We start from the raw sequence: 456084 nt of genomic DNA, 5'->3' as shown, positions 1-456084 counted from the left end.
CGATAAGGGCGACGCGCATGTCAGATCTTGACGTTCTGGCGCACGTTCCAGCCGTACTTGACCGGGCCGCCGTCTTTGGTGCCGTCAGCTTTCTGCGGCTGGTAATCGACCGTGACCTTGGCGAAGTTCAGGGTGACGTTTTCGGTCAGGCGATCATCGCTGCCCGAACCACCGGTGCTCAGCGAGCTGATCAGCACCTCTTCGAGGTTGATGACCAGGTACTCGACCTGGCTTTCGCCACCGGCCTTGCGCACGGTCAGCTTGACCTTGTCGATGTGCTTGCCGCTGGAGCAATGCATCATCAGGTTGGGGCTGGATTTGTCGACGTACTTGGTCAGCGACAGGTCCTGGATGTTGACCTTGCCGGCGCCACCGCCACCGCCCATGTGCATGTTGCCGGACTGGGACATGCCCCAGTTCCAGTTCAGCACATCGATCTCGTCCTTGTGGGCCTTGTCCATGGACTCGCCCTTGATGTCGCCGATCTTGATGAAAATATCAACTGCCATGTTGTCTCCAGAGTGTGGCATCTACCACATTGTTTTCAGTGCACGCCCCGCATTGCGGGGCGCTTCAGCGAGCCAGGGCTCAGGCGCCCTTGGCCGATGGCAACTTCGATACCAGGCGCAGCGACACGGTCAGCCCTTCAAGCTGGTAGTGCGGACGCAGGTAGAAACGCGAGTTGTAGTAGCCCGGGTTGCCTTCGACTTCTTCGACCACCACTTCAGCCGCTGCCAGCGGGTGCTGGGCCTTGGTGGTCTCGGTGGAGTGGGCCGGATCGCCATCGACGTAGTTGAGGATCCAGTCCTGCAACCAGCGCTGCATCTCGTCCTTCTCTTTGAACGAGCCGATCTTGTCGCGCACGATGCACTTCAGGTAATGGGCGAAGCGGCAGGTGGCGAACAGGTACGGCAGGCGCGCCGCCAGGTTGGCGTTGGCGGTGGCGTCCGGGTCGTCGTATTCGGCAGGCTTTTGCAGCGACTGGGCGCCAATGAACGCGGCGAAGTCGGTGTTCTTCTTGTGCAGCAGGGGCATGAAGCCGTTCTTCGCCAGTTCCGCTTCACGGCGATCGGAGATGGCGATTTCGGTCGGGCACTTCATGTCCACGCCACCGTCATCGGTGGGGAAGGTGTGCGCCGGCAGGTTCTGCACTTCGCCACCGGACTCGACGCCGCGAATCCGCGAGCACCAGCCGTAGTACTTGAACGAACGGTTGATGTTCACCGCCATGGCGTAGGCGGCGTTGGCCCAGGTGTACTTGGCGCTGTCGGCGCCGTCGGTGTCTTCTTCGAAGGCGAAGGCTTCCACCGGGTCGGTCTTGGCGCCATACGGCAGGCGGGCGAGGAAGCGCGGCATGGTCAGGCCGATGTAGCGTGAGTCTTCCGATTCACGCAGCGAGCGCCAGCCGGCGTACTCGGGGGTGGTGAAGATCTTGGTCAGGTCGCGCGGGTTCGACAGTTCCTGCCACGAGCCCATGCCCATCACGGTCGGCGAGGCCGCAGCGATGAATGGCGAGTGCATGGCGGCACACACTTTGGACAGCTCGCCGAGCAGCTCGACGTCCGGTGGCGACTGGTCGAAGTAGTAATCGCCGACCAGGCAGCCGTAAGGTTCGCCGCCGAACTGGCCGTATTCCTCTTCGTACATCTTCTTGAACAGCGGGCTCTGGTCCCAGGCCGTGCCCTTGAATTTCTTCAGGGTCTTGTGCAGATCGGGCTTGGAGATGTTGAGCACGCGGATTTTCAGCTGCTCGTCGCTCTCGGTGTTGTTGACCAGGTAGTGCAGGCCACGCCAGGCGCTTTCCAGCTTCTGGAACTCGGGGTGGTGGATGACCTGGTTGACCTGGGCGGTGAGCTTGGCGTCGATGGCGGCAATGATCGATTCGATCGACTTGATCGCATCATTGGACACCAGGTCGGTTTGCGCCAGGGCCTGTTCGGCCAGGGTGCGCACCGCAGTTTCGACCGCTTCGCGGGCGCGCTCGGTCTTGGGTTTGAATTCTTGCAGCAACAGCGAGGCGAACTCGCTGGCTTGCTCGGTGGCAGCTGGCTGGGCCTGGGTATCACGCATCGGATCGGTCATGAGGCTTTGTCCTGATTAAGCGTTCGGCTCGGCATCCTGGGGCTTTGGCGCACTGGCCAAGGCCTGGAGCAGGGCCGGATCCTTGATGGCTTTCATGATGATTTCTTCGGCGCCGGTCTTGCCGTCCATGTAGGTCAGCAGGTTGGCCAGTTGGGTCCGCGCTTCGAGCAGCTGGTTCAGCGAGTCGACCTTGCGCGCTACGGCGGCAGGGCTGAAGTCGTCCATGCTCTCGAAGGTGATGTCCAGGCTCAGGTTGCCTTCCCCGGTGAGTTCGTTGGGGACGTGGAAGGCTACCCGTGGCTGCATGGCCTTGAGGCGCGAGTCGAAGTTGTCGACGTCGATTTCCAGGAACTTGCGTTCGGCCACCGGCGCCAGCGGCTCGGCGGGCTTACCTGCGAGGTCAGCCATGACGCCCATGACGAAAGGCAGCTGGACCTTCTTTTCGGCGCCGTAGAGCTCGACGTCATACTCGATCTGCACCCGCGGCGCGCGATTGCGCGCAATGAATTTCTGAGAACTGGGGTTCGCCACGTTGTTCCTCCTGGTCGCAGGTGCGACGGTATTGGCGTCATCGATCGTTGCCGGTAACGGTGTTGCGTAATTGCGTTGGGCCTGGCCCGCAGGCCTCAGTCGGTCTCCGGCCCGCGCAGGGTTTCGAACTGCGACAGGCCATCGGGGATCAGGTCGCGGACGATCGCGGCGAAATCGGCATTCACCAGATTTTTCGCGCGATTCAACAGCACCGGCAACGGGCTCGAGGGCTCGTGACGGGCGTAATACTTGAGAATTCGGTCAAGGCTGCGCAGCACCTCGTCGCGGCTGGCGATATCCGCTGAGGCACGGGCAACAGGGGCTGCGGGAACGGCGCTGTCGAGAGGCGGCGGATTGTCGGCAACCGTGCTGATTTCGGCTGCGGTGTCGTTGGCGGCTTGCTCGCCTGCCGGCGCCTGTTCGGCGAGGATCTGTGCAGCCTGGCGCAACGGTTGCTTGAGGGCGCCGAGATCAATACCGCTGGCCGAGCCGACCTGCTCGTTGACGTACTGCTCGATTGCCTCGGCGGCTTCGCGGGCTTGCTGCAGGGCCTCGCGGGTGGCCTGCAGTTGGTCGGCATCGCTGTCGCGCAGGGCGCCGCCGAGCTCGTCGGCGTTGAGCGTCTCGCTGGCAAAGTGCTGCAGGCCACTGGCGTGCAGGGCCGCGCGCAGGCTGACCGGGCCGAATGCACGGGAGCGGGTCAGCAGGCTTTCACGCAGCAGGGCGATGTTGGTCTCGCAGACCAGACCTGCGAGGGCGTTGATGCGTACCGTCGGGTCGTTGTCGTCATCGGCGTCGAGTTGCGGGTGCACCTGTGGCCAGTACTGGCGCAGCAGCTCGTTGATCAGTTGCAGGGTGCTGGCCAGGCCGGCAATACCGTGCAGGGCCAGGGCACTCTGCAAGAGGAAATGCGTGACCCGAAGGTCCTTGCTGCGTTGCAGCAGGGCCATGCAGGACTGTTCGATCTGCCGCCACTGGGGAGGCTCGGCAGGCTGGATGGCATCACCCATGACACGCTCGGGCTTGCCTTGGGCATCACGCTCCAATTGCAGGAAGTCCGGGTCGTATTCAAGGTCGTCGCCGCAGGGGAAGTTCTCCGAAACGGCAGCGAGCAAATGCGCTGAGTTCACCAGATATCGATCTCCGTATCGTCCCGTGGTGGGGGTAGCTAATGTGCGCAAGTTAATTTTGTGACAGAGCGCACATATTTTGCTGAGTTATCCTTAGTTGATATCAAAGTGATATCACACTCGTTCAGCAAGTTGCGCATTTTTGGTTTATTTCCAATTGGCTGTCAAGGTAAGCTATCGGCCCACCGTGACCTGAGTGCTGGGCCAAACAGGGTTTTTGACTTGTTGGTCAGGGCGGCGGTGGATGTCATTTGAAACTGACATGGTTCGGCTAGAAACTGCCGAAAATCGGATATTCAGTAGAGTTTTTCAGGGATTGGAAGCGAATCGCTTTTCTGTGTCAGGCCTGCAGCGGGCCAGCAGACGGTTCGGGATGTGGCTAAGGAGGCGTGATGTCGCTGAGTCTGACTATTACCAGTTATCACAAGATTACCCCTGGCCAATGTCCTGAAAAGTTCATCGAATCAGGCGCCATCAGCATCGGACGTGGCTCTGATAATGATTGGGTATTGCCCGATCCGGAGCGTCTGGTCTCTTCGCAACATTGTGTCATTCAATATAAAGATGGCCGCTACTACCTGACTGATAACAGCACAAACGGTGTCGAGTTAATTCACGCCGGTATTCGCTTGCGCCGCGGTAATAGCGAGCCCTTGATGGATGGCGAAATCATCCGTATTGGCGAGTACGAGATCCAGGCGCGGATTGATTCGAGCTTCAAGGTAGGGGATGGCAATCCGATCGGCGGCGATGCCAGCAATAGTTTCGAAGCGTTGATGGCTAACCAGGCTAGCCCTGCGCCTGTCCTTTCTCACGCAGGCACACCGGCGCTCGTGCACGGTGCGTCAAGCAGCGACACCCTGCCGGACCTGTTTGATTTTCTCGCGCCGGCAAGCATTGCGCCGGTAACCCAGCCTGACCATGTACCTGCCCAGCAGCATGACTTTCGTCCGCCCGCGCCGATCGTCCCTGTGGCGGTGCCGGCCCCGGCGAGCCCTGGGGTGATTCCCGCAGATTGGGACCTGTTTGCCGAGCCTTCAGCACCTGCACCTGCACCTGCTCCCGCTCCCGCTCCCGCTCCCGCACCGACGCCTGTCGCGACCGCAGCGCCTGCGCCGGTGGCCGTCGTCGAGGCCCCGGCCCAGCCTGCCGAATCAGCAGCGCTGGTCCAGGCTTTCCTGCGCGGGGCAGGCCTTGAGCAACTGCGTATCGACAGCGCGCAGGTCGAGGCGCAGATGGAGGCCCTTGGCCGCAGTTACCGCTTGATGGTCGAGGGCTTGATCGACGTATTGCGTGCGCGCAGCAGCCTCAAGGGCGAATTCCGCATGCAGCAGACCATGATCCGCCCGGCGGAGAACAACCCGCTCAAGTTTGCTCCGAATGCCGATGAAGCGTTGCTGTTACTGCTGCGTCACGGCAATCACGCCTTCATGGCGCCGGACCAGGCAGTACGTGACAGCTTCGATGACCTGCGTGCTCACCAGTTGGCAGTGATGGCGGGTGTCGAGGCCGCCATCAAGCACCTGCTCGCGCGTTTCGAACCGGCCCAGCTGGAGTCGCGGTTAGGTGAGCCAGCCGGCTTGTCGAAGCTGTTCGCAGGCTCCCGCCAGGCCCAGTACTGGCAGCAGTTCACCGAGCTGTACAGCAAGATTTCCCGGGAAGCCGAAGACGACTTCCAGGACCTGTTCGGGCGCGAATTCAGCCGCGCCTATGAGGAGCACAGCGCGCGTCTGCAGCGCTCCTGAAACAAACGGAAAGTGCCACGTCATTGAGGACGCAGGATGATTCGAACAATGCTGATGGCAGCGGTAACCGCACTGCTGCTCAGTGGTTGTAGCAAGGATGAAGTTGCAGTACCGGCCCAGCCCGAGGTGGCAGGGCCGACCAGCGTCACCTTGTACTTCAGTGCCGCCGCCGGGCTCAACCCGGGCGCCAACGGCCAGGCCGCGCCCGTGCGCGTGCGAATCTACGAGCTGAAGAACAGCGCCAACTTCAATCGCGCCGATTACTTCGCGCTGGCCGATCGGGCCCCCGCGACCCTGGGCGCCGACCTGGTCGATCAGGATGAAGTACTGGTGCAGCCCGGTGAGCAGTTGCGCATCGAGCGTCCACTGAGCCCGACGACCCGCCAGATTGGCCTGGTGGTCGGCTACCGCGAAGTTGACCAGGCGCAGTGGCGCAGCCTGCTACCGGTGCCGCCGCTGGACTACCAGGTCAGCCTCGATGTTCGTGCTGTACGCAGCGCTGCTCATTCCTCCCCAACCAGTACCGCCCAATAGGCGATCGGAGAAGCCATGTCCTGGAACAATCGTGTGGTCTGGTCGGAAGGCATGTTCCTCGGAACCCAGCATTTTCAACAGCATGACCGCTATCTCGAAAACCTGATCGATGCCCGCAGCCGGCCGCTGTCGGCAGGCGCCTGGGGCTTCTCCGAGCTGCTGATCGACCAGGGCCTGCTGGCTCAGGGCAAGCTGGCCATCATCTCGGCCCGCGGCCTGCTCCCGGACGGTACGCCGTTCAATATCCCCCAGGACGACCTGGCGCCAAGCCCGCTGAACATCGACGACAACCTGCGCGATGGCCTGGTGTACCTGGCATTGCCGCTCAAGCGCGCTGGCGCCCGCGACACGGTCGACGAAGGTGAGGCCCCGGGCGGTGCGCGTTATGTCAGCCGGGTGGCGGAGGTGCGCGATGACAACGCACCGTTCGAGAACCGCGCGCCGGTGGCCCTCGGTTCCCGGGCCTTGCGCCTGATCACCGCCGAAGAAGGCCTGAGCGACTATGCCGCGCTGGGCCTGGTGCGCATCAAGGAAAAACGCGCCGACCGTGCTTTGGTCCTGGATGACAGCTACATCGCGCCGGTGCTGGATGTGTCGGCGAGCAAGAGCCTGTCGGCGTTTCGCAGCGAACTGCTGGGCCTGCTGCACCAACGTGGCGAGGCCCTGGCCGGGCGGGTGGTGGCCTCGGGCGCGGGTGGTGCTTCGGAGATCGCGGATTTCATGCTTCTGCAACTGGTCAACCGCGCCCAACCGCTGGTTGAGCACCTCAGCCAGTTGAGCCCGCTGCACCCGGAGCGCCTGTACAGCGAGCTGGTCAGCCTGGCCGGTGAGTTCGCCACGTTTTGTGCAAGCAACCGCCGCCCGGGTGAGTTCCCGGTGTATCAGCATGATGACCTGGCAGCGAGTTTCGCCCCGGTCATGCAGGCGCTGCGCGAAGCCCTGTCGATGCTGATCGACAGCAAGGCCACGCCAATCCCGATCGTCGAGAAGGCCTACGGTATCCACGTGGCCATGCTTGCCGACCGCAGCCTGCTCGACAACGCCAGCTTCATCCTCGTGGTGCGTGCCGATGTGCCGAGCGAAACCCTGCGCGGGCGTTTCGCCCAGCAGAGCAAGATCGGTGCGGTCGAACATATCCGCGACCTGGTCAACCTGCAGCTCCCGGGCATCGGCCTGCTGCCGTTGCCGGTGGCGCCACGACAGATCCCGTTCCATGCCGGTTCCACCTACTACGAACTCGATCGCGGTAGCGAGCATTGGCAGCAACTGCAGAACGCCGGCGGCTTTGCCTTCTATGTTGCTGGCGAGTTCCCGGGCTTGAACCTGGCTTTCTGGGCCATCCGAGGATAAGCCGCGATGCAGCCTAACGACCCATCGGCACCACCGGCCAACGACCGCACCCAGTTCATGCCGCGCCCCGGTGGCCGTGGCCCGCAAGCCGGTACGCCGGAGCCGGCCGTGCCGCCGTCGATGCCGGCGCAGCCGTTGCCCGGTGGCCAGGCGCTTGGCCTGAACCCGCTGGAAAGCGCCGCCGGGCCATTGCTGGCGTTGCTGACCCGCTTGCGCAGCACCATTGCCCATCCGGCCCCGGCCAGCCTGCGTGCGCAGTTGCTGGCCTACCTGCGCCAGTTCGAAGAGCGCGCCGAAGCCGCCGGTGTGGCGCGTAACGAAGTGCTGCTGGCCCGTTACGCCCTGTGTACCGCCCTCGATGAAGCCGTACTGAGCACGCCCTGGGGCAGTGGCAGTGACTGGGGCAAGCAGAGTTTGCTGATCACTGTGCACAACGAAGCCTGGGGCGGCGAGAAGGTTTTCCAGTTGCTTGAGCACTGCCTGCAGAGCCCGCGCGAACGCCTGTATCTGCTGGAGTTGCTGTACCTGTGCATGTGCCTGGGCTTCGAAGGCCGCTATCGGGTCATGAACGGCGGTCGTGCCCAGCTTGACGCCTTGCGTGAGCGTACTGCGGCCGCCATTCGCAGCGCCCGTGGCGAGTTCGAGCGCGAGCTGTCGCCGCACTGGCGCGGGGTCAGCGTCACGCGTGATCGACTGTCGCAGTTCATGCCGCCCTGGGTTGGCCTGGCCATTGCCCTGGCGTTGTTGCTGGCGCTGCTGTTCGCCCTGCGCTTCATGCTCGCGGCCGACGCCGAACCGGTGTTCAAGAACATTCATGCCCTGGGCGAGATCCCGGTGCAGGCCATCGACCGCCCGGTGACCCAGCCCAAGCCAGTGGAACGCCCGCGCCTGGCGGGTTTCCTGGCCAGCGATATCAAGGCCGGGCGGGTCAGTGTCGAAGACGCCGTCGACCGCTCGGTGGTGACCATCCGCGGCGACGAGTTGTTCGCTTCGGCCAGTACCAGTATCAACGACAGCTTGCAGCCACTGATGCTGCGCATCGCCGACGCCATTGGCCAGGTCAAGGGCCAGGTGCGGATCACCGGCCACAGTGACAACCGGCCAATTGCAACCTTGCGCTTCCCGTCCAACTGGGCGCTGTCCCAGGCCCGTGCCGAGCAGGTTCAGCAGATTCTGGCAGCCAAGACCGGCCAGCCCGCACGCTTTAGCGCGCAGGGCCTGAGCGACACTGAACCACTGGCACCGAACAGCACGGCCGAAGGCCGGGCAAAGAACCGCCGGGTTGAAATCACTGTATTGGCGGAGGGGGTCGAGTGAAGGCGTTTTTCGGTTTTGTCGTTCGCTGGGTGATCCCGCTGCTGGGCTTGATCGCCCTGAGCCTGATCATCTGGTTCATCGGCCCGCTGTGGGACGTGCTGGTCCCGGCGGGGCGCCGCTGGGCCCTGATCGCGCTGCTGTTTGCGGCGTGGATCGGTTATCGCCTGTGGCGCTTCATCCAGGCCCGCCGCCAGGCGGCAGAAGTCATGCGCAGCCTGGCCGCAGAAACCGCCCCGGACCCTGCCAGCGTTGCCACCGCTGAAGAACTGGCCACCCTGCGCCAGCGCATGGACGAGGCCCTGGCACTGCTGAAAAAGGCCCGTCTTGGCGGTGATGAGCGGCGCAATCTGTATGAGCTGCCGTGGTACGTGATCATCGGCCCGCCGGGCTCGGGCAAGACCACCGCACTGGTCAACTCCGGCCTGCATTTTCCGCTCGCGGCGCAGCTTGGCGCCGGGGCGATTCGCGGCGTTGGCGGCACCCGCAACTGCGACTGGTGGTTTACCGACCAGGCTGTGCTGCTGGATACCGCTGGGCGCTACACCACCCAGGACAGCCATGCCCAGGTCGACAAGGCGGCCTGGCTGGGTTTCCTTGACCTGCTGAAGAAGCAGCGCGCGCGCCGGCCGATCGACGGCGCCTTCATCGCCATCAGTCTGTCCGACCTGCTGCTGGGCAGCGACGCGGAACGTGCCGCCCATGCGGCGGCCATTCGCTCGCGTATCCAGGAGCTGTACAGCCAGCTGGGCGTGCGCTTTCCGATCTACCTGATGCTGACCAAGCTCGACCTGGTGCCGGGCTTCATGGAGTTCTTCGACACGCTGAGCAAGGAAGAGCGCGCCCAGGTGTGGGGCATGACCTTTGCCCTGGACGACGACCAGTCGGCCGAAGGGCCGCTGGCGCAGTTCCAGAGCGAGTTTGCCGGCCTTGAGCAGCGCCTCAACGCACGCTTGGTCGAACGCCTGCAGCAGGAGCGGGATCCGGCGCGGCGCGATCTGGTCTACGGCTTTGTCCAGCAGTTCGCCGCCTTGCGTTCGAATCTGCAGAGCTTCCTCGACGGCGTGTTCAAGCCCAATGCCTATGAAGAGCGCGCACTGTTGCGTGGCGTGTACTTCACCAGCGGCACCCAGGAAGGCAGCCCGATCGACCGCCTGATCGGCGCCATGGCCCAAAGCATGGGCCTGGACCGTCAGCACCTGGCGCGCCAGAGCGGCAGCGGGCGCAGCTATTTCATCGAAAAACTGTTCAACGCCGTGGCCTTTGCCGAGCGCGGCCTGGTCGGGGTCAACCCGAAGGTCGAGCGCCGGCGCAAATGGCTGGCCCGTGGCGCACTTGCTGCCAGCATTGCCCTGGTAGTGCTGGTCGGCACCTTGTGGGCGGTGAGCTATCGCGCCAACCAGGCCTACATTGCCCAGGTCGAACACAAGCTCGCGCCCCTGGGGCAAACTTTGCAAACCCTGAGCCCGGCCCAGCGTGATGTGTTGGCAGTGCTGCCGCTGCTCAATGCCGTGCGTCACCTGGCCGAAGATCCGCCCAGCTGGGCCGAGGGCCTGGGGCTGTACCAGGGCGACATGCTTGAGGCCGAATCGGCCAGCGTCTACCGCAAGTTGCTGATTGCCGTGTTCGCCCCGCGCCTGGTCACCCGCATCGAAGAGCAACTGCACAGTGGCGGCGGTTCGGACTTCCTCTACGAAGGCCTCAAGGCTTACCTGATGCTGGCCGATGGCGAGCATTACGACCCGGACTTCATCAAGGCCTGGGTCACCCTCGACTGGGAGCAAAGCCTGCCCCGTGACTTGGCCCCAGAGCAGCGTGCTGCGCTGGGTGAGCACCTGCAGGCGCTGTTTGCAAAACGGCCGCCGAATGCACGCCTGGATGCCAACCTGATCGAAGACTTGCGTCGCCAACTGCAGCAACTGCCGGTGGCCCAGCGCGTCTATGACCGGGTCAAGCGCCAGAAGCTGCCAGACGGCGTCAGCGATTTTCGCCTGAGCGAAGCCGCTGGCCGCGATGCTGCGCTGGTGTTCAGCCGCAAGAGCGGCAAGCCGTTGGGCGAGCCATTGAGCGGGCTGTTCACCGTCGAGGGGTATCGCAAGGCGTTCCTCGCTACCAGTCTGCAGCACAGCAACACCCTGGCCGAAGAGCGCTGGGTGCTGGGCCGCGAACAAGCCGATGAAGGCGATGTCAGCAGCCTGGCCGCCGACGTGCGCCGCCTGTACTTCGCCGACTACATCCGCCACTGGGACGCGCTGCTGGCCGATATCGACTTCGTGCCGATCACCAGCGTGGCCCAGGCTGCCGATGTATTGCGGGTGATTTCCGGGCCGACTTCGCCGCTGAAAAAACTGCTTGGCGCAGTCGCCAAGGAAACCAACCTGCAACAGCAGGACCCGCTTGCCGCCGCCCAGGCCAAGGCTGGCGAAGCCGGTGTCGATCAGCTCAAGCAACGCCTGGGCAACCTGCTGGGCCAGGATGCACCGGCAGATAGCCGCCAGGCGCAGCAAACTGAAGACCCGGTCACCGCGCACTTTGCCGAACTGGCCAGCCTGGTCAGCAAGGGCGAGGGCGAGCCGGCAGCCATCGACGGCCTGCTCACCGACATGAACGCCTTGTACGTGCAGGTCAGCGCCATGGTCGGTGCCAGCGGCGATGCCTTGCTCGGCGAAGCCAAGAACCAGGCCACTGCCGCCGCCAACCGCGTCAGCCTCACCGCCCAACGCCAGCCGCCGATGGTTCAGGGCCTGGTCAAATCGGTGGTGACTTCGACCACCAACACCATGATGGGCGGCGTGCGCAACCAACTCAACGCCGCTTGGGTCAGCGAGGTGGTCAACGTTTACCGCCAGTCCCTGAGCGGTCGTTACCCGTTGGCGCCGGGCAGCTCGAGGGACGCCACCCTGGATGACTTCGGCCAGTTTTTCGGCGTCGGCGGGGTGATGGACAGCTATTTCCGCAAATACCTGCAGCCGTACGTCGATACCTCGACCAACCCCTGGCGCTGGCAGCCGGGCGCGGCGCAGAAGCTTGGCATCGGCCCTGGCGTGCTGCACACCTTCCAGCGCTCGGCCGCGATTCGGGATGCGTTCTTCCGCTCTGGCGGCCTGCAGCCGACCGTGCGCTTCGAGCTCAAGCCGGTGGCCATGGACGCCTCGATCACCCAGTTCCTGCTTGATCTCGACGGCCAGCAGATCAGCTACGACCATGGCCCAAGCCGCCCGGTAGCGATGCAGTGGCCGAACCCCAACAGCATCGGCGTGGTGCGCCTGTCGATCATGCCGCCGTCTGCCACGGGCCGTTCAGGGTTGACCCTGGAAGGGCCGTGGGCCTGGTTCCGCCTGCTCGACCAGTCGGACCTGGTGGCTGGCAACGGCCCGGATCGTTTCAGCCTGCGCCTGCGCGTCGATGGTGCCAGCGTGTCTTACGAGTTGCGTGCCAATAGCGCCTTCAACCCGTTCAAGAGCCGCGTGCTCAGCGGCTTCAGCCTGCCGGAGCGGCTGTGATGGATGGCGTTGGTTTCTACGGCAAGCTGGCCAGCCGCGGCGACTTTGTCAGCCGTGGCTTGCCGCACAGCTTTATCCAGCCCTGGGACCAGTGGCTGGCGGCGGGGCTGATGGCCAGCCAGCAGCAATTGGCCGAGCACTGGTTGCCGGCCTACCTGGTCAGCCCGCTGTGGCGCTTCGCCCTGGCGCCGGGGGTGTGCGGGCCGCAGGCTGTAGTGGGCGTGCTGATGCCCAGCATCGACCGGGTAGGGCGCTATTTCCCGCTTACCCTGGCCCAGGTTCTGCTGTCGGATGAGTCGCTGGCGGCCGTGGTCAGTGGCCCGGATGACTGGTTCGAGCGTTGTGAGGCGCAGCTGTTGGCAACCCTGGAGCCGCAAGCCACTTTCGAGGCGTTCGATGCGGCGGTGCAGGGCTGTGCCGTACCTCGCCTCAGTGTGGTTTCGAGCCCTGCGGTTGCTGGTTTGCAGCGCTTTGGCGCAGTGACCCCTGAGGCCCGCCAGGCAGCGTTGGCCGAAAGTGCCTGTGCCGGCATGAGCCTGTGGTGGGGGCGGGGATCGGAGCGTATCGAGGCGGGATTGTTACGCTGTGCCGGCTTGCCGCGCAGCGAGGATTTCGCCAGTTTTCTTTTGGGCAATGAGGCGGCGCGCTAGATGACGGCATTGCATTACACCGCAGCCAGCTACAGCCATGTCGGCATGGTGCGCAGCATCAACGAAGACGCCTGCCTGGACCTTGGCAGTGAAGGCCTGTGGGCGGTTGCCGATGGCATGGGCGGGCATGCAGCGGGCGATTACGTCAGTTGCCTGATCGTCGATACCTTGCGCCGGTTACCGTCCACGCCGTCCCTGGACGATTACGCGCAGGTGCTGCGCGGGAGGCTGTCGGCGGTCAATGCGGCGGTGCGCGAAGAAAGTGTCCGGCGTGGTGTGGCGATGATGGGCAGCACCCTGGTATTGCTGGCGGTGCGTGGTGATCAGGGCGTCTGCCTGTGGGCCGGCGACAGCCGCCTGTACCGCCTGCGCGATGGGCGCCTGGAAGGTATCTCCCGCGACCACAGTTATGTACAGGAACTGCAGGACAGCGGCCTGCTCAGCGAGGCTGAAGCACGGGTGCATCCGCGGGCCAATATCGTGACCCGGGCAATCGGCGTCGAGCCTGAGCTGGAGCTCGAAAGCGTGCCCCTGCACATCCTCCCCGGCGATACCTACCTGCTGTGCAGCGACGGCGTCAACAAGACCGTCGAAGACCATGAAATTCGCGAAGTGCTGGGCCACAGCGACCCCTATCAGGTGGTACGCAGCCTGGTGCACCTGGGCCTGACCCGGGGCGCCCCCGACAACATTACCGCCGTCGTCATCAAGGCCGGTTGAAGACCAAGCACATGGACAAAGTGATCCCCGGATACGACATCGACGGCGAGATTGGCGAAGGCGCCATGGCCACCGTCTACCTGGCCACCCAGCGCTCGCTGGAGCGCAAGGTGGCATTGAAGGTCATGGCCGCGGCGCTGGCCGCCGACCCGACCTTCTGCGAGCGCTTCCTGCGTGAAGGCCGAACCCTGGCGCGGTTGTCGCACCCGCACACGGTGACCATCCACGACATCGGCAATGTCGGCGAGCTGTACTACATGGCCATGGAGTACCTGCCCAACGGAACCCTCAAGGAACGCATTGCCGCCGGGGTAACGCCGGAGCAGGGCCTGTCGTACATCCGCCAGATCGCCTCGGCACTGGGTTACGCCCACGCCCAGGGCCTGGTGCACCGTGACGTCAAACCGGCCAACATTCTGTTTCGCGCCGATGGCACCGCAGTGCTGTCGGACTTCGGCATCGCCAAGTCGCTGGATGACCGGACCCAGTTCACCCAGGCCGGTTTTGCCGTCGGCACCCCGAGCTACATGAGCCCGGAGCAGGCGCGCGGCCAGGAAATCGACGGCCGTGCCGACCTCTACGCCCTGGGCGTGGTGTTCTACGAGATGCTGGTTGGCAAGCTGCCGTACAGCGGCAACGATGCGCTGTCGACGGCGCTGGCGCATTTGACCGAACCGTTGCCGGAGCTGCCGATCGAGCACGGCCGGTATCAGGAGATCCTCCGTGGCTTGCTGGCCAAGGACCCGGCCGAGCGCTACGCCGATGCCGAGACGCTGCTGGCGGCGCTCGATCGCCTGCCAGCGCAAGAAGCTGACAGCACCTTGATCCAGCCGCTGCCAATTACCAGCCTGGTGACGCCTGTAGCGGTGCAGACTCCACAGCTGCCTCCCGCGCCAACACCGGAACCGATCGCCAAGGCATCGCCACCGCCGGCACCGCGCAAGCGTCCGGCGTTGGCCCTACTCGCCATAGCCGTCGCGGCCGCCCTGGGCCTGGGCGGGGTGGGCTATTGGAGCATGAGTGGCGATGAACAGGTCGTTGAGGCGCCGTCGGTGCAACCCCCCGCGCCGGCGCCGCAGATGCCCGTAGCCGCTAGCAACGACGGTGATCGGCCGCTGCTGATGGCCGGCAAGAAAACCCTGTTCCAGCGTGTGCTGAGCAAGCCTGGCGCCCAGGTCGTCAGCCAGCCGGGCGCCACGCCCAGCGATACCCTGCCGGCCTTTACCGTGCTCTATGTCTACCAGCGCCAGGACGTCAACGGCAGCCCCTGGCTGCAGGTCGGCACCGCCAGTGATGGCCGCCGCGACGGCTGGTTGCCAGCCTCTCAGGTCAGTGACTGGAAGCAGAGCCTGGTACTCAAGTTCACTGAACGCTCGGGGCGCGCGCCAGTGATGTTCCTGCGCCAGGCCGACGAGCTTGAGCGCTTGCTCGGCGATACCTCGGCCGCTCGCAGCGAGCTGCTCAAGGCGCAGAACAACCCGGACGAAGTACCGCAGGTGATGGCCCTGGAACCCAGCGCCAGTGCCGTGCCTCAAGACCAGTTCTACCTGATGCCGATCTTCGAGGCGCGTGAGAGCTTTGACGAAAACGGCCAGCCGCTGCAACTGCTCAATGTCGCCTCCATCGACCCAGGCAGCAGCGCGCGCAGCAGTGAACCCAAGGCCGCCGGCATGGCCACCTCCAGCGATGCCTTCCGTACCGCCGTGGTGCTGGTGGTGGATACGTCGGTGTCGATGCAGCCCTATATCGATCAGGTGCGCCAGGTGGTGCACGAGCTGCATGGACAGATCTCGCGCCGTGGCGAGCTGGATAACGTCAGCTTCGGCCTGGTCGGCTTTCGCAACAACACCACGCGCACACCGGCCCTGGAATACCTGACCAAGACCCTGGTGACCCTGGACCAGGGCCGCGACCCCGAGCGTTTTCTGAAGCTGGCCGAACAGGTCAAGGCCACCAACGTCTCCAGCCACTCGTTCAACGAAGACGCCTTTGCCGGGATCATGCAGGCGGTCGACGGCATGGACTGGTCCGGCTATGGCGGTCGCCTGATCCTGTTGGTCAGCGATGCCGGCTCCTTGCGCAAGAACGACCGCTACAGCAGCACCCAGATGAACGAAGCGGAAGTGCGCCAGGCGGCCCTGAGCAAGCAGATCAAAATCTACGCCTTGCACCTGCGCACCGACGCCGGCAAGAAGAACCACGCCTACGCCGAGCAGCAGTACCGGGTGTTGACTGCCGATGCCAACCCGCAGATCGGCGATCTGTATGTGTCGGTGCCCGGTGGTGATGTGAACAAGTTCGGCGAGCGGGTGCGCGAGATCGGCTCGAGCTTCGCCGACCTGGTTCATCAGGTGCGCAGCAACCAGGCGCAGCCGGTGCCGCTGTTGGCCGCCTCGCCGAGCGTTGCAGATAAATCAGCCGCCATCGGCTATGCCATGCATATGGATTTTCTCGGCCGCAAGAGCGCCAGCCAGGCCCCGCAACTGGTCAGCGCCTGGACCTCGGACCGCGACCTGACCAACCCGGCGCTGCCAACCCTGCAGGTTTGCGTGATGCTTACCAAGCTGCAACTCAACGACCTGCAACAGTCGCTGAAACTGATCGTTGATGCCGCGCGCAAGACCCGCACTTCGCCCAAGGATTTCTTCCAGGAAATCGCCAGCGCCAGTGCTTACATGAGTCGCGACCCGGCCGCCCTGCGCAAGGGCGCCAACCTTGCCGAAGGCGGGGTGCTGGGCGAATACCTGGAGGGCCTGCCATACCGCAGCAAATCCCTGAGCATGACCCAGGACCTGTGGTTGTCGCTCAGCGTTGCCGAACAGGAGGATTTCATCGACGAGCTGGATTCGAAGATCCGCCTGTACGAAACCTTCCACAACGACATGGCCAACTGGGTGCGCTTCGGCAATGCCGAGCCCGGTGATGCCTTGTACCGTGTTCCGTTGTCGACGCTGCCGTGATGATCAGCCTGCACGCGCTGCGCAAAACCCGCGGCCTCGGCAGCCAGCGCTACAGCCTGGAGATCGAGCGTCTGGAGCTGCGCGCCGGTCAGCAGCTGGCGCTGGTCGGCCCCAGCGGTTGCGGCAAGAGCACCTTGCTCGACCTGCTGGCGTTGGTGCTGCAGCCGGATCAGGCCGAGCGCTTCGTGTTCAGCACCGACTCGCACACCTACGATGTCCAGCAGCTGTGGCGTGAACAGCGTCAGGACCGGCTGGCGCACCTGCGCCGCCGGCACCTGGGTTATGTGTTGCAAGCGGGCGGCCTGCTGGGCTTTCTCGACGTGCGCAGCAACATCGCTCTGCCTCGTCAGGTGCTTGGCCTGGGCGATGACGGCAGCGTGCAGCGCCTGGCCGAGCAACTGGAGATTGACGACCAGCTCGACAAGAAGCCGACAGCCTTATCGGTCGGCCAACGCCAGCGGGTCAGCTGCGCCCGTGCCCTGGCGCACAACCCCGACCTGCTGCTGGCCGATGAGCCGACGGCGGCCCTTGATCCAATCAATGCCGAACGGGTGATGCAGCTGTTGCTGCGTCAGGCGCAAGCGCGGCAGGTGGCCTGCCTGATCGCCACCCATGATGAGGCGCTGGCCCGCGATGCCGGCTTGCAGGTGTTGCACATGAGCTGCCGCCGCGATGCCGACGGTGGCGTGACCGCCACGCTGGAGGGTCAGTCGTAATGCGCCCGATGCTGATCGCCGCCCTGGCTTGGCGGGATTACCGCAACGACGCGCGGCTGTCTGCCTGTAGCGTGTTGGCGCTGGTGGCGGTGATTGCGCCGTTGCTGGTGCTGTTCGGCCTGAAGTTCGGCCTGGTCAGCAGCCTGACCGAGCGTCTGCAGCGCGACCCGGCGGTGCGGGAAATCATCCCGTTGGGCGGTGGCCGTTTCAGCGCGGGTTTCGTTGCCGAGTTGGCCGAGCGTCCGGATGTGGCCTTTGCCTTGCCGCGTACCCGGCAAATTGCCGCGACTGCTGATCTGGTGCTGTCTGCCCGCAAGGTGGTGGTGAACGTCGAGATGATCCCGACGGCGCTCCGCGACCCGCTTCTGCAGGGGCTGCAAATCCCCCACGGCATCGACCAGATCGTCCTCAGCCGCACGGCGGCGGAGAAGCTTGGCGCTCAGGCAGGCGACTCGCTTGAGGCGTCGTTCAGCCGCCAGCTGGCCGGGCAGATTCAGGCTCAACGCACTACCTTGAAGGTCTTGGCCGTATTGCCGATGGAAGCCTTCGAGCGTGACGCCTTGTTCGCCCCGCTGGCGCTGCTGGAAGCTGCCGAAGACTACCGCGATGGCCGCGCCGTACCCGCCTTTGCCTGGGAAGGGGAGACCAAGGCCGGCGAGGCGCAACGGGTCTACCCGGCCTTTCGCCTGTATGCGCGCAACCTCACCGATGTCGAGCCGTTGCGCCGCTTCTTTGCCGACCGCCAATTGCTGGTTTCAACCCAGGCCCCGGCCATTGCCCAGGTGCAGTCGTTGAGCCGCAACCTGACCCTGGTGTTCTGGATCATTGCCGCGCTGGCTGTGGCTGGCGCGTTCGCGGCTATCTGCGCCGGCGCCCTGGCAGCGGTCGAGCGCAAGCGCCGCGAGCTGTCGGTGTTGCGCCTGCTCGGTTTCAGTACTTGCGCCTTGCTGGCCTTCGTCGTGCTGCAGGCGCTGTACAGCGGTGTGCTTGCCGCCGTCATTGGCGCTGCGCTGTACGCCTTGGCCGAGAGCGGCCTCAACCAGTTGTTCATGCAGATGCCCGGTGAGTACGCCAGCCATCTGCTCCCGTCGCATTACCTCGTCGCCCTGCTCGCTGTGTTGCTGGCCAGCGCGGCCGCTGCCGCCCTGGGCGGCTGGCGTGTGGCGCGAATAGACGCTTGTGAAGGAATTCGAGATGTTTGACCGCCGCTTCCCCGCCCTGGCGCTGATCGTCGCCGCCCTGAGCCTGGTGTCCTGTGCCCAGGCCGAAGACGAGCCCAAACCTGCCAGCAACAAGCTGGACAACCCCAAGCCGCTGGCTGACGACATCAGCCTGCCGTTGCCGTGCGACGGCGAGATGGTCTTCCGTCATGTCTATGTGCTGGCCCAGGGCAGCCTCGATGACCGGGAAGTGAACCTCGGCTACCCCTTCAGCGAAGGCGAGGCGGGCTACAAACAGTCGTTCATTTCCGGTTATCGCCGCGACTTCATCAACGGTCAGTTCAGCCTGCAGGACCTCTCCGCCGACTGGAAAAAACGCATCGGCCCGAGCTTGCCGAAAACCGACGCCGGCAGCCCGCTGAAACCGATGATGTACTTCATCGGCAAGTACGAAGTCACCGCCCGCCAGTACGCGCAGGTGATGGCCCAGGCCCAGTCGCTGGCCAGCGGCGAGCCGGCGCCGGCCTGTGAGGCGCCGACCGGCATGGCTGCGCGGTTGCCCAAGGTCAAGCTGTCGCGTTTTGAAGCCGAGCGTTTTGCCGCGGTCTACAGCGCCTGGTTGATGAAAAACCACCGCGACCTGCTGCCGGTCAGCGGCCGTGGCAAGAAGGCTGAAGATGGCGGTATCGGCTTTGTGCGCCTGCCGACCGAAGTGGAATGGGAGTTCGCTGCCCGTGGTGGCTCTGCCGTCAGTCGCCAGGAGCTGGAAGGCCGGCTGTTCCCGCGACGCCTTGAAGGCAGCGAAAGCGATGGCCCATTGGCCGACTGGGCGGTGTTCAACCAGGTGGCTGGCGGCACCGGCCAGGCTGCGCGCCTGACCCCGATCGGCACCAAGTTGCCCAACCCGTTGGGGCTGTTCGACGTTGTCGGCAACGCCGCGGAAATGGTCCAGGAGTCGTTCCAGCTGGTGCATGCCGGGCGCCGCCAGGGTGCTTATGGCGGCTTCGTGGTCAAGGGCGGCAACTACTTGGAAGGCGAGGGCACGCTGTTCACCGGCATGCGCCGCGAGTACCCGCTGTTCGGCGCCGATGGCACTGAGCAAAGCAATGAAACTACAGGTTTCCGTGTCGCCATCGGCGCCCTGTCGGCCCCGCGTTCGCGTTATGAGGAACTGTTCGAACAGTGGCAGAAAGAGGGCCGCCTGGCCTCGCTGACCGATGCCATCGACGACGCCCAGGACCCGACCAAGCGTCTGGACAGCATCATCGCCGCCAGCGCCGACCCGCGCCTGCAAGCGGAGCTTGGCCTGGTCAACGAAGAGCTCAAGCGCAACGTCTCGCTGATCGCCCAGCAGCGCGAAGAAGCCGCCGGCAACCTGATCCAGTCGGCGGCCCTGGTGGCCGAAACCATCAACAACTACAACATCCGCCTGACCAACCTGCAAAAGACCCAGCAGCAGGCCAAGGCTTCCGGTGACGACACCAGCGCCAAGCTGTTCGCCGCCGCGATCAACAACGGCCGCAGCGCCCTCGACGGCGCCGTGGCGATCTACATCGACAACCTTGCCACTGGCACGCGCTACACCGATGCGGTGATCCAGGCGCAGTTCCAGCGGGTCAAGGAAGAACTCAATCGCAAGCCGGTACTGGGCAAGAGCCTGCTCAGCCGCGCGACCCTGTTCGTCCGCCATGTCGGCGACTACCGCCAGCAACGGCGTGCGGACCCGGCGACGATTTTGAAAGAACTGCTCGCATCAGCCGCTCCGCAACCTTGAGCGGCTGTCGGGCGAGCATCGTAGTGGCCGGGGCGACATGAGGTTGTTCCGGGCGTGTCTAAACAGAGAGAGAACCTGACCATGCTTTCAACTCGCAAGCCCTTCTTCACTGCTTCCAACGGCCGGGCCGCGCTGCTGCTGGCGGCCGGTTTCAGCACCGTCCTGCTGACTGGCTGCGCCAGCTCGCCGGCGTCCAAGGTCGGTGCGACGACCAAGGTCGAGTACTACCCGAGCTGCTACGAGCCGGTCCAGCACCTGCGCGCCACCGATTCGGACATGACCAAGTCGGTCGCCACCGGTGCCCTGATCGGTGCCGTCGGCGGCGCCCTGACCGGCGCCCTGACCGGCAACTCCGACACCCGTGGCCGTAATGCCGCCATCGGTGCTGCCGGTGGTGCCCTGGTCGGCGGTGCCGCCGGTTACTACACCGAGCGCCAGAAGCAGATCAGCGATGACAACCAGCGCATTGGCTCCTACGCCACCGACATCAACAAGAGCGCGGTCGACATGGACCGCAGCACCGCTTACGCCAAAGCCTCCCAGGCTTGCTACCAGCGTGAGTTCAGCAACCTGATGGACGGCCGCAAAGCCAACAAGATCAGCGACAGCGAAGGCCGCAAGCGCCTGGCGGAAATCATCGCCGGCCTGCAGGAGTCGAACAACCTGATCACCGCGGTCAACGGCCGTCTGGGTGAGAACCTCAACAACTACACCCAGGCCTACGAGCAAGACCTCAAGCAGGTCGGCGTACAGCGTAACGACGTCGTGGTGGTTGCCGAAGCCGAAGCGCCAGTGCTGGCCACCGGCAACGCCAAGAAAACCACCACCGCCAAAACCAAGACCAAAGCCCCGGCCCAGGCGAAGAAAGAGCTGCCAGAGGTGCCGAAGGAAGCCGTTGCTACCGAAAAGACCCTGCAGGACGCCAACGCCAAGAAGGCTGAAAGCCAGAAGGTTGCCAGCGCCGGCCAGAGCCAGGTCAACAGCATGTGCAAAAACCCTGACATGGGTGACTGGGCGCCAGTGCCTTGCCCTAACGTGTAAGGCCTGAGCAGCAGCGTCGCCCGGCCCGGCAGTAACAGGCCGGGCGGCCTGCTGTGCCGTTTCAAGGAAGACCGTAGATGAGTGAGTTGCTCAGCCGACTGGATAGCAATCCGTCGCAGTTTTTCGCCAGGCAGCGCATCGAAAGCCGCATCAATCTGCCGAAACTCTTCGCTGCCATTGATGCCGACCCGGGCATCGTCGGTGCGGGGGGTGGTGTATATCGATGCGGATTACAACGTGGTTACCCTGCGTGAGTTTCAGCCGATTTGCAGTGTGTTGCCCAAGCGGGTGATTTTGCGTGAGGCCCCGAAGTACCAGGCTCCTGCGCAATTCATGCACCAGTTGCAGAACAATCCACGTGAGTCACGGGTGGTCAAGGAGGCGGTCAACACCACCTTGTCTTGTACCGGAGCAGTTCTTGGCTGGATTGTTTTGTTCAGTGGTTCGATAGCCGTGCCATTTACCGGCGGCACGAGTCTGGCATTGAGTTACGTGGGCGGTGCGGCGGCACTCGCCAGCTCCGGTCAATGCATTGTTGGGATCGCCAGAACCTATAACGAGATCAACAACCCATCCGACAACGACGAAATGGACCAGAACGTCTGGTTTCAAGCAGTCATGCCGGTTCTGGATGCTGTCTCATTGCTTGGCGTAGGTGCTTCCGGTCTGAACACGGTGAAGTACCTGCAAGTGCGCAAGGCCGCCACTGGCAGCAGTTGGTATGAGCTGACCAAGACCTTGAGTCGGCAACAACGCAAGTCACTGACCAAAGAATTGTTGTTGATCAAACACCCGTCACTTACGGCCAAACAGTTGAAACTCAAACAAAGCGCGGGCGAGCTGGTCAAGCGCTACACCCCTACCGAGTTCAAGCACGCGACACAGACCCTGATCAAGGATTCGCTCGGTGCCGCCACGGGCCTTGCGGGTAGCAATACCGTGCAGACAATCGCGGTGGGCTTGTATGAGGAGCTGGCGGAATGAATCAAAATTCCAAACTGAAAGATTTTCTAGCCCGCTTTTTCCCGACGTTCCTTTGCACTTACTTCCTCTCCTGTCTTGCCGTAGGGTGCACGCTTTCGCTGGTCTGGAGCACTTATCTGCTTAGCGCTGATATTCGCTCATTTCTGATGACTACAGCGATTGTCACTGTCATCGTTACTGGCGGGCACATCGCCGTTGTCAGAGGGCGTCCCTGGGGTTTGTGGGTGGTGGTTGGCGTATTTCTGGCTTGCCTGTTCATCGTCTTGCCCACGTATGGCTACCGGCCTCATCCGTTCTCCTACACGACGGGTATTTTGTTCCCGCTGCTTGGACTCCTTGTTCTCAATAGCAAGCGCTACCGCGAAATGCGTATCTGCCTGTTCGAGATCCGCGAAGAGCGCACCCGGGATCGTAAAGCACGTGCGGCCAAAGCCCGCCGTTGAGCGCGCGGCCAAACAACGTCAACGAGCAAAGGCTTGAGCCTCCCGCAACCGACAAAACCATTGACCCTGGTTAATATTTGCTCAATTGCCACCCCCTAGACTGAGGCCTCTGTGCCCTCAAAGGGGGAAATCGCATGACCATTATCGTCACCGGCGCCGCCGGTTTTATCGGTAGCAACCTGGTCCAGGCCCTCAATCAGCGCGGCGAAACCGACATCATCGCGGTCGATGACTTGAGCGATGGCGACAAGTTTCGCAACCTGGCTGACTGCGAAATCGCCGACTACCTGGACAAGGACGATTTTCTTCAGCGTTTCGGTCGTGGCCAGTTCGGCAAGGTACGCGCCGTGCTGCACCAGGGCGCTTGCTCCAGCACCGTCGAAGGCGACGGGCGCTTCATGATGGACAACAACTACCGCTACAGCCGCGACCTGCTCGACGCCGCCCAGGCCCTGCAGGTGCCGCTGCTGTATGCCTCGTCGGCAGCGGTGTATGGCGCCGGGCGCGACTTTCGCGAGCAGCGTGAATGCGAACGGCCCTTGAACGTTTACGGCTACTCGAAGTTCCTCTTCGACCAGCGCGTGCGTCGGCAACTGGCCCAAGCACGCAGCCAGATCGTCGGCCTGCGTTACTTCAACGTCTATGGCCCCCACGAACAGCACAAAGGCGCCATGGCCTCGGTAGCCTTGCACTGTTTCAACCAGTATCAGGCCGATGGCAAGGTCAGCCTGTTCGGCAGCTATGGCGACTACCCCAGCGGCGCTCACCTGCGCGATTTCGTGGCGGTCGAGGATGTGGTCCGGGTCAATCTGTTCTTCCTCGACCGGCCGCAGTTGAGTGGCCTGTTCAACGTCGGCAGCGGCCGCGCCCAGCCATTCAATGACGTGGCCCTGGCAGTGATCAACCGCCTGCGCGAGCAGCAGGACCAGCCGCCGCTATCGCTGGAGATGGCCCTGCTGGAAGGAATACTTGAGTACAGCGAGTTCCCCGAGCACCTGCGCGGCAAGTACCAGTGCTACACCTGCGCCGACCTTGAGCGCTTGCGCAGCGTTGGCTATCAGCAGCCGACGCTGACGGTGGAGCAGGGTGTGGCGGGTTATTGCGAGTGGTTGCAGCGCCCGGGTTTGGGCGCCCAACCTGCACTCGGCTGAAATGGCCAAGGGGTTGGCATAGTCGACGATACGGAGGGACGCTTATGGGCTGCGCTGCCGTTCTTGTCGGTCGTTGATCATTCCTCTGGAAGATCCGGACCATGCTTGGCGCGAGAACTCAGATACCAAAGCAACGTCAGCACGCTCGGCCAGAACAAGGTGTTCAGCACATCGTGCAGGCTCGCCTGCCAGCGCCAGTAGCCAAGGCTCTGCACGTCATTCCGCCAGTCGACAATCTCGCCCAGGCAGGCCAGGGCCAGCACGCATGACCAGGCCAGATAGGGCCTTAGCTGCTTGCTGATAGCTGCAAGGACGACGAACACCGCCATGCCGAAGTAGATATGCAGCGCGTCCTTCGAAAGCCCGGTGGCGGAGACGACAGCCAGCTTGATGGCTTGAGCGGTGGAGGTTTCCATGCCGGTGATCGCTCTGTCGGTCATTGCCGACTGCTGGGCAACGTGTTCGGAGCGTCCCTAGGGGATCACTTCATCCGTTGCAGAGGTTTGATGAGTAGAGCAAGGCGCAGTGCACGTCTGATGTCTGCATTAATATCTTCAATATCTTCCAGGCCAACAGAGATTCGAACCAAGCCGTACGGTACCCCTATTTTTTCCAGATCGGTACTGCCTTCTCTGGTAAAACTGCCGTAGTGATAGCATAAGGACTCAATATTGCCAAAGGTTGTACCTGTTCGTATCAGTTGCAGATGACGAACAAAGGTTGTACCCGCTTCTCGCGAAGGAAAAACAATGGCGATAAGACCTGTATGCAATGACGAAAATATACCGTTGGCCTGCGCACTTTTAGTCGACCATACTGAGCGCCATTCTAATTGTGGGAACTCTTCGCGTATCATTGCAATGACAGCATGTGCATTATCGGTATGTTTTTTTAATCTCAGTGGGAGCGTTCTCAGCCCACGTATAGTGAGCCATGCCGAAAACGGATCTAATATGGTGCCTGTGCTTTCTCTATGGTATTTCAATACCTTGAATAGGTCCGGGGCATTGGTGCTGATCATTCCGCCCATCACATCGCCGTGACCATTGATGTGCTTGGTGATGGAGTATAAAGTGATTGCAGCCCCCAGGGACAGCGGTTTTTGGCAGGCAGGCGTAAGAAAAGTATTGTCGACAACAAGAAGGATATTATTTTTTACGCAAAGCTGTACCAGGTCAGGAATATTGATGTCTAAAAAGGCCGGATTGGTGGGTGCTTCGATAAAGATCATTTTCGTGTTTGGCTGGATGGCCGCCTCAAATGCCACTGCTCCGTATTCGTCGATAACCGACATTTCTATACCACGATTGTTCGCCTCGTAATCAAGCTGCTCAATGGCCTCATAAAATATACTGTGGGGTACGATGATATGATCGCCTGCGTTCAGTAGCGCCCGAAAGACAAGCAGGCAGGCTGTCATTCCGCTATTGACCGCCAAACTGTATGTGCAGTGTTCAATGGCACGAAATTTCGCTTCTAGTATTGAAACGGTAGGGTTTGCATAGCGTTGGTATGCAAAGTTTTCCATCTCTGCATTGCCTAGCATTTCTCTACCTTCTTCAATTGAATTCAGTAGTGTTGCAGAGTTGCAAACGAGTGCTGGAACTGGAAACTGATCCAGCCCAGTCTCATGTTGCCCTAAATGAATGGCCTTGGTGGCGGCGCCTAAAGGAGAGGAAAGAAGATAATCGCGGCATTGTAATTCACGTCGGCTTTTTTTTGTTGGACTCATGAAAGGCCTGGTTCCGAATTAATTAGAGGCAAGTAAGTTGCGTGCTGTTGTGTCGTGGCATGTTGCACTACTGCCACAGTCAGCTACCATTTAAACTTCACAGGGATGCGTGGCGAACTTTAGTGCCCTTTGCCAATGGCCATGGTCATGATGGTTTTTTATTTACTCGTATTTGTAGCAAGGGACGACTTTCCCACCGAGCGAAACGATAGAGAACCTTTCCATTTTTGGCATGACGGCACAGGCCAGGCTAACCTGGTTGGCGCTGGAATGTAGTTCTTTAATCCAAATGGGATGGTTCGCTTTAAAGCACTCGCTTTGTAAATGGGACAAGTGTTGGTTCAGTGGCATTTTTTTCGGGTCGTGAGGCATGGGGCAAGGGACTATTTTGGCGCACTGGAGGGCATTAAACGCCATGCGCAAACAACGTAGTAGCCTTGGATGTTGTGCTAAATTGTTTTTTGCATTTGTCCACTCTTGGCTGACGTGTTCGACTCCTTCGGCGACTTTATATTGCTGCACTAATTCCTTGATGGCGCGTGCTGCGGCATGACTTGGATACAGTGAACAGCCGCCGCCAACGACATGGATATCAGCGATCGTCTTGTCCGGGCAGTAGGCAATGAAAACGGGATAGGGTATTTGGCTAGTGGCATCAAATACCTCAATAGAAGCACCAATGGCAATTTCTGCGTCACGCACGGTTTGTAATAGTTGCTCTGGCATTGAGGCGTGAGTAATTTTTCTTATAGGTTCTTTTGAATCATAAAAGAAATGCTGTGCGATAAAACGCCCAATGCCGTGGCGCTCTATCACCTCACTCGCAGCATGTATCGCCGCTTCCGTCAAACCAACGCCCGCTGCCACACCCGTACCACAGGAATATCGGCGTGCCGAGCCATAGTCGGTATCATCGCCAGGAATAGATTCATTTGCATATTGATGGTTGATAAGAAATGACGGATAGAGTAATTCCATGCCACCGGATGCTTCATGCGCCTCAAAAGTAAGTACAGCTATCTGTGATGCGCCGGAGTGGCGAAGCATCTGCATTGGAAGTATGTTCTGCAAGGCCGGTTGAGAAATAACCGAACCAAAACAGTGCAGTGCGCTATGTTTCCGTAGCCGAAGCGGCCCCATATAGTGTTCATAGGCCTCATATTTCGCGCCGACACGCGCCTCTGCTTCATACCCTTTGCCGCAACCAACACATTCTATGCCGCTACTGTCATGTGGGAGGTGAAGCGTGGCGACAGTGCTGGACAACGGGCTACCGTAACGACGTAGGGTTAAATCTATTCCTTCGCTCGAAAAATGCTGGTCGATTGCGCTTTCTGCATCTTGCAATGACAACGTACGCTCTGGGGCAATTATTTTCATAGGCAAGAAGTTCCCATGTAAACGAAAAAATGAGGCGAAATATTCGCCTCATTTTATTTGCTTCACTCAGCCAGTACGGCAGATTCTTCTGGTGTGAAGTCTTCTTCTAAGTTGACGATTTCACTTTCGTCGTCAGTGGGTTGGTCAGCTTTAAACTCGTTAATATACATGCAGCACCACATGCCCATAAAAATACCCTTTTCACATTGAATTTAAGTGTGCACTTATTTAGCAGGTGCAATGAGAGATTAGTTCTTGTGGCTTTGGCTGCACATAGGAAAAATCCTGATTCTACGAGTGATTCTATCTATTTAGGGGGTGCTACTTTATTTCAGGGATGCTCAGAAAATAGCCACCGGCTTTGGACAGCGGGGTCGACGCCGTATATGGCTTGGTTCATCGCTTGGTGGGCACGGCGGCGAATGCGGCGGACGTGACCCAGGTCGAACAGCTGCGCCACCGATAGAGCGCGCAGCGGTCGTAATTCAGGCGCCGCCTGATGGGCTGATTTCAATGGCCTCATCGCGAGGCAAGCCCGCTCCTACCAGGGTGGCGGAGACTGCGCAAAACAAAAAAGGCCCACCTTGCGGTGAGCCTCTTTTTTACTGCGTATGGTGCGGCACCAGGAGTCGAAAAAATACCTATCAAATTGATTTATAAAGATTTTTATTATTCTTGTGCGGTTTCATATCTCTAAAAATATCCTTTGGCACCCGTTCGACCCTTTCTAAATTCAGACAACATTGAACGATGAACACACACAGAACCCAGCAGCGCCAAGGCTGGCCGCCGCCATGGGGAGGTCTGTAGAAACCTTGTACTTTCCTCTGCGTAGCTCTCATAGCGGGAAGTTTTTTGGTTGAAACGCAAAAGCGATGCGGCGGCAATTTACGCTGGGAGCGTAGACAGTCCCTACAAGGCCGCAATACTATAGTGCCATTACGCTCACGAGTTTTGCTAAGATTTGGCTAATTGGGAGTTCTGAAGGCGAAGAAATGGATCTCGTACCTATCACGCTGGGTCCAAATTTTACTACGCTGATGCCTGATTTGATCTCCCCGAATTGGCAGAGATCTCGCCAAGCTGAAAGAAATGCGATGTCTGGCTCGGAGCGCCTTTGCTAGGGAAAATGCCACGAAATTTTGTAACAAAATATAATTCTTACTGAATTGCGGTGTTATATGGATATAAAAAGCATCAAGTCTCTTATTGCGTCCTCTCCCCCGGCATCAGCCCTTATTTCTGGGGTTAAAACAAACACTGTTGGGCAAAACGTGTCGTTTCAGCTACTTCACGGATGGGACATCGCGCTAGCCCATAAGTGTGATACTGAATGGACCGCAAAAAATATCGAAATACTTCGCTGCGTGCAAAGCTCAGTGGCAAGTGAAGAAGAATTACTAAAAAAAATATCTGACCTGCATATGGAGGACGCTCACTGGCGATGGAGTGCTAAAGCTATTCATCATATTGCAGAAGATTATGACTGGTTTTTTTATAAGGCTGAGGATGCCATCCAGGCTGCTTGTCTTATATATCATCCGAAAGATAGTATTATAGATGGTCAAGGGATTTTTTACATAGAGTATATCGCAGTGGCACCATGGAATAGACCTAATCCATTGAGTGTCGCACGATTTAAAGGCATAGGCTCTGATTTAATTAGGTATGCATCAAAGTACGCGACTGACACCTTAGGTCTGCGCCCTGGTTTTTCATTGCATTCGTTACCCAAAGCTGCTGCGTACTACAATAAGATTGGCATGACTTGCTTCCCCGAGAGAAATAAAGAGAGCCTTGATTATTACGAGATGGCTAGGGAAGCCGCTCAAGTATTCGGAGCTGCAGCCAATGGATGATAAGAATGAGTTCGAAGATTTTTTCGTCTCTACTTCTGATTGCACTCCCGAAAGACTTCTGAGTGCGTTGAAGTCTTACTCTGAAATTTCTAAAAAGCTAGGATCTGACGACCCCCTTGTTTTTAAAGACCTACTGTCGGGAGCAGCTGGCAGTGCGCTATTTAGGCGCAGCGGTACTGCTAAGGAAACCGAAACCTTCCTCTGGCTTTCTCAAGTACAACGCTACGCTGAAATAGTAGTTTCAACTGGAAAGGTTAAAGGATTTAAAGGGTTGCCCAAGGAAGTATTAAAAGATTTATCCGGGCTGTCCTTAAATCCTGAGAATTTGAAGCAAGTATCCAGCTATCTCTGGCAGCATGGAGTTGTGCTGGTTTTCTTGCCTCAAAGTTCCGGCATGAAGACTGATGGAGTATTCTTCAAACTCCAGTGTGGAACTCCTGTTGTTGGTATGACGTTGCGATATGATAGATATGACTATTTTTGGTTTACATTGATGCATGAGCTGTCTCATGTTTCAATTCATTATGATCGTCTTAATGAACCTCACTTCGACTGTCTTGATGATCTTGGTGAAGACATTGTTGAGCTAGAGGCAAATCAGCTAGCCAAAGAGTCCTTTATTAGTCGCAGCGATTGGCGATCTGCTTCAGTACGGAGACATCGTAATGAAGATGAGTTGCTTAAAGATGCGCAGAAATTTTCGATGCATCCTGCAGTTCTTGCCGGTTTTGTAAGGCATGATTTAGGAAACTATACTCTTTTCAACAGCGTTATCCATGAGATAAGCGTCAAAAGGATGATCAGCTCAGATGCCTAAGTACATTCCATTCCTGAAAGCCAAAGCTAATGAATTTGGCGCGATCAAGTCTCTTAGCAAGGAAAGAAAAAAACTTGTCGCTCCTTTCTTCGATCTACCTTTGAAGAAAGATATGGATGCTAAAGTATTAAAGAAGACTATAGAGACTGCTGCTCGGAAATTTTGTCTGAATATGAAGGGCGTTCCCGAATATTTCGTAGATGACTACGATATTCCAGATTCTATCCTAATCGGCGGCCGTCCCAGCTACGAATATCTCGCAGCATGCATGCTTGCTCAAGACCTAAATTTCAATCCAGTGGTTGGGGTAGATCGTACCGCTGATCGAAATTCTTGTGTGTTTACACCTGCGATTACTAGAGCTGTGAATAACAGGCGAATCGCTTTGCGTGTTTCCAGCGATGATCTGGTCAGTTATAGCCTTATTAGAACAGATATTTTGGATCTCATAGCCATGGGGAAGGGTATATATGATCGATGGGTGCTCGTTATAGACAACAGGGTTTGCAAGGGAGTTGACGCGATTGCTCGTGGCGCGCAGATAAAAGCGTTTTGTGCAGCAGCAGTTGCGGATCATGCATACGAAGCTATTGTTATTACAGGTTCTACACTTTCGCCAGTAGCAGGCGACATACTTCCAACTAATAGCGAAAAGCATCTGGATCGCAACGAAATTGCTATCTACAGCAGCGCTATCTCTGGACTCACCGGTCATAATGTGATTTTTGGGGACTATACTATTGTGAGTCCTGACTACTCGGACTCTGATATTGATCCGCGCAATATGCTAAACGTTACCGCACCTAAGGTTGTCTACTCTTATGAGGATAAGCACTATATAGTACGTGGCGGGGGGATTAAGACACATGCACGAGGGTTTAAGCAATACAACGATATAGCCGCAACTATAGTCGCAAAGAGCTTCTTCCGGCACGGAAATTCGGAAGGCGATTTGTATCTGGTTGAAAAAGCTGCAGGGCTTGGATCGACGGTCATGCCCGGTAGTGTCTTAAAGCCTACAATTAACTCCCACATCTCATTTATGCTTGATCTTTTGTAAGTGTCCTAAGCACAAGGGCTTTGCCTATCGTCAGGCTAAGCTCTTGGGCGCCGAAGGCCTGGGAGATGAGAAAAGATAGAGAGTCTCTGTTTATTTTGTTCTGAATTTTATCCTCTATGCTGCTTGCGATTTCAAATAATTCATTTCGCCAGAGAGTCAAAAGCGCTATCTGCTTGTCAAATGCAACGCTTTTCTGAGCTTGGCGAACTGGTCTGAAAATAATTTTACCCGTAGAGTTTTCTTTCGCTTCAAGCACTCCCCAATGGATAGGTGCAATTTTAATTGCTTTTGCTATGTGCTTAGACGTGGTTACTAAAGTGACCTTTCTGAAAGCGAGGTCATAATATATACCTTGCTGAGCAATTCTTTCGACTTTATCACCATCCCCCTTAATTTCGTAACAATGGGCCTCTTTATGAACTGCAACAACATCCGCAATAGCATTGCCGTTGTGAACTCGTAGTTCTTCAATGAGAGCTTTAGGCTGAGGGTGAGCATTTCTTAACCTAGCCAGCAGCGCAAGACGAATTAATGAGTCATTTAACATCTTAGTTATATGCTCGCAACATAGTTAAATAAATTGTATTGAAATAAAATTAGTATAGTTTTCATCTTGCATATGGCATTTGTCTAAGCTGTACTGATATTGATTTTAACTAAATGCACGCTATCTGATTTGCCGATGCCTCATCACTGATGCTTAATAAGTCAGGCCGAGCGGGCTTCATTATATCATCGACATCAAGAAACCGCCCCAGCGCAGGCAGTGCAAATCGACATTTCTAGCCTTGAGCAAGGGACATGCAAGCATTGCAGCAGTTCCTCGGCCACTGGCCACTCGGGGCGCGAAAGCTTGGCAACCGGCAGCCATTATCACATAACAATTTACCGGCGAATGAGGCCGACCCTTCACCCTGGGCCGCCTCGGCTTGGCCGACTGCTGTCAGTCGTGATCTTCAGATCAAAGTCTCGCTTACAGATTGAAAACCCAAGTCGTTCCTAGACGTTGAGTGAGCAGTCGTACTGTCAGCACGTAATAATACCGCGTTGCGTCGCTGCGTTTGCGTAGGCGATGCTCCAGGAACCAAACGACATGCTTTCGCTGCCAAGCCCAAGGTGTTTTCAACTGCCACCGCTCTGCAATCTCAGCCTGGATGATTTTCGCCTGCCGTACATGGCGTCGCCGGGTTGCGTGTGAGCCGGTCAGCACTCCAGCCAAGAACAGCTCCATGTCGAATGGCTTACTCATACTCGCCCCCCAATGTAAGCCGCGACCACGTCGATCCGACCGTGCCCCAGCTCATAGCTGAGTTGCCTCCGGGCCTCACGATCAAGGTTCCTATCTACCTGGCAACAATGGCCGCCGTTGATGGGCGCGTGGTGTTGAGTAATTTGCTCATAGCGCTCACATGCATAGGCCGCTCGTAGCTCATGGAAGCCTTTGAGGTTGTGTGCATGCAGGATGTCGCGCGCAGGGCGGATGATTTCTTGTAGGAGACTCAGGTAGCTTTCGTATGGCGCAATCATGTTGTGGCTACCGGCAGGCGACACCTGCCTTGCAACCCCAAGTGCACCTCGAACTTGATCATCGACCGAAATCCAGCGGGGTGCCGAGGCTCCCGCGCGGCCGCCTTTGGTGCCGTCCTGAATGTTGATTCTGCCTAGGTCTTCAGCCTCACGGCTCAGCCGTGGCAGATCAGCTAAGATGGCCTCACGTAAGCGCATGCCTGTGGCTCGCGCCAATAGAACAATCGCGGCGGCTCGTTGCTGATGATCGCGGTAAAGCGCGTCGACGATCTGCTTAACCTGTTCGCGGTCTTGGCCCTGTGGCACTGAATATCGGACCCCGACACGCTGCATGCCCAACGCCTTGCTCGGACTTGGCAATTTCACGCACTGATCACCGCGAAGCGCAGCCATGGTCCTGTTAACGCTGGATAGCCGGTTTTGTGCCGTGCTGACGGCGAGGTCACCGCGCCCAACCACATCGCGCAGATACGCTGCATAGTCCGCCAATACCTTCCGATCAATCTGCCGCGCATCGTTGATACCCGGTCCCTGTTCGGAGCGGCACCACTTCACGAATGCCTGCCACCGATCACAGTGCGCCTTGACCGTGCCGTAGTGGCCGCCGCCGAACATGTCCTTAAGCGCCTGCGGCCCTGCGTAGCTCAATTGTCTGCCGTAACCGAAATTGCGGCCATCGCGTCTACCCACCAATGCCATGCCAGTCACCTCATCTTCCGATCTCCGATCCTCGCCCCACGTCATCCCGCCAAGAATGTTGAGTGTTATCAGGGATCAAGGCCCCTGCGACCTGTGGGGATGTCCTCTAACGCGGGACTGGCGGCTCCTTACGACCGGGAGCAAGGGCATCTCATGATCTGGCCTCCTGAGCACCGTTACCGGTGGGCGGGTGGAGGCTGCATTGGCTGACGAGACCAGTGCCGCGAGATCCTGAGCCGGGTGAGCGCAGCAATGCGATGACCGGGGCATGCCTGACTGTCAGTCAGGTGCAGTCCATTCCTTGGTCTGCGGCACCATCATCTACATCGCTGTTGCAGGTGACATCGGCGTTTGTCACGCCGATTGTCACGAGTGAAGTTGCCGCAAAGCCAAATGCGATGAGGGCTGCAGCAGTGTTAGACGCGCCCGTCTCTTTCCAGGAGAAAGAGACGGGCGCAGGTTGGCGCACGCGAAATGGTCAAGCGGATAGGTTGCTGCTGAGCAGATGGGTAGGGTGGTTGCCGCAGGGGCAACGATATTGAGTTGGCATCCATCACATGGGTAGTGACCGTACGAGCTGCCGGACGCGAATCGTACTTGCGGGTGAACCACCGCGGGAGCGGCGTGACCTTTAAGGTTCGGGTCACCTGGGGTGCTGTCATCGACAGCTCTTGCGACTCCCGGTCTACGCTTGTGGACAATATTCGTCAAGCAGCGCGATATCAGGGATTTAGCGCCTGTGGATAAAACTATCCCCCGGTGGACATCAGTGGTTTTCCACAGACGTAAGCTGTGCCAGCAGTTTTTTTCTTTGGTATGGTCCTTTCAAACGGGGCGGCTTTGCAGCCCCGTTTGAAAGGACCCGCGCGGAGGAGCTTCATGCGGTGCTGTGGGTAACTTCACCGCAAGTTGAGGTGGTGGCGCGGCGGGTTACTCGGTCATCTTGGCACTGCGAAGGCGCGTGACGTTCTCGCCCGTTTGCTTGGCAAACTCATGCGGCGTCACATGGTCCTCGCGGTTCGCCTCCAGAAACCGGCTCCACCAGGTCATGATCATCCGGCGCTCTTCGAGGAACTCGGCCTTGTGGGTATAAGCGGCGCGCACGTTGTTGCGTTCTTTGTGGCTCATCTGCCGTTCGATGGCCGTCTCTGACCAAAGTCCGGATTCGACCAGCGCACTGCACGCCATGGCTCGGAACCCGTGGCCGCAGATATCCACTTTGGTGTCATAGCCCATCGTCCTTAGCGCGGCATTCACCGTGTTCTCAGACATCGGTTTCCACGGTTTGGCATCTCCCGCGAACACCAGCTCGAACTTGCCGGTGATCGCGTGGATCTGCTCAAGCAAGCCCACTGCTTGCGGCGATAAGGGTACAACGTGAATGTCTCCGGCCATTTTCGTACCCCTTGTGGAAAACGGTACGCCGTCGAGCGCCGGGCGAGTGTCGGGGATCTCCCAGATGCCGCGATTGAGGTCGAACTCGTTCCAGCGGGCGAAGCGCAGCTCACTGGAGCGTACGAACACGTGCAGCGACAGCATCACGGTAAGGCGTGTGAGTGGACGACCTTTGTAGTCGTCGATGCGTGCTTGCAGCTCTGGCAGCCGCGATAAGGGTAGTGCGGGTCGATGTGTAACCCGTGGTGCTCTGATCGAGCCGTCGAGGTCGTGAGCCGGGTTCGCGGTGATCAGCCGCAGCCGTTTGGCTTCGCGCATGATGCTTTGCAGGTAGTTCTTGATCCTGAGCGCCACGTCGATGGTGCCGCGCTTCGTCACCGCTTCCAGTGGCTGCATGAGGTCGTGGGTGTCCAACTCAACGATTGCCCTGGCACCGAGCAAAGGGAATACATGAGTCTTCAACCGGCTGAGTACAGTCTTGGCGTGGCCCGGCGCCCACTTGGGCACCATCCCGGCATACCAATCGAGCGCAACGCTTTCGAAGGTACGGCCATTGATTACGGCTTGCACCTTGGCCTGCTGCTTGGATTGGATGGGGTCAATGCCGTTGGCGAGCTGCTGTTTAAGCTCGAAGCGCTTGTGGCGAGCGTCAGCCAGCCCGACCACCGGGTAATTGCCGAGTGAGGTCAGGCCCTCGCGACCATCGGGCTTCACGTACCTGAGCCGCCAGCCTTTGCGACCGTTGGGCTTCACGAGCAGGTAAAGGCCATCGCCGTCAAAAAGCTTGTACTCACGTTCGCGAGCCTTTGCAGTGCGGCAGGCGTTGTCGGTAAGGGGAGCCGTTGTGCGAGCCATAAGGGTACTTTCCAATGTCGAATTGGTAGGTATCCTTAAAAGTACCCTTATTAGCGCTGGCTACCCTCGGAATCCGACGGAACGCCAAAACGAAAAAACCCGCCAGAAGGCGGGTTTTTCGGGGGTTCCAGAGATTTTGAAAGCTTTCTATGGAACCTTGAATGGTGCCGGCACCAGGAATCGAACCCGGGACCTACTGATTACAAGTCAGTTGCTCTACCATCTGAGCTATACCGGCACAGGGGCGTCATTATAGCGATCAGTTTGCGTCTGTAAACCACTTCTGCAACATTCCTCGCGATGCCCGGTTTCAGCGGCTATCGCGAGGTGTTTTGTTACCAGCCGCGGTGCATTGTCGTGGCGCTGGGTTCGGCTTTGGTGGGGTCGAATATCAGCGGTTTGTAGCGGCAATCGTGCTTTTTACAGTGCTCTCGGCAGCCGTGCTTTTTCTTGCAGGTGTAGGCCGGGCCCGAGTAGCCCTTGTCGCCATAGATCTGCATCTGCGGGATTTCCCAGCCAGACATCGGGGTGTAGTCGCCGGTCGTGCAGCCGCTCAAGTAAAACGCGAAGGCAAGCAGGAGGAAGGATCTGATAATAGCCACAGGCAATTCCGTTTGGTCGAAGTGTCAGTGTTTGTGTGTGTGGAGGTAGCGCTGGATGGCGTGGTGGTCGCGGCTGAAGTCCGGCCCGGGGAAGCTCTGGTTGCCGTACATCTGCATGGGCGGCACTTGCCAGCCGGACTCGGGTGGCGGGATTTGCCAGTCGGACATGAAGGTGCAGCCGCTCAGGTAAAACGCGGACGCAAGCAGGGCGATGGATCTGATGATATCCACAGTCAATTCCGTTTAGTCGAGGCGTCAGCCTTTGTTGAGGATGCGCTGGATGGTGCCGCCGCAGGCCTGGTAGCAGCTGTCGTAATCGTTACCGCACGAGTAGCTCGAACCGCTGTTGAACGGGTAGCTGGGGTAGTAGCAGCTTTTGCGCGCTTCCTTTTTGCTCTTGCCGACCTGGCAATGCTGGTAGCTTCTGAGGTTGGCCTGGTACAGGGCCTGGTCGCTGTTTTCCTGCAGGCGCGCCATCTGTTTGCAGTGGTTGCGCTCCATCGAGCAGGAGTTGATGCAGTTCATGCCCGCCATGCTTGGCGGTGGGGAGTATCTATAGGTGTAGCTGGGGCCGCAGCCGCCGAGCAGGCCGACGGCCAGTAGCAGCGCGGCGCGCCACTTGAGTGAATTGCTCACGAGTTGCCAGTTCCTTGTTCATTCCTCGCTGAACTCCAGCAGGTCACCTGGCTGGCAGTTCAACGCGCGACAGAGCTTCTCGAGGGTTTCCATCTTGAAACCCTTGATCTTGCCGTTTTTCAGCAACGACAGGTTCGCCTCCGTAATACCGATAATCTCGGCCAGATCCTTGGAGCGGATCTTGTTCTTGGCCATGACTACATCGAGTCGAATAATTATCGGCATAGGGGCAAGCTAGACATAACAGTTGTGTTCATCGCTGATGGTTTTGGCGTCACGCATGAGGAGTGAGAAGGCGCACAGGAAGATGCCTTTCATGATCTCGTAAACCGCCTGGGATGATACACCGATCGATACACTGAAGCTTCTTTCGCCTTTGGGCAGGTCGATGGAGAACGCCAGGCCCTGCAAGGTGCCGATCATCGGCCAGACCATCGGCAAGCCGATGCACAGCAAGCCCACCCACCAGAGCATCTTGATGTTCTGCGTCGTCCAGGTTTCGCCCCGGGACAAACGCAGGAAGAACAAGCCTGTCAGGTACAAGGCAAAGGCCGAGAGGCTGGCGGGGATCAGTTCCAGGCCGATCACCAGGCCCAGGGCCAGGTGCGAAGGCTGGTAGTCCGGGGCCAGCAGCAGTGGCATGTTTTCACCGAAGCTTTGCAGGTAGGCGCCTTGCACCTGGGCTTTTTCGAACACCCACAATAGTACGTTGCCGCCGAACTCGACGATCCCTGTACCCCAGGCGAGTACCGCGGCGAATGCACCGATCACTCGCAGACGCGATCTCGCGTAAGCCACTGTCTTACTGTTCATGGTTTCCCTCCGTGCTAGTTGAGCGGGGTGCATTATTTGTGAAAAATTATCGTATTACAATAATTAATTGTTATTTTGATAAGGGTGCGGCGTTTTGACACGAGGGGAGTAGAGGAGTGTCAGGGGGCTGCGGGGCGGCTGCATCGCTGGCAAGGCCAGCTCCCACATGGGCCAATGTGCCACTACTGTGGGAGCCGGCCTTGCCGGCGATGGGGTGCGCAGCAGCCCCAGAATGGCCGGGTAATATAATTTACGAACCTTTCGGCAACCTTTAAGGGCTTTCACCTAAATACGGACTGAAAGACGCGAAAATTAATTAGCCATTTTCTATCGATTTGACTTTAACGATGCCTTGAGCTAATTTGTTGTTCATTATGTTGAACACTAAAGCGTTTCCGCTCTTCACCTCCCGCCTGGTTTCCCGTGAACGTCACTGGACCGGCGACCTCTAGCGCCTCCCCCGACAAACAGTCTTTTGCTTCTTTTTGTCTGCAGCCGTCAGCGCGATTTCGCTCGGCTTGTGTCGCCCGTGGGAGGGCATCATGCGTTCCTGGATCTATCTGTTTATCGCCATCACCGCTGAGGTGATCGGCACCGCGTCGATGAAATTCGCCGCCAGTCATTTCCCCATTCTTGGCCACGGGTTGATGTACCTGATGATCGGCCTGTCGTACTTCTTCCTGGCGCTGGCGGTTAAGCGCGTGCCAGTGGGCGTGGCCTACGCCTTGTGGGAAGGCATCGGCATCGTGCTGATTACCCTGATCAGCGTCACTTGGCTGGGCGAGAGCCTGGGCCTGCTAAAGGCCGCCGGCCTGGGTGTGATGATCGCCGGTATCCTGCTGATCAAGTCGGGTACCCGCGCCGCACCTGCCCCGCGCCACATGGAGGCGCTGCCATGCTGAGCATGAACTGGATTCCCTTCGCTTGGCTGGGCCTGGCGATCGTGCTGGAAGTGATCGCCAACCTGCTGCTCAAGTATTCCGACGGCTTTAAAAAGCGCGGCCTGGGCATCGCCTCGATTCTCTGCGTGCTGGCCGCCTTTACCGCGCTGGCGCAAGCTGTGCGAGATATCGAACTGTCGCTGGCCTATGCCATCTGGGGTGGCTTCGGCATCCTTGCCACTGTGGCCATGGGCTGGGCGTTGTTTGGTCAACGCCTGATGGGGCGTGGTTGGCTGGGGCTGGCGCTGTTGCTGGTGGGCATGAGCCTGTTGAAACTGGCTTGATTCAACGTGTTTAGCGCTATTCGCGCAAAGGCTTATGCACAAGGCGCATGCCAAGTCGATGGTCGTTGCATCGGAGCAATGCTCGCCGTTGGTCTTTGCGCAAATGGCTGTTTTTGCTGGCGATTAATCAGTGAGCAAAAAATGACCAGGCTGTAAAAACGCTTGGATCCATGAATTTGCAGGGGTCCTACGCAAAGTTGCGCACAGAGTTATCCACAGGCTGCGCGCCTTTATCGGCGTTCGGCCAACAGCAGCAGATTGCGCGGGGTGAGAGGTTGTTCACAAAACACCCCGAGCTGTACCTCGTAGGACTGTTCCTGCAGGAACAGTGCGCGATCGAGCACCAGCCAAAGTTCCAGCGGGCGGCGGAACACATTGCGTAGTAACTCCAGGTTGCGCACCTGGGCCAGGCGCTGCCAGCCCGCAGCTTCCAGCGCGAGCCAATCGGGCTCGGCCTCTACCGGCAAGCTCTTGAGTGCTGCCAGGTCGAGGCAGTAGTCGGCATACGGCTTGTGCAGCCAGCTGACCGCCAGCGAAGGCGTCGGCAGGTACTCATCCACCCCACGCAGCTGACGTTGCCACAGATCGAAACCCAGGCGCCTGGCCATGGATTGATCGCGCTGGCGGCGAACGCGCGTTCCCGCAGTAACCGTTTCACTGAGCGGCAGGCCGAGGTCATCGATCGACAACTGCAAGCCAGACGCCTTGGCGGCGGTGGATAACGGTTGGTAGTGCGGCGCCTGGATGCGGTTGTAGCAGCAGGGCGCGATGGCCAGCTGGCGGCAGCCCCGAAGGCTGGCCAGCTGCATCAGGCGTACATGCAAATCACCGCAGGCATGCAGGGCCACTGCGGTGTGCTCGGCATTCAACTGCAATGGCGCATCATCGGCCAGTACATCCTGCAGGCGGTGCTCGGCGGGCAAGTGGTGATGCTGGCTGAGAGCGATTCCGGCGTCGACCAGCGCCGGGTCGTATTCCAGGCAGGTCAGTTGCTGGCTGTGCGGCTGCAGCAAGCGCCGGCCCAGATGGCCTTTGCCGGCGCACCAGTCCAGCCAGTGGCGTGGGCTGTGGATAAAGCCCAGGTGGCTGGCGAAAGCTTCGATCTGCTGCCATTTGCGCCCCGGTACATCGACGTTCAGGCGCTGGCTCGCCGAGGGCAGGGCCACGGTGGATAACTCGCCGATGGCAGACAGCTGTGCCGCCATACGCGCCAGTTGTGGCAAGGGCGCCGGTGCGTCCAGTTGCTCGGGATGATTGTGCGCCGCCTCCGCTTCGCTTAACGAGCGCTGGCGCAACCAGCCGGCAAGGGCTGGATACGAGGTTTCCCAAGGCAGCTCAAGCTGGGTGAAAGGCCGTGGCCGCCACAGTGCCTGGTGCTCGCGCAGAAAGCTGTCCAGCGCCTGGAAGCGGCTGAGCAGTTGGTCGCCGGAAAGAGGAAGGGCAGTGGTCATGAGCAGATACGAAAACGGGGCTGTGATCAGCCCCGTTATACAGGTTTATCGACCCTGGCAGGCGTCGACGCGCAGCCAGCGTTCCAGCTGTTTGAAGGCTTGAACCAGCAGGAAGGAAATCAGCAGGTAGAACAGGCCCGCAGCGAAAAAGATCTCCACTGGCAGGTAGGTCCGGGCGATGATGGTCCGCGCCATGCCGGTCAGCTCCAGCAGGGTGACGGTGCTCGCCAGGGCGCTGGCCTTGAGCATCAGGATCACTTCGTTGCTGTAGGCCGGCAGGCCGATGCGCGCTGCGCGTGGCAGCATGATGTAGATCATCGCCTTGGCCCGGGACATGCCCAGGGCCCGCGCCGCTTCAATCTCGCCGCGAGGGATGGCCTGCAACGCGCCACGCAGGATTTCTGCGATGTAAGCGGCAGTATGCAGGGTCATGGTCAGCACCGTGCACCAGAACGGGTCCCGCAGGTAGGGCCACAAGGCACTGTTTCGCACGGCATCGAACTGGGCAAGCCCGTAGTACACCAGGAACAACTGAACCAGCAGCGGTGTGCCACGGAAAAAGAAAATGTAACCGTACGGCAGGGCGCGCACGTACCAGTGTCGCGAGGAGCGGGCGATACCCAGTGGAATGGCGATGATCAGCCCGGCAATGACCGCGATGCTCACCAGTTCCAGGGTCAGCGTGGCGCCTTGGGCCAGGCGTGGCAGCCACTTGATGATGACTTCCCAGTTCATTGATTGGCCCTCGCGAAGCCGCGACCGGCGCGTTTTTCCATGAAGTGCATGCCGGTCATGGCCAGGACCGTCAGGCCCAGGTAGATGATGGCGGCGACCATGTAGAAGGTGAACGGCTGCTTGCTCACGGTCACGGCGATTTGCGAGTGACGCATGATTTCTTCCAGGCCGATCACCGAGACCAGTGCGGTGTCTTTCATCAGGATCATGAACAGGTTGCCCAGGCCGGGCAGCGCGATCCGCCACATTTGCGGCAGGATCAGTTTGGAGAAGATTCGCCCTTTGGACAGGCCGAGCGCCAGGCCAGCTTCACGGTGACCCTTGGGAATGGCCAGGATTGCACCACGGAACACCTCCGTGGCATAGGCGCCGAAGCACAGGCCCAGGGCAATCACGCCTGCGGCAAAAGCATTGAGCTCCAGGCCGGGAATATTCAGGAGTTCGCCAAGCCGGTTCATCAGGCTGACGGTACCAAAGTAAATCAACAACACCCAGAGCAGTTCGGGCACGCCGCGAACTATCGTCGAGTAGAAGCCACCCAGCCATTGCAGGGGTTTGTACGGCGAGGTCTTGGCCAGGGCGCCAAGCAGCCCCAGGACCAGCCCCAGGCATAGGGCCGACAACGCGAGTTTGACGGTCATCAGCGTCCCGACAAACAGGGCCGGACCGAATCCGTAGAGATCAATATTCATGGGCAGGTTTGTTCAAGGGACCGGCATCGCCTCCAGGGCAATGCCGGTCGGGGCGAATCAATAGATGCTGAACGGGAAGTATTTTTTGTTGATCTTCTCGTAGGTGCCGTCGGCAACGATTTCTTTCAGTGCAGCGTTCAGCTTGTTGCGCAGTTCATTGTCACCTTTGCGCACAGCGATGCCGACCTTGTCGCTTTCGTTCACCGGCTCGCCTTTGAACTCGTAGTTTTGACCCGCTGCGGACTTGAGCCAGTCGTAGTTGGCGTACTTGTCGGCGAGGATGGCATCGACGCGGCCTGAAGTCAGGTCCAGGTAGGCGTTTTCCTGACCATCATAGAGGTTGACCTTGAACTCGCCGTCCATGCCGCCGTTGTCGTCCAGCCAGGTTGCGGCCTGGGTAGCACGCTGGGTGCCAATGGTCTTGCCTTTGAGTGAGGCGCGGTCGGTCTTGAAGTCGACGTTTTTCGGGGCGATGAACTGCTGCTTGTTCGAGTAGTACGGGTCGGTGAAGTCTACGGCCTGCTTGCGCTCGTCGGTGATCGACAGCGACGAGACGATGAAGTCGGACTTCTTCGCGTTCAGGGCGGGAATGATGCCGTCCCAGTCGGAGACCACGACTTCACACTCGACCTTCATCTTGGCGCACAGGGCGTCGCCGATGTCTTTGTCGAAGCCGACCACCTGGCCGCTGGCATCCTTGTTGTTGAACGGCGGGTAGGCCGCCTCAATGCCCATCTTCAGTTTCTCGGCAGCCATGGCATTGGCCGAGAACACCAGCGTGGCGGCAGCGGCCAGGAGGAATTTCTTATAGGTCTGCATGCGTGTTGCTCCGTTAGCGGTTGCTGGACATGAATTGTTTACAACGCGCCGAGGTCGGGTTTTCGAAAACCTGCTGCGGCGTTCCTTGCTCTTCGACCAGCCCCTGGTGCAGGAAGACGACTTCGCTGGACACCTGGCGGGCAAAGCCCATTTCGTGGGTAACCAGTAGCATGGTACGGCCTTCTTCGGCGAGGGCACGGATAACGTTGAGCACTTCCTGAACCATTTCCGGGTCCAGGGCCGAGGTCGGCTCATCGAACAGGATGACCTTGGGCTTCATTGCCAGGGTGCGGGCGATGGCCGCACGCTGTTGCTGACCTCCGGACAGTTCGGCCGGGTAGCTGTGACGCTTGTTGTGGATGCCGACCTTGTCCAGCAGCGCTTCGGCATGCTCGATGGCCTCGGCCTTGCTTTGGCCCAGCACCCGGCGCGGCGCCTCGATGATGTTGTCGAGGATGCTCATGTGCGGCCACAGGTTGAAGTTCTGGAAGACGAAGCCGATCTCGCTGCGCAGGCGATTGATCTGCTTGTTGTCGGCGGCCACCAGTTCGCCGTTTTTTGCCGCCTTGAGCTTGAGCTCTTCACCGGCCACCAGGATTTGGCCCTGGTGCGGGTTTTCCAGCAGGTTGATGCAGCGCAGCAGAGTGGACTTGCCGGAGCCGGAGGATCCCAGGATCGAGATCACATCGCCATCACGTGCGGTCAGCGAAATTCCCTTGAGGATTTCCTGGTCGCCGTAGCGTTTGTGCAGGTTGCGGATTTCCAGCGCGGGCGTGGCCTCAGCCATGTGCGGTCCTCATGTGTTCTGGTGCGCTCCTGCTGTTAGCGGCCTTCCTGGCGAGGCGCCAAGCTAGCATAGCGGTCCGAAGACAGCCAATAACGTCGGGAGAGGCAATCGGTTGCTGGGAGGGCGGGTGTCGCATCGCTGCAGTGGACTGTCGCGCAGATGTCCGCCTACCCTCGTTTCCAGGGCCGGAGCCTTGATGAAAAAAGGCGCGATGGTGCCAGTTTTGGCCGTTTCTGGGAAGTCGTTTCTGACCTTGTGCACAGGTTCGGGCCTTTATCTACGGTTCTGGTTGTACCTGAGGGTTGCGCCTTTTTGCTCATAGGAAGTGCATGAGGTGTTACCGGTGACGGTTTGTGGTGCACCTGAGGCATTTGTAAGTGGGTATTTCAGTAATTGGCCCATTCCGTCGATTTATCAGGGGCTTTCGGTCAAGTCTTGGCCGAAAGGCCTGTAAGCCTTGTTAAACGGGGATGTGAGAATTTTCGAACGAACGGTCATCGGAATGGCGCGCTTATTGCCTTATCGATCGGCAACAGGAAGTAGCACTCTTTTTGAAGGGCGCGACTCGGGTAGCAGGATCAAAACGCCATTTCTTGCAAAGGTAGTTTTATGAGCGGTACGCACAATTCCAACGACCTCGCTCAGGGGCTCAAACAACGGCATGTGACCATGCTGTCGATTGCCGGTGTCATCGGTGCCGGCCTGTTCGTTGGCTCCGGCCACGCCATTGCCGAGGCCGGCCCTGCGGTTTTGCTCGCCTATGCCGCCGCCGGGACCCTGGTGGTGCTGGTCATGCGCATGCTGGCGGAAATGGCCGTCGCCTCGCCAGACACCGGTTCGTTTTCGACTTACGCCGACAAGGCCATCGGCCACTGGGCCGGTTTTACCATCGGCTGGCTGTACTGGTGGTTCTGGGTGTTGGTGATTCCGCTGGAGGCCAACGCCGCCGCGACCATCCTGCATGCCTGGTTCCCCGATATCGGCATCTGGGTGTTCACCCTGGTCATCACCTTGCTGCTGACCGCGACCAACCTGTTCAGTGTGAAGAACTACGGTGAATTCGAGTTCTGGTTCGCCCTGCTCAAGGTGGTGGCGATCATCGGTTTCATCATTCTTGGCGTGGCCGCGATCTTCGGTCTGCTGCCCAATAGCCAGGTCAGCGGCGTCAGCCATCTGTTCGACACCCAGGGCTTCATGCCCAACGGCATGGGCGCGGTGCTGGCTGCGATGCTGACTACCATGTTCTCGTTCATGGGTACCGAGATCGTCACCATCGCCGCCGCCGAGTCGAAAGACCCGGGCAAGCAGATCACCAAGGCCACCAACTCGGTGATCTGGCGGATCTTCCTGTTCTACCTCGTGTCGATCTTCGTGGTCGTGGCCCTGGTGCCGTGGACCAATAGCGAACTGGCCGACGTCGGTTCGTACCAGACCGTGCTCAACCTGATGGGCATCCCCAATGCCAAGCTGATCGTCGACATCGTCGTGTTGATCGCGGTGACCAGCTGCCTGAACTCGGCGCTGTATACCTCCTCGCGCATGCTCTTCTCCCTGAGCAAGCGTGGTGATGCCCCGGCCATGGCCCAGCGCACCACTTCCAGCGGTACCCCGTATGTGGCGGTGGTGCTGTCGACTGCGGCGGCGTTCCTCACGGTGATCGCCAACTACCTGGCGCCTGCCCAGGTGTTCGAGTTCCTGCTGGCAAGCTCCGGCGCCATTGCCTTGCTGGTGTACCTGGTGATTGCCGTGTCGCAACTGCGCATGCGCCGTCAGCGTATGCAGCGCGGTGAGAAGATTGCCTTCAAAATGTGGCTGTTCCCGGGGCTGACCTGGGCGACCATCGCCTTTATCGTCGGCATTCTGACCGTGATGCTGATCCGTCCGGATCATCGCATTGAAATCGTTGCCACCGGTTTGCTGTCCATCGCCGTGGTAGCCGCAGGGCTGCTGGTGGCGCGCAAGCGCAAGGCCGAGGCGGCCGGGCGGGCGGTGCTGAACAATTGATGTGCTGCGGGTGAAATGACAAAGGCCGCGATCTGTGAGGATTGCGGTCTTTTTGTTTCAGCAGGAAGTGGTGCGGTGTCCATGCTGGCCTCATCGCTGGCAAGCCAGCTCCCACAGGGACTGTGGTGGGAGCCGGTCTTGCCGGCGATGGGCTGCACGCCATTGAGGGGATCAGGAGCCACGCAAGCTGTCAGCCAAACTTCTTCTGCTGCTTGGACACTGCTTCGGAAGCTGCAATGTAGGCGTCCTGGAACTCATCGCTCTCGAGCCAGGCCATGGTCGTGGCTTCGTCGGCGCCGTCCAGCCATTTGCGGTAGGCGCTGAAGACCATGACGATGTAGTCGGTGGCGTGTTCTTCCTTGTGACCCTTGAGCACCAGGGCCAGCAGCGGGTCGACCAGGAATACCGAGATCAGCGCAACCAGGCCGTTGTCCTGGGCTTGCTTCATCTTGTCGAACAGGGCGCTGTAGCTGCCCGATTCCATGGCCTTGTTGAACACCTGCTCGACGCTGGCGCTGGAGCTTTCGCCCGAGCTCTTGACCGCCTGGCCGCTACGCACCATGCGGTTCTCGCGGGCCTTGTTGGCGGCGCGTTTGGCGCGTTTCTGTTGTTTGCTGCTGGAGGCCATCGGTGAACCCTTGTGCTGAACCGGAAAAATTCTGCGTATTGAATCGCAGTTGGCCGGGAAACCCAAGTACAGCCGACGGCCTGGGCCGAGATCAGGCCGGCTGGGCCAGCTCGCCGCGGTCTTCCTCTTCCAGCACGCGCGCGGCGCGGTCTACCAGCAGTGGGTCAGGCTGGTGGGCGACGCTCAGGTCCTTGCCGGGGTAATCCAGCGAGTGCAGGAAGTGGCGGATACAGTTGATCCGCGCGCGCTTCTTGTCGTCGGACTTGATCACCGTCCACGGTGCGTCGGCGGTGTCGGTGTGGAAGAACATCGCTTCCTTGGCGGCGGTGTATTCGTCCCACTTGTCCAGCGACTTGATGTCGATCGGTGACAGCTTCCAGTGCTTGAGCGGGTCGTCACGGCGCGAGATGAAGCGGCGCAGCTGCTCTTCGCGGTTCACCGAAAACCAGTACTTGAACAGCAGGATGCCACTGTTGCACAGCATGCGTTCGAGCTCCGGTGCCTGGCGCATGAACTCCAGGTATTGCAGCGGTGAGCAGAAGTCCATGACCCGCTCGACCCCGGCACGGTTGTACCAGGAGCGGTCGAAGAAGACCATTTCACCCGCCGTGGGCAGGTGCTGGACGTAGCGCTGGAAGTACCACTGGCCTTTCTCCTGCTCGGAAGGCTTCTCCAGGGCGACGATTCGCGCGCCACGCGGGTTCAGGTGCTCCATGAAGCGCTTGATAGTGCCGCCCTTGCCGGCAGCGTCACGGCCTTCGAACAGCACGACGATGCGCTGGCCGGTTTCCTTGACCCAGCTTTGCACCTTGAGCAGCTCGATCTGCAGCTCATGCTTGGCCTTTTCGTACTCGGCGCGGCGCATGCGGTTGCGGTATGGGTAGCTGGCCGGCAATTTGGCCAAGGCGCTGTCTTCGTTGGAGCCGCGCGGTGCCGAGGCAACCTTCAGGGCTGCCGGTTGCTGGCTGATGGCGCTGATCTGCGCTTCGCCAGCGGCGCTTGCGGCAGGCTTGCGCGGGGTACGCGGACGGCGTGGACGAGTGCTGGCAGCTTTGTGCGCCGGGCTTGGGCTGGTGCCTGCAGGTGTTTCGGCGGCGGGCGAGGGCAGGGGCAGGGCAGTGGATTCTTCGCTCATGGGGAGGCCTGTTGGTTCCTTCTAATATCCTCAGAGCATTTTATCGGGGCAGGCCAGGGGCATATTGACGGTGGTCAACAGCCCTTGGCATAGCGCCATCAGTACCAGTATTTCGGGTAGCTGTTGGCCTGGCGCGCATTGTTCAGGCACCAGGCCACGGCGACGATCACCAGCGAGCCAGCGAGCACCGGGGTCACCACGAAGCTCAGCGGTGCATGGCTGGCGATCACCACCAGCGGGTTGGCCCCAGCAGGTGCATGCAGGGTGCGGGTCTGCTGCATGGCGGCCAGCGCCAGGCCGACGGCCAGGGCTGCGCTCCACCAGCTGTCACCCAGGGTATGCAGTACTGCCAGGCCCACCAGGGTGGCAATCACATGCCCGCCGATGATGTTGCGCGGCTGTGCCAGCGGCGAGTCGGGCATGCCGAAGGCCAGCACGCAGCTGGCGCCAAACGGTGCCATCAGCCACAAGGCGCCGGACACCTGGCTGAGCCAGCCGGTGGCGCCGATCGCCAGGGCCGCGCCAATCAGTGACAACAGGCTGAAGTGCAGGGAAGGGGCGGCAGGCGCCTTGGATTTGAGCGGCATGGGTACAGTCTCCGGGTGGGCGATTTGTGCCGAGGATACCGATCGGTTTACCTGCAAGTCAACCGATCGGTATACACTGTTGGCAACTGTCCAGATCGAAGGTGTGGCATGAGTACGTCCGAGAAAATCGCCGAGTCGGCCCTGCAGTTGTTCTACCGTCAGGGTTACCACGGCACCGGGGTTGAGCAGCTGAGCCAGGAAGCCGGGGTGACCAAGAAAACCCTGTACCGGCATTTCCCCAGCAAGGAGCTGTTGATCGAAGCGGCGCTGCAGCGGCGCGACCTGGATTTCATGGCGCGCCTGGAAAGCGCTCTGACGGCCGTAGAGGCAAAAGCGCGGCCGCTGGCCTATATCGACTTCATTGAAGCCTGGGCGCGCTCTGAAGGCTTCCACGGCTGTGCCTTCATTAATGCCTCGGCCGAGTATGCCGAGCCGGGCGAACCGCCCCATGAGCTGGCCAGACTGCACAAGCACAAGGTCATGGCGGCGCTGGAGCGGGCCTGTCAGCAGGCGGGGTGCCAACAGGGAGCTGCGCAGCAGCTGTTTGTGCTGGGCGAGGGGTTGATTGTTGCGTCCCAGGTCAGCGGACCGCAGGCGTCATTGTTCGAGGCGGCGCGAGGGGTGGTAGCTGCGCTGGCCTAGCGCAGTATCCCGCAGATGGCGTTGCCTTCGTAGTAATGCAACACGTTGCCCATGAACATGAACGGGCCGCAGGCGTACATAGGCGAGCTGATGTTCTGCACGGTGCGCTGCAGGAGCACTTGCTGGCCATTCACATCTGCGCCATAGCCCTCCTCGCTGTAGACATCGCACACTGGCAGTTGCAGAGGGATCGGCAGAATCACGGCCCAGAGGGTGACGCCGCACCACTGGTGAGGCTCAGTGCTCTTTTGCGTTGTGCTGATTACCGGGGTGATGTTCTTCAGGCGCAGGATGCGATGGGCCGCAGTGGGGTAGGTGTCTTTGTGCGGCAACACGACGGTGGCGCCGACACAGCCGGTCAGGCTCAGCAGCATGGTGACGACAACGGCGATCGATTTCATCCCTGGCTCCGATGACCTCGCGGCATGTCCGTGCGCGAGAAGGCCTGCGTCGGTCGAGAAATCGCAGGCATGAAAAAAGCCCCAAGGAATCACTTCGCTTGGGGCTTTTCGGTATTAGTGGTGCCCAGAGACGGAATCGAACCGCCGACACGGGGATTTTCAATCCCCTGCTCTACCGACTGAGCTATCTGGGCAACGGGGCGCATTAAAAGGGTTTTTCGGATTTACGTCAACGACTTTTTGAAAATTTTTTAAATTAATTCCGTCGCTTACGATTTTCCGGGGTTATTCGCTAGGTGGAACGTAGCCTTCGGCCTTCTCGTAATCCTGGCCGGAGAAGAACTTGTCCATCTCGCCCTGGAGGAATTTGCGGTCCTCGGCGTTCATCATGTTCAGGCGCTTCTCGTTGATCAGCATGGTCTGCTCTTTTTGCCAGTCGGCCCAGGCCTTCTGCGAAATGTGATCAAAGATGTCCTGGCCCTTGGCGCCCGGGTAGGGTGGACGCTCAAGGCCTGGCAGTTCTTCGTTGTACTTGCGGCACATTACGGTGCGGGTCATCGCGACTCTCCTGTAAGCAATACGTCGGCCGCGCGTTTAAGCAGTTTTTTCACCGGGGCGGCAAGGCCCAGGCGCGGCGGGGTGGCGAGGTTATACCAGAGCCAGTCGGCCTCGGCCACGTGGTCGGTGGCGGCGTCGACGCGCACCAGCCAGGGCTCGATGGCCAGCTGGAAATGGCTGAAGGTGTGGGTCAGGCCGTCCAGCGCCTGGCTGCCGGCCAGGCTCAGGCCGTGCTGGTCGGCCAGATCTTCGATTTGTTCAATGTTGTCCAGCTCCGGCAGGCTCCACAGCCCGCCCCAGAGGCCGCTGGACGGGCGCCGGTAAAGCAGGATGGCGCCTTCGTGGTTGGCCAGCAGCGGCATCAGCGTGCGCTTTTGCGGCAGCTCCTTACGCGGCTTGGGCACGGGGTAGCGGATTTCCTGGCCGAGCATGTGCGCCTCGCAGCCAACCTTGAGCGGGCAGAGCAAGCAACTGGGCTTGCTGCGGGTGCACAGGGTGGCGCCTAGGTCCATCATTGCCTGGGTGTAGTGATTTACCCGGCTGTGCGGGGTATAGCGCTCGGCGTTGGCCCACAATGCCTTGGCCACCTTCGGCTCGCCCGGGTAACCCTCTTGCGCGGTGTAACGGGCCAGCACGCGCTTGACGTTGCCGTCGAGGATCGGCGCACGCAGGCCCATGCTGATGCTGGCAATGGCGCCGGCCGTGGACAGGCCAATGCCCGGCAGGTCGGTGAGCTTCTCGACATCGCGGGGAAATTCGCCGCCATACTGCTCGACGACGATTTTCGCGGTTTTTTGCAGGTTGCGCGCCCGGGTGTAGTAGCCCAGGCCGGTCCACAGGTGCAGCACTTCGTCCTCGGGGGCCTCGGCCAGGGCCTGGACCGTGGGCAGGGCCTCCATGAAGCGGCCGAAGTAGTTGAGCACGGTGCTCACCTGGGTCTGCTGCAACATGATTTCCGAGACCCATACCCGATACGGGGTGATGCCCTGTTGCCAGGGCAGGTCGTGGCGGCCGTTACGGTCGTACCAATCCAGCACGGCGCTGGAAAACTGCTCTGGGCTCATCGCTTGAACAACCCCTTGAGCGCGTCTTTGAGCTCCGGGCTGACCTTGTCACCGAGCTTCTCGTCGATCTTCTCGCTGAGCTTTTCGCTGACTTTGTCGCCGGCAAGCTTGGCCGCGACTTTGCCCAGGCCGTCTTTATCCAGGCGGCAGGCCTTGGCGCCCAGTTCCAGTGGGCCGCGGCAGCGCAGCGGCAGTTCCAGGCCGACATAGCGCTCGCCAACCTGGCAGGCCGGGTCGGGCATGTCGCGCTTGTCGCCTTCGACAATCACGCCAATGCGGTAGTCCATGCCCAGCACGCGCAGGTCGAGGTCGCCCTGGCCGTTGACGGTCAGGCCGGGAATCCGTGCCTTGAGGTCAGGGTTGCTGGCTACGCCGTTACGCATTACCAGGCTGCCCTTGAGCTCCTGGAACGGGGTGTCCTTGCCGCGTGGTTCGCCGCTCAAGGTCTTGCGGTTGAGGGTGGCAATGGCCTGGCACAGCTGCTGCTCGAGGTTGGCGTTGACCAGGACGCCGTCGTTGATGACGAAGCTGGCATTGCCGTTGAGGGTGTCGACCAGGGCTTTCTGGCTGTTGCCTGTGGCGGTCAGGTCGCTGTTCAGGGTCAGCAGGCCCTTGACCGGTGGGGTGGCGGTTTCGCTCTTGATGAAGTGCTCGACCGGGACCCGGTTGATGCGGGTGTTGAGGCCGATCTGCGGCACTGCCGGGCGCACGTCGAGGGTGCCTTTGCTTTCGAAGTCGCCGTTGTACAGGCCGCCACGCAGGGTTTCCAGCGTGATCAGGCCACCCTGGCCCTGGGCCTTGAGGTTGGCGTTTTCGATCGGCAGTTTGTCCAGGGTCAGTTGGCCGAAGGTCAGCTCGGCTTGCAGGTCGAGCTGGCGCAGGCGATCGACCGGCAGCAGCTTGTCGTTGCTCCAGGCCACCTGGGTGGGCGCATCTGGCAGCGGCGTGGTGCCGGCACCGGCCAGGGCGCTGGCTTCTTTGCTCTGCACTTCAGCCTGGCGCGCGGCCTTGGCGCCTTTGGCCGCATCGCTCTTGGCCAGCAGGTAACGGTCGGCGTCGAACTTGTCGACCTTGAGCTGCACGCGCAGGGCCTGCTTGGCGACGTCCTCGACGGCCAGGCGGCCGGTAAAGGTGCTGTCGTCGAGCTTGATTGCCAGGTCTTCCAGGGCCAGGCTGTTCGGCGTGCCTTGCAAGCGGGTGACCAGCTCGACCTTGCCCAGGGTGCTGGCGTCGGCCGAAGCCGGCAGCGGGTGGCCGATGCTGTCGAGGAAGTTGCGCAGGTCGAACTGGGCAATCGACAGGCCGCCGCTCAGTTGCGGGGTTTTATCGAGGTCGCGCAGGTTCAGTTCGCCAAGGGCACGCAACTGGTTGGCAGAGAGCTTGAGGCCGTTCCATTCGGCGACGTTGGCCGCCAGATCAACCAGCAACTGGCCTTGGGCTGCGAAGGTCATGGTTTTGCCTTGCAGCGGCTCGCCCGAGGCTTCGCCGCTGAGCTTCATGTCTTCGAACTGGTAGCGCTTGAGCCGGCGGTCGAAGCGCAGCTCGCCGTTCAGCTCGGTGCGCGCCTTGACGACTGGCTGGCCGGCGCTGAGGAACGCGGTCATCTTCAGCGGGATGTTCACCCCTTCATGCACGGCGCCAGTGCTCAGCTGGATGCTTTCGGCAGCGAAACTCTGGCCGCTGCGGGCGTCGTTGTACTGCACGCGGGCGTTGTTGACGGTCAGGCTGTCGATATCGAGCTTGACCAGGCGCTCGCTGGCGCTGTCGGTGCTGGCTTGCGCGGATGCCTCGGCAGGGGCGCTGCTGCCATCGGCCGGTGCCGGGGTAGCGGCGGGCAATGGCTTGCCGATGTCTTCCCAGTTGCCGTGGCCGTGTTCATCGCGGCTGAGCGTCAGGTTCAGGCCTTCGACGCGCACGTCGCTCATCTGCACTTCACGACGCAGCAAGGGCAGCACGCGTACCGACAGACCGAGCATCTGCAGGTCGGCAAACGGCACTTTCGGGTTGTTCAGGGTGGCGATGCTGGCCTCATGCAGCTCCAGCCCCAGCCAGGGGAACAGGCTCCAGCCGATATCGCCATTGAGCGTCAGCTCGACGTGGGCCTTGTCGCGTGCCAGCTGGCGAATCTCGTCTTTGTAGTCGTTGGGATCGAAGAGGTGGGTCAGGGCGAAGCCCAGAGCCACAATGATCAGCAACAACCCGAGAAGCACCAGCCCCAGGATTTTGCCGAACGCTTTCATGGGCGAGTCCTTGTAGTCCGATTTCTAAATTCAGCCGCAGAGTATAGCGCTGCGGTTATCACCACTGGGTGATATGGGGCGAAGGTTTAGTCCTGCAAAGGTGTCGGATTCGACAACACGGGGTAGGACAGTTCCTTGCCGGGGGGATCAGTTGTTGAACTCACGACAGTATCAGTTTGCGCTCAGCGCCCAGCGCAAATGCTACTCTCTCGCCGCTCTTGGGCCCTGCTGCGGCTTTTTGTCGCGTAAAAGGGCCGTTCGCCAACAAAAAACGACCAGTTGCCTCAGGGCCAAGGTCGAGGGCCGTGAGCGCTTCATACCTACGAGGGGAGTACAACAATGAGCAGCAGCATCACGGCCGGAGCCATCGCCAGCGCGCCCGGTTTCCTGTCCAAGGAGCGGATCATTGCCCGCCCGGGTTTCAACCGCTGGCTGGTCCCGCCAGCGGCGCTGGCCATTCATCTGTGCATTGGCATGGCCTACGGGTTTTCGGTGTTCTGGTTGCCGCTGTCGCAGGCCATCGGTATCAATGCGCCGGTCGTGTGCTCGGAGCAGACCCACTTTCTACTGCGTATGTTCACCACCGAGTGTGACTGGCCGATCTCGATGCTCAGCTGGATCTACACGCTGTTCTTTGTCTTCCTCGGCTGTTCGGCGGCCATCTGGGGTGGCTGGCTGGAGCACGCCGGGCCGCGCAAGGCCGGCGTTGTATCGACCCTGTGCTGGTGCGGCGGCCTGCTGATTTCTGCCTTCGGCGTCTATACCCACCAACTGTGGCTGATGTGGCTGGGCTCCGGGGTGATCGGCGGTATTGGCCTGGGGCTTGGCTACATTTCGCCGGTCTCGACCCTGATCAAGTGGTTCCCGGACAAACGCGGCATGGCCACCGGCATGGCGATCATGGGCTTTGGCGGTGGTGCCATGGTCGGTGCGCCGCTGGCGGCAGCGCTGATGAATCACTTCGCCACCCCTGAAGACGTCGGCGTCTGGCAGAGCTTCGTGGTGATGGCGGGGATCTACTTCGTGTTCATGCTCGGCGGCGCCCTGGCCTATCGCGTGCCGCCCACCGGCTGGAAGCCTGAAGGCTGGAGCGCTCCGCTGAAAAAGGCCAACAACGCGATGATCACCCATCGCCATGTACATGTCAGCGTGGCGTGGAAAACCCCGCAGTTTGTGCTGATCTGGCTGGTTTTGTGCCTGAACGTGTCGGCGGGTATCGGTATTCTCGGCATGGCCTCGCCGCTGTTGCAGGAAGTCTTTGCCGGCAAGCTGCTGGGCAGTGACCTCAGCTTCAGCCAGCTCACCGCCGCGCAACTGGGCCAGATCGCCGCGATTGCCGCCGGCTTTACCGGCTTGCTCAGCCTGTTCAACATCGGCGGGCGCTTCTTCTGGGCGTCGTTCTCCGACTACATCGGGCGCAAGAACACCTATTTCGCCTTCTTCGCCCTGGGCGTGGCGTTGTATGCGCTGGTGCCGAACATGGGCCACCTGGGCAACATCGCCCTGTTCGTGGCGGCGTTCTGCATCATCTTGTCGATGTATGGCGGTGGCTTTGCCACGGTGCCGGCGTACCTGGCCGACCTGTTCGGCACGCAGATGGTCGGCGCCATTCACGGCCGCCTGCTGACCGCCTGGGCCGCAGCCGGGGTGCTGGGCCCGGTGCTGATCACCTACCTGCGCGAATATCAGCTGGAGCTGGGCGTGCCGCGGGCGGCGGCCTATGACATTACCCTGTACATCCTTGCCGGGTTGCTGGTGCTGGGCTTTATCTGCAATGGGCTGGTACGGCCGGTGGCCGACAAGTACTTCATGACCGATACCGAGCTCGCCGCCGAACGGGCCTTGAGCCATGACCAGGGCAGCGTCAGCGAGCGCGTGCTGGAGTGGCAGGCGGATCCGGCCAGCAAGCCGCTGGTGCTGGCGGCCTGGTTGGTGGTCGGGGTGCCGCTGGCCTGGGGGATCTGGGTGACGCTGCAGAAGACGGCGGTGTTGTTCAACTAGGTCTGCTGCGCAGACCATCGCCGGCAAGACCGGCTCCCACAGGGTTCACCGATCATTGTGGGAGCTGGCTTTGCCAGCGATGGGCCGCACAGCGGCCCGACTAAATTCCCTGCCGCGCGTCATCTGCGTTTCAAGCCGGGCGCTTCTGGGCCTATAATGATCACCTTTTTCGCCCAATGATTTTGCGGAGCTGGTGATGGTCGAACGTAAGGCTTCCGTCGAGCGCAATACTCTGGAGACCCAGATCAAGGCCTCGATCAACCTGGATGGCAGCGGCAAGGCCCGATTCGATATCGGTGTGCCTTTCCTTGAACATATGCTCGACCAGATCGCCCGGCATGGGCTGATCGACCTCGATATCGAATGCAAGGGCGACCTGCATATCGACGATCACCATACCGTCGAAGACGTCGGTATCACCCTGGGCCAGGCTTTCAGCCAGGCCATCGGCGACAAGAAGGGCATCCGCCGCTACGGCCATGCCTACGTGCCGCTGGACGAAGCGCTGTCGCGGGTGGTCATCGACTTCTCCGGGCGCCCGGGCCTGCAGATGCACGTACCGTATACCCGCGCGTCGGTCGGTGGCTTCGATGTCGACCTGTTCCAGGAGTTCTTCCAGGGCTTCGTCAACCACGCCAACGTCACCCTGCACATCGACAACCTGCGTGGGCACAACACCCACCACCAGATCGAGACCGTGTTCAAGGCCTTCGGCCGCGCGCTGCGCATGGCCATCGAACTGGATGAGCGCATGGCCGGGCAGATGCCATCGACCAAGGGTTGCCTGTAATGCAGACGGTTGCCGTTATCGACTATGGCATGGGTAACCTGCACTCGGTGGCCAAGGCCCTGGAGCACGTGGGGGCCGGCAAGGTCCTGATCACCAGCGACGCCGACGTGATTCGCGAAGCCGACCGCGTGGTGTTCCCGGGTGTTGGCGCGATCCGCGACTGCATGGCTGAAATCCGCCGTCTGGGCTTCGACAGCCTGGTGCGTGAAGTCAGCCAGGACCGTCCGTTTCTTGGCATCTGCGTTGGCATGCAAGCCTTGCTCGATCACAGCGAAGAGAACGACGGCGTCGACTGCATCGGCCTGTTCCCGGGCAATGTGCGCTTCTTCGGCAAAGACCTGCACGAAGACGGCGAGCACCTGAAGGTGCCACACATGGGCTGGAACGAAGTCGTCCAGAGCATCGACCACCCGCTGTGGCACAACATCCCCGACCGTGCGCGCTTCTACTTCGTGCACAGCTACTACATCACCGCCGGCAAGCCGGGCCAGGTGGTTGGTAGCGGTCACTACGGCGTCGACTTTGCCGCAGCGCTGGCCGAAGGCTCGCGCTTTGCCGTGCAGTTCCACCCGGAGAAGAGCCATACCCATGGCTTGCAGCTGCTGCAGAACTTCGCTGCCTGGGACGGGCGCTGGTAATGGGCAAGTCCAGGGCCAAGCCGCCGATCCTCACGCTGGCACCGGAACAGGAACGCGAAGCGCTCGATACCCTCAAGCGCTTTCTCGAAGACCGTTTCGAGCTGCAGCTGGGGTCGTTCGAGGTGGCCGAGGTCCTGGAGCTGTTCACCAAAGAGATTGCCCCGCACTACTACAACAGGGCGATTTTCGATGTGCAGAACCACCTCAAGGAACGGTTCGAGAGCATTGAAAGCGACCTGTGGGCGCTCGAGAAGAACTGACTTTTCGAGCATCACTGTTTACCGAATAGACAGGTTTTGCAGATGCTGATTATCCCCGCTATCGATCTCAAGGACGGTGCTTGCGTACGCCTGCGCCAGGGCCGCATGGAAGACTCCACGGTATTCTCCGATGACCCGGTGAGCATGGCCGCCAAATGGGTTGAAGGGGGCTGCCGCCGCCTGCATCTGGTTGACCTCAATGGCGCCTTCGAAGGCCAGCCGGTCAACGGCGAAGTAGTTACCGCGATTGCCAAGCGCTACCCGACCCTGCCGATCCAGATCGGTGGCGGCATCCGTTCGCTGGAAACCATCGAGCACTACGTCAAGGCCGGCGTCAGCTACGTGATCATCGGTACCAAGGCGGTCAAGGAGCCAGAGTTCGTTGCCGAAGCCTGCCGCGCCTTCCCGGGCAAAGTGATCGTGGGCCTGGATGCCAAAGACGGCTTCGTCGCCACCGACGGCTGGGCTGAAGTCAGCTCGGTGCAGGTCATTGACCTGGCCAAGCGTTTCGAAGCCGACGGCGTCTCGGCCATCGTCTACACCGACATCGCCAAAGACGGCATGATGCAGGGCTGCAACGTGCCGTTCACCGCAGCCCTGGCCGCGGCCACCAAGATCCCGGTAATCGCCTCCGGCGGTATCCACAACCTCGGTGACATCAAGGCCCTGCTTGACGCCAAGGCGCCGGGCATCATCGGTGCGATCACCGGCCGCGCCATTTACGAAGGCACCCTGGATGTCGCCGAGGCACAAGCCTTCTGTGACGCCTATTCGGCTAGCTCCAAGTCGTAAGCTGCAAGCTGCAAGTTAAAAGCGCGACCGAGTCGCTCTTTCTTGCAGCTTGAAGCTTGAAGCTTGCAACTCGAGGACTACCTATGGCTTTAGCCAAACGCATAATTCCCTGCCTCGACGTCGACAACGGCCGGGTGGTCAAGGGCGTCAAGTTCGAGAACATCCGCGATGCCGGTGATCCGGTGGAAATCGCCCGGCGTTACGATGAACAGGGCGCTGACGAGATTACCTTTCTCGACATCACCGCCAGCGTCGATGGCCGCGACACTACCCTGCATACCGTCGAGCGCATGGCCAGCCAGGTGTTCATCCCGCTGACCGTGGGCGGTGGCGTGCGCACCGTGCAGGACATCCGCAACCTGCTCAACGCCGGTGCCGACAAGGTCTCGATCAACACCGCCGCGGTGTTCAACCCGGAGTTCGTTGGCGAAGCCGCCGCGCACTTCGGTTCGCAGTGCATCGTGGTCGCCATCGACGCCAAGAAAGTCTCCGGCCCGGGCGAGACCCCGCGCTGGGAAATCTTCACCCATGGCGGACGCAAGCCGACCGGCCTGGACGCGGTGGAGTGGGCGAAGAAGATGGAAGGCCTGGGTGCCGGCGAAATCCTCCTGACCAGCATGGACCAGGACGGCATGAAGAACGGCTTCGACCTGGGGGTAACCCGGGCGATCAGCGATGCCCTGGGTATTCCGGTGATTGCATCCGGTGGTGTGGGCAACCTGCAGCACCTGGCCGACGGGATTATCGAGGGGCATGCCAGCGCGGTGCTGGCGGCGAGCATCTTCCACTTCGGTGAGTACACGGTGCCAGAGGCCAAGGCGTTCATGGCCAAGCAGGGGATCGTCGTTCGCTGAGGCTTTGTGGGAGCCGGCGTTGCCGGCGATGCTATCAGCGCGGTCTCCTCTGCACCGCGTTGTCTGCATCGCTGGCAACGCCAGCTCCCACAAGTGCCCTGCGATAGCTTTCAGCCCAGGTTCTTGCCCAGCAGCGCGTGGTACAGCTCGCTGTCGCCAAGAATACCCACCACTTTGTTCCCTTCCTGAAGCACCAGCTTGTTGCCGGTCTGGTAACGGATCTGCAGGGCTTCGCGCATGCCGATGCTGGCGCTGACCAGGGTCGGCTTGCGGCCAAGGCCCTCGACTGCTTCACCCGGTGCCCAGTTCTGCAGGTCCATGCCGTTGGCCCCCTGGCGCGCACCCTTGATGGTGTTGCCTTCGGCCAGGTCCAGCCAGGAGTCGCCACCCGGGTCCAGGCATACCGAGCCATTGATGCGCTTGCACTTGTCCAGGGTGCGCATCAGGCTGCGGCCGCACAGCACGTTGAGCGGGTTGGTGTGGGCGACGAAGGTGCGCACATAGTCGTCGGCCGGGTTGAGGACGATTTCCTCCGGCTTGCTGTACTGGATGATCTTGCCGTCTTTCATGATCGCAATGCGGCTGCCGAGCTTGAGCGCCTCGTCCAGATCGTGGCTGACGAAGACGATGGTCTTGTTCAGCTTGTGCTGCAGTTCCAGCAACTCGTCCTGCAGGCCCTGGCGGATCAGTGGGTCGAGGGCCGAGAAGGGCTCGTCCATCAGCAGGATGTCGGCATCCATGGCCAACGCCCGGGCCAGGCCGACCCGCTGCTGCATGCCACCGGAGAGCTCATCAGGCTTCTTGTTGCGCCATTGGGTCAGGCCCACCAGCTCGAGTTTTTCGTCGACCAGCTTGCGCCGTTCCTTCTCCGGGCGGCCCTGCATTTCCAGGCCGAAGCTGATGTTCTCGCGCACCGTCAGCCAGGGCATCAGGGCGAACTTCTGGAACACCATGGCGATGCGCTTGGTGCGCATCATCTTCAGTTCCGCCGGGGTGCAGTGGGCAATGTCGATATGCGAGCCTTCGTGCTCGACGAACAGCTTGCCGCGGCTGACGGTATTGAGGCCGTTGATGCAGCGCAGCAGGCTCGACTTGCCCGAACCGGACAGGCCCATCAATACGCAGATCTCGCCCTTGTTGATGTCCAGGTTGGCTTTCTCGACCCCGACCACCAGGCCGGTCTGCTTCAGGATCTGTTCGCGTGAAAGGCCCTGGTCGAGCAGGCTCAGGGCCTCGCGCGGTCGGCTGGAGAAGATAACGTCTACGTCTTCGAAGCGAATAATGCTCATGCTTCACTCCTTACCGGTACGTCGGGTTGTTTGCAGATACGGTCGAGCATGATCGCCAGCAACACGATCGCCAGACCCGCTTCGAAGCCCAGAGCGATATCGGCAGTGTTCAATGCGTTGACCACAGGTTTGCCCAGGCCATCGGCACCCACCAGCGCGGCAATCACCACCATCGACAGCGACAGCATGATGCATTGGGTGACGCCGGCGGCAATGCTCGGCATGGCGTGAGGCAGTTCGATGCGCGACAGCAGCTGGCGGCGCGAGCAGCCAAAGGCCTTGCCGGCATCGAGCAGTTCCTGGGGCACGTCACAGATACCCAGGTAGGTCAGGCGGATCGGTGCGGCGATGGCGAACACCACCGTCGAGATCAGCCCGGGGACCACGCCAAGCCCGAACAGGGTCAGGGTCGGGATCAGGTAAACGAAGGTAGGTACCGTCTGCATCAGGTCGAGGACCGGGCGCATGGCGGTGTAGAACATCGGCTTGTGTGCGGCGAGGATACCCAGTGGCACGCCGATGGCCACGCAGACCAGGGTGGCGAATAGCACCTGGGCCAGGGTCTCCATGGTTTCCTGCCAGTAGCCAAGGTTGAGGATCAGCAGGAATGACAGTACGCAGAATGCGGTCAGCGCCCATTTGCGCTGGATCAAGTGCGCGATCACTGCAATCAGGCCGATCAGGACGAAGGGATTGAACCAGGTCAGCGCCCCGGTCACACCATGAATCATGTATTCCAGTGCTGCCGCGAAGGCATCGAAGTAGTTGGCGCCGTGTTGCGTCAACCATTCAACGAAGCCTGCGATGTACTGGCCCAGAGGGAGTTTTTCATCGATCAGCATGATAGCGAGCGTCCACCTGCAAAAGTTTGAAGACAGCCTGCGGCGGGGCCAGCCCGCCGCAGGCAGTGCTTACTGCGTGAGTTTGGCTTTGGCTGCCTCCAGGCCAGGCTTGCCGTCAACAGTGGTAACCCCGGCCAGCCAGGTGTCGAGCACCTGCGGGTTCTTCTTCAGCCAGGCCTTGGCTGCAGCGTCGGGTTTCATCTTGTCGTCCAGGACGTTGCCCATCAGGGTGCTTTCCATGTCGAGGGTAAAGGACAGGTTCTTCAGCAACTGGCCGACGTTGCTGCATTCCTGCACATAGCCCTTGCGGGTGTTGGTGAGGACGGTGGCCTTGCCGTATTCGGGGCCGAAGAAGTCATCGCCGCCGTCCAGGTACTTCATCTTGAAGCGGGTGTTCATCGGGTGCGGTTCCCAGCCCAGGAACACCACGGCGGTGTCGCGGCGCTGGGCGCGTTCCACTTGCGAGAGCATGCCGGCCTCGCTGGATTCGACCACCTTGAAGCCGGCGTCCTTGAGGCCGAAGGCGTTCTTGTCGATCATGCTCTGGATGGTGCGGTTGCCGTCGTTGCCCGGCTCGATGCCGTAGATCTTGCCGTCCAGCTCCTTCTTGAACTTGGCAATGTCGGCGAAGCTTTTCAGGCCCTTGTCATACAGCGCCTGGGGCACGGCGAGGGTGTACTTGGCGTTCTCAAGGTTGGCCCGTACGGTTTCCACGGTGCCGGCATCGCGGTACTGCTTGATGTCGTTTTCCATGGTCGGCATCCAGTTGCCGAGGAACACGTCCATGTTCTTGCCATCGGCCAGCGACTTGTAGGTCACCGGTACCGAAATCATCGTGGTCTTGGTCTTGTAGCCCAGCGACTGGAGCACGACGCTGGTGACCGCGGTGGTCACAGTGATGTCGGTCCAGCCGACATCGGAGAAGTTGACGGTGTGACACTGCTCGGGCTCGGCGGCCTGGGCCAGCACCGGCAGACTCAGCACTGCGGCCAGCAATAGCGAGGGTGAACCTTTCATTCGATGGACTCCTGGGTTTTTTTTCGGATGTCCCACGGGACCGCCGTGCTTTATGGTTTGCATTCGGTCGGGCCTGACTATCGGGCGATAGCGGGACGGCTGCCGTGCAATCGAGTCGATACCGATCATCTAACAGCCAAAATCAAACGCCTACAGGGTGCGTCGTATCCAGTACAGACAGGGTCGCATCCAGTGCCGATGAGGTCGTTTACAGATTTATCTCGCCCTGTAAACGCAGTTTCGCTACCTCTGCACCGCAAAAAAACGGCGCACAAGCGCGGCTGACAGCTGGCGGCGTTGCTGGGCAAGAGCGCGTCGGTTGCAGACGTCAGAGGTCCTGGCAAAAGCCTGATGATGCGCGGAATCGGCGGATTGCCGCCTATTTAGCGTAGCAGTTGCGGCGCCCTTGGCTTGGGCTGTGGGGCTGCACATTCAGGAGGTAGGTGGCATGGCCATCAGTGTGTTCGACCTGTTCAAGATCGGCGTTGGCCCATCCAGTTCCCATACCGTCGGGCCCATGCGCGCCGCGGCGTTGTTCGTCCAGGGCCTAAGCCTGCGCGGTGAGTTGGAGCAGGTGCGGCGCATCGAAGTGCGCCTCTACGGTTCGCTGTCGGCCACCGGTATCGGCCATGGCAGCGACAACGCGGTGATCATGGGCCTGATGGGCGAATGGCCAGACGCCATTGACCCAGCGCAGATCGCCCCGCGCATCGCCGCACTGCGCGAAACAGACACCTTGCTGCTCGACGGCCGGCTCGAAGTCGGTTTCGTCTGGGCCCGCGACATGCGGCTGCTCGACGAGAACCTGCCGTACCATCCCAACGCCATGACCCTGATCGCCGAAGGTGCTGCGGGCGAGCTGCACCGTGATACCTATTACTCGGTGGGGGGCGGCTTCGTGGTCGATGCAGCCCAGGCTGCAAGCGGCGTCCTTGATGCCGACAACACCGTATTGCCGTACGATTTCGACAGCGCTGTGGAGCTGCTTGAACTGTGCAAGAAAAACGACCTGCGCGTGTCGCAATTGATGATGGAAAACGAGAAAGTATGGCGCAGCGAAGCTGAGATTCGCGCCGGGCTTTTGAAGCTGTGGCACGCCATGCAGGACTGCGTCGAAAACGGTCTCAAATACGAAGGTATCCTGCCCGGCGGGCTGAATGTGAAGCGTCGGGCCGCCAAGCTGCACCGCAGCCTGCAGGAGCTGAACAAGCCCAACGTGATCGGCTCGACCCTGAGCGCCATGGAGTGGGTCAACCTGTATGCCCTGGCGGTCAACGAAGAGAACGCTGCGGGCGGGCGCATGGTGACGGCGCCGACCAATGGCGCGGCAGGGATCATTCCGGCGGTGCTGCACTACTACATGCGCTTCAGCGACGAAGTCAGTGAAGCCAATGTCGTCGACTTCTTCCTCGGTGCAGCAGCAGTGGGCATCCTGTGCAAGAAGAACGCTTCGATCTCCGGTGCCGAAGTCGGTTGCCAGGGTGAAGTCGGTTCGGCCTGCGCCATGGCCGCTGCCGGCCTTGCGGAAGTGCTTGGCGCCACCCCGGCGCAACTGGAAAACGCTGCCGAGATTGGCCTGGAGCATAACCTGGGGCTGACCTGCGACCCGGTTGGCGGGCTGGTGCAGGTGCCGTGCATCGAGCGCAATGCAATTGCTGCGGTCAAGGCGATCAATGCGGCGCAGATGGCGTTGCGCGGCGACGGCGAGCACTTTATCTCCCTGGACCGGGTGATCCGCACCATGCGCGATACCGGCGCCGACATGCACGACAAGTACAAGGAAACCTCGCGCGGCGGCCTGGCGGTCAGCGCTATCGAATGTTGAAGCGTTGCGGCGGCCTGCGCCGTTTTCGTTCACGTTTGGCCTGCGCGCTGCCTTTTGGCGCGCTGGCCGATCCCTCCCCGGGTCATCGGCTGTTACCCCGGCGCCTGGCGCCTTGGGTGACAGTTGCCCATGTCGTTTCTGGGCATCCTTCACACAAGTGCTACCGAATTGCTCACACGTCCTACAGACCAGCACTAGGACGCTCGTTTGCGTTTATTACCACGCCTGGGAACAAGGGCTGAATAGACGCTGCGCGACGTCGTTTTTGGGTTTTATTGAATGGCCATTCAATTTCAGGCATGGCATTTGCGTTGTGATTGGCAAAGCCCCTGCATCCGAATTGGGGCCGTGACAAAAAAAGCCCGTGCCTGCCTGAGGCGCAACCTGCATTGTGTGAGGAGATACCGCGATGACGTCGTACAACTCCGGGACCCCAACCCAGAACCGCACACCTCAATCCATCGGCTTTTTGCTGTTGGACAATTTCACGCTGATTTCCCTGGCTTCCGCTGTTGAGCCACTGCGTATGGCCAACCAGCTGTCCGGCCGCGAGCTGTACCGCTGGAGCACCCTGAGCGTGGATGGCGGTCAGGTCTGGGCCAGCGACGGCTTGCAGATCACCCCCGATGCGGCCATGCACCAGGCGCCGGCCATGGACACCGTGATTGTCTGCGGCGGCATTGGCATCCAGCGCACCGTGACCCGTGAGCACGTCACCTGGCTGCAGAGCCAGGCGCGTCAGTCCCGCCGCCTTGGTGCGGTGTGCACCGGCAGCTGGGCGCTGGCCTGTGCCGGCCTGCTCGATGGCTTCGATTGCAGCGTGCACTGGGAATGCCTGGCGGCGATGCAGGAGGCCTTTCCGCGGGTGAGCATGAGCACTCGCCTGTTTACCCTCGACCGTAACCGTTTCACTAGCTCTGGCGGCACCGCGCCGCTGGACATGATGCTGCACCTGATCAGCCGTGATCATGGTCGCGAGCTGTCGGCGGCGATCTCCGAGATGTTCGTCTACGAGCGCATCCGCAACGAGCAGGATCACCAGCGCGTGCCGCTCAAGCACATGCTCGGCACCAACCAGCCGAAGCTGCAGGAAATCGTCGCGCTGATGGAAGCCAACCTGGAAGAGCCGATCGACCTGGATGAACTGGCCGTTTATGTGTCGGTGTCACGTCGCCAGCTTGAGCGGCTGTTCCAGAAGTACCTGCACTGCTCGCCGTCGCGCTACTACCTGAAACTGCGCCTGATCCGCGCCCGGCAATTGCTCAAGCAAACGCCGATGTCGATCATCGAAGTGGCGTCGGTGTGCGGCTTTGTCTCGACGCCGCATTTCTCCAAGTGCTACCGCGAGTACTTCGGCATTCCGCCGCGTGACGAGCGCGTGGGCTCCAACACCGCCCAGCAGGTGGCGATGATGCCGATCCCGCAGGCGCTGGTGCTGTCGCCGCTGGCGGGGCCTATGTCGGCGTTGAGCCAGGCGCGCAATGAGTCGACGTTTGCCAGTGTGAGGCTCTGATTCCGAGGTGAATCAATCGCGGGTCAAGCCCGCTCCCACAGGAGTTAGGTGATCTCTGTGGGAGCGGGCTTGACCCGCGATGCTGTTAACGATTCTGAAATTCGGCCAACGCCGGCAACAACTGCTTTTCGATCGCCTGGCGCACGGCCGGCAGAATGGTCGCATTGCCGGTGTACATCTGCTCGACCATACCCTTCAAGGCTTTGGCCCGCGGCTCACTCAAACCGCGCACCGCATACTCGCAGGCCTGTTCGGCGCTGGCCCCGCTCGGCATCTCGAAACCCAGGGCGCGCAGTTGGCCCAGCAGGTCGTCTTGATCAATCAAATCCGCATGCATCATGGTTGTTGTCCTTGTTTGCAGGTGTGATCGTCAGTCGATTCTGTGGGCAGCACCGCAGGGCGGCAAGGACAGAATGCCGCAATGGCCGCTTTACCTAAGCCCAGGTCGTTTTCGGGCAAATCGACGGGGAAGGGAGGCTGCACACTGAGGTCATGCACAGCAAAGGAAGGTTTGGTCACCCTCCGCTTGAAGCATGTTCATACTCGCTCTTGGCCCCGGTTGCTTCACGGCTTGCCGGGGTTATTTTTTGCCTGGATTCATCGCTGGCAAGCCAGCTCCCACAGGGATCACCGCCGCTTCTGTGGGAGCTGGCTTGTCAGCGATAGGGCGGTTACTTTGGCAACCCGATCACCCGGCCAACAAACTCGGCCGCCGGCAGGTCCGCCTGCTCATTCACGATCCCTTGCAAGCGCTCCACCACCCCGGGCGCGAATGGCGCCGACCTTGGCCCTGCCAGGTCCACATGCAGGAGCATCTGCTCGCTGGCCGCCAACGCCTGGTCAAACCCTTCGCGATGCAGGCTGTGATACAGCTGCAGGCGCTTGCGGTCAAAACCGATGACCTGGGTTTGTACCCACACCTGGGTGCCGAGCTTCACCTCGTGCAGGTAGTTCAGGTGGCACTCCAGGGTGAACAGCGAATTGCCGCTGGCGCTGCGGTTGTCGCTGTCAAGGCCGATGCAGTCCATGAAGGCATCGGTGGCATAGCTGAAGATCAGCAGGTAGAAGGCATCGCGCAGGTGCCCGTTGTAGTCGACCCAGTCCGCCAGGACCGGGGTTTGGTAGGTGATCAATGCGGGCATCGCTGCACTCCGGTCAGTCGCTGAAGGCCATGCCGTGCTTGGCCTTGGTGGTTTTTACCGCATCCAGCACGGCCAGCAGGCAATCATCACGATAGCGCTCCAACGAGCTGATGCTGCGTTCGCCCAGTTGTTCGCCGGTGCCCTCGACCACGGCGTCGATCAAGCCGTCGGTCAGCTCCGGGGCTGGCAGGTAGGTCCAGGGCAGTTGCAGCGCCGGGCCGAACTGGGCCATGAAGTGGCGCATGCCAGCATCGCCACCGGCCAGGGTATAGGTGAGGAAGGTGCCCATGAACGACCAGCGCAAACCCGCACCGAAACGAATGGCATCGTCGATTTCACCGGTGGTTGCCACGCCGTCGTTGACCAGGTGCAGCGCCTCGCGCCAGAGCGCTTCGAGCAGGCGGTCGGCGATAAAACCGGGTACTTCCTTGCGCACATGCAGCGGGCGCATGCCCAGCTGGGTGTAGACGATTTTTGCCGCTTCGATGGCCTCGGGCGCGGTCTTGTTGCTGCCGACGATCTCCACCAGCGGCAGCAGGTATACCGGGTTGAACGGGTGGCCGACCACGCAGCGCTCGGGGTGGGTCGAGGACTCGTGGAACTCGCTGGGCAACAGCCCCGACGTGCTGGAGCCGATCAATGCATCGGGCTTGGCCGCGGCGCTGATTCTGCGGTGCAGATCAAGCTTGAGGTCCAGGCGCTCGGGGGCGCTTTCCTGGATGAAATCGGCATCGCGCACGCATTCCTCGATGGTCGCCACAACGCGCAGACGGTCCGGTGATGCGCCGGGCGCCAGGCCTTGTTTTTCCAGGGCGGGCCAGGCATTGGCGATGCGTTTGCGCAAGGCTGCTTCGGCGCCAGGTGCCGGGTCCCAGGCCACTACGTCAAGGCCGTGGGCCAGGGCGCGGGCTACCCAGCCGCTGCCGATCACGCCGCTGCCCAAAGCTGCAAAGGTTTTGATTTCGGTGATAAAGCTCATCGGTTTCTCCAGCAATCAGCGACGGGTCAGGTTCATTTTGGCGCGGCCTTCGGCAGGGGTGAGCACCCGTGCGCCCAGGCGGCTGAGAATCTCGCTGGCGCGTTCTACCAGTTGGCCGTTGCTGGCCAGCACGCCCTTGTCCAGGTACAGGTTGTCCTCCAGGCCGACCCGTACATTGCCGCCGAGCAGCACCGCTTGCGCGGCCATTGGCATCTGCATGCGGCCGATGCCGAAGCCGGCCCAGGTCACGCCGGCTGGCAGGTTGTCGACCATGGCTTTCATGGTGGTGGTATCGGCCGGGGCCCCCCAGGGAATGCCCAGGCACAGCTGGAACAAGGGGTCGTCGAGCAAGCCTTCCTTGATCATCTGCTTGGCAAACCACAGGTGGCCGGTGTCGAAGATTTCCAGTTCGGCTTTGACCCCAAGTTCAGTAATGCGTCGGGCGCCAGCGCGCAATTGCGCCGGGGTCGAGACATAGATGCTGTTGCCGTCGCCAAAATTGAGGGTGCCGCAGTCCAGGGTGCAGATTTCCGGTAGCAACGCCTCGACATGGGCCAGGCGCTCCAGTGGGCCGATCAGGTCGGTGCCGGCGCCGAATTCCAGCGGGGTTTCACCCGGGCCGATCTCCAGGTCGCCACCCATGCCGGCGGTAAGGTTGACGATGATGTCGACGTCCGACTCGCGAATGCGCTCCATGACTTCGCGGTACAGCGCGACATCACGGCTGAAGCGACCGGTTTGTGGATCCCGGACGTGACAGTGGACGACTGTTGCACCGGCTTTGGCGGCCTCTACCGCGGCTTCGGCGATCTGCTTGGGGGTCACCGGGACCAGGTGGCTCTTGCTGGCGGTGTCGCCGGCGCCGGTCAGGGCACAGGTGATGATGACGTCGTGGTTCATGAGCGGTTTCCTTCGGGCGAGTTGGGGCCGTCGCGGGGCAAGCCCGCTCCCACAGATGACCAGTTCCTCTGTGGGAGCGGGCTTGACCCGCGATTGGGTTTGTCAGTTGACGGTCAGTTGCAGGTTTTCGGCGGCCGGCCTGCCGTCGAACGTGGTCACCCCTTCAAGCCAGCGCTTCTGGTCCTGGGGATGGTCCTTGAGCCACTGGCGGGCGGATTCCAGTGCGTCTTTGTGGTCAAGCAGCGGTTGCATCATGCGGCTCTCGTCCTCGGCGCTGAAGGTCAGGTTGGTCAGCAGCTGGTTGACGTTCGGGCAACGCTGGGCATAGTCCGGCGCGGTGACGGTCCACACCGTGGCCCGGCCTTCGTCCGGGCCCAGGGCGCCTTCGCTGCCGCTGAGGTAGGCCATGTCGATGTTGATGTTCATCGGGTGCGGCGCCCAGCCAAAGAACACCACCGCCTCCTTGCGTCGCACGGCGCGATCGACGGCGGCGAGCATGCCGGCTTCGCTGGACTCGACCAGCTGGAACTTGCCCAGGCCGAACTGGTTCTTGCTGATCATCGCCTTGATCTGGGTGTTGGCGCCCGAGCCCGGCTCGATGCCGTAGATCTTGCCGCCCAGCTCCTTTTCGAACCTGGCGATATCGGCAAAGGTGTTCAGGCCCTTGTCGGCCAGGTACTTGGGCACGGCAAGGGTCGCGCGGGCATCGTCGAGGCTGGGCTGGTCGAGGACCTTGACCTGCTTGGCGTCGATGAACGGGGTGATGGTCTGGGTCATGATCGGGTTCCAGTAGCCGAGGAACATGTCCAGGCGCTGGTCGCGGATACCGGCGAAAATGATCTGTTGCGAGGCGCTGGTCTGCTTGGTCTTGTAGCCCAGGCCATCAAGCAGGACCTGGGTCATGGCGCTGGTGGCCATCACATCGGTCCAGTTGACCACGCCAAGGCGCACGTTCTTGCAGGCGGCCGGCTCTGCGGCCATCACGTTGGTGCTGAGGATTGCGGTACCGACGAGCATCAGCAGGCTACGGCTGATCATTCTGTTCATGGTGGCTCCTCCAACGGCAGTTCTAATTGTTATAGGGGGCGGCCTCTGCGTGCCGTGTGATCAAACTACGCGGGTGCTGTGGGTAAAAATCGCACTCTGGCGACCGGCACTTGCACAGTGGCGACCAGCGCGCTATTAACCCAGCATCCGTGGCCGTCGAGTTGTCGCTATGCCCCAGGACTTCCATTTCTTGCTGTTGCCCGGCTTCTCCGCCATCGGCTTTATTTCCGCGATAGAGCCGCTGCGGGTGGCCAACCGCTTTCGCGGCGAGCTATATCGCTGGCAGGTGCTGAGTATGGATGGCGGCGCGGTGCAGGCCAGCAACGGCATGTCGGTGAATGCCGACGCCGCCCTGGAGCCGCTGGGCAAGGGTGCGACGTTGTTGCTGGTAGCGGGTTTCGAGCCGTTGCGCAGCTACGGCCCGGCCCTGCAACACTGGTTGCGCAAGCTTGATCACGAGGGCGTGGTATTGGGCGGTATCGACACCGGCACCGTGGTGCTGGCCGAGGCCGGGCTGCTCGACGGTCACCGGGTGACCCTGCACTGGGAAGCGCTGGAGGCCTTCAAGGAACGTTACCCGCAGTTGCAGGCAACCCAGGAACTGTTCGAAGTAGATCGCCGCCGTATCACCTCGGCAGGTGGCACCGCGTCGATCGACCTGATGCTCGACCTGATTGCCCAGGCCCACGGCCCGGAGCTGGCGATCCAGGTGTCGGAGCAGTTCGTGCTTGGCCGTATCCGCCCGCGCCAGGATCACCAGCGCATGCAGATCGCCTCACGTTATGGCATCAGCAACAAGAAACTGGTGCAGGTGATCGGCGAGATGGAGCGCAACACCGAACAACCGCTCAACACCCTGGTGTTGGCCGAATCGGTGCAGGTCACCCGGCGCCAGCTGGAGCGCCTGTTTCGCCTGTACCTGCACGACACGCCCAGCGGTTTTTACTTGCGCCTGCGCCTGGACAAGGCCCGGCAACTGCTGCGCCAGACCGATCTGAGCGTACTGGAGGTGAGCATCGCTTGCGGGTTCGAATCAGCGTCGTATTTCACCCGCTGCTACCGGGGGCGATTCGCGCGTTGCCCGCGGGAAGACCGCAAGGCCGGGGCCGTCAGCCTCAGCGGCGCTTGAGCAACAGCGCGCAGGCGCTCTTGTAGGCTTCGTGCTGGTACTTGTTCAACGAAGCAGGCAGTTCGATGTTGTGTTTCTTGGCCTGAGCGCTGACGGTCTGCGGTGAAACCAGTTCCACCTCGCAATTGTCCAGCAACTGCAATATGCCTTCGATCTTGAAGGTGGTCGGGCCACCCGCGAAGTCGCCTTTCTTGCTGCGTTTCTTGATCGCCAGGTGGCTGATGCCATGTTCAGCGATAAATTGCCGGGCCTGCTGGGCAAAGACTTTGACGTTGTCCGCCAGTTCGTCATCTTCCAGGCCGATTTTTTTCGTGGCCAGGGCAAGATGCACAGGGCTGGTACCGTCCAGCGTGGCAACGGCGAGCAGCGCTTCGCTGCCTTTGATTTCAATTCCGCAGATTTTCATGCTGTTCTCAATCGGAGTTTTGCAGCCCCAGGGACTGCAAGTATTCGGAGCGATCATCGCTACGTTGGGCAAGGCAGGTGTTCAATGCCGCGTCGAAGTCCTTGCCGGGTTTTTGCTCAAAGGTCTCGACCTTGCAGTCGGCGTCGCGCAGCTGCTTCCACAGCGCTTGGGCGTCGTTCAGGCGTTTGCTCACGTCGCTGATCTTCGCGCTTTGACCGGCGTATTGTTCCTTGATTCGATCCAGCAGGTCAGTAAACGCGGCATCGAGTTCGCGTTCGGCGGTGGTGCGGCTGTATTGAGCGCATTCATAGCTTTGCTGGTCGGTTTCGACGTTGTCGCACGGGGTACTTTCGTCGTCCTCGGCATGGGCGCCGAATGCCAGCAATACCAGGGCCAGCCCTACCATCGTTCTCATCTGCGACATCCTCCGAAAGCTTGCGCGAACATGGGCGCCGATTCTCGCTCAGCGCCGCAGCAAAGAACAGGGTAGCCGTTGCACCTGTGAAAAAGCGTGCAGGCTGCGTGAACACTTATTCACAGACGTTTCATAAAGGTGCACATAAACTTGGCGTTTAGCCACTATCCTCACTCTTACCCTGTGGAAACGCCATGGAATGCTCCGGACTGATCAAGGTACTGCTGGTCGAGGATGACTTGAAGCTGGCCAGCCTGGTTGCGCATTTTTTAGCCGAGCACGGCTTCGAGGTGCACTGTGTGCACCGGGGTGACGAGGCACTGGAGGCCTTTTTGGGCTTCAAACCGGCGCTGGTGGTACTCGATCTGATGCTGCCCGGCCTGAGCGGCCTGCAAGTATGCCGGGCAATTCGCAGCCAGGCGGCCACGCCGATCGTGATCCTCACTGCTCGCGAGGATGATCTGGACCATATTCTCGGCCTTGAGTCCGGTGCCGACGACTACGTGATCAAACCGATCAAGCCGCCGGTGTTGCTGGCCCGGCTGCGGGCCTTGCAGCGGCGTAAGGGCAGTGACCCGAGCGAGCGCGACAGCCTCGAGTTCGGGCGCCTGAGTATTGACCGGGCCAGCCGCGAAGCACGCTTGGGCCAGCAGGTCATCGAACTGAGCACCATGGAGTTCGAGCTGTTGTGGTTGCTGGCCAGTTCCGCCGGGCAAATCCTTTCCCGCGACGATATCCTCAGCCATATCCGTGGCATCGCCTTCGACGGCCTCAACCGCAGTGTCGATGTCTACGTCAGCAAGCTGCGCAACAAGCTGCACGACAACCCGCGTGAACCGCTGTGCATCAAGACAGTGTGGGGCAAGGGGTATCTGTTCAACCCCTTTGCCTGGGAGCTGTAGATGCTGCGCCTGTTTCTTGGCCTGTTCATCACCCTGGTACTGGGCTTTGCCCTGGCGATCACCGCGGTCGACCATGTGTTCACCTGGCTGCTCAACGCCCCCACCGAGGTCTACCACCGCGAAGCGGTACGTGGGCCAGCGTACAGCCTGGTGGAGCAACTGCGCCCGCTTACCGCTGAGCAGCGCCAGCGGCGTCTGGACGAATTGCAGCCCAATTACGGCCTGGGCCTGAAACTGGTCGACGCCGGGCAGTTGCAGCTGGATGAGCGCGAGCGTCAGTTGCTGGCAAACCGGCAACTGGTGGTTCGCAAGGAGTTCACCCAGTTCATCAGCCCCATCGACGGTAGCAGCCAATTGCTGAGCATCGACTTGCCGCCTGAGCCCGAGCTGACCCGTACCTATACCGTCGGCGCCTACGCGATGCTCGGCGGCTTGATCGGTATTGCCCTGTTTCTCTGGGTATGGCCGCACTGGCGTGACCTTGAGCGCTTGCGCCTGGCGGCCCAGCGTTTTGGTGACAACGACCTGCGTTCACGTATCTACTTGTCGCGGCGCTCGAACATTCGGGAACTGGCCGAGCACTTCAACCAGATGGCCGGGCGCATCGAAGGCCTGATCGCCAACCAGCGTGAGCTGACCAACGCAGTTTCCCATGAGCTGCGCACTCCCATTGCACGCCTGACCTTCGAACTCGAACAACTGCGCCGGCTGGCCCGCCAGGAAGGCTGCGGTGCGTTGATCGACGAAATGCACGCCGACCTGGGCGACCTGGAGGAGATGGTCTCGGAGTTGTTGACCTATGCCAGCCTTGAGCGTGGCGCCACCGAGATCAAGCGCGAAACCATCCAGGCCAACCATTGGATCGACAGTGTCCTGGGCAGTGTCGCTCTGGAGGCCGAGGCGGCCGGTGTGCAGCTGTCGCTTGAGGCGTGTACGGTACAGAGCATTCGTATCGAGCCGCGGTTCATGGCGCGGGCAGTGATCAATCTGTTGCGCAATGCCATTCGCTATGCCGCCGGTGAAGTCCGGGTCAGCCTGCAGCGAGAAGGTGAGCTGTATCGCCTCGTGGTAGAGGACGACGGCCCAGGCGTACCGCTTGCCGCCCGAGAGAAGATCTTCGAGCCGTTCTCGCGCCTGGACGCCAGCCGTGACCGGCGCACCGGTGGCTTTGGCCTTGGCCTGGCGCTGGTGCGTCGGGTCTCGCAATGGCACGGCGGCTATGCCCAGGTGGGCGATAGCCGCGAAGGTGGCGCCTGCTTCGTGTTGAGCTGGCCGCACGTCGATGGCTGAAACCTAGAGCTGCAGGCCGGCGTCCTGGTCTGGGCTGCGCGCAAAGCGATAGCCGAGCACCCGCAAGCCGTCGCTATGCCGAGTCAGGGTGTTGCCCGCGCCCAATGCGCTGCCGGCCAGCAGGGCATGGGCGTCATCCAGTGGCTGGACCACGAATTCACCCAGGGTTTCGCCTTTGCGCCGGCCCTGGGCCAGCAGCAGGCCTTGATCGATGCGCAAGGTCAGGCCGTCGAGCAACGGTTCGCGCTCGTTGGGGCTGATCAGGCGATAGCGTCCGACACTGGCTTGCCAGTCGGCGGGTATCGGTCCGGGGTCAATGCGCTCGCCCAGTGGCAGGGTCTGGCCGTGGCGCCTGACTGCCAGCACTTCTTTGCCCGCGACGCTGATCACATCCAGCTGAAGTTGTTCGAGCAGGCCCAGATCCAGCGACCACAAGCCCAACAGTTTTTTCTGTGCCCGCAGCCAGCCTTGACTGTCGCGCAGCAGTTCGACGCGCTTGCCGCCCAGTTCGGCAAACAGTTGATGGCGCTGGTCCTTGAAGCGAATCACGCCCAACGGGCTGGCGTACAACCCGGCCAGGCGCTGGCGGTCGCGAGGGCTGGGCGCCGCGGCAGCGGCCAGCGGCGGCAGGCTCGGCGCACAGTCGCGCGGGCAGACGAGCTGGTTGCCTTGGGCCTGGAGCATCAGGCGCAGGGCCTGAGTGGCCACTTCGCTGACCAGTGCTTCGGCGGTGTCGGCATTGGCCATCACCACCACCGCCAGCTGTGGCTCGGGTAGCACGCTCAGTTGCGCGGCAAAATCGCCAGTCGAGCCACTGTGTTGCCATTGTTGCAGCTGCGGCCCGATGCGCGGGTCGCCGCAAGGGCCCAGGTACCAGGCAAGGCCTATAGGGCAGTCGAAGTCCAGGGCATTGGCACGGTTCTGTTGGCGGAACATCTCGGCAACCGACTGCTGGCTCAGCAGCTGCCTGCCATCGAAACGTCCCTGGGCGAACAGCATTTGCACGAACTGGCCAACATCCCGTGGCGTGGTCCACAAGCCGCCGGCGGGCAGGTCGCGGATCTCCTCGTCGCTGCTGGGCTGACCTTGCAGGTAGCCTCGGGCGCGATAGGGTTGCAGCTCGCTATTGCCGACGAAACTCGAATGTTCCATGGCCAACGGTTGCAACAGGTGCTGCTGCAGGCGGGTTTCGAATGGTTGCCCGCTGCTGCGCTCGATGGCTGCACCGAGCAGGGCAAAACCCAGGTTGGAATAGGCCATCTGCGTGCCCGGCGGATTGTTCAGCCACAACCCCGAGGCCTTCTGCGGCAGGTACTTCAATGGATCATCAGTGCGCAGGCGAGGCAGGAATTCGCTCGGCAGGCCGGCCTGGTGGCTGAGCAGGCGGCGCAAGGTGATGGCGTCGTTGGCGCTGCGGGCATCGGCGTGAAAGCGCGAGCGCACGCGAAACTCCGGCAGGGTGCGTGACAACGGTGCGTCCAGGCTCAGGCGCTGCTGCTCGACCAGTTGCAGGGTGGCGCTGGCAGTGAACAGCTTGGACAGAGAACCGGCGCGAAACGCCGTGGTTGGTGTTACACGCATGTGTAGCGCCTCGTCAGCCAGACCGAAACCTTCGGCCCAGACCAGCTCCTGGCCGTCGATCAGCGCCAGCGACAGGCCGGGCACGTGGTTCTTGCGCATCTGCTCGGGGATGCTCTGGCGCAAGTGTTCGATGACCGCCCGATAGTCGCCCTTGCCGATCGGCGGCAGGCTCGTCGGCGCCCGTTCGCCGCAACCGGTATTGACGAGCAGCAGGCCGAACAATGAAGCAAGGCGAAGCGAGCGAAGCATGAGGCACCTGGGCGGGAATGGCGGTCAGTGCATGCTAGGGCAGGGGCCTGCGGCAATCTTTGAGCGGATTGTCGGGAAACTGTTAAAGACTGTGCCACGGCGACCTGCAACGCCCCTTTGTCGCTCTTTGACGCTTTCGGCAATTCCCCTGTCGTTTTTGCATCTGGGCGACATTGCCCCTAGGCATATGCTGGCCCCAAAGCGCCGGCAGACGATTCGGCGCAGGTTTACCAATAAAGGGGACAGCCTGATGAGCCCAGCCGAATTACACGCAGACAGCATCGTTATCGACGGGCTGATCATTGCCAAATGGAACCGCGAGCTGTTCGAGGACATGCGCAAGGGTGGCTTGACTGCGGCCAACTGCACGGTGTCGGTCTGGGAAGGCTTCCAGGCCACGGTCAACAACATCGCCGCCAGCCAGAAGCTGATCCGCGAGAACAGCGACCTGGTGATGCCGGTGCGTACCACCGCCGACATCCGCAAGGCCAAGGAAGTGGGCAAGACCGGCATCCTCTTCGGCTTCCAGAACGCCCATGCTTTCGAAGACCAGATCGGCTATGTCGAGGTGTTCAAGCAGCTGGGCGTAGGCATCGTGCAGATGTGCTACAACACCCAGAACCTGGTCGGCACCGGCTGCTACGAGCGTGATGGCGGGTTGTCGGGCTTTGGCCGCGAGATCGTCGCCGAGATGAACCGCGTCGGGGTCATGTGCGACCTGTCCCATGTCGGTTCCAAAACGTCCGAAGAAGTCATCCTCGAATCGAAAAAACCGGTGTGCTACTCCCACTGCCTGCCTTCCGGGCTCAAGGAGCACCCGCGCAACAAGTCCGATGAAGAGCTCAAGTTCATTGCCGACCACGGCGGTTTCGTCGGCGTGACCATGTTCGCGCCGTTCCTGGCCAAGGGCATCGATTCGACCATCGACGACTATGCCGAAGCTATCGAATACACCATGAACATCGTCGGTGAAGACTCCATCGGTATCGGTACCGACTTCACCCAGGGCCACGGCCAGGACTTCTTCGAGTACCTGACCCACGACAAGGGCTACGCCCGGCGCCTGACCAACTTCGGCAAGATCATCAACCCGCTGGGCATCCGCACCGTGGGCGAGTTCCCCAACCTTACCGAGACCCTGCTCAATCGCGGCCATTCCGAGCGCGTGGTGCGCAAGATCATGGGCGAGAACTGGGTCAACGTGCTCAAGGATGTCTGGGGCGAATAAGCCGCCAGTAACCGTCTTCCGCCCCCTGCCACAGGCGCAGGGGCAGCCAACCAAAATTTCTGGAGTTCAGTTTCCATGGCCAAGATCGCCCCGCAATTGCCTATCGAAGTCGACAGCGAGACCGGTGTCTGGACCAGCGATGCCCTGCCGATGCTGTACGTGCCGCGGCATTTCTTCGTCAACAACCACATGGGTATCGAGGAAGTGCTGGGCGCCGACGCCTATGCCGAGATCCTCTACAAGGCCGGTTACAAGTCCGCCTGGCACTGGTGCGAGAAAGAGGCTGAATGCCACGGCCTCGAAGGCGTGGCGGTGTTCGAACACTACATGAAGCGCCTGTCCCAGCGCGGCTGGGGCCTGTTCAAGATCCAGGACATTGACCTGGACAAGGGCACTGCCAGCGTCAAGCTCGAGCACTCAGCGTTCGTCTATGTCTACGGCAAGGTCGGGCGCAAGGTCGATTACATGTTCACCGGTTGGTTCGCCGGGGCCATGGACCAGATCCTGGCGGCCCGCGGCAGCAACATTCGTACGGTCGCCGAGCAGGTCTACGGCGGTTCGGAAGAAGGCCACGACGATGGCCTGTTCATCGTCAAGCCGTTGTAAGTCGAGGATCCCGCCATGGCTTTCGAAGCAATGTTCCAGCCGATCCAGATCGGCAAACTGACCATCCGCAACCGGGTACTGAGCACCGCGCACGCCGAGGTCTACGCCACCGACGGCGGCATGACCACCGAGCGCTACGTGAAGTACTACGAAGAGAAAGCCAAGGGCGGCATCGGCCTGGCCATTTGCGGTGGCTCCTCGGTGGTGGCGATCGACAGCCCGCAGGAATGGTGGGCCTCGGTGAACCTCTCGACCGACCGCATCATCCCGCACTTTCAGAACCTGGCTGATGCCATGCACAAGCATGGCGCCAAGATCATGATCCAGATTACCCACATGGGCCGCCGCTCGCGCTGGGATGGCTTCAACTGGCCAACCCTGATGTCGCCATCGGGGGTGCGCGAGCCGGTGCACCGTGCCACCTGCAAGACCATCGAGCCGGAAGAGATCTGGCGGGTGATCGGCAACTACGCGCAAGCCGCGCGCCGGGCCAAAGAAGGCGGCCTGGATGGCGTCGAGCTGTCGGCGGTGCACCAGCACATGATCGACCAGTTCTGGAGCCCGCGGGTCAATAAGCGTACCGACGAATGGGGCGGCACGTTTGAAGGCCGGATGAAATTCGGCCTGGAAGTGCTCAAGGCCGTGCGTGCTGAAGTCGGCCCGGATTTTTGCGTGGGCATGCGCATCTGCGGTGACGAATTCCATCCCGATGGCCTCAGCCACGAGGACATGAAGGAAATCGCCAAGTACTACGATGCCACCGGCATGCTGGATTTCTTCGGCGTGATCGGTTCGGGCTGCGACACCCACAACACCCTGGCCAACGTTATCCCCAACATGAGCTTCCCGCCCGAGCCGTTCCTGCACCTGGCGGCCGGCATCAAGGAAGTGGTCAAGGTACCGGTGCTGCACGCGCAGAACATCAAGGACCCCAACCAGGCCACGCGCATCCTCGAAGGCGGCTATGTCGACATGGTCGGCATGACCCGCGCGCACATCGCCGACCCGCACCTGATTGCCAAGATCAAGATGGGCCAGATCGACCAGATCAAGCAGTGCGTCGGTGCCAACTACTGCATCGACCGCCAGTACCAGGGCCTGGATGTGCTGTGCATCCAGAACGCGGCAACCTCCCGTGAATACATGGGCGTGCCGCACATCATCGAGAAAAGCACCGGGCCCAAGCGCAAGGTGGTGGTGGTTGGCGCCGGGCCTGCGGGGATGGAAGCCGCTCGTGTGGCGGCCGAACGCGGCCATGACGTCACCCTGTTCGAGAAGAAAGACGCCATCGGCGGGCAGATCAGCATCGCTGCCAAGGCGCCGCAACGCGACCAGATCGCCGGTATCACCCGTTGGTATCAACTGGAGCTGGCGCGCCTGAAGGTCGACCTGCGCCTGGGCACTGCGGCCGATATCGACACCATCCAGGACTTGCGTGCGGACATTATCGTGCTGGCGGTGGGCGGCCATCCCTACATCGAGCAGAACGAGCACTGGGGCGCAGCCGAAGGGCTGGTGGTCAGCAGCTGGGACGTGCTCGACGGCAAGGTGGCGCCGGGCAAGAACGTGCTGGTGTACGACACCATCTGCGAATTCACCGGCATGTCGGTAGCCGACTACATCGCCGACAAAGGCAGCCAGGTGGAGATCGTCACCGACGACATCAAGCCGGGCGTGGCCATTGGTGGCACGTCGTTCCCGACCTACTACCGCAGCATGTACCCCAAGGAAGTGATCATGACCGGCGACCTGATGCTGGAAAAGGTCTACCGCGAGGGCGACAAGCTGGTGGCGGTGCTGGAGAACGAATACACCGGTGCCAAAGAGGAGCGGGTGGTCGACCAGGTGGTGATCGAGAACGGCGTGCGTCCGGACGAGGCGCTGTACTACGGGCTCAAGGAAGGTTCGCGGAACAAGGGCCAGATCGATATCGAAGCCCTGTTCGCGATCAAGCCGCAGCCGATCCTCAGCCAACCGGGCGAAGGCTACCTGCTGTACCGCATCGGTGACTGCGTGGCGCAGCGCAATACACACGCGGCCATTTACGACGCACTTCGGCTTTGTAAGGATTTCTAAGGCAGCTGCAAGCGGCAAGCTTCAAGCGGTAAGCAAGAGCAACGCGGTGTTGCCCTTGCTTGCGGCTTGAGGCTTGAGGCTTGCACCTGAAAGGTGCCTCTGATGTTGAACACCCTTATCCCCATCCTCCTGTTCGCCGCCCTGGGCCTTGCCGTCCTCGGCGCGCTGCGGCGCGTGCGGATGTGGCGCCAGGGTCGGCCGTCGAAGGTCGATCTGCTGGGCGGCCTGCTGGCCATGCCACGGCGCTATATGGTCGACCTGCACCACGTGGTCGCCCGCGACAAGTACATGGCCAACACTCACGTGGCCACGGCTGGCGGCTTCGTCCTGGCAGCGGTGCTGGCGATCCTGGTGCATGGCTTTGGCCTGCATAACAAGATCCTTGGGTTTGCCTTGCTGTTCGCCACCGTGCTGATGTTCGGCGGTGCGCTGTTTGTCTACAAACGCCGCCTCAACCCGCCAGCACGGTTGTCGAAAGGCCCGTGGATGCGCCTGCCGAAAAGCCTGCTGGTGTTTGCCGCGAGCTTCTTCATCGCCACCTTGCCGGTGGCCGGGATTCTCCCGCAGGGCTTCGGCGGCTGGCTGTTGGTGGCGTTGCTGGGGATTGGCGTGCTGTGGGGCGTGTCCGAGCTGTTCTTCGGCATGACCTGGGGCGGGCCGATGAAGCACGCCTTCGCCGGTGCCCTGCACCTGGCCTGGCACCGGCGCGCCGAGCGCTTTGGCGGTGGCCGTTCGACCGGGCTCAAACCCATCGACCTTGAGGACCCGCAGGCGTTACTGGGGGTAGAAAAGCCCAAGGATTTCACCTGGAACCAACTGCTCGGCTTTGACGCCTGCGTACAGTGCGGCAAGTGCGAGGCCGTGTGCCCGGCGTTTGCCGCAGGCCAGCCGCTGAACCCGAAAAAACTCATCCAGGACATGGTCGTTGGCCTGGCCGGCGGCACCGATGCCAAGTTTGCCGGCAGCCCGTACCCTGGCAAGCCGATCGGCGAGCATGGCGGCAACCCGCATCAGCCGATCGTCAACGGCCTGGTCGATGCCGAGACCCTGTGGTCGTGCACCACCTGCCGCGCCTGCGTCGAGGAATGCCCGATGATGATCGAGCACGTCGATGCCATCGTCGACATGCGTCGCCACCTGACCCTGGAAAAAGGCGCGACGCCGAACAAGGGCGCCGAGGTGCTGGACAACCTGATCGCCACCGACAACCCTGGCGGCTTCGCCCCGGGTGGGCGGATGAACTGGGCGGCGGACCTCAACCTCAACCTGCTCGGTGACATCAAGACCGCCGAAGTACTGTTCTGGGTCGGCGATGGTGCCTTTGACATGCGTAACCAGCGCACCCTGCGGGCTTTTGTCAAAGTGCTGAAAGCTGCGCAAGTAGACTTTGCCGTGCTCGGCCTGGAAGAGCGCGACAGCGGTGACGTGGCCCGGCGCCTGGGCGACGAAGCGACCTTCCAGCAACTGGCCAAGCGCAATATCCAGACCATGGCCAAGTACAGCTTCAAGCGCATCGTCACCTGCGACCCGCACAGCTTCCATGTGCTCAAGAACGAGTACGGTGCCTTCGGCGGCAACTACCTGGTGCAGCACCACAGCACCTATATCGCCGAACTGATTGCCGCTGGCGCGCTCAACCTCGGCCAGCACAAGGGCGGCAGCGTGACCTATCACGACCCGTGCTACCTGGGCCGCTACAACGGCGAGTACCAAGCGCCGCGCGAAGTGCTGCGCGCCCTCGGCATCGAGGTCAAGGAGATGCAGCGTTCGGGCTTCCGCTCGCGCTGTTGCGGCGGTGGCGGCGGTGCGCCGATTACCGATATTCCTGGCAAACAGCGTATCCCCGACATGCGCATGGACGACATCCGCGAGACCGCCGCCGAATTGGTTGCCGTGGGTTGTCCACAGTGCACGGCGATGCTCGAAGGCGTGGTCGAACCGCGTCCGTTGATCAAGGACCTGGCCGAACTGGTCGCCGACGCCATCCTCGAAGAACCGGCCTCGGCGAGCAAACCCGCCCCGGCAAAGCGTGAACCTGCGGAGGTGCACTGATGAGCGACATTATTCGCCGTGATCCGCGCGCCGAGTGGATCGCCCGTAACCGCCTGCACCCGCTGCACGCAGCCATGCAGCAGGGCCAACAGCACAGCTGGATGGGGCCCAACGGCATCATCCGCAAGAACCCCCATGGGATCGGCTTCATCGGCCCCAACGGTATCAAGCGCATCGACCGCAGCGGCGCCCAGCAGGGCGGTAGCAGCAAGCGCACGGCAGCAGTGGCGGTGCAATTGCCGCTGCACCAGGTGGCGCAGCCGGCGTTCTACATTGCCGTGGTCCCGGACATGGTCGGCGGGCGCCTGGGTAGCCACGACCGCGACCTGCTGGGCCTGGCCCACAGCCTGGCCGGCAGCGACGGCGCAGTGCTGGCGGTGGTGTTTGGCGAACACAAGGAAAGTAACTTTTCCACAGCCGGCGTTGATCGCCTGCTGGTGATCGAAGGCGAGGCGTTCGCAGGTTACGTACCGGAGCAACTGGTGCAGGGTCTGCGTGCTGTGGATAACCAGTACAGCCCGCGCCATTGGCTGCTGCCAGACAGCCGCACCGGTGGCGGCGAGCTGGGCCGGCGCCTTGCCGCGGCCATTGGCGAACGTCCGGCGACAAGAGTCTGGCAAGTCAAAGATGGGCAATGCAGCGGCCGTGCCGGCGCTGGCCAGCAGGACCTGATCCGCGGCCTGCCACGGTTGATCCTGGCGGCTGCCGAATGCGCGGAACCGGTCAGTGAAACTCGCCACGAAGCCTTGCCCGTGCAGTTATCCACAAGCGCGGCGCGCAGCTTGTCGCGTATCGAAGACCTCGGCCCGGTGGCCGTCGACCCGGCTGCCATTGCCATGGCCGAGGCCGAGTTCATTGTCTCTGGCGGCAATGGTGTCAAGGACTGGGACCTGTTCCACCGCGCCACCGTTGCGCTGGGCGCTACCGAAGGCGCTTCGCGGGTGGCCGTGGACGACGGCTTCATGCCGCGCAATCGCCAGGTCGGTGCTACCGGTACCTGGGTGACTGCACGTGTTTACGTGGCGGTGGGTATCTCCGGGGCGATCCAGCACCTGCAGGGCATCGGTGCCTGCGACAAGGTGGTGGCGATCAACATGGACCCGGGCTGCGACATGATCAAGCGTGCCGACCTGTCGGTGATTGGCGACAGCGCGGCGATTCTGCAAGCGCTGATCGAGGCTGTGGAAAACTACCGCAACGACGCCAAGCGCGATGCGGCCTAAGGGCAGGGGACAACTATGCACACCAAGGTCATCAGTCTGGTTTCAATCGGTGCCCACCCAAGCTCCGGCCGCAGCCGCCGCGCCGAGCAGGATGCCCGGGCAGTGGAACTGGGCCTGCAGTTGGCTGGGGATAACTTGCAGGTGCTGCATGCCGGAGACCCGCAGGAGCCGGCTTTGCGCGCCTACCTGGGCATGGGCCTGGAACACATCGACGTGCTCGAACAGCCGCAAGGCGCCGATGCCCTGGGCGTACTCGGTGACTACCTGCGCGACGCCGGTGCCCAGCTGGTGCTGACCGGCAGCCAGGCGGAAACCGGTGAAGGTTCGGGGATGCTGCCGTTCCTGCTGGCCGAGCGCCTGGGCTGGCCGTTGGTGGTGGGCCTTGCCGAAGTGGAGTCTATCCACAACGGCGTGGCCCAGGTCCTGCAGGCCCTGCCACGGGGCCAGCGGCGCCGCTTGAAGGTGCGCCTGCCGTTGCTCGCCACTGTGGATAACGCCGCGCCCAAGCCGCGCCAGAGCGCGTTTGGCCCCGCCCGGCGTGGTGTATTGGCGGCGCGCCAAGTAGCGATTGTCGCAGACGAGTTATTCACAAGTGCCGAACTGCAACCGGCCAAGCCGCGGCCTAAACGCCTCAAGGTGATCAAGGCCAAGAGCGGCGCCGACCGTATGAAAGCCGCCACCGCCAAGGCCAGCGGCGGCGGTGGGCAAGTGCTCAAGGACGTCAGCCCTCAGGACGGCGCGCAAGCCATCCTCAAGCTGCTGGTGGAAGAGGGCGTGTTGCGCTGACAGTTGCTCACAAAGTCTGTTGGCCGATCTGTGGATAAAGTGTTTGTGTATGGCTGGAGGGCACGCATTGCGTGCCCTTCGGCGTTATGGTCAAAAAATGATCAGGCTAAGTTGTGGATTTTTCGAGGTTTTCTTCCCAGGGCGGCAATGAGTTTGCCCACAATCGCTGTTGGCGGGTCTGTGGATAATATGTTCGCCCATGGCTGAGAGGCCCGTGGCGCAAGGGCTGCGTAGGGTTGATCAGAAACTAGCCAATTGTCTTGTTTATGCCTGCTCAGGCCCGGTATTTCGGTCGCTCAAGGCGTTATCCACAACGGTTTTTTAGCGCTTCGACTTTTGCACACAAAGTCTGTTGGCGTCTCTGTGGATAAGGTGTTCGCCTTCCGCTGTGAGCCTTGTATTTAAAGGCGTGTAGAGATTTGATCAAATATTGATCAATAAAATTTCGCGGGAAAAACAACGACTTGCCCACATTAGCTGTGGGTTGTCCTGTGGATAAAGTGTTTGCTGTGTGGACGGGCCCAGCGGGGCCGGGGGATTGCGGTAGGTGGTCAAAATTTGTACAGACTGGTACGGCCCCATCGCTGGCAAGGCCAGCTCCCACAGGGTTTGCAGGTATACACACCACCTGTGGGAGCCGGCTTTGCCGGCGATAGGCCGCAAAGCGGCCCCGCTTTACTGCGCAGCCACACCCTTCAGATAAGGCGCCGGCGCCGCCCCCAGGTTGCTCAGCATCCGCTCGCTGTACCAATCGACAAAGTTCACCACACCAAACTCGTAGGTCTTCGAATAAGGCCCCGGCTGGTACGCCGTCGAGTTGATCCCGCGCTGGTTCTCTTCCGCCAGGCGCCGGTCCTGGTCGTTGGTGGCATCCCACACCTGACGCATGCGCGCCGGGTCGTAATCCACACCTTCAACCGCATCCTTGTGCACCAGCCACTTGGTCGTGACCATGGTCTCCTGGGCGCTGATCGGCCACACGGTGAAGACGATCATGTGATCGCCCATGCAGTGGTTCCACGAGTGCGGCAGGTGCAGGATGCGCATCGAGCCGAGGTCCGGGTTCTTGATCCGGCCCATGAGCTTCTGGCAGCCCTGCTTGCCGTCCAGGGTCATCGATACCGTGCCCTTGAGCAGTGGCATGCGCACGATGCGGTTGCGCAGGCCAAAGCTGGCGTGGGCGTAGGGGATCTTCTCGGCATCCCAGGCGGCGGCGGAGGCCGCGACGTGGTCCTTGAACGCCTGGTCTGCGCGCGGGTCGGTGACGTCGTCCCATTCCAGCAGGGTTTTCAGCAGTTCAGGGTGCGAGCCGCTGCAGTGGTAGCACTCGCGGTTGTTTTCCAGCACCAGCTTCCAGTTGGCCTTTTCCATCAAGGTGGTTTGCACCGCCACCTTGGTGTTCTCCATGTCGTAGGGTTCCATGTAGTGGTTCAGGGTGGCGAGGAAGTCATCGATCGCTGGCGGGTTTTCAGCCAGGCTGATGAAGATGTAGCCACCGGCGGTCTTGACGTTCACAGGCTTGAGCCCGTACTGCTTCATGTCGAAGTCGGCGCCCATCTCGGTGCCGGCGAACAGCAGGCGGCCGTCCAGCTCGTAGGTCCACTGGTGGTAGTGGCAGACCAGCTTGGCGACCTTGCCCTTGTCGCTGGTGCACAGGCGCGAACCGCGATGGCGGCAGACGTTGTGGAAGGCATGCACCTGGCCTTCGGCGCCGCGCACCACCAGGATCGGGTTCTTGCCGATCTGCAGGGTGATGAAGTTGCCCTTGGTCGGGATTTCGCAAGTCATCCCGGCGATCAGCCATTCCTTCTGGAAGATCTCTTCCATGTCGATCTGGAACAGGCGCTCGTCGCAGTAGAACGGCTGTGGCAGCGAGAAGGTCCGCTCGCGGCTCTGCAGCATCTCGGCGGTGGCCTTGCGTGCAGGTTCCAGTGGATCGCCCAGACTCAAAGTTGCGGTGACGTCCATCGTGTAGGTCCTCATGGCCAGTGCTTGTGGCCGGTGAAAGTGGCTAATCGTTGTTATGGCGACGCAAGGCTCAAATACAGCAGGATCATTTGCGATGGAGTGTGCGTTCGAAGTGCGCATGAACCATATCCATGGGCGACATGATCAGATCCGTTTCCGACGCGCCAGCCCCTGTAGCCGGGGGCTGGTCGCGATAAGCACGCCAATGTCGCGGATAGGTAAGTGTCGCCTGCGCGGCTTGCGCAGAATCGCAGCCATCAGGCCGCAGTCGGCCGTGGAGACGAGCATGTCCAACAGCTTCCTCAATCCGGTCAGCACCCAGACCTGGGCCAACGGCCGCCATATCGTGCGTTGCGTCAAGGTGATCCAGGAAACCTGGGATGTGCGCACCTTCTGTTTCATGGCCGACCAGCCGATCATGTTCTTCTTCAAGCCCGGGCAGTTCGTTACCCTGGAGCTGGAGATCGACGGCGAGCCGATCATGCGTTCCTACACCATCTCCAGTTCACCGTCGGTGCCTTACAGCTTCTCGGTGACCATCAAGCGTGTACCCGGTGGCAAGGTTTCCAACTGGCTGCACGACACCCTGCACGAAGGCCAGGAGCTGGCGGTGCACGGACCGGTGGGGCTGTTCAACGCCATCGACTTCCCCAGCCCCAAGGTGCTGTACCTGAGCGGCGGCGTCGGCATCACCCCGGTGATGTCCATGGCCCGCTGGTTCTACGACACCAACGGCAATGTCGACATGGTTTTCGTCCACAGCGCGCGCTCGCCGAAAGACATCATCTATCACCGCGAGCTGGAGCACATGGCCTCGCGGATCGACAACTTCAGCCTGCACATCATTTGCGAGAAGCACGGCCTGGGCGAGCCCTGGGCGGGCTACCGCGGCTACCTGAACCAGAAACTCATGGAGTTGATCGCCCCGGACTATATGGAACGGGAGATCTTCTGCTGTGGCCCGACGCCGTACATGAACGCGGTCAAGCGCTTGCTGGAAGGCAGCGGCTACGACATGAGCCGCTACCATGAGGAGTCGTTCGGCGCGACCCCGGCCGAGGTCAAGGCCGATGCCGTCGAGCACGCCGAACAGGCCGCTGAAGCCGCCGAGCTGAACGCCGGCGACCTGCACCAGGTGGAGTTCACCGCCACCGGCAAGAGCATCCGCGTGGCCCCGGGCGAGACCGTGCACGCGGCGGCGGCCAAGCTCGGCCTGATGATCCCCAAGGCCTGCGGCATGGGCATCTGCGGCACCTGCAAGGTGCTCAAGCTGGGCGGGGAAGTGGAGATGGAGCACAACGGCGGCATCACCGATGAAGACGTCGCCGAAGGCTATATCCTTTCGTGCTGCAGCGTACCGAAAGGGGATGTGCGGATCGAGTACTGAGTAGCGACTTGACCCGCGATGCGTTTGCGTTACACGCTGAAACGTGCCACCAGCCCGCTCAGGTCCACCGCCAGGCGCGACAGTTCGGCGCTCGCTGCGCTGGTCTGGTGGGCGCCGGTGGCCGACTGCACCGACAGGTCGTTGATGTTGACCAGGTTGCGGTCCACTTCGCGGGCGACCTGGGCCTGCTCTTCGGCCGCGCTGGCGATCACCAGGTTGCGCTCGTTGATCTCGGCCACCGCACCGGTGATGGTTTCCAGCGCCAGGCCGGCGCCGCGGGCGATGTTCAGGGTCGACTCGGCACGCTCGGTGCTGTTGCGCATGGAGTTGACCGCTTGCTCGGTGCCGCCCTGGATGCTGCCGATCATCCGTTCGATTTCGCTGGTCGACTGCTGGGTGCGGTGAGCCAGGGCGCGTACTTCATCAGCGACCACGGCAAAGCCGCGACCGGCCTCACCGGCACGGGCCGCTTCGATGGCGGCGTTCAGGGCCAGCAGGTTGGTCTGGTCGGCCAGGCCGCGAATCACGTCGAGCACTTTGCCGATATCGCGCGATTCTTCCGCCAGGTTGCCGATCAGTTCGGCAGTGCCTTGCACGTCGGTGCTCATGCGCTCGATGGCGCTGACGGTTTCCATCACCAGGTCACGGCCGTCGCCGGCCGAGCGGGTGGCTTCCTTGGAGGCTTCCGAGGTGCTCACGGCATTGCGTGCCACTTCTTCCACGGCGCTGGTCATCTCGGTGACGGCGGTGGCGGCCTGTTCGATTTCGTTGTTCTGCTGCTGCAGGCCACGGGCGCTTTCGTCGGTGACGCTATTCAGCTCTTCAGCCGCCGACGCCAGTTGGGTCGCGGAGCCGGAGATCTGCTGCAGGGTATCGCGCAGCTTGTTCTGCATCTTGGCCATGGCTTTGAGCAGGCGCGCCGCTTCGTCCTGGCCTTCGGCCTGGATGCTGCGGGTCAGGTCGCCTTCGGCGATACGCTCGGCAGCCTGCAGGGCCTCGTCGATCGGCTTGACGATACTGCGGGTCAGCAGCAGCGCGCAGACCAGGGTCAAGGCGGTGGCGGCCAGCAGCAGCCCGATCACCAGAGCGACCGCACTGGAATACTGGTCGGCAGCGGTGCGGTTGATCTCGCGGGTCTGCTCGGTATTGATGCTGATCAGTTGATCCATGACGCTGTTGATCTGCTCGGAGCTGTCGAGCATGTCGCGGTTGATCAGATTGCGCAGGCTGTCCAGGTCATTGTTCTGCGATGCCAGGCGCATGCGGTTTTCCAGTTGGCGGTACTGGCTCAGCAACTGCACGTACTGGTTGTAGGCGGCGCGTTCCTGGCTGCCGGAGATCAGCGGCTCGTACACCCGGCGCGCGTCATCGATCTGCTGGTTGCGCTGGTCGACCAGCTTGAGGGTGGCCTGCAGGGTGTCGGCTTCGCGGTTGAGCAGCAGGCGGTACGACAGGGTGCGCAGGCGCAGGGTCAGCTGGGTCAACTGGTCGAGGTTGGTGATGCTCGGCACCGTCGAGTTCTCAATGGTTTCGCCGGCCTGGCGAATCTTGCTCATCTGGTTCAGGGCGAACAGACCCAGGGCCAGCATCAGTGCACCGATCAGAGCAAAGCCCAGAAGCGCGCGCGGGGCGATATTCATATTGCGTAGGGACATGGTGGTATCCAGGAAGGGAAAAGGGCACGCGAACCGTGCGCCAGAATCAGGACTGCCATGCCTATCGGTCGGCCGGGTAAAGACTTGAGCCGACGACGACAAAATTGTGAGCCAGCTATCTTTTTTCCTGACCGGTGGTAGGCAAAACGGGGAACCTGACCGACATCGGTGGGTCAATCTGCACCAGGCCGACGTGTCTAAACCCGATATCCCTGGCGAGCACGCGGACTTTTCTTTATCGTGTGCGCCCCCTGAAACACCCCGAGAAGGCAATCATGTTGGAAACTTCCCTTAGTCAACTGGAGCAACTGGTCAGCGACCTGGTGCAGAAGAATCAGGAACTGACCGAGCGCAACGCGCAGATCAGCGCCGAACTGGCCCAGGCCAAAGACGAAAACGACAGCCTGCAACTGAGCCTGCTGGAGCAGGAAGAAAAGCAGGGCGCTACTGCCGCACGCATCCAGGCCCTGGTTGAGCGTGCCAGCGTTGGTACCGTGAACGCATGAGAACCTCAGCGCAGCCGATCAATGTCGTGTCGATCCTCGGCAGCGATTATTCGATCAAGGCCCCCGAAGGCCAGGAGCAGGCGCTGGCGCAAGCAGTGCAAATGCTCAATGCTTCATTGGCCGATACCAAGCGTAAATACCCGACCCTGATCGGTGACAAGCTGCTGGTACTGGCAGCCCTCAACCTGTGCTCGCAGCAGATCGAACTGCAACAGCAGCACCAGCAGGCCCTCGACCGTTACCAAGAGCAAGTCAACGCCACGGTCGATGTGATTGCCCGGACCATCAGTAACAGCTGATCGCGTCAAACCCCTCGCTAGACCTTTTTGCCAGCTCACCACCTTCGGGAGGGTGGGCCGGCATTGCTGTGGATTGTATTTCCTGTTGTATACAATTGGCCTGTCTCTTGCACTACAGGGCTTATTTACCCAGGGGAAATACATGCAGTTCTGGCGGCGCAGTATCCAGTGGCAATTGATCGCAAGCATGGGCGCAGCGCTGTTGCTGAGCATTCTGATCGTGGTCGGCATCTACAGCGTGGCGGTCAATCGGCTGACCGAGCGTTACCTGGTCGACACCGCCTTGCCGGCGAGCATTGAGGCGATTCGTAACGACATCGAACGCATGCTTGGCCGACCGTTGACGGCGGCGGCCGACATTGCCAACAACACGTTGCTGCGCGATTGGCTGGCGGCGGGGGAAGACAGCGCCCAGGCGCCGCAATTTATCGAGTACCTCGAAGCCCTGCGCAAACAGAACCATGCCTTTACCGCGTTGTTTGCCGCTACGGCGAGCAACCACTATTACAACGAGAAAGGCCTGGACCGCACCCTCAGCCGCAGCAACCCGGCGGATAAGTGGTTTTTCGGCTTTATCGACAGTGGCAACCCGCGCCTGCTGAACATCGACACCGACGGCAGCACCGGCGAACTGGCGCTGTTCATCGACTATCGGGTGGAGAAAGCCGGCCAACTGGTGGGTATCGCCGGGCTTGGCCTGCGTATGACCGAACTCTCCGAATTGATCCACAACTTCAGCTTCGGCGAACGTGGGCGGGTGATGCTGGTGCGCGGCGACGGTTTGATCCAGGTGCATCCGCAGTCGGCGTTCAGCGGTAAGAAGCAGCTTGCCGAGCAGATCGGTGGCGAGGCTGCCAAGGTGGTCCTGAGCCGTGAACAGGGCCTGCACAGTAGCCGCTTCGAGCGCGATGGCGAGGGCTATCTGGCCCTCAGCCTACCGCTGCGTGACCTCAACTGGACCCTGGTCGCCGAGGTGGCAGAAGCACAGATCTATGCCCAGGTGCGTGAGACCGTCTGGCTGACTAGCCTGATTGGTGCAGCGGTCGCGCTGGTATCGCTGTTGCTGGTGGTGCTGCTGGCACGCGGCATCGTCCGTCCCATCCGCCGCGTGACCGGCGCCTTGATGGCCATCGGCAATGGCGGCGGCGACCTGACCCAGCGCCTGGACGAAAACCGCGCTGACGAACTGGGCGACCTGGCCCGTGGTTTCAACCGTTTTCTCGACAGCCAGCGTGACCTGATCGGCGAAGTGTTGAACACCAGCGAACGCTTGCGCGCGTCGGTGGCGCAAGTGACGCAAGTGGTGGACAACACCGCCGAACGCTCCGGCCGCCAGCAGGAAATGACCGAAATGGTCGCCACTGCCGTGCATGAGATGGGCCTGACCGTTCAAGACATAGCGCAGAATGCCGGCAACGCCGCCGTGGCGTCGGAAACCGCGCGCAGCGAAGCGCTGCAGGCCCGCGAAGTGGTGCGCCGCTCAATTGCCCATATCGAGGGCATGTCCGACGAGATTGGCCAGGCGGCCAGTGCGGTGAGTGAACTGGCGACGGAAGTCGCCTCGATTGACGAAGTCTTGGCGGTGATCCGCAGCATCTCCGAACAGACCAACCTGCTGGCGCTCAACGCGGCCATCGAGGCGGCGCGGGCGGGCGAGATGGGCCGCGGCTTTGCCGTGGTCGCTGACGAAGTACGGACCCTGGCGCGGCGTACTCAGGTGTCCACCGATCAAGTGCAGCAGATGATCCTGCGCCTCAAGCACGGCGCGGGCAGTGCGGTCGCGTCGATGCAGGCCGGCCAGGCAGCGACCGGAACGGGGGTGGAGTCGAGCCAGCAGACCGGCGCTTCGCTGGGCACCATCACCGATCAGGTCGAGCACATCAGTGACATGAACCATCAGGTGGCGACGGCGACCGAAGAGCAGTCGGCGGTCACCGAGGAGATCAACCGCACCGTGCAGGGGATATCCGACCTGGCGCGGGAGACGGCGGTGGATGTGCAGGGCTGTCGGCAGGAGTGTCAGGCACTACGCGGCTTGGCCGATGATCTGGCGCGGCAGATGGGTGGGTTCAGGCTTTAAATCGGGGGTGAGTTCATCGCTGGCAAGCCAGCTCCCACAAGTAAGGTGCATGCCGTACCTGTGGGAGCCGGCTTGCCGGCGATGGCGTCGTCAGGCGCCCATTACCGCACGAATATCCGCCGCCAGCTCACGTACCCGCGCTTCTTCGGTGTCCCACGAGCACATGAACCGCGCGCCACCGCTACCGATAAAGGTGTAGAAACGCCAGCCCTTGTTGCGCAAGGCTTCCAGCGCCGGTTCCGACATCTGCAGGAACACGCCGTTGGCCTCCACCGGGAACATCAGCTCAACCCCTGGCACATCGCGCACCAGCTCGCAGAGCAATTGCGCGCAGCGGTTGGCATGCACGCCATGGCGCAGCCAGGCGCCGTCTTCCAGCAGGCCGACCCAGGGCGCCGAGAGGAAGCGCATCTTCGATGCCAGTTGCCCAGCCTGCTTGCAGCGGTAGTCGAAGTCTTCGGCCAGCTGGCGGTTGAAGAACAGGATCGCCTCGCCCACCGCCATGCCGTTCTTGGTGCCGCCAAAGCACAGCACATCGACCCCGGATTTCCAGGTCAGCTCAGCCGGCGTGCAGCCAAGGAATGCGCAGGCGTTGCTGAAGCGCGCGCCGTCCATGTGCAGGTTCAGGCCCAGTTCCTTGCAGGTGGCGCTGATCGCCTTGAGTTCGTGCGGGCGATAGACGCTACCGACCTCGGTGGCCTGGGTGATGGTCACCACGCGCGGTTTGGGGTAGTGGATGTCCTGGCGCTTGAGCGCCACTTCGCGGATCGAGTCGGGGGTCAGCTTGCCAGCTTCGCTGCGTGCGGTAAGCAGCTTGGAGCCGTTGGAGAAGAACTCCGGCGCACCGCATTCGTCGGTCTCGACGTGGGCGGTCTCCGAGCAGATCACGCTGTGATAGCTCTGGCACAGCGACGACAGCGCCAGCGAGTTGGCCGCGGTGCCGTTGAAGGCGAAGAACACTTCGCAGTCGGTTTCGAACAGTTTGCGGAAATACTCCGAGGCGCGTGCCGTCCATTGGTCGTCGCCGTAGGCGCGCTCATGGCCCTGGTTGGCTTTTTCCATGGCGGCCCAGGCTTCCGGGCAGATACCTGAGTAGTTGTCGCTGGCGAATTGCTGGCTTTGATCTGTCATGACACTTTCCTGTGAACGACGCAGGTGAGCACTCTAAACCAAGTTCCGGGTGGCCGCCTATCGCTGGCAAGCCAGCTCCCACAGTGACCGTGTGGGAGCTGGCTTGCCAGCGATGCAGGCGACATCGGCCCCCATGTCGTAAACGCACCTTTGCGTGGCGTCCGTAGGCATCTGGGCTGTCTGCGTCGGTCATACCATCGCTGAAAAGGGCAATTGCCCGACAAGAACCGATGCCGCTGCCGGGAGAAACTGCGATGTTCAGCAAGCAAGACCAGATCCAGGGTTACGACGATGCACTGCTGGCGGCGATCAATGCCGAAGAGCAACGCCAGGAAGATCACATCGAGTTGATCGCCTCGGAAAACTACACCAGCAAGCGTGTCATGCAGGCCCAGGGCAGCGGCCTGACCAATAAATACGCCGAAGGCTACCCGGGCAAGCGCTATTACGGCGGTTGCGAGCATGTGGATAAAGTCGAGCAACTGGCCATCGACCGCGCCAAGCAGTTGTTCGGCGCCGATTACGCCAACGTCCAGCCGCATTCCGGCTCCTCGGCCAACAGCGCCGTGTACCTGGCCCTGCTGCAGGCTGGCGACACCATTCTGGGCATGAGCCTGGCCCACGGCGGCCATCTGACCCACGGTGCCAAGGTGTCGTCCTCGGGCAAGCTGTACAACGCCGTGCAGTACGGCATCGACACCAGCACCGGGCTGATCGACTACGACGAAGTCGAGCGCCTGGCGGTGGAGCACAAGCCGAAGATGATCGTCGCCGGGTTCTCGGCCTACTCGAAAACCCTCGATTTCCCACGCTTTCGTCAGATTGCCGACAAAGTCGGTGCCTACCTGTTCGTCGACATGGCTCACGTTGCCGGTCTGGTGGCCGCTGGCCTGTACCCCAACCCGCTGCCGTACGCTGACGTGGTCACCACCACCACCCACAAGACCCTGCGCGGCCCGCGCGGCGGCCTGATCCTGGCGCGCAGCAACGAAGAGATCGAGAAAAAACTCAACGCCGCGGTATTCCCCGGCGCCCAGGGCGGCCCGCTGATGCACGTGATCGCTGCCAAGGCGGTGTGCTTCAAGGAAGCGCTGGAGCCTGGCTTCAAGACCTATCAGCAGCAAGTGATCGACAACGCCCAGGCCATGGCCGAGGTGTTCGTCAAGCGTGGCTATGACGTGGTCTCCGGCGGTACCGACAACCACCTGTTCCTGGTCAGCCTGATTCGCCAGGGCCTGACCGGTAAAGATGCCGACGCCGCCCTGGGCCGCGCCCACATCACCGTCAACAAGAACGCCGTGCCCAACGACCCACAGTCGCCGTTCGTCACCTCCGGCCTGCGGATCGGCACCCCGGCGGTCACCAGCCGCGGCTTCAAGGTCAGCCAGTGCGTGGAACTGGCCGGTTGGATCTGCGACATCCTCGATAACCTCGGTGATGCCGATGTCGAGGCCGATGTTGCGAAGAACGTGTCGGCACTCTGTGCAGATTTTCCGGTTTACCGCTGAGTGGTCCAGGAGTAAAGACTATGCAACGTTACTCAGGCTTCGGCCTCTTCAAGCACTCGCTCAGCCACCACGAAAACTGGCAGCGCATGTGGCGCACGCCCACCCCGAAAAAAGTCTACGACGTGGTCATCGTCGGTGGTGGCGGGCACGGCCTGGCCACCGCCTACTACCTGGCCAAGGAACATGGCATCACCAACGTGGCAGTGGTCGAGAAGGGCTGGCTGGGTGGCGGCAACACCGCGCGCAACACCACCATCGTCCGCTCCAACTACCTGTGGGACGAGTCGGCGCACCTGTATGAGCATGCGATGAAGCTCTGGGAAGGGCTGTCGCAGGACATCAACTACAACGTGATGTTCTCCCAGCGCGGTGTCTACAACCTGTGCCACACCTTGCAAGACATGCGTGATTCCGAGCGCCGGGTCAGTGCCAACCGTCTCAACGGTGTCGATGGCGAGCTGCTCAACGCCCGGCAGGTGGCCGAAGAGATCCCTTACCTGGACTGCTCGAAGAACACCCGCTACCCGATCATCGGTGCCACCGTGCAACGGCGTGGCGGCGTTGCCCGTCACGACGCCGTGGCCTGGGGCTTTGCCCGCGCCGCCGACGCCCTGGGCGTGGACCTGATCCAGCAAACCGAAGTGATCGGCTTTCGCAAGGAAAACGGCGTGGTCATCGGGGTCGAGACCAACAAGGGCTTTATCGGCGCCAAGCGTGTTGGCGTGGTCACGGCCGGTAACTCCGGACACATGGCCAAGCTCGCCGGCTTCCGCTTGCCGATCGAGTCGCATCCGCTGCAGGCACTGGTATCCGAGCCGCTCAAGCCAATCATCGACAGCGTGATCATGTCCAACGCCGTGCATGGTTACATCAGCCAGTCGGACAAGGGCGACCTGGTCATCGGCGCCGGTATCGACGGCTGGGTCGGCTATGGCCAGCGCGGTTCGTACCCGGTGATCGAGCACACCCTGCAGGCCATCGTCGAAATGTTCCCGATCCTCTCGCGGGTACGCATGAACCGCCAGTGGGGCGGCATCGTCGACACCACGCCGGACGCCTGCCCGATCATCTCCAAGACCCCGGTGAAGAACATGTTCTTCAACTGCGGCTGGGGCACCGGCGGCTTCAAGGCCACCCCGGGCTCGGGCAACGTGTTTGCCGCAAGCCTGGCCAAGGGCGAAATGCACCCGCTGGCCAAACCCTTTTCCATTGACCGTTTCCACAACGGTGCACTGATCGACGAACACGGCGCCGCCGCTGTCGCCCACTAACAGGAGAAATCCCCATGTTGCATATCTTCTGTCCCCACTGCGGCGAGCTGCGCTCCGAAGAGGAGTTCCATGCCGCAGGCCAGGCGCACATTCCCCGGCCGCTGGACCCCAACGCCTGCTCCGACGAGGAGTGGGGCGACTACATGTTCTTCCGCGACAACCCCCGCGGCCTGCACCACGAGCTGTGGATTCACGCCGCCGGTTGCCGCCAGTACTTCAATGCCACGCGTGACACGCTGACCTACGAAATTCTGGAAACCTATCCGATCGGCGCCACGCCGCAGGTCACCGGCAAAAGCACCAGCCCGCAGTTGGCAGTCAGTGGTCAGGGAGAAAAGGTATGAGCCAGGTCTATCGCCTGTCCAATGGTGGTCGCATCGACCGCAGCAAGGTTTTGAACTTCACCTTCAACGGCCAGACCTACCAGGGTTTTGCCGGTGACACCCTGGCCGCGGCACTGCTGGCCAACGGCGTCGACATCGTCGGGCGCAGCTTCAAGTACTCGCGCCCCCGCGGGATCATCGCCGCAGGCTCCGAAGAGCCCAACGCCATCCTGCAGATCGGCGCCACCGAAGCCACCCAGGTGCCCAACGTGCGCGCCACCCAGCAGGCGCTGTACGCCGGCCTGGTCGCCACCAGCACCAACGGCTGGCCGAATGTGAACAACGACGTCATGGGCATTCTCGGCAAGGTCGGCGGCAAGCTGATGCCGCCGGGCTTCTACTACAAGACGTTCATGTACCCGCAGTCGTTCTGGATGACCTACGAGAAGTACATCCGCAAAGCCGCAGGCCTTGGCCGGGCGCCGCTGGAAAACGACCCGGACAGCTACGACTACATGAACCACCACTGCGACGTACTGGTGGTGGGCGCAGGCCCTGCCGGCCTGGCCGCAGCATTGGCCGCTGGCCGCAGCGGCGCGCGGGTGATCCTCGCCGATGAACAGGAAGAGTTCGGCGGCAGCCTGCTCGACAGCCGTGAAACCCTCGATGGCAAACCGGCCACCGACTGGGTCGCGGCAGTCGTGGCCGAGCTCAAGGAATTGCCGGAAGTCACCCTGTTGCCACGGGCGACGGTCAACGGCTACCACGACCACAACTTCCTCACCATTCACGAGCGTCTGACTGACCACCTCGGTGATCACGCGCCGATCGGCCAGGTGCGTCAGCGCATGCACCGGGTACGCGCCAAGCGTGTGGTGCTGGCGACCGGCGCCCATGAGCGGCCGCTGGTGTATGGCAACAACGATGTGCCGGGCAACATGCTTGCCGGTGCGGTATCGACCTACGTGCGCCGTTACGGCGTGGCGCCGGGGCGCAAGCTGGTGCTGTCGACCAACAACGACCATGCCTATCGCGTGGCCCTGGACTGGCACGACGCCGGCCTGAAAGTGGTCGCCGTCGCCGATGCCCGCCACAACCCACGTGGTTCACTGGTAGAGGAGGCGCGGGCCAAAGGCATCCGCATCCTGACCTCCAGCGCGGTGATCGAGTCCCGTGGCAGCAAGCACGTCACCGCTGCCCGTGTGGCGGCCATCGACGTCAAAACCCATAAAGTCACCAGCCCCGGCGAGTGGCTGGACTGCGACCTGGTGGCGACCTCCGGCGGCTACAGCCCGGTGGTGCACCTGGCTTCGCACCTGGGCGGCAAGCCGATCTGGCGTGAAGACATCCTCGGTTTCGTGCCGGGTGAAGCGCCGCAGAAACGTGTGTGCGTGGGCGGCATCAACGGTGTGTTCGCCCTCGCCGACACCCTCGCCGATGGTTTTGAAGGCGGCGTGCGCGCCGCCACCGAAGCCGGCTTCAAGGCCGCGCTGGGGGTGATCCCGAAAGTCCTGGCGCGTCAGGAAGAGCCCACGGTGGCGCTGTTCCAAGTGCCCCACGACAAGAACACCGCACGGGCGCCGAAGCAGTTCGTCGACCAGCAGAACGACGTCACCGCCGCGGCCATCGAACTGGCCACCCGCGAAGGCTTCGAGTCGGTCGAGCACGTCAAGCGCTACACCGCCCTGGGCTTTGGTACCGACCAGGGCAAGCTCGGCAACATCAACGGCCTGGCGATTGCCGCCCGCTCCATGGGCATCACCATCCCGGAAATGGGCACCACCATGTTCCGCCCCAACTACACGCCGATCACCTTCGGTGCGGTGGCGGGCCGGCACTGTGGCCACCTGTTCGAGCCCGTGCGCTTTACCGCCCTGCATGCCTGGCATGTGAAGAACGGCGCCGAGTTCGAAGACGTTGGCCAGTGGAAGCGCCCGTGGTACTTCCCGCGCAACGGCGAAGACATTCATGCCGCCGTGGCCCGTGAATGCAAGGCGGTGCGTGACAGCGTCGGCCTGCTCGATGCCTCGACCCTGGGCAAGATCGACATCCAGGGTCCGGACGCGCGTGAATTCCTCAACCGCATCTACACCAACGCCTGGACCAAGCTCGACGTCGGCAAGGCCCGCTACGGCCTGATGTGCAAGGAAGACGGCATGGTCTTTGACGACGGCGTCACCGCCTGCGTCGGCGATAACCACTTCATCATGACCACTACCACCGGTGGCGCGGCGCGGGTGTTGCAGTGGCTGGAGATCTACCAGCAGACCGAATGGCCAGACTTGAAGGTGTACTTCACCTCGGTCACCGACCACTGGGCGACCCTGACCCTGTCGGGCCCCAACAGCCGCAAGCTGCTCAGCGAAGTGACCGATATCGACCTGGACAAGGACGCCTTCCCGTTCATGACCTGGAAGGAAGGCCTGGTCGGCGGTGTGCCGGCGCGGGTGTTCCGCATTTCGTTCACTGGCGAGCTGTCGTACGAAGTCAACGTCCAGGCCAACTACGCCATGGGCGTGCTGGAGAAGATCGTCGCTGCCGGCAAGCAATACAACTTGACTCCGTACGGCACCGAAACCATGCACGTACTGCGGGCCGAGAAGGGCTTCATCATCGTCGGCCAGGACACTGACGGCTCGATGACCCCGGACGACCTCAACATGGGCTGGTGTGTCGGCCGTACCAAACCGTTCTCGTGGATCGGCTGGCGCGGGATGAACCGCGAAGATTGCGTGCGCGAGAACCGCAAGCAACTGGTCGGGCTCAAGCCGGTCGACCCGAACACATGGCTGCCCGAAGGCGCGCAACTGGTGTTTGACCCGAAACAACCGATCCCGATGGACATGGTCGGTCACGTTACTTCCAGCTACGCCAGCAACTCCCTGGGGTATTCGTTCGCCATGGGCGTGGTCAAGGGCGGGCTCAAGCGCATCGGCGAGCGGGTCTACTCGCCCCAGGCCGATGGCAGCGTGATCGAGGCGGAGATCTGTTCTTCGGTGTTCTTCGATCCGAAGGGCGAGCGGCAGAACATCTAACGCAAGGTTGATGCAGTACCTGTGGGAGCGGGCTTGCCCGCGATGCAAGGCGAAGCCTTGCGGGGCTCCCATCGCTGGCAAGCCAGCTCCCACAGGGATCGCGTTACCAGGTCCACAGAATTCAAGGCAGGTGTGTAATGAGCACGATCAACGTCTACCAGCAACGCCCCGGCAACGACGCCAAGGCTGAAACACCACTGCACCATGCCGACCTGCCCAGCCTGGTCGGCAAGGGCCGCAAGAACGCCGGGGTGACCCTGCGCGAGAAAAAACTCCTCGGCCACCTGACCATTCGTGGCGATGGCAAGGATCCGGCCTTCGCCGGCGGCGTGTTCAAGGCCCTGGGCCTGGAGCTGCCGGTGGCCCTGACCGTGGTCGCCAACGGCGAGACATCGCTGCAATGGCTGGGCCCGGATGAGTGGCTGCTGATCGTTCCCGGCGGCGAGGAATTTGCCGTCGAGCAAAAACTGCGCGATGCCCTCGATGGCCTGCACATTCAAATCGTCAACGTCAGCGGCGGGCAAACCCTGCTGGAACTGAGCGGCCCCAACGTGCGCGACGTGCTGATGAAATCCACCAGCTATGATGTCCATCCAAATAACTTCCCGGTGGGCAAGGCAGTCGGCACGGTGTTCGCCAAGTCGCAACTGGTGATCCGCCGTACCGGTGAAGAAACCTGGGAGCTGCTGATCCGCCGCAGTTTCTCCGATTACTGGTGGCTGTGGCTGCAGGACGCCTCTGCCGAGTATGGCCTGAGCATTCAGGCCTAAGGAGCAATGCCATGAGTCGTGCACCGGACACCTGGATTCTCACCGCCGACTGCCCGAGCTTGCTCGGAACGGTGGACGTGGTGACGCGCTACCTGTACGAGCAGCACTGCTACGTCACCGAGCATCATTCGTTCGATGACCGACTGTCCGGGCGCTTCTTCATTCGCGTGGAGTTCCGCCAGCCGGATGACTTCGACGAGGCCAGCTTTCGCGCAGGGCTTGCCGAGCGGGGCGATGCGTTCGGCATGCTGTTCGAGCTGACCGCACCCAAGCACCGGCCGAAAGTGGTGATCATGGTGTCCAAGGCCGATCACTGCCTCAACGACCTGCTCTATCGCCAGCGTATCGGCCAGTTGAGCATGGACGTGGTGGCGGTGATTTCCAACCACCCGGACCTCGAGCCCCTGGCCCACTGGCACCGTATTCCCTATTACCACTTTGCCCTCGAGCCTCATGACAAACCGGCGCAGGAGCGCAAGGTGCTGCAGGTGATCGAGGCGTCCGGCGCGGAGCTGGTGATCCTTGCCCGCTACATGCAGGTGCTGTCGCCAGAGCTGTGCCGCAAGCTCGACGGCTGGGCGATCAACATCCATCACTCGCTGCTGCCCGGCTTCAAGGGCGCCAAGCCGTATCACCAGGCCTACAACAAGGGCGTGAAACTGGTGGGCGCCACCGCGCACTACATCAACAACGACCTCGACGAAGGCCCGATCATCGCCCAGGGCGTCGAGGCGGTGGATCACAGCCATTATCCCGAAGACCTGATTGCCAAGGGCCGCGATATCGAGTGCCTGACCTTGGCGCGGGCGGTGGGGTATCACATTGAGCGGCGGGTTTTCCTCAACGCCAACAGAACGGTAGTGCTCTGACGGCCGCCATCGCTGGCAAGCCAGCTCCCACAGGTACTGCATACACCGGACCTGTGGGAGCTGGCTTGCCAGCGATGAGGCCCTCGAGTCGGAACAAAGATTCCAGTAACACAGCGCCGCCCCCGGGCAGCGCACTTTGCACCGCTACATAACAACAAACTTTAGCGAGGTAAAAGCATGTCTGGTAATCGTGGTGTGGTGTATCTCGGCGCTGGCAAGGTCGAGGTGCAGAAGATTGACTACCCGAAAATGCAGGACCCGCGCGGTCGCAAGATCGAGCACGGGGTGATTCTGCGGGTGGTCTCCACCAACATCTGTGGCTCCGACCAGCACATGGTCCGTGGCCGTACCACCGCCCAGGTCGGTCTGGTCCTGGGCCATGAAATTACCGGCGAGGTGATCGAGAAGGGCAGGGACGTCGAGCACCTGCAAATCGGTGACCTGGTGTCGGTGCCCTTCAACGTTGCCTGCGGCCGCTGCCGCTCGTGCAAAGAGCAACACACCGGCGTCTGCCTCACCGTCAACCCGGCCCGCGCCGGTGGCGCCTACGGCTATGTCGACATGGGTGACTGGACCGGTGGCCAGGCCGAGTACGTGCTGGTGCCGTACGCCGACTTCAACCTGCTGAAACTGCCGAACCGCGACAAGGCCATGGAGAAAATCCGCGATCTGACCTGCCTGTCGGACATCCTCCCCACCGGCTACCACGGTGCGGTGACTGCCGGCGTTGGCCCGGGCAGCTCGGTGTACATTGCCGGTGCCGGCCCGGTGGGCCTGGCTGCCGCTGCTTCGGCGCGCCTGTTGGGCGCTGCGGTGGTGATCGTCGGTGACGTCAATCCGGTACGCCTGGCGCATGCCAAGGCCCAGGGTTTCGAAATTGCCGACCTGTCCCAGGACACCCCGCTGCACGAGCAGATCGCCAACCTGCTGGGCGAGCCGGAAGTCGACTGCGCAGTCGATGCCGTGGGCTTCGAAGCCCGTGGTCACGGCCATGCCGGTGCCAAGCACGAAGCCCCGGCCACCGTGCTCAACTCGCTGATGGGCGTGGTGCGGGTGGCGGGCAAGATCGGTATTCCTGGCCTGTACGTCACCGAAGACCCGGGCGCGGTGGATGCCGCGGCGAAGATCGGTAGCCTGAGCATCCGCTTTGGTCTCGGCTGGGCCAAGTCGCACAGCTTCCACACCGGTCAAACGCCGGTGATGAAGTACAACCGCCAACTGATGCAGGCGATCATGTGGGACCGCATCAACATTGCCGAAGTGGTCGGTGTGCAGGTGATCAGCCTCGATCAGGCGCCTGAAGGCTATGGCGAGTTCGATGCCGGCGTGCCGAAGAAATTCGTCATCGATCCGCACAAGCTGTTCAGCGCCGCCTAAAAACATCGCGGGGCAAGCCCGCTCCCACTGTGCCTGTGGGAGCGGGCTTGCCCCGCGATAGGGTTTCACAGCCAAACCGCATCCCAATGCGGATAATCTCCCAGCCTCTTCACCAGCCCGGCCCGCAGCGGGTTGGCCACCACATAGCGCGCCACCGCGCATACATTCTCTTCCCGACGTAACCCATGATCATGGTACCCAGGCTGCCACAGCCTGCCTTGCAGTGTGCCGAGCTTGTACAGCGCACAGCGGCTGCGTGACTTGAAGCGGCGCATCAGGCAGGCCAAGGAGCCCTGCTGCAGTTCGATCAGCCAGTGCACGTGATCGGGCATCACCACCCAGGCCAAGGTGCGAGCGGCGCCTTCGAGTTGTGCCAGGTGAAACTGCCTGGGAATGCAGCGGGCGGCGTGGAAGTTGTCGAATATTGGCACTCGGTCGCGAGTGATGCTGGTCAGCAGGTACATACGGCCGGGTTCGGAGAAACGACCGCGGCGCAGGCGATGGGAAGCGGGACTGTCCATGTCTTGGCTCCTTGGTTGGTGAATATTCAAGGTAGATGCCGGACGGTGGCGACAGTGGACCCGATTGAATCCTGATGTTGCCACCCACCTTTGTGGGAGCGGGCTTGCCCCGCGATAGAGGTCTGTCAGTCACATCGCATCGCGGGGCAAGCCCGCTCCCACAAAGGTGGGTGGCGGTGTTACTTCTGGATGTTTCCAGGCTGGTTAATTTTGGTCCTAGGAAATAACCTACGCAGTCTGTCGATGCCGTTCTGATTGCCCTTGGAAACTCGGCCTTCTAGGCTCTCCCGATCGCTGTAGGTTCAGCGATCGGGTGTGGAAACCTGAACGGTATTGGTTGCAGTCGTTATGGCGGCTGTGCGCGGGAGACCTTCGGGTCTGCCGGGTTTTCCAATGCCTCGGTTTTCCACCCCGCGTACAGCTGCCACCTTTCGTGTGGAAACGAACGGTGCCAGCCTGACTCGCATTGGATACCGATCATGAAAAAACTTGTCCCAGATCCCCCAGCCTCTCTCTGCTCAACCCTCGAAAAACCTTTCGGCGACTGTGCCGCCGGTCACCCCCAACTCTTTTCTGTAAACGCCGGTATTGCCCCGCATGACGCGCTGGTACATATCGCGTTGTACCTGCGCTGCGCCTATGACACGGGGTACAAGGCTTTTGAAGGGGTTGATGAGTCAGCCAAGGGCTTTCTCTGGTCCACCTTGCACTCGGTGGAGGTGGCCAAGGGCTTGGTAGAAGCCTTGCTGGATGCCCTGGAGAACCGGGAGCTGAACCAAATGTAGAACCACGGTGTGGGAGCGGCCGTGCGGCGACCCGACTTGCCCCGCGATAGAGGTCTGTCAGTCACATCGCATCGCGGGGCCAGCCCGCTGCCACCTGGTACAACGGAACAATCCCCCGCCCACAAGGTCCAATCCCTCGTTTTCCCTGCCTTAACGGCTGACGAGGTATTTCGATGAAACGTTTCGCACTGGTCACCCTGATGGCCCTGGCTGCCACTCCGGTTTTCGCAGGCTTCAGCCTCAATGACGCGGCCAATGTCTACAACGCCGCCAAGGGCAACAGCGGCGATGCCGCGGTACAGGCACCCGCTGCTTCGGCGAACCTGCTCAATACCCTCGGCAGCGAACTCAAAATCACCCCCGAACAAGCCATCGGCGGCACCGGCGCCCTGTTGGGCTTGGCCAGGAATCAGCTCAGCAGCGGCGATTACGAGCAGTTGAGCAAAGCCGTACCCGGCCTCGACCTGCTCTCCGGCGAGAAGGCCCTGGGCGGCCTGACTGGCTTGGGCGCGCTGCTGGGCAACAGCGACAAGTCCTCGGCCCTGAGCAATGCGCTGGGCAATGTCAAAGACACCAATGACCTGAACAACGCCTTCAGCGCACTGGGCATGGACACCGGCATGATCGGCCAGTTTGCCCCGCTGATCCTGCAGTACCTCGGCCAGCAAGGCGTCGGCGGCTCGCTGCTGCAGAGCCTGGGCAGCCTGTGGGGCAACGGTGCGAGCGTACCTTCCGTTTAAGGCAGGTATTTGCGCGGGCGGGGCGGTGTGCTATATGTCCCGCCCCGTTTTACAAGGAAGTGTGATTCGCAATGTTCATGGACGCCCTGAAGATGTCGTTGCCTGCCGACGCCGTGCTCGGTTTTGTGGTCTACATGCTCGGCGCCGCCGTGCTGTTCGCCCTCTACGCAATCATCTACACCCGCCTGACTCCCTACAATGAATTGCGCCTGATCCGCGAAGGCAACAATGCCGCGGCTATCGCCCTGGCCGGTGCCCTGATCGGCTTTGCGATTCCGGTGGCCAGCGCCATTTCCCATTCGATTTCCCTGCTCGACTTCCTGCTCTGGGCACTGATCGCCGCGGTGGTGCAGTTGCTGGCGTTCGTGGTGGTCAACCGCTGCGTCAAAGGCATGGCTGAACGGGTTGCCCGCCAGGAGACAGCCTCGGCCATTCTCCTGGCTGCGGTGTCGATCGGCATTGGCTTGCTCAACGCCGCCTGCATGACCCCCGCCGCCTGATCAGGGACGATCGACAATGAAACGCAGCAAAACCATTCGTCTGGTCGCCTTGGGCAGTCTGCCCCTGGTGCTGTCCGCCTGTGGCGACCGGCCAACCAGAATCATCAGCGAAACCAAGCGCTACCAGGACGTCGACTATTGCGTCATGGATGGCGTGCCGCGCCAGGTGTGCCAGCAAGCCTGGGTCGCCGCGCAGAACCACCATGCCGCCAACGTGCCGCGCTTTGTCACGGCCGAGGGCTGTGAAGCGGCCTATTTCAAGTGCGACTACCGGCGCTACGCCAACAACTACATCCCGCCGATGGAAGGCTTTGCCCTGACCACCGAACGCCAGGTGTATGCCGATGATGAGGATGAAGGCAGTAGTAGTTCATCGACCAACAGCTCCTCCTCGAGCGGTGGCTCTGGCGGCGGGCGTCGCTACTACGAGTACACCGATACCGACCCGCGTTACTCGTCCGAAGCGATCTATCACGAGCGGGACGGGCGCAACGCGTTCAAGGTCAGCACCCTGACCGAGCAGGTGGCCCGGCATAACTACTACACCGGCCTGGACACTTCGCACCCGGCCTCACAGCCGTTCAGCGAAGCCGCGCAGCATGCAGCATTGAGTGGCGGCGGGGGCACAGGGGCCAGCAGCGATCCGGCGCACGTGAGCGGCGCCCATCCAACGGTTATCCCCATGGCCCAGCCGAACAGGCTGATCGGCTCGGCGCGGCCGTTCGCGGTTGGCAGCCACAACGGCTTTGTCTCGCGCGCTTCGGGGCGTGGCGGCTTTGCGTCCTGAGGCCTGCCGATGAAGCGAGTATCCATCGCCCCGCGCCCGGACTGGCGTGCCACCGCCGAACACTTCGGCTTCAACTTCCACACCTTTGGCGACGAACCCTACTGGGACGAATCGGCTTATTACCAGTTCAGCCTGCGGCAGATCGAAGAGCACCTTGAGGAACCGACCCATGCGCTGCACGAGCTGTGCATGGCGCTGGTGGCCGAGGTGGTCGACAGTGAAGCGCTGCTCGAACGCCTGGCGATCCCCGCGCAGTATTTCGACCTGATCCGCCGCTCGTGGCGCGACGGCCATCCGCATTTCTATGGGCGCATGGACCTGTGCTACGACGGCAAGGGCCCGGCCAAGCTGCTGGAGGCCAACTACGACACGCCGACGTCACTGTACGAGGCCAGCTTCTTCCAGTACCTGTGGCTGGAGCAGCAGATGCAACGCGGCGCGCTGCCGGTCGATGCCGACCAGTTCAACAGCCTGGAAGAAAAACTCACCCAGGTGATGAGCGCCAATAGCTTTGCCACACCGTTTTACTTTGCCTCGGTAAAAGATTCGATCGAAGACCGCGGCACCGTCGAGTACCTGCGCGATATCGCCTTGGGCGCCGGGCTGGATGCGCGTCTGGTGGACATGGAAGACATCGGCCTGAGCCGTGGCGGGCGCTTTGTCGATGACGTTGGCGCGCCGATCCCCAGCCTGTTCAAGCTCTACCCCTGGGAAGATATCTTCCACGACCCGTACGGCCCGGCGATTGCCAACAGCGGCACCTTGTTCGTCGAGCCGCCGTGGAAGGCGATCCTCTCCAACAAGGGCATGCTGGCGCTGCTCTGGGAACGCCACCAGGGCCACCCGAACCTGCTGCCGGCGTTCATTGAGCAAACACCGGGCGCCAGTCTGGGCAAGGGCTGGGTGCGCAAACCCTTCTTCTCGCGCGAAGGCGCCAATATCCAGATCCACACCGGCAGTGGCCAGCATGTGATCGAGGACGGCCCGTATGGCGGCGGCCCGAGCATCCTCCAGCAGTTCCAGGCGCTGCCGCGCTTTGGCGACAGCTACACGGTGATCGGCAGCTGGGTGGTCGGCGATCTGCCGGCGGGCATTGGCATTCGCGAAGACAATTCGCTGATTACCAAGGACAGCAGCCGCTTTCTGCCCCACGCGATCATCGACTGATCAACCCAGCTCGGCGCGCAGGGCCTCGATGCGGGCGTCCTTGGCGTGCCAGAGCTGGTTGACCCAGTCCTGCACGGCCTGGCGCAAGGCCGGGTCGTTCTCGTAATCGCCGCTCCATAGTGCAGGGTCCAGCTCATGCACCTGGATGTCGATGATCACTTTCGCCAGGTTGCCACTGAGCAGGTCCCAGAACCCCGGAGCCTTGTCGCCGGGGTAGACGATGGTGACGTCGAGCAGGGCGTCGAGCTGTTCGCCCAGCGCCGCCAGCACGAAGGCCACGCCGCCGGCCTTGGGCTTGAGCAGATGCTTGAACGGTGAGTGCTGGGCGGCGCGCTTGGCTTCGCTGAAGCGTGTGCCTTCCAGGTAGTTGACCACGGTCACCGGTTGGCGCTTGAACAGCTCGCAGGCAGCCTTGGTGATCTCCAGGTCCTGGCCCTTGAGCTCGGGGTGTTGGTCGAGGAAGGCCTTGCTGTAGCGCTTCATGAACGGGTAGTCCAGCGCCCACCAGGCCAGGCCTAGCAGGGGGACCCAGATCAGCTCCTTTTTCAGGAAGAACTTGAAGAACGGAATGCGCCGGTTGAGCACCTGGATCAGCGCTGGAATATCCACCCAGCTCTGGTGGTTGCTGACTGCCAGGTAGGAGGTGTCGAGGCGTAGCTCGGCAGCGCCGCGCACGTCCCAGACCGTCGGGATGCACAGGCGGAAGATCAGTTTGTCGATCTCAGCCCAGGTTTCGGCGATCCACATCACCGCCCATGAGGCATAGTCGCGGTAGCGGCCGGGCAGGACCAGTTTGAGCAGGGCGAAGACCATCAGCGGGCCGATCAGGACCAGGGTGTTGAGCAGCAACAGCAAGGTCACAAGAATGCCCGTCAGCAAGCGGCGCATAAGAAAACTCTTATATTCAAGTAAGCGGTCGGCAATGATAAGCACCCCGTCGGCGTACGCCAAATGCTCTGGTCTGCTCCTGTCGGACAAATGTTTCACATTGTGTTGAATAAGCTATTGGCGCGAACCTATCCTGCCTTCGCAGTCTAAACACTGTCTTGTCTCAAGGAAGCGGATCCTGTGAAATCGGTACTTGCACTGCTGTCCCTGTTGGCTCTGCCGGTCATGGCCGCCGAGCCGACCCTGTACGGCCGCTACGAATACATCAAACTGCCGGAAGTCGGTGGCCAGACCTTCAAGGCCAAGATGGACACCGGCGCGCTGACGGCCTCGCTGTCGGCCAAGGACATCGAAACCTTCACCCGTGATGGTGAAGATTGGGTGCGCTTTCGTGTCGCAACCAAGGATGCCGACGGCAAGGTCTATGAACACAAGCTGGCGCGTATCAGCAAGATCAAGAATCGCGCCGATGAAGAGGAAGACGGCGAGGGCGCTGAAATCAGCAAGCGGCCGGTGGTTGACCTGGAGCTGTGCCTGGGGGACGTCAAGCGTACCGTCGAGGTCAACCTGACCGACCGCAGCAGCTTCAACTATCCGTTGCTGATCGGCGCCAAGGCGTTGCGCGAGTTCAAGGCGGCGGTGAACCCGGCGCGACGGTTTACGGCTGACAAACCGGACTGCTAAGCAACTCCAGCTGCAAGCTTTAAGCTACAAGCTGCAAGAAAAAGCGGTTCAGTGTAACTTCACGCGATCCGCTTCTTCTTGAAGCTTGTAGCTTGAGGCTTGCAGCTCCAGATGCCCCACATATTGATTGTCGAAGACGAAGCGGCCATCGCCGATACGCTGGTTTTTGCCCTGCAAGGCGACGGCCACAGCACCGAGTGGGTGACCCTCGGCAGTGCCGCGCTGGAGCAGCAACGCCAGCGCCCGGCCGATCTGATCATCCTCGACATCGGCCTGCCGGATATCAGCGGCTTCGAAACCTGCCGGCAACTGCGGCGCTTCAGCGAGGTGCCGGTGATGTTCCTCAGCGCCCGCGACGGCGAGATCGATCGGGTGGTAGGCCTGGAAATCGGTGCCGATGATTATGTGGTCAAGCCCTTCAGCCCTCGTGAAGTGGCGGCCCGGGTGCGGGCGATCCTCAAACGCATGGCGCCACGCGCCGAGCCGCCTGTCAGTGCCCCGGAGCTGTTCCAGGTCGATACCCTGCGCATGCAGATCCACTACCGCGGCCAAGCCCTGAGCCTGACCCGCCACGAATTTCGCCTGCTGCAAAGCCTGCTCGAACAACCTGAACGCGTTTTCAGCCGCGAGCAACTGCTTGATGCCGTCGGCGTTGCTGCCGATGCCGGCTATGAGCGCAGCATTGACAGCCATATCAAGAGCCTGCGCGCCAAGCTGCGCGGCGTGGCTGCCGACGCCGAGCCGATCCAGACTCACCGTGGCCTCGGCTACAGCTACAGCCCGAGTCACAGCTGATGCGCCTGGGGATCCGGATTTTTCTGGTGTATTTCCTGTTCGTCGGGCTGACCGGCTATTTCATTCTCAGCACCGTGCGCGAGCAGATTCGCCCCGGTGTGCGCCAGTCCACCGAAGAAACCCTGGTCGACACCGCCAACCTGCTGGCGGAAATCCTCCACGACGATGTCAAGGCTGGCACCCTCGGCCAGAGCCGCTTGCCGGTGCTGCTGCGCGCCTACGGCCAGCGTCAGCCCAAGGCTGATATCTGGGGCTTGTCGAAGAACCAGGTCAACCACCGCATTTACGTCACCGATGCCCAGGGCAAGGTGCTGCTCGACTCCGCCGGCGTGGCGGTGGGCGAGGATTATTCGCGCTGGAACGACGTCTACCTGACCTTGCGCGGCCAGTACGGCGCACGCTCGACCCGCAGCAACCCGGACGACCCGGAGTCGTCGGTGATGCACGTGGCGGCGCCGATCCTTGATGAAGGCAAGATCATTGGCGTGGTCACCGTGGCCAAGCCGAACAAGTCGCTGCAACCCTATATCGATCGCTCCGAACGGCGCCTGCTGTACCTCGGCCTGGGCCTGATCGGCCTTGGCCTGCTGGTGGGCGCGGCGCTGTCGTGGTGGTTGGCGCGCTCGTTGCGCCGGCTGACCCGTTACGCTCAGGCGGTGAGCGAAGGAGAGCGCACGGCGTTGCCCCATTACCGGGGCGGTGAGCTGTGGCAACTGGCGGCAGCGGTGGAGCGCATGCGCACCCAGCTTGAAGGCAAGGACTACGTCGAACGTTATGTGCACACCCTGACTCACGAGCTGAAAAGCCCGCTGGCGGCGATCCGCGGCGCTTCCGAGCTGCTTCAGGGGCCCATGAGCGATGAGCAGCGTCAGCGCTTTGCCGGCAATATCGAGAGCGAAAGTGCGCGCATGCAGCAGTTGATCGAGCGATTGCTCAACCTGGCCCAGGTCGAGCAGATGCGGGAGCTGGAAGAACAGCAGCAGGTGCCGCTGGCGGCGCTGGTCGACGAGCTGCTGCTGGCCCAGGGCGCGCGGATCGAAAGCGGCGAACTGCAGGTGCGTCAGCGTGTACCCGTCGCCGTGCGGTTGTTATGTGATCCCTTCCTGATGCGCCAGGCCATCGCCAACCTGCTGGACAACGCCCTGGATTTCACCCCGCCGGGCGGTTTGCTGGTGTTCGAGCTGGAGCACGCCGAGGGGCGCGTGGCCTTGAGCCTGTTCAACCAGGGCGAGGCGATTCCTGACTATGCCCTGGGCCGGCTAAGCGAGCGTTTCTACTCGCTGCCGCGACCGTTCAGCGGGCGCAAGAGCACCGGGCTGGGGCTTAACTTCGTCGAAGAGGTGATGCAACTGCATGGCGGCACGCTGGAAGTCGCCAACGTCGAGGAGGGTGTACGCGTGCGTTTGTGGCTGCCGGCCAGGCGCCTGGGCTGAAAACTTCACACAGTCTGCACACAGGCTCCATATAAGTCCGCAAGGGCTCCATTTCGTTTGCGCAGACTCTGCCCATCGAAACCGGAGTCCCGTTCATGAACCGCAAACTGAGTTACAAACTAGCCGTTATCGGCTTTCTGATCGTCCTGCTGCTGATCCCGTTGTTCATGATCGGCGGCCTGATCCAGGACCGTCAGTACCAGCGCGATCGCGTGGTCCGCGACATTGCCCAAAGCTCCAGCTTTGCCCAGCAAATCACCGGGCCGATGCTGGTGGTGCCGTACCGCAAGATCGAACGGCGCTGGAAGACCGAAGACGGCAAGAGCTTCCAGGAAATCAGCCAGGTCAACGGTCACTTGTATTTCCTGCCGGAAACCTTCGACCTCAACGCCAGCATCGACACCGAGTTACGTTCGCGCGGTATCTACGAGGCGCGTCTGTTTCACGCCAACAGTCACATCAACGGCCATTTCGAGATCCCGGCCAACTGGGGCATTACCGAGGATTTTGATGATTACCGCTTCGAACCCGCGTTCCTGGTTGTCGGTATCAGCGACATCCGCGGCATCGAAAAAGGCCTGCAGCTGCAGCTCAACGATCAGCGCCTGGACTTTGCCGCCGGGACCAAGCTTGGCTGGATGAGCGGTGGCGTGCACGCCCTGTTGCCAGGTGTCGATGGCAAGGTCGCGAGCGTGCTCAACTACGCCTTCGACCTCAGCCTGCAAGGCACCGAACAGCTGCAGGTGTTGCCGGTGGGGCGTACGACCAGCGTGGCCATGGCCGCCAACTGGCCGCATCCGAGCTTTGACGGCAACTACCTGCCCGTCAGCCGCAAGATCGATGCCGGTGGTTTCTCGGCGCGCTGGCAGACCTCGTTCTTCTCCACCAACCTCGAAGACGCCCTGACCCAGTGCGTGGTCAACGAAAAGTGCGGTGCTTTCAACGAGCGTGCCTTCGGTGTCAGCTTCATCGACCCGGTGGACCAGTACCTCAAGAGCGAACGGGCAATCAAATATGCATTGCTGTTCATCGCCCTGACCTTTGCCGGCTTCTTCCTCTTCGAAGTGCTCAAGGGCCTGAGTGTGCACCCGATCCAGTACGGCCTGGTGGGCGTGGCCCTGGCGTTCTTCTACCTGCTGTTGCTGTCGTTGTCCGAGCACCTGGGCTTTGCCATGGCCTATGCCTTGTCGGCGGGCGGCTGTGTGTTGCTGATCGGCTTCTACCTGTGCCACGTGCTGCACAGCGTGTTGCGCGGCATGGGCTTTGCCCTGGGCCTGGCCATGCTCTACGGCATGCTCTACGGCCTGCTGACGGCCGAGGATTACGCCTTGCTGATGGGCTCGCTGCTGCTGTTCGCGCTGTTGGGGGTGTTCATGGTCCTGACCCGTCGCCTGGACTGGTATGGGGTTGGCCAGGTGAAGCTGTCGTGAGTGGCTTGCGCGAGGAGAGGGTATTGGGTGCAGTGCTGGCGACCCACATCGCCGGCCTGTGGACAGCAGAAGTGATTGTCGGCGCCGGCCTTGCCGGGGATGAGATTGCTGTGGTGTCTGGTAATGCGCGGCGCCTGCATCGCTGGCAAAGCCAGCTCCCACACAGTCAGCGGTACACCGATGCACTGTGGGAGCCGGCCTTGCCGGCGATGGCCCCTGGCAATGTCAGGTAGCCGAAGGATCGGTTGCCTGCATCGACTCACGCTGACTGACCTGCGCATACCACGCCGCCAGCTTGGGCTGTTGCTCACGCCAGCCGAAGTCCGGGAAGCGCAGGTCGAGGTAACCCAGGGCGCAGGCCACGCCGATGGCGGCGATGTCGAACACCGAGGCCAGTTCGGCGAAGTGTTCCTGCTCAAGGTTGCTCAGGCCACGACGGATCTTGTCCTGTTGCGCTTCGATCCAGGCGTCCCATTGTTTGTCCTTGGGCCGCAGGAAGGTCTCGTAGCGGGTCAGCACCGCGGCATCCATGATCGCATCGGCCAGCGATGCCAGGGTCAGGCGATGCCAACGCGGCCAGCCTTCACGGGGGATCAGCGGGTTGCCCACATGCTGCAGGTCGAGGTACTCGCAGATCACCCGGCTGTCGTGCAGCACGCTGCCGTCGGCCAGGCGCAGGGCCGGAATCTTGCCCGCCGGGTTGCCCTGGTTGAGTTCGGCTACCAGGTTGACCGGGGTGAGGTTGACAGTCTGCAGCGCCACCCGGTTGGTTTGCCCGGTTTCGTGCAGTACCACCATGACCTTGCGCACGAACGGCGAGGCCGGCGAATGGAACAGCGTCATGCTCGGTGCGGACATGTCGATCCCTCAGTTGCCTTGCAGGCTCGGTGGCAGGCAGACACCGGTACCACCGATGCCGCAGTAGCCTTCTGGGTTCTTGGCCAGGTACTGCTGGTGGTAGGCTTCGGCGAAGTACACGGTCGGCGCCTGGTCGATCTCGGTGGTGATTTCGCCGAAGCCGGCCTTGCTCAGTTCGGCCTGGTAGGCCTGCTTGCTGGCCAGTGCCTCGTCCAGTTGCTGGGGACTGGTGCAGTAGATCACCGAGCGGTACTGGGTGCCGACGTCGTTGCCCTGGCGCATGCCCTGGGTCGGGTTGTGCAGTTCCCAGAACATCGCCAGCAGCTCTTTGTAGCTGACCTTGTCCTTGTCGAACACCACCAGCACCACTTCGGTGTGGCCGGTCAGGCCCGAGCAGACTTCTTCGTAGGTCGGGTTGGGGGTGAAGCCGCCGGCATAGCCGACCACGGTGCTGACCACGCCTTCGCGCTGCCAGAAGCGCCGCTCGGCACCCCAGAAGCAACCCAGGCCAAAGATCGCGAAGTCGACGTTCTCGAAGAACGGGCCCAGCAACGGGGTGTCTTTGAAGACAAAGTGCTTTTCGGGCAGGACCATCGGCGTTTCACGGCCAGGCAGTGCCTGTTCGGCAGTGGGTAGGACGTTTTTATTCACCAGAATCTCCGAGCGCAGGACCATGATCGTTCCTCTGCTGATTGGGGTAGGCAAGGCTGGCCCCATCGCGGGTCAAACCCGCTCCCACTGTGGGAGCGGGTTTGACCCGCGATGGGACCCGAATGAACCTATATTGCCCGAGAGAAACGCCGCTGTCAGGCGATAGGGCCACGCGGATAGCGTTTGAGCTTGGCGATCAGCTCGCTGCCCGGGATCGGCCGGTCGAACAGGTAGCCCTGGCCGACATCGCAGCGGTGACGGCGCAGGAACGCCAGTTGCTCGGCGGTCTCGATGCCTTCGGCAACCACTTTGAGCTTGAGGTTGTGGGCCATGGCCACCACCGCCGAGGTGATCTCCATGTCGTCCTGGTTGTCAGGGATTTCATGAATGAAGCTGCGATCGATCTTGATGATGTCGATCGGGAATTTCTTCAGGTAGCTCAGCGACGAATAACCGGTGCCGAAGTCGTCCATGGCCAGGGTCAGGCCCAGTTGTTTGAGCTGGTCGAGCTGGCGGTGGGTGTCTTCGGTGGCTTCCAGCAGCAGGCCTTCGGTCAGCTCCAGCTCCAGCAGGTGCGGGGGCAGGGCTTCTTCCTGGAGGATGTTGGCGATCGAGGCGACCAGGTCGGGGTCGGAAAACTGCTTGGGCGAGAGGTTGATCGCCACTTGCAGGTTGCCCAATCCTTCTGTGCGCAGCTTCTGGCTCATGCGGCAGGCCTGGCGGGCGATCCACTTGCCGATGGGGATGATCAGCCCGGTTTCTTCGGCGACGCTGATGAACTGGTCGGGGCGGATCATGCCCTTTTCCGGGTGGTTCCAGCGCAGCAGCGCTTCCAGGCCCAGCAGGCGGCCGCTGCGCAGGCACAGCTTGGGCTGGTAGAACACGTCCAGTTCGTTCTGGGTCAGGGCGCGGCGCAGGTTGTTCTCGACGAACAGCTTGTAGCTGGCCTCGGCGTTGAGCGCTTCGGTAAACACCTGGACCTGGTGCTTGCCGTTGGCCTTGGCCTTGTGCAGGGCAAGCCCTGCGTTTTTCATCAGGGTCTGCGGGTCGCGGCCATGCAGCGGCGCGCAGGCCAGGCCCACGGAGCCGGTGACGTTGATCAGCTGGTTGTCGACGAACATCGGCTTGTCGAGGGTGCGCAGCAGTTGCTGGGCAACCTGCTGGCCGCCTTCCAGGTCGGTGTCTTCGAGCAGTACGGCAAATTCGTTGCTGGCAAAGCGCGCCAGGCTGCCGCCGGGGCTCAGGCTGTTGCGCAGGCGTCGGGCCAGGCTGATCAGCAGCTTGTCGCCGGTCTGGTGGCCGAGGCTGTCGTTGATCCGCTTGAAGTTGTCGATGTCCACCAGCAGCAGGCTGATCGGGCTGTCGCTGTCGCGGGCGAAGCGCTCGTCGAGGTTGCGGATGAACGCCGGGCGATTGCCCAGGCTGGTCAGATTGTCGGTATAGGCCAGGCGCTCGATGCGCTGCTGGGCCAGCTTGCTCTGGGTGATGTCTTCGTAGATGCCGATGTAATGGGTCAGTTCGCGGTTGTCGCCGAACACCTTGGAAATCGATAGTTGGCCCCAGTAGGGTTCGAGATTCTTGCGCCGGCTCTTGAACTCGCCCTGCCAGCTATTGCCCATGGCCAGGCTGGACGGCGCGTCGAACAGCAGCTCGCTCAGGTTTTCCAGCGCCGGCAGTTCCGACAGGCGATGGCCGTGGACTTCATCGGTGCTGTACTGGGTGATGGCGGTAAAGCTCGGGTTGACGTACTCGACCACGCCGTCGCGGTTGACCAGCAAGAAGGCGTTGGCGCTTTGCTCGACGGCACGTTGGAACAGGTGCAGGGCGTTGGTTGCGGTGCGTCGGTTGTGGTTGTTGATGACCTGGGCGAACTGATCGGCCAGCTCGCCGGCAAAGGCGATTTCATCGGTTTGCCAGGCACGCGCCGAGCCGGTCTGTTCCAGGCACAACACCCCGACCACCTGGCCATCAATACGGATACTGGCATCGAGCATGGCATTGATGTCGCATGGGCGCAGGCTCTCGGCCATGTCCCGGGTGCGCGGGTCGTGGGTGGCGTTGTGGGCGTCGATGGCGCGGCTGGTGTGCAGGGCTTCGAGGTAGTCGGGAAAACGGCTGGCGTCGATCGGCTCGGGCAGGCGGTATTCCTGAGCGTCGCGGTAGAACGCCGAAATCGGCTGCAGTTGCTGGTCTTCCAGGTACCAGATGCTCGCGCAGTCGATCTTGTAGATCTCGCAGGCGCTGCGGGTGATCAGCTCGGCGGCTTCGAGCAGCGAGTTGCTGGCGCTATAGCGGTGGCGGGCCAAATGCAGGATCAGGTCCTGCTGGGCGCGCACCCGCTCCAGGTGCTCGAGCTGTTCCTGCTGGGCCCGCTGGTTAAGCTGCAGGGCGATTTGCAGGCGGCTGTTGCGGGTCTCGAGATCGACGGCCGACAGGTCGGGAGCGTCGCCAGGCTGGCTGTCGAGGACCATCAGGTAGCCGCGCAGCAACTGCCGGTTGTGCTGTTTGTAGGCTTCGCCCAACTCCAGCAACTGCAGCGGGCCCTGGGCGGTGTGCAGGGTATAGCGCACCAGGTAATGCGGGCGCTGGGCCAGTTGCAACTGGATGGCGTCGTGCAGTTTGTAGCGGGCTTCGGGCTCCATCAGGCTGGCGTAGGGCGAGCCGACCAGTGCGCAGAGTTCCACTGCAGCAAGGCCAAACTGCCGTTCACAACCAGGATCAAGGTAAAGCAGCGCCCAGCTGGCCTCGTTCAGCCGCTCGAAACGCAGCATCCCGAGCCGCGAGGGCACGGGCAACTGCGTCACGACCTCGGCCACCATACGGCTGGCGGCATCAGGTTGGCTTTTCATCGAGAGCTCGCTTCAAGAAGGCTGTTCGCGCAAACGGAGCAATCTGCTACTACGCGTGTCGGCAAGGTTGCATCATGCGCTTGAGGCTGACAAGCGATACAGAGACCTCCGTGCTAACTGTGTCGGCATGGATGTAGGAATCTTAAGTATCGCGGGACAAGTCGGACCGCCGCATCGCCGCTCCCACAGGGGGACCATTCCAGCAGATAAAAAAAGCCCCGCCAAAATGACGGGGTTGAGGTACGAGCGTGGCAGCTCGAAAAGGGAGCCTGTCTCCCCGGCAGGGGAGACAGGAAACAGCAATTACAACAGCATGGTGCGGATGTCGGTCAGCAGGTCGCCCAGGCGCTTGGTGAAGCGCGCAGCAGCGGCGCCGTTGATCACGCGGTGATCGTAGGACAGCGACAGCGGCAGCATCAGCTTCGGCTGGAAGGCTTTACCGTCCCAGACAGGCTGGATAGTGGCCTTGGAAACACCCAGGATCGCCACTTCCGGCGCGTTGACGATCGGCGTGAAGCCGGTGCCGCCAATGTGGCCGAGGCTGGAGATGGTGAAGCAGGCACCTTGCATGTCGTCGGCCGACAGCTTCTTGGTCCGGGCTTTTTCAGCCAGGGCCGCCGCTTCGCCAGCCAGTTGCAGCAAGCTCTTCTGGTCGACGTTCTTGATTACCGGTACCAGCAGACCATCCGGAGTGTCGACGGCAAAACCGACGTTGACGTACTTCTTGCGGATGATCGCTTTGCCGCTAGGCGCCAGCGAGCTGTTGAAGTCCGGCAGTTCCTTGAGCAGGTGAGCACAGGCCTTAAGCAGCAGCGGCAGTACGGTCAGCTTGACGCCGGCCTTTTCTGCAACGGCTTTCTGCGCAACGCGGAAGGCTTCCAGCTCAGTGATGTCGGCGCTGTCGAACTGGGTAACGTGAGGAACGTTCAGCCAGCTGCGATGCAGGTTGGTAGCACCCATCTGCATCAGGCGGGTCATCGGCACTTCTTCGATTTCGCCGAAGCGGCTGAAATCGACTTCCGGGATCGGCGGGATGCCAGCACCACCGGTGGCACCGGCGGCTGGAGCTTCCTTGGCCTTCTGCATCATGGCCTTGACGTAAACCTGCACGTCTTCTTTGAGCACACGACCGTGCGGGCCGCTGGCGGCAACTGCGCTCAGCTCGACGCCGAACTCACGGGCCAACTGACGCACGGCAGGGCCGGCGTGAACCTTGGCACCGCTTGGTGCAGGGGCAGCGGCAGGCGCGGGTGCGGCCTCGGCTTTGGCAGCCGGAGCAGGTGCAGCAGCAGGGGCGGCTTCAGCCTTGGCAGCCGGAGCAGCAGCGGCAGGCGCTGGTGCTGGCGCGGCGGCGCCCTGGACTTTGAGCTTGAGGATGAAGTCGCCAGTGCCGACTTCGTCTTCGAGCTTGACGCCGATGCTTTCCACCACGCCGGCAGCCGGCGACGGGATTTCCATCGAGGCTTTGTCCGATTCCAGGGTGATCAGCGACTGGTCGGCTTCGACCGTATCGCCAACCTTGACCAGCAGCTCGATGATCTTGGCCTTGCCCGAGGAGCCGATGTCCGGAACATGAATGTCCTGAACGGTGGCCGCCGCCGGTGCAGCGGCCGGGGCCGCAGGGGCCTCGGCAACAGCAGGTTGTTGCGCAGCAGCAGGCGCGGCAGCCGCTGGGGCCGCAGCAGCGGCGCCCTCGACTTCCAGTTCCAGCAGTTCGTCGCCTTCTTTCAGGCGGTCGCCCAGCTTGACCTTCAGGCTCTTGACCACACCGGCCTTGGGAGCAGGGATTTCCATGCTCGCCTTGTCCGATTCCAGGGTCAGGATGCTCTGGTCGGCTTCGATACGGTCGCCAACTTTGACGAACAGCTCGATGACTTCACCTTCACCGCTGCCGATGTCAGGTACGCGAATGAGTTCGCTCACTTAAAAATACTCCTCAGCAGTCCAGTGGGTTGCGTTTGTCCGGGTCGATGCCGAACTTGGTGATGGCTTCAGCCACGACCTTAGGTTCGATATCGCCACGGTCAGCCAAGGCTTCCAGGGCAGCCAGCACCACGAAGTGACGGTCGACTTCGAAGAAGTGACGCAGCTTCTTGCGGCTGTCGCTGCGACCGAAGCCATCGGTACCCAGGACTTTGAACTCTTTGCTCGGTACCCACTGGCGAATCTGTTCGGCGAACAGCTTCATGTAGTCGGTGGAGGCGATGACCGGGCCCTTGCGGCCAGCCAGGCACTCTTCGACGTAGGTAACCTGAGGTTTCTGACCAGGCTTGAGGCGGTTGCTGCGCTCTACGGCCAGGCCGTCGCGACGCAGTTCGTTGAAGCTGGTAACGCTCCAGACGTCGGCGCCGACGTTGAACTCTTCACGCAGGATCTTCGCCGCTTCGCGCACTTCACGCAGGATGGTGCCGGAGCCCAGCAACTGAACGTGGTGCGCAGCTTCGCGGGTGTCTTCCTCGAGCAGGTACATACCCTTGATGATGCCTTCCTCGACACCGGCCGGGATGGCTGGCTGCTGGTAGGACTCGTTCATCACGGTGATGTAGTAGAAGACGTCCTGTTGCTCTTCGGTCATCTTCTTCATGCCGTCCTGGATGATCACCGCCAGCTCGTAGCCGTAGGTCGGATCATAGGTGCGGCAGTTCGGGATGGTCGCGGCCAGCATGTGGCTGTGACCGTCTTCGTGCTGCAGGCCTTCACCGTTGAGGGTGGTACGGCCGGCGGTACCGCCGATCAGGAAGCCACGGGTGCGGCTGTCGCCAGCGGCCCAGGCCAGGTCGCCGATCCGCTGGAAGCCGAACATCGAGTAGAAGATGTAGAACGGCAGCATCGGCTGGTTGTGGTTCGAGTACGAAGTACCGGCTGCGATGAAGGAGGACATGGCGCCCGCTTCGTTGATGCCTTCTTCGAGGATCTGGCCCTTCTTGTCTTCGCGGTAGAACATCACCTGGTCTTTATCGACTGGCTCGTAGAGCTGGCCGACGGACGAGTAGATGCCCAACTGGCGGAACATGCCTTCCATACCGAAGGTACGGGCTTCGTCCGGGATGATCGGGACGATACGCTGGCCGATTTCCTTGTCCTTGACCAGTTGCGCGAGGATCCGCACGAAGGCCATGGTGGTGGAGATTTCACGGTCGCCCGAGCCGTCGAGGATCGCCTTCAGGGTTTCCAGTGGTGGCGTCGGGATGCTGAAGCTCTTCGCGCGGCGCTGTGGCACGAAGCCACCCAGGGCGCTGCGGCGTTCGGCCAGGTAACGGGCCTCGGCGCTGCCTTCTTCAGGCTTGAAGAACGGCAGGTTTTCCAGCTCTTCGTCCTTGACCGGGATGTCGAAGCGGTCGCGGAAGTGACGCAGGCTGTCGACGTCGACCTTCTTGGTATTGTGCGCGGTGTTCTTGGCTTCGCCAGCACCGGTGCCATAACCCTTGATGGTCTTGGCCAGGATGACGGTCGGCTGGTCTTTGTGGTTGACCGCCTGGTGGTAGGCCGCGTAGACCTTGTACGGGTCGTGACCGCCACGGTTGAGCTTCCAGATCTCGTCGTCGGACAGGTCTTCGACCATGGCCTTGAGCTCTGGAGTGTTGAAGAAGTGCTCACGGACGAATGCACCGTCCTTGGCCTTGTAGTTCTGGTACTCGCCGTCGATGACTTCGTCCATGCGGCGTTGCAGGATGCCGTCGACGTCCTTGGCCAGCAATGGGTCCCAGAAACGGCCCCAGACCACTTTGTTGACGTTCCAGCCACCGCCACGGAATACGCCTTCAAGTTCCTGGATGATCTTGCCGTTGCCGCGAACCGGGCCGTCGAGGCGCTGCAGGTTGCAGTTGATGACGAAGATCAGGTTGTCCAGCTTCTCGCGGCCAGCCAGGGAGATCGCGCCCAGGGATTCCGGCTCGTCGCACTCGCCGTCGCCCATGAAGCACCAGATCTTCTGCTTGCCGGCAGGAATGTAGCCACGGCTTTCCATGTACTTCATGAAACGCGCCTGGTAGATCGCCTGGATCGGGCCCAGACCCATGGAAACGGTCGGGAACTGCCAGAAGTCAGGCATCAGCCATGGGTGTGGGTAGGACGACAGGCCCTTGCCATCGACTTCCTGACGGAAGTTGTTCATTTGGTCTTCGCTGATCCGGCCTTCCATGAACGCACGGGCGTAGACGCCAGGCGAGGCGTGGCCCTGGAAGTAGATCAGGTCGCCGCCGTGCTCGTCGGTCGGAGCCTGGAAGAAGTAGTTGAAGCCGATGTCGTACAGGGTGGCACTGGAGGCGAAGCTCGAAATGTGGCCGCCCAGGTCCGAGTCTTTCAGGTTGGTGCGCATTACCATGGCCAGCGCGTTCCAACGCACCAACGAGCGAATGCGGCGTTCCATGAACAGGTCGCCAGGCATGCGTGCTTCGTGGGTGACGGGAATGGTGTTGCGGTATGGCGTGGTGATGGCATATGGCAGCTGAGAGCCACTACGGGTGGCCAGCTCGCCCATACGGGTCATCAGGTAGTGAGCGCGGTCTTCGCCTTCTTTGTCGAGAACCGACTCCAGGGCGTCCAGCCATTCCTGGGTTTCGACGGGATCGAGGTCTTGCATGGCTTGCTCCAGGGCGGAAAGGCTTCCAGAATCGGTTGCCTGAGTTTGCGACTGGCCTTTTGGGCAGACGACATAAAATTCTTGGATTACCGGAGAGTGTACCGGCGTTGTGTAGTTTTACTACAAATGAATCACCATTTCATGCTTTTGAGGTGATCGGGCAGTAGTAAAACTACAGAAAAATGGCTCGTGGCCGCTGTTCGGGTTGTGGGAAAAATCGATACCGGTGGTTAAAAACAAGTTAAGAAAAGGTTTGCTGCGATGGTTTCTGCCATAAAATCAGTTTTTTCAGCTATTTCTAACTTTTGTACGACAGTCCAACCGTGGTCAGGGTTCCCCAGTCCGCTCGCTGCCAATCCAATCTCGCCGATCAAGGATAGACCATGAGCCTGCCTTTGCTGGCCGAACTGCCGGCCACTTTCACCGCGTTGGTCAGCCGCAACGCGCAATCGTTTCGTGCGGCTGTTGCCCTGCAACCTGAACTGACTGTCGAAGACTGGAGCGCCGACCGCTGGGCGCAGTTCGCCCGGGTAGCCGCGGCCAGTGATTTCGTCCTTGAACAGGTAGTGCGCGACCCGGCGATGCTGGTTGATCTGGCCGCCAGTGGCGAACTCGACCGGGCCTTTGCCCCGGGCGAGCTGTGCACCCAGATCGCTGCTGCTGCCCAGGCTGCCGAGAGCGAAGACGAACTGGCGCGCAACCTGCGCCGCCAGCGCAGCCGCCAGCAGGTGCGGATCATCTGGCGTGACCTGACCCGCCAGGCTGACCTGGTGCAGACCTGCCGCGATCTGTCCGACCTTGCCGACGCTTCTATCGATCAGGCCTACAACTGGTTGTACCCGCGCCACTGCCAGCAGTTCGGCACGCCGATCGGTCATCGCAGCGGCCAGCCGCAGCACATGGTGGTGCTGGGCATGGGCAAGCTCGGCGCGGTGGAGCTGAACCTGTCGTCGGACATCGATCTGATCTTCGCCTTCCCTGAAGGCGGTGAAACGGAAGGGGTCAAGCGCTCGCTGGACAACCAGGAGTTTTTCACCCGCCTGGGCCAGCGCCTGATCAAGGCCCTGGACCCGATCACCGTCGACGGCTTCGTGTTCCGTGTCGATATGCGCCTGCGCCCTTACGGCTCGGCCGGCGCCCTGGTGCTCAGCTTCAATGCCCTGGAGCAGTATTACCAGGACCAGGGCCGCGACTGGGAACGCTACGCAATGATCAAGGCGCGGGTAGTTGCCGGTGACCAGGTCGCCGGCGCGCAGTTGCTGGATCTGCTGCGGCCCTTCGTTTACCGGCGTTACCTGGACTTCTCGGCGATCGAAGCGCTGCGCACCATGAAGCAGCTGATCCAGCAGGAAGTGCGGCGCAAGGGCATGGCCGAGAACATCAAGCTGGGTGCCGGCGGCATCCGCGAAGTCGAGTTTATTGCCCAGGCCTTCCAGTTGATCCACGGCGGGCGCGACCTGAGCCTGCAGCAGCGGCCATTGCTCAAGGTGCTGTCGACCCTCGAAGGCCAGGGCTACCTGCCGTCGGCGGTAATTGCCGAGCTGCGCGAAGGCTATGAATTTTTGCGTTATACCGAGCACGCGATCCAGGCCATTGCCGACCGCCAGACCCAGATGCTCCCGGACGCTGAACTGGACCGTGCGCGGATTGCCTTCATGCTCGGCTTTGCCGACTGGCCGAGCTTCCATGCCCAGCTGATGCACTGGCGTGGGCGTATCGACTGGCACTTCCGCCAGGTCATTGCCGACCCGGACGAAGACGAGAATGAAGAAGGCGAAGTGATCGTCGGCGGCGAATGGCTGCCGCTGTGGGAAGAAGCCCAGAATGAAGAGGCCGCCTGCCGTCAGTTGCAGGACGCCGGTTTCGCCGACCCGCAAAAGGCCCTCAAGCAGCTGGCCGGCCTGCGTGTCAGCCCGCAGTTGCGGGCCATGCAGCGCTTGGGTCGTGAGCGTCTGGATGCCTTTATTCCACGTTTGCTGGCCCAGGCGGTGGAGCACGCCGACCCGGACCTGGTGCTGGAGCGGGTGTTGCCGCTGGTCGAAGCCGTAGCCCGGCGTTCGGCCTACCTGGTGCTGCTCACCGAAAACCCCGGGGCGCTGCGCCGTCTGTTGACCCTGTGCGCCGCCAGCCCGTGGATCGCCGAACAGATCACCCGTTTCCCGCTGCTGCTCGACGAGCTGCTCAACGAGGGGCGCCTGTTCAGCCCGCCGCAGGCCCCGGAACTGGCCGCCGAGTTGCGCGAGCGGCTGACGCGCATCCCCGAAGACGACCTTGAACAGCAAATGGAAGCCCTGCGCCACTTCAAGCTGGCCCACAGCCTGCGCGTGGCCGCTTCGGAAATCGCTGGCAACCTGCCGTTGATGAAAGTCAGCGACTACCTGACCTGGCTGGCCGAAGCCATCCTCAACCAGGTGCTGGCCCTGGCCTGGCGCCAGACCGTGAGCCGTCACGGCCAGCCCAAGCGCAGCGACGGCAGCCTGTGCGATCCGGGCTTCATTATTGTCGGCTATGGCAAGGTTGGCGGCATCGAGCTGGGCCACGGCTCGGACCTGGACCTGGTGTTCATCCACGACGGTGACCCGCAGGCTGATACCGACGGTGCCAAGCCGATCGACAGCGCGCAGTTCTTCACCCGCCTGGGCCAGCGCATCATTCACCTGCTGACCACCCAGACCAACTCCGGCCAGCTCTACGACGTGGATATGCGCCTGCGTCCCTCGGGTGCCTCAGGTTTGCTGGTCAGCTCGCTGGGCGCCTTTGAGCGCTACCAGCAGAACGAAGCCTGGACCTGGGAACATCAGGCCCTGGTTCGCGCCCGGGTGCTGGTCGGTTGCCCGCAGGTGGGCGCGGCGTTCGAGGCCGTGCGTGCACGCATTCTCGGCCAGGCCCGCGACCTGCCCAAGCTGCAGGCCGAAGTCAGCGAGATGCGCGCCAAGATGCGCGATAACCTCGGCACCAAGCTCAGCGCCGCCGGGACGGCGGCCAATGCCTTCGATGCCGGCGTGCCCTTCGATATCAAGCAGGATGCCGGTGGTATCGTCGATATCGAATTTATGGTGCAATACGCCGCTTTGGCATGGTCTCACGACCATCCGGCACTGCTGCGCTGGACCGACAATATCCGCATCCTCGAAGAGCTCGAGCAGGCCGGGCTGATGCCCGCCAGCGATGCCGTGCTGCTGCGCGAGGTGTACAAGGCGTTCCGTTCCGCCGCGCACCGCCAGGCCCTGCAGAAGCAGGCCGGGGTGATCGACGCCGAACAGTTCGTTCAGGAGCGCCAGGAGGTGCGGCGGATCTGGTCGCAGCTAGGCTTGAGTTGATATATCGGCCAGGCGGTTCAGGCACCAGGACGCCTGCCACGACCACAGTACAGCCCGAGTGGCGTACACTGGTCGACATATAGCCTGAATATAAAGAGGGGAGGCCAGGCTGTTCGCGAACAGTTTGCAGCCTCCCTGATCGTTTCTGGATAAAGCATGAGAATTTTGATCATTGGCCCCAGCTGGGTGGGCGACATGGTAATGGCGCAGACGTTGTTCCAGTGCCTGAAGCAGCGTCACCCGGAATGTGTGATCGATGTGCTGGCCCCCGAGTGGAGCCGGCCGATCCTTGAGCGCATGCCCGAAGTCCGCCAGGCCTTGAGCTTCCCGCTCGGCCACGGCGCGCTCGAGCTGGCTACGCGCCGGCGTATCGGCAAGTCCCTGGCCGGCCAGTACGACCAGGCGATCCTGTTGCCCAACTCGCTGAAGTCGGCGTTGGTGCCGTTCTTTGCCGGCATCCCCAAGCGTACCGGCTGGCGCGGCGAGTTGCGTTTCGGCCTGCTCAACGACGTGCGCAAGCTCGACAAGGCCAAGTACCCGCTGATGATCGAGCGCTTCATGGCCCTGGCCTATCCGGCCGGCGCCGAACTGCCGCAGCCGTACCCGCGCCCGCGCCTGCAGATCCAGGCACAGAGCCGCGACGCGGCCCTGGCCAAGTTCGGCCTGAGCCTGGACCGCCCGGTACTGGCGTTGTGCCCTGGCGCCGAATTCGGTGAAGCCAAGCGCTGGCCGTCGGAGCATTACGCCAAGGTTGCGGAGAGCAAGATCCGCCAAGGCTGGCAAGTCTGGCTGTTTGGTTCGAAGAACGACCACGCGGTCGGCGAAGCCATTCGTGGGCGCTTGATCCCGGGCCTGCGCGAAGAGGCGAGCAACCTCAGCGGCGAGACCTCGCTGGCCGAGGCCATCGACCTGTTGTCGTGCAGCGATGCGGTGGTGTCCAACGATTCCGGGCTGATGCACGTGGCTGCGGCGCTGAACCGTCCGCTGGTGGCCGTTTATGGCTCGACCTCGCCAGGCTTCACCCCGCCTCTGGCCGATCAAGTCGAGGTGGTGCGCCTGGGTCTGGACTGCAGCCCCTGCTTCGACCGTACCTGCCGGTTCGGCCATTACAACTGCTTGCGTCAGCTGGAGCCGGAAGCCGTGGAAGCTGCGCTGCAGCGCCTGAACGGTCCGAACCTGATCGACGTCATGGCCGAGGTCGAGTAAGTGCGGGTACTGCTGATCAAGACTTCGTCCCTGGGCGATGTGATCCATGCGCTGCCGGCGCTGACCGACGCTGCCCGGGCAATCCCTGGCATCCGCTTCGACTGGGTGGTCGAAGAAGGCTTTGCCGAGATCCCCAGCTGGCACCCGGCGGTAGACAAGATCATCCCGGTGGCCATCCGCCGCTGGCGCAAGAACCTCTGGCAAACCTTTAAGAGCGGCGAGTGGCGCCAGTTCAAGCAGCGTCTGCGCGAGAGCAAGTACGACCTGGTGATCGACGCCCAGGGCCTGGTCAAATCGGCCTGGCTGACCCGTTACGTCAAGGCGCCGGTGGCCGGCATGGACCGCTATTCGGCCCGTGAAGGGCTGTCGAGCCGTTTCTACGACCGGCGTTTGTCGGTGGAGCGCGGCCAGCATGCGGTGGAGCGGGTGCGCCAGCTTTTCGCCCTGGCGCTGGGCTACAACCTGCCGGCCGGGCTCGGTGATTACGGTCTGGACCTCAATCGCCTGCAGCTGCCGCCAGCGGCGCCGTTCGTGGTGTTCCTGCACGGTACCACCTGGGCGACCAAGCATTGGCCGGAAGCCTACTGGCGCCAGTTGGCCGAACGCCTCGGCCAGCAAGGCCTGCAGGTACGCCTGCCGTGGGGCAACGCGGCCGAGCAGGCGCGGGCCGAGCGCATCGCCAAGGGCCTGAGCAACTGCCAGGTGCTGCCCAAGCTGAACCTGGTCGGAGTCGCCCGCGTACTGGCCGCAGCCAAGGCCTGCATTGCCGTGGATACCGGCCTCGGCCACCTGGCGGCGGCACTGGATGTGCCGACCCTGTCGCTGTTCGGCCCGACCAACCCGGGGCTCACTGGTGCCTATGGCAAATCCCAGGTGCATATCGCCAGCGATTTTGCCTGCGCGCCGTGCCTGCAGAAGAAATGTACCTACAAACCGAGCGCTGATGACCAGCGCCGGTTCGATCTCAAACGCGAGTGGCCGCTGTGCTTCACTCGCCTGAATCCCGAGCGTGTGGCGAGCCAATTGCGCGCGTTGCTGCTGGCTGAGGATGTTCGTTGATGCAACTGGCTTTTGTTCTATACAAGTATTTCCCCTTCGGCGGCCTGCAGCGCGACTTCATGCGCATTGCCCTGGAGTGCCAGCGTCGCGGTCACCAGATCCGCGTCTACACGCTGATCTGGGAAGGCGATGTGCCGGAGGGCTTCGAAGTGCTGGTGGCGCCGGTCAAGGCGCTGTTCAACCATCGGCGCAACGAGAAGCTCAGCGCCTGGATGGGCGCGGACCTGGCCAAGCGCCCGGTCGATCGCCTGATCGGCTTCAACAAGATGCCCGGGCTGGACGTGTACTACGCCGCCGACGGCTGCTTTGAAGACAAGGCGCAGAACCTGCGCAACTCGCTGTACCGGCGCTGGGGCCGCTACCGGCACTTTGCCGAGTACGAGCGGGCAGTGTTCGCCAAGGAGGCCAGGACCGAGATCCTGATGATCTCCGAGGTTCAGCAACCGCTGTTCATCAAGCATTACGACACCCCGATCGAGCGCTTCCACCTGCTGCCACCGGGTATCAGCCAGGATCGCCGGGCACCGGCCAATGCCGCCCAGATCCGTGCCGAGTTCCGCCGCGAGTTCGAGCTGAAAGACGATCAGCTGCTGATGGTGCAGATCGGCTCGGGCTTCAAGACCAAGGGCGTCGACCGCAGCCTCAAGGCCCTGGCGGCCTTGCCACCGGCCTTGCGCAAGCGCACGCGGCTGATGGTCATCGGCCAGGACGACCCCAAGGTGTTCCAGCTGCAAAGCGCGACCCTCGTCCTGACCGAGCAGGTGCAGTTCCTCAAGGGCCGCAGCGATATCCCGCGCTTTCTGCTCGGCGCCGACCTGCTGATCCACCCGGCCTACAACGAAAACACCGGCACCGTGCTGCTCGAAGCGCTGGTCGCCGGGCTGCCGGTACTGGTCTCGGCCGTGTGCGGCTATGCCCATTACATTGCCGAAGCCGACAGCGGCCTGGTGCTCGATGAGCCGTTCGAGCAGGAGCAGCTCAACCGCTACCTGCAGCGCATGCTCGAAGACGGCCAGGCACGCGCCGCATGGGCGCGCAATGGCCTGGCATTTGCCGACACGGCCGACCTCTACAGCATGCCCGAGCATGCTGCCGACGTGATCCTGGCGCAGGAGCGCGCATGAAACTGATACTGGCTGAGCCGTTCAAGCGCCTGTGGGCCGGGCGCGATGCCTTCGAGGCCGTCGAGGCCTTGCAAGGCGAGGTGTACCGCGAGCTGGAAGGCCGCCGTACCCTGCGCACCGAAGTCGAAGGCCGCGGCTATTTCGTCAAGATCCACCGCGGCATCGGCTGGGGCGAGATCTTCAAGAACCTGTTCACCGCCAAGCTGCCGGTGCTCGGCGCCGGCCAGGAGTGGCAGGCAATCCAGCGCCTGCATGAAGTGGGCGTGCCGACCATGACCGCAGTGGCCTATGGTGAGCGTGGTGATAACCCGGCTGCCCAGCATTCGTTTATCGTCACCGAAGAACTGGCGCCGACCGTCAGCCTCGAAGACTTCAGCATCGACTGGGTCAAGCAGCCGCCCGCGCCGCGTCTCAAGCGTGCGCTGATCGCCGAAGTGGCACGCATGACCGGCATGATGCACCGCGCCGGGGTCAACCACCGCGACTGCTACATCTGCCATTTCTTGCTGCACACCGACCGGCCGGTGACGGCCGATGATTTCAAGTTGTCGGTTATCGACCTGCACCGCGCCCAGACCCGGGCGAAAATCTCCCACCGCTGGCGTGACAAGGACCTGGCCGCGCTGTACTTCTCGGCGCTGGACATCGGCCTGACCCGGCGCGACAAGTTGCGCTTCTTGCGTGGTTACTTTCAGCAGCCGCTACGGCAGATCCTCGCCGAGGAAGCCGGGCTGCTGGCCTGGCTGGAAGGCAAGGCGCAGAAGCTCTACGAGCGTAAACAACGGTACGGAGACGCGCTCTGATGGCGGGTTGGAAACTGGAGCCTGCCTACCAGGCCCTGGCGACGGATTTTGGCAGTATCGAAGCGGTGTTCGCCCTCAAGGGCGAGCGCCTGACCCACGACCCGCTGAGCGAAGTGATCCGTGTCGAGCGCGAGGGGGTCAACTATTACGTCAAGCGCTATACCGGCGCTGGCAAAGGCCTGCGCCGCTACCTCGGGCGCCCGCGAATCAAGGCTGAATGGCAGAACCTCAAGCAGTTCGCCAAGTGGGACATTCCCACCGCTGAAGTGGTCGCCTTCGGCCTTGAGCGTAATGGCCTGGCTTTTGGCCGCGGGGCGATGATCACCCGCGAGCTGCCGCGCACCGAAGACCTCTCGGCGCTGGCCGAGCGCAACGATGCACGCCTGGCCGATCGCGGCTGGGTCGACCACATCAGCCGTCAGCTGGCGCGACACACGCGGATCATGCATGACCACCACTTCACCCATAACGACCTGAAGTGGCGCAACCTGCTGGTGGATGACCAGGCCACGCTATTCTTCATCGACTGCCCGACCGGCGATTTCTGGTGGGGCTTCATGCTGCGTTACCGCATCACCAAAGACCTGGCGTGCCTGGACAAAGTGGCCAAATATCACTTGTCGAACACCCAGCGACTGCGCTTTTACCTGCAGTACCGCGGGCGCGAGCGTCTGAATGAATCGGACAAACGCCGCATTCGCCATGTGGTGACGTTTTTCGAGGGACGCGAATGACTGATTTTCTCTCCAGTGCCGATGTGGCGCTGCTTGAGCGCCATGGCCTCAACGGTTTCGATCAGCTGTGGGCGCTGCAGCTCGATGCGGTGGACGAGCCCAACACCGGCCGTGGCGGCTGGAGCAGCGTCTATCGCCTGGAGCTTGAAGGCAAGGGCTATTACCTCAAGCGCCAGAGCGACTACCTGACCCGCACCTTGCACCGACCGTTCGGCGAGCCAACCTTCGCCCGCGAGTTTCGCAATATCAGCCGCTACCAGAAGCTCGGTATCCCTGCCTTGCAAGCGGTGTACTACGGCGAGCGCAAGGTCGAAGGCGAGCGTCGGGCGATCCTCATGACCCGTGCCCTGGATGACTGGAGCGATCTGGACAGCCTGCTGGGGCAGTGGCCACAACTGGACATCGGCCAGCGCCAGGGCATCCTGCGTGCCTGCGGGCAACTGGCGCGTACCCTGCACACCGCCAACCAGGTGCATGGCTGCTTCTACCCCAAGCACATCTTCCTGCGCAGCCGCAGCGACAGCTGGCAGGCGCAACTGATCGACCTGGAGAAGACCCGGCCATTGTTGCTGGGCATGCGCGACCGGCTCAAGGATCTTGAGCCGCTGTTGCGCCGGGCACCGATCTGGAGCGAAGCTGAAGTGCGGGTGATGCTCTCGTCCTACCTGGACCAGCCCACCGATAGCCCGCTGGTTGATACCTGGCTGCAGCGCCTGACGCGCCGCCGCCGTGAGAAAGAGGCTCGCTGATGCGATTGTCCGAACTCAAGGATGCCGGGCGCAGCCCGGACCTGCCCCTGAACATCAGCCTGGCCGACGCCGCTGGCAGCGCCGAGCTGCAGTTGCTCAGCCTGCTGCGGGTGCTGCCGGGCCAGCGCTATGTTGGCGCCGGGATCTGGCGTGGCAAGCCGGTGTTGGCCAAGTTGCTGGTCGGCAGCAGCGCCGCCCGGCATTTTCAGCGTGAACTGGAAGGTGCGCGGCTGCTGGCGGCCCAGGGCCTGACCACGCCGCTGCTGCTGGCCGATGGTTTGCGCGAAGGCGAGGGCGGTTGGCTGCTGTTCGAGTTTCTCGAAAACGCCGTGAGCCTGGCCGATGCCTGGGCTGAAGTCGAAGCCCTGCCGCCGCTGGCCGATGAACAGCACCTGGTGCTCGGCGAAGCCCTGACGGCGGTGGGGCAGATGCACGCCAAGGGTCTGTGGCAGGACGACCTGCACCTGGACAACCTGCTGCGCCATAACGGCCAGCTGTATTTGATCGATGGCGCCGGGATCAAGGCCGAAACCCTTGGCCAGCCGCTGTCGCGCCAACAGGTGTTGCAGAACCTCGGGGTATTGTTCGCCCAGTTGCCCAAGCGTCTGGAGCCCTTTATCGAAGAGCTGCTGGTGCATTACCTGCTGGCCAACGCCGAGCACGCGCTGCCGCTGGAAGCCCTGCAGAAGCAGATCGACAAGGTGCGCAGTTGGCGTCTGAAGGACTACCTCGACAAGGCCGGGCGCGAGTGCACGCTGTTCAGCGTCGAGCGCGGCGCGTCGGGCCTGCGTTCAATTCGTCGCAACGAAGTGGTCGCCATGCTGCCGGTGCTGGAGCAGGCCGATACCCTGATCGACCAGGGCCACCTGTACAAGACCGGCGGCGCCGCCAGCGTGGCCAAGGTTGAGGTCAATGGCCGGCCACTGGTGCTCAAACGCTATAACATCAAGAACACTGCCCATTGGTTCAAGCGCTTCTGGCGCCCGAGCCGGGCCTGGCATTCGTGGATCGAAGGGCATCGCCTGGAGTTTCTCGGCATTGCCACGCCCAAGCCGCTGGCGGTGCAGGAGCTGCGCTTCATGGGCTTGCGCAGCCGCGCCTATCTGGTCACCGAGTACGCTGATGGCCCGGATCTGTTGGCCTGTTTCGCGCCGTATGTCGAATCCGGCGAGGTGCCCGAGGAGCAACTGCAGGCCTTGCAGCACCTGCTCGCTCAGTTGATCCACGAGCGCATCAGCCACGGCGACATGAAGGGCCACAACCTGTTCTGGCAGGACGGCCAATGGTCGCTGATCGATCTGGATGCCATGTGTCATCACGCTACCCAGATGAGCTTTGCCCAGGCTTTTGCCCGTGATCGGGCGCGGTTGTTGCGCAACTGGCCCGCTGGCAGTGCGCTGTACAAGCGCCTGGATGAGTGCCTGCCGAAGCTGGCGGACTGATAAAACCGCATCGCGGGGCTTGCCCCGCGATTGCTATCGAGCCAAGCCGCGCAAGCTGTACTGCGCTGGCAAGCCCAACCCCGCCCAGGCCAGGGCATCCCACCAGCCATCGCCAAGCAAGGCGGCAAACAGCCCCAGCGCGCCCACCAGGGCTATCGCCACTGGCATGCCGAACACGCTCCAGAAGCTTGACGACTTGCGCTTCATTGCACCGTCTCCGCTTGTGCCACAGCAACCGGCTTGCTGGCCCGTCGGCGCACTACCCACAGGTACACCCCGCTACCCAGCACGATGATGGTCAGCACATCCAGCACTGCCCAGAGAACTTGCATCGGCCGGCCGCCGTAGTCACCGAAATGCAGTGGCTGCGACAGGCCCATGGCGTCCATGTACCAGGGCCGGTCGCCGATGGCGGTGACTTCAAGGTTACTGGCGTCGATCAGCACCGGGGTCAGCAGGTGTGCGGTCAGGTGGGTGCTGCCCTTCATGAACACCGCATAGTGATGCTCGCTGGAGAAACGCGTGCCGGGGAAGGCGATGAAATCCGGTTGCATGCCTGGCGCGGCTTGCGCAGCGATATCCAGAACCCGACTGACCGGCGCCAGCTCCGTTAGCGGCGGTGCATCGCGGTAAGGCGCGACCATCGCCGTCAGGCTTTCGTTGCGCCACGCCGCGATGACCAGATCCGACAGGGCGCTGATGACCCCGGTAACCCCAACCACCAGCGCCCAGGTCAGGGTGACGATGCCGATCAGGTTGTGCAGGTCGAGCCAGCGCAGGCGCGTGGACTTGTCGTTGCGCACGGTAGCGAACTTCAGCCGGCGCATGAATGGCGCATAGAGCACCACGCCGGAGACGATCGCCACTACGAACAACAGGCCCATGAACGCCAGCAGCAGCTTGCCGGGCAGCCCGGCGAACATGTCCACATGCAGGCGCAGCATGGTCATCATGAAGCCGCCGTTGGCCGAAGGCATTTCCACCGCTTCGCCGCTGCGTGCATCGAGCATGAACGTGTGCGACGAATTCGGTTCGGTGCCTGCGGTGGCGGCCATGATTGCGATCACGCCGTTGCTGTCGTCCTCATCCCAGCCGAAGTACTGCATCACCTCGCCAGGGCGATGGGCCTGGGCCTTGAGCACCAGTTCCTGCAAATCGAGCTTGGGTGTGTCGGCCGGCATCTGCTTGAGCTCGGGGGCATCGCCCAGCAAGTGGTCGATCTCGTGATGGAAGATCAACGGTAAGCCGGTGACTGCCAGCATCAGCAGGAACAGGGTGCAGATCAGGCTGGTCCAGGTGTGGACGAAGGACCAGCGACGGATGGTTCGGCTGTTCATCCGCGGCCTTAGAATTTGTAGTTGACGCTGGCAACGACGTTGCGCTCGTCACCGTAGTAGCACCAGTAGCCGTCGCAGTTGGCCAGGTAGTCCTTGTTGAACAGGTTCTTGGCTTCGACGGCGACGGTCATGCCTTTGAGCGTGCTGACCTTGCGGCCCAGGTCGTAGTGCACCGACGCATCGTAGACGGTGTAGGAGCCGACATACCCGAGATCGGTGTTGGTGGTGTTGCCGTAGTTGTCACCGACATAACGCACGCCACCGCCGACGCCAAAGCCGTCGAGCAGGCCGTTGTGCCAGGTGTAGTCCGCCCACAGGGTCGCCTGGTTGCGCGGGATCAGCGCCATGCGGTTGCCTTGCTCGTTGGCCGCACCCTTGAGGATCTCGGTGTCGGTGTAGCTGTAGGAGCCGATCAGCTTGAGGTTTTCGGTCACCTGTGTGGTGGCCTCCAACTCAAGGCCGCGGACCTGCAACTGGCCAACCTGCTGGGTAATGTTGCCTTCGGTGACTTTCACGTTGTCCTGGCGCAGGTCATACACGGCAGCGGTGTAGAGGTTCTGGCTGCCAACCGGCTGGTACTTGATGCCGACTTCGTATTGGCGGCCTTCGGTCGGTTTGAACGAATCCGTGGAGGCGACGGCGGCGCCGGTAGTTGGCTGGAACGACTCGGTGTAGGAGATGTACGGGGTCACGCCGTTGTCGAACACGTAGCTCAGGCCGATGTTGCCGGTAAAGGCCTTGTCGCGTTCGGTGCTGGTCGCATCGTTCTGATTGTGGAAGGTGGTGCCGGTGTGTACCCAGTCTTCACGCCCGCCCAGGGTCAGGCGCCAGTTGTCGAGGGCGATCTGGTCTTGCACGTAGAAGCCGGTCTGGCGGGTTTTCTGGCCGTAGTCGTACATGGTGAAGTAATCCACCTTGGAAAAGTCCTGGCCGTACGGCGGGTTGATCACATTGCCTGGCGGTACGCTGTAGCTCAGACCGTAGTCCCAGCGGTAGTTGGTGTTCGAGCGCTGGTGGTCGAGGCCGATCAGCAGGGTATGGCTCAGGGCGCCGGTCTGGAAGTCGGCCTGGAAGTTGTTGTCGACGGCGAACTGGCTGATGTCTTCGTTGACGATGCCGGTCTCGCGAGGAACGGTGCCGTCAGGCTGGATCGTGTCGTTGTTCATAGTCGCGACGTTGATGCCCTGGAACGACAGGTCGCTCTTGGTGTAGCGCAGGTTCTGACGGAACTGCCAGACATCGTTCAGACGGTGCTCGAAGGCATAGCCCAGGGCGTAGTAGGTGCGATCGTAGAATTCCCAGTCCGGGTCGCCGAGGTTCTTGTGATGGGAGATGTCGCCGGCCGGCGAGCCCAGCTTGGTGCCCTGCAGCGGCAGGAACTGGCCACTGATACCGGTATCGTCACGGGTGAACTGGGTGATGAAGGTCAGGCTGGTGTCTTCATCCATGTTCCAGGTCAGGCTTGGCGCAAGGTTATAGCGCTTGTCCGGGACATGGTCGGTTGGCGAGTCACTGTCGCGGACGACGCCGCTGACGCGGTAAAGGAACTGGCCGTCGTCATCGATTTTGCCGGTGCTGTCGAAGTTGATCTGGCGATGGTTGTTGCTGCCAACCTGCGCTTCGATCTGGTGGGCGCTTTGCGCCTGGGGGCGGCGGCTGACCATGTCGAGCATGCCGCCGGGTGGGGTCTGGCCGTAAACCGACGATGCCGGGCCGCGCAGCACGGCGATGCGCTCCAGGTTCCATGGCTCGACTTTCGGGTTGGCGAACGAGCCTTTGGGCAACGGCAGGCCGTCAAGGAACTGGGTCGGGTCGAAACCGCGTACCCGCAGCCAGTCGGCGCGGGGGTCGGAGGCGTAGCCGCTGCTCTGTACGCCGGCGGTATAGCGCAAGGCGTCGTTGAGGTTGAGGATCTGGCGGTCGTCCAGTTGCTCGCGGGTGATCACGCTCATCGAGCGCGGCACTTCAACGATCGGTGTATCGGTTTTGGTACCGGCTGCGGTGCGGGTGGCGGTGAAGCCGGTGGCCGGGCCCCAGGCGCTTTCGTAGTCGCTGCGGGCGTTGACGCTGGTTTCCGGCAGGGCCAGGGTGCCTTCGGGGGCGGCGATCAGGCTGTAGGTGCCGGCGCTGCTCTGCTGCAGTTGCAGGCCGGTGCCGCGCAAGGCCGCTTGCAGGGCGCCGACGCCGTCGTACTGTCCGCTGACCGGCGCCGAGGTGCGGCCGCTGGCCAGGCTCGGGTCCAGGGTCAGGGCGATGCCGGCCTGGCTGGCGATCTGGTTGAGCGTGGTCGACAGCGGGGCGGCGGGCAGGTTGTAGCTGCGCAGGCTGGCCGATTGTTCGGCGGCAATCAGCGGGCTGCTCGCCAGAGGTGCTGCCAGGGCAATGGCCACGGCCAGCAGGCCGGGACGCAGAACGTTCTCAAAAGCGCGGGACATACAGCGGCTCCTCGACGGAAGTAAGTGCTAACTAGCTTCCTTGCCGAGTGAGTTGGGAAAAGTGTCAGGGGGTAGTGGAAATAATTTCGATTTTTATTACAGGCTGCTTTCGGGGCAAGCCAGCTCCTGTAGGAGCGGGCTTGCCCCGCGATAGGGCTCAGTGCGTATCGCGTTTAGCCACCACCGTCACCCACCACGGTGTACGTTGCTCGATCTGCACCGGTAAGGTCGGCAGCAACGAGGTCAGTGCCAGGTCGGTATTGTTGAGCGGGAAGCTGCCGCTGATGCGCAGGTCGGCTACATCCGCAGCAACCCCCAGATGCCCGCTGCGATAGCGCCCCAGTTCGTCAATCAGATCGGCCAGGCGTACGTTGTCGACCACCAGCATGCCGCGGGTCCAGGCATCGGCACCGGCGGCCAGGCTATCGATGCGGCCCAGGCGGTCGTGACTCATCAGCACTTGTTGGCCTTCCTTGAGGATCTGCTCGTCGCCACTGTCCTGTGGCCGGGCAGCCACCGCCGACTGCAGCACGCTCAGGCGCGTGCCCTGGCCTTCGAGCTTGACCAGAAAGCGCGTACCCAGCGCCCGCATGCGGCCGTCTTCAGTGCTGACCACGAACGGCCGATCATCCTTGTGGCCGGTCTCGATGGAGATTTCGCCTTCGTGCAACACGATCAGGCGTTGTTTCTCGTCGAAGCGGATGTCCACTGCCGAATGGGTGTTGAGGCTGATCAGGGTGCCGTCGGTCAGGCGCAGGGTGCGCTGCTCGCCAGTGCCGGTGCGCTGGTCGGCCAGCCAGTAGCCTAGCGACTGATGGGCATTGACCCAGCTCAGCAGGCCAACCACCAGCATCAGGCTGGCCAGGCCACCGCCTAGCTTGCGCACCCGCTGGCGCAGACCGGCGCGGGACTGCAACAGGGCCTGGCGCGCAGGGCCGGCTGCGGCACTGAAACGCTGGTCGAGCATGCCCAGTTGCATCCAGGCGCGGGCGTGCTCTTCGTTGGCGGCATGCCAGCGGGCGAACTCGGCGCGCTCATCGGCGTTACCAGTGCCCGAGTCCAGGCACAGCTGCCAAGCGATCGCGGCATCCAGCACGCGCGCCGAAACCGGCTTGTTGTTCATGTCGGCTCACCATACAGCGCCACATAACACTGGCGCAGGCCCTGGGCCAGGTACTGGCGTACCCGTGAGACGGAAACACCCAGGCGCTCGGCAATCTCGGCATGGCCCAGGCCGTCCAGGCGGTTGTACAGGAAGGCCGCCCGTGCCTTGCTCGACAGCTTGCCGAGCAGGCGGTCGATGGCCTTGAGGTCTTCGAGGATCAGCTGCTGTTGTTCAGGGGAGGGATGCTCGGCCTCGGGCATCAGCATCAACTCGGCCAGATACGCCTGCTCCAGTGCTGCACGGCGAAAGTGGTCGAACAGCAGGCCTTTGGCGATGGCCAGGAGGAACGCCCGGGGTTCGCGCGGCGCAGGCAATTGCGCGCGCCCGAGCAGGCGCACGAAAGTGTCCTGGCTCAGGTCTTCGGCGCGCTCGGCGCAGGCGATGTTGCGCCGCAGCCAGGCGAGCAGCCAACTGCGATGGTCACGGTACAGCGCACCGACCAGCTCAGTGTGTGGGCTTTGCACAGACGACAAGGCGTTCCCCGAAAAGATGCGTTAACTAACGAGAATTATTCGCGATTGTCGCAGAAGCTCCCCATCAGACGCAATTCACACTCATCGGATGATGCTTAAAAGCCATGACTTTGTTGCCGACGCCTGCGCAGCCGCTGCAGTTGCTGGTCAAGCAGCGCCGGGCTGTCCAGTTGCTGGCGCCGAGCCTGGCTGAACAGGATCAGCGCCAGCTCGGCAGTCACCATGGCATCGGCACTGGCGTTATGGCGCTCGGCGGCTTGCAGGCCGAAGTAGGCGGTCCAGTCGTCCAGCCCGGCTTCGCGCAGGGTGACCTGCGGGTTGAGCAGGGGGGCCAGCTCGGCGACATCCAGGAACGGATGCTGCAGGCGATAGCCCAGGTGGTCTTTCAGGGCGCGGCCGAGCATGCGCTGGTCGAAGGGCGCATGAAAGGCCAGCAGTGGGCTGTCGCCGATAAAGTCCATCAGCGCGAGCAGGGCTTCGGCCGGCTCGCAACCTGCAGCGATGGCACTGGGGCCCAGGCCGTGGATCAGCACGCTGGAGGTGAGCTTGTGATCGCGCTGGTTCAGCGTGCGCTCGAACTGCTGACTGAAGTCGATGGCGCCGTCTTCGATCACCACCGCGCCGATCGACAGCACCTGGTCACGGTTGAGATTCAGGCCGCTGGTTTCCAGGTCGAGCACTACCCAGCGCTGCTGGCGCAGGCTGTGTTCGGCCAGTGGTGCCGGGGCCGTCAGTTGTTCCACGCGCTGGCGCAGGTGTTCGTCGAGCCGCGGTTGGCTGGGGCGTAGCCAGGCAAACAGGCTCATAGCTGGTACCGCAGGGCCAGGCTGCTTTGCAGGCGCTGGGCCTGGCGCAGGGACTCGCGCAGGATGCGCCGGTCCAGGTGGTTGAGGCTGTCGGGGTCGACCCGGTTGGAGTACGGCAGGTTTTGCCGGCTCTGCAGTTGATGTTGCTGCATGCGGGTTTGCTGGATGAAGTGGTAGGCCTCCTCATAAGCGGCGCCGTCGAGCGGGTCGATCACTTCCTTGGCCACCAACTGGCGCAGGCGCTCCAGCGTGTTGTTGGCAACGATGCCATTGGCCAGGGCCAGCAGGCGTGCGCCATCGACAAACGGCGTCAGGCCCTGAACCTTGAGGTCGAGGGTGGCGGCTTTGTCATTGCCCTGGCGGGTCAGCACGAACTCACGAAAGCGCCCCACCGGCGGCCGCTGACGCCGGGCATTCTCGGCCATCATGCGCTGGAACAGACGGTTGTCGGCCACTTGCTCGAGGATGCTCTGGCGCAGTTGTTCACAGGCCTGTTCATCGCCCCAGACCACTCGCAGGTCAAAGTAGATGCTTGAAGCCAGCAGGTTTTCCGGCGTGGCTTCGCGAATGAAAGCGGCAAAGCGCCGTGCCCACTCAGCGCGGGACAGGCACAGCTCGGGGTTGCCGGCCATGATGTTGCCCTTGCACAGGCTGAAGCCGCACTGCGCCAGGCCCTGGTTGATGTGTTGGGCCAGCGGCAGCAGGCGGCCGCGAATGTCGGCGGCATGGGCAGCATCGCGTGCTTCGAAAATAATGCCGTTGTCCTGGTCGGTGTGCAGGGTCTGTTCGCGGCGCCCTTCACTGCCAAAGCAAAGCCAGCTGAACGGCACGCCCGGGTCGCCCTTGTCTTCGATCGCCAGCTCGATGACCCGGCATACGGTATGGTCGTTGAGCAGGGTGATGATCTGGGTGATCTGCGTAGACGAAGCACCGTGGGCCAGCATGCGCTCGACCAGCTGGCTGATCTCGCCGCGCAGCGACACCAGGTTTTCGACTCGGCTGGCATGGCGGATGGTGCGTGCCAGATGGACCAGGTCGACCCGTTGCAGGGAGAACAGGTCACGCTCGGACACCACGCCGCACAAGCGCCGCTCTTCGACCAGGCAGACGTGGGCAATATGCCGCTCGGTCATGGCGATGGCAGCATCGAAGGCGCTGGCCTGCGGGCTCAGGTAGAAAGGCGAGGTGGTCATGTGCCGGCTGATCGGCTGGGTGAAGTCGGCGCTGGCATCGGCCACCACCTGGCGCAGGTCGCGCAGGGTGAAGATACCGATCGGGAAGCGTTGCTCATCGACAATGGCAATGCTGCCGACCTGCTGCTCGTGCATCAGGCGTACGGCCTCACGCAGCGGCGTGGCCGGATCGCAGACCACCGGATGACGCATGGCCAGTTCGCCCAGGCGGGTGTTCAGTGAATACTGGTTGCCGAGGGTTTCCACCGCGCGGCGCTGGACCTGCTGGTTGACTTGATCGAGCAGGCTGCTGACCCCGCGCAGGGCAAAGTCGCGAAACGCTTCGGACAGGGTGAACAGGCGGATGAACGCGGCCTTGTTCAATTGCAGGCAGAAGGTGTCTTCGCCGGCCAGGTGTTCGGTGCGGGTAGCCCGTTCGCCGAGCAGGGCGGCCAGGGGGAAGCACTCGCCGCTGGTGATCTCGAACGTGGTTTCGGTGCCGGGGCGGGTGACGTGCTGGCGCTCGCCGACCACCCGGCCTTGCTTGACGATGTAGAAGTGCTCGACCGGACCGTCGCTGGGCTTGATGATGCTGTCATTGGCCGCATAGAAGCGCAGTTGGCACTGTTCGACGAGAAACGCCAGGTGGGCGTTCTCCATCTGATTGAACGGTGGAAAGCGTTGCAGAAACTGCATGGTCCCCTGGATGTTCTGCATCACTGCAGTCTTTCCTGCCTGGGCGAAGGCGTCCATTTTGCTCATGAGCATTACCGCGTCTTTGTGTCGAGCTGTGACCATCGACCTTGTTGTTTTCGTTGTTCATGGTCGGTCGCGGGCTGCTCAGTGCCCATTGGACGTAAGTCTATAAACTGCGTCAGGGAGTTGAAGTGCTGCGTCATGTGTCAATTACCCGACGAAAGGCAGTTTGCAACTAATCTCAATGCAGTCTGAACTTGATTCAAAGGACATTTAGCAGGTCATTGATGATGAGACAGCCATGTCCGACCACGAAAACATTCTGAGCGAGGCCGAGCGTGAGGCGCTGGCCTCGGTAACGGCGCGGTCGGCGGCGCCGAAGGTATTGATCGTTGATGACAACCGGGTGGCCCGCGAAGCGTTGGCCAGGTACCTGAGTTCCAAGCGGTTCAAATGCCTGACCGCCGACAGCGGCCAGCAGGCACTGGAGTGTCTGGACAAGGAGCGGGGTATTGGCCTGGTGATCACCGACCTGCGCATGGGCACGTTCGGTGGTCTGGAGCTGATTCGACACATACGCGACTCGGAGCGCGCGGCGATGCCGATCATCATTGTGTCAGGGGCTGCGGATGTGAAGGACGCCATCGAGGCGATGCACTTGAGCGTCGTCGACTTTCTGCTCAAGCCGATCGATCTGGACAAGCTGGTGAGGTTGGTGCGCAGGGAACTGGGGATTTCTTAGACAGGGATGGGGCTGCAAAGCAGCCCCGAGGATGTTACAGACCGTTCTTGGCCTTGAACTCACGACGACGACGATGCAGTACCGGCTCGGTATAACCGTTCGGTTGCTTGGTGCCTTCGACGACCAGTTCGACTGCCGCCTGGAAGGCGATGTTGTTGTCGAAGTCCGGTGCCAGCGGGCGGTACAGCGGGTCGTTGGCGTTCTGCTTGTCGACCACCGGCGCCATGCGCTTGAGGCTTTCAAGGATCTGCGCTTCAGTCACCACGCCATGACGCAGCCAGTTGGCCAGCAACTGCGCGGAAATCCGCAGGGTGGCGCGGTCTTCCATCAGGCCGACATCGTTGATGTCCGGCACTTTCGAGCAGCCCACACCCTGGTCGATCCAGCGCACCACATAGCCGAGGATGCCCTGGGCATTGTTGTCCAGCTCGTTGCGCTTTTCTTCGTCCGACCAGTTGGTGTCGGTCGCCAGCGGGATGGTCAGGATGTCATCGACCGAAGCCGGTGCACGCTTGGCCAGTTCCGCCTGGCGGGCGAATACGTCAACCTTGTGATAGTGCAGGGCGTGCAGGGCCGCGGCGGTCGGCGACGGCACCCAGGCGGTGTTGGCACCGGCCAGTGGGTGGGCGATCTTCTGCTCGAGCATGTCGGCCATCAGGTCCGGCATGGCCCACATGCCTTTACCGATCTGGGCGCGGCCTTGCAGGCCGGTGGCCAGGCCGATGTCGACGTTGGAGTTCTCGTAGGCGCCGATCCACTTCTGGGTCTTCATGGCGCCCTTGCGCACGACGGCGCCGGCTTCCATGGAGGTGTGGATCTCGTCACCGGTACGGTCGAGGAAGCCGGTGTTGATGAACACCACGCGCTCGCTGGCAGCTTTGATACAGGCCTTGAGGTTGACCGTGGTGCGGCGCTCCTCATCCATGATGCCGACCTTCAGGGTGTTGCGCTTGAGGCCCAGGGCATCTTCGATACGGCCGAACAGCTCGTTGGTGAACGCGGCTTCTTCCGGGCCATGCATCTTCGGTTTGACGATGTACATGGAGCCGGTGCGGCTGTTCTTGCGGCTGGTGTTGCCGTTGAGGTTGTGGATCGAGGCCAGGCTGGTGACCAGGCCATCGAGGATACCTTCCGGCACTTCGTTGCCGTCTTTGTCGAGAATGGCATCGATGGTCATCAGGTGACCGACGTTACGCACGAACAGCAGCGAACGGCCGTGCAGGCTGAGCGAACCACCGTTTGGCGCGGTGTATTCGCGGTCCGGGTTCATGGTCCGGGTGAAGGTCTGGCCCGCTTTGCTGACGCTTTCAGCCAGGTCACCTTTCATCAGGCCCAGCCAGTTGCGGTAGATCACCACTTTGTCGTCGGCGTCGACGGCGGCGACCGAGTCTTCGCAGTCCATGATGGTGGTCAGGGCGGCTTCCATCAGCACGTCCTTGACGCCGGCGGCGTCGGTCTGGCCGACCGGGGTGCTGGCGTCGATCTGGATCTCGAAGTGCAGGCCGTTGTGCTTGAGCAGGATCGCGGTCGGCGCCGAGGCGTCGCCCTGGTAACCGATCAACTGCGCATCATCGCGCAGGCCGCTGTTGCTGCCACCCTTGAGGGCGACAACCAACTTGGCGCCTTCAATGCGGTAAGCCGTGGAGTCGACATGGGAGCCGGCGGCCAATGGCGCCGATTCGTCGAGGAAGGCGCGGGCGAAGGCAATCACCTTATCGCCGCGAACCTTGTTGTAGCCTTTGCCTTTTTCCGCGCCGCCGGCTTCGCTGATGGCGTCAGTGCCATACAGCGCGTCGTACAGCGAACCCCAGCGGGCGTTGGAGGCGTTCAGGGCGAAGCGCGCATTCATCACCGGCACGACCAGCTGCGGGCCGGCCATGCGGGCGATTTCGTCATCGACGTTCTGGGTCGAGGCCTGGAAGTCTGCAGCTTCTGGCAGCAGGTAACCGATGTCCTGAAGGAAGGCCTTGTAAGCCACGGCATCGTGAGCCTGGCCTTTGCGCGCCTGATGCCAGGCGTCGATCTGCGCCTGCAATGCGTCACGTTTGGCCAGCAGTGCTTTGTTCTTTGGAGCGAGGTCGTTGATGATCTTTTCCGCACCCACCCAGAATTGCTCGGCGCTGACGCCGGTTCCGGGAATGGCTTCGTTGTTCACGAAGTCGAACAGGACTTTGGCGACCTGAAGGCCACCGACTTGAACGTGTTCAGTCATTGCTTGCCTCACTCTGCTCAGCTATTCAGCTCTTCTATTTAAGCCTTGCGCGCTTCTCTAAACACGGTACCAGAACATGCCCTCGCGGGCGGCTGGGTGCGGCCTGCCAGACAGGCTGGCGGGCGTTGGCGTATTTTCACAGGCGCCTTGGCAGACATCGATCCAACGTTTTGTAGTCCGCGCTGCGGCATACTACATGATGCGCTGCGGTTGTGAAAATTAGACTAAATACGTCGTTCTGCGACCAATTGGTCGCATGGGGTCACGCTGGGAGTCGGTATGTTCTCAAAAAACAGGCAGATTGTTCCAGATAAATCTTGAAACAGTACACGATTAGTCATTCGAAGCTCCTGCGGCAGGTTGCCGCGCCTTGCCTATACTTTCTCCGCGCCCTTTGATTTCAGGGGCTGAACGTTAAATGCAGAGGGTTGCCGCGTGGATCATCTCGTATTGACAGTGATCGCCCCCGACAAGGCCGGGCAGGTCGAGCGTATCGCTGAATGCATTGCCGAGCATAACGGTAACTGGTTGGAGAGCCGCATGTCGCGGATGGCCGGGCAATTTGCCGGCATTCTCAAGGTCGCGGTACCGGCCGAGTCCTACGATGAACTGGTCGAGGCGCTACAGGCCTTGGGCAAGCACGATATTCGTGTCTTGATTGCCGAAAGCGGTATCGAGCCGTCCTGCACCTGGAAGCCGATCGCCATGGAGCTGGTGGGCAATGACCGCCCCGGTATCGTCCGCGACATCACCCGGCTGCTGGCCGATCAGGGCGTCAACGTCGAGCGCCTGACCACCGAGGTGCGCCCGGCGCCGATGAGCAGTGAGCCGCTGTTCCATGCCGATGCCTTGCTGGCGGTGCCACTGACGCTGTCGCTGGATGTCCTGCAGCACAAACTGGAAGCGCTGGCCGACGACCTGATGGTGGAATTGAACCTGCGCCCTGAGGATTAGTTATCCCGGTTTATCGGGGATGCGCCTGTGGATAACCTTGGGAGATGTCGCTACAGGCCACAAATTGCGTGGCCTGCAGCGCTTCGTGCATTTTTTGATCAGCTGCGCCGGCGCAGGCTCAACCAGGCATCCACGCTATACAGCGCCAGGCCTGCCCAGATGAACATGAAGGCCACCAGGGTGCTGCTCGACAGGTGCTCGTCAAACAGCCACACCGCCTGCAGCAATACCAGGGTGGGGGCCAGGTACTGCAAGAAGCCCAGGGTGGTGTAGGGCAGGTGCCGCGCGGCGGCGTTGAAACACACCAGGGGTACCAGCGTGACTGGCCCTGCGGCTATCAGCCAGAGCGCTTCGCTGCTGGTATAGAAGCTTGCCTGGGCACTATGCGCCATGGGGTTGAGCAGCATCCAGCCGATGGCCAGCGGCACCAGCATCCAGGTCTCGACCACCAGCCCGGGCAGGGCGGCTACCGGCGCCTGCTTGCGGATCAGGCCGTAGAAGCCAAAGCTCAGTGCCAGCACCAACGACACCCAGGGCAGGCTGCCCACTTGCCAGACCTGCTGGGCCACCCCGAGTGCGGCCAGGCCCACGGCAATCCACTGCAGGCGGCGCAAGCGCTCCCCGAGCAGGAGCATGCCGAGCAGCACGTTGACCAGCGGGTTGATGTAGTAGCCCAGGCTGGCTTCGAGCATGCGCCCGTTGTTCACCGACCACACGTAGGTCAGCCAGTTGCCGGCGATCAGCGAGCCGCTCAAGGCCAGGATCGCCAGGCGTTTGGGGTTTTCGCGCAGTTCGCGCAGCCAGCCCGGATGCTTCCAGACCAGCAGCAGCAACGAGCCGAACAACGCCGACCAGAGCACCCGGTGGACGATGATTTCCACTGCGGGGACGCTTTGCAGCGCTTTGAAGTAGAGCGGGAACAAGCCCCAGATGATGTAGGCGCTCAGGCCCAGGATGTACCCGCGGCGCGGGTTGGCGGCGTGCATGCAGATTCCTTGCTTAGGCAGCTATCTAAAAGCAGGGGGCTATTGTAGACAGACTCACGCGCGCTTCAGAACAATTTCAGCGGTTCTTCATCCAGCGCGGCGATCTGCTCGCGCAGGGCGAGGATCTGGTCGCCCCAGTAACGCTCCTGGCCGAACCAGGGGAAGCTGCGCGGGAACGCCGGATCGTCCCAGCGCCGGGCCAGCCAGGCGCTGTAGTGCAACAGGCGCAGGGCACGCAAAGGTTCGATCAGGGCCAGTTCGCGCGGGTCGAAATCGTGGAACTCGTTGTAGCCATCCATCAGCTCGGCCAACTGGCCCAGGCGTTCGTGGCGCTCGCCGGCGAGCATCATCCACAGATCCTGTACCGCCGGGCCCATGCGGCAGTCATCGAGGTCGACGATGTGAAACACCTCGTCGCGACACATCATGTTGCCCGGGTGGCAGTCGCCGTGCAGGCGAATGACCTGGTGCGGGGTGCTGGCGTAAATCGCCTCGACCCGCTTGAGCAGGTCGCGGGCCACCGACTCGAAGGCCGGCAGCAGGCTTTTGGGGATGAAGTTGCCTTCGAGCAGGGTATTGAGCGAGGCGTGGCCGAAGTTATCCACGGCCAGTGCTTCGCGATGCTCGAACGGGCGGGTGGCGCCGACCCCATGCAGACGACCGAGCAGTTGCCCGAGGCGATACAGCTGATCGAGGTTGCCCGGCTCCGGCGCCCGGCCGCCACGGCGCGGGAACAGGGTGAAGCGAAAGCCGCTGTGTTCGAACAGGGTCTTGCCGTTGTGGATAAGTGGCGCCACCACCGGCACTTCGCACTCGGCCAGTTCAGCGGTAAAGCTGTGTTCTTCGAGGATCGCCGCGTCGCTCCAGCGGTCCGGGCGGTAGAACTTGGCGATCAGTGGTTCAGCCCCTTCGATGCCCACCTGGTAGACCCGGTTCTCGTAGCTGTTGAGTGCCAGTACCCGGGCGTCGCTGAGAAAACCGATGCTTTCCACGGCGTCCAGGACCAGATCGGGGGTGAGTGTTTCAAAGGGGTGGGACATGCTCGCTCCTGCTGTGCGGCAGGTCGCCGCAAGGTACCTGCATGGTATCGCACATCGGCTTCCACGGCGGATCTGTGTTGTGGGAGCTGGCCTTGCCAGCGATGGGCTGCACAGCAGCCCCGCGCCAGACTCATGCGCCAACGATCCCGCCATCCTCCCTGCTGATCGCCATCACTGACGACCGTGGCTTGCCATTGGGCAGGTGCTCGGGAAAGGTCGAACCACCGGTTTCCCCCGGGTGCTGGATACCCACGAACAAGGTGCGCTGATCCGGGGCAAAAGCGATACCCGTCACCTCGCACGCCACCGGGCCGACCATGAAGCGGCGGATTTCCCCTGTGACCGGGTCGGCGCAAAGCATCTGGTTGTTGCCCATGCCGGCAAAATCGCCGCTGTTGCTGTAGTCGCCGTCAGTCAGGATCCACAAGCGGCCCTCAGCATCGAAACCCAGGCCATCCGGGCTATTGAACATGTTCTGCGGGGTGATGTTGGCAGAGCCTGCCTTGGCCTCACCGGCATGCACCGATGGATTACCGGCCACCACAAACAGGTCCCAGTCGAAGTTCATCGCACCATGGTCATCGGCGTTTTCACGCCAGCGCAGAATCTGCCCATAGAGATTTTTTTCGCGCGGGTTGGGGCCGCCGACCGGCTGGCCTTCTTCTCCGCGTTTGACGTTGTTGGTCAGGGTGCAATACACCTGGCCGTCCTTGGGGCTGACCACGATCCATTCCGGGCGGTCCATACGCGTGGCCTTGAGATGGCTGGCGGCCAGGCGCGCATGAATCAGTACCTGGGCCTGGCTGGCAAAACCGTTGGCGGCGTTGAGGCCGTTCTTGCCATGGGTCAGCTCCAGCCACTGGCCCTTGCCGCGCGGATGATCAAGGTTATGGTCGCCATCGTCGAAGCGCGCCACGTACAAGGTGCCGTGGTCCAGCAGGTTACGGTTGGCGTTGGCATTCTTGTGGTCGATGCGGTCGCGGCTGATGAACTTGTAAATGAACTCGCCACGTTCGTCGTCGCCCATGTACACCACGGCGCGGCCATCGCGGGTCTCGGCCAGGGCGGCATTCTCGTGCTTGAAACGGCCCAGGGCGGTGCGCTTGACCGGGGTCGACTGTGGGTTGAACGGATCGATTTCCACCACCCAGCCATGACGGTTCAGTTCGTTGGGGTTCTTCGCCAGGTCGAAACGTGGGTCGTGCTGATGCCAGTCGACCTCCTTGCCTGTGACCGAGGCACCGTAGCGCTTTTGGGCGGCATCGAAGGCCTGGGCCGGATCACTGCTGCCGAAGCAGTCGGTGAAGTTCTCTTCGCAGGTCAGGTAGGTGCCCCACGGCGTTTTGCCATTGGCGCAGTTCTGGAAGGTGCCCAGTGCCTTGCGCCCGCTGTTGTCGGTCGCGGTTCTAAGCAGGGCATCGCCGGCGGCCGGGCCGCTGATGCTGATTGGCGTGTTGCCATGGATGCGCCGGTTGTAGGGCGAATCCTGGACGAATTGCCACTGGCCATCGCGGCGCTGCACTTCGATCACCGACACCCCTTCGGCGGCCTGGGCTTTGTGCACTTCTTCAGCAGAGGCCGGTTTGCCGCCGTGGCTGAACAGGTATCGGTAGTTGGTGTATTCGTTGTTGATCGCCATCAGCGCGCGGTTGGCGTCGCCGGGGAAGGGGAACAGGCTCATGCCGTCATTGTGGTCGCCGAACTGCAGTTCCTGGGCCTGGGCGCTGCCGTTGCCGGAAGGATCGAAGGCCGGGGCGCCGGCATGCAGTGGCTGGCCCCAGCTGATCAATACCGAGGCTTTGTAACCAGGCGGCAGGCTGATGCTGTCGGCGGTGGCGGCGGGGATGCTGGCAAAGCCCAGCAGGCTGCTGTTGCCAGCGCTGACGCTGGCTGCCAGTACGCTGCGGCTGAGCAAATTGCCGCCGAGAAACAGCGCTGCGCCGCACAGCGCGCCGGCGCCGATGAAGCGGCGGCGGCTGAGGCTGGTCAGCTGTTCGAGGTCGGTTGGCTGATGTTCTTCTAGTAGGTGCATGACAGGCTTCCTGCGGGTTTGGCAGTCACCTTAGTCAGGGTCCATGACATTTTTGTGGCAGTTTTACAGCGGCGTTCCAAGAAGCACGTAAGAAGGCTGAAATTGCACCTGCAGGTCACTGCCGACAATGACCTGATGGTCTTGTAGCCAGTGTGCGTCGGCGAAAGCACACAGGGTTTGCCCGCTGGCCAGGAGCAGGCGCACTTCGGTCGGACCCTCGGTGTCTGCAAGCAACGCATCGACCTTGACCGGCAAGCAGTTGTAGCCCTCGGCTGGCTGTTGATCGAGGCCCAGCAGTTCGAGCCAGCCCGCCTTGATCAGCGCCACTACTGCGGTACCCGGGCTCAGTTCAAGGCGTCCGGTACTGTCGTGGGTGATCTGGGCATCGATGCGCAGCTCGCCCGCCAGGGTCAGGCTGATGCGGTCATAGCGGCCCTGGGCCTCGATCGAGCTGATACGCCCGTGCAGCTGGTTGCGCGCGCTGGTGCGCAGCATCAGGCGGCCGAGCAGGTCGAGATCGCTGGCGTCTTCGGCCGCTTCAAGGATCTGCGCCTGCAGGGCCTGCAAGCGCTGGTACAGGCGCAGCACCCGCTGGCCCTCGGCAGACAGTTTCGCCCCACCGCCGCCGCGCCCACCAACACTGCGTTCCACCAGTGGGCTGGCGGCCAGGTTGTTGAGTTCGTCGATGGCATCCCAGGCCGCCTTGTAACTCATGCCGGCGCTTTTCGCCGCACGGGTGATCGAGCCTTGTTCGGCAATGTGTTGCAGCAAGGCAATACGCTGCGGGCGGCGGACGATGTGCTGGGTGAGCAGGGCAGGCAGGGACATAAGCGGTAACGGGCACCAGTGGGGAATCAGCCCGAAAGTGCCCGCACCCCGCGCTCAAGTCAAGCGCTGCCGGGCTTGGCGGTGCGCGCCAGGCAGTAGACATCGACCCGTCGGGCGCCGGCCTTGAGCAACAGGCTGGCCAACGCCTGGGCGGTGGCACCAGTGGTCAGTACATCATCCACCAGCGCGACATGACGCCCGGCAATCATCGGGCGGTGGTGCACGGCAAAGGCCTGGCGCAGGTTGCGTTTGCGTGCCTGGGCCTTGAGACCTTGCTGGGCTGGGGTATCGAGGGTGCGGGTGAGCACCTGTTCGCTGCAGCGAATGCCCAGTTGTTGTGCCAACCAGTTAGCCAGCATCCCCGCCTGATTGTAGCCGCGCTGACGCAATCGCCGCCTTGACAGCGGTACCGGCAGCAACACAGCCGGGCGCGGTAGCCCTTCGTCAAAGCGGTGGCTCAACCAGCGCCCGAGCAGTTGCGCGAGCAAGCGGCCCAGCGGCCACTGGCTATTGTGCTTGAAGCGGGTAACCAGCGCATCGACCGGGAAGCCGTAGTACCAGGGCGCCTCGACCCGATAGAAGGCCGGCGGGCGCCGGCTGCACTGGCCGCAGACCAGGCCGTGCATGGGCAGCGGCAGGGCACAGACCTGGCAATGCTCGCCCAGCCAGGGCAGTTCGCTCTCGCAGGCGATGCACAGTGGGTAGGGCTGCTCGGCCGCTTCATTGCAAAGTAAGCAGGTCTGGTTATTAAGTAGACAGTTGTAAACCAGTGTTTTGACTTGTGGTTGACAGTGCATCAGCCTTCCTTAACTATGCGAGCTATCCGTGATGCGCTGGCGGGGTTTTTCTGTGCCGGCGCCTGTACAAGCCTAAACAAGGAATCGCCGATGAGCGCCAGCACAACTGCAACAACACGTCACGACTGGTCCCTGGCCGAGGTCAAAGCCCTGTTCCAGCAACCGTTCAATGACTTGCTGTTCCAGGCGCAAACCGTGCACCGCGCGCATTTCGACGCCAACCGCGTACAGGTCTCGACGCTGCTGTCGATCAAGACCGGCGCCTGCCCGGAAGATTGCAAATATTGTCCCCAGTCCGGCCACTACAACACCGGGCTGGAAAAACAGAAGCTGATGGAAGTGCAGAAGGTCCTCGAAGAGGCAGCCCGGGCCAAAGCCATCGGCTCGACGCGCTTTTGCATGGGCGCCGCCTGGAAGCATCCGTCGGCCAAGGACATGCCTTACGTGTTGCAGATGGTCAAAGGGGTCAAGGCCATGGGCCTGGAAACCTGCATGACCCTCGGCAAGCTCGACCTGGAGCAAACCCAGGCGCTGGCCGAGGCCGGGCTTGACTACTACAACCACAACCTCGACACCTCGCCGGAGTTCTACGGCAGTATCATCACCACCCGCACCTACAGCGATCGCCTGCAGACCCTGGCTTACGTGCGCGATGCCGGGATGAAGATCTGCTCGGGTGGCATCCTCGGCATGGGCGAGTCGCTGGACGATCGCGCCGGCTTGCTGATCCAGCTCGCCAACCTGCCGGAACACCCGGAGTCGGTGCCGATCAACATGCTGGTGAAGGTCGCCGGCACGCCGCTGGAGAACGCCGAAGAAGTTGACCCGTTCGACTTCATCCGCATGCTCGCCGTGGCCCGGATCCTTATGCCCAAGTCCCACGTGCGGTTGTCCGCTGGCCGTGAAGCGATGAATGAACAGATGCAGGCCCTGGCCTTCTTCGCCGGCGCCAACTCGATCTTCTACGGCGAGAAACTGCTGACCACCGCCAACCCGCAAGCCGACAAGGACATGCAGCTGTTCGCACGCCTGGGCATCCAGCCGGAAGCCCGTGAAGAACACGCCGACGAAGTCCATCAGGCGGCCATCGAGCAGGCGCTGGTGGAGCAGAAGAGCAGCGAGCTGTTCTACAACGCCGCCTCGGCCTGAGGCAGCCATGGCTTTTGATCTTCGCGCGCGGCTGGAGCAACGCCGCGCCGCTGACCTGTACCGTCGGCGCCCGCTGCTGGAAAGCCCGCAGGGCCCGGAAGTGGTGGTCGATGGCCAGCCGTTGTTGGCGTTTTGCAGCAACGACTACCTGGGCCTGGCCAATCATCCGCAAGTGATCGCAGCCTGGCGCGCCGGTGCCGAGCGCTGGGGTGTCGGCGGCGGTGCTTCGCACCTGGTGATCGGCCACAGCAGCCCCCATCACGCGGTGGAAGAAGCCTTGGCCGAATTGACCGGGCGGCCGCGGGCGCTGCTGTTTTCCACCGGCTACATGGCCAACCTGGGTGCATTGACGGCGCTGGTCGGGCAGGGCGACACGGTGCTGCAGGACCGTCTCAACCATGCCTCGCTGCTCGATGCCGGCCTGCTCAGCGGTGCGCGTTTCAATCGCTACCTGCACAACGATGCCGAAAGCCTCGCCAACCGCCTGGACAAGGCCGTCGGCAACACCCTGGTGGTGACCGACGGGGTGTTCAGCATGGACGGTGATCTGGCCGATTTGCCTGCCCTGGCTGCGGTGGCCAATGCCCGCGACGCCTGGCTGATGGTCGACGATGCCCATGGCCTGGGCACCCTGGGGCGCAATGGCGGCGGTATCGTCGAGCATTTCGGCCTGAGCCTTGAGCAGGTGCCGGTGCTGATTGGCACCTTGGGCAAAGCCTGCGGCACCGCGGGTGCATTTGTCGCCGGCAGCGATGAGCTGATCGAGTGCCTGATCCAGTTCGCCCGGCCCTACATCTATACCACCAGCCAGCCTCCGGCCCTGGCGTGCGCCACCCTGCGCAGCCTGGAACTGCTGCGCGGCGAGCATTGGCGTCGCGAGCACCTGGCGGCGTTGATTCAGCAGTTTCGTAGCGGCGCCGAGCAGATCGGCCTGCAACTGATGGACAGCTTCACGCCGATCCAGCCGATCCTGATCGGCGACAGCACGCGGGCCTTGCGCCTGTCGCAGATGCTTCGCGAGCGTGGCTTGCTGGTCACCGCGATCCGTCCGCCGACCGTGCCTGCCGGCAGCGCCCGCTTGCGTGTGACCTTGAGCGCGGCACACAGCCCGGCGCAGGTGCAGCTATTGTTGAATGCATTGGCTGACTGTTATCCGCTGCTGGAGCCTGCTGATGCGTAACCATCTGATCCTGTTGCCGGGCTGGGGCCTGGGCAGTTCTGCCTTGCAGCCCTTGGTGGCGACCTTGCGGGCCATCGACCCTGGCTTGCGGGTCGAAATCCAGGCCTTGCCCAGCCTGGTGTCCAGCAACCCCGAGGACTGGCTCGACAAACTCGATCGGCAGTTGCCGCGCAATGCCTGGCTGGGCGGCTGGTCGCTGGGTGGCATGCTCGCCGCCGAACTGGCCGCACGGCGCGGCGATGACTGCCATGGGTTGATCACCCTGGGCAGCAACCTCAGTTTTGTCAGCCGCCCGGACTGGCCGCATGGCATGGCGGTGGATACCTTCCAGACCTTCCTCGAAGGTTGCCGCTATCACACCCAGGTCACCCTCAAACGCTTCGTTTCGTTGTGCAGCCAGGGCGCCGAAGACCCGCGCAGCCTGGCCCGCCTGCTCAGCGCGGGGATGCCAGCCCCGGCTCCGGAAGTGTTGGTGGCGGGGCTCGAAGTCCTTGGCCAGCTCGATACCCGCGCCGCGCTGCAGCGCTATGGCGGTCCGCAATTGCACCTGTTTGCCGGGCGTGACGGGCTGGTGCCGGCGGAGGTCGCCGGCGAACTGCTGGAGATACTGCCCGATGTGGAAGTCGGGCTGCTGGAAGACAGTGCTCATGGTTTTGTGATGGAAACACCTCATGAGTTGGCGGCAGCAATCAAGGCCTTTGTACATGAGAGTGGCGATGACTGATCTTTCCCAGCCGGGCTTGCCCGGCGGCTTGCCCGATAAACGTCAGGTCGCAGCGTCGTTCTCCCGCGCTGCCGCCAGCTACGACAGCGTCGCCGAACTGCAGCGGGCGGTGGGCGCGGCGCTGCTTGAACAGTTGCCCGCTGCTTTCGAGCCGCAACGCTGGCTGGACCTGGGCAGCGGTACCGGCTACTTCAGCCGCGCCCTGAACAGCCGTTTTCCCCAAGCCGCCGGTGTGGCTGTGGATATTGCCGAAGGCATGCTCCAGCACGCGCGGGAGCAGGGCGGGGCGCACCACCATGTGGCTGGCGACGCCGAGCGCTTGCCGCTGCGAGATGCCAGCGTCGAGCTGATCTTCAGCAGCCTGGCGGTGCAATGGTGTGGCGATTTTCGCGCCGTGCTCAGCGAGGCCCGGCGTGTCCTGCAACCGGGCGGTGTATTGGCTTTTGCCAGCCTTTGCGTCGGCACCCTGCATGAGCTGCGCGAAAGCTGGCAGGCGGTCGATGGCCTGGTGCACGTCAATCGTTTTCGGCGCCTTGAGGACTATCAACGCCTGTGTGGCGAAAGCGAACTGCAGGTGCTGAGCCTGGCGGCTCGGCCCCATGTGTTGCACTACCCGGATGTGCGCAGCCTGACCCACGAGCTCAAGGCCCTCGGTGCTCACAACCTCAACCCGGGGCGCCCGGCCGGGCTGACCGGGCGGGCACGGATGCAGGGCCTGCTGCAGGCGTATGAGGGCTTCCGTCAGCCCCTGGGACTACCGGCGACCTATCAGGTGGTCTACGGTGTACTGCAAAAGCCGTCGGTAGAAGGGGAGTGAGATGAACCCGGCCTATTTCATCGCAGGGACCGACACCGACGTTGGCAAGACCACCATCGCCGCCGGCCTGCTGCATGCTGCACGCCTGGCCGGGTTGAGTACCCTGGGTGCCAAACCTATGGCGTCTGGTTGCGAGCTCAGCAGCAAAGGCTTGCGTAATGCCGACGCCATGGCGCTGATTGCCGAAAGCTCGCTCAAGTTGCCCTATGAACAGGTCAATCCGTTCGCTTTCGAACCGGCCATTGCCCCGCACCTGGCTGCACGGGAAGCCGGCGTCGCCTTGAGCGTGCAGGCCTTGCTGACACCGATGCGCGAGGTGTTGGCCAACGGTGCCGATTTCACCCTGATCGAAGGTGCTGGTGGCTGGCGCGTGCCGCTGTCCGGCCAGGCCAATCTGTCGGACCTGGCCGTTGCCCTGAAGCTGCCGGTGATTCTGGTGGTCGGTGTGCGCCTGGGCTGCATCAACCATGCCTTGCTCACGGCCGAAGCCATTGCCCGCGATGGCCTGCAACTGGCTGGCTGGGTCGCCAACATTGTCGAGCCGCGCACCTCGCGGCTGGAAGAAAACCTCGCCAGCCTCGCCGAGCGTTTACCGGCGCCGTGCCTGGGGCGGGTGCCCAAGCTCAAGCAAGTCAGCGCGCAAGCGGTAGCGGCGTACCTGCAACTGGACCTGCTGGACTGACGCGTGTCTATCGTGTGGCACTTTGCTATTAGTGTTTTCAACGGGCCTTTTGCCGGCAAGTCTGCTTCAATAGAGGCTGTTCGCTTTCAGCGTCATGGAGTTTCGACATGGAAATCTCGGGCAACTCAGCATTCTACGCAGGGCTTGGCGCCATCCAGGCCGGGCAGAGTCGCGTCGATCAGGCTGCCAGCCAGATCGCCAACACCACCGTCGAGCGTGCCGCCACCAGCCAGTCCAGCGACTATCAGGCCGAGCGCCTGCGTGCGGTCGATCGCAGCCAGCAAATGGACCTGGCCACCAGCACCGTCGAAATGGCGCTGGGCAAGCATCAGGTCGAATTGGGTGTCAAAGTGGCCAAAGCATCGGACGAAATGCTTGGTACCCTGATCGATACCTACGCCTGACCCCCTTCGGCTCGCTCTCTGTGAGCCTTCAACTAGTCTTTATGTATCAGCGCTTTGCCCTTGCTGGCGGGCGCTCGGCTGCGCGTTTGCGAGGTGTTTTGCCAGGGCAATCGCGCAGTCTGGCATGGCCGAACTGCCCTCTGCTTGATGCTTGACAAGTTTTCGGCGTAAACGTATGTTTCAAACAACTGTTTGACCGAAAGCCGCCTAGAGCTGGTCGGTATATCGCGGTCTCCCTATCCAGGATTCATCAGCAGAGGTTCATCGCTATGCCTGATTACAAAGCCCCCTTGCGTGATATTCGCTTCGTTCGTGACGAGCTGCTCGGCTACGAAGCGCATTATCAGAGCCTGCCGGCTTGCCAGGACGCCACCCCGGACATGGTTGACGCCATCCTCGAGGAAGGCGCCAAGTTTTGTGAACAGGTACTGGCCCCGCTGAACCGTGTCGGCGACCTCGAAGGCTGCACCTGGAGCGAGTCGGGGGTCAAAACCCCGAGCGGCTTCAAGGAAGCCTACAAGCAGTTCGTCGAAGGCGGCTGGCCAAGCCTGGCCCATGACGTCGAGCACGGCGGCCAGGGCTTGCCTGAGTCGCTGGGCCTGGCGGTCAGCGAAATGGTCGGTGAGTCGAACTGGTCCTGGGGTATGTACCCTGGCCTGTCTCATGGCGCGATGAACACCATCTCCGAGCACGGCACCGCCGAGCAACAGGAGACCTACCTGACCAAGCTGGTATCCGGCGAATGGACCGGCACCATGTGCCTGACCGAGCCACACTGCGGTACCGACCTGGGCATGCTGCGCACCAAGGCCGAACCTCAGGCCGACGGCTCCTACAAAGTCACCGGCACCAAGATCTTCATCTCGGCCGGTGAGCACGACATGGCCGACAACATCGTCCACATCGTCCTGGCCCGCCTGCCCGATGCGCCGGCTGGCACCAAAGGCATTTCGCTGTTCATCGTGCCGAAGTTCCTGCCGACCGCCGAAGGCACCGTCGGTGAGCGCAACGCCGTGTCCTGTGGTTCCATCGAACACAAGATGGGCATCCACGGCAACGCCACCTGCGTGATGAACTTCGACGCGGCTACCGGCTACCTGATCGGCCCGGCCAACAAAGGCCTGAACTGCATGTTCACCTTCATGAACACGGCTCGCCTGGGTACCGCGCTGCAAGGCCTGGCCCACGCTGAAGTGGCGTTCCAGGGCGGCCTGAAATACGCTCGCGACCGTCTGCAAATGCGCTCGCTGACGGGCCCGAAAGCGCCGGACAAAGCCGCTGACCCGATCATCGTTCACCCGGACGTACGGCGCATGCTGCTGACCATGAAGGCGTTCGCCGAAGGCAACCGCGCCATGGTCTACTTCACCGCCAAGCAGGTGGACATCGTCAAGTACAGCCAGGACGAAGAAGAGAAGAAGAAAGCCGACGCACTGCTGGCCTTCATGACGCCGATCGCCAAGGCGTTCATGACCGAAGTCGGCTTCGAAGCGGCCAACCACGGTGTGCAGATCTATGGCGGCCACGGCTTCATCGCCGAGTGGGGCATGGAGCAGAACGTTCGCGACAGCCGTATCTCGATGCTGTACGAAGGCACCACCGGCATCCAGGCGCTGGACCTGCTCGGCCGTAAAGTGCTGATGACCCAGGGCGAAGCGCTCAAGGGCTTCACCAAGATCGTGCACAAGTTCTGCCAGGGCAACGAAGGCAACGAAGCGATCAGCGAGTTCGTAGCACCGCTGGCCCAACTGAACAAAGAGTGGGGCGAGCTGACCATGAAGGTCGGTATGGCTGCGATGAAAGACCGCGAAGAAGTCGGTGCCGCTTCGGTGGACTACCTGATGTACTCCGGTTACGCCTGCCTGGCTTACTTCTGGGCCGACATGGCGCGCCTGGCTGCCGAGAAACTGGCTGCCGGCACCACTGAGGAAGCGTTCTACACCGCCAAGCTGCAGACCGCGCGCTTCTACTTCCAGCGCATCCTGCCGCGTACCCGTACCCACGTGGCAACCATGCTGTCGGGCGCCAACAACCTGATGGACATGAACGAAGAGCACTTCGGTCTCTCGTACTGATTCAACGGCTGTAACAAAAAACGCCTGCCCTTATCGGCAGGCGTTTTTTTTTGCATTTGCTCCCACCCCACCGTTCCGACCAAGTGAATTCATCTATTCATGTGTGCGGCCGATACATTAAAGGCACAATGCCATTATTGATCTGCCGGGTCGGAGATTACCCTTGTTTCGTTTATCCGCTGTACGCCTGAGCCACTTCCTGCCTTCAGCCTGTCTGCTGGTGTCAGGGCTCGCGGCCGCTTACGTGAGAGACCTCAATGTGTTCTTCACGTCGCTGTTCAATGTCCTGCCCACTCTGGTCCTGTTGCTGGGCGGCGCCTACTGCGCCGTGTACCGCCGCCAGCGTGAACTGTTTCTGATGATCACGGTGTATATCGCCTACTTCCTGCTCGATACCCAGACTGATTTCTACCGTGACAATGGCCGGGTCCGAGAAGATGCGGCAGTGGTGTTCCACCTGGTCTGCCTGCTGTTGCCGCTGATGTTTGCCCTGTATGGCGCCTGGCAGGAGCGTACGCACCTGTTCCAGGACATGGTCGCGCGCTTTGCCGTGCTGCTGGCGGTCGGCAGCGTCGCCCTGGGCCTGGAGCAGAGCTTCCCCCAGGCCCTGCTCGGTTGGCTGGCAGAGATTCGCTGGCCGTCATTACACGGCCAATGGATGAGCTTGATCCAGCTGGCCTACCCGGTGTTCTTCTGCGCGTTCATCCTGCTGGTGGTGCAGTACCTGCGCCAGCCAAGGCCCTTGCATGCGGCGCAGGTGATTGGCCTGATCGGTATCTTCTGGATGCTGCCCAAGACCTTCATCCTGCCCTTTACCCTGAACATCATGTGCAGCCAGGTGATGCTGATGATTGCCGCGGCGGTGTCCCATGAGGCTTATCAAATGGCCTTTCGCGATGAGCTGACCGGTTTGCCCGGCCGTCGCGCGCTCAACGAACGCATGCAGCGCCTGGGGCGCAATTATGTGTTGGCGATGACCGACGTCGATCACTTCAAGAAATTCAACGACACCCATGGTCACGACGTTGGCGACCAGGTGCTGCGTCTGGTGGCCAGCAAGCTTTCCAAGGTCACAGGCGGCGGCCGGGCCTATCGTTATGGTGGTGAGGAGTTTGCCGTGGTGTTCGCCGGCAAAAGCATTGAAGAGTGCATGCCGCATCTTGAGGCCGTGCGTGAGGTGATCGCCAACTACAACATCCAGTTGCGCAACCAGGACAGCCGTCCCCATGACGACCAGCAAGGGCGCCAGCGCCGTGGCGCGTCGGCGGCTTCCAGTGTGTCGGTGACTATCAGTATCGGCGTCAGTGAGCGCCTGGCCGATCATCGCTCACCCGACGAAGTGCTCAAGTCTGCAGACCAGGCTCTGTACAGCGCCAAGGGCGCCGGCCGTAACTGCGTCATGGCTTATGGCGTTCAGGCCAGGCGTGGTGCGGTACGCATGGCGTGACCGAAATAGACTATTCAGTCGCCAGATGACCCTATGTCTCGCAAAAGTTGTTCGGGTACACTGGCTGCATAACAGTGACGCGGCCCTGCAGGCCGTCCCCGACTCTAATATGAGAGGTTGCCATGGCTGACTATAAAGCGCCGCTGCGCGATATGCGCTTCGTCCTCAATGAAGTCTTCGAAGTCTCCAAGCTCTGGGCGCAGTTGCCCGGTATTGCCGAAGCGGTGGACGAAGACACCGCCCTGGCGGTGCTGGAAGAAGCCGGCAAGGTCACCAGCAAGAGCATCGCGCCGCTGAGCCGCAGTGGTGACGAAGAAGGTTGCCACTGGGATAACGGCGCGGTGAGTACCCCGGCCGGTTTCATCGAGGCTTACAAAACCTACGCCGAAGGCGGCTGGGTTGGCGTCGGTGGCGACCCTGCCTATGGCGGCATGGGCATGCCTAAAGTGATCTCGGCCCAGGTCGAGGAAATGGTCAACTCGTCCAGCCTGGCCTTTGGCCTGTACCCGATGCTGACGGCTGGTGCCTGCCTGTCGATCAATGCCCACGCCAGCGAAGCGCTGAAGGAAAAGTACCTGCCGAACATGTACGCCGGTGTCTGGGCCGGTTCCATGTGCCTGACCGAGCCTCACGCCGGCACCGACCTGGGCATCATCCGCACCAAGGCCGAGCCGCAGGCGGATGGCAGCTACAAGGTCAGCGGCACGAAGATATTCATCACCGGTGGCGAACACGATCTCACCGAGAACATCATTCACCTGGTGCTGGCCAAGCTGCCGGACGCGCCCGCCGGGCCGAAGGGCATTTCCCTGTTCCTGGTGCCGAAGTTCCTGGTCAACGCCGATGGTAGCCTGGGTGCGAGCAACCCGGCCAACTGCGGCTCGATCGAGCACAAGATGGGCATCCAGGCGTCGGCCACCTGCGTGATGAACTTCGACGATGCGGTCGGTTACCTGGTCGGCGAGCCGAACAAGGGCCTGGCGGCGATGTTCACCATGATGAACTACGAGCGCCTGGGCGTAGGTATCCAGGGCCTGGCCTCGGCCGAGCGCTCTTACCAGAACGCCATCGAGTATGCGCGCGACCGCTTGCAGAGCCGTGCGCCGACCGGCCCGCAAGCCAAGGACAAGGTCGCTGACCCGATCATTGTCCACCCGGATGTACGGCGCATGCTGTTGACCATGAAGGCTCTCAATGAAGGCGGGCGAGCGTTCTCCACGTATGTCGCGATGCAACTGGATACCGCCAAGTTCAGCGAAGACGCCGACACGCGCAAACGCGCCGAAGAGCTGGTGGCGCTGCTGACCCCGGTAGCCAAGGCATTCCTCACCGACCTGGGCCTGGAGTCGGCGGTACATGGCCAGCAAGTGTTCGGCGGCCATGGTTACATCCGTGAGTGGGGCCAGGAGCAACTGGTACGTGATGTGCGCATCACCCAGATCTACGAAGGCACCAACGGTATCCAGGCCCTCGACCTGATGGGGCGCAAGGTGGTCGGTAGCGGCGGCGCGCTGTACAAGCTGTTTGCCGACGAAATCCGTCACTTCACCGCCAGCGCCGGCAGCGACCTGGGTGAATTCGTCAAACCGCTCAATGCAGCCCTGGACAACCTCGACGACCTGACCGCCTGGGTGCTGGATCGGGCCAAAAACAACCCGAATGAAATCGGCGCGGCATCGGTGGAATACCTGCAGGCATTCGGCTATACCGCTTATGCCTACATGTGGGCGCTGATGGCCCGTACGGCCTTGGCCAAGCAAGGCGAAGACGACTTCTATGCCAGCAAGCTGGGCACCGCACGCTTCTATTTCGCCCGTTTGCTGCCGCGTATCCACTCGCTCAGCGCTTCGGTTAAAGCCGGTAGCGAGTCGCTGTACTTGCTGGATGCCGCGCAGTTTTGAGCGTGATAGTAGTTTGTAAGCATTCTCTTACATTGCGTGGTGACTTTTCGCCTCTATCGAAAGATTGGATCCACAGTTAATCTTCTTACATGGACGTAGCGCAGGAAGCGCAAAGTACAGAACACGGACACGAAGGATTCCTGCCAGGATGGTGGGGCGAAAAGGATGTCAGGGAAACAGTCTGCAAAGCCCCGCTTCGGCGGGGTTTTCTTTTGCCTGCGATTTGACCTCAGCCCAGCACATCCAGCGGCGACCCCCCGATCTGCCGCGGGTCGGCTTCTTCTTCCAGCAGATTGCGCAGCAGCTCCACCGACGCCTGCTGGCGCTGCGCATCGCGAAACACCAGGCCGATCTTCAGCGGCACTCGCGGCTCGCTCAGCGGCTTCCACAGCAGTTCCTGGTCATCTTCGACCACTTCCTTGGCGCGCCCCGGCAACACGGTTGCCAGTGAGGTATGCGCCAGGCTGTCGAGAATCCCGCCCATGTTGTTCATCTCGGCCTGCACCTGCGGCCGCCGGCCCAGGTTGGCCAGTTGCGACTGCCAGATCTGCCGCACCTGGAATTCTTCGCCGAGCAAGAGCATCGGCAGCTCGGCAGCCTGCTTCATCGAGACCTTCTTGAATTCACGTAGGGGATGGGTATTGGGGATGACCAATTGCAGTTCGTCTTCGTACAACAACAGCCCATGCAGGCCTGGCTGGCGCGGTGGCAGGTAGCTGATGCCGATGTCCAGGCTGCCATTGAGCAGGCGCCGTTCGATTTCCAGGCCCGACAGTTCGTAGATCTGTACCACCAGATGCGGCTGCGCCTTGCGCACCCGGTCGAGCAGCTGCGGTACCAGGCTTGGGCGCACGGTTTGCAGGACGCCAATGGCCAGGGTACGCAACGCCTGGCCCTTGAAGTTGCGCAGTGCCTCGCGAGCGCGCTGCAGGCCGTCGAGCAAGGGCAGGGCGTGGTTGTACAGGGTGTGCGCGGCCAGGGTCGGCAACAGGCGCTTGTTGCCGCGCTCGAACAGGCTCACATCGAGGTTTTGCTCAAGTTGGCGGATCTGCTGCGAAAGCGCCGGTTGCGACAGTGACAGGCGCTCGGCGGCCCGGCCAACGTGGCCTTCTTCATACACCGCGACGAAATAACGCAGTTGGCGAAAATCCATAAGAGTTACTTATCAAAAATGCTCGAAAAACCAAATGGCCGTTAGCCTGCAAGAAGCCTAGTCTATCCCGTATTCACAAGGTTTACAGGGCCAGAAGGCGCGATGAATACCGTGTATGTGGATGGCGTTTACATAGGCAAGGCAAAAAACCTCGGGCATGGCTTGTTGACTGATATCGATAAGCAGGAGGTTGCAAGACGGTTGTGGTTATGGCCACAGGGGCTGGGGAGCGACGAACACGGCGACCCACGCTTTCACACCGGCCCTGAACGGGCTTTGCACCATTACCCGGCCGAGCACTACGCCTGGTGGCGGCAACGTTATCCACAGATCGATTGGCGCGCCCCGGGTTTCGGCGAAAACCTCTCGACCCGCGGCCTGGATGAACACCAGGTGTGCCTGGGCGATTTGTTCCGCTGGGGCGGGGCGCTGTTGCAGGTCAGTCAGCCGCGCTCGCCGTGCTATCGCCTGAGCCATCGCTGGGGCTTGCCGAACCTGCCGCAACAGGCGCAGGACAGTGGCCGTTGTGGTTGGTTCTACCGGGTGCTCAAGCCTGGTTTCGTCAGCGCCGATGAGCCCTTTGAACTGATTCAACGTAGTTATCCGGGCTTGACCGTGGCCTGGGCACTGCGCACTTTTTACCGTGAGCCTTTGGAGCATGCAGGTTTGAAAAAGCTGGTGGATTGTCCGGCACTCTCGTCACGCTGGCGCGATATCGCGATCAAGCGTCTGCGTACCGGTCAGGTCGAAGACTGGACCGCGCGTCTGCTTGGCCTGCCGCTCGAGGGGCTGCGCGCATGAACCTGTTCAACCTGCGCCGCCCGGCTGCGGCCGTGGCCGAGCGCAAGGTCGCAGCCGTTGTGGCGCAACCTGCACAAGCCGTGTCGCGCGAATACCTGATGCCCGCCGTCGAGCGCGCGCCACAGGTGTTCGTCCGTGGCCAGGGTTCATGGCTGTGGGACAGCGAAGGCCACGCGTATCTGGATTTCACCCAGGGCTGCGCAGTCAACAGCCTCGGTCACAGCCCCAGTGTGCTGGTCAAAGCCCTGGGCAGCCAGGCGCAGGCGCTGATCAATCCGGGCGCGGGTTTTCATAACCGCGGCCTGTTGAACCTGGTCAGTCGCCTGTGCGAAAGCACCGGCAGTGATCAGGCCTACCTGCTCAACAGCGGCGCCGAAGCCTGCGAAGGAGCGATCAAGCTGGCGCGCAAATGGGGCCAACTGCACCGCAACGGCGCCTATCACATCATCACTGCCAGCCAGAGCTGTCATGGCCGCAGCCTGGGCGCGCTGTCGGCTTCCGACCCCTCGCCGTGCAACCGCTGCGAGCCGGGGTTGCCGGGCTTCAGCAAGGTGCCGTTCAACGACCTTGAGGCGCTGCATGCGGCGGTCGATTCGCGCACCGTGGCAATCATGCTCGAACCGATCCAGGGCGAAGCGGGCGTGATTCCAGCGACCCAGGCGTATCTCCAGGGTGTCGAGCGGCTGTGCCGCGAACTGGGCATCCTGCTGATTCTCGATGAAGTGCAGACCGGCGTCGGCCGCTGCGGGGCGATGCTCGCTGAACAGCTGTATGGCGTGCGCGCCGACATCCTCACTCTCGGCAAGGGCTTGGGCGGTGGTGTTCCGTTGGCGGCCCTGCTGGCTCGTGGCAGCGCCTGCTGCGCCGAGGCCGGCGAGCTGGAAGGCAGCCACCATGGCAATGCATTGATGAGTGCGGCGGGCCTGGCGGTGCTGGAGACCGTGCTGGAGCCGGGCTTCTTCGAGCATGTGCAGGATTCCGGGCGCCACCTGCGCGACGGCCTGAGCCGTCTGGCCGGTCGCTATGGCCAGGTCGAGGTGCGCGGCCAGGGGCTGCTCTGGGCTTTGCAACTGAGCGAAGACAATGCCGCCGAGCTGGTCCAGGCCGCCTTGCAGGAAGGCTTGCTACTGAATGCCCCGCAAGCCGACGTGCTGCGTTTCTCCCCGGCGCTGACAGTGAGCAAGGGCAACATCGACGAGATGCTCCTGCGCCTGGCCCGAGCCTTCGCCCGTGTCCATGCGGCGCAGCAAAACCAGCGGCGCGAGGCCACGGCCTGATCCATACACCGCGCTAACGAATTTTCCGAACCGTCTCGCGTTCCTGCGCATCGCCCCGGGCCTGTTGTTTTTGGCTTGGGGCGTTTTTTTGTCTGCCGCCTACAGGTTCTGTGGGCGCGGGCTTGACCCGCGATAGCGATCTAACTGCCTTCCAGCACCCGCCGATAAAACTTCCACTCCTCCTCCAGCGCATGCGCCAGGTTGCTCGCCGTGCGAAAACCGTGGCGCTCCGACGGGTAGAAATGCCCTTCGGCGTGAATGCCGTTGGCTTGCAGGGCGTCCAGCATCGAGCGGGTCTGCTCCGGCACCACGACAACGTCCAGTTCGCCCTGGAAGAAGATCACCGGCACCTTGATGTTCGAGGCGTGCAGCAACGGCGTGCGTCGCTGATAGCGTTCTGCATCCGCCACGGGATCACCGATCAGCCAGTCCAGGTAATCACCTTCGAACTTGTGCGTGGCCCGGGCCAGGGCCTGCGGATCACTGACGCCATACAGACTGGCACCGGCACGGAACACATTGTGGAACGCCAGGGCGCAGAGCGTGGTGTAGCCACCAGCGCTGCCGCCGCGGATAAACGCTCGCTGCGGGTCGATCAGTTGGCGCTCGGCCAGGTGGCTGACCACCGCGCAGGCATCTTCGACATCGATCTCTCCCCAGCGCAGGTGCAGGGCCTGGCGATAGTCACGGCCGTAGCCGCTGCTGCCGCGGTAATTGAGATCGGCCACGGCAAAGCCGCGCTGGGTCCAGTACTGGATGCGCGGGTCGAGCACCGGGAAGCAGGCGGAGGTCGGGCCGCCATGGATGAACACCAGCAGCGGCGGCTGCGCGTCACCGTTCATGGCCGGGTAGAAAAAGCCATGGGCGATGCCATCACCGCTGGGATAGCGCAGCGCCTGCGGGCGGCTGATGCGTTCGGCGGGCAGTGGCAAGGCTCCGCCCGCCAGTACCTGGGCCTTATGGTTGTGGCGATTGATGGCGATGATGGCGGGTGGGCTGATGGCCGACGCGGCAATGGCATAGAGGTGCTGCTCGTCCAGGTCGAGACAGCGAAAGCGGCTGTAGTCTGTGCTGTAGTCCTCTACTGAACCATCGAGATGACAGACGCCCAAGCGGCTGAAGCCGTTATCGAACCAGCTTGCCAGGTAGCGCTGCTCGTCCAGCGGCAGCCAGGTGCTGGCGCCCAGTTGCCAGGGTGCACCGGCATGGTCGGCGGCGGCGGCTGGCAATGGGCTCCAGCCTGTTGCCGTCTCACCCCAGGGTTGCCAATAGCCGTTGCGATCGGACAGGCAATACAAACGACCGGCTGCGTCAAAGCGGGGTTGTTGCAGGGATTGTTGCGGGCCCTCTTCACCGGCGATGCAGCGCGGCGTGCCCCACTGGCCCCCTGCCTGGCGTTGGCAGCAAAGCAGCCGGGTTGCTGTCCAGGGTTGTTCGGGGCGGCTCCATTCAATCCAGGCCAGGCGCGAGCCATCGGCGCTCAGAGTTGGTGAGGCGTAAAAGTCGGCGCCTTCGGCCAGCACTTCACGGCTGCCCTTGGCGATGGCGACCAGGCGATGCGCGACTGCCCCGGGGCCATGGCTTTCTTCCACGGCCAGCACCTGCCCGTTGGCCCAGCGCAGATCACCGTAGCGCCGCACGCCCTCGGACAACGGCTGCGGCAACCCGCCATTGAGGTCCTGGGTATACAGCTGCTGGTCGGCCTCGTTGACGAACACCAGGCCATCGTCGCTCAGGCAAAAGCTGCCGCCACCGTACTCATAGACCCGGCTGCGTACGCTGAAGCCATTGGGCGTCAGGCAACGGGCCAGGCCATCGCGCCAGTGCCAGATCCGGCAGGCGCCATCGCTGGGGCGAAATTCGTTCCAGAACAATCCTTGGGCCGTCACCCGCAGCTCGGCAAAATCGGTACCGGCGGCGACCGCCTGGGCGGCGCTGAAACGCTCAGCTGCGGACAATGAGACGGGAGTTTCGCTCATTACGGAAGGTCAGCTCATCGATGGTCTGGTGGGCATGCTCGGCGTCTTCACGAGCCTTGAGGATGATGCCGTGCTCGGCCGACTTGGCGCAAACCGGGTCGGCATTGCTGGCGTCGCCGGTGAGCATGAACGCCTGGCAGCGGCAGCCACCGAAGTCCTTCTCTTTCTCGTCACAGGAGCGGCATGGCTCGGGCATCCAGTCGTAACCGCGAAAGCGGTTGAAGCCGAACGAGTCGTACCAGATGTGCTGCATGCTGTGCTCACGCACATTGGGAAACTGTACTGGCAACTGCCGGGCGCCGTGGCAGGGCAGTGCGGTGCCGTCCGGGGTGACGGTGAGGAATACGCTGCCCCAGCCGTTCATGCAAGCCTTGGGGCGCTCTTCGTAGTAGTCCGGGGTGACGAAGATCAGCTTGCAGGGGTTGCCGGCGGCCTGCAGTTTGGCCCGGTATTCGTTGGTGATGCGCTCGGCGCGTTCGAGCTGGGCACGGGTTGGCAGCAGACCGACGCGGTTGAGGTGCGCCCAGCCATAGAACTGACAGGTAGCCAGTTCGACGAAGTCGGCTTCCAGGGCCACGCACAGCTCGATGATGCGATCGATCTTGTCGATATTGTGCCGATGGGTGACGAAGTTCAGCACCATCGGGTAGCCATGGGCTTTTACTGCCCGGGCCATGTCCAGCTTCTGCGCGAAGGCCTTCTTCGAGCCGGCCAGCAGGTTGTTGACCTGTTCGTCGCTGGCCTGGAAGCTGATCTGGATATGATCCAGCCCGGCCTCCTTGAAGGCGGCGATCTTCTGTTCGGTCAGGCCGATGCCGGAGGTGATCAGGTTGGTGTAATAGCCCAGGCGCCGGCCTTCGCCGATCAGTTCGGCAAGGTCCTGGCGCACCAGCGGCTCACCACCGGAAAACCCCAATTGCGCCGCGCCCATCTCCCGCGCCTCGGCCATGACCCTGAACCACTGCTCGGTGCTCAGTTCCTGACCCTGGGCGGCGAAGTCCAGGGGGTTGGAGCAGTACGGGCACTGTAGCGGGCAACGGTAGGTCAGCTCGGCGAGCAGCCACAGCGGCAGGCCGACTTCGGGCGTTGCCGGCAGGTTATTTGAGCTCGATCCAGTGTTCGGCACGGGCCACCTCCATGAACTGCTCGATGTCGTCACCGAGCTCGGGTACACCGGGGAACTGCTTGTCCAGCTCGGCGATGATCGTGGCCACATCGCGCTGGCCGTCGATCAGCCCGCCGATCAGCGCGGCGCTCTCGTTGAGCTTGATCATCCCTTCCGGATACAGCAGCACATGAGCCTTTTGTGCCGGTTCGTACTGGAAGCGATAACCCGGGCGCCAGGCCGGGACGTGCGTGCGATCGAAACTCATAAGGCGATTCCTTTGTGCCAGACCCTTTCGCGGGTGACACTGTGGTACGGCGGGCGGTTCAGTTCGTAGGCCATGCTCATGGCATCGAGCATGCTCCAGAGAATGTCCAGTTTGAACTGCAGGATCTCCAGCATGCGCTGCTGACCCTCAACGGTAGTGTAGTGCTGCAGGGTGATCGCCAGCCCATGCTCGACGTCACGCCGGGCCTGGCCCAAGCGGGTGCGGAAGTACTCGTAGCCGGCCGGGTCGATCCACGGATAGTGTTGTGGCCAGCTGTCCAGGCGCGACTGGTGGATCTGTGGGGCGAACAGTTCGGTCAGCGAGCTGCTGGCCGCTTCCTGCCAGCTGGCGCGGCGGGCGAAGTTGACGTAGGCATCCACGGCGAAACGCACACCGGGCAGCACCAGTTCCTGGGAGCGCAGTTGCTCCGGGTCGAGGCCGACAGCCTGGCCCAGGCGTAGCCAGGCTTCGATGCCGCCGTCTTCACCGGGAGCGCCGTCATGGTCGAGCAGGCGCTGAATCCATTCGCGGCGAATTTCGCGGTCCGGGCAATTGGCCAGGATCGCGGCATCCTTCAGCGGAATATTGACCTGGTAGTAGAAGCGGTTGGCGACCCAGCCCTGGATCTGCTCGCGGCTCGCACGGCCTTCATACATCGCTACATGGTAGGGATGATGGATGTGGTAATAGGCGCCCTTGGCGCGCAGAGCCTGTTCGAATTCGGCGGGGGACAGCGGTTTGGCGTCACTCATGTCGGCTCCTAGAGGGTGATGCTCATGCCGTCGAAGGCCACTTCGACGCCGCGCCGGGCACATTCGGCGCGTTCGGCCGAGTCCTCGTCGAGAATCGGGTTGGTGTTGTTGATGTGGATAAGCACCTTGCGCTGGCGCGGGAAGCTTTCCAGTACCTCGAGCATACCGCCTGGGCCGTTCTGCGCCAGGTGGCCCATCTCGCGGCCAGTGCGGGTGCCGACACCGCGGCGCTGCATTTCATCATCCTCCCACAGGGTGCCGTCGACCAGCAGGCAGTCGGCCTCGCTCATCATCTGCAGCAGCTTGGCGTCGACCTGGCCCAGGCCCGGGGCGTAGAACAGCTTGCCGCCGCTGCGCAGGTCCTCGACCATCAGCCCGAGGTTGTCGCCCGGGTGTGGGTCGAAGCGGTGCGGCGAATAGGGCGGTGCGGCGCTGCGCAGCGGGAAGGGGGTGAAGCGCAGGTTCGGGCAGGCGTCGATGACGAAGCTGCCTTCAAGCTCGATGCGGTTCCATTGCAGGCCGCCGTTCCAGTGGCTGAGCATGGTGAACAGCGGGAAGCCGGTGCTCAGGTCCTGATGGACCATGTCGGTGCACCAGACCTGGTGCGGGCAACCTTCGCGCAGGCTGAGCAGACCGGTGGTGTGGTCGATCTGGCTGTCGAGCAGGACGATGGCGTTGATGCCGGTGTCGCGCAGGGCGCGGGCCGGTTGCATGGGGGCAAAACTTTGCAGCTGCGCGCGAATATCCGGCGAGGCGTTGCACAGTACCCAGTGAACGCCATCGTCAGACAGGGCAATCGATGACTGGGTACGCGCCGTGGCGCGCAAGCTGCCGTCGCGAAAGCCTTTGCAGTTTGCGCAGTTGCAGTTCCACTGCGGAAACCCGCCACCGGCGGCGGAACCTAGAATCTGGATGTACATGGCCACTCCTGCCGCGTGCTGAAATAAAAACGCCCCGGCGGACCGAGGCGTTGTACCGCAAGCAGGCTCAGCGGCTTGCGAAATACATGGTCACTTCAAAGCCGATACGCAGGTCAGTGTAAGCAGGTTTGGTCCACATGGGATTACTCCTTCCGGATAGGTCTGGGGTTTGCCAGCTACTTATTTAGTCCACCCTCCAGATGAGGGGTTCCCATAGCCGAGATTGCGCTATCTTACTAAAAAAATACGAACTGAATGGTTAAATCTAAGATAAACGTCGTTACAGGGACGGTAAGAATCGCCAGCGTCAGTGCCAGTTTCCAGTGGGCGCCGGACCATTGGCCAGGCACAGCCAGCCTTGTTCGGCCTGGCTCGTCTGGCGGGCCAGGCGCTGCAGTTGTGGCATCTCGACTGCCAGGATCGCCGCTTGCAGATCGCTCAACAACGGCTGCTGCTGACCGGCCAGATGCGCCTGCCAGGCCCATTCGGCAACGTCATTGTTGGCCATGGCCTGTTCGTCGAACTGCGCGGCCAGTGCCTGTTTATCCGCAGTGTTGCAGCTCAGCGTGGCAGGCAGGGCATCGAGCACTGCCTGGATATGCCCGATGATCTCGGCATGGCTGGCCGACGGCGACTGCACGCCGAGCAGCAGGCCATTGCAGCCTTCAATCTGACGGAAGGCGCTGAACACCGCGTAGCCCAAATTCAGCTCGACTCGCAGCCGTTGATAGAACGGCCCTTGCAACTGCTGGGCAAGGAGTCGGGCAGCGGCTTGGTGTTCGATCGGGACCGGGCAAAACAGCAAAAGCGCGTGTTCGCTGGCCGGCGGCGGCAGCGTTTGCCAGCGGCGTAAAGCCTCTATTCGGGGGGGAAGCTGCTTGCCTGCGCGCCCAGGCACCTTCCCCAGGGCCTGATTCAGTGCCTGTTGTTCGGTAAAGCCGAAACCGCTCGAGAGCCCCTGCCAGGTTGAATACTCCCACAGTGCATCAAGATTGCTCTGGCTGATGGTGCAGGCCGGTAACGGCTCGTCCACGCGGCCCAGCACGTGCTCCGGTAACTGCCTGAGCAGGGCCCGGATAGGCATCGAATCGGGTTGCTCGGCGGCGGCGGGTGTCCAGCTTTGGCTCGCTGGCAGCCGCAGGATTGCCAGCGCATGGTCGATAACCGTGGGCACCACGGCGCCGTTACCGGTGCAGCGCAACTGCCAGTAGGTGTCGCAGGCACTCCAGTGCAGGTGTACGCCAGCCTGGGCTGCCTGTTCGCGCAGTGGTTGCAGGGCCCGATCGAGCACCTGCCAGAGGCGCTCACGCAAGGCTGAGGTCAGTTGCCAGCGCAGGTAGACAACGCCGTGCTGGCGTATGGGTGGGAGCAGAGGAGACAGGGTCAGGCCGTCGGGCGCTGCGGTGGCAGGAACGCTTACAGGCGTTATCTTCAGCAGCGGATTGGCAGCGGGCAGTCGCCAGGGTTCTAGCGGTGTTTGCGCCTGGCCATCGAGCAGGGTGTCGAGCAACCGTTCGAGCGCTGCAAACCCTTGCTCATCCAGTGCCTTGAAGTGTTGCCCGGTGCTATCGCGGCGAGCCAGCTCCAAGGCGCTGGCGGTCTGTTCGCGACAGTGCTGCAATCGGCCGTATTCCTGGTTGATGTCGCTCAGGTCGGCGCTGCGCAAAAACGCCAGCCAGTCGCTCAGCAGGGCCAGGACCTGATCGACGCTGGCTGCATCGTTGAGCTTCAGGCCTGCATGCAGCAGGGCCTGGCCGGCAAAGCTGTAGAGCGATGAAAACTCGAAATGCTCCAGCCAACCCCGTTCATGCAACGTCGCCGATAACCCGCCAGGCCGGGTGTCGCTCAACCAGGTTGCGAGAAAGTCGATGGCCTGCTCAACGCCTGGGTGAAGGTTGTCGCACGGGTACAACACATCCAGTTGCCGCTTGTCACCCATCAGCAGCGGCGCCTGGCCGTTGAAGCTCGGTGGTAGCGCCTGCTGCACTGTCGTCCCGGCGCTGAACACACGTGCGAATCGACGCGCCAGCGCCTCCAGCTGTGCAAGGCTCTGCGGCCCGCTCAGGCTCAGGGTGAACTGCCCGGCCTGATAGAAGCGCTGATGAAAATCTCGCAGGGCCGCCTGGAACGCCGGGCTTTGGACCTGCAGGCTGTAACGATTGCCCGCCTGAAAAGCGCTCAAGGGATGTTCGCGGCCGGCCGTCTGAAGCAAGGCAAACTGCCGCTGCATTTGTGCGTTGCGCGACCAGGCAATGAACTCGGCATGGATTACTTCGCGTTCGCGCAGTTGCCGCTCAAGCCCGAACTGCGGGTGCGCGAGCATGTCGCAAAGACGCTCCAGGCCACCGGCAAACGCGGCCTGAGGCACTTCAAAGAAGAACTCGGTAGTGCGCTCACGGGTGCTGGCATTGACCTGACCGCCGTGGTGCTGCACGTAGCGCATCAGGCCGTCTTCCAGCGTGAAGCGTTGAGTGCCGAGAAAAAACAGATGCTCGAGAAAGTGCGCCAACCCCGGCCACGCTCGTGGCGCGTCATGGCTGCCGGCCTGGACCCGCACCGCCGCCGCACAACGCTTGAGCTGCGGGGCATGGCGCAGGCTGACCTGCAGGCCGTTGTCGAGGGTCAGTTGATGAAGGGCGCAGGGCATGGCGGCTCCGGAGGCAGGCGAACCGTCATGCTAGCGGATTATCGGCGCGGCGTGCTGTAGAGCTCGGGGCGCAGGTCATGCAGGTAAGGGGTGTTGGCCCGCCCCTGATGTACCCGCTGCAGTTCCAGGTCGGCGCTCAGCAGCGCCGTGTCACGACCGGCCATGGCCAGGATGCTGCCATCCGGGCCGACGATACTGCTTTGCCCGCAGTAGTGGATCTCGTCTTCGCTGCCGCAGTAGTTGGCGTACACCAGGTAGCACTGGTTCTCGTAGGCACGGGCGCGCACGGTAACCTGGGCGATGAAGTCGAAGGGCACCATGTTCGCCGTCGGTACCAGGATCAGCTCGGCACCGGCCATGGCCAGGCGTCGGGCGGTTTCCGGGAACTCGATGTCATAGCAGATCAGAATCCCCAGACGCCAACCGTTGAGCTCGACCACCGGGAAGTGATCAGGGCCTGGGCTGAACATCGCCCGGTCGAGGCCGCCGAACAGGTGGGTCTTGCGGTAGTTGCACAGGCTGCTGCCGTGGGCGTCGATCAGTTGCACGCTATTGAAGACCTGACCGTCGTCCGCCAGCTCCGGGTAGCCGTAGGCGATGGCAATGCGATTGCTCTGGGCGATCTCCACCACGGCCATGGCCGAGGGGCCGTCTTCGGCTTCGGCCAGGCGCGCCACGGCTTCGCTACCGATGTTGTAGCCCGTCAGGAACATCTCCGGGCACACCAACAGCTCGGCGCCGCGTGCAGCGGCCAGTTGCGCCTGCTGGTGCAGGCGCTCGAGGTTGCCGGGCAGGTCCAGCGGTTGCGGTTCGCCTTGGAACAGGGCGATGCGCATGGCGATTCTCCCGTCAGTCGGCCAGGGCGATAGGTCCGATCTCATTGAACACATCGCCCGGGCCTGGGTTGTCCGGGTGGGTATGCCCACCGAAGTGAGTCATGATACCCCAGACCGCATTGAGCGAAGTCTGCACCGCGCCTTCGACCCAGGCCGGGGTCCACGACACATCGTCACCGGCAATGAAGATGCCGCGCTGTTCGGTCGGCATGTCCTGCTGCATGAAGTGCGCGTACATACGCTGATTGTAGCGGTAGTGGCCGGGCAGGGCGCCTTTGAAGGCGCCGAGGAAGTGCGGATCGGCCTCCCACGAGACGGTGATCGGGTCGCCGATGATATGCCCGGCGATATCGACTTTCGGGTAGATCTTCTTCAGCGCATCGAGGGCCAGCTTGACGCGTTTTTCCACCGGGTGCGGGAGCATCTTCAGTGCATCGCTCATCCACGAGTAGGACAGGCAGATCACCCCCGGCTTGTCGTCGCCGTTGTCGAACAGGTAGGTGCCGCGGGTCAGGCGGTCGGTCAGGGTCATGCTCATCAGGTCGCGACCGGTTTGCGGGTCCTTGTCCTTCCAGAATGGCCGGTCGACCATGACGAAGGTCTTCGATGACTGCATGTAACGGGTGCGGTCCAGGGCCATCCACATTTTCTGCGAGAACAGCGATTCTTCGCATTCGATCTGGGTGGTCAGCAGCCAGCTCTGGCAGGTGGTCAGCACGGCGGCGTAGTGGCGGGTGTCGCCCCAGTTATCGGTCACTGCCAGGCGCCCATCGCTGTCGCGGGCAATGCTTTTCACCCCGGGGCGTGGCGCGCCGCGATGCAGCGAGCTCAGGCTGGTGCCGGCCGGCCAGTGCGCGCAGCGCTCCGGCACATGGCGCCAGATGCCCAGCGGCACCTGCTCGACGCCGCCGACGACCAGATGCTGGTGATCGTCGCAGTTGGTCATCACCACACGGAAGATTTCCAGCATCGAGTTGGGGAAGTCCGAGTCCCAGCCGCCGGTGCCGAAACCGACCTGGCCGAATACTTCGCGGTGCAGGAAGCTGAGCTTGGCGAACGCCTTGGAGGTGGCGACGAAATCGTAGAAGGTGCGGTCGTCCCACAGCGGTACCAGGGTATTCCACAGTTCTTTCAGGCGTGGCACATCGCGATCGCGGATGGCCTGCTGGATATCGCCGAAGCGGGCGCCGTCTTCCAGGGCATCGGCCCAGGCGTCAGCCACTTCCTGAAACAGCTTGGGCAGGTCGGAGAGTTTTTCCGCGTAGTGGGTCTGGCCTTCCAGGTCGATTACCGTGCTGCCCGAAGCGGGGGTCAGCGGGTTGGGGAAGGGTTTGGTTTCCAGCCCCAACTTGTCGACGTAGTGATAGAACGCGGTGGACGACACCGGGAAACGCATGCCGCCGAGCTCGGCGATGATCCCGTCGGTGCCTTCGAAGGTTTGCGAACGCAGGCGCCCGCCCATTTTCGAGGCTTCGTACACCACCGGCTTGAGGCCCAGCTTCATCAGTTCGTAGGCTGCCACCAGGCCGGCAATACCGGCACCGACAATGGCCACTTCTTCGCCGTGGCGTTCAGCCGGAATGCTGCCCAGGCCGGCCGGGTGCTCGATCCAGTCGTCAAAGGCGAACGGGAAATCCGGGCCGAAAATAGTGATGGGTTTCTTGCCGTCGGCGGGGTGGCGATTGTTCTTGTTCATAAGTGACCTTGCCAGGCGCTGCGCGGGGTGCGGAGCTTGAGTATAGAAAAACACTGGCGGTCATTTTAGGGGGTGGGGGTTACGTTATTAAGATGCAGAGTGTCGTCGTTATGATTTAATTCAGGTCATTATGACGCTTATTTAAGGCAAATCGACGAGTCAGGTCAAAGCGGCCAGGTGCTCGACGGTTTCGGGGAATTTTTCTACCAGGCGGATCAGTGTCACAGCCTGGGCGTTGGGGCGCGCCCTGCCTTGCTCCCAGTTTTCCAGGGTACGGGCATTGGTGCGCAGATACATGGCGAATACCGCGCGAGACATGTTCAGGCGTTCACGAATAGCCACAAGCTCTTCGGCCGATACCGCCATCAGCTCGGCGAGTTGTACTTTGTGCGAGCGCAGGGTCAGCTTGCCCTGACGCGCCTGGGCAAGGGCATCGAAGCCTTCGCTCAGTTCGGAGAAAACATCGCGTTTCATTTTAAGTCCTCGCTTCGATTTCCAGATCGAGCATCTGTCTGAGCGACTGGCGTTGCGCAGGCCTCCTGTACCCTGGATGACTGAGCCAGCCTGGGGATTGAGCATCAGTACAAACTGCAAGGACCTGAAGGCCTCGTCATCCAGGTAGTCGTGGCGATAACGTGAAAAGGCCGGCAATTCGACGAAAAGTGCTTCCATGCTCTGTACGTTACCTGCGTATAGTTTTTGGTCGCTAGGCTTTACCGTCAAGCGGCAAGCCTGTAACCAGCCTATACGTGGGGCAACTGATCATCCGGGGGGATGATTGCCTGGTGTGTCAAACCGGCTGCCCGCGATCCACCTTGCTGCTGAGGATGATCGAGGTAGTGGTCTTTTCCACCCCATCAACGCTGCCGATCTGATCGAGCAACTGGTCGAGTTGCTCGGGCGAGTCGCTGCGCAGCCAGGCGACGTAATCGAATTCGCCGCTGACCGCGCACAATTGCTGTACCTGGCCCATGGCGCTCAGGCGCCGCACCACGTCCTTGCCCGAGCGCGGTTGCACCTTGATGCCGACATAAGCCTGCAGGCCACCATCGATCAGGCGCTGGCCCAGGCGCACGCCATAGCCGCTGATGACCTTGGTCTTTTCCAGGCGGGCCAGGCGCGAGGTCACCGTGGTGCGCGCGATGCCCAGTTGCCGGGCGAGCGTGGCGACGCTTTCACGGGCGTTGATCTGCAGCAGCGAGATCAGCTGGCGATCGATTTCGTCGAGGGCGACGGGGCGGCTGTCGGACATGGGCACTCTCTGGCAAGAGCCGCATTTTGCGGCTCATGGAATAAGCGCGATAGCCTATCCATTGCCCTCACCCTTGGGCAAGGCGTCTGTGCTCAGCGCGCCTTGAAGCAGTGTTCGGCCTGGGGAAAGCTGCCGTCGCGCACTTCCCGGGCATAGGCGGCCAGGGCTTGGGCAATCTGTGGCTGCAGGTCGGCGAAACGCTTGACGAAGCGTGGCTGGTATTCACCGAACAGCCCCAGCAAATCCTCGGTGACCAGCACCTGACCATCGCAGGCTGGCGACGCGCCGATACCGATGGTGGGGATCGCCAACTCCTCGCTCAGACGCCGGGCCAGAGGTTCGGCGATGCCTTCCAGTACGACCGAGAAAGCGCCTGCGCCCTGCATGGCCAGGGCATCCTGACGCACCTTGGCGGCGCTCTGATCATCCCGGCCCTGGGCCTTGAAACCGCCGAGGCTGTTGACTTGTTGCGGCATCAGACCGACATGGGCCATTACCGGAATACCGCGGCGGGTGAGAAACGCTACGGTCTCGGCCAACTCTTCACCGCCTTCAAGCTTGACGCCCTGGGCGCCGGTTTCGCGCAGCAGTCGGGCGGCACTGAGGAACGCCTGTTCAGGCGAAGCCTGATAGCTGCCAAACGGCAGATCGATAACCACACAGGCGCGCTGGGCCCCACGCATCACCGCCTGGCCATGGGCAATCATCATCTCCAGGGTGACCCCCAGGGTGCTGGGCATGCCATACAGCACCATACCAAGCGAGTCGCCGACAATGATCACATCGGCCTCGGCATCCACCCAGCGTGCCATCGGCATGCTGTACGCCGTTAGCACCACCAGATTGCCAGCCCCCTTGCGCTGCTGAATGGCGGGCACGCTCAAACGGTTTTCACGTACATGGCTGCTCATCGGTCTCTCCTTGGGTTGTTCAACGAAGCCGGGCGCAGGCTAACATCGGTCCTTGTCGGCTCACTTGAGCAAAGGAGACAGACGATGCTGTCAATGAGACAAGCTAGCGAAGTGCCGCCGCTGCCGGACTTTCAGCAACTGCCGGGCCCGGTGTACCGGCGCATGTTTGCTATTCCGGCGGGCCATCGGGTGCAGATGCACAGTCATCCCTGGGTGCAGTTCACCTATGCCAGTGCCGGCATCATGCAGGTACTGACCGAACACCACAGTTACCTGTTGCCGCCGCAATGTGCGTTATGGATACCGGCTGGCGTCGAGCACACCGCCTATAGCGACCAGGCCATCGAGTTTCGCGGGCTGTACCTGGACGACTCGCTGCTCAATGGTTACCAGCGCCCCTGTGGCGTGCTGCAGGTCACGCCGCTGGTGCGCGAGCTGATCGCCAAGGCCAGCCGCTTTGCACCGGAATATCCCGCACAAGGGGCCCAGGCGCGGCTGCTGCAGGTGTTGGTCGATGAGTTGCGCGAGCTGCCCGAGGCGCCATTTGGCCTGCCACTGCCCAGCGACCCGCGCTTGCGGCGGATCACCGAAGCCTTGCAGGCCACCCCTGCGGATAACCGCAGCATTGAGGACTGGGCGCAGCAGGTAGGGGCTTCACGGCGTACCCTGGTGCGATTGTTCCAGGCGCAGACGCAGTTGTCGTTCCGGGAATGGCGACAGCGCCTGCGCCTGCTTGCGGCGTTGCCGCTGCTGGCCCAGGGCATGAGTGTCACGGCGCTGGCCAACGAGTTGGGCTACGACTCGGTGTCGGCGTTTATTGCCTTGTTTCAGCAGCACTATGGTGTGACGCCAGGACAAATGCGCCGGCGTCAGTAATGGCTTGGTAGTGGCAGTGGTTGCACAGTAAAATCGTGCGTTTTTACGGCTTGGTCGATATCCGGCGCTGGCTGATGCTGGAAGGGTTGCAAGATGAGCAAGATCCACTTCGACGTTGATGCTGTTTATTGCATTTCGATCAAAGAGCGAAACGACCGGCGCGAGTTGTTCAGGCAGACCGTTGGCAGCCTGATCCAGAATCAGGTGATCTTCCACGTTGTCGAGCGTAGCGATGATCCGGTCAGGGGCTGTTATGAGTCCCATCAGGCCTTGGCACGCCAGGCATTGGCTGAAGGTTTGCAGCGCGTGCTGATCTTCGAGGATGACGTCCAGGCCTATGCGTTAAAGGCGGCGCCTATCCGTTGGGTCAATCGCTTTATTCGCACGCGCAGTTTTGAAGTGCTGCACCTGGGGTACAGCATGGGCAGGACCTGGCTGACCTGGTTTCCCTACATCGCTCGCGGTCGCGTGGTGGCCCTGCATGCGTACATCCTGTCGCCTGCGGGCTGCCGGATCCTGGCTGAAACACCTTACGACGGTACGCCGGTGGATGTGCTGTTCAAGCAGCGCATCAAACAGCACTGCGTGTTCCCGATGTTGTTCCGTCAGCATGCGGCGTCAGCGACGGGCAGCGATATCGAAGCGCTGGTCAAGAACGAGGATGAGTTCTGGCAACGCAACTGGGACAAGCATCGCATTTCGCCGCTGAAGAACTTCTGGCGCACCCTGCTTCGGGTGCGTTTCTGAGAGAACCAACTAGAGTGGTGACAGTACCAGCGGCACGGATGCCGCTGCATGTTCATTGCTCAGGGTTCGAGATGATTCGTAATAAGACCTTTGGCGCGCTGCAGTTATTGAAGCGCGTTCTTTTCACTGTTTTGGCCTTGCTCAGCTTCTTTGTCATACCACTGGTGTGGGTGCCGTTGATCGTCGGTGACAAGTTGCTGGGGAAGTTCAGGCAGCGCAGGTGAAACCGGTTTCTATCGCAGGCACAAAAAAACCGCGCAATGCGCGGTTTTTTGTTTGGTGGGCCCAGCAGGACTCGAACCTGCGACCAAGGGATTATGAGTCCCCTGCTCTAACCAACTGAGCTATAGGCCCCAGTGGACGCGGATTATAACGAGGGTTTCCAGGCTGTGCTATCCGAAAGATCCGAAAGTGCTATGCGAAGGAATGTCGCGGCAAATTCCCCGGCTGGCAGCGGCAGGCTGACGATGTAGCCCTGGATCTGCTCGCACCCTTCGGCTGCCAGGAACTGCTGCTGGGCCTGGCTTTCCACCCCTTCGGCAATTATGGTCAGTTGCATACTGCGCCCCAGGGCAATGATCGCGCGGGCGATGGCGGCGTCGTGGGGATCGTCCGGCAGGCCGCGGATGAACGACTGGTCGATCTTGAGGATATCCAGCGGCAGGCGTTTGAGGTAGCTCAGTGACGAGTAGCCGGTGCCGAAGTCATCGATCGCCAGTTGCACGCCCAACTGCTTGAGCTGGTGGAGGATGGCCAGGGCTTCTTCGGCCTGGCTCATGATGAAGTTCTCGGTGATCTCCAGTTGCAGGTCGCCAGCCTTGAGCTGGTGGGTCTTGAGCAACTGTTCGATGCGCTTGACCAGGCTTGGCTGGCGCAGTTGGGCGCCGGCCAGGTTGACCGATAGCGGGCCGAACGCCAGGTAGTCGTGCTTCCATGCCTGCATTTGCTGGCAGGCCTGTTCCAGCACCCAGTCACCCAGTTGCAGGATCATGCCGTTTTCTTCGGCCAGTGGGATGAAATGTTCCGGTGGAACGTCGCCGAAGCTTGGGTGGGTCCAGCGGATCAGTGCTTCGGCGCCTACCAGGCTCTGGGTTTTCAGGCTGAACTTGGGCTGGTAGCACAGGCTCAGCTCATTGCGCTCGATAGCCCGGCGCAGCTCGTGCTCCAGGGCGATGCGTTCGCTGGCCTGGGCGGTGAGGTCGCGGGTGTAGGACTCGACCCGGTTGCGGCCTTTGGCCTTGGAGCGGTACATGGCGGCGTCGGCGTTGCGGATCAGTGAGGCGACGTCGGTGCCGTCCTGTGGATACAGGCTGGTGCCGATGCTGGCGCTGGTGAAGAACTCGTGCTCGCCGGCCTGGAACGGCGCCCCGAAGCAGGCCAGCAGCTTGTGCGCGATGTGCCCGGCATCACTGGGCTGGTGCAGGCCGGGCAGGAGGATGATGAACTCGTCGCCACCCAGGCGCGCCACGGTGTCGATATCGCGCACCTGATCCTTGAGTCGCTGGGCGATGGCTTTGAGTAGCAGATCACCCACCGGATGGCCGAGGCTGTCATTGATGTGCTTGAAACGATCGAGGTCGAGAAACAGCACTGCGCCTTGGCGCTGCGAGGCTTGGGCGCAGTTGAGTGCAGCCTGCAGACGGCTTTCGAACAGAGTGCGGTTGGGCAAGCCGGTGAGCGGATCGTGATGGGCCTGGTAATCGAGCTTGGCTTGCGCGTGCTTGAGGCTGGAGATGTCGGCGAACACCGCGACAAAGTGGGTGATGCCGCGTTCGCTGCTGCGCACCGCGCTGATGGTCAGCCAGCTGGGGTAGACCTCGCCGTTCTTGCGCCGGTTATGGATTTCGCCTTGCCAATGGCCCTCGGCAGTCAACTGGTGCCACATGGCCACGTAGAAGGCACTGTCGTGCTGACCGGAGGCCAGCAGGCGCGGGGTCTGGCCCAGGGCTTCGAACTCGCTGTAGCCGGTGATTTCGCTGAAGGCGCGGTTGACGGCGCTGATGCGTTGGTCGGTATCGGTGATCAGTACCCCTTCGGCGGTGTTCTCGAACACCGTGGCGGCCAGTTGCAGTTTTTCCTGCATCAGGTGGCGCTCGGTGATGTCGCGGGCGATGGTCAGCATGCAGTCAACGCCGGCGATCGGTAATGGCCTGGCGGATAGCTCGCACAGGCGGATTTGACCGTCGCTGCGGCGGATATGACAGCTGAAATCACGTACGAAACCATCGCGCTGGAGCATGTCCAACAGGCGGCGGCGCTCGTTGAGGTCGACCCAGATACCCAGGTCCAGCGACGTGTGGTCCAGCGACATATGGGTGTCGTAGCCGGTCAGTCGGCAGAAGCCTTCGTTCACCTCGATCAGCAGGCCGTCGCTCTGGCGTGACAGCAGCAGGCCGTCAGGAGAGGCGTGGAAGGCTTTGGCGAACTTCTCTTCGGAGGTTTGCAGCTGTTCCTGGGTTTCCTTTAGCTGACTGATGTCCCTAACCGCCACGACCAGTGCCGGCGTGCTGTCGAGCTGGAAGGTTTCGGCGGAGGTCAAGCCGGTGAACACCTGGCCGTTGCTGCGCCGGAAGAGCATTTCCAGGTTGCGGATGCTGCCTGCCTGCAAGCGTTTGAGCAGGTCGGGGCCGATGCCGTCGATGCCCCAGATGTTCAGTTCGGTCGCGGTGCGGCCCAGCACCTGCGCCGGGCTCAGGCCAATCTGCTCTTCGAAGGCTTCGTTGACCTCCAGCAGGCAGCCGTCGCTCATGCGGGCGATGACCAGGATGTCCGGACATTGCTGGAACACCGAGGCGAACTTTTGTTCGGACAGGCGCAGGGCTTCTTCGGCGTTCTTGGTTTCGCTGATGTCGATCATCAACCCGCGCATCACCGGCTTGTGCCCGTGTTCGATCAGGCTGACGATATCGCGCACCCACAGGCTGCGGCCGTCGGCGCGGATCACCCGGTAGTCCAGGCTGTGATCGCGCCCGGCAGCGGTTTCGCTGTCGCAGAAGGCCTGGGCCCAAAGTGCGTCGTCAGGGTGAATGATGCTGCGCCAGAAGCCCGGACGCAGCCATTGGCTCAAGGGGTAGCCGAGCAGGCCTTCGGCGTGGGGCGAAACGTAGCTGTAGGTGAAATCGTTGGCGTCGGCTTCCCAGGCAATGGCTGACAGGCTCTCGATCAGGCCGCGGTAGTGGTACTCGCTGCTGCGCAGTTCCTGTTCCAGGGCAATGCGCCGGGAAATCTCCGAACTCAGGCGCCGGTTGACGCGGATCACGGCCGCCAGGACCGCGATCAACAGCAGCAAGGCAGGCAGGCCGTAGATCAGCAGGTCGTACCAGAGCGTGCGGTGATCGAGCACCTTGCCGACCCAGCGCTCCTGGATGTTGCTGATTTCGTTGGGGCTCATGTCGGCCATGACTTTGTCGAGGATGCTGACCAGGATTTTCTGCTCCTGCGGCACGGCCATGGCCAGCTGATAGCGGTAGGGCGTTTCGCCGCTGACGTACAGGCCTTCGAGCTTGAGCTGGCGCAGGCTCCAGATGCTCGAGGCGAGGTCGCCAACCACTGCATCCACCTCGTCGGTGGCCAGGGCCTGCAGCGCCGAGCTGACATTGGGCAGGGCTACCAGGTTGAGGTCCGGGTGATGGGTACGCAGCAGTTCATGGGGCGCGTAGTTCTCCACCACGGCGATTTTCAGGCCGTACAGGTCCTTGATGGTGCGCGGTTGCGGGCCGCCGTCATGGGCGAGGATGACGATCGGGAAATCCAGGTAGGGGCGGGTGAAGGCCAGATAGCTCTGGCGCTCCGGTGTCGACATGATGCCTGGCAACAGGTCGAGGTTGTTCTTGCGTGCCTGCTCGAGTACAGCGGTCCAACTGATCGGTTCGATCGGCTTGAACTGCACATTCAGGCGATCCTGGATCAGGGCAATGTAGTCGGCGGCCAATCCCTGGTAGCGACCATCCTGGTCCCGGTATTCGAATGGTGGCCAGGATGCATCGACGCCCAGGCGCAGCTGCGGATGCGCGCTGAGCCAGGCTTGTTCTTCGTCAGTCAGGGTCAGGGCGCCGGCCGTTGCACTCCAGACAAGCAGGAGGGCCAACAGAAGGGCCGGCATTCGGGGCATAACGGCCTCGTCACACAGGTGGATTGATTCGAGTGTAGACGGGCATTCAAGTGGCGGGGTAGTGGGCAAAGGCTTAAAAGCACCGTTCGCCGGAAAAGAAAAACCCCGGCCTGGGCCGGGGTTTGTCGTCACTCGTCGAGGAAGGAGCGCAGATGCTCGCTTCGCGTCGGGTGGCGCAGCTTGCGCAGCGCCTTGGCTTCAATTTGACGGATCCGCTCACGGGTCACATCGAACTGTTTACCGACTTCTTCGAGAGTGTGATCGGTGTTCATATCGATACCGAAACGCATGCGCAGCACCTTGGCTTCGCGTGCGGTCAGACCGGAGAGCACGTCACGGGTCGCTTCCTTGAGGCTTTCGACCGTGGCCACATCGATTGGCGACTGCATGGTGGAGTCTTCGATGAAGTCCCCCAGATGCGAATCTTCGTCGTCACCGATCGGGGTTTCCATGGAGATCGGCTCTTTGGCGATCTTCAATACCTTGCGGATCTTGTCCTCTGGCATTTCCATGCGCTCACCCAGCTCTTCCGGGGTCGGTTCGCGACCCATTTCCTGCAACATCTGCCGGGAAATACGGTTGAGCTTGTTGATCGTCTCGATCATGTGCACCGGAATACGGATGGTGCGGGCCTGGTCGGCGATCGAGCGGGTGATCGCCTGGCGGATCCACCAGGTGGCATAGGTCGAGAACTTGTAACCACGACGGTATTCGAACTTGTCCACCGCCTTCATCAGGCCGATGTTGCCTTCCTGGATCAGGTCGAGGAACTGCAGACCGCGGTTGGTGTACTTCTTGGCGATCGAGATAACCAGACGCAGGTTGGCCTCGACCATTTCTTTCTTGGCACGACGAGCCTTGGCTTCACCGATCGACATGCGACGGTTGATGTCCTTGATCTCGGCGATGGTCAGGCCGGTTTCGCTTTCGAGGTCGATCAGCTTCTGCTGACAGGCCACGATGGCGTCGCTCTTCTCACCCAGGGCGGTTGCCCATTTGGTGCTGCGCTTGGCCAGGTCGCTGGCCCAGGTCTGGTCGATTTCGTTGCTCGGGAACAGGCGCAGGAAATCGGCACGTGGCATGCGCGCGTCACGGACGCACAGTTGCATGATGGCGCGCTCTTGCTGACGCAGACGGTCCAGGGCACTACGAACGCGCTCAACCAGGGCTTCGAACTGCTTGGGCACCAGCTTGATCGGCATGAACAGCTCAGCCAGATCGAGCATCGCCTTGAGGCTGTCCTTGTGGCTGCGGCCGTTCTTCTTCAGAACCTTGAGGGTGGCGTTCAGTTGATCCTGAACGGCACCGAAGCGCTGACGAGCGACTTCCGGGTCGGGACCGCTTTCGGTCTCTTCCTCTTCCTCGTCACCTTCCTTCTCTTCGTCTTCGTCGTCAGCTTCGGCCTTGGCCGGTGCTTTCGGGTCGATCGGCGGCGGTACTTCGGCCGGCGGCGCAATGCCGTCGTCCGGGTCGATGTAGCCGCTGAGAACGTCGGACAGGCGGCCACCTTCGGTGGTGACGCGATCGTACTCGGAGAGGATGTGCTCGACAGTACCCGGGAAGTGGGCGATAGCACCCATGACTTCGCGAATACCTTCTTCGATCCGCTTGGCGATTTCGATTTCGCCTTCGCGGGTCAGAAGCTCGACGGTACCCATTTCACGCATGTACATGCGCACCGGGTCAGTCGTGCGACCAATATCGGTTTCCACAGCCGCCAACGCTGCGGCGGCTTCTTCAGCTGCGGCTTCGTCGGTGTCGGCTTCGGCCAACAAAAGGGCATCCGCATCCGGAGCACTCTCGAATACGTTGATCCCCATGTCGTTGATCATGCGGATGATGTCTTCCACCTGCTCCGGATCTGAAATATCCTCTGGCAGGTGGTCGTTGACCTCCGCGTAAGTCAGGTAGCCCTGCTCACGACCGCGGGTGATCAACTCTTTGATGCGAGACTGCTGTTGCGCTTTTCCGGACATAACACCCTATCCACTGAAGGTCTTGGCGGGCAAAAAACAAGCCGAGGATTATACCCGAGCTAGGACCTCACGCGCCAGTTGAGGTCGGGGTTTGTGCGGGAACATTACGGCTTAACAGGTCACGCAGCTGATTTTTTTCCTCTGCGCTCAAGTCACTTTGACGTGCTTTCCTGAGCAGATGTTCCAGGCTGCGCTCGCGTTGGCGAGCGGACAAGCTAGTTATAGTGTCGAAAAACTGTTGTTCAAGGTTGTCGGCATCGATCAGCCATTCCTTTTCTGCCAAGGCCCTGAGCAAGCGGCCTTGTTCGGTGCCGTGCCAGCGGGCGATCAGCTGTAGTGAGCGTAGCTCAGGATTCTTTTGCAACGCCTCCAGCAGGGCCACCAGCAACTGGGCGTAGACGTGTTCCTCGGCCGCCAGCTGGCTGGCGTCCTCGACCTTTTTCGCCAGTTGCGGGTGGTGCAGGAGGGTGCGCAAGGCGCTCAAGGTCGGCGGTTCTACCGAGGTCGGCACCCGTGGCGGGGCATCCTGGCGCTGGCCGTTGCGCTCCCAGGGTTTGCCCTTCTTGTCCCAGGGCTTGCCTTCCCATTTTTTCTTGCCGCCCTTGTTCGGTGCCCACTGCTGTTGCGGTGGTGTGTACTCGGGCTGGTGAAAATCGCCGTAGTCCGGCGTGTAGTCGGGAATGGCATCGTAATCGATGCCCGGGTCATAGCTGGGCGGTGCTTCGACCGGCGCGGAGTGCGCCAGTTGTTCGACCTGCTGGTTGTCCAGCCCGGTGATTTCCTTGAGGCGATTGCGCATCAGTGCGCGCAGGTTGGCCCCGGGCACTTTTTCGATCAACGGTGCAGCGAGGGTGGCCATGTGCGCCTTGCCCTCGAGCGAGCGTGGGTCGGCTTCTTCGGTCAGTTGCTGGAAAAAGTAATCGGCCAGCGGTTGAGCATGCTGGTTGATACGGGCGCGGAAAGCGTCGGTGCCTTCGGCGCGTACCAGGGTGTCCGGGTCTTCGCCTTCGGGCAAAAACAGAAAGCGCGCCTTGCGCCCGTCCTGCAGGCTCGAAAGTGTTGCTTCCAGGGCGCGCCAGGCGGCGTTGCGGCCAGCCTGGTCGCCGTCGAAACAGAACAGCACGCTGGGCACGACGCGAAACAGGCGCTTGAGGTGCTCTTCGCTGGTGGCCGTACCCAGGGTCGCCACCGCGTTGCGCAGGCCTTGTTGCGCAAGGGCGATGACGTCCATGTAGCCTTCGACCACGATGATTTCATCGAGGTTGCGGTTGAATTTACGTGCCTCGTACAGCCCGTACAGCTCCTGGCCCTTGTGGAACACCGGGGTTTCCGGGGAGTTGAGGTACTTGGGCTTGTCGTCGCCCAGCACCCGGCCGCCGAAGGCGATGACCCGGCCACGGCTGTCGCGGATCGGAAACATCACTCGGTCGCGGAAGCGGTCGTAGCGTTTGCCGGACTCGGCGTTCTCGATCAGCAGGCCGGCGTCGATCATGGCTTTTTGTTGCAGGGTATCGCTGCTCAGGTGCTTGAACAGGTTGTCCCAGCCAGGCGGGGCGAAACCGAGGCCAAAGTCGCGGGCGATCTCGCCGGACAGGCCGCGGCCCTTGAGATAGTCGACCGCCGATTTACGCGTCGGGTGGCTGCGCAGTGCCTGGCGATAGAACTCGGCGGCCGCTTCAAGCAGCGGGTACAGCGGTGAATCGACCGGTTGCCGGGGCTTGTGGCCGCGCCCGCTGTCTTCGCGGGGCACCTCCATGCCGGCGGCCTTGGCCAGTTCCTCGACAGCCTGGGGGAAATCCAGGTTGTCGTGGTCCATGATGAAGCCAAGGGCGTTGCCGCCCGCGCCACAGCCAAAGCAGTAATAGAACTGTTTGTCGGGGCTGACGCTGAACGACGGGGTCTTTTCCTTGTGGAACGGGCAGCAGGCCGTGAGGTTCTTGCCAGCTTTTTTCAGCTGCACGCGCGAACTCACCACATCGACGATGTCGGTACGGTTAAGCAGGTCGTCGATAAAACTCTGGGGAATCAGCCCGGCCATGGCACTCTCATCATCAGGCGATAAGCAAGTGTAATCGCTAATGCGGCGGGAACGGCTGCGCGTTCGAGCGATGTCGAATGGCGTAACACAAAATACGGAAAGACGTGCTCGTCTGCAGCCGGTGAGGGCTCGTCAGGAAGGACGTGCACAGCTGGCGTTGCGGCCAGTTCTGACGATTCAGGCAGGTTGTCCATGTTGCATGGCAACAGGACGCCTTGGGCCCGAAGGCCAAAGGATCAAGCAACAACTGCCGGCAGCCCGGCTTTGGGCCGGGCGAGGCAGAAGCTTGCGACGGACGTCTGTATTAGTACAGACGAACGGCGCGGCGCTGTTCGCGCTGAACTTTCTTGGCGTGACGTTTAACAGCGGCTGCTGCTTTGCGCTTACGCTCAGAAGTCGGCTTCTCGTAAAATTCGCGGCTACGAACTTCAGCCAGAACACCGGCTTTTTCGCAGGAGCGCTTGAAACGACGCAGAGCTACGTCGAAGGGTTCATTCTCTTTAACTTTGACGGCTGGCATCCAGAGCTACCTTCATTCATTACCGGGGTCAACGAACTCGTGGCAAAAATGTGCGCTGGAGAACGTCGGTTTTTAAGGGTTGCGGATGTTAACCCTTAGCCGACCGGAATGCAAAGCCTCTGATCGAAAACCGCTGGTCGGCGTCGGGAGCGGGGACTATCATGCGCGCCTTCGAATTCAGCCTCAACAAGGCACGGACCCATGCTAGTACTGGGATTGGAAACATCCTGCGACGAAACCGGCGTCGCATTATACGACAGTGAACGCGGCCTTTTGGCCGATGCATTGTTTAGTCAGATCGACCTGCACCGCGTGTATGGCGGCGTTGTGCCGGAGCTGGCCTCGCGTGATCACGTCAAGCGTATGCTGCCGTTGATCCGCCAGGTGCTGGCCGAAGCCGACTGCGTCGCCACCGAGATCGACGCCATCGCCTATACCGCAGGCCCCGGCCTGGTCGGTGCTCTGCTGGTGGGCGCCTCCTGTGCCCAGGCCCTGGCGTTTGCCTGGGGTATTCCAGCGCTGGGCGTGCACCACATGGAAGGCCACCTGCTGGCGCCGATGCTCGAAGAGCAGCCGCCGGAATTCCCGTTCGTCGCTTTGCTGGTATCGGGCGGGCATACCCAGTTGGTACGGGTCGATGGTATCGGGCGCTACGAGCTGCTCGGCGAGACCCTCGATGACGCCGCTGGCGAAGCCTTCGACAAGACCGCCAAGCTGATCGGCCTGCCTTACCCGGGTGGCCCAGAGATCGCCCGGCTGGCGACCCAGGGCGTGCCCGGGCGCTTTGTCTTCCCGCGGCCGATGACCGATCGTCCGGGGCTGGACTTCAGCTTCAGCGGATTGAAAACCTTCGCCCTCAACACCTGGCAGCAGTGCCAGAGTGCTGGAGACGACGGTGAACAAACTCGTTGCGACGTATCGCTGGCCTTCCAGCAGGCGGTGGTGGAGACTTTGACCATCAAGTGCAAGCGTGCCCTCAAGCAGACCGGCCTCAAGCGCCTGGTGATCGCTGGCGGCGTCAGCGCCAACAGGGCCTTGCGCGCCTCGCTGGAGGACATGCTGGCCGGTCTCAAGGGCAATGTGTACTACGCCCGTCCGCAATTTTGCACCGACAACGGAGCTATGATTGCCTACGCCGGCTGTCAGCGTCTGGCTGCCGGCCAGCAGGAAAGCCTGGCAATCAGCGTGCAGGCGCGTTGGCCGATGGAGCAACTGGCGCCGCTGTGAAACTGAGCGTTGCTCATGCAGTGGATTCAGAAATGCCGTTCGCGTCCGGCGAAAAGGTCGCGTAGATTGCCGCGGTGACGCCAGACGATCAGCACCGTCAGCACGCTGATCGGCAGCAGCGCTTCCGGCTCGCGCCAGGCCAACAGCGGCAGGGTCAGAGGCGTTGCGACCAGTGCCGCGAGCGAGCTGGTGCGGGTCAGGTAGAAGGTCAGCAGCCAGGCGCTGATGGCCAGCAAGGCGGCTGGCGGGTAGAGCCCCAGCAGCATGCCGGCGGCGGTGGCGACACCTTTGCCGCCGCGAAAGCGAAAGTACACCGGGAACAGATGGCCAATCACCGCGCACACGCCGATCCAGGCCTGTTGCTGCAGGTCGAGGCCAACAAGATTGGCGATCAGCACCGGCAGCAAGCCCTTGCACAGGTCGCCAAGCAGGGTCAGGACCGCCAGTTTGCGGCCGGCCAGGCGCAGCATGTTGGTCGCACCGGCATTGCCTGAACCGCTCATGCGCGGGTCCGGGCTGCCATTGAGGCGGCTGAGGACAATGGCAAAGGACAGAGAGCCGAGCAGGTAGGCGCACAGCGCCAGTAACCAAAACATGCTAACCATTCCGGGCGAGGACGCCCTGATTCTAACGGCGCAACGCGCCCTTGTCGTGCTGTGGAGAAAAGTGCTTGGACAGAGTGTTCATCGAAGGGCTGGAAGTCGATACCGTGATCGGTGCCTACGACTGGGAGCGCGGAATCCGCCAGTGCCTGCGCCTGGACCTGAGTTTTGCCTGGGACAATCGCCCGGCCGCGGCCGGTGACGACCTGACCCTGGCCCTGGACTACGCCAGTGTCTCGGCGCGCATCCAGGCGTTTGCCGAACAGTCCGAATTCCAGTTGGTGGAAACCTTCGCCGAGCGTCTGGCGGCGGTGTTGATGAGCGAATTCCAGATTCCCTGGTTGCACCTGAAGCTGACCAAGCCGGGTGCAGTACCTGCTGCCAGTGGGGTGGGTGTGGAGATCGAGCGCGGATGTCTCTGAACAGGGTTTACCTCGGGCTGGGCAGCAATATCGAGCGTGAGCGGCATTTGACCGCCGGGCTCGATGCCCTGGCCGACGTGCTGAGCGACATGCACTGTTCGGCGGTGTTCGAGAGCCAGGCCGTGGGCATCAAGAGCGGGCCGTTCTTCAACCTGGTGGTCACCGGCCTGACCACGCTGCCGCTGATGGAGCTGGACCGCCGGCTCAAGTTCATCGAGGCCGACAATGGCCGCTATGCCCCTGAGCGCAAGGGCTTGCCGCTGGATATCGATGTGCTGATGTACAACGATCTGCATGGCAGTTTTGATGGCCTGGTATTGCCGCGGGCGGAGATTCTCAAGAACGCATTTGTGCTGTGGCCGCTGGCGTTGATCGCGCCTGAGCTGATGCACCCGGGCGCCGGTAAAACCATGGGGCAACTGTGGGCCGAGGCGCAGATCAAGCAAGTGCTGGCGCCGGTGCCGTTCGACTGGCGTGGGCAACAACTAACCAGGATTTGACCCCATCGCTGGCAAGCCAGCTCCCACAAGGTCCGGTGTAGGCAGGCCCTGTGGGAGCTGGCTTGCCAGCGATGAAGGCGACACGCATTACCGCTTGGCGTCGTCCTTGTAGGCCTTCAACGCCTTCAGCCGCTCACCCTTGAGCGCCTCACCCAGTGCCTGCCCGGTCAACCCTTTCTGCACCAGCGGCTGCACCTGCACCGCCCGCGCTGCCGCTGCCGCACCGCGCAAATAGTCCGCCTGTGGGTAATCGCGCTGCTCCAGCCCTTTGCGGCCCCGGGCGTCCATCTCGCACGCGGCGATAAACTCCTCGAAGCGCTGTGGCCGTCGATACACGTCGAAGCTCTGCAGCAATTCCAGCAAGGTCGAGGCGCGTAACTCCAGTGCCCGGTGGCAGTGGGTGTGGTACTCGCCTACCAGCAACGCCAGCTCCTGGCATTCACGGGGCGCCTTGAAGCGCTGGTTCACCGCCGTGATCAACTTCAGGCCGCGCTGCTCGTGAGCGATGTGCCGTGGCCATTGCGCTTGCGGGGTAAGGCCCTTGCCCAGGTCGTGCAGCAAACAGGCCCAGCGCACGCTCAGGGGTTGTTGGTGCAGGGCGGCTTGTTCGAGTACCGAGAGGGTGTGGATGCCACTGTCGATCTCCGGATGATGGGCCTCGGGCTGCGGCACGCCGAACAGGGCATCGAGCTCCGGCATCAACTGCTTGAGGGCGCCGCAATCACGCAGAACCTGGATGAATACCTGTGGTTGATCTTCCATCAGCGCGCGGGCAATTTCCTTCCAGCTGCGTTCGGCGGTCAGCGCCTGCAGCTCGCCGGACTCGCTGAGTTCGCGCATCAGTTCGATGGTTTCCGCGGCTACGCTGAACCCCAGGCTGGCATAGCGCGCAGCAAAGCGGGCGACGCGCAGTACTCGCAGGGGATCTTCGGCGAACGCCGGTGATACGTGGCGTAAAATACGCGCTTCAAGATCTTTTTGACCGTTGTACGGATCGCAGACATTGCCCTGGTCGTCTTCGGCCATGGCATTGATGGTCAGGTCGCGGCGGATCAGGTCTTCCTCAAGGGTGACCTCGGGGCTGGCATGAAAAGTGAAACCGCCGTAGCCACGCCCGCTCTTGCGCTCGGTGCGTGCCAGGGCATATTCCTCGCCACTCTTCGGGTGCAGGAACACCGGGAAATCGGCACCGACTGGCCGATAACCCAGGGCTTGCATCTGTTGCGCAGTGGCGCCGACCACCACCCAGTCGATATCACTGACCGGCCTGCCGAGCAGGCGGTCGCGTACGGCGCCGCCGACTTTGTAGATCTGCATGTAAAACCTCCGTTGATGCCACAGGATAACCTGTCTGGCAGCAACGGAGGGCGCGCTAGAGGTGTACTACAGCCAGGTCCAGGCGACCGTAGTCCGCTTCGCCGTGTTCGCCTCTGGGCGGCACGTGGTGGGTTTTCATCACCTGGTCGCCCTGCAGGGTCTCCAGGTGAATATCGAAGCCCCAGAGGCGGTGCAGGTGCTTTAAAACCTCTTCTGTGGAGTCACCCAGGGGTTTGCGGTCGTGTTGCTGGTGGCGCAGGGTCAGCGAGCGGTCGCCACGACGGTCAATGCTCCAGATCTGCACGTTGGGTTCACGGTTGCCGAGGTTGTACTGGGCGGCCAGGGTTTCGCGGATGATCCGGTAGCCACTTTCGTCGTGGATGGCCGGCACCAGCAGGTCCTCGCGCTGGTCGTCATCGAGAATGCTGAACAGTTTGAGGTCGCGGATTACCGTGGGCGACAGGTACTGGAGGATGAAGCTTTCGTCCTTGAAGCTGCTCATGGCGAACTTGATCGTCGACAGCCAGTCGCTGCCGGCGATCTCGGGGAACCAGCGGCGGTCCTCTTCAGTGGGGTGCTCGCACATGCGGCGGATGTCGCGGTACATGGCAAAGCCCAGGGTATAGGGATTGATACCGCTGTAGTAAGGGCTGTCGAAGCCGGGCTGGAACACCACGCTGGTGTGCGACTGCAGGAACTCCATCATGAAGCCTTCGGTCACCAGGCCTTCGTCGTACAGGTCGTTCATCAGGGTGTAGTGCCAGAAGGTCGCCCAGCCTTCGTTCATCACCTGGGTCTGGCGCTGCGGGTAGAAGTACTGGGCGATCTTGCGCACGATGCGCACGACTTCGCGCTGCCAGGGCTCGAGCAATGGCGCATGTTTTTCGATGAAGTAGAGGATGTTTTCCTGGGGTTCGGCTGGGAAGCGCGCGTTGTCGCGTTCACTGTTTTTGTCGGTACCCTTGGGAATCGTGCGCCACAGGTCGTTGATTTGTTTCTGCAGGTGTTCTTCGCGTTCTTTCTGCCGGCGCCGCTCCTCTTCGGCAGAAATCGGGTAGGGCCGTTTATAGCGGTCGACGCCATAGTTCATCAGGGCGTGGCAGGAGTCGAGCAGGTCTTCCACGGCATCGATGCCGTGACGCTCTTCGCACTGGGTGATGTACTGCTTGGCGAAGACCAGGTAGTCGATGATCGAACTGGCGTCGGTCCAGGTGCGGAACAGGTAGTTGCCCTTGAAGAAGCTGTTGTGCCCGTAGCAGGCGTGGGCGACCACCAGCGCCTGCATGCAGATGGTATTTTCTTCCATCAGGTAGGCGATGCAGGGGTCGGAGTTGATCACGATCTCATAGGCCAGGCCCATCTGACCGCGGCTATAGGACTTTTCAGTGCTGAGGAAGTGTTTACCGTAGGACCAGTGGTGATACCCCAGCGGCATGCCGACAGAGGCATAGGCATCCATCATCTGCTCGGCGGTGATCACCTCGATCTGGTTGGGGTAGGTATCCAGGGCATAGCGCTCGGCCAGGCGGCTGATTTCCCGGTCATAGGCCTGGATCAGTTCGAACGTCCATTCGGACCCGGTAGAAATGGGGTGGCGCTTCTGCTCTCTAGCGGTCATGTCACTAACCTGCGCTGGAAGAGTTCACGGAAGACCGGATAGATATCGCCGGCCGACACCAGCTGCTGCTGGGCGAATGTATCGACAAAGGCTTCGCCGATACGCTCATACTCGTACCACAATGCCTGATGTTCGCGAGGGGTGATTTCAACGTAAGTGTAGTACTGGACGAACGGCATGATCTGATTGGAGAGGATCTCGCGGCAAATCGGTGAGTCGTCATTCCAGTTGTCGCCGTCCGAGGCCTGGGCGGCGTAGATGTTCCATTCATTGGCCGGGTAGCGTTCGGCCATGATCTCCTGCATCAGTTTCAAGGCGCTGGATACGATGGTGCCGCCGGTTTCCCGGGAATAGAAGAACTCCTCTTCGTCCACTTCGCGGGCGCTGGTGTGGTGGCGAATGAACACCACCTCGATCTTGTCGTAATTACGCTTGAGGAACAGGTACAGGAGGATGAAGAAGCGCTTGGCGATGTCCTTGGTGGCCTGGGTCATGGAGCCGGAAACGTCCATCAGGCAGAACATCACCGCCTTGGAGCTGGGGTTGGGTTGCTTGACCAGCAGGTTGTACTTGAGGTCGAAGGTATCGAGAAACGGCACGCGGTGAATACGGGCGCTCAGACGCTCGATTTCTGCTTCTATTTCCTGAATATCGCCGAAGTTATCCGGTTCTTCTCGCTTGAGTCTCGCCAGTTCCTCTTGGGCTACGCGCAATTTCGCCCGGCTGCTGCCGGACAAGGCGATGCGCCGGGCATGGGCCGAACGCAGGGTGCGGATGATGTTGATGCGTGACGGGTTGCCTTCGTTGCTGATACCGGCGCGCACGGTCTTGAAGGTGTCGGTGCCGGTCAGGTGGCGTTTGACCAGGTTGGGCAGTTCGAGGTCCTCGAACATGAACTCGAGAAATTCTTCCTGGGTGATCTGGAAGACGAACTCGTCCATGCCTTCGCCGGAGTTACCGGCCTTGCCACGGCCGCCGCCCCCGCCGCCCCCTTGCGGACGGGCGATATGCTCGCCGGCAGTGAACTCCTTGTTACCCGGGTGCACCACCGTTTGCTTGCCGCCACGGCCATGGTGCAACACCGGCTCGTCGATGTCGCGACCGGGAATGCTGATCTGTTCGCCATGTTCCATGTCGGTAATGGAGCGGCGGCTTACGGCCTCCTCGACGGCTTTCTTGATGTGTTCACGGTACCGTCGCAAAAAGCGCTGGCGGTTGACCGTGCTCTTGTTCTTGCCGTTCAGGCGTCGGTCGATCACATAGCTCATAGGCCCCTCCGGGAGTAGGCGGTAGCTGCAAGCTTCAAGTTGGATCACCGCTGCACCTGCAAGCGCGACACGCATTTGACATACGTGCGCGGCTTGCAGCTGACAGCTTGCAGCTTGCCGCTTATTGCGATTTTCTGACCCGCAGGTACCATTCCGAGAGCAGCCGAACTTGCTTGTCTGTGTAGCCGCGTTCCACCATTCGGGTGACGAAGTCGTTGTGTTTTTGTTGATCCTCTTTGCTGGCCTTGGCGTTGAAGCTGATGACCGGCAGCAGGTCTTCGGTGTTGGAGAACATTTTCTTCTCGATCACCACCCGCAGTTTTTCGTAGCTTAGCCAGGTCGGGTTCTTGCCGTTGTTGTTGGCCCGGGCGCGCAGCACGAAGTTGACGATCTCGTTGCGGAAGTCCTTCGGATTGCTGATACCGGCCGGTTTCTCGATCTTCTCCAGCTCTTCGTTGAGGGCGATGCGGTTGAGGATCTCGCCGGTTTCCGGGTCGCGGTACTCCTGGTCCTGGATCCAGAAGTCGGCATACAGCACGTAGCGGTCGAAGATGTTCTGCCCGTATTCGCTGTAGGACTCCAGGTAAGCGGTCTGGATTTCCTTGCCGATGAACTCGATGTAGCGCGGTGCCAGGTACTCCTTCAGGTAGCGTAGGTAGCGTTCGCGCACTTCGGCCGGGAATTGTTCCTGTTCGATCTGCTGTTCCAGCACATACAGCAGGTGCACCGGGTTGGCGGCGATCTCATGAGGGTCGAAGTTGAACACCTTGGAGAGGATCTTGAAGGCGAAACGGGTCGACAGGCCGTTCATGCCTTCGTCCACCCCGGCCGCGTCGCGGTACTCCTGGATCGACTTGGCCTTGGGATCGGTATCCTTAAGGTTCTCGCCGTCATACACGCGCATTTTCGAGTAGATGTTCGAGTTTTCCGGCTCTTTGAGCCGCGACAGCACGGTGAACTGGGCGAGCATCTTCAGGGTGTCAGGCGCGCAATGGGCCTTGGCCAGCGAACTGTTGAACAGCAGCTTGTCGTAGATCTTGATCTCGTCGCTGACCCGCAGGCAGTACGGCACCTTGACGATGTAGATCCGGTCGATGAAGGCCTCGTTGTTCTTGTTGTTGCGGAAGCTGTGCCATTCCGATTCGTTGGAGTGGGCCAGCAGGATCCCGGAGTAGGGGATCGCACCGAGGCCTTCGGTACTGTTGTAGTTACCTTCCTGGGTGGCCGTCAGCAATGGGTGCAGGACTTTGATCGGTGCCTTGAACATCTCGACGAATTCCATCAGGCCCTGGTTGGCCCGGCACAGCGCGCCCGAGTAGCTGTAGGCGTCGGCGTCGTTCTGTGGGTATTCCTCGAGTTTGCGGATATCGACCTTGCCCACCAGGGCGGAAATATCCTGGTTGTTCTCGTCACCCGGTTCGGTCTTGGCCACGGCGATCTGGTTGAGGATCGACGGGTAGAGTTTGACCACCTTGAACTGGCTGATGTCGCCCCCGAACTCGGCCAGTCGCTTGGTCGCCCAGGGCGACATGATGGTGTTCAGGTAGCGCCGCGGGATGCCGAAGTCTTCTTCGAGGATTGCGCCGTCTTCCGCGGCGTTGAACAGCCCCAGGGGCGACTCGAATACCGGCGAGCCCTTGATCGCATAGAAGGGCACCTTCTCCATCAGTTGTTTGAGCTTTTCGGCCAGGGACGATTTACCGCCGCCCACCGGGCCCAGCAGGTACAGGATCTGTTTCTTCTCTTCCAGGCCCTGAGCGGCGTGGCGGAAATAGGACACGATCTGGTCGATGCATTCTTCCATGCCATGGAAGTCTTCAAAGGCCGGATAGCGGCGGATCACCTTGTTGGAGAAGATGCGCGACAGCCTTGAGTTGTTCGAGGTGTCGACCAGTTCCGGTTCGCCGATAGCCATCAACAGGCGTTCGGCCGCCGAGGCATAAGCGCTGCGATCGCTTTTGCAGAGCTCAAGGTACTCTTGCAGCGAAAGTTCTTCCTGACGGGTAGACTCGAAACGTTGTTGGAAGTGGCTAAAAATACTCATGACGTCACCTCGCTCGATACGTGGAGCCGACGCCGGATCAGTCAGCTGATGCTGGCATGCAATCGGCGCTACCGATTGCTGTATACCCCCCAGAACACCTAGAACTCGCTACCGATGACCCGCACGCCGGTGTACCGGCTCTCCCCTTTTTGGATGGCCTGCGCTTAAGGATAGTTCGTAATCGGGGAGGTCAAGGGTGGTTGTACATGAAGTTCGCCATGACCGTTCGTCTGGTCAGGCGCGAGCCCGCGCAGGACGCGGGCTGCGGGAGATGAAAAAAATTATTCGGTGCTGCCCTGGGCGGTTTCTGCCGGGTAGGTGCCACGCCACAGCTCGAAGCCGCCGTCGAGGCTGTAGACGTCGGAAAAGCCCTGGCTGATCAGATACGCGGCAGCACTCTGGCTGGAGTTGCCGTGATAGCAGACCACGACGGTGGGGGCGTCGAGGTCGGCAGCGCGGATGAAATCCGCCACCGAATGGTTGTCCAGATGCCGGGCGCCAGTGATGTGGCCAGCGGCATAGGCTTGGGGGTCGCGAATATCGACCACGACCGCACCTTGCTCGCGCAGCGCCTGGGCCTGCTCGGGAGGGATGCGTTTGAATTCGCTCATGGGTACGGTTTCCTTCAGGACTGGTCGTTCATTCTAGCCGGTTGTGCAGGCGCAGGCTGCGCTCTGGGGGTACCTTCGTCGGTGCAGTCGCAACGATGCATGGCGCCGGTGTCGACATTGTACAGGGTCATGGCGCCACCCCAGACGCAGCCGGTGTCCAGGGCGACTACCCCGGGTTCCTTGCAGCGGCCTTCAAGGGCCGCCCAGTGGCCGAAAATGATCTTCACATGCCGTGAGCGACGGCCTTTGTGGGCGAACCAGGGCTTGTACCCGGGCGGGGCAGTATCGGCGCCTTCCTTGCCTTTGAGGTCGAGCTTGCCTTCGCTGGTGCAAAAGCGCATGCGGGTGAAATAGTTGGTGATCACCCGCAGGCGGGTGACGCCGCTCAGGTCCTTGCTCCACTTGTTCGGCTCGTTGCCGTACATGCCATCAAGGTAGAGCTTGAAGCGGTTGTCGTCGCGCAGCGCTTCCTCCACTTCGCCCGCCAGCTCCAGGGCTTTGCCCAGGGTCCACTGCGGGGGGATGCCCGCGTGCACCAGTACTACGCCGCGTTGCTCGTCGTAGTGCAGCAGCTTTTGCCGGCGCAGCCAGTCGAGCAGTTCAGCGGCATCCGGGGCACCGAGGATCTCGCGCAGGGTGTCGCTCTTTTTCAGGCGCTCGATGTTATGCCAGGCGGCCAGCAGGTGCAGGTCATGGTTGCCCAGCACGCACACCAGTGATTGGCGGATCGAATAAAGGAAGCGCAGGGTCTCCAGCGACTCCGGGCCGCGATTGACCAGGTCGCCGACCAGCCACAGGCGATCGACTGTCGGGTTGAAGGCGACCCGTTCGAGCAGGCATTTGAGTGGCTGCAGGCAGCCTTGCAAGTCTCCGACTGCGTACACCGCCATCAGTGCAGGGCCCCGGGAACCGCCAGGCGAAAGGGGGCGATGACGGCGTCGAAGCGCTTACCGTCTTCAGCGAACATCTGGTAGCTGCCCTGCATGGTGCCGACCTTGGTGCTGATCACTGCGCCGCTGCTGTAGGTATGGCTTTGCCCGGGCTCGATCAGCGGCTGCTGGCCGATGACGCCAGCGCCCTTGACCTCCTCGACGTGGCCATCACCGTTGGTGATCAGCCAGTGGCGTGACATCAACTTGGCTGGCACGGTGCCGTTGTTCTTCACCGTGATGGTATAGGCGAAGGCGAAACGGTCGTTTTCGGGGTCGGATTGTTCTTTGAGAAAGCGGGTCACGACGCTGACGTCGATCTGGTAACGGGGATCAGACATGCAAGGGGCCTTGGCAACAGACGCGGATACGGCGATGGCGTCAGTCTAGGCTATCGGCGGGGTAGCCGGCCAGTCATGTGGGCATGACTGGCCATTGCGGCAGGATTACGCGGCGCTTTGTTGCTCGGCCAGCTTGTCGGCCAGGCGCACGAAGGCGGCCAGGTCGAGTTGCTCCGGACGCAGGCTGCCATCGACGCCGGCAGCCTCGATGGCGTCGCTGCTGAGCAGGGCCTTGAGGGTGTTGCGCAGGGTCTTGCGGCGCTGGTTGAAGGCTTCGCGCACGATGCGCTCGAGCAGGCGGTGGTCCTTGGCCGGGAACGGCAGGGTTTCGTGCGGTACCAGGCGTACGATCGCCGAGTCGACCTTGGGCGGCGGGTTGAACGCGCCCGGGCCGACATTGAACAGGTGCTCGACCCGGCAGTGGTACTGCACCATGATCGACAGGCGGCCCCAGTCACCACCGCCTGGGCCCGCGGCCAGGCGCTCGACCACTTCTTTCTGCAGCATGAAGTGCATGTCGCGGATCAGCTCGGCGTTGGCCAGCAGGTGGAAGATCAGCGGTGTCGAGATGTTGTACGGCAGGTTGCCGACCACGCGCAGGCTGTTGGGCGCCGCACCGAGGCTGGTGAAGTCGAACTTCAGCGCATCGCCCTGGTGCAGGCGGAAGTTGTCGCGGCCAGCGAACTGCTGGTTGAGAATCGGCACCAGGTCTTTGTCCAGCTCGACCACGTCCAGTTGCGCGCCGCTGGCCAGCAGGCCGGAGGTCAAGGCGCCCTGGCCCGGGCCGATTTCCAGCATGCGCTCGCCCGCCTTGGCGTGGATCGAGCGCAGGATGCGGTCGATGACGCCCGCGTCGTGCAGGAAGTTCTGGCCAAAGCGCTTACGCGCCTTGTGTTGGTATTGCTCGGTCATTTTCGGGTCTCGGCCATCTGGTAGGCGGTTTCCAGGGCGACCTGCAGGCTGCCGGTGTCGACTTTGCCGCTGCCGGCCAGGTCCAGGGCAGTGCCGTGGTCGACCGAGGTGCGGATGATCGGCAGGCCCAGGGTCACGTTGACCGCAGCGCCGAAGCCTTTGTACTTGAGTACGGGCAGGCCCTGGTCGTGGTACATCGCCAGCACTGCGTCGCAGTGCTCCAGATATTTGGGGGTAAACAGGGTGTCGGCGGGCAACGGGCCGCGAAGGTCCATGCCTTCGCTGCGCAGGCGCGCCAATGTCGGTTCGATGGTGTCTATTTCTTCGTGGCCCAGGTGGCCACCTTCGCCGGCGTGCGGGTTGAGGCCGCAGACCAGGATGCGCGGGTTGGCAATACCGAACTTGTGCTGCAGGTCGGCATGCAGGATCCGCGTGACACGCTCCAGGCGCTCGCTAGTGATGGCATCGGCAACATCGCGCAGGGGCAGGTGAGTGGTCACCAGGGCTACGCGCAGGCCGCGGGTGGCCAGCATCATCACCACTTGCGCGGTACCGGTCAGGTCGGCGAGGAATTCGGTATGGCCAGAGAAGGCGATACCGCTTTCGTTGATTACACCTTTATGCACCGGCGCGGTGATCATCCCGGCGAAATGCCCGTCCAGGCAGCCTTGCCCGGCGCGGGTTAGGGTTTGCAGCACGAATGCGGCGTTGGCCTTGTCCAGCTGGCCGGCCACCACCGGGCTCTGCAGCGGCGTATCCCAGACATACAGGCTGCCCGCCGGCGCGGGCTGGTCGGGGAGGGCCGCGAGGCTGACTGGCAGCAGGGTGACGGCCACGCCCAGCAGCGCGGCCCGCTCGGCGAGCAGGTCACGGCTGGTAATGGCAATCAGGGGGTGCGGCTGGGCTTGCGTGGCAAGCAGCAGGCACAGGTCAGGACCTATGCCGGCCGGCTCGCCGGGTGTGAGGGCGAAGCGCTGAGGTTTCACTGCGCGGCCTGATCGGCGCCAGGAAGCTTGATTTCGACGTAGGCTTCGTCACGGATCTGACGCAGCCAGGTCTGCAGCTCTTCATCGTACTTGCGGTTACGCAGTACGTTCATCGCTTGTTGCTCGCGAGCCTGTTCGGTGCTGTCGGTGGCGCGGCGGCCCAGCACTTCGAGCACGTGCCAGCCGTACTGGGTCTTGAACGGCTTGCTCACTTCGCCTTGCGGGGCGCTGGCCATGACTTCGCGGAACTCCGGCACCAGGGCGCTCGGGTCGATCCAGTTGAGGTCGCCGCCATTGAGGGCCGAGCCCGGGTCTTCGGAGAAGCTCTTCGCAAGTTCAGCGAAATCTTCGCCGTCCTTGATGCGTTCGTAGAGTTTCTCGGCCAGTTGCTGAGTGGCTGCTTCGCTACGGATTTCGCTTGGCTTGATCAGGATGTGACGGACATGCACTTCGTCGCGCATGGTGGCTCCGCCACCGCCACGTTTCTCCTGCATCTTGATGATGATGAAGCCGGTAGGAATACGAAGCGGCTGAGTAATGTCGCCGACGTTCAGACTGCTGAGCAACTTGGCGAAGTCAGGCGGTAGCTGACCGGCTTTACGCCAGCCCATTTCGCCGCCTTCCAGGGCGTTTTCGCTGGCAGAGTTGGCAATTGCCATCTGGCCGAAGTCGGCGCCGCTCTTCAGGCGCGTGTACAGCTCGCCGGCCTTCTGGGCCGCCGCCTGGATCTGCGCGGAGTTGGCGCTTTCCGGCGTCGGGATCAGGATGTTGGCCAGTCGCCATTCTTCCGACAGTTGCATCTGGCCCTGCTCCGAGGCGAGGAAGTTCTTCACTTCCTGCTCCGAGACCTGGATGCGTTCGGCAACCCGGCGCTGCCGCACACGGCTGATGATCATCTCGCGACGAACCTGCTCGCGGGCATCTTCATACGACAGGCCGTCACGGGCCAGGGCCGCGCGAAACTGCTCCAGGTTCATGCCATTGCGCTGGGCAATGGTGCCGATGGCCTGGTTCAGCTCTTCGTCAGTGATGCGGATACCCGAGCGATCGCCGATCTGCAATTGCAGGTTTTCGACGATCAGGCGCTCGAGCACCTGCTGGTCCAGCACCCCGGCGGGCGGCACGGAGCCACCACGCTTGGCGATGGTCTGCTGGACTTCACGCACGCGGCTGTCCAGCTGGCTTTTCATCACCACGTCGTTGTCGACGATGGCCACAACGCTGTCCAGGGGTTGCACGGCGGCGTGCGCCGTGCCGGTCAGCAATACCGCGCCCAGCAACAGCGGGCGCAGACAATCAGTAAGCTTGGTCTTCACGAGTACGATAACCTTGAATGCCCTGGTCGAGGAAAGACTCGACCTTGTTGCCCACTACGCCGCCGAGGCCTTTCAGCACAATCTGCAGGAAGACGCCGTGGTCGCCTTTTTCGTTTTGCGGTGCATCCTGGCTGAACTCGTCGTAATCAACCCAGTAACGGTTGATCAGGCGCAGCTTCCAGCAGCAGTTGTCGTATTCGAAACCACCGAAGGCTTCCAGGGTGCGGTTGCGGTTGTAGTCGTGCTGCCAGCGGGCGATCGCCGTCCACTGCGGCACGATTGGCCACATGACCGAGAAGTCATGTTGCTGGATCTTGTAGTAGTCCTTGACGTAGTTCGGATCGCCTGGAGATCCATAGTCGCCGCCGCCCACGGACCATTTGCCGGTAGCGTTGTCATAGCGGACCATGTCATTGCGATAGCGATAACCAAGGTTCACAACCTTGTTCACATTATCTTCAGGCTGGTAGTGGAACATCGCACTGCCCGAACGGGTACTGCGGCTGTCCGGATCCCAGTTAAAGTCGGAGTTGAAGCGCCAATCGCGGTTGAAGCGATACTCATATTCCAGTGCATAAGGTGAGACATTTGCCTGGGCGTCGTCGCGAGTTCTCCAGTCGATACCTGGTAGTTGTACCTTGCGATCCTTAAAGTACAACGCTTGGCCGATGCTGAAGCGCTGGCGTTGGAAGCCGTTGTCTTCGATCCAACGGTTGGTTACACCCAGCGATAGTTTGTTTTCGTCGCCGATGCGGTCCGAGCCAAAAAAGCGATTGTCGCGGAAAAGCGAGGCGTAGTTGAATGTGCTCTCACTAGTATCAAAGACTGGAATATCCTTCTGGTCTTCGTAGGGCACATACAAGTAATACAGCCGTGGCTCTAATGTCTGACGGTAATTTTTACCGAACCATTGAGTTTTTCGGTCAAAATACAAGCCGCTATCGACACTGAAGGTAGGTACGTTGCGAGTGCGGGTGCCCTTGAACTCACCATCGATATACTCAGTACCGTTGCGGTTGGCATTGTCCAATCCGAAAGCAATGTCCTGCTTCCCTTTATTGTCTAGGTCCAAGTCGTAACGAGTGTAGGTGTTTTTTATGGAAGGCTTCAAGAAGCCGTAGGTCCATTCAAGCGGCAGGCTGACTTCGGGTGCTATGTTTATACGGTCGCCAGTGGAGCGTGCTAAGCCCCTAACATTATTGTCTAGCCAAGGGGATATTGCACCATTCTTGTCTACGAAGTTGCCATTGCGTAGATCTCTATCGAACCTTACAAATTCAGTATTGTAAGCGAAATCTAACCCGCCCGGATGGTATGGTAATTTCCCGTTGAAAGTAATCTGCGGCAACCGATCATAGGGAGTGATCTCAGTAATTGTTGCTAGCTTGTAGCCTTGAACATTAAGCCGAGCAGTGTAGGTATCGCCGCGATAAGTCAAGGCACCTTGCTGATTGAGAAAGTCCCTGCTTTCGACGCCAATCTGGTCCGACTCCAGATCCTGGAAGTAATACGGGTCGCTGATGTCGGTGTAATCGACTTCAGTCATCAGGCGCTCGTCGAGGCCACCCTTGTGCTGCCAGTTGACCATCCAGCGCTGATCCTTGTAGTCGGACTGCAGCTTGCGCTCATCTTCCTTGTCATTCAGGTAAGCACCACCAAACTGCCCTTCGCTGGACTTGGTCAGGTAGCGGAACTCGCCTTCCATCAACAGGCCGCGCTTGGCCATGTAGCGTGGATACAAGGTGGCGTCGTAGTTTGGCGCGAGGTTGAAGTAGTACGGCGTGACCAGCATGAAGCCGGTGTCGCTGCTGGTGCTGAACGACGGCGGCAGGAAGCCGGACTGGCGACGGTCATCGATCGGGAAGTAGATGTACGGTGTGTAGAACACCGGGACATCCTTGACCCGCAGGGTGACGTTGGTCGCAGTACCGAAACCGGTGGCCGGGTTCAGGGTGATGTTGTTGCCCTTGAGCTGCCAGGCGTTGCTGTTCGGCTCACAGGTGGTGTAGGTACCATCCTTGAGGCGAATGATGGCGTTCTCAGCACGCTTGGCGTACAGCGCGCTGCCGCGGATGCGCGATTTGTGCATCACGTATTCGGCGTTGTCGACCTTGGCTTCACCGGTGTCGAGCTGGATGTCGGCGTGATCGCCCACCACCAGCGAGCCGTTGTCGCGAATCTTCACGTTGCCGCTCAGCTCACCACGGTTCTCGGCCTGGTACAGGTTGGCCTCGTCGGCTTCGACCTGCATGCTGCCCTGGCGCATGACCACGTCACCGGCGAGGGTGGCGATCTGCTGCTCCTGCTGGTAGCGCGAGACCTTGGCTCCGATGAAGGTCGGCGACTCATCTTTTGGCGTGGTGTCGTTCATGCCCGGACGCGTCGGCTCGATGTAGGCGCCGGCGCAGTAAGGCCCGGTTTCGGCGAGCTGGGCCGGGGTGAGCTGGTCACGTGGCACCCAATCCAGGTGGCTGGCGTCGGGGCTGCGGGATTTCAGCACACGACCCTTGGCCTCGGTGACCAGAGCAGGACCTTGAGCCTGTTCCTGGGCGACCTCGCCGGAGCCGGCTGGCGTTTCACCGGACGAGCTGGCAGCGGCACCGGCATGCACCGGGCGCGGCGGCAGTGCGGCGGCAGGGGTTTTGGGCTTGCAGTCCCAGCCTCCGGCAGCAGACACTTGGCAGTCGAACTGCTCTGCGGCGACCACGTATGGGGTGGCCAGAGGTTGCATCGCCAGCAAACCGCCGGTGACCAGCAACGGGAATTTTTTACGAAACGCGGGGGATTTCAATGCCATCTTATTAGTCCGGGCTTCCTGCGTGCCATCTGCCCGCGTGTGGGGCCGCACGCCTCTCGATGGTCTGAAAAAGATGCTGGATAATAAAGCATGACCCGCTTGACGGCTAGGGCCGTCGGAGACCCTTGTAATGCCCGATCACGATGTACGCTTGCAACACCTGAATGTCTGGCTCGCCGAGCAGCTGGCAAACCTGTTCCACAAACAGGGCTGGGGCACGGTTCCCGCGGGTAGCCTGACCGCTGCCAGCAGCGACGCGAGCTTTCGCCGCTACTTCCGCTGGCAAGCCGCAGGCCACAGCTTTATCGTCATGGATGCGCCACCGCCGCAGGAAAACTGCCGGCCATTCGTTGATATCGCCCACTTGCTGGCCACTGCCAGCATCAATGTTCCGGTTATTCACGCCCAGGATCTTGAGCGCGGCTTCCTGCTGCTCAGCGACCTGGGCACCCAGACCTACCTCGATGTGATCAACGCCGAGAATGCCGATGGCCTGTTCAACGGCGCCATCGACGCGCTGCTGGCCTTCCAACAATTGCCGATGGACGCGCCGCTGCCAAGCTACGACGTGGCACTGCTGCGCCGCGAGCTTGAGCTGTTCCCCGAGTGGTACGTGGGCCGCGAACTGGGCCTGGGCTTCACCGACGCACAACTGGCGGCCTGGCAGCGCATCAGCAGCCTGCTGATCGACAGCGCGCTGGCCCAGCCAAAGGTGCTGGTGCACCGCGACTATATGCCACGCAACCTGATGGACAGCGAGCCGAACCCCGGCGTGCTGGACTTCCAGGATGCGGTGTACGGGCCGGTGACCTATGACGTTACCTGCCTGTTCAAGGACGCCTTCCTGAGCTGGCCACAAGCGCGGGTGCAGGGCTGGTTGAAGGATTACTGGCAACGCGCCCAGGCCAAGGGCATCCCGGTGCAGGCGGATTTCGAGGACTTCCACCGCGCCAGCGACCTGATGGGGGTTCAGCGTCACCTCAAGGTCATCGGTATTTTCGCCCGCATCTGCCACCGTGACGGCAAACCGCGTTACCTGACCGATGTGCCGCGTTTCTTTGCATATATAGATGAAGTGATCGCCCGTCGTCCGGAGCTGGCCGAGCTCGATGAATTGATCGAGAGCCTGCAGGCTGCTGCCGGAGTGCGTCCATGAAGGCGATGATTCTCGCTGCGGGCAAGGGCGAGCGGATGCGCCCGCTGACCCTGCACACGCCAAAGCCGCTGGTACCGGTGGCCGGCATGCCGCTGATCGAATACCACCTGCGTGCGCTCGCGGCTGCCGGTTTCAAGGACGTGGTGATCAACCACGCCTGGCTGGGACAGCAGATCGAAGATCACCTGGGCGATGGTTCGCGCTGGGGCCTGAGCATCCGTTACTCGCCGGAAGGCGAACCGCTGGAGACCGGCGGCGGCATCTTCAAGGCCTTGCCATTGCTGGGTGATGAACCCTTTGTACTGGTCAACGGTGATATCTGGACCGACTACGACTTCAAGCTCCTGCCACAAGCGCCGAGCGGGCTGGCCCACCTGGTGCTGGTGGACAACCCCGGCCACCACGGCAAGGGCGATTTTCGTCTGCAGCATGGTCAGGTCAGTGACGGCAATGCCGATGCCGACACCCTGACCTACAGCGGTATCGCCGTGCTGGCCCCGCAACTGTTCGCCGACTGCCAGGGGGGCGGCTTCAAACTGGCGCCATTGCTGCGTCAGGCAATGGCGGTCGGGCAGGTCAGTGGTGAGCATTACAGCGGGCACTGGGTGGATGTCGGCACCCTTGAACGTCTGGCCGAAGTCGAGCGACTGCTCGCCGAGCGCCGCTGACATGTTGTGGCCGAGCACAGTGATAGGTGCCGGAGCAGGCTTTGCCATCGCCAGTATTCCCGGGGCGTTGCTGGGGGCGTTGCTGGGCCAGGCGATGGACCGCCGTTTGCAGTTACACAGTTGGGCGCATGTGCGTGAACGCCTGGGCGGGCGACCGGTGCTACGCGACGATGAAGTGCTGTTCGTCCTGCTCGGGCGCCTGGCCAAGAGTGACGGGCGGGTGGTCGACGGGCATATCCAGCAGGCGCGGGTGGAAATGCAACGCCTGGAGATGAGCGAGCCGGCCAGGCGCCGCGCCATTGCTGCGTTCAATCGCGGCAAAAGCGGCAAGGAACGCCTGGGCGTTCATCTGCGGCGCCTGAAGCAACAGCCGCATGCCGCCGAAGGCATGTTGCGCGCTTGCTGGCGCATGGTCTGGGCCGATGGCCAGGCCGGTCGGCATGAGCGTGAGTTGCTGCTGGAGTGGGGCCAGGCCCTCGGCTGGTCGTCAGTCAAGGTCAAGGCCCTGGCGCTGGAGTATGAACCGCAGAAGGCGGCAGTGGCCGATGGCACCCTGGGGTATCCGCAGGCCTTGCGCGTGCTCGGGGTCAGCGCAGACACCGAAGCCGGGCAGATCAAGCAGGCCTATCGGCGACTGCTCAGTCGCCATCACCCGGACAAACTGGTGGGCAATGGCGCCAGCCCTTCGCAGGTCCGCGAGGCCACCGAACGTACCCGCGAACTGCATCAGGCCTACGCCGTCATTCGTAAACGCCGTGGCTTTTAGTCGAGCTTTTCCGGGCTCAGCCAGCCACGGATGCGGCGGAACAGCTGTTCCTGTTCCGCCGCGCTGTTACCTGGCATGGCGGTCAGGCTGACCTGGCGGTAGTTGGCATCCTTCAAGCGTTTACTGGCTTGCAGGCGTTGCTCGGCTGCGCGCTTGGCCTGGGGCTGGGTGGCGTAGAAAAAGTCCGCGGTGGGCACTTTCAGGGTCGGCGCCAGGCTGTCCAGGCCTTGTTCGGCCTGGGTCGGCGTCTGGGCGGCGACCATCACCAGCTTTTGTACCTGCGCCGGTTGCCGCTCGCTCAGGTAGCGGGCGGCCCAGTAGGCGCCGCTGCCGTTGCCGAGCAGGACAATGCTGCGGGCATTCTGTTGTTGGGCATAGGCGACGGCAGCGTCGAGGCGGGCGAAGATACGTTCGGCATCGGCCTTGTCATCCTCAACCGGGGCTTTTGCCTGCTCGACGCTTTCGTTGTTGTCGCTTTCCGCTGCCGTGGCCTGTTCGATACTGGCGTTGGCGTTGGCCGGGGTGTCCTTGACTGGTGCGCTTTCGCCTTGCTCGGCCTTTTTGGCTGGCGCCGGTGCGACTTCGATGCGTGCTTGCGGGCTGTTGGCCAGCAGGTCCGGCTGGGCTAGGCTCAGGCTGTGCCAACCGGCATCGGGAAACTTGCGCCGCAATGGGCCGACGGTTTTCGGCCAGTCGGCATTTTCGCCGGCACCGGCAAGAATGATCAGGGCGCCTTCAGGCTCGGCGGTGTTGGCCGGTTTCCACAGGGCCAGGAAGTTGTCGCCGCCGGCCTGCAGGGTTTGCTGTTCAGCCTGAGGCACCTGGCGCTCCAGGGCCTGGGCATCTTCCAGGCTGCGTTCGGCCAGCGGTTGGCGTTCGACAGCGGCAGGTTTGCTGTCGGCAGCAGCTTCTGGCGTTTCGCCAGCTGCCGCTTGTGCGGTACAAGGTAGTATCAGTGACAGGCATAACGCCGGCAGCGTCGTGCGATAAAGTGCGAACATGGATCGATCCAGGCCAGATTAATACCGGCAGCCTAATAGTATTTACTCGGGACGGCCATGCTCGGTGGCCGTCCAACCCTTGATGAGAGTGCAGATGAAGCGTGTGCGCTGCCTGTTGCTTATCGGCTGTTTTTGCCTGCCCTTGATCGCTTGGGCGGCTTCGGCTGCCGCGCCTGCGCAGGTTGTGCTGGAGCCTGCACAGCAGCAGTGGCTCGAGCAGCATCGCAGCCTGCGGGTCGGGCTGGTGTTGCAAGCACCCTTCGCCCAGTTCGACCGGCGCCTGCAGCAGCTCTATGGGGTTAACGTCGAGCTGATGAACTGGCTCGGCCGCTCATTGGGACTAGACCTCACCTGGCGCAACTTTCCTGACCAGGCGGCACTGGAGCATGCGTTGCTGGCTGGCGAAGTCGATCTTGCCCCGGGGCTGACCCAGACCCCTGCCAGCTTGCGCCTGTGGTTGTTCAGCGACCCTTACATGCGCGTGCCGCAACTGATCGTCGGGCCACGTACCGGCGCGGTGGCGGTTGATCTGGAGAAACTCGCCAGCACTGACCGGGTCGCCGTGCGCATGCCCAGCACCGTGGCCGATTATCTGCGTGCCACCTATAGCAATCTGAACCTGCAAGGTGTGCCTCAGGAGCGCCAGGCTTTGCAATTGGTGCTCAGCGAACAAGCACGCTTTGCCGTGGTGGATGAGGCGCAATTGAGCCGACTGTCGCGGGAAAGCGAGTTCAGTGAGCTGGTGGTGGTCGGTGATATCGGCTTGCCGCAGTTGCTGAGGGTTGGTTCGCGGCGGGACTGGCCCGAGCTGGCCAAAATTCTTGAGCGCGGCCTGCAGGCCATTCCAGCCAAGGACCTGGAGCAATTGCACCAACGCTGGCTGGAGCCGAAGTATCCACGGCTCAGCGAGTCCCCGGGCTTCTGGCAGAACCTCGGCCTGCTGCTGGCGGCGCTGCTGTTGAGCTGCGTGGCCATTGTTATCTGGCAGCGCCGGCAACTGCATCAGCTCGAACACAGCCTGCTGGCCACCCGCGACACCCTGACCCAGCGCCAGGCCCGTGAAGAAGCCTTGCGCCTGAGCCAGTTTTCCATCGATCAGAGCACGGTGGGGATCCTCTGGGTCAACTGGGACAGCCATGTGCGCTACGCCAATCGGGCCGCCGAGAGCATGCTCGGCTACGCCTCGGGGGCCCTGATCGACCGGCCGTTGATCGATTTCGAGCCGAACCTGCACATGGACCGCTGGCTCGACCTGTGGAAACGCGCCCGGGCCAGCGATGAGGCGCCACAGCATTTTGAAACCCGGTGCCTGCGTGCCGATGGCAGCCTGTTGCCGGTGGATGTGTCGCTAAGCTTCCTGCGTTTTCGCGATGCCGAGTACCTGGTGGTGTTTCTCGCCGATGTCACCGAGCGCCGGCGTGCGTTGGCAGCCTTGCGCGAGAGCGAGGCGCGGCTCAAGGGCATCGCCGGCAACGTACCGGGGTTGGTGTTTCGCCTCGAACGCAACCCGGCTGAAGGCGAGCTGGAGTTCCCCTATATCAGTGAAGGCAGTGAAGCTCTGGTGGGCTACACGCCGGCCGCGCTCCAGCACCCGGACATGGGCCTGCGCAACCTGGTGCACCCGGATGACCGCGCCGATTATCACCGGGTCCAGTACCTGGCCCTGGCCAGCGACAGCGACTGGTCGTGGCAGGGGCGGATCCTGACCCGTCAGGGCGAACAGCGCTGGGCCGACATCAAGGCCAGTACCCGTACCCTGGCGGATGGCCGGGTGGTCTGGGACGGAGTGGTCTGGGATATCAGCCAGAGCAAGCGCGTTGAACTTGAGCTGGCGCGCTCCCAGGAGCAACTGCGCGAACTGTCGGCGCACCTGGAAAGCGTGCGAGAGGAAGAAAAGGCCCGTATCGCGCGGGAAGTGCACGACGAGTTGGGGCAGATGCTCACGGTGCTGAAGCTGGAAACCTCGATGTGTGAACTGGCCTATGCCGAACTGGATCCCGGTCTCAACGAGCGCCTGGGCAGCATGAAGCGCCTGATCGCCCAGCTGTTCCAGCTGGTGCGTGATGTGGCCACCGCCCTGCGCCCGCCGATCCTCGATGCCGGTATCGCCTCGGCCATCGAGTGGCAGGCCAGGCGTTTTGAAGCGCGTACGCAGATCCCCTGCCTGGTGCAGGTGCCGGAGAATCTGCCACCCTTGAGTGATGCCAAGGCCATTGGCCTGTTCCGCATCCTGCAGGAGGCGCTGACTAATGTCATGCGCCATGCCCAGGCGCATACTGTGCAGATCAGCCTGAGCCTCGATGGTCAGGCCCTGCAACTGACGGTGATCGACGATGGTGTGGGATTTGTCCTGGAGCAACATCGGCCTTCGTCGTTCGGCTTGGTCGGCATGCGTGAGCGGGTGCTGATGCTGGGCGGCCGCATGACCCTGGAAAGCGAGCCGGGCGAGGGCACCAGCCTGAGCGTTGCCATCCCTCTGGATTAGGAGCATTGCGTGATTCGAGTACTGGTTGCCGAAGACCACACCATTGTCCGTGAAGGCATCAAGCAGTTGATTGGCCTGGCCAAGGACATGCAGGTAGCGGGGGAGGCTGGCAATGGTGAGCAATTGCTGGAAACCCTGCGCCATACCGAGTGCGAAGTGGTGCTGCTGGATATTTCCATGCCCGGGGTCAACGGCCTGGAGGCGATCCCGCGGATTCGCGCCTTGAACAACCCACCGGCGATCCTGGTGCTGTCGATGCACGACGAAGCGCAGATGGCGGCGCGGGCGCTGAAGGTCGGCGCTGCCGGCTATGCCACCAAGGACAGCGATCCGGCCCTGCTGCTGACCGCCATTCGTCGGGTGGCCGGTGGCGGGCGCTATATCGACCCGGACCTGGCCGACCGCATGGTCTTCGAGGTCGGCCTGACCGATGCCCGGCCGCTGCATTCATTGCTGTCGGAGCGGGAGTTTTCGGTGTTCGAGCGCCTGGCCCAAGGCGCCAACGTCAACGACATAGCCCAGCAACTGGCCCTGAGCAACAAGACCATCAGCACCCACAAGGCACGGCTGATGCAGAAGCTCAACGTGAACTCGCTGGCGGAATTGGTGAAGTATGCGATGGAGCACAAACTGTTGTGAGTGTTCCAGAAACGACATCGTGCTTACCTTCATCGCTGGCAAGCCAGCTCCCACAGAAAACCAACAGGCATGGCTCTTGTGGGAGCTGGCTTGCCAGCGATAGCGAGGGTTGTGGCGATGAAGTTTTCAGCGCTTATCCAAAAACGCCATCCTTGTAGGGCAATCCCTACCCCAAGCCTTCCAACGCGCTGATATCAATCTCTCTCCCCCCCCGATTTGCGCCGCTTGCCGCCTTCACTAGGCTTTGGATACAGCAGTCATCCAATAAAAAAGGTGCGGGTATGAGTGAGGTGAATTCGAGCGCTGCAACCGGCGAAGTGCTGGTCAGCTTCCGTGGTGTGCAGAAGAGCTACGACGGCGAATCGCTGATCGTCAAAGACCTCAACCTGGATATCCGCAAGGGTGAATTCCTCACCTTGCTCGGCCCGTCCGGTTCTGGCAAGACCACCAGCCTGATGATGCTCGCAGGGTTCGAAACGCCGACCGCAGGCGAGATCCAGCTGGCCGGCCGTTCGATCAACAACGTGCCGCCGCACAAGCGCGACATCGGCATGGTGTTCCAGAACTATGCGCTGTTCCCACACATGACCGTGGCCGAGAACCTGGCGTTTCCCCTGAGCGTGCGCAACCTGAGCAAGACCGACATCAGCGAGCGGGTCAAGCGTGTGCTCAACATGGTTCAGCTCGATACCTTCGCCCAGCGCTACCCCGGCCAGCTTTCCGGTGGCCAGCAGCAGCGGGTGGCCTTGGCCCGGGCGCTGGTGTTCGAGCCGCAGTTGGTGCTGATGGACGAACCTCTCGGTGCTCTCGACAAGCAGCTGCGCGAACACATGCAGATGGAGATCAAGCACCTGCACCAGCGCTTGGGCGTCACTGTGGTCTACGTCACCCACGACCAGGGCGAAGCACTGACCATGTCGGACCGCGTGGCGGTGTTCCACCAGGGCGAGATCCAGCAGATCGCTGACCCGCGCACCCTCTATGAAGAGCCGAAGAACACCTTCGTCGCCAACTTCATCGGTGAAAACAACCGCATCAATGGCCGCTTGCTCAGCCACGACGGCGAGCGCTGCCAGGTGCTGCTGCCGCGCGGCGAGAAGGTCGAGGCGCTGGCGGTCAATGTCGGCCAGGCCGGCGAGCCAGTAACCCTGTCGATCCGCCCCGAGCGCGTGCGCCTCAATGGTCACAGTGAAAGCTGCGTCAACCGTTTCTCCGGGCGCGTAGCCGAATTCATCTACCTGGGCGACCACGTGCGGGTACGCCTGGAAGTCTGCGGCAAGGCCGATTTCTTCGTGAAGCAGCCGATTGCCGAACTCGACCCGGCCCTGGCCGTGGGCGATGTGGTACCGCTTGGCTGGCAGGTGGAGCACGCCCGCGCGCTCGATCCTTTGCTGGAAGCCAATTGAAGGTTTGCTTCACCAACCCTGTACTGTGGAGAGAATAATAATGCGCAAACACTTGAAGTTGACCGCCCTGACCCTGGGCCTGTTCGCGGCAACCCAGGCCATGGCGGCGGCCGACCTGACCGTGATTTCCTTCGGCGGCGCCAACAAGGCGGCCCAGGTCAAGGCGTTCTACGAGCCATGGGAAAAGGCGGGCAACGGCAAGATCGTCGCTGGCGAGTACAACGGTGAAATGGCCAAGGTCAAAGCCATGGTCGACACCAAGAGCGTGTCGTGGAACCTGGTTGAAGTCGAATCGCCGGAGCTTGCCCGTGGTTGCGACGAAGGCATGTTCGAGGAGCTTGATCCTGCACTGTTCGGCGACGAGTCCGACTACGTTCCCGGCGCAATTCAGCCGTGTGGCGTTGGCTTCTTCGTCTGGTCCACGGTCATGGCCTACAACGCCGACAAACTGAAGACCGCACCGACCAGTTGGGCGGATTTCTGGGACACCAAGCAGTTCCCGGGCAAGCGCGGCCTGCGCAAAGGCGCCAAATACACCCTCGAATTCGCCCTGATGGCCGACGGCGTTGCGCCCAAGGACGTTTACAAGGTGCTCGCCACCAAGGAAGGCCAGGATCGCGCCTTCAAGAAACTCGACGAACTCAAGCCCAGCATCCAGTGGTGGGAAGCCGGTGCACAGCCGCCGCAGTACCTGGCCTCGGGTGACGTGGTCATGAGCTCGGCCTACAACGGCCGCATTGCCGCCGTGCAAAAAGAGAGCAACCTGAAAGTCGTCTGGAACGGTGGTATCTACGACTTCGACGCCTGGGCCATCCCCAAAGGCGCCAAGAACGTTGAGGAGGCGAAGAAGTTCATCGCCTATTCGGTCCAGCCTGAACAGCAGAAGACCTACTCGCAGAACATCGCCTACGGCCCGGCCAACTCCAAGGCGGTCGCGCTGCTGTCCGACGAGATCAAGAAAGACATGCCGACCACCCCGGAGAACATCGCCAACCAGGTGCAGATCGACGTGGCGTTCTGGGCGGACAACAGCGAGCAGCTGGAGCAACGCTTCAACGCCTGGGCTGCCAAGTAAGGGCTGCTGATGGGGCGTCGGCTTGCCGCCGGCGCTCCTTGTTCTCAAGATTTCGGAGTTCGCTATGGCCATCGCAGTGCCCCTGAATGAAGGCGCCGGTTCCAACCTCAAGCAGCGCCTCAAGCGTGCCGAGCGGGTCAACCGCTGGAAGGCGCAAGCGCTGATCGCGCCGCTGGCGCTGTTTCTGCTGCTGGTGTTCCTCGTGCCGATTGCCGCGCTGCTGTACAAGAGCGTGGGTAACCCGGAAGTGGTGGGCGGCTTGCCGCAGACCGTAACCGCCGTGGCCGAGTGGGACGGTAAGGGCCTGCCAGGGGAGGCGGTGTACAAGGCGCTGAGCGAAGACCTTGCCCAGGCGCGCAAGAACCAGACCCTGGGCGATACCTCCAAGCGTCTGAACATGGAACTGGCCGGCTATCGCAGCCTGCTGGCCAAGACCGCCCGAGCACTGCCGTTCAAGAGCGAACCGGCTTCCTATAAAGAAGCCCTGCAGGAACTGGACGAGCGCTGGGGCGATCCGGCCTACTGGCAGGCGATTCGCCGTAACACCAGTAGCGTCACGCCGTTCTACCTGTTGGCGGCTCTTGATCATCGCATCGATGATCTCGGTGAGCTGGCCAAGGCCACCCCGGACCAGGCCATCTACCTGGACATCTTCACCCGTACCCTGTGGATGGGCTTCGTCATCACCGCCATCTGCCTGGTGCTGGCCTATCCATTGGCCTACCTGCTGGCCAACCTGCCGACCCGGCAGAGCAACTTGCTGATGATCCTTGTACTGCTGCCGTTCTGGACCTCGATCCTGGTGCGGGTCGCGGCCTGGATCGTGCTGCTGCAATCGGGCGGGCTGATCAACAGTGCCCTGATGGCCATGGGCATCATCGACAAGCCGCTGGAACTGGTGTTCAACCGCACCGGGGTTTACATCTCCATGGTACATATCCTGCTGCCGTTCATGATCCTGCCGATCTACAGCGTGATGAAAGGCATCTCGCCAACCTACATGCGCGCGGCGATTTCCCTCGGCTGTCATCCGTTCGCCAGCTTCTGGCGGGTGTACTTCCCGCAAACCTACGCCGGCGTAGGCGCAGGCTGCCTGCTGGTGTTCATCCTCGCCATCGGCTACTACATCACCCCGGCGCTGCTTGGCAGCCCCAACGATCAGATGGTCAGTTACTTTGTGGCCTTCTATACCAACACCAGCATCAACTGGGGCATGGCGACCGCGCTGGGCGGCTTGCTGTTGCTGGCCACCGTGCTGCTTTACCTGATCTATAGCTGGCTGGTCGGCGCCAGCCGTCTGCGCCTGAGCTGAGGAGCGTTGTCATGCTGAGCCCCTACATGTCGCCCGTCGAGCGGGTCTGGTTCTACAGTTTGCGCATCCTTTGCGGCCTGATACTGTTGTTCCTGGTGTTACCGGTGCTGGTGATCATTCCGTTGTCGTTCAACTCCGGCAGCTTCCTGGTCTACCCGCTGCAGGGCTTCTCGCTGCAGTGGTACCACGACTTTTTCGCCTCGGCCGAGTGGATGCGGGCACTGAAGAACAGCATCATCGTGGCGCCAGCCGCCACGGTGCTGGCGATGGTCTTCGGTACCCTGGCCTCGATTGGCCTGACCCGCGGTGACTTCCCGGGCAAATCGCTGATCATGGCCCTGGTGATTTCGCCCATGGTGGTACCGGTGGTGATCATCGGCGTGGCCAGTTACCTGTTCTTTGCGCCATTGGGCATGGGTAACAGCTTCATTTCGTTGATCCTGGTGCATGCGGTGCTCGGTGTGCCGTTCGTCATCATTACCGTCTCGGCGACCCTACAGGGCTTCAACCACAACCTGGTGCGAGCGGCAGCCAGCCTTGGCGCCTCGCCGTTGACCACCTTCCGCCGGGTGACCTTGCCGCTGATTGCGCCGGGGGTGATTTCCGGGGCGCTGTTCGCCTTCGCTACCTCGTTCGATGAGGTGGTGGTCACCCTGTTCCTGGCCGGCCCCGAGCAGGCGACCCTGCCACGGCAGATGTTCAGCGGTATCCGCGAGAACCTCAGCCCGACCATCGCCGCAGCGGCAACCTTGCTGATTGCCTTCTCTGTGGTGCTGCTGCTGACTCTGGAGTGGCTGCGTGGGCGAAGCGAGAAGCTGCGTACCCAGCAGCCGGGTTGAGGCCTTTTCGCGGGGCAAGCCCGCTCCCACAGGAGAGCGCTTGCCCCGCGATGCGCACCCGTCGACCGCCTTGATACCGGTCAGCCCCTGAGCGTTTCCCTGAGGTACAATGCGCGCCACTGTGATTCTGCCTACAGGTGCGCCATGCAGCCCTACGCTATTGCCCCCTCGATTCTTTCTGCCGACTTCGCCCGTCTGGGCGAGGAAGTCGACAACGTCCTGGCCGCGGGTGCCGACATTGTTCACTTCGATGTGATGGACAACCACTACGTGCCCAACCTGACCATCGGCCCGATGGTCTGCACCGCCCTGCGCAAGTACGGCATCACCGCGCCGATCGACGTGCACCTGATGGTCAGTCCGGTCGACCGCATCATCGGCGACTTCATCGAAGCGGGCGCCAGCTACATTACCTTCCATCCGGAAGCCAGCCTGCACATCGATCGTTCGCTACAGTTGATTCGCGACGGCGGTTGCAAGGCCGGCCTGGTGTTCAACCCGGCGACCCCGCTCGACACCCTCAAGTACGTGATGGACAAGGTCGACATGATCCTGTTGATGAGCGTCAACCCGGGCTTCGGTGGCCAGAAGTTCATCCCCGGTACCCTCGACAAGCTGCGCGAAGCCCGCGCGCTGATCGATGCCAGCGGTCGTGACATCCGCCTGGAAATCGACGGCGGCGTGAACGTCAACAACATCCGCGAAATCGCGGCCGCTGGCGCCGATACCTTCGTCGCAGGCTCGGCGATCTTCAACACCCCGGACTACCGCGAGGTGATTGCCAAGATGCGCGCCGAACTGGCCCTGGCCCGCCCATGAGTGGCTTCGAGCAGCTGTTCCCCGGCGCCCTGCCCAAACTGGTGATGTTTGATCTGGACGGTACCCTGATCGATTCGGTACCGGACCTGGCAGCGGCGGTGGATAACATGCTGCTCGCAATGGGGCGTCAGCCCGCCGGCCTTGAGGCAGTGCGCCACTGGGTCGGCAATGGTGCGCCGGTGCTGGTGCGCCGCGCGCTGGCGGGTGGCATCGATCACGAAACGGTCGATGACGACGAAGCGCAGCAGGGCCTGGAGCTGTTCATGCAGGCCTACGCCGAAAGCCATGAGCTGACGGTGGTCTACCCCGGTGTGCGCGACACCCTCAAGTGGTTGCACAAGCAGGGTGTGGAAATGGCCCTGATCACCAACAAGCCCGAGCGCTTCGTTGCACCCTTGCTCGATCAGATGAAGATCGGCCGCTATTTCCGCTGGATCATCGGCGGCGATACCCTGCCACAGAAAAAGCCCGACCCTGCCGCGTTGCTGTTTGTCATGAAAATGGCCAGCGTTGCGCCTGAGCAGGCGTTGTTCGTCGGCGACTCACGCAGTGATGTGCTTGCGGCCAAGGCCGCGGGGGTCAAGTGCGTGGGCCTGACCTATGGCTACAACCATGGTCGGCCGATCAGCGAAGAAGCACCGTGCCTGGTCATCGACGACTTGCGCGCGCTGTTGCCTGGTTGCTTAGATCCGGCCACTGGGATAACGTTGGCGAACGTTCAATCCCCCTCAGATCGAGATTCCATCGTGGCGGTTACCGGCAAACTCTGGATGAAAGTCATCAAGGCCCTGGCCCGCTGGCGTTGGCGCGCCTGACTGCCATCTGCCGGCACATGCCGGCCTGCTTGCCTGCCTGACCCATCTGCTGCTTGCCACGAGGCTATCATGACCCGCGAAGAATTCCTGCGCCTGGCCGCTGCCGGCTACAACCGCATTCCCCTGGCCTGCGAGACCCTGGCCGACTTCGACACCCCCCTGTCGATCTACCTGAAACTGGCCGACCAAGCCAACTCTTACCTGCTCGAATCGGTGCAGGGCGGCGAGAAGTGGGGGCGGTACTCGATCATCGGCCTGCCGTGCCGCACCGTGTTGCGGGTGCACGATCACCAGGTGCGGATCACCCACGACGGTGAACTGATCGAACAGCACGAAGCAGAAGATCCGCTGGCCTTCGTCGAAGCCTTCAAGGAGCGCTACCAGGTGCCGACCATTGCTGGTCTGCCGCGTTTCAATGGTGGCCTGGTCGGTTACTTCGGCTATGACTGCGTGCGTTATGTCGAGCGGCGTCTGGGCAAGTGCCCGAACCCTGATCCGCTGGGGGTACCGGATATTCTGCTGATGGTGTCCGACGCCGTGGTGGTGTTCGACAACCTGGCCGGCAAGATGCACGCGATCGTGCTGGTCGATCCGGCCCAGGAGCAAGCCTACGAAAACGGCCTGGCCCGTCTCGAAGGCCTGCTCGCGCAACTGCGCCAGCCCATCGCCCCGCGCCGTGGCCTGGACCTGGGCGGGCCGCTGCCGGCAGAACCTGCGTTCCGCTCAAGCTTTACCCAGAGCGACTACGAGCGTGCGGTCGATACCATCAAGGAGTACATCCTCGCTGGCGACTGCATGCAGGTGGTGCCATCACAGCGCATGTCCATCGACTTCAAGGCCGCGCCGATCGACCTGTACCGGGCGCTGCGCTGCTTCAACCCGACGCCGTACATGTATTTCTTCAACTTCGGCGACTTCCATGTGGTCGGCAGCTCGCCGGAAGTGCTGGTGCGGGTCGAGGACAATCTGGTCACCGTGCGCCCGATCGCCGGGACCCGCCCACGCGGCGCCACCGAAGAGGCCGACCGCGCGCTGGAAGAAGACCTGCTGTCCGACGACAAGGAAATCGCCGAGCACCTGATGCTCATCGACCTGGGCCGCAACGATGCTGGCCGGGTGTCGGAAACCGGCTCGGTCAAAGTCACCGAGAAGATGGTGATCGAGCGCTATTCCAACGTCATGCACATCGTTTCCAACGTCACCGGTGAGCTGAAGCAGGGCCTGAGCGCCATGGATGCACTGCGCGCGATCCTGCCGGCGGGCACCTTGTCCGGGGCGCCGAAGATCCGCGCCATGGAAATCATCGACGAACTGGAGCCGGTCAAGCGTGGGGTCTACGGCGGTGCGGTAGGTTACTTTGCCTGGAACGGCAACATGGATACCGCGATTGCTATCCGCACGGCGGTGATCAAGGACGGCGAACTGCATGTGCAGGCCGGTGGCGGCATCGTTGCCGACTCGGTGCCTGCGCTTGAGTGGGAAGAAACCATCAACAAGCGCCGGGCGATGTTCCGTGCGGTAGCGCTGGCCGAGCAAACGCCACGCACCTGAGCCTGACTCACGGCGCCTGCTTGCGGCAGGCGCCGTTTTCCTTCCTTAGAACTCCAGGCTCACCGCCAGGTTGAGCCCTTGCTGGGTCAGCTCGTCGCTCTTGCGCCAGTTGTAGCTGCCGCGCAGGGCCAGGCCCGGCGCCAGGGTCTGGCTCAAGCCCAGGGTTGCCCGGTTCAGGTTGCTCTGCGGGGTGTAGCCGGTCAGGGTGAAGTCGTTGCCCGGCAGGCTGTTGAGGTGAATGGTCAGGTCCTGGCGGTCGTCTTCGAACTCGTGTTCGTGAGCCACTTCGGCGAACAACAGGGTGCTTGGCCCAGCCTGGTACTTGCCCTGCAGGCCCAGGCCCAGGCGCCGCGATTCACGCTCCTGATCGTCAAAGCTCAAGGCCGTGGCGCGGGTGCCTTTCTCCGAATACCCATCGACCTTCACCCGCGCATAGTCGGCGCTGACGAAAGGCGACAGGCTCCACTGGCTGCCGGGCGCCGCCAGGTCATAACCCAGTCGCGCGGCGAACGCCCACAGCTCGCCATCGGTATCACCTTTTTCGCTGCGATCATTCACCCCCAGGGCGAAGGTGCGCTTCAGGTCGCTGTAGTCCAGGTGCCCGCCGGTCAGGGCGGCGTCGGCCCACCACTGGTTCTGCTGGAACTGCACAAAGGCGGTGGCCAGGTAGCTGTCGAGCTTGTAGTCGGAGTCTTGCTCGCCGGCTTCAAGCTTCTGTTGATAAACACCGGTAGCAACGCCAGCACGCCAGGCGTCATCCAGGCGATAGCTACCGCCCAGGGTCAGGTTGTAGCCATGGCCATCGGCGCTGGCCGAACTGCGCTGGCTGTCGATATCCAGGTTCTGCCCACCAGCGGCAACGATTGCCTGCCATTGACCGACCGGTTGCCAGCTGCCTTGCCACTGATTGCGCAGTTCATCCTGATGCGCGCGCAGGCTGGCGTGAGCCATTTCCGGTAGCAGCGTCAGCTCCCAGGGCGCCGAGAGGATCGAGAAGGCGTAGTCGGCGATGAGCTCCTGCCCAGCGGTGGTGGGATGGACCGAATCGTTGAACAGCAGCTTGCTCGGATCGGGCGTGGCACTGTTGATGCCGTACGTTGCGTTCTGCACGCAGCCATTGCCGCTGAAGCAGGTACCGACCAGGTTCTGCCCGCTGGCCAGGCCGAACTGCGTCGGAGCAGCCAGGGCTTCCTGGAGCAGCAACGGCACATTGAGCGGAATGACTTGCGCGTCAATCTGGCTCAGCTGGCCGACCAGTTGCTGGTTGAAGAGGCTGCTCAGTTGCGAGGCCGGGCCTTGCATTGGCGTGCCGTTCATTGCCGGGGTCAGGCCCAGGTCGGGCAGCAACCAGACCATGATGTACTGCGCGCCGCCCTGCTGCAGAGCCTGGGCGCTGGCAGCCAGGCGATTGGCGGCGGCTGCGGCGGTTGCCGGGCTGGTGATCTGCCCCTGGAGGAAGTCGTTGCCGCCACCGGTCAGGTAATAAAGCGCGTTAGGGTCGGCGCGCAATCCGCCCGCCAGGTAGCCCGGGCGCTCACGCAGCACGGTGCCGGCACCGGGATTGCCTGGTGGAATGATCACGTCGGAAGTGCCGGTGATCGAGTCGAGAATCTGGTCGGTGCGGTAGCCGCCCACTGCCCAGTTGTTGCCGTCAGGGCGACCGAGTGCGGCATTGACCGGTGAAGTCGAAGCGCCCAGGTCGGTCGGAGCAATACCCAGCTGCGCCCCGAGCAACATGGGTGATACCGCGCCAAAGGCCTCGCCGTTGCCATAGGTCGGGCCGATACGGTTGGTAAAGCGCTGGGTAGAGCCTGGCGCACCGTTGCTGTCGGGGAATTGCCCGGCATCGGCAAGGCTGTCACCGAAGACGATCAGGGTCGAGTAGGGGGAAGGGCCGGCATAGGCACTGGAGCAGGCCAGGGCCAGCAGCGAGAATGCACAGGGCAACAGAGAGCGCGCGTTCAACATCGCAAAGATCCTTTTTCGTTGTTGTTATCGGATGACGCCTTAGGACGTTAGCAAAACATTCCACGCGTCTTCCATCGCTAAAGCGTTTCGGCATGCCTCGGTCATATTGCGTGGACCGCGCCGGTAGGCTACTGTGCGGGAACGTATGAACGAGACCTACCCCGTGTTGATCGTCAGCAAACTCTTGATGCGCGTAATCAAGGCCCACGCCCGTTGGCGTTGGCGCGCCTGACTTTATCTCTTGCCGGTTAGCCGGCCCTGTACCGCTTTGCCTTTCTGAACGCTTTACCTGCTGTAGCCAGCTGTTGCTGGTGGGCACAGGCAGACTCGCACCTGTTGCCCTGCGCACAGGCACTTCGAAAGGCATGTATTCAAAGTCAGTAGATGCAAGAGGTTGAACCCAGATGTTACTGATGATCGACAACTACGACTCCTTCACCTACAACGTCGTGCAATACCTCGGCGAATTGGGTGCAGAGGTCAAGGTCATTCGCAATGACGAACTGACCATCGCCCAGATCGAAGCCCTGAACCCCGAGCGCATTGTCGTCTCCCCCGGCCCGTGCACGCCGACCGAAGCCGGTGTATCGCTGCAGGCCATCCAGCATTTTGCCGGCAAGCTGCCGATCCTCGGCGTCTGCCTGGGCCACCAGTCCATTGGCCAGGCCTTTGGCGGTGATGTGGTGCGCGCCCGCCAGGTGATGCATGGCAAGACCAGCCCGGTGTTGCACAACGACCAGGGCGTGTTCGCCGGCCTCAACAACCCGCTGACCGTGACCCGCTACCATTCGCTGGTGGTCAAGCGCGAAACCTTGCCCGAATGCCTGGAGCTGACCGCCTGGACTGCCCTTGAAGACGGCTCGATGGACGAGATCATGGGCCTGCGCCACAAAGAGCTGAACATCGAAGGGGTGCAGTTCCACCCCGAATCGATCCTCACCGAGCAGGGCCACGAGCTGTTCGCCAACTTCCTCAAGCAGACCGGCGGCCGCCGTTAAGGATCGAACATGGATATCAAGAGCGCGCTGAGCCGCATCGTCGGTCATCTGGACCTGAGCACCGAAGAAATGCGCGACGTCATGCGCGAAATCATGACCGGCCAATGCAGCGAGGCGCAGATCGGCGCCTTCATGATGGGCATGCGCATGAAGAGCGAGAGCATCGACGAAATCGTCGGTGCCGTGTCGGTGATGCGTGAGCTGGCTGACAAGGTCGAGCTCAACACCCTCACCCTCGACCAGGTGGTCGATGTGGTCGGCACCGGCGGTGATGGCGCCAACATTTTCAACGTATCCACCGCTTCGGCCTTCGTCGTCGCCGCGGCCGGCTGCACTGTGGCCAAGCACGGTAACCGTGCGGTCTCGGGCAAGAGCGGCAGCGCCGACCTGCTGGAAGCAGCCGGTATCTACCTGAACCTGACGCCGGTACAAGTGGCGCGCTGCATCGACAGCGTCGGCATCGGCTTCATGTTTGCCCAGACCCACCATAAGGCGATGAAGTTCGCCGCCGGCCCACGTCGTGACCTGGGCCTGCGTACCCTGTTCAACATGCTCGGCCCGCTTACGAATCCGGCCGGGGTCAAGCACCAGGTCGTTGGCGTATTCACCCAGGCGCTGTGCCGCCCGCTGGCTGAAGTGCTGCAACGCCTGGGCAGCAAGCATGTATTGGTGGTGCACTCGAAAGATGGCCTGGATGAATTCAGCCTGGCGGCGCCGACATTCGTTGCCGAACTCAAGAACGACCAGATCACTGAATATTGGGTCGAACCCGAAGACCTCGGCATGAAGAGCCAGAGCCTGCACGGCCTGGCCGTGGACAGCCCGGCCCAGTCGCTGGAGCTGATCCGCGATGCCCTGGGCCGGCGCAAGACCGAGAACGGCCAGAAGGCTGCGGAAATGATCGTGCTCAATGCTGGCGCTGCGCTGTACGCGGCCGACCACGCCATGAGCCTCAAGCAGGGCGTGGAGCTTGCGCACGATGCTCTGCACACCGGCCTTGCCCGGGAAAAACTCGAAGAACTGGGCGCCTTTACCGCGGTATTCAAGCAGGAGAATGAAGGATGAGTGTGCCGACGGTTCTGGAAAAGATTCTCGCCCGCAAGGTTGAGGAAGTCGCCGAGCGCAGCGCACGGGTCAGCCTGGCGGAGCTCGAGCGTATGGCGGCAGTCGCCGATGCTCCGCGCGGCTTTGCCAAGGCCTTGATCGAGCAGGCCAGGCGCAAGCAGCCGGCAGTCATTGCCGAGATCAAGAAAGCCTCGCCAAGCAAGGGCGTGATCCGTGAAAACTTCATTCCGGCCGACATCGCCGTCAGCTACGAGAAGGGCGGGGCGACCTGCCTGTCGGTGCTGACCGATGTCGATTACTTCCAGGGCGGCGACATCTACCTGCAACAGGCGCGTGCCGCCTGCAAACTGCCGGTGATCCGCAAGGACTTCATGATCGATCCTTACCAGATCGTCGAAGCTCGGGCGCTCGGCGCCGATTGTGTACTGCTGATCGTTGCGGCGCTGGATGACGTGAAGATGGCCGAACTTGCCGCCACGGCAAAAAGCGTAGGCCTCGACGTGCTGGTTGAAGTACACGACGGCGACGAGCTGGAGCGGGCGCTGAAGACCCTCGACACACCGCTGGTCGGGGTCAACAATCGCAACCTGCATACCTTTGACGTCAGCCTGGAAACCACACTCGACCTGCTGCCGCGCATCCCCCGTGATCGCCTGGCCATCACCGAGAGCGGCATCCTCAACCGCGCCGATGTCGAGCTGATGGAAATCAACGAGGTGTATTCCTTCCTGGTCGGCGAAGCGTTCATGCGTGCCGAGCACCCGGGGCTGGAACTGCAGCGCCTGTTCTTCCCGGCGCGCGCGGTGCAGAACCCGGTGCAAGCCCTGGATTGAACCAACTCTGAAGCCGGCAATGCCGGCTTTTTTGTCTCTACAAGGTTAATGCGATGACTGATCAAGTGGTGGATGTCACTGTCGAGGCCGGGCTGCACACCGAGCAGGAGCTGCTGGCGGCTGTGTGCAAAGGCGAAAAGGATCATGGCCTGTTGTTCTGGCGTCCGACTGACCACGCCTTGGTCATGCCCCGGCGCATGAGCCGCCTGGAAGGTTTCGAGGCCGCCTGTGCCGAGCTTGCGATTGCCGGCTGGCCGGTATTGTTGCGCGAAACCGGTGGTGAGCCGGTGCCGCAGTCGCCTGCGGTGATCAACATCGCCCTGGTGTATGTGGCACCGAAAAGCGAGGGCGACCACGGGCGAATTGAAAACGCCTACGAGCGCCTGTGCCTGCCGTTGTGTGATGTGCTGCGCGAGTGGGGCGGGTTGGCGTCGGTGGGGGAAATCGAAGGGGCGTTCTGTGATGGGCGCTACAACGTCAACCTCAACGGCCGCAAGCTGGTCGGCACCGCCCAGCGCTGGCGCCAGGGCCTGGGCGGCAAGCGTCCGGTGGTGCTGGTGCATGGTGCGTTGTTGCTGGATAACGAACGCGAGTCGATGGTGGCAGCGGTCAACCGCTTCAATGAATGCTGTGAGCTGGAACAGCGCTGCCTGGCCGACAGTCATATTGCCCTGCACGAAGTGGTGCCCCAGGCGCCGTTGCTCGAGCGCCTTGGCCAGGCCTATGCCGAGGTGATCAAGGGGATCGCCCGCGATTAGCGGGTACCGAAGACCACCATGGTCTTGCCTTTTACGTGCACCAGGCTGCGTTCTTCAAGGTCCTTGAGCACGCGGCCGACCATTTCTCGTGAGCAACCGACGATCCGGCCAATCTCCTGGCGGGTGATCTTGATCTGCATGCCGTCCGGGTGGGTCATGGCATCCGGCTGCTTGCACAACTCCAGCAGGCAGCGGGCAACCCGGCCAGTGACGTCGAAAAACGCCAGGTCGCCGACCTTGCGCGTCGTATTGCGCAGACGTTGTGCCATCTGGCTGCCCAGCGCGTAGAGAATCTCCGGGTCATGGCGGGCCAGCTCGCGGAATTTCTCGTAGCTGATTTCCGCAACTTCACACTCGCTTTTGGCCCGGACCCAGGCGCTGCGCCGCTGTTCCTGGCCTGCCGGTTCGAACAGCCCCAGCTCGCCGAAGAAATCACCGCTGTTGAGGTAGGCGATGATCATTTCGTGACCATCGTCATCTTCAATCAGGATGGTCACCGAACCCTTGATGATGAACGACAGGGTTTCGGCCTTGTCGCCGGCGCAGATGATGTTGCTCTTGGCCGCATAGCGGCGGCGCTGGCAATGGACCAGCAGCTTGTCGATGTTCTTGATCTTGGCTGGAAGGGCTGATGCAACCATGGCTGGATCCCGGTCAGGAGGCGACGCTTCAATTTCTTTTATAGGTTGTCTGGCGATAAGCGCCAGTGATTTGGCGTCAGCTTATCAGACACTCGCCCCTCTATCGGCAGATTTAGTCGTGCGCTTGAGCTTTTCCACCGGGCCCGCAGGGTCTAAGCTGGCAGCCTTTTTTCGAACAAGGGAGTCCAGGTAATGAAGGCGCGTATCCAGTGGGCAGGTGAAGCCATGTTTCTGGGCGAATCGGGTAGCGGCCATGTGGTCGTGATGGACGGCCCGCCCGAGGCCGGTGGTCGCAACCTGGGTGTGCGGCCCATGGAAATGCTGCTACTGGGCCTGGGTGGCTGCAGCAACTTCGATGTGGTCAGCATCCTGAAAAAATCCCGCCAGGCGGTGGAGAGCTGCGAAGCCTTCCTTGAAGCCGAGCGCGCCAGTGAAGACCCGAAGGTGTTCACCAAGATCCACCTGAACTTCGTGGTCAAGGGCCGTGGCCTGAAAGAGGCCCAGGTCAAGCGTGCGGTCGAGCTGTCGGCAGAGAAGTACTGCTCGGCTTCGATCATGCTCGGCCGGGCTGGTGTCGAGATCACCCACAGCTACGAGATCGTCGAGCTCGGTTGATGGCCAGCCATCGCGGGGCAAGCCCGCTCCTGCGGGTTGTGGGGGCGGGCTTGACCCGCGATCAGGTTAACCGCGCAGGCGCTCCAACCCAAACAACCAGGCCAACCCTGGAACCAGCGCCACCACCAACCAATGCAGGTTAAAGCCAAGCAAGCCAAAGATTTCTGCTGTGCTCCAGGTATTGCCAAAGGCATTGGCAAACAGCAGGCATTGCAGCAAGGCCGTCAGCGCGGCGAACAGCACAAAGCCTCTACCGAGCAGTCGCCGCCTGTGGATAAAACAGCCGACCAACACGAACAGCAGTTGCCCTGGCAGTGAGAACAGCAGCAAATCGACAGCACTGTTGCCATCAGGTTGGGAGATTTCTGGCAGCGTCAGGCTGAAGGGCTCCTCCCTCATGCTGGCGGTCATCAGGCACACGAACAGGTAGGCCACCAGCGCCAGACCCAGGCTTTGCAACAAGCGAACACAAAACAGCCTGAGCATCAGCGACGCAGCCCTGGCAATAGATTGAGCATACCCTCCGGCAGTTGTGCCCGTAGCCAACTGCTCAGATTCTCGCGGTGTTTCTGGTACTGCAGGCCCAGGCCAATCACGCCCAGGCCGATAAAGGTCAGCACCACCGGGAACAGCAGCGATTCGGCAAACACCTGGTAAGACAGATAGCCCAGGTACATTGCCACGCCGATGCCGCCAAAGACCATGAACAGCGGCCGGCGCAGCAGTACCGCAATGCCCATCAGACCGAGATTGATCAGGCCGTACAGGGCTTTGTCCCATTCACTGTCGGTGTCCAGCAGCGGCAAGCCGAGCCAGAATGCCAGCAATCCGGCCAGATAACCCCAGAACGCATAGTCTTGTCGGGTGCGGCCGTCGATCACCAGGAACACCAGCAGCATCGCCAGGCCAAACCACAGCGACACTGTGCGCCGTTGAGTCCAGTCGAAGGCTTCGCCGTAGAACCATTCGCTCAAGTCCATGGACATGAACCACAAGGCCACGGCGATCGGCATGACGATGAACGGGAAAGGGATCAGCCGCAGCATCAGCAAGCCGACCAGTACTGTCGCCGCTTCCATCAGCAGCCAGCCGCCCTGCACGTAGGTGTAGTAGTGATGGTAGTTGCCCTGGGCATCGTCCAGCGGCCAGAAACCGCTGAGCCGTTCCACGGCAAACACCGCCAGCGGCACGATACTCACCGCCACCGCGGCAAGTACCCCGGCGGGGATCAGTTGGCCGCGGCGTTGCAGGAGTAAACCACCCAGGGTCAGCGCGCCGATGTACACCAGGGCAAGCAGCAGCAGGGCACTGTCACCGATGCGCATCCAGGCTTCACTGAGCAACCAGCCCATGGCGGCCATGATCAGCAGGGCGCCGAAGTAAAACGCCACATGGGCCAGCTGAAAGCTGGCCTGGGCTTGTGGCTGGCGCTTGAGAAATTCAAGCAGGGCCTGGTCCTGGCCCGGGTTCAGAACGCCGGCGCTAACTGCGCGGGCCAGGTCCTTGGCATCGAAGCGCTCTGTCATCGACTGTCCTAGATACGATAAGTGCTTTTGGTCATGACCTTGGCCATAAGGCTCATGCCGAACTTCACTGGCGCCGGGAAGCGAAAGCCGCCCGCATCCAGGGCGGACTCGGCATGTTGCTCTTCGTCGATACGCATCTGTTCAAGAATCGCCCGGGACTTTTCATCTTCGGCCGGGATCTGCTCCAGGTGCTCGTCCAGGTGCTTGCACACCTGATGCTCGGTGGCGGCGACAAAGCCCAGGCTAACCTTGTCGCTGACCAGGCCGGCAAAGGCGCCAATACCGAAGGACATGCCGTAGAACAGCGGGTTGAGCACGCTGGGGTGGCTGCCAAGCTGGCGAATACGCTGCTCGCACCAGGCCAGGTGGTCGATCTCTTCTTCGGCGGCGTGCTCCATGGCCTTGCGCACCTGAGGCAACTTGGCGGTCAGGGCCTGGCCCTGATAGAGCGCCTGGGCGCAGACTTCACCGGTATGGTTGATACGCATGAGCCCGGCCACATGGCGGGTTTGCGTTTCGTCCAGGGTAACGTCCGGCTGGATGATCGCCGGTGACGGTCGGGCAGGTTGGCCGCTGAAGGGCAGCAAGGTGCGCATGGCGGTGTCGGCCTGCAACAACAAGCGGTCGAGCGGGGAATAGTGACGTTCGGTAGCCATCGGGCACCTCCGCAAGAATGTGCCCGACAGTTTACCCCAATCGCGATGCCGGGGCTTGCCCTGGATCAGCCCGGTGGCCAGTGCATCTGACGCTGGCCAAGCACGTGCATGTGAATGTGGTAGACGGTCTGCCCACCTTGCTCATTACAGTTCATGACCACGCGAAAGCCTTCTTCGCAGCCCAGTTCCTTGGCCAGCCGCTGAGCGGTGAAGAGGAGGTGCCCGGCCAGGCCTTTGTCTGCTTCGGTCAGGTCGTTGAGGGTGCGGATCGGTTTTTTCGGGATAACCAGAAAATGGACCGGTGCCTGCGGGGCGATATCGTGGAAGGCCAGAACCTGGTCGTCCTCGTAGATGATCCTGGCCGGGATCTCCCGGTTGATGATCTTGGTAAACAGAGTATCCACTACGGCTGCTCCATGAGAGTAATCGGACTTGAGTGTACGCAGGCCAGGCGCGTGCGCCCAGCCCTGTGCTACTAGCGGGGGCAATAGGCCTGGTTGATGGCGCCGGCCAGCTTGCGCGTTACCCAGCGCGACAACAGGCGAGGGCTGAAGGCCAGCCAGCGGTTGCGGCAGCCAGGGATGATCAGGGCGCGGTTCTTGTCCAGGGCGCGAACGGTATACAGCGCCACTTCCTCGGGGCTCAGGCTGCGCTGGCCTTTCTCCAACCGTGGGATGCGCCGCAACGGCGAGCGCACGGGACCTGGGCAGAGCACCGAAACCTTGATGCCGGTGCGCTTGAGTTCTTCACGCAGGCCTTCGGAAAAGTGCAGCACATAGGCTTTGCTCGCCGCATAGCTGCTCATCCAGGGGCCCGGGGCAAAGGCGGCGAGGGACGCAACGTTGAGGATCTGCCCGCCGCCCTGAACCGCCATGGCATTACCCAGGGCGTGGCAAAGGCGGCTCAAGGCCAGGATATTCACCTCGATCAGGTCCTGTTCATCACTCCACTCCTGGGCCAGGAAGTGGCCGTAGGAACGGATGCCGGCGCAGTTGACCAGCAGGTCGATATGCCGCTCGCTTTCTTCCAGCTCCAGCAGAAACCCCGACAGGCGCAACGGCTCGCCCAGGTCGCAGGCACGAAACAGCACTTCGACGCCAAAGCGCTGGGTCAGCTCGATGGCGATGCTTTCCAGCGGGTCACGCTGGCGGGCCACCAGGATCAGATTGCGTCCCCGACGTGCCAGCGCCTCGGCCAGTGCCAGGCCTAAGCCGCTGGAGGCACCGGTGATCATGGCGTAACGGGTCATGCAGTTCTCCAGTCGGGAAGAGTGGCCAAAGTGCGCAGTTTACAGGTAGCGGGCGTGAGGTGCTGCCGGTGTGATTCAGATACCGGGCCGGAACACGGTCAACACCACTGCGCCAACGATCACCACCAGCCACATCGAGGCCAGAATAACGACGGCCATGCTGTTGGGCGGCGGGGCAGGTCCGAAGCGATTGTTGCCTCGATTGCCAGGCATCACCAGCAGGAGCAGCAGCAGGAAATTGCCGACCCAGGGCAACAACACTGCCCAGCAGAACCAGCCACTCCAGTTCAGGTCGTGGAGGCGCTTGACGAAGAAGATCATGCTCATGATTCGAGCGATAAGGGCAGCAATCAGGAACAGTGCGGCAGCGTCTTTCCACACTGCACTGGTCACCCAACCCAGCAGCAGCGCGCAGGCTACAGTGGCCGCAATCAAACCCAGGCTCCAGGCCAGAAGGCGGAGCCGACCGATTCGGCCTTGCGGGCTCATCAGTTCGTTTGCGAAGGTGAGGGTGTTGTTCATGCGGGCTTCCTTTGCCTTGATAACGCGTGAATCAGCCCGGCCAGTGGCGGCTCAGGGCTGTGGCCGAGGCATGCGCCTGGCGGTACTCGGCATCCAGGCGGGTAATCAGTTGCTCGACCGAGCACAACTGGTCGATAGCACCGACACCTTGTCCGGCAGACCAGACGGTCTTCCAGGCCTTGGCCTCGTCGTCGATGGGTTTGAGCTTGGTTTCGGTATGGGTGCGCAGGGCGGTCATGTCGAAACCGGCGTTTTCCAGGCTCTGGCGCATAAAGCTTGCAGGTACCCCGGAAACCGCAGCGGTGTGGATGATATCGGCTGCCTTGGCTTCAAGCATCATTTCTTTGTAGGGTCCCGGCGCCAGGCTTTCATGGGTGGCGATAAAGCGCGTGCCCAGGTAAGCCAGGTCTGCCCCCAGCAACTGTGCGGCGAGCACTTCATGGCCGCGGTTGATGCAGCCAGCCAGCAACAGGGTCTTGCTGAAGAACTGACGGATTTCGGCGATCAGCGCGAACGGGCTCCAGGTCCCGGCGTGCCCGCCAGCGCCGGCGGCTACGGCAATCAAGCCATCGACGCCGGCTTCGGCGGCTTTCTCGGCATGCCGGCGCGTGGTCACGTCATGAAACACCAGGCCGCCGTAGCTGTGCACGGCATCAACCACCTCCTTGACGGCCCCCAGGCTGGTGATGACGATGGGCACCCGGTGCTTGACGCACAGCGCCAGGTCCGCCTGCAGGCGCGGGTTGCTCTGATGCACGATCAGATTGACTGCGTACGGCGCAGGCTTGTCGAGGGCCGTCAGGCCGGCTTCGATCTCCTCCAGCCAGGCCTCGAAACCGGCACTGTCGCGCTGGTTCAGCGCCGGGAAACTACCGACCACGCCGTTGGCACAACAGGCCAGCACCAGCTGCGGGTTGGAGATCAGAAACATCGGTGCCGCTACGACCGGCAGGCGCAAGCGTTGTTCGAGCAGGGCAGGCAATGACATGGCAGGTTTCCCGAGGCTGATTATGGGCTTAGGTTAGAACGGTTTGACCACCACCAGAATTACCACGGCCAGCAAGACCAGCACCGGTACTTCATTGAACCAGCGGTAGAACACGTGGCTGCGTTTGTTTTCGCCACGGGCGAAGCGTTTGAGCTGCGCGCCGCACATATGGTGGTAACCGACCAGCAACACCACCAGGGTCAGTTTGGCGTGCATCCAGCCCTGGCTGAGAAAGCCGGGCGTCAGGCTCAGCAGCCAGATGCCGAAGACCAGGCTGGCGATCATTGCCGGCAGCATGATCCCGCGGTACAGCTTGCGCTCCATGATCACGAAGCGCTCCTGGCTGGTGCTGTCCTGGCTTTGCGCGTGGTAGACGAACAAGCGCGGCAGGTAGAACAGGCCGGCGAACCAGCAGACCACGCTGACGATATGCAGCGCTTTGATCCAGAGAAAAAGCATGGGGTTGAGTTCCTTCAGGGTTCACGGTCGTCAGATAGTAGAGGCTAGGGGGCTTGCGGGCCATCGCAACAGTTGTAGGCGTGTTTCAGCGCCCCTATTATCTTGGGCTTTCCTGTTGGTTCGTTGATAAGGGGCACGCGTTATGGTCAAGGTCGGTATCGTTGGCGGCACGGGTTACACCGGGGTCGAGCTGCTGCGTCTGTTGGCACAGCATCCACAGGCCGAGGTGGCGGTGATCACTTCGCGCTCCGAGGCTGGCCTGGCGGTTGCCGATATGTATCCGAACCTGCGCGGCCACTACGATGGCCTGGCTTTCAGCGTGCCAGACGTGAAGACCCTGGCCGCCTGCGACGTGGTGTTCTTCGCCACCCCGCACGGGGTTGCCCATGCCCTGGCGGGCGAGCTGCTGGCCGCTGGCACCAAGGTCATCGACCTGTCCGCGGACTTCCGCCTGCAGGACGCCGATGAATGGGCCAAGTGGTACGGCCAACCTCACGGCGCGCCGGATCTGCTCAAGGATGCGGTGTACGGCCTGCCTGAAGTCAATCGCGAGCAGATCCGCCAGGCGCGCCTGATCGCCGTGCCGGGTTGCTATCCTACCGCCACCCAGCTGGGCTTCCTGCCGCTGCTCGAAGCTGGCATTGCCGATGCCTCGCGCCTGATTGCCGACTGCAAGTCCGGTGTCAGCGGCGCCGGTCGTGGCGCGGCGGTCGGTTCGCTGTTCTGTGAGGCGGGCGAGAGCATGAAGGCTTATGCGGTCAAGGGCCATCGTCACCTGCCGGAGATTACCCAGGGCCTGCGCCGGGCGGCTGGTACTGATGTAGGCCTGACCTTTGTGCCGCACTTGACGCCGATGATCCGCGGTATCCATTCGACCCTGTATGCCACCGTCGCCGATACCTCGGTCGATCTGCAGGCGCTGTTCGAGAAGCGCTATGCCGATGAACCGTTCGTCGACGTAATGCCGGCTGGCAGCCACCCGGAAACCCGCAGCGTGCGCGGCGCCAACGTCTGCCGGATTGCCGTGCACCGTCCGCAAGGCGGCGACCTGGTGGTGGTGCTGTCGGTGATCGACAACCTGGTCAAGGGCGCGTCGGGGCAGGCGGTACAGAACCTCAACATCCTCTTTGGCCTGGACGAACGCATGGGGCTTTCCCACGCCGGCCTGCTGCCCTAAGCCTCCAACGGCAGGTTTCAAGCTGCATGTCAGAGCCGGACGCGAGCCGCTTATCGCTTGCAGCCAGCCGCTTGCAGCTTTTGTATTGTTGACCGCTTTTCTCGGAGAAGCGGATAATGCGCGTCATCACGCATTATGGCGGCATAGCGCCGGGAGATAGTCAGCATGAGCGTCGAATCCTTCACCCCCGTGGCATTGCAGTTCACTGAGGGTGCAGCGCACAAGGTGAAGACCCTGGTCGATGAAGAAGGCAATGATCGCCTGAAGTTGCGAGTATTCGTGACCGGCGGCGGTTGCTCGGGTTTTCAGTACGGTTTCACGTTTGATGAAGACGTTGCCGAAGACGACACCATCGTCGAGCGCGAAGGCGTGGCCCTGGTCGTCGATCCAATGAGTTTCCAGTACCTGGCAGGAGCCGAGGTGGATTACCAGGAAGGCCTGGAAGGCTCGCGTTTCGTCATCAAGAACCCGAACGCCACCACGACCTGTGGTTGCGGTTCTTCGTTCTCGATCTGATTGCAAGGGCAGTACCGCAAACGCCGCGCCGATGCGCGGCGTTTTGCTATCTGCGGTTTATGCCGGGTAGATCGCGCCCAGTACTCGCAGGCCACGGGCAGCAGTGACGCTGGGGCGGTTGGCGGGGATATGCTCCAGGCAGCAGTGGGCCAGCCAGGCGAAGGCCATGGCTTCAACCCAGTCAGGGTCGATGCCGCACGCCGCAGTGCTGCTGACCCGGGCGTTGGGCAGCAGGGTTGCCAGGCGCTGCATCAGCACGCTGTTGTGCGCGCCGCCACCGCAGACCAGCACCGCCTGGGTGTCGTCCTGTGCCGCCTGCAGCGAGCTGACGATGCTGCGCGCAGTCAACTCCAGCAGGGTGGCCTGCACGTCTTCATCCCTGTAGCTCGGTTGAGACGTCAGGTGCAGTTGCAGCCAAGGCAGGTTGAACACCTCGCGACCGGTGCTTTTCGGTCCGCTGCCAGCGAAGAACGGATCGCTTAGCAGAGACGCGAGCAAACCGGGGATTACCTGGCCAGTGCCAGCCCAGGCGCCATCGGCGTCATAGCTGTGCCCCTGCTTCTGCTGGATCCAGGCATCGAGCAACACGTTACCCGGTCCGCAATCGAAGCCGCTGACGGGCTTGTCCTGTTCGATCAGGCTCAGATTGCTGAAACCGCCGACGTTGAGCACTGCCAGCCGTTGACCCTGATGGGCGAACAGCGCTTCGTGGAAGGCCGGTACCAGCGGTGCGCCCTGGCCGCCGGCGGCAACATCACGGCGGCGGAAGTCGCTGACTACGCTGATGCCGGTGAGCTCGGCCAGCAGGGCCGGGTTGCCGATCTGCACGGTGAAGCCGCGCGCCGGTTCGTGACGGATGGTCTGGCCATGGCTGCCGATGGCGCGAATGGCCTCGGGCTTGAGGTTACGGGTGGCCAGCAGGTGCTGGATGCCTTCGGCTGCGAGGCGTACCCACTGGTTCTCTGCCAGGGCCGCGCGGGCGATCTCGTCAGGCCCGCTAGCGCACAGCTCCAGCAGGTCCTGGCGCAGGCTGGCGGGCATGGGGATGTAATGAGTGGCGAGCAGCGTGGCCTGCTGCTCCTGTTCGATCAAGGCGATGTCCAGGCCATCGAGGCTGGTCCCGGACATCACACCAAGATAGAGCGGCATTGCCTAGCGCTTGCTCGAGGCGAGCAGGGTGGCCTTTTCCTGGTCCATGCGCGCTACCAGCGGCTGGCTTTGCTGCAGGAAGCGCTGGCGCTCGGCTTTGGCGATCGGGTCGGCCATTGGCAGCTTCTGCCCGAGCGGATCGACGTGCACGCCGTTGACCTGGAACTCGTAATGCAGGTGTGGGCCAGTGGACAGGCCGGTAGTGCCGATGTAGCCGATGATCTGACCTTGCTTGACGGTGCCGCCGGTCTTCACGCCCTTGGCGAAGCCCTGCATGTGCCCGTAGAGCGTCTGGTAGCGGTTGCCGTGCTGGATGATCACGGTATTGCCATAACCGCCGCGGCGGCCCGCGAGCAGGACCTTGCCATCACCGGCTGCCTTGATCGGCGTACCGCGCGGTGCTGCATAGTCGACGCCTTTGTGGGCGCGGATCTTGTTCAGGATCGGGTGCTTGCGGCCAGCCGAGAAGCGCGAGCTGATGCGGGCGAAATCAACCGGGGTACGGATGAACGCCTTGCGCATGCTGTTACCGTCAGCGGTGTAGTAGTTGGTGTTGCCTTGCTTGTTGGTGTAGCGCACCGCGGTGAAGCTCTTGCCGCGGTTGGTAAAGCGTGCGGACAGAATATTGCCGGTGCCGACGACCTTGCCGTTCATGACCTTCTGTTCGTAGATCACGTCGAATTCGTCGCCCTGGCGGATATCCTGGGCGAAGTCGATGTCGTAGCCAAAGATACGTGCCATATCCATGGTCAGGTTGTGATTCAGGCCGGCGCGCTGGGCCGAGGCCGACAGCGAGCTCTTGATCACGCCATGAACATAGGCGGAACGCATCACCGGCTTGCTGATCTCACGGTTGAACGCGTAACCGTTTGCGCTCTTGGTCAGGCGAATGGTTTCCAGGTCGCTGAGCTTGCTGTGCAGGCTGGCCAGCTGGCCGTCCTTGTCCAGTTCGATCTGCAGCACCTGGCCATGCTTGAGTTGGCTGAACTGCTTGGCCTGCTTGTTGCTGGCCAGAACTTCGTGCACGGCGGTGGCTGGCAGGCCGACCTTGGTGAACAGGGTCGACAGGGTATCGCCACGGCTAACGGTAACTTCGCGGTGGCTTGGGTCTTTGCTGGCCGGCGCGGCTTCGGCGGCGGCAGGCGCGGGCTCGGCCTTGGCGGTTTCCTCGGTTGGCGTAGCGCTGTTGTCGATCTGCGCAAACGGCGAGGGGGCGGTATCGGTGTTCTGGGTAAGTGGGGCGTCCTGTTCCTGCTTGAGTTGCTCGGCCGGGCTTTCCAGCTCCAGGTTCAGGGTAGTCTTCTTGGCTTCGACCTCGCTGGATGGAAACACCAGCAAGGCCAGGCTGAGTAAGGCGGCGATGCCGCTGGCGGCCAACAGGTGGCTCTTCGGATAAAGCGGGGGCGCTTTAGGCGGTTCGTTGGTCATAGATGAATTGACTTTGAAATAGATGAAGTGGAAAAGATGAATGACATGATGAAGATGAAATAACTGTATAAAATATAACCAAATCCCCTTCAGCGCAAGCGCGCAGACGTCATCAGTCGGCTTCGAGGTCACACTCGGGGCAAAAACTTGTATTTGATGGCTGATCTTGTATGGTTGGGTCCCTTTGAGTCTGAGCCTTACGGGTCTGTTATGAAGTCGGTTGAAGAGCAGCTAGCGCTGATCAAGCGTGGAGCGGAAGAGGTACTGGTCGAGTCCGAGTTGGTCGAGAAGCTCAAGCGCGGGCAACCGCTGCGGATCAAGGCGGGATTTGACCCGACTGCGCCTGACCTGCACCTGGGGCATACCGTCCTGATCAACAAGCTGCGTCAGTTCCAGGACCTGGGCCACCAGGTGATCTTCCTGATCGGCGACTTCACCGGCATGATCGGTGATCCGAGCGGCAAGAGCGCTACCCGTCCGCCGCTGACCCGCGAGCAGGTGCTGGATAACGCCGAGACCTATAAACAGCAGGTGTTCAAGATTCTCGACCCGGCCAAGACCGAAGTCGCGTTCAACTCCACCTGGATGGACAAGCTCAGCCCGGCCGATTTCATTCGCCTGGCGTCGCAGTACACCGTGGCGCGCATGCTCGAGCGCGACGACTTCGACAAGCGCTACACCACCAACCAGCCGATCGCGATCCATGAGTTCCTCTATCCGCTGGTGCAGGGCTATGACTCGGTAGCGCTCAAGTGCGACGTCGAGCTCGGCGGTACCGACCAGAAGTTCAACCTGCTGATGGGTCGCGAGCTGCAACGCGCCTACGGCCAGGAAGCGCAGAACATCGTGACCATGCCGCTGCTCGAAGGGCTCGACGGTGTGAAGAAGATGTCCAAGTCGCTGGGCAATTATGTCGGCATCCAGGAAGCCCCTGGGGTGATGTACAGCAAGCTCGTGTCGATTCCCGACACCTTGATGTGGCGTTACTTCGAGCTGCTGAGCTTCCGCTCCATGGAAGAGATCGAGCAGTTCCGTGCCGATGTCGCCAATGGCGCGAACCCGCGTGACATCAAGATCAAGCTGGCGGAAGAGATCGTTGCACGCTTCCATGGTGAGGAGGCTGCCGCCAATGCTCACCGCGCGGCAGGTAACCGTATGAAAGAGGGCGAGTTGCCGGAGGACCTGCCTGATGTCGAGGTTGCTGCGGCTGAAGGCTTGCCGATCGCTGCCGTGTTGAACCGGGCGGGTCTGGTGAAGAACTCGGCGATGGCGCGGGATCTGCTCAATGGCGGCGCCGTGAAAGTCGACGGTGCGGTGGTTGATCGCGACTTCATGTTTGCACTTGGCGCGACCCATGTGTGCCAGGCGGGCAAGAAGGCATTTGCGCGCATTACTTTGAAGGCAGAGTAAGAGCTCCTTCTATATATAGGCAAAAGGCGTTTTGCGGTTGATTTGAGAAAGTTTGAAATCAACCCTTGACGCCCCTGCGGATGTGTCTATAATTCGCCCCACTTCCGGCGCAGTCGGAACTGAAAACTCCTTGAGTTTCAACGAGTTAGCAGTTTCAGGGTTGCCTGGAGGGGCTTCGATCGAAAGATCGGCAGCGGTGAAAAAGGCAGTTGACAGCGGTTTGAAACGCTGTAGAATTCGCCTCCCGCTGACGAGAGATCGCAGCGAGTCAAGTGGTTGAAGTTGAAAGAGAAATTCTGAAAAACTTCAAAATAAACGCTTGACAGGCTCTGAGGAAAGCGTAGAATGCGCGCCTCGGTTGAGACGAAAAGCTCTTAACCAACCGCTCTTTAACAACTGAATCAAGCAATTCGTGTGGGTGCTTGTGAGCTCAGACTGATAGTCAAAAAGATTATCAGCATCACAAGTGGCTACACGAAAAATCGAAAGATTTGAAAGTAAGTCATTTGAGATTGCTGAGCCAAGTTTAGGGTTTTCTCAAAACCAAAGCAGTATTGAACTGAAGAGTTTGATCATGGCTCAGATTGAACGCTGGCGGCAGGCCTAACACATGCAAGTCGAGCGGATGAGAAGAGCTTGCTCTTCGATTCAGCGGCGGACGGGTGAGTAATACCTAGGAATCTGCCTGGTAGTGGGGGACAACGTTTCGAAAGGAACGCTAATACCGCATACGTCCTACGGGAGAAAGCAGGGGACCTTCGGGCCTTGCGCTATCAGATGAGCCTAGGTCGGATTAGCTAGTTGGTGAGGTAATGGCTCACCAAGGCGACGATCCGTAACTGGTCTGAGAGGATGATCAGTCACACTGGAACTGAGACACGGTCCAGACTCCTACGGGAGGCAGCAGTGGGGAATATTGGACAATGGGCGAAAGCCTGATCCAGCCATGCCGCGTGTGTGAAGAAGGTCTTCGGATTGTAAAGCACTTTAAGTTGGGAGGAAGGGTACTTACCTAATACGTGAGTATTTTGACGTTACCGACAGAATAAGCACCGGCTAACTCTGTGCCAGCAGCCGCGGTAATACAGAGGGTGCAAGCGTTAATCGGAATTACTGGGCGTAAAGCGCGCGTAGGTGGTTCGTTAAGTTGGATGTGAAATCCCCGGGCTCAACCTGGGAACTGCATCCAAAACTGGCGAGCTAGAGTAGGGCAGAGGGTGGTGGAATTTCCTGTGTAGCGGTGAAATGCGTAGATATAGGAAGGAACACCAGTGGCGAAGGCGACCACCTGGGCTCATACTGACACTGAGGTGCGAAAGCGTGGGGAGCAAACAGGATTAGATACCCTGGTAGTCCACGCCGTAAACGATGTCAACTAGCCGTTGGAATCCTTGAGATTTTAGTGGCGCAGCTAACGCATTAAGTTGACCGCCTGGGGAGTACGGCCGCAAGGTTAAAACTCAAATGAATTGACGGGGGCCCGCACAAGCGGTGGAGCATGTGGTTTAATTCGAAGCAACGCGAAGAACCTTACCAGGCCTTGACATGCAGAGAACTTTCCAGAGATGGATTGGTGCCTTCGGGAACTCTGACACAGGTGCTGCATGGCTGTCGTCAGCTCGTGTCGTGAGATGTTGGGTTAAGTCCCGTAACGAGCGCAACCCTTGTCCTTAGTTACCAGCACGTTATGGTGGGCACTCTAAGGAGACTGCCGGTGACAAACCGGAGGAAGGTGGGGATGACGTCAAGTCATCATGGCCCTTACGGCCTGGGCTACACACGTGCTACAATGGTCGGTACAGAGGGTTGCCAAGCCGCGAGGTGGAGCTAATCTCACAAAACCGATCGTAGTCCGGATCGCAGTCTGCAACTCGACTGCGTGAAGTCGGAATCGCTAGTAATCGCGAATCAGAATGTCGCGGTGAATACGTTCCCGGGCCTTGTACACACCGCCCGTCACACCATGGGAGTGGGTTGCACCAGAAGTAGCTAGTCTAACCTTCGGGAGGACGGTTACCACGGTGTGATTCATGACTGGGGTGAAGTCGTAACAAGGTAGCCGTAGGGGAACCTGCGGCTGGATCACCTCCTTAATCGACAGACATCAGCTGTCTTATGAGCTCCCACACGAATTGCTTGATTCATTGAAGAAGACGATTGGGTCTGTAGCTCAGTTGGTTAGAGCGCACCCCTGATAAGGGTGAGGTCGGCAGTTCGAATCTGCCCAGACCCACCAATTACATGTGGTGCAGCCTGTAGCAATACGGGGCCATAGCTCAGCTGGGAGAGCGCCTGCCTTGCACGCAGGAGGTCAGCGGTTCGATCCCGCTTGGCTCCACCACCTTACGTAAAAGCTTAGAAATGAATATTCGGATCGAATATTGATTTCTGAACTTTTTCAGAATCGTTCTTTAAAAATTTGGGTATGTGATAGAAAGATAGACTGGACAGCACTTTCACTGGTGTGTGTTCAGGCTAAGGTAAAATTTGTGAGTCATTACAAATTTTCGGCGAATGTTGTCTTCACAGTATAACCAGATTGCTTGGGGTTATATGGTCAAGTGAAGAAGCGCATACGGTGGATGCCTTGGCAGTCAGAGGCGATGAAAGACGTGGTAGCCTGCGATAAGCTTCGGGGAGTCGGCAAACAGACTTTGATCCGGAGATCTCTGAATGGGGGAACCCACTCAGCATAAGCTGAGTATCTTGTACTGAATACATAGGTGCAAGAGGCGAACCAGGGGAACTGAAACATCTAAGTACCCTGAGGAAAAGAAATCAACCGAGATTCCCTTAGTAGTGGCGAGCGAACGGGGACTAGCCCTTAAGTGGCTTTGAGATTAGCGGAACGCTCTGGAAAGTGCGGCCATAGTGGGTGATAGCCCTGTACGCGAAAATCTCTTAGTCATGAAATCGAGTAGGACGGAGCACGAGAAACTTTGTCTGAATATGGGGGGACCATCCTCCAAGGCTAAATACTACTGACTGACCGATAGTGAACCAGTACCGTGAGGGAAAGGCGAAAAGAACCCCGGAGAGGGGAGTGAAATAGAACCTGAAACCGTATGCGTACAAGCAGTGGGAGCCTACTTTGTTAGGTGACTGCGTACCTTTTGTATAATGGGTCAGCGACTTATATTCAGTGGCGAGCTTAACCGAATAGGGGAGGCGTAGCGAAAGCGAGTCTTAATAGGGCGTTTAGTCGCTGGGTATAGACCCGAAACCGGGCGATCTATCCATGGGCAGGTTGAAGGTTAGGTAACACTGACTGGAGGACCGAACCGACTACCGTTGAAAAGTTAGCGGATGACCTGTGGATCGGAGTGAAAGGCTAATCAAGCTCGGAGATAGCTGGTTCTCCTCGAAAGCTATTTAGGTAGCGCCTCATGTATCACTGTAGGGGGTAGAGCACTGTTTCGGCTAGGGGGTCATCCCGACTTACCAAACCGATGCAAACTCCGAATACCTACAAGTGCCGAGCATGGGAGACACACGGCGGGTGCTAACGTCCGTCGTGAAAAGGGAAACAACCCAGACCGTCAGCTAAGGTCCCAAAGTTATGGTTAAGTGGGAAACGATGTGGGAAGGCTTAGACAGCTAGGAGGTTGGCTTAGAAGCAGCCACCCTTTAAAGAAAGCGTAATAGCTCACTAGTCGAGTCGGCCTGCGCGGAAGATGTAACGGGGCTCAAACCATACACCGAAGCTACGGGTATCACTTAGGTGATGCGGTAGAGGAGCGTTCTGTAAGCCTGTGAAGGTGAGTTGAGAAGCTTGCTGGAGGTATCAGAAGTGCGAATGCTGACATGAGTAACGACAATGGGAGTGAAAAACTCCCACGCCGAAAGACCAAGGTTTCCTGCGCAACGTTAATCGACGCAGGGTTAGTCGGTCCCTAAGGCGAGGCTGAAAAGCGTAGTCGATGGAAAACAGGTTAATATTCCTGTACTTCTAGTTATTGCGATGGAGGGACGGAGAAGGCTAGGCCAGCTTGGCGTTGGTTGTCCAAGTTTAAGGTGGTAGGCTGAGATCTTAGGTAAATCCGGGATCTTAAGGCCGAGAGCTGATGACGAGTTGCCTTTAGGCGACGAAGTGGTTGATGCCATGCTTCCAAGAAAAGCTTCTAAGCTTCAGATAACTAGGAACCGTACCCCAAACCGACACAGGTGGTTGGGTAGAGAATACCAAGGCGCTTGAGAGAACTCGGGTGAAGGAACTAGGCAAAATGGCACCGTAACTTCGGGAGAAGGTGCGCCGGTGAGGGTGAAGGACTTGCTCCGTAAGCCCATGCCGGTCGAAGATACCAGGCCGCTGCGACTGTTTATTAAAAACACAGCACTCTGCAAACACGAAAGTGGACGTATAGGGTGTGACGCCTGCCCGGTGCCGGAAGGTTAATTGATGGGGTTAGCTAACGCGAAGCTCTTGATCGAAGCCCCGGTAAACGGCGGCCGTAACTATAACGGTCCTAAGGTAGCGAAATTCCTTGTCGGGTAAGTTCCGACCTGCACGAATGGCGTAACGATGGCGGCGCTGTCTCCACCCGAGACTCAGTGAAATTGAAATCGCTGTGAAGATGCAGTGTATCCGCGGCTAGACGGAAAGACCCCGTGAACCTTTACTATAGCTTTGCACTGGACTTTGAATTTGCTTGTGTAGGATAGGTGGGAGGCTTTGAAGCGTGGACGCCAGTTCGCGTGGAGCCATCCTTGAAATACCACCCTGGCAACTTTGAGGTTCTAACTCAGGTCCGTTATCCGGATCGAGGACAGTGTATGGTGGGTAGTTTGACTGGGGCGGTCTCCTCCTAAAGAGTAACGGAGGAGTACGAAGGTGCGCTCAGACCGGTCGGAAATCGGTCGTAGAGTATAAAGGCAAAAGCGCGCTTGACTGCGAGACAGACACGTCGAGCAGGTACGAAAGTAGGTCTTAGTGATCCGGTGGTTCTGTATGGAAGGGCCATCGCTCAACGGATAAAAGGTACTCCGGGGATAACAGGCTGATACCGCCCAAGAGTTCATATCGACGGCGGTGTTTGGCACCTCGATGTCGGCTCATCACATCCTGGGGCTGAAGCCGGTCCCAAGGGTATGGCTGTTCGCCATTTAAAGTGGTACGCGAGCTGGGTTTAGAACGTCGTGAGACAGTTCGGTCCCTATCTGCCGTGGACGTTTGAGATTTGAGAGGGGCTGCTCCTAGTACGAGAGGACCGGAGTGGACGAACCTCTGGTGTTCCGGTTGTCACGCCAGTGGCATTGCCGGGTAGCTATGTTCGGAAGAGATAACCGCTGAAAGCATCTAAGCGGGAAACTTGCCTCAAGATGAGATCTCACTGGAGCCTTGAGCTCCCTGAAGGGCCGTCGAAGACTACGACGTTGATAGGTTGGGTGTGTAAGCGCTGTGAGGCGTTGAGCTAACCAATACTAATTGCCCGTGAGGCTTGACCATATAACACCCAAGCAATTTGAGCGAAAGCCAGATTGCGGTGTTGTGAAGACTGCAAAGCCGAGAATTTGTAACTCACAAAACATCACATACCCGATTCGCTGGAGTGTCTTAAACAAGACCTTCTGGCAACAGAATTTCTTGACGACCATAGAGCATTGGAACCACCTGATCCCATCCCGAACTCAGCAGTGAAACGATGCATCGCCGATGGTAGTGTGGGGTTTCCCCATGTGAGAGTAGGTCATCGTCAAGATTAAATTCCGAAACCCCTATCTGCGTATGCAGGTAGGGGTTTTGTCTTTCTGACATTTTCCTCTGTGCGCTCCTACTGCCGCTCCCGCAACTCAGTTTTCTATGCAATCCCCACCTGCATGGCTATCATGCCCTCCTCATTGTGAGTCGAGATTGGCATGCTGAAGTTGTTGAAGCTCCTCAAGGATGGCCGGTTCCATTCCGGGCAGGACCTGGGCGCAGCCTTGGGCGTCAGTCGCGCCGCTGTCTGGAAGCAATTGCAGCTTCTTGAGGCTGAGTTGAACCTGCCCATTCATAAAGTCCGTGGCCGCGGCTATCAGTTGGCCACGCCGTTGTCGTTGCTGGAAGAGTCGGCAATAGCCGAGCTTTTCCAAGGCGAACAGTGGCCAGTGTTGATATTCGAATCCATCGACTCGACCAACGCCCAGGCCCTGCGCTCGATCAGCGAAGGCCAGGCTGCGCCGTTCCTGGTGCTGGCTGAGCGTCAGGCGGCCGGGCGTGGCCGGCGTGGCCGGCAGTGGGTCAGCCCATTCGCGGAAAACCTCTATTACAGCCTGGTGCTACGTATTGAAGGCGGCATGCGCCAGCTGGAAGGTTTGAGCCTTGTGGTTGGCCTGGCGGTAATGCGTACGCTGCAGGCCTTTGGTGTTGCCGGTGCGGGACTGAAATGGCCGAATGATGTTCTGGTAAACAATCAGAAAATCGCTGGCATCCTCCTGGAACTGGTCGGAGATCCCGCGGATGTCTGTCACGTAGTGCTGGGGATTGGTATCAACGTCAACATGCAGGTCAACGAGCAGATCGATCAGCTATGGACGTCTGTGCGTCGTGAGACAGGGGTGGCAGTCGATCGTAATAAACTGGTGGCTGCGCTCAGTCAGAACCTGCAGCAGGATCTGCAGCGCCATCGGCAATCCGGTTTCGCCGCGTTCCAGGCTGAATGGGAACAATCCCATCTGTGGCAGGGGGCTGCGGTGTCCTTGATTGCCGGCGTCAACCGGATTGACGGAATTGTTCTAGGCATTGACCGGCAAGGGGCGCTGCGCCTCGAGGTTGATGGTGTTGAGAAGAGCTTTAGCGGTGGTGAGCTCAGTTTGAGGTTGCGTGATGATTCTTGAGCTCGATTGTGGCAACAGCTTTATCAAGTGGCGGGTAATCCATGCTGCACAGGGTGCTGTGGTTGCCGGCGGCATAGTGGACTCCGATCAGGCCCTGGTAGCGGCTGTCATGGCGCTCCCTGAGGCGCCCAAGCGTTGCCGCCTGGTCAGTGTCAGAAGTGAAGAGGAGACCGCCGGTCTTTCGGCGCTGCTCGCTCAGCACTTTGGCCTGAATGTTGTGGTGGCGCAGCCGGCCAAAGAGGTCTGTGGTGTGCGTAATGGCTACGAAGACTACCAGCGCCTTGGTCTGGATCGCTGGCTAGCGCTTCTGGGGGGCTATCACCTAGCGGGCGGCGCTTGCCTGGTCATGGATTTTGGTACGGCGGCCAAGGCCGACTTCGTATCTGCCGACGGCGAGCATCTGGGTGGCTTCATTTGCCCGGGCATGCCGTTGATGCGCAGTCAGCTGCGTACCCACACTCGGCGCATCCGCTATGACGATGCTTCGGCTGAACGGGCATTGTCGAGCCTGGCGCCTGGGCGTTCTACTGTCGAGGCGGTGGAGCGTGGTTGCGTGCATATGCTGCAGGGCTTTGTTCGCTCGCAGCTCGAATACGCTCAGGGACTGTGGGGTGATGATTTCACTGTGCTGCTAACTGGGGGCGATGCGCTCCTGGTGCAGGAGGCCGCGCCACAGGCCCGGGTGGTGCCGGACCTGGTGTTCGTTGGTCTGGCCATGGCTTGTCCCCTGGATTGAGGTGCCTATGCGTTGGTTGTTTCTGTTGTTGGTGGTGCTCAACGTCTTTTATTACGTCTGGCACCAGCAGGAAGCGCCGTTGAAGGCCAAGGAAGTGGCTCCGTTGTCGCTCTACAAGGGAAATCAGCAGGGAATTCGCCTGCTGAGCGAGTCCACCAGTGGTAAGACCGCCCCGGAGCGCGGCCAGGAGTGTCTCTACGTGGGCGGGGTGGCAGCTCAGGAGCAGCTCAAGGCATTGCGTCAGCGTCTGTTGAGCCTGGATATTGCTGCTGTTCCGGTTACTGGTCGCCTCGGTGACAGTACGGGGTTGTGGCTGCAGGTCGCGCCCCAGAGCCAGCGTTTGCTGGACCAAGCCCTGCTCACGACTCTTTCCCATGATTTCAAAGACTTAAAACATAAAATAATGTTGTGCGAGGGTATTGCAACTGGCGAATAGCTTGATAGAATGGCGCCCGCTTCACAGGGAACACCACTCAGGTGGTAGAGCTGGAGGCGGTGTCAAAGCAGCTAAGTTTCAGATTTGATTGAAAAAATTTGAAAAAACGCTTGACACTGGATCGGCATCTACATAGAATGCCGGCCAAATCTGGAGGGATTCCCGAGCGGTCAAAGGGGACGGACTGTAAATCCGTTGCGAGAGCTTCGAAGGTTCGAATCCTTCTCCCTCCACCAGTTTTAGCGAGAGCCGCAAGCTCCGCGGGTATAGTTTAGTGGTAGAACCTCAGCCTTCCAAGCTGATGATGCGGGTTCGATTCCCGCTACCCGCTCCAGGTTTGCTGTTGTTGCACAGTGTTACGCTCTTGTAGCTCAGTTGGTAGAGCACACCCTTGGTAAGGGTGAGGTCAGCGGTTCAAATCCGCTCAAGAGCTCCATATAACAAGGCAGATATGAAAATATCTGCCTTTGTTTTAATGGTCTGTTTGATCTGCTTATTACTTCTACCGGGGGACAGTCTCGATGGCTAAGGAAAAGTTCGAACGTAACAAGCCGCACGTAAACGTTGGCACCATTGGTCACGTTGACCATGGCAAGACTACGTTGACTGCCGCGCTGACTCGCGTTTGCTCCGAAGTTTTCGGTTCGGCCAAGGTCGACTTCGACAAGATCGATAGCGCCCCGGAAGAGAAGGCTCGTGGTATTACCATTAATACCGCGCACGTTGAGTATGATTCGAACATTCGTCACTATGCTCACGTTGACTGCCCTGGTCACGCTGACTATGTGAAGAACATGATTACCGGTGCCGCCCAGATGGATGGCGCGATCCTGGTTTGCTCGGCCGCTGATGGTCCGATGCCGCAAACCCGTGAGCATATCCTGCTGTCCCGCCAGGTTGGCGTTCCCTACATCGTGGTCTTCCTGAACAAGGCTGACCTGGTAGATGACGCCGAGCTGCTGGAGCTGGTCGAGATGGAAGTTCGCGACCTGCTGAGCACCTATGACTTCCCTGGCGACGACACTCCGATCATCATTGGTTCGGCGCGTATGGCCCTGGAAGGCAAAGACGACAACGAAATGGGTACCACCGCTGTCAAAAAGCTGGTTGAGACTCTGGATAGCTACATCCCAGAGCCTGAGCGCGCTATCGATAAGCCGTTCCTGATGCCGATCGAAGACGTATTCTCGATCTCGGGTCGTGGCACCGTTGTTACCGGTCGTATTGAGCGTGGTGTTGTTAACGTTCAGGATCCGCTGGAAATCGTCGGTCTGCGTGATACTCAAACCACTACCTGTACTGGTGTTGAGATGTTCCGCAAGCTGCTCGATCAGGGTCGTGCTGGCGAGAACTGTGGCGTGCTGCTGCGTGGCACCAAGCGTGACGACGTCGAGCGTGGTCAGGTCCTGGTCAAGCCGGGTTCGGTCAAGCCGCACACCAAGTTCACTGCAGAAGTTTACGTTCTGAGCAAAGAAGAAGGCGGTCGTCACACTCCGTTCTTCAAAGGCTACCGTCCGCAGTTCTACTTCCGTACGACTGACGTTACCGGTAACTGCGAATTGCCAGAAGGCGTCGAAATGGTAATGCCGGGCGATAACGTTCAAATGACCGTTACCCTGATCAAAACCATTGCGATGGAAGATGGCCTGCGTTTCGCCATTCGTGAAGGCGGTCGTACCGTCGGCGCTGGTGTCGTAGCTAAAGTTATCGAATAAGTAGTTGATTTCTCTCGATCGGGCCGGCATAATGGTCGGCCTGATAAGCTTTTAGGTCAGTAGCTCAATTGGCAGAGCGACGGTCTCCAAAACCGTAGGTTGGGGGTTCGATTCCCTCCTGACCTGCCAGATTCACCTCGTGTGTCTGGCTTTCTTTTCACAGGATTTTCCTAGATGACTCCCAAGGCTGAAGCCCAAGACTCTCGTTTTGATCTGCTCAAGTGGCTGGCTGTTGTCGCTTTGGTAGTCGTTGGTGTTGTGGGTAATCACTATTACTCCGCTTCGCCGGTTCTGTACCGCGTACTCGCACTTCTTGTCTTTGCTGCTGTAGCTGGCTTCGTTGCCCTGCAGACCGCCAAAGGCAAGTCGTTCTTTGCGCTGGCAAAGGAAGCTCGCACCGAGATTCGTAAAGTCGTATGGCCAACCCGCCAAGAAACCACGCAGACCACACTCATCGTAGTGGCGGTTGTCCTGGTGATGGCGTTGCTGCTGTGGGGTCTCGACTCCCTGCTCGGTTGGTTGATTTCCTTGATTGTTGGCTAAGGGTGTCCCGTGGCTAAGCGTTGGTACGTTGTGCATGCTTACTCGGGTTACGAGAAGCATGTCATGCGCTCGCTGATCGAGCGCGTAAAGCTGGCTGGCATGGAAGATGGCTTCGGCGAAATTCTGGTCCCCACTGAAGAAGTGGTTGAGATGCGCAATGGCCAGAAGCGCAAAAGCGAGCGTAAGTTCTTCCCAGGTTATGTGCTGGTCCAGATGGACATGAACGAAGGGACTTGGCACTTGGTCAAGGATACCCCTCGCGTCATGGGCTTCATCGGTGGTACTGCAGACAAGCCTGCGCCAATCACCGACAAAGAAGCTGAGGCCATTCTGCGTCGCGTTGCCGATGGCAGCGACAAGCCGAAGCCGAAGACGCTGTTCGAGCCGGGCGAAGTGGTCCGCGTTATCGACGGTCCGTTTGCTGATTTCAACGGTACCGTTGAAGAAGTTAACTACGAGAAGAGCCGGATCCAAGTGGCCGTGCTTATTTTCGGTCGCTCTACCCCGGTAGAGCTCGAGTTCAGCCAGGTCGAGAAGGTCTAGCCGAACAAAGCATCCCATACCCCGCAGCCCTATGTGCTGCGGGGTTTTGTCGTCACTGGGATAAAACGCAAGTCATCCGGGGAGCCTTCTGGCGTTCGTACCCGATATTGGAGTAGCTCATGGCTAAGAAGATTCAGGCTTACATCAAGCTGCAAGTAAAGGCCGGCCAGGCCAACCCAAGCCCACCCGTTGGTCCAGCACTGGGTCAACACGGTGTGAACATCATGGAATTCTGCAAGGCCTTCAACGCCCGTACTCAGGGTCAAGAAGCCGGCCTGCCGACTCCTGTGATCATCACTGTTTACAGTGACCGCAGCTTCACCTTCGAAACCAAAAGCACCCCTGCTTCGGTTCTGCTGAAGAAAGCAGCTGGCCTGACCAGCGGTTCTGCACGTCCGAACACCGTTAAAGTCGGTACTGTGACCCGTGCTCAGCTGGAAGAGATCGCAAAAACCAAAAATGCTGATCTGACCGCTGCTGACATGGATGCGGCCGTGCGTACCATCGCCGGTTCCGCTCGCAGCATGGGCCTCAACGTGGAGGGTGTGTAATGGCTAAGCTGACCAAGCGCCAAAAAGCCATTGCTTCGAAAATCGAAGCAGGCAAAGTCTACAACTTCGAAGAAGCAGCAGTACTGCTGGCCGAACTGTCCACCGTGAAGTTCAGCGAATCCTTCGACGTTGCTGTCAACCTCGGTGTTGACCCACGTAAATCCGACCAGGTCGTTCGTAGCGCTACCGTGCTGCCACACGGCACTGGCAAGACCGTACGTGTAGCTGTCTTCACCCAGGGTCCTGCTGCTGAAGCCGCTCTGGCTGCTGGCGCTGACCGCGTTGGTATGGACGATCTGGCTGCCGAAATGAAAGGCGGCGACCTGAACTATGACGTCGTTATTGCTTCCCCGGACGCAATGCGTGTTGTAGGTCAGCTGGGTCAGGTTCTGGGTCCTCGCGGCCTGATGCCTAACCCGAAAGTCGGTACCGTAACTCCAGACGTAGCCACCGCGGTTAAGAACGCCAAGGCTGGTCAGGTTCGTTATCGCACCGACAAAAACGGCATCATCCACACCTCCGTTGGCAAAGTCGGCTTTGAAGCTGGCAAGCTGAAGGAAAACGTTGAAGCCCTGATCGCTGATCTGAAGCGTATCAAGCCAGCTTCCTCGAAAGGTATCTACGTCAAGCGCGTTACCCTGAGCACCACCATGGGCCCAGGTCTGGTCATCGACCAGAGCTCGCTGAGCGCGTAAGACAAAGCCCGGTGCGAGCGATCGCGCCAGGTTGAAAAAATTGGGGTCCCTGCCTGGCGGGGGCTATCCAAGACCGTAGGCGGCGCAAGCCTTAAACCTCAAGCCTACGCAGATGGTGCTCCCGGTTCCTTACCGAATCAGACACCAAAACGACATCCGGCTTCGGCCAGATGAAACGGTAACAAGCAGGAGTTAAACCCGTGGCAATTAAACTCGAAGACAAGAAGGCCATCGTCGCTGAAGTCAACGAGGCTGCCAAAGTCGCTCTGTCCGCTGTCGTGGCTGATGCCCGTGGTGTGACTGTAGGCGCAATGACCGGACTCCGTAAAGAGGCTCGTGAAGCTGGCGTATACGTACGTGTCGTACGTAACACCCTGCTCAAGCGCGCTGTTGCTGACACTGAATTCAGTGTCCTCAACGACGCCTTCACCGGCCCGACCCTGATCGCTTTCTCCAACGAACACCCGGGCGCTGCTGCTCGTCTGTTCAAAGAGTTCGCCAAGGGTCAGGACAAGTTCGAGATCAAGGCAGCTGCGTTTGATGGCAAGTTCCTTGCCGCTAACCAGATCGACGTGTTGGCTACCCTGCCGACCCGCGACGAGGCCATTGCGAAGCTGATGAGCGTGATCCAAGGCGCTACCAGCAAGCTGGCTCGTACCCTGGCAGCCGTTCGCGACCAGAAAGAAGCTGCTGCTGCCTAAGGCACCGCAAGCCCTTTCAAAATCATATGTTTAATTTGATGGCTGCGTAAGCTGTCACCCCAATACAGGATTCAAGTCATGTCTCTGACTAACGAACAAATCATCGAAGCAATCGGCCAGAAAACCGTTCTGGAAGTTGTTGAGCTGATCAAAGCAATGGAAGAAACCTTCGGTGTTACCGCTGCTGTTGCCGCTGCTGGCCCAGCTGCTGCCGCTGCCGTTGTTGAAGAACAAACCGAATTCAACGTTGTTCTGGTTGAAGCCGGCGAGAAGAAAGTCAACGTGATCAAGGCCGTTCGTGAACTGACCGGTCTGGGCCTGAAAGAAGCCAAAGAGAAAGTTGACGGCGCTCCTCAGGTTGTCGCTGAAGGCGTTTCGAAAGAAGCCGCTGAAGACGCCAAGAAGAAGCTGGAAGAAGCAGGCGCTAAAGTCGAACTCAAGTAATTTCGACTTTGCGACTCCAGCCCGAGCGCTAAGCAAACGGCTGATGGCTGGTGGCTCTTGCCACCGGCCTTTTTCCGTTATTGGCAGCTGACCAGGTCGGCGCCGATAACGAGCTGCAACCGCCAATGATGGTGGCGCAAACCAAGGGGTTTGCACGATTTTCTGGCTGCTCCCGTCGGGAGAAGCCAAACAAGCAGGTGACCAAGCTGGGGAACGCTGATGGCTTACTCATACACTGAGAAAAAACGTATCCGCAAGGACTTTAGCAAGTTGCCGGACGTCATGGATGTGCCTTACCTCCTGGCCATCCAGCTGGATTCGTATCGTGAATTCTTGCAAGCGGGAGCGACCAAAGATCAGTTCCGCGACGTGGGCCTGCATGCGGCCTTCAAATCGGTTTTCCCGATCATCAGCTACTCCGGCAATGCTGCCCTGGAGTACGTTGGCTATCGTCTGGGCGAACCGGCTTTTGATGTCAAAGAATGCGTACTGCGTGGCGTGACCTACGCGGTTCCGCTGCGGGTAAAAGTCCGCCTGATCATTTTCGACAAAGAATCGTCGAACAAAGCGATCAAGGACATCAAAGAGCAAGAAGTCTACATGGGTGAAATCCCCCTGATGACTGAAAACGGTACCTTCGTAATCAACGGTACCGAGCGTGTTATCGTTTCCCAGCTGCACCGTTCGCCGGGCGTGTTCTTCGATCACGACCGCGGCAAGACGCACAGCTCTGGCAAACTGCTGTACTCGGCGCGGATCATTCCTTACCGCGGCTCGTGGCTGGACTTCGAATTCGATCCGAAAGACTGTGTATTCGTCCGTATCGACCGTCGTCGCAAGCTGCCTGCATCGGTTCTGCTGCGCGCCCTGGGCTACAGCACTGAAGAAGTGCTGGACGCTTTCTACACCACCAACGTCTTCCACGTGTCGGGCGAGAAGCTCAGCCTGGAGCTGGTGCCTCAGCGCCTGCGTGGTGAAGTTGCGGTCATGGACATCCACGACGAAACCGGCAAGGTCATCGTCGAGCAAGGTCGTCGTATCACCGCTCGCCACATCAACCAGCTGGAAAAAGCTGGCGTCAAGCAGTTGGACGTGCCGCTGGAATACGTCCTGGGCCGCACTACCGCCAAGGCGATCGTGCACCCGGCTACCGGCGAGATCCTGGCTGAGTGCAACACCGAGCTGAGCACCGACGTCCTGGTGAAAATCGCCAAGGCCCAGGTTGTTCGCATCGAGACCCTGTACACCAACGACATCGACTGCGGTCCGTTCATCTCGGATACCCTGAAGATCGACTCCACCAGCAACCAATTGGAAGCGCTGGTCGAGATCTATCGCATGATGCGTCCTGGCGAGCCGCCAACCAAGGATGCCGCCGAGACCCTGTTCAACAACCTGTTCTTCAGCGCCGAGCGTTACGACCTGTCGGCCGTTGGCCGCATGAAGTTCAACCGTCGTATCGGTCGCACCGAGATCGAAGGTTCGGGCGTGCTGAGCAAGGAAGATATCGTCGAGGTCCTCAAGACCCTGGTCGACATCCGTAACGGCAAAGGCATCGTCGACGACATCGACCACCTGGGTAACCGTCGCGTCCGTTGTGTTGGCGAGATGGCCGAAAACCAGTTCCGCGTTGGCCTGGTGCGTGTAGAGCGCGCGGTCAAAGAGCGTCTGTCGATGGCTGAAAGCGAAGGCCTGATGCCTCAGGACCTGATCAACGCCAAGCCGGTTGCGGCGGCGGTGAAAGAGTTCTTCGGCTCCAGCCAGCTCTCGCAGTTCATGGACCAGAACAACCCGCTGTCCGAGATCACCCACAAGCGTCGTGTCTCCGCACTCGGCCCTGGTGGTCTGACCCGTGAGCGCGCAGGCTTCGAAGTCCGTGACGTACACCCGACCCACTACGGCCGTGTGTGCCCGATCGAGACCCCTGAAGGTCCGAACATCGGTCTGATCAACTCCCTGGCTGCGTACGCTCGCACCAACCAGTACGGCTTCTTGGAAAGCCCGTACCGCGTGGTGAAAGAGGGCGTGGTTACCGACGACATCGTGTTCCTGTCGGCGATCGAAGAAGCTGATCACGTCATCGCCCAGGCTTCGGCCACGATGAACGAGAAGAAGCACCTGATCGACGAGCTGGTAGCTGTTCGTCACTTGAACGAATTCACCGTCAAGGCGCCGGAAGACGTCACCCTGATGGACGTTTCGCCCAAGCAGGTAGTTTCGGTCGCAGCGTCGCTGATTCCGTTCCTCGAGCACGACGACGCCAACCGTGCGTTGATGGGTTCGAACATGCAGCGTCAGGCTGTACCAACCCTGCGTGCCGACAAGCCGCTGGTCGGTACCGGCATGGAGCGCAACGTTGCCCGTGACTCCGGCGTTTGCGTCGTAGCTCGTCGTGGTGGCGTGATCGACTCCGTCGATGCCAGCCGTATCGTGGTTCGTGTTGCCGATGACGAAGTTGAAACCGGTGAAGCCGGTGTCGACATCTACAACCTGACCAAATACACCCGTTCGAACCAGAACACCTGCATCAACCAGCGTCCGCTGGTGAACAAGGGTGACGCGGTTCAGCGTGGCGACATCATGGCCGACGGCCCGTCCACCGACATGGGTGAGCTGGCACTGGGTCAGAACATGCGCATCGCGTTCATGGCATGGAACGGCTTCAACTTCGAAGACTCCATCTGCCTGTCCGAGCGTGTGGTTCAGGAAGACCGCTTCACCACGATCCACATCCAGGAACTGACCTGTGTGGCCCGTGACACCAAGCTTGGCCCAGAGGAAATCACCGCGGATATCCCGAACGTCGGTGAAGCTGCGCTGAACAAGCTGGACGAAGCCGGTATCGTTTATGTGGGTGCTGAAGTTGGCGCCGGCGACATCCTGGTCGGCAAGGTCACGCCAAAAGGCGAAACCCAGCTGACGCCGGAAGAAAAACTGCTGCGTGCGATCTTCGGTGAGAAGGCCAGCGACGTTAAAGACACCTCCCTGCGCGTGCCTACCGGCACCAAAGGTACCGTCATCGACGTACAGGTCTTCACCCGTGATGGCGTCGAGCGCGATAGCCGTGCGCTGTCCATCGAGAAGATGCAGCTGGACGAGATCCGCAAGGACCTCAACGAAGAGTTCCGCATCGTCGAAGGCGCAACCTTCGAGCGTCTGCGTTCGGCTCTGAACGGTCAGGTTGTCGACGGTGGTGCAGGCCTGAAAAAAGGCACTGTGATCACCAACGAAGTCCTCGACGGTCTGGAGCACGGCCAGTGGTTCAAACTGCGCATGGCCGAAGACGCGCTGAACGAGCAGCTCGAGAAGGCCCAGGCCTACATCGTTGATCGTCGCCGTCTGCTGGACGACAAGTTCGAAGACAAGAAACGCAAGCTGCAGCAGGGCGATGACCTGGCACCGGGCGTACTGAAGATCGTCAAGGTCTACCTGGCAATCCGTCGTCGCATCCAGCCGGGCGACAAGATGGCCGGTCGTCACGGTAACAAAGGTGTGGTCTCGGTGATCATGCCGGTCGAAGACATGCCGCACGACGCCAACGGTACTCCGGTCGACGTGGTACTCAACCCACTGGGTGTACCATCGCGTATGAACGTTGGTCAGATCCTCGAAACCCACCTGGGCCTGGCGGCCAAGGGGCTGGGCGAGAAGATCAACCGCATGCTCGAAGAGCAGCGCAAGGTCATCGAGCTGCGCAAGTTCCTCACCGAGATCTACAACGAAATCGGTGGTCGTCAGGAGCAACTGGAGACCTTCTCCGACCAGGAAATCCTGGACCTGGCGAACAACCTCAAAGGCGGTGTGCCAATGGCCACTCCAGTCTTCGACGGTGCCAAGGAAAGCGAGATCAAGGCCATGCTGAAACTGGCAGATATGCCAGAAAGCGGTCAGATGCAGCTGTTCGACGGTCGTACTGGTAACAAGTTCGAGCGTCATGTGACCGTTGGTTACATGTACATGCTCAAGCTGAACCACTTGGTGGACGACAAGATGCACGCGCGTTCCACTGGTTCTTACAGCCTGGTTACCCAGCAGCCGCTGGGTGGTAAGGCGCAGTTCGGTGGTCAGCGTTTCGGGGAGATGGAAGTGTGGGCGCTGGAAGCATACGGCGCGGCATACACCCTGCAAGAAATGCTCACAGTGAAGTCGGACGATGTGAACGGTCGGACCAAGATGTACAAAAACATCGTGGACGGCGATCACCGTATGGAGCCGGGCATGCCCGAGTCCTTCAACGTGTTGATCAAAGAGATCCGTTCGCTCGGTATCGATATCGATCTGGAAACCGAATAACACGTGACGCGAATCGGGAGCGTGGCTGAAAAGCCCGCTCCCTGCTCCGCCAGGAGGAAAGGCCTTGAAAGACCTACTGAATTTGCTGAAAAACCAGGGTCAAGTCGAAGAGTTCGACGCCATCCGTATCGGATTGGCCTCGCCTGAGATGATCCGTTCGTGGTCGTTCGGTGAAGTTAAAAAGCCGGAAACCATCAACTACCGTACGTTCAAACCTGAGCGTGACGGCCTGTTCTGCGCCAAGATTTTTGGCCCAGTCAAGGACTACGAGTGCCTGTGCGGTAAGTACAAGCGCCTGAAACACCGCGGTGTGATCTGCGAGAAGTGCGGCGTTGAAGTCGCCCTGGCCAAGGTGCGTCGTGAGCGCATGGCGCACATCGAACTGGCTTCGCCGGTTGCCCACATCTGGTTCCTGAAGTCGCTGCCGTCCCGTATCGGCTTGCTGATGGACATGACCCTGCGTGATATCGAACGCGTTCTCTACTTCGAGAGCTATGTCGTTATCGACCCGGGCATGACCACCCTGGAAAAAGGCCAGCTGCTCAACGACGAGCAGTACTTCGAAGCGCTGGAAGAGTTCGGCGATGACTTCGACGCCCGCATGGGTGCCGAGGCTGTCCGCGAGCTGCTGCACGCTATCGACCTGGAGCACGAGATTGGCCGCCTGCGCGAAGAGATTCCGCAGACCAACTCGGAAACCAAGATCAAGAAGCTGTCCAAGCGTCTGAAACTGATGGAAGCCTTCCAGGGCTCGGGCAACCTGCCTGAGTGGATGGTCCTGACCGTTCTGCCGGTTCTGCCGCCAGACCTGCGTCCATTGGTTCCGCTGGATGGCGGTCGCTTCGCGACTTCCGACCTGAACGACCTGTATCGTCGGGTGATCAACCGTAACAACCGTCTGAAGCGCCTGCTCGACCTGTCCGCGCCGGACATCATCGTGCGCAACGAAAAGCGCATGCTGCAGGAAGCGGTCGACGCCTTGCTGGATAACGGCCGTCGCGGTCGTGCCATCACCGGTTCGAACAAGCGTCCTCTGAAATCCCTGGCCGACATGATCAAGGGTAAGCAAGGTCGTTTCCGTCAGAACTTGCTCGGTAAGCGTGTTGACTACTCCGGCCGTTCGGTAATTACCGTAGGTCCGACCCTGCGTCTGCACCAGTGCGGTCTGCCGAAGAAGATGGCTCTCGAGCTGTTCAAGCCGTTCATTTTCGGCAAGCTGGAAATGCGTGGTCTGGCGACCACCATCAAGGCCGCCAAGAAGATGGTCGAGCGCGAGCTGCCAGAGGTTTGGGACGTTCTCGCCGAAGTGATTCGCGAACACCCCGTACTGCTCAACCGTGCACCGACCCTTCACCGTCTGGGTATCCAGGCCTTTGAACCGGTACTGATCGAAGGTAAGGCTATCCAGCTGCACCCGCTGGTCTGTGCTGCGTACAACGCCGACTTCGACGGTGACCAGATGGCCGTTCACGTGCCGCTGACGCTGGAAGCCCAGCTTGAAGCACGCGCGCTGATGATGTCGACCAACAACATTCTGTCGCCAGCCAACGGTGAGCCAATCATCGTTCCGTCGCAGGACGTTGTACTGGGTCTGTACTACATGACCCGTGAAGCCATCAACGCCAAGGGCGAAGGTCGCGTATTCGCCGACCTGCAGGAAGTCGACCGCGTATTCCGCGCCGGCGAAGCTGCCCTGCACGCCAAGATCAAGGTTCGTATCAACGAAACCGTTAACGATCGTGATGGCGGCAGCGTCAAGAACACCCGTATCGTCGACACCACTGTCGGCCGTGCGCTGCTGTTCCAGGTTGTACCACCAGGTCTGTCGTACGACGTGGTCAACCAGCCAATGAAGAAAAAGGCGATCTCCAAGCTGATCAACCAGTGCTACCGCGTGGTTGGTCTGAAAGAGACCGTGATCTTCGCTGACCAGCTGATGTACACCGGTTTTGCCTACTCGACCATCTCCGGCGTTTCCATCGGTGTTAACGACTTCGTTATCCCGGATGAAAAAGCCCGCATCATCGGTACCGCTACCGACGAAGTGAAAGAGATCGAGAGCCAGTACGCCTCCGGCCTGGTAACCCAGGGCGAGAAGTACAACAAAGTCATCGACTTGTGGTCCAAGGCGAACGACGAAGTCTCCAAGGCGATGATGGCCAACCTCTCGAAAGAGAAAGTCATCGACCGCAATGGCGACGAAGTCGAGCAAGAGTCCTTCAACTCGATGTACATGATGGCTGACTCCGGTGCCCGGGGTTCGGCAGCTCAGATTCGTCAGCTGGCCGGTATGCGTGGTCTGATGGCCAAACCGGACGGCTCGATCATCGAGACGCCGATCACCGCGAACTTCCGTGAAGGTCTGAGCGTACTCCAGTACTTCATCTCGACTCACGGTGCTCGTAAGGGTCTGGCGGATACCGCGTTGAAAACCGCGAACTCCGGTTACCTGACTCGTCGTCTGGTAGACGTAGCCCAGGATCTGGTGGTTACCGAGATCGACTGCGGCACCGAGCAAGGCCTGCTGATGACGCCGCACATTGAAGGCGGCGACGTTGTAGAGCCTCTGGGTGAGCGTGTACTGGGTCGTGTTATCGCCCGTGACGTGTTCAAGCCAGGCACCGACGACGTTATCGTTCCGGCCGGTACCCTGGTCGACGAGAAGTGGGTCGAGTTCATCGAGCTGAACAGCATCGACGAAGTGATCGTGCGTTCGCCAATCAGCTGCGAAACCCGCTACGGCATCTGCGCCAAGTGCTACGGTCGCGACCTGGCTCGCGGTCACCAGGTGAACATCGGTGAAGCAGTCGGCGTTATCGCTGCCCAGTCGATCGGTGAGCCGGGTACCCAGCTGACCATGCGTACGTTCCACATCGGTGGTGCTGCAAGCCGGACCTCGGCTGCCGACAGCGTCCAGGTGAAGAACGGCGGTATGGTTCGCCTGCACAACCTGAAACAGGTTGAGCGTGCCGACGGTAACCTGGTTGCCGTATCGCGTTCCGGTGAGTTGGCGATTGCCGACGAATTCGGTCGTGAGCGTGAGCGCTACAAGCTGCCTTACGGTGCAGTGATTTCGGTGAAGGAAGGCGACAAGGTCGATGCTGGCGCAATCGTCGCCAAGTGGGACCCGCACACCCACCCGATCGTTACCGAAATGAAAGGTACCGTGACCTTCGTGGGCATGGAAGAAGGCATCACCATCAAGCGTCAGACTGACGAATTGACTGGTTTGACCAACATTGAAGTTCTGGACGTCAAAGACCGTCCGGCTGCAGGTAAGGAAATCCGTCCTGCAATCAAGATGGTCGACGCCAACGGCAAGGATCTGCTGCTGCCGGGTACCGACGTACCGGCTCAGTACTTCCTGCCGGCCAACGCCCTGGTTGGTGTGGCTGACGGTGCCCAGATCGGCGTCGGTGACGTTATCGCGCGTATCCCGCAAGAAACGTCGAAGACCCGTGACATCACCGGTGGTCTGCCACGGGTTGCCGACTTGTTCGAAGCCCGTCGTCCGAAAGAAGCCTCGATTCTGGCTGAAGTCAGCGGCACCATCGCCTTCGGTAAAGAGACCAAGGGCAAGCGCCGTCTGGTCATCACCCCGAACGACGGTAGCGATCCGTACGAAGAGCTGATTCCGAAGTGGCGTCACCTGAACGTCTTCGAAGGCGAACAAGTGAACCGCGGCGAAGTTATCTCCGACGGTCCGAGCGATCCGCACGACATCCTGCGTCTGCTGGGTGTCAGCGCGCTGGCCAAGTACATCGTCAACGAGATTCAGGACGTTTACCGTCTGCAAGGCGTTAAGATCAACGACAAGCACATCGAAACCATCCTGCGTCAGATGCTGCGCAAGGTCGAGATTGCCGAGTCGGGTGACTCCAGCTTCATCAAGGGCGACCAGATGGAGCTGACCCAGGTACTGGTAGAGAACGAGCGCCTTGGCGCGGAAGACAAGTTTGTCTCCAAGTTCACTCGCGTACTGCTGGGTATCACCAAGGCCTCGCTGTCCACCGAATCGTTCATCTCGGCGGCTTCCTTCCAGGAAACCACCCGCGTACTGACCGAAGCGGCGGTAACCGGCAAGCGCGATTACCTGCGCGGCCTGAAAGAAAACGTGGTCGTGGGTCGTCTGATCCCGGCCGGTACCGGTCTGGCCTACCACAGCGAGCGCAAGCGTCGCCGTGATGCCGACAAGCCGCTGCGCGTAAGTGCCAGTGAGGTGGAAGCCGCACTGACCGAAGCGCTGAATTCCAGCGGTAACTGAAAGTAGGATAGGGCCCCGGCAAACCTGTTTTGGCCATCGGCGACATAATTTGTTGCCGATGATCGGAAGGGGAGGGCCGGGGCCTTGTCTTGACTGGGGGCAAGATCCTCTTTAGACTCTTGTACCCCTAAATTTGGTGGGACTCCGTCCTGCCAATTTTTGCTTTTCTTGCAAGACAATAGCGTCGCAAGACAACAGTGGAGCTAGTAGATGGCAACTATCAACCAGCTGGTACGTCAGCCGCGTAAGCGTATCGTCGAGAAATCCGACGTTCCTGCGCTGCAGAACTGCCCGCAACGTCGTGGCGTGTGCACCCGTGTGTACACCACCACGCCGAAAAAACCTAACTCGGCACTGCGTAAAGTTTGCCGTGTGCGTCTGACCAACGGTTTCGAGGTTTCCTCGTACATCGGTGGTGAAGGCCACAACCTGCAAGAGCACAGCGTCGTCCTGATCCGTGGCGGCCGTGTAAAAGACTTGCCAGGTGTTCGTTACCACACCGTTCGCGGCTCCCTGGATACCTCCGGCGTCAAAGGTCGTAACCAAGGTCGTTCGAAGTACGGTACCAAGCGTCCGAAGTAATCGGCCGTTTGCAGCAGTTTGCAGTTATTCATTTTATTGAGTCGATAAGAGTAAGGTCGGGCACGCACCCTTAGGGGGCACTGTCCCGGGCTAACCTGAAGACCGTTTGAGGGCTTATCAATGCCAAGACGTCGTGTAGCAGCCAAGCGTGAGATTCTGGACGATCCAAAATACGGAAGCCAGATCCTCGCCAAGTTCATGAACCACGTGATGGAAAGCGGCAAGAAGGCCGTTGCCGAGCGTATCGTTTACGGTGCGCTGGACAAGGTCAAAGAACGCAAGAACAGCGATCCCCTGGAAATCTTCGAGAAAGCTCTCGACGCCATCGCTCCGCTGGTCGAAGTTAAGTCGCGCCGTGTTGGCGGTGCCACTTACCAGGTTCCTGTTGAAGTTCGTCCATCCCGTCGTAACGCCCTGGCAATGCGCTGGTTGGTAGACTACGCCCGCAAGCGTGGCGAGAAGTCCATGGCTCTGCGCCTGGCCGGCGAGCTGCTGGATGCTGCTGAAGGCAAAGGTGCTGCAGTCAAGAAGCGTGAAGACGTACACCGTATGGCCGAAGCCAACAAAGCGTTCTCGCACTACCGCTTCTAATTCTGGCATCACTATTTTTGCGAGGGCTCTATGGCTCGTACTACACCAATCAACCGCTACCGTAACATCGGTATTTGCGCGCACGTTGACGCGGGCAAAACTACCACTACCGAGCGGATCCTGTTCTACACAGGCCTGAGCCACAAGATGGGCGAGGTGCATGACGGCGCCGCGACCACCGACTGGATGGTGCAGGAGCAGGAGCGGGGTATTACCATTACCTCCGCTGCTGTCACCACCTTCTGGCAGGGTTCCCGTGGCCAGTACGACAACTACCGCGTAAACGTCATCGATACCCCCGGCCACGTTGACTTCACTATTGAAGTAGAACGTTCGCTGCGCGTACTCGACGGCGCGGTCGTTGTTTTCTGCGGCACCTCCGGCGTTGAGCCACAGTCCGAAACCGTATGGCGTCAAGCCAACAAGTACGGCGTTCCACGTGTTGTTTACGTGAACAAGATGGACCGTGCCGGTGCCAACTTCCTGCGCGTCGTAGGTCAGATCAAGAACCGTCTGGGTCACACCCCGGTTCCTGTTCAGCTGGCTATCGGTTCGGAAGATAACTTCCAGGGTCAGGTCGACCTGATCAAGATGAAGGCTATCTACTGGAACGAAGACGACAAAGGCACTACCTACCGTGAGGAAGAGATTCCTGCGGACATGCTCGAGCTGGCCGAAGAATGGCGCGCGAACATGGTAGAAGCTGCTGCCGAAGCCAACGAAGAGCTGATGAACAAGTACCTTGAAGAAGGTGAGCTGTCGGTCGAGGAAATCAAAGCCGGTCTGCGTGCGCGCACCCTGGCCAGCGAGATCGTTCCGGCGGTCTGCGGTTCTTCGTTCAAGAACAAGGGCGTTCCCCTGGTTCTCGACGCCGTCATCGACTTCCTGCCTGCTCCGACCGAAATCCCGGCGATCAAGGGTATCCACCCTGATCTGATCGAGAAGCCGAAAGACGAGCTGGTTGACGCCGACTACGACGAGCGTCATGCAGACGACAACGAGCCGTTCTCGGCTCTGGCGTTCAAGATTGCCACCGACCCGTTCGTGGGTACTCTGACCTTCGTCCGCGTTTACTCGGGTATGCTGCAGTCCGGCGACTCCGTGATCAACTCGGTCAAGGGCAAGAAAGAACGCGTTGGTCGTATGGTGCAGATGCACGCCAACCAGCGTGAAGAAATCAAAGAAGTACTGGCAGGCGACATCGCTGCTCTGATCGGCATGAAGGACGTCACCACTGGTGACACCCTGTGCAACGCCGACAAGCCGATCATCCTCGAGCGTATGGACTTCCCGGAGCCTGTGATTTCGGTAGCTGTTGAGCCGAAGACCAAGCAAGACCAGGAGAAGATGGGTATCGCACTGGGCAAACTGGCTCAGGAAGACCCGTCGTTCCGCGTCAAAACCGACGAAGAAACCGGCCAGACCATCATCTCCGGTATGGGTGAGCTTCACCTGGACATCCTCGTTGACCGCATGAAGCGCGAGTTCAACGTCGAAGCCAACATTGGTAAGCCACAGGTTTCGTACCGCGAGCAGATCACCAAGGACAACGTCGAGATCGAAGGTAAGTTCGTTCGTCAGTCCGGTGGTCGCGGTCAGTTCGGTCACTGCTGGATTCGCTTCTCGCAGCCATCAGTGGACGCCCAGGGCAACATCACCGAAGGCCTGGAATTCACCAACGAGGTTGTAGGTGGTGTGGTTCCTAAGGAATACATCCCGGCGATCCAGAAGGGTATCGAAGAGCAGATGAAGAACGGCATCGTTGCCGGCTATCCGCTGATCGGCCTGAAGGCAACCGTGTTTGATGGTTCCTACCACGACGTCGACTCCAACGAGATGGCGTTCAAGGTGGCGGCCTCCATGGCGACCAAGCAACTCGCAGCCAAAGGCGGCGGTAAAGTGCTTGAGCCGATCATGAAGGTAGAAGTTGTGACCCCTGAGGACTACATGGGTGACGTGATGGGTGACCTGAACCGTCGTCGTGGTCTGATCCAGGGTATGGAAGATTCGGTGTCCGGCAAGGTTGTCCGTGCTGAAGTTCCGCTCGGAGAAATGTTCGGTTATGCGACCGACGTTCGTTCCATGTCTCAGGGTCGCGCGAGCTACTCCATGGAATTCTCCAAATACGCCGAAGCTCCGTCGAATATCGTCGAAGCACTCGTTAAAAAACAAGGCTAATCCAGCCCTTTAGGCAAGAGGTTCACTGTCGTGGCTAAAGAAAAATTTGATCGTTCCCTTCCGCACGTCAACGTTGGCACCATCGGTCACGTTGACCACGGTAAAACCACTCTGACCGCAGCTCTGACTCGCGTCTGCTCCGAAGTTTTCGGTTCGGCCGTCGTCGAATTCGACAAGATCGACAGCGCTCCAGAAGAGAAAGCTCGCGGTATCACCATCAACACCGCGCACGTCGAGTACAACTCGAACATTCGTCACTACGCTCACGTTGACTGCCCAGGTCACGCTGACTACGTGAAGAACATGATCACCGGTGCTGCCCAGATGGACGGCGCGATCCTGGTTTGCTCGGCCGCCGATGGTCCGATGCCACAAACCCGTGAGCACATCCTGCTGTCCCGTCAGGTTGGCGTTCCGTACATCGTGGTCTTCCTGAACAAGGCTGACCTGGTAGACGACGCTGAGCTGCTGGAACTGGTCGAGATGGAAGTTCGCGACCTGCTGTCCACCTACGACTTCCCAGGCGACGACACTCCGATCATCATCGGTTCGGCTCGTATGGCCCTGGAAGGCAAAGACGACAACGAAATGGGCACCACCGCTGTCAAGAAGCTGGTTGAGACTCTGGACAGCTACATCCCAGAGCCTGAGCGCGCTATCGACAAGCCGTTCCTGATGCCAATCGAAGACGTATTCTCGATCTCGGGTCGTGGTACCGTTGTTACCGGTCGTATCGAGCGTGGTATCGTCCGCGTTCAAGACGCTCTGGAAATCGTTGGTCTGCGTGACACCACCACCACCACCTGCACCGGTGTTGAGATGTTCCGCAAGCTGCTGGACGAAGGTCGTGCTGGCGAGAACTGCGGCGTGCTGCTGCGCGGCACCAAGCGTGACGACGTTGAGCGTGGCCAGGTTCTGGTCAAGCCAGGTTCGGTCAAGCCGCACACCAAGTTCACCGCAGAAGTTTACGTTCTGAGCAAAGAAGAAGGCGGCCGTCACACTCCGTTCTTCAAAGGCTACCGTCCACAGTTCTACTTCCGTACTACTGACGTGACTGGTAACTGCGAGCTGCCAGAAGGCGTTGAAATGGTAATGCCAGGTGACAACATTCAAATGACTGTTACCCTGATCAAAACCATCGCGATGGAAGACGGTCTGCGTTTCGCTATCCGTGAAGGCGGTCGTACCGTCGGCGCCGGCGTCGTAGCCAAAATCATCGAGTAATCGTTGATCGCTTAAAAAGGCCCCCGCTCAGCGGGGGCTTTTTTATTGGGTTGACACTCGGTGGGGCCCTCTATAGAATCACGCCTCCTTTTAACGGGCGTAGTGCGCCCGGTGGGAATAGCAGCCTGGAGTCTGAAATCCAATGCAAAATCAGCAAATCCGTATCAGGTTGAAGGCTTTTGACCATCGCCTGATCGACCAATCCACCCAGGAAATCGTGGAAACCGCGAAACGTACTGGTGCTCAAGTGCGTGGTCCAATTCCACTGCCTACCCGTAAAGAGCGGTTCACCGTTCTGGTCTCTCCGCACGTCAACAAAGACGCGCGTGACCAGTACGAGATCCGTACTCATAAGCGCGTTCTGGACATCGTCCAGCCAACGGATAAAACCGTTGATGCTCTTATGAAGCTTGATCTTGCGGCCGGTGTGGAAGTGCAGATCAGCCTCGGCTAAGACTCGGTCTTAGTCGTGTAACGCTCTGAAATGGGCGGCCATAGCGGGTGAAAGCCCCGTACACTCATGAGGTTTACAACATGACTATTGGTGTAGTCGGTCGTAAATGCGGTATGACCCGTATTTTCACCGAAGAAGGTGTCTCCATTCCGGTCACGGTCATTGAGATCGAGCCGAATCGCGTCACCCAGTTCAAAACTGAAGAAACCGATGGCTATCGTGCAGTGCAAGTCACTGTCGGTGAGCGTCGCGCTTCGCGCGTGACTGCTGCTCAAGCAGGTCACTTCGCTAAAGCGAACGTTGCCGCGGGTCGCGGTGTCTGGGAATTCCGCCTTGAAGAAGGTGAGTTCCAGGCCGGTGATTCGATCAACGCTGAAATCTTCGCTGCAGGTCAGCTGGTAGACGTTACCGGCCAGTCCAAGGGTAAAGGCTTTGCCGGTACCATCAAGCGTTGGAATTTCCGCGGTCAAGATAACACCCACGGTAACTCCGTCTCCCACCGCGTCCCGGGCTCTATCGGCCAGTGCCAGACTCCTGGTCGTGTATTCAAGGGCAAGAAAATGTCCGGTCACATGGGCGCCGAGCGCGTGACCGTTCAGTCCCTCGAAGTAGTGCGCGTCGACGCTGAACGCAATCTGTTGCTGGTCAAGGGTGCCGTTCCAGGCGCAACTGGCAGCGATCTGGTTGTGCGTCCGGCTGCCAAGGCTCGCGGTTAAGGGGAAGCTGACATGCAACTAAATGTAAATGACGCTCAAGCGATCGAAGTTTCCGAACTGACTTTCGGCGGCGAATTCAACGAGACGCTGGTACACCAAGCAGTCGTGGCCTATATGGCCGGCGGCCGTCAAGGCACCAAGCAGCAGAAAACCCGTTCCGACGTTGCTGGTGGCGGTAAGCGCCCATGGCGTCAGAAAGGCACTGGCCGTGCTCGTGCCGGTACTATCCGTAGCCCAATCTGGCGTGGCGGTGGTACCACTTTCGCAGCTCGTCCTCAGGATCACTCGCAGAAGCTCAACAAGAAGATGTACCGCGCAGCAATGCGTTCCATCCTCGCTGAGCTGGTGCGTACCGACCGTCTGGTCGTGGTTCAGGACTTCGCTGTTGAAGCACCGAAAACCAAAGACCTGCTGAACAAGCTGAACGGCATGGGTCTGAGCGACGTACTGATCGTTTCGGACGCTGTTGATCAGAACCTGTACCTGGCTGCTCGTAACCTGCCGCACGTCGACGTACGTGACGTCCAGGGTTCCGATCCGGTCAGTCTGATCGCATACGACAAAGTGTTGATCACTGTGTCGGCCGTGAAGAAATTCGAGGAGCTGCTGGGATGAACCAGGAACGCGTATTTAAAGTCCTCCTTGGCCCGCATGTTTCCGAGAAGGCTACCGTTCTGGCTGAGAAAAAAGGCCAGTTCGTATTCAAGGTTGCTACTGACGCAACCAAGCTGGAAATCAAGAAAGCTGTCGAAGGCCTGTTCGGCGTAAAAGTCGAAAACGTGTCGACTGTAAACGTTCTGGGTAAAACCAAGCGTACCGCACGTGGTCTGGGCAAGCGCAATGACTGGAAGAAAGCGATCGTTTCGCTTCAGCCAGGCCAAGATCTCGATTTCAGCAGCAGTGCTGAGTAAGGAAGGGGTGCATCATGGCAATCGTTAAATGCAAACCGACTTCCCCTGGCCGCCGTTTCGTGGTCAAGGTGGTCAACAAGGAGCTGCATAAAGGCGCTCCTCACGCACCGCTGCTCGAGAAGAAATCGAAGTCTGGTGGTCGTAACAACAATGGCCGCATCACTACTCGTCACGTAGGTGGTGGTCATAAGCAGCATTACCGTATGGTCGATTTCCGTCGCAACGACAAAGATGGCATCGTCGCCACTGTCGAGCGTATCGAATACGATCCAAACCGTACTGCTCACATCGCACTGCTGTGCTACGCAGACGGCGAGCGCCGCTACATCATCGCCCCTAAAGGCGTTGTTGCTGGCGACCAGCTGATCGCAGGCGCTCTGGCTCCAATCAAGCCAGGCAACTCCCTGCAACTGCGCAACATCCCAGTGGGTAGCACCATTCACGGCATCGAACTGAAGCCGGGCAAAGGTGCACAGATCGCTCGTTCCGCTGGTGCTTCGGCTCAGCTGATCGCTCGCGAAGGTGTCTATGTGACCCTGCGTCTGCGCTCTGGTGAAATGCGTAAAGTCCTGGCTGAATGCCGTGCGACCCTGGGTGAAGTCTCGAACTCCGAGCACAGCCTGCGTTCGCTGGGTAAAGCTGGTGCCAAACGCTGGCGTGGCGTTCGCCCAACCGTTCGTGGTGTTGCCATGAACCCGGTTGACCACCCACATGGTGGTGGTGAAGGTCGTACCTCCGGTGGTCGTCATCCGGTATCGCCATGGGGCTTCCCGACTAAGGGCGCGAAGACTCGTGGTAATAAGCGTACCGACAACATGATCGTCCGTCGTCGCAAGTAAATAGAGGGATACGACAGTGCCACGTTCTCTGAAAAAAGGTCCTTTTATCGATCTTCACCTACTGAAGAAGATCGAAGTGGCGGCGGAAAAGAACGATCGCAAACCAGTTAAGACCTGGTCGCGCCGTTCCATGATCCTGCCACAAATGGTCGGTCTGACCATCGCGGTACACAACGGTCGCCAACACGTCCCCGTTCTCGTGAACGAAGACATGGTCGGCCATAAACTGGGCGAGTTTGCCGGTACCCGCACTTATCGTGGGCACGTGGCTGACAAGAAAGCCAAGCGTTAAGGGGTAAGGAAATGGAAGTAGCCGCTAAGTTGTCGGGCGCTCGAATCTCCGCCCAGAAAGCCCGCTTGGTCGCCGACCAGATCCGCGGGAAGAAGGTGGGCGAAGCGCTCAACCTGTTGGCTTTCAGCAGCAAGAAAGCTGCTGAAATCATGAAGAAAGTCCTCGAGTCGGCCGTAGCCAACGCCGAGCATAACGAAGGCGCAGACGTTGATGACCTGAAGGTCTCCACCGTTTTCGTCAACGAAGGGCGTTCGCTGAAGCGCATCATGCCGCGTGCCAAAGGCCGCGCTGATCGCATCGTCAAGCGGTCTTGCCATATCACTGTCAAGGTTGCGGACAAGTAACGGAGTCGATCAGATGGGTCAGAAAGTACATCCCACTGGCATTCGCCTGGGAATCGTCAAGGAGCACACCTCCGTCTGGTACGCAGACGGTCGGACTTATGCGGACTATTTGCTCGCAGATCTGAATGTGCGTGAGTACCTCCAAGACAAACTAAAAAGCGCGTCCGTTAGCCGTATCGATATCCATCGTCCGGCCCAAACTGCACGCATCACCATCCACACCGCTCGTCCAGGTATCGTTATCGGGAAGAAAGGTGAAGATGTTGAGAAACTGCGTCAGGACCTGACCAAGCAAATGGGTGTGCCTGTGCACATCAACATCGAAGAGATCCGCAAGCCGGAACTCGACGGTATGCTGGTAGCTCAGAGCGTAGCTCAGCAGCTGGAGCGTCGTGTGATGTTCCGTCGCGCCATGAAGCGCGCCGTACAGAACGCCATGCGCATTGGTGCCAAAGGCATCAAGATCCAAGTGAGCGGTCGTCTCGGCGGTGCTGAAATCGCACGTACTGAATGGTATCGCGAAGGTCGTGTGCCACTGCACACCCTGCGTGCCGATATCGACTATGCCACCTACGAAGCTCACACCACTTACGGTGTGATCGGTGTGAAGGTTTGGATTTTCAAAGGCGAAGTAATTGGTGGTCGCCAAGAAGAACTGAAACCACAAGCACCAGCGCCTCGTAAAAAAGCTGCTAAGTAAGGGGTACGCCAAATGTTGCAACCAAAGCGTACAAAATTCCGCAAGCAGATGACTGGCCACAACCGTGGTCTGGCACTGCGCGGTAGCAAAGTCAGCTTCGGCGAATTTGCTCTGAAAGCTGTTGCTCGCGGTCGTCTCACCGCCCGCCAGATTGAGTCGGCACGTCGTGCTCTGACCCGTCACGTAAAACGTGGCGGTAAAATCTGGATCCGTGTGTTCCCGGACAAGCCAATCTCCAAGAAGCCTCTCGAAGTGCGGATGGGTAAAGGTAAAGGTTCCGTGGAATACTGGGTTGCCCAGATCCAGCCAGGCAAAGTCCTGTACGAGATCGAGGGTGTTTCTGAAGAGCTGGCGCGTGAGGCTTTCGCCCTGGCGGCTGCAAAGCTGCCTCTCGCCACCTCCTTTGTTAAGCGGACGGTGATGTGATGAAAGCGAATGAACTTCGTGAAAAATCAGCACAGCAGCTGAACGAGCAACTGCTCGGCTTGCTGCGCGACCAGTTCAATCTGCGTATGCAGAAAGCAACTGGCCAGTTGGGGCAGTCGCACCTGCTCTCGCAAGTTAAGCGTGACATCGCTCGCGTGAAAACTGTGCTCAACCAGCAGGCAGGTAAGTGATCATGGCTGAAGCTGAAAAAACCGTCCGTACGCTGACTGGCCGTGTCGTCAGCGACAAGATGGACAAAACCATCACCGTACTAATCGAGCGTCGCGTAAAGCACCCGATCTACGGTAAATACGTTAAGCGTTCGACTAAGCTGCACGCGCACGACGAAACCAACCAGTGCCATATCGGCGACAAGGTCTCCATCCGCGAGACCCGTCCGCTGGCCAAGACCAAGTCCTGGGCACTGGTTGAAGTTCTCGAACGCGCTGTTGAAGTCTAAGGGCTAAGGGTCGGAGAAATTTTATGATTCAGACTCAATCCATGCTCGATGTGGCCGATAACAGCGGCGCTCGTCGCGTCATGTGCATCAAGGTTCTCGGCGGTTCGCACCGCCGTTACGCCGGCATCGGTGACATCATCAAGGTAACCGTCAAGGAAGCAATTCCTCGCGGTAAAGTGAAGAAAGGCCAAGTGATGACTGCTGTTGTAGTCCGCACTCGCCACGGTGTCCGTCGTGCTGACGGCTCCATCATCCGCTTTGATGGCAATGCTGCTGTTCTGCTGAACAACAAGCAAGAGCCGATCGGCACCCGTATCTTTGGGCCAGTGACCCGTGAACTTCGTACTGAGAAGTTCATGAAGATCGTCTCGCTCGCCCCAGAAGTGCTGTAAGGAGATCCGACATGCAAAAGATTCGTCGTGACGACGAGATCATCGTGATCGCCGGCAAAGACAAAGGTAAGCGCGGTAAGGTGCTCAAGGTTCTCGCTGACGACCGTCTGGTCGTTGGTGGGATCAACCTGGTGAAGCGTCATACCAAGCCTAACCCGATGTCGGGCGTACAGGGCGGTATCGTCGAGAAAGAAGCGCCACTGCACGCTTCCAACGTCGCCATTTTCAACGGCGAAACCAACAAGGCTGACCGCGTTGGTTTCAAAGTAGAAGACGGCAAAAAAATTCGTGTCTTCAAGTCGACCCAAAAAGCGGTTGATGCTTGAACACTGCTAGGTAGAAGACCATGGCACGACTGAAAGAGATTTACCGGAACGAGATTGCTCCCAAGCTTAAGGAAGAACTTAAGCTGGCGAACGTGATGGAAGTTCCGCGCGTTACCAAGATCACCCTGAACATGGGTCTGGGCGAAGCTGTCGGCGACAAAAAAGTCATCGAGCACGCTGTTGCTGACCTGGAGAAGATCACCGGTCAGAAAGCCGTTGTGACTTTCGCTCGGAAATCCATCGCGGGCTTCAAAGTCCGTGAGGGCTGGCCGATCGGCGTTAAAGTTACTCTGCGCCGTGATCGTATGTACGAGTTCCTGGACCGCCTGCTGGCGATCTCCCTGCCTCGGGTTCGCGACTTCCGCGGCCTGAATGCCAAGTCCTTCGATGGTCGTGGTAACTACAGCATGGGCGTGAAAGAGCAGATCATCTTCCCGGAAATCGACTACGACAAGATCGATGCTCTGCGCGGTCTGGACATTACCCTGACCACCACTGCCAAGAACGATGACGAAGGCCGCGCTCTGATGCGTGCTTTCAAATTCCCGTTCCGCAACTGATTGGAGTAGGAAAATGGCCAAGAAGAGCATGAAAAACCGTGAGCTGAAGCGTCAGCTCACTGTTGCCAAGTACGCCAAGAAGCGTGCCGAGCTGAAAGCGACCATCGTTAACCTGGAAGCAACTCCAGAAGAGCGTTTTGCCGCTGTCGTAGCTCTGCAGAAGCAACCACGTGACGCCAGCGCCTCGCGCCTGCGTAACCGTTGCCGCATCACCGGTCGTCCACACGGCGTTTACCGCAAGTTCGGCCTCGGCCGTAACAAGCTGCGTGAAGCAGCAATGCGCGGTGACGTTCCAGGTCTGGTTAAAGCCAGCTGGTAAGACGTACCGGCAGCGTGCAGGTGGCGGGGGAGCAATCTTCCGACCACCGGTGACCTTGCAACGAAACAAGCCCCTTCTGGGGCTTGTTTCGTTTCTGGGAACTGTCTAGAATGACCGGCTCTCCTGAGCCCGGGTTTTTATGCCCGGCGATTTCAGGGGTCTGTAGTAGCCGAGAGGCTAATTTTTCTTGTATCAGGAGCGTCTAGCCCATGAGTATGCAGGACCCGTTAGCGGACATGCTAACTCGCATCCGTAATGCCCAGATGGCTGAAAAGTCCGTCGTAAGCATGCCTTCGTCGACTCTGAAGGTTGCGGTAGCCAAAGTTCTGAAAGATGAAGGTTACATCGCTGGCTATCAAGTCAGCAGCGAAGTAAAACCATCGCTTTCCATCGAGCTGAAATACTTCGAAGGCCGTCCGGTCATCGAGGAAGTCAAGCGCGTAAGTCGTCCAGGCCTGCGTCAGTACAAGTCCGTCGAAGAACTGCCGAAAGTACGTGGCGGTCTGGGCGTGTCTATCGTCTCCACCAACAAAGGTGTGATGACTGATCGTGCTGCGCGCGCTGCCGGTGTCGGCGGCGAAGTTCTCTGCACAGTGTTCTAAGGGGGGATAAGCATGTCTCGCGTCGCTAAGAACCCCGTTAAGCTGCCAGCCGGTGTCGAAGTCAAATTCGTCGGCCAACAGCTTTCGGTGAAGGGTGCCAAGGGCACTCTCGAACTGAACGTTCACTCGTCGGTTGAAATTGTTGAAGAAGCTGGTGAGCTGCGTTTCGCTGCTCGCAATGGCGATCAACAAACTCGCGCTATGGCCGGTACTACCCGCGCCCTGGTGAACAACATGGTCCAGGGCGTAAGCCAAGGCTTCGAGCGCAAGCTCCAGCTGGTCGGTGTTGGTTACAAAGCACAAGCCAAAGGCACCGTGCTGAACCTGGCACTCGGCTTCTCGCATCCAGTGGATTACGAACTGCCGGCCGGTATCACCGCAGAGACCCCAAGCCAGACCGATATCCTGATCAAGGGTATCGACAAGCAGCTGGTAGGTCAGGTGGCCGCTGAAATCCGCGACTTCCGTCCACCAGAGCCGTACAAAGGCAAGGGTGTGCGTTACGCGGACGAAGTCGTCCGTCGTAAAGAAGCCAAGAAGAAGTAGGGCCTAGCAAATGACCGACAAAAAAGTTACTCGACTGCGTCGCGCTCGCAAAGCACGCCTGAAAATGCACGAACTCGAAGTCGTGCGTCTCTGCGTGTTCCGCTCCTCGCAGCACATCTACGCCCAGGTCATTTCGGCCGACGGCAGCAAGGTTCTGGCCAGTGCCTCGACCTTGGACAAAGAACTGCGTGATGGTGCCACCGGCAACATCGACGCGGCCACTAAGGTTGGCAAGCTGGTAGCTGAGCGCGCGAAAGCCGCCGGTGTATCTCAAGTTGCCTTTGACCGTTCCGGCTTCAAGTACCATGGCCGCGTCAAAGCGCTGGCTGATGCTGCTCGTGAAGGCGGGCTGGAGTTCTAAGTTATGGCAAATAACGATCAAAAGCGCGACGAAGGCTACATCGAGAAGCTGGTTCAAGTTAACCGCGTTGCTAAAACCGTCAAAGGCGGCCGAATCTTCACTTTCACCGCGTTGACCGTGGTAGGTGATGGTAAAGGTCGTGTTGGCTTCGGCCGTGGCAAGTCGCGCGAAGTACCTGCTGCGATCCAGAAAGCCATGGAAGCTGCTCGTCGCAACATGATTCAGGTAGACCTGAACGGCACTACTCTGCAGTACGCCACCAAGTCCGCCCATGGCGCGTCGAAGGTGTACATGCAGCCTGCCTCGGAAGGTACCGGTATCATCGCCGGTGGCGCAATGCGTGCCGTCCTGGAAGTTGCTGGCGTTCAGAACGTCCTGGCCAAGTGCTACGGCTCGACCAACCCAGTGAACGTGGTTCATGCCACTTTCAAGGGTCTGAAAGCTATGCAATCTCCTGAGTCCATTGCTGCCAAGCGCGGCAAGAGCGTTGAGGAGATCCGCTGATCATGGCTACCGTTAAAGTAACGCTGATCAAAAGCACCGCCGGCCGTCTCCCTAACCACAAACTGTGTGTTAAGGGTCTGGGTCTGCGCCGCATCGGTCACACTGTAGAAGTCCTGGATACTCCCGAGAATCGCGGGATGATCAACAAGGCTTACTACATGCTGCGCGTCGAGGGTTAATCGATGAAACTCAATGATCTGAGTCCAGCGCCGGGTTCCCGTCGCGAGAAGCATCGTCCGGGCCGTGGTATCGGTAGCGGTTTGGGTAAGACTGGTGGCCGTGGCCACAAAGGTCAAACCTCCCGTTCCGGTGGCACCATTGCTCCAGGCTTTGAAGGCGGTCAACAGCCGCTGCACCGTCGTCTGCCGAAGTTCGGCTTCGTTTCCCTGAAAGCCATGGACCGCGCAGAAGTGCGTCTGTCCGAGCTGGCCAAAGTGGAAGGCGACGTTGTCACCGTGCAATCCCTGAAGGATGCCAACGTGATTAACCAAAACGTACAGCGTGTGAAAATCATGCTGTCCGGCGAAGTTACTCGCGCGGTCACCATCAAGGGTATCGCAGCCACCAAAGGTGCGCGTGCGGCTATCGAAGCAGCTGGCGGCAAGTTCGAGGAATAAATGGCTAAGCAAGGTGCTCTCTCTTCGCTCGGCAAAGGCGGGATGTCTGAACTCTGGGCTCGTCTGCGTTTTCTGTTCCTGGCGATCATCGTCTACCGGATAGGCGCACACATCCCAGTTCCAGGTATCAACCCGGACCGGCTGGCGGAACTGTTTCGACAGAATGAGGGGACCATTCTTAGCTTGTTCAACATGTTTTCCGGCGGCGCGCTGGAACGGATGAGCATCTTTGCACTGGGGATCATGCCGTACATTTCGGCATCGATCATCATGCAACTGATGACCGCCGTCAGCCCGCAGCTGGAGCAGTTGAAGAAGGAAGGTGAAGCTGGCCGTCGCAAGATCAGCCAGTACACCCGCTACGGCACCGTTATCCTGGCGCTGGTCCAGGCCATTGGCATGTCCATTGGCCTGGCCGGTCAGGGCGTGGCGTTTTCTGCTGACTTTGGCTTCCATTTCGTTGCGGTGTCCACGTTCGTGGCCGGCGCGATGTTCATGATGTGGCTGGGCGAGCAGATCACCGAGCGCGGTGTAGGCAACGGTATCTCGATGTTGATTTTCGCAGGTATCGTCGCCGGTCTTCCGAGAGCAATCGGGCAGTCTTTCGAGTCTGCACGCACAGGCGATATCAACATTTTCGCCCTGGTCGCAATCGGTTTGCTGGCAGTAGCGATTATCGGTTTCGTGGTGTTCATTGAGCGTGGTCAGCGTCGTATCGCCGTTCACTACGCCAAGCGTCAGCAGGGCCGCAAGGTCTTCGCTGCGCAGACCAGCCACTTGCCGTTGAAAGTGAACATGGCGGGTGTAATCCCTGCCATTTTCGCGAGCAGCATCTTGCTGTTCCCGGCTTCGCTGGGTGCCTGGTTCGGTCAGTCCGAAGGTATGGGCTGGTTGCAGGACATCTCGCAGTCGATCGCTCCTGGTCAGCCGTTGAATATTCTGCTGTTTAGTGCAGGGATTATTTTCTTCTGCTTCTTCTATACGGCGTTGATGTTCAATCCGAAAGACGTAGCGGAAAACCTGAAGAAGTCCGGTGCCTTTATTCCGGGTATCCGTCCGGGCGAGCAGTCGGCGCGCTACATTGATGGCGTTCTGACCCGCTTGACCATGTTCGGTGCTCTTTATATGACGGCCGTGTGTCTGCTTCCCCAGTTCCTGGTGGTCGCGGCAAACGTTCCGTTCTACCTTGGCGGGACCTCGTTGCTGATTGTGGTAGTGGTTGTGATGGACTTCATGTCCCAAGTACAATCGCACCTCGTTTCGCACCAGTACGAATCCCTGATGAAGAAAGCCAACCTGAAAGGCTACGGTGGCAGCGGTCTGCTGCGCTGATTGACCCTTAAGGTTCGAGGAGTTGGTGATGAAAGTTCGTGCATCGGTGAAAAAGCTGTGCCGTAACTGCAAAATTATTCGCCGCGAAGGTGTCGTTCGAGTAATTTGCAGTGCGGAACCACGTCACAAGCAGCGCCAAGGCTGAGTGTGATCTGAGCTTCAAACCCAGCAGCTAGTGCGCTGCTGGGTTGATTATTTGTTTCTACAGCGATATTATCTCGCGCCCTATTTCTTGGCTTCCGGGGCGTAGGTAGCTGTCAATTGGAGTCCCACTGAATGGCCCGTATTGCAGGCGTCAACATTCCAGATAACAAGCACACTGTTATCTCGCTGACCTACATCTATGGTGTTGGTCGCACTACTGCACAGAAAATCTGTGCAGAGACTGGGGTCAACCCAGCCGCTAAGATCAAGGATCTGAGCGACGAGCAGGTTGAATCGCTGCGTACTGAAGTCGCGAAGTACATCACCGAAGGTGATCTGCGCCGTGACATCAACATGAAAATCAAGCGGTTGATGGACCTGGGTTGCTACCGCGGCCTGCGTCATCGTCGGGGTCTGCCAGTACGCGGTCAGCGTACCAAGACCAACGCGCGTACCCGTAAGGGCCCGCGTAAGCCGATCCGCAAGTAATCGCACCAGCGAATCGACAGGAATTTAGAAATGGCAAAACCTGCTGCTCGTCCTCGTAAAAAAGTCAAAAAGACAGTGGTTGATGGCATCGCCCACATCCATGCGTCTTTTAACAACACCATCGTGACCATCACCGATCGTCAAGGTAACGCTCTGTCTTGGGCTACCTCCGGCGGTTCGGGTTTCCGCGGTTCCCGCAAGTCCACCCCGTTCGCTGCTCAGGTAGCTGCTGAACGTGCTGGTCAAGCTGCGCTGGAATATGGTCTGAAGAACCTCGACGTCAACGTCAAGGGTCCAGGTCCAGGTCGTGAGTCCGCTGTTCGTGCTCTGAACGGCTGTGGCTATAAGATCGCCAGCATCACCGACGTGACGCCAATCCCGCATAACGGGTGCCGTCCGCCGAAGAAGCGCCGCGTGTAATCAGGAGACAGATAAATGGCACGTTACATTGGTCCAAAATGCAAACTGTCTCGTCGTGAAGGCACTGATCTGTTCCTGAAGAGCGGCGTTCGCGCTCTGGAATCGAAGTGCAACATCGAAGCAGCCCCAGGTATCCACGGTCAGCGCCGCGGTCGTCAGTCCGACTACGGCACCCAGCTGCGTGAGAAACAAAAAGTTCGTCGTATCTACGGCGTTCTCGAGCGTCAATTCAGCGGTTACTACAAGCAAGCGGCCTCCAAGAAGGGCGCTACTGGTGAGAACCTGCTGCAACTGCTCGAGTGCCGTCTGGATAACGTCGTTTATCGTATGGGCTTTGGCGCTACTCGTGCCGAATCCCGTCAGCTGGTTTCGCACAAAGCGATCAGCGTAAACGGCAAGACTGTAAACGTTCCGTCCTACCAAGTTCGTCCGGGTGACGTGGTCGCGGTTCGCGAGAAGTCGCTGAACCAGCTGCGCATTGTTCAAGCCCTTGAACTGTGCGCCCAGCGTGGCCGCGTTGAGTGGGTAGATGTGGATGCTGCTAAGAAGTCGGGCGTTTTCAAGAACGTTCCTGCTCGCAGCGACCTGTCCGCCGACATCAACGAAAGCCTGATTGTCGAGCTCTACTCCAAGTAAGGGCTAGAAAATAGGTGCATCCATGCAGATTTCGGTAAATGAGTTCCTGACGCCCCGCCACATCGATGTGCAGGTCGTCAGTCCAACCCGCGCTAAAATCACGCTCGAGCCTCTCGAGCGTGGCTTTGGCCATACCCTGGGCAACGCGCTGCGCCGCATCCTGTTGTCCTCCATGCCTGGCTGTGCAGTAGTCGAGGCCGAGATTGACGGTGTACTCCATGAGTACTCGGCAATCGAAGGTGTACAGGAAGACGTCATTGAAATCCTGTTGAACCTGAAAGGCCTGGCTATCAAACTGCACGGTCGTGACGAAGTTACGCTGACCTTGTCGAAGAAGGGTTCGGGGGTGGTTACCGCTGCCGATATTCAGCTGGATCATGATGTCGAGATCGTTAACCCCGATCACGTAATCGCTAACCTGGCGTCCAACGGCGCCTTGAACATGAAGCTCACCGTAGCTCGTGGTCGTGGTTATGAGCCGGCCGATTCGCGTCAGAGCGATGAAGACGAAAGCCGCAGCATTGGTCGCTTGCAGCTCGACTCTTCGTTCAGCCCGGTTCGCCGTATCGCCTACGTGGTGGAAAACGCCCGTGTCGAGCAGCGCACCAACCTGGACAAGCTGGTAATTGATCTGGAAACCAACGGTACCCTGGATCCTGAAGAGGCCATCCGTCGTGCTGCAACCATCCTGCAACAGCAGCTGGCTGCGTTCGTCGACCTCAAAGGTGACAGTGAACCAGTGGTAGTCGAACAGGAAGACGAGATCGATCCGATCCTGCTTCGTCCGGTTGACGATCTGGAATTGACCGTACGTTCGGCCAACTGCCTTAAGGCGGAGAACATTTACTACATCGGCGACCTGATTCAGCGTACCGAAGTAGAACTGTTGAAGACTCCGAACCTGGGCAAGAAATCCTTGACTGAAATCAAGGACGTTCTGGCCTCCCGTGGTCTGTCCCTCGGCATGCGCCTCGACAACTGGCCGCCTGCAAGTCTTAAGAAGGACGACAAGGCGACTGCCTGATCGTCGTAATCACCGAACGTAGTGTTTGGTAAGGAATGAACCCATGCGTCATCGTAAAAGTGGACGTCACCTGAGCCGTACCAGCTCTCACCGTAAGGCCATGTTCCAAAACATGGCGGTGTCGCTGTTCGAGCACGAGCTGATCAAAACTACTCTGCCAAAAGCCAAGGAACTGCGCCGCGTTGCCGAGCCGCTGATCACCCTGGCCAAGGAAGACAGCGTTGCTAACCGTCGTCTGGCTTTCGACCGTACCCGTTCGAAAGAAATCGTCGGTAAGCTGTTCAACGATCTGGGCAAGCGCTATGCCACCCGTCAGGGCGGCTACCTGCGTATCCTCAAGTGCGGCTTCCGCGCTGGCGATAACGCACCTATGGCGTACGTCGAGCTGGTTGATCGTCCTGTCGGTGGCTCGGTAGAAGCTGCTGAGTAAGGCGAACAGTCTGTAACAAGAAACCGGGCCTAGTGCCCGGTTTTTTGTGTCTATATGTATTGTAATAATCTATTGATGTGAGTCAGTTAATGAATTTGTTGCTGTCATAGTTGTGGTCAATACTCATCCCACGCCGATTAGCCGGCCGTTCAAGACCGATAGGGAGAGAGAGCATGAGCCAGAACAAAATACTGACCACCGCCAGCGGCGCGCCGGTGGCCGACAACCAGAATTCGCGTTCGGCAGGCCCGCGTGGCCCGTTGTTGCTGGACGACTTCCACCTGATCGAAAAGCTCGCGCACTTCAACCGCGAGAACATCCCTGAGCGGCGCGTACACGCCAAAGGCTCGGGTGCCTATGGCACCTTCACCGTCACCCGCGATATCACCCAGTACAGCTGCGCCAAGCTGTTCAGCAACGTTGGCAAGCAGACCGAGACCTTCTTGCGTTTCTCCACGGTCGGTGGCGAGCGTGGTTCGGCCGATACCGAGCGTGACCCACGTGGTTTCGCCCTGAAGTTCTACACCGAGGAAGGCAACTGGGACATCGTTGGCAACAACACTCCGGTGTTTTTCATCCGTGATCCGCTGAAGTTTCCCGACTTTATCCACACCCAGAAGCGCCTGCCGCAAAGCAACCTGAAGAGAGCGCAGATGATGTGGGACTTCTGGTCGCATTCGCCCGAAGCATTGCACCAGGTCACCATCCTGTTCTCCGACCGCGGGATTCCGGACGGCTACCGGCACATGCACGGTTTCGGCAGTCACACCTATAGCCTGATCAATGCCCAGGGCCAGCGTACCTGGGTCAAATGGCACTTCAAGACCAAGCAGGGCATCAAGAACCTGGCACCTGCCGAGGCCGCGCGCCTGGCCGGCACCGACCCGGACTACGCCCAGCGCGACCTGTTCGAAGCCATTGAGCGCGGCGATTTCCCGAAATGGGCCGTGTGCATCCAGGTGATGAGCGAAGAAGAAGCGGCCAGCCGCGACGAGAACCCGTTTGACGTGACCAAGACCTGGTCGCAGAAGGACTACCCGCTGATCGAGATTGGCGAGCTGGAACTCAACCGCAACCCACTGAACTACTTTGCCGAAGTCGAGCAGGCCGCGTTCGGCCCGAGCAACATGGTGCCGGGTGTTGGCCTGTCGCCAGACCGCATGCTCCAGGGGCGCGTATTCGCCTACGCAGATGCGCATCGCTACCGTGTCGGTACCAACCACCAGCAACTGCCGGTCAACGCCCCGCGCAGCCCGGTGAACAGCTACCAGCGTGATGGTTCGATGGCGTTTGGCAGCAACGGCGGTGCGGCACCGAACTACGAGCCGAACAGCTACGCCAATGCGCCGAAGCAGGCGCCTCAGTACGCTGAGCCGCCACTGGCCCTGAACGGTGTCGCCGATCGTTACGATCACCGCGAAGACACCGACTACTACAGTCACGCCGGCGCGTTGTTCCGCCTGATGAATCCCGAGCAGAAGGCCCTGCTGATCAGCAACATCGCCGGCGCCATGGCCGGGGTGTCTGAAGACGTGGTTCAGCGTCAGTTGCAACACTTCTTCAAGGCCGATCCGGCCTATGGCGAAGGGATTGCCAAGGCGTTGGGCCTGAATCTCGCCTAAGTCGAAGTGATAAGAAGAACCGCCCTCAATTGGGCGGTTTTTCAATGAATATCACTACCGTTTACCCACTTTTTTGCACTTTTATGCCCGATTCTCAGTGACCTTCCGGTCATCCTGGTTCAAACTATACCTTTCACACAGGGAGAGGCAGGGCGATGCAAGGTCACCCGGACGTAATCGATTATCTCAACACGTTGCTGACGGGCGAACTGGCGGCACGTGACCAATATTTCATCCACTCGCGGATGTACGAAGATTGGGGCCTGAGCAAGCTCTACGAGCGCATCAACCACGAAATGGAAGAAGAAGCGCAACACGCCGACGCCCTGATCCGTCGTATCCTCATGCTGGAAGGCACCCCGCGCATGCGTCCTGACGACCTGGACGTCGGCAGCACTGTGCCGGACATGATCGCCGCCGACCTGCGCCTGGAATACAAGGTGCGCGCTGCGCTGTGCAAAGGCATCGAACTGTGCGAACTGCACAAGGACTACATCAGCCGCGACATCCTGCGCGTGCAGCTGGCCGATACCGAAGAAGATCACACCTACTGGCTGGAAAAGCAGCAGGGCCTGATCAAGTCGATCGGCCTGGAAAACTACCTGCAATCGCAGATGTAATTTTCCCGAACAAAAAAAGCCCCGCCAGTGCGGGGCTTTTTCTTTTGCAGCGCGCCTACATCAGGCGCGGTCACGTTCCAGCAGCGGCTTGAGGTAGTAGCCGGTGTACGACTGCTTCATCTCGGCCACGTCTTCCGGCGTACCAAAGCCGATGATCTGCCCGCCCTTGGAGCCACCCTCGGGGCCAAGGTCGACGATCCAGTCGGCGGTCTTGATCACGTCCAGGTTGTGCTCGATCACCACCACAGTGTTGCCATGATCGCGCAGACGGTGCAGTACATCGAGCAACTGCTGGATGTCGGCGAAGTGCAGGCCGGTGGTCGGCTCGTCGAGGATGTACAGGGTCTTGCCGGTATCGCGCTTGGACAGCTCGCGTGACAGCTTGACCCGCTGCGCCTCGCCACCGGACAGGGTGGTCGCCGACTGCCCGAGCTTGATGTACGACAGGCCGACATCCATCAGCGTCTGCAGCTTGCGCGCCAGCGCCGGTACCGCGTCGAAGAACTCGCGCGCTTCCTCGATGGTCATTTCCAGGACCTCGTGGATGTTCTTGCCCTTGTACTTGATTTCCAGGGTTTCGCGGTTGTAGCGCTTGCTCTTGCACACATCGCAAGGCACGTAGATATCCGGCAGGAAGTGCATCTCGACCTTGATCAGGCCATCACCCTGGCATGCCTCGCAGCGCCCGCCCTTGACGTTGAACGAGAAACGCCCCGGGCCGTAACCACGCGAGCGCGATTCCGGTACGCCTGAGAACAGTTCGCGGATCGGCGTGAACAAACCGGTGTAGGTCGCCGGGTTCGAGCGCGGGGTACGGCCGATCGGGCTCTGGTCGATGTCGACCACCTTGTCCAGGTGCTGCAGGCCGTCGCAGCTGTCGTGCGGCGCCGCTTCCAGGGTGCTGGCACCGTTGAGCGCGGTGGCGCTGAGCGGGAACAGGGTGTTGTTGATCAACGTCGACTTGCCCGAACCGGACACGCCAGTCACGCAAGTCAGCAGGCCGATCGGAATTTCCAGGTCGACGTTCTGCAGGTTGTTGCCGCGCGCGCCTTTGAGCTTGAGCGAGAGCTTCTTGTTACGCGCAGTACGCTTGGCCGGTACGGCAATCTTGACCCGCCCCGACAGGTATTTGCCGGTCAGCGAATCAGGATGGGCCATCACCTCGGCGGGGGTACCTTCGGCGACGATCTGGCCGCCATGCACGCCAGCACCCGGGCCGATGTCCACCACGTAGTCGGCCAGTCGAATGGCGTCCTCGTCGTGCTCGACCACGATCACCGTGTTGCCGATGTCGCGCAGGTGATTGAGGGTGCCGAGCAGGCGGTCGTTGTCGCGCTGGTGCAGGCCGATGGATGGCTCGTCGAGGATGTACATCACCCCCACCAACCCGGCGCCGATCTGGCTGGCCAGGCGGATACGCTGGGCTTCACCGCCCGAGAGGGTGTCGGCGCTGCGGTCGAGGGTCAGGTAGTCGAGGCCGACGTTGACCAGGAACTGCAGGCGCTCGCAGATTTCCTTGAGAATCTTGTCGGCAATTTCGCCACGTCGGCCGGTCAGCTTCAGGCCGCCGAAATAGCCGCTGGCATCGCCGATCGGCAGGCAGGTGACGGCCGGCAGCGTCTTCTCGCCGACCCACACGTGCCGTGCTTCACGACGCAGACGGGTGCCGCGGCAATCCGGGCAGGGTTGAGTGCTGAGGAACTTGGCCAGCTCCTCACGCACGGTTGCCGATTCGGTCTCGCGGTAGCGGCGCTCCAGGTTCGGTACGATGCCTTCGAACGGGTGCGAGCGCTTGACGATGTCGCCTCGGTCATTGAGGTACTTGAAGTCGACGTTCTGTTTACCGCTGCCGTGGAGGATGACCTTCTGCTGCTCCGCCGGCAGTTCGCCGAAGGGGATTTCGAGGCTGAAGTCATAATGCGCGGCCAGCGAGCCGAGCATCTGGAAGTAATAGACGTTGCGCCGGTCCCAGCCGCGAATCGCGCCTTCGGCCAGGGTCAGCTCGCCATTGACCAGGCGCTTGGTGTCAAAGAACTGCTTGACCCCCAGGCCGTCGCAGGTCGGGCAGGCACCGGCCGGGTTGTTGAAGGAGAACAGCTTGGGCTCCAGCTCGCTGATCGCATGGCCGCAGATCGGGCAGGCGAAGCGGGCGGAGAAGATCATCTCTTCGAACGGCTCGTCATCCATTGATGCGACCAAGGCAATGCCGTCGGCCAGCTTCAGCGCGGTTTCGAAGGATTCGGCCAGGCGCTGCTGCAGGTCCTCGCGAACCTTGAAACGGTCGACCACCACTTCGATGGTGTGCTTTTTCTGCTTGTCCAGCTTCGGCAGCTCATCGAGTTCGAACAGCTTGCCGTTGACCCGTGCACGGACAAAGCCCTGGGCACGCAGTTCTTCGAAGACCGCCAGGTGTTCACCCTTGCGTTCGCGAATCACCGGCGCCAGCAGCATCAGTTTGCTGCCTTCGGGTTGGGCCAGCACCAGGTCGACCATCTGGCTGACGGTCTGCGCTTCCAGCGGGATGTCGTGGTCCGGGCAGCGCGGGGTGCCGACGCGGGCGTAGAGCAGGCGCAGGTAGTCGTAGATCTCGGTGATGGTGCCGACGGTCGAACGCGGGTTGTGCGAGGTCGACTTCTGCTCGATGGAAATTGCCGGTGACAACCCTTCGATGGTGTCGACATCGGGTTTTTCCATCATCGACAGGAACTGCCGGGCATAGGCCGACAGGGATTCGACGTAGCGGCGCTGGCCTTCGGCGTACAGGGTATCGAAGGCCAGGGACGACTTGCCGGAACCGGACAGGCCGGTGATGACGATCAACTTGTCCCGGGGCAGGGTCAGGTCGATGTTCTTCAGGTTGTGGGTTCGTGCCCCACGAATCAGGATCTTGTCCACTGCGGCCTCGCTCGGCGGGCATAAACGGTTGAGTATACGGCTCCATGCCATTACGCGGCAAAGCGTCGCGTATATGCCGTTAAGCGATGGGGCTGGTAGAATCGCCGCCGGTTCACACGAGGTTTATCCATGCACGATCCCCACAGCGAACGCATGAGTGGCAGCGAGACCCGCGCCGCAGGCGGCCTGGCCCTGGTGTTCGCCTTCCGTATGCTGGGCATGTTCATGGTCCTGCCAGTACTGGCGACCTATGGCATGGACCTGGCCGGGGCCACCCCGGCACTGATCGGCCTGGCTATTGGTGCCTACGGCCTGACCCAGGCTTTCCTGCAGATTCCGTTCGGGGTGATCTCCGATCGCATCGGTCGGCGCCCGGTGATCTACCTGGGCCTGGTGATCTTTGCCCTGGGCAGCGTGCTGGCAGCCCAGGCCGACTCGATCTGGGGGGTGATCGCCGGACGTATCCTGCAAGGCGCCGGGGCGATTTCTGCCGCGGTCATGGCCTTGCTCTCTGACTTGACCCGCGAACAGCACCGGACCAAGGCCATGGCCATGATTGGCATGAGCATCGGCCTGTCGTTCGCCGTGGCCATGGTCGTCGGCCCGCTGCTGACCCGCGCCTTCGGTCTGTCGGGGCTGTTCCTGGCCACTGCGGCCATGGCCCTGGTCGGTATCGGCCTGATTGCCTTCGTGGTGCCGGCGTCACACGGTGCGTTGCAGCATCGTGAGTCGGGGGTGGCCAAGCAGGCCCTGGGGCCGACCTTGCGTCACCCGGACCTGCTGCGCCTGGATGTAGGCATCTTCGTCCTGCACGCGATCCTGATGGCCAGCTTCGTCGCCTTGCCCCTGGCCTTTGTCGAACGTGGCGGGCTACCGAAGGAAGAGCACTGGTGGGTGTACCTGACCGCCTTGCTGATTTCATTCTTTGCAATGATCCCGTTCATCATCTACGGCGAAAAAAAGCGCAAGATGAAACGTGTCCTGCTGGGCGCGGTCAGTGTGTTGATGCTCACCGAGCTGTTCTTCTGGCTGTCAGCAGACAACTTGCGCGAACTGGTGATCGGCACCGTGATATTCTTTACTGCCTTCAACCTGCTGGAGGCATCCTTGCCTTCACTGGTAAGCAAGGTGTCGCCCGCCGGCGGCAAGGGGACGGCCATGGGGGTGTATTCCACCAGCCAGTTCCTTGGTGCCGCGCTGGGAGGAATTCTCGGTGGCTGGTTGTTCCAGCACGGTGGCCTGAGCACGGTGTTCCTTGGCTGCGCAGCGTTGTGTGCCCTGTGGTGGGTCGTGGCGCTGAGCATGCGTGAACCGCCGTACGTGACCAGCCTGCGCATGCCGTTATCGGCCGAGGCGGTACGGGAAGCGGGGCTGACCGAGCGGCTGATGGCCGTACCGGGTGTGACCGACGCAGTGGTGGTGGCCGATGAAGCCGCCATCTATATCAAACTTGATACACAAATTTTGGATCGCACGACCCTGGAACGCCTGGTAAACCCGGCTTCCTCCGCGTGCGAAGCCTAGGAGAACGTTATGGCCCGTGGGGTTAACAAAGTCATTCTGGTCGGTACCTGCGGCCAGGATCCCGAAGTCCGCTACCTGCCCAACGGTAACGCCGTGACCAACCTGAGCCTGGCGACCAGCGAGCAGTGGACTGACAAGCAGACCGGCCAGAAGGTCGAGCGTACCGAATGGCACCGCGTTTCGATGTTCGGCAAGGTTGCCGAGATCGCCGGTGAATACCTGCGCAAAGGCTCGCAGGTCTACATCGAGGGCAAGCTGCAGACCCGTGAGTGGGAAAAGGACGGCATCAAGCGTTACACCACCGAAATCATCGTCGACATGCAGGGCACCATGCAGCTGCTCGGCGGCCGTCCACAGAACCAGGACGGCGCCCCGCAAGGCGGCAACAACTACAACCAGGCGCCACGCCAGCAGGCTCCGCGTCCACAGCAGTCCGCGCCACAACAGCGCCCGGCACCTCAGCAGGCCGCACCGCAGCCGGCTCCGGACTTCGACAGCTTCGATGACGACATTCCGTTCTAAGTCGTGCTGGGTGACCAGAGACAATCGGTAAAATGTCTAGCCAAAGCCCCCGTTTAACGGGGGCTTTGGCGTTTTAGGGGGATAGTTTCAGTTGACCCAATTCTGCTAGCGCCATTCGGTGCTCGGCCATCAACAGCATGGCGGCCTGCTTGAAGCTTGGTTCTTCCCGTTCCAGGCGACTTGCCTGAGGCGATCTGGCCAATTGCTCAACGCAGTCGTTCGGCATGATCTAAGCTCCACAAAGGATGGCGTTTCGAGCAGGGGTTTCAATGCGAAGCACACCTGAAAACAGTCTGAAGCACGCGTTGAAAATCTGTAGAGACAGCTTTGTTTCTGTTGGCTTCTTCAGCTTTTTCATTAACGCGTTAATGCTCGTCCCTACCTTCTATATGCTTCAGGTGTATGGGCGAGTGATGTCGAGCGGAAGCCTGACGACCCTGGCAATGCTAACCCTGATCATGACCGGGCTGCTGATCACGCTTGCCTCCCTGGAATGGATCCGTTCGCGGATCATGGTTCGGGTCAGTACCCGGCTGGATGTGTTGTTGAGTCGCCAGGTCTATAAGGCCAGTTTCAAACGGGCTCTGGAAAGTGGCGGCATGGATGCCTCGGCGCAGTCGCTCAACGACTTGACGGGCTTGAGGCAGTTTCTCTCCGGTAACGGGTTGTTTGCCTTTTTCGACGCGCCCTGGCTGCCGATCTATATCGCGGTGATGTTCGCGTTTCACCCCTGGTTTGGCTGGGTAGCGACCGGCAGTGCTCTGTTGTTGTTATTGCTCGCATTTATCAATGAGAAGCTGACCGGGCCGGTACTGGCCCAGGCCAACAAGGAGCATATCGGCGCGACGCTCTACACCACGAAGAACCTGCGCAACGCCGAAGTCATCGAGTCCATGGGCATGCTTGAAACCCTGATGGATCGCTGGGGGCGCCGGCAAAGGAACGTGCTGCTGCTGCAGTCCCTGGCGAGTGATAGAGCAGCGATTGTCAGTACGATTTCCCGGTCTTTCCGGCTTCTGGTGCAATCACTGGTGCTGGGGCTGGGGGCCTACCTGGCGGTGGATCATCAGGTGGGCGCAGGCATGGTGTTTGCCGGGGCCGTACTGCTGGGGCGGGCACTGGCCCCCATCGATCTGATCATCGGTAGCTGGAAGGGCTTTATTGCCGCTCGCTCGCAGTACAGTCGTCTGAACGAGATCCTCGACAAACAACAAGCGCAAGCCGAGCGTCTGTCTTTACCTGCGCCCCAGGGGCACGTGCAGGTCGAGAATCTGATAGTCGCGGCACCTGGCTCGAAAACGCCGATCATCAAGAACATCAGCTTCAGCGTACCTGCCGGTTGCGTGGTGGGAATCATCGGTCCAAGTGCCTCGGGCAAGTCGACCCTGGCCAGAGCTCTGATGGGGGTGTGGGCGCCGCAGCATGGGGTGGTCCGGCTGGATGGCGCAGACATCAGCACCTGGGACAAGCATGAGCTTGGCCCGCATATAGGCTACTTGCCCCAGGATATTGAATTGTTCGAAGGCAGCGTTGGCGAAAACATTGCCCGTTTTGCCGAGGTCGATTCGGCGAAAGTCATTCAAGCGGCCAGGACGGCGGGCGTTCACGAGATGATTTTGCTGCTGCCCGATGGCTACGACACCATCATCGGCAGCGAGGGAGTCATGCTCTCGGGAGGGCAGCGCCAGCGCATCGGACTGGCTCGCGCCCTGTATGGCAACCCGCGACTGATTATTCTCGACGAGCCCAATTCCAACCTTGACGAAGTCGGTGATCGGGCCCTGGCCGCAGCCATCCAGCAGCTCAAGCAGACCGGCGCGACGCTGTTTGTAATTACTCACCGAACCAACATCGTCTCGCAACTTGACCGGCTCATGGTGATGAGAGCTGGGGTTATCACGCTCTATGGGCCACGCGACCATGTGCTGGCCGAACTCAATGCGCAGCAACCGCAGGTACCAAAGCACGCCATGCCAGCACCAGTAGGCGCCAGCATGGCCCCGGTCGAGACTAGCAAGGGCAATGGCAATGAACCCTACGATGCCCAGCCGTCAAATTGAAAGCTTCGCTGACCTGCCCATAGCCGATCGTAAAATCCGCCGCCTGGGCCTTGGCATTGTAGGGGTGACTTTCGGCCTGTTCGGCACCTGGGCGGCGATCGCGCCCCTCGACGGCGCTGCTTATGCGCCGGGGGTGGTCACCGTGCAGGCTTATCGCAAAACGGTCCAGCACCTTGAGGGGGGCATTGTCAAAGAGGTGCTGGCCCATGACGGTGACATCGTCCAGCGTGATGACCCGCTGATCATTCTCGATGATGCCCAGTTGCGCTTCGAGTACGAGATAGCCCGAAGCCAGCTGCTCGCGGCCAGAGCCATGGAGGCCAGGCTCATCGCCGAGCGCGACACGCTACCGGTGATCGGTTTTGGCAAGATCGCCGATCTCGCCAGCCTGCGGGGAGAGGAAGCGCGTCAGGGCGAGACTCAGGTGTTCAACGCTCGGCAGGGCTCGCGGCTGGGCCAGATAGCGGTGTTGCGCGAGCGTATTGGCCAGTTGAATCAACAGATCAAGGGACTGGAGTCGATGATCGGTGCCAAGGTTAGTCTGGAGAAATCCTACAGCAGTGAAATCAATGAATTGACCGACCTGCTGAAGCAGGGGTTCGTTGACAAACAACGTCTGCTCGAGCAGGAGCGCAAGCTGGGGATGCTCAGGTCGGAGGTGGCTGATCACCGTTCCACTATTAACAGGACGCGTCTGCAGATCAACGAAACGCAGCTGCAGATTCTGCAGGTCGACAAAGATTTCAGTGCCGACGTTGTCAAGCAGCTGGCCGAGGTCCAGACCCGGATATACGACCTGCAAGAGAAAACCTCGGCCCTGGAAGACCGGCTCAGCCATATCGTCATCCGCGCACCCGACGCGGGCATGGTGATTGGCATGACAGTGCACACCATTGGTGGTGTGGTGCGGCCGGCAACGCCGTTGCTGGACATCGTTCCATCGGTTTCCGAGCTGGTCATAGAGGCCCAGGTGGCACCGGTGGATATTGATCGCATCGCCATCGGCAAGCGTGCCGATATCCGTTTCGGTGCGTTCAAGAGTTCGACGACGCCGGTGATCGAAGGCGAGGTCAGCAGCGTATCGGCTGACCGGCTGACCAATGAAAAGACCGGGGCTGCCTATTACCTGGCGCGGGTCCGGGTAACCGAGGAGGGCGTGCGCACCCTGGGTGAGCGCAAGTTATTGCCGGGGATGCCGGCGGACGTGTTGATCATCACCGGACAACGCACGCTGTTGCAGTACTTGATGCAGCCGGCCCGCGATGTCATGTCTCAATCGATGATCGAGGAATGACCGTGGGCATGTCGTCAGTGCTTTTTGGGGGGGTGTTCATGCTTGCAGCGGGTGCCGCCCTGGGGCAAACCGCTGCACCAGCATCGACCGGGGTCAGTGCCTCTACGTTCTCTACCGACCTCATGCAGTTGTATCGCGAGGCGCGACTGGAGGACCCGCGGGTATTGGCCTCTTTTGCGCAAGCGCAGGCGGGCAAGGAACATCAACGCGAGGCCATGGGGGCGCTGTTGCCGCAATTATCGCTCAATGCCGGGTCGAACCGAATTCACCAGGAAAACGACCTGATACAGCAGAGTTACGATAGCGAAAGCTACAGCCTGGTGCTGCGTCAGTACCTCTACAACAAGGCCGCCTGGGAGAACTACCAAAAATTCAAAAGCTTGGCCAGGCAGTCCGAGTCGCAAGCACTGGATGCCCAGGCCGAGGCCACTGTGGAATTGGCGCGGCGTTACTTCACCGCGTTGGCGGCCGAGGATGAGCTGGAGTTGGTGAGGGCGGAACGTCGAACCACGCAAAAGAGTCTGGACCGAGTCAATGCGTTGTACGAAAAGCAGCTGGCGTTGGTGACGGACCAGCTCGACCTCAAGGCTCGGGTGGATTTGCTCGCGGCGCAGGAACTGGATGCCCGCAACCAGGCCAGTATCAGTCGCGAGGCACTGGCGGAGATCGTCGGCCGGCCAGTCAAGGAGAAGCTCAACCGGATACGCGATGACGCGCAGCTACGGGTTTCGGCGCAGAGTATGGAGGACTGGGTCCGCGAGGGTATAGCGCAAAACCCGACGCTCAAGGCCAGCGAGAGTGGTGTCGAAGCCGCGGGTGCCGCGTTGCGCAGTGGCAAGGGCGGGCACTATCCGACCGTGAGCCTGAACCTGAGCGCACAAGAAACCAACGAGGGCTACAACAACTCCCAGACGCCGCGTACCGACAGCTATGTTGCTGGCATCGGCGTTCAGGTGCCGCTGTACAGCGGCGGCTCGACCTCGGCGCGGGTCCGTGGGCTCTACCAGGATCAGCTGACCGCCGAGCAGGAGCTGGAAGCGATCCGGCGCCAGGTGGTCAAGGAGATCACCAGCGCTTACCTGACTGCCAATTCGAACGGCGAAAAAATCCACGCCAATCGTCTGGCCCTGGCCTCGGCAAAGCTCTCCAGGGTGGCAGCAGAGAAAGCGTTGACCTACGGGATGGTCAATGCCGTCGATGTTCTGGCCAGTGTACGCAACGAGTTCCGCGCTCGGCGTGACCTGCTCAAGACGCAGTACGAATTCCTCAGTAATGTGTTCACCCTCAATCGCTGGGCGGGAAAACCGCCAGCCGAAAGTGTCGACAGTGTCAATGGCTGGTTGAGTCCCGGCAGCCCCGCCCAGGCAACGGACGTTGAATCCGAGTATTAGCCGAAAGCATGCCTGGTCATTGAAAGCGGATGATCGCCAACCGATTGCCATGATCTACAGCCCTAGCGCCGGAAAACGTCATGTTCATCAGCGGGCAGGTCATGGCTGCGACGACTAAATGCGCGCGCCTTTATCCATTCACCCCTGCGGGCTGTCAGGTCAGGTTCATGGAGCTCGCAGAAACGGGAGGAGTCGAAAAATTGACGACTGCATTATTGGCGCATGTAATTACACACCATTCGTCTGTTAATTGACGATCTTGCTCGGTGTCAGACTGTGCTTACAGGCCGCCTGTAGCGAGCCTAAGACCTTGATTTCCGAGGGCTAGGGCCACTCCTTGAAAGCATCGATCGGGCCCCCCGCATGAGGCTTGAGTCTGCTGCGGGTGGGTGGCGGCGCGTTGGGCTGACCTAGACTCAGTTGAGGGGCTCTAGGGAGCACAGCATCGTGCGTAAGCTATTGATAGTTATTTCTATTTGTGTTGTCTCGATGACGCTTTCCGGCTTTGGGACGCGTCCGCAACCCTTGTCGATGCCACGGCTAGACGTGGCCCCAGGGCCGTTGGCCCTGCCAGGTCAACGGGTGCAGGTCATAGATCGTTTTTCATGGGAGGCAGGAACATCATGCCTAACCACAGAAAGTCGATACGTGTGATGCTGGTCGATTGTCGTCCCCTGGTTCTCATGGGGCTTCATGACTTGATCAATGCCAGGAAGCCGCGGATGGAAGTGAGCGGCGAGGCCACCACCTATACCAATGCGCTGGATCTTGCCGATCAGTTGCATCCCAATGTCATTCTTTTCAGTTTCTTTCTGGACGTGCTGAACCCGCTGGAGGTGGTCGCGGGACTCGCTCGCAACGCTGAAATGAAAGTGCTGGTGCTCAAGGGCCTGTACGAAGCCGTCCCCGTTGTCCAGGCGATAGAGGCGGGCGCACGCGGTATCGTGCTGGCGGAAGACCCGACGGAGTCGATCATCCAGGCCATCATCAAGGTTCACCATTACAACAGTGGGCTGGACAGAGCCTGGGTCGGTGGGCTTTCCGGCTATGCCGCGACCGTGCATACACCTTTGAAATATAACCTGGAGCGGGCGAAACAGGCGCGTCTGACGCTGCGCGAGAGGGAACTGATTCGCGCCATCGTGGGCGATCCGTCCGCCAAATACGTGAGTATTGCCGGGCGCCTGGGGATCAGTGAGCACACCGTGCACAACCACCTCAGCAACATCTATCAAAAGCTGAATCTGATCAATCGCATCGACTTGCTGATGTACGCGCTGAAGCACGGGCTCAACAACAACGAAGAACCGCCCGAATCCATCCGGGTGGAGCGGGATTGATTTTCACGTCGAAACAAGACTGCTTGAGCACGCTTTGGGGGCGCCTGGGCCATCACCGGGGCAGGGGCCCCAGGTTGAGGGTGCTGACGTTGTCGAAGTTTCAAAAAGTAATGCGAGGGGGGTTGCCACGCCACCCTCGCATCCTTTCACACGTGCGCTGCCTCAGGCGCCGCCAAACACAATGTCGCTATTGAGCAGATCGACCCCGACCAAGGTGATGGTCGTTGTCTGTCCGCCCGCCTCGGCAACCGTCACGATGCTGTCTGCACCGCTGTTGTTGATCGATTGGACAACGGCGTTCTGGTCGCCGTTGAGCACCAGCGTGTCTCGCAGGCTTAGGCTCGCATCGAAGCCGGTGACCTGGTACAGGTTCTCATCGGCGGACAAATCGATGTTGAAGGCATCCCGCTCACCGCCCGTACCCACCAACCGGTAGTCGAAGAGGACGTCGGTCGGGTCGTTGGCGAACAGGTTGGCGTCGAACGCACTGGTCGCCGTGTCCCCGTCCTTGTCCGTCAGCGTCGCATTGAACGCCAGCTTGATATCGCTGGCCAGGTTCTCGCTCTGCTGAATGAACTGGATCACCGGGATCTTGATCTCGCCCCTGGCCATCGTCAGCTGCACCGCATCGATCAGCGCCGTGCCCTGCTTCTCAATGAGGAAGGATACCTGCCCGCCAGCCTCCGGCGTCAGGGTGTTGACCTCGATGAGGTTCGAGAACGTGCCATCCTCGTAGTAGATCCTGTAGTACAGGTCTTCTGTTGCCGTAGTGTATCCCCCCACGGAGTTGTCGATGAACACCTTCATGGCTGTCAGCAGGCTCTCCGGGTTGATGACGAAACTTTCATCGGCGTTGCTGATGGCCGCCAGGTTGTCCCCTTGGAAGAGGTTATTGGCGACGCCGATGCCGGATGTGCTGACGTTCATGGACGCGGGGTCGATGTACGCGGGCAAGGGGTCGGTCTGTAGCACCGTTTCGAGGGGGTCGGGTTTCCCCAGCCCAATGCCGGTCAGGATGTCCGCCGTTGACGCAAGCGCCTTGGCGGAAAAGAACACAATCTCCTCGGAGGGCGAAGGGATAGTCAGGTCAGCCGGCTCTGGAATCAACAAGGTGCGTACGGGGTCCGGGCCGCCGGCAGCGAGCGCGCCGTCGGCACTGCTGAGCATGATCGTCGAGCCGAAGCCTTGCACCAGATCCAGTGCATAGCTGCCATTGGCAAAGGCGGTCAGCGTGTAGTCGACGGTGGTGTCCGCCGTTGCGGCGTTGTTGTCGAAGTCACCGGTCAAGGTCCCGGCGAACTGGTACGCACCATTGACGTCCGGCGAGGGCACCAGCTCGGTGAGCGTGCCGGTCCCGGTCGTGGTCGTGTTGTCGGGCCTGACGAGGGTGAACTGGCCATTGACCAACGAGATGTTCAGGCCCGTCGCCCCCAGCCCATCGGCGCCGGCCGACTTGCTCCAGAAACCGTATTGCGCAAGGACGCTACCGGTCCCGATCAGGTTGCCGAATGCGAGTGCCGGGCCGTCGTCCTTGATCACCAGGTTCTGCCCGATGTTGAGGGTGGCCTGGGCGCTGTCACCGTCCTTGTCGGTCTTGGTTGCCGTCAGGGTCACCAGGTTGTCCGAGGCCAGGCTGGTCGAGTCATCCGGATTGGTTGCGTCGGGATGGATCACGGCGCGGAGCTGGTCGAGGGTGACGTCACCGTTGGCGGCAACGCTGACGGTGAGCACCAGTTGATTGGTCGTGGCCGTGCGGCCTTCGACCACGCCGCCGTTGAGCGACAGGTTGACTGCCTCACCAGTGGCGGAATCGGTCAGCCCGGAGGCCCCCGCTACCACGCCCAGCGCATAGGTCAGGGTGCCAGCGCCATCGGCGCCGAACGCCGAGCTGAAGTTGGCGGCGAAGTTCTGCGTGGCGTTGGTCGCCAGCACCGTTTCGTCCACTGTCAGTGTCGGCTCCGTACCGGTGGTGTTGATGCTTGGCCCATCATCCTTGAACACCAGGTTTTGCCCGATGTTCAGAGTGGCCTGGGCGCTGTCACCGTCCCTGTCGGTTTTGGTTGCCGTCAGGGTCACCAGGTTGTCCGAGGTCAAACTGGTGGAATCATCCGGATTGGTGGTGTTGGAATGCACTACGGCGCGGAGCTGGTCGAGGGTGACGTCACCGTTGGCGGCGACGCTGACGGTGAACACCAGTTGATTGGTCGTCGCCGTGCGGCCTTCGACTACTGTGCCATTAAGCGACAGGTTGACCGCCTCACCGCTGGCGGTGTCGGTCAGTCCGGAGGCCCCGGCTACCACGCCCAGCGCATAGGTCAGCGTGCCAGCACCATCGGCGCCAAACGCCGAGGTGAAGTTGGCGGCGAAGTTCTGCGTGGCGTTGGTTGCCAGTACCGTTTCATCGACTGTCAGTATCGGCTCGGTGCCGGTGGTGTTGATGCTCGGGCCGTCATCCTTGAACACCAGGTTCTGCCCGATGTTGAGGGTCGCCTGGGCGCTGTCACCGTCCCTGTCGGTCTTGGTTGCCGTCAGGGTCACCAGGTTGTCGGAGGTCAGGCTGGTCGAATCATCCGGATTGGTGGTGTTGGGATGCACTACGGCGCGAAGCTGATCGAGGGTGACATCACCGTTGGCGGCAACGCTGACGGTGAACACCAATTGGTTGGTCGTCGCCGTGCGGCCTTCGACCACGCCGCTGTTGAGCGACAGGTTCACCGCCTCATTCGTGGCCGTGTCGGTCAGCCCGGAAGCCCCGGCCACCACGCCCAGCGCATAGGTCAGCGTACCGGCGCCATCGGCGCCAAATGCCGAGCTGAAGTTGGCGGCAAAACTCTGCGTGGCGTTGGTTGCCAGTACCGTTTCATCGACTGTCAGTATCGGCTCGGTGCCGGTGGTGTTGATGCTTGGCCCGTCATCCTTGAACACCAGGTTCTGCCCGATGTTGAGGGTGGCCTGGGCGCTGTCGCCATCCCTGTCGGTTTTGGTTGCCGTCAGGGTGACCAGGTTATCGGAGGTCAGGCTGGTGGAGTCATCCGGATTGGTGGTGTTGGTATGGACCACGGCGCGGAGCTGGTCGAGGGTGACGTCACCGTTGGCGGCGACGCTGACGGTGAACACCAGTTGATTGGTCGTGGCCGTGCGGCCCTCCACCACGCCGCCATTGAGCGACAGGTTGACCGCCTCATTAGTGGCCGTGTCGGTCAGCCCGGAGGCCCCCGCTACCACGCCCAGCGCATAGGTCAGCGTGCCGGCGCCATCGGCGCCGAACGCCGAGCTGAAGTTGGCGGCAAAACTCTGCGTGGCGTTGGTTGCCAGTACCGTTTCATCGACTGTTAGTATCGGTTCGGTGCCGGTGGTGTTGATGCTTGGCCCATCATCTTTGAACACCAGGTTTTGCCCGATGTTGAGGGTCGCTTGGGCACTGTCGCCCTCCCTGTCGGTCTTGGTTGCCGTCAGGGTGACCAGGTTGTCCGAGGTCAGGCTGGTGGAATCATCAGGATTGGTGGTGTTGGGATGCACTACGGCGCGAAGCTGATCGAGGGTGACGTCACCGTTGGCGGCGACGCTGACGGTGAACACCAGTTGATTGGTCGTGGCCGTGCGGCCCTCCACCACGCCGCTGTTGAGCGACAGGTTGACCGCCTCATTAGTGGCCGTGTCGGTCAGCCCGGAGGCCCCCGCTACCACGCCCAGCGCATAGGTCAGGGTGCCAGCGCCATCGGCGCCGAACGCCGAGCTGAAGTTGGCGGCGAAGTTCTGCGTGGCGTTGGTTGCCAGTACCGTTTCATCGACTGTTAGTATCGGCTCGGTGCCGGTGGTGTTGATGCTCGGGCCGTCATCCTTGAACACCAGGTTCTGCCCGATGTTCAGGGTGGCTTGGGCACTGTCGCCGTCCCTGTCGGTCTTGGTTGCCGTCAGGGTCACCAGGTTGTCGGAGGTCAAACTGGTGGAATCATCCGGATTGGTGGTGTTGGAATGCACTACGGCGCGGAGCTGGTCGAGGGTGACGTCACCGTTGGCGGCGACGCTGACGGTGAACACCAGTTGGTTGGTCGTGGCCGTGCGGCCTTCCACCACTGTGCCATTGAGCGACAGGTTCACCGCCTCATTCGTGGCCGTGTCGGTCAGCCCGGAAGCCCCGGCTACCACGCCCAGCGCATAGGTCAGCGTGCCAGCGCCATCGGCGCCAAATGCCGAGCTGAAGTTGGCGGCGAAGTTCTGTGTGGCGTTGGTCGCCAGTACGGTTTCGTCCACCGTCAGCGTCGGCTCAGTGCCGGTGGTGCTGATACTTGGCCCATCATCCTTGAACACCAGGTTCTGCCCGATGTTGAGGGTGGCCTGGACGCTGTCGCCATCCCTGTCGGTTTTGGTTGCCGTCAGGGTCACCAGGTTGTCCGAGGTCAAACTGGTGGAATCATCCGGATTGGTGGTGTCGGAATGCACTACGGCGCGAAGCTGGTCGAGGGTGACGTCACCGTTGGCGGCAACGCTGACGGTGAATACCAGTTGGTTGGTCGTGGCCGTGCGGCCTTCCACCACTGTGCCATTGAGCGACAGGTTGACTGCCTCATTAGTGGCCGTGTCGGTCAGCCCGGAGGCCCCGGCTACCACGCCCAGCGCATAGGTCAGCGTACCGGCGCCATCGGCGCCAAACGCCGAGGTGAAGTTGGCGGCAAAACTCTGCGTGGCGTTGGTCGCCAGTACGGTTTCATCGACTGTCAGTATCGGCTCTGTGCCGGTGGTGCTGATGCTCGGGCCATCGTCCTCGAAGATTATCTTCGAGCCGATTTCGGCTTTCGCAATAGAGACTTGGAGCAGCTTGAAGCCACCGATATCGAAATCGGCATGGTTAGTGCCCTTGGCGTCGATGGCCGCGCCGTTCTCGATGAGCACGCGGTTGTGGTCTGCCGTTGTGGTGTATTCAATTTTGTAGCCGGCTTTAACGCCGGTGATGGTCGCAACCCCGGAAGCAAAGCTGATGACAATGGCCGGATCATTCGCCGAGCCGTCCGAGTTTTCGATCACCAGCCCGGTGCTGATGTTGATGACGCGAACATTGCTGATTGCAACCGACGCATCACCCACATAGCCGTTGATGAAATTCGCGCCAGGTTCAGCAGCGGTGCTGAATGCGCTGATTTTTACGATAGCGCTTTTGCCGCTTTGCAACTGCACGACGTCGAACGTGGCCGACCTCGTATTGAAGACATTGGTGAAGTCGATGTTGGCTTCAACATCTGCTTCGTTCTGATCCAGGTTGGGAATGGTCACATTCTGCCTGGCACCGGTGACGAACGAAAAGCGGATGCCTTCCTGTTCCGTAATCATCTGGTTGTTGGTGCCGAAGGTGGTCGGGCCACCCGCCTGGCTGGTATTGATTGTGTCGCCCGTCGTTATATTGGCGCCGCTTGACTGGTCGGCGGGGTTCTTGCCGGTGGCGATAATGGTCGGGTCCGTGATCCGCAAGACCCCACCGACGTCGACAACAGTCGGGGTCGCCGTCGTGAACATCAGGAACAGGTTCTGCCCGGAGGGCGCATTGGCCAGGCTGAATACCAAATCCTGGCTAGCACCGATGAACACCTTGTTCAGCAGGTTGAGGGCATCGTCCGGGTTACTGGCGTCCGGATGCTTGAGCGGCTGGTATTCCACGGTCCATATCTTGCCGCCGGTGACCGGCGATCCGCTTTCTTGAATGTAGGCCGCGAACACGATCGCGCCGGCTGGGCCCCCGGCTCGGCCCAGCAGGATGTTGTTGTTGGTATCGGTATAGAGAAGGATATCGGTGCCATTGAGGGTATCGAGTCCGCTGTCCAGGCCATTGAGCGGTGCGCCAGAGGTGCCGACGAAGCTGATATCGGTAATGCTGCCGCCGGGTGCCGCGGTGATGGTGAACGCATCACTGCCGGTGTTGCCCACCGCACCCGTATAGCCACTCAAGGCTGCACCCGCTGCGGTACCTGCCCCCAGCGCTGTCAAGCGAGTAGTGAAGGCCGAGGGTAGCGCCGTGAGCAGAATGTCATTGTCGTCAGCGTCTCCTGCAGGGCTTGCGGTGGCCGTGCTGTTCTGCAACCCGGCGGTTTCGTCCAGCGTAACGTTCACACCCGTCGCCACGATACTCAGGGCGCTGTCGGTAAACGACGTTGTCGCGACAACGTCATCACTGGTACCGAACTGACTATCGGCACCTGCAGAGGCCGCGGTGAGCAGGAACGTTGCGCCTGCCGAGTCGTCGGGGTTCACGTACCACGAGGTCGTGACGCTGCCGTTGACTTGGCCGTCGAGATCGCCGGCACCGCCGTCGGTCACATACCAAGGCTCATGTCCCTCGCCGGTGTTGGTATCGAGTACATCGTCGGGCGTGCCCCACACGTTATCCGCGCCGGGGCCAGTGGCGTGCTCCACTTCGAGCGCCACTGTGCTGCCGGCGGCGAAGCCGCTGGCGGTGATGATGGCCGTGCTGCCGGGGGCGTAGTCTGCTTGATCAGTAGTGACGGTTGGCGTTTGTAGGGAGGGTGGATCGCTCATGAAGGTATTGCTTTGGTCTTTACTCGCGACGGCGTCCTGGTGGGGGGGGGGCAGATCGGTACTGCTGTCACCGGTCAGGTCGCTCGTGGGTTTTATTATTTTTTTGCGTGTAGTCATGACTTTCTCCTGAGCAATTCCAGGCATAGGCGCCGGATCGTGGACCTACTACTGGTACATGCCGCAACTATGGATAAGCGCCGGAGCTCGCGCATCGGCCGATACTCCCAGGCGAGATGGGAGTTTCGGACTACTTGGGAGGGGTAATGAGATGACGAAGGCGTCAGGGCGTCGGAACGCAAACAAAAGCCGCAGCCGGTAACTGGCTGCGGCTTGCTTGTGGGTTTTGCCAATGTGGCATCAATAGAACAGGCGGGGCTCCGGAGACGCCAGCAAGCTGGCCAGCTTGGTCAGGGCAAAGCCCAGTTCGGCGCGGCTCGGGGCCATCAGGGCAATGCGTACTCCGCTCGTCGCGGTGGTGCGCTGGGCCAGGAACTGACTGCCGCTGACTACTGTTACGCCGTGGGCCCGGGCCAGGTTGGCAAATTCGTCGCAGGTCCAGGGCTCAGGCAACTCCAGCCAGATATGGAAGCTGTTGGGCTGGCTGCGAATCCGATAACCGCCAAGAATGTCCCTGGCCATTTGCTGCCGAGCGGCGGCCTCTTGCTGTTGCACCTTGACCAGTTGTTCGCCCATGCCGCTGTTGATCAGGTTGCTGGCCAGTTGTGCCATCAGCGGCGAAGGCATCCACACGCTGCTGCGTACCATCGACGACAGGCGCGAGAGGGTTTCAGGGGGCGCATACAGGTAGCCGATGCGCAGTGCCGGCAGAATGCTTTTCGACAGGCTGGTCAGGTAGATGGAGCGCTCGGGAGCATAGGCCGAGATCGGCTTGTGCACCGGTTGGGCCTCCAGGAACCCGTAAATGTCATCGTCAATGATGAACACATCATGTTCACGGGCAATCTGGGCAATTGCCTCGCGGCGCTGCGCTGGCATGATCGAGTTGGTCGGGTTCTGGTGGGTGGTCACGCACACCAGCAGTGCCGGACGGTGTTCGATGCAGGCGGCCCGGAAGGCGTCGGGCAGCAGGCCGAACTCGTCGATCTGCACGCCCTTGAGGCGTCGATCCAGGCTGTGGGCCAGGGAGATGATCCCGGGGTAGCAATGCGCTTCGCAGAGAATCACGTCATTGGTGTTCGACAGGCTACTGATCGCCACCAGCAAGCCATGCTGCGCGCCAGACGTGAGGATGATCTGCTGCCACCGTGCCTCTGGCAGGCTGCGTTGTACCCAGCGGGCACCGGCTTGCTTGTGCACGGTATGACCACCGTCGGTGGTGTAGTCCAGAACGCGGCTCAAATCCGCTGACTGCGCGAGTTCGGTAATCGCATCCCGTAGCCATCCGCCCGTGTCGGCGTCATTGGGCTTGATGATCGACAGGTCGATCTGGGCGCTGTCGGTGCTGGTGCCCGGTGTGGGCGAGGCCGGCCTGGCATTGGCTTGCAGGACAAATGTCCCGCGTCCGACTTCACCAATTACCAGCCCGCGCTTGGCCGCCTCGTCATAGGCGCGACCAATGGTGCCGGGGGTGACTTTCAGGGTTTCAGCCAGGTCCTTGAGTGTTGGCAGCCGATCGCCCGGGCTCAGGTGCCCGGTACTGATGTCCTGCTCCAGGGCATCGGCAATCATCAGGTAAACCGGCTGCGCATGGCCGCTGTATTGAGGAACCCACATAGGTAAAGCACCAGAATCTACATGAGCGCGCAAGCCTAGCATGAAAGCCTTGATTAAGAGTAATCGAAGGGTAATCGAGTCTTTTTGAATGCATTCAATCTGGTTTTCGTCTGCCTGCTCTCGCCTGGAAACTGTTATGAAAGCAACGGCAGTGTGAAAATTCACTGTCATGAATATCAATATAAATCAATTAGTTGGATGTTGTTTTCGGCAGTATGCAAGGTCGCGGCGACAGAAATAAATTGAGTCGATTTTGTTTCTGTTATTACAATGATTGAGTCGATTCAATCGCTTCTAATGATCGATGCATTAACCGAATTGAGCTGGCAGCACACGGGATTCGTGTGAGCGAAATACCTGACCTGAACTGCTGATAAAGGGGAAAACTGCATGAAAACCGCATTTGTGACCGGCGCATCGGCCGGTTTTGGCAAAGCCATCTGTCGCCAACTGATCGCCGAAGGTTACCGGGTCATCGGCGGCGCACGCCGCATGGACAAACTCATGCAGCTGGGGCAGGAGCTTGGCGAACACTTCATCCCGCTGGCGCTGGATGTAAGCGACAAGGCATCGCTGGACAAGGCAATCGGGCAGATCAATCAAGCCTCGTTGTCTATCGATGTCCTGGTAAACAACGCCGGCCTGGCGCTGGGCATCGAGCGCGCGCAACAGTGCGACCCCCAGAACTGGGAACGGATGATCGCCACCAACATCACCGGCCTTGCCCTGATCACCCAACGCATCCTGCCGAGGATGGTCGAGGCCAATAGCGGGCTGATCATCAATATCGGCTCGATTGCCGGCACCTACCCGTATCCGGGGGGCAATGTGTATGGCGCCAGCAAGGCCTTCGTCAAACAGTTCAGCCTGAACCTGCGCGCCGACCTGGCCGGTACCCGGGTGCGGGTGAGCAATATCGAGCCGGGCCTGTGTTCAGGGACCGACTTCTCGGTGGTGCGCCTGAACGGCAACATGGAAGCGGTCGAAGCGCTGTATAAAGATGTCGAGGCCATTCGCCCCGAGGACATTGCCAATACCGTGTCCTGGATTGCCCGGCAACCCGAGCATCTGAACATCAACTCGATCGAGATCATGCCGGTGGCCCAGAGCAGCGCTGCGCTCAACGTCGTGCGCAACCTGTAGCGGGGCGAACAGGGTGATGCCGGCGGCAATGAGCCATTTTCAGCACGCTGGTCAGGAATCTTGACTACAGTATCAACTGGTGACTGCCAGTAATGTCGCCACCGTGATCGTTCAAGCGACGCCGGCAACGCACCGCGCGTCCACCACCTGATCAGGAGTGCACGATGGATCTCAACCGTCGGCAGTTCTTCAAGGTCGCAGCAGTTGGCCTTGGAGGCTCGAGCCTGGCGGCGTTGGGCATGGCCCCGACACCTGCCTTCGCCGAGCAGGTGCGCCACTTCAAGCTGGCGCACACCAAAGAAACCCGCAACACCTGCCCCTACTGCTCGGTCGGCTGCGGCCTGATCATGTACAGCCAGGGTGATGCGGCCAAGAACGTGGCGCAGAACATCATCCATATCGAAGGCGACGCCGACCATCCGGTGAACCGCGGTACGCTGTGCCCGAAAGGCGCCGGCCTGCTCGATTTTATCCACAGCCCCAGCCGTTTGCAGTACCCCCAGGTGCGCAAGGCGGGGAGCAACGAGTGGACACGGATTTCCTGGGATGACGCGCTTGACCGTGTCGCCGACCTGATGAAAGCCGACCGTGACGCCAACTTCATCGAGAAAAATGCCCAGGGCCAGACCGTCAACCGCTGGCTGAGCGTAGGCTTCCTGGCCGCCTCGGCGTCTTCCAATGAAGCCGGCTACATGACCCACAAGGTCATTCGCAGCCTTGGCATGCTGGGGTTCGATAACCAGGCACGTGTCTGACATGGCCCGACGGTGGCAAGTCTTGCCCCGACGTACGGCCGTGGAGCCATGACCAACCACTGGACCGATATCGCCAACGCGAATCTGATCCTGGTGATGGGTGGCAACGCTGCAGAAGCCCATCCCTGTGGCTTCAAATGGGTGACCGAGGCCAAGGCCCACAACAAGGCCCGTCTGATCGTGGTCGACCCGCGTTTTACCCGAACCGCGTCGGTGGCCGACTATTACGCGCCAATCCGCACCGGCAGTGATATTGCCTTCATGGGCGGGTTGATCAATTTCCTGCTGAGCAACGACAAGATCCAGCACGAGTACGTGCGCAACTACACCGATGTGTCGTTTATCGTCAAAGCCGGTTTCAGTTTCGAAGACGGCCTGTTCAGTGGTTACGACGCGGCCAAGCGCAGTTACACCGACAAGTCCGGCTGGGGCTACGAAATCGGCGAGGACGGCTTTGCCAAGGTCGACCCGACGCTGCAGGACCCACGCTGTGTCTACCAGTTGATGAAGCAGCACTACAGCCGCTACACCCTGGAACTGGCCAGCCAGATCTGCGGTATGCCGGCCGACAGCATGCGCAAGATCTGGGAAGAGATCGCTACTTGCTCGCAACCGGGCAAGACCATGACGATTCTTTATGCCCTGGGCTGGACTCAGCATTCGATCGGCTCGCAGATCATCCGCAGTGCCGCCATGGTCCAGTTGCTACTGGGCAACGTCGGCATGCCGGGTGGCGGAGTCAACGCCTTGCGTGGGCACTCCAATATCCAGGGGCTGACAGACCTTGGGCTGTTGTCCAACCTGCTGCCCGGTTACCTGACCCTGCCCGCGGATGCCGAGCAAGACTACAACGCCTACATCGCCAAGCGTGCGCCCAAGGCACTGCGGCCGGGGCAGCTGTCCTACTGGCAGAACTATGGCAAGTTCCATGTCAGCCTGATGAAGGCCTGGTATGGCGCCAACGCCACGGTCGAGAACAACTGGGGCTATGACTACCTGCCGAAGCTGGATATCCCCGGTTACGACGTGTTGAAAATGTTCGACATGATGGCCAAGGAGCAGGTCAACGGTTACTTCTGCCAGGGCTTCAATCCGATTGCCGCCTTGCCCGACAAGAACCGTGTTACCGCCGCCCTGAGCAAGCTCAAGTGGCTGGTGGTGATGGACCCACTGGCCACCGAGACCTCGGAGTTCTGGCGCAATGCCGGGCCGTTCAACGATGTCGAAACGGCCAGTATCCAGACCGAAGTCATTCGCCTGCCCACCACCTGCTTTGCCGAGGAGGATGGCTCGCTGGTCAACAGCAGCCGCTGGTTGCAATGGCACTGGAAGGGCGCCGAAGGGCCGGGACAGGCGCGTACCGACGTGCGCATCATGAGCGAGCTGTTCCTGCGCCTGCGCGAGCGTTATCAGCGCGACGGCGGCGCTTGGGCCGAGTCGATCCTCAAGCTCAACTGGCCCTACAAGGTGCCCGAAGAACCGACGCCGGAAGAAATCGCCAAGGAGTTCAGTGGCTACGCCGTGGCCGATGTCACCGATGCCTCGGGGGCGCTGGTCAAGGCCGGGCAGCAACTGGCCGGCTTCGCCCAGCTCAAGGACGATGGCAGCACCGCCTCCGGTTGCTGGATTTTCTCCGGCAGCTGGACCGAGCAGGGTAACCAGATGGCCCGGCGCGACAACGCCGACCCGTATGGGATGAAGCAAAACCTGGGCTGGGCCTGGGCCTGGCCGATGAACCGGCGGATTCTCTACAACCGTGCCTCGGCCGACCCTCAAGGCAAGCCGTGGGCGCCGAACAAGCGCCTGGTGTGGTGGAACGGCAAGGCGTGGGGCGGCACCGACGTGCCGGACTTCAAGGTCGATGCGGCGCCGGAGTCGGGGATGAACCCGTTCATCATGAACCCTGAAGGGGTCGCGCGCTTCTTTGCCCTGGACAAGATGGCCGAAGGGCCATTCCCCGAGCATTACGAGCCGTTCGAGACGCCAATCGGGATCAACCCGTTGCACCCGAACAACAAGCAGGCGACCAGCAACCCGGCCGGGCGGGTGTTCGATTCGGTGTGGGACAGCCTGGGGCAAGCCAAGGACTTCCCTTACGCGGCCACCAGCTACCGCCTGACCGAGCACTTCCACTTCTGGACCAAGCACTGTCCGATCAACGCCGTGACCCAGCCCGAGCAGTTTGTCGAGATCGGCGAAGCCCTGGCCAAGGAGAAGGGTATCGCCGCCGGTGACCGGGTACGGGTCTCCTGCAAGCGTGGGCATATCGAGGCAGTCGCGGTGGTGACCAAGCGGATTCGTCCGCTGCAGGTCAACAACCAGACCGTGCACCAGATCGGCATTCCGTTGCACTGGGGGTTTACCGGGGTAACCCGGCACGGCTACCTGACCAACACCCTGGTGCCGTTCCTCGGTGATGGCAACACCCAGACCCCGGAATCGAAGTCGTTCCTGGTCAATGTGGAGAAAATCTGATGGCCAGCCAAGACATCATCGCCCGTTCGGCCACCACCACCGCCCCTTCGTCGATCCGTCAGCAGGAGGAAGTGGCCAAGCTGATCGACACCACCAAGTGCATCGGATGCAAAGCCTGCCAGGTGGCCTGTTCGGAATGGAACGAGCTGCGTGACGAGGTCGGTCACAACCATGGCACCTACGACAACCCACAGGACCTGAGCGCCGAGACCTGGACCCTCATGCGCTTCACCGAGCACGAGACCGACGAGGGCAACCTGGAGTGGCTGATCCGTAAGGACGGCTGCATGCACTGCGCCGAGCCTGGGTGCCTGAAGGCCTGCCCGAGCCCGGGGGCGATCATCAAGCATGCCAACGGCATCGTCGACTTCAACCAGGACCACTGCATCGGCTGCGGTTACTGCATCACCGGCTGCCCGTTCAATATCCCGCGGATCTCGCAGAAGGACCACAAGGCCTACAAGTGCACCCTGTGTTCCGACCGGGTGTCGGTGGGGCTGGAGCCGGCCTGCGTGAAAACCTGCCCGACCGGCGCCATTGTCTTTGGCAGCAAGCAGGACATGAAGGAGCATGCCGCCGAGCGCATCGTCGACCTCAAGTCGCGTGGCTTCGACAACGCTGGTTTGTATGACCCCGATGGTGTCGGCGGTACCCACGTGATGTATGTGCTGCATCACGCCGATACGCCACGCGTGTATGCCGGCCTTCCAGACCAGCCCATCATCAGCCCGCTGGTGGGTTTGTGGAAAGGCGTGACCAAGCCTCTGGCGCTGCTGGCCATGGGCGCGGCGGTGCTGGCCGGGTTCTTCCATTATGTGCGCGTCGGCCCGCAACGGGTCGAGGAAGACGAGCACCCCAGCCCGCCGGATACCAGCGTGCATGTGGTCGACCCTGCGGTGCATGTCTATGACCCGAACCGGCCAGGTGGGCAAGGGGAGGAGCGACCATGAACGACAAACCGATCCAGCGCTACAACGCCAACGAGCGGACCAACCACTGGCTGGTGGCGATCCTCTTCATCATGGCCGCGTTGTCGGGGCTGGCGCTGTTTCACCCGGCGCTGTACTGGCTCAGCCATCTGTTCGGCGGCGGGCCCTGGACGCGCATATTGCATCCGTTCATGGGCGTGTTGATGTTCGTGTTCTTTCTTGGCCTGGTGCTGCGTTTCTGGCGGGCGAATTACTTTATCGCCAACGATCGCCTGTGGCTCAAACGCATCGACCGGGTAATGCGCAACGAAGAGGAGGGCGTACCGCCGATCGGCAAGTACAACCCCGGGCAAAAGCTGCTGTTCTGGACCTTGCTGCTGTGCATGCTGGTGCTGTTGATCAGCGGCGTGGTGATCTGGCGCGCTTACTTCAGCAGCTACTTCGGCATCGGCTCGATTCGCCTGGCGACCTTGCTGCATGCGCTGGCGGCGTTCGTGCTGGTGCTGAGCATCATCGTCCACATTTACGCGGGCATCTGGATCAAGGGTTCGGCCAGCGCCATGTTGCATGGCGGGGTCAGCCGCGCCTGGGCGAAAAAACACCATGAGCTGTGGTATCGGGAGGTGACCGGCGATAAACAACCGGAGCCGCCGATCAACAAAAAAGGATGAGCGCTTGAGCACCCTTCTCGAACCCGGGCAGATCGAAGCGGCGGCCAGTACGCCGCCGTTTCTGCACTTGCCGCCAAACAATCTGTTCACTCTGCGCGCACAGCGGCTGGAACAACTGGCTGCGGGCAACCCGCTGGCGGACTACCTGCGGCTGCTGGCCGGCCTGTGCCAGGTGCAGCAAAGCCTGCTGGATCAACCGCCTGTCGCGGCCCCCAGTGACATTGAACGCCAGCGCTTGTGTGTGGAGCACGGTTTGCCACCGCTGGCGGCCGACAGCCTGGTGCGCGAAGGCCGTTGGCTGGCCTATCTGCAAGCGTTGTTGCAGCGCTATCCGGCTTCGCATGGCGCTGTGGCGGATGCGGTGGCAGTACTGCAGCGTGCTGCCGACGAACAGCGCAAGCTGTGGGCCATCGCCTTGCTCACAGGCCAGTACAGCCTGGTACCGGCGGCGTTGGTGCCGTTTCTCGGCGCTGCGTTGCAGGCAGCCTGGAGCCATTGGTTGCTGAGCCTGCAGGGTGTCGAGTTGAAGGCGGCGGACAGCCTGTGCCAATGCCCGGCCTGTGGTTCACCGGCGATGGCCGGGGTGATCCGCCACCGCGGCAAATACAACGGCCTGCGTTACCTGGTGTGTTCGCTGTGTGCCTGCGAATGGCATGTGGTGCGGGTCAAGTGCGTGTACTGCGAGCAGAGCAAGGACCTGAAGTATTTCAGCTTCGAGGACGACCGCCATGCCAGCGCCAAGGCACCGCTGCAGGCCGAGTGCTGTCCGGGCTGCAACGCCTACCTCAAGCACATCTACCTGGAAAACGACGCCGATGCCGAAGCGCTGTCGGCCGACCTGGCCAGCCTGGCGCTGGATATGCGCCTGGATCAGGAAGGATTTCAACGCCTGGCGCCGAACTTGTTGCTGGCGCCGGGAGGGGAGTGAGATAGGGTCTACACTGAGGTTTTGCCCATGCCACCCGAACCCTGTGGGAGCTGGCTTGCCAGCGATGCAGGCGCTGCGGTCCATCGCCAGGACGGTAGTGACGCCATCGCTGGTGAGCCAGCTCCCACTAGGTCAACGCTGAAGTTGAGAACCGTCTGAATGTCGTCCAACCTCGCCAAGCTCCCGACCCGCCTACCCTCCATCGACACCCTGTTGCGCCACCCCGCCAGCCTTGCGCTGGTCGACCGCTACGGCCGCGATGCGGTCCTGGCCAGCCTGCGCCAACTGCTCGACGACCTGCGCGACGATGTCAGGCTCGGTCAACTGGATGCCGCCGAGCTGGCCGCCCCCGTGCTGCTGGGCCGGGCTGCTGAGCGCCTTGCTGCCCAGCACCGCAGCCAGGTCCGCCGGGTGTTCAACCTCACCGGCACGGTGTTGCACACCAACCTGGGGCGGGCCTTGCTGCCCGAGGAGGCCATCGACGCCGTGCAACTGGCTGCCCGCTACCCGCTCAACCTTGAATTCGACCTGGCCAGTGGCAAGCGCGGCGACCGTGATGACCTGATCGAAGGCCTGATCCGCGAACTCACCGGTGCCGAGGCCGTCACCGTGGTCAACAACAATGCCGCTGCCGTCCTGCTGGCGCTCAACAGCCTGGGGGCGCGCAAGGAAGGGATCATCTCCCGCGGCGAACTGATCGAGATTGGCGGCGCTTTTCGTATTCCCGACATCATGGCCCGCGCCGGGGTCAAGCTGCATGAGGTGGGGACTACCAACCGCACGCACGCCCGCGATTACGAAGCGGCGATCGGCCCCCGCAGCGGCCTGTTGATGCGCGTGCACTGCAGCAATTACAGCATCCAGGGCTTCACCACCCAGGTACCGACGGCAGAGCTGGCGCAGTTGGCCCATCGCCACGCTTTGCCGTTGCTGGAGGACCTGGGCAGCGGCAGTTTGCTCGACCTCACCCGCTGGGGCCTGCCGGCCGAACCCACTGTGCGCCAGGCTCTGGCCGATGGCGCCGATATCGTCACCTTCAGCGGCGACAAACTGCTGGGCGGGCCCCAGGCGGGGATCATCGTCGGGCGCAAGGACTTGATTGCGCGGATCAAGAAGAACCCGCTCAAACGCGCCTTGCGAGTCGACAAGCTGACCCTTGCGGCCCTCGAAGCTGTGCTGGGCCTGTACCGCAACCCGGACCAATTGGCCGCACGCTTGCCGAGCCTGCGCCTGCTGACCCGGCCACAGGCCGAAATCCTCCAGCAGGCTGAACGCTTGGCGCCGGCATTGGCAAAAACGCTGGGCGAACAGTGGGCGGTCAGCGCAGAACCTGCGTTGGGCATGATCGGCAGTGGCAGCCAACCGGTGGCGCGCTTGCCGAGCGCGGCCTTGTGTGTACGCCCGCAGGTGTCCAAGCGCCTGCGTGGGCGCGCCTTGCATGGATTGGAAGCCGCGTTGCGGGCCCTGCCGCTTCCGGTGCTCGGGCGCATCGATGACGATGCCCTGTGGCTGGACCTGCGCCAACTGGATGACGAAGCCGGCTGGCTGGCGCAGTTGCCACAGTTGCAGTTGCCGCAGGTGCAGGTGTGATCGTCGGTACCGCCGGGCATATCGATCACGGCAAGACCGCCCTGCTCGAAGCCTTGACCGGCCAGGCCGGCGACCAGCGTCGGGAAGAGCGTGAGCGTGGCATGACCATCGACCTCGGTTATCGCTATGCCGCCTTGACCCCTGGCGCACCGCTAACCGGTTTCATTGACGTGCCTGGCCACGAGCGCTTTATCCACAACATGCTCGCTGGCGCCCAGGGTATCGACCTGGTGCTGCTGGTAGTGGCCGCCGATGACGGCGTGATGCCGCAGACTCGCGAGCATCTGGCGATTGTCGAACTGCTGGGCATTGCGCGTGCTCTGGTGGTGATCAGCAAGTGCGATCGGGTCGAGCCGCAGCGCGTGCAGGAGGTACAGACCCAGGTCAGCGTGTTGCTGGCCGCCGGGCCTTATGCGGGCGCGGCGCCGTTCATGGTTTCCAGCGTGACCGGCGAAGGTATCGAACCGCTGCGCCGGGCCTTGCTGGCGGCCCAGAGTGAAGTCAGCCAGCGCAGCCGCGAGGGCGGGTTTCGCCTGGCCATCGACCGCGCCTTTGCGGTGGCCGGAGCGGGCATCGTGGTCACCGGTACCGCCCTGGATGGGCGCGTGCAACTGGGCGACACCTTGCTGTTGGGCAAAGCCGGCAAGCCGGTGCGGGTGCGCGGCCTGCATGCGCAGAACCAGCCGGCCACCGAAGCTCATGCCGGGCAGCGGGTCGCCTTGAACATCAGCGCCGAGCGCCTGCAGCTTGAGCATGTTCACCGCGGCGACTGGCTGCTCGCCGAGTGGCTGCATGCGCCGACCCAGCGCCTGGATATCGAGCTGCAGCTGCTGGCCAGCGAACTGCGCGCCTTCGAGCATTTCAGCCCGGTGCATGTGCACCTGGGCACCCAGGATGTCACGGCCCGGGTGGCCTTGTTGCAAGGCGAGCAGTTGCTGCCGGGCGCGCGCATGTTCGCTCAGTTGCTCACTAACGCGCCGCTGCAAGCGGTGCACGGTGATCGTTTGGTGCTGCGGGATCAGCGTGCGCAGCGCACCCTTGGCGGTGGTCGCGTGCTCGATCCCTTTGCGCCTGCTCGCCAGCGCCGCAGCGAGGCACGCCTGGCCCAGCTGCAGGCATTGGCGAGTGCCGACAGCCTGGAGCAGGCCTTGCCAGCGCTGCTCGCCTGTGATGATGGCGGGCTTGATCCACAGCGCCTGGAGCGTCAGTTCAACCGCCTGCGCAGCAGTTGGCAGTTGCCCGCCAATGCCCAGGTGATCGCCACCCGGCAAGGCCCGCTGCTGTTCACCCGTGAGCATTGGCAGGCGCTGCAAAACTCAGTGTTGGAGGGGCTGGCGCTCTTCCACACGCAGGAACCGGATCAGCTTGGCCCTGATCGTGACCGCTTGCGCCGCTTTGTTGCCCTGGCGCTGGAGCGTCCGGCATTCATCAGCCTGGTGGATGAGTTGCTCGCCGCCAACAGGATGAGTAGCAGCGGGCCGTGGCTGCATTTGCCGGAACATCGAATACGTCTTAGCGATGCGGATGCATTGCTGTGGAGCCAGTTGCAGCCGTTGCTGGTGGACGGCGCCTTCGATCCCCCCTGGGTACGCGACCTGGCCAAGGCGTTATCCGTCGATGAAGCCGAGGTGCGGGTGCTGCTGCGCAAGCTCGGCCGATTGGGGCAGGTGCATCAGGTGGTGCGCGATCTGTTCTATCCTGAGGCCACAATCCGGCAAATGGCGGCTATGCTCTTGCAGCTGGCCAGCGATGACCCGGTGGTGCAGGTCGCAGCGTTTCGCGATGTCTTGGGGATCGGCCGCAAACGCAGCGTGCAGATACTCGAGTACTTCGACCGCATCGGCCTGACCCGGCGTGTTGGTGATCGGCGGCAGATCCGCGCCGACAATGCCCTGGCGCAATCGCCCGGGCAGTAATCCGTACAAGGAAGGCAATCGCGCCCGGTGGCGCGGCCGGGCTTCAAACCCGGTTGGGGACGGCAGCCGTTCCCGGGCAGGTTCGACTCCCGCTGCCTTCCGCCATTTTCTACTGCGCGCGTTCGCCGCACAGGTCCAGGGCGAACCAGTGCTCCGCCGCCTGCACATCCAGCCCGGCACCGAGCAAGGCGAACATCTTGCCCAGCGCAGCTTCGCGGGTCATGCCGCCGGCACTGACCAGGCCGGTATCGCGCAAGCGGCTGCCGGCCGCATAGGTATCGAAGTGCACCGCGCCTTCCGGGCACTGGCTGATCGCTGCAATCAATACTCCAGCTTGGCGAGCGTCGTGTAACGCATCGAGCAGGTCCTGATCGTCCGACGGCCCGGTGCCGCTGCCATAGCATTCCAGCAGCAGGCCCTGGACGCCGCTGGCCAGCAGGCTGCGCAGATGACCGACCTGCAGCCCCGGGAACACCGGCAACACCATCAGGTTTACCGGTTGGCGCACCTGACGGTAGTCCAGGCAGGCCGGGATCGACTCGGCACGTTGCCCATTGCGCTCACGCGCCAGCGCGGCGAAGGCATCGAACGCTTCGCTGCGCAGCTTCGAGGTCCGCGCGCCATGCAGCAGCTGGCCGTGGAAATACAGCTGCACGCCGTCCTCGATACCGGTCGCCATCAACCGCAGGGCGCCGCAGAGGTTGTCCCAGGCATCGCTGTCGGGGGCGCCGGCCGGCAACATCGAGCCGGTCAACAGCACCGGTGCCGGCAGGCCGAGCAACAAGAACGACAGCGCCGCTGCGGTGTAGGCCAGGGTGTCGGTGCCGTGCAGCAACAGGATGCCGTCATGCCCATCGCGCTCGACCGCGTCGACAATCGCCTCACGCATCGCCAGCCAGTTGCCTTGTTGCATGTTGGCGCTGTCGATCAACGGCCGTAGTTCGCGTAGGCGCCAGTTCAGCATTGGTGCGTCGGCCAGTTGCTGCAAGTGCTCTCGCATGCGCGCGTCGAAGCCACCGGCTGGCGCCAGGCCTTGCGGGGTTTGCAGCATGCCGATGGTGCCGCCGGTGTACAGGACTAGAAGGTTCTTGACTGCACGCATGAGAAATTTCCGGGCAGGTGAGAGAAAAGCGGGGGAGGGAGAAGCCGCCCACGAACGGGGCGGCTTTTTCTGCAGTATGGATCAGCGCTGGGTCTGAGCCTGACCGACAGCCACTTCAGCCTCGGCTTCAGCAACCGGCTTGACCGGCCAGGCTTGCGGGTCCAGGTCGAGGTCGGAAAACTTCGACGCATCGAACACCGGCTGGGCGATACCGGCGCGGCGCTGTTCGTCGTAGTCGCGCATCACGCGCAGGCCGACCTTGAACAGCAGGGCCAGGGCCACCAGGTTGACGAACGCCAGGCAGGTCATGGTGATGTCGGCAAAGGCGAACACGGTCGACAGGTTTTGCACCGAGCCCCAGAGGATCAGCAGCAGTACCAGGCCGCGGTAGGCCAGCAGCACCAGGCGATTGCGGGTGAAGAACTGCAGGCTGGTTTCACCCAGGTAGTAGTTGTAGAGGATGCAGGTGAAGACGAACAACGACAGGGCCACGCTGACGAAGATCCGCCCCCAGTCACCGACCACTGCGGCCAGGGAGTTCTGGGTCAGGGCGATGCCGTCACCTTCGAAGCCTGGGGTGTAGAAGCCCGAGAGCAGGATCAGCAGCGCGGTGCAGGTGCAGATCACGAAGGTATCGAGGAACACCGAGAAGGCCTGAACTACGCCCTGGGCCGCCGGGTGGCGTACCGCCGCGACGGCGGCGACGTTGGGCGCACTGCCAAGGCCGGCTTCGTTGGCGAACACGCCACGCTTCACACCCATGACAATGGCGCTGCCGAGCAGGCCGGCAAACGCCGGATCAAGGCCGAACGCGCTCTTGATGATGGTCTCGAGCATGGCCGGTACGTGTTCGATCTGGGTGAAGATCACGTACAGGGTGACGCCGATGTAAGCCAGGGTCTTGACCGGTACCAGCAGATCGGACACCGAGGCAATACGCTTGATGCCACCGATGAACACCAGGCCGAGCAGGGCGGCCAGGGCGATACCGGTGTACTGCGGCTCGAAGCCGAAAGCGTTCTGCAGCGAGTGGGTCACGGTGTAGGACTGCAGGCCGTTGAAGGTGAAGCCATAGGTCACCAGCAGCAGGATTGCGAACACCACCGCCATCCAGCGCAGCTTCAGGCCGTGCTGGATGTAGTAGGCCGGGCCGCCACGGTACAGGCCATCACCGTCGCTACGCTTGTAAACCTGGGCCAGGGTGCACTCAAAAAAGCTGCTGGACATGCCCACCAGTGCGGTGACCCACATCCAGAACACCGCACCCGGGCCGCCCAGGGTAACCGCAATGCCGACACCAGCGATGTTGCCGGCACCGACACGGCCTGCCAGGCTCAGCATCAGCGCCTGGAACGAGCTCAGTTGGCCTGCCTGGCCGCGAAGGGATTCCTTGAAGACGCTGAACATGTGGCCGAAATGGCGGAACTGGACGAAACGGGAGCGCAGGGTGAAATAGCTGCCGAGTCCGACGATAAGCACGATGAGGAGTTTCCCCGAGAGGAAATCGTTGAGCGCTTCGAGCATGTAATACCTCGATTCTTATTCTTCGCATGAAAGACGACAGGCCGGCGTCGATGCGCCGTATCCATGGGGGCGCATGGTTGGTCATGACAAGGTTGGTTACAATTTCGCGGGTTGCTCTCAGTTGATGCGACTTGATGCTAAACTGGCGCCTGTCGCATCACCTGGAACGGCTCATATGAGCGAATATCTCGGCACCAATCTCAAGCTTGCCTGCAGCCACTACCGCTCTATCTCGGAAGTTTGCCGGCAGCTGTCGATCAACCGCGCGCAGTTCAACAAGTACCTGAGCGGGCAGAGCCAGCCGACGGCATACAACCTCAAGCGCATCGGCGATTTTTTCGGTGTCGAGGATTACGAGCTGGGTTTGCCACCGGAACAGTTCGCCCGCCTGATCGGTGCCCGCAGCGCCATCAACCTTGTGCAAAGCCAGGATGACCCACTGGTCGAACTGCTGCGGCCGTTGCGCGAACATGCCGGCAACCTGTCGCGCTACTGCGGTTACTACTTCGAATACTCCAACTGCATGTCGGTACCGGGCTCGATCCTGCTGTCGCTGGTGCACCTGCGTGAGGAGCGCGGCAGCTTTTTGTTCGAGCGCCAGGAACGTCAGGAGCGCTCCAGCAGCACCGATGTGCAGGCCGAAGACTGGGTGCGTTGCCGCTACCTGGGTGCGGCGTTCCAGCTGCAGGACCGCCTGTTTTTGCTCGACTACGAATCGCTGACCGTCAACGAGATGAGCCAGACCATCCTGATCCCCAGCTTCAAGAGCCGCATCACCCGCCTCAACGGCCTCAAGACCGGGGTTTCCAGCGGTGACCGACGCACCCCGGCCTGCACCCGGGTGGTGTGGGAGTACCTGGGCCCCGAGATCAACCGCATCAGCGCTTACCGCCAGGTCAAGCTGTACCGCCCGGACGACCCGCGGATCGACGACGATGTACGCGAGCGCCTGAGCGCCGGGCCGATCCGCAACGGCCTGTTCGAGATCGAGTAACCGCGCTCAGCCGAGAATGAATTCCGCCACCACCTGCGCCACCTGATCGGCCACGGCCGGCTTGTCACGCAGGTGCGCGGCGATGCCGTGATCGCAGTCGGTCAGCAGCAGGCACTCAAGGTGCGGCGCCGGCACTGCGCGCAGCAGGGCCTGGGTGACTTCTTCGGGGATCGGGCTGTAACGCTGGGCGCCGGCCAGCCACAAGGTGCCGGCCGAGGTGCCTTCGCCTTGCCCGTAAGCCCTGGAGTTGAGCCCGTCGAACTCGCCGATCACCAGCAGCACCCGGCCTTGGAACTTGCGCAGGAATTCGTAGCTGTCGCAGTCGAGAAACCCGTAGGGCTGGCGGATCGCCTCGGTGAAGGCCGGGCCGAAGGGCGCCTGGTGGGCGGCATCCGGGTAAACCGCCGGGCAGATCAGCACCAGCTTGTCGATGGCCGGTGTTTGCGCGGCCAGTTTCAGCGCGATGGCGCCGCCGAGGCTGTGGCCGAGCAGGGTCTGGCAATGCTCGGCGATATGCCGGTGAAAGCGCTGCGCCTCCTCCAGGTTGGTGGTCAGCGACGGCTGTGGCGCGCCGGGCTCGGCCGCCAGGCTGTGGCCTGAGAGGTTGCCGGTCAGCGAGCCGATACCCTGCTGTTGCAAGCGATACAGCAGCGGGTTGAGGCGGGTGAAATCAGAGCGCGCGCCACCGATCACGAACAGTGGCGCGGCGCGCTCCTGATCGGGTATCAGCAGCCGCGCCTGTTGCTGGAAGCCGTCGAAGGTTTCGCTGATGAAGCGCTCGGCAGCCGGCGCGGGTTCATCGTATTGCCAGGTGGAGCGTTGCGTCGAAATCGTTTCAAGGTGCATGGACACCGCCTAGAGGAACTGATGATGCAGCCATTCGCCAAGTGGGTTGCCGGTGCTGAGCAACAGCTTGAGAGCCATGATGCAGCATACGCAGACCAGCAGCGGCTTGATCAGTTTAGGACCGAAATGCACCGCGCAGCGAGCCCCCAGTTGCGCGCCGACGAAGGCCGCGCAGGCCATCGCCAGGGCCAGGGGCCAGACGATGGCCCCGCTGAGCGAAAACACCGACAGCGCGCCGAGGTTGCAGGCGGCATTGAGCAGCTTGCTGTTGCATACCGCACGTAGCATCGGCTGGCCAAGCAGGATCACGCAGGCAACCATGAAAAACGAACCCACCCCCGGGCCGAACACCCCGTCGTAGAAGCCGATCACAGGCGCCACCGCCAGGCAGAACAGGCTGATCGAAATCCTCGCCTTGCGCTGCTGCTCGTCCGGCTTGGGGCTGAAGGCAAAGTAGGCGGCCACCAGGATCAGCAACACCGGTACGCAGGCCTGTAGGAAGCTCTTGGGCACCAGGCTGACCGACAACGCCCCCAGGGCGCCGCCGGCAAACGACATGGCGGCCATCGGCAGGCCGCGCTTCCAGTCGATCATGCCCTTGCGGGCGAAGGCAACCGTGGCCGAGACCGTGGCCGATGCGGCCTGGAACTTGTTGGTGGCGATCGCCGCCAGCGGGTCGATGCCGGCAACGAACAGCACCGGCAGGGTGATCAGGCCGCCACCGCCGGCGATGGCGTCGAAAAAGCCGGCCATCAGCGCCACCGACGCCAGGGTCAGCAACAGGGGGATATCAATTTCCATCATCTGGGTGGTTTCCTTGTTCAGCCACGCACCAGCAGCGGGTCGTCATTGAGCACTACCGGGCTCGCGAAGCGCGAGTACCCGAACAGGCGCACCAGCAGGCGCCGGTTGTCCTGGAGAATGTCGCGCCCGTGCAGGGCGCGGTTGTTGTTGACCAGCAATGCGGTGTCGGGCTGGAGCACGAACGGCAAGGGCTGGGCGTCCCTGACCAGGGCCTGGAAGGCGTCGAATGCGCGGGCGGCAGCGTCGCTGGCGTGATCGTTGAGCGAGAAACGATACGAGTTGTAGCGCAGGCTGAAACCGCCATTGGGATCGAATTGCAGCATGGTAGTGGCCTTGCCGGCATCGCCTTGGCCGGCCACGAAGCAGTCGCTGCGGGTGAAGTCGAAGGACGCCGAAGTCAGCGCCAGTGCATGCAGGCTGCCCAATTGTTCGAGGATGCCGCGCAGCGGGATGATCCGGGTCGGTTCGTTGGCCGGGTTCCAGCGGGCGGAGAGGATCAGTGCCGAGGGGGCGGGCGAGCGGCCTTCACGGGCGACAACCGAGCAGTTGTAGGGGGCTTCGGTGTGCGGCCCCAGGCGCAGTCCGGCGTGAGAGCTGAGTTCGATCCGGGTGTTGTGCTCCTCGCCGGGCCGGGGCACGCTGCCGCCACCTTTGAAGTTACCGACCAGGCGCACAATCTGGCCCTCGTTATCGATATCGAAGGCAAAAGCACGGTAGCTCGCCAGCGCCAGCAGCAACTGGTTACGCGAGGCCAGGTACAGGCAGCGTTCGCTCTGGGCCAGGGTGGCCAGTTGCGGCAGGTGTTCGGGCACAGGGTCGCTCCCCGGGCAGGTCATCTGCGAACACATCAGGGCTGACAGCTGGCCATCGGCAAAGCGTTGCAGAACAGCTTTCTGGCTGGCATCGAGGATAGGCTGCAGGCGCTGCGCCCACTGGCGGGCCTGGCTGGCGACGCCGGGTGCCTGAGGGCCGCCGAGGTCTGCGAGATACTGGCTGGCAGCAGCCAGCGTGCGGGCCTGGTCCTGATCGAATTTCAGGTACGCGACTTCCGAATCCTGCATGGGAAACATTCCTTTGTTATTGGTTTTATCTGGCAATCCGTGCCGGCCGGGTGTCAGGCTGAGCGTCTGGCCTCCGGCGAACGAATAAGCTAACTATCCTCCTGGTTAATCCATTCAGGGCAGTCAGCTAATTCCGGGCGCAGTATAGGCAGTTTCCGGATTTGTGTAAGTGCAGAATATTCTTCAGCCTTGACGCAATGCCGCGCGAGCTGCGCACCCCTGTGTTGGACTTCCCCTGCCGGAAACCGCAAAATGAAGGCTTTCTTCCAATAATCTGATCGGACCTGCTGACTCTATGCGAATGCGCCTGATGCTGTTGGGTGGTGGAAGTGCCCTCGGGCAAGCGCTGATTCGACTCGGGGCCGAGGAAGATATCGGCTTTCTGGCGCCACGCCCGCCGGACAGCGGCTGGGATCCGGCCAGCCTGACCCAGCTGCTCGACGATACCCGCCCCGATGCGCTGATCAACCTGGCCTACTATTTCGACTGGTTCCAGGCCGAAGCGGTCAGCGAGCAGCGCCTGGCCCAGCAGGAGCGCGCCGTCGAGCGCCTGTCCGAACTGTGTCAGCACCACAACATCATTCTTGTCCAGCCGTCCAGCTACCGGGTCTTCGATGGCTCGCGGGCCACCGCCTACAGCGAGAAGGACGAACCGGTGCCGTTGGGCCTGCGTGGCCAGGCCCTGTGGCGCATCGAGCAGAGCGTGCGCGCCACCTGCCCGCAACATGTGCTGTTGCGCTTTGGCTGGGTCCTTGATGAGAGCATTGATGGTGTGCTCGGGCGCTTTCTGACCCGCGCCGAGCAACCGCAGGAGTTGTTGCTGGCCGATGACCGGCGTGGCAACCCGACACCGGTGGATGACGCCGCGCGGGTCATCCTTTCAGTGCTCAAGCAGCTCGATTGCGCCGCACCTTTGTGGGGTACCTATCACTACGCCGGCAACGAGGCGACCACGCCGCTGGCGCTGGGACAGGCTATCCTCACTGAAGCTGCCCAGTTGCATAAGCTGGCGGTCCAGGCACCGACTGCGCAGGCCCACGCCGCGCGCCCGGACGCCAGTGAAGAACCGCAGCATGCCGTGCTGGCCTGCAAGAAAATTCTCCATACCTTTGGCATCAAGCCTCGCGCCTGGCGCGCCGGTTTGCCGCCCTTACTGGATCGTTTCTATCGTCATGGCTGATGCCCCTATTCTGATCACCGGCGGTGCCGGCTTCATTGGTTCCCACCTCAGCGATGCGCTGCTGGAAAAAGGCTATGCGGTGCGCATCCTCGACGACCTGTCGTCCGGCAAGCGCAGCAACCTGCAGATGGACAACCCGCGTCTGCAACTGGTCGAAGGCGATGTCGCCGATGCCGAACTGGTCAAACGCGCTGCGGCCGGTTGCCAGGCTGTCGTGCACCTGGCCGCTGTCGCCTCGGTGCAAGCCTCGGTGGATGACCCGGTGAAAACCCACCAGAGCAACTTCATCGGCACCCTCAATGTTTGCGAGGCCATGCGCCTGAACGGCATCAAGCGCGTGCTGTTTGCCTCCAGCGCCGCGGTCTACGGCAACAACGGCGAGGGTCAGTCAATCGATGAAGACACCGTCAAGGCGCCGTTGACGCCTTATGCCGTGGACAAGCTGGCCAGTGAGCAGTACCTGGACTTCTACCGTCGCCAGCATGGTCTGGAACCGGTGGTGTTCCGTTTCTTCAATATCTTCGGCCCACGCCAGGATCCGTCCTCGCCATATTCCGGGGTCATCAGCATTTTCTGCGAGCGTGCCTTGAACGGTACGCCGATAACCTTGTTTGGCGATGGCGAGCAGACCCGCGACTTTCTTTATGTCGGTGATCTGGTCTCGGTAATGGTCCAGGCACTGGAGATGGCAGCAGTCGCAGAGGGGGCGGTGAACATTGGCCTGAATCAGGCAACTTCATTGAACCAGTTGCTGGCGGCGCTGAAGTCGGTGGTCGGTGATCTGCCAGCGATCAGCTACGGGCCGGCGCGTTCGGGTGACATTCGCCATTCGCGGGCGAACAATCAGCGCTTGCTGACGCGCTTTGACGTTCCCGAGCCGACGCCATTGGTGGTCGGGCTGGCGCGTCTGCTAGGACGCTGAAAAGCATCGCGGGGCAAGCCCGCTCCTACCTGTCTTTGTAGGAGCGGGCTTGCCCCGCGATGTGCGTTTAGACGACGCTTAGAACTTGTAACCCACGCCAACCATGTAGACCCATGGATCGACATCCACGTCGACCTTGGTCTTGCCGACGCCCAGGGCGCTTGGGCCGTCGATGGTGGCCTTGGTGTCGATGTCGATGTACCAGACCGCGGCGTTGATCAGGAAGTTGTCGTTGATCATGTAGTCCATGCCCAACTGACCCGCCAGGCCGACCGAATCTTTCAACTTCATGTTGCTGAAGCCTTGAGCCTTGCGGTTGCTGCTCAGGTCTTCGTCAAAGAACATGGTGTAGTTCAGACCGATACCGGCATAAGGCTGGAACTTCGACGAAGCTTCCATCGGGTAGTACTGCAGCGACAGGGTCGGTGGCAGTTGCTTGATGTCGCCCAGCTTGCCGTCCAGGCCAGCGCCCAGGCCCTTGACGCCAACGGTGTGCTGGAACGGGGTGGCGGCCAGCAGCTCGAGGCCGATATGGTCGGTCAGCATGTAGGCGAAGGCCAGGCCCAGCTGGGTGTCGCTGTCCAGGGTTGCCTTGGTGCCGGACATCTTGGTGCCGTCTAGCTTGATGTCGCCGCTGTTTTCGTTGGGAGCGGTGGTGATCGCGCCGGCACGCAGGATGAAGTCGCCAGCCTGGTGGGCGTGGGCAACAGGGGCTGCAAGCGCCAGAGCAACGAGCGAGGCGCCAAGCAAGGACTTGTTCATGGAAGCTCCCAAAGGACGTTTAGAATTTAATGAGTCCAATGGTAAGGAGCTGACGGACGGCGATTTTTGATTCAGCTCAATGAAATCGCTAAAGCCCTGCAAGCGGCCATTTATTCTAGCTCGTATGCGTAAATTTTCTCGGCTTCCATCTGATACCCGGCATCGGCCAGCTCACTGCTGGTGGCCTTGACCTGCATCTGGCCTTCGATCCAGTAAGGCTGGTAGAGGTCTTCGACCTTCACCCCGATCTCGCTGAAGATGTGAACGATCTGGTTCGATGGCGGTGGCGGCACATGGATGCAGGCGCCGTAGTAGGGCACCAGCAGGAACTCGGTGGTGCGGCCTGCCTCGCTGACTTCCAGCGGCACGATATAGCCCGGCAGTTTTACCTGTTGGCCATCCAGGGCCTTGACCACCGGGGCATTCGGTGCGGTTTGCCGCGCTGCTGGCGCCGCTTCCGCGGCCAGGGCATCGCTCAACTGCGAGAGGTCGTGCAGCGGCGCCAACTGCGGCTGGATCACCGGCGCCCCGGCCGGGATCAGTTGCTGCCATTCCAGGGTACGGGGTTCGGCCGCCCATGAAGGGGCGGCGATCAACAGCAGTGACAGCAGCAGGGCGCGGGTCATCGAAGTGCTCACAGGTGAATGGACAGGCCGTCGGCCAGTGACTGACGATAGGCGCGCCAGGCCGGCACGCTGCCCATCAGCAGGGCGGCGCCAAGAATGATGCCGAGCAGGGCCCACTCGTGGGCGCTGGGCCAGGCCAGGGGCAGCAACAGGCCGTAGTTGGCTTGCACGTAGCCCTGAGCCAGGGCGATGCCGGCGTACAGCAAGCCCAGCCCGGCGACGATACCCGCCAGCGCCAGGGCCAGCGCTTCGAGCACCAGCAGCCCGGCAATGTGCCAGGGGCGGGCGCCCACCGAGCGCAGGATGGCCATTTCCCGGCGCCGCTCATTGAGGCTGGTGAGGATCGCCGTGAGCATGCCGATCAGGCCAGTCAGCACCACAAACAGCGAGACCACGAACAGCGCCTGCTCGGCAGTCCCCATCAGGCTCCAGAGCTCTTGCAGGGCTACGCCCGGGAGGATCGCCAGCAGCGGTTCGCCGCGGTAGTCGTTGATTTCCCGTTGCAGGCTGAAGGTGGCCACCTTGTTGTTCAGGCCCAGCATGAAGGCGGTGATGGCTGCGGGCTTGAGATCCATGTTGCGTGCCTGCTCGGCGCTGATACGCCCGGCACCACGGGCCGGCATGCCGTTGTGCCAGTCGATGTGGATGGCTTGCATGCCGCCCAGGCTGATGTGCAGGGTACGGTCGACCGGGGTGCCGGTGCGTTGCAGCACGCCGACCACGGTGAAGGGCTTGTCGTCGTGCTTGACCAGGCTGATGGCCGCCACACCATGGGCCAGCACCAGCTTGTCGCCAAGTTTGTAGTGCAGGGCGTCGGCCACTTCAGCACCCAGCACCACCTCGAACGGATCACTGGCAAAGGCTCGGCCTTCGGCCAGTTGCAGGTTCTGCTTGCGGCCGTACTGGTAGTGCTCGAAGTAGCGCGCGTCGGTCCCCATTACCCGGTAGCCGCGGTGCGAATCGCCCAGGGAGATGGGGATGGCCCACTTCACCCGTTTGTCGCTGGCGTAGTGCTCGAAGCTTTCCCAGCGGATGTTGTTGGTGGCGTTGCCGATGCGAAACACCGAGTACAGCAGCAGGTTCACCGAACCTGAACGGGCGCCGACGATCAGGTCGGTGCCGCTGATGGTGCTGGCAAAACTGGCGCGGGCTTCGGTGCGCACCCGCTCGACCGCCAGCAGCAGGCAGACTGACAGGGCGATGGCGAAGGCGGTCAAAAACGCGGTGAAGCGGCGGTTGGCCAGGCTGGCCAGGGCAAGGCGGAGCAGGTACATCAGGCCTCCAGGTCGTTGCCCGGCTGCGCCGCGCGGTTGAGTTCGGCAAGGGACAACTGACGGTCGAACAATGGCGCCAGGCTCTGGTCGTGGCTGACGAACAACAGGCTGGAGCCGGCCGCACGGCACTCGGCGAACAGCAGGCGGATGAAGGCTTCACGGGTGTCGGCATCGAGGGCCGACGTCGGCTCGTCAGCGATCACCAGTTCCGGCTGGCCGATCAATGCCCGGGCGGCGGCGACACGCTGCTGCTGGCCGATCGACAGGCTGTCGGCACGGCGCGCGAGCAGCGCCGGGTCCTTCAAGCCCAGATGCGCGAGCAGGCTGGCGGCGGCCTGGTCGATGCTGCCGTGGCGCTCGGCGGCGCGTTGCGCGCGGCTGCGCGAGAAGCGACAGGGCAGTTCAACGTTCTCCCGTACCGAGAGGAACGGCAGCAGGTTGAACTGCTGGAAAATGTAGCCGGTGTGATCGACCCGGAAGCGGTCGCGGGCGGCCAGCTTCAATTCGCTCAAGTCCTGGCCGAGCAGGCGGATGCTGCCGCGATCGGGCTTTTGCACGCCACTGAGCAGGCCGAGCAGGGTAGTCTTGCCGCTGCCACTGGGGCCTTTGAGAAACAGCGATTCGCCAGCGTCCAGGCGCAGGGCGGGAATATCCAGCAAGGGGGCTTGGCCCGGCCAGGCAAAGCCCAGGTCGGTCAGTTCAATCAGTGCCTGGCTCATAAATGAACGCCCGGGTTACCCCGGGCGTTTCGCTGCAAAAGGGCTATCAGAAGTTGATCGTGGCCTTGGCCGGGGTCGCTTCGACACCTTGCTGGCCGTTCGGTCCGATCAGTTGTAGCGCAATTTTCCGGGTGGCAGGGAAGGCGTTGAACAACGGGCTCAGGTCGAGGCTCTTGAGCTCGCCAGGATTGTCGCAGGCCAGCCGGTAATGGGCATGGACTTCACTGTGGTCATGGCCTTCGTGCTCGTCGCCATCGTCATCGGCTGCCGGTTTGTCGCCAAACAGCGGGCTTTCCAGCGCTTGATCACTTTCGCTGCAGTTGGCCGCCTTGGCCAGGCCGAACAGGGCCAATGGTTTTTCCAATTGTGTGCGCACACTCGCGACCTTGGCCTTGTCGGCGACGCTGGTGGCCGGGTGCTCAAAGCCCACCAGATTCATCGCCGGGCTGTCCAGCTCCAGCTCCAGGGTCTTGTCGTCCAGTACCACATTCAGGCGGGCGACGCCGTGCTCATGGGCGGCGAGGCTGCCATGGGCGTGGTCATGATCATGGTCGTGATCGTCGTGGGCATGAGCGACGGCCAGGGGCAACAAGGCAAACGGCAAGGCAAGCAACAGACGACGCATGGATGGACTCCGCGGAGGCACTGGATGGGTTTGGTAATGTTATAACAACTTGTTCGGCGCGCGCCAGTGTGCTTGGCGATGAGGCGTTGGCGTGGGAGCATGGGCCCATTGATTGCGTACAAGGACAACCCCATGCGAATTCGCGGACACATCGGCGACTGGCCGGTAGACCTGACCCTGGAGCTGGACCCGGCGGAATGGGCGCAACTGGGCGGTCAGTTGGCTGCTGTGGCGCCAGCGCCAGCGCTGGCTACCGCTCCCGTGGCAGCGGCGCGGCCGGATGATGCGCTATGGCAGGCGGCGCGCGAGGTGCTGCGCAAGGCCGGGCAGCTCAACGGGCCGGAGTTGCTTGAACATCTGGAAGGGTTGGCGGGCAATACTGCGGCGGGCAAGCGGCTGCTGGTGCGCCTGCGCCACAGTGCCGAGGTGAAGGTGGAAAGCGGGGCGGACGCGCCGGTTTATCACTGGCTGGGGTGACAAGGGTATCGCGGGGCAAGCCCGCTCCTACAAAATCAGTAGGAGCGGGCTTGCCCCGTGATCAATTCAATACAAGGCAGCAAACAACTTGCGGCGGTAGGTGCCGACCAGCGGATGGTCATTACCCAGCAGGTCGAACACCTGCAGCAAGGTCTTGTGCGGCAGCCCGCTGTCATAGCCACGGTTGCGCTTGAACAGCTTGAGCAAGCCTTCCAGCGCCGCCTCGTACTGCTGGCGCGACAACTGCTGGATGCACAACTGGTACGCGGCTTCATCATCTTCGCCATTCTGCGCCAGGCGCGCTTTCAGGTCGGCGACTTCCGGCAGGTTGGCGGCCAGGCCCAGGAAGGTCAGCTGCGCCTTGGCGCCGGCGAGGGCGGCCTTGTGCTCATCGCTCTTGACCGAGTCGAGCACGATCTGCGCCTCACCCAGCTCGCCCCGTTCAGCCAGGCAGCGGGCGTAGAGGATCAGCGCGCCGGCATTGCTGTTGTCTTCAGTGAGCAGTGCCTTGAGGGTGCTCTCGGCTTCGCTGAAGCGCCCTTCGGCAAACAGTGCCTGGGCCTGTTCCAGCGGGTCGGCGGCAGCGGGTGGCGGCAGTTTTACGTGGGGTTCGAGCAGGGCGCGAATCGCCGACTCCGGTTGGGCGCCGGCAAAGCCGTCCACCGGCTGGCCATCCTTGAACAGCACCACGGTCGGCAGGCTGCGGATACCGAAGCGGGCGACGATGTCCTGCTCGATATCGCAGTTGACCTTGGCCAGCAGCAGTTCGCCCTGATAGCTCTCGGTGATCTGCGCCAGCAGCGGCATCAGCGCCTTGCACGGTGCGCACCACTCGGCCCAGAAGTCGACCAGCACCGGTTTGTGGAAAGAGTTCTGGAGCACCGACTGATCGAAATCGGCGGCAGTGGCGTCGAAAATGTACGGGGTAGCAGGGTTCATCGCGACTCTCGAAAATCCGTGAATGGCATCACTATAAAGGCTGGCGGCTGGCGTGGTACAGGCTGACCCGGCGGAATTCGTGGGGCTCGGCCAGGTCCGGCAGGGTCAGGGCATCGAGCACACCCAGCGACTGGTACAGCGGATGGCTGAAGTCCCGTACCCGTGAGTCGGCCACCAGGGCCTGCTGGCCACGGTTGAGGAATTCATCCAGCAGCGGCAGGTTGGCGCGGTCGTAGAGCACGTCGGCGACCAGGATCAGGTCAAAACGGTCGGCTTCCTGGAAGAAGTCGCTGGAATAGCTCAGTTCCACTTCGTTGAGCGCGGCATTGGCCCGGCAGGCCTGCAGCGCCAGTGGGTCGAGATCGCAGGCGACCACTTCACGCGCGCCGGCCTTGGCTGCGGCAATGCCGACAATGCCGGAGCCTGCGCCAAAGTCCAGTACCCGCTTACCCTCGACCCAGTGCCGATGCTGGTCCAGATAGCGCGCCATGGCCAGGCCGCTGGCCCAGCAGAAGCTCCAGTACGGCGGCTCGTGGAGGATGCGCCGGGTTTCTTCGGCGCTGAAGGCGCGGTCCATGTTCTGGGCATCGATCAACCACAACTTGAGCGCGCACTCGGGCAGTTCACTGACCACCAGTTGCGCGTCACCCAGCAGTTCACTCAAGGCCTGTTGCAGCGGCGCCGGTGCCATCATGGCGCCTTTTCGAAGCGCAACGGGCCGGTGGCCTGGGTTTGGGCCTGGGCGATACGCAGCGGCGGCAGGTGCAGAATCAGTTGCCCGGATTTGCTCGCGCGGCCACGCAGTTCGACCCGCGCACCGGCCGGGAAGGCCTCGGGGTTGAAGCGCAGGCGAAACGGCAGGTCCAGGCCATTGCCGCTGAGCGTGCTGCTGGCCAGCAGGCCTTGCGGGCGCCCCCGTTCATCGATCACCAGCAGGGCCAGTTCGACTTCGGCGCCCACCGGAATATTGAGCAAGGTCCCGCTCAGCTCGCGCTGATAGGCCGGCAAAGGCCCGAGCTCTTTGGCCGGTTTGCTTGCTACAGGGGCTTTGGGCGCCGCTGCAGGCTGGGGTTTATCGCTGCTGCACGCGGCCAGCACGGCGGCAAAACTGAGCACGACAAGCGCTCTTAATGGCATGGGGAATTCCTTCGCGGCATATTTCCTCACTGGATGGTAACCCCTTTGGCTTGTCTTGCCAGTGGGATGCGCTACCATGGCCCTCCCTTTTTTTGTTGCCTGCCACCATGCACTGTCCCTTCTGCGGTGCCAACGACACCAAGGTCATCGACTCGCGACTGGTTGCCGAGGGCGAGCAAGTGCGCCGTCGGCGCGAATGCGTTGCCTGCGGTGAGCGCTTCACCACCTTCGAAACCGCCGAACTGGTTCTGCCCCGGCTGATCAAGCAGGACGGCAGCCGCCAGCCCTTCGACGAGGAAAAACTGCGCGCGGGTATGCAGCGCGCCCTGGAAAAACGCCCGGTCAGTGTCGAGCGCCTGGAAGCGGCGCTGGCGCATATCAAGCACAAGTTGCGGGCCACCGGCGAGCGCGAGATCAAGTCGCTGGTCGTCGGCGAACTGGTCATGGCCGAGCTGCAGAAGCTCGATGAGGTCGCCTATATCCGCTTCGCCTCCGTGTACCGGCGTTTCCAGGACCTCAACGAGTTCCGTGAAGAAATCGACCGCCTGGCCCGCGTGCCGGCTAAAGAGTGAGCATGTCCAGCGAACGCGCGGTACTTGATGCGCACTACATGGTCCGGGCCATCGAGTTGGCCCGCAAGGGCCTGTACTCCACCCACCCGAACCCGCGCGTCGGTTGTGTGATCGTCCGTGACGGCCAGGTCGTCGGCGAAGGCTGGCACGTGCGTGCCGGCGAACCCCATGCCGAAGTACACGCGTTGCGCCAGGCCGGCGAGCTGGCCCGTGGCGCTTGTGCGTACGTCACCCTTGAGCCATGCAGCCACCACGGGCGCACGCCGCCCTGTGCCGAGGCGCTGGTCAAGGCCGGCGTGGCGCGGGTGGTGGCGGCCATGCAGGATCCTAATCCGCAGGTTGCCGGCCAAGGCCTCAAGCGCCTGGCTGATGCGGGTATCGAGGTTGCCAGCGGTGTGCTCGAAGCCGAGGCCCGCACCTTGAACCCGGGCTTTCTCAAGCGCATGGAGCACGGCCTGCCGTTCGTGCGGGCCAAGCTTGCGATGAGCCTGGACGGGCGCACGGCCATGGCCAGTGGCGAGAGCCAGTGGATTACCGGCCCGGCGGCGCGCTCGGCGGTGCAGCGCTTGCGTGCGCGCTCAAGCGTGGTGCTGACCAGCGCCGAAAGCGTACTGGCCGACAACGCGCGGATGACCGTGCGCGGTGACGAGCTCGGGCTGGACCCGCAAACCACCGCGCTGGCCCTGGCCCGTGCGCCGCTACGGGTGTTGATCGACGGCCGTTTGCGTGTGCCGCTCGATGCGCCATTTTTTCAAGCCGGGCCGGCCCTGGTGGTAACCGCCGCCGAAGCCGACTCGCGTTATGCCCAGGCCGGCCATGAGCTGCTGCGCCTGCCCGGCAGCGAGGGTCGCGTCGACTTGCCGGCATTGATGCTCGAGCTGGCAGCCCGTGGGGTCAATGAAGTGCTGGTCGAGGCCGGTGCCGGCCTGGTCGGTGCCTTTGCCCGCCAAGGCCTGATCGACGAGTACCAGATTTTTGTCGCCGGGCGCATTCTCGGCTCCAGTGCCCGGCCGTTACTCGACTGGCCACTGGAAACCATGAGCCAGGCGCCCTATTTGCAGATCACCGAAATGCGCGCGGTAGGCGATGACTGGCGAGTCACGGCCGTGCCGAAGCCCGCGCCCGGCGTATAATTTGCGGCTAGCGCCCCGCGCAGCCCTGTTCTCGAGGAGGACTCCATGTTCACCGGCATCATCGAATCGATTGGCAGCATCCGTTCCCTGACCCCCAAGGGTGGTGACGTGCGGGTGTATGTCGAAACCGGCAAGCTCGACCTGGGCGACGTCAAGCTGGGCGACAGCATCGCCGTCAACGGCGTGTGCCTGACCGCGGTCGAGCTGCCTGGCGATGGCTTCTGGGCCGACGTCAGCCGCGAAACCCTCGACTGCACCGCCTTCAACGAGCTCAAAAGCGGCAGCCGGGTCAACCTGGAAAAGGCCCTGACGCCGACCACCCGCCTGGGCGGTCACCTGGTCAGCGGCCATGTCGACGGCGTTGGCGAAGTGGTGTCGCGCAGCGATAACGCCCGCGCCATCCAGTTCCGCATTCGTGCCCCCAAAGAGCTGGCCAAGTACATTGCCCACAAGGGCTCGATCACCGTCGACGGTACCAGCCTGACAGTGAACGTCGTCGATGGCGCCGAGTTCGAGCTGACCATCGTCCCGCACACCCTGGCCGAAACCATCATGGCCGACTACCGTCCAGGTCGTCGGGTGAACCTTGAGGTCGACCTGCTGGCACGTTACCTGGAGCGTCTGCTGCTGGGTGACAAGGCCGCCGAGCCGAGCAAAGGCAGCGGTATCACCGAAAGTTTCCTGGCCGCCAACGGCTACCTGAAATCCTGATTTGAAAGGGGGTGCCCAGTGGCGCTCAACAGTATCGAAGAACTGGTCGAAGACATCCGCCAGGGCAAAATGGTCATCCTCATGGATGACGAAGACCGCGAGAATGAAGGCGACCTGATCATGGCCGCCGAGTGCTGCAAGGCCGAGCACATCAACTTCATGGCCAAGCACGCCCGCGGCCTGATCTGCATGCCAATGTCGCGCGAGCGCTGCGAAACGCTCAAGCTGCCGCTGATGGCGCCGCGCAATGGCTCGGGCTTCGGCACCAAGTTCACCGTGTCGATCGAGGCCGCCACCGGGGTTACCACCGGCATTTCCGCTGCCGACCGCGCACGCACCGTACAGGCGGCCGCCGCCCGTGATGCCAAGGCCGAAGACATCGTCAGCCCTGGCCACATCTTCCCGTTGATGGCCCAGCCGGGCGGTACCCTGGCCCGTGCCGGCCACACCGAAGCTGCCTGCGACCTGGCGCGCATGGCCGGTTTCGAGCCGAGCGGGGTGATCTGCGAGGTGATGAACGACGACGGCACCATGTCCCGTCGCGCCGAACTGGAAACCTTCGCCGCCGAACACAACATCAAGATCGGCACCATCGCCGACCTGATCCACTACCGGATGATCCACGAACGTACCGTTCAGCGGGTTTCCGAGCAGCCGCTGGACAGCGAACTGGGGCATTTCAACCTGGTCACCTACCGTGATTCGGTCGAGGGCGACGTGCACATGGCGCTGACCCTGGGCAACATCTGCGCCGAAGAGCCGACCCTGGTACGGGTGCACAACATGGACCCGCTGCGCGACCTGCTGATGGTCAAGCAACCGGGTCGCTGGAGCCTGCGCGCGGCCATGAGCGCCGTTGCAGACGCTGGCAGCGGTGTGGTGCTGCTGCTCGGTCACCCGCTCGATGGCGACGTGCTGCTGGCTCACATTCGTGAGAGCGCCGATGCTGCATCGCAGGCGAAAACCCCGACCACCTACAGCACCGTTGGTGCCGGTTCGCAGATCCTGCGTGACCTCGGCGTGCGCAAAATGCGCCTGATGAGTTCGCCAATGAAGTTCAATGCGATATCCGGATTCGATCTGGAAGTTGTAGAATACGTGCCCTCCGAATAAAGCAGGCGGTTTGTCGCGCTGCCATTCGTGTCCCAAACCCCCACAGGCCGCCCGTTTGCGGCCTGGCTCTTTAAGATGAGAACTCCGGAATGACCCTGAAGACCATCGAAGGTACCTTCATCGCCCCCAAAGGTCGCTATGCTTTGGTGGTTGGCCGCTTCAACAGCTTCGTCGTCGAAAGCCTGGTGAGCGGTGCCGTTGACGCCCTGGTTCGCCACGGTGTGAACGAAAGCGACATCACCATCATCCGTGCCCCGGGTGCCTTCGAAATCCCGCTGGTGGCACAGAAAGTCGCCCAGCAAAGCGAATATGCCGCGATCATCGCCCTTGGCGCAGTGATCCGTGGCGGTACCCCGCACTTTGAGTATGTCGCGGGCGAATGCACCAAGGGCCTGGCCCAGGTGTCCATGGAGTTCGGCGTGCCGGTCTCCTTCGGTGTCCTGACCGTCGACTCGATCGAACAGGCCATTGAGCGTTCCGGCACCAAGGCCGGCAACAAGGGCGCCGAAGCTGCCCTGTCCGCTCTGGAAATGGTCAGCCTGCTGGCGCAGTTGGAGGCCAAGTGATTAGCGACGAAAGCGATCGTTTCAACCCGCGCGATCCAAAACCTGCGGATGCTGGCAAGCCATCGAAAAGCGCCAAGCGTCGCGAAGCCCGTCAGCTCGCGACTCAGGCCCTGTACCAATGGCACATGGCCAAGCAGTCGCTGAACGAGATCGAAGCGCAGTTCCGGGTCGATAACGATTTCACCGATGTCGACGGCGCCTACTTCCGCGAAATCCTTCACGGGGTTCCTGCGAAAAAAGTCGAAATCGACGAAGCACTGAAGCCGTGCCTGGACCTGGCCCTTGAAGAGCTCGATCCGGTTGAACTGGCGGTGCTGCGCCTGTCCACCTGGGAGTTCATGATGCGCGTCGATGTCCCGTACCGCGTTGTGATCAACGAAGGTGTGGAGCTGGCCAAAGTGTTTGGCGCCACCGACGGCCACAAGTTCGTCAACGGCGTGCTCGACAAGCTGGCACCACGCCTGCGTGAAGCCGAAGTCAAGGCGTTCAAGCGCTGATTGCGGCGCTCTGTGCCAATGGGTGAGTTCGAGCTGATCCGTCATTACTTCGCCGCCGCGTCCTGTGCGCAAGGCGGTGAAGGCGTGGCGCTGGGCATTGGCGATGATTGCGCCTTGCTCCGCGTGCCGCCGGGCGAACAGCTGGCGATCTCCACCGACACGCTGGTGGCCGGGGTGCATTTCCCGGCTGTCTGCGACCCTTTTCTGCTCGGTCAGCGTTCGCTGGCCGTCGCGGCCAGTGACCTGGCGGCCATGGGCGCCACGCCCATCGGTTTTACCCTTGCCCTGACCCTGCCGGAGGTTCGCGCCGACTGGCTGCAAGCCTATGCCCGCGGTTTGAACCAAATGGCTGAAAACTGCCAGCTGAGCCTGATTGGCGGCGACACCACCCGTGGCCCGCTAAGCCTGACCATGACCGTGTTTGGCCGCGTGCCGGCCGGCCAAGCCTTGACCCGCAGCGGTGCGCGGGCAGGTGATCTGCTTTGCGTCGGCGGCGATCTGGGCAATGCCGCAGGCGCCTTGACGCTGGTGCTGGGTGAGCGCTTGGCCGATGCTGCCCAGGCCGAGCCCTTGCTTGGCCATTACTGGTCACCGCAACCGCAACTGGCGTTGGGCCAGGCGTTGCTCGGCAAGGCTACGGCGGCACTGGATATTTCCGACGGCCTGCTCGCCGATTGCGGGCATATCGCCAAGGCATCGCACCTGGCATTGCAGGTCGAGCTGGAGCGGCTGCCGTTGTCGGCTGCCCTGCAGGCTTTGCTCGGCCGCGAAGGCGCGCAACAGGCGGCACTGGCCGGGGGCGATGATTACGTCCTGGCCTTCACCCTGCCCGAAGCCGAACTGGCGCCCCTGCTGGCGGCCGGCTGGCCCATCCATGTGGTCGGGCGCGCCAGTGCCGGCAGCGGCGTGCGCCTGCTCGATGATTGCGGCCAAGACATCACCCCGCAGATCCGGGGCTATCAACATTTTAAGGAGACACCGTGACCGATCACCCCAAACAGGTGCCTGCGGAGTTCGTTCCGCCGTCGGTCTGGCGCAACCCCTGGCACTTCCTGGCCTTCGGCTTCGGTTCCGGGACCTTGCCCAAGGCGCCGGGAACCTGGGGCTCGCTGGTGGCTGTGCCTTTTATCCCGTTGTGGCAGATGCTGCCCGACTGGGGCTACTGGCTGATGCTCGGCCTGACCATGCTGTTCGGCGTCTGGTTGTGTGGCAAGGTCGCCGATGACCTGAAAGTGCACGACCATGAAGGGATCGTCTGGGACGAAATGGTCGGCATGTGGATTACCCTGTGGTTGGTGCCAGAAGGTTGGCTCTGGCTGCTGGCGGGTTTCTTGATGTTCCGTTTCTTCGACATCCTCAAGCCCTGGCCGATTCGCTGGGTTGACCGTCATGTCCATGGCGGGGTCGGGATCATGCTCGACGATGTGTTGGCAGGCGTATTTGCCTGGCTGGGCATGCAGGTCCTGGTATGGAGTTTCACCTGAGGGAGCGGGGCGATGACGGGATGGCGGCTGTTGCTGTTGCTGCTGGTTGTGACAGCGGGTGTGGTCAAGGCGGCAGACGCACCCTTGGCGATGCCTGGCCAGGTCCGTCTGGTCAGTGAGGAGTGGCTCGACTACACCAACGCCGATGGCAGTGGCCTGGCCTGGGACGTGCTGCGCAAGGTGTTCGAACCCGCCGGGGTCAAGGTCCGCACCCAAGGTGCGCCGTACAGCCGCGCGGTAGGCCTGGTCAAACGCGGTGAAGCGGATGCCTGGGTCGGCTCCTATCACGAAGAAAACGCCGACAACCTCTACCCGCGCTGGCATTTCGATATGGATCATATCTATGCCCTGGGCCTGGCAAGCCGTCCGGTCCCCAGCCAGCAGAACCTCGGCCAATACCGTCTGGCCTGGGTGCGCGGCTATGACTACAAGACCTACCTGCCCAATGTCGGCCATTTCCGCGAGATCCAGCGCCGGGAAGGGATCCTGCCGATGCTTGAGCATGATCGTGTCGACTTCTATATCGATGCCCTGACCGAAGTCGACAATGTACTCGGTCAGGCTGCCAAGCCTGAATTGTTCCGCCGCAGCCACCTGGCCGAGCTGCCGCTGTACCTGGCCTTTGGCCGTACCGCCGAGGGCACGGCATTGCGTGCCTTGTTCGATCAGCGTATGGACAAACTGGTGGCCAGTGGTGAATTACGAGCGATTTTCGCGCACTGGCAACAGCCATATCCATTCGACGGGGCGGGCAAGCGCCACTAGGCGTTATCGAACTTCTCGATCTGTTTGCCCAGTAATTCAGCCTAAGCAGCCGCGCCACGCTGCTGATACAATCGGCCCACGTCAATTTTCAAGTTACTGATCAGGAGCACAACGTGCCCGTCGTTTTTGTTGCCGCTTCCAAGCTGCCTACCCCGTTTGCGACCTTCACCATGCATGGTTTTCTCGATGAAGCCACCGGCCGCGAGCACGTCGTGCTCAGCCTGGGTGATGTGGCCGACGGGCAGCCGGTGCTGGGGCGCCTGCATTCCGAATGCCTGACCGGCGATGCCTTGTTCAGCCAGCGCTGTGACTGCGGTTCGCAACTCGAGGCGGCCCTGCAGGCAATCGCCCGCGAAGGCCGCGGCGTGCTGCTGTACCTGCGCCAGGAGGGCCGTGGTATTGGCCTTCTGAACAAGATCCGCGCCTACGAGCTGCAAGATGGCGGCGCCGATACCGTCGAAGCCAACGAGCGCCTGGGCTTTGCCGCCGACCAGCGTGACTATGGCATGTGCCAGCCGATGCTCGAGCACCTGGGGGTCAAGTCGCTGCGGCTGATGACCAACAACCCGCGCAAGGTCAAGGCCCTCACCGGCATGGGTATCCCGGTTGCCGAGCGCGTGCCGCTGCACACCGGCCACAACCCGCATAACAAACACTACCTGGCGACCAAAGCCGGCAAGCTCGGCCACATGATGGGCAACGAGCACCAGGGCGAGGCCGGACGGGCGTGACCCGCGCCGAGGTGCGTCGCCGTCTGCAACTGGCCTGGTGGCAGTACCTGGCGGTGGCGCTGGCGCCATTGCTGGTGTTTGCCTGGGCCTTTGCTGACCTGCAGGCGCTGATCCCGATCCTGGCCATGCCGATGTTCATCGCCGGCGTGGCGTCGATGTTCCTCAGCCTGCCGCGCTTTGGCGCCTACAAGCATGCGCTGATTGCCACCCAGAAAAGCTTGAACAGTGATGACGAGCCTGGCGCCTGGATCGAGCTGGCGCGCATCCGGCGCCTGGGCATGCTGTTCGGTTGCCTGCCGGCCTGGGTCGCCGCGCTGTCGGTGTTCGTCGGACTTGAGGCGGTGCCACAGGTTCTCCTGGCGATCTCCAGCGTGGTCCTGCTCTACCTCTACCGTATCCCTCGCCAGCTCGGCTGATGCGCCGCTACCTGTGGCTGTTGCTGCTAGCCCTCGGCATGCCGCTGGCGGCGGCGCCGCGGGTGGTCAGCCTGGCGCCTTCGATCAGCGAAATCCTCCTCGACCTGCAGGCCGGCGATCTGCTGGTGGGCATGGCCGAGTGGAAGGAGCGTCCTGCGCAATTGAGCGATGTGCCGTTGGTTGGCCGCTACGGCCAGCTGGACATGGAGCGCCTGCTCAGCGTGCGCCCGGACCTGGTGCTGTACTGGCCGGGCAGCGTGCCGGCGGCTCAGCGTGAGCAGCTTGAACGTCTTGGTATTCCGCTCTACAGCGTCGACGTCCACGAGCTGGATGACCTGGTTTCCCAGGTCGACGAGATTGGCGTGCGGATCGGGCGCAAGGCGCAGGGCGCGCAGTTGTCCGTTGCCCTGCGCCAGCGCCTTGCCGCGCTGCGCCAGCAGTACCGTCGCGAGCGGCCACTGACGGTGTTCTATCAGGTCTGGGACAAGCCGCTGTATACCGTCGGTGGTTACCAGATCATCTCCGATGCCTTGAGCGTCTGCGGCGCGCGCAACCTGTTTGCCGATCTCACCCAGCCGGCGCCACAGGTCAACCTTGAGACCGTGCTGGCGCGTAATCCCCAGGTTGTCCTCGCCGCCGATCAGCCCCAGCTCGATGCCTGGAAGGCCTGGCCGCAGGTCGCGGCAGTGCGTGACGGTCTGCTGCTGCAGGTGCCGGATAAAGGCCTGGAGCGCCCCAGCGGGCAGATGATCGAAGCGACGGCGAAGCTGTGTGCGCTGCTGCAGGCTAAAGTGCCGGTGTCCAAGTGACGCCCAGCAGCCAGGTGCGGCCCTCTTCGCGGTAGTCGCGGTAGCCTGCGCCATAGCTGTACTGCGCACGGCTGTAGGTTTTATCCAGCAGGTTATCAGCCTTGAGCTCCAGGCGGAGCTCGCGGCTGAGGCTCCAACTGCTGCGTAACCCAAGCAAACCGTAGCCAGCCAGCGTCTTGGTGTTGTCCGCGTCGGCGTAACTGCTGCTGACCGCCTGCCAGCTGGCGCCGAGCCCCAGGCGATCGAACTGGCGATCCAGGTCCAGGCTCAGGGTGCGGCGGGCGCGGCGTTCCAGGGTGTGCCCGGAATCGCGGTCACGCGGGTCGATCAGCGCCACGCCGAGGTTGCTCTGCCAGCCGAACCACTCCTGATGCAGACTGGCTTCGAAACCGTTGATGCGTGCCGAGCCCACGTTGTGCGGAATGAAGTTGGGGCCCAGGGAGATCGCATTGCGCAGGTCCGTGCGGTACAGCGAGGTCTCCAGCCGGGTGGTCTCGCTCAGTTGGCTGCGCCATTGCAACTCGTAGCTTTTCGAGCGTTCGGGCTTGAGGTCGGGGTTGCCGAAGTCCGGGTAGTAGAGGTCGTTGAAAGTCGGTGCGCGCAAGCCTTCGCTGTAGGACAGCAGCAGGTCGTTGTCGGCGTTGAGCGGCAGGCCGAGGCTGGCGCTCCAGCTGTTCTGGCTACCGAACTGCTGGTTCTGGTCGCGGCGCACGCCCACTTCGCTGCTGAAGCTGTCGCCCTTGTAGCGATGTTGCACGAAAGCAGCGCGGTTCCAGCGGCTGTCTTGTTCCAGGGGCGTGCTGGCGTGCAGGCGATCCTGGTACCAATCGCCACCGAGCAGCAGGTTGTTGCGCTCGTCGAGGCTCAGGTCGTTCTGCCAGTTGACCGAGTCACGGTAGGTGTTGAACTCGCTACCGCCTGGTTGCAATGTGTCGCGCTTGGTGTCGCGGTTCTCGCTGTGGCCCAGTTCCAGGCGTGAATGCCAGATATCGCTGAGCTGAGCGTCGGCATAGGTGCCGATGCTGCTGAGGTTGAAATCGGTATAGGGCTGGCTGTGGTCGCCGAACAGGTTGTCGTATTCGCTGCGGCCGCGGCTGTCGAGCCAGTTCAGGCCCAGTTCCAGCGAGTCGCTGGCGACATGGCTGAGGTTCAGGTTCAGGCTCTTGTTGCGGTAGGCATCGTGATCGCCGTTGGCGGCGAAGGACTCGCGGGTGGCGTTGATGCCGGCGGTTTCGTCCAGGCCGGCGGCGAGGTTGAAACGGGTGCGTTCATCGCCGCCCGAGAGGCCGACGTCACGTTGCCAGGTCTTGTTGCTGCCAGCGGCCAGGTGCAAGCGGGGTTGCAGGCCGGGCTTGCTGGCGCGGCGGGTAAAGATCTGGATCACCCCGCCAATCGCATCGCTGCCGTAGATCGCCGAGCGCGAACCGCGCAACACTTCGACCCGCTCGATCTGATCGATATTGAGAAACTGCAGGCCACTGTCGCCGGACGAGGTGTTGGCGATGCGCACACCATCGACCAGCACCAGGCTCTGGGCCGACTTGGTGCCGCGAATGAAAATGCCGGGCAAGCTGCCGCGCCCGCCGGTGCGCGAGACCTGAACGCCTGGTACCCGGGTCAGCAGGTCAGTGACGCTGGAAGGCTGCAGGCGATCGATGTCGTCACGGGTGAACACGGTGTTGGCGGCGCTGGTTTGGCTGCGGTCTTCGACCTGGCGGTTGGCGCTGATGAGCGTGTTGGGCAGCTTCAGGGCGCTTTCGCGGTCGATGGGCTCGGCCAGCAGGGTGGTCGGCAATAGCAGGAGTGGGGCTACCAGGCGCAGGGATTTCATGGGCAGTTCCATTGCTATCGCTGGCAAGCCAGCTCCCACAGGTTCTGCATGCGCTGTACTTGTGGGAGCTGGCTTGCCAGCGATGAGGCCGGTTAAGGCCCCGAAGATCACAGACCGAGCAGTTGCATCCGCTGGCGCACCGAAGCCTCGATCCCGGCAGCATCCAGGCCGCATTCGGCGAGCATCTGTGCAGGCTTGGCATGCTCGACATACACATCCGGCAGGCCCAGGTGCAGCATCGGCTTGAGCACGGCTTCGCGGGCGAGGAACTCGCTCACCGCAGCACCAGCGCCGCCCATGATGGCGTTCTCTTCGATGGTCACCAGCAGGTCGTGGCTGCCGGCGATTTCACGCACCAGCGCCTCATCCAGCGGTTTGACGAAACGCATGTCGACCACGGTGGCGTCGATCTGCTCGGCAACCTTCAGGGCTTCGCTCAACTGCACACCGAATACCAGCAGGGCGACCTTGCTGCCCTGGCGGCGAACGATGCCCTTGCCGATTTCCAGCGGCTCGAGGTTGTTGTCGATGGGCGCGTTCGGGCCGCTGCCGCGTGGGTAGCGCACGGCGGCCGGGCCGTTGTACAGGTGGCCGGTGCTGAGCATCTTGCGCAGCTCGTTCTCGTCGCTCGGGGTCATCACCAGCATGCCGGGGATGCAACGCAGGAACGACAGGTCGAAGCTGCCCGCATGGGTCGGACCGTCTTCGCCAACCAGGCCGGCGCGGTCGATGGCGAACAGCACGTCGAGGTTCTGTACCGCGACGTCGTGGATCAACTGGTCGTAGGCACGCTGCAGGAAGGTCGAATAGATCGCCACCACCGGCTTGGCACCTTCGCACGCCATGCCCGCCGCCAGGGTTACCGCGTGCTGTTCGGCAATGGCAACGTCGAAGTAGCGATCCGGGTAGCGCTCGCTGAAGGCCACCAGGTCGGAGCCTTCCTTCATGGCCGGGGTGATGCCGACCAGGCGCTGGTCAGCCGCAGCCATGTCGCACAGCCATTGGCCGAATACCGCGGAGTACTTTGGCCCGCCGGCTTTTTTCGGCGCGGCGGCGGGTTTGTCCACAGGCTCGAGCTTGGTGATCGCGTGGTAGCCGATCGGGTCGACTTCGGCCGGGGCGAAGCCCTTGCCCTTCTTAGTCACCACGTGCAGGAACTGCGGCCCCTTGAGGTCGCGCATGTTGCGCAGGGTGGTGATCAGGGTCGGCAGGTCGTGGCCATCGATCGGGCCGATGTAGTTCCAGCCCAGCTCTTCGAACAGGGTGCCGGGTACCAGCATGCCCTTGGCGTACTCTTCGGTGCGGCGGGCGATTTCCCAGGCGCCCGGCAGGCGCGAGAGGACCTTCTTGCTGCCCTCACGCATGCTCGAGTAGGTGCGGCTGGAGAGGATCTTGGCCAGGTAGTTGGACAGGCCACCGACATTGCGCGAAATCGACATGTCGTTGTCGTTGAGGATCACCAGCATGTCGGCATCGACTTCCTGGGCGTGGTTCAACGCCTCGAAGGCCATGCCGGCGGTCAGTGCGCCGTCGCCGATCACGGCAATGGACTTGCGCGGATCGTTCTGCAGGCGTGCGGCGATGGCCATGCCCAGGGCAGCACTGATCGAGGTGCTGGAGTGACCGACACCAAAGGTGTCGTACTCGCTTTCGGCGCGGCGTGGGAAGGCGGCCAGGCCGTCCTTCTGGCGCAGGGTGTGCATGCGCTGGCGGCGACCGGTGAGGATCTTGTGCGGATAGGCCTGATGACCGACGTCCCATACCAGACGATCGTCCGGGGTATCGAAGACGTAGTGCAGGGCGATCGTCAGCTCGATGACGCCCAGGCCGGCACCGAAATGCCCGCCGGTCTGACCAACGGTATAGAGCAATTCCTGGCGCAACTCGTCGGCCAGGCTCTCCAGGTCGGCTTCAGCCAGGCGGCGCAGGCCGGCAGGCGTATCGGCACGGTCAAGCAGCGGCGTGACCGGGCGTTCGCGGGGGATCTCTTGAAACGTCGTGGGCATCAGGCGAATCGTTATAGATATGAAGTGGCGGCAGTTTACCTTATTGCGGTGTTGGCTGCCCATTGACTGGCAGAGCAGGGGCCTTTGGCCCCTATCGCCGGCAATGCCGGCTCCCACAGGGGTTTGCTCGGTGATACCAGTGCTGCTTAGTTGCGGCGCTCGACAATGTAGCGCGCCAGCTCGCGCAACGGCTCGGCCGCCGCGTCAAACGGACGCAGGGCATGCAGGGCCTGGTCGCGCAGTTCCAGGGCGTAGGCCTTGGCCGCGTCGAGCCCGAGCAGGGCCGGGTAGGTCGGCTTGTCGCGGGCGATGTCGGCGCCCTGGCGCTTGCCCAGGGTCTGGGTGTCGCTTTCGACGTCGAGGATATCGTCCTGGACCTGGAAGGCCAGGCCGATGGCCTGTGCATAAGTTTGCAGGGCCTTGAGCTGGGTCTGGTCGGCGCGGGCACTGGCCAGGGCGCCGAGCTTGACGCTGGCCTCGATCAACGCGCCGGTCTTGTGCCGGTGCATGAACTCCAGCGCCGTCTGGTCGAGCTTGAGGCCCACCGAACCCAGGTCGATGGCCTGGCCGCCGACCATGCCGGCAGGGCCGGCCGCCAGCGCCAGGGCCTGGACCATGGCCAGGCGGATGCTGTCCTGCTGCGGGCTCAGTTGCGGGTCGAGCAGGGCGCTGAAGGCCAGGCTCTGCAGACCGTCACCGGCGAGAATCGCGCAAGCTTCGTCAAATGCCTTGTGGGTGGTTGGCTGGCCACGGCGCAGGTCGTCGTCGTCCATGGCCGGCAAATCGTCGTGCACCAGCGAATAGGCGTGAATCAGCTCGACCGCGCAGGCCGCGCCGTTGGCCTGTTCCGGGGTGGCGCCGAGGGCTTCGCACGCGGCATAGGCGAGCAGCGGGCGAACCCGTTTTCCGCCGTTCATGACGCTGTAGCGCATGGCCTCATACAGGCGGGTGAGCTCCACCGAGGGGGCGATAAACAGTTGCTCGAGGGCGGCGTCGACCCGTGCCTGGCAGTTGGCCTGGTATGCGCCGATCATTCTGGCTGGTCCGCATCGAACGGTTCGGCGGCCAGTTCTCCGTCGCGCTCGAGCAATACCTGAACCTTCTGTTCGGCCTGGGCCAGGGCGCTCTGGCAGTCGCGGGTCAGGCTGATGCCTTGTTCAAAGGCGGTCAGCGAGTCTTCCAGCGACAGCTCGCCGTTCTCCAGGCGCTCGACCAGGGCCTGCAGGTCGGCGAGGGATTGCTCGAAATCAATGGAGGCTTTTTTTCGGGCCATGGCGGCTGTCTCGGTGGCAGTATAAACGGCGCGACACTAGCAGAGCGGGGCGGGGGGAGCAAATCGATAGGGGCGATCTTTCGTCGCATTCTGTTGCACAAAGGCCGCCGGTGAAGTCTTGATTTTTCTGCAGAGCTCGCATTGTGAGGGGTTGTGGCTCTCTGCCATAATCGCGCCCGCTTTACCCCGCGGGTTTCTCGCGGTGAAGCCTCCTATTTCTGTTGTCACGTAATGGACTACGTTGTGAGCTTCCTTTCGATCGAGTTCGGCCTCTGCTTCACACTGTTTTTCATCGTCTACTGGAGCCTGTGCTGGAGCGTTCGCCTGCAGAACGTCCTGCTGCTGGCGGCCAGTTATGGCCTGGTGGCCAGCTTCAGCTTCAACTCCTTGTATATCCTGCTTGGCTACAGTGCCCTGGTGTACCTGCTCGGCCTGGTCGGTGAGCGTTATCCCGGCCGGCGCTTCAGCTATTTGCTGGTGTTGCTGCTGGTGCTGGGTTGCTTCTACCTGTTCAAGTACCAGGAATTCTTTGTCGGCGGCGTGCAGGGCGCCCTGGCCAGTGCCGGGCTGGAGGTGTCGCTGCCGGTGCTGGAAGTGCTGGTGCCGATCGGTCTGTCGTTCTATGCCTTTCACTCGGTCAGCTACCTGGTGTCGATCAACCGCCGCGAGATGCCCTCGGCCTCAGCGTTTGACCTGGCCCTGTACCTGGCGTTCTTCCCCAGCCTGATTGCCGGCCCGGTCAATCGCGCCAGCCACATGCTGGCGCAGATTCGCTCGAGCCGCATCCGTGAAGTGCTGGAGCCGCAACGGGCGCTGGGCCTGATCGCCCTGGCGGTGGTAAAGCTGTTCTTTTGCAGTGCCTGGCTGGCCAGTGAATGGGTCGACCCGGTGTTCGAGACCCCGGGCAGCTATTCGCCCGAGCAGATCCTGCTGAGCGTGTATGGCTACAGTTTCCTGATCTATTTCAACTTCAGCGGCTACACCAACCTGGTTACCGGCATCGCCTTGCTGTTGGGCTTTCGCCTGCCTGACAACTTCAATGCCCCCTATGCCGCGCACAACCTCAAGGAGTTCTGGGGGCGCTGGCATATCAGCCTGTCGCTGTTCATTCGCGACTATGTCTACATCCCCCTGGGTGGTAACCGCCAGGGCGTGTGGCGCGGCAACCTGAACATGCTGCTGGCGATGCTGATTTCCGGCCTGTGGCACGGGGCGAGCATCAATTTCATTATCTGGGGCGCGCTGCACGGTATCGGCCTGGCGCTGTACAAGGCCTCGACCTACATCTTGCCGCAGCCGATGCGCTGGCCGGGCGCGGGGTTGGCGGCGCGCTTGCTGACCTTCCACTATGTGGCCTTCGCCTGGATCTTCTTTCGCAGCGCGAGCCTCGATGAAGCCATGGAGATGCTCGCCGGTATCGGCGGGCTGAGCCTTCAGGGGCTGTTCTCCAGCACCGGCCTGCTGTTGCTGGTGAGCGTGCTGTATGTCGCTGTCTACCCGCAGTTGCTGGCGCTGCTGCGCCAGTTTTTCGCAACCACCACGCGCTTGCCCTGGCAGCTGTATCCGATACCGCTGGGGTTGTTCATTTCCTTGGTCATTTTTGCTTCGCAATCGGGCGTGCCGGGGTTCATCTATGCAAGCTTCTAATGCCGGTCGTTTGCTGGCCGCGCAAACTGGCGCGGCCAAGGCCCTGTACGCCATTGTCATCACCACCCTGTTGCTGTTCTGGCTGAACCAGGATTCGATCAGCCTGTATTGCCAGCAGAAGTATCACCAGAGCTGCGAATTGCCGGTGCTCGGGCAGAGCCCGGCCTGGCGCCTGGGTGGCAACCTGACCCATGCCCTGGGCGATGCCCGCGACAGCTTCATCGACAGCCTGGAGAAACGTAGCGAGCCGGTGCTGGTGGCCAAGGTTGAGGCCAGCGACACCGTCGAGCTGCCCGCGCCGGTTCAGGTGGTTGCGGTGCACCTGGACAAGCCGCCGGTTGCCGTCCCCGCCCCCGTCAGCAAGCCGGCTGCGGTCAAGGTCGCGGCACCTGCTGTTGCACCTGCACCTGCACCTGCACCTGCAGCGCAGGTCGCCCAGGCGCCCTTGCAAGCGGGTACCGTGGTGTCCCTGGCGGCCGGCGATGAAGTATTTCTGGTTGGCGATTCGCTGATGCAGGGCGTTGCTCCGCACCTGGCCAACAGTCTGCGCAAGCGCTACCAGATCAAGAGCGTCAATCTCAGCCGGCAAAGCACTGGCCTGGCCTATCCTGGGTTCTTCAACTGGCCGCAGACCGTGGCCAAGACCCTGGAAAGCGAGCCGAACATTCGCCTGATGGTAATCTTCCTCGGCCCCAACGACCCCTGGGACATGCCCCAGGGCAAGGGCAAGCCGTTTTTGCGTTTCAAATCGCCGGAGTGGGAAGTCACCTACCGCCAGCGTATCGATTCGATCCTCGACCAGGCCCGCGCGCACAATGTGCAGGTGATCTGGGTCGGCCCGCCGAACATGCAAAAGCCCAAGCTGTCTACTGCCATGGCTTACCTGAGCGGGCTCTATGAGCAGCAGACCGGCCTGTATCAACAGCATTACGTCTCGGCCAACCCGGTGCTCGGTTACAACGACGACAGCTTCTCCTATACCTTGCAGAACAGCCAGGGCAAGCGGATCAAGACCCGGGTCGATGACGGCATTCATTTCACCACCACCGGACAGAAGCTGATCTCGGAACGAATTCTCTCGATGATCGCCTTTCCCGGCCTCACTGTAACGGGACACTGATGCGTCGACTGCACAACATTCTGGGGCTGGCCCTGCTGATCTGTGCGCTGCCGGGCTGTAGCCCGGTGGCGGCGGTCAATACCACGGCCAGGTCCGCCACCTCGGCGGCCAAGGCCCCGACCCACCGCGTCGATGGCAACCTGGCGGTGCTGGCGGGCAAGTTCAAGAACGCCAATCGCGCGCCAATCAATATCATCCAGTTTGGCGACTCGCACACCGCCGCAGACCTGTTCAGCGGCGAGATGCGTCGCTTGTTGCAAGCGCGTTATGGCGACGGTGGTATCGGCCTGATCGCCGCCACGCCCGTGTCGGGCACCCGCTATGAGCAGGTCATTCTGAAAACTGCCAAGCGTCAGTGGGAGCTGGTGTCGGCACGTAATCAGCAGAGTACCCAGTTCCCGCTCGGGGGGTACTTGTCGGTGCCGATGGCGGCCAACCCCAGCGTGCGTATCGAGGCTCGTGAGCCCACTGCGCAGCGCTATCGAGTCCAGGCCCTGTACCAGGCACGGGAGAGCAGCACCCTGGTGCTGCGCGACGGCCGCGGGCGCAACCAGCGCATGCTGGCGGCAACCGGCGGGCAATGGCGTTTCGGCCCGCAGGTCGGCAACCTTGGCCTGCCGCTGGACCTGACCCTCAACAGCCGGCCCGGCACGCTGCTGGGTGGCTGGTATATCCAGGGCCAGAAGAATGCCGGGGTGATCTATTCGGCGCTGGGCATCAATGGCGCGCGCCTTGAGGTGCAAGACAAGTGGCAGGCTGGCTGGCAGGACAACCTCAAGACCCTGCGCCCGGACCTGGTGATTCTTGCCTACGGCACCAACGAAGCCTTCGATGACACCCTTGACCTCGCCCTGTACCAGGCGCAACTGCGCAATACCCTCAAGCGCCTGCGCCAGGACCTGCCACGGGCAGTGGTGCTGCTGGTTGGTCCGCCGGACTCGATCAAGCAGCGCAAGGCACGCAGCTGCGCCGCGCGCCAACCGCAGCAACTGGCCCAGGTGATCCGTATCCAGCGTCAGGCGGCCAAGCAGGCCAATGCCCTGTTCTGGGACTGGCAAGCGTACATGGGGGGGCAGTGCTCAATTGCCGGCTGGCAGGCTTCGGGCCTGGCCCGGGGGGATTTGGTGCACCTGACTGCGGACGGCTACAAGAAAAGCGCTGCAGGCCTGCATGACTTTTTGCGCACGCAGCTGGGCTTGAAGTAAGGCAGAAAAAAATAGAGGCGGGGACAACCTCGGGTTGGCTTGCGGGGCCCCATGAAGTCGTCTTCCCGCCTCTTCAATAGAGGCAGATCCGGGTGCATGTCACTGCACCCGCTCAGCACGATACGGCTGCCTTGAATCAGCCGCGATTCACACCTCTGCATTCACCTTAGTAGCTGTCTGCAAGGCTGTAAATTTTCTCGAACACAAATTTTTCAGGCGCTTTCCAGTGCCGGGGTCAGCGCTGCCTGGCGGTAGCGCGCCAGCTCGTCAATGGTCAGAACCGGCAGCGAGTATTGCTTGGCGTACACCGCCACCTGCTCGCCACGGGCCATGCTGCCGTCGGGGTTCATCAGTTCACAGAGCACCGCTGCCGGGCGCAAGCCCGCCAGGCGTGCGAGGTCTACCGAGCCTTCGGTGTGGCCGCGGCGGGTGAGTACGCCGCCATCGCGCGAGCGCAGGGGGAACACATGGCCAGGGCTGACAATGCGCATGTCTGCGCTGGTCGAGTCCAGTGCGGCCTGGATGGTGGTGATGCGGTCCTGGGCCGAGACGCCGGTGGACACACCTTCAGCCGCTTCGATGGTCACGGTGAAACCGGTGCCATGGCGCGCGCGGTTGTTCGGCACCATCGGTGCCAGCGACAGCTCGTCAACGGTGGTTTCATCCAGGCACAGGCAGACGATACCGCTGCAATCGCGGATCATCATGGCCATGGTTTCCAGGCTGATGTTTTCGGCGGCGGCAATGATATCTGCCTCGTCCTCGCGGTCGTCGTCATCCAGCAACAGCACGGGTTTACCGGCCTGGTAGGCGGCGACAGCAGCAGCGACGTTAGGGAATTGCTTGCGGTGCAAAGGGGACATGAAACGCTCCTCGTAAGTGATCGATGAACGTTTCAGGGCGAACAAAATGCGTGCGCCAGGGCGCATGTTGGCCCTGACCTGACGCCTTCTTTCATCCGGACTATGACCGTCGGCTCTGGAGTCTCACCAGATCTGCTGACCCTCGGCCAAAGGCCGAGGCGCTCGCGGGCTCATCTTTCGATTTACCGCCGGTGGGGACTTGCACCCCGCCCTGAAGACCGGCCAAGCATACATCAGAGTGCCATCAGGTTTGCAAGTCCAAGCCTTACGACCTAGGTCTAATTCGGACCTCACAGGCCCAGGGCGTAATCCAGGTAGCCTGGGTAGACCTTGCGCCAGTCATCCTGGAAGGTGTGGCCTTCAGGGTGTTCATGGCTCTGCACCTTGTTGTTGCTGGCGAAGGCTTTCTCGGTGGTAGCGGTCAGTTGCAGGTTGCTTTCATGCTCCTGGGCACCGTGGACCACGACCAGGCGCTTGTCCTTGGCCTTCTGCACGGTGAACGGGATCTTGAAGCCGCCTGGCGACAACAGTACTGCGCCGCTGTAGTTCTGCGGGTACTGGGCGATCAGGTGCGCCGCGTGTTCGGCACCTTGGGAGAAGCCGATCAGGGCGACTTTCGAGCGGTCGATGCGGGTGTCTTTTTCCAGTTTCTTCAGGGCTGCGGCTACCGCCTGTTCGGTCGGCTCAACCGAATGCTGCTGCCACATGAACTGGTGCGCATCACGCTTGAGGGTGCCATTCAATGCCACCAGCACCGCCTTGTCGCCGACCAGGTCAGCACGCATGTTGGTGCCATTGACGCCTTCGGTGCCGAAGCCTGCCAGCCATACCACCACCGGCCAGCCGCCGGCCGGCGCCTTGCCTTCAGGGATGCTGAACGCAGCGAGGCCGGCGTCCTTGGCCTGGGTCGGGTAGTTTTTCTCGGCGGCCTGCAGCAACTTCTGGTAGGCCGGGTCATTTTTCATTGGCTCCAGCTCGTCGTCTTCCTTGAGGATCACGGCTTGCCAGAAACCGCGCTCGCGGGCTTCGTCGAGGTACTGCGCGGCCAGTTCCGGGCTGTCCATGGACGACAGCGCGGCAGCGGCCTGGTAGGCGGCGAAGGCATTCTTCGGGTCCAGGCGGGCGGCAGTCAGGTAGAAGGCCAGGGCGCCGGCATAGTTGTCGTGCTCGCTCTTTTCCTTGTCGCCGGCGTCCATGAACTCGGCCGGGGTGGCGTCGTTGAGGTACAGGTTGGCCATGGCGGCCATGCCTTGCCAGCGGCCCTTGTGCAGGGCCTGGTCGGTGGCTTCGTCGGCGTAGGCGGTGGTGGCAGCGAGGCTGAGGCCGGCCAGCAGGCCGAAGGAGCAGAGGTGCAGGCGGGTAGCTGTCAGCAATGACATGGCCGAGAGTCCTTTTTCGGTAGTGCTCGGCCAGGTGCGGCCGAAGAGGGCGCGAATTCTAGCACCCTGGTCAGTCCTTGAGTTGATTCCAGTCCAGGCCAAAGCGCGCCAGGTACTTGCGCAAGCGGTCGGCATCGTTGGGCTTGTCTTTCTCCAGGCGCGACACATCGAACAGCTGGCGCCCGGCCTCGGACAGGGTGCGGGCGTTGCGGCATACATTAAGCACGGCGTGCAGTTGCAGGCGGTCGAACTGGTCCAGCGCCTTGTCGCCGAGCAATGCATCGAGCGGATTCGCTCCCTGCTCCAGGCCCCAGGCGCGTTGCAGGCGCCCGATCTCCTCCAGCACCAGCGCTTCGTCGATGCGCCCGCTGTCGGCCAGGGTCGCCATGCGCGTGATCGAGGCCGACAGCTCGCGGAAGTTGCCGGCCCAGCGGGCTTGTGGCGAGTTGGCAAAGGCCAGGTAGCGGCGCTTGGCTTCAAGGTTGAAGCGCACCTGGCGGTTCTGCTCGCGGGCATGGCGCTGCAGTTCGAAATCGATGTTTGGCTCGATGTCTTCGCGGCGCCCGGCCAGGCCCGGCAGCTCGAAGGTCCAGAGGTTGATGCGGGCGTACAGGTCTTCACGAAACAGCCCTTCGGCCACCCGGCTGCGCAGGTCGCGGTGGGTACCGGCGATCAGTTGGAAGTCGCTTTCCACTTCGCGGTCCGAACCCAGCGGGAAGAAGCGCTTTTCTTCGATGGCCTTGAGCAGCATGGCCTGCTCGTCGGCGCCCAGCTCGCCGATTTCATCGAGGAACAACATGCCGCCATCGGCGGCGCGCAGCAAACCGTCGCGGGCATTCTGGGCGCCGGTGAAGGCGCCTCTACTGTGGCCGAACAACGCCGACATGGCGCCGTCGCCGCGCAAGGTGGCGCAGTTCACTTCAACAAAGCGGCCCTCCAGTTGGTGGCGGCCACGCTTGAGTTCATAGATGCGCCGGGCCAGGAAGGATTTACCGGCGCCGGTAGGGCCGACCAGCAGCATCGGTGCCCGCGAGCGCAGGGCCACTCGTTCGATCTGCTCGATGGAGCGGTTGAAGGCGGCGTTGCGGGTGGCGATACCGGCCTTGAGAAAGTTCAGGCTGTCGGCCTGCTCGCGTTGGAAGCGTGAGGCGATGTGATCGTAGCGCGACAGGTCGAGGTCAATCAGTGTGCTGGTGCCGGCCGGGTCGGCGGTGTCCTCCTTGCCGCGGGCTGGCGAGGTCTGGATCAGTCGCGCCGGCAGGTAGCGTGCTTCGGTAAGCAGGAACCAGCAGATCTGCGCCACGTGGGTGCCGGTGGTGATGTGGACCAGGTAGTCCTCATGCTCGGTATCGAAAGGGTAGGCGCTGGCAAAGTCGTGCAGCGCGCTATAGACCTCCTCGAAGTCCCAGGGATTACGCAGGACCATGGGCTGCAGGCGCACCTCGGTGTGTGGCGAGATGCTCTGGATGTCGTCACGTATGCGCTCGGCCAGGCCCAGATCGCGGGCGCTGGTGCCGTGGATCAGTTCCAGGCGATCGATAGGCGTGTGCGCTTGCTGGCACAGGCTGATGGTCGGTCGCCAGCGCTGCCAGCGCGCCGCGCCCTTGCCGTTGCGATCAAGGGTGGTGCCGAGAAAGCCGATGGCGACGCTGCGTTTGCCCATGTCTGTTTAGCTCAAAAGATAAATACGTATCTCATCATATATAAATAAATTGATTCATGCGGGGGCGGAGGAGCCTAAAATTTACGGCCTAAAAAATAAATTCCTTACAAATCAATAAGATAAAAATATTTTTGATTCTGATTTTGAAACCTGGCACGCCCCTCGCAATATCTCCCTCGACCGCATCGCCAAGCTGGCCAACGGGACGGGGTTTATGTCCCCGCCGGTGCACGAGCCCACCCCAGGTGTAGGTGTCGTGCATGCCGCCGCCGCAACGAGCAGTCGATAGCGTGGCTCCTCACGGAGACGCTGGTCTCGAGGCCTGACTCGAACCTTACATACCCTCCAAGGTATCTCGAATGTTGTACCCGCCGGTGGGGCGTAGCCAGGGAAGGCTGCAAGGTGCGCAAGGAGCGCACAACGCCCACCGCCGATTTGCCCGGCTTGCCGGCCGGGCCCGGAGCAAGGCAGTTGCCGGACCGCAGGACGCGGTCAGTGGACAGGATGTCCCGGCAACTGGCTCCTCCGGGCCACGCCCGCAACGCTCGGCTCTTTGGCAACACCGGCACCAAGGATTAATTGCACAGGATGACCAAGATGAAACTGTTGAAACGCTTTATCGTGAAAAAGAACGAACGCGGCCTGCTGTTCTGCGAAGGCGACTTTGTGTCGATTCTCGAACCTGGCGTGCACAAGCGTTTCGACCTGCACAACCGGCTGACGGTAGAAACCTTCAGCCTCAATACTTCGCTGTTCGAACATCGCCTGGCCGGCTACCTGCGTCAAAGCGAGCCGGCTCTGGTCGAGCAGTATTTCGAACGCATGGACCTGGCGGAAAACGAAGCCGGCCTGCGTTTTGAAGACGGCGCCCTGGTCGAGTTGCTGGCCCCGGGCAGCCGCCAGCTGTACTGGAAAGGCCAGAGCGCGCAGACCCTGCAGCGCATCGACCTGAGCCAGACCTATCGCCTGGATACCAGCCTGGTGGCCCAGCTTAACCAGCCCAAATTGCGCGGCCGCAGCCTGGCCGGGCTGGAGGCGGTGTTGCTGTCGGCGGTGCCGGCGTTCCACGTCGGTGTGCTCAAGGTCGATGGCGTGGTGGAAGAGTTGCTGGGAGCCGGGCAGTACGGCTTCTGGCGCTTCAACCGCCAGGTCAGTGTCGAGTTGGTCGATATGCGTATCCAGGCCATGGAAATCAGCGGGCAGGAGATCCTCACCCGCGACAAGGTCAGCCTGCGCCTGAATCTTGCGGCCAACTGGCGCTACAGCGATGTGCTCGGTGCGTTCGCGCAGTTGAGCAAGCCGCTGGAGCATCTTTACCGCGAGGTGCAGTTCGGCCTGCGGGCGGCGGTGGGTACTCGTACCCTCGACGAGCTGCTGGAAAACAAGCAGTTGATCGACGATTCGGTCAGCCAGTACCTGCAGGACAAGCTCATTGGCAGCGGCATCGAAGTCAGCGGCCTGGGGGTACGCGACATCATCCTCCCGGGCGAGATGAAAACCTTGCTGGCGCAGGTGGTGGAGGCGGAGAAAGCGGCGCAAGCCAACGTCATCCGCCGCCGTGAAGAGACCTCGGCGACCCGTTCGCTGCTCAATACCGCCAAGGTCATGGAAGATAACCCGACGGCCCTGCGCCTGAAGGAGCTGGAAACCCTGGAGCGGGTGGCGGAGCGCATCGACCGGATTTCGGTGTTCGGCGGCCTGGATCAGGTGTTGAATGGACTGGTCAGCATCAAGGCCGGATGAAATTTGCCGGGCCCCAGCGGCCCGGCAGCAACAGATAAAAGTGGAAGTACGACAATGAACATTCTCGAAGTGGCCGGCGGCAAGCCGATCAAGCTCTGGACCGACGGCGTCCCGGTGGATGAGGGCGCCCGTGAGCAACTGCTGAACACCGCGAAGATGCCGTTCATCTTCAAGCACCTGGCGGTGATGCCCGATGTGCACCTGGGCAAGGGCTCGACCATCGGCAGCGTGATCCCGACCCTGGGCGCGATCATCCCGGCGGCGGTCGGCGTCGATATCGGCTGCGGCATGATCGCTGCGCGCACCTCGCTGACCGCCAGCGACCTGCCGGACAACTTGCATGGCCTGCGCACTGCAATCGAGAAAGCGGTGCCCCATGGCAAGACCTTTGGCCGTCGCGACCAGGGCGCCTGGGACAGCGTGCCGGCGCTCGCCGACCACGCCTGGCACGACCTGGCCGCGCGCTTCAAGGCGATCACCGATAAGTACCCGAAGCTGGAGAGGACCAACAACCGCCAGCACCTGGGCACCCTCGGCGGCGGCAACCATTTCATCGAGGTCTGCCTGGATGAGGCCAACTGCGTCTGGTTGATGTTGCACAGCGGTTCGCGCGGGGTCGGCAACGCCATCGGCAACCTGTTCATCGAACTGGCCCAGGCCGACATGCGCCAACACATCGCCAACCTGCCGGACCGTAACCTGGCCTATTTCGAAGAGGGCAGCCGGCACTTTGCCGACTACGTCGAAGCGGTGGAGTGGGCCCAGGATTTCGCCCGGCAGAACCGCGCCTTGATGATGCACGCGGTGATCGCCGCCACGCGCAAGGTGATCGGCAAGCCCTTCGAGGCCAACCTCGAAGCGGTCAACTGCCACCACAACTATGTGCAGCGCGAGCGGCATTTTGGCCACGACGTGCTGATCACCCGCAAGGGTGCGGTGTCGGCGCAGAAGGGCGAGCTGGGGATCATTCCCGGGTCCATGGGGGCGAAGAGTTTCATCGTTCGCGGCCTGGGCAACGAGGAATCGTTCTGCTCCTGCAGCCACGGCGCCGGGCGGGTGATGAGCCGCACCCGGGCCAAGCAGGCGTTCACCGTCGAGGATCAGCAACGCGCCACCGCCCATGTCGAATGCCGCAAGGACAAGGACGTGATCGACGAGATCCCCATGGCCTACAAGGACATCGACGCGGTGATGCAAGCCCAGCGCGAGCTGGTGGAAGTGGTACACACCCTGCGTCAGGTGGTGTGCGTCAAAGGTTAGAGAGGGCGCCTTGAGGCGCCCGACTGCAAGGACACGAACATGAACAAGGAAGACCGTCACCCATTGCCCGGGGCCATGCGCGAGTGGGTGCTTGACGAGTTGCGCCGGGTCGAGCGCGAGCACGACGTTACTGTGCTCTATGCCTGCGAATCCGGCAGCCGCGCCTGGGGCTTTGCCTCTACCGACAGCGACTTCGATGTGCGCTTCATCTACGTCCCGCGCCAGGACTGGTACCTGCGCGTCGACGAGCCGCGCGACGTCATCGAGCGGCCGCTGACCGACGAGCTGGACATCAGTGGTTGGGAGCTGCGCAAGACCTTGAAGCTGCTGCGCAACTCCAACCCGACCCTGCTCGAATGGCTCGGCTCGCCGCTGGTGTACCGCGCTGAACCGAGTGCAGTGGAGTCGCTCCAGGCGCTGGCACTGAATTTCTACAGTGCCCGGGCGGCGCGGCACCACTACCTGTCGATGGCGAAAAAGAACCACCGCGACTTCCTTCAGGGCGCGCAGGTGCGCTTCAAGAAGTACCTCTACGTACTGCGTTCGCTGTTGGCGGTGCGCTGGATCGACCTGGGCCTGGGCATGCCGCCGACAGCTTTTGCCGATCTGCTGGCAGGCACCCTGAGCGAGCCGCAAATGCTCGCCGAGATCGATGAGTTGTTGCGCATCAAGCGCCAGGCCGTCGAAGCCGACTATGGGCCGCGGCGGATGCTGTTGCACTCGTTTATCGACAGCGAGTTGCGGCGTGCCGAAACCTCGCCGACCTTGCCAAGGCTGCGTGGTGATACGCAACTGCTGGATGACTATTTGCGCGATACTGTGCGGCGTTATTCATAGGAAGCGCGCCTGGCGTGTCTTCCCTGTCGAAAGGACTCGGAACGTTTTCATGCCTGACAGCAAATACCAGCGTCTGCCCCATGCCGGAGACTTCGAGCAAGTCTCCGGCACTCAGATCGTCTACCTGTCGCCGAAACCCTTGCCCACCGGGGTAGAGGCCTATAGCTACCGGCATTTGCATCGTGATGCCAATGAGGTCTACCTGGACTTCGGCATTGGTCGGGGCAACTTCGAGTTCATGGCCCGCTGCGGTATTGCCGCCGTCATGGGGGTGGTGAGCTGCGTGGTGATGACGGCGTTTCTCGGAGCCTGGGTGCGGCGTAGGCTTGAGCCGTTCTGGGAGGGGGTCTACGACTTTCTCGCATCGCCGCCCATCTGGGGTTTTATCGGGCTGCTGGCGTTGATGTACGTCGTCATATTTTGCCTGGCCGTGCGCCAGCTCAGCGTCCAGCCACCGATCCGCTTCAATCGCCAGCGACGTGAAGTGGCGATGGTGCCGAAGAAGGGCGCCGCACCCCAGTATGTGCCCTGGGAAGAGGTCATCGCCTGTGTCTCGGCCGGGCAATTGGTCACCGAATACGCGGTGATGCCCGAGTTCAAACTGATGATCGGCCTGCGTGACGCCGACAGCGGGAACGTCCTGTGGCTGACCGTGGCCTGTGGCAGCCTGCGCGGTGCAGTGGCCGAATGGGAGGCGATTCGCGCCTACATGGAAGAGGGCCCGGCAGCCTTGCCTGAACCGCCGCCGGAAGAATTTGAAGAGGGCACGGTGGCGTTTTTCCATATGGCCCGCATTGGCTATCGCGACAACTTTCCGTGGCTGCAGTATGTGTTTGGCTTTCTGTTCGTCCAGGCGTTCGGTGGCTGGACCTTGCCGTGCCATCTCTCCAACTGGGTCAACAATCGCCCCAGAGCAACGTTTCCCAAAGTGGTGCGGGAGTGGTCCCGGCCATTGCCGGTGGATCAGCAGGCGGTGCCCAGCGAGGCGCTGGTCAAAGAAAGTGACGAGGTGCGCAAGGCCTTTCGCCGTGGGCAAACCCTGCTGGACTACTTCAAGGTGAAATTTGCCGAGCCGGCCTAGCTGGGTGGCGTTATGCAAACGAGCTGAGCATGAACAAGGACGTGGTTGAGAGGGCAGCATGCTGAAGCTGCGGCTGAGAGAACGTTGGCAACGGTTGCAGATAAGCGGCAGCGATCAGGTGGTGATGCTGCTGCTTTCAGTGATGGTCGGTTTGTGCATCGCGGCGGCACTGTGGACGGCCAAGCCCAAGTCCGGCTGCATTCGTCTGGGCCGCGGTAACAGCGGGCCGATCAGTTGCGACCCGCAGGTCATTGCGGGTGAGGCGATGAACATCGTGCTGTTCGGTCTGCTGTTCGCTGCACCGCTGCTCTATATGCTCGGCCGGCTACTGGTGCAATTGTTCAGGCCGTTGAATTCGCAGCCTTGATGGAATGTTCAATGCCAGCACACTGATCAACACCACCACAGCTCCGGCTATCACCAGCAGCGAAGGCTGCTCACCGAGCAGAAAGGCCGCGATCAGCATGGCGCAGGGTGGTATCAGGTACAGCGCCATGGACGCCCGACTGACGTCCGAATGGCTCAGTACATAAGCCCAGCCGAGGTACGCCAGGGCACTGGGAAATACGCCGAGCAGCAGTACCGCCAGGTTTGCCTGGGGCGGCGCCGCAGTCACTGCAGCGCCAAGGCCTGGCAGGTACACCAGCAACAACGCCGTGCCGGCCCAGAGGGTGTAGCAGACCATGGTCAGGCCGTCGTAACGATGACCGTGAAGTTTCTGCAGGGTGAAGTAGATACTCCACGACAGCGCGGCCAACAGCACCAACAGGCCATGGGCGTCGAGCGCTCCTACTCCGTGATCATCTACAACGACCATCGCTGCTCCGAGCATACCCAGCACCAGGCATCCCCAGTGCCAGGCGCTGACCTTCTGGCGCAGGACAAAACAGGCAATCAGCAGGCTGAACAAGGGCGTGGACTGCGCCAGCACACTGGACGCCCCGGCACTGATTCCGCGCTGGCCAAAGTTGAGCGCCACATGGTGCAAAAACACCGCGAACAGCCCAAGCAGCATTAACAGCGGCAGATCCTTGAGCCGTGGCAGGCTGATCCCGCGCCACACTGCGACACTCGCCATGAATACCGAGGCCACGATAAACCGCGCCAGGGCCAGATGACCTGGGTCGTAACCTTGCAGGGCGATATGAATACCGGCGGGTGAGTACGCCCAGCACAACACCACGAACAGAGTCGCCAGGACGATTTTCAGGGATTGGGTGCGTAGCATTGAAAGGCGCTCCAGAGGCAGGGAGCTTTAGTATCAAAAAGGCCTTTGCTCACCACAATCGACTTATACTGAGCTGATCGTTCACTTTGGGTGATGTATGGAGTTGATGCAGATTCGCATGTTTAAGACGGTCTACGACACCGGCAGCATCGCCCGTGCAGCCGAGGTGTTGCACTACGTGCCGTCGAACATCACCGCGCGGATCAAGGCACTGGAAGAGGAGCTGGGCGTGGCGCTGTTCTTTCGATATGGGCGCGGCTTGAAGATCAGCCCGGCCGGCGAAACCTTCCTCGAATACGCCACCCAGATGCTCGCCCTGGCCGAAGCCTCCAAGGCCGCCTTGAGCCCGCAAGCCGTGCCCAGCGGACGCTTGCGCATCGGCGCCATCGAGTCCTCGGCCAGTGGCCGGCTCCCGCGCTTGCTGGCCGAATACCATGCGCGCTTCCCGCAGGTATCACTGGAGCTGAGCACGGGCACCTGGTCGCAGCTGCTCGATGACGTGCTCAACCATCGCCTCGATGGGGCAATAGTCGCGGTTGAGGTCGAGCGGCCATTGCTCAAGCGCACGCCCATGTACCAGGAAGACCTGGTGCTGATCGCCCCCGAATCCCTGGGGCCGATCCGCAGCGCCGAAGACCTGCAGGGCAAGGCCATTTTCATGTGGCCGGAAGGTTGCCCGTACCGTGCAGCGCTCGAGCACTGGCTGCTCGAGCAGGGGCAAAAGCTGCCGATTGTCGGCATTGCCAGCTATGGCGCCATCGTCAGTTGCGTGAGTGCGGGCGCCGGAGTGTCGCTGGTGCCTCGGGGCATCTTCGAGCAATACCGCAAAGGCGCGGGCTGGAGCGGCCATGAGTTCGCCGAACTCAAGGCCATCAGCAACGCCTTTTACTGGCATGCCCAGGCGGGACGGCATCCGGCGAGGGATGCCTTCGTACAGATGCTGCGCGAGGGGTTGGCGCCAGGCGCTATTCGATCGGGTACTTGAGCATTGCCGGATGCCCTTCAATCTTCTGCGCCAGGCGCTGTACATGCGGATAGTCACTGGCCGCCACCACCTCGGCGCATACGTACTGGGTGAACGACCAGGCCACTGCGGTGGTGATTTCCGCCTGGCTCAAGGGCAGGGTGGGGCACTTGCTCGGCTGTTCGGCAAGCAGCCCGTCGAGCTGCGCATACGCGGCCAGCAACTGCCCGGTCACCCGCTCCAGCCAGGGCGTATGCAGTTTCTCCTGCGGGCGCAGGTTGTGTTCGTAGTAGATCTGCACCGACTTCTCACTGGCCGCCAGCGCCAGGCCGATCACCTGCAAATCGCTGGCGCGGGCCTGAGGTTCCTGCGCCAGGAGCTTTTTCGCCGGCGAGGCCAGGGCTTCGAAGTAATCCAGAATCAGCGTCGAATCCATCAACACCGTGCCGTCGTCGAGGACCAGGCTGGGCGCCTTGACCACCGGGTTGATTGCGGCGAACTCGGCGAAATTGCGGAATACCGACAACGGCTGGTGTTCGAAGCGGATGCCATACAGCTCCAGTGATACCGCAACGCGGCGGACATAGGGGGAATCGAGCATGCCGATCAGTTTCATGAGGCCTCCATTTCAGAAAATTCCAGACTGGGTAGACAGTAGCTGAGGATTGGCACTGCAACTCACGGCATCAGGTTTCGCCGCTCAATGGGTTCGGAAAGCACGATGCTGGTGCGGGTTTCCCCGTAAGGGTTGATCCTGGCGATGATGCTTTCGATATCGGCCATGGACCTTGCGTAGAGCCGGATCAGGTAGGAGTCGTTGCCGGTGACATGCAGGCATTCAACGACTTCGGGGATTTGCTCAAGCAAGGCAATCAACTTGGCCTTGGCCGGCTTGAAGGTGGTCATGCCCACCACCGCTGACACGCCATAACCGAGTTTTACCGGATCGACCTGGGCAGCGTAGCCCTTGATCACCCCGGCCTCTTCGAGCTTGCGCAGGCGCTCGGTGGTGGCGGGAATCGACAGGCCGGCATGGCCTGAGAGTTCGGTGATGGACATCCGTCCCGAGCGCTGCACCGCGGCGAGGATTTTGCTGTCGATTCGGTCCATGTCGATCTCCTCTGCAAGAACCCTGACAGTAGTGAAACTTGCAGGCTTTGAGCAATCTGAAATTAGCCGCCTCGCAGCAGCACACCGGTGATGATCTGGTAGACACCCAGCAAGGTGATGGTCGAAGCGGAAAATACGTTGATCAGCTTCAGCTTCGAGTTTGAAAGTCTCGTGGCGAACAGGGCCGAAAATCCGCTCAACCCCAGCCACCAACCGGCGGAGCCCAGGAAGATGCCTGTGACCATCAATGCAAGGGCATAACTGTTGCTTTGGCCCGCGCCGACGCCATCGCTGATTGCGGCGAATATGGCAATGAACGACAGGATGGTCATCGGGTTGGACAAAGTCAGCAGCAAGGTTGTGGAGTAAGCTCTCCACGGCTTGTAGGGTTCCCCGGATGACCTGCTCGAAGTCGCTTCTGATGTGATGATTCGATAGCCCACATACGCCAGAAAAGCACCGCCGAAAATGCACAGCCAGGGTTTCCAGCCCACTAGGGTTGTGATCAACGCGCTGATCCCCAGCGCCCCGATAAAACCATAGATAGCATCCGCCGTTGCCGCGCCCAACCCGGTGGCGAACCCGGCGCGCCAGCCCTGCGTGAGGCTGCGTTGAATGCACAGCAAGCCGATCGGGCCGACTGGCGCGGCGATGCACAGGCCGATGAGCAGGGATTTCAGGAACAGCAGCATGGTTGAATCTCCGGTAGGCGGTGACTCAAGGCTAAGGCGGGAAGTGGGGTTGGTTAATGTGGGATTGAAGGATTTTTGCGGGAGTGACGGAAGAATTTAAGGTGGTGGTGCCTGCACATGGCCTGGAGCCCCGCAATCTTCGGGGCTCGGAAATCGGCGACGGATGACGTTGCAGGCGTCATTATCATGCCTTCTTGTACCTATCTCGCATTGAGCAACGAATATGACATGGATTATCCCCCAGGCCAGCGCATACGGCGGCGTTCTATTGAACTCCGATGGACAGGTTCTCTTGCGCGAGCCGGCAAATCACCACGACGGCTATGTCTGGACATTTGCCAAGGCGCGCCCGCTCGCTGACGAGGAGCCTGAGCAAACAGCTGTCCGCGCGCTGCGTGTGGACGCGGGGCACGAAGGTAAAGTGATCGGCGTACTCCCTGGGCTCTATGAAGGCGGTACAAGCAAGAATGCTTTTTTTCTAATGATCTCGGGTTTCGCTCACGGCCCGACAGGGGGCCACACCCAAAACACGTGTTGGGCGAGTTTTGAGCACGCGCGCGAACTCATTGGCAAAACAACCAACCCCATCGGTCGCACCCGTGATCTACAGGTGCTTGAGGCTACTCAGCGGTGGTTAGCAAGCAACCGCAAGGGTGTCGTCGCTTTCGAGCAACAAGGCTCAAAAGGCTGGGCGGTCAAGGGCAATTGGCTCACTAAGGAAATGCCAGAGCAATTCGTAACCCTTTCTCTGGATTTTGTTCTCGACGCTGAAGAGGCGTGTGCCATCCGCAAGGGATTTATCCCGTCTGAGATGGAAGAAAAATGGTTCAGTTATTACGTGGACGATGTGCTTTATCAGCATCGTAGCTGGACGGGGGTTCTGGTGGACCGCATCAGGTTTGTCGACGAGGCAGACGGTATTCGGGCAATACAAGCCGATGTGAACCGAGATCAAGAGCAGTATTCGCAAATGGATGATGCGCAAGATATACGGCGCATAGAGTCAATGGTTCGAAACCTGGCGAGCCGTAATCGGTTGGTGTAGCCGGCCGATTTCTGAGTACCAACATGCCAATGATGTGGATGCGCGAGCGAGTGCGCATCTGGCGGCTATCGTTGCCGGCTATTGATGGCTGGCTTTTCAACCAGGCATTAAAAAGCCGGCTTGTGGCCGGCTTCCGGGGACGGGCTTGGCTAATTTTTGGTAAGCCGCAACCGCCTTAAAATCGTTGCTCCGGCGCTGGGGCCGGGAGGTGGCGGGCAAGCAGTGGGGTGCCGCGCCAGGGCCGCGGGCGAGCTGGGCCGCCGGGCTAAATGTGCGGCGTAGCATACTGGGATTGGCCGGCGATGCCCAGCAAAAAATCTTCGCCAACGCTCAAGCCGGGCGGCTGTCGCGCAGGTGGCCCCACCAGAAGACCCAGCCGAGCACCTCCAGGTGCTGGGTCTTGAGTTGCGCCGGGCTGTAGGTTTCAGTCGGGTATTCGTCGCTGTCCTGGCTGTGCAGGCGCAAGGCGCCGTTGGCGCGGCGGCTGAGGCTGTTGATGCGCAGGCGGCCATTGTGCAGCAGGGCGTAGATCTCGCCGTCGACCACGCGGGTGAGGCTGCGGTCGACGGCCAGGGTGGTGCCGCGCGGTAGCAGCGGGCTCATGTTGTGCCCGGGCATGCTCAGGCACAGGGCATCGCCAGGGTCGACCCCCAGGGCGTCGAGGGCGCGGATGGGCAGGCGCAGGTAGCGGTCATCAACAGCTTTTAACTGGCGGGCCTGGACGCTGTAGAACGGCAGTTGGATGTCATTGTGGTTGTGCGCCGCCAACAGGCTGGCATCGGGGCCTTCGACGCCCGGGCGGGCCGCCTGGCTGTTGAGGCGTGGCAAGGGGTTGGGGTGTTTGGGGCCTTCGCCGTTGCGCAGCCAACGGCTACGCACGCACAACAGTTCGGCGATTTCATCCAGGCGGGCCAAGGGCACGCCGCGCTTGAACCAGTTGTTGACGTGCTGCGGCGTGACCTTGCGTTGCGCGGCAAAGTCGGAGGGGGACAGGTTGCACTCGCTCAGGAGCACTTTGAGACGATCGCCAGATGTATTCATGAGGCCCGAGTTTAGTGGGCTTGCAGCGCCTGGGCTATAAACGCGAGGTTCATTTTGAAGGCGGGAAAATGGCTGGCTTACAGGCGTTTGCCTAGGCTGGCGTAAGAGGTTTCCTGGCAAAAAAATCCACTTGGATGGCGTTCGGAACTATCCTACGCACGCTGCTGCCTTTTTACTGTTGTTCGAAAAATGCATCAGGTCTAACTTCCTCGGGTCGCTAGTGGGCGACCGGGCGTGAGAAACCCGATGACATTAGAGCAGCCATGTTATGGCGGCTGTGCGCGGGCAGACCTCGGTCTGGCCGAGTTTCCTATGTCCTCGGTTTCTCACCCCTCGTACAGCTGCCACCCTAATCCTGTGAGAAGGATTGAGGTGGAGGCTCCCACCTTGAATGGGGCGTTCTTGCCCTGAAACAAAAAGCCCCGCAGGTGCGGGGCTTTCTGTTGTGGGTTGCTTAGCCTTTGTAAGCTGCAACCGACTTGGTGATCGCGGCGCGAGCGGCGTCAGCGCCATCCCAGCCTTCGATCTTGACCCACTTGCCTTTCTCGAGATCTTTGTAGTTCGCGAAGAAGTGCTCGATCTGCTGGATCAGCAGGGCAGGCAGGTCGGTGTATTCTTTGACGTCGACGTACAGTTGCGACAGTTTGTCGTGCGGTACGGCGATGACTTTGGCGTCGCCGCCGCCATCGTCGGTCATGTTCAGGATGCCGACCGGACGGGCGCGGATGACCGAGCCTGGGGCAACCGGGTACGGCGTCACGACCAGCACGTCGAGGGGATCACCGTCGTCGGCCAGGGTGTTGGGGATGTAGCCGTAGTTGGCCGGGTAGAACATCGGGGTGGCCATGAAACGGTCAACGAACAGGCAGTCGCTGTCCTTGTCGATCTCGTATTTGATCGGCGCGTGGTTGGCTGGAATCTCGATGGCGACGTAGATGTCGTTCGGCAGGTCTTTGCCAGCCGGAATCTTGCTGTAGCTCATTGGGCAGTGCCCCCATGTTTGGCCAAAAATTGGTCGCGATTATAGGCACATTCCGCTGCGCTTGCCACGCCCGCCCGGATGTCCGGCTGGCTCAGTCCTGGGGCTGCCGGTAATGCGGGTGATGGTGCTGCAACTGCTGCAGGCGGGCGAGCGGGTCCTGGCGGTAAAAGCCGCGCAGTTGCTGGTACACCGCGGGGTAGGCGTCGTTGAGCAGGTCGGGGGCGCTGAAGAAGTATTCGCTGGTCACGGCAAAGAACTCCGCCGGGTTTTCCGCGGCATAGGGGTCGATGGCGGTCTCGGCGTCGGGGTTGCGGTCGAGCTGGCGGTTGAGGTCGTCAAAGGCCTCCTGCATGGCCTGGGCCCAGTCGCTGACGCGTAAATCGCTGTGCAGTGGCGGCAGGCCGTTGGCATCGCCATTGAGCATGTCGAGCTTGTGCGCCAGTTCGTGGATCACCAGGTTGTAGCCTTCCCAGCCACCGCTGGCCTGTACCCCCGGCCAGGCCAGGATCACCGGGCCCTGCTGCCAGGCTTCGCCACTGTGCTCACCGTCCCACTCGTGTTCGATACCACTGGCGTCGCGATGGCGCTGGGGGCTGAGGAAGTCGTCGGGGTAGAGGATGATCTCGTGGAAACCCTGGTACCAGTTCAGCTCGCCCAGGTGCAGCAGCGGCAGTTGCGCCTGGGCGGCGAGAAACAGCCGCTGCTCGCCGTCCAGTTCGACCCCGGGCAGGGCACTGAGGTGTTTGTCGTGCAGGAACAGTACGCAGGCTTCACGCAGCCATTGGTCTTCTTCGTCGCTGAGGCCATCGAGCATCGGCAGGCGCTCGCGCACCCGCTGCCAGCGCTGCGGGTCGAGCGGGTGTCGGGCCAGGGTGCGGCGACGGCGCCAGGCGCGGAGCGACCACATAGGCCGGGCTTAGTGAACCTTGGCTTCGTTGCGGCTCATGCGGCTGCGCACTACGCCGATGATCATCGGCACCAGCGACAGCAGGATGATGGCGACGATCATCAGCGACAGGTTCTGCTTGATGAACGGCACGTTGCCGAAGAAATAGCCGAGGGTCACCAGGCCGCCCACCCAGAGCACGGTACCGGCGACGCTGAAGCCGAGAAAACGCGGGTAGTGCATTTTCGCGATGCCGGCGACGAACGGCGCGAAGGTCCGCAGGATCGGCAGGAAGCGCGCCAGGGTCACGGTCTTGCCGCCATGGCGTTCGTAGAAGTCGTGGGTCTGCTGCAGGTAGTCGCGGCGGAAGATCTTCGAGTTGGGGTTGCGGAACAAGCGTTCGCCCGCCGTTCGGCCAATCACGTAGTTGGTGCTGTCGCCGAGGATGGCTGCGGCCATCAGCAGGCCGCCGAGCAGAACCGGGTCCATGCCGCCGCCAGCAGCGACGGCGCCGGCGATGAACAGCAGGGAATCACCCGGCAGGAACGGCATGACCACCAGACCGGTCTCGCAAAAGATCACCAGGAACAGGATCGCGTAGATCCACGGGCCGTAGTTGTTGACCAACAGGTCCAGGTAGGCGTCGAGATGCAGAATAAGGTCCAGCGGGTTGAAATCCATGTACAGCACCTGTGTTCTTGACCCGAGGGACGGGCTTGCGATGGCTGGCAGTGCGAATGCGGACGGTCGCTACCCGGGAGATGGGTAAAGTTTCACACACAATGAAGAGGCGCATTATACGGCTACGAACAGATTGTGCCTGCGCAGTTTGTAGCGGCGGATGTCGAATGGATGTGAACGGCAGGCGCGGCGCCTGCCGTTGCGCCCGGATCAGTCCGAGTTGATAGGCAGGATGTAGCTCTTGAACTCGGTGTCTTCGTGAAAACCGATGGATTCGTAGGTTTTCATCGCCACTTCGTTGTTGCTGCTGGTAGACACCCGCAGGCGCACCGCGTTGGTTTCCTTGGCCAGCTTCTTGGCTGCGCGCATCAGGTGGTCGGCCACCAGCATGCGCCGGGAGTCTTCGGCGACATAGATGTCGTTGAGGATCCACACGCGCTTGAGCGACAGCGACGAAAAGCTCGGGTAGAGCTGGCAGAAGCCCATCAGTTTGCTGTCGTCATCGTCCGGCAGGGCCAGGTAGATGATCGACTCGCCACGTTCCAGGCGTTTTTCCAGGAATGAGCGCGAGGAGTCCGGGTAAGGCAGCTGGCCGTAGAACTCGCGGTACCTGACGAACAGCGGGACCAGCATGTCCAGGTGTTCCAGGGTTGCTTGGATGATTCGCATAAGCAGGCCTCAGAGTCCATGGGAGTTTACGGTGAGTCGCCGACAGCCTTGGTAGATGCTGCCTGAAAGCAATTAGAAAACGCAATCTAGGATCTCAAGGTTTACTCAGCAGGAAGTTTGCGCTTTTCGGCGCATCGCTGTCTGACTCAAGGGTTTGCACCTGGGCTTCATCCTTCAGGTTGACCCCCGACAACTGCCGCCGACAGGCTTCGCGCATCAGGTACAACAGGCGATGGGCGGCCATGCCGTAGCTCAGACCTTCCAGGCGCACGTTGGAAATGCAGTTGCGGTAGGCATCGGTGAGGCCGACCTTGGGGTTGTAGGTGAAATACAGCCCGAGGCTGTCCGGCGAGCTCAGGCCTGGGCGTTCGCCGATCAGGATCACAGTCATCTTGGCCCGGAGCAGTTCGCCCACTTCATCGGCAACCGCCACCCGGCCTTGCTCCACCAATACCACCGGTGAGGTCGACCAGCCGTCGGCGGCGCTCTGTTCTTCCAGGCGGGCGAGAAACGGCAGGGTATGGCGGTGCACGGCCAGGGCCGAGAGGCCGTCGGCGACGACGATGGCCAGGTCAACGCCGCCGGGGTTGGCCTGGGCATGCTCGCGCAGCCGTTGTGCTGAATCGTCGTGCAGCCGGCGCCCCAGATCGGGGCGTTGCAGGTAGCTGTGGCGATCGGCGGCAGCACTGTGCAGCAACAGGCTGTCACGCCCGCGTGCGCTCAATTGCTCGCGCAGGCCGGCGTGGTCGAAGGCCAGGTGCACGGCATCGCGGGCCTGGGCGTGGGCGAACTGGAAGTCGAGCTGGGCGCCAGTGGGCAGGCTGGTGCCGGTGCGGCCCAGGGCAATGCGCGCCGGGGTCAGGCGGCGCAATTCCAGCCAGGGATTGCTGCTGTTGTCGTGTTGGGGAGTGTTGGCCATAGTCGACTCGCTTATCCCAGTTGCGCCAGGGCCTGGCGGAAGGCCGGTGGCAGGTTGTCACCAAAACGCACCCGGCCGTCGGCCTGGGTGAAAATGCCCATGCGCGCCAGCCAGGCCTCGAATTCCGGCGCGGGCTTGAGGCCCAGGGTCTGGCGGGCGTAGAGCGCATCGTGGAACGAGGTGGTCTGGTAGTTGAGCATGATGTCGTCGGAGCCGGGGATGCCCATGATGAAGTTGATCCCGGCGACACCCAGCAGGGTCAGGAGCATGTCCATGTCATCCTGGTCGGCTTCGGCGTGGTTGGTGTAGCAGATGTCGCAACCCATGGGCACGCCGAGCAGCTTGCCGCAGAAGTGATCCTCAAGCCCGGCGCGGATGATCTGCTTGCCGTTGTAGAGGTATTCCGGGCCGATGAAGCCGACCACGGTGTTGACCAGAAACGGCTTGAAGTGGCGGGCCACGGCATACGCGCGGGTTTCGCAGGTTTGTTGGTCGACGCCATGGTGGGCATTGGCCGACAGGGCGCTGCCCTGGCCGGTTTCGAAGTACATCAGGTTCTGCCCGAGGGTGCCGCGGTTGAGGCTGAGACCTGCGTCGTAGCCTTCCTTGAGCACATTGAGGTTGATGCCGAAACTGGCGTTGGCCGCCTCGGTGCCGGCAATCGACTGGAATACCAGGTCCAGTGGCACGCCACGGTTGATCGCCTCGATCGAGGTGGTCACGTGGGTCAGCACGCAGGCCTGGGTCGGGATGTCGTAGCGCTGGATGATGGCGTCGAGCATCTCCAGCAGCGCGCAGATCGAGGCGATGCTGTCGGTGGCCGGGTTGATGCCGATCATGGCATCGCCGTTGCCGTACAGCAGGCCGTCGAGAATGCTTGCGGCAATGCCCGCCGGCTCATCGGTGGGGTGGTTGGGCTGTAGGCGGGTCGACAGGCGCCCGCGCAGGCCCATGGTGCCGCGAAAACGGGTGACCACGCGGATCTTCTGCGCCACCAGCACCAGGTCTTGGACGCGCATGATCTTCGAGACTGCCGCGGCCATTTCCGGGGTCAGGCCCGGGGCCAATGCACGCAGGCTGTGTTCATCGGCTGCTTCGCTGAGCAGCCAGTCGCGCAGCCCGCCCACGGTCAGGTGGCTGACGGCGGCAAAGGCGCTGGCATCATGGGTGTCGATGATCAGCCGGGTGACTTCATCGTCTTCGTAAGGGATCAGCGCTTCGCTCAAGAAGTGCTTGAGCGGGATATCGGCCAGGGCCATCTGCGCCGCCACCCGTTCGCCATCGTTGCTGGCGGCGACGCCGGCGAGAAAGTCACCTGAGCGCGCCGGGCTGGCCTTGGCCATGACTTCCTTGAGGCTGTCGAAACGGTAGGTCTGGTTGCCCGCCGTGTGTACAAAACTTGCCATACAGACTCTCCAGAACGCCGCAGGGCTGGCCTGCGGCGTAGGTGGCGTTGATCAGTGCAGGGCCTCTTCGGCCTTCTGGATCGCGGCGAATTCTTCTTCCGGGGTCCCGGCGACCAGGTGGTGCCGACTGTAGAACGCAAAGTAGGCAATCAATACCGCATAAATCACTGCGGCGCCAATCACTACCCGCGGGTCGACCAGAAAGCCCGCCACCACCGCGATGCAGGCCAGCACCAGGGCCACGCCCGAGGTGAAGATGCCGCCGGGGGTGCGATACGGGCGCTCCATTTTCGGCCGGCGGATGCGCAAGGTGATGTGCGCGGCCATCATCAGTACATAAGACAGCGTAGCGCCGAACACCGCGACCAGGATCAACAGGTCGCCCTGGCCGGTCAGCGACAGACCGAAACCGATGATCCCGGGGATCACCAAGGCCAGTACCGGGGCCTTGCTCTTGTTGGTTTCCGACAGCTTGCGTGGCAGGTAGCCGGCACGGGACAAGGCAAAGATCTGCCGCGAATAGGCGTAGATGATCGAGAAGAAGCTGGCGATCAGGCCGGCCAAGCCCACCAGGTTGACGAAACCGCCCATCCAGGTCGAGCCGCCGTAGGCTTTCGACAGCGCTTCCACCAATGGGTTACCGGAGGCTTTCAACGCTTCGGCACCGGCGCCACCAGGGCCGACCACCAGGATCAGCAGGGCGAAGGCCAGCAGCACCAGCATGGCGCCGATCAGGCCGCGGGGCAGGTCGCGCTTGGGGTTCTTGGTTTCTTCGGCGGCCAGCGGTACGCCTTCGACGGCGAGGAAGAACCAGATCGCGTAAGGGATCGCGGCCCACACCCCGACATAGCCGAACGGCAGGAAGCTGCTGGCGCCAATGGCGTCGGTCTGGGCGATATCGAACAGGTTGTTGACGTCGAAGTGCGGCACCATCGCCACCAGGAACACGCCCAGGGCAATGGCGGCCACGGCGGTGATGATGAACATCAGCTTGAGCGCTTCACCGACACCGAAGATGTGGATGCCAATAAAGATGATGTAGAACGCCAGGTAGATCATCCAGCCGCCGATGCCGAACAATGACTGGCAATAGGCGCCGATAAACACCGCAATGGCCGCCGGGGCGATGGCGTACTCGATGAGGATCGCCGTACCGGTAAGAAACCCGCCCCAGGGCCCGAATGCGCTGCGGGCAAAGCCGTAGCCGCCACCGGCGGTGGGGATCATCGACGACAGTTCCGCCAGCGAGAAACACATGCACAGGTACATGGTCGCCATCAGCAAGGTGGCGAGGAACATGCCGCCCCAGCCACCCTGGGCGAGGCCGAAGTTCCAGCCGGCGTAGTCGCCGGAAATCACGTAGGCGACGCCCAGGCCCACCAGCAATACCCAGCCGGCGGCGCCCTTTTTCAGTTCACGTTGTTGGAAGTAGTCGGAGCCGACCTTTTCGAAGTCGACAGAAGAGCCTGCCGGCACGCTGCCGGTATGATCGCTTGGCATAGGGTTCACCTGTTCTTTTTATCAATACCGGCGGGTGCCGGTTTGTCTGGTGATGGTCTTGCAGGAAGCGAGCCAGAGCGGCCCCGGGATTGGAGCCGCCCTGTTTCTCGTTTAGAAGAAGCCCAGCGGATTGATGTCGTAGCTGACCAGCAGGTTTTTGGTCTGCTGGTAGTGATCGAGCATCATTTTGTGGGTTTCACGGCCGACGCCGGACTTCTTGTAGCCACCGAACGCGGCGTGGGCCGGGTACAGGTGGTAGCAGTTGGTCCATACGCGACCGGCCTTGATGCCGCGGCCCATGCGGTAGGCGCGGTTGATGTCACGAGTCCAGACACCGGCGCCGAGGCCGAACTCGGTGTCGTTGGCAATCGCCAGGGCTTCGGCTTCGTCCTTGAAGGTGGTGATGCTCACCACCGGGCCGAAGATTTCTTCCTGGAACACGCGCATCTTGTTGGTGCCCTTGAGCAGGGTCGGCTGGATGTAATAACCGGTCGACAGGCTGCCTTCGAGTTTTTCCACCTTGCCGCCGGTCAGCAGCTCGGCGCCTTCCTTCTCGGCGATTTCCAGGTACGAGAGGATCTTGTCGAACTGTTGCTCGGAGGCCTGGGCGCCGACCATGGTGTCGGTGTCCAGCGGGTCGCCGCGCTTGATCTGCTTGATCTTCTTCATCACCTCTTGCATGAACGCCGGGTAGATCGACTCCTGCACCAGGGCGCGGGATGGGCAGGTGCACACTTCGCCCTGGTTGAAGAACGCCAGCACCAGGCCTTCGGCGGCTTTTTCAATGAAGCTCTGCTCGGCCTGCATGATGTCTTCGAAGAAGATGTTCGGCGACTTGCCGCCCAGCTCGACGGTGGACGGGATGATGTTCTCGGCGGCGCATTTCATGATGTGCGAGCCGACCGGGGTGGAGCCGGTGAAGGCAATCTTGGCGATGCGCTTGCTGGTGGCCAGGGCTTCACCGGCCTCGCGGCCATAGCCTTGCACCACGTTGAGCACGCCTGGCGGCAGCAGGTCGCCGATCACTTCCAGCAGCACGCTGATGCCCAGCGGAGTTTGCTCGGCGGGCTTGAGTACCACGCAGTTGCCGGCGGCCAGGGCCGGGGCGAGTTTCCATGCGGCCATCAGGATCGGGAAGTTCCACGGGATGATCTGCCCGACCACGCCCAGCGGTTCATGGAGGTGGTAGGCCACGGTGTTGCCGTCGATCTCGGCGGCACTGCCTTCCTGGGCGCGCAGGCAGCCGGCGAAGTAGCGGAAATGGTCGGCCGCCAGCGGGATGTCGGCGTTGAGGGTTTCGCGGATGGCCTTGCCGTTGTCCCAGGTTTCGGTGATGGCCAGCAGTTCGAGGTTCTGTTCGATACGGTCGGCGATTTTCAGCAGGATCAGCGAGCGAGCCTGCACCGAAGTGGCGCCCCAGGCATCCGCCGCGGCGTGTGCGGCGTCCAGGGCCTTTTCGATGTCTTCGGCAGTGGAACGCGGGAATTCGGCAATCAGTTGGCCGTTCACCGGCGAGGTGTTTTCGAAGTACTGGCCTTTGACGGGGGCAACGAACTCGCCACCGATGTAGTTCCCGTAACGGCTCTTGAAGGAAACCTTGGCGCCTTCGGTACCGGGATGTGCATAACGCATGATGTGTCTCCTGGCTATTGTGCTTGTTGGGAGGATGTAAAGCATAGAGCAAGGGTTGGGCCAGTGTAGGCGGCCTTAGGTAAATCAAGGGTTTGGGCGGTTTCTGCGCCGGCGGTGGCGGGGCGCTGTAGCGTGTCTGGCACAGCCAGGGTGACACTTTGTACCGTTGTTGACACAAGGTGTGACCCAGCAGTCAAGCCAGCATTGCATTGCGCCGATGGGTGGAGGATGCTGGGCCTGTCTCGTCTGCGGAGAACAATAAAAAGTGCAGAGCAATCACCTCAGCCGGCATGCCCGGCAAGTACTCACCGTGACCCAGGGCAAGGCCCTGGCACAGGGCCCTGGCAGCGATCCGTCGATCGCCCGCTCCTGGTTGCGTTGCCTTGAGGACTATCACCTGGACCCGGCCCAGAGCATGGCCCCGACCGTGCTTGAACATGGCCGCGTGCTGGAAAGCCGCGAACGCTTGCAGCAGGTGCTGCAGATCGCTGGCAACGAAATGAACAGCCTGCACCAGCAGCTTTCCGGCGCCGGCCATGCGGTACTGCTCACCGACGCCCGCGGGGTAATCCTCAATTGCGTCACCGCGCCCACCGAGCGGCGCATCTTCGAGCGTGCCGGGCTGTGGCTCGGTGCCGACTGGAGCGAAGCCCGCGAAGGCACCAACGGCATCGGCACCTGCCTGGTCGAGCGCCAGGCGGTGACCATTCATCAGGATGAGCACTTTCGTGGCCGTCACACCGGGCTGACGTGCTCGGCCAGCCCGGTGTTCGACCCGCACGGCGAACTGCTGGCAGTGCTCGATGTGTCCTCGGCGCGGGCTGAAGTTTCGCGCCAGAGCCAGTTTCACACCATGGCGCTGGTCAACCTCTCGGCGAAGATGATCGAGAGCTGCTACTTCCTGCGTTATTTCGAAAACCAGTACCTGCTGCGCTTTCACCTGCAGGCCGAGTCCGTCGGGCTGTTCAGTGAAGGGTTGCTGGCCTTTGATGGCGACGGACGGATTTGCGCGGTCAACCAGAGCGCCTTGAACCTGCTGGGCACCGTCCGTGGCGGCTTGCTCGGCAAGCCTGTGGATATGTTCTTCGATTGCTCCCAGAGCGAGCTGCTCAGCCGGGCCACCGCCCAGGCCAGCACCAGCTGGCCGCTGCGCACCCGCGATGGGCGCTTGCTGTTCGCCAGTTTGCGTGGTCAGGTGCAGTCGATGCTGCCTGCGCTGGCGCCGCTTGCGACGTCAGTCAAAACCGAGAAAGCGGCGGGTATCTGCCTGGTCGATCCGGCCCTGCAGAACGATTTTCGCCGTGCGGTACGGGTGTTCGAGCGCGATGTGCCGCTGCTGCTCAACGGCGAGACCGGCTGCGGCAAGGAGGCTTTCGCCAAGGCCGTGCACTTGGCCAGCCAGCGCAGCGGCAAGGCGTTTGTCGCCCTTAACTGCGCATCGATCCCTGAGAGCCTGATCGAGAGCGAGCTGTTCGGCTATCGTGGTGGCAGTTTTACCGGGGCGCGCAAGGAAGGCATGCGCGGCAAGTTGCAGCAAGCCGATGGTGGTACGTTGTTGCTGGACGAGATCGGCGACATGCCCCTGGCCCTGCAAACCCGCTTGCTGCGTGTCCTGGAAGACCGCATGGTGGTGCCGATCGGCGGCGAGCCGCAGGCGGTCAACGTGCGCATCATCAGCGCCACCCACCGCAACCTGCTGGAGCGGGTCGAGGATGGCAGCTTTCGCGAGGACCTTTATTACCGGCTTAACGGGCTTGAGATCGAGCTGCCGGCCTTGCGCGAGCGCAGTGACAAGTCGCAACTGCTGGACTTCATCCTGGCTGAAGAGGCCGGCGAGCAATCGGTGAGCCTGGAACCTGCGGCGCGCAGGGCGTTGCTCGACTTCGCCTGGCCGGGCAACGTGCGCCAGTTGCGCAACGTCTTGCGTACCCTGGTGGCGCTGTGTGATGACGGCTGTATCCGCCAATCCGAGCTGCCAGCCACTATTGTAGGAGCGGCGCTGCGGTTACCCGACGTGCCCCGCAATAGCGGTCTGTCTGAGCCACCCCTTTGCGGTGCAAGCCCGCTCCGGCAGGGGGAAGGCGAATCTCCTTTGGAGGACGCCGAACGCAGCGCCTTGCTGGTCACGCTCGAAAAACACCGCTGGCACATGACCCATGTCGCGGCGCAGTTGGGGGTCAGCCGCAATACCTTGTATCGAAAACTTCGCAAACACGGCATCGCCCGAGACGCTTGAGCGAAACACAGGATGCGATTTGTCGCGCCCTAGGCTACCCTGCCTCGACGTTTTGCGAGGTCGATCATGCACATTCATATTCTCGGTATTTGCGGCACTTTCATGGGTTCGCTGGCCGTGCTGGCCAAGGAGCTGGGCCATCGGGTCACCGGCTCCGATGCCAACGTCTACCCACCGATGAGCACTCAGCTCCAAGCCCAGGGCATCGAACTGACCCAGGGCTATGACGCCGCCCAGCTGGACCCGGCGCCGGACCTGGTGGTGATCGGCAATGCCCTGTCGAGGGGCAACCCGGCAGTGGAATACGTACTGAACAAAGGCCTGCCCTATGTGTCGGGGCCACAGTGGCTGGCTGACCATGTGCTGCAAGGCCGCTGGGTGCTGGCGGTTGCCGGTACCCATGGCAAGACCACCACCAGCAGCATGCTCGCCTGGGTGCTGGAGCATGCCGGCATGAGCCCGGGTTTCTTGATCGGCGGCGTGCCGCAGAACTTCTCGGTGTCGGCACGTCTGGGCGGTACGCCGTTCTTCGTGGTCGAGGCCGACGAGTACGACAGCGCCTTCTTCGACAAGCGCTCCAAGTTCGTTCATTACCGTCCGCGCACTGCAATCCTCAATAACCTTGAGTTCGATCACGCGGACATCTTCCCCGACCTGGCAGCCATCGAGCGGCAGTTCCACCATTTGGTGCGCACCATACCGAGCGAAGGCCTGGTGATTCATCCCACCACCGAGCCGGCGCTGGAGCGGGTGATCAAGATGGGCTGCTGGACCCCGGTACAAACCACCGGTGAAGGCGGGCAGTGGCAGGTCAAACTGCTCAGCGCCGATGGTTCGCGTTTCGAAGTCAGCTTCGAGGGCGAAACTCAAGGCGTGGTCGAGTGGGAGCTGACCGGTCAGCACAACGTCGCCAACGCGCTGGCCACCCTGGCCGCTGCTCGCCATGTCGGCGTGGTGCCGGCCATGGGTATTGCCGCGCTGAGTGCGTTCAAAAGCGTTAAACGCCGGATGGAAAAGGTCGCTGAAGTGCAGGGCGTGACCATCTATGACGATTTCGCCCACCACCCAACGGCTATCGCCACCACCCTCGACGGCCTGCGCAAGCGCATCGGCGATGCGCCGCTGATCGCCGTGATCGAACCGCGCTCCAACTCGATGAAGCTCGGTGCCCACCGCGATGGCTTGCCGGAAAGCGTCAACGATGCCGACCAGGTGATCTGGTATGCACCGCCGAACCTGGGGTGGGACCTGGCCGCCACCGCTGCCGAATGCAAGGTGCCGGCCGTGGTCGCCGACAGCCTTGAGGCGATCATCGAACGGGTCAAGAGCCAGGCCAAGCCCGGCACCCAGGTGGTGATCATGAGCAACGGCGGCTTTGGCGGCCTGCACGGCAAGCTGGCCGAGGCGCTGAAATGAGCGGGCCGGAACGCATCACGCTGGCCATGACCGGGGCTTCGGGGGCGCAGTATGGGCTGCGCCTGCTCGATTGCCTGGTGCGCGAAGACCGCGAGGTGCATTTTCTGATCTCCAAGGCCGCGCAACTGGTCATGGCCACCGAGACTGATGTGTTGTTGCCGGCCAAGCCGCAAGCCATGCAAGCCTTCCTCACCGAGTACACCGGCGCTGCCGCCGGGCAGATCCGCGTGTATGGCAAGGAAGACTGGATGTCCCCGGTAGCCTCGGGCTCCGGCGCGCCAGCGGCGATGGTGGTGGTGCCGTGTTCTACCGGCACCCTGTCGGCGATCGCCACTGGCGCCTGCAACAACCTGATCGAGCGGGCTGCGGATGTCACCTTGAAGGAGCGTCGTCAGTTGATCCTGGTGCCGCGCGAGGCTCCATTCTCGACCATCCACCTGGAGAACATGCTCAAGCTGTCGAACATGGGCGCAGTGATCCTGCCGGCGGCACCGGGCTTTTATCATCAGCCACAGACCATCGATGACCTGATCGACTTTGTCGTCGCACGGATCCTCAACGTGCTGAACATTCCCCAGGACATGCTGCCGCGTTGGGGTGAGCATCATTTTGGCGCGGATGAATGAAGCGTCAGCTTGGCGTGGTGCTGCTGTGCTTGATGGCTAATGGTTGCGCCAGTGTGCGTACCCTGGATGCGGCCAAGCCGGGAGCGCCGGTGGTTTATGCCGGAACGCGCCTGGACTTGTACGCCCTGAAGGGTGGCTGTTGCGCCATGGACCGCTTTGGCGCCGAAGCGCCGAAGTACCCAGGGCTGGATCTGCCGGGCAGCGCCTTGCTCGATACCTTGCTGCTGCCGCTGTCGGTGTTGACCGCGCTGGGAATTGGCTTTCAGGCGACGGGCGGGTTGTAGCCTCTGGTCTCATCGCGGGTCAAGCCCGCTCCTACAGCGATCAACTGTGGGAGCGGGCTTGCCCCGCGATTGCTACTTGCCCAACCGGCGCAATTCATCCGACTCGACAATCCGAATCCCGTCCTGCTCTTCCAGCGCCAAACGCCACAGCGCCCTGGCCAGTTGGCAGGCCTCGATGCCCCGGTACTTGCCTGGAATCAGCTTCGACAGCGGCCCGGCCAACCTTTCTGACAGGCGCGGCTCGATGCGATCACCCAGCAGCAGCGACGGTCGGGCAATGGTCAACTGCGGCCAGTCCTGCGCCTTCAATGCGGCCTCCATTTCGCCTTTGACCCGGTTGTAGAAGATCGGCGATCTGCGGTCGGCGCCCAGGGCGCTGACCACCAGCAAATGCCGCGCGCCCATCTCCCGGGCGCGTTTGCCGAAGGCGACGACCATGTCCAGGTCGACCGCGCGAAAGGCCTGTTCCGATCCGGCCTGCTTGATGGTGGTACCCAGGCAGCAGAAGGCGATGTCGACGCGACCCGCCAGTTGAGGGAGGAACACCGCCGGATCACCCACCGGGTTTTCCAGGTGCGGGTGTTCGGCCAGAGGGCGACGGGTTGGGGCTAGTACGCGGCTGACGGTAGGCTCGTTGAGCAGCCGATCAAGTAAATGTTCACCGGTAAGACCGGTGGCTCCGGCAAGCAGGATGTGCTGAGGCGTCAAGTACATGATGTCTCTCCCTTGATACAGTCAGCTTAGTGGTTGCTCGCATTTTTTGCATGCTCGCCTGATATGCCCGCGTCACTTTGCAACGCCTTGCGAGCTTGCTGCTGGCGCAGTCGCTGCCAGTGTTCAAGGACTGCCTTGGGGGCCCAGATCTGCGGCTCGGAGGCATCAAAGCCTTCGATCGACTCGCGTTCCGAAACGGCGGTCCTGGCCCGGTCAAAGGCCTGCTGCAGATCATCGGTCTGATTCAGGGCCTGGGCGAACAGGGCGTCACCGAAATACGTGAAATCGGCCTCTTCCGAGCAGCCGAACGACACGCGGTCGGCGCGCGAGGCGGTCATGATCAGGGTTTTTTCGTCCTTCAGCGGGGCGATATACCCACCCGAGTAACAGGCCGAGATGACAATGACTTTGTCGCGGTCTTTCAGCGGCGCCAGGGTTGCGGCCAGGGCGTCGGCGGGCAGGTCGGCCAGTTGCAGGCGCGGCTGGTCGAGTACCAGCTCGTGTTCGTGGCTGCCGTGGCTGGTCAGGTAGATGAACACAAGGTCTTCCGGCCCGCTGCGTTCTGCCAGGGTGCGCACGGCGCGGGCGAGATTCTCGCGGGTGGCCATGGGCCGGTCAGCGAGGTGGTCGCGGTGGTTGACCAGGCTGACCTGGCCGATCGCGCCAAAGCGGCTCTTGAGCATGTTGCTGACGTAGTCGGCCTCGCGCAGGAACACGCTTTGCTTGCCATCGCCGCCGAGGGTCAGGCTGTACAGTTCGATTTCTGGGGTCGAGGCCGGTACTTTCGCCAGGGCCTGGTCGAGCAGGCTGCCCTGGTTCAGCAGCGCCAGCTCCAGTGGGTCGGGCAGCAGCTTGCCATGCTCGTCGCGCACGCGTTGGCCGTTGAGCCACAGGCCGCTTTCACTGCGCCCATCGACCAGGGTCAGGCGGCCATTGCCCTGGTAGGTATCGTTCTCGAAGCCGCCGACATACACGCTGCCGTCCGCCAGTCGCAGGCGCCCGTTACCGGAAAAGCGCCAGTCGCGAAAATTGCCCTTGTAGTGGCTGTCGTCGCTGCCGATCAGCTCGCCTTTGCCGCTGAGCGAGCCATCTTTGAACTGGCCGATCCATACGTCACCGTCGGCGTTTTCGTAGCGGCCACGGCCTTCCAGGCGATTGTCATGAAAAGCGCCGATGTACTGATCGCCGTCAGCGCTGTTGAAGGTGCCGCTGCCTTCGAGCTGGCCATTGACGAAATGGCCGCTGAACTGGTTACCGCTGGCATCGCTGCGGATGCCTTCGCCATTAGGTTTGCCGCGGGCGAACAGGCCCTGGTACTGGCTGCCGTCAGCCAGTTCGAGATGGCCGGCACCGTTGTACTGGTCGTCCTTGAACTGGCCACGGTAAAGCAGGCCGGGCTCTTTCAGCGTGCCTTCGCCGTCGCGGCGGCCGAGCTTGAAGCCGCCGGTGTAGCTGCTGCCTGGCGTCTTCAGGGTGCCCAGGCCGTGGAACAGGCCCTGCTGGAACTGGCCACGGTAAACCTCGCCATTGCTACCGTGCCATTCACCCTGGCCATGCCACTGGCCGTTGAGGAAGTTGCCTTGGTACCAGCTGCCATTGGGGTAGTCGATGCGCCCGGCGCCTTGCAGCAGACCGTCGACCACTTCGCCACGATAGCGGCCGCCATCGGGCAGGCGCGCATCAGGGGGCGACAACGGTTCGCCGTCACCGCAAGCGGCCAGTAGCAGGGTCAGGGCAAGAGGAACGAGTGGGCGCATGGCGGGGTCCGGACGAGTGAGGCCCCGAGTATGCCGCAGAATGCGGCGGGTGAAACAGTCGCGAGGACGGTTTCACCCAGTGCCAGGCTCAGACGAAGCAGAGCGACAGCGGTTCGGCAATGTAGGCGGGTTTTTCCTGGCCTTCGATTTCCAGGGTGGCGGTGACCTTGAGCAGCCATTGCCCGGGTTTTTTCTCGGTGGCGTCGGCCAGGTCGACCTTGAGCCGCACCTTGCTGTCGACCTTCACCGGCTGGATGAAGCGCACGCTGTCCAGGCCATAGTTGACGACCATCTTCAGGCCTTCAGGCAAGACCAGGATGTTCTCCATCAACTTGGGGATCAGCGACAGGGTGAGAAAGCCGTGAGCGATGGTGCTGCCAAATGGCGTTTTTGCCGCCTTGATCGGGTCGACATGGATGAACTGAAAGTCGCCGGTTGCCTCGGCGAAGAGGTTGATGCGCTGTTGATCGATGGTCAGCCATTCGGAACATCCCAGTTCCTTTCCAACGTACTGCGAAAGCTCTGCAACAGGTACATAGGGCATTGTGACTCTCCAGATTGTCTTTGGTTTTCTTATCACTTCGGCAGATTCGAAAGTCTAAGATCAGCACGCCTGCCGGGTATGGTCAAGTCGGCCAAGATCGGCTTATAGCCCGGTCGTTAGCGTGCTTATAATGGCCGCCAGGCTTCAAGGAGATGCTTATGCTGTTGCGTGGTTTGACCTGGCTGGTGTTGTTCCAGTTGCTCGGGACGGCGATCAACCACCTGTTCGTGCCGATCCTTCCGGGGCCGATCATCGGCCTGCTGTTGCTGCTGGTGTACCTGATGCTGCGAGGTGAAGTCGGTGCGCCCCTGAGCGAGGCGGCCAACAGCCTGCTGCGTTACCTGCCACTGTTGCTGGTGCCGCCGGCGGTGGGGGTGATGGTCTATGCCGCGGACATTGCCGCGGACTTCTGGGCCATCGTCGGCGCGCTGGTGCTGTCGGCGCTGCTCACCCTGGTGTTTGTCGGCGTGTTGATGCACAAGCTGATGGCCCGTCAAGACAACCAGGAGGAACAGCCATGAGCCTGGACTGGAGTGGTGCCGTCGATGCCGTGATACACCATCCGCTGTTCGGCATCGGCATTACCCTGGGTGCCTATCAACTGGTGCTGGCGGCCTACGAGAAAACCCGCTGGATCTTCCTGCAGCCGGTGCTGGTGTCGATGCTGGTGGTGATTGGCGTACTGCTCACTTGTGGCCTGACCTACAGCGAGTACCGTAAAAGCACCGAGATCATGAATATCCTCCTGGGCCCGGCGACCGTGGCGTTGGCGGTGCCGCTCTACCTTAATCTGCGGCGCATTCGCCAGCTGTTCTGGCCGACCTTTACTACGCTGGTAATCGGAGGGGTATTCGCCACGGGTGCCTGCCTGTTGCTGGGCGGGTGGTTCGGCGCCGAACACATGATCCTGATGACCATGGCGCCCAAGTCGGTGACCTCGCCAATTGCCATGCTGGTGGCTGAACAGATTGGCGGCGTGGCGGCGCTGGCGGCGGTGTTCGTGTTGATCACCGGGGTGATCGGGGCGATTTTCGGCCCCGCGCTGCTCTCGCGTTGCGGTGTTCACAGCCCGGAGGCGCGTGGCATGGCCCTGGGCGTCACCGCGCATGCGGTGGGTACCTCGGTGGCGCTGCAGGAAAGTGAAGAATGCGGGGCCTTCGCGGCCCTGGCGATGAGCCTGATGGGGGTTGCCACAGCGGTGTTCCTGCCCCTGGCGGTCAGCCTGGTTGCTTGAGGAATTGCAATGACGTTACCCCTGTTTCCGCTCAATACCGTGCTGTTTCCTGGCTGCTTTCTCGATTTGCAGATCTTCGAGGCGCGCTACCTGGACATGATCGGCCGCATCATGAAGCAGGGCGGTGGTTTTGGCGTGGTATGCCTCCTTGAAGGCGAGCAGGTCGGCGCTGCGCCAACAGGCTTCTCGCAGATTGGCTGCGAGGCACTGATTCGCGACTTTCAGCAGCAGGACAACGGCCTGCTCGGGATTCGTGTCGAGGGTACCCGGCGCTTTCGCGTCGGGCCGTTCGAGGTGCAGAAAGACCAGTTGCTGGTCGCCGATGTGTCCTGGTTGCCGGAGCTTGCCGATGAGCCGCTGGAAGATGACCATCACGACTTGCTGGCGCTGCTGCAGGCGCTGGGTGAGCACCCGATGGTCGAGGCCTTGGGCATGCCGGTAGCGGTGACCGGCCAGCAGGCGCTGGCCAATCAGTTGGCCTACTTACTGCCTTTCGTCGAAGAAGACAAGCTCGACTTGCTGGCCATCGACTCACCGCGCAAGCGCCTGGAGGCTATCCAGGCGCTGCTCGATCGGCTGCAGGGCGAGCTGTTTGCCTGAGTCTCAGTACTGGTAGCGCAGCAGGGCGTGAGGCAGCGAGTGCAAGGCGAAAAACGCCAGCAGGGCGACGCAGGCCGGCAGGATCAGCCACCACACCCGTAGCGGCAAGGCCGTGAGCGGCTGGCGATTCTGGGTCAGGGTCAGGCTGGTGGCGCACACGCAGCAGGCGAGCATGGCGCCGGCGAGGATGTCGGTCGGCCAGTGCGCCCCCAGGTACACCCGCGACAGCGCGATCGACAGCGCCGGGATGCAACCCAGCAGGATCCAGGTCAGGCGCATGCGCGGCGGTTGTCCGCGTCCGGCCAGTACCGCCAGCACCAGAAAGAACGCAAACGACGCCGAGCTGTGGCCGCTGGGCATGCTGTAGGTGGTCAGCGGATCGGTCAGTACTTGCGGGCGCGCCCGGGCAAACAGCCATTTGAGGCTGCCGTTGGCCAGGGCCGTGCCGATCAGGGTGCTGCCGGCGAAAATCGCCGGGCGCCACTGGCGGGCCAGTAGCAACAGGCCAGTGAGCAGGCCGCCGAGGAAGAACTGGGTACGGAAATCGCCGAGGCGGGTGATCAGCACCACCGTACCGTCGATGGCGCGACTGCGGTTTTCTTGGATCAGGGTCATCAGGCCCTGGTCGAACTGGGTCAGGTACGGCCAGCCGAAAAACAGCCCGGTCAGGGCCAGCAGGCTCATCCCGGCAATCAGCCGGGTGCCGCGGCGCATGCTGCGCAGGCTGCTGTTGATGCTCAGGCCGATCAACACTGCCAGGCCGCCGCCGACAACCCCGGCTTGCGGCCAGAACCCTTCCGGCAATGGCAGGCGCATGGCCGCGCCAGTAGCCCAGCCTGGTAGCAGGTAAGCCACTGCCCAGCCGGCACCGGCAATCAGGCTTACCGCAATAAAGCGCGGCAGCGGCATGTCGAACATGCCGGCGACCATGGGCAGCATCGGCCGCAGCGGGCCGATGAAGCGCCCCACCAGCAGGCTGGCGATGCCGTAGCGCTGGAAGTAGGTCTCGGCGCTTCCGATCCATTCCGGATGATGGCGTAGCAGGGGCAAGCGGCGGATGTTCTGGTGAAAGCGTCGGCCCAGGGTGTAGGAGATCGCATCACCCAGCAGGCCGCCGGCAAAGCCCAGCAGCAGGGTTTCGCCCAGGCTCAGGGCGCCGCTGCCGGCCAGTACGGCGACGGCGAACAGCAGGATGGTGCCGGGGACAATAATCCCGGCAATTGCCAGGCATTCCACGCAGGCCACCAGAAAAATGGCCAAACCCAGCCACTGCGGGTTGGCGCTGAGCCAGGTGGTCAGGCTGTCGAGCCATGGGCCCATCGTGTCAGTTTCCTTGTGTCAGTAAAAAGTAGTCCCGGCCTTCGACTTGGCCCCGGCGCAGCGGGTTCCGTGTGCAATGGCGGGCGAAGCTGGCATCGACGAAACGGTAGGGCAGGTGTTCATCGCGGCCGTGGGGAATTCCCAAGCGGGTGGTCTGGATAATCTGTTTCACGTTGATACCGCAGTCTTCGACAAACAGCTGTTCGGCATCGAAGCGTTTGCCGTCCCAGTGCGGCACTTTCAGGCCCAGGGCTTTGCACAGCAGGGTCTGGCCGGCGCACAAGCGTTCGGGCGGGCGCGCCTGGCCGTTGGCGTCGGGGTTGTTGCGTTGCATTTGCGCCAGGCTGTTGTCGTCCGAAAGGGCGTCGACGAAGGGGTAGGCCGACTTGATCAGCACCGCATTGCCCGGGCCGTGGGCGCTGAAGTTCAGCGAGTCGCCGCCGCGGGCGTAGTACATGTAGATGTGCCCGCCATCGAGGAACAGCGCCCGGCGCTTTTCCGTGTAGCCGAGGGAGGCGTGGCTGCCCTTGTCGGTGAGGTAGTAGGCCTCGGTCTCGATGATCCGTGCCGCCAGCCAGTACGGGCCGTGGCGATGACGGATGACCTTGCCCAGCAGGGCCTTGGCCAGTTCTTCGGCGTCGCGATCGAAGAAACTGTCGGGCAGGGCCTGGAGCGGGCAGGGGGCGGAGTCGGGCATGTTGGCGGGTTCGCGGGTGGACAGGTGGGCGATGATAGCAATTTCTGTCTTAACCAACCCTGAATGGCCGAAGTGCACTGTTGGAGCAACTGTCTGTGGGCGGCTTCAGCGCTGGCAAGCCAGCTCCCACACGTCTTGCAACAACCCTGAGAGCACCGTCAATCCTGTGGGCGCGGCACTCTTTTCGACCATCCGCCTGTCACCGCTGGGCGTGGGGCCGCACGACAGCTATAATCATCCGATTTTCCCCTTCGCCAAGACCACTGAGCCCATGACTGAGTCCGTTCTTGACTACATGACCCGCCTGGGGCGCGCTGCCCGCGCGGCTTCCCGCGTGATCGGCCGTGCCAGCACTGCGCAGAAGAACCGCGCCCTGCAAGCTGCCGCCAACGCCCTGGATGCTGCCCGCGCCGAGCTGACCGCCGCCAATGAGCTGGACCTGGCCGCTGGCCGTGCCAATGGCCTGGAACCGGCCATGCTCGAGCGTCTGGCGCTGACCCCGGCGCGCATCGACAGCATGATCGTCGGCCTGCGTCAGGTGGCCAGCCTGCCGGACCCGGTCGGTGCGATCCGCGACATGAGCTACCGGCCGTCGGGTATCCAGGTCGGCAAGATGCGTGTACCGCTGGGGGTGATCGGCATCATCTACGAGTCGCGGCCGAACGTGACCATCGACGCCGCCAGCCTGTGCCTGAAGTCGGGCAACGCCACCATCCTGCGTGGCGGCTCCGAGGCCATCCACTCCAACCGCGCCATTGCCGCCTGCATCCAGCGCGGCCTGGCCGAGGCCGGCTTGCCGGCAGCGGTGGTGCAAGTGGTGGAAACCACTGATCGCGAAGCGGTCGGCGCGCTGATCAGCATGCCGGAATTCGTTGATGTCATCGTGCCTCGTGGTGGCAAGGGTCTGATCGAGCGCATCAGCCGCGACGCACGGGTGCCGGTGATCAAGCACCTGGACGGTATCTGCCACGTTTACGTGGCCGAGCATGCCGATCTGGACAAGGCCCGGCGCATCGCCTTCAACGCCAAGACCTACCGTTACGGCATCTGCGGGGCGATGGAAACCCTGCTGGTCGATCAGTCGGTAGCTGCGGAGTTCTTACCGGAAATGGCCCGCCAATTTCGGGAAAAAGGCGTCGAACTGCGCGGTTGCGAGCGTACCCTGAAAATCATCGAGGCGGTGCCGGCGACGGAACAGGACTGGAGCACCGAATACCTCGCGGCCATTCTGTCGATCCGTGTGGTGGACGGCCTGGACCAGGCGATTGAACACATTAACCGGTATGGCTCGCACCATACCGATTCCATCGTGACCGAACATCAGGCACAGGCTCGCCAGTTCATGGCCGAGGTCGATTCGTCCTCGGTGATGATCAATACACCGACCTGCTTTGCCGACGGTTTCGAGTACGGCCTGGGCGCGGAGATCGGGATTTCCACCGACAAGCTGCACGCCCGCGGCCCGGTCGGCCTGGAAGGCCTGACCTGTGAGAAATACGTGGTGATCGGCGACGGTCAGTTGCGCGGACAGGAGTCGCTCTGACTTGGCCGAGCGCAAGCCGCCCGCCCGCCTCATGACGATGTCGCCCGCCCGGCGCATCGGTGTGCTCGGCGGGACATTCGACCCGGTGCATATCGGTCACCTGCGCAGTGCGCTGGAGGTGGCCGAAGTGCTGGCGCTGGACGAGCTGCGGCTGATGCCCAATGCCCGCCCGCCGCACCGCGACACGCCGCAGGTGTCGGCACAGGACCGTCTGGCGATGGTCCAGTGCGCTGTTCAGGGCGTGCCAACGCTGTCGGTCGATGCCCGCGAGCTTGCCCGCGACAAGCCGTCGTACACCATTGAAACGCTGGAACTGATGCGCGCCGAAATGGCCGCCTCGGAGCAACTGTTTCTGCTGCTGGGCTGGGACGCGTTCTGCGGCCTGCCCAGTTGGCACCGTTGGGAAGAATTGCTGCAACACTGTCACATCCTGGTGCTGCAACGCCCGGATGCCGACGTCGAGCCGCCGGATGCCTTGCGCAACTTGCTGGCAGCGCGTTCGGTCAGTGATCCGCAGGCCCTCGAAGGGCCTGCCGGGAATATTGCATTCGTCTGGCAGACACCGCTTGCGGTGTCTGCCACGCAGATCCGACAGCTGCTGGCCAGCGGCAAGTCGGTGCGGTTTCTGGTGCCGGACGCAGTACTGGCCTACATCGATGCGCACAACCTTTACCGTGCGCCGAACTGAGGGTGCTGAGAAGCGCCTTACATTATTGAGTTGAATGAGTTTTATATGACCAAGCAAAAACACAACGCCGTCAGCGCCGAAGAACTGGTCGAACTGACCAAGTCCGCCCTGGAAGACGTCAAGGCCCAGGACATCCAGGTCATCGACGTGCGCGAAAAGCACAGCCTGACCGATTACATGATCATCGCCACCGGTACTTCCAACCGCCAGATCAGTGCGATGCTGGAAAAGGTTCGCGAACAGGTCAAGGCCAAGGGCGTGCAGCCTCTGGGTGAAGAAGGCAAGGGCGACAGCGACTGGGTGCTGCTCGACCTCAACGACGTCATCGTCCACATGATGACCGCCGCTGCCCGTCAGTTCTACGACCTCGAACGTCTGTGGCTGGGCGCCGAGCAGAGCCGCGCCGCCGATGGCAAGCACCACAGCCCGGAAAACACCCACGACTTTTCAGACAAGCTCAAAGACCGGGAATAAGGAACGCTCGTGCGTCTGCGTCTGATCGCGGTCGGCTCGCGCATGCCCAAGTGGGTCGAGGACGGTTGGCATGAATATGCCAAGCGCCTGCCCTCGGAGCTGTCGCTGGAGCTGGTGGAAATACCGCTCAATACCCGGGGCAAGAATGCCGACGTCGCCCGTCTGATTCGTCAGGAGGGTGAGGCCATGCTCGCCAAGGTCCAGCCAGGGGAACGGATTGTCACCCTGGAGGTCCATGGCAAGCCCTGGAGTACCGAGCAACTGGCGGTCGAGCTGGACCGCTGGCGCCTGGACTCGCGTACGGTCAACTTCATGGTTGGCGGCCCCGAAGGGCTGGCGCCGGAAGTCTGTGCGCGGGCCGAGCAGCGCTGGTCGCTGTCGCCGCTGACACTGCCCCACCCGTTGGTAAGGATACTGATCGGCGAACAGCTGTACCGCGCCTGGACCGTATTGTCCGGGCATCCCTACCATAAATAAGCCTTAAGCCCTTTCAATGTCGCAGCCGATTCGCCTCAAGGATCACGAGAAAGACGCCCGCCTGGTGCGTAGCCGCGTCGTGGTCGGTGCAGTGGCGATCGTCCTGCTGATCTGCGTGTTGATTGCCCGCCTGTATTACCTGCAGGTGATCCAGTACGACTATCACTCGACCCTGTCGGAAAACAACCGGGTGCATGTGCAGCCGATTCCGCCGACTCGCGGGCTGATTTTCGACCGTAACGGGGTGATCGTCGCCGACAACCGGCCAAGTTTCAGCCTGAGCATGACCCGCGAGCGCTCCGGCGACTGGCAGCAGGTGCTCGACGTGATCGTCGAGGTGCTGGAACTGACCCCGGATGACCGCACCCTGTTCGAAAAGCGCATGCGCCAGGGGCGTAGGCCGTTCGAGCCGGTGCCGATCCTGTTCGAGCTGACCGAGGAGCAGATCGCCCGTATCGCGGTGAACCAGTTCCGGCTGCCGGGTGTGGAAGTGGTTGCCCAGTTGGTGCGCCATTACCCGCAGGGTGCGCATTTCGCGCATTCGGTCGGCTATGTCGGGCGGATCAACGAGAAAGAGCTGAAAACCCTCGACCCGGTGAACTACAGCGGCACCCACCATATCGGCAAGACCGGCATCGAGCGCTTCTACGAGCCGGAACTGCACGGCCAGGTGGGGTACGAAGAGGTCGAGACCAACGCCCGGGGCCGCGTGTTGCGGGTGCTCAAGCGTACGGACCCGATCCCCGGCAAGGACATCGTCCTGAGCCTCGACATCAAGCTGCAAGAGGCCGCCGAGGCTGCATTGGGCGGGCGTCGCGGGGCCATTGTCGCCCTCGATCCGAACACCGGCGAAGTGCTGGCGATGGTCAGCCAGCCGAGCTTCGACCCCAACCTGTTCGTCACCGGCATCAGCTTCAAGGCCTACGCCGAGCTGCGCGACTCGATCGACCGGCCGCTGTTCAACCGCGTGTTGCGCGGCTTGTATCCGCCAGGCTCGACGATCAAGCCGGCGGTGGCGATTGCCGGCCTGGACAGTGGCGTGGTCACCGCATCGAGCCGGGTGTTCGATCCGGGCTATTACCAACTGCCCAATTACGACCACAAGTACCGCAACTGGAACCGCAGCGGTGATGGCTGGGTGGACCTGGACACGGCGATCATGCGTTCCAACGACACCTACTTCTACGACCTGGCGCACAAGATGGGCATCGACAAACTGTCGTCCTACATGAACCGCTTCGGCATCGGCCAGAAGGTCTCGCTGGACATGTTCGAAGAGTCGCCGGGGCTGATGCCGTCGCGGGAATGGAAACGTGCCACCCGCAAGCAGGCCTGGTTCCCGGGGGAAACCCTGATTCTCGGGATCGGCCAGGGCTACATGCAGACCACGCCGTTGCAACTGGCCCAGGCCACCGCGCTGATCGCCAGCAAGGGCAAGTGGAACCGCCCGCACCTGGCCAAGACCATCGAGGGCCTGCCGCCGGTGGACGAAAACCCCATGGACGACATCGTCCTGCGCGACAAGTCGGACTGGAACAAGGTCACCCACGGCATGGAGCAGGTGATGCACGGTGCCCGGGGTACCGCGCGCAAGGCCTCGGTCGGCGCTCAGTACCGGATTGCCGGCAAGAGTGGTACCGCTCAGGTGGTAGCGATCAAGCAGGGTGAGAAGTACGACCGCAACAAGCTGCAAGAGCGCCACCGCGACCACGCCCTGTTCGTTGGCTTCGCGCCGGCCGACAACCCGAAGATCGTGGTCTCGGTGATGGTCGAGAACGGCGAGTCCGGCTCCGGCGTCGCCGCGCCGGTGGTGCGCCAGGTGATGGACGCCTGGCTGCTTGGCCCGGACGGCCGCCTCAAGCCTGAATTCGCCAACCCCACCGTTGCCCAGGAGCCTGCCCCGTGATGAGTAACTTCGATCGCATGCTCTCCAGCGAGGATGTGATGCGGCGCCGCGCCAGTTTCCTGCAGCGCATCCATATCGACGGGCCGTTGCTGATCCTGCTGCTGACCCTGGCGGCCGGCAGCCTGTTCGTCCTCTATTCGGCCAGCGGCAAAAACTGGGACCTGTTGCTCAAGCAGGCCAGCTCCTTCGGCATCGGTCTGGTGTCGATGTTCGTGATTGCCCAGCTCGAGCCACGCTTCATGGCCCGCTGGGTGCCTCTGGCCTATGTGGTCGGGGTGATCCTGCTGGTGGTGGTTGACGTCATGGGCCACAACGCCATGGGGGCCACTCGCTGGATCAACATCCCCGGGGTGATCCGCTTCCAGCCCTCGGAGTTCATGAAGATCATCATGCCGGCGACCATCGCCTGGTACCTGGCCAAGCGCTCGCTGCCGCCGCACCTCAAGCACGTGATGATCAGCCTGATCCTGATTGGCGTGCCGTTCATCCTTATCGTGCGCCAGCCGGACCTGGGCACCGCCTTGTTGATCCTGGCCTCCGGCGCCTTCGTGCTGTTCATGGGCGGCCTGCGCTGGCGTTGGATCCTCAGCGTGGTGGCGGCGGCGGTGCCGGTGGCGGTGGCCATGTGGTTCTTCGTCATGCACGACTACCAGAAGCAGCGGGTACTGACCTTCCTCGACCCGGAAAGTGACCCGCTGGGCACCGGCTGGAACATCATCCAGTCGAAAGCGGCGATCGGTTCGGGCGGCGTGTTCGGCAAGGGCTGGCTGCTGGGCACCCAGTCGCACCTGGATTTTCTCCCGGAAAGCCACACCGACTTCATCATCGCCGTGCTCGGCGAGGAGTTCGGCCTGGTCGGCATTTGCGCACTGTTGCTGATCTACCTGCTGCTGATCGGCCGCGGCCTGGTGATTACCGCCCAGGCCCAGACGCTCTACGGCAAGCTGCTGGCTGGCAGCCTGACCATGACCTTCTTTGTTTATGTGTTCGTCAATATCGGTATGGTCAGCGGCTTGTTGCCGGTAGTAGGTGTGCCGCTGCCCTTCATTAGCTATGGCGGAACTTCGTTGGTGACGCTGCTGTCAGCGTTTGGGGTTTTAATGTCGATCCATACGCATCGCAAATGGATTGCGCAGGTTTGAATAAGGTGAAGAATTACATGCAAGCAATGCGTGGCTGGGCGGCTCGCTGTGCGCCTTGGGTCGGCTTTCTGGGTTTGTTCGGCGCAGCGCAAGGCGCTTGTGCCGGCGACTACGATGGCTCGCCCCAGGTGGCCGAGTTCGTCGGCGAAATGACCCGCGACTACGGTTTTGCCGGTGAGCAGCTGATGGGGGTGTTTCGCGAGGTTCAGCGCAAGCAGTCGATCCTTGACGCGATCTCGCGCCCGGCCGAGCGGGTAAAACCCTGGAAAGACTATCGCCCGATGTTCCTCACGGACGCCCGGGTCGCCCGCGGCGTCGACTTCTGGCGCCAGCACGAGGCCACCCTGGCCCGTGCCGAGCAGGAATACGGCGTGCCAGCCCAGGTGATCGTTTCGATCATCGGCGTCGAGACCTTCTTTGGCCGCAACACCGGCAACTACCGGGTGATCGACGCGCTGTCGACCCTGGGCTTCGATTACCCGCCGCGCGCCGAGTTCTTCCGCAAGGAGCTGCGCGAGTACCTGTTGCTGGCCCGCGAAGAGCAGGTCGACCCGCTGACCCTCAAAGGTTCCTACGCCGGGGCCATGGGCCTGCCGCAGTTCATGCCGAGCAGTTTTCGCGCTTACGCCGTGGACTTTGACGGCGACGGCCACATCAATATCTGGAACAACCCGGATGATGCCATCGGCAGCGTGGCCAGCTACTTCAAGCGCCACGGCTGGGTGGCCGGCGAGCAGGTGGTCAGCCGTGCCACGGTGCGTGGCGAGCGCGTCGACGAGGGCCTGAGCCCGGGCATCGACGCGGTCAAGACGGTCGGGGAGTTGCGGGCACTGGGCTGGTCGAGTCATGATGCGCTGCGCGATGATCTGCCGGTCACCGCCTTCCGGCTCGAAGGCGACAATGGCCCGGAATACTGGCTGGGCCTGAAAAACTTCTACGCGATCACTCGCTATAACCGCAGCGTGATGTATGCCATGGCAGTGCATCAGCTCTCGGACCTGCTGGTTCAAGCACGGGGCGCCAAGTAATGCGCGTAATGTTCTCCGCTACATCGCTGAAACTGCTCGGTTGCGCGGCCCTGGGCCTGGTGCTGGTGAGCTGTTCGAGCAGCCGCCCAAGCACTTCTACCCAGGGCAATACCAATGTGGTGCGGGCCAAGCCTGGCCTGGACATCAACCGGGCCCACAAGGATGGTGCACCCTGGTGGGATGTCGACGTCTCGAAGATCCCGGACGCGACCCCGACCGTGCACACCGGTAACTACAAGGCCAACCCCTACACCGTGCTGGGCAAGACCTACTTCCCGATCCCCGACTCGCGCAACTACCGCGCCGAGGGCACGGCGTCGTGGTATGGCACCAAGTTCCATGGCCAGAACACCGCCAACGGCGAGGTCTATGACCTCTACGGCATGAGCGCGGCGCACAAGACCCTGCCGCTGCCGGCCTACGTCAAGGTCACCAACCTCGACAACCAGCGCAGCGTGATCCTGCGGGTCAACGACCGCGGGCCGTTCTATTCCGACCGTATCATCGACCTGTCGTACGCGGCGGCGAAGAAGCTCGGCTATGCCGAAACCGGTACCGCGCGGGTGCGCGTCGAGGGTATCGACCCGAAACAATGGTGGGCCCAGCGTGGCCAGCCGGCGCCGATGGTTCTCGACCAGCCGCCAGTGGCCCAGACCCAGGCCATGCCGGCCAGCACCGGCACGGTCGAACAATGGACGCCGCCACCGCAGCAGCATGCCGCCGCGGTCGTGCCGCTGCAGGTTGCCAGCAACAACAGCATGGCCGGCAATGGTCTTTACTTGCAGGTCGGCGCCTTTGCCAACCCGGACGCCGCCGAACTGCTGCGCTCCAAGCTCAGCAGCATGGTCAGCGCGCCGGTCTTCATCAGTTCGATCGTGCGTAACCAGCAGACCCTGCACCGGGTCCGCCTGGGGCCGATCAACAGCCAGGGCGAAGCCCAGCAGATGCAGGACAGCGTGCGTCTGGCCAACCTGGGGCAGCCCAAAGTCGTCACGGCAGACTGATCGGGGGGACTGATCGGTTTGTCATGCAGCCGGGCGCAGCTGCCATGTACAATGGCGGTTTTGCCCGTCAGGCCATGTGCCTGTAAACGTTTTGCCCATGAGGGCATGAGCCCATTAGCCATTTCGAGAGACGGATGAACATAACCAGCTTTGCCAAACGCCTTTGCCTGCTTGTACCGCTGATGATTGCCCCTGCCGCCTTCGCGGCAGAGCAGATGATGCCGTCGCCGCCGCAACTGGCTGCCAAGTCCTACGTGCTCATGGAAGCCTCCAGCGGCAACATCCTGGTCGAGAACAATGGTGACCAGCGTCTGCCTCCGGCGAGCCTGACCAAGCTGATGACCGCCTACATCGCGACCCTGGATATCCGTCGTGGGCAGATCGGCGAGAACGATCCGGTCACCGTCAGCGAAAACGCCTGGCGCACCGGTGGTTCGCGGATGTTCATCAAGGTCGGTACCCAGGTCAGCGTCAGCGACCTGCTGCACGGCATCATCATCCAGTCGGGTAACGACGCCAGCGTCGCCCTGGCCGAGCACATCGCCGGCAGCGAAGACGCTTTCGCCGACATGATGAACAAGACTGCCAGCGATCTTGGCATGAGCAACAGTCACTTCATGAACCCGACCGGCCTGCCGAACCCCGAGCACTACTCGTCGGCCCACGACATGGCAGTACTGGCACGCGCGATCATCCACGAAGACCCGGCTCACTATGCGATCTACTCGCAGAAGGAGTTCTTCTGGAACAACATCAAGCAGCCTAACCGCAACCTGTTGCTGTGGCGCGACAAGACTGTCGACGGCCTGAAAACCGGCCACACCGACGAAGCCGGCTACTGCATGGTGTCTTCGGCGGTCCGTGACGGCATGCGCCTGATCGCCGTGGTCTTCGGTACCAACAGCGAGCAATCGCGTGCGGCCGAAACCCAGAAGCTGCTGACCTATGGCTTCCGCTTCTTCGAAACCCAGACCTTCTACCAGAAGGGTACGGAACTGGCCCAGGCGCCGGTATGGAAGGGTGCGACCAATCAGGTCAAAGCCGGTCTTGCCCAGGACCTGAGCATGACTTTGCCTAAAGGCCAATTGAAAAAGCTGGCCGCAAGCATGACCATGAACCCGCAATTGATCGCTCCGATCAACAAAGGTGACGTGATCGGTAAAGTGGAAGTCAAACTGGATGACAAGGTTGTCCACAGTGCCGACCTGATCGCGCTGGATGGCGTTGAGGAAGGTGGTTTCTTCCGTCGTGTGTGGGATAGCATTCGGCTATTCTTCTACGGGTTGTTCAACTGATATCGTGACCTGCCACGCCCCCGCCCACTCACGCGGGGGCGTTGTTGTTGCCACGGCTACGAGGCCGTTATTGCCATGAGCGAAGACGTCAAGTCGCACAAAATCGAATTCCCCTGCGCCGATTACCCGATCAAGGTCATCGGTGACACCGTGGTCCATTTCAAGGACACGGTGATCGAGATCCTCAAGAAGTACGCCGAGGTCGATCTCAAGACCCTGGCTGAGCGTCAGAGCAAGGAAGGCAAGTACACCACGGTGCAGCTGCACATCGTGGCGACCAGTGAAGACCAACTGCACAACATCAACAGCGCCCTGCGCGCGACCGGTATCGTGAAAATGGTGCTCTGATGCCCGATTGCCTCGGCTTTCGCGACCTTGGCCTGCTGCCCTACGAGCCGGTGCTCGAGGCCATGCGCCGGTTTACCGACCAGCGCGGCCCGGGCACGGCGGATGAGGTATGGCTGGTTGAACACCCGGCGGTGTTCACCCAGGGCCAGGCCGGCAAGGCCGAGCATCTGTTGGTGCCGGGTGACATCCCGGTGGTGCAGACCGATCGCGGTGGCCAGGTGACCTATCACGGCCCGGGCCAGCTGGTGGCCTATCTGTTGCTGGATGTGCGCCGCCTTGGGTTTGGCGTGCGCGATCTGGTCAGCCGCATCGAACGCTGCCTGATCGAGTTGCTGGCCAGTTACAACGTCGAGGCGGCGGCCAAGGCCGACGCGCCGGGCGTCTATGTCGACGGGGCGAAGATCGCCTCGCTCGGCCTGCGGATTCGCAATGGCTGTTCGTTTCACGGCCTTGCTCTGAACGTGGACATGGACCTTGCGCCATTCCGCCGGATTAACCCCTGCGGGTATGCGGGGCTGGCCATGACCCAGCTGCGCGATCAGGCAGGCTCGATCGAACTCTCTGAGGTAAGGGCAAGGCTGCGCGGGCAGCTGGTCAAGCACCTCGACTATGCTGAGCAGGCGACCCTTACGGGCGGAATCTTCTGAATATGACTACTGTTGTGCAAGAACCAGTGCAAAGCGTGACGCCAGCGCCACGGCCCAAGGTCGAGGCGGGTGTCAAACTGCGTGGCGCGGAAAAAGTCGCGCGTATCCCGGTAAAGATCATCCCCACCGACGAGCTGCCAAAAAAGCCTGACTGGATTCGCGTGCGTATCCCGGTTTCGCCGGAAGTCGACCGCATCAAGCAACTGCTGCGCAAGCACAAGCTGCACAGCGTCTGTGAAGAAGCGTCCTGCCCGAACCTGGGCGAATGCTTCTCCGGCGGTACCGCCACCTTCATGATCATGGGTGACATCTGCACCCGTCGTTGCCCGTTCTGCGACGTCGGCCATGGCCGGCCAAAGCCACTGGATGTCGACGAGCCGAAGAACCTCGCCGTGGCCATCGCCGACCTGCGCCTGAAGTACGTGGTGATCACCTCGGTGGACCGCGACGACCTGCGTGACGGCGGCGCCCAGCACTTTGCCGACTGCATCCGCGAGATTCGCGCGCTGTCGCCGGGCGTCCAGCTCGAAACCCTGGTACCGGACTACCGCGGGCGCATGGACGTCGCCCTGGCGATCACCGCCGAGACGCCACCGGATGTGTTCAACCACAACCTGGAAACCGTGCCGCGCCTGTACAAGGCGGCGCGCCCGGGTTCGGACTACCAGTGGTCGCTGACCCTGCTGCAGAAGTTCAAGGAACTGGTGCCGCACGTACCGACCAAGTCCGGCCTGATGCTGGGCCTGGGCGAAACCGACGAAGAAGTGATCGAAGTGATGCATCGCATGCGCGAGCACAACATCGACATGCTGACCCTCGGCCAGTACCTGCAGCCGTCGCGCAGCCACTTGCCGGTGCAGCGTTTCGTGCACCCGGACACCTTCGCCTGGTTCGCCGAAGAAGGCTACAAGATGGGCTTCAAGAACGTCGCCTCCGGCCCGCTGGTGCGTTCTTCGTACCATGCCGACCAGCAGGCGCACGAGGCCAAGATCAAGCTCTGATCGCCGTCGCAGTGCCTCAATGCCGATGCTCGCTACCCTGCGGCATCGGCATTTTTGTTTGCGGCAAGGCTTCCTTGCGCCGTCGAACGGATCGTTGATTTACTGTGGACGGATCTGTCCACACAAGGAGTCGTCTGGATGAACCTTCCCTTCACGCATCAGGCCCGCGTGCTGTCCCATGCCCAGCCGTTGCCCATGGCCTTGCCCGCTGGCGGGCTGATCGCGATCATTGCCCCGGCAGGTCCCGCCCAGGTCGATACGCTCAAGGTCAACCAGTGGTTCGAGGCACGCGGCTATCGCTGCCGGATCTACCCGGGGGTGACTGCCGCCGAGGGCTATCTGGCTGGTAGCGATGCGCAGCGCCTGCAAGACCTGCACAGCGCCTTCGCTGCCGAAGATGTCGATGCCATCATCTGCCTGCGTGGTGGCTACGGCAGCATGCGCCTGCTGGAAAACATCGATTTCGACCTGCTGCGCCGTCACCCCAAGCCTTTGGTCGGCTACAGCGACATCACCGCGCTGCACACGGCCATTGCCCGTCATGCCGGGTTCGTGTCGTTCCACGGCGCCATGCTCAAGTCGGAATTGCTGGGCAACAAGCAGGAGCCGACCCTGTCATCGCTGTTCGAGCAGCTCAGCGGCCGCCTGGGCGCCGGCGACCGCCTTGAACACCCCGATGCCTGGCCGTTGACCTCGATCCTGCCAGGCGCTGCCAGCGGGCCCTTGCAGGGCGGTAACCTGTCGATATTGTGCGCAACCCTGGGCACCCCTGCAGAAATCCACTGCGGCGGTGGCATTCTGTTTGTCGAAGACGTCAATGAGCCACTGTATCGGGTTGACCGCCTGCTGACGCAGTTGCGCCTGGCGGGCAAGCTCGAAGGGGTTCGTGGCGTGTTGCTGGGGGATTTTGCCGGAATCACGCTAGAGGCGCTGGCGCCCTTGATGCGGCAGTTCTTCGCGCCGTTGCAGGTGCCGGTGCTGGCCGGATGGCGCAGCGGTCATTGCGACCCGAACCTGACCTTGCCGCTAGGGGCCAGGGTGCACCTGGATGCCGATCGCAAGTGCTTGCGGCTGGAGCAGGACTTGTTCAGGCGCTGAATGAAAAACGCCCCTGAACAGGGGCGTTTTTGTATTGCTTAGCGTTGACGCAGGCTATCGAGCAGCTTGTGCGTCGGATAGCCGTCGGCAGGCCAGCCCAGCGCCTGCTGAGCACTGCGAATGGCCTTGCGGGTGTTGGCGCCGATAATGCCGTCGGCGGCCCCGGCGTCGTAGTTGCGGGCGCTGAGCAGGGTCTGCAATTCGACCCGCTCGCTGCGGCTCAGCGGCAGGTCATCCTTGGGCCAGGATCCGGCGATGTAACCCGAGCCATCGAACCGTTGGCCAAGCAGGCCGACGGCCATGGCGTAGGACGACGAGTTGTTGTACTTGAGGATCGCGCGGAAGTTGTCCAGCACCAGGAAGGCCGGGCCGCGGTAACCGGCCGGCAACAGCAAGGCGGCGGACAACTGCTCGCTACCGGCAGGCAAACGCACACCGGCAGGCAGTTTCAGGCCCATTTGCATCCATTCGGACACCGTCTTGCGCTGGCTGCCATCCGCCAGCCAGTAGTCGAAGCCAGGTGTCAGCTGCACCTCAAAACCCCAGGGCTCGCCGCGTTTCCAGCCGGAGCTCTGCAGGTAGTGGGCAGTGGACGCCAGGGCGTCAGCCGAACTGTTCCAGATATCCCGGCGGCCATCGCCGTCAAAATCCACCGCGTGGGTGTTGTAGGTGGTGGGGATGAACTGGGTCTGGCCCATGGCGCCGGCCCACGAGCCTTTCATCGCATCGGGCTGGATATCGCCGTTCTGCAGGATCTGCAGGGCCGCAATCAGCTGCGCCTGGGCGAAGGCCGGGCGGCGGCCTTCATAGGCCAGGGTCGCCAGGGAGCGGATGACCGATTTGTTGCCCTGGAACTGGCCAAAGTTGCTTTCCATGCCCCAGACCGAAACCAGTACATTGCGGTCGACGCCATAGCGTTGTTCGATCTGGCTCAGCAGTTCGGCGTGTTTTTCCAGCAGACCCTTGCCATTGCGCACACGCAACGGCGACAGCGCGCCATCGAGGTATTCCCATACCGGCCGGGTGAACTCCGGCTGGCTGCGGTCGGCCTTGATCACGTCCATGTCGGGGATGACGCCAAGGAAGGCACGGTCAAAGGTGTTGGTATTGATACCGGCTTGCAGGGCTTGCTGACGGAACCCCGCTTGCCATTGGGCAAAGCTTTGCAGCGGCTGGATTTCGCTGCTGGTGTCGACGATGGGGTTGGGCAGTGTCACGACCGGAGCAGGCTGGGCAGGAGCCAGCGGCAGCGCATCGGCGGCGGTGGGCTTTTCCGCGCAGGCGACAAGCAGGATGAGGCTGGAGGCGGCAATCAGCTGGCGAGGTTGCCAGCGACGGGTAAGACAAAAGGGCATGCACAGGTCCAGGTATTTCAAGTCAGGTGCCGACCATACCACGCCTGCCGGATTCTTGCTTTTATGCGGCCAAAAAGTAAGAAGCCTCCCAATCTCTCGATTGGAAGGCTTCGCGGCGGTAGCTGCCTTTGCCTTTGCCGGCGCGTTCCTGGCGGCTGCGGAACAATGGCTGGGCTATGATCGATTTGGCCTTGTTGGGCCCGGGTTTTGCGGGTTTCTTGCTCATCACAGGATGTCCTGCCAGGTGGGTGTGGGGCGCAATATAGGCGTTGAAGCCATCGCTGGCAAGCCAGCTCCCACAGAGACGGTCGTGGGAGCTGGCTTGCCAGCGATGGGCTGCAAAGCAGCCCCCGGCTTCACTCAGCCGGCAACGCCAGACGCTGCCCCGCCATCAGCAACGACAAGCGCGCCAGGCTGGTCCAGGCCGAGCCCTGAGCCTGGCCCTTGATTTGCGCATCGATGCGCTGGGCATCCTGCAACAACTGGCTCCAGCGCTGCGCCGAATGGCGTTGCAGGGCCTTGCTCATCAGTGGTTTGCGCTTGTCCCAGACCGGCGGCCGGGCCTGGCTGAAGGCCTTGTCCAGCGGCACGCCCTGGCTGAACTGCTGGGCCAGCCCGGCCAGCAGGCGCAGTTCCCGGGCCAGGGCCCAGAGAATCACCGGCGGTTCGACGCCTTCGCCGCGCAAACCTTCGAGCATGCGCAAGGCATGGGCGGCCTCGCCATTGAGGATGGCGTCGACCAGGCCGAAGACATCAAAGCGGGCGCTGTCGGCTACCGCTGCCTGGACGGTTTCGACAGTGATCTGATTGCCTTCGGCCAGTAGCTTGAGCTTCTCGATCTCCTGGGCTGCCGCCAAAAGGTTGCCTTCCACCCGCGCGGCAATCAGATCAACGGCGTCGCGCTGGGCGCTCAGCCCGGCCTGGGACAGACGCTGGCTGATCCATTGCGGTAGCTGGTGACTGTCCACCGGCCAGATTTGCACGAACTGGGTGTGTTGCCCTTCGATCAGCGCCTTGCCCCACTTGGTTTTCTGCGCACTGCCGTCGAGCTTGGGCAGGCTGATCAGCAGCAGGGTGTCTTCAGCGGGGTTGGAGCAGTATTCGATGAGTGCCGCGGCGCCTTTGTCGCCAGGCTTGCCGGACGGCAGGCGCAGTTCGAGCAAGCGCCGCTGGGCGAACAGCGACAGGCTGGCACCGGCCTGGAGCAGGGCGCCCCAGTCGAAGTTGGCGTCGGCGCTGAACACCTGGCGTTCGTCGAAACCTTGCTGGCGTGCCGCCGTGCGGATGGCGTCGGCAGCTTCCTGGCACAACAGCGGGTCATCGCCGCTGATCACGTAGACCGGTGCGAGGCTGCCTTGCAGGTGCTTGTTAAGTTGGGCGGGAGTGAGTTTCATGATGGCAGACGGGGCACCGAAGTGCCCCGTTCAATCTCAGTTGGCTGGCAGTTGCAGCGGCGACTGCTGAGGCGTTTCGTCCTGGGCGCGGCGGGCCGCTTCGAGGGCATCGGCTTCGGCCTGGGCACGTTCATCAGCCTTTTGCTGCAGGCCTTCAAGCTGGCCAGGGGTCAGCAGTTGCAGGCGTACCAGCATGTTCTGCACCAGGTCGCGGCGCATTTCGTTCCGAGCTTGTGTGGCTTCCTGTTGCGAGCCGGTGATGTTGTTGCCGTCATGCACATAGATCTTGCGCACTTCGAGCTTGTCGTTGAGCAGGTTGGTGTTGTTGTGGCCTTCAATGCTGTAGCTCAGCACGGTGGTCAGCTCATACTCGGCCGAACGACCCGAACCTCCTGCATAGGTGGCTGCGCGTTGGGTTTCGGCTTCGTTGGTCAGAACCAGTTTGTAAGGCGCGCCGGCGTGGACGTTGACGCCGCTGCTCTGCAGGGCCTGGCGCAGTTGGACCACGGTATCGCCGTAGGCGTTACGTGCACTCAGGTCCAGTTCCTTGATCGCCAGTTCACTGGTTCCGGTACCGCGCAGCTGGAAACCGCAGGCGCTGAGCATCACGGCCAGGCCCATTACCAGCAGATTGCGTTTGATCATGTTGTAGCTCCCTTGTGGGCCGATTCTGTGCGCCGGCCCGCATAATTGGCGGGCCGGCGTTTCCTGTCAGTTGGCGACGATGTTGACCAGCTTGCCCGGTACCACGATGACCTTGCGGATGCTCAGGCCTTCGGTGAAGCGCAGCACGTTCTCGTTGCTGCGCGCAGCGGCTTCGACGTCCTCGCGGCTGGCTGCGGCCGGCATTTCGATCTGGCCACGCAGCTTGCCGTTGACCTGGATGACCAGGACGATGCTGTCCTGGACCAGGGCGCTTTCGTCCAGTACCGGCCAAGGTGCGTCGATCACGGCGCCCTGGTGACCCAGTTGCTGCCACAGCTCATGGCTGATGTGCGGGGTGATCGGCGCCAGCAGCAGGGTGACCGCTTCCAGGCCTTCGTGCAGCAGGGCGCGGTCCTGTTCGCTGGCTTGCGGGGCTTTTTCCAGTACGTTCATCACGGTCATCACCTGGGCGATGGCGGTGTTGAACTTGTGGTACTGGCCGACATCGGTGCTGGCCTGCTTGATGGCAGCGTGGATGGTGCGGCGGATCACTTTCTGTGCGTCATCAAGGCTGGCGACATCCAGCTTGCCCGGCAGGCCCTGGGCCACGTGGGCCTGAGCCAGGCGCCAGACGCGGCGCAGGAAGCGGTTGGCACCTTCGACACCAGAGTCGGACCATTCCAGGCTCATGTCGGGCGGCGAGGCGAACATCATGAACAGGCGGCAGGTGTCGGCGCCGTAGGCTTCGATCATTGCCTGCGGGTCGACGCCGTTGTTCTTGGACTTGGACATCTTCTCGGTGCCGCCGATCTCGACCGGCAGGCCGTCGGTCTTCAGCGTGGCGCCGATGATCTTGGCCTTGGCATCGCGCTCGATTTCGACGTCGGCCGGGTTGAACCAGTCCTTGCCGCCGTTGCTGGCAACGCGGTAGTAGGTTTCGGCGACGACCATGCCCTGGGTCAGCAGGTTCTTGAACGGCTCGTTGGAGGTGACCAGGCCTTCGTCGCGCATCAGCTTGTGGAAGAAACGCGCGTACAGCAGGTGCAGGATCGCGTGTTCGATACCACCGATGTACTGATCTACCGGCAGCCAGTGGTTGGCCGCTTTCGGGTCGACCATGCCGCCTTCGTAGTTAGGCGAGGCGTAGCGGGCGAAGTACCAGGACGACTCGACGAAGGTGTCCATGGTGTCGGTTTCGCGCTTGGCCGCCGTGCCGCATTTCGGGCATTCGCATTCGTAGAACTCGGGCATGCGTGCCAGTGGCGAACCGGCGCCATCGGGTACGACGTTTTCCGGCAAGGTGACCGGCAGTTGGTCTTCCGGTACCGGCACATCGCCACAAGCTGGGCAGTGGATGATCGGGATCGGGCAACCCCAGTAGCGCTGACGGCTGATGCCCCAGTCGCGCAGGCGGAACTGGGTGCGGGACTTACCCAGCTCTTTCTTGATCAGTGCCACTTCGATGGCGTCGAAGGCACCCTGGAAGTCCAGGCCGTCGAACTCACCGGAGTTGATCAGCTGGCCGTGCTCGCCGTAGGCGGCCAGCCACTCGCTGCCGACTTCATCGCCAGCGCTGGTACGGATCACAGCCTTGACCGGCAGGTTGTACTTGTGGGCGAACTCGAAATCGCGCTCGTCGTGGGCCGGGACAGCCATGACCGCGCCGTCGCCGTAGTGCATCAGCACGTAGTTGGCGACCCACACCGGCAGTTTTTCGCCGGTCAGCGGGTGCTCGACGAACAGCGAGGTGGCCAGGCCTTTTTTCTCCTGGGTCGCGATGTCGGCTTCGGCGACGCTGCCGCTCTTGCACTCATCGATGAAGGCTTGCAGCTCGGGGTTGCCCTGGGCGGCCTGGGTGGCCAGTGGGTGCTCGGCGGCAACGGCCACGTAGGTGGCGCCCATCAGGGTGTCCGGACGGGTGGTGAAGACTTTCAGGGCCCCGGCGTGGCCGATGCTGGCCTGATCGTAGGGGAACTGCACTTCCATGCCACGGGACTTGCCGATCCAGTTGCGCTGCATGGTCTTGACCTGCTCAGGCCAGCCCGGCAGATCGTCGAGGCTTTCCAGCAGCTCGTCGGCGTAGTCGGTGATCTTGAAGTAGTACATCGGGATTTCGCGCTTCTCGATCAGCGCGCCCGAACGCCAGCCGCGACCGTCGATGACTTGCTCGTTGGCAAGGACGGTCTGGTCGGCCGGGTCCCAGTTCACGGTACCGTTTTTGCGGTAGATCACGCCTTTTTCGAACAGGCGGGTGAACAGCCACTGTTCCCAGCGGTAGTAGTCGGGCTTGCAGGTGGTGACTTCACGCGACCAATCGAACGCCAGGCCCAGGCTCTTGAGCTGGGTCTTCATGTACTCGATGTTTTCGTAGGTCCACTTGGCCGGGGCGACGTTGTTCTTCATCGCGGCGTTTTCCGCCGGCATGCCAAAGGCGTCCCAGCCCATTGGCTGCAGGACGTTCTTGCCGAGCATGCGCTGGTAACGGGCGATCACGTCACCGATGGTGTAGTTGCGCACGTGGCCCATATGTAGCTTGCCGCTTGGGTACGGGAACATCGATAGGCAGTAGTACGTGTCCTTGCCTGGCTGTTCACTGACTTCAAAAGACTTTCGCTCATCCCAGTAAGACTGGGCGGCGGCTTCGATTTCGCGGGGCTGATAGAGTTCGTGCATGGCTACTTTGCGCTGAGAAATGGGAGACCTTATCCAGGCAGCGATCAAACCGCTGCATCGGCAATCCGGTGTCAAGTATGGTGAACGCCCTAGCATACATGACCCCTGTCCACCGAGGGAAACCCTGATTGCACCGCCTGTGGCGCAGCGGGCCGTTGGTCGCGGCGTCCGGCTGCTTTTGCGAGTAACGCTAAGCTCATGTGTGGGGGGAGATATATTTATCTTCAATGAGGTGAACGGATGGGAGAGTCGCAGCAACAAGCAACGAAACCGGAGCTTTACGAACGGCTGATCGACCGTCTGGGCCTGGCCCTCGAGGTCGCTAGAACCTCCGTTCGATTACGCGATGAAGTGCCTGCTGAATTGGAGTTGCGTGGTCTGAGCCGCGCTGAATTCGAAGTGATCAAGGCCTATCTGGAATCCCTTCCGGAGGGCGGGCATGGACGCGTCGGCGCATTGCCACAACCGGAGACGCCGACTTCGGCCAGAATCGTCTGGCTCAAGGATAAGCGCTCCGCTACCACAGCAAAGTCCAGAACGCTGCAATTCAAGTAGCCGTTCGGGTTTTTCCGGCGCAAAGCGGAGTGCGCCACCGAGTCAAAAACTTCACTGATCGGCACCTGACTATTGTTGCCAGGTGCCGATCCTCTTAGGCTGCGCACCTCCAAGGAGGTGTCCCGTGCCGATTCGTTATCTCATCAAACAAATGATCATGCCGCCTGGCGTGCTGTTTCTGCTGCTGCTGGGCGCCTGGTGGCTGCGCAAATCCTGGCCGCGCTTGTCGAGGCTGTGTTTCGTCCTGGGTTTGGGCGGGTTGTGGCTGATGAGCCTGCCGGTCGTGGTGGAACAGGCTGCCCGGCAACTGGAAACCGAGCCGGCGCTGGCCACCAGCCAATGGGCAGGGCTGGCCGAGCATGCCGATGCCATTGTCATTCTTGGCGCTGGTCGCGAACGCGGTGATCCGGCCTGGGATTCGCAGGATCAACCCACGGGCGTGGCCATGGAACGCATGCGCTACGCGGCGCAGTTGGCCAAGGCTTCGGGCTTGCCGGTACTGACCAGCGGCGGCCTGCACTACGGTACGCCGCCCAGCGAAGCGCAGTTGATGGCCGATTCCCTCCAGCGTGACCTGGGCGTGAGCGTACGCTGGAAAGAGGAGCGCAGCCGCACCACGTGGGAAAACGCGCAGATGAGCGCCGAGCTGTTGCAGCCCCTGGGGATCAAGCGCGTGGTGGTGGTGACCCAGGCCTGGCACATGCAGCGCTCGCGCTGGAGCTTCGAGCAGGCGGGTTTTGACGTAGTGACGGCGCCGGTGGGCTTTCTTGGTCGTGACCATGCCCGACCATTCGGTGGCTGGCTGCCGGAGGGCAAGTCGCTGTGGCAGAGCGGCCAACTGCTCAACGAGGCAGTCGGCCTGCTCGGCTACAAAGTGTTCTACTAGACGGTCTTGGCCATCCGGCTGGCCAGCAGGGCCCAGCCCAGCAGCAGCGCGCAGAGGATCAGCAGTGGCCAGGAGCGCCATTGCAGGTACGGGGTGAGCTGCTGCATCGGCACTACCTCACCGTAGAGGATGCCGCGTTCGAACTGCGGGATCTGCGCAGTGATGCGGCCGAACGGGTCGATCAGGCCGGTGACGCCGTTGTTGGTGGCGCGGATCATCCAGCGTCCGGCTTCCAGGGCGCGCATCTGCGCCATCTGCAGGTGCTGCAGGGGGCCGATCGAGGTACCGAACCAGGTGTCGTTGCTGATGGTCAGGAGAATGTCGCTGCGCGCCGCCAGGCTCGCCGCAAATTCCGGATAGACCACTTCGTAGCAGATGTACGGCGCGATCTGATAGCCCTTGGCCTGCAACAGCGGCTGGTCGGCCGGCCCGCGGGCAAAGTCCGACATCGGCAGGTCGAAGAAGGCAATCAGGCCACGGAGCATGTCCTGCAGTGGCACGTACTCGCCAAACGGCACCAGTTTCTGCTTCAGGTAAGTGCCATCACCTTCGCCGGTCACGGTGATGCCGTTGTAATAGCGGCGTTGCTGGTGCACCACTTCGCGCACCGGCACGCCGGTGATCAAGGCCGTATTACGCTCGGCGGCGAAGTTGCCCATCATGTCCAGGTAGCCCTGGGCCTGATCCTTGAGGACCGGTACCGCGGTTTCTGGCCACACCAGCAGGTCGACCGGTTTGGAGCTGAAGCTCATGTCGCGGTACAGGGCCAACTGGGCGTTGACGTGTTCCGGGTTCCATTTCAGCTCCTGCTCGACGTTGCCTTGCAGGGCGGCGACGCTCAGCGGCTTGCCGGAAGGGCTGGTCCAGGCGTGGTTCTTCAGTGCCAGGCCGATCGCCCAGGGCGCCAGCAACAGCACGACGGCCACAGCCAGGAACGACTTGCGTGCCCGCAAGCGCGGCAGGTTGCACACCAGTGCCGCGCACAGGGCCAGGCAGAACGAAATCAGCCACATGCCACCCAGCGGCGCCAGGCCCGAGAGCGGCCCGTCAAGCTGGCTGTAACCGGAGTACAGCCAGGGAAACCCGGTGAGGAACCAGCCGCGGAAGGCTTCCTGGCCGACCCACAACGCTGCGAAGCACAGGGCATCGGCCAGCGGCGCCTCGTTGCGCCGCAACCAGCGCGCCCAAAGCCAGGCGGGCAGGGCGAAGAACCAGGCAATGGCGGCAAAGAACGCCAGCAACAAGCCGGTAGCCAGCAACGGCGTGGCACCGCCATAGGTGTTGATACTGACGTAGATCCAGCTGGTGCCGGCGGCGTACAGGCCAAAGCCGAAGCACCAGCCGCGGCCCAGGGCCTGGCGTGGGCTGAGCTCGCGCAGGCCGAGGTAGAACAGGCCGGCCGCGAGCAAGGCCAGCGGCCAGATGTCGAACGGCGCCAGGGCCAGGGTGGTGATTGCACCGGCCGCCACGGCCAGCAGGTTACCGGGCCAGCCGGGGCGGGTGATCCAGCGCATGGGTGTCCTTAACGGGTGATAGGGGTTAGACGCAGCAGGTGAATCCGGCGGCTGTCGGCATTGAGGATGCGGAAACGGTACGGGCCGATCTCGGTGGTCTCGTTACGCTTGGGCAGGTGGCCGAAGGCACTCATGACCAGGCCGCCGACAGTGTCGAACTCGTCGTCGGAGAACTGGCTGTCGAAGAACTCGTTGAAGTTCTCGATCGGCGTCAGCGCCTTGATCAGGAAGTCGCCACTGGGCAGCGGCTTGATGTAGCTGTCTTCCTCGACGTCATGCTCGTCTTCGATGTCGCCGACGATCTGCTCGAGTACGTCTTCGATGGTCACCAGACCCGCCACGCCGCCGTATTCGTCAATGACGATGGCCATGTGGTTATGGTTGGCGCGAAATTCACGCAGCAGCACGTTCAGGCGCTTGGACTCGGGCACGAACGTGGCCGGGCGCAGCAGGTCCTTGATGTTGAAACTGTCGCCGTTCTCCTTGAGGATCAGCGGCAGCAGGTCCTTGGCCAGCAGCACGCCGAGCACGTCGTCGTGGCTTTCGCCAACGACCGGGTAGCGCGAGTGCGCGGCATCGATCACCGCCGGCAGGAACTCACGCGGCGACTGGGTCGCCTTGATGCTCATCATCTGCGAGCGCGGCACCATGATGTCGCGCACTTGCAGGTCGGCGACCTGGATGGCGCCCTCGACAATGGTCAGCGCCTCGCTGTCGAGCAGCTTGTTCTGATGGGCTTCGCGCAGCAGCTCAAGCAGCTCCTGACGGTTTTTCGGCTCGTGGGCAAAAGCCTGGGTCAGTTTGCCCAGCCAGGACTTTTGCCCGTTGCTCGATCGATCTTCGCTCATGGCGGTTACTCGTGATCCTTTGCAGATATCAGTGTTGAATGTCGTCGTGTTCGTCGTCGGCGTACGGGTCCGGATGACCCAGTTCGGCAAGCAACGTTCGTTCCAGTGCTTCCATTTCCTCGGCCTCATCGTCGTCGATGTGGTCGTAGCCCAGCAGGTGCAGGCAGCCGTGGATCACCAGGTGCGCCCAATGGGCCTCCAGCGCCTTGCCCTGTTCGGCGGCTTCGCGCTCGACCACGGCGATGCAGATCACCAGGTCGCCCAACAGCGGGATGTCGAGCAGTTCATCAGGCACGTCGGCCGGGAAGGACAGCACGTTGGTGGCGTAGTCTTTGCTCCGCCAGGTGCGATTCAGTTCGCGGCCTTCGGCTTCATCGACCAGGCGAATGGTCAGCTCCGAGTCGGCCGTGCGCTGGCGCAAAGCCAGCTCACACCATTGGCGGAACTGTTGCTCGGTCGGGTGTGGTGCATTACTTGCCAGTTGCAGATCGAGCTCAAGCATCGCGTTGTTTGCCTTCGGTCGGGTTCTGCTGCTGGCTGTCGAAGCGCTCGTAAGCCTCGACAATGCGCTGCACCAACGGGTGGCGGACCACGTCCTTGGGCAGGAAGTGCGTGAAGCTGATGCCCGGCACGCCCTTGAGCACCTCGATAACGTGGGCCAGGCCCGACTTGGTGCCGCGTGGCAGGTCGACCTGGGTGATGTCACCGGTGATCACGGCGGTGGAACCAAAACCGATACGGGTGAGGAACATCTTCATCTGCTCGACCGTGGTGTTCTGGCTCTCATCGAGGATGATGAAGCTGTTGTTCAGGGTGCGGCCACGCATGTAGGCCAGCGGGGCGATCTCGATCACCTGGCGCTCGATCAGCTTGGCCACGTGCTCGAAGCCGAGCATCTCGTACAGGGCGTCGTAGAGCGGGCGCAGGTACGGGTCGATCTTTTGTGCCAGGTCGCCGGGCAGGAAGCCGAGCTTTTCGCCCGCCTCGACCGCCGGACGTACCAGCAGGATGCGCCGCACCTGTTCACGCTCCAGGGCGTCAACCGCGCAGGCCACGGCCAGGTAGGTCTTGCCGGTACCGGCCGGGCCGATGCCGAAGTTGATGTCGTTGCCGAGAATTTCCTTCACATAGCGCTGCTGGTTCAGCCCGCGTGGACGAATCATGCCCTTGCGCGTGCGCAGGGAAACACTGACTTCGTTGACAGCCGGGTTTTCCAGCTCTTCGACGGCCGATTCCTGCAGGTACAGGTGGACCATTTCCGGCGACAGCTCGGTGGCCTTGGCCTCGCGATAGAGGCGGCGCAGCAGTTGTTCGGCAGAGGAGGTGTGTTTGGGTTCGCCGATCAGTTCGAACTGATTGCCGCGGTTGCGGATTTCGATGGCCAGGCGCTGTTCGATCAGGCGCAGATGCTCGTCGAACTGCCCGCACAGGTTGGCGAAGCGGTGGGCCTCGAAGGGCTCGAGGATGAAACGATGTGGTTCGATAGGTGCGTTCAAGGTCGTTTTTCAGCCGCCCAACGGCAAAGGATATGGTCTCAAGGATAACCCTAGCCGCTGCAGGGTGAAAGCGCTGAAACGATCAAGGGTCGCCGGGCCTGTAACAAGGCCCGGCAGGTCAGCTCAATGGGCCAGCGAGCCGAACAGCGAGTGCGGGCGCGCATCGTCGATATGGATGTCGACGAACTGGCCGATCAGCTTCGGATTGTCGCAGCGAAAGTTGACGATACGGTTATTCTCGGTGCGCCCCTGCAACTGGCCGGGGTCGCGGCGCGAGTAGTCGGTGACGAGAATGCGCTGAACGGTACCGACCATTTGTCGGCTGATCTCGAAGCCCTGGGTGTCGAGGCGATGTTGCAGGGCCTTGAGGCGCTCCTTTTTCAGCTCTTCCGGGGTTTCGTCCGGCAGGTCCGAGGCCGGGGTGCCCGGGCGCTGGCTGTAGACGAACGAGTAGGAAAAGTCGAAACCGACGTCGGCCACCAGCTTCATGGTTTGCTCGAAGTCTTTCTCGGTTTCGCCGGGGAAGCCGACGATGAAGTCCGAACTGATGCAGATGCCCGGCACTGCGGCCTTGAGTTTGCGCAGCTTGGACTTGTATTCGAGGATGGTGTGGTTGCGCTTCATCGCCGCCAGCACGCGGTCGGAGCCCGATTGCACCGGCAGGTGCAGGTGCTTGACCAGCTCCGGCACTTCGGCGTGGGCCTGGATCAGGCTGTCGGAAAACTCCAGCGGGTGCGAGGTGGTGTAGCGAATGCGATCGATGCCATCCACCGCCGCCACCACGCGGATCAGCTCGGCCAGGTCCGCCAGGCGCCCGTCGTGGGTCTGGCCACGGTAGCCGTTGACGTTCTGACCTAGCAGGGTGATTTCACGTACACCGTTCTCGGCCAGGTGGATGACTTCGGCCAGCACATCGTCGAACGGTCGGCTGACTTCCTCGCCACGGGTGTAGGGCACCACGCAGAAGGTGCAGTACTTGCTGCAGCCTTCCATCACCGAAACATAGGCGCTGGGGCCATCGATGCGCGGCTCGGGCAGGTGGTCGAATTTTTCGATTTCCGGGAACGACACGTCGACCTGGGGCAGGCGCGTGGTGCGCGCGGCGTCGATCATTTCCGGCAGGCGGTGCAGGGTCTGCGGGCCGAAGACCACGTCGACGTAAGGCGCGCGCTTGCGGATCGACTCGCCTTCCTGGCTGGCCACGCAGCCGCCAACGGCGATGACCATGTCCGGGTTCAGGTCTTTGAGTTCACGCCAGCGGCCCAGCTGGGAATACACCCGGTCCTGGGCGCGCTCGCGGATCGAGCAGGTGTTGAGCAGGATGACGTCGGCGTCTTCGGCGCGGGCCGTGACTTCAAGGGCTTGATGTTCACCCAGCAGATCGACCATGCGCGAGCTGTCGTACTCGTTCATCTGGCAACCGTGGGTTTCGATGTAAAGCTTCTTGGCCATGGGAGATCATCTGGTAATTCGAAGAACCGCACATTATAAGGGCCCGGGGCCGTGGATCCTAGCGTTGTCGGCCTGGTGCCTATGTTATAGTTTGCGACTTCTTTACCACCCGTGATTGTCCCCGCCCAAAATGACCAAACGCGAAGCTCCGATCTACAAAGTGATCTTTCTCAACCAGGGCCAGGTGTACGAGATGTATGCCAAGCAGATCTATCAAAGCGATCTGTGGGGCTTTCTTGAAGTTGAAGAGTTTGTCTTTGGCGAGCGCACCCAGGTGGTGGTCGATCCGAGCGAAGAAAAGCTCAAGGCCCAGTTCGAAGGCGTGGTGCGCAGCTTTGTGCCGATGCACTCGATCGTGCGCATCGATGAGGTCGAGCGTCTGGGCACGCCAAAGATCAGCGAGGCGCGCGGTACTGGCAATGTAATGCCGTTCCCGATGCCAATGCCGGAAAAGTAAGTACGGGTTTCAGGGCAGCGGCGAGAAGGGCGTGCGACCGTCGACGGTCTGTAGCTCCAGCAGGTATTTGCGAAAGATCTGCCCCAGCACCTGGGTCGCTATTTCCAGCTCGTCGCGCGGCATCTTGGCAGACACCTCGTCAGCCATGTCCAGTGCATCCTCGGCACCATTGACCGCTGCCATCTTCAGCAGGATGTAGGCCTGCACATTGTTGGCCGCCACACCTTCACCCTTGTAGAACATGGTGCCCAGACGGTATTGCGCCTCGGCGTGGCCTTGCAGCGAGGCTTGCTCGAAGTAGCTCAGGGCCTGGTTGAGGTCGCGTGGGGTGTTGGTGCCTTCGTAGTAGAACTCACCCAACTCGTACTGGGCTTGTGCATCCCCGGACTTGGCCGCGTCCTGGCAGGCAGCGAGCGCTTGCGGCAGGTCTTCGGGCTGGGAATCGAGGGTGCAGCGGCCCGTCGCCGGAATCAGCAACGAGTTACCGCCTGCTGTGGCCAGCAGGGGCTGAAGAAGCAACAGGCAGCCCAGGGCGAGGGCGCGGCCGGTGCGGTTCATGGGGATCGACTTACCTCTGCAAAGCTGCGGCCAAAGTGTCTGGTGGCACATTATGGGATAAGCAGCGCCTACCTTACAAAGTCTTTACTCGATTTTCTGCTTCCAAGGCACCATCGCGGGGCAAGCCCGCTCCCACAATGATCACTGTGGGAGCGGGCTTGCCCCGCGATGGCTGCAAAAATCAGAGCTTGGCGAACGCTCGCTCAGCCGCATCCAGGGTGATCTGCAGCTCGGTTTCACCGTGGGCAATCGAGGTAAAGCCCGCTTCGAAGGCGCTTGGCGCCAGGTACACGCCGCCTTCGAGCATCAGGTGGAAGAAGCGCTTGAAGCGCTCGGCATCGCTGGCCATGACGTCATCGAAGGTGACGATGTCGTCGGCACCGCTGAAGTACAGGCCAAACATGCCGCCGGCCTGGGTGGTGACGAACGGGATGCCGGCGGCATCGGCGCGCTGTTGCAGGCCATCGAGCAGGCGGCTGGTGAAGGCGCTCAGTTCGTCATGAAAGCCTGGGCGGCTGATCAGTTTGAGGGTGGTCAGGCCAGCGGCCATGGCCAGCGGGTTGCCCGACAGGGTGCCGGCCTGGTAGACCGGGCCCAGCGGCGCGATCTGTTCCATGATCTTGCGCTTGCCACCGAAGCAGCCCACCGGCATGCCGCCACCGACGATCTTGCCGAAGGTCGAGAGGTCCGGGGTCACCCCGTAATGAGCCTGGGCGCCGCCCAGGGCGACGCGGAAACCGGTCATCACTTCGTCGAAGATCAACACCACGCCATGCTTGTCGCACAACGCGCGCAGTCCTTCGAGGAAGCCTGGCGCCGGCGGCACGCAGTTCATGTTGCCGGCGACCGGCTCGACGATGATGCAGGCGACGTCCTGGCCGACGTCAGCGAGCATCTTCTCGACCGCGTCGATGTCGTTGAACGGCAGGGTCAGGGTGTGTTTGGCAAAGGCTGCCGGCACCCCGGCGGAGCTCGGTACGCCTTGCGTCAGCAGGCCGGAGCCGGCTTTGACCAGCAGGCTGTCGGAGTGGCCGTGGTAGCAGCCTTCGAATTTGATGATGCTGTCGCGGCCGGTGTAGCCACGGGCCAGGCGGATGGCGCTCATGGTCGCTTCGGTGCCGGAGCTGACCATGCGCACCATCTCCATCGACGGCACGATCGAGCAGACCAGGTCGGCCATTTCGGTTTCCATGGCGGTTGGCGCGCCATAGGACAGGCCGTGCTCCAGCTGCTTGCGCACCGACTCCAGTACATCCGGGTGGCTGTGGCCGAGGATCATCGGGCCCCAGGAACCGACGTAGTCCACGTAGCGCTTGTCGTCTTCGTCAGTGACATAGGCACCGGCGGCGTGCTTGAAGAACAGCGGCGTGCCGCCAACGCTCTTGAACGCCCGTACCGGCGAGTTGACGCCACCGGGGATGTGTTTCTGGGCGTTGGCAAACAGGGTTTCGGAACGAGACATGATGGGCTCTCTCAATCAGGCAGAAGCGAACAGGGCGTTGAAGGCGCGGGCACGGCGGGTGACTTCCTGCGTGCTGTCGGCGCCGAACAGGCCGTGAATCACCGCCAGCAGGTCGGCGCCGTGGGCGACCAGCGGGGCGGCGTTGTCGAGGGTGATGCCGCCGATCGCGCAGATCGGCAGCTTGATACGGTTGCGCGCGTGTTCCAGCAGGGCGGTATCGGCGGCGGGCGCGCCTGGTTTGGTGACCGAATTGAAGAAGCGGCCGAAGGCGACGTAGCTGGCGCCTTCACGGGCGGCCTGCTCGGCCAGCTCCAGTTGGGCGTGGCACGTTGAGCCGATGATGGCGTTGCGCCCGAGCAGGGTGCGGGCCGGGGTCAACGGCCCGTCGGTCTGGCCCAGGTGGACGCCGACGCCCAGGCGTGCAGCCAGTTCGGCGTCGTCGTTGATGATCAGCTGGGTCTTGTAGCGTGCACACAGCTCGGCCAGGCTCTGGGCCTCGCGAAGGCGGCGGGACGCGTCCTGGCTCTTGTCGCGGTATTGCAGCAAGGTCACGCCGCCTTCCAGGGCCGCTTCGACATAGGGCAGAAACTTGCCGGCCAGCAACTGGCTGTCAGTGATGGCATACAGGCCGCGTAACTTCATGGTGTAGACCTCAAGCGAAGATCAGGAACAGAAATCCAGTGGCAGGCGGCGTGGCACGTACTGGCCTTTGCCCAGTTGCTCGGCATCGCGCAGGGTGCGCCAGGTGTAATCCAGGGCCGAGCGCACCGCGCTTTGCAGCTGCTCGCCCAGGGCCAGGCGGCCGGCCAGGGCACTGGCCAGGGTGCAGCCGGAGCCGTGATAGCTGCCGGGCAGGCGCTGGCAGGTCCAGGTGTGACGCTGGCCGTCGCGGCTGTACAGGCGGTTGTGGATTTCGTGTTCGTCGCCGTGACCGCCGGTGATCAGCAGGTGTCTGACAAACGGCAGGAGCTTTTCTGCGCATTCATCGGCGCTGCCTTCGGGCAGTTCGGCCAGGATGCGTGCTTCGGGAAGGTTCGGGGTAGCGATGGTTGCCAGTGGCAACAGGCGCTCGCGCATGGCGTAGCCGACTTCATCCTTGCCCAGGCGGCCACCGCCGCCAGCGCGCAGGACCGGGTCGCAGACCAGCGGCAGATGCGGATGGGCACTGAGCAGTTCGACCACGGTGTCGACCATTTCGATTGAGCCGAGCATGCCCAGCTTGACGGCCGCTACCGTCGAATCGGCAAGCACGGCATTGGCCTGGGCCAGTACCCACTCGCGGTCGAGGACGCGGAAGTCGCTGACATTGACGGTATCCTGGACGGTCAGGGCGGTCACGGCCGGAGCGGCATGACAGCCTTGCGCGATCAGGGCTTCGATATCTGCCTGCAAGCCGGCGCCGCCACTGGGGTCGTGGCCGGAGAGACAGAGGACAACGGGGCGGGAGCTGTAGGTATTCATGGTGCGCGAGCTTATCACCAAACGCTTTTGCTGGGTCCGCCCCGGCGCCGGGGATTTTTCAACGGGCGTTTGAAAGGTCCTGTAAGAATCGCTGAAAGTGCCGTTCTAGAGCCTTTGGCGTAAAGTTTTCAGTGGCATCTGGCAGGCTCGGAAAGCTATGCTAGAGTGCTCGAATAAACCGATAACGGTTACTGCCGGATCACGTCGCCTCAAACGGACAGGAGGCTACGCGACGCGACCGGGACAGACCATGCTGGGGCTGTATGCGCTATTTGCTGATTGTTGTGCTGGGCTGGCTGCCGTTGCTGGCCACGGCGGTCGATTTCGACGACTCCACCCGCAGCTTGCCGCTGGGGCAGGTGATGCAAGTGTTCGAAGACCGCGATGGCAACGCCAGCATTGCGCAGGTCAGTGCGCCGTCATTCAGCGAGCATTTTCGCCCGCACCGGGCCGAAGTCCTCAACGCCGGCTATTCCAGTTCGGTGTTCTGGCTGAAAATCCAGCTGCGCTACACCGCCTTGCCATCGGCAGCCCCCCGCGCCTGGTTGCTGGAGCTGGCCTATCCGCCACTCGATCACCTTGAACTCTACCTGCCGGACGCCAGCGGTACCTTTCGCCTGGCCCAACGCACCGGCGACGCCCTGCCTTATGCCAGTCGGCAAATCAAACAGAACAACTACCTCTTCGAACTACCCTTTGCCCCCGGCCAGACGACCACGGCCTATCTACGCTTGCACAGCCAGGGCTCAGTGCAGGCGCCGTTGACCCTGTGGTCGGCGCAGGCCTACATGGAGGCGCAACCGACCCGCCTGTATGTGCTGGGCCTGATCTACGGCGTGTTGCTGGGGATGCTGGTCTACAACCTGTTCATCTACCTCAGCGTGCGCGATACCAGTTACCTGTATTACATCCTCTATATCGCCTCGTTCGGTCTGTACCAGGTCTCGGTCAACGGCGCCGGCGTGGCCTATTTCTGGCCGGACAGCCCCTGGTGGGCCAACGCCGCCACACCGATGTTCATTGGTGCGGCGGGCCTGTTCGGTTGCCAGTTTGCCCGCAGCTTCCTGCAGGTACGCAATCACAGCCGTGCCTTCGACGCCGTGCTCAAGGTGCTGATGGGCTGTGGTGCGTTGGCGATGCTGCTGTCGCTGACCAGTAGCTACGGCGTAGCCCTGCGCCTGGCCACGGCGTTGGCGCTGCTGTTCACCGTGTGTATCTTCGCCGCCGGGATTTTCGCCTGGCACCGCGGTTTGCGCGTGGCCCGCTACTTCATCATTGCCTGGTCGGCGTTCTTGCTCGGCGGCCTGGTCAATACCCTGATGGTGCTGGGCTATTTGCCGAACGTGTTCCTGACCATGTACGCCAGCCAGATCGGTTCGGCGCTGGAGGTCGGCCTGTTGTCCCTGGCGCTGGCCGACCGCATCAACAGCATGCGTGACGAGCAGGCCCGGACGCTGCGCGAAACCGGCCGCACCCTGGAGCAACTCAACATCCAGTTGGCCAACAGTAACCGCCTGAAAGACCAGTTCCTGGCCACCGTCACCCACGAGCTGCGCACGCCGATGAATGGCGTGATCGGTTCGCTGGAGCTGATGCAGACCATGCCGCTGGACGGCGAGCTGGCCCAGTACCAGCACACCGCCAGTTCCGCAGCCCAGGACATGATGGGCATGGTCGATGACATCCTCATCCTCACCGAGCTGCAGGCCGGCCGCCTGAGTGCTCAGAACGCCCCGTTCAGCCTGCGCTCGCTGCTGCAGGAGGTGCGCGCCGAACATGCCGCTGCTGCCATGGCCAAGGGCTTGTACCTGAGCCTGGATACCCCGGCGGAACTGCCCGATGTGCTGATCGGCGACCGGCACAAGCTGGCCATGTGCCTGGGGTACTTGATGGATAACGGCATCAAGTTCACTCACCAGGGCGGGGTTATGTTGCAGGTACGCGGTGCCCGCCTGGGCCCGGATCAACTGCGCTTGAGCATCAGTGTCAGCGACAGCGGCATCGGTTTCGATTGCCTTGATGAAGCCACGCTGTATCAGCGCTTCTTCCAGGTCGATGGCTCGATGACTCGAGCTCACGGCGGCCTGGGCATTGGCCTGGCGATTTGCCGGCAGTTGGCCGAGCTGATCGGCGCGCGCCTGCAGCACGAGTCCAATCCGGGGCTGGGCAGCCGCTTCGAGCTGAGCCTGAGCGTGCCCTTGAGCCCGCCCCAGGTGCAGTTGGGCATGGCCCGGCCAGGGCTAAATCACGGCTAGTTAGGCGTTTTTGTCACTTTGACAGGGGGGCGGGGCGTGATTCACTGAAATTTCAGACACGCCAGGATCCAGGAGGCCCCTCGATGAACCTGCACCAGTACGCTGAAACCCATGAGGTCACCAACCAGCCGCCGTCCCTGGATGGCGCCAACCTGTACCGCATCGATCTGCCGCTACAGGAATGGTCGCGGCGCTACGGTGCAGGCTGGGCACAGGACCGCATCGACGCGTACGGCGCCCTGGCCGGCGGGCCGCTGATGGCCGCAGGCTTTCTGGCCAACCAGTACAAGCCGCAATTCAGCAGCCATGATCGCTACGGCCATCGCATCGACCTGGTGGAGTTTCATCCGGCCTATCACGAGCTGATGCGCACGGCCATCGAGCATGGCCTGCCCTCGTTGCCCTGGGCCAACCCGCGTGAGGGCGCCCATGTCGCCCGCGCCTCGATGACCTACCTGCACAGCCAGGCCGAAGCCGGCAGTGGCTGCCCGCTGACGATGACCTTCGCCGCCGTGCCGGCGCTCAAGCTGCAGCCGGAACTGGCCGAGTACTGGTTACCCAAGGTCCTGGCAACGGAATACGACCCGCGTAACATTGGCGATCGCCATAAGGCCGGGGTGACCCTGGGCATGGCCATGACCGAGAAGCAGGGCGGCACCGACGTGCGCGCCAATACCACACGTGCCTATCCGGTCGGTGCGCCAGGCCCGGGCCAGGCTTATGAACTGGTCGGGCACAAGTGGTTCTGCTCGGCGCCAATGTGCGATGCCTTTCTGACCCTGGCCCAGACCGACAAGGGCCTCAGCTGTTTCCTGCTGCCGCGTCACCGCCCGGATGACAGCCGCAACCAGTTCTATATCCAGCGCCTGAAGAACAAGCTCGGCAACTGCTCCAATGCTTCCAGCGAAGTCGAGTTCCGTGGCGCCCTGGCCTGGATGATCGGTGAGGAAGGCCGTGGGGTGCCGACCATCATCGAAATGGTCGCCATGACCCGCTTCGACTGCATGGTCGGCTCCAGTGCCCTGATGCGCCAGGCCCTGACCCAGGCCGCTCACCACTGCGCCCATCGCCAGGTCGGTGGGCGGCTGTTGGCCGAGCAGCCATTGATGCAGAACGTGCTGGCCGATCTGGCCCTGGAAAGCGAAGCGGCGCTGGCCTTGAGCCTGCGCATGGGCCATGCCCTCGACCAGCCGGATGATCCGCACCAGGCGCGTTTTGCCCGGCTGATCACCGCCGTGGGCAAGTACTGGATCTGCAAACGGGCACCGGCGATGATCAATGAGGCGGCCGAATGCATGGGCGGTGCCGGTTATGTCGAAGACAGCATCCTGCCGCGGCTGTACCGCGAGGCTCCGGTCAACTCGACCTGGGAAGGCTCGGGCAACGTCCAGTGCCTGGACGTATTGCGCGCCTTGTCCAAGGAGCCCGGCGTACTCGACACACTGTTTGCCGAGCTCGGTGATGGCCATGGCGATCCGCGCCTGGCTGCACATATCGGCAACCTCAAGGTGGCGTTTGCCGACACTGCTGACATCCAGTACCGCGCCCGCCAGCTCACGGAAGACATTGCCGTCGGCCTGCAGGCCAAGTTGCTGCTCGAAGCCGGTAACGCGGTGGTCAGCGATGCCTTTATCGCCAGCCGCCTGAGAGGCAGCGGCCGGGTATACGGCGTGCTGCCCCGTGGCATTGATGTCGCGGCGTTGGTGCAACGCTCGACCCCGAATTGGCCGCTCTAACGTGCGTGCCTTTGCCGACGGATGTAGGCAAGATGGGGGCATGCATGTCAGACAGGAAGTACATTGTGAGCCGTACTGATGAAGCCTTCGTTGTCGTAGAAACCGCCGAGCAGGCCGTCGACCGCCTGGCGGCCCTGCACGAACAAGCCACCGCGGCCTTGAGCCAGGCGCTCAAGCGCTACCTCAAGGACCGCACCGAGCCGGATGCCGAGGAGCGGGCGCTGTTCCGCTACCCCGAACTGCGCCTGACCTACCAATACCATGGCGAAGTGCCGGCGATTACCCGCGCTTACGCCAAGGTTCAGCTACCCGGCACCTACAGCGTTACCGTGACGCAGCCGGCGGCGTTCCGTGGTTACCTGCTCGAGCAGCTCAAGCCGCTGATGCGTGACTTCACTGTCACGGTCGAAGTGGGCGTCAGCCAGCAGAACATTCCTTACCCTTATGTGGTCGAGCAGGGCGACGAGCTGGCCGGTACCGGCATCACTGCCGCGGCGCTGGCGCGGGTGTTCCCCAGCACCGACCTGTCCGCCGCCACCGACGGCATTGCCGACGGCCTGTACGACTGGGCCAACGTCGACCCACTGCCGCTGGCACTGTTCGACGCCGCGCGGGTGGACTTCTCCCTGCGCCGCCTGGTGCATTACACCGGCAGCGACTGGCGCCATGTGCAGCCGTGGATCCTGCTGACCAACTATCACCGTTATGTCGACCAGTTCATCACCCACGGTCTTGAGCAACTGCGTAATGATCCGCGCTTCGTGCGCATGGTCTTGCCGGGCAATGTGATCATCGAAAAGGCCATGGACAACGGCGAAGCCCAGGCCCTGGTCGCCGGGGTGGTCTGGCACCGTTACCAGATGCCGGCCTATCACCTGATCGCCGCCGATGGCGACGGTATCACCCTGGTCAACATCGGCGTCGGCCCGTCCAACGCCAAGAACATCACCGACCACCTGGCGGTGCTGCGCCCGCACTGCTGGCTGATGATCGGCCACTGCGGTGGCCTGCGCCAATCGCAGACCATTGGCGATTACGTGCTGGCCCACGCCTATATGCGCCGCGATGGGATTCTCGACCGGGTGGTCCCCCCGAACATTCCGATTCCGGCCCTGGCCGAAGTGCAACTGGCGTTGCAGGAGGCGGCGGCGCAGGTTACCGGCGAGCGCGGCGACGAGCTGAAAAAGCGCCTGCGTACCGGCACCGTGCTGACCTACGACGACCGCAACTGGGAGCTGCGCTGGGCCCAGGAACGACCGTTGATCAACCTGTCGCGGGCAGTGGCGGTGGACATGGAAAGCGGCACCATCGCCGCCCAGGGCTATCGCTTGCGGGTCCCGTACGGCACCTTGTTGTGCGTTTCCGACAAACCGCTGCACAGCGAGATCAAACTGCCGGGGGCGGCCAACGCCTTCTACAACCGGGCGGTCAGCCAGCACTTGAACATCGGTATCGCCGCCCTCGACCTGCTGCGTACCGAGCTCAACTCGTTGCACTCGCGTAAACTGCGCAGTTTTGACGAGCCGCCGTTCCGCTGAGGCCCCATGCCGTTACCCCCACGCACCAAGCCGCGGCGTCCCGCGGCCAAGCCCACCGGTCCGCGTCGCCTGCCCAAGGCGCCGCCGGCCGAGCCGCGGTTGATCCTGTTCAACAAGCCCTTTGACGTGCTGACCCAGTTCAGCGACGGCGAAGGGCGCGCGACCCTCAAGGACTTCATTGCCATCCCCGGCATTTACCCGGCCGGACGCCTGGACCGTGACAGCGAGGGCTTGCTGCTGCTGACCAACGATGGCCAATTACAGGCGCGGATTGCCGACCCCAAGCACAAGTTGGCGAAAACCTATTGGGTACAAGTGGAGGGGGAACCGAGCGCGGAGCAGTTGCAGCGTCTGCGCGAGGGTGTCGAGCTCAACGACGGCCCGACCTTGCCGGCCCAGGCCCGCCAGCTCGACGAGCCCGACCTTTGGCCACGCAACCCGCCAGTACGCTTTCGCAAGAGCATACCGACCAGTTGGCTGGAGCTGGTGATCAAGGAAGGGCGCAACCGTCAGGTGCGGCGCATGACCGCTGCCGTCGGCTTGCCGACCCTGCGCCTGGTGCGCGTACGGATCGGCGACTGGAGCCTGGATGGCCTTGATCAAGGCCAGTGGCGGGAAGTGCCGGCCAAGCTTTAAACGCCTTCGATAAAGCCGATCACCACGCTTTTGATGATGAAGGCGAGGATGCCCAGGCCCAGCACGAAAAACAGGATGAAGGTGCCGAACTTGCCGGCTTTGGATTTTTTCGCCAGGTCCCAGACGATAAAACCCATGAAACCAATGAGGATGGTGACCAGGATGGTCATCATCCACTCTTCGAACAACGCAGGATCCATCGATACTCTCCGGCAGGTTGAGGCGCGCGATTATACGCCCCAGTTGCCAGCCTGACTAACGCAGGTGCGTGAGCGGCAGTTCGGTGCTGGCCAGTACCTGGTTGAGGACGAAGCTGGAGCGCACGCTGGTTACGCCTTCAATGCGCGTCAGGTGGCCGAGCAGCAGTTGCTGGTAATGGTCCATGTCGGGCACTACGACTTTTAGCTGGTAGTCGGCATCCATCCCGGTGACCAGGCTGCATTCGAGTACTTGCGGCAGGCTGCGGATCGCTGCCTCGAAGGTCTCGAAGCGCTCGGGGGTGTGGCGGTCCATGCCGATCAATACGTAGGCGGTCAGGCTCAGGCCGAGCTTCTTGCGATCGAGCAGGGCGACCTGGCGGGCAATGTAGCCGTCGTCTTCCAGTTGCTTGACCCGGCGCGAGCAGGGCGAAGGCGACAGGCCGATGCGTTCGGCCAGTTCCTGGTTGGAGATACGCGCATCGCGCTGCAATTCGGCAAGAATGCTCAGGTCATAGCGGTCAAGCTTGCTCATGGGGTTGGCCTTTTCTGTTTCGATTGCGTAGAATTATCAATCTTTAGGCAAAAATTGCGCAAGTGATATTTAATTGAGCAATCTTAGCAATCATCTGTCGCTGCCTTCGCCGTATTCTTATCACCAGAATCACTGCCCGGACATCAGTCCAGTGCGGCGGGCCTAATCAGGCCAGCCGCGGCCAGCAACCCCACCCGGTTGTGCTCGGCCCCCGGGCTACACACTGTCCACAAGACGGCGTGAGGTGAGCCGGTGTCACAAGCGCCGAGCACGGACAAAATTCTCAAAGGGAGACCCCAGGGTCTCCCTTTTTTATTGCCTGGCAAATTTCATCTGGCGGCCGATACCCCGTTGCAGACGGCCTGATAAAGTAATCCCAGGCCCCTTGTTACCGGTCCGAGAGGAAAAGCATGAAGTCGCGCGTCTGGCGTATGGCAGGTGTTGGTTTGCTGTGCATGAGTGTCAATCTGCCGCTACTGGCCGAAGGGCAGGGGGCTTCACCGTTGCAGTCGCGGCCCGATGAAGTGCGTCAGACCCAGGCGCCGCGTACCGGCTACTACCAGGACATTCCGCGACGCAACGACAACCGCTATTACCAGGCCGGTGGCGCCGGGCATCCGGATGGCCATGGCAATGGGTGGGGCCCGGGGCCGCAGTATCGTCCGGGGCAGACCATCGAGCGCTTCCCCGAGCGCTACTGGAAAGTGCCCTATCGCGGGCATGATTACTTTTATTCCGGCGGCTACTGGTATCGCCCGCAAGGCCCGCGCTATGTGGTGGTGACACCGCCGTATGGCGTGCGGGTCAACTACCTGCCCGATTACGCGCGCGGAGTGTGGAGTGGCAGTGCGTTGTTGTTCCTTGCGGCGGGTACGTATTACCAGTACCTGGAGGACAGCCGTGAATACGTGGTGGTCAATCCACCGACGGCCAGTGCGCCGCAGCAGAGTGGCCCCGGTTATGAGGTGATCGCTTACCCGGCTCAGGGCCAGAGCCCTCAGCAGCTTGATCGTGACCGTTATGAATGCCATCGCTGGGCGGTGCAGCAGACCGGCTTTGATCCGGCTGCGGCCAGTTATGCGCCGTCGGCGCAGGTGGCCGATAACTATCGGCGGGCGCAGGGTGCATGTTTGAGCGGGCGGGGGTATAGCGTCAACTGAACCGGGGGCTGCTGCGCAGCCCATCGCTGGCAAGGCCAGCTCCCACAGTTTAACGGTGCATGCAGTTCCATTGTGGGAGCCGGCCTTGCCGGCGATGCAAGGCTCAGCCTTGCCAATGGCTTCACATGACCGGATCCGCATGCACCAGTACTTCCGCCTTCGGATACTGGCTGTTGATCGCCGCCGCAGCCTGGTCACACAAGGCATGGGCCTGGGTCAGCGGCAGGTCCCCGGGCAACTCCAGGTGCAATTGCACAAACCAGTGGCTACCCGATACCCGCGTGCGCAAGTCATGGGCGCCACACACCCCGGGCACACTGCAGGCCAGCGCCAGCATCTGCTCGCTGATGTCACTGGGCAGTTCCTGGTCCATCAGGATCGAGCTGCTCTCGCGCCCAATCTGCAGGGCGCTCCAGAGGATGTACAGGGCGATGCCCAGGCCGAAAATCGCATCCAGCTGCGGCCAGCCGAAGCGCGCCAGCACCAGGGCTACCAGAATGCTGCCGTTGAGCAGCAGGTCGGAACGGTAATGCAGTGAGTCGGCGCGCACCGCGTTTGAGCCGGTGATGCGGATTACCTTGCCCTGCAGCATCAGCAAGGCAATGGTCAGCACCAGTGACAGCACCATCACTGCAATGCCAACGCCGGTTTCTGCCAGCGGTTGTGGATTCTGCAGCCGCTCCACCGCCTGCACGCCTATCAGCACTGCACTGACGGCAATGAACAGCGCCTGGGCCATGCCCGCCATGGCCTCGGCCTTGCCGTGGCCGTAGCGATGATCGTCATCGGCCGGGCGCAGGGCATAGTGCACCGCCAGTAAATTGAGGAAAGACGCCACGCCATCGAGGGCCGAATCGGTCAGCCCGGCCAGCAGGCTGACCGAACCGCTGAGCCACCAGGCCACCGCCTTGGTCAGGATCAGGATACTGGCCACCGCCAGCGAGGCGCGGGTGGCCAGGCGCAGCAGGCGTTGGTGTTCAGCCGAGGGAGTCATGCCGAAGGTGGCTTCCTGTCAGAGGTCAAGCCGCGGGCTTGAGGCCATACATGGCCAGTTGTTCGACGCTGCCCTTGTGCTGGATCAGGCGCGGGTCGTTGAGTGGCAGGCGCTGGCCCAGTTCGCTTTCGAGAATAGCCTGCAGCTTGTTGTTGTCGACTTTGCCATCGGCGCTGATGGCTTCATTGAGCTTCTCGGGCGCGACCTGGGCCGTGGTGCCGCCAGGCAGGTAGATGGCGCCGGTGGCGAAGTCGATGCCAAAGGCGATCAGGCCGGGAATCACATAGAAGAGGATGCCGATAGCGTCGAGGGCGGCGACCACCGGGTCGATCTTGCCTTCGATCTGGCCGCGCCGATCGGGAAAGAACAGGGTGCCGCAGGCCGTCAGTTGGGTCAGCAGGGTGGCGACCACGACGCCGCCAATGACACGGGAGGGAATACGCATGGAAATCTCCGGAATGAAGGCCGCAACGATACAGGCAAAGAGCCGGTACCTACAGCTAAGACCATGATAAGGCGGGCTCGGTTCGCCGTTATACTCGGCGGATTGTTTGAGGACCACCATGAAATCATTACCGATCGATGCCGTACTGCCGGCCTTGCGCGAGGCCTTGGGCCAGCGCCACGAAGCAGTGCTCGAAGCGCCCCCCGGCGCTGGCAAGACCACCCGTGTACCGCTGGCGCTGCTCGATGAGCCGTGGCTGGCCGCGCAGCGCATCCTCATGCTTGAACCGCGGCGCCTGGCGGCACGGGCGGCAGCCGAGCGGCTGGCCAGTGAGCTGGGCGAGCAGGTCGGGCAAACGGTCGGTTACCGCATTCGCCTGGACAGCAAGGTTGGCCCGAACACGCGGATCGAGGTGGTCACCGAAGGGATTCTCACCCGTCGGCTGCAGGCCGATCCAGCCCTGGATGGCGTGGGCCTGCTGATCTTCGATGAATTCCACGAGCGCAGCCTCGATGCCGACCTGGCCCTGGCCCTGAGCCTCAACGGTCGTGAGCTGCTGCGCGACGAGCCGCCGCTGAAAATCCTGCTGATGTCGGCGACCCTTGAGGGCGAGCGTCTGTCGAGCCTGCTCGACGACGCCCCGGTAGTCAGCAGCGAAGGGCGCATGTACCCGGTCGATGTGCGGTGGGGCCGCCCCTTCCAGCCGGGCGAGTTCATCGAGCCGCGGGTGGTCGATACGGTGCTCCAGGCCATCACTGATGAGTCGGGCAGCGTGCTGGTGTTCCTGCCGGGACAGGCGGAGATTCGCCGTGTGCATCAGGCCTTGCAGGACGCCCTCGGTGAGCGCCGTGACATCTTGCTCTGCCCACTGCACGGCGAGCTTGACCTCAATGCCCAGCGCGCTGCCATCGACACGCCACCCGCCGGCCTGCGCAAGGTGGTGCTGGCGACCAACATCGCCGAGACCAGCCTGACCATCGATGGTGTGCGGGTGGTGGTCGATGCCGGCCTTGCCCGGGTGCCGCGCTTCGACCCCGGTAGTGGCATGACCCGCCTGGACACCCAGCGTATCTCCCGCGCCAGCGCCACCCAGCGCGCCGGCCGGGCCGGACGGCTAGAGCCCGGCGTGTGCTACCGCTTGTGGTCCGAAGCCCAGCATGAGCAATTGGCGGCGTACGGCGCTGCCGAGATCCTCCAGGCCGATTTGGCCGGCCTGGCCTTGCAGTTGTCGCGCTGGGGCGTCGCCCCCGAGCAACTGCGCTGGCTCGACCAGCCGCCAGCTGCCGCCTACGGCCAGGCGCTGGATCTGCTGCAGCGCTTGGGCGCGTTCAAGGCCGACAGCCAGGACAGCCTCAGCATCCACGGCCAGGCCATGGCCGAATTGCCGGCGCATCCGCGCATCGCCCACCTGCTGCTGCGCGGCCAGGATCTGGGCCTGGTCGACAGGGCTTGTGATGTCGCCGCATTGCTCGGTGAGCGCGACATCCTGCGTGGCGGCGGTGCCGACCTGCACAACCGCCTGGCCCTGCTCAGCGGCGAAACCCGCGCGGCCAAAGGCGGGCAGGGCGGTGTGCAGCGCGCCCGGCAACTGGCCCGTCAGTACCGTGGCTATTTACGTGGCAAAGCCACTTCAGCTGTAGCCGACCCTGACCATTCGCGCTGGCTGGGTGCCTTGCTGGCGCTGGCCTACCCGGACCGGGTTGCCCAACAGCGGCGTGCCGGCGGTGCTGAATATCGCCTGGCCAACGGCCGTGCCGCGCTGTTCGGCGAAGCCGATGCCTTGATGAAACATCCGTGGCTGGTGATCGCCGACCTGGGTAGCCGTCAGGGCCAGCGCGAGGAGCGCATTTATCTGGCCGCCGATTTCGACCCGGCGTTGTTCGACGGGGTCCTGGCCGAACAGGTGCGCAGCCTGGATATCCTCGACTGGGACGAACGCGAAAACGTGTTGCGTGCCGAACGTCAACGCAAGGTCGGTGAGCTGGTGCTCAGCCGAGAGCCGCTGACCGGCCTGGATGAAGACGCCCGCGCCCGCGCGCTGCTGGAACTGGTGCGGCGCAAAGGCCTGGAGCTGCTGTCGTGGACCCCCGAGCTGCGCCAGTGGCAGGCGCGCGTGGCGCTGTTGCGCCAGCTCGACCTGGCAACCCAGGGTGAGAGCCAATGGCCGGACCTGAGCGATGCCGCACTGCTGGCCAGCCTTGGCGACTGGCTGCAGCCCTACCTGGGCAAGGTCACCCGCCTGAGCCATTTCGCCCAGCTCGACCTCTCGTCGATCCTGCGCAACCTGCTGCCCTGGCCGCTGCCCCAGCGCCTGGATGAATGGGCGCCGGTGCACCTGAGTGTGCCATCGGGTTCGAACATCCGCCTGGATTACAGCGAAACCCCGCCGATCCTCGCTGTGCGCCTGCAGGAGCTGTTCGGCCTGGCCGAAACCCCACGTATTGCCCAGGGACGGCAACAGGTCTTGCTGCACCTGCTGTCGCCCGCGCGGCGGCCGGTGCAGGTGACCCAGGATTTGGCCAACTTCTGGCGCAGCACCTACGCCGAGGTGAAGAAGGATCTGAAGGGGCGCTACCCCAAGCACTATTGGCCGGATGACCCTTTGGTCGCCGAGGCTACCGCGCGGGCCAAGCCACGCAAATAATTACGGTTGTGCAGGCAACAACAAGCGCGCCGTCACCGGCAGGTGATCGGAGATCTCCAGGGTGTCCTGCTGAATCACCCGTGCCTCCAAACGCTGCAGCTTCGGGCTGTGCAACAAATAATCGAGGGTGCGGTCCGGCCCCTGCAGATTAGGGTCGTTGGGGTAGTGGGTCAGCCAGGCCGCGCGGTCGGCGCCGCTGGCTTCGGCATTGCTGGGGATCATCGGGTACTTGTCCCAGAGCAGGTGCAAGTCGCTGTCGGCGCTGTACTGACCGCGCAGTTCGGCCGGCAGGCGCCGGTACTGGCCGAGCGGCAGCAGGTTGAAGTCGCCGCCGATCAACCAGGGGGTGCCCTGGCTTTCGAGCTTGTCGAGCAGTCGCGTTAGCTGTTGCACCTGCTGGCGCTGGATATCGCTGCCCGCCTCGAAGGGGGCGAGGCGGGTGTTGAGTACCGCTAACTGGCCGCCGTCGCGCAGTGGCAGGTAGCTGGCAAGGATGGCTTGCTGAGGTTGCAGCAAGCGCTGCAGGGCGTTGCCGGCGGCGACCGGCAATTGCACGCGTTCGGCCTGCTTGATCGGGTAGCGGCTCAGGGTCGCCAGGCTGCGGCCGACGCTGCCGAAAATATGCCAGTCGGGGACGAAATCGGCTTTCCAGTCGTAGGCCTGCACCGCGCACGGATAGATATCCACCAGACGCTCGCGCAGCAGTGCCAGCTGGTCCTGGTAGTCGCTGGCCTTGGCGTTGTTGTCCAGCTCCTGGAGCAGGACGATGTCCGGCTGTTCGGCGCGGATCACCCGTGCCACTTCATCGAGGTTGAAGGCGAGGTCTTCGGCGGTAGGGCGGGTGTCGTCGCCACGGCCCTGGTCGTACCAGAACACGTAGCGTTTGCCGGCCAGGTACTGCACGTTCCAGGTCATCACCTTGAGCACCTGGCCCGGCACCAGCGCTGCATTGCTGGCGCGACAGCTAACCGGCAGGGTTTCGCGCGGCTCGGGTTGCCAGCTCAACTGCGTGGCCAGCAGCCACAGCAGGGCGAACAGAACAAGCAGGGTCAGCAGGGCGTTGCGCAGTAGTCGGGTCATCGGCTCGGCTTGGCTTGGCAGGTCACCGCCAAGCATACCCGAGCCGTTCGTCCGCAAACCAGTCAGGACACCGGTGGCTCTGCAACCGGCTCGCTGACCAGCATGTACAGACGGAACATCACCACGGTGCTGAACAGCTGCAGGAAGCCGTTGGCACTGTCGAGGGCCAGTTGCGCCAGCGGCGAAGGCTCGGGCACCAGCATCATGCTCAGGCCGTCGATCAGCCACAGCGGTGCCAGCACGCCGAGGATGCAGCTGAAGATGCGCCAGAAGTTGCCGGTGGTCATCTGAAAGCTGGTACGCATGGCTTCGATCGGTGGCAGGCCACGCAGCACCAGGGCGTATTCGGCAAACACCAGGTGGATCATCACCCAGATGCCGGGAATGATGAACAGCGCGGCGCCGGCCATGATCAGCAGCGAGCTGAGCATCACCATCAGGGCGAATGACGGCCACAGGCGCAAGGCCATGGCCAGCAGGTTGCGCTTGAGCGGGGTGTAGCCGTTGCTGCGGGTGTCGAGGTAGAGGATCAGCGCGGCGCTGTACAACGGGTAGAACAGCAGGCTGACCAGCATGCCATAGCCTGGAGAGGCATCCTCGCCCAGTTGCTGGTTCAGCAGCTGGGTGCACAGCGCTTCGAGCACCACCAGCGGCAGGCACAGCTGGGCAATGCTCAGCAGGTGGCGGCGGAAGAAATACACGGAGTCGCGCAGAACACTAAGCGGATTCATCGGTCGATATCGCATTGAAGAAAAGCAGGGCGTCACTTTAGCCCAGGCGCTGGCCAACCTGAAGAAAGTTTAATCCCGGCTTGTGTTGAATCTATCGTCCTGGCACCCCATTTTACCTGTACTCGATTTTTCCGGTTTTGCAGTGAGGTTGCCCATGAACAGTGAAGAACAAACCCTGATCGACGGCCTGTTCGGTCGACTCAAGCAAGCCGAGGACCCGGCCGTGCCACGCGATGCCCAGGCCCAGGCACGCATTGCCGAACACCTGCAGCAGCAACCGGCGGCGCCTTACTACATGGCTCAGGCGATCCTGGTGCAGGAAGCGGCGCTCAAGCGCCTGGACGAACAGAACCAGCAACTGCAGGCCGAGCTGAAGCAGGCCAAGGCCCAGGTTGCAGCCACCGCACCGAGCAGCAGTGGCGGCTTTTTGTCGAGTATCTTCGGCAGTGGCACCCGTGATCCACAGCCGCTGCAGAGCCAGGCCCCGGCCAACCCGCCAGTCAGTGGCGGCGGTTGGCGCGAACCATCGCGCCCGTCATTCAACCCGCCAGCGCAACAGCAGGGCTTCAACGCCGCACCGGCCCAGGCTCCCGCCCGCAGTGGGGCCAGCAGCTTCCTCGGTGGCGCACTGCAAACCGCTGCCGGCGTGGCGGGCGGGGTGATGCTGGCGCAAGGCATCAGCAGCCTGTTCAACCATCACTCACAGCCTGAAGAGGTGGTCGAAGTAATCAAGGAAGAACCGGCGCCGGCCAGCGACACCAGTGGCTGGGGCAGCAATGACGAGCAGCGCCTGACCGCCGACAACGGCAGCTACGGCAATGACCAGGGCGGCTTCATGGACAGCGACTACGGCAGCGACGACGGCGGCTTCTTCGGCGGCGACGACGACAGCTTCGTCTGACCGCGCTTACCCGCATGGCCCGCAGGCTGGCATACTGGGCGCCGAAACGGCCCCGGTGTGCGGCGGCCGGCAACAGCGCTGTGCGCCATGAGGAAAAGCGGTGAAGAAGATCGCGGTATTCGCCGATGTGCAAAACCTCTACTACACCGTGCGCCAGGCCTACGGTTGCCACTTCAACTATGCGGCGCTGTGGGCCGACATCAGCCAGCACGGGCAGATCGTCGAAGCGGTGGCCTACGCGATCGACCGCGGCGACAGCAAGCAACAGCAGTTTCAGCAGATCCTGCGCAACCTCGGTTTCACGGTCAAACTCAAACCCTATATCCAGCGCAGCGACGGCTCGGCCAAGGGCGACTGGGACGTGGGCATCACCCTTGATGTGATCGACGCCGCCGCGCGGGTCGACGAGGTGGTGCTGGCCTCCGGTGATGGTGATTTCGACCTGCTGCTCGAGCGGGTCATCAGCCGTCACGGCATTCAGGCCGTCGCCTATGGCGTACCGGGGCTGACCGCCAATTCACTGATTCGCGCTGCCAGCCGTTATGTGCCCATCGAGGGCAGCCTGCTGCTCAAGCATTAAGATTTCTGAGGTTGTCGTTTTGGAACGTATCGCTGTCATCGACTTTGAAACCACCGGCATTTCACCCGGTGCCGGTTGCCGGGCCACGGAGGTGGCGGTGGTCATGCTGGAGCGTGGGCGCATCGTCGAGCGCTATCAAAGCCTGATGAATGCCGGGGTGCCGGTACCGGCGTTTGTCGCCGGCTTGACCGGCATCACCACCGCCATGCTGCGCAGTGCGCCGCCGATTGCCCGGGTGATGAACGAGGTAGCCGAGTTCGTCGGCGATACGCCGATGCTCGCCCACAACGCCTCGTTCGACCAGAAGTTCTGGGACTACGAGCTGTCGCAGATCGGCCGTAGCCGCAGCCAGCGGTTCGCCTGCTCGATGTTGCTGGCGCGACGCCTGATGCCCTCGGCGCCTAACCACAAATTGGGCACCCTGACCCGTTGGGCCGGCCTGCCTGATACCGGTACCGCGCACCGGGCCATGGCCGATGCTGAAATGGCCGCCAACCTGGCCCAGCACCTGGCCGGGCAATTGCGCCAGCAGGGCGTCAACGGTGTCTCCCACCAGTTGTTCTGCAGCCTGCAGAAAGTCCCCGCGGCGAAGATCGGCGAAGCGCTGAAAGTCTATCGCTAGGCCTTCTTGCCGTTGGGCTCCAGGTGGCCCAGCGGCAGGCGCCGCTCCACGGCGCTGGAGAGAATGATCGAGGTCTTGCTGAAGCCGAACTGGGCGATGCGGTTGATCAGTTCCTCCAGCTCCGGCATCGAGGCCACGGCCGCCTGCATGATCACGCAGGGGTCGCCGGTCACCCGGTGGCACTCGGTCAGTTGCGGGATCTGCGTGAGCTCCTCAAAGGTCTGCGGGTTGCCATGGCTGGCCAGGCGCAGCTCGATCACGCACTGGATCGGCAGGCCGATCTTCTCCAGGTCGACCTTGGCCTGATAGCCGGTAATCACCCCGCTGGCCTCAAGCTTGGCCACCCGTTCAGCCACCGCCGGGGCGGAGAGATTGACCTTGCGCGCGAGCTCGGCGAAGGAGGCGCGGCCGTTGTCCAGCAGGGCGCTGAGGAGCATGCGATCGTACTTGTCCATGGGCTTCCAGAGGGTGATTGTCGATTCAAAGGCGCAAGGCCATAAGAACCGTTTTTTCAAAAGTGTACGGTTGGTTTAAACAGGTTTTGTAACTTATGTTTAGCGTGCCGCCTTTCTAAACTAACTGCCCGACAACGATAATTCGAGCCCCCCATGCCTGCCTCCCGTCGCTTCCCGTTAGTTTTGATTGGCGCCTTTCTCGCCTTGTACCTGGTCTGGGGCTCGACCTACCTGGTGATTCGCATCGGCGTCGAGTCCTGGCCGCCGTTGCTGATGGCCGGGGTGCGATTTGTCATCGCCGGTTCCTTGCTCTATGGCTTTTTGCGCTGGCGCGGGGTGCCGGCACCGACCTGGCCGCAATGGCGGGCGGCGGGTGTCATCGGCGTCTTGCTGCTCAGTTGCGGCAACGGTGGCGTGACCCTGGCCGAACATGCGGGCGTGGCCTCTGGTGTGGCGGCGCTGGCAGTGGCCACGGTGCCGCTGTTCACCTTGATGTTCGGCCTGCTCTGGGGCCATCGCAACACCCGCCTGGAATGGGCCGGGATCGTCCTCGGCCTGGTTGGCATCGCCTTGCTCAACCTGGGCTCCAACCTGCAGGCCAGTCCTGTCGGTGCCGCGCTGATCCTGTTTGCCGCCGCCTCCTGGGCCTTTGGCTCGGTATGGAGCAAAAGCCTGCCGTTGCCCCAGGGGCCGATGGCCAGTGCCGCAGAAATGCTCGTCGGCGGCGTGGTCCTGCTGCTCGGCAGCGTGTTGAGCGGCGAACGCATGACCCAGATGCCCACCGCGGCCGGTTGGGGCGCGCTGGCCTACCTGGTGTTCTTTGGCTCGATCCTGGCCTTCAGCGCCTATATGTACCTGCTCAAGCACGTGCGCCCGGCCGCTGCCACCAGCTATGCCTATGTCAACCCGGCGGTGGCGGTGTTACTGGGTATTGTTTTTGCCGGTGAACAGATCGGTTACGAGGAATGCGTGGCAATGGCGGTTATCATTGGCGCCGTGGTGTTGATCGGTGTGCCGCAGTGGCGCCGACCGGCAGTGGAAAAAGCCAAACCCGTTGGCGACATGGAAGGTGAACTCTGTAAATGAAAGGACGTTTTGCCAAGGAGGCAGTGAAGATCGTTGGCTACATGGCGCTGATAGCGGTGTGCATAGTCATGCTTCGCGACGACAGGAAGACCTTCATGACCCTGTATTTCCAGGAGTCGGTCACCCGTGAAAACAGTACTGACGAAATCGATCCGCGTTACCTGCAAGCTTTGCAACAAGCCCTGGCGGAGCTGCAGATCGATTCGCAACAGATCGAACTGGTACTCGACCCCGACAGCACGCGAGCGCTGCAGGTACGTTTTGCTGACGATGCCCTGAATGCCAGGCAGCGTCAGGATCTGCGGGCGCTTTTCGAGTCCTTCGAGCCGGCTCGAGAGACGGCCCTGCTCAGTGGCCGGCTGGTGGTCGACATGCGCCAGGCGAGGCAGTTGGGCTTGGGCGTTTATGATTTTGGTCCTGCGTCAAAAGACATCGTTGCGCAGGGTGAAGTGAGCCTGACTTTGCAGTTCAGTTTTTTGCCAGGGACCGATGTGCGTCTGCGGCGCATCGAGGGCCCGCCAGTTGATCAGCGCCTGCAGGCCGAGATGATCTGCGAAGCCAATGCCAGGCTGCTTGCGGCCTTGCCCTTTGAAGTGACCGAATTCGATGTCAGTGGCGCGGACCTGCGGGGTGAAATGAAACTGCGCACCCCCGGTGGTGAGCAGCTCCAGGCGCCTGCACAGCTGTTTCTCGATGATCGCAACCTGCTTGAACGTCTGGAAATGGGCGGTATGCGAGTGCGTATCCTGCGGCCCGAGGCGGTACAGGAAAGAGCCCAGGCCGATCGCCTGGTGTTCGAGTTCGGCTCGCTCGGTACCATCAGGTATAGCCCGTATTCCTACTTCATCAGGCGCGAACCTTCGGTGTTAGATGCCTGTGGCAGTTATGCATACCAGAGTGGCAGGCCTTTCTCGTTCTTCCTTGGGGAAGGGCTTGATCGCCTGGTCAAGGTCCGCTTCGAGCAGCCGGGTTAAAGCCGACGAAGCCACGCGCCGGGCGCGAACAGGGTAAACTGCCGCCATTGCTGAATTCCCCACACGGTATTGCCATGACTTTCGCCAAACTCGGCCTGATCGAACCCTTGCTGCGCGCGCTCGAGCGCCTGAGCTACAACACCCCGACGCCGGTCCAGGCCCAGGCCATCCCTGCCGTGCTGGCCGGTCGCGACCTGATGGCCGCCGCCCAGACCGGCACTGGCAAGACCGCAGGTTTTGCCCTGCCGCTGCTGCAGCGCCTGACCCTGGAAGGGGCCAAGGTTGCCAGCAATTCGGTGCGCGCCCTGGTGCTGGTGCCGACCCGCGAGCTGGCCGAACAGGTGCACGCCAACATTCACGAATACGCCGAGCACCTGCCGCTGAGCACCTATGCGGTGTATGGCGGCGTCAGCATCAACCCGCAGATGATGAAGCTGCGCAAGGGTATCGACTTGCTGGTGGCCACCCCGGGCCGGCTGCTCGACCTGTTTCGCCAGAACGCGGTGAAGTTCAATCAGTTGCAGGCGCTGGTGCTCGATGAAGCCGACCGCATGCTCGATCTGGGCTTTGCCGAAGAGCTGCGCGCGGTATACGCCGCCTTGCCGGCACGTCGGCAAACCCTGTTGTTCTCGGCGACGTTCTCCGATGAGATCCGCCAACTGGCCGCGCAGACCCTCAATGACCCGTTGAGCATTGAAGTCAGCCCGCGCAACGTCACCGCCAGCACCGTCAAGCAGTGGATCGTGCCGGTGGACAAGAAGCGCAAACCGGAGCTGTTCAGCCACCTGATGCGCAAGCAGCGCTGGAAGCAGGTGCTGGTGTTCGCCAAGACCCGCAATGGCGTTGATCAACTGGTCGAGCGCCTGCGTGGCCAGGGCGTCAACGCCGACGGTATTCACGGCGACAAGCCCCAGGCCACTCGCCAGCGAGCCCTGGACAGCTTCAAGGCCCGCGAGATCCAGATCCTGGTCGCCACCGACGTGGCAGCACGTGGGCTGGATATCGACGACTTGCCGCTGGTGGTCAACTTCGACCTGCCGATCGTGGCCGAGGATTACATTCACCGCATCGGCCGTACCGGGCGCAAGGGCAACAGTGGTGAGGCGATTTCGCTGGTGTGTGCCGACGAGGTTCAACTGCTGTCGGCGATTGAAACCCTGACCCGCAAGACCTTGCCGCGCCATGAAGAGCCGGATTTCATTCCGGACCACAAAGTGCCGATGACCGATGCCAATGGCCAGGTGCTGAAGAAGCCGAAAAAGCCGAAGAAGCCCAAGGAAAACAGCAGCAAACGCAGCCTCGGGCGTTGGCTGGACAGCGCAGAAGCGCCGGCAGCGGCGCCGCAGGCCAAGCCGGTGCGCAAGGTGCCGACCTTCAACACCGGGCCGCGCAAGCGCAAGCCTTGAGTACGCCATCGCGGGTCAAGCCCGCTCCTACAGAGGGCAGCGATAACCTGTGGGAGCCGGACTTGCCGGCGATGGAAGGCGAAGCCTTCCCTTAAGCCTTGAGCCAGTCCAGCAAGCCCAGCCCGGCCTTGCGCCCACTGGCAAAACAGGCCGTCAGCAGATAGCCGCCGGTCGGCGCTTCCCAGTCGAGCATCTCGCCGGCACAGAACACCCCAGGCAGTTGCTTGAGCATCAAGCGCTGATCCAGCGCTTCGAAGGTCACCCCACCGGCACTGCTGATCGCTTCATCCAGCGGGCGAGGGCGAACCAGGGTGACCGGCAAGGCCTTGATCGCTTGCGCCAGCAACGCCGGGTCGGCAAAGGTCTGTTGATCGGTCTGCTCGCGCAACAGCGCCGCCTTGACCCCGTCCAGGCCAAGCTGACTGTGCAGATGCTTGGCCATCGAGCGGGAACCTCGCGGTTTGGCCAGGGCCTGCTGGATTTTATCCACAGGCCGGTTGGGCAGCAGGTCGATCAGCACCCTGGCGCTACCATCGCGGTTGATCGCTTCGCGGATCTGCGCCGACCAGGCATACACCAGGCTGCCTTCCAGGCCTTGGGCGGTGAGCACGCACTCACCCAGGCGCGGGGGCTGGCCATCAAGGCTCAGGGCGATGTTCTTCAGCGGCGCGCCGGCAAACTTGTCCTTGAGCACTGCGCTCCAGCCCTCGACCTCGAAGCCGCTGTTGGCCGCCTGCAAGGGCGCAATCTGCACGCCCTGCGCCTGTAGCCAGGGCAGCCAGGCGGCATCGGAACCCAGCCGCGCCCAACTGCCGCCGCCCAGCGCGAGCACGGTGGCGGCCGGCTTGAGTGCCAGTTCGCCCTGTGGATAAGCGATCCGCAAGGCGCCCTCGGTGTTCCAGCCCAACCAGCGATGGCGGGTGTGGATAACTACCCCGGCGTCACGCAGGCGCTTGAGCCAGGCGCGCAGCAACGGTGCGGCTTTCATGTCGCGGGGGAACACCCGGCCGGAACTGCCGACAAAGGTTTCGATACCCAGGTCGTGAATCCACTGGCGCAGCACATCGGCATCGAAGCCTTCGAGCAGGTGGGCGACTTCGCCGGCGCGCTCGGCATAACGGGAGATAAACGCCGGGTAAGGCTCGGAATGGGTGATGTTCATGCCACCGACCCCGGCCAGGAGGAACTTGCGGCCCACCGAGGGCATGGCGTCGTACAACTCGACGGCGACTCCGGCCTGGCTCAGCACTTCGGCGGCCATCAGCCCGGCCGGCCCGCCTCCGATAATGGCAACGTGTGGGCGGTCGGTGGCGCGGGTGTCGGTCATGGTCGGCTGCAAGCTGGGAAAAAGAGCCGGCATTCTACCTTAGCGAGGCGCCCGGAAACACTGATCAAAAAATGAACAGCAGGCTCAAGGCCAGGTGGTTAAAGGCGTTGAGGGGGTTTCCAGCAGGTTATCCACAGGCGGTTCCACAGTCATTGTGAGTAACCCAGCACGCGGCTGGCGCTGTGGTGCAGTATCCCATGACGGCGGGCGAGGGCCTCGCGGTCTTTGCTGTAACCTCCGCCAATCACCCCGACTACCGGAATGTCACGCCCCAGGCAGTGGCGCAGCACGCTTTCGTCGCGCGCCGCGACGCCTTCGTCGGTGAGTTGCAGATAGCCGAGAGCATCATCCTTGTGCACATCGACCCCGGCGTCGTACAGCACCAGGTCCGGGCGGTATAGCGGCAGCAGGTAATTGAGCGCGTCATCGACCACCTTCAGGTAAGCCTGGTCACCCATGCCGCGGGGCAGCGGAATGTCCCAGTCGCTTTCGGCCTTGCGCGCCGGGAAGTTCTGCTCGCAATGCAGTGACACGGTAATGGCGTCCGGGGTGTTATGGAGGATGCGCGCGGTACCGTCGCCCTGGTGCACGTCGCAATCGAAGATCAGCACTTTGTGTACCCGCCCGGCTTCAAGCAGGTAATGGCTGATCACCGCCAGGTCATTGAAGATGCAGAAACCGGCCGGGTGATCGTAATGGGCGTGATGGGTACCGCCGGCCAGGTGGCAGGCGATGCCGTGCTCCAGCGCCTGCTCGGCGGCCAGCAGCGAGCCGCCCACCGCGCGCACGGTACGCCGCGCCAGGGCTTCGCTCCAGGGCAGGCCGAGGCGGCGCTGGTCTTCGCGCGACAGCTCGCCGTGCATGTAGCGCTCGATGTAGGCACGGTCATGGGCCAGGGCAAGGATGTCGTCGGGGCAGATTTCTGGGCGTAGCAACGCTGCATCCGTGGTCAGGCCGCTGGCGACCAGGTGATCGCGCAACAGGCGGAACTTGTCCATCGGAAAACGGTGTTCGGCAGGGAACGCCGGGCTGTAGTCGTCGTGGTAGATCAGCGGCAGGGGCATGGCGGGGTCTTGGTCAGAGCAAGCGTTGATCTTGCCAGCTCCTTGCCTTGTTGTGCTACCCGCACCGGGACGCCAGCAGTCAATGAACAGCCTACGCTGTAAACTGCAGGCTGTGGATAAGGAGCCGAGCATGACCCCGATATTGCAACTGGAAAGCGCACGGCTGCAATTGCGCCAATGGCAGGATGACGATCTCGCCGAATTTGCTGCCATGTGCGCCGACCCTATGGTCATGCGCTATTTTCCTGCGCCGTTGACCCGGTTGGAGAGCGCCGCGCTGATCGGCCGTATTCGTGGTCACTTCAATGAGTACGGCTATGGCCTGTGGGCCCTGGAGCGCAAGGACACTGGCGCTTTCATCGGCATGACCGGCCTGCTCAATGTGAGTTTTGATGCCGACTTCGCCCCGGCCGTGGAGATCGGTTGGCGCCTGGCCCGACGCCACTGGGGGCTGGGCTTTGCCAGCGAAGCGGCCTGGACCAGCCTGCGCTGCGCGTTCGCGCAATTGGGCCTGGAGCAGGTGGTGTCGTTCACCTCGCAAAGCAACCTGGCGTCGCAGAAAGTCATGCAGGCCATCGGCATGCAGCAGGATCTGGCCGGCAGCTTCGAGCACCCGAAACTTGAGCCAGGCCACCCCTTGCGCCCCCACGTGCTGTACCGCATCGACCGCGCCCAGTGGCAGGCCACCCTGCGCGGCTGAATTGCACAACATACAGGCCGGCAATGACAAACCCTGTATTATTTGCTGCAGTTGCGCATTGCCTTGGAGAATCTTGAATGAGCCACGTGTTGGACGATCTGGTTGACCTGTTGAGCCTGGAATCGATCGAGGAAAACCTGTTCCGCGGGCGAAGCCAGGACCTGGGTTTCCGCCAGCTGTACGGCGGCCAGGTGCTGGGCCAGTCGCTGTCGGCGGCCAGCCAGACGGTCGAGGAGGCGCGGCATGTGCATTCGTTGCACGGTTACTTCCTGCGCCCGGGCGATGCCAGCATGCCGGTGGTCTATTCGGTCGACCGTGTGCGCGATGGCGGCAGTTTCAGCACCCGGCGGGTGACCGCGATCCAGAAGGGCCAGACCATCTTCACCTGCAGCGCCTCGTTCCAGTACGACGAAGAAGGCTTCGAGCACCAGAGCCAGATGCCCAAGGTGGTCGGCCCGGAGAACCTGCCGTCGGAAGTCGAACTGGCCAAGCGCATGGCCGATCGCCTGCCTGAGGCGATCCGCGACAAGATGCTCTGCGCCAAGCCGATCGAAATGCGCCCGGTGACCGCCGAGGATCCGTTCAACCCCAAGCCGGGCGAGCCGGTGAAGTACGTCTGGTTCCGCGCCGATGGCAACCTGCCGGACGTGCCGGCGCTGCACAAGTACATGCTTGCTTACGCGTCAGATTTTGGCCTGCTGACCACCTCGCTGCTGCCCCACGGTAAATCGGTGTGGCAGAAAGACATGCAGATCGCCAGCCTCGACCACGCGTTGTGGTTCCACGGTAACCTGCGTGCCGACCAGTGGCTGCTGTATGCCATGGACAGCCCATGGGCCGGCAATGCCCGTGGTTTTGCCCGCGGCAACATCTACAACCAGGCCGGGCAACTGGTGGCGTCGTCGTGCCAGGAAGGCCTGATTCGACATCGCAAGGATTGGCAATGAGCCTGCAGCAGATTCGCCACTGGGTGTTCGACATGGACGGAACCCTGACTGTCGCCGTGCACGATTTTGCGGCGATCAAGGAGGCGCTGGAGATTCCGCAGACGCACGACATCCTTACCCACCTGGCCGCTTTGCCGGCCGCCGAGGCCGCGGCCAAGCATGCCTGGCTGCTGGAGCATGAGCGTGAGCTGGCGATCGGTTCGCGCCCGGCCACCGGCGCTGTGGAGTTGGTTCGCGATCTGGCGGCGCGCGGTTGCCAACTGGGCATTCTGACCCGTAACGCCCGTGAACTGGCGCACATCACCCTGAAAGCGATCGGCCTGGCCGACTGCTTTGCCGTCGAGCACATCGTCGGCCGTGATGAAGCCCCGCCCAAACCGCACCCGGGTGGCTTGTTGAAGCTGGCCAAAGCCTGGGACGTGGCGCCGACCGAGATGGTCATGGTCGGCGATTATCGCTTTGACCTGGATTGCGGTCGGGCGGCGGGGGCGCGGACGATTCTGGTCAACCTGCCGGACAATCCCTGGCCGCAGCTGGCCGACTGGCATGCGGCGGATTGTCGAGCGTTGCAGAGGATGCTCGACCAATAGCTGGCAAGGCCGGCTCCCACAGGTGGGCTGCACGTGGTCCTTGTGGGCGCTGGCTTGCCAGCGATGAGGGCCTCACACCTTACTCAGAACTCCCAGCGCGTCGTCAGCATCACATTGCGCGGATCACCGTAGTAGGTGGTGTCGTAGTTACCCAGCCCGGTCAGGTAGCGCTTGTCGAACACGTTGTTGGCATTGACCGTGAAGCTCAGTTGCTCGTTGTACTGGTAACGGGTCATCAGGTCGACCAGGGTGTAGCCGCCTTGCTTGATGAAGGTGTAGTCGTTCACCGAGCGATTGTAGATCTTGCCGTAGAACGCGCTCTGCCAGTTGACCCCACCCCCGACGGTCACTTTGTCCAGCACCCCAGGCAGGCGATAGGTAGTGAACAGCCGCACCAGGTGCTCAGGCTTGCTGGTGCTCATCGGGAAGCCATAGATGTGTTGCTCGTCGGCATCGCGTGAGCGCGCGTAGGTGTAACCGGCCGAGAGGTTCCAGCCTTCCTGCAGTTCACCGGCAACTTCCAGTTCGATGCCTTGAGTGGTGGCGCCGCTGGTAGCCTTGTAAATGCCTTCGTTGGTCGCAGGGTTGGTGCCGATCGACTCGGCGACGTTGTCCTGCTCGATGCGAAACAGCGCCAGGCTGGCGTTGAGCTTGCCGTCGAAGTAGGCCGCCTTCAGACCGGTTTCGTAGCTGTCGCCTTCGACCGGGTCGAGGGTGGCGCCGTTGCTGTCCTTGTTGCTCTGTGGCTGATAGATCGAGGTGTAGCTGGCGTACACCGAGTAGGTGTCGTCGAGGTCGTAGACAATGCCGGCGTATGGGGTGACCACGCCGTGTTGCTTGTAGCCGGACTGGTTGTCCTGGAAGGTCGGGTTGAGGCCGTCATAGTCATATTGGTCGCTGTACTTGAAGGTACTGACCCGGGTGCCGAGGATCACCGACAGGTCGTCGCTCGGGTGCAGGCGGGTGGCGAGGTAGGCGCCGTTCTGGCTCTTGTTTTGCTCGTACTTGCCGTTTTTCGGGAACGCCGGCACCGCAATGTGACCGTCCCAGTCAAAGATGCTGCCTGGCACCATGGCAAACTCACTAGTGTCCCAGGTCGCGCCGGTCTGGCGGGAATGGTTGGTGTCCAGGCCGACGACCAGGTCATGCTGGCGACCGAACAGGGTGAACGGGCCGGAGAGGTTGAGGTCGGCGCTGTTCTGTACCCGATGACCTTCCCAACGCCCCCAGAAGAACGACATGCCATCACCATTGCGATCCGGCGCGCCACCGCTGGCCGAGGCCAGGCGAGTGTCGTGGTCGCTTTGCAACTGGTTGACCGTCAGCTTGAGCGACCAGTCATTGGCCAGCGCCTGTTCCAGCGAGGCGAAGTAGGTGCGGTTCTGGAAGTCGCGGCGGCTCCAGTCGGCGCCCGGGTTGAACGAGCGGGAGAAGTCGGTGCGGCCGCCGTCGGTGTAGTACACCGGGTTACCGGTCCATGAGCTGCCGCGCGGGGTGGTGGTCTGCTGGTCGATGCCGACGGTCAGCAGGGTGTCGGGGGTGATGTCGGCCTCGAGGATGCCGTAGTACACCTCTTTGCTTTGCTGGTAGTGGTCCTGGTAGCCCTTCTTGTCCTGTTGCGCGCTGACGAAGCGCCCACGCACGCTGGCGCTGCTGTTGATCGGGCCGGAGACATCGACTTCGCCACGGTAGTTGTCCCAGCTGCCGGCACTGCCGGTGAGCGAACTCTGGAACTGCGCGGTAGGTTTTTTGCGAATCAGGTTGACCGTGGCCGACGGGTCGCCGGAGCCGGTCATCAGACCGGTCGCGCCCTTGAGCACTTCCACTCGGTCATAGATGGCCATGTCGACATGCGCGGTGCCTTCGCCATACACGCCGTCATACACGGTGTTGACGCCGTCGTACTGGTAGTTGGTGATCACCAGGCCACGGCTGGAGAACTCGGTACGGTCGCTGTCATAGGTTTGCGCCGACACGCCGGGGGTATTGCGCAACACATCGGAAATACTCTGGGCACCCTGGTCATCCATCTGTTGGCGGGTAACCACGGTGATGGTTTGTGGCGTTTCGCGGATCGACAGCGGCAGCTTGGTCGCGGTGCGGGTTGCCGCCGTGGTGTAGGAATGGGTGCCCTCGGTGGTCTCACCCAGGCCTTGGGCATTGATGCTGGTGGCGCCCAGTTCCATTACCGCGCCACTGCTGGCCGGCACCAGCACGTAGCCGCCGTTGGATTGGCGCTGAGCCTGCAGACCGGTGCCGCTGAGCAGACGCGCCAGGCCTTCTTCCACCGAGTAGTCGCCTTGCAGGCCGGCCGACTGCTGGCCCTGGGTCTGCCGGGCATCGAACGACAGGGTGATGTTGGCGCGGGTGGCGAACAGGCTCAGGGCGGTGCCCAGCGGGCCCGGGGCGATCTGGAACTGGGTGCTGGCGCTCTGCGCCATGGCCTTGGCGGGCAGCAGCGCGAGCAACGGCAGCGGCGCCAGGGTCAGGCCGAACAGCGCCAGGTGGACAGCGCGAACCAGCGGGCGAGGGGCGCGCGGACAAGTCGGGGGCATGCAGGATTTCCTTCGATTGGCTGGGCAGAGGGGCGGTCGAAATGTGCCGCTTTACCTGCGTAGCCGAATGAGAATGAAAATCGGCAACCCTTTGTGCGAAATTTCTTCAGACAGCTTCAATGCTGACCCAGTAGCGGGTCAGGTAACGCACCCTGACCGGCAACGACACGCCGAGGTTTTCCAGGATGGTGTCGGTGTCGTCGATACGAAAGGCGCCGGACAGGCGCACGTCGGCGACGCTTTCGGCGCAGCGCAGCACGCCGGGACGGTAACGGCGCAGTTCGCTGATGAAGTCCTCCAGGCGCCATTCGATCACGGTCAGCATGCCCTGGGTCCAGGCACCCGTGCCGGGCAGGGCATTATGGGCGGCGGCAATCTGCTTGCGGTCGAAGCTGACGCTTTGCCCGGCCTCCAGGCGCAGCATCAACAGCGGCTGGTCGAGCGGACGCACTTCAACCGCATGCTCCAGCACGGTGACCCGGCTCAGGCCATTGTCGCTACGGACGTTGAAGCGCGTACCGAGGGCGCGCACCCGGCCTTCGGCCGTTTCGACAATGAACGGGCGAGCCGCGCTATCACGGGCGGTCTGCACCATGATTTCGCCGCTGTACAGGCGCAGCAGGCGTTGCTGGCCGTCGTAGCGGATATCCACCGCGCTGTCGGTATTGAGTTCGAGCTGGCTGCCATCGTCGAGGCGTACCTGGCGGCGCTGACCCTTGCCGGTGCGCAGCTCGGCCATCCAGGCCTGGCCCGGAGTACTTTCCCGTACGGCCCATCCCGTTGCACCGACGGCCATCAGCAGTGCCAGGGTCTTGAGCACGGCGCGACGCCGGGCGCGCACGCCGGCCAGGGTCGGCAGGGCGACATCGGCGGGCAGTCGCCCCAGCTGGCGCTGCAGCTTTTCTACCCGCGCCCAGGCCTGGGCATGGGCCTGGCTCTTGCCCAGCCAATCCTGCCAGGCCTGCACCTGGGCAGCGCTGGGCGGTGCGGCGTTGAGCTGCACGTACCAAGTGGCGGCAGCTTCGAGGGTGCGAGCGTCCAGCGGCTGGGCCATGTCAGTCGTCCGTCAGCAGCAGGCAGTGGGTCATGGCGCGGATCAGGTGCTTCTTCACCGTGGTCACCGACACCCCCAGGCGCTCGGCAGTGGCCACATAGCTCAGGCCTTCGAGCTGTACGGTGAGGAAGATAGTGCGCGTACGCTCGCCCAGACCATCGAGCATCTGGTCCACGGCCAGCAAGGTTTCGAGGATCAGCAAGCGGCTTTCCGGCGATTCGGCGACCCGCTCCGGGCGCAGCGCCAGTGCGTCCAGGTACGCCTGTTCAAGCGCCTTGCGGCGAAACTTGTCGATCATCAACGCATGGGCAATGGCACCCAGGTAGCTGCGCGGCTCGCGAATAGTGTCGGCATTGCGCGCGTTCAAAACCCGGATAAAGGTGTCCTGGGCAAGGTCGGCGGCATCGCTGGCATTGCCCAGGCGAGCACGCAGCCAGTTCTTCAACCAACCATTATGTTCGCTGTAGAGCGCGTGCAGGGCAGCATGATCGGGAGCGGGCATGGTGGGGCAATATCGAGTAATTGATAATTAGTCGCATTATTGTGGTTTGCTGGCGAACTATGCAAGCGCTGGTGCTTGACCTGGGGCAGGGGCAGGCAAAGACTGGTCAGCTATTTGTCTATCGACTCAGGAGGTTTCCATGACCAGCAGGGCCATTATCGTCCAGACCGGCGGTGGTTACGACAAGGTGCAGGTCGGCACCCGTGAGGCTGCGGCGCCGCAAGCCGGCGAAATCAGCGTGCGCCTGCACGCCAACTCGCTCAACTATCACGACTTCGCCGTGGTCAGTGGCATGTGGGGGCCGACTGCGCCGCGTATTCCCATGGCCGACGGCGCCGGTGTGGTGACCGCGGTGGGTGCTGGCGTGAGCGAGTTTGCCGTGGGCGATGCGGTGGTCAGCACGTTCTTCCCTGACTGGCTGGACGGCCAGCCGCTGGTCGAAGGTTTCGCCACGGTCCCGGGCGACGGCATCGATGGTTACGCCCGCGAACAGGTGACTGCCCGCGCTACCTCTTTTACCCATGCGCCCAAGGGCTACAGCCACGCCGAAGCGGCGACCCTGACCACCGCCGGCCTCACCGCCTGGCGCGCACTGATGGCCGATGACTCGCTCAAGCCAGGCGATACCGTGCTGGTGCAAGGTACCGGTGGCGTGTCGATTTTCGCTCTGCAATTCGCCAAGCTGGCCGGTGCCACGGTGATCGCCACGTCCTCCAGCGACGAGAAGCTCGAGCGCCTCAAGGCCCTCGGTGCCGACCACCTGATCAACTACCGCAGCACCCCGGCCTGGGGCGAGAAGGTGCGCCAGCTCACCGCCAACCGCGGCGTTGATCATGTGATCGAGGTGGGCGGCCCGGCGACCCTTGAGCAGTCGATGATCGCTGCGCGTATTGGCGGGCATGTGTCGCTGATCGGCATCCTCACCGGCGTGGCGGGCAACTTGCCGCTGGTCCAGGCCCTGGTGCGGCAGATTCGCCTGCAAGGTGTGCTGGTCGGCAGCCGGGCGCAGCAGCAGGCGATGGTTCGCGCCATTGATGCCAATGGCCTGCGTCCGGTGGTGGACAAGACCTTCGACCTGGAGCAGATCGTCGAGGCCTTCCGCTACCAGGAAAGCAACCAGCACTTCGGCAAGATCTGCCTGAGCATCTGAGCCTGGGCCTCAGATTTGCCCCAGCAACCAGCCGCGAAACGCCGTCAGCGACGGCAGCGACTGGTTGCGTGGCGGGTAGATCAGGTAGTAGCTGCGCTGGCTGGCAAAGGGTGCACCGACGCTGACCAGTTCACCGCTGGCCAGCTCGTCGGTCACCAGGATGCGCGGCACCAGGCCGATGCCGATGCCGGCGCGCACCGCCTGGATCAGGTGCGAAGTCAGCTCGAAGCTGGGCCCCAGGCGCATGCTGCGGTGCGCCAGGCCATGGTGGGAAAACCATTCGCCCCAGGCGTTGGGGTTGTTGGCCACGTTGAGCAGCAACTGCTCGCACAGGTGTGCCGGTGACCAGTCGGCCTGGCTGGCGGCGGTGTCCGGCGAGAGGATCACCAGTAACTCTTCGGCATGCAGGCGATGACAGACCAGCCCCGGCAGGTCGGCATTGCCGACGACGATGGCGGCGTCGATGCCGCTGGTTTCAAAATCGATGGCTTCGATGCGTGAATTGATGTGTACCAGCATGCCCGGGTGCAGCTTGTAGAACTCATGCAGGCGCGGCAGCAGCCACTTGGAGCCGAAGGTCGGCAGGGTCGCCAGGCGCAGGCTGCCTTCGCCGGACTGGTACGCCATGGCCTGCAAGGTGGCGCTGCGAATCCGCCCGAGGGCTTCGCTCATTTCCCGCTGATACAGCTTGCCGACATCGGTCAGGCGCACCTGACGGCCTTCGCGGCGGAACAGGGCCAGGCCCAGTTGCTGCTCCAGCGCCTGCACCTGGCGGCTCACCGCGCTCTGGGTCAGTGACAGCTCGGTGGCGGCGCGGGTGTAGCTTTCATGCCGGGCAGCGGCTTCGAAAGCCAGCAGCAATGACATGGACGGCGTGAGGTGGCGGTAATTCATTCGTAAAAGTCATCGATAGCGGCAGAAATATCCAGTTGTCCCCAGCGGCATGCTCCGGGATCATTGGCACATCAGTGTCTTGAGGCTGACCTAATTATGCTCAGCCAGCAAGTGTTCCGATATTCCCGTGATTAGCCAAATTAAAGAGGCCATCCTTTGATGATCGCCCAACTGCCGACCAGCGCCCCTGCTGCCGACTACGCCGATTTTCTCGCTGCCCTGCGCGCCAGCGGTTTCCGTGGCCAGTTCAGCGCCGACTACGCCACCCGCACGGTGCTTGCCACCGACAACTCGATCTACCAGCGCCTGCCGCAAGCGGCGGTGTTCCCGCTGGATGCCGACGACGTCGCGCGGGTTGCCACGCTGACCGCCGAACCGCGCTTTCGCCAGGTCAAGCTCACGCCCCGTGGTGGCGGTACCGGCACCAACGGCCAGTCGCTGACCGACGGCATCGTCGTTGACCTGTCGCGGCACATGAACAACATCCTCGAGATCAATGTCGAGGAGCGCTGGGTGCGGGTCCAGGCCGGGGTGGTCAAGGATCAGCTCAACGCCGCGCTCAAGCCTCACGGGCTGTTCTTCGCCCCGGAGCTGTCAACCTCCAACCGCGCCACCGTCGGCGGCATGATCAACACCGATGCCAGTGGCCAGGGCAGCTGCACCTACGGCAAGACCCGCGATCACGTGCTTGAACTGCACAGCGTGCTGCTCGGCGGCGAGCGCCTGCATACCCTGCCGATCGACGACCAGGCGCTGGAGCAGGCCTGCGCGCAGCCAGGGCGCAGCGGTGAGGTGTACCGCATGGCCCGGCAGATCCAGGAAACCCAGGGCGAGTTGATCGAGACCATCTTCCCCAAGCTCAACCGCTGCCTGACCGGTTACGACTTGGCGCACCTGCGTGACGAGCACGGCCGCTTCAACCTCAACAGCGTACTGTGCGGCGCCGAAGGCTCGCTGGGGTATGTGGTCGAGGCCAAGCTCAACGTGCTGCCGATTCCCAAGTACGCGGTGCTGGTGAACGTGCGTTACAGCAGCTTCATGGACGCCCTGCGCGACGCCAATGCGCTGATGGCGCACAAGCCGCTGTCGATCGAAACAGTGGACTCCAAGGTACTGATGCTGGCGATGAAGGACATCGTCTGGCACAGCGTCGCCGAGTACTTCCCTGCCCAAGCTGAGCGCCCGACCCTGGGCATCAACCTGGTGGAGTTCTGCGGTGATGACCCGGCCGAAGTCAACGCGCGGGTGCAAGCCTTCGTCGCCCACCTGCAGGCCGACACCGGAGTTGAGCGCCTGGGCCACACCCTGGCCGAAGGCGCCGAAGCCGTGACCCGGGTCTACACCATGCGCAAGCGCTCGGTGGGCCTGCTCGGCAACGTCGAAGGCGAAGTGCGCCCGCAGCCGTTCGTCGAAGACACGGCAGTACCGCCTGAGCAACTGGCCGACTACATTGCCGACTTCCGTGCCTTGCTCGACAGCTACGGCCTGGCCTACGGCATGTTCGGCCATGTCGATGCCGGCGTGCTTCACGTGCGCCCGGCCCTGGACATGAAAGACCCGGCCCAGGCGGCGCTGGTCAAGCCGATTTCCGATGCCGTGGCGGCGCTGACCCATCGCTATGGCGGCCTGCTCTGGGGCGAGCACGGCAAGGGCCTGCGCTCGGAATATGTGCCGGATTTCTTCGGTGAGCTGTACCCGGCACTGCAGTCGCTCAAGGGCGCGTTCGACCCCTACAACCAGCTCAACCCCGGCAAGATCTGCACCCCGCCAGGCAGCGAGCAGGGCCTGATCAAAGTCAACGAAGCGCCGATGCGCGGCGATTTTGACCGGCAGATCGATGAGCGGGTGTGGCAGAGCTTTGGCAGTGCCGTGCACTGCAACGGCAACGGCGCCTGCTACAACTTCGACCCCAACGACGCCATGTGCCCGTCGTGGAAGGCCACCCGCGAACGCCAGCATTCGCCCAAGGGCCGTGCCTCGCTGATCCGTGAATGGTTGCGCCTGCAGGGTGCGGCCAGCATCGATGTATTGGCGGCGGCAAAGAACAAGACTTCATGGCTCAAGGAGCTGCCCAAACGCCTGCGCAACAACCAGGCACGCTCCCGTGGCGATGCGGATTTCTCCCACGAAGTCTACGAAGCCATGGCCGGCTGCCTGGCGTGCAAGTCCTGCGCGGGGCAGTGCCCGATCAAGGTCAACGTACCGGAGTTTCGTTCGCGCTTCCTGGAGCTGTACCACGGTCGCTATCAGCGCCCGCTGCGTGACTACCTGATCGGTTCGCTGGAGTTCAGCATTCCCTACATGGCTTATGCGCCAGGCTTGTATAACGCGGTGATGGGTTCGAAATGGGTCAGCCGCCTGCTCGAACGCCATGTCGGCATGCTCGACAGCCCGCTGATCAGCCGCTACAACCTGCAGAACACCCTGACCCGCTGCAACGTGCGCGCGGCCAGCGTGCCGGCGCTGCGCGAGCTGACCCCGGCCCAGCGTGAGCGCAGCATCGTGCTGGTTCAGGACGCCTTTACCCGTTACTTCGAAACCCCTTTGCTGGCGTCGTTCATTGAGCTGGCCCACCGTCTTGGCCATAAGGTGTTCCTCGCGCCCTACAGCGCCAACGGCAAACCCTTGCATGTCCAGGGCTTCCTCGGCGCCTTCGCCAAGGCGGCGATTCGCAACGCCAACCAGCTCAAGGCCCTGGCCGATTGCGGTGTGCCGCTGGTCGGCCTCGACCCGGCCATGACCCTGGTGTACCGCCAGGAGTACCAGAAGGTCGAAGGTCTGAGCGATTGCCCGAAAGTCCTGTTGCCGCAGGAATGGTTGATCGACGTACTGCCCGAACAGGCCGCGGGCGCTAGCGAAACCTTCCGCCTGCTGGCCCACTGCACCGAGAAAACCAACGTGCCGGCCAGTACTCGTCAATGGGAACAGGTATTTGCCCGCCTGGGGCTGAAGCTGGTGACTGAAGCCACCGGCTGCTGCGGCATGTCCGGCACCTACGGCCACGAAGCGCGCAACCAGGACACCTCGCGGACCATCTTCGAGCAGTCCTGGGCCGGCAAGCTGGATAAACAGGGCGAGGCGTTGGCCACCGGCTATTCATGCCGCAGCCAGGTCAAGCGCATGGCTGACCGCCAGTTGCGCCATCCGCTGGAGGTGTTGCTGCAGTACGCCAAGGGCTGATGCCCGGTCAGGGCTCGAGGGTATCGACGCTGACGGTGATGTAGAAGAACTCGATCTGTGCCCACTGCGAGCGCTGGTTGGCCAGCGTCTCTTCGGAGGCCATGAGGACTTGGTATTTGATGCCGCTGTGTGGGTCGCGGTGGAAGTGGCGCAGCGAGTCCCACATGCAGCAGAAAAACTGCAGGCGACCCATGCCGTAGGTTCGCTGCAGGTAGGCCTCAGCCACCGCTGCTTCGCTGCCCTTGACCTTGTAGGTCGCAATCAAGGGCGCCGTTTGGGCTTCAACTTCCTGATGGCAGCCCAGATACTCGATGCCCTTGGGGTAAGCGCCAGATGCACTCAGGAAGTTCTCGCACAGAGGGGCGGCCTGTAGTGCGCTGCACAACAGCAACAGGGCCAGGGTAATCAGTGGGCGCATGGGCTTCGTCCTTGAGCAATGCTTTTGAGAGGGCAACAAAAAAGGCATCGGCGCAAGCGCCAGATGCCTTTTTCGTTTTGCGTATTTGGTGGAACCGGGGGGATTTGAACCCCCGTCCGCCAGTGATCCGCTGTCGGTCCTACATGCTTAGCCGTGTCTATTGAGTTAATCCGCAGCCGCCCGACGGGCAGGGTGCTTTGGACGAGTTGTGTAAGTTTTAGCCGCTTCGTCCACAACGTACTGCACGGCGATCCTGTTCTGTATGACAATCACTTCGGGTTTACAGGCATCCCCTAGTGATTGCTGGAGCCGAAGCTACCAGGAGAGCGGGCTCAGCTGCTTACGCAGCGAGAGCGTAACCCTCGTAGTTTTCGTCATTGGCAACTATAGAAAGTTGCAACAGTGGATTTACGAGTTCTGTTACCAACTCGGCATGCACCTAGAGTTTCACTACCGGCGTCGAATCCTAATCGGCCCCATGTGTTGCGCTCTAGCTGTAAGCGTTTTTCAACGCTCGAGGTTCAGTATACTCCATCGGTCGAGCGACGTCGACTGCTGGTCCAGGGTTCAGATCGCTCGCGCCCGGGTTACGCGGTCCACCAGATAGACAAGACCGTGATAATCGATCCCGCCATGGTTCGACAGGCCGATCTCGCAGGTGCGGCTGGTGGAGATTCCTTCACTGCAGTACTGCACCGCATCCTTGAGGCTGCGCAGCGAATGGGCATTGAGCTCCGGGGTGGTGAAGCCCTTGTCGCCGGCAAAGCCGCAGCAATGGATGCCTTCGGGAATCACCACTTGTTTGCTGCAACGCCGCGCCAGGTCGATCAGCGCCTGGCTTTCGCCCAGGTGCTGGGTGCTGCAGGTCACATGCACGGCGATCGGCTCTTCCTGGGGGGTGAACTCCAGTTTGTCGACCAGGTGGGTGCGGATGAAACGCACCGGGTCATAAAGGTCCAGGCGCGTTTCCGCCAGGTCCTGAACCAGGCGCAAGGTGCACGGGCTGGTGTCGCAGTAGATCGGATCGAGGCCGCCGCGGCTGGCGTGGAGCAGGGCGTTGATCAGCTCCTGGCGCTTGTGCTCGGCCTGCTCGGCGTAACCCTTGGAGGCAAACGGCTGGCCGCAGCAAAGGCTGTCCTGGTTGTCCGGGAACACCACTTGATAGCCGGCCTTTTCCAGCAGGGCGCGGGTCTTGTCCAGCAGCGAGGTCTGCTCGCGGTCCGTCGCCGCCGGGCCCATGACCCGCGAAACACAAGCGGCCAGGTACACCACCCGTGGCCGCGCGTCGTTGCTGGCCGGGGTCAACTGCACGGCCTTGAGCGGTTGCGGCATGGCCGGCGTCCACTGCGGCACACGGCCATGGCTGAGCGTGCTCAGGCTGGCGCTCAGGCGACTCAGGCGCGGCGCACCGAGTAATCGGCGGGCGCCATTGGCCGCCTGCAGGGTAAAGCGTGCACCGCTGAGGGCGGTGTGGAAGTTGTCGGCCAGCCAGTCGGCGGTCTTCACATGACCGGCTGCCTGGGCGCGCAGTTTTTTCACCAGTTCGCCGGTGTTGATCCCCACCGGGCAGCGCTGGGCGCACAGGCCGGTGGCGGCGCAGGTGTCGATGCCCTGGTACTGGTAGTCACGTTCCAGCTCGCGGGTGTCGCTGCCGGCACGTTTTTTCGCCTGGATATCGCGCCACATGACGATGCGCTGGCGCGGGCTCAGGGTCAGGCCTTTGGAGGGGCAAACCGGTTCGCAGAAGCCACATTCGATGCACTTGTCGACAATCTCGTCGGCCGCCGGTAGCGGCTTGAGGTTCTTCAGGTGGATTTGCGGGTCTTCGCTGAGCACCACATCCGGGTTGAGAATGCCATTGGGGTCGAGCAGGCGCTTGAGCTGCCACATCAACTGGTAGGCATCGCTGCCCCATTCCAGTTCGACGAAGGGCGCCATGTTGCGCCCGGTGCCGTGTTCGGCCTTGAGCGAGCCGCCGAATTCCACCGCCACCAGTTGCGCTACGTCGTCCATGAACGCCTGGTAACGCGCGACCTCTTCAGCGCTGTTAAAGCCCTGGGTGAAGACGAAGTGCAGGTTGCCTTCCAGGGCATGGCCGAACAGGATCGCCTCGTCATAGTGGTGCTTGTCGAACAGCGCAATCAGGCGATTGACGCCAATGGCCAGTTGTTCGACCGGGAAGGTCACGTCTTCGATGATCACCGTGGTGCCGGTCTTGCGCACGGCGCCGACGGCGGGGAAGGTGTCCTTGCGGATGGCCCAGAGCTTGGCGTTCTCTTTGGCGTCTTCGGTGAAGTCGACCTGCTTTTCCACCGGGAAGCTGGCCAGCGAGGCCATGATCTGCGCCAGTTGTTCGTGCAGCAGCGCCTGGGTTGCCGCCCGCGATTCGATCAGCAGCGCGCAGGCACCTTCGGACAGTTGCTGGACGAAGGCCGGCATCCCGGGCTTGTCCTGCACCGAGCGCAGGCTGCGCCGGTCGAGTAGCTCCACCGCCGATACCGGTTGGCTTTTGAGTACGGTGACGGCGTTGCAGCAGGTTTCCACATCCGGGAAGACGATCAGTGCCGAGGCTTTGTTCGGGTGATCGATCACCGTGTCGTAGGTCACGGCACTGATAAAGCCCAGGGTGCCTTCGGAGCCGACCAGCAAGTGGCTGAGGATATCCAGCGGCTGGTCGTAGTCGATCAGGGCATTGAGCGACAGGCCGGTGGTGTTCTTCAGGCGGTACTTGTGGCGAATCTTCGCTGCCAGTTCGCTGTTGGCGCGGGTTTCCCGAGCCAGGCGCGCGAGCTCATCGAGCAAGCCGGCGTGGCTGTGTTCGAAGGCGGCGACACTGGCCGGATCTTCGCTGTCCAGGCGCGTGCCGTCGGCCAGCACCAGGCGCATGCCGGCCAGGGTGTGATAGGTGTTCTGCGCGGTGCCGCAGCACATGCCGCTGGCATTGTTGGCGACGATGCCGCCGATCTTGCAGGCATTGATCGAGGCCGGGTCCGGGCCGATCTTGCGCCCGAACGGTGCCAGCCAGGCGTTGGCCTGGGCACCGATCACACCGGGTTGCAGGCGAATCTGCTGGCCCTGGTCGCGAATCTCGCGGCCGTTCCAGTTATCGCCGAGCACGATCAGCAGTGAATCGCTGATGGCCTGGCCAGACAGGCTGGTGCCGGCGGCGCGGAAGGTTACCGGCACGCGCTCACGCTGGGCCAGCTTGAGCAGGGCGACCACTTCATCTTCGGATTCGACGCGCACCACCAGCTTGGGGATCAGCCGGTAGAAGCTGGCATCGGTGCCGAACGCCAGGGTCGAGAGCGGGTCGTCGAAACGTCGCTCGCCGGGTATCAGGCGGGCTACCGAATCGAGGAACGCGGCGGGCAGACTCATGCAATCTCCTCGCGGGGCAGTGGCGTCTGGTGCGCCGCGTACCCCGGTCAATCAGGCTGTGATTCGAAGGCGCACCAATCAGGCACCCAGTTCGCGGACCAGCGAGTCGCGGGTGATTTCGCTGATCGATTTGGCACCTGTCAGCACCATGGCCACGCGCATTTCTTTTTCGAACAGGTCCAGCAGGTTTTTCACTCCAGCTTCGCCGGCGGTGGCCAGGGCATAGAGGAATGCGCGGCCGATCAGCACGGTGTCGGCGCCCAGGGCGATCATGCGCACTACATCCAGGCCGCTGCGGATGCCGGAGTCGGCGAGGATCTTCAGCTCGCCTTTGACCGCGTCGGCAATCGCCGGCAAGGCGCGGGCGCTGGACAGCACGCCGTCGAGCTGGCGGCCGCCGTGGTTGGAGACGACGATGCCGTCGGCGCCGAACTTCACGGCGTCCTTGGCATCCTGCGGGTCGAGGATGCCCTTGATCACCATCGGGCCTTCCCAGAAATCACGGATCCACTCAAGGTCTTTCCAGGAAATCGACGGGTCGAAGTTGGCGCCCAGCCAGCCGATGTAATCGGCCAGCCCCGTGGGGCTGCCGCGGTAGGCAGAGATGTTGCCCAGGTCATGGGGCTTGCCCAGCAGACCGACATCCACGGCCCACTGCGGGTGGGTCATGGCCTGCCAGACCCGGCGCAGCGGTGCATTCGGGCCGCTCATGCCCGAGTGGGCATCACGGTAGCGAGCGCCGGGTACCGGCATGTCGACGGTGAACACCAGGGTGGTGACGCCAGCAGCCTTGGCGCGCTCCAGGGCGTTGCGCATGAAGCCGCGGTCCTTGAGCACATAGAGCTGGAACCACATGGGCCGGTCGATGGCGGGTGCCACTTCTTCGATCGGGCACACCGATACGGTCGACAGGGTGAACGGAATGCCTTTGGCCGCTGCCGCACGGGCCGCCTGGACTTCGCCGCGGCGTGCATACATGCCGGTCAGGCCGACCGGCGCCAGGGCCACCGGCATGCTCAGGGTTTCGTTGAACAGTTGGGTCTCAAGGCTCAGCTCGGACATGTTCTTCAGCACGCGCTGACGCAGGGCGATACCGGCCAGGTCCTGAACGTTGTGGCGCAGCGTGTGCTCGGCATAAGCACCGCCGTCGGCGTAGTGGAACAAAAACGGCGGCAGCTTGCGTCGGGCAGCTGCGCGGTAATCGGTAGAGGCAGAAATGATCATGGGGTCTCGCAGCGTTGGTTAAAGGGGCGGCTGCCGGGCGCGCCACAACGCGCCCGGCCCCTGACACTTTAGTGAACCAGCATGCCAGTCAGCCAATAGGCCTGGATCAGGGTGATCAGGCCGACAATGGTGGCGAAGAACAGGCTGTGCTTGAGGGTGAAACGGAACAGGTCCGACTCTTTGCCGACCAGGCCGGTGGCGGCGCAGGCCACGGCGATCGATTGTGGCGAAATCATCTTGCCGGTCACGCCGCCGCTGGTGTTGGCCGCTACCAGCAAGGTGTCGTTGACCCCGATCTGGTGCGCAGTGGTGGCCTGTAGCGAGCTGAACAGGGCATTGGACGAGGTGTCGGAACCAGTCAGGAACACGCCCAGCCAGCCAAGGAATGGCGAGAAGAACGGGAATGCCGCACCCGTGCCGGCCAATACCAGCGCCATGGTCGACGACATGCCCGAGTAGTTGGTGACGAAGGCGAAGGCCAGGACCATGCCGATCGACAGGATCGGCCAGCGCAGTTCGAAGAAGGTCTCTTTCAAAGTGGTCAGACCAGTTTTGAAATTGATCTTCAGCACCAGCATCGAGATCAGCGCCGAGAAGAAGATCGCGGTACCGGTGGCAGAAATCGGGTCGAGCTTGAACACCGCCGGGATCGCCGTCGGGGTGGCAACGATCGGTGCGGACTTGATCACCAGTTGATCAAGGTGCGGGATGGCGAAGTTGAACACCCAGCTGTACATCGAACCGCCAGCAGCGAAGGCGGCCTTGAATGGCTTGAGGGTCCAGATGGTGACCAGCACGGTGAGGATCAGGAACGGCGACCAGGCCTTGAAGATCTCGCCGAAGCTGTACGGCGAAGGCTGGCTGCCGCCGCCCTGGACCACGGCGGCGCCAACGCTGCCGGTGGCGCTGGCGAACGAGCGCTTGGGCTGCCAGACCTTGAGGAACAGGGTCAGGGAAATCAGGCTGGCCAAGGCCGAGGTGATGTCCGGCAGTTCCGGGCCGATGAAGTTCGAGGTGAAGTACTGGGTCACGGCAAAACTCAGGCCGGCCACCAGGGCGGCAGGCCAGGTCTCTTTGACGCCGCGCAGGCCGTCCATCATGAACACCAGCCAGAACGGTACGAACAGCGACAGCAGTGGCAGCTGGCGGCCGGTCATGGCGCCGATCTTGAACGCATCGATACCGGTAACCTGGCCGGCAACGATGATCGGGATGCCCAGGGCGCCGAAGGCTACTGGTGCGGTGTTGGCGATCAGGCACAAGCCGGCCGCGTACAGCGGGTTGAAACCCAGGCCAACCAGCAGGGCGGCGGTGATCGCCACCGGTGCGCCGAAGCCTGCCGCACCTTCGAGGAAGGCACCGAAGCAGAAACCGATCAGCAGGACCTGCAGGCGCTGGTCATCGGTGATCGACAGTACCGAGCTGCGGATCACTTCGAACTGGCCGCTCTTGACCGTCAATTTGTACAGGAATACGGCGGCGACAATGATCCAGGCAATCGGCCACAGGCCATAGGCAAAGCCGTATCCGGCGGCGGCAAGCGCCATGTCGGCAGGCATCTGGAAAGCAAAGATCGCCACCAGGATCGACAGGCCCAGCGTGATGCTGCCGGCCACATGACCCTTGAGGCGGAACACCGCCAGCGCGAGGAAGAAGAACACGATCGGGATGACTGCCGCGAGCGCGGACAGGCCAAGACTACCAAGCGGACTGTAAAGCTGTTGCCAGGTTTGCATATGGGGTGGCCCCTAATTGTTGTTGGTCAGCACTGGCATTGGATAATTGGTAAGACCAATTTACAATGTCGAGGCGCTAGGTTAAAAGCCTCGCTGCGGCTGTGTCAATTTGTCCCAGGAAAACTTTCGTCGGATGCGCAATGAATCGGGCGCCTGAACGGCAGGGAAATTTGCCAACTGATGGGTGCCGGCGGGATGCGGATGCGCCAGAATAGACAGCCCCGAACGCAATCGGGATTGTGGAGAGCATGTGATGGTTTTTGATCAGGTCCGCCAACGCCGTTTGTCCGACGATATCGTCGAACGGCTGGAAGGGATGATTCTCGAAGGCACCTTGACGGCCGGTCAGCGCCTGCCTGCCGAGCGGGCGCTGGCCGAGCAGTTCGGTGTGTCACGACCGTCGTTGCGCGAAGCGATCCAGAAGCTGGTGGCCAAAGGCTTGTTGGTCAGCCGCCAGGGCGGTGGCAACTATGTGGCCGAATCGCTCGGCTCAACCTTCAGCGACCCACTGTTGCAGTTGCTTGAAAGCAACCCCGAAGCACAGCGCGACTTGCTGGAGTTCCGGCATACCCTGGAGGCATCGTGCGCCTATTATGCGGCGATCCGCGCCACTGAGCCGGATCGTCAGCGGCTCAAGGCGGCGTTCGATACCCTGCAGGACTGCTACGCCCGTGCCGATGAAGTGGACCGGGCCGAGGAGGGCGCGGCCGATGCGCGCTTCCACCTGGCGATCGCCGAGGCCAGCCATAATGCGGTGCTGCTGCACACCATTCGTGGTTTGTTCGACCTGCTCAAACGCAACGTGGTGACCAACATCGGCGGCATGTACAAACAGCGCAGCGAAACCCGCGACATGCTCATCAGCCAGCACCGCGAGCTGTACCTGGCGATTGTCGAAGGGCGTGCGGAGGATGCACGCGAAGTCTCCAGCCGGCACATCACCTATGTGCAGGAAGTGCTCGATGAAGTGCGTCAGGAAGTCCAGCGGGTGGCGCGGGCGGAGCGGCGTAGCGGGCGTTAGCGGTCACGGGGCAGCGCCGCTCCTGCAGGAGCGGGCTTACCCCGCGATAAAGGCGCTTCAGGCTGGAATCAGTCTTCCTTGCCCTTGTTGCGCACCGCGCGCTGCAATTCGCGGTCGGAATCACGCTCGCGCTGGGTGTCGCGCTTGTCGTATTCCTTCTTGCCCTTGCCCAGTGCGATTTCGCACTTGATCAAGTGCTTGCTCCAATAGATCGACAAGGCCACGCAGGTGTAGCCCTTCTGCTGGACGGCCGCATGCAGGCGTTCCAGCTCTCGACGGTTGAGCAGCAGTTTGCGGGTACGTGTCGGGTCGGCGATGACGTGAGTACTGGCGGCTGTCAGCGGCGTGATATGGCTGCCCATCAGCCAGGCCTCGCCATCTTTGAGCACCACGTAACTGTCAGTCAGGTGCGCCTTGCCGGCACGCAGACTTTTTACTTCCCAACCGGACAGGACCAATCCGGCCTCGAACTTGTGTTCGATGAAGTAATCGTGACGCGCCTTTTTATTCTGCGCGATAGTCCCTGTCGGATGTTTCTTTTGGTTAGCCATAGGGGCGGCATTATAGGCAGTCGCCGCGCTGTCGGCTACGGGGTAGCAGTGCGCTTGAGCCATTGCCGTGAATCCCGGACAATGCGCGCACTTGATGCGCTCGATGGCGCCCCTCGGCATTCTGGTTGTGTTTGCCGCCCAGCTTTGGAATTGACCCCTGGATGACTACCCATATTCAACGTTCGGCCCTGCTGCCATATCCCGCCCAGGCCCTGTACGACCTGGTCAATGATGTAGCGCGCTACCCGGAATTCCTGCCCTGGTGTTCGTCCAGCACCGTGATGGAAGAAAGCGACACGCACATGCGCGCGCGCCTGGAAGTGGCCAAGGGGGGGATGAGCCAGCAGTTTGTAACCAGCAATGTGCTGGTGCCGGGCCAGTCCATTGAAATGAACCTTGAAGAAGGGCCTTTTACCCAGTTGCATGGTGTCTGGGTATTCAAGCCGCTGGGCGAGAAAGCCTGCAAGATCAGCCTTGACCTGTCGTTCGATTATGCCGGGCCACTGGTCCGTGCCACCTTGGGGCCATTGTTCAACCAGGCGGCCAACACCCTGGTCGATGCCTTCTGTCAGCGTGCCAAGCAGCTCCATGTCTGAAGCCTTGCTAGCGGTCGAAGTGGTGTATGCCCAGGCCGAGCGGCAGGTGCTGCTCACTCTTGAGGTGCCGACGGGTACGACGCTTACTGAGGCGGTAAAACTCTCGGGAATCGCCGCGCATTTTCCCGAGGCTGATATTCAAGCCTGCCCAGTCGGGGTCTTTGGCCGGGTGATCGCTAACCCTGAAGAGCAAAAGGTCGAGGCGGGTGATCGCATCGAGATCTACCGGCCATTGCTGGTGGATCCCAAGGAGGTGCGCAAGCAGCGCGCCGCCAAGGTCGCCAGGGTATTCAAGAAAGCCAAACGCTGAATTACAGGTAAGAAAAAGCCCGGACTGATCCGGGCTTTTTTATACGCGCTGCAGGCTTACTGCGGCGAGGTGTCCAGTGGTTCTGGCACCGGTACCGGGATCACTTCGATGGTGTCCACGTCTTTCTGGATGGTGGCTTCCAGTGAGCCTGGCTTGGCAGGTTTTTCCTGCGCTGCGGGTTCGGTACTGCCGGTCGGGCTAACTGTGGTATCGCCGCTGCCACCGAGAATTTCCTGGTCGCGGCTGACACCCGGCATGAAGTCGCCGGACAGGCTGGCGAGCTGATCGTTCTCGTTGAAGAAGATGCTCATGCGCTCCTGTTGGCGCTCACCGCCGCCAGGCTGCAGGCTGTACAGGTAATCCCAGCGATTGGTGTGGAAGGTATCCTGGATCAGCGGATTACCCATGATAAACCTTACTTGCCGACGGGTCATTCCGGGGCGCAATTGGTCTATCATGTCTTGCGTGACGACATTGCCCTGCTGGATGTCGATTTTGTAAACCCCGGGGAACGAGCAACCGGCGAGTGCGAGCAGTCCCACGAGGGTGAGGCTGGTTAGCAAGAGCTTGGTGTTTTGCATCGGTGGGCGACTTCCACTATCTTGGCTGGACAACGTAAACCCCGATCATACCCGTATTCAGAGAAGCTGCGAAGCAGCATCGGCGAGAAAGCTGACCATGGTTGAAAATAGCGAACTGCGCAAAGCCGGTCTCAAGGTGACACTGCCTCGAGTTAAAATTCTACAGATGCTCGACTCTACCGAGCAGCGTCACATGAGTGCTGAGGATGTCTACAAGGCGCTGATGGAGGCAGGCGAGGACGTCGGTCTGGCCACGGTTTACCGTGTTCTGACCCAGTTCGAAGCCGCTGGCCTGGTCGTGCGCCATAACTTCGATGGCGGTCACGCCGTGTTCGAGCTGGCTGACGGTGGTCACCACGATCACATGGTCGTAGTCGACTCCGGCGAAGTCATCGAGTTTTTTGACGCTGAAATCGAGAAGCGCCAGAAGCAAATCGTGGAAGAGCACGGCTTCGAGCTGGTTGACCACAATCTGGTTCTGTACGTACGCAAAAAGAAGTAAGCAATTATTACATTGCTGCATAAGTACTGAAGGCGACCCTGGGGTCGCCTTCGTGCTTTCTGGTGGCTTGCTTTATATAGCTGCGCGCGCTCAGGCCTTGCTGGTAACCACCATCTTGCGTGCGTGGGCCAGGGATTCCTTGGTCAGGTCGATGCCACCGAGCATGCGTGCGACCTCTTCTACACGCTCGCGCTTGCCCAGGTTGGCCACGGCGGTATGGGTGGCATCGCTGTCACGTACTTTATGCACGAACAGGTGATGGTGGCCCTGGGCAGCGACCTGCGGCAGGTGGGTTACGGTCAGCACCTGGCCGCGCTCGCCCAGGCGGCGTAGCAATTGACCGACGATCTCTGCCGTTGGCCCGCCGATACCCACGTCGACTTCGTCGAACACCAGGGTCGGGATACGCGAGGTCTGTGCGGTGATCACCTGGATCGCCAGGCTGATCCGCGACAGCTCGCCACCGGAAGCAACCTTGGCCAGGGCCTTGAGCGGCTGCCCGGGGTTGGCGCTGACCAGCAGCTCGACCTGTTCCAGGCCCTGGGGTTGCAGTTCGTCGCTGCTGTTGGCGCGCAACTCGATGCTGAAGCGGCCACCCGGCATGCCCAGGCGCTGGATTTCCTGCTCCACCGCACTGGCCAGCTGGCTGGCGGCGTGCTGGCGCAAGGCGCTCAGTTCGCCAGCCTTGTCCTGGTAATGGCGGGCATAGGCGGCCAGTTCTTCCCCCAGGCGCTCGATCGATTCGTCGTTGGCGTTGAGGTTTTCCAGCTCTTCCATCAAGCGCTGCTGCAGGCTGGCCAGCTCGGTGGGGTGCACCCGGTGCTTGCGAGCAAGGGTATAAATAGTATCGAGGCGCTCTTCGAGCTGTTGCAGGCGCGCCGGGTCGGCATCGAAGTTGTCGAGGAAGCGGTTCAGCTCACCGACGGCTTCCTCGACCTGGATCTGTGCGCTGGCGATCATGCTGGCGGCTTCACCCAGGGCCCTGGGCGCGTTGTGCACGGCGGTCAGGCGGTTGAGGCTGGCAGTCAGGGCGTTGAGGACGTTGCCCGAATCGTTTTCGCTGCAGTGGTCGATGACCTGGCGGCAGATGCCGAACAACGCTTCGGCATTGGTCAGGTTCTTGTGTTCCTGCTCCAGCAGCTCCAGTTCGTTTTCACCCAGGCCGAGGTTGTCCAGTTCTTCGAGCTGGTAGCTGAGCAACTGGTGCTGCGCGCGCTGCTCATCGCCGGAGTTGGACAGCCGTTCCAGCTCCTGGCGGGTCTGGCGCCAGCGCTGGGCCGCCAGCTGTACCTGGCGGGCCAGGTCGGTGGCGCCGGCGTATTCGTCGAGCAGGCGGCGGTGGGTGTCGGTTTTCAGCAGCGACTGGTGCTCATGCTGGCTGTGGATGTCGATAAGCAGCTCGCCCAGGGCCTTGAGGTCGCCGAGCGGGCAGGGCGTGCCGTTGATGTAGCCACGGCTGCGGCCTTCGGCGGTGATCACCCGGCGCAGGATGCACGGGCCGTCGCTGTCGAGGTCGCGCTCGGCCAGCCAGGTGCGCGCCTCGGGGATGTCTTCCAGGTCGAAGGTGGCGAGGATGTCGGCCTTGTCGGCCCCGGGGCGCACCACGCCGCTGTCGGCGCGATCACCCAGGGTCAGGCCCAGGGCGTCGAGCATGATCGATTTGCCGGCCCCGGTTTCACCGGTGATGACGCTCATCCCGCGGGCGAGCTCGAGGTCCAGGTGTTCGACGATGGCGTAGTTGTGTACGGACAGGTGCACCAGCATTGGGGTGGCTCCCAGGCGTTAGGTCTGGTTATTTATACAGTGTTTTCAAATCCGCTGACAATGCTGATGTTTAGTTCGATTTGGTTATCAGGGCGCGGTTCTGATTGCGCTGGGTTATGAGCGAATGTGAGCAAGCTGTCTTGAAGGCCCTTGAACCTGGATTTTGCGACCCCATATAGCCGGCAGAAGCGCGAGTCGTGCTCGCAGACCTTATTCGAGAGGAGAGATTTTATGGCTGACGAACAGCTGGATGAACAGAATCTGAACGCCGAAGCGACTGGCGACCAAGAGCTGAGCGCCCGCGTGCAGGTGCTCGAAGAGCAGCTGGCGGCGGCCCAGGATCAATCCCTGCGCACCGCCGCCGACCTGCAGAACGTGCGCCGCCGCGCCGAGCAGGACGTAGAAAAGGCGCACAAGTTCGCCCTGGAAAAATTCGCCGGTGACCTGCTGCCGGTCATCGACAGCCTCGAGCGCGGCCTGGAGCTGTCCAGCGCGGACGACGAGAGCATTCGCCCGATGCGTGAAGGCATCGAGCTGACCCTGAAAATGTTCCACGACACCCTCAAGCGCTACAACCTTGAGGCCATCGACCCGCACGGCGAACCGTTCAATGCCGAGCACCATCAGGCGATGGCCATGCAGGAAAGCGCCGAAGTCGAGCCCAACAGCGTGCTCAAGGTGTTCCAGAAGGGCTACCAGCTCAACGGTCGCCTGCTGCGCCCGGCCATGGTCGTGGTCAGCAAGGCCCCGGCAGCGGTTACGCCGTCGATTGACGAGCAGGCTTGAAATCGTTTCCGGCGCCCCCATCTAGGTGTCAAGCATTCAAGTATTACCGCAGTTAGCCACCACTGCTGCGGCAACCAAATTCAAGTTTCGGGAGAGTTAACATGGGTAAAATCATCGGTATCGACCTGGGGACCACCAACTCCTGCGTCTCCATTCTGGAAAACGGCAACGTCAAGGTCATCGAGAACGCCGAAGGCGCTCGTACCACGCCGTCGATCATCGCCTACGCCAACGATGGCGAAATCCTGGTTGGCCAGTCGGCCAAGCGCCAGGCGGTCACCAACCCGCACAACACCCTGTACGCGGTCAAGCGTCTGATCGGTCGTCGCTTCGAAGAAGAAGTGGTGCAGAAAGACATCCAGATGGTTCCGTACAAAATCGTCAAGGCTGACAACAGCGACGCCTGGGTTGAAGTGAACGGCCAGAAAATGGCACCGCCACAAATCTCGGCTGAAATCCTGAAAAAGATGAAGAAAACCGCCGAAGACTACCTCGGCGAGCCAGTGACCGAAGCGGTGATCACCGTTCCGGCCTACTTCAACGACAGCCAGCGTCAGGCCACCAAAGACGCCGGCCGCATCGCCGGCCTGGACGTCAAGCGGATCATCAACGAACCAACCGCGGCTGCCCTGGCCTACGGCATGGACAAGGCCAAGGGCGATCACACCGTGATCGTTTATGACCTGGGTGGCGGTACCTTCGACGTTTCGGTCATCGAAATCGCCGAAGTCGATGGCGAGCATCAGTTCGAAGTGCTGGCCACCAACGGCGACACCTTCCTCGGTGGTGAAGACTTCGACATCCGCCTGATCGACTACCTCGTCGACGAGTTCAAGAAAGAAAGCGGCATGAACCTCAAAGGTGACCCGCTGGCCATGCAGCGCCTGAAAGAAGCCGCTGAAAAGGCCAAGATCGAGCTGTCCTCGAGTCAGCAGACCGACGTCAACCTGCCGTACATCACTGCAGACGCTACCGGTCCTAAGCACCTGAACGTGAAGATCTCCCGCGCCAAGCTGGAATCGCTGGTAGAAGACCTGGTTCAGCGCACCATCGAGCCATGCCGCATCGCCATGAAAGACGCCGGTATCGACGTCAGCAAGATCGACGACGTGATCCTGGTCGGCGGTCAGACCCGTATGCCGCTGGTGCAAAAAGCTGTTACCGACTTCTTCGGTAAAGAAGCCCGTAAAGACGTCAACCCGGACGAAGCGGTTGCCATGGGTGCTGCGATCCAGGGTGCGGTACTGGCCGGTGACGTCAAAGACGTACTGCTGCTGGACGTCAGCCCGCTGACCCTGGGTATCGAAACCATGGGTGGCGTGATGACCGCGCTGATCGAGAAGAACACCACTATCCCGACCAAAAAGTCGCAAGTGTTCTCGACTGCCGATGACAACCAGGGCGCCGTGACCATTCACGTGCTGCAAGGTGAGCGCAAACAGGCAGCACAGAACAAGTCCCTGGGCAAGTTCGACCTGGCCGATATTCCACCAGCACCACGTGGCGTGCCGCAGATCGAAGTGACCTTTGACATCGACGCCAACGGCATTCTGCACGTAGGCGCCAAGGACAAGGCTACTGGCAAGACCCAGTCGATCGTGATCAAGGCCAACTCCGGCCTGTCTGATGAAGAAATTCAACAGATGATCCGCGACGCTGAAGCGAACTCGGAAGAAGACCGCAAGTTCGAAGAGCTGGCCACTGCCCGTAACCAGGGTGATGCACTGGTTCACTCGACTCGCAAGATGGTCGCTGACGCCGGTGACAAGGTTACTGCCGACGAGAAGACTGCGATCGAAGCTGCCGTGGTTGCCCTGGAAGCCGCCATCAAGGGCGACGACAAGGCTGCCATCGACGCCAAGGTCGAAGAGCTGTCGAAGGTTTCGGCTCCGGTTGCCCAGAAGATGTACGCCGAGCAGTCGGCTGAACAGCCTAAGGGCGGCGCTCAGCAGGCCGAGCCGGAAGCCAAGCATGACGACGTTGTCGATGCTGAGTTCGAAGAAGTCAAAGACAAGTAATTGCTACAGGTTGTCGGCCAATTGACTGTTTTTTGATGGTTGGCTGGTAGGATGTCGCCGCGCGGGGGCTTGCTCCCGCGTTGGCGTGTCTGCAATACCCGAATTTTTACAGCATCTGTCAGCCGCCCGGAGGGTGGGTGAGGCGGGTGCTGGCGGCACAGCGCGGAATGCGCAGAGGTTTGCCGAACGTCCTCAAGAGTGCAAAGACTTATGGCAAAGCGTGACTATTACGAAGTTCTGGGAGTTGAGCGCGGCTCCAGTGAAGCGGATCTGAAGAAAGCCTACCGCCGTCTGGCGATGAAGCATCACCCGGACCGTAATCCTGATGACAAAGCGTCGGAAGAGAAATTCAAGGAAGCCAACGAGGCTTACGAAGTGCTCTCCGATGCCAGCAAGCGTGCGGCCTATGACCAGTATGGTCATGCCGGCGTGGATCCGAGCATGGGTGGCGGCGGTGCCGGTTTCGGCGGCGCGAACTTCTCGGATATCTTCGGTGATGTGTTCAGCGATTTCTTCGGCGGCGGCCGTGGTGGTTCGCGTGGTGGTGCCCAGCGTGGCAGCGACTTGCGTTACACCCTGGAGCTGAACCTGGAAGAAGCCGTGCGCGGTACCACGGTCAACATCCGTGTGCCGACGCTGGTCAACTGCAAGCCGTGTGACGGTTCCGGGGCCAAGAAAGGCTCGTCGCCTTCGACCTGCCCGACCTGTGGCGGTATTGGCCAGGTGCGCATGCAGCAGGGCTTCTTCTCGGTCCAGCAGACCTGCCCGCGTTGCCACGGCCAGGGCAAGGTCATCACCGATCCGTGTGATTCGTGCCACGGCGAAGGCCGCATCGAAGAGTACAAGACGCTTTCGGTCAAAGTCCCGGCTGGCGTCGATACCGGCGACCGTATTCGTCTGTCCGGCGAAGGCGAGGCTGGTTCCCAGGGTGGCCCGACTGGCGACCTGTACGTTGTGATCAACGTGCGTGAACACTCGATTTTCCAGCGCGACGGCAAGCATCTGTACTGTGAAGTGCCGATCAGCTACACCGATGCCGCCCTGGGTGGCGAGCTGGAAGTGCCGACCCTTGATGGTCGGGTCAAGCTGAAAATCCCGGAAGGCACCCAGACCGGCAAGCAATTCCGTCTGCGTGGCAAGGGTGTGGCGCCGGTTCGCGGTGGTGGTGCCGGTGACCTGATGTGCCGGGTCGCGGTGGAAACCCCGGTCAACCTCAGCCGTCGTCAGCGCGAGCTGCTCGAAGAGCTGCGTGATTCGCTGGAAGGCGACAGTTCCCATTCGCCGAAAGCCAATGGCTGGTTCGAAGGCGTGAAGCGCTTCTTCGGCGATCTGTAAGAAGGAGTAGGGCATGCGACGTATAGCGGTAATGGGCGCGGCAGGGCGCATGGGCAAGACCCTGATCGAAGCTGTGCAGCAAGCCCCGGGTGCCGGTTTGACCGCGGCGATCGATCGCCCGGACAGCTCGCTGGTCGGCGCCGATGCTGGTGAGCTGGCGGCGCTGGGCCGGATTGGCGTGCTGCTGTCCGACGACCTGGCCAAGGTCGCCGACGAGTTCGACGTGCTGATCGACTTCACTCACCCGTCGGTGACCCTGAAGAACCTGGCGTTCTGCCGCAAGGCAGGCAAGGCGATGATCATCGGCACCACCGGTTTCTCTGCTGAAGAGAAGCAGTTGCTGGTCGAGGCGGGCAAGGACATTCCGATCGTCTTTGCCGCCAACTTCAGCGTTGGCGTCAACCTCAGCCTGAAGCTGCTGGACATGGCTGCGCGGGTGCTGGGCGATGACGTGGATATCGAGATCATCGAGGCTCACCACCGGCACAAGGTCGATGCGCCGTCGGGTACCGCGCTGCGCATGGGTGAAGTGGTTGCCAATGCGCTGGGTCGTGACCTGCGGGAAGTGGCGGTGTATGGCCGTGAAGGCCAGACCGGTGCGCGTGATCGCCAGACCATCGGCTTCGCCACCGTGCGTGCTGGCGATGTGGTCGGTGATCACACCGTGCTGTTCGCTGCTGAAGGTGAGCGCCTGGAGATCACCCACAAGGCCTCCAGCCGCATGACCTTCGCCAGGGGTGCGGTACGTGCCGCCCTGTGGCTGGACGGGCGCGAGCCTGGCCTGTACGACATGCAGGACGTGCTCGACCTGCGTTGATCGCTGTTCAGGGGCCGCTGCGCGGCCCATCGCTGGCAAGGCCAGCTCCCACGGGAATTGCGCCATGGCTGCAATTCCTGAGTCTCAGTGGCTCCTGTGGGAGCTGGCTTGCCAGTGATGCTTTTCCATTCCCGCGACGCCCTGTCGCATTCCTGCGCCTTTCAGGCACTTAAGTGGTAGACCAAAAAAGCGTTTTTCTGTAAGCTACAGCTTTAGTGTGTCCACTAAAAGCGCGCAGATAATTCGACGAAGAAAGCGGGGTGACGTGTCTATACGTCATTCCGCTTTTTTGCAACCTGCGATCGCCCCTTCAGGCTAGATTTACGGGAGGTCTTCTTGACTAAGCCAGCCATACTCGCCCTTGCTGATGGCAGCATTTTTCGCGGTGAAGCCATTGGAGCCGACGGTCAGACCGTTGGTGAGGTGGTGTTTAACACCGCAATGACCGGCTATCAGGAAATCCTGACTGACCCTTCCTATGCGCAGCAAATCGTTACCCTGACGTACCCGCACATCGGCAACACCGGCACCACGCCGGAAGACGCCGAATCCGACCGCGTCTGGTCGGCTGGTCTGGTGATTCGCGACCTGCCTCTGATCGCGAGCAACTGGCGCAACAAGCAATCCCTGCCTGATTACCTCAAGGCCAACAACGTGGTGGCGATCGCGGGTATCGATACCCGTCGTCTGACCCGCATCCTGCGTGAGAAGGGCGCGCAGAACGGCTGCATCCTGGCCGGCGACAACATCAGCGAAGAGGCGGCAATCGCCGCTGCTCGCGGTTTCCCGGGCCTGAAGGGCATGGACCTGGCAAAAGTCGTCAGCACCAAGAGCAGCTACGAATGGCGCTCCAGCGTCTGGGAGCTGAAGACCGACAGCCACGCCACCATTGAAGCCGCCGAGCTGCCGCACCACGTGGTGGCCTACGACTTCGGCGTCAAGCTGAACATCCTGCGCATGCTGGTTGCCCGCGGCTGCCGCCTGACCGTAGTGCCGGCGCAAACCCCGGCCAGCGAAGTCCTGGCGCTCAATCCTGATGGCGTGTTCCTGTCCAACGGCCCTGGCGATCCGGAGCCTTGCGACTACGCGATCCAGGCGATCAAGGACATCCTCGAAACCGAGGTCCCGGTGTTCGGCATTTGCCTGGGTCACCAGCTGCTGGCCCTGGCCTCCGGTGCCAAGACCGTGAAAATGGGTCATGGTCACCACGGCGCCAACCACCCGGTCCAGGACCTGGACACCGGTGTGGTGATGATCACCAGCCAGAACCACGGCTTTGCGGTTGACGAAGCGACCCTGCCGGGCAACGTGCGTGCCATCCACAAGTCGCTGTTCGACGGTACCCTGCAGGGTATCGAGCGTACCGACAAGAGCGCGTTCAGCTTCCAGGGCCACCCTGAAGCCAGCCCGGGCCCGACCGACGTCGCGCCACTGTTCGACCGTTTCATCGATGCCATGGCCAAGCGCCGCTGAGCATCTGGCGAGAAGGCCCTGGACCGGTGCAAGCCGCGTTCAGGTGCCGCCCCCAAGATTGTTCAATGCGGCTTGCCGACTGACCTGCGGAATTGAGTGACAACCCATGCCAAAACGTACAGACATTAAAAGCATCCTGATTCTCGGCGCTGGCCCGATCGTGATCGGCCAGGCCTGCGAATTCGACTACTCCGGCGCCCAGGCGTGCAAAGCCCTGCGCGAAGAGGGCTATCGCGTCATCCTGGTGAACTCCAACCCGGCGACCATCATGACCGACCCGGCCATGGCTGATGCGACCTACATCGAACCGATCAAGTGGCAGACCGTTGCCAAGATCATCGAAAAAGAGCGCCCTGACGCGCTGCTGCCGACCATGGGTGGCCAGACTGCCCTGAACTGCGCCCTGGACCTGGAACGCGAAGGCATCCTGGAAAAGTTCGGCGTGGAAATGATCGGCGCCAACGCCGACACCATCGACAAGGCTGAAGACCGTTCGCGATTCGACACCGCCATGAAGGCCATTGGCCTTGAGTGCCCGCGTTCCGGTATCGCCCACAGCATGGAAGAGGCCAACGCGGTCCTCGAGAAGCTCGGCTTCCCGTGCATCATCCGTCCGTCCTTCACCATGGGCGGCACCGGTGGCGGCATCGCCTACAACCGTGAAGAATTCGAAGAAATCTGCGCCCGTGGTCTGGACCTGTCGCCAACCAAGGAACTGTTGATCGACGAATCGCTGATCGGCTGGAAAGAGTACGAGATGGAAGTGGTCCGCGACAAAAAGGACAACTGCATCATTGTCTGCTCGATCGAAAACTTCGACCCGATGGGTGTGCACACCGGTGACTCGATCACCGTGGCGCCGGCACAGACCCTGACCGACAAGGAATACCAGATCATGCGCAACGCCTCGCTGGCGGTGCTGCGTGAAATCGGCGTCGAGACCGGCGGTTCCAACGTGCAGTTCGGTATCTGCCCGGACACCGGCCGCATGGTCGTGATCGAAATGAACCCACGGGTGTCGCGTTCCTCGGCCCTGGCGTCGAAAGCCACCGGCTTCCCGATCGCCAAGATCGCCGCCAAGCTGGCTGTCGGTTACACCCTCGACGAACTGCAAAACGACATCACCGGCGGCCGTACCCCGGCGTCCTTCGAGCCGTCGATCGACTATGTCGTCACTAAGCTGCCGCGTTTCGCCTTCGAGAAATTCCCGAAAGCCGACGCCCGCCTGACTACCCAGATGAAATCCGTGGGTGAAGTCATGGCCATCGGCCGGACCTTCCAGGAGTCGCTGCAGAAAGCCCTGCGCGGCCTTGAAGTCGGCGTGAGCGGCCTGGACCCGAAAGTCGACCTGGCCAGCCCTGACGCTGCCAGCATCCTCAAGCGCGAGCTGACCGTACCGGGCGCCGAGCGCATCTGGTACGTCGCCGACGCCATGCGTTCGGGCATGACCTGCGACGAAATCTTCGCCCTGACCGGTATCGACCACTGGTTCCTGGTGCAGATGGAAGACCTGATCAAGGACGAAGAGAAGGTCAAGACCCTGGCCCTGTCGGCGATCGACAAGGACCTGATGCTGCGCCTCAAGCGCAAGGGCTTCTCCGACCAGCGCCTGGCCAAGCTGCTGGGCATCACCGACAAGAACCTGCGTCGTCACCGTCACAAGCTGGAAGTGTTCCCGGTCTACAAGCGCGTTGACACCTGCGCGGCC

General features: G+C 61.8%; 420 protein-coding genes, 10 tRNA genes, 3 rRNA genes, 1 other RNA gene, 2 pseudogenes and 1 riboswitch (1 of these 437 cut by a window edge). Of the genes and pseudogenes, 253 read left to right on the top strand and 183 right to left on the bottom strand.

Annotated elements, in window-relative coordinates; genetic code table 11:
- Positions 1-20: 20 nt before the first annotated feature.
- The 4 genes from PspR32_RS24535 to tssA all read right to left on the bottom strand — a co-directional run bounded on the left by PspR32_RS24535 (position 21) and on the right by tssA (position 3743).
- Positions 21-509, bottom strand: a complete 489-nt coding sequence (locus tag PspR32_RS24535) for an Hcp family type VI secretion system effector (RefSeq protein WP_010221275.1) — start codon at positions 507-509, stop codon at positions 21-23.
- A 79-nt stretch (positions 510-588) separates the two neighbouring features.
- Complete coding sequence (gene tssC / locus PspR32_RS24530) at positions 589-2082, bottom strand: type VI secretion system contractile sheath large subunit (RefSeq protein ID WP_010221276.1); 1494 nt, start codon at positions 2080-2082, stop codon at positions 589-591.
- Positions 2083-2097: 15 nt separating this feature from the next.
- A complete protein-coding gene (gene tssB, locus PspR32_RS24525) occupies positions 2098-2613 on the bottom strand; it encodes a type VI secretion system contractile sheath small subunit (protein ID WP_010221277.1) in 516 nt (171 codons plus the stop codon).
- Between the two features lie 95 nt (positions 2614-2708).
- Complete coding sequence (tssA, locus tag PspR32_RS24520) at positions 2709-3743, bottom strand: type VI secretion system protein TssA (RefSeq protein WP_159389286.1); 1035 nt, start codon at positions 3741-3743, stop codon at positions 2709-2711.
- Between the two features lie 392 nt (positions 3744-4135).
- On the opposite strand from tssA, the gene tagH reads away from it, so the two are divergent.
- From tagH to rfaD, 15 genes and pseudogenes are all read left to right on the top strand, one after another.
- Entirely contained in the window at positions 4136-5488 is a 1353-nt protein-coding gene (gene tagH, locus PspR32_RS24515; RefSeq protein ID WP_159389285.1) for a type VI secretion system-associated FHA domain protein TagH, read from the top strand.
- A 36-nt stretch (positions 5489-5524) separates the two neighbouring features.
- The gene (gene tssJ, locus PspR32_RS24510) at positions 5525-6022 is read left to right on the top strand and encodes a type VI secretion system lipoprotein TssJ (RefSeq protein ID WP_026001200.1); all 498 of its coding nucleotides are present in this window, start codon (positions 5525-5527) and stop codon (positions 6020-6022) included.
- 15 nt (positions 6023-6037) lie between these two features.
- Positions 6038-7372 carry a type VI secretion system baseplate subunit TssK gene (gene tssK, locus PspR32_RS24505; protein ID WP_010221281.1) on the top strand — a complete coding sequence of 445 codons (1335 nt, stop codon included), beginning with the start codon at positions 6038-6040 and terminating at the stop codon, positions 7370-7372.
- Positions 7373-7378: 6 nt separating this feature from the next.
- Entirely contained in the window at positions 7379-8689 is a 1311-nt protein-coding gene (locus tag PspR32_RS24500; RefSeq protein WP_010221282.1) for a DotU family type VI secretion system protein, read from the top strand.
- Positions 8686-12189 (top strand): type VI secretion system membrane subunit TssM, encoded by a 3504-nt coding sequence (gene tssM / locus PspR32_RS24495; protein ID WP_010221283.1) that lies wholly within the window; start codon positions 8686-8688, stop codon positions 12187-12189. The genes PspR32_RS24500 and tssM overlap by 4 nt, the downstream gene beginning before the upstream one ends.
- A complete protein-coding gene (gene tagF / locus PspR32_RS24490; protein ID WP_010221284.1) occupies positions 12189-12839 on the top strand; it encodes a type VI secretion system-associated protein TagF in 651 nt (216 codons plus the stop codon). The genes tssM and tagF overlap by 1 nt, the downstream gene beginning before the upstream one ends.
- Positions 12840-13559 carry a PP2C family protein-serine/threonine phosphatase gene (locus tag PspR32_RS24485; RefSeq protein ID WP_010221285.1) on the top strand — a complete coding sequence of 240 codons (720 nt, stop codon included), beginning with the start codon at positions 12840-12842 and terminating at the stop codon, positions 13557-13559.
- Positions 13560-13570: 11 nt separating this feature from the next.
- Positions 13571-16519 carry a serine/threonine-protein kinase gene (locus tag PspR32_RS24480; RefSeq protein WP_159389284.1) on the top strand — a complete coding sequence of 983 codons (2949 nt, stop codon included), beginning with the start codon at positions 13571-13573 and terminating at the stop codon, positions 16517-16519.
- Complete coding sequence (locus PspR32_RS24475; protein ID WP_159389283.1) at positions 16519-17235, top strand: ABC transporter ATP-binding protein; 717 nt, start codon at positions 16519-16521, stop codon at positions 17233-17235. Before PspR32_RS24480 ends, PspR32_RS24475 begins: the two co-directional genes overlap by 1 nt.
- The gene (locus PspR32_RS24470) at positions 17235-18437 is read left to right on the top strand and encodes an FtsX-like permease family protein (RefSeq protein WP_159389282.1); all 1203 of its coding nucleotides are present in this window, start codon (positions 17235-17237) and stop codon (positions 18435-18437) included. The genes PspR32_RS24475 and PspR32_RS24470 overlap by 1 nt, the downstream gene beginning before the upstream one ends.
- Entirely contained in the window at positions 18430-20169 is a 1740-nt protein-coding gene (locus tag PspR32_RS24465; RefSeq protein WP_051636749.1) for a formylglycine-generating enzyme family protein, read from the top strand. The genes PspR32_RS24470 and PspR32_RS24465 overlap by 8 nt, the downstream gene beginning before the upstream one ends.
- A gap of 81 nt (positions 20170-20250) precedes the next feature.
- Positions 20251-21210 carry a type VI secretion system-associated lipoprotein TagQ gene (gene tagQ / locus PspR32_RS24460; RefSeq protein ID WP_159389414.1) on the top strand — a complete coding sequence of 320 codons (960 nt, stop codon included), beginning with the start codon at positions 20251-20253 and terminating at the stop codon, positions 21208-21210.
- Positions 21211-21287: 77 nt separating this feature from the next.
- Positions 21288-22194: pseudogene (locus PspR32_RS24455) on the top strand (NAD synthetase).
- Complete coding sequence (locus PspR32_RS24450; RefSeq protein WP_100781807.1) at positions 22191-22637, top strand: hypothetical protein; 447 nt, start codon at positions 22191-22193, stop codon at positions 22635-22637. The pseudogene PspR32_RS24455 and the gene PspR32_RS24450 overlap by 4 nt, the downstream one beginning before the upstream one ends.
- A 134-nt stretch (positions 22638-22771) precedes the next feature.
- Positions 22772-23788: an ADP-glyceromanno-heptose 6-epimerase gene (gene rfaD / locus PspR32_RS24445; RefSeq protein WP_159389281.1), complete on the top strand. Its 1017-nt coding sequence runs from the start codon at positions 22772-22774 to the stop codon at positions 23786-23788.
- Between the two features lie 77 nt (positions 23789-23865).
- Here the strand turns inward: rfaD and PspR32_RS24440 are convergent, their stop codons facing one another.
- The 3 genes from PspR32_RS24440 to PspR32_RS24430 all read right to left on the bottom strand — a co-directional run bounded on the left by PspR32_RS24440 (position 23866) and on the right by PspR32_RS24430 (position 26900).
- Positions 23866-24228, bottom strand: a complete 363-nt coding sequence (locus tag PspR32_RS24440) for a hypothetical protein (RefSeq protein ID WP_232531787.1) — start codon at positions 24226-24228, stop codon at positions 23866-23868.
- 41 nt (positions 24229-24269) lie between these two features.
- Complete coding sequence (locus PspR32_RS24435; protein WP_159389280.1) at positions 24270-25520, bottom strand: trans-sulfuration enzyme family protein; 1251 nt, start codon at positions 25518-25520, stop codon at positions 24270-24272.
- Between the two features lie 162 nt (positions 25521-25682).
- Positions 25683-26900, bottom strand: coding sequence for a YcaO-like family protein (locus PspR32_RS24430; protein ID WP_159389279.1), 1218 nt, complete (start codon positions 26898-26900; stop codon positions 25683-25685).
- Between the two features lie 1181 nt (positions 26901-28081).
- Between PspR32_RS24430 and PspR32_RS24425 the strand changes: the two genes are divergently transcribed.
- The 3 genes from PspR32_RS24425 to PspR32_RS24415 are packed head-to-tail and all read left to right on the top strand — an operon-like array spanning position 28082 to position 30636.
- Positions 28082-28759: an N-acetyltransferase gene (locus PspR32_RS24425; RefSeq protein ID WP_139137839.1), complete on the top strand. Its 678-nt coding sequence runs from the start codon at positions 28082-28084 to the stop codon at positions 28757-28759.
- Entirely contained in the window at positions 28752-29576 is an 825-nt protein-coding gene (locus tag PspR32_RS24420) for an ImmA/IrrE family metallo-endopeptidase (protein ID WP_159389278.1), read from the top strand. Before PspR32_RS24425 ends, PspR32_RS24420 begins: the two co-directional genes overlap by 8 nt.
- The gene (locus PspR32_RS24415; RefSeq protein ID WP_159389277.1) at positions 29569-30636 is read left to right on the top strand and encodes a beta family protein; all 1068 of its coding nucleotides are present in this window, start codon (positions 29569-29571) and stop codon (positions 30634-30636) included. The genes PspR32_RS24420 and PspR32_RS24415 overlap by 8 nt, the downstream gene beginning before the upstream one ends.
- Here the strand turns inward: PspR32_RS24415 and PspR32_RS24410 are convergent.
- The 10 genes from PspR32_RS24410 to PspR32_RS24370 all read right to left on the bottom strand — a co-directional run bounded on the left by PspR32_RS24410 (position 30617) and on the right by PspR32_RS24370 (position 37163).
- Positions 30617-31183, bottom strand: coding sequence for a sce7726 family protein (locus PspR32_RS24410; RefSeq protein ID WP_139137841.1), 567 nt, complete (start codon positions 31181-31183; stop codon positions 30617-30619). The genes PspR32_RS24415 and PspR32_RS24410 overlap by 20 nt on opposite strands.
- 426 nt (positions 31184-31609) lie before the next feature.
- The gene (locus tag PspR32_RS26435) at positions 31610-31885 is read right to left on the bottom strand and encodes a hypothetical protein (RefSeq protein ID WP_082423648.1); all 276 of its coding nucleotides are present in this window, start codon (positions 31883-31885) and stop codon (positions 31610-31612) included.
- Positions 31882-32862: an integrase domain-containing protein gene (locus PspR32_RS24405; protein ID WP_054888398.1), complete on the bottom strand. Its 981-nt coding sequence runs from the start codon at positions 32860-32862 to the stop codon at positions 31882-31884. The genes PspR32_RS26435 and PspR32_RS24405 overlap by 4 nt, the downstream gene beginning before the upstream one ends.
- Before the next feature lie 930 nt (positions 32863-33792).
- Positions 33793-35112, bottom strand: a complete 1320-nt coding sequence (locus PspR32_RS24400) for a tyrosine-type recombinase/integrase (protein ID WP_159389276.1) — start codon at positions 35110-35112, stop codon at positions 33793-33795.
- 162 nt (positions 35113-35274) lie between these two features.
- Positions 35275-35350, bottom strand: a tRNA-Thr gene (locus PspR32_RS24395).
- Positions 35351-35447: 97 nt separating this feature from the next.
- Positions 35448-35714, bottom strand: a complete 267-nt coding sequence (locus tag PspR32_RS24390) for a hypothetical protein (protein ID WP_010221296.1) — start codon at positions 35712-35714, stop codon at positions 35448-35450.
- A 24-nt stretch (positions 35715-35738) separates the two neighbouring features.
- On the bottom strand, positions 35739-35945 hold the full coding sequence (locus PspR32_RS24385; protein WP_010221297.1) for a hypothetical protein: 207 nt from the start codon (positions 35943-35945) through the stop codon (positions 35739-35741).
- 24 nt (positions 35946-35969) lie between these two features.
- Positions 35970-36350 (bottom strand): hypothetical protein, encoded by a 381-nt coding sequence (locus tag PspR32_RS24380; RefSeq protein ID WP_159389275.1) that lies wholly within the window; start codon positions 36348-36350, stop codon positions 35970-35972.
- Positions 36351-36368: 18 nt separating this feature from the next.
- Positions 36369-36575 (bottom strand): helix-turn-helix domain-containing protein, encoded by a 207-nt coding sequence (locus tag PspR32_RS24375; protein ID WP_010221299.1) that lies wholly within the window; start codon positions 36573-36575, stop codon positions 36369-36371.
- Positions 36576-36584: 9 nt separating this feature from the next.
- Positions 36585-37163 (bottom strand): hypothetical protein, encoded by a 579-nt coding sequence (locus PspR32_RS24370; protein ID WP_010221300.1) that lies wholly within the window; start codon positions 37161-37163, stop codon positions 36585-36587.
- 542 nt (positions 37164-37705) lie between these two features.
- Between PspR32_RS24370 and PspR32_RS24365 the strand changes: the two genes are divergently transcribed.
- Both PspR32_RS24365 and mdtI read left to right on the top strand, forming a co-directional pair.
- Positions 37706-38065 (top strand): multidrug/spermidine efflux SMR transporter subunit MdtJ, encoded by a 360-nt coding sequence (locus PspR32_RS24365; protein ID WP_010221301.1) that lies wholly within the window; start codon positions 37706-37708, stop codon positions 38063-38065.
- Positions 38059-38388 (top strand): multidrug/spermidine efflux SMR transporter subunit MdtI, encoded by a 330-nt coding sequence (mdtI, locus tag PspR32_RS24360; protein WP_010221302.1) that lies wholly within the window; start codon positions 38059-38061, stop codon positions 38386-38388. The genes PspR32_RS24365 and mdtI overlap by 7 nt, the downstream gene beginning before the upstream one ends.
- Positions 38389-38618: 230 nt before the next feature.
- On the opposite strand, the gene PspR32_RS24355 is transcribed toward mdtI, so the two are convergent.
- Genes PspR32_RS24355 through PspR32_RS24335 form a run of 5 tightly spaced genes read right to left on the bottom strand, consistent with a single transcriptional unit; the run spans position 38619 to position 42872 of the window.
- Positions 38619-39839, bottom strand: coding sequence for a methyltransferase (locus PspR32_RS24355; protein ID WP_010221303.1), 1221 nt, complete (start codon positions 39837-39839; stop codon positions 38619-38621).
- Positions 39840-39884: 45 nt separating this feature from the next.
- Positions 39885-40574 (bottom strand): ABC transporter permease, encoded by a 690-nt coding sequence (locus PspR32_RS24350; RefSeq protein ID WP_010221304.1) that lies wholly within the window; start codon positions 40572-40574, stop codon positions 39885-39887.
- Positions 40571-41266, bottom strand: a complete 696-nt coding sequence (locus PspR32_RS24345) for an ABC transporter permease (RefSeq protein ID WP_010221305.1) — start codon at positions 41264-41266, stop codon at positions 40571-40573. Before PspR32_RS24345 ends, PspR32_RS24350 begins: the two co-directional genes overlap by 4 nt.
- Positions 41267-41323: 57 nt before the next feature.
- The gene (locus tag PspR32_RS24340; RefSeq protein WP_159389274.1) at positions 41324-42085 is read right to left on the bottom strand and encodes an ABC transporter substrate-binding protein; all 762 of its coding nucleotides are present in this window, start codon (positions 42083-42085) and stop codon (positions 41324-41326) included.
- Between the two features lie 13 nt (positions 42086-42098).
- A complete protein-coding gene (locus PspR32_RS24335; protein WP_010221307.1) occupies positions 42099-42872 on the bottom strand; it encodes an ABC transporter ATP-binding protein in 774 nt (257 codons plus the stop codon).
- A gap of 609 nt (positions 42873-43481) precedes the next feature.
- Here PspR32_RS24335 and gabP point away from each other — a divergent pair.
- Positions 43482-44876, top strand: coding sequence for a GABA permease (gene gabP, locus PspR32_RS24330; RefSeq protein WP_159389273.1), 1395 nt, complete (start codon positions 43482-43484; stop codon positions 44874-44876).
- Positions 44877-45066: 190 nt separating this feature from the next.
- Here gabP and PspR32_RS24325 read toward each other — a convergent pair whose 3' ends face one another.
- The 3 genes from PspR32_RS24325 to PspR32_RS24315 all read right to left on the bottom strand — a co-directional run bounded on the left by PspR32_RS24325 (position 45067) and on the right by PspR32_RS24315 (position 47226).
- Positions 45067-45504, bottom strand: a complete 438-nt coding sequence (locus PspR32_RS24325) for a hypothetical protein (protein ID WP_010221311.1) — start codon at positions 45502-45504, stop codon at positions 45067-45069.
- Positions 45505-45595: 91 nt separating this feature from the next.
- Positions 45596-46639, bottom strand: a complete 1044-nt coding sequence (ppk2, locus tag PspR32_RS24320) for a polyphosphate kinase 2 (protein ID WP_159389272.1) — start codon at positions 46637-46639, stop codon at positions 45596-45598.
- Positions 46640-46737: 98 nt separating this feature from the next.
- On the bottom strand, positions 46738-47226 hold the full coding sequence (locus PspR32_RS24315; RefSeq protein ID WP_036995004.1) for an HPP family protein: 489 nt from the start codon (positions 47224-47226) through the stop codon (positions 46738-46740).
- 108 nt (positions 47227-47334) lie between these two features.
- Here PspR32_RS24315 and PspR32_RS24310 point away from each other — a divergent pair, with 108 nt between their 5' ends.
- Positions 47335-47868: a TetR/AcrR family transcriptional regulator gene (locus PspR32_RS24310; protein ID WP_159389271.1), complete on the top strand. Its 534-nt coding sequence runs from the start codon at positions 47335-47337 to the stop codon at positions 47866-47868.
- Here PspR32_RS24310 and PspR32_RS24305 read toward each other — a convergent pair.
- From PspR32_RS24305 to PspR32_RS24285, 5 genes are all read right to left on the bottom strand, one after another.
- Entirely contained in the window at positions 47865-48269 is a 405-nt protein-coding gene (locus tag PspR32_RS24305) for a hypothetical protein (protein ID WP_100781798.1), read from the bottom strand. The genes PspR32_RS24310 and PspR32_RS24305 overlap by 4 nt on opposite strands.
- 118 nt (positions 48270-48387) lie before the next feature.
- Positions 48388-48463, bottom strand: a tRNA-Phe gene (locus tag PspR32_RS24300).
- Between the two features lie 91 nt (positions 48464-48554).
- Positions 48555-48827, bottom strand: a complete 273-nt coding sequence (locus tag PspR32_RS24295; protein ID WP_010221316.1) for an oxidative damage protection protein — start codon at positions 48825-48827, stop codon at positions 48555-48557.
- A complete protein-coding gene (mutY, locus tag PspR32_RS24290) occupies positions 48824-49891 on the bottom strand; it encodes an A/G-specific adenine glycosylase (RefSeq protein ID WP_010221317.1) in 1068 nt (355 codons plus the stop codon). Before mutY ends, PspR32_RS24295 begins: the two co-directional genes overlap by 4 nt.
- Positions 49888-52131: an AsmA family protein gene (locus PspR32_RS24285; protein WP_159389270.1), complete on the bottom strand. Its 2244-nt coding sequence runs from the start codon at positions 52129-52131 to the stop codon at positions 49888-49890. Before PspR32_RS24285 ends, mutY begins: the two co-directional genes overlap by 4 nt.
- Positions 52132-52470: 339 nt before the next feature.
- Here PspR32_RS24285 and PspR32_RS24280 point away from each other — a divergent pair, with 339 nt between their 5' ends.
- The 6 genes from PspR32_RS24280 (at position 52471) to hisF (ending at position 57466) form a co-directional block, all read left to right on the top strand.
- Positions 52471-54132, top strand: a complete 1662-nt coding sequence (locus tag PspR32_RS24280) for an OFA family MFS transporter (protein WP_100781796.1) — start codon at positions 52471-52473, stop codon at positions 54130-54132.
- Positions 54133-54328: 196 nt separating this feature from the next.
- A complete protein-coding gene (gene hisB, locus PspR32_RS24275) occupies positions 54329-54922 on the top strand; it encodes an imidazoleglycerol-phosphate dehydratase HisB (RefSeq protein ID WP_010221320.1) in 594 nt (197 codons plus the stop codon).
- Positions 54922-55560, top strand: a complete 639-nt coding sequence (gene hisH / locus PspR32_RS24270) for an imidazole glycerol phosphate synthase subunit HisH (protein WP_010221321.1) — start codon at positions 54922-54924, stop codon at positions 55558-55560. The genes hisB and hisH overlap by 1 nt, the downstream gene beginning before the upstream one ends.
- Positions 55560-55820 (top strand): DUF2164 domain-containing protein, encoded by a 261-nt coding sequence (locus tag PspR32_RS24265; RefSeq protein WP_010221322.1) that lies wholly within the window; start codon positions 55560-55562, stop codon positions 55818-55820. Before hisH ends, PspR32_RS24265 begins: the two co-directional genes overlap by 1 nt.
- Positions 55821-55862: 42 nt before the next feature.
- Complete coding sequence (hisA, locus tag PspR32_RS24260; protein ID WP_010221323.1) at positions 55863-56612, top strand: 1-(5-phosphoribosyl)-5-[(5-phosphoribosylamino)methylideneamino]imidazole-4-carboxamide isomerase; 750 nt, start codon at positions 55863-55865, stop codon at positions 56610-56612.
- A gap of 83 nt (positions 56613-56695) precedes the next feature.
- Positions 56696-57466, top strand: coding sequence for an imidazole glycerol phosphate synthase subunit HisF (hisF, locus tag PspR32_RS24255; protein ID WP_010221324.1), 771 nt, complete (start codon positions 56696-56698; stop codon positions 57464-57466).
- Between the two features lie 110 nt (positions 57467-57576).
- Here the strand turns inward: hisF and choV are convergent, their stop codons facing one another.
- The 3 genes from choV to PspR32_RS24240 form a co-directional block, all read right to left on the bottom strand.
- Complete coding sequence (gene choV, locus PspR32_RS24250; protein WP_010221325.1) at positions 57577-58755, bottom strand: choline ABC transporter ATP-binding protein; 1179 nt, start codon at positions 58753-58755, stop codon at positions 57577-57579.
- A complete protein-coding gene (gene choW / locus PspR32_RS24245) occupies positions 58752-59600 on the bottom strand; it encodes a choline ABC transporter permease subunit (RefSeq protein WP_174242343.1) in 849 nt (282 codons plus the stop codon). Before choW ends, choV begins: the two co-directional genes overlap by 4 nt.
- Positions 59601-59666: 66 nt before the next feature.
- Positions 59667-60614, bottom strand: a complete 948-nt coding sequence (locus PspR32_RS24240) for a choline ABC transporter substrate-binding protein (RefSeq protein ID WP_010221327.1) — start codon at positions 60612-60614, stop codon at positions 59667-59669.
- A gap of 448 nt (positions 60615-61062) precedes the next feature.
- Here PspR32_RS24240 and PspR32_RS24235 point away from each other — a divergent pair, with 448 nt between their 5' ends.
- Together PspR32_RS24235 and PspR32_RS24230 are read left to right on the top strand one after the other, a co-directional pair.
- Complete coding sequence (locus tag PspR32_RS24235; RefSeq protein ID WP_010221328.1) at positions 61063-62439, top strand: L-serine ammonia-lyase; 1377 nt, start codon at positions 61063-61065, stop codon at positions 62437-62439.
- 409 nt (positions 62440-62848) lie between these two features.
- Positions 62849-63952: a GlxA family transcriptional regulator gene (locus PspR32_RS24230; protein ID WP_010221329.1), complete on the top strand. Its 1104-nt coding sequence runs from the start codon at positions 62849-62851 to the stop codon at positions 63950-63952.
- 85 nt (positions 63953-64037) lie between these two features.
- Here the strand turns inward: PspR32_RS24230 and PspR32_RS24225 are convergent, their stop codons facing one another.
- The 5 genes from PspR32_RS24225 to choX form a co-directional block, all read right to left on the bottom strand.
- Positions 64038-64292, bottom strand: a complete 255-nt coding sequence (locus tag PspR32_RS24225; protein ID WP_026001204.1) for a hypothetical protein — start codon at positions 64290-64292, stop codon at positions 64038-64040.
- Positions 64293-64623: 331 nt separating this feature from the next.
- Positions 64624-65094 carry a thioesterase family protein gene (locus PspR32_RS24220; RefSeq protein WP_159389269.1) on the bottom strand — a complete coding sequence of 157 codons (471 nt, stop codon included), beginning with the start codon at positions 65092-65094 and terminating at the stop codon, positions 64624-64626.
- 13 nt (positions 65095-65107) lie between these two features.
- Positions 65108-66073 (bottom strand): L-carnitine dehydrogenase, encoded by a 966-nt coding sequence (locus PspR32_RS24215; protein WP_159389268.1) that lies wholly within the window; start codon positions 66071-66073, stop codon positions 65108-65110.
- Positions 66074-66088: 15 nt separating this feature from the next.
- Entirely contained in the window at positions 66089-66973 is an 885-nt protein-coding gene (locus PspR32_RS24210; RefSeq protein WP_010221332.1) for a 3-keto-5-aminohexanoate cleavage protein, read from the bottom strand.
- 102 nt (positions 66974-67075) lie between these two features.
- Positions 67076-68020 carry a choline ABC transporter substrate-binding protein gene (gene choX / locus PspR32_RS24205; RefSeq protein WP_159389267.1) on the bottom strand — a complete coding sequence of 315 codons (945 nt, stop codon included), beginning with the start codon at positions 68018-68020 and terminating at the stop codon, positions 67076-67078.
- 169 nt (positions 68021-68189) lie between these two features.
- Between choX and PspR32_RS24200 the strand changes: the two genes are divergently transcribed.
- Positions 68190-69149, top strand: coding sequence for a GlxA family transcriptional regulator (locus PspR32_RS24200; RefSeq protein WP_010221334.1), 960 nt, complete (start codon positions 68190-68192; stop codon positions 69147-69149).
- On the opposite strand, the gene PspR32_RS24195 is transcribed toward PspR32_RS24200, so the two are convergent.
- Together PspR32_RS24195 and PspR32_RS24190 are read right to left on the bottom strand one after the other, a co-directional pair.
- A complete protein-coding gene (locus PspR32_RS24195; RefSeq protein WP_010221335.1) occupies positions 69136-69555 on the bottom strand; it encodes a DUF3010 family protein in 420 nt (139 codons plus the stop codon). The genes PspR32_RS24200 and PspR32_RS24195 overlap by 14 nt on opposite strands.
- Positions 69556-69562: 7 nt before the next feature.
- A complete protein-coding gene (locus PspR32_RS24190; protein ID WP_036995012.1) occupies positions 69563-69970 on the bottom strand; it encodes a lysozyme inhibitor LprI family protein in 408 nt (135 codons plus the stop codon).
- Positions 69971-70164: 194 nt separating this feature from the next.
- Here PspR32_RS24190 and PspR32_RS24185 point away from each other — a divergent pair, with 194 nt between their 5' ends.
- Together PspR32_RS24185 and PspR32_RS24180 are read left to right on the top strand one after the other, a co-directional pair.
- Complete coding sequence (locus tag PspR32_RS24185) at positions 70165-70872, top strand: winged helix-turn-helix domain-containing protein (protein ID WP_010221337.1); 708 nt, start codon at positions 70165-70167, stop codon at positions 70870-70872.
- Positions 70873-72162 carry an ATP-binding protein gene (locus PspR32_RS24180; protein ID WP_010221338.1) on the top strand — a complete coding sequence of 430 codons (1290 nt, stop codon included), beginning with the start codon at positions 70873-70875 and terminating at the stop codon, positions 72160-72162.
- A 3-nt stretch (positions 72163-72165) separates the two neighbouring features.
- On the opposite strand, the gene PspR32_RS24175 is transcribed toward PspR32_RS24180, so the two are convergent.
- Positions 72166-73992, bottom strand: a complete 1827-nt coding sequence (locus tag PspR32_RS24175; RefSeq protein WP_159389266.1) for a serine hydrolase domain-containing protein — start codon at positions 73990-73992, stop codon at positions 72166-72168.
- 250 nt (positions 73993-74242) lie between these two features.
- Between PspR32_RS24175 and PspR32_RS24170 the strand changes: the two genes are divergently transcribed.
- From PspR32_RS24170 to etfB, 6 genes are all read left to right on the top strand, one after another.
- Positions 74243-75220, top strand: a complete 978-nt coding sequence (locus PspR32_RS24170; RefSeq protein WP_010221340.1) for a dipeptidase — start codon at positions 74243-74245, stop codon at positions 75218-75220.
- A 75-nt stretch (positions 75221-75295) separates the two neighbouring features.
- Positions 75296-75826 carry a 4-vinyl reductase gene (locus tag PspR32_RS24165; protein ID WP_010221341.1) on the top strand — a complete coding sequence of 177 codons (531 nt, stop codon included), beginning with the start codon at positions 75296-75298 and terminating at the stop codon, positions 75824-75826.
- 15 nt (positions 75827-75841) lie between these two features.
- Positions 75842-77902, top strand: coding sequence for a dimethylglycine demethylation protein DgcA (dgcA, locus tag PspR32_RS24160; protein ID WP_159389265.1), 2061 nt, complete (start codon positions 75842-75844; stop codon positions 77900-77902).
- 102 nt (positions 77903-78004) lie between these two features.
- A complete protein-coding gene (gene dgcB, locus PspR32_RS24155) occupies positions 78005-79954 on the top strand; it encodes a dimethylglycine demethylation protein DgcB (RefSeq protein WP_100781787.1) in 1950 nt (649 codons plus the stop codon).
- Positions 79954-81177, top strand: a complete 1224-nt coding sequence (etfA, locus tag PspR32_RS24150) for an electron transfer flavoprotein subunit alpha (protein WP_159389264.1) — start codon at positions 79954-79956, stop codon at positions 81175-81177. The genes dgcB and etfA overlap by 1 nt, the downstream gene beginning before the upstream one ends.
- A 15-nt stretch (positions 81178-81192) precedes the next feature.
- Entirely contained in the window at positions 81193-81963 is a 771-nt protein-coding gene (gene etfB, locus PspR32_RS24145; protein ID WP_010221345.1) for an electron transfer flavoprotein subunit beta, read from the top strand.
- A gap of 675 nt (positions 81964-82638) precedes the next feature.
- Here the strand turns inward: etfB and gbcA are convergent.
- Entirely contained in the window at positions 82639-83931 is a 1293-nt protein-coding gene (gene gbcA, locus PspR32_RS24140; RefSeq protein WP_010221346.1) for a glycine-betaine demethylase subunit GbcA, read from the bottom strand.
- 286 nt (positions 83932-84217) lie between these two features.
- Between gbcA and gbcB the strand changes: the two genes are divergently transcribed.
- A complete protein-coding gene (gene gbcB / locus PspR32_RS24135) occupies positions 84218-85318 on the top strand; it encodes a glycine-betaine demethylase subunit GbcB (RefSeq protein WP_159389263.1) in 1101 nt (366 codons plus the stop codon).
- A gap of 29 nt (positions 85319-85347) precedes the next feature.
- Here gbcB and PspR32_RS24130 read toward each other — a convergent pair whose 3' ends face one another.
- Complete coding sequence (locus tag PspR32_RS24130; RefSeq protein ID WP_010221349.1) at positions 85348-86973, bottom strand: methyl-accepting chemotaxis protein; 1626 nt, start codon at positions 86971-86973, stop codon at positions 85348-85350.
- A 275-nt stretch (positions 86974-87248) separates the two neighbouring features.
- On the opposite strand from PspR32_RS24130, the gene PspR32_RS24125 reads away from it, so the two are divergent.
- The 4 genes and pseudogenes from PspR32_RS24125 (at position 87249) to PspR32_RS26775 (ending at position 89858) form a co-directional block, all read left to right on the top strand.
- Positions 87249-87479, top strand: a complete 231-nt coding sequence (locus tag PspR32_RS24125; RefSeq protein WP_010221350.1) for a hypothetical protein — start codon at positions 87249-87251, stop codon at positions 87477-87479.
- Positions 87476-87778 (top strand): cell division protein ZapA, encoded by a 303-nt coding sequence (locus tag PspR32_RS24120; protein WP_010221351.1) that lies wholly within the window; start codon positions 87476-87478, stop codon positions 87776-87778. Before PspR32_RS24125 ends, PspR32_RS24120 begins: the two co-directional genes overlap by 4 nt.
- A gap of 142 nt (positions 87779-87920) precedes the next feature.
- Positions 87921-88997 (top strand): annotated as a pseudogene (locus PspR32_RS26780) (HAMP domain-containing protein); the annotation flags it as partial.
- A 123-nt stretch (positions 88998-89120) separates the two neighbouring features.
- On the top strand, positions 89121-89858 hold the full coding sequence (locus PspR32_RS26775; protein WP_374045288.1) for a methyl-accepting chemotaxis protein: 738 nt from the start codon (positions 89121-89123) through the stop codon (positions 89856-89858).
- Positions 89859-89948: 90 nt separating this feature from the next.
- Here PspR32_RS26775 and PspR32_RS24110 read toward each other — a convergent pair whose 3' ends face one another.
- Positions 89949-90989: a threonine aldolase family protein gene (locus tag PspR32_RS24110; protein ID WP_010221353.1), complete on the bottom strand. Its 1041-nt coding sequence runs from the start codon at positions 90987-90989 to the stop codon at positions 89949-89951.
- A 254-nt stretch (positions 90990-91243) separates the two neighbouring features.
- On the opposite strand from PspR32_RS24110, the gene glyA reads away from it, so the two are divergent.
- The 7 genes from glyA (at position 91244) to fdhA (ending at position 100142) form a co-directional block, all read left to right on the top strand.
- Positions 91244-92497, top strand: coding sequence for a serine hydroxymethyltransferase (glyA, locus tag PspR32_RS24105; protein WP_010221354.1), 1254 nt, complete (start codon positions 91244-91246; stop codon positions 92495-92497).
- Between the two features lie 20 nt (positions 92498-92517).
- Positions 92518-93768, top strand: a complete 1251-nt coding sequence (locus PspR32_RS24100) for a sarcosine oxidase subunit beta family protein (RefSeq protein WP_010221355.1) — start codon at positions 92518-92520, stop codon at positions 93766-93768.
- A gap of 14 nt (positions 93769-93782) precedes the next feature.
- Positions 93783-94112 carry a sarcosine oxidase subunit delta gene (locus PspR32_RS24095; RefSeq protein ID WP_010221356.1) on the top strand — a complete coding sequence of 110 codons (330 nt, stop codon included), beginning with the start codon at positions 93783-93785 and terminating at the stop codon, positions 94110-94112.
- Positions 94109-97126, top strand: coding sequence for a sarcosine oxidase subunit alpha (locus PspR32_RS24090; protein ID WP_159389261.1), 3018 nt, complete (start codon positions 94109-94111; stop codon positions 97124-97126). The genes PspR32_RS24095 and PspR32_RS24090 overlap by 4 nt, the downstream gene beginning before the upstream one ends.
- A gap of 137 nt (positions 97127-97263) precedes the next feature.
- Complete coding sequence (locus PspR32_RS24085) at positions 97264-97896, top strand: sarcosine oxidase subunit gamma (protein ID WP_036995019.1); 633 nt, start codon at positions 97264-97266, stop codon at positions 97894-97896.
- An 11-nt stretch (positions 97897-97907) separates the two neighbouring features.
- Positions 97908-98765: a formyltetrahydrofolate deformylase gene (gene purU, locus PspR32_RS24080; RefSeq protein WP_010221360.1), complete on the top strand. Its 858-nt coding sequence runs from the start codon at positions 97908-97910 to the stop codon at positions 98763-98765.
- 177 nt (positions 98766-98942) lie between these two features.
- Positions 98943-100142, top strand: a complete 1200-nt coding sequence (gene fdhA, locus PspR32_RS24075; RefSeq protein ID WP_010221361.1) for a formaldehyde dehydrogenase, glutathione-independent — start codon at positions 98943-98945, stop codon at positions 100140-100142.
- A 65-nt stretch (positions 100143-100207) separates the two neighbouring features.
- On the opposite strand, the gene PspR32_RS24070 is transcribed toward fdhA, so the two are convergent.
- Positions 100208-100663, bottom strand: coding sequence for an REP-associated tyrosine transposase (locus tag PspR32_RS24070; protein ID WP_036995020.1), 456 nt, complete (start codon positions 100661-100663; stop codon positions 100208-100210).
- Between the two features lie 479 nt (positions 100664-101142).
- Here PspR32_RS24070 and PspR32_RS24065 point away from each other — a divergent pair, with 479 nt between their 5' ends.
- From PspR32_RS24065 to PspR32_RS24045, 5 genes are all read left to right on the top strand, one after another.
- A complete protein-coding gene (locus PspR32_RS24065; protein ID WP_159389260.1) occupies positions 101143-101448 on the top strand; it encodes a hypothetical protein in 306 nt (101 codons plus the stop codon).
- Positions 101449-101621: 173 nt separating this feature from the next.
- A complete protein-coding gene (locus PspR32_RS24060) occupies positions 101622-102188 on the top strand; it encodes a DUF2780 domain-containing protein (protein ID WP_036995021.1) in 567 nt (188 codons plus the stop codon).
- 71 nt (positions 102189-102259) lie between these two features.
- A complete protein-coding gene (locus tag PspR32_RS24055) occupies positions 102260-102688 on the top strand; it encodes a DUF350 domain-containing protein (protein WP_010221365.1) in 429 nt (142 codons plus the stop codon).
- Between the two features lie 16 nt (positions 102689-102704).
- Entirely contained in the window at positions 102705-103475 is a 771-nt protein-coding gene (locus PspR32_RS24050; protein ID WP_159389259.1) for a DUF1190 domain-containing protein, read from the top strand.
- A 9-nt stretch (positions 103476-103484) separates the two neighbouring features.
- Positions 103485-104642, top strand: coding sequence for a glutathionylspermidine synthase family protein (locus tag PspR32_RS24045; RefSeq protein WP_159389258.1), 1158 nt, complete (start codon positions 103485-103487; stop codon positions 104640-104642).
- On the opposite strand, the gene PspR32_RS24040 is transcribed toward PspR32_RS24045, so the two are convergent.
- The gene (locus PspR32_RS24040) at positions 104643-105530 is read right to left on the bottom strand and encodes an acyltransferase (protein ID WP_010221368.1); all 888 of its coding nucleotides are present in this window, start codon (positions 105528-105530) and stop codon (positions 104643-104645) included.
- 180 nt (positions 105531-105710) lie between these two features.
- Between PspR32_RS24040 and rloA2 the strand changes: the two genes are divergently transcribed.
- The 5 genes from rloA2 (at position 105711) to PspR32_RS24015 (ending at position 110105) form a co-directional block, all read left to right on the top strand.
- A complete protein-coding gene (rloA2, locus tag PspR32_RS24035; protein WP_010221369.1) occupies positions 105711-106214 on the top strand; it encodes a retropepsin-like aspartic peptidase RloA2 in 504 nt (167 codons plus the stop codon).
- Positions 106215-106325: 111 nt separating this feature from the next.
- The gene (gene creB, locus PspR32_RS24030; RefSeq protein WP_010221370.1) at positions 106326-107009 is read left to right on the top strand and encodes a two-component system response regulator CreB; all 684 of its coding nucleotides are present in this window, start codon (positions 106326-106328) and stop codon (positions 107007-107009) included.
- Entirely contained in the window at positions 107009-108442 is a 1434-nt protein-coding gene (gene creC, locus PspR32_RS24025; protein WP_036995024.1) for a two-component system sensor histidine kinase CreC, read from the top strand. Before creB ends, creC begins: the two co-directional genes overlap by 1 nt.
- A 95-nt stretch (positions 108443-108537) precedes the next feature.
- Positions 108538-109872 (top strand): cell envelope integrity protein CreD, encoded by a 1335-nt coding sequence (gene creD, locus PspR32_RS24020; protein WP_010221372.1) that lies wholly within the window; start codon positions 108538-108540, stop codon positions 109870-109872.
- A 23-nt stretch (positions 109873-109895) separates the two neighbouring features.
- Positions 109896-110105, top strand: coding sequence for a hypothetical protein (locus PspR32_RS24015; protein ID WP_010221373.1), 210 nt, complete (start codon positions 109896-109898; stop codon positions 110103-110105).
- Here PspR32_RS24015 and PspR32_RS24010 read toward each other — a convergent pair.
- The 5 genes from PspR32_RS24010 to aceE all read right to left on the bottom strand — a co-directional run bounded on the left by PspR32_RS24010 (position 110098) and on the right by aceE (position 118812).
- Complete coding sequence (locus PspR32_RS24010) at positions 110098-110730, bottom strand: glutathione S-transferase (protein ID WP_159389257.1); 633 nt, start codon at positions 110728-110730, stop codon at positions 110098-110100. The genes PspR32_RS24015 and PspR32_RS24010 overlap by 8 nt on opposite strands.
- 9 nt (positions 110731-110739) lie before the next feature.
- Positions 110740-111405, bottom strand: coding sequence for a peptide-methionine (S)-S-oxide reductase MsrA (msrA, locus tag PspR32_RS24005; RefSeq protein ID WP_010221375.1), 666 nt, complete (start codon positions 111403-111405; stop codon positions 110740-110742).
- A gap of 131 nt (positions 111406-111536) precedes the next feature.
- Entirely contained in the window at positions 111537-114230 is a 2694-nt protein-coding gene (locus PspR32_RS24000) for a putative bifunctional diguanylate cyclase/phosphodiesterase (RefSeq protein ID WP_010221376.1), read from the bottom strand.
- Positions 114231-114533: 303 nt separating this feature from the next.
- Positions 114534-116153 carry a dihydrolipoyllysine-residue acetyltransferase gene (gene aceF / locus PspR32_RS23995; protein WP_159389256.1) on the bottom strand — a complete coding sequence of 540 codons (1620 nt, stop codon included), beginning with the start codon at positions 116151-116153 and terminating at the stop codon, positions 114534-114536.
- A gap of 13 nt (positions 116154-116166) precedes the next feature.
- Positions 116167-118812: a pyruvate dehydrogenase (acetyl-transferring), homodimeric type gene (gene aceE / locus PspR32_RS23990; RefSeq protein WP_010221378.1), complete on the bottom strand. Its 2646-nt coding sequence runs from the start codon at positions 118810-118812 to the stop codon at positions 116167-116169.
- 383 nt (positions 118813-119195) lie between these two features.
- On the opposite strand from aceE, the gene glnE reads away from it, so the two are divergent.
- The 8 genes from glnE to PspR32_RS23950 all read left to right on the top strand — a co-directional run bounded on the left by glnE (position 119196) and on the right by PspR32_RS23950 (position 129249).
- A complete protein-coding gene (gene glnE / locus PspR32_RS23985; protein ID WP_036995028.1) occupies positions 119196-122132 on the top strand; it encodes a bifunctional [glutamate--ammonia ligase]-adenylyl-L-tyrosine phosphorylase/[glutamate--ammonia-ligase] adenylyltransferase in 2937 nt (978 codons plus the stop codon).
- Positions 122133-122288: 156 nt separating this feature from the next.
- Positions 122289-123338: a lipopolysaccharide heptosyltransferase II gene (waaF, locus tag PspR32_RS23980; protein ID WP_036995029.1), complete on the top strand. Its 1050-nt coding sequence runs from the start codon at positions 122289-122291 to the stop codon at positions 123336-123338.
- Positions 123339-124397 carry a lipopolysaccharide heptosyltransferase I gene (gene waaC / locus PspR32_RS23975; protein WP_010221382.1) on the top strand — a complete coding sequence of 353 codons (1059 nt, stop codon included), beginning with the start codon at positions 123339-123341 and terminating at the stop codon, positions 124395-124397. It abuts the gene before it with no gap.
- Positions 124397-125521 carry a glycosyltransferase family 4 protein gene (locus PspR32_RS23970; protein ID WP_159389255.1) on the top strand — a complete coding sequence of 375 codons (1125 nt, stop codon included), beginning with the start codon at positions 124397-124399 and terminating at the stop codon, positions 125519-125521. Before waaC ends, PspR32_RS23970 begins: the two co-directional genes overlap by 1 nt.
- Positions 125518-126324 (top strand): lipopolysaccharide core heptose(I) kinase RfaP, encoded by an 807-nt coding sequence (rfaP, locus tag PspR32_RS23965; RefSeq protein ID WP_036995030.1) that lies wholly within the window; start codon positions 125518-125520, stop codon positions 126322-126324. Before PspR32_RS23970 ends, rfaP begins: the two co-directional genes overlap by 4 nt.
- Positions 126324-127058 carry a lipopolysaccharide kinase InaA family protein gene (locus PspR32_RS23960; protein WP_159389254.1) on the top strand — a complete coding sequence of 245 codons (735 nt, stop codon included), beginning with the start codon at positions 126324-126326 and terminating at the stop codon, positions 127056-127058. Before rfaP ends, PspR32_RS23960 begins: the two co-directional genes overlap by 1 nt.
- A complete protein-coding gene (locus PspR32_RS23955) occupies positions 127055-127807 on the top strand; it encodes a lipopolysaccharide kinase InaA family protein (RefSeq protein WP_010221387.1) in 753 nt (250 codons plus the stop codon). Before PspR32_RS23960 ends, PspR32_RS23955 begins: the two co-directional genes overlap by 4 nt.
- Positions 127807-129249 carry a lipopolysaccharide kinase InaA family protein gene (locus PspR32_RS23950; RefSeq protein ID WP_159389253.1) on the top strand — a complete coding sequence of 481 codons (1443 nt, stop codon included), beginning with the start codon at positions 127807-127809 and terminating at the stop codon, positions 129247-129249. The genes PspR32_RS23955 and PspR32_RS23950 overlap by 1 nt, the downstream gene beginning before the upstream one ends.
- Positions 129250-129282: 33 nt before the next feature.
- On the opposite strand, the gene PspR32_RS26245 is transcribed toward PspR32_RS23950, so the two are convergent.
- From PspR32_RS26245 to PspR32_RS23920, 7 genes are all read right to left on the bottom strand, one after another.
- Complete coding sequence (locus tag PspR32_RS26245) at positions 129283-129456, bottom strand: hypothetical protein (RefSeq protein WP_174242312.1); 174 nt, start codon at positions 129454-129456, stop codon at positions 129283-129285.
- Positions 129453-130586: a PepSY-associated TM helix domain-containing protein gene (locus PspR32_RS23945; RefSeq protein ID WP_010221390.1), complete on the bottom strand. Its 1134-nt coding sequence runs from the start codon at positions 130584-130586 to the stop codon at positions 129453-129455. The genes PspR32_RS26245 and PspR32_RS23945 overlap by 4 nt, the downstream gene beginning before the upstream one ends.
- Positions 130587-130594: 8 nt before the next feature.
- Positions 130595-133021, bottom strand: a complete 2427-nt coding sequence (locus PspR32_RS23940) for a TonB-dependent siderophore receptor (protein ID WP_036995033.1) — start codon at positions 133019-133021, stop codon at positions 130595-130597.
- Positions 133022-133178: 157 nt separating this feature from the next.
- Entirely contained in the window at positions 133179-134144 is a 966-nt protein-coding gene (locus PspR32_RS23935; RefSeq protein WP_010221392.1) for a FecR domain-containing protein, read from the bottom strand.
- The gene (locus PspR32_RS23930) at positions 134141-134659 is read right to left on the bottom strand and encodes an RNA polymerase sigma factor (protein WP_010221393.1); all 519 of its coding nucleotides are present in this window, start codon (positions 134657-134659) and stop codon (positions 134141-134143) included. Before PspR32_RS23930 ends, PspR32_RS23935 begins: the two co-directional genes overlap by 4 nt.
- Positions 134660-134754: 95 nt before the next feature.
- Entirely contained in the window at positions 134755-135465 is a 711-nt protein-coding gene (locus tag PspR32_RS23925) for a 3'-5' exonuclease (RefSeq protein WP_100783190.1), read from the bottom strand.
- A complete protein-coding gene (locus PspR32_RS23920; RefSeq protein ID WP_159389412.1) occupies positions 135462-137399 on the bottom strand; it encodes a DUF294 nucleotidyltransferase-like domain-containing protein in 1938 nt (645 codons plus the stop codon). Before PspR32_RS23920 ends, PspR32_RS23925 begins: the two co-directional genes overlap by 4 nt.
- Positions 137400-137634: 235 nt before the next feature.
- Between PspR32_RS23920 and PspR32_RS23915 the strand changes: the two genes are divergently transcribed.
- Entirely contained in the window at positions 137635-138075 is a 441-nt protein-coding gene (locus PspR32_RS23915; RefSeq protein ID WP_010221396.1) for a response regulator, read from the top strand.
- A gap of 34 nt (positions 138076-138109) precedes the next feature.
- Here PspR32_RS23915 and PspR32_RS23910 read toward each other — a convergent pair whose 3' ends face one another.
- A complete protein-coding gene (locus PspR32_RS23910) occupies positions 138110-140287 on the bottom strand; it encodes a malate synthase G (RefSeq protein WP_010221397.1) in 2178 nt (725 codons plus the stop codon).
- A gap of 435 nt (positions 140288-140722) precedes the next feature.
- Between PspR32_RS23910 and PspR32_RS23905 the strand changes: the two genes are divergently transcribed.
- Positions 140723-141241 (top strand): glycine cleavage system protein R, encoded by a 519-nt coding sequence (locus PspR32_RS23905; protein ID WP_010221398.1) that lies wholly within the window; start codon positions 140723-140725, stop codon positions 141239-141241.
- Positions 141242-141339: 98 nt separating this feature from the next.
- Here PspR32_RS23905 and rarD read toward each other — a convergent pair whose 3' ends face one another.
- From rarD to PspR32_RS23880, 5 genes are all read right to left on the bottom strand, one after another.
- A complete protein-coding gene (gene rarD, locus PspR32_RS23900; protein ID WP_010221399.1) occupies positions 141340-142227 on the bottom strand; it encodes an EamA family transporter RarD in 888 nt (295 codons plus the stop codon).
- 65 nt (positions 142228-142292) lie between these two features.
- A complete protein-coding gene (locus PspR32_RS23895; RefSeq protein ID WP_010221400.1) occupies positions 142293-143267 on the bottom strand; it encodes a serine/threonine protein kinase in 975 nt (324 codons plus the stop codon).
- A gap of 130 nt (positions 143268-143397) precedes the next feature.
- A complete protein-coding gene (locus PspR32_RS23890) occupies positions 143398-145299 on the bottom strand; it encodes a PhoX family protein (RefSeq protein ID WP_159389252.1) in 1902 nt (633 codons plus the stop codon).
- A gap of 63 nt (positions 145300-145362) precedes the next feature.
- On the bottom strand, positions 145363-146127 hold the full coding sequence (locus PspR32_RS23885) for a TOBE domain-containing protein (protein WP_010221402.1): 765 nt from the start codon (positions 146125-146127) through the stop codon (positions 145363-145365).
- A gap of 59 nt (positions 146128-146186) precedes the next feature.
- Complete coding sequence (locus tag PspR32_RS23880; protein ID WP_159389251.1) at positions 146187-146924, bottom strand: ComF family protein; 738 nt, start codon at positions 146922-146924, stop codon at positions 146187-146189.
- A gap of 90 nt (positions 146925-147014) precedes the next feature.
- On the opposite strand from PspR32_RS23880, the gene bioB reads away from it, so the two are divergent.
- The 9 genes from bioB (at position 147015) to PspR32_RS23835 (ending at position 157303) form a co-directional block, all read left to right on the top strand.
- Positions 147015-148073, top strand: a complete 1059-nt coding sequence (bioB, locus tag PspR32_RS23875) for a biotin synthase BioB (RefSeq protein WP_010221404.1) — start codon at positions 147015-147017, stop codon at positions 148071-148073.
- 7 nt (positions 148074-148080) lie between these two features.
- Positions 148081-149253: an 8-amino-7-oxononanoate synthase gene (gene bioF, locus PspR32_RS23870; protein WP_010221405.1), complete on the top strand. Its 1173-nt coding sequence runs from the start codon at positions 148081-148083 to the stop codon at positions 149251-149253.
- On the top strand, positions 149246-149977 hold the full coding sequence (locus PspR32_RS23865) for an alpha/beta fold hydrolase (RefSeq protein WP_036995039.1): 732 nt from the start codon (positions 149246-149248) through the stop codon (positions 149975-149977). The genes bioF and PspR32_RS23865 overlap by 8 nt, the downstream gene beginning before the upstream one ends.
- Entirely contained in the window at positions 149970-150794 is an 825-nt protein-coding gene (bioC, locus tag PspR32_RS23860; protein ID WP_159389250.1) for a malonyl-ACP O-methyltransferase BioC, read from the top strand. Before PspR32_RS23865 ends, bioC begins: the two co-directional genes overlap by 8 nt.
- Before the next feature lies 1 nt (position 150795).
- Positions 150796-151476: a dethiobiotin synthase gene (gene bioD / locus PspR32_RS23855; protein ID WP_159389249.1), complete on the top strand. Its 681-nt coding sequence runs from the start codon at positions 150796-150798 to the stop codon at positions 151474-151476.
- A gap of 107 nt (positions 151477-151583) precedes the next feature.
- Positions 151584-151880, top strand: a complete 297-nt coding sequence (locus PspR32_RS23850; protein ID WP_036995041.1) for a hypothetical protein — start codon at positions 151584-151586, stop codon at positions 151878-151880.
- A gap of 269 nt (positions 151881-152149) precedes the next feature.
- Complete coding sequence (locus tag PspR32_RS23845) at positions 152150-153955, top strand: phenylacyl-CoA dehydrogenase (RefSeq protein ID WP_010221411.1); 1806 nt, start codon at positions 152150-152152, stop codon at positions 153953-153955.
- 163 nt (positions 153956-154118) lie between these two features.
- A complete protein-coding gene (locus PspR32_RS23840; protein ID WP_026001207.1) occupies positions 154119-155402 on the top strand; it encodes a GGDEF domain-containing protein in 1284 nt (427 codons plus the stop codon).
- A 122-nt stretch (positions 155403-155524) separates the two neighbouring features.
- On the top strand, positions 155525-157303 hold the full coding sequence (locus tag PspR32_RS23835; protein WP_159389248.1) for an acyl-CoA dehydrogenase C-terminal domain-containing protein: 1779 nt from the start codon (positions 155525-155527) through the stop codon (positions 157301-157303).
- A 229-nt stretch (positions 157304-157532) separates the two neighbouring features.
- Here the strand turns inward: PspR32_RS23835 and PspR32_RS23830 are convergent, their stop codons facing one another.
- Positions 157533-158456 (bottom strand): LysR family transcriptional regulator, encoded by a 924-nt coding sequence (locus PspR32_RS23830; RefSeq protein ID WP_010221414.1) that lies wholly within the window; start codon positions 158454-158456, stop codon positions 157533-157535.
- Between the two features lie 102 nt (positions 158457-158558).
- On the opposite strand from PspR32_RS23830, the gene PspR32_RS23825 reads away from it, so the two are divergent.
- Positions 158559-159257 (top strand): MOSC domain-containing protein, encoded by a 699-nt coding sequence (locus tag PspR32_RS23825; RefSeq protein ID WP_026001208.1) that lies wholly within the window; start codon positions 158559-158561, stop codon positions 159255-159257.
- Positions 159254-160534: an aspartate aminotransferase family protein gene (locus tag PspR32_RS23820; RefSeq protein ID WP_010221416.1), complete on the top strand. Its 1281-nt coding sequence runs from the start codon at positions 159254-159256 to the stop codon at positions 160532-160534. The genes PspR32_RS23825 and PspR32_RS23820 overlap by 4 nt, the downstream gene beginning before the upstream one ends.
- Positions 160535-160674: 140 nt before the next feature.
- On the opposite strand, the gene PspR32_RS23815 is transcribed toward PspR32_RS23820, so the two are convergent.
- From PspR32_RS23815 to panB, 12 genes are all read right to left on the bottom strand, one after another.
- On the bottom strand, positions 160675-162513 hold the full coding sequence (locus tag PspR32_RS23815; RefSeq protein ID WP_159389247.1) for a S9 family peptidase: 1839 nt from the start codon (positions 162511-162513) through the stop codon (positions 160675-160677).
- Positions 162479-163639, bottom strand: a complete 1161-nt coding sequence (gene pqqE / locus PspR32_RS23810; RefSeq protein ID WP_159389246.1) for a pyrroloquinoline quinone biosynthesis protein PqqE — start codon at positions 163637-163639, stop codon at positions 162479-162481. The genes PspR32_RS23815 and pqqE overlap by 35 nt, the downstream gene beginning before the upstream one ends.
- Complete coding sequence (gene pqqD / locus PspR32_RS23805; protein ID WP_036995043.1) at positions 163611-163886, bottom strand: pyrroloquinoline quinone biosynthesis peptide chaperone PqqD; 276 nt, start codon at positions 163884-163886, stop codon at positions 163611-163613. The genes pqqE and pqqD overlap by 29 nt, the downstream gene beginning before the upstream one ends.
- Positions 163883-164638 (bottom strand): pyrroloquinoline-quinone synthase PqqC, encoded by a 756-nt coding sequence (pqqC, locus tag PspR32_RS23800; RefSeq protein WP_010221421.1) that lies wholly within the window; start codon positions 164636-164638, stop codon positions 163883-163885. The genes pqqD and pqqC overlap by 4 nt, the downstream gene beginning before the upstream one ends.
- 8 nt (positions 164639-164646) lie before the next feature.
- The gene (gene pqqB, locus PspR32_RS23795; protein WP_036995044.1) at positions 164647-165558 is read right to left on the bottom strand and encodes a pyrroloquinoline quinone biosynthesis protein PqqB; all 912 of its coding nucleotides are present in this window, start codon (positions 165556-165558) and stop codon (positions 164647-164649) included.
- Positions 165559-165625: 67 nt separating this feature from the next.
- Complete coding sequence (gene pqqA / locus PspR32_RS23790; RefSeq protein WP_008365141.1) at positions 165626-165697, bottom strand: pyrroloquinoline quinone precursor peptide PqqA; 72 nt, start codon at positions 165695-165697, stop codon at positions 165626-165628.
- Positions 165698-165865: 168 nt separating this feature from the next.
- A complete protein-coding gene (gene pqqF, locus PspR32_RS23785) occupies positions 165866-168205 on the bottom strand; it encodes a pyrroloquinoline quinone biosynthesis protein PqqF (RefSeq protein WP_159389245.1) in 2340 nt (779 codons plus the stop codon).
- A gap of 38 nt (positions 168206-168243) precedes the next feature.
- Positions 168244-169041: a carbon-nitrogen hydrolase family protein gene (locus PspR32_RS23780; RefSeq protein ID WP_010221425.1), complete on the bottom strand. Its 798-nt coding sequence runs from the start codon at positions 169039-169041 to the stop codon at positions 168244-168246.
- A gap of 13 nt (positions 169042-169054) precedes the next feature.
- Positions 169055-170737 carry a flavin monoamine oxidase family protein gene (locus PspR32_RS23775; RefSeq protein ID WP_010221426.1) on the bottom strand — a complete coding sequence of 561 codons (1683 nt, stop codon included), beginning with the start codon at positions 170735-170737 and terminating at the stop codon, positions 169055-169057.
- A gap of 159 nt (positions 170738-170896) precedes the next feature.
- Complete coding sequence (locus PspR32_RS23770) at positions 170897-171211, bottom strand: helix-turn-helix domain-containing protein (protein WP_036995046.1); 315 nt, start codon at positions 171209-171211, stop codon at positions 170897-170899.
- 316 nt (positions 171212-171527) lie between these two features.
- Positions 171528-171989, bottom strand: coding sequence for an Lrp/AsnC family transcriptional regulator (locus tag PspR32_RS23765; RefSeq protein WP_010221428.1), 462 nt, complete (start codon positions 171987-171989; stop codon positions 171528-171530).
- A gap of 92 nt (positions 171990-172081) precedes the next feature.
- A complete protein-coding gene (gene panB, locus PspR32_RS23760) occupies positions 172082-172900 on the bottom strand; it encodes a 3-methyl-2-oxobutanoate hydroxymethyltransferase (protein WP_010221429.1) in 819 nt (272 codons plus the stop codon).
- 93 nt (positions 172901-172993) lie between these two features.
- On the opposite strand from panB, the gene PspR32_RS23755 reads away from it, so the two are divergent.
- From PspR32_RS23755 to PspR32_RS23745, 3 genes are all read left to right on the top strand, one after another.
- Positions 172994-173776, top strand: coding sequence for an AraC family transcriptional regulator (locus tag PspR32_RS23755; RefSeq protein ID WP_036995080.1), 783 nt, complete (start codon positions 172994-172996; stop codon positions 173774-173776).
- 93 nt (positions 173777-173869) lie between these two features.
- A complete protein-coding gene (locus tag PspR32_RS23750; protein WP_036995047.1) occupies positions 173870-174523 on the top strand; it encodes a hypothetical protein in 654 nt (217 codons plus the stop codon).
- Between the two features lie 71 nt (positions 174524-174594).
- Positions 174595-174747, top strand: a complete 153-nt coding sequence (locus PspR32_RS23745; RefSeq protein WP_158491188.1) for a hypothetical protein — start codon at positions 174595-174597, stop codon at positions 174745-174747.
- Positions 174748-174800: 53 nt separating this feature from the next.
- On the opposite strand, the gene PspR32_RS23740 is transcribed toward PspR32_RS23745, so the two are convergent.
- The 5 genes from PspR32_RS23740 to rpsU form a co-directional block, all read right to left on the bottom strand.
- Positions 174801-174877 (bottom strand) — tRNA-Ile (locus PspR32_RS23740).
- 13 nt (positions 174878-174890) lie between these two features.
- On the bottom strand, positions 174891-178634 hold the full coding sequence (locus PspR32_RS23735; protein WP_159389244.1) for an EAL domain-containing protein: 3744 nt from the start codon (positions 178632-178634) through the stop codon (positions 174891-174893).
- 128 nt (positions 178635-178762) lie between these two features.
- Positions 178763-180610 carry an RNA polymerase sigma factor RpoD gene (rpoD, locus tag PspR32_RS23730; protein WP_010221432.1) on the bottom strand — a complete coding sequence of 616 codons (1848 nt, stop codon included), beginning with the start codon at positions 180608-180610 and terminating at the stop codon, positions 178763-178765.
- Between the two features lie 67 nt (positions 180611-180677).
- Complete coding sequence (dnaG, locus tag PspR32_RS23725) at positions 180678-182648, bottom strand: DNA primase (RefSeq protein WP_010221433.1); 1971 nt, start codon at positions 182646-182648, stop codon at positions 180678-180680.
- 304 nt (positions 182649-182952) lie between these two features.
- Positions 182953-183168, bottom strand: a complete 216-nt coding sequence (rpsU, locus tag PspR32_RS23720; RefSeq protein ID WP_002551877.1) for a 30S ribosomal protein S21 — start codon at positions 183166-183168, stop codon at positions 182953-182955.
- Between the two features lie 201 nt (positions 183169-183369).
- Between rpsU and tsaD the strand changes: the two genes are divergently transcribed.
- Positions 183370-184395 carry a tRNA (adenosine(37)-N6)-threonylcarbamoyltransferase complex transferase subunit TsaD gene (gene tsaD / locus PspR32_RS23715; protein WP_159389243.1) on the top strand — a complete coding sequence of 342 codons (1026 nt, stop codon included), beginning with the start codon at positions 183370-183372 and terminating at the stop codon, positions 184393-184395.
- Positions 184396-184421: 26 nt separating this feature from the next.
- Here the strand turns inward: tsaD and plsY are convergent, their stop codons facing one another.
- Positions 184422-184991, bottom strand: a complete 570-nt coding sequence (gene plsY, locus PspR32_RS23710; protein WP_174242311.1) for a glycerol-3-phosphate 1-O-acyltransferase PlsY — start codon at positions 184989-184991, stop codon at positions 184422-184424.
- 74 nt (positions 184992-185065) lie between these two features.
- Between plsY and folB the strand changes: the two genes are divergently transcribed.
- Complete coding sequence (gene folB, locus PspR32_RS23705; RefSeq protein ID WP_010221436.1) at positions 185066-185419, top strand: dihydroneopterin aldolase; 354 nt, start codon at positions 185066-185068, stop codon at positions 185417-185419.
- Positions 185410-185919 carry a 2-amino-4-hydroxy-6-hydroxymethyldihydropteridine diphosphokinase gene (gene folK, locus PspR32_RS23700; RefSeq protein WP_010221437.1) on the top strand — a complete coding sequence of 170 codons (510 nt, stop codon included), beginning with the start codon at positions 185410-185412 and terminating at the stop codon, positions 185917-185919. Before folB ends, folK begins: the two co-directional genes overlap by 10 nt.
- 87 nt (positions 185920-186006) lie before the next feature.
- Here the strand turns inward: folK and PspR32_RS23695 are convergent, their stop codons facing one another.
- The 11 genes from PspR32_RS23695 to lptD form a co-directional block, all read right to left on the bottom strand.
- The gene (locus PspR32_RS23695; RefSeq protein WP_010221438.1) at positions 186007-187236 is read right to left on the bottom strand and encodes a multifunctional CCA addition/repair protein; all 1230 of its coding nucleotides are present in this window, start codon (positions 187234-187236) and stop codon (positions 186007-186009) included.
- Positions 187237-187291: 55 nt separating this feature from the next.
- A complete protein-coding gene (locus PspR32_RS23690; RefSeq protein WP_010221439.1) occupies positions 187292-188854 on the bottom strand; it encodes a SpoVR family protein in 1563 nt (520 codons plus the stop codon).
- The gene (locus PspR32_RS23685) at positions 188851-190122 is read right to left on the bottom strand and encodes a YeaH/YhbH family protein (RefSeq protein WP_010221440.1); all 1272 of its coding nucleotides are present in this window, start codon (positions 190120-190122) and stop codon (positions 188851-188853) included. The genes PspR32_RS23690 and PspR32_RS23685 overlap by 4 nt, the downstream gene beginning before the upstream one ends.
- 121 nt (positions 190123-190243) lie before the next feature.
- Positions 190244-192166, bottom strand: a complete 1923-nt coding sequence (locus tag PspR32_RS23680; RefSeq protein WP_010221441.1) for a PrkA family serine protein kinase — start codon at positions 192164-192166, stop codon at positions 190244-190246.
- 281 nt (positions 192167-192447) lie between these two features.
- A complete protein-coding gene (glpE, locus tag PspR32_RS23675) occupies positions 192448-192777 on the bottom strand; it encodes a thiosulfate sulfurtransferase GlpE (RefSeq protein ID WP_010221442.1) in 330 nt (109 codons plus the stop codon).
- A gap of 14 nt (positions 192778-192791) precedes the next feature.
- Positions 192792-193667: a symmetrical bis(5'-nucleosyl)-tetraphosphatase gene (locus PspR32_RS23670; RefSeq protein ID WP_036995052.1), complete on the bottom strand. Its 876-nt coding sequence runs from the start codon at positions 193665-193667 to the stop codon at positions 192792-192794.
- Complete coding sequence (gene apaG, locus PspR32_RS23665; RefSeq protein ID WP_100783177.1) at positions 193667-194047, bottom strand: Co2+/Mg2+ efflux protein ApaG; 381 nt, start codon at positions 194045-194047, stop codon at positions 193667-193669. Before apaG ends, PspR32_RS23670 begins: the two co-directional genes overlap by 1 nt.
- 105 nt (positions 194048-194152) lie before the next feature.
- Positions 194153-194959, bottom strand: coding sequence for a 16S rRNA (adenine(1518)-N(6)/adenine(1519)-N(6))-dimethyltransferase RsmA (rsmA, locus tag PspR32_RS23660; protein ID WP_010221446.1), 807 nt, complete (start codon positions 194957-194959; stop codon positions 194153-194155).
- Complete coding sequence (pdxA, locus tag PspR32_RS23655) at positions 194956-195945, bottom strand: 4-hydroxythreonine-4-phosphate dehydrogenase PdxA (RefSeq protein WP_036995054.1); 990 nt, start codon at positions 195943-195945, stop codon at positions 194956-194958. Before pdxA ends, rsmA begins: the two co-directional genes overlap by 4 nt.
- Positions 195942-197261, bottom strand: a complete 1320-nt coding sequence (surA, locus tag PspR32_RS23650) for a peptidylprolyl isomerase SurA (protein ID WP_010221448.1) — start codon at positions 197259-197261, stop codon at positions 195942-195944. The genes pdxA and surA overlap by 4 nt, the downstream gene beginning before the upstream one ends.
- Positions 197242-200058, bottom strand: a complete 2817-nt coding sequence (lptD, locus tag PspR32_RS23645; RefSeq protein WP_159389241.1) for an LPS-assembly protein LptD — start codon at positions 200056-200058, stop codon at positions 197242-197244. The genes surA and lptD overlap by 20 nt, the downstream gene beginning before the upstream one ends.
- A 130-nt stretch (positions 200059-200188) precedes the next feature.
- Here lptD and PspR32_RS23640 point away from each other — a divergent pair, with 130 nt between their 5' ends.
- From PspR32_RS23640 to PspR32_RS23630, 3 genes are read left to right on the top strand one after another with little or no spacing between them, the layout of a single operon-like run.
- On the top strand, positions 200189-201214 hold the full coding sequence (locus tag PspR32_RS23640; protein WP_010221450.1) for an aminoglycoside phosphotransferase family protein: 1026 nt from the start codon (positions 200189-200191) through the stop codon (positions 201212-201214).
- On the top strand, positions 201211-201882 hold the full coding sequence (gene murU / locus PspR32_RS23635) for an N-acetylmuramate alpha-1-phosphate uridylyltransferase MurU (RefSeq protein ID WP_036995057.1): 672 nt from the start codon (positions 201211-201213) through the stop codon (positions 201880-201882). The genes PspR32_RS23640 and murU overlap by 4 nt, the downstream gene beginning before the upstream one ends.
- Position 201883: 1 nt before the next feature.
- A complete protein-coding gene (locus tag PspR32_RS23630) occupies positions 201884-202648 on the top strand; it encodes a DnaJ domain-containing protein (protein ID WP_159389411.1) in 765 nt (254 codons plus the stop codon).
- Here PspR32_RS23630 and PspR32_RS23625 read toward each other — a convergent pair.
- Positions 202645-203649 (bottom strand): alpha/beta hydrolase family protein, encoded by a 1005-nt coding sequence (locus PspR32_RS23625; RefSeq protein WP_159389240.1) that lies wholly within the window; start codon positions 203647-203649, stop codon positions 202645-202647. The two genes, PspR32_RS23630 and PspR32_RS23625, sit on opposite strands and share 4 nt — an antisense overlap.
- A gap of 94 nt (positions 203650-203743) precedes the next feature.
- On the opposite strand from PspR32_RS23625, the gene PspR32_RS23620 reads away from it, so the two are divergent.
- From PspR32_RS23620 to trpE, 9 genes are all read left to right on the top strand, one after another.
- Positions 203744-206134: a PAS domain-containing sensor histidine kinase gene (locus PspR32_RS23620; RefSeq protein WP_159389239.1), complete on the top strand. Its 2391-nt coding sequence runs from the start codon at positions 203744-203746 to the stop codon at positions 206132-206134.
- Positions 206135-206143: 9 nt separating this feature from the next.
- Positions 206144-206773, top strand: coding sequence for a response regulator (locus PspR32_RS23615; protein ID WP_010221455.1), 630 nt, complete (start codon positions 206144-206146; stop codon positions 206771-206773).
- A gap of 281 nt (positions 206774-207054) precedes the next feature.
- Positions 207055-208179: an ABC transporter ATP-binding protein gene (locus tag PspR32_RS23610; RefSeq protein ID WP_010221456.1), complete on the top strand. Its 1125-nt coding sequence runs from the start codon at positions 207055-207057 to the stop codon at positions 208177-208179.
- 40 nt (positions 208180-208219) lie between these two features.
- Positions 208220-209254: an ABC transporter substrate-binding protein gene (locus PspR32_RS23605; protein WP_036995061.1), complete on the top strand. Its 1035-nt coding sequence runs from the start codon at positions 208220-208222 to the stop codon at positions 209252-209254.
- 64 nt (positions 209255-209318) lie between these two features.
- The gene (locus tag PspR32_RS23600) at positions 209319-210566 is read left to right on the top strand and encodes an ABC transporter permease (RefSeq protein ID WP_010221458.1); all 1248 of its coding nucleotides are present in this window, start codon (positions 209319-209321) and stop codon (positions 210564-210566) included.
- Positions 210567-210577: 11 nt separating this feature from the next.
- Positions 210578-211405, top strand: a complete 828-nt coding sequence (locus tag PspR32_RS23595) for an ABC transporter permease (protein WP_010221459.1) — start codon at positions 210578-210580, stop codon at positions 211403-211405.
- A gap of 144 nt (positions 211406-211549) precedes the next feature.
- Complete coding sequence (gene rpe, locus PspR32_RS23590; protein WP_010221460.1) at positions 211550-212224, top strand: ribulose-phosphate 3-epimerase; 675 nt, start codon at positions 211550-211552, stop codon at positions 212222-212224.
- The gene (locus tag PspR32_RS23585) at positions 212221-213039 is read left to right on the top strand and encodes a phosphoglycolate phosphatase (RefSeq protein ID WP_010221461.1); all 819 of its coding nucleotides are present in this window, start codon (positions 212221-212223) and stop codon (positions 213037-213039) included. The genes rpe and PspR32_RS23585 overlap by 4 nt, the downstream gene beginning before the upstream one ends.
- 69 nt (positions 213040-213108) lie before the next feature.
- A complete protein-coding gene (trpE, locus tag PspR32_RS23580; RefSeq protein ID WP_010221462.1) occupies positions 213109-214590 on the top strand; it encodes an anthranilate synthase component I in 1482 nt (493 codons plus the stop codon).
- Between the two features lie 45 nt (positions 214591-214635).
- Here the strand turns inward: trpE and estP are convergent, their stop codons facing one another.
- Positions 214636-216558 (bottom strand): esterase EstP, encoded by a 1923-nt coding sequence (gene estP / locus PspR32_RS23575; protein ID WP_159389238.1) that lies wholly within the window; start codon positions 216556-216558, stop codon positions 214636-214638.
- Between the two features lie 404 nt (positions 216559-216962).
- On the opposite strand from estP, the gene PspR32_RS23570 reads away from it, so the two are divergent.
- The 4 genes from PspR32_RS23570 to PspR32_RS23555 are packed head-to-tail and all read left to right on the top strand — an operon-like array spanning position 216963 to position 220212.
- Positions 216963-217556: an aminodeoxychorismate/anthranilate synthase component II gene (locus tag PspR32_RS23570; protein WP_159389237.1), complete on the top strand. Its 594-nt coding sequence runs from the start codon at positions 216963-216965 to the stop codon at positions 217554-217556.
- A 9-nt stretch (positions 217557-217565) separates the two neighbouring features.
- Positions 217566-218621, top strand: a complete 1056-nt coding sequence (trpD, locus tag PspR32_RS23565) for an anthranilate phosphoribosyltransferase (RefSeq protein ID WP_159389236.1) — start codon at positions 217566-217568, stop codon at positions 218619-218621.
- The gene (gene trpC / locus PspR32_RS23560; protein WP_159389235.1) at positions 218618-219454 is read left to right on the top strand and encodes an indole-3-glycerol phosphate synthase TrpC; all 837 of its coding nucleotides are present in this window, start codon (positions 218618-218620) and stop codon (positions 219452-219454) included. The genes trpD and trpC overlap by 4 nt, the downstream gene beginning before the upstream one ends.
- A 53-nt stretch (positions 219455-219507) precedes the next feature.
- Positions 219508-220212, top strand: a complete 705-nt coding sequence (locus PspR32_RS23555; RefSeq protein ID WP_010221467.1) for a lipoate--protein ligase family protein — start codon at positions 219508-219510, stop codon at positions 220210-220212.
- Here PspR32_RS23555 and crp read toward each other — a convergent pair.
- Entirely contained in the window at positions 220209-220853 is a 645-nt protein-coding gene (crp, locus tag PspR32_RS23550; RefSeq protein WP_010221468.1) for a cAMP-activated global transcriptional regulator CRP, read from the bottom strand. The two genes, PspR32_RS23555 and crp, sit on opposite strands and share 4 nt — an antisense overlap.
- Positions 220854-221045: 192 nt before the next feature.
- Here crp and PspR32_RS23545 point away from each other — a divergent pair, with 192 nt between their 5' ends.
- Positions 221046-221468, top strand: coding sequence for an OsmC family protein (locus tag PspR32_RS23545; RefSeq protein WP_010221469.1), 423 nt, complete (start codon positions 221046-221048; stop codon positions 221466-221468).
- A gap of 66 nt (positions 221469-221534) precedes the next feature.
- Here the strand turns inward: PspR32_RS23545 and PspR32_RS23540 are convergent, their stop codons facing one another.
- The 8 genes from PspR32_RS23540 to hemJ all read right to left on the bottom strand — a co-directional run bounded on the left by PspR32_RS23540 (position 221535) and on the right by hemJ (position 226868).
- Positions 221535-221954, bottom strand: coding sequence for a hypothetical protein (locus tag PspR32_RS23540; protein WP_159389234.1), 420 nt, complete (start codon positions 221952-221954; stop codon positions 221535-221537).
- Positions 221954-222994: a DUF2157 domain-containing protein gene (locus tag PspR32_RS23535; protein ID WP_036995070.1), complete on the bottom strand. Its 1041-nt coding sequence runs from the start codon at positions 222992-222994 to the stop codon at positions 221954-221956. Before PspR32_RS23535 ends, PspR32_RS23540 begins: the two co-directional genes overlap by 1 nt.
- Before the next feature lie 8 nt (positions 222995-223002).
- Positions 223003-223650 carry a 2-polyprenyl-3-methyl-6-methoxy-1,4-benzoquinone monooxygenase gene (coq7, locus tag PspR32_RS23530; protein ID WP_010221472.1) on the bottom strand — a complete coding sequence of 216 codons (648 nt, stop codon included), beginning with the start codon at positions 223648-223650 and terminating at the stop codon, positions 223003-223005.
- A 65-nt stretch (positions 223651-223715) separates the two neighbouring features.
- On the bottom strand, positions 223716-224054 hold the full coding sequence (locus PspR32_RS23525; protein ID WP_010221473.1) for a histidine triad nucleotide-binding protein: 339 nt from the start codon (positions 224052-224054) through the stop codon (positions 223716-223718).
- Positions 224055-224125: 71 nt separating this feature from the next.
- Positions 224126-224899, bottom strand: coding sequence for an SDR family NAD(P)-dependent oxidoreductase (locus tag PspR32_RS23520; RefSeq protein ID WP_159389233.1), 774 nt, complete (start codon positions 224897-224899; stop codon positions 224126-224128).
- 75 nt (positions 224900-224974) lie between these two features.
- On the bottom strand, positions 224975-225421 hold the full coding sequence (locus tag PspR32_RS23515; RefSeq protein WP_010221475.1) for a DUF805 domain-containing protein: 447 nt from the start codon (positions 225419-225421) through the stop codon (positions 224975-224977).
- A 31-nt stretch (positions 225422-225452) separates the two neighbouring features.
- On the bottom strand, positions 225453-226409 hold the full coding sequence (locus PspR32_RS23510) for an NAD(P)H-dependent flavin oxidoreductase (protein ID WP_010221476.1): 957 nt from the start codon (positions 226407-226409) through the stop codon (positions 225453-225455).
- Between the two features lie 33 nt (positions 226410-226442).
- Positions 226443-226868 carry a protoporphyrinogen oxidase HemJ gene (hemJ, locus tag PspR32_RS23505; RefSeq protein WP_010221477.1) on the bottom strand — a complete coding sequence of 142 codons (426 nt, stop codon included), beginning with the start codon at positions 226866-226868 and terminating at the stop codon, positions 226443-226445.
- Between the two features lie 142 nt (positions 226869-227010).
- Here hemJ and argC point away from each other — a divergent pair, with 142 nt between their 5' ends.
- Complete coding sequence (argC, locus tag PspR32_RS23500) at positions 227011-228045, top strand: N-acetyl-gamma-glutamyl-phosphate reductase (protein ID WP_010221478.1); 1035 nt, start codon at positions 227011-227013, stop codon at positions 228043-228045.
- 165 nt (positions 228046-228210) lie between these two features.
- The gene (erpA, locus tag PspR32_RS23495; RefSeq protein ID WP_010221479.1) at positions 228211-228561 is read left to right on the top strand and encodes an iron-sulfur cluster insertion protein ErpA; all 351 of its coding nucleotides are present in this window, start codon (positions 228211-228213) and stop codon (positions 228559-228561) included.
- A gap of 57 nt (positions 228562-228618) precedes the next feature.
- Here the strand turns inward: erpA and PspR32_RS23490 are convergent, their stop codons facing one another.
- Positions 228619-229710, bottom strand: a complete 1092-nt coding sequence (locus tag PspR32_RS23490) for an anhydro-N-acetylmuramic acid kinase (RefSeq protein ID WP_159389232.1) — start codon at positions 229708-229710, stop codon at positions 228619-228621.
- A 3-nt stretch (positions 229711-229713) separates the two neighbouring features.
- A complete protein-coding gene (locus tag PspR32_RS23485) occupies positions 229714-231138 on the bottom strand; it encodes a peptidoglycan DD-metalloendopeptidase family protein (protein ID WP_010221481.1) in 1425 nt (474 codons plus the stop codon).
- Between the two features lie 210 nt (positions 231139-231348).
- Here PspR32_RS23485 and tyrS point away from each other — a divergent pair, with 210 nt between their 5' ends.
- From tyrS to bfr, 56 genes are all read left to right on the top strand, one after another.
- On the top strand, positions 231349-232548 hold the full coding sequence (gene tyrS, locus PspR32_RS23475) for a tyrosine--tRNA ligase (RefSeq protein ID WP_010221482.1): 1200 nt from the start codon (positions 231349-231351) through the stop codon (positions 232546-232548).
- A 556-nt stretch (positions 232549-233104) separates the two neighbouring features.
- Positions 233105-234641, top strand: a 16S ribosomal RNA gene (locus PspR32_RS23470).
- Between the two features lie 66 nt (positions 234642-234707).
- Positions 234708-234784: transfer RNA gene (locus PspR32_RS23465), tRNA-Ile, on the top strand.
- A 29-nt stretch (positions 234785-234813) separates the two neighbouring features.
- Positions 234814-234889: transfer RNA gene (locus tag PspR32_RS23460), tRNA-Ala, on the top strand.
- 214 nt (positions 234890-235103) lie between these two features.
- Positions 235104-237994 (top strand): 23S ribosomal RNA (locus PspR32_RS23455).
- 137 nt (positions 237995-238131) lie between these two features.
- A 5S ribosomal RNA gene (gene rrf / locus PspR32_RS23450) occupies positions 238132-238247 on the top strand.
- Together the 16S, 23S and 5S rRNA genes with 2 tRNA genes alongside form the textbook arrangement of a ribosomal RNA operon.
- A 157-nt stretch (positions 238248-238404) precedes the next feature.
- Positions 238405-239364: a bifunctional biotin--[acetyl-CoA-carboxylase] ligase/biotin operon repressor BirA gene (gene birA / locus PspR32_RS23445; protein WP_010220288.1), complete on the top strand. Its 960-nt coding sequence runs from the start codon at positions 238405-238407 to the stop codon at positions 239362-239364.
- Positions 239354-240100: a pantothenate kinase gene (locus PspR32_RS23440; RefSeq protein WP_010220289.1), complete on the top strand. Its 747-nt coding sequence runs from the start codon at positions 239354-239356 to the stop codon at positions 240098-240100. Before birA ends, PspR32_RS23440 begins: the two co-directional genes overlap by 11 nt.
- Positions 240101-240107: 7 nt before the next feature.
- Positions 240108-240536 (top strand): hypothetical protein, encoded by a 429-nt coding sequence (locus PspR32_RS23435; RefSeq protein ID WP_010220290.1) that lies wholly within the window; start codon positions 240108-240110, stop codon positions 240534-240536.
- Between the two features lie 152 nt (positions 240537-240688).
- Positions 240689-240772, top strand: a tRNA-Tyr gene (locus tag PspR32_RS23430).
- Positions 240773-240796: 24 nt separating this feature from the next.
- A tRNA-Gly gene (locus PspR32_RS23425) sits at positions 240797-240870 on the top strand.
- Between the two features lie 26 nt (positions 240871-240896).
- Positions 240897-240972, top strand: a tRNA-Thr gene (locus PspR32_RS23420).
- 85 nt (positions 240973-241057) lie between these two features.
- Positions 241058-242251, top strand: coding sequence for an elongation factor Tu (gene tuf / locus PspR32_RS23415; protein WP_010220292.1), 1194 nt, complete (start codon positions 241058-241060; stop codon positions 242249-242251).
- A gap of 53 nt (positions 242252-242304) precedes the next feature.
- Positions 242305-242380 (top strand) — tRNA-Trp (locus tag PspR32_RS23410).
- 45 nt (positions 242381-242425) lie between these two features.
- On the top strand, positions 242426-242794 hold the full coding sequence (gene secE / locus PspR32_RS23405; RefSeq protein WP_010220293.1) for a preprotein translocase subunit SecE: 369 nt from the start codon (positions 242426-242428) through the stop codon (positions 242792-242794).
- A 9-nt stretch (positions 242795-242803) separates the two neighbouring features.
- Positions 242804-243337, top strand: coding sequence for a transcription termination/antitermination protein NusG (nusG, locus tag PspR32_RS23400; RefSeq protein ID WP_010220294.1), 534 nt, complete (start codon positions 242804-242806; stop codon positions 243335-243337).
- Between the two features lie 119 nt (positions 243338-243456).
- The gene (gene rplK, locus PspR32_RS23395; protein WP_010220295.1) at positions 243457-243888 is read left to right on the top strand and encodes a 50S ribosomal protein L11; all 432 of its coding nucleotides are present in this window, start codon (positions 243457-243459) and stop codon (positions 243886-243888) included.
- Positions 243888-244583 (top strand): 50S ribosomal protein L1, encoded by a 696-nt coding sequence (gene rplA / locus PspR32_RS23390; RefSeq protein ID WP_010220296.1) that lies wholly within the window; start codon positions 243888-243890, stop codon positions 244581-244583. Before rplK ends, rplA begins: the two co-directional genes overlap by 1 nt.
- 200 nt (positions 244584-244783) lie before the next feature.
- Positions 244784-245284: a 50S ribosomal protein L10 gene (rplJ, locus tag PspR32_RS23385; protein ID WP_010220297.1), complete on the top strand. Its 501-nt coding sequence runs from the start codon at positions 244784-244786 to the stop codon at positions 245282-245284.
- Between the two features lie 78 nt (positions 245285-245362).
- Positions 245363-245728 carry a 50S ribosomal protein L7/L12 gene (gene rplL / locus PspR32_RS23380; RefSeq protein ID WP_007957596.1) on the top strand — a complete coding sequence of 122 codons (366 nt, stop codon included), beginning with the start codon at positions 245363-245365 and terminating at the stop codon, positions 245726-245728.
- Positions 245729-245947: 219 nt separating this feature from the next.
- On the top strand, positions 245948-250021 hold the full coding sequence (gene rpoB / locus PspR32_RS23375; protein WP_010220300.1) for a DNA-directed RNA polymerase subunit beta: 4074 nt from the start codon (positions 245948-245950) through the stop codon (positions 250019-250021).
- Positions 250022-250085: 64 nt separating this feature from the next.
- Positions 250086-254285 carry a DNA-directed RNA polymerase subunit beta' gene (rpoC, locus tag PspR32_RS23370; protein ID WP_010220301.1) on the top strand — a complete coding sequence of 1400 codons (4200 nt, stop codon included), beginning with the start codon at positions 250086-250088 and terminating at the stop codon, positions 254283-254285.
- Between the two features lie 210 nt (positions 254286-254495).
- The gene (gene rpsL / locus PspR32_RS23365; protein WP_003186084.1) at positions 254496-254867 is read left to right on the top strand and encodes a 30S ribosomal protein S12; all 372 of its coding nucleotides are present in this window, start codon (positions 254496-254498) and stop codon (positions 254865-254867) included.
- 120 nt (positions 254868-254987) lie between these two features.
- Positions 254988-255458, top strand: coding sequence for a 30S ribosomal protein S7 (rpsG, locus tag PspR32_RS23360; protein WP_008089143.1), 471 nt, complete (start codon positions 254988-254990; stop codon positions 255456-255458).
- Between the two features lie 30 nt (positions 255459-255488).
- Positions 255489-257636 (top strand): elongation factor G, encoded by a 2148-nt coding sequence (fusA, locus tag PspR32_RS23355; protein WP_010220302.1) that lies wholly within the window; start codon positions 255489-255491, stop codon positions 257634-257636.
- Positions 257637-257666: 30 nt separating this feature from the next.
- Positions 257667-258860 (top strand): elongation factor Tu, encoded by a 1194-nt coding sequence (tuf, locus tag PspR32_RS23350; protein ID WP_010220303.1) that lies wholly within the window; start codon positions 257667-257669, stop codon positions 258858-258860.
- A gap of 142 nt (positions 258861-259002) precedes the next feature.
- The gene (gene rpsJ / locus PspR32_RS23345; RefSeq protein ID WP_003186070.1) at positions 259003-259314 is read left to right on the top strand and encodes a 30S ribosomal protein S10; all 312 of its coding nucleotides are present in this window, start codon (positions 259003-259005) and stop codon (positions 259312-259314) included.
- An 80-nt stretch (positions 259315-259394) separates the two neighbouring features.
- Positions 259395-260030, top strand: coding sequence for a 50S ribosomal protein L3 (gene rplC / locus PspR32_RS23340; protein ID WP_010220304.1), 636 nt, complete (start codon positions 259395-259397; stop codon positions 260028-260030).
- 12 nt (positions 260031-260042) lie between these two features.
- Positions 260043-260645: a 50S ribosomal protein L4 gene (gene rplD, locus PspR32_RS23335; RefSeq protein ID WP_010220305.1), complete on the top strand. Its 603-nt coding sequence runs from the start codon at positions 260043-260045 to the stop codon at positions 260643-260645.
- Positions 260642-260941 carry a 50S ribosomal protein L23 gene (gene rplW, locus PspR32_RS23330; RefSeq protein WP_010220306.1) on the top strand — a complete coding sequence of 100 codons (300 nt, stop codon included), beginning with the start codon at positions 260642-260644 and terminating at the stop codon, positions 260939-260941. Before rplD ends, rplW begins: the two co-directional genes overlap by 4 nt.
- A gap of 14 nt (positions 260942-260955) precedes the next feature.
- On the top strand, positions 260956-261780 hold the full coding sequence (gene rplB / locus PspR32_RS23325) for a 50S ribosomal protein L2 (protein WP_010220307.1): 825 nt from the start codon (positions 260956-260958) through the stop codon (positions 261778-261780).
- A gap of 16 nt (positions 261781-261796) precedes the next feature.
- Positions 261797-262072: a 30S ribosomal protein S19 gene (gene rpsS / locus PspR32_RS23320; protein ID WP_002555486.1), complete on the top strand. Its 276-nt coding sequence runs from the start codon at positions 261797-261799 to the stop codon at positions 262070-262072.
- An 11-nt stretch (positions 262073-262083) separates the two neighbouring features.
- Positions 262084-262416 carry a 50S ribosomal protein L22 gene (gene rplV / locus PspR32_RS23315; RefSeq protein ID WP_003103908.1) on the top strand — a complete coding sequence of 111 codons (333 nt, stop codon included), beginning with the start codon at positions 262084-262086 and terminating at the stop codon, positions 262414-262416.
- Between the two features lie 13 nt (positions 262417-262429).
- A complete protein-coding gene (rpsC, locus tag PspR32_RS23310; RefSeq protein ID WP_010220308.1) occupies positions 262430-263116 on the top strand; it encodes a 30S ribosomal protein S3 in 687 nt (228 codons plus the stop codon).
- 12 nt (positions 263117-263128) lie between these two features.
- Entirely contained in the window at positions 263129-263542 is a 414-nt protein-coding gene (gene rplP, locus PspR32_RS23305) for a 50S ribosomal protein L16 (RefSeq protein ID WP_003255479.1), read from the top strand.
- Positions 263542-263733 (top strand): 50S ribosomal protein L29, encoded by a 192-nt coding sequence (rpmC, locus tag PspR32_RS23300; protein WP_002555481.1) that lies wholly within the window; start codon positions 263542-263544, stop codon positions 263731-263733. The genes rplP and rpmC overlap by 1 nt, the downstream gene beginning before the upstream one ends.
- 2 nt (positions 263734-263735) lie before the next feature.
- Entirely contained in the window at positions 263736-264002 is a 267-nt protein-coding gene (gene rpsQ / locus PspR32_RS23295) for a 30S ribosomal protein S17 (protein ID WP_008374160.1), read from the top strand.
- 23 nt (positions 264003-264025) lie between these two features.
- Positions 264026-264394, top strand: a complete 369-nt coding sequence (gene rplN, locus PspR32_RS23290; RefSeq protein ID WP_002555479.1) for a 50S ribosomal protein L14 — start codon at positions 264026-264028, stop codon at positions 264392-264394.
- Between the two features lie 11 nt (positions 264395-264405).
- Entirely contained in the window at positions 264406-264720 is a 315-nt protein-coding gene (gene rplX / locus PspR32_RS23285; protein WP_009397501.1) for a 50S ribosomal protein L24, read from the top strand.
- Between the two features lie 20 nt (positions 264721-264740).
- Positions 264741-265280: a 50S ribosomal protein L5 gene (gene rplE / locus PspR32_RS23280; RefSeq protein ID WP_010220311.1), complete on the top strand. Its 540-nt coding sequence runs from the start codon at positions 264741-264743 to the stop codon at positions 265278-265280.
- Positions 265281-265293: 13 nt separating this feature from the next.
- Positions 265294-265599, top strand: a complete 306-nt coding sequence (gene rpsN / locus PspR32_RS23275; RefSeq protein ID WP_010220312.1) for a 30S ribosomal protein S14 — start codon at positions 265294-265296, stop codon at positions 265597-265599.
- A gap of 209 nt (positions 265600-265808) precedes the next feature.
- Positions 265809-266201 (top strand): 30S ribosomal protein S8, encoded by a 393-nt coding sequence (gene rpsH, locus PspR32_RS23270; RefSeq protein ID WP_010220313.1) that lies wholly within the window; start codon positions 265809-265811, stop codon positions 266199-266201.
- Between the two features lie 12 nt (positions 266202-266213).
- Positions 266214-266747, top strand: coding sequence for a 50S ribosomal protein L6 (gene rplF, locus PspR32_RS23265; protein WP_010220314.1), 534 nt, complete (start codon positions 266214-266216; stop codon positions 266745-266747).
- A 10-nt stretch (positions 266748-266757) separates the two neighbouring features.
- The gene (rplR, locus tag PspR32_RS23260) at positions 266758-267108 is read left to right on the top strand and encodes a 50S ribosomal protein L18 (RefSeq protein WP_009397496.1); all 351 of its coding nucleotides are present in this window, start codon (positions 266758-266760) and stop codon (positions 267106-267108) included.
- A gap of 3 nt (positions 267109-267111) precedes the next feature.
- A complete protein-coding gene (gene rpsE, locus PspR32_RS23255; protein WP_010220316.1) occupies positions 267112-267612 on the top strand; it encodes a 30S ribosomal protein S5 in 501 nt (166 codons plus the stop codon).
- A gap of 2 nt (positions 267613-267614) precedes the next feature.
- The gene (gene rpmD, locus PspR32_RS23250) at positions 267615-267791 is read left to right on the top strand and encodes a 50S ribosomal protein L30 (protein WP_010220317.1); all 177 of its coding nucleotides are present in this window, start codon (positions 267615-267617) and stop codon (positions 267789-267791) included.
- Positions 267792-267794: 3 nt separating this feature from the next.
- Complete coding sequence (gene rplO, locus PspR32_RS23245) at positions 267795-268229, top strand: 50S ribosomal protein L15 (protein WP_010220318.1); 435 nt, start codon at positions 267795-267797, stop codon at positions 268227-268229.
- Positions 268230-269561: a preprotein translocase subunit SecY gene (secY, locus tag PspR32_RS23240; protein WP_010220319.1), complete on the top strand. Its 1332-nt coding sequence runs from the start codon at positions 268230-268232 to the stop codon at positions 269559-269561.
- Positions 269562-269589: 28 nt separating this feature from the next.
- Complete coding sequence (rpmJ, locus tag PspR32_RS23235) at positions 269590-269706, top strand: 50S ribosomal protein L36 (RefSeq protein WP_002555468.1); 117 nt, start codon at positions 269590-269592, stop codon at positions 269704-269706.
- A gap of 131 nt (positions 269707-269837) precedes the next feature.
- Entirely contained in the window at positions 269838-270194 is a 357-nt protein-coding gene (gene rpsM / locus PspR32_RS23230; protein WP_010220320.1) for a 30S ribosomal protein S13, read from the top strand.
- Between the two features lie 30 nt (positions 270195-270224).
- Entirely contained in the window at positions 270225-270614 is a 390-nt protein-coding gene (rpsK, locus tag PspR32_RS23225; RefSeq protein WP_002555466.1) for a 30S ribosomal protein S11, read from the top strand.
- 15 nt (positions 270615-270629) lie between these two features.
- Positions 270630-271250, top strand: coding sequence for a 30S ribosomal protein S4 (rpsD, locus tag PspR32_RS23220; protein ID WP_010220321.1), 621 nt, complete (start codon positions 270630-270632; stop codon positions 271248-271250).
- Between the two features lie 22 nt (positions 271251-271272).
- Positions 271273-272274 (top strand): DNA-directed RNA polymerase subunit alpha, encoded by a 1002-nt coding sequence (locus tag PspR32_RS23215; RefSeq protein WP_003186012.1) that lies wholly within the window; start codon positions 271273-271275, stop codon positions 272272-272274.
- A gap of 43 nt (positions 272275-272317) precedes the next feature.
- Positions 272318-272704 (top strand): 50S ribosomal protein L17, encoded by a 387-nt coding sequence (gene rplQ / locus PspR32_RS23210; RefSeq protein ID WP_002555463.1) that lies wholly within the window; start codon positions 272318-272320, stop codon positions 272702-272704.
- 173 nt (positions 272705-272877) lie between these two features.
- Positions 272878-274326: a catalase gene (locus tag PspR32_RS23205; RefSeq protein ID WP_159389231.1), complete on the top strand. Its 1449-nt coding sequence runs from the start codon at positions 272878-272880 to the stop codon at positions 274324-274326.
- A gap of 155 nt (positions 274327-274481) precedes the next feature.
- Entirely contained in the window at positions 274482-274946 is a 465-nt protein-coding gene (gene bfr / locus PspR32_RS23200) for a bacterioferritin (RefSeq protein ID WP_010220323.1), read from the top strand.
- A gap of 60 nt (positions 274947-275006) precedes the next feature.
- On the opposite strand, the gene uvrA is transcribed toward bfr, so the two are convergent.
- Positions 275007-277841 carry an excinuclease ABC subunit UvrA gene (gene uvrA / locus PspR32_RS23195; RefSeq protein ID WP_010220324.1) on the bottom strand — a complete coding sequence of 945 codons (2835 nt, stop codon included), beginning with the start codon at positions 277839-277841 and terminating at the stop codon, positions 275007-275009.
- A gap of 129 nt (positions 277842-277970) precedes the next feature.
- On the opposite strand from uvrA, the gene PspR32_RS23190 reads away from it, so the two are divergent.
- The 6 genes from PspR32_RS23190 (at position 277971) to PspR32_RS23165 (ending at position 285972) form a co-directional block, all read left to right on the top strand.
- A complete protein-coding gene (locus PspR32_RS23190; protein WP_010220325.1) occupies positions 277971-279365 on the top strand; it encodes an MFS transporter in 1395 nt (464 codons plus the stop codon).
- Positions 279366-279374: 9 nt separating this feature from the next.
- A complete protein-coding gene (locus tag PspR32_RS23185; protein ID WP_010220326.1) occupies positions 279375-279887 on the top strand; it encodes a single-stranded DNA-binding protein in 513 nt (170 codons plus the stop codon).
- 269 nt (positions 279888-280156) lie between these two features.
- A complete protein-coding gene (locus tag PspR32_RS23180) occupies positions 280157-281947 on the top strand; it encodes a type I secretion system permease/ATPase (protein WP_026001144.1) in 1791 nt (596 codons plus the stop codon).
- On the top strand, positions 281928-283241 hold the full coding sequence (locus tag PspR32_RS23175) for an HlyD family type I secretion periplasmic adaptor subunit (protein ID WP_159389230.1): 1314 nt from the start codon (positions 281928-281930) through the stop codon (positions 283239-283241). The genes PspR32_RS23180 and PspR32_RS23175 overlap by 20 nt, the downstream gene beginning before the upstream one ends.
- A gap of 2 nt (positions 283242-283243) precedes the next feature.
- The gene (locus PspR32_RS23170) at positions 283244-284632 is read left to right on the top strand and encodes a TolC family outer membrane protein (RefSeq protein WP_026001145.1); all 1389 of its coding nucleotides are present in this window, start codon (positions 283244-283246) and stop codon (positions 284630-284632) included.
- Between the two features lie 623 nt (positions 284633-285255).
- Complete coding sequence (locus PspR32_RS23165) at positions 285256-285972, top strand: response regulator transcription factor (RefSeq protein WP_026001146.1); 717 nt, start codon at positions 285256-285258, stop codon at positions 285970-285972.
- Positions 285973-286134: 162 nt separating this feature from the next.
- On the opposite strand, the gene PspR32_RS23160 is transcribed toward PspR32_RS23165, so the two are convergent.
- Entirely contained in the window at positions 286135-292500 is a 6366-nt protein-coding gene (locus tag PspR32_RS23160) for a DUF5801 repeats-in-toxin domain-containing protein (RefSeq protein ID WP_232531786.1), read from the bottom strand.
- Positions 292501-292857: 357 nt separating this feature from the next.
- Positions 292858-294234, bottom strand: coding sequence for an aminotransferase-like domain-containing protein (locus tag PspR32_RS23155; protein ID WP_010222810.1), 1377 nt, complete (start codon positions 294232-294234; stop codon positions 292858-292860).
- Between the two features lie 390 nt (positions 294235-294624).
- Between PspR32_RS23155 and PspR32_RS23150 the strand changes: the two genes are divergently transcribed.
- The 8 genes from PspR32_RS23150 (at position 294625) to PspR32_RS23115 (ending at position 304746) form a co-directional block, all read left to right on the top strand.
- A complete protein-coding gene (locus PspR32_RS23150; protein ID WP_010222811.1) occupies positions 294625-295377 on the top strand; it encodes an SDR family NAD(P)-dependent oxidoreductase in 753 nt (250 codons plus the stop codon).
- 164 nt (positions 295378-295541) lie between these two features.
- Positions 295542-298607 carry a formate dehydrogenase-N subunit alpha gene (fdnG, locus tag PspR32_RS23145; protein WP_159389229.1) on the top strand — a complete coding sequence of 1022 codons (3066 nt, stop codon included), beginning with the start codon at positions 295542-295544 and terminating at the stop codon, positions 298605-298607.
- Positions 298607-299557 (top strand): formate dehydrogenase subunit beta, encoded by a 951-nt coding sequence (fdxH, locus tag PspR32_RS23140; protein WP_159389228.1) that lies wholly within the window; start codon positions 298607-298609, stop codon positions 299555-299557. Before fdnG ends, fdxH begins: the two co-directional genes overlap by 1 nt.
- Complete coding sequence (locus PspR32_RS23135) at positions 299554-300207, top strand: formate dehydrogenase subunit gamma (RefSeq protein WP_010222816.1); 654 nt, start codon at positions 299554-299556, stop codon at positions 300205-300207. Before fdxH ends, PspR32_RS23135 begins: the two co-directional genes overlap by 4 nt.
- 4 nt (positions 300208-300211) lie before the next feature.
- Positions 300212-301135, top strand: a complete 924-nt coding sequence (gene fdhE, locus PspR32_RS23130) for a formate dehydrogenase accessory protein FdhE (RefSeq protein ID WP_010222817.1) — start codon at positions 300212-300214, stop codon at positions 301133-301135.
- Between the two features lie 159 nt (positions 301136-301294).
- Positions 301295-302725, top strand: coding sequence for an L-seryl-tRNA(Sec) selenium transferase (gene selA, locus PspR32_RS23125; protein WP_159389227.1), 1431 nt, complete (start codon positions 301295-301297; stop codon positions 302723-302725).
- Positions 302722-304641, top strand: a complete 1920-nt coding sequence (gene selB, locus PspR32_RS23120; protein WP_159389226.1) for a selenocysteine-specific translation elongation factor — start codon at positions 302722-302724, stop codon at positions 304639-304641. Before selA ends, selB begins: the two co-directional genes overlap by 4 nt.
- A gap of 9 nt (positions 304642-304650) precedes the next feature.
- Positions 304651-304746 (top strand) — tRNA-Sec (locus PspR32_RS23115).
- 4 nt (positions 304747-304750) lie between these two features.
- Here PspR32_RS23115 and PspR32_RS23110 read toward each other — a convergent pair.
- Both PspR32_RS23110 and PspR32_RS23105 read right to left on the bottom strand, forming a co-directional pair.
- Positions 304751-305743, bottom strand: coding sequence for an asparaginase (locus PspR32_RS23110; protein ID WP_036997019.1), 993 nt, complete (start codon positions 305741-305743; stop codon positions 304751-304753).
- An 81-nt stretch (positions 305744-305824) separates the two neighbouring features.
- Positions 305825-307267: an alanine/glycine:cation symporter family protein gene (locus PspR32_RS23105; RefSeq protein ID WP_036997017.1), complete on the bottom strand. Its 1443-nt coding sequence runs from the start codon at positions 307265-307267 to the stop codon at positions 305825-305827.
- Positions 307268-307442: 175 nt separating this feature from the next.
- Between PspR32_RS23105 and PspR32_RS23100 the strand changes: the two genes are divergently transcribed.
- Positions 307443-308261, top strand: coding sequence for a helix-turn-helix domain-containing protein (locus tag PspR32_RS23100; RefSeq protein WP_010222823.1), 819 nt, complete (start codon positions 307443-307445; stop codon positions 308259-308261).
- 6 nt (positions 308262-308267) lie between these two features.
- Here the strand turns inward: PspR32_RS23100 and PspR32_RS23095 are convergent, their stop codons facing one another.
- The 3 genes from PspR32_RS23095 to PspR32_RS23085 are packed head-to-tail and all read right to left on the bottom strand — an operon-like array spanning position 308268 to position 310972.
- A complete protein-coding gene (locus PspR32_RS23095) occupies positions 308268-309107 on the bottom strand; it encodes an alpha/beta hydrolase (RefSeq protein ID WP_010222824.1) in 840 nt (279 codons plus the stop codon).
- Positions 309108-309116: 9 nt separating this feature from the next.
- Positions 309117-309911 carry a TSUP family transporter gene (locus tag PspR32_RS23090; protein WP_159389225.1) on the bottom strand — a complete coding sequence of 265 codons (795 nt, stop codon included), beginning with the start codon at positions 309909-309911 and terminating at the stop codon, positions 309117-309119.
- Between the two features lie 17 nt (positions 309912-309928).
- Positions 309929-310972 (bottom strand): TauD/TfdA family dioxygenase, encoded by a 1044-nt coding sequence (locus PspR32_RS23085; RefSeq protein WP_036997012.1) that lies wholly within the window; start codon positions 310970-310972, stop codon positions 309929-309931.
- A 295-nt stretch (positions 310973-311267) separates the two neighbouring features.
- Here PspR32_RS23085 and PspR32_RS23080 point away from each other — a divergent pair, with 295 nt between their 5' ends.
- Positions 311268-312152: a sugar nucleotide-binding protein gene (locus PspR32_RS23080; protein ID WP_036997010.1), complete on the top strand. Its 885-nt coding sequence runs from the start codon at positions 311268-311270 to the stop codon at positions 312150-312152.
- Entirely contained in the window at positions 312145-313074 is a 930-nt protein-coding gene (locus PspR32_RS23075) for an NAD-dependent epimerase/dehydratase family protein (RefSeq protein ID WP_010222828.1), read from the top strand. Before PspR32_RS23080 ends, PspR32_RS23075 begins: the two co-directional genes overlap by 8 nt.
- 78 nt (positions 313075-313152) lie before the next feature.
- Here PspR32_RS23075 and PspR32_RS23070 read toward each other — a convergent pair whose 3' ends face one another.
- From PspR32_RS23070 to PspR32_RS23050, 5 genes are all read right to left on the bottom strand, one after another.
- Positions 313153-313836 carry an OmpW/AlkL family protein gene (locus tag PspR32_RS23070; protein ID WP_010222829.1) on the bottom strand — a complete coding sequence of 228 codons (684 nt, stop codon included), beginning with the start codon at positions 313834-313836 and terminating at the stop codon, positions 313153-313155.
- A 110-nt stretch (positions 313837-313946) separates the two neighbouring features.
- Positions 313947-314462, bottom strand: coding sequence for a DUF3299 domain-containing protein (locus PspR32_RS23065; RefSeq protein WP_036997008.1), 516 nt, complete (start codon positions 314460-314462; stop codon positions 313947-313949).
- Positions 314463-314470: 8 nt separating this feature from the next.
- Positions 314471-315736 carry an ABC transporter permease gene (locus PspR32_RS23060; RefSeq protein ID WP_159389224.1) on the bottom strand — a complete coding sequence of 422 codons (1266 nt, stop codon included), beginning with the start codon at positions 315734-315736 and terminating at the stop codon, positions 314471-314473.
- Complete coding sequence (locus PspR32_RS23055; protein ID WP_159389223.1) at positions 315736-316455, bottom strand: ABC transporter ATP-binding protein; 720 nt, start codon at positions 316453-316455, stop codon at positions 315736-315738. Before PspR32_RS23055 ends, PspR32_RS23060 begins: the two co-directional genes overlap by 1 nt.
- Before the next feature lie 46 nt (positions 316456-316501).
- Positions 316502-317080, bottom strand: coding sequence for a DUF2796 domain-containing protein (locus tag PspR32_RS23050; RefSeq protein WP_159389222.1), 579 nt, complete (start codon positions 317078-317080; stop codon positions 316502-316504).
- A gap of 132 nt (positions 317081-317212) precedes the next feature.
- Between PspR32_RS23050 and PspR32_RS23045 the strand changes: the two genes are divergently transcribed.
- Positions 317213-317557, top strand: a complete 345-nt coding sequence (locus PspR32_RS23045) for a hypothetical protein (RefSeq protein WP_010222834.1) — start codon at positions 317213-317215, stop codon at positions 317555-317557.
- A 66-nt stretch (positions 317558-317623) separates the two neighbouring features.
- Here PspR32_RS23045 and trxA read toward each other — a convergent pair whose 3' ends face one another.
- The 3 genes from trxA to PspR32_RS23030 are packed head-to-tail and all read right to left on the bottom strand — an operon-like array spanning position 317624 to position 319633.
- Entirely contained in the window at positions 317624-318496 is an 873-nt protein-coding gene (gene trxA / locus PspR32_RS23040; protein ID WP_036997004.1) for a thioredoxin, read from the bottom strand.
- A 31-nt stretch (positions 318497-318527) separates the two neighbouring features.
- On the bottom strand, positions 318528-319187 hold the full coding sequence (locus tag PspR32_RS23035; protein ID WP_159389221.1) for a class I SAM-dependent methyltransferase: 660 nt from the start codon (positions 319185-319187) through the stop codon (positions 318528-318530).
- Positions 319187-319633: a hypothetical protein gene (locus PspR32_RS23030; protein ID WP_026001297.1), complete on the bottom strand. Its 447-nt coding sequence runs from the start codon at positions 319631-319633 to the stop codon at positions 319187-319189. The genes PspR32_RS23035 and PspR32_RS23030 overlap by 1 nt, the downstream gene beginning before the upstream one ends.
- A 107-nt stretch (positions 319634-319740) precedes the next feature.
- Between PspR32_RS23030 and nrdR the strand changes: the two genes are divergently transcribed.
- The 12 genes from nrdR to PspR32_RS22970 all read left to right on the top strand — a co-directional run bounded on the left by nrdR (position 319741) and on the right by PspR32_RS22970 (position 328430).
- Positions 319741-320205 carry a transcriptional regulator NrdR gene (gene nrdR, locus PspR32_RS23025; protein WP_010222838.1) on the top strand — a complete coding sequence of 155 codons (465 nt, stop codon included), beginning with the start codon at positions 319741-319743 and terminating at the stop codon, positions 320203-320205.
- 2 nt (positions 320206-320207) lie between these two features.
- Complete coding sequence (ribD, locus tag PspR32_RS23020) at positions 320208-321338, top strand: bifunctional diaminohydroxyphosphoribosylaminopyrimidine deaminase/5-amino-6-(5-phosphoribosylamino)uracil reductase RibD (RefSeq protein ID WP_159389220.1); 1131 nt, start codon at positions 320208-320210, stop codon at positions 321336-321338.
- Between the two features lie 45 nt (positions 321339-321383).
- Entirely contained in the window at positions 321384-322049 is a 666-nt protein-coding gene (locus tag PspR32_RS23015) for a riboflavin synthase (protein WP_010222840.1), read from the top strand.
- A gap of 18 nt (positions 322050-322067) precedes the next feature.
- Complete coding sequence (ribBA, locus tag PspR32_RS23010; protein ID WP_010222841.1) at positions 322068-323162, top strand: bifunctional 3,4-dihydroxy-2-butanone-4-phosphate synthase/GTP cyclohydrolase II; 1095 nt, start codon at positions 322068-322070, stop codon at positions 323160-323162.
- An 89-nt stretch (positions 323163-323251) separates the two neighbouring features.
- Positions 323252-323728 (top strand): 6,7-dimethyl-8-ribityllumazine synthase, encoded by a 477-nt coding sequence (gene ribH / locus PspR32_RS23005; RefSeq protein ID WP_010222842.1) that lies wholly within the window; start codon positions 323252-323254, stop codon positions 323726-323728.
- Entirely contained in the window at positions 323725-324225 is a 501-nt protein-coding gene (gene nusB / locus PspR32_RS23000; protein WP_010222843.1) for a transcription antitermination factor NusB, read from the top strand. The genes ribH and nusB overlap by 4 nt, the downstream gene beginning before the upstream one ends.
- 18 nt (positions 324226-324243) lie before the next feature.
- The gene (gene thiL, locus PspR32_RS22995; protein ID WP_159389219.1) at positions 324244-325209 is read left to right on the top strand and encodes a thiamine-phosphate kinase; all 966 of its coding nucleotides are present in this window, start codon (positions 324244-324246) and stop codon (positions 325207-325209) included.
- On the top strand, positions 325206-325709 hold the full coding sequence (locus PspR32_RS22990; RefSeq protein ID WP_010222846.1) for a phosphatidylglycerophosphatase A family protein: 504 nt from the start codon (positions 325206-325208) through the stop codon (positions 325707-325709). Before thiL ends, PspR32_RS22990 begins: the two co-directional genes overlap by 4 nt.
- A gap of 12 nt (positions 325710-325721) precedes the next feature.
- The gene (locus PspR32_RS22985; protein WP_100782789.1) at positions 325722-326474 is read left to right on the top strand and encodes a substrate-binding periplasmic protein; all 753 of its coding nucleotides are present in this window, start codon (positions 325722-325724) and stop codon (positions 326472-326474) included.
- 113 nt (positions 326475-326587) lie between these two features.
- The gene (gene ribA, locus PspR32_RS22980) at positions 326588-327205 is read left to right on the top strand and encodes a GTP cyclohydrolase II (protein WP_010222848.1); all 618 of its coding nucleotides are present in this window, start codon (positions 326588-326590) and stop codon (positions 327203-327205) included.
- A complete protein-coding gene (locus PspR32_RS22975; RefSeq protein WP_010222849.1) occupies positions 327202-327621 on the top strand; it encodes a hypothetical protein in 420 nt (139 codons plus the stop codon). Before ribA ends, PspR32_RS22975 begins: the two co-directional genes overlap by 4 nt.
- Positions 327621-328430, top strand: a complete 810-nt coding sequence (locus tag PspR32_RS22970) for a cobalamin-binding protein (RefSeq protein ID WP_159389218.1) — start codon at positions 327621-327623, stop codon at positions 328428-328430. Before PspR32_RS22975 ends, PspR32_RS22970 begins: the two co-directional genes overlap by 1 nt.
- Here the strand turns inward: PspR32_RS22970 and PspR32_RS22965 are convergent.
- The 4 genes from PspR32_RS22965 to PspR32_RS22950 form a co-directional block, all read right to left on the bottom strand.
- Entirely contained in the window at positions 328408-330261 is a 1854-nt protein-coding gene (locus PspR32_RS22965) for a TonB-dependent receptor domain-containing protein (RefSeq protein ID WP_159389217.1), read from the bottom strand. The two genes, PspR32_RS22970 and PspR32_RS22965, sit on opposite strands and share 23 nt — an antisense overlap.
- Before the next feature lie 107 nt (positions 330262-330368).
- A complete protein-coding gene (dxs, locus tag PspR32_RS22960; RefSeq protein ID WP_036996995.1) occupies positions 330369-332267 on the bottom strand; it encodes a 1-deoxy-D-xylulose-5-phosphate synthase in 1899 nt (632 codons plus the stop codon).
- 146 nt (positions 332268-332413) lie between these two features.
- A complete protein-coding gene (gene ispA, locus PspR32_RS22955; RefSeq protein ID WP_159389216.1) occupies positions 332414-333301 on the bottom strand; it encodes a (2E,6E)-farnesyl diphosphate synthase in 888 nt (295 codons plus the stop codon).
- Positions 333298-333540, bottom strand: a complete 243-nt coding sequence (locus tag PspR32_RS22950) for an exodeoxyribonuclease VII small subunit (RefSeq protein ID WP_036996992.1) — start codon at positions 333538-333540, stop codon at positions 333298-333300. Before PspR32_RS22950 ends, ispA begins: the two co-directional genes overlap by 4 nt.
- 243 nt (positions 333541-333783) lie before the next feature.
- Here PspR32_RS22950 and PspR32_RS22945 point away from each other — a divergent pair, with 243 nt between their 5' ends.
- The 3 genes from PspR32_RS22945 to PspR32_RS22935 are packed head-to-tail and all read left to right on the top strand — an operon-like array spanning position 333784 to position 337512.
- The gene (locus PspR32_RS22945) at positions 333784-335187 is read left to right on the top strand and encodes an MBOAT family O-acyltransferase (protein WP_010222855.1); all 1404 of its coding nucleotides are present in this window, start codon (positions 333784-333786) and stop codon (positions 335185-335187) included.
- Complete coding sequence (locus tag PspR32_RS22940; RefSeq protein ID WP_036996990.1) at positions 335174-336307, top strand: SGNH/GDSL hydrolase family protein; 1134 nt, start codon at positions 335174-335176, stop codon at positions 336305-336307. The genes PspR32_RS22945 and PspR32_RS22940 overlap by 14 nt, the downstream gene beginning before the upstream one ends.
- Entirely contained in the window at positions 336307-337512 is a 1206-nt protein-coding gene (locus tag PspR32_RS22935; protein ID WP_159389215.1) for an SGNH/GDSL hydrolase family protein, read from the top strand. The genes PspR32_RS22940 and PspR32_RS22935 overlap by 1 nt, the downstream gene beginning before the upstream one ends.
- A gap of 212 nt (positions 337513-337724) precedes the next feature.
- Here the strand turns inward: PspR32_RS22935 and ribB are convergent, their stop codons facing one another.
- The 3 genes from ribB to rtcR all read right to left on the bottom strand — a co-directional run bounded on the left by ribB (position 337725) and on the right by rtcR (position 341417).
- The gene (gene ribB, locus PspR32_RS22930; RefSeq protein WP_026001301.1) at positions 337725-338375 is read right to left on the bottom strand and encodes a 3,4-dihydroxy-2-butanone-4-phosphate synthase; all 651 of its coding nucleotides are present in this window, start codon (positions 338373-338375) and stop codon (positions 337725-337727) included.
- Positions 338376-338454: 79 nt separating this feature from the next.
- A riboswitch (FMN riboswitch) is annotated at positions 338455-338598 on the bottom strand.
- Between the two features lie 67 nt (positions 338599-338665).
- Positions 338666-339754: an alpha/beta hydrolase gene (locus PspR32_RS22925; RefSeq protein ID WP_159389214.1), complete on the bottom strand. Its 1089-nt coding sequence runs from the start codon at positions 339752-339754 to the stop codon at positions 338666-338668.
- Positions 339755-339824: 70 nt separating this feature from the next.
- Positions 339825-341417 carry an RNA repair transcriptional activator RtcR gene (gene rtcR / locus PspR32_RS22920; protein ID WP_159389213.1) on the bottom strand — a complete coding sequence of 531 codons (1593 nt, stop codon included), beginning with the start codon at positions 341415-341417 and terminating at the stop codon, positions 339825-339827.
- A 597-nt stretch (positions 341418-342014) separates the two neighbouring features.
- On the opposite strand from rtcR, the gene PspR32_RS22915 reads away from it, so the two are divergent.
- The 5 genes from PspR32_RS22915 to PspR32_RS22895 are packed head-to-tail and all read left to right on the top strand — an operon-like array spanning position 342015 to position 346705.
- Positions 342015-343160, top strand: a complete 1146-nt coding sequence (locus PspR32_RS22915) for a slipin family protein (protein WP_010222861.1) — start codon at positions 342015-342017, stop codon at positions 343158-343160.
- A gap of 54 nt (positions 343161-343214) precedes the next feature.
- Positions 343215-344420, top strand: coding sequence for an RtcB family protein (locus PspR32_RS22910; RefSeq protein WP_159389212.1), 1206 nt, complete (start codon positions 343215-343217; stop codon positions 344418-344420).
- Positions 344421-344459: 39 nt separating this feature from the next.
- Complete coding sequence (locus tag PspR32_RS22905) at positions 344460-345257, top strand: nucleotidyltransferase domain-containing protein (protein WP_159389211.1); 798 nt, start codon at positions 344460-344462, stop codon at positions 345255-345257.
- Positions 345258-345306: 49 nt separating this feature from the next.
- A complete protein-coding gene (locus tag PspR32_RS26430) occupies positions 345307-346338 on the top strand; it encodes a DUF6708 domain-containing protein (protein WP_159389210.1) in 1032 nt (343 codons plus the stop codon).
- Positions 346339-346396: 58 nt separating this feature from the next.
- On the top strand, positions 346397-346705 hold the full coding sequence (locus tag PspR32_RS22895; RefSeq protein WP_159389209.1) for a hypothetical protein: 309 nt from the start codon (positions 346397-346399) through the stop codon (positions 346703-346705).
- On the opposite strand, the gene PspR32_RS22890 is transcribed toward PspR32_RS22895, so the two are convergent.
- Positions 346664-347566, bottom strand: a complete 903-nt coding sequence (locus tag PspR32_RS22890) for a DMT family transporter (protein WP_159389208.1) — start codon at positions 347564-347566, stop codon at positions 346664-346666. The two genes, PspR32_RS22895 and PspR32_RS22890, sit on opposite strands and share 42 nt — an antisense overlap.
- A 97-nt stretch (positions 347567-347663) precedes the next feature.
- On the opposite strand from PspR32_RS22890, the gene PspR32_RS22885 reads away from it, so the two are divergent.
- Positions 347664-348551 carry a LysR family transcriptional regulator gene (locus PspR32_RS22885; protein WP_159389207.1) on the top strand — a complete coding sequence of 296 codons (888 nt, stop codon included), beginning with the start codon at positions 347664-347666 and terminating at the stop codon, positions 348549-348551.
- Here PspR32_RS22885 and PspR32_RS22880 read toward each other — a convergent pair.
- The 3 genes from PspR32_RS22880 to PspR32_RS22870 form a co-directional block, all read right to left on the bottom strand.
- On the bottom strand, positions 348532-349146 hold the full coding sequence (locus PspR32_RS22880; RefSeq protein ID WP_159389206.1) for a glutathione S-transferase family protein: 615 nt from the start codon (positions 349144-349146) through the stop codon (positions 348532-348534). The genes PspR32_RS22885 and PspR32_RS22880 overlap by 20 nt on opposite strands.
- Positions 349147-349208: 62 nt before the next feature.
- Complete coding sequence (locus PspR32_RS22875; protein ID WP_010222868.1) at positions 349209-349640, bottom strand: Lrp/AsnC family transcriptional regulator; 432 nt, start codon at positions 349638-349640, stop codon at positions 349209-349211.
- Positions 349641-349702: 62 nt separating this feature from the next.
- Positions 349703-350332: a LysE family translocator gene (locus PspR32_RS22870; RefSeq protein ID WP_010222869.1), complete on the bottom strand. Its 630-nt coding sequence runs from the start codon at positions 350330-350332 to the stop codon at positions 349703-349705.
- 223 nt (positions 350333-350555) lie between these two features.
- Here PspR32_RS22870 and PspR32_RS22865 point away from each other — a divergent pair, with 223 nt between their 5' ends.
- Positions 350556-351377 carry an NUDIX hydrolase gene (locus PspR32_RS22865; protein ID WP_159389205.1) on the top strand — a complete coding sequence of 274 codons (822 nt, stop codon included), beginning with the start codon at positions 350556-350558 and terminating at the stop codon, positions 351375-351377.
- Between the two features lie 330 nt (positions 351378-351707).
- Here PspR32_RS22865 and PspR32_RS22860 read toward each other — a convergent pair whose 3' ends face one another.
- The 9 genes from PspR32_RS22860 to exaC all read right to left on the bottom strand — a co-directional run bounded on the left by PspR32_RS22860 (position 351708) and on the right by exaC (position 361093).
- Positions 351708-352418 carry a LexA family transcriptional regulator gene (locus PspR32_RS22860; protein ID WP_036996982.1) on the bottom strand — a complete coding sequence of 237 codons (711 nt, stop codon included), beginning with the start codon at positions 352416-352418 and terminating at the stop codon, positions 351708-351710.
- Between the two features lie 454 nt (positions 352419-352872).
- Positions 352873-353400: an inorganic diphosphatase gene (ppa, locus tag PspR32_RS22855; protein WP_007933577.1), complete on the bottom strand. Its 528-nt coding sequence runs from the start codon at positions 353398-353400 to the stop codon at positions 352873-352875.
- 91 nt (positions 353401-353491) lie between these two features.
- Entirely contained in the window at positions 353492-354307 is an 816-nt protein-coding gene (locus PspR32_RS22850) for a zinc-dependent peptidase (RefSeq protein WP_010222872.1), read from the bottom strand.
- A gap of 9 nt (positions 354308-354316) precedes the next feature.
- Positions 354317-354967 (bottom strand): DedA family protein, encoded by a 651-nt coding sequence (locus tag PspR32_RS22845; protein WP_010222873.1) that lies wholly within the window; start codon positions 354965-354967, stop codon positions 354317-354319.
- 210 nt (positions 354968-355177) lie between these two features.
- Positions 355178-355636, bottom strand: coding sequence for a GNAT family N-acetyltransferase (locus tag PspR32_RS22840; protein WP_010222874.1), 459 nt, complete (start codon positions 355634-355636; stop codon positions 355178-355180).
- Positions 355637-355730: 94 nt separating this feature from the next.
- Positions 355731-356555, bottom strand: a complete 825-nt coding sequence (eutC, locus tag PspR32_RS22835; protein ID WP_010222875.1) for an ethanolamine ammonia-lyase subunit EutC — start codon at positions 356553-356555, stop codon at positions 355731-355733.
- Between the two features lie 11 nt (positions 356556-356566).
- Complete coding sequence (locus PspR32_RS22830; RefSeq protein WP_010222876.1) at positions 356567-357961, bottom strand: ethanolamine ammonia-lyase subunit EutB; 1395 nt, start codon at positions 357959-357961, stop codon at positions 356567-356569.
- A gap of 51 nt (positions 357962-358012) precedes the next feature.
- Positions 358013-359461 carry an ethanolamine permease gene (gene eat, locus PspR32_RS22825; protein ID WP_159389204.1) on the bottom strand — a complete coding sequence of 483 codons (1449 nt, stop codon included), beginning with the start codon at positions 359459-359461 and terminating at the stop codon, positions 358013-358015.
- Between the two features lie 111 nt (positions 359462-359572).
- A complete protein-coding gene (gene exaC, locus PspR32_RS22820) occupies positions 359573-361093 on the bottom strand; it encodes an acetaldehyde dehydrogenase ExaC (RefSeq protein ID WP_036996981.1) in 1521 nt (506 codons plus the stop codon).
- Positions 361094-361358: 265 nt separating this feature from the next.
- On the opposite strand from exaC, the gene PspR32_RS22815 reads away from it, so the two are divergent.
- The 4 genes from PspR32_RS22815 (at position 361359) to PspR32_RS22800 (ending at position 365655) form a co-directional block, all read left to right on the top strand.
- A complete protein-coding gene (locus PspR32_RS22815; RefSeq protein ID WP_159389203.1) occupies positions 361359-363329 on the top strand; it encodes a sigma-54-dependent Fis family transcriptional regulator in 1971 nt (656 codons plus the stop codon).
- A gap of 66 nt (positions 363330-363395) precedes the next feature.
- On the top strand, positions 363396-364745 hold the full coding sequence (gene mpl / locus PspR32_RS22810; RefSeq protein ID WP_010222881.1) for a UDP-N-acetylmuramate:L-alanyl-gamma-D-glutamyl-meso-diaminopimelate ligase: 1350 nt from the start codon (positions 363396-363398) through the stop codon (positions 364743-364745).
- On the top strand, positions 364742-365371 hold the full coding sequence (gene ubiX / locus PspR32_RS22805; protein WP_159389202.1) for a flavin prenyltransferase UbiX: 630 nt from the start codon (positions 364742-364744) through the stop codon (positions 365369-365371). Before mpl ends, ubiX begins: the two co-directional genes overlap by 4 nt.
- The gene (locus PspR32_RS22800; protein ID WP_010222883.1) at positions 365368-365655 is read left to right on the top strand and encodes a YceK/YidQ family lipoprotein; all 288 of its coding nucleotides are present in this window, start codon (positions 365368-365370) and stop codon (positions 365653-365655) included. The genes ubiX and PspR32_RS22800 overlap by 4 nt, the downstream gene beginning before the upstream one ends.
- 72 nt (positions 365656-365727) lie before the next feature.
- On the opposite strand, the gene PspR32_RS22795 is transcribed toward PspR32_RS22800, so the two are convergent.
- The 3 genes from PspR32_RS22795 to PspR32_RS22785 all read right to left on the bottom strand — a co-directional run bounded on the left by PspR32_RS22795 (position 365728) and on the right by PspR32_RS22785 (position 368670).
- Complete coding sequence (locus tag PspR32_RS22795) at positions 365728-366369, bottom strand: oxidoreductase (RefSeq protein WP_010222884.1); 642 nt, start codon at positions 366367-366369, stop codon at positions 365728-365730.
- A gap of 26 nt (positions 366370-366395) precedes the next feature.
- Complete coding sequence (locus PspR32_RS22790) at positions 366396-368126, bottom strand: C13 family peptidase (protein ID WP_036996977.1); 1731 nt, start codon at positions 368124-368126, stop codon at positions 366396-366398.
- Positions 368127-368214: 88 nt separating this feature from the next.
- Positions 368215-368670 carry a MaoC family dehydratase gene (locus PspR32_RS22785; protein WP_010222886.1) on the bottom strand — a complete coding sequence of 152 codons (456 nt, stop codon included), beginning with the start codon at positions 368668-368670 and terminating at the stop codon, positions 368215-368217.
- A gap of 158 nt (positions 368671-368828) precedes the next feature.
- On the opposite strand from PspR32_RS22785, the gene PspR32_RS22780 reads away from it, so the two are divergent.
- Genes PspR32_RS22780 through PspR32_RS22770 form a run of 3 tightly spaced genes read left to right on the top strand, consistent with a single transcriptional unit; the run spans position 368829 to position 370504 of the window.
- On the top strand, positions 368829-369191 hold the full coding sequence (locus tag PspR32_RS22780) for a CidA/LrgA family protein (RefSeq protein WP_010222887.1): 363 nt from the start codon (positions 368829-368831) through the stop codon (positions 369189-369191).
- Complete coding sequence (locus tag PspR32_RS22775) at positions 369188-369904, top strand: LrgB family protein (protein WP_010222888.1); 717 nt, start codon at positions 369188-369190, stop codon at positions 369902-369904. Before PspR32_RS22780 ends, PspR32_RS22775 begins: the two co-directional genes overlap by 4 nt.
- Positions 369905-369913: 9 nt before the next feature.
- Complete coding sequence (locus tag PspR32_RS22770; RefSeq protein WP_159389201.1) at positions 369914-370504, top strand: LON peptidase substrate-binding domain-containing protein; 591 nt, start codon at positions 369914-369916, stop codon at positions 370502-370504.
- Positions 370505-370507: 3 nt separating this feature from the next.
- On the opposite strand, the gene PspR32_RS22765 is transcribed toward PspR32_RS22770, so the two are convergent.
- Both PspR32_RS22765 and PspR32_RS22760 read right to left on the bottom strand, forming a co-directional pair.
- Complete coding sequence (locus tag PspR32_RS22765) at positions 370508-371824, bottom strand: bifunctional DedA family/phosphatase PAP2 family protein (RefSeq protein ID WP_010222890.1); 1317 nt, start codon at positions 371822-371824, stop codon at positions 370508-370510.
- Between the two features lie 4 nt (positions 371825-371828).
- Positions 371829-372521 (bottom strand): DNA-3-methyladenine glycosylase, encoded by a 693-nt coding sequence (locus PspR32_RS22760; protein WP_026001305.1) that lies wholly within the window; start codon positions 372519-372521, stop codon positions 371829-371831.
- A gap of 271 nt (positions 372522-372792) precedes the next feature.
- Between PspR32_RS22760 and PspR32_RS22755 the strand changes: the two genes are divergently transcribed.
- The 13 genes from PspR32_RS22755 to PspR32_RS22695 all read left to right on the top strand — a co-directional run bounded on the left by PspR32_RS22755 (position 372793) and on the right by PspR32_RS22695 (position 385172).
- Positions 372793-374064 (top strand): glutamate-5-semialdehyde dehydrogenase, encoded by a 1272-nt coding sequence (locus PspR32_RS22755; protein ID WP_010222892.1) that lies wholly within the window; start codon positions 372793-372795, stop codon positions 374062-374064.
- A gap of 31 nt (positions 374065-374095) precedes the next feature.
- Complete coding sequence (nadD, locus tag PspR32_RS22750) at positions 374096-374752, top strand: nicotinate-nucleotide adenylyltransferase (RefSeq protein ID WP_026001306.1); 657 nt, start codon at positions 374096-374098, stop codon at positions 374750-374752.
- A 45-nt stretch (positions 374753-374797) separates the two neighbouring features.
- Entirely contained in the window at positions 374798-375226 is a 429-nt protein-coding gene (gene rsfS, locus PspR32_RS22745; RefSeq protein ID WP_010222894.1) for a ribosome silencing factor, read from the top strand.
- A 9-nt stretch (positions 375227-375235) separates the two neighbouring features.
- Complete coding sequence (gene rlmH, locus PspR32_RS22740) at positions 375236-375703, top strand: 23S rRNA (pseudouridine(1915)-N(3))-methyltransferase RlmH (protein WP_010222895.1); 468 nt, start codon at positions 375236-375238, stop codon at positions 375701-375703.
- A 16-nt stretch (positions 375704-375719) separates the two neighbouring features.
- Positions 375720-377609 (top strand): penicillin-binding protein 2, encoded by a 1890-nt coding sequence (gene mrdA / locus PspR32_RS22735; protein WP_159389200.1) that lies wholly within the window; start codon positions 375720-375722, stop codon positions 377607-377609.
- Between the two features lie 38 nt (positions 377610-377647).
- A complete protein-coding gene (rodA, locus tag PspR32_RS22730) occupies positions 377648-378751 on the top strand; it encodes a rod shape-determining protein RodA (RefSeq protein ID WP_010222897.1) in 1104 nt (367 codons plus the stop codon).
- Positions 378752-378768: 17 nt separating this feature from the next.
- On the top strand, positions 378769-379779 hold the full coding sequence (gene mltB / locus PspR32_RS22725; protein WP_010222898.1) for a lytic murein transglycosylase B: 1011 nt from the start codon (positions 378769-378771) through the stop codon (positions 379777-379779).
- A complete protein-coding gene (locus tag PspR32_RS22720) occupies positions 379779-380783 on the top strand; it encodes a septal ring lytic transglycosylase RlpA family protein (protein WP_159389199.1) in 1005 nt (334 codons plus the stop codon). The genes mltB and PspR32_RS22720 overlap by 1 nt, the downstream gene beginning before the upstream one ends.
- A 134-nt stretch (positions 380784-380917) precedes the next feature.
- Complete coding sequence (locus tag PspR32_RS22715) at positions 380918-382078, top strand: D-alanyl-D-alanine carboxypeptidase family protein (RefSeq protein WP_010222900.1); 1161 nt, start codon at positions 380918-380920, stop codon at positions 382076-382078.
- 75 nt (positions 382079-382153) lie between these two features.
- The gene (locus tag PspR32_RS22710) at positions 382154-382426 is read left to right on the top strand and encodes a DUF493 domain-containing protein (RefSeq protein ID WP_010222901.1); all 273 of its coding nucleotides are present in this window, start codon (positions 382154-382156) and stop codon (positions 382424-382426) included.
- Positions 382426-383073 carry a lipoyl(octanoyl) transferase LipB gene (gene lipB / locus PspR32_RS22705; RefSeq protein ID WP_010222902.1) on the top strand — a complete coding sequence of 216 codons (648 nt, stop codon included), beginning with the start codon at positions 382426-382428 and terminating at the stop codon, positions 383071-383073. Before PspR32_RS22710 ends, lipB begins: the two co-directional genes overlap by 1 nt.
- A 2-nt stretch (positions 383074-383075) precedes the next feature.
- Positions 383076-384074, top strand: coding sequence for a lipoyl synthase (gene lipA / locus PspR32_RS22700; protein WP_010222903.1), 999 nt, complete (start codon positions 383076-383078; stop codon positions 384072-384074).
- Positions 384075-384212: 138 nt separating this feature from the next.
- Positions 384213-385172 (top strand): S66 peptidase family protein, encoded by a 960-nt coding sequence (locus PspR32_RS22695; RefSeq protein WP_159389198.1) that lies wholly within the window; start codon positions 384213-384215, stop codon positions 385170-385172.
- Positions 385173-385210: 38 nt separating this feature from the next.
- On the opposite strand, the gene PspR32_RS22690 is transcribed toward PspR32_RS22695, so the two are convergent.
- The 5 genes from PspR32_RS22690 to leuS form a co-directional block, all read right to left on the bottom strand.
- Positions 385211-386527, bottom strand: coding sequence for a lytic murein transglycosylase (locus PspR32_RS22690; protein WP_010222905.1), 1317 nt, complete (start codon positions 386525-386527; stop codon positions 385211-385213).
- A gap of 61 nt (positions 386528-386588) precedes the next feature.
- Positions 386589-386753, bottom strand: a complete 165-nt coding sequence (arfA, locus tag PspR32_RS22685; protein ID WP_010222906.1) for an alternative ribosome rescue factor ArfA — start codon at positions 386751-386753, stop codon at positions 386589-386591.
- Between the two features lie 130 nt (positions 386754-386883).
- Positions 386884-387921, bottom strand: coding sequence for a DNA polymerase III subunit delta (holA, locus tag PspR32_RS22680; protein ID WP_159389197.1), 1038 nt, complete (start codon positions 387919-387921; stop codon positions 386884-386886).
- A gap of 36 nt (positions 387922-387957) precedes the next feature.
- The gene (locus PspR32_RS22675) at positions 387958-388566 is read right to left on the bottom strand and encodes an LPS-assembly lipoprotein LptE (protein ID WP_159389196.1); all 609 of its coding nucleotides are present in this window, start codon (positions 388564-388566) and stop codon (positions 387958-387960) included.
- A gap of 66 nt (positions 388567-388632) precedes the next feature.
- Positions 388633-391239, bottom strand: coding sequence for a leucine--tRNA ligase (leuS, locus tag PspR32_RS22670; protein ID WP_159389195.1), 2607 nt, complete (start codon positions 391237-391239; stop codon positions 388633-388635).
- Between the two features lie 240 nt (positions 391240-391479).
- On the opposite strand from leuS, the gene PspR32_RS22665 reads away from it, so the two are divergent.
- Positions 391480-391794 carry a hypothetical protein gene (locus tag PspR32_RS22665; RefSeq protein ID WP_010222910.1) on the top strand — a complete coding sequence of 105 codons (315 nt, stop codon included), beginning with the start codon at positions 391480-391482 and terminating at the stop codon, positions 391792-391794.
- Positions 391795-391918: 124 nt separating this feature from the next.
- Positions 391919-392680 (top strand): YdcF family protein, encoded by a 762-nt coding sequence (locus tag PspR32_RS22660; protein WP_010222911.1) that lies wholly within the window; start codon positions 391919-391921, stop codon positions 392678-392680.
- Here the strand turns inward: PspR32_RS22660 and lnt are convergent.
- The 5 genes from lnt to miaB form a co-directional block, all read right to left on the bottom strand.
- Positions 392677-394194 (bottom strand): apolipoprotein N-acyltransferase, encoded by a 1518-nt coding sequence (gene lnt / locus PspR32_RS22655; protein WP_036996973.1) that lies wholly within the window; start codon positions 394192-394194, stop codon positions 392677-392679. The two genes, PspR32_RS22660 and lnt, sit on opposite strands and share 4 nt — an antisense overlap.
- An 8-nt stretch (positions 394195-394202) precedes the next feature.
- Positions 394203-395042, bottom strand: a complete 840-nt coding sequence (locus PspR32_RS22650; protein WP_010222913.1) for an HlyC/CorC family transporter — start codon at positions 395040-395042, stop codon at positions 394203-394205.
- Positions 395043-395070: 28 nt separating this feature from the next.
- Positions 395071-395544 (bottom strand): rRNA maturation RNase YbeY, encoded by a 474-nt coding sequence (gene ybeY, locus PspR32_RS22645; protein WP_036996971.1) that lies wholly within the window; start codon positions 395542-395544, stop codon positions 395071-395073.
- Positions 395537-396538, bottom strand: a complete 1002-nt coding sequence (locus PspR32_RS22640) for a PhoH family protein (protein WP_010222915.1) — start codon at positions 396536-396538, stop codon at positions 395537-395539. The genes ybeY and PspR32_RS22640 overlap by 8 nt, the downstream gene beginning before the upstream one ends.
- Before the next feature lie 123 nt (positions 396539-396661).
- Positions 396662-397990, bottom strand: coding sequence for a tRNA (N6-isopentenyl adenosine(37)-C2)-methylthiotransferase MiaB (miaB, locus tag PspR32_RS22635; RefSeq protein WP_010222916.1), 1329 nt, complete (start codon positions 397988-397990; stop codon positions 396662-396664).
- 130 nt (positions 397991-398120) lie between these two features.
- Between miaB and PspR32_RS22630 the strand changes: the two genes are divergently transcribed.
- Positions 398121-398447, top strand: coding sequence for a DUF1820 family protein (locus PspR32_RS22630; protein WP_010222917.1), 327 nt, complete (start codon positions 398121-398123; stop codon positions 398445-398447).
- A 9-nt stretch (positions 398448-398456) separates the two neighbouring features.
- Here PspR32_RS22630 and PspR32_RS22625 read toward each other — a convergent pair whose 3' ends face one another.
- The 4 genes from PspR32_RS22625 to PspR32_RS22610 all read right to left on the bottom strand — a co-directional run bounded on the left by PspR32_RS22625 (position 398457) and on the right by PspR32_RS22610 (position 401928).
- A complete protein-coding gene (locus PspR32_RS22625) occupies positions 398457-399005 on the bottom strand; it encodes a tetratricopeptide repeat protein (RefSeq protein WP_010222918.1) in 549 nt (182 codons plus the stop codon).
- Positions 399006-399186: 181 nt separating this feature from the next.
- Positions 399187-400467 carry a glutamate-1-semialdehyde 2,1-aminomutase gene (gene hemL / locus PspR32_RS22620; protein ID WP_010222919.1) on the bottom strand — a complete coding sequence of 427 codons (1281 nt, stop codon included), beginning with the start codon at positions 400465-400467 and terminating at the stop codon, positions 399187-399189.
- A 15-nt stretch (positions 400468-400482) separates the two neighbouring features.
- On the bottom strand, positions 400483-401109 hold the full coding sequence (gene thiE / locus PspR32_RS22615; protein WP_159389194.1) for a thiamine phosphate synthase: 627 nt from the start codon (positions 401107-401109) through the stop codon (positions 400483-400485).
- A gap of 21 nt (positions 401110-401130) precedes the next feature.
- Positions 401131-401928: a hydroxymethylpyrimidine/phosphomethylpyrimidine kinase gene (locus PspR32_RS22610; protein WP_100782771.1), complete on the bottom strand. Its 798-nt coding sequence runs from the start codon at positions 401926-401928 to the stop codon at positions 401131-401133.
- Positions 401929-402191: 263 nt separating this feature from the next.
- Here PspR32_RS22610 and PspR32_RS22605 point away from each other — a divergent pair, with 263 nt between their 5' ends.
- From PspR32_RS22605 to PspR32_RS22590, 4 genes are all read left to right on the top strand, one after another.
- On the top strand, positions 402192-404183 hold the full coding sequence (locus PspR32_RS22605; protein ID WP_036996968.1) for a sensor histidine kinase: 1992 nt from the start codon (positions 402192-402194) through the stop codon (positions 404181-404183).
- An 83-nt stretch (positions 404184-404266) separates the two neighbouring features.
- Positions 404267-405919 (top strand): acyl-CoA dehydrogenase family protein, encoded by a 1653-nt coding sequence (locus tag PspR32_RS22600; protein WP_159389193.1) that lies wholly within the window; start codon positions 404267-404269, stop codon positions 405917-405919.
- A gap of 32 nt (positions 405920-405951) precedes the next feature.
- Complete coding sequence (amn, locus tag PspR32_RS22595; RefSeq protein WP_374045233.1) at positions 405952-407457, top strand: AMP nucleosidase; 1506 nt, start codon at positions 405952-405954, stop codon at positions 407455-407457.
- 69 nt (positions 407458-407526) lie between these two features.
- Positions 407527-408093, top strand: a complete 567-nt coding sequence (locus PspR32_RS22590; RefSeq protein ID WP_174242340.1) for a pseudouridine synthase — start codon at positions 407527-407529, stop codon at positions 408091-408093.
- On the opposite strand, the gene PspR32_RS22585 is transcribed toward PspR32_RS22590, so the two are convergent.
- Entirely contained in the window at positions 408090-408293 is a 204-nt protein-coding gene (locus PspR32_RS22585) for a DUF2788 domain-containing protein (RefSeq protein WP_010222926.1), read from the bottom strand. The genes PspR32_RS22590 and PspR32_RS22585 overlap by 4 nt on opposite strands.
- A 55-nt stretch (positions 408294-408348) precedes the next feature.
- Entirely contained in the window at positions 408349-408825 is a 477-nt protein-coding gene (locus tag PspR32_RS22580) for an Lrp/AsnC family transcriptional regulator (protein ID WP_010222927.1), read from the bottom strand.
- Positions 408826-409235: 410 nt separating this feature from the next.
- On the opposite strand from PspR32_RS22580, the gene PspR32_RS22575 reads away from it, so the two are divergent.
- Positions 409236-409985: a DUF6515 family protein gene (locus tag PspR32_RS22575; protein WP_159389191.1), complete on the top strand. Its 750-nt coding sequence runs from the start codon at positions 409236-409238 to the stop codon at positions 409983-409985.
- Between the two features lie 121 nt (positions 409986-410106).
- Here the strand turns inward: PspR32_RS22575 and PspR32_RS22570 are convergent, their stop codons facing one another.
- Both PspR32_RS22570 and PspR32_RS22565 read right to left on the bottom strand, forming a co-directional pair.
- Complete coding sequence (locus tag PspR32_RS22570) at positions 410107-410979, bottom strand: cation diffusion facilitator family transporter (RefSeq protein WP_010222929.1); 873 nt, start codon at positions 410977-410979, stop codon at positions 410107-410109.
- A gap of 25 nt (positions 410980-411004) precedes the next feature.
- A complete protein-coding gene (locus PspR32_RS22565) occupies positions 411005-411424 on the bottom strand; it encodes a polyribonucleotide nucleotidyltransferase (RefSeq protein WP_159389190.1) in 420 nt (139 codons plus the stop codon).
- Between the two features lie 118 nt (positions 411425-411542).
- Here PspR32_RS22565 and hrpB point away from each other — a divergent pair, with 118 nt between their 5' ends.
- On the top strand, positions 411543-414068 hold the full coding sequence (hrpB, locus tag PspR32_RS22560) for an ATP-dependent helicase HrpB (RefSeq protein ID WP_159389189.1): 2526 nt from the start codon (positions 411543-411545) through the stop codon (positions 414066-414068).
- Here hrpB and PspR32_RS22555 read toward each other — a convergent pair whose 3' ends face one another.
- Together PspR32_RS22555 and PspR32_RS22550 are read right to left on the bottom strand one after the other, a co-directional pair.
- The gene (locus tag PspR32_RS22555) at positions 414069-415148 is read right to left on the bottom strand and encodes an endonuclease/exonuclease/phosphatase family protein (protein ID WP_159389188.1); all 1080 of its coding nucleotides are present in this window, start codon (positions 415146-415148) and stop codon (positions 414069-414071) included.
- 62 nt (positions 415149-415210) lie between these two features.
- Positions 415211-415879 carry a hypothetical protein gene (locus PspR32_RS22550; protein ID WP_100782767.1) on the bottom strand — a complete coding sequence of 223 codons (669 nt, stop codon included), beginning with the start codon at positions 415877-415879 and terminating at the stop codon, positions 415211-415213.
- A gap of 154 nt (positions 415880-416033) precedes the next feature.
- Here PspR32_RS22550 and PspR32_RS22545 point away from each other — a divergent pair, with 154 nt between their 5' ends.
- The 3 genes from PspR32_RS22545 (at position 416034) to PspR32_RS22535 (ending at position 417982) form a co-directional block, all read left to right on the top strand.
- The gene (locus PspR32_RS22545) at positions 416034-416780 is read left to right on the top strand and encodes a DUF2076 domain-containing protein (protein ID WP_036996946.1); all 747 of its coding nucleotides are present in this window, start codon (positions 416034-416036) and stop codon (positions 416778-416780) included.
- A gap of 100 nt (positions 416781-416880) precedes the next feature.
- Positions 416881-417360, top strand: coding sequence for a LabA-like NYN domain-containing protein (locus PspR32_RS22540; protein WP_036996945.1), 480 nt, complete (start codon positions 416881-416883; stop codon positions 417358-417360).
- Between the two features lie 19 nt (positions 417361-417379).
- Positions 417380-417982, top strand: a complete 603-nt coding sequence (locus PspR32_RS22535; protein ID WP_036996943.1) for a 3'-5' exonuclease — start codon at positions 417380-417382, stop codon at positions 417980-417982.
- Here the strand turns inward: PspR32_RS22535 and PspR32_RS22530 are convergent.
- Positions 417979-418437: an Lrp/AsnC family transcriptional regulator gene (locus tag PspR32_RS22530; RefSeq protein WP_010222938.1), complete on the bottom strand. Its 459-nt coding sequence runs from the start codon at positions 418435-418437 to the stop codon at positions 417979-417981. The two genes, PspR32_RS22535 and PspR32_RS22530, sit on opposite strands and share 4 nt — an antisense overlap.
- A 153-nt stretch (positions 418438-418590) precedes the next feature.
- Between PspR32_RS22530 and yedA the strand changes: the two genes are divergently transcribed.
- The 3 genes from yedA to PspR32_RS22515 all read left to right on the top strand — a co-directional run bounded on the left by yedA (position 418591) and on the right by PspR32_RS22515 (position 421903).
- Positions 418591-419523: a drug/metabolite exporter YedA gene (gene yedA / locus PspR32_RS22525; RefSeq protein ID WP_010222939.1), complete on the top strand. Its 933-nt coding sequence runs from the start codon at positions 418591-418593 to the stop codon at positions 419521-419523.
- A complete protein-coding gene (locus PspR32_RS22520) occupies positions 419520-420497 on the top strand; it encodes a hypothetical protein (protein WP_036996940.1) in 978 nt (325 codons plus the stop codon). The genes yedA and PspR32_RS22520 overlap by 4 nt, the downstream gene beginning before the upstream one ends.
- A gap of 74 nt (positions 420498-420571) precedes the next feature.
- Positions 420572-421903, top strand: a complete 1332-nt coding sequence (locus PspR32_RS22515) for a DEAD/DEAH box helicase (protein WP_159389187.1) — start codon at positions 420572-420574, stop codon at positions 421901-421903.
- Positions 421904-421994: 91 nt separating this feature from the next.
- On the opposite strand, the gene PspR32_RS22510 is transcribed toward PspR32_RS22515, so the two are convergent.
- The gene (locus PspR32_RS22510; protein ID WP_010222942.1) at positions 421995-423230 is read right to left on the bottom strand and encodes a TIGR03862 family flavoprotein; all 1236 of its coding nucleotides are present in this window, start codon (positions 423228-423230) and stop codon (positions 421995-421997) included.
- 149 nt (positions 423231-423379) lie between these two features.
- A complete protein-coding gene (locus PspR32_RS22505; protein WP_010222943.1) occupies positions 423380-424294 on the bottom strand; it encodes a histone deacetylase family protein in 915 nt (304 codons plus the stop codon).
- A gap of 130 nt (positions 424295-424424) precedes the next feature.
- Between PspR32_RS22505 and PspR32_RS22500 the strand changes: the two genes are divergently transcribed.
- The 3 genes from PspR32_RS22500 to PspR32_RS22490 all read left to right on the top strand — a co-directional run bounded on the left by PspR32_RS22500 (position 424425) and on the right by PspR32_RS22490 (position 426531).
- Entirely contained in the window at positions 424425-424994 is a 570-nt protein-coding gene (locus tag PspR32_RS22500) for a GNAT family N-acetyltransferase (RefSeq protein ID WP_010222944.1), read from the top strand.
- A 77-nt stretch (positions 424995-425071) separates the two neighbouring features.
- Positions 425072-425941, top strand: coding sequence for an acyl-CoA thioesterase II (tesB, locus tag PspR32_RS22495; RefSeq protein WP_010222945.1), 870 nt, complete (start codon positions 425072-425074; stop codon positions 425939-425941).
- Entirely contained in the window at positions 425938-426531 is a 594-nt protein-coding gene (locus PspR32_RS22490; protein WP_159389186.1) for an HAD family hydrolase, read from the top strand. The genes tesB and PspR32_RS22490 overlap by 4 nt, the downstream gene beginning before the upstream one ends.
- Positions 426532-426614: 83 nt before the next feature.
- Here the strand turns inward: PspR32_RS22490 and PspR32_RS22485 are convergent, their stop codons facing one another.
- From PspR32_RS22485 to PspR32_RS22475, 3 genes are all read right to left on the bottom strand, one after another.
- Entirely contained in the window at positions 426615-429086 is a 2472-nt protein-coding gene (locus PspR32_RS22485) for a TonB-dependent siderophore receptor (protein WP_159389185.1), read from the bottom strand.
- Between the two features lie 106 nt (positions 429087-429192).
- The gene (locus PspR32_RS22480) at positions 429193-430140 is read right to left on the bottom strand and encodes a FecR domain-containing protein (RefSeq protein ID WP_036996932.1); all 948 of its coding nucleotides are present in this window, start codon (positions 430138-430140) and stop codon (positions 429193-429195) included.
- A 1-nt stretch (position 430141) separates the two neighbouring features.
- Positions 430142-430642 carry a sigma-70 family RNA polymerase sigma factor gene (locus PspR32_RS22475; RefSeq protein ID WP_010222949.1) on the bottom strand — a complete coding sequence of 167 codons (501 nt, stop codon included), beginning with the start codon at positions 430640-430642 and terminating at the stop codon, positions 430142-430144.
- A gap of 139 nt (positions 430643-430781) precedes the next feature.
- On the opposite strand from PspR32_RS22475, the gene PspR32_RS22470 reads away from it, so the two are divergent.
- Positions 430782-431792: a zinc-dependent alcohol dehydrogenase family protein gene (locus PspR32_RS22470; RefSeq protein ID WP_010222950.1), complete on the top strand. Its 1011-nt coding sequence runs from the start codon at positions 430782-430784 to the stop codon at positions 431790-431792.
- Between the two features lie 9 nt (positions 431793-431801).
- Here the strand turns inward: PspR32_RS22470 and PspR32_RS22465 are convergent, their stop codons facing one another.
- Positions 431802-432686 (bottom strand): LysR substrate-binding domain-containing protein, encoded by an 885-nt coding sequence (locus PspR32_RS22465; protein WP_159389184.1) that lies wholly within the window; start codon positions 432684-432686, stop codon positions 431802-431804.
- 159 nt (positions 432687-432845) lie between these two features.
- Between PspR32_RS22465 and ydiJ the strand changes: the two genes are divergently transcribed.
- A complete protein-coding gene (gene ydiJ, locus PspR32_RS22460; protein WP_159389183.1) occupies positions 432846-435866 on the top strand; it encodes a D-2-hydroxyglutarate dehydrogenase YdiJ in 3021 nt (1006 codons plus the stop codon).
- Between the two features lie 7 nt (positions 435867-435873).
- Here the strand turns inward: ydiJ and PspR32_RS22455 are convergent, their stop codons facing one another.
- From PspR32_RS22455 to PspR32_RS22435, 5 genes are all read right to left on the bottom strand, one after another.
- Positions 435874-436284: a DUF4952 domain-containing protein gene (locus tag PspR32_RS22455; RefSeq protein ID WP_010222953.1), complete on the bottom strand. Its 411-nt coding sequence runs from the start codon at positions 436282-436284 to the stop codon at positions 435874-435876.
- Positions 436285-436370: 86 nt separating this feature from the next.
- Positions 436371-436762: a transfer-messenger RNA gene (gene ssrA, locus PspR32_RS22450) on the bottom strand.
- 89 nt (positions 436763-436851) lie between these two features.
- Positions 436852-439662, bottom strand: coding sequence for an FAD-binding and (Fe-S)-binding domain-containing protein (locus PspR32_RS22445; protein WP_036996927.1), 2811 nt, complete (start codon positions 439660-439662; stop codon positions 436852-436854).
- 78 nt (positions 439663-439740) lie between these two features.
- Positions 439741-440886 carry an FMN-dependent L-lactate dehydrogenase LldD gene (gene lldD / locus PspR32_RS22440; protein ID WP_159389182.1) on the bottom strand — a complete coding sequence of 382 codons (1146 nt, stop codon included), beginning with the start codon at positions 440884-440886 and terminating at the stop codon, positions 439741-439743.
- Between the two features lie 68 nt (positions 440887-440954).
- Positions 440955-442622, bottom strand: coding sequence for a lactate permease LctP family transporter (locus tag PspR32_RS22435; RefSeq protein ID WP_010222957.1), 1668 nt, complete (start codon positions 442620-442622; stop codon positions 440955-440957).
- Between the two features lie 253 nt (positions 442623-442875).
- Between PspR32_RS22435 and PspR32_RS22430 the strand changes: the two genes are divergently transcribed.
- On the top strand, positions 442876-443643 hold the full coding sequence (locus tag PspR32_RS22430) for a GntR family transcriptional regulator (protein ID WP_036996926.1): 768 nt from the start codon (positions 442876-442878) through the stop codon (positions 443641-443643).
- A gap of 68 nt (positions 443644-443711) precedes the next feature.
- On the opposite strand, the gene smpB is transcribed toward PspR32_RS22430, so the two are convergent.
- Complete coding sequence (smpB, locus tag PspR32_RS22425) at positions 443712-444194, bottom strand: SsrA-binding protein SmpB (RefSeq protein ID WP_010222959.1); 483 nt, start codon at positions 444192-444194, stop codon at positions 443712-443714.
- 161 nt (positions 444195-444355) lie between these two features.
- On the opposite strand from smpB, the gene PspR32_RS22420 reads away from it, so the two are divergent.
- Positions 444356-444790, top strand: coding sequence for a type II toxin-antitoxin system RatA family toxin (locus tag PspR32_RS22420; protein WP_010222960.1), 435 nt, complete (start codon positions 444356-444358; stop codon positions 444788-444790).
- On the top strand, positions 444783-445100 hold the full coding sequence (locus PspR32_RS22415) for an RnfH family protein (protein ID WP_159389181.1): 318 nt from the start codon (positions 444783-444785) through the stop codon (positions 445098-445100). The genes PspR32_RS22420 and PspR32_RS22415 overlap by 8 nt, the downstream gene beginning before the upstream one ends.
- Before the next feature lie 56 nt (positions 445101-445156).
- Here PspR32_RS22415 and PspR32_RS22410 read toward each other — a convergent pair whose 3' ends face one another.
- Positions 445157-445681 carry an outer membrane protein assembly factor BamE gene (locus tag PspR32_RS22410; protein WP_010222962.1) on the bottom strand — a complete coding sequence of 175 codons (525 nt, stop codon included), beginning with the start codon at positions 445679-445681 and terminating at the stop codon, positions 445157-445159.
- A 97-nt stretch (positions 445682-445778) separates the two neighbouring features.
- Between PspR32_RS22410 and fur the strand changes: the two genes are divergently transcribed.
- On the top strand, positions 445779-446183 hold the full coding sequence (gene fur, locus PspR32_RS22405; RefSeq protein ID WP_010222963.1) for a ferric iron uptake transcriptional regulator: 405 nt from the start codon (positions 445779-445781) through the stop codon (positions 446181-446183).
- 90 nt (positions 446184-446273) lie between these two features.
- Here the strand turns inward: fur and recN are convergent, their stop codons facing one another.
- On the bottom strand, positions 446274-447947 hold the full coding sequence (gene recN, locus PspR32_RS22400) for a DNA repair protein RecN (RefSeq protein ID WP_010222964.1): 1674 nt from the start codon (positions 447945-447947) through the stop codon (positions 446274-446276).
- A 231-nt stretch (positions 447948-448178) separates the two neighbouring features.
- On the opposite strand from recN, the gene grpE reads away from it, so the two are divergent.
- From grpE to carB, 6 genes are all read left to right on the top strand, one after another.
- The gene (gene grpE, locus PspR32_RS22395; protein ID WP_010222965.1) at positions 448179-448733 is read left to right on the top strand and encodes a nucleotide exchange factor GrpE; all 555 of its coding nucleotides are present in this window, start codon (positions 448179-448181) and stop codon (positions 448731-448733) included.
- Positions 448734-448834: 101 nt separating this feature from the next.
- On the top strand, positions 448835-450751 hold the full coding sequence (gene dnaK / locus PspR32_RS22390) for a molecular chaperone DnaK (protein ID WP_010222966.1): 1917 nt from the start codon (positions 448835-448837) through the stop codon (positions 450749-450751).
- Positions 450752-450961: 210 nt separating this feature from the next.
- The gene (gene dnaJ / locus PspR32_RS22385) at positions 450962-452086 is read left to right on the top strand and encodes a molecular chaperone DnaJ (protein ID WP_010222967.1); all 1125 of its coding nucleotides are present in this window, start codon (positions 450962-450964) and stop codon (positions 452084-452086) included.
- Between the two features lie 13 nt (positions 452087-452099).
- The gene (gene dapB / locus PspR32_RS22380; RefSeq protein WP_010222968.1) at positions 452100-452903 is read left to right on the top strand and encodes a 4-hydroxy-tetrahydrodipicolinate reductase; all 804 of its coding nucleotides are present in this window, start codon (positions 452100-452102) and stop codon (positions 452901-452903) included.
- A gap of 336 nt (positions 452904-453239) precedes the next feature.
- Positions 453240-454376 (top strand): glutamine-hydrolyzing carbamoyl-phosphate synthase small subunit, encoded by a 1137-nt coding sequence (carA, locus tag PspR32_RS22375; RefSeq protein WP_159389180.1) that lies wholly within the window; start codon positions 453240-453242, stop codon positions 454374-454376.
- A 106-nt stretch (positions 454377-454482) separates the two neighbouring features.
- Positions 454483-456084: the beginning of a carbamoyl-phosphate synthase large subunit gene (gene carB / locus PspR32_RS22370; protein ID WP_036996921.1), read on the top strand. It continues 1620 nt past the right edge of the window; only the first 1602 of its 3222 coding nucleotides appear in the window; it begins with the start codon at positions 454483-454485; its stop codon lies beyond the right edge, outside the window.

The organism is Pseudomonas sp. R32 (assembly GCF_009866705.1).
In the GTDB taxonomy this organism is placed as follows: domain Bacteria; phylum Pseudomonadota; class Gammaproteobacteria; order Pseudomonadales; family Pseudomonadaceae; genus Aquipseudomonas; species Aquipseudomonas donghuensis.
Note: the sequence above shows the minus strand (reverse complement) of the source record. Positions and strands in the feature narration are given on the sequence as shown.

Coding starts and splice junctions, on each gene's coding strand:
- PspR32_RS24535 (WP_010221275.1), bottom strand. CDS start 509: ATGGCAGTTGATATTTTCATCAAGATCGGCGACATCAAGGGCGAGTCC.
- tssC (WP_010221276.1), bottom strand. CDS start 2,082: ATGACCGATCCGATGCGTGATACCCAGGCCCAGCCAGCTGCCACCGAG.
- tagH (WP_159389285.1), top strand. CDS start 4,136: ATGTCGCTGAGTCTGACTATTACCAGTTATCACAAGATTACCCCTGGC.
- tssJ (WP_026001200.1), top strand. CDS start 5,525: ATGATTCGAACAATGCTGATGGCAGCGGTAACCGCACTGCTGCTCAGT.
- tssK (WP_010221281.1), top strand. CDS start 6,038: ATGTCCTGGAACAATCGTGTGGTCTGGTCGGAAGGCATGTTCCTCGGA.
- PspR32_RS24500 (WP_010221282.1), top strand. CDS start 7,379: ATGCAGCCTAACGACCCATCGGCACCACCGGCCAACGACCGCACCCAG.
- tagF (WP_010221284.1), top strand. CDS start 12,189: ATGGATGGCGTTGGTTTCTACGGCAAGCTGGCCAGCCGCGGCGACTTT.
- PspR32_RS24485 (WP_010221285.1), top strand. CDS start 12,840: ATGACGGCATTGCATTACACCGCAGCCAGCTACAGCCATGTCGGCATG.
- PspR32_RS24480 (WP_159389284.1), top strand. CDS start 13,571: ATGGACAAAGTGATCCCCGGATACGACATCGACGGCGAGATTGGCGAA.
- PspR32_RS24475 (WP_159389283.1), top strand. CDS start 16,519: ATGATCAGCCTGCACGCGCTGCGCAAAACCCGCGGCCTCGGCAGCCAG.
- PspR32_RS24470 (WP_159389282.1), top strand. CDS start 17,235: ATGCGCCCGATGCTGATCGCCGCCCTGGCTTGGCGGGATTACCGCAAC.
- PspR32_RS24465 (WP_051636749.1), top strand. CDS start 18,430: ATGTTTGACCGCCGCTTCCCCGCCCTGGCGCTGATCGTCGCCGCCCTG.
- tagQ (WP_159389414.1), top strand. CDS start 20,251: ATGCTTTCAACTCGCAAGCCCTTCTTCACTGCTTCCAACGGCCGGGCC.
- PspR32_RS24450 (WP_100781807.1), top strand. CDS start 22,191: ATGAATCAAAATTCCAAACTGAAAGATTTTCTAGCCCGCTTTTTCCCG.
- rfaD (WP_159389281.1), top strand. CDS start 22,772: ATGACCATTATCGTCACCGGCGCCGCCGGTTTTATCGGTAGCAACCTG.
- PspR32_RS24440 (WP_232531787.1), bottom strand. CDS start 24,228: ATGACCGACAGAGCGATCACCGGCATGGAAACCTCCACCGCTCAAGCC.
- PspR32_RS24435 (WP_159389280.1), bottom strand. CDS start 25,520: ATGAGTCCAACAAAAAAAAGCCGACGTGAATTACAATGCCGCGATTAT.
- PspR32_RS24430 (WP_159389279.1), bottom strand. CDS start 26,900: ATGAAAATAATTGCCCCAGAGCGTACGTTGTCATTGCAAGATGCAGAA.
- PspR32_RS24425 (WP_139137839.1), top strand. CDS start 28,082: ATGGATATAAAAAGCATCAAGTCTCTTATTGCGTCCTCTCCCCCGGCA.
- PspR32_RS24420 (WP_159389278.1), top strand. CDS start 28,752: ATGGATGATAAGAATGAGTTCGAAGATTTTTTCGTCTCTACTTCTGAT.
- PspR32_RS24415 (WP_159389277.1), top strand. CDS start 29,569: ATGCCTAAGTACATTCCATTCCTGAAAGCCAAAGCTAATGAATTTGGC.
- PspR32_RS24410 (WP_139137841.1), bottom strand. CDS start 31,183: ATGTTAAATGACTCATTAATTCGTCTTGCGCTGCTGGCTAGGTTAAGA.
- PspR32_RS26435 (WP_082423648.1), bottom strand. CDS start 31,885: ATGAGTAAGCCATTCGACATGGAGCTGTTCTTGGCTGGAGTGCTGACC.
- PspR32_RS24405 (WP_054888398.1), bottom strand. CDS start 32,862: ATGGCATTGGTGGGTAGACGCGATGGCCGCAATTTCGGTTACGGCAGA.
- PspR32_RS24400 (WP_159389276.1), bottom strand. CDS start 35,112: ATGGCTCGCACAACGGCTCCCCTTACCGACAACGCCTGCCGCACTGCA.
- PspR32_RS24375 (WP_010221299.1), bottom strand. CDS start 36,575: ATGCCGATAATTATTCGACTCGATGTAGTCATGGCCAAGAACAAGATC.
- PspR32_RS24370 (WP_010221300.1), bottom strand. CDS start 37,163: ATGAACAGTAAGACAGTGGCTTACGCGAGATCGCGTCTGCGAGTGATC.
- PspR32_RS24365 (WP_010221301.1), top strand. CDS start 37,706: ATGCGTTCCTGGATCTATCTGTTTATCGCCATCACCGCTGAGGTGATC.
- mdtI (WP_010221302.1), top strand. CDS start 38,059: ATGCTGAGCATGAACTGGATTCCCTTCGCTTGGCTGGGCCTGGCGATC.
- PspR32_RS24355 (WP_010221303.1), bottom strand. CDS start 39,839: ATGACCACTGCCCTTCCTCTTTCCGGCGACCAACTGCTCAGCCGCTTC.
- PspR32_RS24350 (WP_010221304.1), bottom strand. CDS start 40,574: ATGAACTGGGAAGTCATCATCAAGTGGCTGCCACGCCTGGCCCAAGGC.
- PspR32_RS24345 (WP_010221305.1), bottom strand. CDS start 41,266: ATGAATATTGATCTCTACGGATTCGGTCCGGCCCTGTTTGTCGGGACG.
- PspR32_RS24340 (WP_159389274.1), bottom strand. CDS start 42,085: ATGCAGACCTATAAGAAATTCCTCCTGGCCGCTGCCGCCACGCTGGTG.
- PspR32_RS24335 (WP_010221307.1), bottom strand. CDS start 42,872: ATGGCTGAGGCCACGCCCGCGCTGGAAATCCGCAACCTGCACAAACGC.
- gabP (WP_159389273.1), top strand. CDS start 43,482: ATGAGCGGTACGCACAATTCCAACGACCTCGCTCAGGGGCTCAAACAA.
- PspR32_RS24325 (WP_010221311.1), bottom strand. CDS start 45,504: ATGGCCTCCAGCAGCAAACAACAGAAACGCGCCAAACGCGCCGCCAAC.
- ppk2 (WP_159389272.1), bottom strand. CDS start 46,639: ATGAGCGAAGAATCCACTGCCCTGCCCCTGCCCTCGCCCGCCGCCGAA.
- PspR32_RS24315 (WP_036995004.1), bottom strand. CDS start 47,226: ATGCCGCTCAAATCCAAGGCGCCTGCCGCCCCTTCCCTGCACTTCAGC.
- PspR32_RS24310 (WP_159389271.1), top strand. CDS start 47,335: ATGAGTACGTCCGAGAAAATCGCCGAGTCGGCCCTGCAGTTGTTCTAC.
- PspR32_RS24305 (WP_100781798.1), bottom strand. CDS start 48,269: ATGAAATCGATCGCCGTTGTCGTCACCATGCTGCTGAGCCTGACCGGC.
- PspR32_RS24295 (WP_010221316.1), bottom strand. CDS start 48,827: ATGACCCGCACCGTAATGTGCCGCAAGTACAACGAAGAACTGCCAGGC.
- mutY (WP_010221317.1), bottom strand. CDS start 49,891: ATGAGCCCAGAGCAGTTTTCCAGCGCCGTGCTGGATTGGTACGACCGT.
- PspR32_RS24285 (WP_159389270.1), bottom strand. CDS start 52,131: ATGAAAGCGTTCGGCAAAATCCTGGGGCTGGTGCTTCTCGGGTTGTTG.
- PspR32_RS24280 (WP_100781796.1), top strand. CDS start 52,471: ATGAGCAGCAGCATCACGGCCGGAGCCATCGCCAGCGCGCCCGGTTTC.
- hisB (WP_010221320.1), top strand. CDS start 54,329: ATGGTCGAACGTAAGGCTTCCGTCGAGCGCAATACTCTGGAGACCCAG.
- hisH (WP_010221321.1), top strand. CDS start 54,922: ATGCAGACGGTTGCCGTTATCGACTATGGCATGGGTAACCTGCACTCG.
- PspR32_RS24265 (WP_010221322.1), top strand. CDS start 55,560: ATGGGCAAGTCCAGGGCCAAGCCGCCGATCCTCACGCTGGCACCGGAA.
- hisA (WP_010221323.1), top strand. CDS start 55,863: ATGCTGATTATCCCCGCTATCGATCTCAAGGACGGTGCTTGCGTACGC.
- hisF (WP_010221324.1), top strand. CDS start 56,696: ATGGCTTTAGCCAAACGCATAATTCCCTGCCTCGACGTCGACAACGGC.
- choV (WP_010221325.1), bottom strand. CDS start 58,755: ATGAGCATTATTCGCTTCGAAGACGTAGACGTTATCTTCTCCAGCCGA.
- PspR32_RS24240 (WP_010221327.1), bottom strand. CDS start 60,614: ATGAAAGGTTCACCCTCGCTATTGCTGGCCGCAGTGCTGAGTCTGCCG.
- PspR32_RS24235 (WP_010221328.1), top strand. CDS start 61,063: ATGGCCATCAGTGTGTTCGACCTGTTCAAGATCGGCGTTGGCCCATCC.
- PspR32_RS24230 (WP_010221329.1), top strand. CDS start 62,849: ATGACGTCGTACAACTCCGGGACCCCAACCCAGAACCGCACACCTCAA.
- PspR32_RS24225 (WP_026001204.1), bottom strand. CDS start 64,292: ATGATGCATGCGGATTTGATTGATCAAGACGACCTGCTGGGCCAACTG.
- PspR32_RS24220 (WP_159389269.1), bottom strand. CDS start 65,094: ATGCCCGCATTGATCACCTACCAAACCCCGGTCCTGGCGGACTGGGTC.
- PspR32_RS24215 (WP_159389268.1), bottom strand. CDS start 66,073: ATGAGCTTTATCACCGAAATCAAAACCTTTGCAGCTTTGGGCAGCGGC.
- PspR32_RS24210 (WP_010221332.1), bottom strand. CDS start 66,973: ATGAACCACGACGTCATCATCACCTGTGCCCTGACCGGCGCCGGCGAC.
- choX (WP_159389267.1), bottom strand. CDS start 68,020: ATGAACAGAATGATCAGCCGTAGCCTGCTGATGCTCGTCGGTACCGCA.
- PspR32_RS24200 (WP_010221334.1), top strand. CDS start 68,190: ATGCCCCAGGACTTCCATTTCTTGCTGTTGCCCGGCTTCTCCGCCATC.
- PspR32_RS24195 (WP_010221335.1), bottom strand. CDS start 69,555: ATGAAAATCTGCGGAATTGAAATCAAAGGCAGCGAAGCGCTGCTCGCC.
- PspR32_RS24190 (WP_036995012.1), bottom strand. CDS start 69,970: ATGAGAACGATGGTAGGGCTGGCCCTGGTATTGCTGGCATTCGGCGCC.
- PspR32_RS24185 (WP_010221337.1), top strand. CDS start 70,165: ATGGAATGCTCCGGACTGATCAAGGTACTGCTGGTCGAGGATGACTTG.
- PspR32_RS24180 (WP_010221338.1), top strand. CDS start 70,873: ATGCTGCGCCTGTTTCTTGGCCTGTTCATCACCCTGGTACTGGGCTTT.
- PspR32_RS24175 (WP_159389266.1), bottom strand. CDS start 73,992: ATGCTTCGCTCGCTTCGCCTTGCTTCATTGTTCGGCCTGCTGCTCGTC.
- PspR32_RS24170 (WP_010221340.1), top strand. CDS start 74,243: ATGAGCCCAGCCGAATTACACGCAGACAGCATCGTTATCGACGGGCTG.
- PspR32_RS24165 (WP_010221341.1), top strand. CDS start 75,296: ATGGCCAAGATCGCCCCGCAATTGCCTATCGAAGTCGACAGCGAGACC.
- dgcA (WP_159389265.1), top strand. CDS start 75,842: ATGGCTTTCGAAGCAATGTTCCAGCCGATCCAGATCGGCAAACTGACC.
- dgcB (WP_100781787.1), top strand. CDS start 78,005: ATGTTGAACACCCTTATCCCCATCCTCCTGTTCGCCGCCCTGGGCCTT.
- etfA (WP_159389264.1), top strand. CDS start 79,954: ATGAGCGACATTATTCGCCGTGATCCGCGCGCCGAGTGGATCGCCCGT.
- etfB (WP_010221345.1), top strand. CDS start 81,193: ATGCACACCAAGGTCATCAGTCTGGTTTCAATCGGTGCCCACCCAAGC.
- gbcA (WP_010221346.1), bottom strand. CDS start 83,931: ATGGACGTCACCGCAACTTTGAGTCTGGGCGATCCACTGGAACCTGCA.
- gbcB (WP_159389263.1), top strand. CDS start 84,218: ATGTCCAACAGCTTCCTCAATCCGGTCAGCACCCAGACCTGGGCCAAC.
- PspR32_RS24130 (WP_010221349.1), bottom strand. CDS start 86,973: ATGTCCCTACGCAATATGAATATCGCCCCGCGCGCGCTTCTGGGCTTT.
- PspR32_RS24125 (WP_010221350.1), top strand. CDS start 87,249: ATGTTGGAAACTTCCCTTAGTCAACTGGAGCAACTGGTCAGCGACCTG.
- PspR32_RS24120 (WP_010221351.1), top strand. CDS start 87,476: ATGAGAACCTCAGCGCAGCCGATCAATGTCGTGTCGATCCTCGGCAGC.
- PspR32_RS26775 (WP_374045288.1), top strand. CDS start 89,121: ATGACCGAAATGGTCGCCACTGCCGTGCATGAGATGGGCCTGACCGTT.
- PspR32_RS24110 (WP_010221353.1), bottom strand. CDS start 90,989: ATGACAGATCAAAGCCAGCAATTCGCCAGCGACAACTACTCAGGTATC.
- glyA (WP_010221354.1), top strand. CDS start 91,244: ATGTTCAGCAAGCAAGACCAGATCCAGGGTTACGACGATGCACTGCTG.
- PspR32_RS24100 (WP_010221355.1), top strand. CDS start 92,518: ATGCAACGTTACTCAGGCTTCGGCCTCTTCAAGCACTCGCTCAGCCAC.
- PspR32_RS24095 (WP_010221356.1), top strand. CDS start 93,783: ATGTTGCATATCTTCTGTCCCCACTGCGGCGAGCTGCGCTCCGAAGAG.
- PspR32_RS24090 (WP_159389261.1), top strand. CDS start 94,109: ATGAGCCAGGTCTATCGCCTGTCCAATGGTGGTCGCATCGACCGCAGC.
- PspR32_RS24085 (WP_036995019.1), top strand. CDS start 97,264: ATGAGCACGATCAACGTCTACCAGCAACGCCCCGGCAACGACGCCAAG.
- purU (WP_010221360.1), top strand. CDS start 97,908: ATGAGTCGTGCACCGGACACCTGGATTCTCACCGCCGACTGCCCGAGC.
- fdhA (WP_010221361.1), top strand. CDS start 98,943: ATGTCTGGTAATCGTGGTGTGGTGTATCTCGGCGCTGGCAAGGTCGAG.
- PspR32_RS24070 (WP_036995020.1), bottom strand. CDS start 100,663: ATGGACAGTCCCGCTTCCCATCGCCTGCGCCGCGGTCGTTTCTCCGAA.
- PspR32_RS24065 (WP_159389260.1), top strand. CDS start 101,143: ATGAAAAAACTTGTCCCAGATCCCCCAGCCTCTCTCTGCTCAACCCTC.
- PspR32_RS24060 (WP_036995021.1), top strand. CDS start 101,622: ATGAAACGTTTCGCACTGGTCACCCTGATGGCCCTGGCTGCCACTCCG.
- PspR32_RS24055 (WP_010221365.1), top strand. CDS start 102,260: ATGTTCATGGACGCCCTGAAGATGTCGTTGCCTGCCGACGCCGTGCTC.
- PspR32_RS24050 (WP_159389259.1), top strand. CDS start 102,705: ATGAAACGCAGCAAAACCATTCGTCTGGTCGCCTTGGGCAGTCTGCCC.
- PspR32_RS24045 (WP_159389258.1), top strand. CDS start 103,485: ATGAAGCGAGTATCCATCGCCCCGCGCCCGGACTGGCGTGCCACCGCC.
- PspR32_RS24040 (WP_010221368.1), bottom strand. CDS start 105,530: ATGCGCCGCTTGCTGACGGGCATTCTTGTGACCTTGCTGTTGCTGCTC.
- creB (WP_010221370.1), top strand. CDS start 106,326: ATGCCCCACATATTGATTGTCGAAGACGAAGCGGCCATCGCCGATACG.
- creC (WP_036995024.1), top strand. CDS start 107,009: ATGCGCCTGGGGATCCGGATTTTTCTGGTGTATTTCCTGTTCGTCGGG.
- creD (WP_010221372.1), top strand. CDS start 108,538: ATGAACCGCAAACTGAGTTACAAACTAGCCGTTATCGGCTTTCTGATC.
- PspR32_RS24010 (WP_159389257.1), bottom strand. CDS start 110,730: ATGTCCGCACCGAGCATGACGCTGTTCCATTCGCCGGCCTCGCCGTTC.
- msrA (WP_010221375.1), bottom strand. CDS start 111,405: ATGGTCCTGCGCTCGGAGATTCTGGTGAATAAAAACGTCCTACCCACT.
- PspR32_RS24000 (WP_010221376.1), bottom strand. CDS start 114,230: ATGAAAAGCCAACCTGATGCCGCCAGCCGTATGGTGGCCGAGGTCGTG.
- aceE (WP_010221378.1), bottom strand. CDS start 118,812: ATGCAAGACCTCGATCCCGTCGAAACCCAGGAATGGCTGGACGCCCTG.
- glnE (WP_036995028.1), top strand. CDS start 119,196: ATGAGCCTGCCTTTGCTGGCCGAACTGCCGGCCACTTTCACCGCGTTG.
- waaF (WP_036995029.1), top strand. CDS start 122,289: ATGAGAATTTTGATCATTGGCCCCAGCTGGGTGGGCGACATGGTAATG.
- PspR32_RS23970 (WP_159389255.1), top strand. CDS start 124,397: ATGCAACTGGCTTTTGTTCTATACAAGTATTTCCCCTTCGGCGGCCTG.
- rfaP (WP_036995030.1), top strand. CDS start 125,518: ATGAAACTGATACTGGCTGAGCCGTTCAAGCGCCTGTGGGCCGGGCGC.
- PspR32_RS23960 (WP_159389254.1), top strand. CDS start 126,324: ATGGCGGGTTGGAAACTGGAGCCTGCCTACCAGGCCCTGGCGACGGAT.
- PspR32_RS23955 (WP_010221387.1), top strand. CDS start 127,055: ATGACTGATTTTCTCTCCAGTGCCGATGTGGCGCTGCTTGAGCGCCAT.
- PspR32_RS23950 (WP_159389253.1), top strand. CDS start 127,807: ATGCGATTGTCCGAACTCAAGGATGCCGGGCGCAGCCCGGACCTGCCC.
- PspR32_RS26245 (WP_174242312.1), bottom strand. CDS start 129,456: ATGAAGCGCAAGTCGTCAAGCTTCTGGAGCGTGTTCGGCATGCCAGTG.
- PspR32_RS23945 (WP_010221390.1), bottom strand. CDS start 130,586: ATGAACAGCCGAACCATCCGTCGCTGGTCCTTCGTCCACACCTGGACC.
- PspR32_RS23940 (WP_036995033.1), bottom strand. CDS start 133,021: ATGTCCCGCGCTTTTGAGAACGTTCTGCGTCCCGGCCTGCTGGCCGTG.
- PspR32_RS23935 (WP_010221392.1), bottom strand. CDS start 134,144: ATGAACAACAAGCCGGTTTCGGCGCGCGTGCTGGATGCCGCGATCGCT.
- PspR32_RS23925 (WP_100783190.1), bottom strand. CDS start 135,465: ATGAGCCTGTTTGCCTGGCTACGCCCCAGCCAACCGCGGCTCGACGAA.
- PspR32_RS23920 (WP_159389412.1), bottom strand. CDS start 137,399: ATGAGCAAAATGGACGCCTTCGCCCAGGCAGGAAAGACTGCAGTGATG.
- PspR32_RS23915 (WP_010221396.1), top strand. CDS start 137,635: ATGTCCGACCACGAAAACATTCTGAGCGAGGCCGAGCGTGAGGCGCTG.
- PspR32_RS23910 (WP_010221397.1), bottom strand. CDS start 140,287: ATGACTGAACACGTTCAAGTCGGTGGCCTTCAGGTCGCCAAAGTCCTG.
- rarD (WP_010221399.1), bottom strand. CDS start 142,227: ATGCACGCCGCCAACCCGCGCCGCGGGTACATCCTGGGCCTGAGCGCC.
- PspR32_RS23895 (WP_010221400.1), bottom strand. CDS start 143,267: ATGTCCCACCCCTTTGAAACACTCACCCCCGATCTGGTCCTGGACGCC.
- PspR32_RS23890 (WP_159389252.1), bottom strand. CDS start 145,299: ATGCACCTACTAGAAGAACATCAGCCAACCGACCTCGAACAGCTGACC.
- PspR32_RS23885 (WP_010221402.1), bottom strand. CDS start 146,127: ATGTCCCTGCCTGCCCTGCTCACCCAGCACATCGTCCGCCGCCCGCAG.
- PspR32_RS23880 (WP_159389251.1), bottom strand. CDS start 146,924: ATGCACTGTCAACCACAAGTCAAAACACTGGTTTACAACTGTCTACTT.
- bioB (WP_010221404.1), top strand. CDS start 147,015: ATGAGCGCCAGCACAACTGCAACAACACGTCACGACTGGTCCCTGGCC.
- bioF (WP_010221405.1), top strand. CDS start 148,081: ATGGCTTTTGATCTTCGCGCGCGGCTGGAGCAACGCCGCGCCGCTGAC.
- PspR32_RS23865 (WP_036995039.1), top strand. CDS start 149,246: ATGCGTAACCATCTGATCCTGTTGCCGGGCTGGGGCCTGGGCAGTTCT.
- bioC (WP_159389250.1), top strand. CDS start 149,970: ATGACTGATCTTTCCCAGCCGGGCTTGCCCGGCGGCTTGCCCGATAAA.
- bioD (WP_159389249.1), top strand. CDS start 150,796: ATGAACCCGGCCTATTTCATCGCAGGGACCGACACCGACGTTGGCAAG.
- PspR32_RS23850 (WP_036995041.1), top strand. CDS start 151,584: ATGGAAATCTCGGGCAACTCAGCATTCTACGCAGGGCTTGGCGCCATC.
- PspR32_RS23845 (WP_010221411.1), top strand. CDS start 152,150: ATGCCTGATTACAAAGCCCCCTTGCGTGATATTCGCTTCGTTCGTGAC.
- PspR32_RS23835 (WP_159389248.1), top strand. CDS start 155,525: ATGGCTGACTATAAAGCGCCGCTGCGCGATATGCGCTTCGTCCTCAAT.
- PspR32_RS23830 (WP_010221414.1), bottom strand. CDS start 158,456: ATGGATTTTCGCCAACTGCGTTATTTCGTCGCGGTGTATGAAGAAGGC.
- PspR32_RS23825 (WP_026001208.1), top strand. CDS start 158,559: ATGAATACCGTGTATGTGGATGGCGTTTACATAGGCAAGGCAAAAAAC.
- PspR32_RS23820 (WP_010221416.1), top strand. CDS start 159,254: ATGAACCTGTTCAACCTGCGCCGCCCGGCTGCGGCCGTGGCCGAGCGC.
- PspR32_RS23815 (WP_159389247.1), bottom strand. CDS start 162,513: ATGAGCGAAACTCCCGTCTCATTGTCCGCAGCTGAGCGTTTCAGCGCC.
- pqqD (WP_036995043.1), bottom strand. CDS start 163,886: ATGAGTTTCGATCGCACGCACGTCCCGGCCTGGCGCCCGGGTTATCGC.
- pqqC (WP_010221421.1), bottom strand. CDS start 164,638: ATGAGTGACGCCAAACCGCTGTCCCCCGCCGAATTCGAACAGGCTCTG.
- pqqB (WP_036995044.1), bottom strand. CDS start 165,558: ATGTACATCCAGATTCTAGGTTCCGCCGCCGGTGGCGGGTTTCCGCAG.
- pqqF (WP_159389245.1), bottom strand. CDS start 168,205: ATGCCCTGCGCCCTTCATCAACTGACCCTCGACAACGGCCTGCAGGTC.
- PspR32_RS23780 (WP_010221425.1), bottom strand. CDS start 169,041: ATGCGCATCGCCCTGTTCCAAGGCGAACCGCAACCGCTGGACCTGCCC.
- PspR32_RS23775 (WP_010221426.1), bottom strand. CDS start 170,737: ATGAACAAGAACAATCGCCACCCCGCCGACGGCAAGAAACCCATCACT.
- PspR32_RS23770 (WP_036995046.1), bottom strand. CDS start 171,211: ATGAAACGCGATGTTTTCTCCGAACTGAGCGAAGGCTTCGATGCCCTT.
- PspR32_RS23765 (WP_010221428.1), bottom strand. CDS start 171,989: ATGTCCGACAGCCGCCCCGTCGCCCTCGACGAAATCGATCGCCAGCTG.
- panB (WP_010221429.1), bottom strand. CDS start 172,900: ATGAGCAGCCATGTACGTGAAAACCGTTTGAGCGTGCCCGCCATTCAG.
- PspR32_RS23755 (WP_036995080.1), top strand. CDS start 172,994: ATGAGACAAGCTAGCGAAGTGCCGCCGCTGCCGGACTTTCAGCAACTG.
- PspR32_RS23750 (WP_036995047.1), top strand. CDS start 173,870: ATGAGCAAGATCCACTTCGACGTTGATGCTGTTTATTGCATTTCGATC.
- PspR32_RS23745 (WP_158491188.1), top strand. CDS start 174,595: ATGATTCGTAATAAGACCTTTGGCGCGCTGCAGTTATTGAAGCGCGTT.
- PspR32_RS23735 (WP_159389244.1), bottom strand. CDS start 178,634: ATGCCCCGAATGCCGGCCCTTCTGTTGGCCCTCCTGCTTGTCTGGAGT.
- rpoD (WP_010221432.1), bottom strand. CDS start 180,610: ATGTCCGGAAAAGCGCAACAGCAGTCTCGCATCAAAGAGTTGATCACC.
- dnaG (WP_010221433.1), bottom strand. CDS start 182,648: ATGGCCGGGCTGATTCCCCAGAGTTTTATCGACGACCTGCTTAACCGT.
- rpsU (WP_002551877.1), bottom strand. CDS start 183,168: ATGCCAGCCGTCAAAGTTAAAGAGAATGAACCCTTCGACGTAGCTCTG.
- tsaD (WP_159389243.1), top strand. CDS start 183,370: ATGCTAGTACTGGGATTGGAAACATCCTGCGACGAAACCGGCGTCGCA.
- plsY (WP_174242311.1), bottom strand. CDS start 184,991: ATGTTTTGGTTACTGGCGCTGTGCGCCTACCTGCTCGGCTCTCTGTCC.
- folK (WP_010221437.1), top strand. CDS start 185,410: ATGTCTCTGAACAGGGTTTACCTCGGGCTGGGCAGCAATATCGAGCGT.
- PspR32_RS23695 (WP_010221438.1), bottom strand. CDS start 187,236: ATGCAGATCTACAAAGTCGGCGGCGCCGTACGCGACCGCCTGCTCGGC.
- PspR32_RS23690 (WP_010221439.1), bottom strand. CDS start 188,854: ATGACCGCTAGAGAGCAGAAGCGCCACCCCATTTCTACCGGGTCCGAA.
- PspR32_RS23685 (WP_010221440.1), bottom strand. CDS start 190,122: ATGAGCTATGTGATCGACCGACGCCTGAACGGCAAGAACAAGAGCACG.
- PspR32_RS23680 (WP_010221441.1), bottom strand. CDS start 192,166: ATGAGTATTTTTAGCCACTTCCAACAACGTTTCGAGTCTACCCGTCAG.
- glpE (WP_010221442.1), bottom strand. CDS start 192,777: ATGAGCGAATTCAAACGCATCCCTCCCGAGCAGGCCCAGGCGCTGCGC.
- PspR32_RS23670 (WP_036995052.1), bottom strand. CDS start 193,667: ATGGCGGTGTACGCAGTCGGAGACTTGCAAGGCTGCCTGCAGCCACTC.
- apaG (WP_100783177.1), bottom strand. CDS start 194,047: ATGTCTGATCCCCGTTACCAGATCGACGTCAGCGTCGTGACCCGCTTT.
- rsmA (WP_010221446.1), bottom strand. CDS start 194,959: ATGACCGAGCAATACCAACACAAGGCGCGTAAGCGCTTTGGCCAGAAC.
- lptD (WP_159389241.1), bottom strand. CDS start 200,058: ATGGCATTGAAATCCCCCGCGTTTCGTAAAAAATTCCCGTTGCTGGTC.
- PspR32_RS23640 (WP_010221450.1), top strand. CDS start 200,189: ATGCCCGATCACGATGTACGCTTGCAACACCTGAATGTCTGGCTCGCC.
- murU (WP_036995057.1), top strand. CDS start 201,211: ATGAAGGCGATGATTCTCGCTGCGGGCAAGGGCGAGCGGATGCGCCCG.
- PspR32_RS23630 (WP_159389411.1), top strand. CDS start 201,884: ATGTTGTGGCCGAGCACAGTGATAGGTGCCGGAGCAGGCTTTGCCATC.
- PspR32_RS23625 (WP_159389240.1), bottom strand. CDS start 203,649: ATGTTCGCACTTTATCGCACGACGCTGCCGGCGTTATGCCTGTCACTG.
- PspR32_RS23620 (WP_159389239.1), top strand. CDS start 203,744: ATGAAGCGTGTGCGCTGCCTGTTGCTTATCGGCTGTTTTTGCCTGCCC.
- PspR32_RS23610 (WP_010221456.1), top strand. CDS start 207,055: ATGAGTGAGGTGAATTCGAGCGCTGCAACCGGCGAAGTGCTGGTCAGC.
- PspR32_RS23605 (WP_036995061.1), top strand. CDS start 208,220: ATGCGCAAACACTTGAAGTTGACCGCCCTGACCCTGGGCCTGTTCGCG.
- PspR32_RS23600 (WP_010221458.1), top strand. CDS start 209,319: ATGGCCATCGCAGTGCCCCTGAATGAAGGCGCCGGTTCCAACCTCAAG.
- PspR32_RS23595 (WP_010221459.1), top strand. CDS start 210,578: ATGCTGAGCCCCTACATGTCGCCCGTCGAGCGGGTCTGGTTCTACAGT.
- rpe (WP_010221460.1), top strand. CDS start 211,550: ATGCAGCCCTACGCTATTGCCCCCTCGATTCTTTCTGCCGACTTCGCC.
- PspR32_RS23585 (WP_010221461.1), top strand. CDS start 212,221: ATGAGTGGCTTCGAGCAGCTGTTCCCCGGCGCCCTGCCCAAACTGGTG.
- trpE (WP_010221462.1), top strand. CDS start 213,109: ATGACCCGCGAAGAATTCCTGCGCCTGGCCGCTGCCGGCTACAACCGC.
- estP (WP_159389238.1), bottom strand. CDS start 216,558: ATGTTGAACGCGCGCTCTCTGTTGCCCTGTGCATTCTCGCTGCTGGCC.
- PspR32_RS23570 (WP_159389237.1), top strand. CDS start 216,963: ATGTTACTGATGATCGACAACTACGACTCCTTCACCTACAACGTCGTG.
- trpD (WP_159389236.1), top strand. CDS start 217,566: ATGGATATCAAGAGCGCGCTGAGCCGCATCGTCGGTCATCTGGACCTG.
- trpC (WP_159389235.1), top strand. CDS start 218,618: ATGAGTGTGCCGACGGTTCTGGAAAAGATTCTCGCCCGCAAGGTTGAG.
- PspR32_RS23555 (WP_010221467.1), top strand. CDS start 219,508: ATGACTGATCAAGTGGTGGATGTCACTGTCGAGGCCGGGCTGCACACC.
- crp (WP_010221468.1), bottom strand. CDS start 220,853: ATGGTTGCATCAGCCCTTCCAGCCAAGATCAAGAACATCGACAAGCTG.
- PspR32_RS23545 (WP_010221469.1), top strand. CDS start 221,046: ATGAAGGCGCGTATCCAGTGGGCAGGTGAAGCCATGTTTCTGGGCGAA.
- PspR32_RS23540 (WP_159389234.1), bottom strand. CDS start 221,954: ATGCTCAGGCTGTTTTGTGTTCGCTTGTTGCAAAGCCTGGGTCTGGCG.
- PspR32_RS23535 (WP_036995070.1), bottom strand. CDS start 222,994: ATGACAGAGCGCTTCGATGCCAAGGACCTGGCCCGCGCAGTTAGCGCC.
- coq7 (WP_010221472.1), bottom strand. CDS start 223,650: ATGGCTACCGAACGTCACTATTCCCCGCTCGACCGCTTGTTGTTGCAG.
- PspR32_RS23520 (WP_159389233.1), bottom strand. CDS start 224,899: ATGACCCGTTACGCCATGATCACCGGTGCCTCCAGCGGCTTAGGCCTG.
- PspR32_RS23515 (WP_010221475.1), bottom strand. CDS start 225,421: ATGAACAACACCCTCACCTTCGCAAACGAACTGATGAGCCCGCAAGGC.
- PspR32_RS23510 (WP_010221476.1), bottom strand. CDS start 226,409: ATGTCATTGCCTGCCCTGCTCGAACAACGCTTGCGCCTGCCGGTCGTA.
- hemJ (WP_010221477.1), bottom strand. CDS start 226,868: ATGCTTTTTCTCTGGATCAAAGCGCTGCATATCGTCAGCGTGGTCTGC.
- argC (WP_010221478.1), top strand. CDS start 227,011: ATGGTCAAGGTCGGTATCGTTGGCGGCACGGGTTACACCGGGGTCGAG.
- erpA (WP_010221479.1), top strand. CDS start 228,211: ATGAGCGTCGAATCCTTCACCCCCGTGGCATTGCAGTTCACTGAGGGT.
- PspR32_RS23490 (WP_159389232.1), bottom strand. CDS start 229,710: ATGCCGCTCTATCTTGGTGTGATGTCCGGGACCAGCCTCGATGGCCTG.
- PspR32_RS23485 (WP_010221481.1), bottom strand. CDS start 231,138: ATGACCAACGAACCGCCTAAAGCGCCCCCGCTTTATCCGAAGAGCCAC.
- tyrS (WP_010221482.1), top strand. CDS start 231,349: ATGAAGTCGGTTGAAGAGCAGCTAGCGCTGATCAAGCGTGGAGCGGAA.
- birA (WP_010220288.1), top strand. CDS start 238,405: ATGCTGAAGTTGTTGAAGCTCCTCAAGGATGGCCGGTTCCATTCCGGG.
- PspR32_RS23440 (WP_010220289.1), top strand. CDS start 239,354: ATGATTCTTGAGCTCGATTGTGGCAACAGCTTTATCAAGTGGCGGGTA.
- PspR32_RS23435 (WP_010220290.1), top strand. CDS start 240,108: ATGCGTTGGTTGTTTCTGTTGTTGGTGGTGCTCAACGTCTTTTATTAC.
- tuf (WP_010220292.1), top strand. CDS start 241,058: ATGGCTAAGGAAAAGTTCGAACGTAACAAGCCGCACGTAAACGTTGGC.
- secE (WP_010220293.1), top strand. CDS start 242,426: ATGACTCCCAAGGCTGAAGCCCAAGACTCTCGTTTTGATCTGCTCAAG.
- rplK (WP_010220295.1), top strand. CDS start 243,457: ATGGCTAAGAAGATTCAGGCTTACATCAAGCTGCAAGTAAAGGCCGGC.
- rplA (WP_010220296.1), top strand. CDS start 243,888: ATGGCTAAGCTGACCAAGCGCCAAAAAGCCATTGCTTCGAAAATCGAA.
- rplL (WP_007957596.1), top strand. CDS start 245,363: ATGTCTCTGACTAACGAACAAATCATCGAAGCAATCGGCCAGAAAACC.
- rpoB (WP_010220300.1), top strand. CDS start 245,948: ATGGCTTACTCATACACTGAGAAAAAACGTATCCGCAAGGACTTTAGC.
- rpsL (WP_003186084.1), top strand. CDS start 254,496: ATGGCAACTATCAACCAGCTGGTACGTCAGCCGCGTAAGCGTATCGTC.
- rpsG (WP_008089143.1), top strand. CDS start 254,988: ATGCCAAGACGTCGTGTAGCAGCCAAGCGTGAGATTCTGGACGATCCA.
- fusA (WP_010220302.1), top strand. CDS start 255,489: ATGGCTCGTACTACACCAATCAACCGCTACCGTAACATCGGTATTTGC.
- rpsJ (WP_003186070.1), top strand. CDS start 259,003: ATGCAAAATCAGCAAATCCGTATCAGGTTGAAGGCTTTTGACCATCGC.
- rplC (WP_010220304.1), top strand. CDS start 259,395: ATGACTATTGGTGTAGTCGGTCGTAAATGCGGTATGACCCGTATTTTC.
- rplD (WP_010220305.1), top strand. CDS start 260,043: ATGCAACTAAATGTAAATGACGCTCAAGCGATCGAAGTTTCCGAACTG.
- rplW (WP_010220306.1), top strand. CDS start 260,642: ATGAACCAGGAACGCGTATTTAAAGTCCTCCTTGGCCCGCATGTTTCC.
- rplB (WP_010220307.1), top strand. CDS start 260,956: ATGGCAATCGTTAAATGCAAACCGACTTCCCCTGGCCGCCGTTTCGTG.
- rplV (WP_003103908.1), top strand. CDS start 262,084: ATGGAAGTAGCCGCTAAGTTGTCGGGCGCTCGAATCTCCGCCCAGAAA.
- rpsC (WP_010220308.1), top strand. CDS start 262,430: ATGGGTCAGAAAGTACATCCCACTGGCATTCGCCTGGGAATCGTCAAG.
- rplP (WP_003255479.1), top strand. CDS start 263,129: ATGTTGCAACCAAAGCGTACAAAATTCCGCAAGCAGATGACTGGCCAC.
- rpmC (WP_002555481.1), top strand. CDS start 263,542: ATGAAAGCGAATGAACTTCGTGAAAAATCAGCACAGCAGCTGAACGAG.
- rpsQ (WP_008374160.1), top strand. CDS start 263,736: ATGGCTGAAGCTGAAAAAACCGTCCGTACGCTGACTGGCCGTGTCGTC.
- rplN (WP_002555479.1), top strand. CDS start 264,026: ATGATTCAGACTCAATCCATGCTCGATGTGGCCGATAACAGCGGCGCT.
- rplX (WP_009397501.1), top strand. CDS start 264,406: ATGCAAAAGATTCGTCGTGACGACGAGATCATCGTGATCGCCGGCAAA.
- rplE (WP_010220311.1), top strand. CDS start 264,741: ATGGCACGACTGAAAGAGATTTACCGGAACGAGATTGCTCCCAAGCTT.
- rpsN (WP_010220312.1), top strand. CDS start 265,294: ATGGCCAAGAAGAGCATGAAAAACCGTGAGCTGAAGCGTCAGCTCACT.
- rpsH (WP_010220313.1), top strand. CDS start 265,809: ATGAGTATGCAGGACCCGTTAGCGGACATGCTAACTCGCATCCGTAAT.
- rplF (WP_010220314.1), top strand. CDS start 266,214: ATGTCTCGCGTCGCTAAGAACCCCGTTAAGCTGCCAGCCGGTGTCGAA.
- rplR (WP_009397496.1), top strand. CDS start 266,758: ATGACCGACAAAAAAGTTACTCGACTGCGTCGCGCTCGCAAAGCACGC.
- rpsE (WP_010220316.1), top strand. CDS start 267,112: ATGGCAAATAACGATCAAAAGCGCGACGAAGGCTACATCGAGAAGCTG.
- rpmD (WP_010220317.1), top strand. CDS start 267,615: ATGGCTACCGTTAAAGTAACGCTGATCAAAAGCACCGCCGGCCGTCTC.
- rplO (WP_010220318.1), top strand. CDS start 267,795: ATGAAACTCAATGATCTGAGTCCAGCGCCGGGTTCCCGTCGCGAGAAG.
- secY (WP_010220319.1), top strand. CDS start 268,230: ATGGCTAAGCAAGGTGCTCTCTCTTCGCTCGGCAAAGGCGGGATGTCT.
- rpmJ (WP_002555468.1), top strand. CDS start 269,590: ATGAAAGTTCGTGCATCGGTGAAAAAGCTGTGCCGTAACTGCAAAATT.
- rpsM (WP_010220320.1), top strand. CDS start 269,838: ATGGCCCGTATTGCAGGCGTCAACATTCCAGATAACAAGCACACTGTT.
- rpsK (WP_002555466.1), top strand. CDS start 270,225: ATGGCAAAACCTGCTGCTCGTCCTCGTAAAAAAGTCAAAAAGACAGTG.
- rpsD (WP_010220321.1), top strand. CDS start 270,630: ATGGCACGTTACATTGGTCCAAAATGCAAACTGTCTCGTCGTGAAGGC.
- PspR32_RS23215 (WP_003186012.1), top strand. CDS start 271,273: ATGCAGATTTCGGTAAATGAGTTCCTGACGCCCCGCCACATCGATGTG.
- rplQ (WP_002555463.1), top strand. CDS start 272,318: ATGCGTCATCGTAAAAGTGGACGTCACCTGAGCCGTACCAGCTCTCAC.
- PspR32_RS23205 (WP_159389231.1), top strand. CDS start 272,878: ATGAGCCAGAACAAAATACTGACCACCGCCAGCGGCGCGCCGGTGGCC.
- bfr (WP_010220323.1), top strand. CDS start 274,482: ATGCAAGGTCACCCGGACGTAATCGATTATCTCAACACGTTGCTGACG.
- PspR32_RS23190 (WP_010220325.1), top strand. CDS start 277,971: ATGCACGATCCCCACAGCGAACGCATGAGTGGCAGCGAGACCCGCGCC.
- PspR32_RS23185 (WP_010220326.1), top strand. CDS start 279,375: ATGGCCCGTGGGGTTAACAAAGTCATTCTGGTCGGTACCTGCGGCCAG.
- PspR32_RS23180 (WP_026001144.1), top strand. CDS start 280,157: ATGCGAAGCACACCTGAAAACAGTCTGAAGCACGCGTTGAAAATCTGT.
- PspR32_RS23175 (WP_159389230.1), top strand. CDS start 281,928: ATGCCCAGCCGTCAAATTGAAAGCTTCGCTGACCTGCCCATAGCCGAT.
- PspR32_RS23165 (WP_026001146.1), top strand. CDS start 285,256: ATGCCTAACCACAGAAAGTCGATACGTGTGATGCTGGTCGATTGTCGT.
- PspR32_RS23160 (WP_232531786.1), bottom strand. CDS start 292,500: ATGAGCGATCCACCCTCCCTACAAACGCCAACCGTCACTACTGATCAA.
- PspR32_RS23155 (WP_010222810.1), bottom strand. CDS start 294,234: ATGTGGGTTCCTCAATACAGCGGCCATGCGCAGCCGGTTTACCTGATG.
- PspR32_RS23150 (WP_010222811.1), top strand. CDS start 294,625: ATGAAAACCGCATTTGTGACCGGCGCATCGGCCGGTTTTGGCAAAGCC.
- fdxH (WP_159389228.1), top strand. CDS start 298,607: ATGGCCAGCCAAGACATCATCGCCCGTTCGGCCACCACCACCGCCCCT.
- PspR32_RS23135 (WP_010222816.1), top strand. CDS start 299,554: ATGAACGACAAACCGATCCAGCGCTACAACGCCAACGAGCGGACCAAC.
- selA (WP_159389227.1), top strand. CDS start 301,295: ATGTCGTCCAACCTCGCCAAGCTCCCGACCCGCCTACCCTCCATCGAC.
- PspR32_RS23110 (WP_036997019.1), bottom strand. CDS start 305,743: ATGCGTGCAGTCAAGAACCTTCTAGTCCTGTACACCGGCGGCACCATC.
- PspR32_RS23105 (WP_036997017.1), bottom strand. CDS start 307,267: ATGCTCGAAGCGCTCAACGATTTCCTCTCGGGGAAACTCCTCATCGTG.
- PspR32_RS23100 (WP_010222823.1), top strand. CDS start 307,443: ATGAGCGAATATCTCGGCACCAATCTCAAGCTTGCCTGCAGCCACTAC.
- PspR32_RS23095 (WP_010222824.1), bottom strand. CDS start 309,107: ATGCACCTTGAAACGATTTCGACGCAACGCTCCACCTGGCAATACGAT.
- PspR32_RS23090 (WP_159389225.1), bottom strand. CDS start 309,911: ATGATGGAAATTGATATCCCCCTGTTGCTGACCCTGGCGTCGGTGGCG.
- PspR32_RS23085 (WP_036997012.1), bottom strand. CDS start 310,972: ATGCAGGATTCGGAAGTCGCGTACCTGAAATTCGATCAGGACCAGGCC.
- PspR32_RS23080 (WP_036997010.1), top strand. CDS start 311,268: ATGCGAATGCGCCTGATGCTGTTGGGTGGTGGAAGTGCCCTCGGGCAA.
- PspR32_RS23075 (WP_010222828.1), top strand. CDS start 312,145: ATGGCTGATGCCCCTATTCTGATCACCGGCGGTGCCGGCTTCATTGGT.
- PspR32_RS23070 (WP_010222829.1), bottom strand. CDS start 313,836: ATGAACAAGTCCTTGCTTGGCGCCTCGCTCGTTGCTCTGGCGCTTGCA.
- PspR32_RS23065 (WP_036997008.1), bottom strand. CDS start 314,462: ATGACCCGCGCCCTGCTGCTGTCACTGCTGTTGATCGCCGCCCCTTCA.
- PspR32_RS23060 (WP_159389224.1), bottom strand. CDS start 315,736: ATGTACCTGCTCCGCCTTGCCCTGGCCAGCCTGGCCAACCGCCGCTTC.
- PspR32_RS23055 (WP_159389223.1), bottom strand. CDS start 316,455: ATGAGCCAGGCACTGATTGAACTGACCGACCTGGGCTTTGCCTGGCCG.
- PspR32_RS23050 (WP_159389222.1), bottom strand. CDS start 317,080: ATGCGTCGTCTGTTGCTTGCCTTGCCGTTTGCCTTGTTGCCCCTGGCC.
- PspR32_RS23045 (WP_010222834.1), top strand. CDS start 317,213: ATGCGAATTCGCGGACACATCGGCGACTGGCCGGTAGACCTGACCCTG.
- trxA (WP_036997004.1), bottom strand. CDS start 318,496: ATGAACCCTGCTACCCCGTACATTTTCGACGCCACTGCCGCCGATTTC.
- PspR32_RS23035 (WP_159389221.1), bottom strand. CDS start 319,187: ATGGCACCGGCGCCGCTGCAACAGGCCTTGAGTGAACTGCTGGGTGAC.
- PspR32_RS23030 (WP_026001297.1), bottom strand. CDS start 319,633: ATGCCATTAAGAGCGCTTGTCGTGCTCAGTTTTGCCGCCGTGCTGGCC.
- nrdR (WP_010222838.1), top strand. CDS start 319,741: ATGCACTGTCCCTTCTGCGGTGCCAACGACACCAAGGTCATCGACTCG.
- ribD (WP_159389220.1), top strand. CDS start 320,208: ATGTCCAGCGAACGCGCGGTACTTGATGCGCACTACATGGTCCGGGCC.
- PspR32_RS23015 (WP_010222840.1), top strand. CDS start 321,384: ATGTTCACCGGCATCATCGAATCGATTGGCAGCATCCGTTCCCTGACC.
- ribH (WP_010222842.1), top strand. CDS start 323,252: ATGACCCTGAAGACCATCGAAGGTACCTTCATCGCCCCCAAAGGTCGC.
- thiL (WP_159389219.1), top strand. CDS start 324,244: ATGGGTGAGTTCGAGCTGATCCGTCATTACTTCGCCGCCGCGTCCTGT.
- PspR32_RS22985 (WP_100782789.1), top strand. CDS start 325,722: ATGACGGGATGGCGGCTGTTGCTGTTGCTGCTGGTTGTGACAGCGGGT.
- PspR32_RS22970 (WP_159389218.1), top strand. CDS start 327,621: ATGCGCCGCTACCTGTGGCTGTTGCTGCTAGCCCTCGGCATGCCGCTG.
- PspR32_RS22965 (WP_159389217.1), bottom strand. CDS start 330,261: ATGAAATCCCTGCGCCTGGTAGCCCCACTCCTGCTATTGCCGACCACC.
- dxs (WP_036996995.1), bottom strand. CDS start 332,267: ATGCCCACGACGTTTCAAGAGATCCCCCGCGAACGCCCGGTCACGCCG.
- ispA (WP_159389216.1), bottom strand. CDS start 333,301: ATGATCGGCGCATACCAGGCCAACTGCCAGGCACGGGTCGACGCCGCC.
- PspR32_RS22950 (WP_036996992.1), bottom strand. CDS start 333,540: ATGGCCCGAAAAAAAGCCTCCATTGATTTCGAGCAATCCCTCGCCGAC.
- PspR32_RS22940 (WP_036996990.1), top strand. CDS start 335,174: ATGCAAGCTTCTAATGCCGGTCGTTTGCTGGCCGCGCAAACTGGCGCG.
- PspR32_RS22935 (WP_159389215.1), top strand. CDS start 336,307: ATGCGTCGACTGCACAACATTCTGGGGCTGGCCCTGCTGATCTGTGCG.
- ribB (WP_026001301.1), bottom strand. CDS start 338,375: ATGTCCCCTTTGCACCGCAAGCAATTCCCTAACGTCGCTGCTGCTGTC.
- PspR32_RS22925 (WP_159389214.1), bottom strand. CDS start 339,754: ATGTCATTGCTGACAGCTACCCGCCTGCACCTCTGCTCCTTCGGCCTG.
- rtcR (WP_159389213.1), bottom strand. CDS start 341,417: ATGGGCAAACGCAGCGTCGCCATCGGCTTTCTCGGCACCACCCTTGAT.
- PspR32_RS22915 (WP_010222861.1), top strand. CDS start 342,015: ATGAAACTGTTGAAACGCTTTATCGTGAAAAAGAACGAACGCGGCCTG.
- PspR32_RS22910 (WP_159389212.1), top strand. CDS start 343,215: ATGAACATTCTCGAAGTGGCCGGCGGCAAGCCGATCAAGCTCTGGACC.
- PspR32_RS22905 (WP_159389211.1), top strand. CDS start 344,460: ATGAACAAGGAAGACCGTCACCCATTGCCCGGGGCCATGCGCGAGTGG.
- PspR32_RS26430 (WP_159389210.1), top strand. CDS start 345,307: ATGCCTGACAGCAAATACCAGCGTCTGCCCCATGCCGGAGACTTCGAG.
- PspR32_RS22895 (WP_159389209.1), top strand. CDS start 346,397: ATGCTGAAGCTGCGGCTGAGAGAACGTTGGCAACGGTTGCAGATAAGC.
- PspR32_RS22890 (WP_159389208.1), bottom strand. CDS start 347,566: ATGCTACGCACCCAATCCCTGAAAATCGTCCTGGCGACTCTGTTCGTG.
- PspR32_RS22885 (WP_159389207.1), top strand. CDS start 347,664: ATGGAGTTGATGCAGATTCGCATGTTTAAGACGGTCTACGACACCGGC.
- PspR32_RS22880 (WP_159389206.1), bottom strand. CDS start 349,146: ATGAAACTGATCGGCATGCTCGATTCCCCCTATGTCCGCCGCGTTGCG.
- PspR32_RS22875 (WP_010222868.1), bottom strand. CDS start 349,640: ATGGACCGAATCGACAGCAAAATCCTCGCCGCGGTGCAGCGCTCGGGA.
- PspR32_RS22870 (WP_010222869.1), bottom strand. CDS start 350,332: ATGCTGCTGTTCCTGAAATCCCTGCTCATCGGCCTGTGCATCGCCGCG.
- PspR32_RS22865 (WP_159389205.1), top strand. CDS start 350,556: ATGACATGGATTATCCCCCAGGCCAGCGCATACGGCGGCGTTCTATTG.
- PspR32_RS22860 (WP_036996982.1), bottom strand. CDS start 352,418: ATGAATACATCTGGCGATCGTCTCAAAGTGCTCCTGAGCGAGTGCAAC.
- ppa (WP_007933577.1), bottom strand. CDS start 353,400: ATGAGCTACAGCAAGATTCCGGCTGGCAAAGACCTGCCGAACGACATC.
- PspR32_RS22850 (WP_010222872.1), bottom strand. CDS start 354,307: ATGTGGTCGCTCCGCGCCTGGCGCCGTCGCCGCACCCTGGCCCGACAC.
- PspR32_RS22845 (WP_010222873.1), bottom strand. CDS start 354,967: ATGGATTTCAACCCGCTGGACCTTATTCTGCATCTCGACGCCTACCTG.
- PspR32_RS22840 (WP_010222874.1), bottom strand. CDS start 355,636: ATGCGAATCATCCAAGCAACCCTGGAACACCTGGACATGCTGGTCCCG.
- eutC (WP_010222875.1), bottom strand. CDS start 356,555: ATGGCCAACACTCCCCAACACGACAACAGCAGCAATCCCTGGCTGGAA.
- PspR32_RS22830 (WP_010222876.1), bottom strand. CDS start 357,961: ATGGCAAGTTTTGTACACACGGCGGGCAACCAGACCTACCGTTTCGAC.
- eat (WP_159389204.1), bottom strand. CDS start 359,461: ATGCCAAGCGATCATACCGGCAGCGTGCCGGCAGGCTCTTCTGTCGAC.
- exaC (WP_036996981.1), bottom strand. CDS start 361,093: ATGCGTTATGCACATCCCGGTACCGAAGGCGCCAAGGTTTCCTTCAAG.
- mpl (WP_010222881.1), top strand. CDS start 363,396: ATGCACATTCATATTCTCGGTATTTGCGGCACTTTCATGGGTTCGCTG.
- ubiX (WP_159389202.1), top strand. CDS start 364,742: ATGAGCGGGCCGGAACGCATCACGCTGGCCATGACCGGGGCTTCGGGG.
- PspR32_RS22800 (WP_010222883.1), top strand. CDS start 365,368: ATGAAGCGTCAGCTTGGCGTGGTGCTGCTGTGCTTGATGGCTAATGGT.
- PspR32_RS22795 (WP_010222884.1), bottom strand. CDS start 366,369: ATGTACTTGACGCCTCAGCACATCCTGCTTGCCGGAGCCACCGGTCTT.
- PspR32_RS22790 (WP_036996977.1), bottom strand. CDS start 368,126: ATGCGCCCACTCGTTCCTCTTGCCCTGACCCTGCTACTGGCCGCTTGC.
- PspR32_RS22785 (WP_010222886.1), bottom strand. CDS start 368,670: ATGCCCTATGTACCTGTTGCAGAGCTTTCGCAGTACGTTGGAAAGGAA.
- PspR32_RS22780 (WP_010222887.1), top strand. CDS start 368,829: ATGCTGTTGCGTGGTTTGACCTGGCTGGTGTTGTTCCAGTTGCTCGGG.
- PspR32_RS22775 (WP_010222888.1), top strand. CDS start 369,188: ATGAGCCTGGACTGGAGTGGTGCCGTCGATGCCGTGATACACCATCCG.
- PspR32_RS22770 (WP_159389201.1), top strand. CDS start 369,914: ATGACGTTACCCCTGTTTCCGCTCAATACCGTGCTGTTTCCTGGCTGC.
- PspR32_RS22765 (WP_010222890.1), bottom strand. CDS start 371,824: ATGGGCCCATGGCTCGACAGCCTGACCACCTGGCTCAGCGCCAACCCG.
- PspR32_RS22760 (WP_026001305.1), bottom strand. CDS start 372,521: ATGCCCGACTCCGCCCCCTGCCCGCTCCAGGCCCTGCCCGACAGTTTC.
- PspR32_RS22755 (WP_010222892.1), top strand. CDS start 372,793: ATGACTGAGTCCGTTCTTGACTACATGACCCGCCTGGGGCGCGCTGCC.
- nadD (WP_026001306.1), top strand. CDS start 374,096: ATGACGATGTCGCCCGCCCGGCGCATCGGTGTGCTCGGCGGGACATTC.
- rsfS (WP_010222894.1), top strand. CDS start 374,798: ATGACCAAGCAAAAACACAACGCCGTCAGCGCCGAAGAACTGGTCGAA.
- mrdA (WP_159389200.1), top strand. CDS start 375,720: ATGTCGCAGCCGATTCGCCTCAAGGATCACGAGAAAGACGCCCGCCTG.
- rodA (WP_010222897.1), top strand. CDS start 377,648: ATGCGGCGCCGCGCCAGTTTCCTGCAGCGCATCCATATCGACGGGCCG.
- mltB (WP_010222898.1), top strand. CDS start 378,769: ATGCAAGCAATGCGTGGCTGGGCGGCTCGCTGTGCGCCTTGGGTCGGC.
- PspR32_RS22720 (WP_159389199.1), top strand. CDS start 379,779: ATGCGCGTAATGTTCTCCGCTACATCGCTGAAACTGCTCGGTTGCGCG.
- PspR32_RS22715 (WP_010222900.1), top strand. CDS start 380,918: ATGAACATAACCAGCTTTGCCAAACGCCTTTGCCTGCTTGTACCGCTG.
- PspR32_RS22710 (WP_010222901.1), top strand. CDS start 382,154: ATGAGCGAAGACGTCAAGTCGCACAAAATCGAATTCCCCTGCGCCGAT.
- lipB (WP_010222902.1), top strand. CDS start 382,426: ATGCCCGATTGCCTCGGCTTTCGCGACCTTGGCCTGCTGCCCTACGAG.
- lipA (WP_010222903.1), top strand. CDS start 383,076: ATGACTACTGTTGTGCAAGAACCAGTGCAAAGCGTGACGCCAGCGCCA.
- PspR32_RS22695 (WP_159389198.1), top strand. CDS start 384,213: ATGAACCTTCCCTTCACGCATCAGGCCCGCGTGCTGTCCCATGCCCAG.
- PspR32_RS22690 (WP_010222905.1), bottom strand. CDS start 386,527: ATGCCCTTTTGTCTTACCCGTCGCTGGCAACCTCGCCAGCTGATTGCC.
- arfA (WP_010222906.1), bottom strand. CDS start 386,753: ATGAGCAAGAAACCCGCAAAACCCGGGCCCAACAAGGCCAAATCGATC.
- holA (WP_159389197.1), bottom strand. CDS start 387,921: ATGAAACTCACTCCCGCCCAACTTAACAAGCACCTGCAAGGCAGCCTC.
- PspR32_RS22675 (WP_159389196.1), bottom strand. CDS start 388,566: ATGATCAAACGCAATCTGCTGGTAATGGGCCTGGCCGTGATGCTCAGC.
- leuS (WP_159389195.1), bottom strand. CDS start 391,239: ATGCACGAACTCTATCAGCCCCGCGAAATCGAAGCCGCCGCCCAGTCT.
- PspR32_RS22665 (WP_010222910.1), top strand. CDS start 391,480: ATGGGAGAGTCGCAGCAACAAGCAACGAAACCGGAGCTTTACGAACGG.
- lnt (WP_036996973.1), bottom strand. CDS start 394,194: ATGCGCTGGATCACCCGCCCCGGCTGGCCCGGTAACCTGCTGGCCGTG.
- PspR32_RS22650 (WP_010222913.1), bottom strand. CDS start 395,042: ATGAGCGAAGATCGATCGAGCAACGGGCAAAAGTCCTGGCTGGGCAAA.
- ybeY (WP_036996971.1), bottom strand. CDS start 395,544: ATGCTTGAGCTCGATCTGCAACTGGCAAGTAATGCACCACACCCGACC.
- miaB (WP_010222916.1), bottom strand. CDS start 397,990: ATGGCCAAGAAGCTTTACATCGAAACCCACGGTTGCCAGATGAACGAG.
- PspR32_RS22630 (WP_010222917.1), top strand. CDS start 398,121: ATGACCAAACGCGAAGCTCCGATCTACAAAGTGATCTTTCTCAACCAG.
- PspR32_RS22625 (WP_010222918.1), bottom strand. CDS start 399,005: ATGAACCGCACCGGCCGCGCCCTCGCCCTGGGCTGCCTGTTGCTTCTT.
- hemL (WP_010222919.1), bottom strand. CDS start 400,467: ATGTCTCGTTCCGAAACCCTGTTTGCCAACGCCCAGAAACACATCCCC.
- thiE (WP_159389194.1), bottom strand. CDS start 401,109: ATGAAGTTACGCGGCCTGTATGCCATCACTGACAGCCAGTTGCTGGCC.
- PspR32_RS22610 (WP_100782771.1), bottom strand. CDS start 401,928: ATGAATACCTACAGCTCCCGCCCCGTTGTCCTCTGTCTCTCCGGCCAC.
- PspR32_RS22605 (WP_036996968.1), top strand. CDS start 402,192: ATGCGCTATTTGCTGATTGTTGTGCTGGGCTGGCTGCCGTTGCTGGCC.
- PspR32_RS22600 (WP_159389193.1), top strand. CDS start 404,267: ATGAACCTGCACCAGTACGCTGAAACCCATGAGGTCACCAACCAGCCG.
- amn (WP_374045233.1), top strand. CDS start 405,952: ATGGGGGCATGCATGTCAGACAGGAAGTACATTGTGAGCCGTACTGAT.
- PspR32_RS22585 (WP_010222926.1), bottom strand. CDS start 408,293: ATGGATCCTGCGTTGTTCGAAGAGTGGATGATGACCATCCTGGTCACC.
- PspR32_RS22580 (WP_010222927.1), bottom strand. CDS start 408,825: ATGAGCAAGCTTGACCGCTATGACCTGAGCATTCTTGCCGAATTGCAG.
- PspR32_RS22575 (WP_159389191.1), top strand. CDS start 409,236: ATGAAGTCGCGCGTCTGGCGTATGGCAGGTGTTGGTTTGCTGTGCATG.
- PspR32_RS22570 (WP_010222929.1), bottom strand. CDS start 410,979: ATGACTCCCTCGGCTGAACACCAACGCCTGCTGCGCCTGGCCACCCGC.
- PspR32_RS22565 (WP_159389190.1), bottom strand. CDS start 411,424: ATGCGTATTCCCTCCCGTGTCATTGGCGGCGTCGTGGTCGCCACCCTG.
- hrpB (WP_159389189.1), top strand. CDS start 411,543: ATGAAATCATTACCGATCGATGCCGTACTGCCGGCCTTGCGCGAGGCC.
- PspR32_RS22555 (WP_159389188.1), bottom strand. CDS start 415,148: ATGACCCGACTACTGCGCAACGCCCTGCTGACCCTGCTTGTTCTGTTC.
- PspR32_RS22550 (WP_100782767.1), bottom strand. CDS start 415,879: ATGAATCCGCTTAGTGTTCTGCGCGACTCCGTGTATTTCTTCCGCCGC.
- PspR32_RS22545 (WP_036996946.1), top strand. CDS start 416,034: ATGAACAGTGAAGAACAAACCCTGATCGACGGCCTGTTCGGTCGACTC.
- PspR32_RS22530 (WP_010222938.1), bottom strand. CDS start 418,437: ATGGACAAGTACGATCGCATGCTCCTCAGCGCCCTGCTGGACAACGGC.
- yedA (WP_010222939.1), top strand. CDS start 418,591: ATGCCTGCCTCCCGTCGCTTCCCGTTAGTTTTGATTGGCGCCTTTCTC.
- PspR32_RS22520 (WP_036996940.1), top strand. CDS start 419,520: ATGAAAGGACGTTTTGCCAAGGAGGCAGTGAAGATCGTTGGCTACATG.
- PspR32_RS22515 (WP_159389187.1), top strand. CDS start 420,572: ATGACTTTCGCCAAACTCGGCCTGATCGAACCCTTGCTGCGCGCGCTC.
- PspR32_RS22510 (WP_010222942.1), bottom strand. CDS start 423,230: ATGACCGACACCCGCGCCACCGACCGCCCACACGTTGCCATTATCGGA.
- PspR32_RS22505 (WP_010222943.1), bottom strand. CDS start 424,294: ATGCCCCTGCCGCTGATCTACCACGACGACTACAGCCCGGCGTTCCCT.
- PspR32_RS22500 (WP_010222944.1), top strand. CDS start 424,425: ATGACCCCGATATTGCAACTGGAAAGCGCACGGCTGCAATTGCGCCAA.
- tesB (WP_010222945.1), top strand. CDS start 425,072: ATGAGCCACGTGTTGGACGATCTGGTTGACCTGTTGAGCCTGGAATCG.
- PspR32_RS22490 (WP_159389186.1), top strand. CDS start 425,938: ATGAGCCTGCAGCAGATTCGCCACTGGGTGTTCGACATGGACGGAACC.
- PspR32_RS22485 (WP_159389185.1), bottom strand. CDS start 429,086: ATGCCCCCGACTTGTCCGCGCGCCCCTCGCCCGCTGGTTCGCGCTGTC.
- PspR32_RS22480 (WP_036996932.1), bottom strand. CDS start 430,140: ATGGCCCAGCCGCTGGACGCTCGCACCCTCGAAGCTGCCGCCACTTGG.
- PspR32_RS22475 (WP_010222949.1), bottom strand. CDS start 430,642: ATGCCCGCTCCCGATCATGCTGCCCTGCACGCGCTCTACAGCGAACAT.
- PspR32_RS22470 (WP_010222950.1), top strand. CDS start 430,782: ATGACCAGCAGGGCCATTATCGTCCAGACCGGCGGTGGTTACGACAAG.
- PspR32_RS22465 (WP_159389184.1), bottom strand. CDS start 432,686: ATGAATTACCGCCACCTCACGCCGTCCATGTCATTGCTGCTGGCTTTC.
- ydiJ (WP_159389183.1), top strand. CDS start 432,846: ATGATCGCCCAACTGCCGACCAGCGCCCCTGCTGCCGACTACGCCGAT.
- PspR32_RS22455 (WP_010222953.1), bottom strand. CDS start 436,284: ATGCGCCCACTGATTACCCTGGCCCTGTTGCTGTTGTGCAGCGCACTA.
- PspR32_RS22445 (WP_036996927.1), bottom strand. CDS start 439,662: ATGAGTCTGCCCGCCGCGTTCCTCGATTCGGTAGCCCGCCTGATACCC.
- lldD (WP_159389182.1), bottom strand. CDS start 440,886: ATGATCATTTCTGCCTCTACCGATTACCGCGCAGCTGCCCGACGCAAG.
- PspR32_RS22435 (WP_010222957.1), bottom strand. CDS start 442,622: ATGCAAACCTGGCAACAGCTTTACAGTCCGCTTGGTAGTCTTGGCCTG.
- PspR32_RS22430 (WP_036996926.1), top strand. CDS start 442,876: ATGGTTTTTGATCAGGTCCGCCAACGCCGTTTGTCCGACGATATCGTC.
- smpB (WP_010222959.1), bottom strand. CDS start 444,194: ATGGCTAACCAAAAGAAACATCCGACAGGGACTATCGCGCAGAATAAA.
- PspR32_RS22420 (WP_010222960.1), top strand. CDS start 444,356: ATGACTACCCATATTCAACGTTCGGCCCTGCTGCCATATCCCGCCCAG.
- PspR32_RS22415 (WP_159389181.1), top strand. CDS start 444,783: ATGTCTGAAGCCTTGCTAGCGGTCGAAGTGGTGTATGCCCAGGCCGAG.
- PspR32_RS22410 (WP_010222962.1), bottom strand. CDS start 445,681: ATGCAAAACACCAAGCTCTTGCTAACCAGCCTCACCCTCGTGGGACTG.
- fur (WP_010222963.1), top strand. CDS start 445,779: ATGGTTGAAAATAGCGAACTGCGCAAAGCCGGTCTCAAGGTGACACTG.
- recN (WP_010222964.1), bottom strand. CDS start 447,947: ATGCTGGTGCACCTGTCCGTACACAACTACGCCATCGTCGAACACCTG.
- grpE (WP_010222965.1), top strand. CDS start 448,179: ATGGCTGACGAACAGCTGGATGAACAGAATCTGAACGCCGAAGCGACT.
- dnaK (WP_010222966.1), top strand. CDS start 448,835: ATGGGTAAAATCATCGGTATCGACCTGGGGACCACCAACTCCTGCGTC.
- dnaJ (WP_010222967.1), top strand. CDS start 450,962: ATGGCAAAGCGTGACTATTACGAAGTTCTGGGAGTTGAGCGCGGCTCC.
- dapB (WP_010222968.1), top strand. CDS start 452,100: ATGCGACGTATAGCGGTAATGGGCGCGGCAGGGCGCATGGGCAAGACC.